Here is a 461,373-nt window from a genome sequence, read left to right as displayed (position 1 = left end):
CATCGATGAAGCCATTTTTCAGGCGATCAGGCCTGGTGGGTCTGTTGGGGGCAACGGCTCTGGCAGCGGGCCAGGCGCAGGCAGCGGCAACCATTCTTTTGTGGCCCATCGATCCGTGGCTTTCGGCAGAGGCCAGAGCAACTGAATTGTGGATCCAGAATCAGGGCAACAGCGCCACGACAATGCAGGTGCGTATTGTGCGCTGGAAGCAGGAGGGCGGATATGAGCGTTACACCGCCCAGCAGGATGTGGTTGCCAGCCCGCCGATCGTGACCATCGCCAAAGGCAGTAAACAGCTTATTCGCCTGATCAAGCAGGGGACGATCCCGTCGGGGGTTGAGCAGGCCTACCGCATTATTGTGGATGAAATTCCCCAGCCGGATGCCAAAGCGGAACCGTCCATGGGTCTCAAACTGCAAATGCGCTATTCGATTCCCTTATTTGTTTATGGGCAGGGGATCCCCACCCTCAACGAAGGGGCGCACCACGCGCTGGCGAATACTCAACAGCTGAGCTGGCGGGTCGTTCAGGAGGGGGGGAAACCCGCGTTTCAGGTCCGTAATCAGGGGGATGTTCACGTCCGGCTCAGCCAGGTTGCGGTTGAGCAGGGCGGGCAAAAACGCACGGTTGCCGAGGGGCTGCTGGGTTATGTGCTGCCAGGCAGCACCCGAAGCTGGCCGCTTCCGGCAGGGATTTATCAGCCGAACCGGATGAGCGCGCAAATTAATGCCAGGGATACGCAATGGCAATCGACGCCCGTCAACTGAAACCGGCGATGATGATCCTGCTTTGCGTCAGTACCAGCGCCTTTGCCGAAACCGGCGACGACAGTTTACCGCCGCCGCCGGATGCACGGACGATGAACGGCGAAGCAGTATTCCAGCTCGCCCTGGTGCTGAACCACTATGACACGGGTCTGGTGGTGCCGGTGACGCAGCGTGAGGGCGCCTGGTTTATTTCGGGCGCGGATTTGCTCCGCGCCGGGCTGCCGCCCGCGCATGTGCCAGCCGGAGAGGTGAATCTCTCGACGCTTACGTCGGTACGCGCAGAGTACGACAGCACGGCCCAGCGCCTGTTGCTGACGGTCCCCCGGGACTGGGTTGCCGCGCGGATCACGCCTTTCAGTGAGCAGAGCACGCAAAGCAAACCGCACTATGGCCGCGGCGCGCTGCTCAATTACGACGTTTATACCAATCATTCCGAACACACGGGCGGCCAGGCGTCGGTCTGGCACGAGTTCCGTTATTTCAATGAGGATTATTCATTTTCATCGACGGGCTACGCCCGGCAGAATTTCACCGGTAACAGCGGACAGCAGGAAGGGTATGTGCGTTATGACTCTACGTTACTGATCACCAACGAAGAGGATGCCACCACCTGGTCCGCCGGGGACGTCATCAGCGATGCGCTGAGCTGGAGCACCAGCGTGCGCATGGGCGGGATCAGCTACGGGCGCGACTTCTCCCTGCGTCCGGATCTGGTGACCTGGCCACTGCCCGCGTTTTCCGGCGAGGCGGCCGTCCCGACCTCGGTCGATCTCTTTATTAATGGCTACCGTTCCGGCTCCACCCGCCTTCAGCCGGGGCCGTTTACCCTCACCAATCTGCCGTATATCAACGGTGCCGGGGATGCGGTACTGGTTACCACGGATGCGCTGGGACGTCAGGTGAGTACCACGCTGCCGTTTTATGTCAGCAGCGATCTGCTTAAGCAGGGGTTAAGCGACGGCGCCGTGACGCTGGGCAGCCTGCGGCGTAACTACGGTATTGAGAATTTTGACTATGGCCCGGCGGCGGGCAGCGGATCGTACCGCTACGGGGTGACCGACTGGCTGACGCTGGAGGGGCATGCGGAAGGGGCGGAGTCGCTGGCGCTCGGCGGTGCGGGCACGGTGCTGAAGCTCGGGCGTTTTGGCGTGGTCAATACCTCGTGGACCCAAAGCCGCATGCGCGGCGATAGCGGCGGCCAGATAAACTGGGGCTATCAGTACAACACCAGCGAGTTTAGCGTAGCGACCCAGCATACCCGACGCGACCGTGGCTTCGGCAATCTCGCCCTGTACGATCAGCCCACCGTTTATGATGAAAATGATAACCCCGTTGCCAGCCTGAGCCGCAATACCGACCAGTATTCCTTAACCTTTAACCTCGGCGGATACGGCAATATCGGCGCGGCGTGGATCGGCGTTGAGAGTTTTGACAGCCAGAAAACTGAACTGCTCAACCTCTCCTGGAGCCGTAATCTGTGGGGCTCAAGCAGTATTTATCTGGCTGCCAGCCGTGACCAGCAGCGAGGCGACTGGACGGTTGCGCTGTCGTTGCAGGTTCCCCTCGGCGAACGTGACAGCGCCGCCGTCACCTTTGAAAACACCCCTGACGCAGGCAGCACTCAACGCATTAACTACAACCACTCGATGCCTTCAGACGGCGGCTTTAGCTGGAACATGGCCTGGGCCAACCAGTCGCGGTCGAGTAACTATCAGCAGGCCACGCTCGGCTGGCGGAATAACAACGTGGAGCTACAGGGCGGCGGCTACGGTGAGAAGGGCATGATGACCTGGTGGGGCGAGGCGATGGGCTCTGTCGTGCTGATGGACGGTGAGCTGTTTGCGGCGAACAAAATCAACGATGCGTTTGTGGTGATCAGCACCGACGGTCATCCGGATGTTCCCGTCAGCTACGAAAACCAGCCGGTCGGAAAAACCAATAACAAAGGCTATCTGCTGGTGAGCGGCGTTTCCGCCTATTACCCGGCAAGTAACCGCATTGATACCCTGAACTTACCTGCGGATACCCGGCTGAAAGAGACCGAGCGTCGGGTGGCGATTCGTCGGCATAACGGTTATCTGGTGGATTTCCCGATGGAGCAGGAGCGGGTTGCCAGCGTGATCCTGCACGATGCGCAGGGCAATGCGATCCCGGTAGGAAGCCAGGTCAGACGCGCGTCCCGCAGCAGCGCGGTTGTCGGCTACGACGGCCTCGCCTGGCTGGAAAACCTCAACGACGTGAATCCGCTCGAGGTCATCACCCCGGAGGGTAAACGCTGTACGGCAACGCTGACCGTTGGCGCAAACCCTGAACATAAGCTGCAAACCTACGGTCCGCTGACCTGTCGGGAGGCGCCGTGAGACGCCTGTTAATCGCGCTCCTGCTGCTGTGCTCCGGCGGCAGCTGGGCGGCCTGTACCGTCAGTACGGTGAATGCCTCGTTTGGCAGCGTCACCTCGTTCGCACTCAGCGGTACCGGGGAAGTGGAAACGACGGGCACGCTGGTGGTGACCTGCGATACCGTTCTCAACCTGTTAACTAACGACTCGGTGACGCTGAATTACACCTCGGCATCCGTCTTCGCGAATAGCCGGGCGACCATGAAGCGTACGGACAACGCGGCTATTACCGATGTCATCCCTGTGCGCCTGTGCGGGGCGTCCGGCTGCGGCGGAAACAGTGAAGTACAAATCAGCAAAGCCTATACCTGGAGCGGAAACACGCTGCTCGGGCTGCTGGGTTCAAGGCGCTACAACATTCCCCTCTATTTCCGGACCGTAATGGGGCAGAACGTCACCGCCGGGCCGTATCAGGTGTTGTTAACGTTCAGCATTAACTACAACGTGTGCGCCGTTGGCGCGGTCGGAGCGTGCCTGACCCCGCAAACCGGCACGGCAACCACCTCGATCCTCCTCAACATGACCGTCACCAACGATTGCAGCACCATGACCACGCCGGACGTGAATTTTAACAGCGCGCCGCTGGTGCAAAATTTTCCCACCGTTTCACAGTCGGTTGCCGTCACCTGCACCAAAGGCAGCACCTACACCATAGGCATTAATAATGGGGCAAATGCCCTGAACAACGTGCGTCGTATGGTCAGCGGCAGCAACTTCATGAGTTACGACATCTACAAAGAGGCGACCAGCAACCGCTGGGGTAGCAGCGGCAGCGAGCGCTGGGCCAGCGCCAGCTCATCGCAGGTCAGTACGGACGGGCTTTTACGTACCTACAACTACACCGCCAAAGTTCTGACCAGCCAGGCCACGCCGCCTGCCGGAACCTATACCGACACGCTGATTGTCGACGTCGCATTCTGACTCCCGCGCTTTTCCCTTTCGCAAATGTAAAGTTCCTGTGGCCTGTGCCGATAACACCGTTAATAAATCTATGAGAAGGTGTTGTATGTTGAACCGTATCCGCGTTGTCACAATGCTTATGATGGTGCTGGTCATTTTCGCACTTCTTCAGCTTACTTCTGGCGGCCTCTTTTTCTCGTCGTTAAAACAGAACCAGGACAGCTTCGCGGCCTCGAACGATTTGCGAATGCAGCAAAGCGAACTGACCACGACCTGGGATCTGATGTTGCAGACGCGTATCAACCTGAGCCGCTCGTCTGCCCGCATGATGATGGACCCAAATAACCAGCAGAGCAGCGCAAAAACGGAACTGCTGAAGAATGCGCGCGCCACGCTGGCAGACGCGGCGAAACATTACGACGCCTTCAAAAAAATCGCCCCTCAGCCGGCAATGGCGCAGGCGAGCGCGAACATAGATGAAAAATATCAGGCCTACTTCGCCGGCCTCACGGAGCTGGTGCAGTTCCTGGAGAAGGGCAATATGGACGCCTATTTCGCGCAGCCGACCCAGGGAATGCAGAACGCCCTCGGCGCGGCGCTCGGTGAGTACGCTAAAGCCAGCGGCGAGCTTTATCACTCCGCGTTCACGCAAAGCCAGAACGACTACCGTTTCGCGAAATGGCAGATGGCGGTTCTCGCCCTCGCGCTGGTCATCGTGCTGGTGGCCGTGTGGTACGGCATTCGTCATATCCTGCTTAACCCGCTTGGCCGCGTCATTGCCCATATCCGTGATATTGGCCGGGGCGATCTCACGAAAACGCTGACCGTTTCTGGCCGCAATGAGATCACCGAGCTGGCAACCAGCGTCGACCATATGCAGCGTTCGCTGATTGATACCGTCGCCAACGTGCGCGAGGGGGCGGATGCCATCTATACCGGCACGAGTGAAATCGCGATGGGCAACAACGATCTCTCGTCCCGTACCGAACAGCAGGCATCCGCACTGGAAGAGACGGCGGCCAGCATGGAGCAGCTCACCGCGACCGTGAAGCAGAATGCCGACAATGCCCGCCAGGCGTCGCAGCTTGCAGAAAGCGCGTCCGACACCGCCCAGCGCGGCGGTCGGGTGGTCGACGGCGTGGTGAAAACCATGCATGACATTGCCGACAGCTCGAAGAAAATCGCCGACATCATCAGCGTAATCGACGGTATCGCCTTCCAGACCAACATCCTGGCGCTCAACGCGGCCGTTGAAGCGGCGCGTGCGGGCGAGCAGGGGCGCGGGTTTGCCGTGGTCGCCGGCGAAGTGCGTAACCTCGCCAGCCGCAGCGCCAATGCGGCGAAGGAGATCAAAGCCCTGATTGAAGACTCTGTTTCACGCGTGGATACCGGCTCGGTGTTGGTGGAAAGTGCGGGTGAAACCATGAATGACATCGTGAATGCCGTGACGCGCGTGACGGACATCATGGGTGAAATCGCCTCTGCATCGGATGAGCAGAGTCGTGGTATTGACCAGGTCGCCCTGGCGGTATCGGAAATGGATCGTGTGACACAGCAAAACGCCGCCCTGGTGCAGGAGTCCGCTGCCGCGGCCGCTGCGCTGGAGGACCAGGCGAGCCGCCTGAAAATGGCCGTCTCGGCGTTCCGTCTTACTTCAAAAACGACAAATACGGTCAGCTCGCGGTCGGCGTACAGCGAAGCAACCCCGGCGCCCGTGACAACACGTACGCGCGCAGCGGTGACCGGACAAGATGAAAACTGGGAAACATTTTGACTGACAATTAAACCGCGGCTGCTTGCCGCTTGATGGGAGCGTGGATGTTAAATCGTATTCGTATCTCGACCACACTGTTTTTGATTCTGATCCTGTGTGGGGTTTTGCAGGTTGGCAGTAACGGGTTGTCTTTCTGGGCGTTTCGCGATGGTTATCAGAATTTGCAGGAAGTTGAGACGAGTAATCAGCAGCGCTCCGCACTGGCACAAACGCGTGCCGTGCTGTTGCAGGCAAGCACTGCGCTGAACAAAGCAGGGACGTTAACCGCGCTGAGCTATCCGCCGGAGGATATTAAGACGCTGATGGTCGTGGCCCGCAGCAGCCTGAAGCAGGCCGACGCGCAGTTTAAGGCCTTTACGGCGCAGGAGGCGGTCAGTGAGAAAGAGAAAGCGCTGAAAGTCGCCATGAAAAAGACCTTTGATGTGTGGTACGGCGATCTCGACCATCAGGCGACGTGGCTGGAGAACAACCAGCTTTCTGACTTCCTGACCGCGCCGGTGCAGGCGTCTCAGGCGGCGTTCGACGGTAGCTTTAACGCCTGGCAGCAGGATATTAACCAGTTTGTGGCGCGTGCCGGTGCGGACAGCCGTACCAGCTACCGCATGTCAGGGGCGATTTTCCTGACCATGGTGATCCTGGCCGCCCTGCTGACCGGCGGCTCGCTGTGGTGGTCGCGCAAAATGATCGTCCAGCCGCTGGCCATCGTCAGCAGCCACTTCGACAGTATGGCGAAGGGCGATCTGGCGCGTCCGGTGGCCGTGTATGGCAGGAATGAAATATCAGCGATTTTCGCCAGCCTGAAGGCGATGCAGGGGTCGCTGCGGGAAACGGTAAGCAACGTTCGCCAGGGCAGTTACGCCATGCATACCGGGATCTCCGAGATTGCGGCAGGCAATAACGATCTCTCATCCCGCACCGAACAGCAGGCGGCATCGCTGGCGCAGACGGCGGCCAGCATGGAGCAGCTGACCGCGACGGTAAGCCAGAACGCCGATAACGCGCGTCAGGCGTCCGACTTGTCAAAACAGGCGGCGATGACGGCGAAACGTGGGGGCGATCAGGCCTCTCACGTCGCCAGCACGATGCAGGAGATTGCCGCCAGCTCGCAGAAAATTGGCGACATTATCAGCGTCATCGACGGTATCGCGTTCCAGACCAATATTCTGGCGCTGAACGCGGCCGTTGAAGCGGCGCGTGCCGGGGAGCAGGGGCGCGGGTTCGCGGTGGTTGCCGGTGAAGTCCGAAACCTTGCCAGCCGCAGCGCCAATGCGGCGAAAGAGATCAAAGGGCTGATAGAAGAGTCGGTCTCCCGCGTTCAGCAGGGCTCCGCGCTGGTGGATACCGCCGCGCAGACCATGCACGAGATTGTCACCTCCGTGACGCGGGTTAACGACATTATGGGCGAGATTGCCTCGGCGTCTGATGAACAACGCCGTGGTATTGAGCAGGTGGCGCAGGCCGTTACACAGATGGATCAGGTTACGCAGCAGAACGCCTCACTGGTGGAAGAGGCGGCGGCGGCTACCGATCAGCTGGCAAACCAGGCGGATCACCTTACCGGGTTGGTCGCCGTATTTAATGTGAAAGAGCACGTTGAAGCAGTAACAGAAGTCGGACGGTCACAGGCCGTGCCCGTTGTATCCTGAATGTGATTAAGAAGGCGCTATGACATCACCCATGCCCTCAGGGCAAACGTCATTATTGTTGCAGATGACACAGCGCCTCGCGCTGTCCGACGCGCATTTTCGTCGGATATGTCAGTTAATCTACCAGCGTGCGGGGATCGTGCTTGCGGACCATAAGCGAGACATGGTCTACAACCGGCTGGTGCGGCGCTTGCGTACGCTGGGGCTGGATGATTTTGGCCGCTATCTGAGCATGCTCGAAGCGAACCAGAACAGCGCCGAATGGCAGGCATTTATCAACTCATTAACCACCAACCTGACCGCGTTTTTCCGCGAGGCGCATCACTTCCCGGTGCTGGCGGAACACGCCCGTCGCCGTAGCGGAGAGTATCGCGTCTGGAGCGCGGCGGCCTCTACCGGGGAAGAGCCGTACTCGCTGGCCATCACCTTGGCGGACACCCTGGGCATGGCGCCGGGCCGCTGGAAAGTGTACGCCAGCGACATCGATACCGAAGTGCTGGAAAAAGCCCGTAACGGCGTTTATCGCCAGGATGAGCTTAAAACGCTGTCTCCTCAGCAGCTACAGCGTTACTTCATGCGCGGTACCGGCCCGCATGAAGGACTGGTGCGCGTACGCCAGGAGCTGGCGAACTGCGTGGAATTTGCTCCCGTTAATTTACTGGATAAGCAGTACAACGTGCCGGGGCCATTCGACGCCATTTTTTGCCGTAACGTGATGATCTATTTTGATAAAACGACGCAACAGGACATCCTGCGTCGCTTTGTTCCGTTGCTCAAGCCTGACGGTTTACTGTTTGCCGGGCACTCGGAAAACTTCAGCAACCTCGTGCGTGAGTTTAGCCTGCGTGGGCAAACGGTATATGCGCTGAGTAAGGAAAAAGCATGAGTAAAATCAGGGTATTGTCTGTCGATGATTCGGCGCTGATGCGTCAGATCATGACCGAAATCATCAATAGCCACAGCGATATGGAGATGGTGGCGACAGCGCCCGATCCGCTGGTCGCGCGGGATTTAATCAAAAAATATAACCCCGACGTGCTGACGCTGGATGTTGAAATGCCGCGCATGGATGGCATCGATTTCCTGGAAAAATTAATGCGCCTGCGCCCGATGCCGGTGGTGATGGTGTCATCTCTGACCGGTAAAGGTTCAGAAATCACCCTGCGCGCGCTGGAGCTGGGGGCGGTGGATTTTGTCACCAAGCCGCAGCTCGGCATTCGCGAGGGGATGCTGGCGTACAGCGAGATGATCGCCGAGAAAATCCGTACCGCGTCGCGCGCAAAACTCGCGGCCCACAAGCCGATGGCAGCTCCGGCAACCCTGAAGGCAGGGCCGTTACTCAGCTCGGAAAAGTTGCTGGTCATTGGGGCGTCAACCGGAGGAACAGAGGCAATTCGCCATGTACTCCAGCCATTGCCGCTCTCAAGCCCGGGTATTCTGATTACGCAACATATGCCGCCAGGGTTTACCCGTTCGTTCGCGGAGCGCCTGAATAAGCTGTGTCAGATCAGCGTGAAAGAGGCGGAAGACGGCGAGCGCGTGCTGCCGGGTCACGCCTATATCGCCCCGGGTGACAAGCACATGGAGCTGGCGCGCAGCGGGGCGAACTATCAAATCAAAATTCATGACGGGCCGCCGGTTAACCGGCACCGTCCGTCGGTGGATGTGCTGTTTCATTCGGTGGCGAAACATGCGGGGCGCAACGCCGTTGGGGTGATCCTGACGGGAATGGGCAACGACGGCGCCGCCGGAATGCTTGCGATGCACCAGGCTGGCGCCTGGACGATTGCGCAGAATGAAGCAAGTTGTGTGGTGTTCGGCATGCCGCGCGAGGCCATCAATATGGGTGGCGTAAGCGAAGTGGTCGATCTTAGCCAGGTAAGCCAGCAGATGCTGGCGAAAATCAGTGCCGGACAGGCAATACGTATTTGACTCAGGAGTATTATTTTATGGCGGATAAAGAGCTTAAGTTTTTGGTTGTGGATGACTTTTCCACCATGCGTCGCATTGTGCGCAACCTGCTGAAAGAGCTGGGCTTCAACAATGTTGAAGAAGCAGAAGACGGGGTGGATGCGCTGAACAAACTCCAGGCTGGCGGGTTTGGTTTTGTGATTTCCGACTGGAACATGCCGAACATGGACGGTCTCGAACTGCTGAAAACCATCCGCGCGGATGCAGGCATGGCCTCTCTGCCGGTGCTGATGGTGACCGCAGAAGCGAAGAAAGAGAACATTATTGCCGCTGCACAGGCGGGCGCAAGCGGCTACGTGGTGAAGCCATTCACCGCGGCGACTCTGGAAGAGAAGCTCGGGAAGATCTTCGAGAAACTCGGCATGTGAGGTGATGGATATGTTGCAACCTGCTATGAAACCCGTTGAAGAACATTCGCCGAGCGACATTATTGCCCGCATTGGTAGCCTGACCCGCATGCTGCGTGACAGCCTGCGTGAGCTGGGGCTGGACCAGGCTATCGCCGAAGCGGCGGAAGCCATCCCTGACGCGCGCGACCGTCTGGACTACGTCGTACAGATGACCGCGCAGGCGGCCGAGCGTGCGCTGAACAGCGTTGAAGCCTCGCAGCCGCACCAGGATGCGATGGAGAAGGGGGCGAAAGCGCTGAGCAAACGCTGGGATGAATGGTTTGAGAACCCTATTGAGCTGGCGGATGCCCGCGAACTGGTAACGGATACCCGTCAGTACCTGGGTGACGTGCCGGGGCACACCAGCTTCACCAATGCCCAGCTGCTGGACATCATGATGGCGCAGGATTTCCAGGACCTCACCGGCCAGGTGATCAAGCGCATGATGGATGTGATTCAGGAGATTGAACGTCAGCTGCTGATGGTACTGCTGGAGAACATACCGGAACCGGCTGCCCGTCCGAAACGCGAGAACGAAAGCCTGCTCAATGGTCCACAGCTTGACACCAGCAAAGCGGGCGTGGTGGCAAGCCAGGATCAGGTGGACGATCTGCTGGACAGTCTTGGTTTCTGATTGCGCGTTCTGCCTCAGGTCGTTAACGCGGCCTGAGGCAGCTCAGAATAAAAACAGCGAAAAGAGCCCGAATAAACGGGCTTTTCCCGCCATTGGATTTTCTCTGCGCTGGCATGATACCCGTGAATTAATGGGCTGCGAGCAGGCACAGTGGCAGAAGAGAACGACGACAAAACAGAAGCCCCCACACCCCACCGACTTGAAAAAGCCCGTGAGGATGGGCAGATCCCCCGATCCCGAGAGCTGACATCCCTGCTGATCCTGGTGGTGGGCGTCTGCATAATCTGGTGGGGCGGGGAGATGCTCGCCCGCAGACTGGCGGGAATGCTCTCGGCTGGCTTACGTTTTGATCACAGCATGGTCAATGACCCCAATCTGATCCTCATTCAGATCATCAACCTTGTGAAAAGCGCGATGATCGCCTTGCTGCCGCTGATCGCGGGGGTGGTCATCGTGGCCCTGGTTTCGCCGGTCATGCTCGGTGGCCTGGTGTTCAGCGGAAAATCGCTGCAACCGAAATTTTCTAAGCTCAATCCGTTCCCCGGCATTGCGAAAATGTTTTCCGCGCAAACCGGGGCTGAGCTTCTTAAAGCGATCCTGAAATCGCTTCTTATGGGCAGTACCGCCGGGTTTTTTCTGTGGCACCACTGGCCGGAGATGATGCGCCTCATCAGCGAGTCCCCGATGACGGCGATGAAAAATGCCCTGAACCTGGTCGGGTTATGCTCGCTGCTGGTGGTACTCAGCATTATTCCGATGGTGGCGTTCGACGTTATCTTCCAGATCTATTCCCATATCAAAAAGCTGCGAATGTCGCGTCAGGACATCCGCGATGAATATAAACAGATGGAAGGCGACCCGCACGTTAAGGGCCGTATCCGCCAGATGCAGCGCGCCGCCGCGCGTCGGCGCATGATGGAAGATGTGCCGAAAGCCGACGTCATCGTCACCAACCCGACCCATTATTCCGTGGCGCTTCAGTACGACGAAAACAAAATGAGCGCGCCGAAAGTGGTGGCGAAAGGGGCGGGGCTGATTGCGCTGCGCATTCGTGAAATCGCGACGGAAAACCGCGTACCGATCCTCGAAGCACCGCCGCTGGCCCGTGCGCTGTATCGCCACGCGGAAATTGGACAACAGATCCCGGGCCAGCTCTACGCCGCTGTCGCAGAGGTGCTGGCCTGGGTGTGGCAACTGAAACGCTGGCGTTTAGCGGGCGGTCAACAACCTGTAAAACCTGAGAACCTTCCGGTGCCTGAAGCACTGGATTTTTTGAACGAGAAGGACACTGATGGCTAATCTGGTGGCAATGTTGCGCCTGCCCGGCAACCTGAAATCGACGCAATGGCAGATCCTTGCCGGACCGATTCTGATCCTGCTAATTCTGTCGATGATGGTGCTGCCGTTACCGGCATTTATCCTCGACCTGCTTTTCACCTTCAACATTGCGTTGTCCATCATGGTGTTGCTGGTGGCAATGTTCACCCAGCGCACGCTGGAGTTCGCCGCGTTTCCAACGATCCTGCTGTTCACCACGCTGCTGCGCCTGGCGCTGAACGTTGCCTCCACGCGTATCATCCTGATGGAAGGGCACACCGGCGCGGCGGCGGCGGGCAAGGTGGTCGAAGCCTTCGGTCACTTCCTGGTGGGCGGCAACTTCGCCATCGGTATCGTGGTGTTCGTCATTCTGGTGATTATCAACTTCATGGTTATCACTAAAGGGGCGGGGCGTATCGCTGAAGTGGGCGCGCGCTTCGTGCTCGACGGGATGCCGGGCAAGCAGATGGCCATCGACGCGGACCTGAATGCCGGGCTGATCGCGGAAGATGAAGCGAAAAAACGCCGTGCTGAAGTAACCCAGGAGGCAGATTTCTACGGCTCCATGGACGGTGCGAGTAAGTTTGTGCGCGGTGACGCCATCGCGGGCATTCTGATCATGGTGATTAACGTCGTCGGCGGCCTGCTTGTCGGCGTGCTGCAACACGGCATGGACATGGGCCACGCAGCGGAAAGCTATACGCTGCTGACCATTGGTGACGGTCTGGTGGCGCAGATCCCGGCGCTGGTGATCTCCACCGCAGCGGGCGTGATTGTGACTCGCGTCAGTACCGATCAGGACGTGGGCGAGCAGATGGTGGGGCAGCTCTTCAGCAACCCGCGCGTTATGCTGCTCTCCGCGGCAGTACTGGGCCTGCTCGGTATGGTGCCTGGCATGCCAAACCTGGTATTCCTGCTGTTCACCGCCGCGCTGCTGGGGCTTGCCTGGTGGATGCGTGGCCGTGAAACGCAGCCTAAAGCAGAACCAGCGCCGGTCAAAATGCCTGAGAACACCCAGGCGGTGGAAGCCACCTGGAACGACGTACAGCTCGAAGATTCGCTGGGGATGGAAGTGGGGTACCGCCTGATCCCGATGGTGGATTTCCAGCAGGATGGTGAGCTGCTTGGCCGTATCCGCAGCATTCGTAAAAAATTCGCCCAGGATATGGGCTTCCTGCCGCCGGTGGTCCACATCCGGGACAATATGGATCTCCCGCCCGCGCGCTACCGCATCCTGATGAAAGGGGTGGAAATTGGCAGCGGTGATGCGTACCCCGGCCGCTGGCTGGCGATTAACCCGGGCACCGCCGCAGGCACGTTGCCGGGTGAGCAGACGACCGACCCGGCCTTTGGTCTGGCGGCAATCTGGATTGAGAGCGCCCTGAAAGAGCAGGCGCAGATCCAGGGTTACACGGTCGTTGAGGCCAGTACCGTGGTGGCGACGCACCTCAACCATCTGATTGGCCAGTTCTCCGCGGAACTGTTTGGTCGTCAGGAGGCGCAGCAGCTGCTCGACCGCGTAACGCAGGAGATGCCGAAGCTGACCGAAGATTTGGTGCCGGGCGTGCTGACCTTAACCACGTTGCACAAAGTGCTGCAAAATCTGCTCGACGAGAAGGTGCCCATTCGCGATATGCGTACCATCCTTGAAACGCTGGCCGAACATGCGCCGCTGCAAAGCGATCCGCACGAATTGACGGCGGTGGTACGCGTGGCGCTCGGACGCGCCATTACCCAGCAATGGTTCCCGGGAACCGGCGAAGTGCAGGTTATTGGCCTGGATACGCCGCTGGAACGTCTGCTGCTTCAGGCGTTGCAGGGCGGTGGCGGGCTGGAGCCGGGTCTGGCGGACAGATTACTGGCGCAAACCCAGGAGGCGCTGGCGCGTCAGGAGATGCTGGGCGCGCCGCCGGTGCTGCTTGTGAATCACGCGCTGCGCCCGCTGCTGTCGCGCTTCCTGCGCCGGAGCCTGAACCAGCTGGTAGTGCTGTCGAATATGGAGCTGTCCGATAACCGCAATATTCGCATGACGGCGACCATAGGAGGGAAATAATGCGTAAGTGGCTGTGGATCTTACTTTTCCCGCTGGCGGCGCAGGCCGCAGGCGAGGGGGCATGGCAGGCCAGCAGTATCGGCTTGACGCTCAACCATCGGGGTGAGTCGATCTCCTCCCGTCCGCTGTCCGCCTCTGAGCCCGTGTCCGGGCAGATGACGCTGGTGGCCTGGAATTACACCCTGACGGGACCCACACCGGCCGGGTTGCAGGTGCGGCTGTGCTCGCTGACCCGCTGCGCGGAAATCGAGGGTCAACGTGGCACTACCCAGGCCTTCAACGGGGTGTCTGCTCAGGAGCCTTTACGCTTTATCTGGGAAGTGCCAGGCGGTGGACGTCTCATCCCGGCGCTGAAGGTTCAGCGCAACGAGGTGCTCGTCAACTACCGCTAACTGCCCGCCTTTTCGCCAGTCTCCAGGCATTTCTGAAGGCTGGCTCGCAAAAATGACCTTCCCTTTTGATACAAAAGAAACGCTGTTTTATAAATCAGTGACACGCGTATTGACACTCTTTGCGTTTTTGCCATTCACCACTTTGTGATGGCAGAAACAGAAAGGTATCAACAGGTCGATACTTTTACTGTAGCCGTGTAAAAACTCCCGGACGAGGTTGCTTACAGGGAGTCTCCCAAAACTGATTAGGGTTGACGGCAATGAAAACACGTAAAATTGGACTCGCAAATTATTTTGCTTACGGGTCAGGGGACTTCCTCGGGGCGGGGACTACCGCCCTGACGGCCGCCTGGCTTTTGTATTTTTATACCACCTTCTGTGGACTCACACCGATTGAAGCAACCTTTATCTTCGCTGCCGCAAGGGTGCTGGATGCGGTTGTCAGCCCGTTAATGGGCTTTTTGACCGATAACTTTGGCACCACCTGGCTGGGCAAGCGTTTTGGCCGTCGTAAGTTCTTCATCCTGCTCGGTATTCCCTGCGTTTTCAGCTACTCGCTGATGTGGGTAGGGGACATGAGTTTCTGGTACTACCTGCTGACCTATCTGATCTTTGATATCGTCTACACCATGATCCTGGTGCCATACGAAACGCTGGTGCCGGAGATGACGGACGATTTCAAACAGAAAACCAAATTCTCCGGGGCGCGTATCTCAATGGCGCAGATGTCCGCCATTCTGGCCTCCTTCCTGCCGGGGATCCTGCTCACGCATTTCGGCAAAGACAACGCGATCTCCTTCTTCTATGCAAGCCTGGTCTTCTCCGTACTCTGCGCGCTGATGCTTACTTTCGTCTGGTTCTTCACCTGGGAGCGTCCGCGGGAAGAGTGGTCTGAAGCGGCCCTGCGTGCTGAAGAAGAGAAGAAAAAGCTGACCCTGGGCCAGAGCCTGAACCGTCTTTTTGTCGAATTAAGTTCGACGCTGCGCATCAAGATTTTCCGCCAGCATCTGGGAATGTACCTTGGCGGCTACATCGCCCAGGACGTCTTTAATGCGGTGTTCACTTATTACGTGGTATTTGTGCTGATGCAGGAGGCGTCAATGGCGTCCAACCTGCTGGGCACGATGGCCATTTTCCAGTTCCTCGCCGTGATCGGCATGATCCCGCTGTGCATTCGCTTCGGACCTGCGCCGTCTTACCGCATGGTGGTCGTGCTGTTTGGTCTGGCTTCGCTCTCTTACGCGGTGCTTTATTACGCGGGCCTGAGCGACGTTTACGCTCTGCTGCTGCTGATCTCTGCGGTTGCCGGTCTTGGCCGCGGGGGTATCAACTACGTACCGTGGAATACCTACACCTACATTGCTGACGTGGACGAAGTGATCACCGGTCAGCGTCGCGAAGGGATCTTCGCGGGCATCATGACGCTGACCCGTAAAGCGTCTCAGGCCGGTGCGGTGATGCTGGTGGGGATCGTGATGCAGATGTCGGGCTTTGTCAGCGGGCAAAAAGTGCAGCCTGCGGAAGTGAGCCACACCATTCTGATGATCCTGAGCGTTGGCACTATTCTGGTGCTGTTCTGCGGCTTCCTTGTCTCCCTGCGCTTCAAACTCAATTTGCAGACCCACAGCACCCTGCGTGAAGAGACCACGAAAATGCGCGAGTCCGGCCATGCGATGCCAGAGGCGGTGACCCCGCAGGCCCGCGCTACCGTGGAGATGCTGGCCGGTATGCCGTATGAATCCCTGTGGGGCAACAACAACATCGGTTATCTGAATCGCAATAAGCCGGCGGCCCCTTCGCTGAAGGATCGTGCGGTACTGAATTCGACATACAACAGAGGTTAAGATGATGAAAGTTTGGCCTGTCAAACATAGCCCGTTACTGCGTCAGCCTGAGCGCTTTATCGCCAGGGATGAGCTGAAATCGCTGATTCAAAAGGTGACGCATAACCTGGTCAGTATCCACGACAAAACGGGTGAGTTTTTGCTGCGGCTGGACGACGGGCGCGTGATCGACACCAAAGGCTGGGCCGGATGGGAATGGACCCACGGCGTCGGTTTATACGGTATCTGGCAGTATTACTGCCAGACCGGTGACGAAGGCATGCGCGAGATTATCGACAGCTGGTTTGCTGACCGTTTCGCTGAAGGCGCAACCACCAAAAACGTGAATACCATGTCGCCGTTCCTGACGCTGGCGTATCGCTACGAAGAGACCAAAAACCCTGCCTGGCTGCCGTGGCTGGAAAGCTGGGCGGAATGGGCGATGAATGAGATGCCGCGCACCGAACATGGCGGCATGCAGCACATCACCCTGGCGGAAGAGAACCATCAGCAGATGTGGGATGACACGCTGATGATGACGGTGCTGCCGCTGGCGAAAATCGGCAAGCTGCTGAACAAGCCGGAGTACGTCGAGGAGGCGAACTATCAGTTTCTGCTCCACGTACAGAATCTGATGGATCGGGAGACCGGGCTGTGGTTCCACGGCTGGAATTACGACGGCAATCACAACTTTGCCCGGGCCCGCTGGGCGCGCGGCAACAGCTGGCTGACCATCGTGATCCCGGATTTCCTCGAGCTGGTGGATCTGCCGGAAAACAACGCCGTTCGTCGCTATCTGGTGCAGGTACTGAACGCGCAGATCGCCGCACTGGCAAAATGTCAGGACGAGAGTGGATTGTGGCATACGCTGCTGGACGATCCTGATTCTTATCTGGAGGCGTCGGCCACGGCAGGGTTTGCCTACGGCATTCTGAAAGCCGTGCGCAAGCGTTATGTCGGCGCAGAGTACGCAGAGGTGGCGGAGAAAGCGATTCGCGGTATCGTGCAAAACATCTCGCCGGAAGGGGAGCTGCTGCAAACGTCCTTCGGGACGGGGATGGGCAGCGATCTGGCGTTTTACCGCCAGATACCGCTGACCTCGATGCCGTATGGACAGGCAATGGCGATTCTGTGTCTGACGGAATATTTGCGGAAATATTTCTGATAATAAAAAACCCGGCGCTCGCCGGGTTTCTTTTTTACATACGTTCTACGGTTTCGATACCCAGGGTATCCAGACCGAGCTTCAGTGTCTTCGCCGTCAGCTGCGCCAGCTTCAGGCGGCTGTGACGCACCGCTTCGCTCTCAGCAGAGAGGATAGGGCAGTGTTCGTAGAAGCCAGAGAACAGACCGGCCAGATCGTACAGGTATGCACACATAACGTGCGGCGTACCGTCACGCGCGACCACGGAGAGCGTCTCTTCGAACTGAAGCAGGCGGGCAGCCAGCTGTGCTTCACGGTCTTCGGTAAGGGTCACCGTGGCATTCGCCAGCACGCTTTCGTCGATATTGGCTTTACGGAAGACGGAGAGTACGCGGGTATAAGCGTACTGCATGTATGGCGCCGTGTTGCCTTCAAACGCCAGCATATTGTCCCAGTCGAAGATATAGTCGGTGGTACGGTTCTTGGAGAGATCCGCGTATTTCACCGCGCCGATCCCAACCGCGTTAGCCAGTTTCTCCAGCTCGTCAGCAGGCATATCCGGGTTCTTCTCGGCCACCAGGCGACGCGCGCGTTCCAGCGCTTCATCCAGCAGATCGGAAAGCTTCACGGTGCCGCCCGCACGGGTTTTGAACGGCTTACCGTCTTTACCCAGCATCATGCCGAACATGTGATGTTCCAGCGGCACGGAATCCGGCACATAACCCGCTTTACGCACGATAGTCCACGCCTGCATCAGGTGCTGGTGCTGACGGGAGTCGATGTAATACAGCACGCGGTCCGCATGCAGGGTTTCGTAACGGTATTTCGCACAGGCGATGTCGGTGGTGGTGTAGAGATAGCCGCCATCCTTTTTCTGGACGATCACACCCATCGGTTCGCCTTCCTTGTTTTTATACTCATCAAGGAACACCACCGTTGCGCCTTCGCTTTCCACCGCCAGATTTTTAGCTTTCAGGTCCGCCACAATGCCTGGCAGCATCGGGTTATACAGGCTTTCACCCATCACGTCGTCACGGGTCAGGGTCACGTTCAGACGGTTATAGGTGAGCTGATTCTGGGACATGGTAATGTCCACCAGCTTGCGCCACATCTCGAGGAAGTACGGGTCGCCGCCTTGAAGTTTCACCACGTAGCTGCGCGCGCGCTCGGCGAAGGCTTCATCTTCGTCATAGTGCTTTTTGGCTTCACGGTAGAAACCTTCCAGGTCTGCCAGCGCCATTTCGCCTGCGTTTTCCTGCTGCTGCTTTTCCAGATACGCGATCAGCATGCCGAACTGCGTGCCCCAGTCGCCTACGTGGTTAGCGCGGATCACCTTGTGACCAAGGAACTCCAGGGTACGCACCGCCGCGTCACCGATGATGGTGGAGCGCAGGTGACCGACGTGCATCTCTTTCGCCACGTTTGGCGCGGAGTAGTCAACCACCACGGTCTGCGCATCTGGCTGAGCCACGCCCAGGCGGTCAGACTTCAGCGCCGCGTCAACGTGGCTTGCGAGGAATGCAGGCTCAAGGAAAATGTTGATAAAGCCTGGACCGGCGATTTCGGTTTTGCTGGCGATGCCGGTGAGATCCAGATGCGTCAGTACCTGCTCAGCGAGCTGTCGCGGCGGCATGCCCAGTTTTTTAGCCACTGCCATCACGCCATTAGCCTGATAGTCGCCAAACTGTACTTTCGCTGACTGACGAACCTGTGGTTCGCAATCCGCAGGCGCACCTGCGGCAATCAGTGCCTGACTGACTTTTTCTGAGAGAAGAGCCTGAATATTCACCTGGATACCTTACGTTTTTGATGCGGGTAAAAAACACCCACGCCAGTTTAAGAATTTAGGGCGGGAGTATACTGCAAATGCCTGCGGGCGTCAGCCCTGCGGGGGGCGAAGATCGCTCAGAATCCAGGCGAAGACGGTATGCATAATCATGCAGTCGAAAAAACCGTGATTCTGCGGTTGGTCGACAGAGGGCAACAGAGTAAATTAGCGGCTTTGCGACACGAAACGAGACTGACCTATGGCGAACTGGCACACCATTGACGAACTGCATGATATTTCCGCAGATTTACCGCGCTTCACCCAGGCGTTCACAGAACTTGCCACCCGTCTCGGGCTGGATATCGCGCCGCTTGAGGCCGATCACATCTCTTTGCGCTGCCACCAGAATGCCACCGCCGAACGCTGGCGGCGTGGCTTTGAGCAGTGCGGAGAACTGCTGTCGGAGAATATCATTAACGGTCGCCCGATCTGCCTGTTCAAACTTCACGCGCCGGTAACGGTGGCGCACTGGCAATTCACCGTTGTGGAACTGCCCTGGCCAGGAGAGAAGCGTTATCCGCACGAAGGCTGGGAGCATATCGAAATTGTTCTGCCTGGGGAGCCCGAGACGCTGAACGCCCGTGCGCTGGCGCTGCTTTCCGACGAGGGGTTAAGCCAGCCGGGTATTTTCGTCAAAACCAGCTCGCCAAAAGGGGAGCGCGAACGCTTACCGAACCCTACGCTTGCCGTAACGGACGGCAACGTGACGGTGAAATTCCATCCCTGGACTATCGAGCAGATCGTCGCCAGCGAAGCGTAAGCATTGTGAGCGTCGATCCAGACACCAATCGGGCAACGTGCCACGATGGTACGTTGAGTGAAATTTAAGGAGGATGACATGGCGCTGCTGGAAATTTGTTGTTACAGCGTGGAGTGTGCCGTCACTGCGCAACGGCAGGGGGCCGATCGCATCGAGCTTTGCGCGGCACCGAAAGAAGGAGGATTAACCCCGTCCTTTGGCGTGCTGAAATCAGCCCGTCAGGCCATCACTATTCCGGTGCACCCGATTATTCGCCCGCGCGGCGGTGATTTTTGTTATACGGCGGGTGAGTTCAGTGCCATGCTTGAGGATATCGCCCTCGTCCGTGATTCCGGTTTTCCGGGGCTGGTGATCGGTGTGCTGGACGTAGACGGCAACATCGATCTTCCGCGTATGCGTCAGGTCATGCGCGCCGCCCGGGGGATGGCGGTCACTTTTCATCGTGCGTTCGATATGTGTCAGGATCCGATACAAGCCTTTGATACGCTGGCAGAACTGGGCGTGGCGCGCGTTCTGACGTCGGGCCAGCAGTCCTCGGCTGAAAAAGGACTGAAATTAATTACGGAACTAAAAGCACATTCCGGTGTTCCAATAATCATGGCGGGCGCAGGAGTACGCGCCAGCAATCTGGAACTGTTTTTAAACGCAGGGGTGGAAGAGCTGCACAGCTCGGCGGGTAAATGGATACCTTCACCCATGCGTTATCGCAATACAGGGTTGTCAATGTCGACGGATGCTGAAGCGGATGAGTACTCGCGCTACGGTGTGGATGGAGAGTCGGTTGCGGTAATGAAATCGTTGATTGAACGTCATCACGTGTAGCAACGTACCGATTTTTACCGCGCATCATGTCGCCCAATATGATGCTTGCTTGTACCAGGCCCCTGCAAATTACACAGGGGCCTTTTTTTCTTTTTTGCCCGGTGGCGCTGCGCTTACCGGGCCTACGAAATCACGCGTAGGCCGGGTAAGGCGCAGCCGCCACCCAGCTAAAGGCTACGGCTTGGTCGCAATCAATACCGCACGCATCGGGGCCGGATAGCCTTCGACGGTTTTACTGTGATCGTCCGGGTCGAGGAATTGCTCCAGCGATTCGGTGATCATCCAGTCGGTGCGGCGCTGTTCCTCAACCGACGTCACGCACACATCGGCGATGCGTACATCGACAAACCCACATTTCTCCAGCCAGTTCTTCAGCGCCAGCGCGGAAGGGATGAAGTAAACGTTGCGCATCTGCGCATAGCGATCGCCCGGCACCAGAACGGCATGTTCATCGCCTTCGATGACCAGCGTTTCCAGCACCAGTTCGCCGCCGCTGACCAGCTGATCTTTCAACTGCCAGAGATGCTCCAGCGGGGAACGACGGTGGTACAGCACGCCCATCGAGAAAACGGTATCAAACGCTTTCAGGGCAGGGAGTTGCTCGATACCCAGCGGCAGCAGGTGCGCACGCTGGTCGTTACCCAGCAGCTTACGCACCGCTTCAAACTGGCACAGGAACAGCTGCATCGGATCGATACCGACGGCCAGATGCGCGCCTGCGCCGATCATGCGCCACATGTGATAGCCGCTACCGCAGCCCACGTCCAGAATGGTGCGCCCGGTCAGGTCGGATAAATGCGGCAGAACGCGATCCCACTTCCAGTCAGAGCGCCACTCGGTGTTGATATTTACACCGTACAGCGAGAACGGCCCTTTGCGCCACGGCATCAGGTTACGCATCAGCGTTTCGATGCGGTTGATCTGCCCGGCCGGGAGCGGCTCTTCGCTCTCCGCCGTCACGCTGTGCAGTAAATCCAGACGATGAGGCGTCAGTTCAGGCAGAAACTCCACGGCGTTGGACCACTGCTTCAACAGACCATGCTGCTGATCGCGCTGCCAGGTGGCAATTTGCGCAGGCAGGGTTTCCAGCCAGTGGGAAAGGTGGTTTTTGGCAATCAGCTGATAGAAATTACCGAACTCGATCATGCTGCGTCTCCGGCTTTAAGCGCCACCAGAGAACCAAAGTTAAAGCACTGGAACCACAGTTCGCTGTGTTCAAATCCGGCTTTGCGCAGGCGCGCTTTATGGGTTTCTACGGAATCCGTCAGCATGACGTTTTCAAGCATGCTGCGCTTCTGGCTGATCTCCAGCTCGCTGTAGCCATTTGCACGCTTGAAATCATGGTGCATGTTGAACAGCAGTTCGCCCACGCTGGCGTCTTCAAAGCTGAATTTCTCAGACAACACCAGCGCGCCGCCCGGGTTCAGGCCCTGATAAATTTTATCGAGCAACCGCTGACGATCGTCCGGTACCAGGAACTGAAGGGTAAAGTTCAGTACCACCATCGAGGCGTTCTGGATGTCGATATCGCGGATATCGCCTTCTACCACCTCCACAGGCGTAGGGGCTTTATACGCATCAATGTGGCGACGGCAGCGTTCAACCATAGCCGGTGAGTTATCGACAGCCACAATCTTGCAGCCTTCGTGATGAACGTTACGACGAATGGACAGCGTTGCCGCTCCCAGCGAACAGCCCAGGTCATAGACCTGCGTGCCGGGTTGAACAAAACGCTCCGCCAGCATGCCGATCATGGAGATAATATTGGAATAACCGGGAACAGAGCGCTGGATCATATCCGGGAAGACTTCGGCTACCCGTTCATCAAAGGTCCAGTCGCCCAGGCTGGCGATAGGCGCGGAAAAAAGCGTGTCGCGATCTGACATAACGTAAAAATCCGGGAAAAATAAAGGGGCATATTGTGCGCTAATGGAAGGAGAAAACCAACTCCCACGGCATATACCAAAGGTTAGCCAGCACCATCAGCAAAAGCGAGCACCAGGTCGCGCTCATGCCGGAACGACGCCAGCGGATCAGGCGGTGGTGAAAACCATAATAATGCATCAAACGCCCTGCTATCAGCAGTAGCCCACAGACGTGCACCATCCAGGTTTCTGCGCCATCCATCTCCATTAACAGCAGCAAAATTAACGCGACGGGAATGTACTCTACCGCGTTGCCGTGAATGCGGATTGCGCTTTGTAGCTCAGAAAATCCCCCGTCACCGTACGAGACGCGGTACTGCATTCTCAGGCGCACAACATCAAATGAAAACTTAATCAGCAGTAATGCACCTAACACCGCATACAGCGCGCTGACCATACTAACTCCCTGTTTTTGGCAGATGGCACGTCTCTATGATAGGGGGTGATTTCAGAAAAGAGAAGATTGTTGTGGGATGGACGGCGCGGGGCCAACCGACGGAACTGCCTGCTGCAAGGCCTGCCAGAGAGCATCGACCAGTTCAGGCGCCTGTGCGATATCCGGCGTATGTAAAAAAAGGTACGGCGTGGTGGTGTGCTCCCATTTCGCCAGCGTTTGCAGCCAGACGGCGAACATCTCCTCATTTTGCTGCATGTTATCGCTGCCGATAAACCGGACCATCGGGTTCTGTGCCGTTACGATCGCGTGGACGGACACTTTAGGTTTTTTGCGCTGGGCATCAACAACGGCTTCGCTGTGCGGGATTGCGCTATGTACGGGGCGGCTGTCGAGGATCACGCGGTTGACCGATCGTTCATGCAGGCCGCGATTGAGCGCTTTCTCCGCGTCGCCCTTGGCAAAGAATTCCGGATGCCTTACTTCTACGCCGTAGGTGAAGCCATGCGGCAGGGCGTCGAGAAACTGCCAGAGGGCAGGCAGGTCGCGCGGGCCAAACGTGGCGGGAAGCTGGAGCCAGTACTGGCCAATACGGTTGGCCAGAGGCGACATCCGGGTGAAAAACTCGTGGGTTAAATCATCGCAGTTGCGCAGCGCGGCGTTGTGGGAGATGGTCGCCGGGAATTTAAAGCAAAAGCGGAAGTCGTCGCTGGTTTGCTCGCGCCAGCGTTCGACGATCTCCGCGCGGGGCAGAGCGTACAGCGTGGTATTGCCCTCCACGCAGTTAAAGTGTCGGGCATACTCTTCAAGGCTGGTAATACCCAGGCGCACCCATTTCGGGTGCGACCACTGGGGCAGGCCCACGTACATCATAGCGCGCTGAGGATCTCATCCGTGCTGCGCACGCGACCGATACGCGGGAAGATATGGGTCATGCTGCCCTGGTGCTGATCCGCAGAGGCTGCGCTGCACGCATCTTCCGCGATCACCAGGTTAAAGCCCAGCTCCCAGGCGTTACGGGCGGTGGATTCCACACCGATGTTGGTGGAGATCCCGCACAGAATAATCGTGTCGATCCCGCGACGGCGCAGCTGGAGCTCCAGGTCGGTGCCGTAGAATGCGCCCCACTGGCGTTTGGTGACTTCTATATCGCTGTCGCGTTTACCGAGCGAGACAGGATATGTCCACCAGTTGTCCGGCAGCGCCTGCGCCGGGGCCTTGGCATCAACCGGCTGTTTTAACGCTTCGGCGAAATCAGCGGACCAGCCGACGCGCACCATAACAACAGGCGAGCCGCTGGCGCGGCATTTTTCTGCCAGGCGCGCAGCGCGGCTGACCACATCGTCAGCGGTGTGCGGACCACCGGCAAAAGGCAGAATGCCTTCCTGTAAATCAATGACCACAAGGGCGGTTTTGGTGGCATCAAGTGTAAACATCGTCACTCCCGTCAAATGATTGCTTTTCTACACCTTACGACGTGATGGCCTGTTATCGGTCGGATAATTTTGTTAATTTTTGTGAGAATAGGCAATAAGAGTTCAGCAAACGCGCGTCAGGCCGTGCTTCGCTCTTATCGTGCGGCAGAATTTCCAGTATAATAGCCGCCTTTTTTCATCCAGTTGTGACATACAGAAAGCTGCGACATCGTAGCCTGCGAGACAGGCGACAATCAGCCTGCGGCTAATTAAGGGATATCTCATGCGTACAGAATATTGCGGGCAGCTGCGTCAGTCCCACGTCGGGCAGCAGGTCACCCTGTGTGGTTGGGTCAATCGTCGTCGCGATCTTGGTAGCCTTATCTTTATTGATATGCGTGACCGCGAAGGTATCGTTCAGGTGTTCTTCGATCCGGATCGCGCTGATGCGTTGAAGCTGGCTTCTGAGCTGCGCAATGAGTTCTGCATTCAGGTGACGGGCACCGTGCGTGCGCGTGACGAGAAAAACGTCAACGCCGACATGGCGACCGGCGCTATCGAAGTGCTGGCGTCCGATCTGACGATCATCAACCGCGCGGAAGCGTTGCCGCTGGACTCCAACCACGTCAACACCGAAGAAGCGCGTCTGAAATACCGCTACCTGGATCTGCGTCGTCCGGAAATGGCTCAGCGCCTGAAAACCCGTGCGAAAATCACCAGCCTGGTGCGCCGTTTTATGGATGACCACGGTTTCCTTGATATCGAAACCCCGATGCTGACCAAAGCCACGCCGGAAGGCGCGCGCGACTACCTGGTGCCATCCCGCGTCCATAAAGGCAAATTCTACGCGCTGCCGCAGTCACCACAGCTTTTCAAACAGCTGCTGATGATGTCCGGCTTCGATCGCTACTATCAGATCGTGAAATGCTTCCGCGACGAAGACCTGCGCGCTGACCGTCAGCCAGAATTTACCCAGATCGATGTGGAAACCTCCTTCATGACCGCTGAGCAGGTGCGTGAGGTGATGGAAGCCCTGGTGCGTAGCCTGTGGAACGACGTGAAAGGCGTTGAGCTGGGCGATTTCCCTGTCATGACCTTCGCGGAAGCCGAGCGTCGCTACGGTTCTGACAAACCAGACCTGCGTAACCCGATGGAGCTGGTGGACGTGGCAGACCTGGTGAAAGCCGTTGAGTTCGCGGTCTTTGCTGGCCCGGCTAACGATCCGAAAGGCCGCGTGGCTGCCCTGCGCGTTCCGGGCGGTGCTGCCCTGAGCCGTAAGCAGATTGACGACTACGGCAACTTCATCAAGATCTACGGCGCGAAAGGTCTGGCCTATATTAAAGTAACCGAGCGTGCAAAAGGTCTGGAAGGCATCACCAGCCCTGTGGCGAAGTTCCTGAATGCGGACATCGTGGAAGCGATCCTTGAGCGCACCGGCGCGCAGGACGGCGACATGATCTTCTTCGGCGCAGACAACAAGAAAGTGGTTGCGGATGCGATGGGCGCGCTGCGTCTGAAGCTCGGCAAAGACCTGAACCTGACCGACGAAAGCAAATGGGCGCCGCTGTGGGTGATCGACTTCCCGATGTTTGAAGACGACGGTGAAGGCGGCCTGACCGCGATGCACCACCCGTTCACCTCGCCAAAAGAGATGACGGCGGCAGAGCTGAAAGCGGCGCCGGAAGACGCGGTGGCAAACGCCTACGATATGGTCATCAACGGCTACGAAGTGGGCGGCGGCTCCGTGCGTATTCACAGCGGTGAAATGCAGCAGACCGTGTTCGGCATTCTGGGCATTAACGAGCAGGAGCAGCGCGAGAAGTTTGGCTTCCTGCTGGACGCCCTGAAGTACGGTACCCCTCCGCACGCGGGTCTGGCCTTCGGTCTTGACCGTCTGACCATGCTGCTGACCGGCACCGACAACATCCGTGATGTGATCGCCTTCCCGAAAACCACCGCAGCGGCGTGTCTGATGACTGAAGCGCCAAGCTTTGCCAACCCGGCCGCGCTGGCTGAGCTGGGCATTGAGGTGGTGAAGAAGGAAGAGAAAAACTGATATGGCATATAAGCGTCCCGTTTCGGTTCTGGTGGTCATTTATGCAGAAGACACGAAGCGGGTGCTGATGTTGCAGCGGCGCGACGATCCGGATTTCTGGCAGTCGGTTACCGGCAGCCTGGAAGAGGGGGAGACCGCGCCGCAGGCCGCCGCGCGTGAAGTAAAGGAAGAGGTCGCCATTGATGTTGCTTACGAGCAACTGACCCTGAAGGACTGTCAGCGCACGGTGGAGTTTGAAATTTTTCGCCATTTACGTCATCGCTATGCACCGGGCGTTGAGCGCAATACGGAATCGTGGTTCTGCCTTGCGCTTCCCCATGAGCGGGAGATCGTGTTCACGGAACACCTGACCTACCGCTGGGTGAATGCGGCGGATGCCGCCGCACTGACCAAGTCGTGGAGCAACCGGCAGGCGATTGAAGAATTTGTAATTAACGCTGCCTGAGAAGGCGCGATTTTTGGAGAACTTTTTATGGCAGGTCATAGTAAGTGGGCCAACACCAAACACCGCAAAGCGGCACAGGATGCCAAACGCGGTAAAATCTTTACCAAAATCATTCGTGAGCTGGTGACAGCGGCGCGTCTGGGCGGCGGCGATCCGGCCTCTAACCCACGTCTGCGCGCGGCGGTGGATAAAGCCCTGTCCAACAACATGACGCGTGACACCCTGAACCGTGCCATCGCACGTGGCGTGGGCGGTGATGAAGACGCGAACATGGAAACCATCATTTATGAAGGTTACGGTCCTGGCGGTACGGCGGTGATGGTTGAGTGTCTGTCCGACAACCGTAATCGTACCGTTGCGGAAGTGCGTCACGCGTTCACCAAAACTGGCGGCAACCTGGGCACTGACGGTTCTGTAGCGTACCTGTTCAGCAAAAAAGGCGTCATCTCCTTCGAGAAAGGCGACGAAGATGCGATCATGGAAGCGGCGCTGGAAGCCGGTGCGGAAGACGTGGTGACCTACGACGACGGTGCTATTGATGTTTACACCGCATGGGAAGAGATGGGTGCCGTGCGCGATGCGCTGGAAGCGGCTGGCCTGAAGGCGGATAACGCTGAAGTCTCCATGATCCCGTCTACCAAAGCGGACATGGATGCGGAAACCGCACCGAAACTGCTGCGTCTGATCGACATGCTCGAAGACTGCGACGACGTGCAGGAAGTGTATCACAACGGTGAAATCTCTGATGAGGTTGCAGCGACTCTCTGATGAGAGCCTGTAAACCGTTTACGGGAGACGCGTGATGTCGATTATTCTCGGGATTGACCCCGGCTCACGCGTCACCGGCTATGGCGTTATCCGTCAGGTGGGACGCCAGCTAACCTACCTCGGCAGCGGCTGTATTCGCACCAAAGTGGACGATCTGCCGTCGCGCCTGAAGCTCATCTATGCGGGCGTGTCGGAGATCATCACCCAGTTCCAGCCGGACTATTTCGCCATCGAGCAGGTCTTTATGGCGAAAAACGCTGACTCGGCGTTAAAGCTCGGTCAGGCGCGCGGCGTGGCGATTGTTGCCGCCGTGAACCAGGATCTGCCGGTGTTTGAGTACGCGGCCCGTCAGGTTAAGCAGACGGTGGTGGGCATTGGTAGCGCGGAGAAAAGCCAGGTGCAGCACATGGTGCGTACCCTGCTGAAGCTCCCTGCGAACCCGCAGGCCGACGCCGCGGATGCGCTGGCCATTGCGATTACCCACTGTCACGTCAGCCAGAATGCGATGCAAATGAGCGAGTCGCGGCTCAATCTGGCGCGAGGCAGGTTACGATAATGACAAATCAGGCTGGATGTTTATCCAGCCTTTTTTTATTATGTCGGCAGATAATTTCTTCCAGAACGCAGGAGCGTCACGTGATAGGCAGACTCAGAGGCATCATCATTGAAAAACAACCCCCGTTAGTACTGCTGGAAGTGGGTGGCGTGGGCTATGAAGTCCATATGCCGATGACCTGCTTCTACGAACTGCCGGAGGCGGGCAAAGAGGCGGTTGTCTTTACCCAGTTTGTGGTGCGTGAAGACGCTCAGCTGCTGTACGGATTCAATAACAAACAGGAACGCACCCTGTTCCGCGAATTGATCAAAACCAACGGCGTCGGGCCGAAGCTGGCGCTGGCGATTCTGTCCGGTATGTCAGCGCCACAGTTTGTGAATGCCGTTGAGCGGGAAGATCCGGCTGCGTTAATTAAGCTTCCGGGCATCGGCAAGAAAACCGCCGAGCGTTTGATTGTCGAGATGAAGGACCGCTTCAAAGGTCTGCATGGCGATCTGTTCACTCCGGCAGCCGATCTGGTGCTGACTTCCCCGGGCGCGCCTGCATCGGATGATGATGCCGAGCAGGAAGCGGTTGCCGCGCTGGTGGCGCTGGGCTATAAACCTCAGGAGGCCAGCCGGATGGTGAGCAAAATTGCTAAACCGGATGCCAGCAGTGAAACCCTGATTCGTGAAGCGCTGCGCGCTGCATTGTGAGGTAAAGGATGATTGAAGCAGACCGCCTGGTATCGGCAGGCACTATTCAGCCAGATGACGTGGTGGATCGCGCGATCCGTCCCAAACTGCTGGATGAGTACATCGGCCAGCCGCAGGTTCGTTCTCAGATGGAGATTTTCATCCAGGCGGCAAAGCTGCGCGGCGATGCGCTCGATCACCTGCTGATTTTTGGTCCGCCGGGGTTAGGTAAAACCACCCTGGCGAATATCGTCGCCAACGAAATGGGCGTTAACCTGCGTACCACCTCCGGCCCGGTACTGGAGAAAGCAGGGGACCTGGCGGCGATGCTGACCAACCTCGAACCGCATGACGTGCTGTTTATCGACGAGATCCACCGCCTGTCGCCGGTGGTGGAGGAAGTGCTCTATCCGGCAATGGAGGATTACCAGCTGGATATCATGATCGGTGAAGGCCCGGCCGCGCGCTCGATCAAAATCGATCTGCCACCGTTTACCCTGATTGGCGCCACGACCCGCGCCGGCTCGCTGACCTCTCCGTTACGCGACCGTTTTGGTATCGTGCAGCGTCTGGAGTTTTATCAGGTGCCTGACCTTCAGCATATTGTGGGGCGCAGCGCGCGCTACATGGGGCTGGATATGAGCGAAGAGGGAGCGTTTGAAGTGGCGAAGCGCTCCCGCGGTACGCCGCGTATTGCCAACCGCCTGCTGCGCCGGGTGCGTGACTTTGCCGAGGTGAAGCACGACGGCACCATATCGGCCGAGATCGCCGCCCAGGCGCTGGATATGCTGAATGTCGATGCCGAAGGCTTTGACTATATGGACCGTAAGCTGCTGCTGGCGGTGCTGGATAAGTTCTTTGGCGGGCCGGTAGGGCTGGATAACCTGGCGGCGGCAATTGGCGAAGAGCGTGAGACTATCGAGGACGTGCTGGAGCCGTATCTGATCCAGCAGGGCTTCCTACAGCGAACCCCGCGTGGTCGTATGGCGACGGTGCGGGCGTGGAATCATTTCGGTATTACGCCGCCCGCGATGCCGTAAGCAGCGATAAATTGTAGCCCCGGTAAGCGAAGCGTCACCGGGGACATGCTGACTACTGCGCGGTCTTTTTCATCATACTGAAAATAAACAACACCGCCGCGCACAGTACCACCGACGGCCCCGCTGGCGTGTCATAAAACGCCGAGAAGGTTAACCCGCCCGTCACCGCAATCATTCCGATAATCACCGCGATACCGGCCATTTGCTCCGGCGTACGCGCAAAACGGCGCGCCGTGGCGGCAGGAATTATCAGCAGCGACGTGATGATCAGCGCGCCAACAAATTTCATCGCCACGCCGATGGTTAACGCCGTCACCAGCATCAACAGTAGCTTTACGCGCTGAAGCTTCACGCCGTCGACAAAGGCCAGATCCGGGCTGACGGTCATTGCCAGTAAACTCCGCCACTGCCACAGCAGGATCCCGAGCACCACCGCCACGCCAATGGCAATGGAAATCAGATCTTCGGGCGTGACGGCCAGCAGATCGCCAAACAGGTAGGCCATCAGGTCTACGCGGATGTTTGACATCAGGCTCACCACCACCAGGCCCAGCGACAGGGCGCTGTGCGCCATAATGCCGAGCAGGGTATCAATTGCCAGGTGAGGGCGTTTTTCCAGCCAGACCAGACCGGCAGCCAGCAGCAGCGTGACGACAATCACCGCATAAAACGGGTTCACGTCCAGTAACAAACCAAACGCCACACCCAGCAATGAAGCATGGGCCAGCGTATCGCCGAAATAGGACATTCTGCGCCAGACGACAAACGAGCCGAGTGGACCCGCGGCGCAGGCAAGCATAATCCCGGCCAGCCAGCCGGGCAGTAACAGTTCAATCATGAGTGTCCATTTCCCCGACGCAGGACAATTCGTCCCTGTAAATCATGGCGGTGATTGTGATTATGACGATAGATGCCCAGTTGCTCGGCGCCGCGATGGCCAAACATAGAGATAAATTCCGGATGCATTGACACCACTTCCGGCGTGCCGGAACAACAAATGTGATGGTTCAGGCACAGCACTTCGTCGGTTTTGGCCATCACCAGATGCAGATCATGGGACACCATCAGCACCGCGCAGTTAAGCTCCCGACGGAGCTGGTCAATCAGATCGTACAGCGCAACCTGACCGTTGACGTCAACACCCTGCGTCGGCTCGTCCAGGACCAGCAGCTGAGGGCTGCTGAGCAGGGCGCGGGCAAGTAATACGCGCTGGGTTTCACCGCCCGACAGCTTTTGCAAGGGCGCCTCAACAAGATGTCCCGCCTGAACGCGTTTCAGCGCCGGGAGGATATCCGCTTTACGCGTACCGGGACGGAGGCGCAGGAAGCGGCTCACCGTCAGGGGCAGGGTGGCATCGAGGTGTAATTTTTGCGGCACATAGCCGATACGCAACTTGTCTTGGCGGACGATAACACCTGCGTCAGGGGCTACCAGGCCTAATACGACGCGTACCAGCGTCGACTTGCCTGCACCGTTAGGACCGAGCAGCGTGAGTATTTTGCCGGGCTTCAGATTCAGCGACACGTCAGAAAGGACGCGGCGCTGGCCGAATGAGACCGAAACATTTTCAAGAGAAACTAAAGTCGTCATGTCAATTTAAGCTTGCAGAAGTCATCGAATGTTATAATATCACATTCCACGCATTCATTACGATGATTAGTCGCATTATGTTACAGAAAAATACGCTTCTTTTCGCAGCTTTATCCGCTGCTCTTTGGGGTACAACAGCACAAGATGTTAACGCCGCCGTTGTCGCTTCGCTTAAACCGCTTGGATTTATCGCCTCTGCCATCGCAGATGGGGTCACTGAGACCCAGGTTCTGCTGCCTGATGGTGCTTCCGAGCATGATTATTCCCTGCGTCCATCTGATGTAAAACGCTTACAGAACGCGGACTTAGTCGTCTGGATTGGTCCTGAGATGGAAGCGTTCATGCAGAAGTCAGCCAGTCAGCTTGCCGCTGAGAAACAGGTGACGATTGCCGGGCTGTCCGGCGTGAAACCGTTACTCATGAAAGGAGCTGAGGACGAGGGTGACGAACACGACCACGACCATGCTCACGGTGAAAAAGGTGACGACCATCACCATCACGGCGAATACAACATGCATCTCTGGCTCTCCCCAGAGATAGCGCGGCTTACAGCGGTTGCAATCCACGACAAATTAGTGGAACTTATGCCGCAAAGTCGAATCAAACTCGACGCCAACCTGAAGGATTTTGAGGCTCAATTAGCCGCAACCGATAAACAGGTGGGTAACGAGCTCGCACCGCTTAAAGGAAAAGGGTACTTCGTTTTTCATGATGCCTACGGGTATTACGAGAAACATTACGGTCTGACCCCGCTGGGGCATTTTACCGTCAACCCTGAAATTCAGCCTGGTGCGCAGCGTTTACATGAAATCAGAACACAGTTGGTTGAGCAAAAAGCGACATGCGTTTTTGCTGAGCCACAGTTCAGGCCAGCGGTCGTAGAAGCCGTGGCCAGGGGAACATCCGTGCGCATGGGAACCCTTGACCCGCTAGGTACGAACATCCAGTTGAGCAAAGCGAGCTATTCGCAGTTCCTCAGCCAACTGGCGAATCAGTATGCGAGCTGCCTGAAAGGAGATTAACGAGGAAGTGAATACGTGCAACAGATAGCCCGCTCTGTCGCCCTGGCATTTAACAATCTGCCTCGACCCCACCGCGTTATGCTGGGGTCGCTTACAGTTCTCACATTAGCGGTCGCCGTCTGGCGGCCCTATGTTTACCACCCGAGTTCCGCCCCAATCATTAAAACCATCGAACTGGAGAAGAGCGAGATCCGCTCTCTGCTGCCTGAGGCCAGCGAGCCTATCGATCAGGCCGCTCAGGAAGATGAAGCGATTCCCCAGGATGAGCTGGATGACAAGATCCAGAATGAAGCCGGCATTCATGAATATGTTGTTTCTACTGGCGATACGCTGAGCAGCGTCCTGAACCAGTACGGTATCGACATGGGCAACATCAGCCAGCTCGCCGCATCCGATAAAGAGCTGCGTAACCTGAAAATTGGTCAGCAGCTTTCCTGGACCCTAACGCCCGACGGCGATCTGCAACGTCTGACCTGGGAGATGTCCCGTCGCGAAACCCGTACCTACGATCGCACTGCAAACGGTTTCAAAATGACCAGCGAATTGCAGCAGGGCGACTGGGTTAACAGCGTCATGAAAGGGACCGTCGGCGGCAGCTTTGTTTCCAGCGCACGCGATGCCGGCCTGACCAGCGCTGAAATCAGCTCGGTGATCAAAGCCATGCAGTGGCAGATGGATTTCCGTAAACTGAAAAAAGGCGATCAGTTCTCTGTCCTGATGTCCCGCGAAATGCTGGACGGTAAGCGCGAGCAGAGCCAGCTGGTGGGCGTTCGTCTGCGTTCAGACGGCAAAGACTACTACGCTATTCGCGCGGAAGACGGTAAGTTCTATGACCGCAGCGGTACGGGTCTGGCAAAAGGCTTCCTGCGTTTCCCAACGGCGAAACAGTTCCGCGTCTCCTCCAACTTTAACCCGCGTCGTCTGAACCCGGTAACTGGCCGCGTAGCGCCGCACCGTGGCGTTGACTTCGCCATGCCGCAGGGCACGCCAGTGCTGGCGGTAGGGGATGGTGAAGTGGTCATGGCGAAACGCAGCGGTGCTGCTGGCTACTACGTTGCTATTCGTCATGGTCGTACGTACACCACCCGCTACATGCACCTGCGTAAACTGCTGGTCAAACCGGGCCAGAAAGTGAAACGTGGCGATCGCATCGCGCTGTCCGGTAACACCGGCCGGTCGACGGGTCCGCACCTGCACTACGAAGTGTGGATCAACCAGCAGGCGGTTAACCCGCTGACGGCGAAACTGCCGCGCACCGAAGGGCTGACCGGCAAAGATCGCAAAGATTACCTGGCGCAGGTGAAAGAGGTGATGCCGCAGCTGCGCTTCGACTAAGCTCTCCTGATTTAAAAAGCCGGCGTCAGTATGCGCCGGCTTTTTCTTTTGTGCGCGGGCGGCAGCCTCGCTACACTATCCGAATATATTTTTGCGTCACCAGACCCTGGAACCCGCATGGAAACCAAAAAAAACAATATTGAGTACATTCCCGAGTTTGAAAAATCTTTTCGCCACCCGCGTAACTGGGGCGCCTGGCTTGGCGTATACGCGTTTGCTGGCATGGCGTTGCTACCTGCTTCCCTCCGCGATCCGGTGCTCGGCAAAGTGGGGCGCCTGGCAGGGCGCTTAGGTAAAAGCGCACGCCGCCGCGCGCAAATAAATCTGTTGTACTGTTTTCCGGATAAAAGCGACGCCGAACGCGAAGCAATCATTGATGACATGTATACCACCGCGCCACAGGCCATGGCGATGATGGCGGAACTGGCGCTGAAAGGGCCGGAGAAGATCGTCGAACGCGTTGACTGGAAAGGGCTGGAGATCATCGACGAGATGCGTCGCAATGATGAAAAGGTGATTTTCCTGGTGCCGCACGGCTGGGGGGTAGACATTCCGGCGATGTTAATGGCGTCGCAGGGCCAGAAAATGGCGGCGATGTTCCATAATCAGGGAAACAAAATCTACGACTTCGTCTGGAATACCGTGCGCCGTCGCTTTGGCGGGCGTTTGCACGCCCGAAACGATGGCATTAAGCCTTTCATTCAGTCGGTACGTCAGGGTTACTGGGGCTACTATCTGCCCGATCAGGACCACGGCCCGGAACACAGCGAGTTTGTCGATTTCTTCGCAACCTATAAAGCCACGCTACCCGCGATTGGTCGCCTGATGAAAGTCTGCCGCGCCCGCGTGATCCCACTGTTCCCGGTTTATGACGGTAAAACGCATCGCCTGAGCATTGAGGTACGTCCGCCGATGGACGATCTGCTGACCGCAGACGATCACACCATCGCACGTCGCATGAATGAAGAGGTGGAGGTGCTGGTGGGGCCGCATAAGGAGCAATATACGTGGATCCTGAAGCTGCTCAAAACGCGTAAACCTGGCGAAACAGAGCCGTATAAGCGTAAAGAGCTTTTCCCGAAGAAATAGGAAACCTTCACCCCTCTCCCCTTAGGGGAGAGGGGATTGGAGCTTACTCTACGGTCAGTACGCGGGTGGTATTGGTTGAGCCGATGGTGCTCATCACGTCACCCTGCGTCACGATAACGATATCACCGGATACCAGATAACCTTTGTCGCGCAGCAGGTTCACGGCATCGTGCGCGGCGGCCACGCCGTCGTTGGTGCTGTCGAAGTATACTGGCGTCACGCCGCGATACAGCGCCGTCAGGTTCAGCGTACGCTCGTGACGGGACATGGCGAAGATCGGCAGACCGGAGCTGATACGGGACGTCATTAGCGCGGTACGGCCAGATTCGGTCATGGTGATGATCGCCGTGACCCCTTTCAGGTGGTTGGCTGCGTACATCGCGGACATCGCAATCGCTTCTTCCACGTTGTCGAACTGAATGTCCAGACGGTGTTTAGAGACGTTAATGCTTGGGATCTTCTCTGCACCCAGGCACACGCGCGCCATGGCGGCCACGGTTTCTGCCGGATACTGACCTGCCGCGGTTTCCGCTGACAGCATCACCGCATCGGTACCATCCAGCACGGCGTTCGCCACGTCCATGACTTCCGCACGGGTTGGCATTGGGTTGGTGATCATGGATTCCATCATCTGGGTGGCGGTGATCACCGCGCGGTTCAGCTGACGCGCGCGACGGATCAGCGCTTTCTGGATACCGACCAGTTCAGGGTCGCCAATTTCCACGCCCAGGTCACCACGGGCAACCATCACCACGTCAGACGCCAGGATCACGTCGTCCATCGCGTCCTGATCGCAGACCGCTTCAGCGCGTTCCACTTTCGCAACGATTTTCGCATCGCAGCCTGCATCGCGCGCCAGGCGGCGAGCATAGTTCAGATCTTCGCCGCAGCGCGGGAAGGAGACGGCCAGGTAATCCACGCCGATCTGCGCTGCGGTCACGATATCCGCTTTGTCTTTATCGGTCAGCGCTTCGGCAGACAGTCCACCGCCGAGTTTGTTGATGCCTTTGTTGTTGGAGAGCGGGCCGCCGACGGTCACTTCGGTGAATACCTTCATACCCTGAACTTCCAGCACTTTCAGCTGTACGCGTCCGTCGTCCAGCAGCAGGATGTCGCCAGGCACAACGTCAGCAGGCAGACCTTTGTAGTCGATACCCACTTTTTCCTTATCGCCTTCGCCTTTACTCAGGTTGGCATCCAGCAGGAATTTATCGCCGATGTTGAGGAAGACTTTGCCTTCTTTAAAGGTCGATACGCGGATTTTTGGACCTTGCAGGTCACCGAGGATAGCAACATGGCGGCCCAGTTTAGCTGCGATTTCACGCACTTTGTCGGCACGTAATTTATGGTCTTCTGGCGTACCGTGAGAGAAGTTCATGCGCACCACGTTGGCACCCGCGGCGATAATCTTTTCGAGGTTATTATCGCGGTCGGTGGCCGGGCCTAAGGTGGTGACGATCTTGGTTCTGCGAAGCCTTCTGGACATGTAATACTCCGTTGACTGAAACAACTTTGGTGTTGCGTGAACATAGAATCGGCCTTCATCTATCGCAAGGCAGTAGCGAGGGGACCGAATGCCGTAAATCGTACATCGTAGTTATTAGGGAACATCGCTCTTTATAAGCAATTCTTTATCAAAACGCGATTCTTTCAGGGCTTCCTTGACCCGCTTCAAGTTATCCCGGAATTTTGCGCCCCGGCGTAAGGTAAAACCGGTCGCCAGCACGTCGATGACCGTCAACTGCGCCAGGCGGGAGACCATCGGCATGTACATGTCGGTGTCCTCCGGTACGTCCAGGGTAATGGCGAGCGTCGCTTCCCTGGCCAGCGGCGTACCTGCCGTCGTCAGGGCGATGACCATCGCATCGTTGTCACGCGCGAGCTGTGCCAGCTCCACCTGGCTCTTGGTGCGGCCCGTATGGGAGATGAGTACCACGACATCATCTTCACTACAATTCATACAGCTCATGCGTTGCAGCACAATGTCATCGGAGTAAATCACCGGCACGTTAAAGCGAAAGAACTTATTCATGGCGTCATGCGCCACGGCGGCGGACGAGCCAAGGCCAAAGAAGGCAATCCGTTTGGCCTGCGTGAGAAGATCGACCGCGCGATTCACTGAACTCATGTCCAGAGACTGGCGAACGTGGTCGAGCGTGGCCATAGCCGATTCAAATATTTTTGCGGTGTAAGCATCAACGCTGTCGTCTTCATCTACATTGCGATTAACATACGGGGTGCCGTTTGCCAGACTTTGGGCCAGATGCAGTTTAAAATCAGGAAAGCCGCGCGTGTCCAGACTACGACAGAATCGATTGACCGTCGGTTCGCTGACGCCCGATTCCTGTGCCAGAGCGGCGATGCTTGAATGAATCGCCTGAGCGGGCGCGGCGAGAATAACTTCAGCCACTTTGCGCTCGGATTTGCTAAGGTGTTCCAGTTGAAACTGGATTTTTTCCAGCATGTTCATTGTTAACAAGACGCTCATGAGGGCATAAACGATTTCATAAAGAGATGAAATCTTGATTCGATTTAGCCGATATTACCCCCGGGACTCCCGAAAGGGTAATCGTCGACAAGAAATGTTGTTGTTTTTTTTCATTACTTGATCGACGTCGGGTTTTGCTCTGACCCTGTTGCGCAAAGAATCGACGTTTGTTGCGTCATCAGACGGGCGTAATGGCCCGGGCGACGAAAAATCACCGTATCGCACGCGACGTTAAGCGCTAATGGTTTCAGGAAACGCGTAAAAGCAGTACAGTGCATTGTAATAAAATTACAACGATACCTGGCAGAGTACCAGGCGATCTAACTGAGGAGAATGACATGGCGGTAACGCAAACAGCCCAGGCATGTGACCTGGTCATTTTCGGCGCGAAAGGCGATCTTGCACGCCGAAAATTGCTGCCTTCCCTGTATCAGCTCGAAAAAGCGGGCCAGATCCATCCCGACACCCGAATCCTTGGGGTAGGGCGCGCAGACTGGGATAAGGAGGCTTATACCAAAGTCGTGCGCGAGGCGCTCGAAACGTTCATGAAAGAGAAAATCGATGAAAGCCTTTGGGATAAGCTGAGCGGGCGTCTCGATTTCTGCAACCTGGACGTCAACGATGTAGGCGCCTTTACCCGTCTGGGTGAAATGCTTGACCAGGAAAATCGTGTCACTATTAACTATTTCGCGATGCCGCCAAGCACCTTCGGCGCCATCTGCAAAGGTCTGGGCGAGGCGAAGCTGAACGCCAAACCGGCGCGCGTGGTGATGGAGAAACCGCTGGGTACGTCGCTGGCGACCTCGCGTGAAATCAACGACCAGGTGGGCGAGTTCTTTGAGGAGTGTCAGGTTTACCGTATTGACCACTACCTGGGCAAAGAGACGGTACTGAACCTGCTGGCGCTGCGTTTTGCCAACTCCCTGTTTGTGAACAACTGGGACAACCGCACTATCGACCACGTGGAAATTACCGTGGCGGAAGAGGTGGGCATCGAAGGCCGTTGGGGCTACTTCGACCAGGCTGGCCAGATGCGTGACATGATCCAGAACCACCTGCTGCAAATTCTGTGCATGATTGCCATGTCTCCACCGTCAGATCTGACCGCCGACAGCATTCGTGACGCCAAAGTGAAAGTGCTGAAATCACTGCGCCGTATCGACCGCTCCAACGTGCGTGAGAAAACCGTGCGCGGCCAGTACACCGCAGGTTTTGCCCAGGGGAAAAAAGTCCCTGGCTATCTGGAAGAAGAGGGCGCGAACAAGTCCAGCAACACCGAGACGTTTGTGGCGATCCGCGTGGATATCGACGACTGGCGCTGGGCCGGTGTGCCGTTCTACCTGCGTACCGGGAAACGTCTGCCGGCAAAATGCTCCGAAGTGGTGGTCTACTTCAAAAATCCGGAACTGAACCTGTTCAAAGAATCCTGGCAGGAACTGCCGCAGAACAAACTGACCATCCGTCTGCAACCGGACGAGGGTGTGGATATTCAGATCCTGAACAAAGTGCCGGGTCTTGATCACAAACACAACCTGCAAACCACCAAGCTCGACCTGAGCTACTCTGAAACCTTCAACCAGACGCATCTCGCCGATGCTTACGAGCGTTTGTTGCTGGAAACCATGCGTGGTATCCAGGCGCTGTTCGTCCGCCGCGATGAAGTGGAAGAAGCGTGGAAGTGGGTCGACTCCATCACCGAAGCGTGGGCAGCCGATCAGGACGCGCCAAAACCGTATCAGGCGGGAACATGGGGACCTGTCGCCTCCGTTGCGATGATCACCCGGGATGGCCGCTCCTGGAACGAGTTTGAATAACCCCCTCTCTAGCCCAAAGGTGTTATTTTACCGGTAACATGATCTAACACAGCAAGTGGCATAATTTTTATCTTTTAAGCTCCGCGTGGATTCACCCGCGGAGCTTTTTTTATTACACTCCCTTCAGACATTTTGCCCCTGCGCTCCGGATAACAGGCGTTTCAGCGTTGTTAACAACCGTCAGAAACTGTGTAAACTCCCGAGCCTGGACAGATAAATTAGAGGAGCTTTTATGAATCCGACATTGTTACGCGTAACACAACGCATCGTTGAACGCTCGAAAGAGACCCGTGCTGCCTACCTTGACCGCATCGAACAGGCGAAGAGTGAAACTGTCCATCGCTCACAGCTGGCCTGCGGGAATCTGGCCCACGGCTTTGCGGCCTGCCAGCCTGGTGATAAAGACGCGCTGAAAAGCATGTTGCGTAACAATATCGCCATCATTACCTCCTATAACGACATGCTTTCAGCCCACCAGCCGTATGAGGTCTACCCGTCTATCATCCGCAATGCGCTGCACAGCGTGAACGCGGTGGGCCAGGTTGCAGGCGGCGTGCCGGCCATGTGTGATGGCGTAACCCAGGGCCAGGACGGTATGGAGCTGTCCCTGCTGAGCCGCGAAGTGATCGCCATGTCGGCGGCAGTGGGCCTCTCTCACAACATGTTTGATGGCGCGCTCTATCTGGGCGTGTGCGACAAAATCGTCCCGGGACTGGTGATGGCCGCGCTGTCGTTTGGCCATCTGCCAGCGATTTTTGTGCCGTCAGGCCCGATGGCTAGCGGTCTGCCAAACAAGGAAAAAGTCCGTATCCGCCAGCTGTATGCCGAAGGAAAAGCGGACCGTCAGGCGCTGCTGGAAGCAGAAGCCGCGTCCTATCACGCGCCGGGCACCTGTACGTTCTACGGTACGGCCAACACCAATCAGATGGTGGTGGAGTTTATGGGGATGCAACTGCCGGGCTCGTCGTTCATCCAGCCGGATGCGCCACTGCGTAAAGCGCTGACCGAAGCCGCAGCCCGTCAGGTGACGCGTCTGACCGGTAACGGCAACGAGTGGATGCCAATGGGCAAAATGGTGGATGAAAAAGTCATCGTCAACGGGATCGTCGCCCTGCTGGCGACCGGCGGTTCAACCAACCATACCATGCACCTTGTCGCGATGGCGCGCGCGGCGGGCATTCTGATCAACTGGGATGACTTCTCCGATATCTCCTCTGTGGTACCGCTGATGGCGCGTCTGTACCCGAACGGTCCGGCGGACATCAACCACTTCCAGGCCGCGGGCGGCGTGCCGGTGCTGATGCGCGAGCTGCTGAAAGGCGGCCTGCTGCATGAGGATGTCAACACGGTGGCGGGCTTTGGCCTGCATCGCTATACCCTTGAACCCTGGCTGAACAACGGTGAGCTGGACTGGCGCGAAGGGGCGAGCGACTCGCTCGATCCTCAGGTTATCGCAACCTTCGAACAGCCATTCTCTCCTCACGGCGGCACCAAAGTGCTGAGCGGTAACCTTGGACGTGCCGTGATGAAAACCTCTGCCGTGCCGGAAGAGAATCAGGTTATCGAAGCCCCGGCGGTGGTGTTTGAAAGCCAGCACGACGTTTTACCTGCCTTTGACGCGGGTCTGCTTGATAAAGACTGTGTGGTCGTGGTGCGTCATCAGGGACCAAAAGCGAACGGGATGCCAGAATTACATAAACTTATGCCGCCGCTTGGTGTATTATTGGACCGCCGTTTCAAAATTGCACTGGTAACCGATGGACGCCTTTCAGGGGCATCCGGTAAAGTGCCTTCAGCGATTCATGTCACCCCGGAAGCCTACGACGGCGGCTTGCTGGCAAAAGTGCGTGATGGTGACATGATCCGCGTTAACGGTCAGACAGGCGAGTTAACCCTGCTGGTGGATGAAGCAGAGCTGGCGGCGCGTCAGCCACATATTCCTGACCTGAGCGCGTCACGCGTGGGTACCGGACGCGAAATGTTTGGTGCGTTGCGTGAGAAACTCTCCGGTGCGGAGCAGGGCGCAACCTGTATTACGTTTTAAGACGACTTGATTTTAACGATCTGGCGAGAGAAAACTCTGATGAAAAACTGGAAAACAAGTGCAGAAGCAATCCTGACCACTGGCCCTGTCGTGCCGGTTATTGTGGTAAACAAACTGGAGCACGCTGTCCCAATGGCGAAGGCGCTGGTTGCGGGTGGCGTTCGTGTTCTGGAAGTGACCCTGCGTACGGCCTGTGCGATGGATGCGATCCGCGCTATCGCCAAGGAAGTGCCGGAAGCGATCATCGGTGCAGGTACGGTTCTGAATGCGCAGCAGCTGGCGGAAGTGACCGAAGCGGGCGCACAGTTTGCCATCAGCCCGGGGCTGACTGAGCCGCTGCTGAAAGCCGCAACCGAAGGTTCTATTCCGCTGATCCCGGGTATCAGCACCGTTTCTGAACTGATGCTGGGCATGGACTACGGCCTGAAAGAGTTCAAATTCTTCCCGGCTGAAGCGAACGGCGGCACCAAAGCGTTGCAGGCCATTGCGGGCCCATTCTCTCAGGTGCGTTTCTGCCCAACGGGCGGCATCTCTCCGGCCAACTACCGTGACTATCTGGCGCTGAAAAGCGTGCTGTGCATCGGCGGCTCCTGGCTGGTTCCGGCGGATGCGCTGGAAGCAGGCGACTGGGATCGCATCACTAAACTGGCTCGCGAAGCGGTAGAAGGCGCGAAACAGTAAGTTTGTTTGCCGGGTGTCGGCTGCGCCTAACCCGGCCAGCCAGACAGTTAAAACGGGCCTTTCGGCCCGTTTTTTTATCCTGCTACGCTGACGTTCGCAGCCGCTCTTTTTGCTCTCGCGACGGCTTCGTCCACATTTTCCCCGGTCGCTAATGCCACGCCCAGACGACGGCTTCCGTCGATCTCCGGTTTGCCGAACAGCCGGACCTGCAAGCCTGCGCCAACCGCACCTTCGACGTTATCAAAGGTGACATTCTGGCTGGTCAGCTGCGGCAGGATCACCGCCGAGGCTGCCGGGCCGTACTGACGGATGCCGCCAACCGGCAGGCCGAGGAAAGCGCGTACGTGCAGCGCGAACTCGGAGAGATCCTGTGAAATCAGCGTAACCATCCCGGTATCGTGCGGACGAGGGGAGACTTCGCTGAAGATCACCTCGTCGCCGCAAACAAACAATTCCACACCGAACAGGCCGTAGCCGTCCAGCGCCAGCACCGTCTTGCGGGCGATCTCCTGTGCGCGTGCCAGCGCCAGCGCGCTCATCTGCTGCGGCTGCCAGGATTCGCGATAATCGCCGTCTTCCTGCCGATGACCAATCGGGTCGCAGAAATAAACGCCATCCACGGCGCTGACGGTGAGCAGGGTAATTTCAAAATCAAACTTCACCACGCCTTCCACGATGACGCGCCCGGCCCCGGCTCGGCCTCCCTGCTGGGCATAGTCCCAGGCGTTGTCCAGCGTGCTGCTGTCGCGGATAAAGCTCTGCCCTTTGCCGGAGGAGCTCATTACCGGCTTAATGATGCACGGGTAGCCAATCTCCTCTACGGCCTGGAGAAACGCAGCTTTATCCCCGGCAAAACGGTAGCTGGAGGTCGGGAGCTGTAATTCTTCTGCCGCCAGGCGACGAATGCCTTCCCGGTTCATGGTCAGTTTTGCCGCAGTGGCGCAGGGCACCACGCGCTGGCCTTCCTGTTCAAGGGCAATCAACATCTCAGTGGCAATGGCCTCAATTTCAGGTACCACGAAATCCGGTTTTTCGTCGGCAATTAACCCCCGCAGCGCATTACCGTCAAGCATATCGATGACGTGCGAGCGATGCGCGACGTGCATGGCGGGCGCATTCGCGTAACGGTCCACCGCAATCACTTCCACACCTAAACGCTGGCATTCAATGGCCACTTCTTTACCCAGTTCACCCGATCCCAACAGCATGACGCGCGTCGCGGCGGGACGCAGCGCGGTTCCTAAACGAGTCATAAAAATCCCCCTGAAAAAGATGCGGGCAGTATAAACGAAAACGTTTGCGTCTGTCTTGTATGGGGATAACCGGACAGCAGGGAAATTTGCGCTTCTTTAGTACTGACAGACATTTCCTGACACCCGCTCGCTTAGGCTGTGAAGGTTACGCACTGTTACGTGAGGAAAAATATGTCAGGCTGGATGAATCAACTGCAATCCCTGTTGGGACAAAAAGGCTCGTCGTCCGGCGAGCAGGGTCTGAGCAAGCTGCTGGTGCCGGGTGCGCTCGGCGGGCTGGCCGGTTTGCTGGTTGCCAATAAATCATCGCGGAAACTGCTTACCAAATATGGTACCGGCGCGCTGCTGGCGGGCGGAGGGGCTATTGCAGGCTCCGTCTTATGGAACAAATACAAAGACAAGGTGCGCAGCGCGCATCAGGATGAACCGCAGTACGGGAAGCAGGTATCGCCGTTAGATTTACGCACCGAGCGCCTGATCCTCGCCCTGGTCTTTGCGGCCAAGAGCGACGGGCATATTGATGCCAGTGAACGTGCCGCAATTGAACAGCAGATGCGGGAAGCGGGCGTTGAGGAACAGGGCAGGGCGCTGGTGGCGCAGGCCATCGAACAGCCGCTTGATCCGCAGCGTCTGGCGCAAAGCGTGAAAAACGAAGAAGAGGCGCTGGAACTCTATTTTTTGAGCTGTGCCGCCATCGATATCGATCACTTTATGGAGCGCAGCTACCTGAACGCCCTGGGCGATGCGCTGAAGATCCCACAGGACGTTCGTGAGGGAATTGAGCAGGATATTCAGCAGCAGAAGCAGACCCTCGTGGGCTAGAAGGCCATGTTTCGCTTGCATCATACGTGTGTTTTGCCAACCTTATAGGATGTAAAACGAAAAAGTAAGAATGCCATGCCTCCAAAAGCCCGACGTACTCCTTATGCGATCACCACGCATGGCGATACGCGTATCGATAACTACTACTGGCTGCGGGACGATTCTCGTTCCCGGCCAGAGGTGCTGGACTATCTGCACGAGGAAAACGACTATGGCCGCCAGGTCATGGCCAGCCAGCAGGCGCTTCAGGACCAACTTCTGAAGGAAATGGTGCAGCGTATCCCCCAGCGTGATGTCTCTGCCCCGTGGTGCAAAAACGGTTATCGCTATCGCCATATTTATGAGCCGGGAAACGAATATCCCATCTACCAGCGCCAGTCTGTGCTGAGCGCCGAGTGGGATGAATGGGAGATCCTGCTGGATGCAAACAAACGTGCTGCCCACAGTGAGTTTTATACGCTGGGCGGCATGTCCATTTCCCCCGATAACGCCATTATGGCGCTGGCTGAGGATTACCTCTCCCGCCGCCAGTACGGTTTGCGTTTCCGCAATCTTGAAACGGGAAACTGGTATCCCGAAATGCTGGATAATGTCTCCCCCGATTTTGTCTGGGGTAACGATTCAGAAACGGTCTACTACGTTAAAAAGCATGTCTCAACGCTGCTGCCTTATCAGGTCTGGCGTCATACGGTGGGGACCGATTCCGCCGACGATGAACTGGTGTATGAGGAAAAAGATGAGACGTTCTATGTCAGCCTGCACAAAACGTCGTCTCGCCACTACGTGATCATTTTCCTCTCCAGCGCCACCACCTCAGAAGTGCTGCTGCTGGATGCAGAGCTGCCGGATGCGCAGCCTCTGTGCTTCCTGCCGCGCCGTAAAGATCATGAGTACAGCCTGGATCACTTCCAGCACAGCTTTTACCTGCGTTCGAACCGCGAGGGCAAAAACTTTGGCCTTTATAAAACCAAAGTGCGCGATGAACGCAAATGGGAAGTGTTAATTCCCGCGCGCGATCAGGTGATGCTGGAGGGGTTCACCCTGTTTACCGACTGGCTGGTGGTGGAAGAGCGTCAGCGCGGACTGACCAGTATCCGCCAAATCAACCGCAAAACCCGCGAAGTGGTGGGCATTGCGTTCGATGACCCGGCTTACGTAACGTGGATCGGCTTTAACCCGGAACCGGAATCGTCCCGCCTGCGATACGGCTATTCGTCGATGACCACCCCGGATACGTTGTTTGAACTGGATATGGACACCGGGCAGCGTCAGGTGATTAAACAGGCTGAGGTCCGGGGTTTTGAGTCGGAAAATTATCGCAGTGAGCACCTGTGGGTGACCGCACGCGACGGCGTTGAAGTCCCAGTGTCGCTCGTCTATCACAAGGCGCACTTCAACAAAGGTAAAAACCCCATCCTCGTCTATGGCTATGGCTCCTATGGATCCAGCATGGACGCCGATTTCAGCAGCAGCAGGCTGAGCCTGCTCGACCGCGGTTTTGTTTATGCGATTGCCCATATTCGCGGCGGCGGCGAGCTGGGTCAGCACTGGTATGAAGACGGAAAATTTCTCAAAAAGAAAAATACCTTTAATGACTACCTTGATGTTTGCGATGCGCTGATCGCGCAGGGTTATGGCGATCCGCAGCTCTGCTTTGGCATGGGGGGCAGCGCCGGGGGCATGCTTATGGGCGCCGTGATCAACCAGCGGCCTGAACTGTTTAAAGGCGTTATCGCCCAGGTGCCGTTTGTGGACGTGGTGACGACCATGCTGGATGAGTCCATTCCACTGACCACCGGGGAGTTTGAGGAGTGGGGGAACCCGCAGGATGAAACCTATTATCGCTACATGAAAGAGTACAGCCCGTACGATAACGTCGAGGCGAAAGCCTATCCGCATATGCTGGTGACCACCGGCCTGCACGATTCCCAGGTACAGTACTGGGAGCCCGCGAAATGGGTGGCGAAGTTGCGTGAGCTGAAAACTGACGATAATTTGCTGCTGCTGTGTACCGATATGGACTCAGGGCACGGAGGGAAATCAGGGCGATTTAAATCCTATGAAGGGGTGGCGCTGGAGTACGCCTTTTTGATTGGCCTGGCGCAGGATACGCTGCCAGGCCGGGCGGGGACTCAGGCTTCGCCTAAATAATGCTTCAGCGTCAGGCGCAGTTCCGGGCTCATTCTGTCGAGGTTGTTGTACAGCCAGCGCAGATAGCCCGGATCTTTGTCCGCCACTTCCGATACTGGCTTCCCGCGATATTTTCCGAACGTAAAGGTGGTCAGTAGCGCGGGGCGCCCGGTAATGGTCGCCATATCGTCTGGCGTCCAGCCGGAAGTATTCATGATATCAATCAGGAGCGCTGCGGTGATGTAGCAGTCGTAAAGAGCGCGGTGATGATGCAGCCCTTCCGGCGTCCGCACGCTGAGTTTACGCGACTTATACAGCGCCATATTGCTGTATTTGATCCCCGGCCACAGACGGCGTGCCAGCTTCATAGTGCAAATCCATTCGCCGGGCATCTCCGGCAGCACGCGGCGGTCAAAGCTGGCGTTATGGGCCACATACCACTGGCTACCGTGGTAAAGAGGGATGATCTCTTCAATCCACGGCTTATCCGCCACCATCGATTCCGTAATACGATGTATCGCCATCGCCTGCGCACTGATGGGACGATCCGGGCGCACCAGATGGCTCATGGGGTTGACTATCTTTCCGTCAATCACGTCGACAGAAGCGACTTCCACAATTCCACCCTGCAAATCACAGGTTTCGGTATCGATAACGCGCAGCATTGATCGCTCCTGATCCAAAAATGCCTAGCCTAATGGAATGATATCGCCTTGCCAACCCTGTTGGCCTAAAGAACCGGTTAGCAGCAGTTCTCCCTTATCGGCACGTACGATCAGCTGACCTTTTTCATCCCATAACGCGCTACCGCCGCGCGCGTTCGCCATTAATACCGCGATGGCGTACTTGTGCGCGAAGCGTTGTAACGAACCGATGGATTGCCGCCAGCGATGCTCGCCCACGGCCAGGCTGCTGGTGAACAGCGTTGCCTCCGGGTCCAGTTCCGGGGCGTCAGCCTGGTTATCCACGATGGTTAACCGTTTATCGCCAGGAATAACACCCGCACCGTTGCCCTGCGGATAACGCCGAATGGTCGACAGGTTAGGGGTGAAAAGCGCGAGTCCTTTCTGGGGCTGGCCGTGTTGCTGGAGCGTAATACCAGCAATCACCGTGATGAAACGTGACTGGGCGGCGTGAAGGAGGGGGGCAAGCTGCAAATCGTCAGGGGGTGGGGGTAAGGATGTTCCGCCTGGACCGGTAAGCGAAAGCTCCGGAAAGACGATCAAATCGCACCCATGCCAGGCAGCCTCGGCAATAAAGTGCAGGTGATGTTTTACGTGCTCATCAACACAGTTGTGCCGCGGGGCATACTGAGCCGCGGCAATATTCCATCGTGACATCGTGACTTCCTTATACACTAAGTCGCTGGGATTTTAAGATTACACCTAAATTTATCAGGGTTTTCTTATCCTGCCACATAACGCGTAAGGAAGTGTAACGAGACGTTAAGCTTATTTAACTTTAGGTTCGTACGGCAGGCGCGAGAGATTGACGGAGGCGAGGCGATGCGCAATGAGACGTTCGCGAAACCAGTCGCGCAGATGCGCGGGTTGTTCACGCTCTACCACTTCAGCCACGACGGGCATGTTGTAACGCTCTTTGAATGCGACCCCCGCGGCGGCGAGATCGACATTCACTTTGTCCATCTCGTCCTGAGGAAGGGCGGCCAGATTAACGTTCATTTCCTTCTCCTTTTTCTGCGGCGGCAACGTTACCGCGATTGTTCAACGATGACAAGGGAGCAAAGGATGTTCCTCGACTCGTTAATTATACAGAGTTATTCTTTAGCATTCAGGCATAACGAAAAGGAATGATTGTGATGCATTTTACCCCTTCCCGTGTCGCGTGCGCGCTGGCATTTCTGCTCTCTTCAGCCATCACGCCCTCAGTTCTGGCCCATGCGCATCTTAAGCAGCAATCCCCGCAGGAAAATACCGTTGCGGTGGCACCAGAGGTCATTACCCTGAACTTCTCGGAAGGCATTGAGCCTGCCTTCAGCGGCGTGGTGGTGACGGACGCACAGCAGCACAAGATCCAGACCGGCGCGTTGAAGCGTGACGAGAAGGATAACGCAAAGCTGATTGTTCCTCTTGAGAAACCGTTGACGTCCGGCACCTACACGGTGGACTGGCATGTGGTCTCCGTGGATGGCCACAAAACCAAAGGCAGCTATCACTTTAGCGTGAAATAGCATGCTGACCCTGAGCTACGTCGCGTTACGCTTTATCCATTTTGCTGCGCTGATGCTGCTTTTCGGCAACGCGCTTTACAGCGTCTGGTTTGCGCCGTCTTCGTTGCAGCGCCTCATGACCCGGCGTTTCCAGCGGCAGCAGAAACTCGCGGCCTTAATCAGCCTGATAGCGGCTCTGCTGATGTTTGGCCTGCAAAGTGGGTTGATGGGCAACGGCTGGGGCGATGCCATTCGTCCGGCGGTCTGGCGCAGCGTGCTGGGAACGCAATTTGGCGGCGTCTGGTTGTGGCAAATGGTGCTGGCCGCTGTGACGGCGGGCGCTGCATGGCTTACCCCGCAAAAAGGCTCACGGCTGTTACTGCTCGCGATGGGGCAGCTGGTGCTGCTGGCGGGCGTGGGACATGCCGCGATGAACGGTGGCGCACCGGGAGCGTTGCATCGTCTCAACCATGCGCTTCACCTGCTCTGCGCCGCGACCTGGGTGGGTGGTTTACTGCCGCTGCTGTTTTGTATGCGTCTGGCGAAAGGCCGCTGGCAGCCAGCCGCTATCTTTACCATGATGCGCTTCTCCCGCGTGGGGCATTACGCCGTGGCAGGCGTGCTGCTGACCGGGATAATCAATACGCTCTTTATTGTTGGCATAAACGTGCCGTGGCAGGCGCCTTATGTCCAGCTGTTGTTGTTCAAATGTGCGCTGGTCATGATGATGGTGGCAATTGCGCTGGCGAATCGGTATTTTCTTGTGCCACGCTTTCGCCCGGAGGCCGGGCGGGAACAACAGATTTTTATCAGGATGACACAGGCAGAGGTGGTGCTGGGCGCGCTGGTACTGGCCGCCGTCAGCCTGTTCGCGACCTGGGAACCCTTCTGACAAGGTTAAATAACATATGAAAAAGACACTGCTTTCTCTTTTACTTCTCACCTGTGCCAGCAGTGCGTTAGCCGCGCCGCAGGTCATCACTGTCAGCCGGTTTGAAGTGGGTAAGGACAACTGGGCATTTAATCGTGAAGAAGTCATGCTTACCTGCCGTCCCGGTAACGCGCTGTATGTCATCAATCCCAGTACGCTCGTGCAGTATCCGTTAAATGACGTGGCGGAGCAGCAGGTTGCCAGCGGGAAAAGTAACGGACAGCCTGTCAGCGTGATCCAGGTAGATGACCCGGCAAACCCCGGGCAGAAGAAGAGTCTGGCACCGTTTATTGAGCGCGCTGAAAAGCTCTGCTAGCCGTCAGGTTTCCAGTAAAAAAAAACCGCAGGTGCTTGTAAAAGCTCTGCGGTTTTTCACATTTAGTGATGTTCTGACGCTTTTTTTCAGACCACTTTTACTGTGGACTGGAAAACCTGACGTCGTCATCTATTCTTAAAGGGCAAGGCGATTGAGCCTGCATTAATGCCAACTTTTAGCGCACGGCTCTCTCCCAAGAGCCATTTCCCTGGACCGAATACAGGAATCGTATTCGGTCTCTTTTTATCTATTTGTTTCTCAAGGGTTTTTTCGGTCTCAACACGAAATCCCCCGAAAATTACTCGAATATTCCATATCCTGTCTAAACCATAACATACTCTGCACCTCGTGCGTCCAGGTATTTTTTGGTCATTGTTAAATTTTTGTGGCCGAGCAAACGTTGAGCAAATTCCTCTCCACGCTCCTTTTCATAGAGCCTGCTCGCCAGACTTCTGATCTCATGGAAAGGCGGTGGGTTAGATCCGAATTTTAATCCGGTCGAATCCCTTATCTCTGCGAAGGCCTGGGTGAGCCCATCAGGAGTTAGCGGCCCCGGCCTTCTCCCGCCACGGCGAACCGGCGAGTAAAGCATGAAGTCGGAGGGGTTATTTACCCGGCATCGCTCAATGACATCCTGCAACACAAGCCCTGCGACGTCCAGCCTCAAATCAAGGGGGAGCGCCAGTTTGTGACCTGTTTTCTCCTGAGTAACGAAAAGCCTCCCGTCTTTAACGTCGCTGAATCTGAACAGCGAAATATCCTCACGCCGCTGGCCGGTGACCAGTGCCAGATCACATGCATTTGGCGCCCAGGCAGAATGAGTTAACGCGGCCTGGCGGATGACGGTGAATTGTTCGAGCAACAGGCGCTCTCGCTTAACTTTTGGTGTCGGCGTTCGCGTCGGCTCGGCCGGGTTGTCATAACTAACCGCACTCATCGAGAACGGTGAGGTATGAAAAAAGCCGCTGGTTAGGCGGCTCTGAGTTTGTTGACGTAATTCATGCATGCTGTAGGGCTGCATGTTCGCCATGTGGTTTTATGCTGCATCCGCTTGCTTGGCGGGTAATAAGCAACGGTCCCTTGCGGCGTGCGAAATATGAGTGTGTTTTCTCCCTCTTCGAACTCAACCCCATTACGCTGAAAGAATGCCTTCATCCCTTCATGTGCCGAATTGCGTGCCATTCTGCGCCGCTCTTTAAGTTCTGGCTTCATGTCTCGCCAAAACTCCCCCATCGTATAATCTTCGTCTGCCATAAAACCCTCTGTAGTTACCCGCTGATGCGGGAGATATGCTTTGTGATTCAGCACAGCCCACTCAGCTTCGAATGGACTGGAATAAATCTTTTTTCGCTTTGCCATAATTGCCGCTCTTCCTGAGCCCGCCTATGGTCCGACGCATGGTTTACTGTCGCGCCGTTCGACTGACCGAATCTCCACTTCGCCGCTGGCTAACTTCGCTCAGTTGTTGATGTTTCGTTTCGATGGATTGAATATACAAAACGTATTCTTATCATGCAATACGAAATGTATAATTGGTGGGTGGTTTTGTGATAACAAATTGTATTCTAAGGTGATTTATTTTTTTAAATACCAGTGCTACGCTTAAAAAAACAGCAGGAGGGATGTACATGGTTCTGGATGAAGAGCGTATAAGCATGAAAATTCAGGCGATGGGGCGGGCGGTGATGGAATTGTCACTGGCTGATTTACCCATGACCCAGCAAAACATCATCGACAAGCTGAAGCAGTACCGGAAGGAAACAGGAAACGTGATAGGGAAGGGAGCTAACAGGGATGCTGCGGAGTTGGTGAGGAAGGGGCAATAAAAAAGCCCGCACGGGCGGGCAGGTAGTGTTGCGATAGTTATTGTTATCAGCTTCAGGCTGGATAGTTATCGGCAGAATGGGGGATAGCTTTATGGGTGGGCAATAAAAAACCCGGCGCGGTGGCCGGGTTGTGGCATTTAGGAATCAAGATCAGGCAGCATGATTTTCTCAATCAGCGTCAAAGCCCTTTGGTCTCGTTCAGCAAAATATTTAGGAGCGTACTGAGGCAGCCACACTTCATTGAAGTGTTGTTTGAAATCTGCAAGATATTCGTTTGGGTATAGACGTACCGGGAAAGTCCGGCCATCTGGATACTCATGGTTATATGTTGGGAATGTCTTCGGCTCAATTCCCCGGTTGTCACGGAGCCATTGCGAGAAAACCCTACCTTCTGAAATATCAGGGACCATTTTTTCTGGCAGCGTATATCCGGCCTGCTCAAGTGGCGCAACCAAGTTAAACGTCAGTTCATTAAGCATAGAAAAGTGCGTATGAGGAACCCTGCCTCGGTTTGTCATATACCGCTTAAGATGAATAGGAAGTTCGGCAGGAGCTCTTTCGCCTGACATCCACTCACGTACCCATCTTGAAACTTGCACTGCAAATTTTGGAGATAGCCACTGCGCTAAATTAATTGCGATGTCTGGATGAACCCAGGTCCCTTGATTCTCTGCTCTTCCGCCTTTAAATGATTGAATTAACTCCGATATGGGAATCCCCATATCGCGTGATAATTCATCAAAAAAATCTTGTGTTGTTTTTAGTCGTGTATAGTCAGCAAGCAGTTTCCCTGCAGACTTGCACATTGCGGTGGCATTGATGTATCCGTCTTTGGTGCGAAGATGGATGACTTCTCCATCAACTTCCCTGGCGATTAACGCAAGTTGAAACTGTGTCATAAATCATCCTATTGCTGTGAAAAATAAAAATCATCTACCCAAACGTCTCTTCAGGCCGCTACCAGCTATACGCCGACCAAAACACCTTGCCGATCAGACCAGCCGCATCTTCGTCTCTACAGCAACACCGATAATTCGACAGTTACCATTCACCGCTACCAATGGCCACTGTGGATTTAAACCCTTCAGGTACTTCTGCGCACCGTCGATCACTAACTTCTTAAATGTTGCCTCGTTCGAATCGGATAGCTTAGCTATAACCAGACTGCCATTTACCGCATCTCTACCGGTGTCGAAAAGTACATAGGTTCCTTCAGGTATGCTCAAGCCAGTAGGGGCTGTCATTGACTCGCCCTCAACGAGCAACCAGAACGCGTCACCCTGAATGTGAGCATTCGACTCAAGCCACAGATCTATATCTTTTAGGGTGTATGGCTCAACCGCTTCGCACCATGAACCAGCCTGGACACTGCTGATTACTGGATACTTGTTACCAGGATTGTAGGGGCCAGCGTACTCCACATCACCCTTAAGCGTGTCGTCAATGATCATACCGCCAGCTCCTACGGAAAAGTTCTTTTTGCCAAGGAACTGCAATATTTTTGCGATCTCGGAAAGGCTTGGCTCACGCCGAGCGTTCAGCCAATGACTTACCGCACCTTTAGTAATACCGAGGTGCTCCGCCAGCTGTTCCTGATTGATGCCCTGACTTTTCATCAGGGTCTTAGCTAAGTCGTACCATTTCATAGTCATACCCGAATGATACAAGTTGTATATATTTGCGCGAGCCACAATTCGTATATTTTACTTGCGAACAAAGAATACAAAACGTATATTTAAGTTGTTTAAAGGAGACCCGACATGAACAATATCCGAAAAATCCGCAGAAACATCGGTTTGACTCAGCGACAGATTGCCGAAGAGCTGAACCTGTCGACAGGTGCGGTTTGCCATTACGAAAAAAATAAACGCAGCTTAAGCCTTGAGCAGTGCCGGGCGATTGTTGCAGCTCTGAATAAGCATGGCGCTTCAGTAAGCGTTGATGACGTTTTTCCACCAATCAGCAACAACGCCGCCTAATTGGCGGCCCTAACCACGAAAGGGAAAGCAATGCATTCACTTGCGTATCAACACAATACCGGAATACACCCGGGAGCGGTGATAAACCGCGCTCAAGCTAAAGCGGCGCCAGACCACGAAAAGATCCGCGATGCGGTCCGGGCATGGTCTTCGGCGCTGGACAATCAGGACGTCGTTTCGGCGCTGATCATCAACGAATACCGGGAGCATGGCGGGACCGCCATCAGCTTTCCGGAAGACATCAGCCGGGCGCGCCAGAAGCTGTTCCGCTTCCTGGATAACCGTTTCGACTCCGAACAGTACCGCGAGAACGTGCGCCAGCTGACGCCCGCAATCATGGCGGTCCTGCCGGTTGAGTATCGCACTCGCCTGATCGGCGCCGATTGCAAAATGTCTCGCCTTGCTGAAGCCGAGAAAGAACTCGCAGAGGCTAAACAGGCCGTGCTGCTGGACGCTCCAGAGCATCAGAAGCTGAAAGAGGTAAGCGAGGGTATAGCGTCGCTGTTCCGCCTCATGCCGGAGCAGGTGGGGCCGCTGATGACGATGGTTACATCGATGCTGGGGGTCATGTGAGAACTACAGAAATGGCGAAAGCCGGTCTGCGCGAACAGAACCGACTTTCTGGTGCAACAAACGTCAGTAAATTGCGAGGTCATTATGACAAACGCTAATCAAAAACGCCAGGCGCAGGAGGTTTAACTGTGTCGAACGTCGCTTACGCAAATTTCGCGGCGCATTCCGCCGCCAGGAGCAACCGGATGGAGAACCAGAAAACCGGATTCATCCCGTTGTACCGGAGTGTTCTTAAGCAAACCTGGTCGAAGGACGTCTTCCTGCGCACGCTGTGGGAAAACCTGCTGCTGTGTGCTGCTCGCCAGCCATACACGGCAAACTTCAAGGGGCGCCAATGGCCACTGCAAACCGGACAACTGGTCACCACCTCAGCCGATCTCGGGCTGAATTTATGCGACAGGGAAGGGAAGCCATGCAGTCGCCACGCCGTAGACAGGATGCTTGATGTTTTCGAGCGTGAAGGGATGATTTCTCGCTCCGGAGAGAAGCGAAAGGGCTCTGTGATAACCATCACAAATTACGCTGAATATGCTCAAAAAATGGACGATTTACCCGAGCGTATCACCGCGCATATCTCCGAGCTTAATGCCGAGCATGGCGAATCCAGTAATGGCGCGGCTTCGGAAGGTTATGCCGCGCATAACGGAGCGCCTTTACCCGAGCGTTTCACCGAGAATCATGAACAACAATGTAATAACAACAATAAAAACATTAAAAGATCTTCGTCCGAGAATTCTGACGAATCCTCTGACGCACGTCTGAAGAAATTTTTATCAGCTCATCCAGAAGCTGCGGTTTACACCCCATCCGGTGCGAAGTGGGGATCGGCTGAAGACCTCGAGATCGCTAAGTGGATTTCCTCCAGGGTGAAGCTGATTAACCCAACCTGCAAAGCCCCGGACATGACCTCCTGGTCTAACACCGTTCGCCTGATGCGCCAGATAGACAACCGGTCTCACCAGGACATCTGCGCGCTGTACGACTGGGCAAGCAAACACCACTTCTGGCAGACCAACATCCTGAGCCCGGAAAGCCTGCGTAAGCAGTGGGACAAGCTGACAATGCAGCGCAATGCTGGTGCCGAGCAGCGCGCCGCTAAGCCGGATCTGGACTTCAACAACACTGACTGGGCTTATGGGGTGATTCGATGAAATCTCTTGCAGAGCAGATGCGTAACCATGACCGCGAGCAGATGAGCCGCATGGCCCATAACCTGCCAGAGCAGTACCAGGAGCGCGCGCCGGTCGAGCAGGTAGCGCAGGTATTCAACAAGCTGTTCAACGAGCTGCGCGCCGCGTTCCCGGCCAGCATGGCGAACTTCCGCAGCCAGGACGACCTGAACGAGTTCCGCCGCCAGTGGCTACTAGCGTTCCAGGAGAACGGGATCCACACCATGGCTCAGGTCGATGCCGGCATGCGCATTGCCCGCCGCCAGGAGCGCCCATTCCTGCCATCGCCGGGGCAGTTCGTCGCCTGGTGCAAGCAGAGTGGCGGGGCGCTGGGAATCAACGTTGACCAGGTGATCGCCGAATACTGGGACTGGCGTAACCGCTCGTTCGAGTTCACCTCTAGCGAGCAATTTCCCTGGTCTCAGCCGGTCATGTACCACATATGCGTTGAACTGCGCCACCGCAGTACAGAGCGGCAGTTAACACATGGTGAGCTGGCACGAGAGGCGGGTGATCTGCTGGACATGTGGGAGAAGCGCGTCATCGATGGTAAGCCAGTTCCGCCGGTACGCCGGGCAATTACTGCACCAGCTGCCGAACACGGGCCGACGCCGATCCAATTGCTTCAGGCGAAGTACAACCGCATTAAGTCGAACGGGATGGTGTGATGTGGTATAGAAGAAGATAAAGAATGCATTTGAGATTTACTATAGGTTTAAACCCATTATAAAATGGAAGGTCAATATACAGCCACGCATGATATGCATGGCTGTATAATTATTTTGATAAACTATCTAATTTTTGTGTTGCTTTCTGTGTAAGGTCGCTATAACTAATAAATCCTACATTGGCGCCTACAATCAACACTAAGAAAACTAAGCAGCATATAGATAGAGAGGCAGATTTATGCTTATGAAAAACAAAATATGATACTGTGGCACTCAATAAGAAGGAAATGAACAGAAATATAGATGTGGATGTTTTTAAATATTGTGCAGGTAAAAGTGGTTGAGCAATAATATAACCAAGATTAAGTAGTATATAGGCTACGACCGGAATAAGGATCATGCTCCAGTGTGTGTCTCTTTTGGGTGGTATGGGTTGTAAATAATCAGAAACCGTTTTCCCATCAGTTTCAAGGAGGATAACAAGGTCTCTTACTTCACCACTGACTTGAGTGCCGTCCTTAGTAGTAATATTGATCATTTTTTTCCTCCAAATACGATACCCTCTACGTCCTTGGAAGCTTTTTGTGATGACCATTCCTCTGAATCAGGGGATTTAATTAAAAATATTGTATCCCCATCGAAGATCGTATTTGTACCATAAAAATTCATATTTGATAGATCACCACCGAATGCTCTCTGCCCACTAGAGCTAATTGCTTCACCTAATTTAGTAAAATTACCTGCAATAGATGTTCTTCTATTTCCACTTCTATTCAGCGTGGCTTTAATTACACCGCCTCCATCTTTAGAGTCAAAAAGTTGAATGTCTACACCAGCGGTTGGTTGTATATATTTGGAAAGTTCCTTCTTGAATTTTTTAATGTAGGTATTTTTGTTTTCTTTGTTAGTCATATGTGAGATCCAAAATTCATGATGTGATGAGAGAAAGTATACAAGGTTTTTGAAGTAAAAATCACTGTTATGGCATCTGGGCAGCTTTGATTTTTCATCATCAACCCGTCATAATCATGTCATCGGAGCCTGAACAACTTCGATGACTTCTGCGCATTTAAGGGGACTTAAATGCGACCACAATCTGAACTCGTCACCCTGTCACAGATGCAGAAATGCACCTGCGATTCTCTGCATTCAGCGGTTTCCGTTAAGGAGGCCGTATGACTCTGCCCGTAGACGGCATCAAACTCCATCGCGGTAACTTCGCGGCCATCGGCCAGCAGATTCAGCCATTGCTGGATGCCGGGCAATGCTTCCGCCTGCAGGTTAAGCCGTGGCGCGAGAAGCGCAGCCTGTCGCAAAATGCGCTCAGCCACATGTGGTACACCGAAATAAGTGAGTACCTCATCGCCCGCGGCAAGACCTTCGCTACGCCTGAGTGGGTCAAAGATGCGATGAAGCACACCTATCTCGGATATGAAAGCAAAGACAGGGTAGACGTCGTGTCCGGAGAGGTCACCACCGTCCAATCCCTCCGCCATACCGCCGATCTGGAAACCGGCGAGATGTACATCTTCCTGTGCAAAGTCGAAGCCTGGGCGATGAATATTGGGTGTCACCTGACCATCCCGCAGAGCTGTGAATACCAGCAGCTGCGCGATAAGCAGGAGGTCTGATGTCTACACCACTTTCCCGTGTCATCACCAACGAAATCTTCCGCGTTCCGGCGCGCCGCCAGCGTAAGCCCGCGGTTAAGCCGTCCGACATCCCGACACTGAAAGACTACACCGCCCGCCTCGTGGATCAGAAATGGCTGCGTCTCGCGGCGAGGAGGGCGCATGGCTAAGTTACCGCGCCGCAAGTGCGCCCATAAATCTTGTCGCCAGTGGTTCCACCCGGTCCGCGACGGGCAGGTGGTTTGCTCCTTCGAGTGCGCCAGCGCGATCGGAAAAGAACAGACCGCAAAAGCCCGTGAATCCGCTAAGCAGAAGGAAGCGCAGCGCCAGCGCACCGAAGAGAAGGCAGGTCGCCAACGGCGCGCTGCGCGGCGTAATGAGCTGAAGCCGATCCGTCACTGGGTGCAGATGACTCAGCGCGCCTTCAACGACTGGCGTCGCGAAATGCTGCTTGCTGCAGGTTATGGCTGCATCTCATGCGGCACTAAGAGCGCGTTTGTATGGCATGCCGGACATTACCGCACCACAGCGGCTGCACCTCAGCTGCGCTTCAACCCAGATAATTTGTGGTTACAGTGTCCAGTCTGCAACGTTCATAAATCAGGGAATATCGAGGCCTATCGTGCAGCCTTGGTCGAACTGATCGGTGAAGAACGCGTACTGGCCCTCGAATCCAACAACGAAAACCACCGATATACCCGCGAAGAACTGGACGGCATCCGTGCCAAGGCCAGAGCAGACCTTCGCGCACTAAAACAGCAGGAGGCAGCATGAGCCCTTTAGTCGTTACCGCTATGGTTGTTTACGCCTTCTGCGCCGGCCTGGTTGCAGCAAGAGTCTGGCGCCGTGTGAACAACCTAAATTTCATGCTCAAAGAGAAGTTGGTCATCACTGCCATATGGGCGTCCTGCTGTTTAGTGTCATGGCCGTTTCTTTGGATGATGGAGGAACGGGAATGACTCACGACCAGATAGCCCGATACCAGGCAGAAAGCGTAAAGCGCGCCAGCATGCCCCCAGTAGCAAAGCACAGCCAGACAAAAACCAACCAGCCACAGAAGGAAGCCGCATGAACAGTCAGCAACTGGAATACGTACGTCAGCAGCTTATTGTGGCGACCGCAGACCTCAGCGGGGCGACGAAAGGGCAACTGGTAGCCTTCGCCGAAAACGCGCAATTCACCGCGACGGCGCGCAGCCGGGGCAGGAAAAAGGTATTCGACAAGGATAAGCAGCGCATGGTCAGCCCGGACGGGCCGCCGATGAGCGGCAGCCAGTCCCGCGCCAAGGGATCGTCTATCGCGTTAGTCAGCCCGGTTGAGTTCGGCACCGCCTCATGGCGCCGCGCTGTCCTGTCGCTGGAGGACCACCAGAAAGCTTGGCTGCTGTGGAACTACAGCGAGAATGTTAGCTTTGAGCACCAGGTGGCTATCACCCAGTGGGCGTGGGCAGAGTTCCAGGAGCAGCTCGGCGCGAAGAAAGTGGCCGGCAAGACTATGGACCGCCTGAAGAAACTTATCTGGCTGGCGGCGCAGGACGTTAAAGCGGAGCTTGCAGGTCGCGATACATACGAATATCAGGCGCTGGCGGAGCTGGCTGGCGTAGCGAAATCGACCTGGACGGAAACGTATCTGCCTCACTGGCTGGCAATGCGCAACAGCTTTAAGCGACTCGATAGTGCTGCACTTATCTCTGTAACGCGATCACGTTCACAACAAAAGGCGACAAATTTAGATGTAAGTCTTGCAAAACCGAACTGATACGCATATATTTCATGTAAATCTGATATCGTCGCCATAGCTTCGTAGGTCGACAAAGAATTAAGAGCCCGAGGTTAAAGCCTTGGGCTTTTTTATTTCCAAATTTCACAAGCGCACCGCAATGCGCTCTCAACTACGTCGAATCCAAAACCCTTTGAAATGAGCCTTTGAGGAAGTCAGTTAGTGCTGGCGAGCCTCGACGGGCTGATTTCCATTGCGGCAAAGGTTCATTTCAAAGCAAGGAAAACGCATGAGCTCAAAAACAATCCCTTTACCAATCGCAAAGGCTAGACAGTTTTTGGAAGTTGATGGCAGTAGTGAAAGTGGGTTGAGGTGGAAGGTTGATGCTAGCACCAGAGCAAAAAAAGGCGCCAGGGCTGGAAGTCTTGATAACCACGGTTACTACTACGTCAAAATAGACGGCGTGAAATATAAAGCGCATCGACTTGTCTGGGCCATAGCAAATGGTGAAATCCCAGATGGCATGACAATTGATCACATTGATAGAAATACTAAAAACAATTCCTTAGAAAACCTGAGGATTGCAGATTATAAGCTCCAGGCTGAAAATCGTAGCCGTGACTACCTTAAATTACGCACGAATTGCGGCTCCCTAACTGTCAGGAAATCTGGGCGAATTGACGCCTCGATCTGTATAAACTCCAAGAGATTTTATAAAAGCGGGCGAGATAAAGCTGAGCTTATTAAATGGATGGAGGAAGTGCAGAGTAACAAGATGGCTCATCTACTTGACTAATTTCGCCGGTCTAGTTCAGTGGCAGAACGGCAGCCTTGTAAGCTGCGCGTCAGAGGTTCGATTCCTTTGCCCGGCACCAGAACCCACTACCTGGGACCCTTCGGCCAGAGAGCCGACATTGCCTTACCCTCATCTTCCCGGCCTGTCGCCGGGTTTTTTATTCAGGCCGCAGACAATCAATTCCAGATGCCACGTAGCTATCGTGTCTGACGGCCTTTTCCCAACTACCACACAGCACCCCGGACCCGGAGGTGTGGAATGCAACGTATGAACCCAACAAATGGACACGATCTGCCGTACTGGTGGTCGGCGGCCTTGGGTCTGTTCTCTTTGCTTAGCCTACAGGATTACGTTTTTATTATCGGCGCGCTGGTATCGGCGTTCTTCACGATAAAAACCTATTACGCAAAACGGAAAGAAGAGCGTGAGCGTATGGCTGAGGAAAGGAAACGAACCCAGCTGCTGGAAAACTACTTATCTGATGTAGGTAAAAAACCTCACTCCGATCGTCCGGCTGCCGCCGAGGTGGTTACGGAGGCAATGCGGAGAATTTCCGGTGGCACAGTTGAAACTGAGTAAGAAAAGCGGCGCGGCGGGCATTGTCTGCTCCGTAGGAACGATCATCGCTATTGTGATGAATGCGGGACACGTCCGGACTAACGAGCGCGGGCTGGAGTTAATCGGCAACGCTGAATCTTGCCGACGAGATCCATATGTCTGCCCGGCCGGTGTGCTGACTGACGGTATGGGGAACACGCATGGCGTGAAGCTTGGCACCGTTAAGTCTGACCAGCAGATCGCAGCCGAATGGGAGCGCAACATCCTTGATGCTGAGTCCTGCGTTAACCGTTACGGGAATGGCAGAAAGCTATCTGACGATACTTTCTCAGCAGCTGTATCGGTAACGTTTCGTGCTGGCTGTGGGAACATGCGCACCTCCACGATGTTCTCTCTTCTCAGAAGTGGAGACATCACGGCGGCATGCAACCAGTTCCCTCGCTGGGTATGGGGAGGCGGCAAGGTTCTGCCTGGTCTGGTAACTCGAGCAGGGAAAGAAAAGGCGCTCTGCCTGGAAGGTGTTAAATGAGCCGGTTAACAGCAATCATCTGGGCTTTCGTTATCTGTCTGCTGGTTTCCATGGCCTGGATGATTAACCATTACCGCGACAACGCCATCACCTACAAGGACCAGCGCGACAAGGCGACGGTCAGGGCAGACACATCGGAAGCGATCACCAACAACGTGATCACCACGATGAACCTTATCCGTGACATCTCACAGGCTACCCAGAATGCAAAGAACGAACTGGCTCAAAAGGGCGAAACGCGCATTGTCTACATCAGGCACCCGATGGTGAACGGCAAATACGTCAGCGCAAACGATCCGCAGGCAGTCAACGACTATTACGCCGGGGCATGGGCTCAGAACGTCAGCAAGGCCAACGATAAGGTCGTGATGGACGTTTACGTAAATAAGGCTGTGGCAGATACCAAGCCTGACGGTAAGCGTCTTATTCAGCGCCTGGATGACATGATTTCCGGCAATAACGCCGACCCGATTCATGTCTCTACCGGTCTGCTGCTGAACAAGGAGCAAAAGGCAGGTGAGTCGAAGCAGAAGAAGTACTCGTGGGTCGCTCACAACATGCAGTTCGACCACATCGCGATCCTGCTCGACGAGCCAGGCGCTGGCACGCCAGATGAAGGCGTCGGCATGTTCGTCAACGCTGACGGGCAAGAGGCTGATGTTGAAGTGACGAGCCTCACCGATGCCGCCAACAGCATGAAAGACGGCTGGTGGAACAAAGTGAAGTTCTTTATCAGCAACGCGTCAGAGATGTCCTTCGACGACATCTACCAGGCGCTGCGCATGTCCATCAAGCAGGACGACAAAAAGTGGCGCTACGTCGTCAGCGTCTGGCCTGACCATTTCGTTTATGAAGAGGATGGCGAGAACGTCAAGCCGAAGCTCTTCGACCAGAAGTACCTCATCTCTGACAAGGTCGTAACGCTTGTCGGCGATCCAGTAGAAGTCGTGCGCAAACCAACTGAGTACGAAGTCAAAACCAACGGAGAAACAAACCCGATGAAAGAGAAGATGATCGCCGCGCTCAATGCCGCAGGCGTTAAAACCGAGGGGCTGACCGACGATCAGGTCTGGGATGCCTACAAGCCTGCCTGATGAGCGACTGGGCTACTTCGACTACACGTTTGACGACGAGAACGACTCTCTGGGCGACCGTGTGCAGGCTATCTGCAATGCCGCCAGTGTTGTTGCTTACTGGGATGATGGCGTGCTGACGTTTACCCGTGATCAGAAAGTTGATTACCCGGCGGCCGTATTCAACCGGGCCAACATGAAGACGGACGAGTACAAAATGACGTACGAGGCCACGCTTCCTGGCGGCTACGACGGCGTACAGGTGTCCTACGTCCACCCGACCACGAACAATAAGACGTACATCAACTACCGCGTGCTGAACGGCGCCATCGTCGAACAGGAAGCGGAAAATCCGAACAAGCTGGAGATAGTCGGCTTTCGTAATGAGTATCAGGCCCGGGAGCGCGCATTACGCGAAACCAAGCGCCTAATCTACTCGCGCGTGAAGATGAACGCCAAAGTGTTCGAAGACGGCATTATCCAGGTCGGCAGCGTTATTCAGATGCCCGACATCTACGACAGCAACCAGCAACAGGGTTACATCACCGGGCGCGCCGGTAATAACTTTGATACCAGCGAGCCGATCACGTTTACCGGTTCGATGTATGTGCTGGTGACAGACAGCCTGGGTAACCCGACACTGCGCTATCCAGCGGCTGCGCGTGGCGACACGAAGTACGGATTCACCGCGGCTATCCCCAACATTCAGCTCAATATCTGGAACGGAGACACTGTGCAGCTCCCGTCCCGCTACCTCATCGCGACCGTTGAGGAACTGGACAGTCAGCTATGGACGGTCAACAGCATCAAACCTAACACAGATAACACGGTATCTCTGACCGTCGCAGAATACAGCGACGCCATCTACCAATAAGAACCGTCCCCGACCAACCATACCCGGCCACCGCGCCGGGTTTTTTTATGGAATCAATATGGCTACCACACCTACTCAAAAACCGGTCCCGAGCGAATCACCGATTGACCTGAAATACAACGCCGGGAAAATTGACGAGTTCGTTACCTCGATGGGATGGACTTACACTGACCGTTTCGGCAATAAGCATTATACGATCGAGGGCCTGCGCTGGCTGGCACAGCAGGCCATCTCCCAGTTCGGGTATATTACTCTGGACAGCTTTGAAGACGGAAATACCATCACACTTCCAAATCAAGTTCTGCGCCTCGATGCAACTGGAGAGTATTATCGCTGGGATGGTCCATTGCCAAAAATGGTGCCAGAGGGCTCAACTCCGGAAAGCACTGGTGGGGTTGGTATAGGCAAATGGCTGTCTGTTGGCGACGCATCACTGAGAGCTCAATTAGCGTCCATATCCGGATTTGGTCTTGTAGGTCAGGTGCCAGATGTAACTACATTACGCAATACCGAACCGACAACAGCCAGCCAGAGAATCCTCCTTCGCGAATACACAGCAGGTACAGGATACGGTGGTGGTCAGTTACGCGCCGTGCTTGATGGTAGCTCTTACACAGACAATGGCGTCACCGTGTTTAAAACTACTGGTGGGGCCGCGTGGATTCGAGTTAATGCCGACATCGTGAATCCATTAATGGCTGGGGCTGTGCCTGATGGCGTTACACCTTGCTCATCAGCAATTAACGCTATGTTTGCCGCCTCAAAAAGAATGCAGTTTACTGGAGGTGATTATCTTTTGGATGCGACAATTACACTTCAATCTGATAGGAGTGTAGATTTTGGGGTATCAAGATTAATCCAAGGCACATCACTTGCTAACTATATGTTTGCCATACGAGGGAGTAATTCATCCTCTACTGGAGGGGTATTCGTTGGCACTGGCACAAGAACTAACTCAATAGCAGCAGCTATTATTATAGCTGATGCGTCATATAGCAAAGTAAGTGGAGCAATAGTTCGAAGAGCACCTGGTGCTGGGATTCAGATGATTAATGGCACAAGATGTTCAATCATCAACTGCATATCTGAAAACAACTGGGGAAATGGATTAGAAGATCGGTATGGTAATTTCAATGAAATAATAAACTCAATTGGCAATTACAACGGATATTTAAGCGAAACTGAAATATTTAACGGTGGTAGAGGCTGCCTGGGATGGAAGAGCACAGGAACTACATTCAGAGGAAATCAAACGTTTGGTAACAGTGAATATGGAATCCGAGTTTATTCACAAACTGGTGATGATGCAGTAACTAGATATATTCATATATTCGATCACATTTCTGGTGATAATGGAAAGATTGATATATACATTTACAATGATGCAGGAAATCTGCTCAATATCGAATTAAGCAACTGCCATGTTCACCGGTGGAACCAATCAAATTCAGGGAGTTACATGGTTGCGCTCCAAGGAACCAGATGCCACTGGAATGGAGGAAGCATTACAAAGTACGGTGACATCTATGATGCTGCCGCAGTATCGTTTAGTAATGGGGACAACATAACATTCGAAAATACTAGCATAACAAATGTAACCTCAGCATTTGGTAACACAGCAAACAATACCACTGTGAGAAATTGCACTATTAACTCTTCATTAGTCATCACGGGGACAGGCACTGGGTCAACTGTTGGCTATCTGACTTTTGAGGCGTGCTCATTTAACCACACTGGGGCTGGAACTACCGATATTGCATTAACAGTTACATCTGCAACAAGACTTAATGATTGCCGTTTTAATGGGTTCTATCGAAACGTGTCTTGGACAAATGAGCCTTTAATTCTGACTGCGTGTCATAGCACTAACACAACTGGAGACGCAATCAGAATGTACGGAGATGGTGTTGGCGCATTTTATAGCTCAGGCTGTAGGTGGGACGTTGCGACCGTTCCTGCATGGCTCGGAAGCTTAGTTAAGCAAGGAACTGCATTGCCAGTTTTATACGATACAGCGGCGCCAACAACTTTAACCTGGCCCAGGGGTTCAAGGTGCATAAATTCAGCACCTGCTGTTGGAAGCCCTAAGGAATGGGTGTGCGTCACCGCTGGTACTCCTGGAACATGGCAATCGGCCGGAAACCTATAAATGAATGGTGGCCAAAGGCCACCATTATTAACCGCAGTAGTTTTTATCAAAGCTTAAGATGAATTGTTTATCCTGTTGATATAATTTCATTAATGAGTTGCGATATACAACATTATAGGAGCAACCTTTTGATATGATTGAATTCCATTTATCTCCATATTTGACTGTGGTATCTGTAGCAATTCCAGATTTCATCATAAACACCGGCCCCCAAACCCACTGACCATTGTAATACAGAGGGGAAAGAGCCGTCAGTATAGGGAACTTATCAAATAAAGCTTTTGTTTGAGTTGGTAGTTCAGGCTTCCCAACTATAACTACAGACGCTTTATCAATCACTGATGTGTATTGGTAAACTATAGATTCCACCTTGTCATAAAAATTATTATTTGACTGTTGAGACTGGCAGAATGCAGACATCAATGCAAATGAGTAAATTAAAGGTAAAGAAAAAATTATCTTTTTAATATTGTGATGCCTGGAAAGCAATCTATCAGCTAACATTATCACTAGATAGAAAATTACCACCAGGCACATCATGGTTCTTGCGGTCCAGAACGGCTTGGCCAGGAAGAGGTTTAGACCTGGAGATAGAAGAACCATTAACCCAAATATTGGAATCAGCAAAATAGCCAAGGAAAGTCTTTTATAGTGTTTGTTGCAAATTAAGTTTATTGCCCCAAAGATTATAAAACATACCGCAGACAATATGATTGGAAATATTAATTTCAAATAAGAGTGGCCATAAACTCTTGTTAGAAGGTCGTAAAAAGATCTGAAATTCACCTCAAGAGCTTGAATTGGATATTGTGTAGACACAAACAAGGCATCTCTTCCGTGGAAATTTGCGTCTTTTAAATGCCATGTAATTTTCGCCAATACCATCGCTAAAACTACTGAAATTATACACGCAATTATGTGCTTAAAAGGCACTTTATTTTCGTCAATTATTGATTTTGCACATAGCGCCATGCAAATCAAAATATAAACGAACAAACTTGATTGGTATGTCAGTAGAGAGAAATAAATACATGCTACAGAAGCAAAAATAAATGTGTAGCTTCTTTCTCGCATCAAAAAAGGAATGCAGCATGCAAGGAAAGATAAACCCATGCTAAGTGCATCATATCTATATGCTAAATTTTCAATGATGAACGGGTATGTTACCACATACAACGAGCTTATTTTATAGGTTGATGATTTTTCTATTCCTAAAATGTTTGTGATAATCAACCCTGAAATACCAAAAAATATAGCAGAGGCTATCGTCCCATATGGGAATATATCAGTAATTGGTTTTCCAGTTGACAACGCTTCCATAATCCACGTGGTGATGTACCTGCCGTCATGGTCCCAGCCGCCGCCCCATATCGCACGTCCTAAATCATCCCTGTAAAATAGGGATGCAAATAGAAGCGGCAATATGTAAATCACTGATGAGATAACGTTAAAGGAAATCTCCTTTTCGCGACCTTTCAAACAAAATACGCTCATTTTCTTCCCTTCAAAACATATCTTGGCCTATTCTTAACTTCTACGTAAATCCTTCCTATATATTCTCCAAGGACTCCAATCCCGATTAATTGAATGCCGCCCAGGAAAAGAATGGAAACCAGTAGAGAAGGATAGCCTCTGACAGCATTACCGAATGCAAGCGTGTCAATAATCATCCACGCACCGTAGAGGAAAGCTGCACCGGCCACGAACAAGCCGATGTAAGTCCACATACGAAGAGGGAATGTAGAGAAACTGGTGATCCCTTCAAGGGCAAGGTTCCACAACTTCCAGCCGTTGAATTTTGTGCTGCCGGCAACGCGTTCTGCGCGGGCATATTCCACGACATCAGTGCGGCCGCCCACCCAGCTCAAAACACCCTTCATGAACAGGTTGCGTTCAGGCATGAGTTTGATGTTTTCGACCACCTCGCGAGACATCAGGCGGAAGTCACCAACGTTTTCCTCGATCTGCGGGTTACTGATTTTGTTGTGCAACTTATAGAACCATTCAGCGGTCTTGCGCTTCAGCCTGCCATCAGTGGAGCGGTCAGAGCGCTTGGCAAGAACCATATCTGCCCCGGCCTGCCACTTCTCGATCAGGTGCGGAATGACTTCGATAGGATCCTGCAAGTCTACGTCAATCGGGATAATCGCTTCACCTGTCGCATGGTCGAGACCGGCGAACAGAGCTGGTTCTTTCCCAAAGTTACGAGTGAATGACAGTGGAACAACAAGTGGATCGGCAACAGCAAGCGCGTTGATAATTGATTCTGTCGCGTCTTTACTGCCGTCATTGATGAAGACTATCTCTACTTCATGTTGCTGAAGCCCTTCAAATTCCCGAACCGTTTTATAAAAAATAGGTATCGCGTCTTCTTCGTTGAAGACGGGAACGACCAGAGAAATTTTCATTTCGCATCCCTAAAGACAATGAACTTTGAATAAATAAAACCGCACACCAGACTGATTGCGGAGAAGAGAATGAGAGTCACAATTGGAGCCATACCGGACTTATCGGCAGCCCAACCAACAGTTGCGCTCAAGGATCCCATAAACCCTACATACAGCATGTAGCGCATCGTGGTTGTCGAAGACTTAAACGTGAACCTGGCGTTTGCAAAGAAGCTGAATGACACCGCCACGACGAACCCGGCGAAGTTGCCAAGAGCCTGACCTGTGTGAAACGCGTATATGCAAATAGCGAACACAACCCAGTGAATGAGCGTGTTTATGACGCCGATCGATGTGTACTTAGCAAAGAGCTTTAACATTATAAAAATCAGTCAATTCGGAAAGGTCTGAAGTTTAGCATCACTGTGCAACTTGATCGACTCTCATATTTGACGATACTGTATATAAATACAGTTGTTTTGGGGGAGGGCCATGGAGGCAAACGCTCAGCGATACAGGCTTAAACGGTTATGTGGGGTTAACCGCTATTCATGTCTGGTCGAAATGTCAGGTGGTTACGCGCTTTTTCAGCCCGATCTGCCGCCCGCCAACGGAACGCGCGTGCTGGTGCATGCGTTCGGCCAACTACAATTCGCGGTCGTTATGGGCGGTTCGCTCATCACCGAAGACGGTGAATGCATAGAAGGGGATGCTTTAGATGAAGTCGATGTCATGGGAGTGGTGACCTTTTTTATCAATGGCGCTGCGGCGTTCTCAGACGACAACCCGGTGATGTGATGTTTGCCCTGGTCGATGTGAACTCATTTTATGCCAGCTGTGAAACAGTATTCAGACCAGACCTGCGTGGTCGGCCGGTGGTTGTTCTTTCGAATAATGACGGCTGCGTAATAGCGCGTAGCGCAGAAGCAAAGGCAGTCGGGATAGCGATGGGTGAGCCGTTCTTCAAGCAGAAGGAATTGTTCCGGCGCGCTGGTGTTGTTTGCTTCAGTAGCAACTACGAGCTCTATGCAGATATGTCCAGCCGGGTAATGACCACGCTGGAAGAAATGAGCCCGCGCGTGGAAATTTACAGCATAGACGAAGCCTTTTGCGACCTTACCGGCGTAAGGAATTGCCGTGACCTGACTGAGTTCGGGAAAGAGATCCGCGCGACTATTTTACAGCGGACACATCTCACAGTCGGCGTCGGCATAGCCCAGACCAAGACGCTGGCTAAGCTGGCTAACCATGCTGCTAAAAAATGGCAGCGGCAGACGGGCGGGGTGGTCGATCTCTCAAACGTCGACCGGCAGCGAAGGTTACTGGCGCTTGTTCCTGTGGAGGATGTCTGGGGCGTTGGTCGTCGCATCAGCAAGAAGCTGAACGCTATGGGCATCAAAACCGCACTGGACCTTTCAGAGCAGAGTTCGTGGATTATCCGAAAACACTTTAACGTTGTGCTGGAGAGAACCGTCCGCGAGCTGCGCGGCGAGCCATGCCTGGATCTGGAGGAGTTCGCCCCGGTAAAGCAGGAAATTGTATGCAGCCGATCGTTTGGCGAACGCATTACAGACTATGAGCAGATGAGGCAGGCTATATGCAGTTATGCGGCCCGTGGAGCTGAAAAGCTACGTGGTGAGCATCAGTACTGCCGTTTTATCTCCGCTTTCGTCAAGACATCACCTTTTGCCCTTAATGAGCAGTATTACGGAAACAGCGCATCGGTAAGACTGCTCACGCCAACTCAGGACAGCAGAGACATCATCAACGCCGCGGTAAAGTGTCTGGACAAAATATGGAAGGACGGTCACCGGTACCAGAAAGCGGGTGTCATGCTGGGCGACTTCTTCAGCCAGGGTGTGGCCCAACTCAACCTGTTCGACGACAGCGCTCCGCGTGCCGGAAGTGAAAAACTGATGGAAGTGCTGGATCAACTTAACGCAAAGGATGGAAAGGGCACGCTCTATTTTGCCGGACAGGGAATACAGCAGCAGTGGCAGATGAAGCGTGAAATGCTGTCGCCTCGATACACTACGAGATTTTCAGATTTGCTTGTTGTCCGATAAAAGAGGTGCGCACCTGATAAATCTTACAATCGGATCGGTGGTGATTATGCTGATGGTATGGGAAGGCGTAAAGCGGCAAGTTGCGAAACTGGAAGGAGCTACGCAAAGTTGGGGAGATTTCGGATCGAAGCGATCCCGAAGTTCACTCGTCGCCCACTCGAAAAAGATGGCAACGGTTTGATCTTGAATGGATGTATTGGTAAGCATTGAAACCCATTTTTAACGGGTTTCTGATATGTAAGTGTTTGAATAAATTCAAAAAGGACTGGTTGAAGCGGAAACAGGAATCGTATTCGGTCTCTTTTTATCTGCTTGAAAATAAACGATAAAATCCGGTTATCGTCTCAGCAGAAGGTTCACTTCCTGTGGGCCTGCCTCAAACATACCACAACCCGGCAGGCGTAAGTCCAGTCCTTTTTGGCTGTTTTGTTAAATTTTTGTTTGTTTTTTGCCTGAGGCGGCTGCGGGATCAATGCGCGCATGTACGGAAGCCGCAATATCATCAAGTAACGCAAAGCGGCGACGGTATTCGGCGCGTTTTTTGCTGGCAATCTCCTCCAGTGCTTTACGCTCCATCTGGAGCGGCAACTGCCAGCAGAAGGGGGAGAGTTTCTTTCCGTTCAGGCCTTCCCAGAACTCGTCGTAGCTGGCGTGAAAATGACGGCCTTTGCTCAGACGGTAGCGCAGCGCGCGGAAAACATGGCCTTCATCGCTGACGGCAAAAATCGCGCTAATGTTCGAGCGTGAGGCAAGCTGGAAGATCACCTCCATCAGCACGCGTTTCGGGAAAAGCCCATGGCAGGCACGGGTAGCCTGCTTAATCACCTCCCGTGAAACATGACGACGTGGACCCTGAAGGCCGCCGATCACCAGCACCGTACGGCCGTTACTGCGTGCGACACAGAACGTCAGGCTGGCAAGCAGCGTATTGTCATTGTCGTGCAGCCAAAGCGTGCTTTCGCCTTCGCGTTCGGCCTTACCTGCGGACGAGGCGTGGACGGTATAGATTTCGCCGTTTTTTGCCTCGAACCGGACAACCGGCACCTCTTGCGGGCTGGTCAGCGCGTGGGCGAGGGCGATGTTTTTCAGACTATCAATCCACTGATAGTGGCTGATGATAGCATCGGCCCGATCGTTTGAGTTCAGGCCGCGCATGAGATACTGGCGGTGAGTTTTGCTCGGCAAGGTAATTTGAGAGGTGAGCAGCCTGTCGAAATCATCGCGCCCGGACAGGGCCTCCAGCATGCGATGGGTGGAGGACCAGAATAAAAGCGAGCGCAGTAGGAACTTTAACCGGTAATCACGTTTGTGCCAGATTGGGCCGGGAACGCGTTTTCCTCTCACCAGTTCAGAAATAATATTTGTGCGATGCGGATAAAAAACATCGTTTTGCAGGTGTATGTTTGACACGTGAAAATCCCTCTTTTTATTCCGCTCTATTTTAAAGGCCAGGGAATAAGGGATTAATAGCGCAGCGATCTTTATTTCCGGCTGGTTTATGGTTTGTTTGGATTCGCAAAATCCAACGCCAGCTCATGACATTTTCTGTGGCAGCTATACTTCTTACAGGAGGCGTTATGTATCAGAAAATAGAGGGAGAACACTGGCGTCATGTCTGGGTTGTCAGCGATATTCATGGTTGCTATCAGTGGCTTATGGATGAGCTGAAACGACGGCATTTTAATCCTGATACGGATCTGCTGATCTCGGTGGGGGATATTATCGATCGCGGGCCTGACAGCGTAAAATGTTTACAGCTGATGCAGGAAAACTGGTTTTATGCGGTACGCGGCAATCACGAGCAAATGGCGTTAGATGCGCTTGAAAATAATGATTTTAGTCTCTGGTCGATAAATGGCGGTAACTGGTTTACCGGGCTTAAGGACGCTCAACAAAAACAGGCGAAGGGTTTACTCGATGCGTGTCGGGACTTACCGCACATTATTGAAATAACCTGCAAAAACGGTCTGAACGTGATTGCTCATGCGGATTATCCCTCCGCCGAATATGGCTGGCATAAGCCGGTGGATGCCCAGCGCGTGCTGTGGGATCGCGACCGGCTAATGGGCTTTATGGTGGGCAAAGGGCAGGGCATTAGCGGCGCGGATCACTTCTGGTTTGGACATACGCCTGTGGACAAACGCTACGATTTTAACAATCTGCACTACATTGATACGGGGGCAGTATTCGGGGGCTTTCTGACGCTGGCGCAGCTTCAGTAATAAATAACCCGCCTTCGGGCGGGTTCTCTTTGGGTCAGGCAAGACGCAAGACCCAGGCATCGGTTTTACTGTCGTAATGCTCACGGTACAGAACGGAATGTTCCCCATCAAGGATCGCCGGGACGCTGGTATCTGCATCCCAGGCGTCCAGCTGCATGCACAAATCCGGATCGGATTTGCAGGGAATACTTAACGTTCGTTCGCCTTGTGATTCGCCGCGCAATTCAGCGTCGTCGATTTCAAAAGCGCCAATGCGTACGCTGGTTTTCGTCATAATGCTCTCCGGTTTGTTGCCCAAAATCTGGTATGACCAGTGCAGTCACCCATTTTTGATCCTAGACAAGGAGAGCGAAATCGCCAGTAAAAAAATGCGCTTTTTTTCAGGCGCTGCGGTTGTTACCGGTAAACAGGCGGCCATCGCGTACCAGTTCGCGCGGATAGCTGTTTTTCAGCCGCGAGCCGACTTTTTTCGCCAGCCCCAGCGGATAGCCCTGATACGTCACGATGACTTCATCCTGTGAGGGGCCGTCTTCCGGGTAAACGTCACGACCGCGATACCACTCTTCCGCTTCCTGATGCGTCAGGGCAAAGGTGTTCTCACTGCCGGCCAGCGCAATGACCGCTTCGTGCTGCCAGCGATAGCCTTTGTTGTGGATCTCCGCCAGGCGAATACCGAGGCGGGAGAAACGCACCTTACCAATCAGCGGTTCGATGTTGACCGGGAACAGCCACAGCTCTTTGTCACGCATCCAGAGGCGCAGGCTCTCATCCCAGTGCAGGCCGACTTTGCTCGCAGCCGCTTGCGCCTGTGCCGCCTCACGGCCTTTGACCGGCGTGAACGGGAAGTTGCCGACCTTAAACTTAGGGGCAGGCAAGGGATCGACGGCGCGGGTTTTACGCAGACGGGCAACAAAGAAGCCTTCGCAATCGTAAATCTGCGGGAAGACATGCAGGAAGCCTTCAGGGGTGGCCGCATGACTGGCCGAGTCGAAGAGGGTGTCCAGCGGCAGAAACTCGACGGCATCCGCATAGCGTTGCTTGAGCCACAGGCAGACGTCCTCGTTTTCATCGCGATTCAGCGTGCAGGTAGAGTAAACCAGCGTCCCGCCTGGGCGCAGGGCATGAAACGCGCTGTCGATCAGTTCGCGCTGCGTGGCGGCGATCTCCAGGTTGCTTTCAACGGACCAGTTTTTTAACGCATCAGGATCTTTACGCACCACGCCTTCGCCGGAGCAGGGCGCGTCGAGCAGGATGGCATCAAAGGCTTCCGGCAGGGCAGCGCCAAACACGCGACCATCGAAGTGCGTTAACGCGACGTTGTGGATCCCGCAGCGGCTGATATTGGCATGCAGGACTTTAACGCGGCTGGCGGAAAATTCGTTGGCGAGGATCGCGCCGCGGTTGTTCATCCGGGCGGCAATCTGCGTGGTTTTAGAGCCCGGCGCCGCCGCGACATCCATAACCCGCTCAGGCTGGTTCCCGTCGGCAAACAGCGCAGCAACCGGCAGCATGGAGCTGGCTTCCTGAATATAAAACAGCCCGCTCAGATGCTCGGCGGTGCTGCCGAGCGGCAGGCTCTCCTCGTCATCCCGTTCGATCCAGAACCCCTCTTCACACCACGGCACCGGCGTTAATTGCCAGCCGTAGGGGGAGACGAGATCCAGAAACGCCCCGACGCTGATTTTCAGCGTATTGACGCGAATACTCCGGCGCAAAGGGCGCTGGCATGCGGCAACGAAATCGTCGAAAGAGAGATGAGCTGGAAGCGCCTCGCGCATCTGTGCGAGGAATTGTTCGGGAAGAAATACGGAGTTTTGAGCCACGGGCACACCACAGGGAAACATTCAGGTGCGCAGTGTAACATAAAGGCTCCGGCGCGTTGACACCGGAGCCTGCGAGATTAACGCGGCAGCGCCGTTCCCCATTCGCGCCACTCTTTCGGTTCACTTTCCAGCAGCAGGAAGTGTTTACCTGCCTGCGCCTTAGGCGCCAGAGGCGTGCCAGGCGGCGTCGCGAAGGCAATGCCGCCGCGAATGAACTGATTAAAGGTCCCCGTTTTGACCACGCCACCGGTCAGGCCGAAGTCCAGCGAGTAGCCTGAAGCGAGCCAGAACACCGAGTTGTTGCGCACCAGATGCTGATAACGCTGGCTGATGCGCAGGCCGACCATCACGCGATCGGACAGATTACCCAGCGTCAGGCTTGTTACTGTCCCTACTTCAATGCCGCGGAACAGGACCGGCGTACCGATGCCCAGCGAACCGGCTTCCGGCACTTCAACCACAATGCTCAAACCGTCCAGATAACGGGAGTCGGTGATGGTGGCCTCCTGCAACTCAAATTCACGACGCGCGTTGCCGCGACCCGGTTCAACGTTAATGTACGGCTGAAGTATGGTGTCGAGATGCTCAACCCCTGCGGCAGAAATTTGCGGCGTAACCACCGAGAAGCGCGAGCCTGCCCGGGCAAACGTCTGCACATATTCCGGATAAAGCACGGCGGTCGCCTGCACTTCGTTGCGTGCGGTGATCAGCGTCAGCTTCTGGACCTGCCCGATATCAATGCCGAGATAGCGGATGGGCATGCCTTCAGCCAGTTTACCGGCATCAAAGGTGTGCAGGGTAATTTGCCCCCCGACCGCGCGCGCCGCGGTTTCGGACGGGAAGAGGATCCGCTTGTCACCTTTACGCATGTTGCCGCCGGCGCCGCTCAGGTTATCGAAGCTGATCGCACCGCGCAGGGCACGGGAGAGAGGCGATGCCTGTACGGTCAGCCCGCTGCCGTTGAGCTGCACTTTCGCGCCACCCTCAGCCCAGAACACGCTGTTTGGCGTGAGCAGCTTGCGGTACTCCGGCTTGATATGCAGTTCGATATCAAACGCGTCCGCACGAGGACGAACGGTGATCACTTCCCCCACCTCAAACTTACGGTAAAGCACGACGGAGCCTGCCTGGACATCCGGCAGCGTTTCAGCGCTTAAGGTCAGCGTGGTGGTTGGCAGGTCGCCGAGGCTATTTTCAATGGCTTTGTCCAGATTGGCGAACAGCGGATAGCTTTCGCGCAGCGCACCTTTGCTGCCCGGCAGAATGCGGATCCCGCCGTTAACCCACTCACTGGCGCTGGCGCCGAGGAACTCAACCCCGTCCAGACCCACCTTCACGTCGACCCGACTGTTAACCACAAATTTACTGTCGCCGTGGACCAGGTTGCCGTACTGCGGATCGATGGCGGCGGAGAAGGAGACCCCTTTTTCCGACAGCTTACGTTCGAGGACCTGGCCCACCTGCACACCGTGCAGGATCAGCGGTTGCCCGGCTTCAATACCGTAGCTTTCCGGCGCATTCAGCGTAACCGTCAACACGCCCGGTTTTTGCAGCAGGGCTTTATCCGCCGGCGCGATAACAAAGTTTTTGTTCGGCGCACCTTCGCCGGGGATCAGCTCAAAGGTGCTTCCCGTCAGCAGAGAACTGATGCTGGCGTCGCTGAGGGAGAGCTTCGGATTACGCAGTTCAATGCGCGTTTTTTCCCGCAGGAGATCCACCACACTCGGATCCACCGTCATTTCGCCGGTAACGGAGCCGCCCGCATTGAGGGTTAATTTTGTCAGTTGCCCGACCTCTAAACCCTGGTACATCAGCGGGGTCGAACCGGCTTTCAGGCCTTTGGCATCCGGCAGGGTCAGCTTGACGATGACACCGCGCTGGCTGTGCGCCAGGTCGGCGTACAGGCCAAAGGTATCTTCTGCGGCGGCAGGGCTGGAGTTAGCAGGTGAGTCGAAGGCGATAGCGCCATTCACCAGCGCCGCCAGGCTCTCAAGCTTCACTTTCGCACCGCTTAAGCTCAGGTCGGCATCGACGCCTGAGACGTTCCAGAAGCGGCTGCCTTTTTTCACCAGGTTGGTAAAACGGCGCTCGATGAGTACATCAATGGTCACGCCATCTTTGTTCGGGTTAATGGCGTAGTCGTAAACGCGGCCTACCGGAATTTTGCGGAAATAGACCAGAGAACCACTGTTCAGCGAGCCCAAATCCGGCGCGCGGAGATGGATCATCAAATCGCCGTTATTCAGCCGATATTTCGGCTGGGTATCCAGCGCAACAAAGTGATCCTGTGGCTCACCTTTGCCGGGCATCATGCCGATATAGTTACCGCCCACAAGCGCATCCAGCCCGGAAACGCCGGCCAGGGAGGCTTTAGGCGTGACCAGCCAGAACTGCGTTTCGGCACGCAGGGCATCCTGCATATCAGACTTAATGCTCGCCCGGACCTGGATTTTGTTCAGCCCTTTGCCAAGGGAAATATCCTGCACGGTACCCACTTCCACCCCCTGGAAGCGAACGGGGGTACGTCCGGCGACAATGCCGTCCGCAGACTGGAAATCAATCGTGATGGTACTTCCGCGATCTTCATAGCTCGTCCAGATAAGCCAGCCTGCGATCATCAGCGCGATGACAGGCAGCAACCAGAATGGCGAAATGCGGCGTTTTGTTTTAATTCTCGCTTCAGTCGGCGAAGCGGGCGTTTCCTGACTCATGTGCGTCCCAAAGTAAGCGGCTGTCCAGCCATTCCACTGCAAGAATAGTCAATATCACCGCAGAGCCGAAATAAAAAGCTGCGGGTCCCATGGTAAAAGCAAGTAACTGATCGCGATTGATGAGCGACATCATCAGCGAAATCACGAACAGATCCAACATCGACCAGCGACCAATCCAGGTCACAAATCGCAGAAGCAGGATGCGGGTGCGTAGTCCTTGTTCGCATTTAAAGTGAATGCTAATAAGCAGCGTAAACATCACCACCACTTTGGTAAAGGGCACCAGAATACTGGCGATGAAAACAATGGCGGCGACCCCCACGTTACTGTGCGCCAGAGAGATAATCCCCGAAAGGATAGTATCTTCCTGACGGGCGCCGTTCACATAAATTACGGAGATCGGCAGCATGTTGGCCGGGAATAAAAATACCAGGGAGGCGATTAGCGCCGCCCAGCACTTTTGCAGGCTGTAGTTGCGTCGCAATCTTAACGGAATGTGGCAGCGTGGGCACCTCCCGCGTTTATCCGGAAAACCGGTGTAATGGCAGCCCAGGCAGACGCGCAGGTTTTCATCAGGCCGGGTCGCGGGGCGCTGCGGGTAAAATCGCTCCCAAAGCTGTTCAACATTGAGATGAATCAGGGTCAAAATACTCAGCAGGACCAGTGAAATAAACGCGAAAAGGCCGATGCCGGGTTGTAAAAACGCATAATCCTGCACCTTGATGGAGGCCACGCCAATGCCTACCAGATAGATGTCCAGCATCACCCACTCCTTGAGCTTTTCCAGCATGAGCAGGACAGGGCGCAGGTTCATCCCCAGAATGTTGCCAAACCACAGGTAGGCAATTGCCGCGACCAGCACCAACGGCGCGCCGACGACGCAGAACAGCACCATGGCGGCCGTAAGCGGATCGCCCTGGCGCGTCATCTGCCAGATCCCCTGCAACACGTTAGCGTCAATACGCACGCCAAGCAGGTAGAGCTTTAACAGCGGCTCGGTCCAGGCGAAGGGCATCAGCAGCAGCATGGTGACCGCCATTGCTGCCAGGCGCGTCAATGACCAGTCCCGGCCATCGCGAATTTTGGCATCGCAGCAAGGACAAAAAGCACTTTGGTGCGATTTCATCTTCGGCAACATAAAAAGCGTATCGCACTGGGGACAACGCTGATAATGTGCACGGGGCAGAGCCTGGCTTACCGTACGGACAACGATCTTTCGTGTCGGCGTAATTTGGGGTGTTTTTAGGGCCATCAGTCGCACACAGATTAGTATTGTTGAAAGTTATAATAACTCATGAACGGATTCATCTTGAGCATGAGCGCATTTAATGCTTATTTTAATAGGCTATGCGGTAACTATGTAAGATAACTAAGTGGTTGAATAATGAACAAAACAGAATTCTACGCGGATCTGAATCGCGATTTTAAGGCATTAATGGCAGGGGAAACCAGTTTCTTAGCCACTCTGGCAAATACCAGTGCGTTACTGTTCGAACGCCTTTCTGACGTGAACTGGGCGGGCTTTTATCTGCTGGAAGGTGACACGCTGGTGCTGGGGCCTTTCCAGGGTAAACTCGCCTGCGTACGCATCCCGGTAGGTCGTGGCGTGTGCGGTACCGCAGTGGCGACCCGTCAGGTTCAGCGTGTCGAAGATGTTCATGCGTTTGACGGCCACATTGCCTGCGATGCCAGCAGCAATTCTGAAATCGTACTGCCGCTGGTGGTTAAAAATCAGATTATTGGCGTTCTGGATATCGACAGCACGGTCTTCAGCCGCTTTACTGCCGAGGATGAGCAGGGGCTGCGCGCGCTGGCCGCAAACCTGGAAAATGTTCTGGCAGAGACCGATTATCATAAATTCTTTGCGAGCGTCGCAGGATAATCAACGGATAACGTAGCATTTACTGATAGCGTCATTATAATGTCGCCTGTTCATGCCTGCGCTTGTTGGCAACGTCCGTTGTAATCAGGAAATTTCATGGAAAATCAACCTAAGTTGAATAGCAGTAAAGAAGTTATCGCATTTCTGGCCGAGCGTTTCCCGCAGTGCTTCAGCGCTGAAGGTGAAGCGCGTCCTCTGAAAGTCGGTATCTTTCAGGATCTGGTCGCGCGCGTTGAGGGGGAGATGAACCTCAGCAAAACGCAGCTTCGTTCTGCCTTGCGCCTTTATACCTCGAGCTGGCGTTACCTGTACGGTATCAAGCCGGGTGCGACCCGTGTCGACCTTGACGGCAACCCGTGCGGTGAGCTGGACGAGCAGCACGTAGAACATGCGCGTAAGCAGCTTGAAGAAGCCAAAGCTCGCGTGCAGGCACAGCGTGCGGAACAGCAGGCGAAAAAACGCGAAGCCGCAGCGGCAAACGGTCAGGAAGACGCCCCTCGTCGCGAGCGTAAACCGCGCCCGGCACCGCGTCGTACTGAAAATAACGATCGCAAACCGCGTGCTGACAAACCCGCAGCTAAAGCCCCACGTGCGCCGCGCGAAGAGCCGCGCCACACCCCAGTTTCTGACATCAATGCGCTGAGCGTAGGTCAGTCTCTGAAGGTGAAAGCGGGTAACAACGCGATGGACGCCACCGTACTGGAAATCACCAAAGATGGCGTTCGTGTACAGCTGACTTCTGGTATGTCAATGATTGTACGCGCAGAACACTTGTTGTTCTGAAACGGAGGCCGAGCCTGGCATGAACACTTTTTTTAAGCTCACCGCGCTGGCTGGCCTGTTTGCTATAACAGGCCACGCTTTCGCTGTGGACGATATTACGCGTGTTGATCAAATTCCGGTTCTCAAGGAAGAGACTCAGCACGCGACGGTGAGTGAGCGCGTGACGTCGCGCTTTACTCGTTCGCACTATCGTCAGTTCGATCTCGATCAGGCCTTTTCGGCCAAAATCTTTGACCGTTATCTGAACTTGCTGGATTACAGCCATAACGTACTGCTGGCCAGCGATGTTGAACAGTTCGCTAAACGCAAATCCGAAGTGGGTGATGAGCTGCGCTCCGGAAAGCTCGATCTGTTCTACGATCTGTACAACTTATCGCAAAAGCGCCGTTTTGAGCGTTATCAATACGCGCTGAAAGTGCTGGAACGTCCGATGGACTTCACCGGCAACGACACCTTTAATCTGGACCGCAGCAAAGCGCCATGGCCGAAAGACGAGGCTGAACTGAATGCGCTGTGGGACGGAAAAGTCAAATATGACGCACTGAGCCTCAAGCTTACAGGCAAAGACGAGAAAGAGATCCGTGAGACGTTAAATCGTCGATACAAATTCGCTATTCGTCGTCTGGCGCAGACCAACAGTGAAGATGTTTTCTCGCTGGCGATGACCGCGTTTGCGCATGAAATTGATCCGCACACTAATTATCTCTCTCCACGTAACACCGAACAGTTCAATACCGAAATGAGCCTGTCTCTGGAAGGTATCGGTGCTGTGCTTCAGATGGACGATGACTACACCGTAATCAACTCCATGGTGGCCGGTGGCCCTGCGTCGAAAAGCAAAGCGATCAGCGTAGGCGACCGTATTGTCGGTGTGGGGCAAACCGGAAAGAGCATGGTGGACGTGATTGGCTGGCGTCTTGATGACGTTGTTGCGCTGATCAAAGGGCCGAAGGGCAGCAAAGTTCGCCTGGAGATCCTGCCAGCCGGTAAGGGGACTAAAACCCGTATCGTTACTCTCACCCGTGAGCGTATCCGTCTGGAAGATCGCGCGGTGAAAATGTCGGTGAAAACCGTGGGTAAAGAGAAGGTTGGCGTTCTGGATATCCCAGGTTTCTACGTCGGCCTGACCGATGATGTGAAAGTGCAGCTCCAGAAGCTTGAAAAGCAGAATGTCAGCAGCGTGATCATTGACCTGCGCAGCAACGGCGGCGGGGCATTGACCGAGGCCGTCTCGCTTTCCGGGCTGTTTATCCCGTCTGGCCCGGTGGTACAGGTGCGCGATAACAACGGTAAAGTGCGTGAAGATGCCGATACCGATGGTGTGGTCTACTATAAGGGTCCGCTGGTGGTGCTTGTCGATCGCTTCAGCGCCTCTGCATCGGAAATCTTCGCTGCTGCCATGCAGGATTACGGCCGGGCATTAATCGTCGGCGAACCGACGTTTGGCAAGGGCACCGTTCAGCAGTACCGCTCTCTGAACCGTATTTACGACCAGATGCTGCGCCCTGAGTGGCCTGCGCTGGGCTCAGTACAGTACACCATTCAGAAGTTTTACCGCGTCAACGGCGGCAGTACGCAGCGCAAAGGCGTGACGCCGGATATCATGATGCCGACAGGTACCGAAGAGACGGAAACGGGCGAGAAGTTTGAAGATAACGCGCTGCCGTGGGATAGCATTGATGCCGCGACATTCGTGAAATCGGGTGATATGAAACAGTTCGGACCGGAACTGCTGAAAAATCACAACGATCGCATCGGGAAGGATCCGGAATTCCAGTACATCATGAAGGACATCGCGCGTTTCAACGCTTTGAAAGCGAAACGGAACATTGTGTCTCTGAACTATGCCCAGCGTGAGAAAGAGAACAATGAAGATGACGCGACACGTCTGGCGCGTATCAACGATCGCTTCAAACGTGAAGGCAAGCCTCTGCTCAAAAAACTGGACGATCTGCCTAAGGATTACCAGGAGCCCGATCCGTATCTGGACGAGACGGTGCATATCGCGCTTGATCTCGCGAAGCTGGAAAAAGAGAAACCTGCCCTGCAACCTGCTCCGACAAAATAATCCCCCAACAGGCACAAGAAATTGTGCCTGTTTCTTTATGTACCTCCTCCTTCCGTCAGGCAGATTTCCAATTGTGTAAAGTTGTGTCTTTCTGGTGACTTACGCCGTCTGGATGCTTGAAAATAGCCGTAATACCCATACGATGTGGGTAATCGCATAGTGCGTTTTGTTAAACTGAGGTTAAAAGAATATTATGATGCGAATCGCGCTCTTCCTGCTCACCAACCTGGCGGTGATGGTGGTATTCGGGCTGGTGCTAAGCCTGACGGGAATTCAGTCGAGCAGCGTTCAGGGTCTGTTGATTATGGCGCTGCTGTTTGGTTTCGGTGGCTCTTTCATTTCACTTCTGATGTCCAGGTGGATGGCACTGAAATCCGTGGGCGGTGAAGTTATTGAGCAACCGCGTAACGATATGGAGCAGTGGCTGATGAGCACGGTTGCTCAGCAGTCAAAGCAGGCGGGCATTGCCATGCCGCAGGTAGCCATCTACCACGCGCCAGATATTAACGCGTTTGCTACCGGTGCGCGTCGTGACGCGTCCCTGGTGGCCGTCAGTACCGGCCTGCTGCAAAACATGAGCCGTGACGAAGCGGAAGCGGTTATTGCTCACGAGATCAGCCATATCGCCAATGGCGATATGGTCACCATGACCCTGATCCAGGGCGTGGTGAACACCTTCGTTATCTTTATTTCTCGTATTCTGGCACAGATTGCTGCCGGGTTTATGGGTGGCAACCGTGATGAGGGTGAAGAGAGCAACGGCAACCCGCTGATCTATTTTGCTGTTTCAATGGTGCTGGAGCTGGTGTTCGGTATCCTGGCAAGCATCATTACCATGTGGTTCTCCCGTCATCGTGAGTTCCACGCGGATGCCGGTTCCGCGAAACTGGTGGGTCGTGAAAAGATGATTGCTGCGCTGCAACGACTGAAAACCAGCTACGAGCCGCAGGAAGCAAACAGCATGATGGCCTTCTGCATCAACGGCAAATCAAAGTCGCTGAGCGAGCTGTTTATGTCTCACCCGCCGCTGGATAAACGTATTGAAGCGCTGCGTAGCGGGGAATACCTGAAGTAACGTAATCGGGTTGAAAAGAACCGGGCTGGAGCCATTCTCCGCCCGGTTTTTTTATGCCTGCGCCTTTGGCTGGGTGACGCGAAGGCCGCTAATGACAGCCGCGAGGGTCGCCAAGGTCCCTGCGGTAATCAGCGCAACGTGTGTCGCATTCTGCCCGGCAAGGTTAAACATCAACGCCACCAGTGCGGCCCCGGTGCTTTGCCCTAACAGTCTTGCCGTGCCCAGCATCCCGCTGGCGCCACCGCTGCGATGACGTGGGGCAGAGGTGATAATCGTGTGGTTATTAGGGGACTGGAACAGACCAAAACCGGCCCCGCACAGGATCATGCGCCAGATAATATCCAGATCCCCCGGCGAGGCGGGCAGGAGCGCCAGCGAAAACAGTCCCACCGCCATGACAACCAGCCCAATCGCCCCCAGAAGCCCGGCATGGACGCGCTCAATAAGGTAACCGGCCAGCGGGGCCATCACCATGGTTGCCAGCGGCCAGGGCGTGAGCAGCAAGCCTGTCTCCACTTCTGAACGGCCAATCACGCTCTGCAAAAAGAACGGCAGCGCAACCAGCGCCAGCATCTGGGCGCAGAACGAGCAAATGGAGGTACAAATGGATAGCGAAAACAGCGGAATACGCAGCAAATCCACCGGCAGTAACGGCACGGGCAGCGCCAGCTGACGTCGTACAAAGAAAAAGCCGATGATAAGCATGGCAACGATTTCTGCGGCAATGAGCGACAGAGACTGTCCCTGCGCAAATCCGCTCAGCGCCGTAATTAGCAGGCCAAAAGTCAGCGCGTTCATCACGGCGCTGGGCAGATCGAAACGTGGCATGGTACTTTTCGGACCATTTTCCGGAAGATAGCGCAGGGCGAAGAAGATCGCCACAATGCCCAGCGGCACGTTAATGGCAAACAACCACTGCCACGAGGCAACGGACAGGATGGCGGCGGCAATCGTTGGGCCGGCGGCGGACGACACGGCCACAATAAAGGAGTTAATGCCCATGCCGCGCCCCAGGTGGCGTTGAGGATAAATAAGCCGTATCAGGGCCGTGTTCACGCTCATTAGCGCCGCGCCGCCAAAGCCCTGCGCGATACGCGCCAGCGTAAGGGTGTGCAGTGAATCTGAAAGGGCACAGAAGAGCGAGGTGAGGGTAAAGACCACCAGCCCGCACTGGTAAACCCGGCGATAACCAAACATATCGCCCAGGAAAGAGAGTGACAGAAGGGAAATCACAATCGCTATCTGGTACGCGTTCACAATCCAGATGGAGCTTGCCGGCGAAGCATTAAGGTCTTTGGCAATGGTAGGAAGAGCCACGTTGGCAATCGCACCGTCAAGGACAGCCATCGAAATACCGATGACAATAGTGGCAATTGCCCCGTACCGCTGCGGTAAGGGCAGGCCATCAGAAACGTTTTTTTGCATGGGGAAAGAATGACTCAGCGTGAAATTATTTTCAGAGTAACTATTTTAGCATCGTTATTTCGGTTTTATGTCGCAGATTTGTAACGAAGTAAACCCAGATAGATTGCAGCACGCATCACACGAATTTATAATAAAAACCGGTTCTGATTTTTATAAAACACTCTCCATGAGGTGATAAATGGCAATCGCAGATTTGGATAAGCAGCCAGATTCTGTTTCTTCCGTGCTGAAGGTGTTTGGCATCTTGCAGGCGCTCGGAGAAGAGCGTGAAATTGGTATTACAGAGTTGTCGCAGCGTGTGATGATGTCGAAAAGCACCGTTTATCGCTTTTTGCAGACGATGAAATCATTGGGTTATGTCGCGCAGGAAGGAGAATCAGAAAAATATTCTCTGACCCTGAAACTGTTTGAACTGGGCGCCCGTGCCTTGCAGAACGTGGATCTGATCCGCAGCGCTGACATTCAGATGCGTGAACTTTCACGACTGACGAAAGAGACAATTCACCTCGGTGCGCTGGATGAAGACAGCATTGTTTACATCCACAAAATTGACTCCATGTACAACCTGCGCATGTATTCACGCATCGGTCGTCGTAACCCGCTGTACAGCACCGCAATTGGTAAAGTACTGCTGGCCTGGCGCGATCGCGAAGAGGTGAAGCAAATCCTTGACGGGGTGGAGTACAAACGCAGCACCGACCGCACGATTACCAGTACGGAAGAACTGCTGAGCGTGCTGGATAAAGTGCGTGAGCAGGGTTACGGGGAAGATAACGAAGAGCAGGAAGAGGGGCTGCGTTGCATCGGTGTGCCGGTGTTTGACCGCTTCGGCGTTGTCATTGCCGGCCTGAGCATTTCGTTCCCAACGCTGCGTTTCTCTGAAGAGCGTCTTCATGAATATGTGGCGATTCTGCATACCGCAGCGCGCAAAATTTCAGAGCAGATGGGCTATAACGATTATCCGTTCTGATCGACGCCACCAATAGAAACGCCGCACTTTTGCGGCGTTTCTGTAAGCGAAATTCAACGCGGATTAACCGTTATCAACCACAACAGATGATTTACGCAGCACAGGACAGTTGGTTAACCCGATGATCCCGCTGTCGGAATGGATGTACTGAGCCGTGCTTATCCCCTGGGCGGTAAGATATTTACACTGGATACCCAGACCCGCGGCATTTTCTTTGCTCCCCATTAATACGCCGTACCCACTTAATAACAGGCCGATCCAGACAATGGCCAGTACAATTACTGTACGAATAAGTAAACGCATCGTTGCCTCTTTTTTCTTTGTTGTCATAGAGTAAGCGTAACGGCTTTACGCAGTGAAACAAGTGCACGATTCCGAAAAGCGTCTGTTGAAGGTACAGTTAGCCCCTGTTTAAGATAACCGTGATAACCTGGCTGTATCAGGTCATAAGACGGAGTGTGGAGTGAAAAAAATACGCTGGGTAATTCTGATTATAGTGTTGATAGCATGCGTGGTGCTGTGGACGCAGACTATCAATGTGATGTGCGATCAGGATGTACAGTTCTTTAGCGGCATTTGTTCAATCAATAAGTTTATCCCCTGGTAGAGACCATTTTTACGCTGAGTGATGTCCTTACGCGGCGGCAGTGGTAAAATGGCGGTTTTTACTGAGGTGGTGAAATGGGTGAGTTACTGAATTCGGGGCTGCTGAGCATTGCATCCCTGGTAATGTCTTTGGTGGTGCTGGTCGTTGGGCTGGTGCTGTGGTTTTTCGTTAACCGCGCCAGCTCCCGCACAAACGAGCAGATTGAGCTGCTGGAAGCATTGCTCGATCAGCAGAAACGGCAGACTGCGCTGCTGCGTCGTTTGTGCGAAGCCAACGAGCCGGAGGAGAAAGCGGTACCGAAGGACGCTGTTGCTCAACAACAAGACGAGGAAGACTTCATTCGCCTGGTAGCTGAACGATAGTCTGCCCGGAGCGGGGAGGTGGCCTGACGTACGGCGTAAATCCCCTCCCTTATCAAATGCATCCCACAACTTCCCGGCATTTAATTAAGCAGCAGTTAACTTATGTTTTAGCACACTGAAAACTGGCGAATATTTATCCTTATTTAACAAATTCAGTTTCGTTGAATAAATAGTGTGCTTGATCTTTCCTGAAGTGTTTTATTTTTATCGAAACGTTTTGCTTGCCTTGTTTTGAGGCAGAGTCATAAAAATTTCATTATTTTGGTGCAGAATAACACTTATTAAATGGTGGTTTTTAATACAGTTAGCAAAATGTAATTAACATCGTATATTCCCTGACACATGTTGGTGCGTTGCAATGTTTTCAGCATAACTTTTCACAAAATGTTCTAACTCAGTCATTCCTTTAAAGAAATTCTGGGATTGGGATGGACGCTTTGAAATGATTGAGCTATGTTTAAAAAGTCTTTGATTACAGGGCGCGTCAACGCACCCTGCGGGCAGTGAGGTCAGGTGGCGCTTCATTTGACAATTCGCATAACTGTGCAGATTGTTATGGAGTAACGTCTGAATTTGTGCGGCGGATCGAGACACGTTTAAAAATGGCTTGCCATATTAAACGTTGTGTGTGATAACACGTTTTGGGTCAAACGAGGTACAGTTCTGTTTATGTGTGGCATTTTCAGTAAAGAAGTCCTGAGTAAACACGTTGTCGTTGAATACCGCTTCTCTGCCGAACCTTATATTAGTGCCTCAAGCAGTAATGTCTCAGTTTTATCTATGTCAAAGCCCGCGGGCTAAGAAAACACTCTAAGGAATTTTGCAAATGGCAAAGATTAAAGGTCAAGTTAAGTGGTTCAACGAGTCTAAAGGTTTTGGTTTCATTACTCCTGCTGACGGCAGCAAAGACGTGTTCGTACACTTCTCTGCAATCCAGGGTAACGGCTTCAAAACTCTGGCTGAAGGCCAGAACGTTGAGTTCGAAATTCAGGATGGCCAGAAAGGCCCAGCTGCGGTTAACGTAACTGCTATCTGATCGAATCACTGCTGACTGAAGCGCTCAGCGCTTCGATCTCAGACATAAGCCTCGCCAATGCGGGGCTTTTTTATTCGCTTATTTTTCAAAATATTACGTAATCCTCCTCTGTTATTATCTTGTTGCAAACCCGCGAGATTATTAGCATTGTTTTCCCGCCTTATTATCCGCTTTTCTCGTTAAATCAGGGCGTTGATTAACAGCCCTGGGGTTAAGGTGAAAAAAAAGACAATAACCACCACCGGAAATTTTACTCCGGCACGTTTTGCACTTCTGTGTCTCGCCATCTTTTGTAGCCTTGCGTTTCTGCTGGGCCGCGTAGCGTGGCTACAAATTATCAAACCGGATAATCTGGTGAAGCAGGAGGATATGCGCTCCCTGCGCGAAGTGGCGATAGACGCCCCGCGTGGGATGATTGTTGACCGTGAAGGGCGACCCCTTGCGGTGAGCGTACCCGTCCAGGCCGTCTGGGCCGATCCCAAAACAGTGCTGGAAAAAGGGGGGATCGGTTTTGACTCGCGCTGGCAGGCCCTGGCAAATGCCTTACACCTTTCTCTGAGCACGCTCGCATCGCGAATTAACAGTAACCCGCACGGGCGATTTATTTACCTGGCCCGTCAGGTTGATCCCGCCCAGGCAAAGTGGATCGATAAGCTGCGTCTCCCCGGTATCAACCTTCGCGATGAGTCCCGCCGCTTTTATCCTGCCGGGCACGTGGCGGCGAACCTGATTGGCTTCACCAATATTGATGGTCAGGGCATTGAGGGCGTCGAGAAAAGCTTTAACACGCAGCTTACCGGGAAGGCAGGCGTGCGGCTGGTCAGGAAAGATCGCTACGGACATGTGGTGGAGAACCTTACGGAGGTGGCTCCCGTACCTGCACATAATATCCAGCTTAGTATCGATGAACGCCTGCAAACTATCACCGAAGACGCGCTGGATAATGCCGTAGCGTGGAACAAAGCCGAATCAGGCGCGTCGGTGCTGATTAATATCCAGACGGGCGAAATTCTGGCAATGGCGAGCTTCCCCGACTTCAACCCCAATAACCGGGAAGGGGCAACGCTGGATGATTTTCGCAATCGCGCGATCAGCGACACCTTTGAACCTGGCTCGACCGTTAAGCCTCTGGTGCTGATGACGGCGCTACAGCAGGGGCTGGTACAGCCTGACAGCGTGATAGACACGCATCCCTACACCATTGATGGTCATCGTATTCGTGATGTGGGCTACTACCCCGAGCTGACGATGACCGGGATTTTGCAAAAATCCAGCGACACAGGCGTATCCCGTCTTTCGCTGGCGATGCCCGTGCAACGGTTACTGGATACCTATAAAAACTTTGGTTTTGGCGAGAGTACCGGGCTTGGTTTAACGGGAGAAAGCGCAGGTTTACTGCCGCAGCGAAAATTCTGGAGTCAGTTAGATCGGGCGACCTTTGCCTTTGGGTATGGCCTGATGGTAACCCCCCTCCAGCTGGCGCATGTGTATGCCACCATCGGCAGCTACGGCATTGAACGGCCTCTGTCCATCACCCGTATTGACCCGCCGGTGATTGGCAAGCGGGTGATGCCCGAGGAAATTGTTCACGAGGTGGAACATATGATGGAGAGCGTTGCGTTACCCGGCGGTGGCGGGGTCAAAGCGGCGGTGCGTAACTATCGCGTGGCGATAAAAACCGGGACGGCCAAAAAAATCGATGAACATGGTAAGTATGTGGATAAATACGTCGCCTATACCGCAGGCGTTGCGCCTGCCAGCGATCCCCGTTTCGCGCTGGTGGTGGTGATCAACGATCCGCAAAACGGTGCCTACTATGGCGGGGCCGTTTCTGCGCCCGTGTTCAGCGAAATTATGGGTAACGTCCTGCGCCTGGAAAACGTGAAGCCAGACGGGCTGCCGGCAGATTCTGACCATCTGATCGTGATGCGTCACCCAGCCGTTTATAACCCTGGCGAATAGCGGTACACTTCGCCTTTTGGTTTACGCCCTGGAGCTGTCATGTCTTTCAGTTGTCCCCTTTGCCACGCGCCGCTGACGCGCGCGGAGAAAACGTTTATCTGTCCACAGGGACATCAGTTTGACCGGGCGAAAGAGGGCTATGTAAATCTTCTGCCGGTACAACATAAGCGCTCCCGGGACCCGGGTGACAGTGCGGAGATGATGCAGGCGCGCCGGGCGTTTCTCGATGCCGGGCACTATCAACAGCTCAGGGATGCCGTTGTCGCCTTACTCCGTCAATATCTGACAGAAGGCGCATCCGCCATGCTGGATATCGGCTGCGGCGAAGGTTACTACACCGCCACGTTTGCTGACGTGGCGGCTGAGAAGGGTGCCGAAACTTTCGGGCTGGACGTGTCGAAAGTGGCTATCCGTGCGGCAGCCAAACGCTACTCAGCGGTAACGTTCTGCGTGGCCTCCAGCCACCGCCTGCCGTTTGAAGAAGCGAGTATGGACGCCGTGGTGCGTATCTATGCGCCGTGCAAGGCAGAGGAGCTGGCGCGCGTCGTTAAGCCTGGCGGCTGGGTTATCACCGTCACGCCAGGGCCGCGTCATCTGCTGGAGTTAAAAGGGCTGATCTATGATGAAGTTCACCTGCATGCGCCGCACTCTGAACAGCTGGCGGGCTTTGCGTTAAAGCAGGCGCAGTCAGTAGCGTATGAAATGACGTTGCAGGGAAGTGAAGCGGTGGCGTTACTGCAAATGACGCCGTTTGCATGGCGGGCAAAACCAGAGGTGTGGGAAACGCTGGCAGCGCAGACAGAATTTCGCTGCCAGACGGATTTCAGCATCCATTGCTGGCAGCGCGAAGGTTAACCCGCGAAGTGTGCCCAAAGGATTTGGGCACCAATCCCGATCAACACGATACCGCCCAGAATTTCGGCTCGTTTGCCTAACAGCGGGCCAATGAACCGACCCACCATCATCCCCAGCGTTGACATGATCAGCGTGGCGCAGCCAATCGCCAGCGCGGTGGCGATAATATTGACCTGCAAAAACGCCAGACCGACACCCACGGCCATTGCATCCAGGCTGGTTGCGATGGCGGTTGTCACCAGAAGCCAGAAGCCGTGGCGTTGCAGCGGCGCATCATCTTCATCGCCGTTACCACGAAAGCCTTCAATCACCATGCGTCCGCCGAGGAACACCAGCAGCACGAAAGCAATCCAGTGATTCCACTCCAGCACGAACTGGCTGGCGAGCATCCCCAGACCCCAGCCGATAAGCGGCGTCAGCGTTTCGATAGCACCAAAGATGAGACCGGTACGCAGGGCGTCGGAAAATTTAGGTTTATGGAGGGTGGCACCTTTACCAATAGAGGCGGCAAATGCGTCCATGGACATGCCAAAAGCCAGAAGGATCGTAGCGGAGATATTCATAAGAGCGTCCAGACCGGGGATATCCATATGACACATCACTGCCCCCAGTAAACAGCAGTTGATGTATCTATGGTCTCGCCTGATCGCTTTTGGCACAGTCAGTGTGCTGAAAACGATCCGTACGCGCCACGTTTTTCAACGAGTATGTTGACACGTACATTTCCCGCAGGCAGGAAATCGGCTACTCCCCAACGACGGGCGCAACCTTAACATATTTTGAGAATATAAAACAACAACGAAGATGGCTTTATATAGCCACTATATTGATAACGATTTTCATTTAGATTTATGCGTGAAAATATCGTTAACAAATATAAGGCAATTAACAGAGGAGATATAGCACCGGCTATATTGCTGGTTTAAGAATAATACAATATATAGCCGATGCTATAATATTAACTCATTGAGTTTTAACGAGTAATTTGTAGATCTTTTCCAGGTCATCAATATTTTTGACCCGGATGAGCAGGCGGCGTTGTTCTAATTGCATCACCAGAACCCCGTCTTCGGATAAATTCATCTCTTTAATACGGTTATATTCTATCCAGACATTGGCGAAGAAGAATCCGTGTTTTTTAAAAATGAGTTTTGGCGAGCGGATCCAGAACAGGTAAATCGCCATTAATGCCAGCGCACATAATAACCATGTGGTTAATATTGCGCCGTGGCTGGTCACATTATTGTAAATCAGGATGACTACCAGACCGGCGAAGATAAACGCATCAATGCGTCCACGGCGTAAGAGGGGAAGGGTCAGCAGCGTCTCGCCGTGGCGGCGAGGCATAATGAACTCGTCATAGATCGCGTAAGCCAGAAGGGCAACAATAAATAAAACCAGTACGGTGTCCGTGACAGTCATTCATCCTCCAGATAAAAAGACCGGGGGCAAGCCCCCGGTCGGTAACGCATTTTATTACAGACCCAGAAGGCCGATGGCGTAGCCCGCGATACCGATGACGAAGAAGCCAACGATGATCCACAGCGGGTTCACTTTCTTACGCAGCAGCCACATACAGGCGAAGGTTAACAGCAGCGGTACCAGGCCCGGCATCAGCTGGTCCAGAATCGTCTGCACGGTGGTAACGCGCGTCTGACCATCCTGACCAGTGATCGTCGATACCACCAGCGGGATGTTCACGTGCGTCCACTTGTTAACCAGCGCCCCCATTACAAACAGGCCGAGGATTGACGCCCCCTCAGTCAGTTTTTGCAGGAAGCCGCCGCCCATATCCTTAACGATATCCACCCCTTTACGATAGCCGTACGCCACGCCGTAGTAACGGGTCAGCAGACGCACCGCGTTGAACAGGATGAAGAACAGCAGAGGACCGAGCAGGCTGCCGCTCATGGCGATCCCGGCGCCCAGCGCCGCAAAGACCGGACGCACGGTACCCCAGAAGATCGGGTCGCCCACGCCTGCCAGCGGCCCCATCAGACCAACTTTGATACCGTTGATGGCACCATCGTCGATTTCAGCCCCGTTCGCACGCTGCTCTTCCATTGCCAGCGTCACGCCCAGAACAGGCGCCGCAACATAAGGATGGGTGTTGAAGAATTCCAGGTGACGCTTAATTGCCTGACGGCGTGCTTCGTTGTTTTCCGGATACAGGCGTTTGATGGCCGGCACCATGGAGAAGCAGAAGCCGAGCGCCTGCATACGTTCGAAGTTCCATGAACCCTGAAACAGGTTAGAACGGATGAACACGCCACGAATATCACCCGGAGTGAGTTTTTTCTCAGTGGTAGTTTTTGTCATATCAACCATTTCGCTCACCTGTTAGTCCAGTTCGTTATCGAGATCGTTGTTACCAGCAGCCTGCGCAGGGGCACCCGCGACACGGTTGTATTTCGGGCTGAGCTGGATATAAAGAATCGCCATCACCGCACCAATCACACCCAGCGCAACCAGGTTGAAGTTGGTGAACGCAGCGGTAACGAAACCGAGGTAGAAGAATGGCATCAGGTAGCCTGCGCGCATCATGTTGATGACCATCGCATAACCGACCACCACGATCATACCCCCGGCGATATTCAGACCGCTGGTAACCACTTCAGGGATCGCATTCAGCATGCCCTGAACTTCGCTGGTACCGACAGAAATCGCCACGATAACCGCAGGGATTGCGATACGCATCGCTTGCAGGAACAGGGAAGAAACGTGGATCCAGGAGAGCGCGGTGAGGTTGCCGTTTTCGGCCGCCTTATCCGCCGCGTGCTGGAAGGCAACGGTAATAGTACGGACGATAATGGTCAGCACCTGACCCGCTGCGGCCAGCGGGATGGCCAGCGCGATACCGGCACCAATACTCTGATGACCAGCGATAACCAGAACGGTTGAAATAATGGACGCCAGCGCGGCATCTGGCGCAACTGCCGCACCGATGTTCATCCAGCCGAGGGCGATCATTTCCAAAGTACCACCGATGATGATACCGGTTTTCATGTCACCGAGAACGGCGCCAATCAACGTACAGGCCACCAGAGGGCGGTGGAACTGAAATTCATCAAGTACGGACTCCATACCCGCAATACATGCGACGATGAACACCAGCACAATCTGAAGAGTAGTAATCTCCATTGCACTTCTCCTATTACATAAGCTCTATATGAAAAACCGGCCCGGGCTTATTTCCCCACTTTGCCGATCAAATCCATCATTTTCAGTTTCTGGTCCGTGGAAACCTTACGGGCTTCCAGTTCGATACCGCGTGCATTCAGTTTGTTGAAGGCCTCGATATCTTTCGCATCCACTGAAATCGCGTTGTTGACCTGCGTTTTGCCCTGACGGAATGCCATACCGCCAATGTTAACGGAGGTGATTTTCACGCCGCCTTCAACAATGCGTTCGACGTCTGTCGGGTTGGTGAAGAGAAGCATCACGCGCTCACCCGCATATTTCGGGTTGTTGTAAACGCGGATCATTTTGGCGACATCCACGACGTGCGCGGTGACGCCCGGCGGTGCAACCTGGGTAAGAAGGGTTTTACGGACAGTGTCGGCGGCCACTTCGTCACTGACCACGATGATGCGTTGTACGTTGGTCTCTTTGGTCCAGCGTGTTGCCACCTGGCCGTGGATCAGACGGTCATCAATACGCGCAAGGCCGATAACCATGTAATCGTTCGGACCCATTGGCTTCGCCGGTGCTGCCGCCCTTGGTGCAGCAGGGGCAGGGGCCGGTTTTTCAACCTGCTGCGCTTTCAGCGCCTTCACGCCTTCGCGACCGGTTTCCACCGCCAGTGCCACCAGTTCATCAAAACCTGGGTTGTCGTCACGCGCCATGAAGGTTTCCACCAACATCGGGATATTCACCCCGGCGACGACTTCATAATGCTCTTTATCGACGACAATGCGGCTGGCAGCGTTGAACGGGCTGCCGCCCCATGTATCCACGAGAAACAGCACGCCTTTGCTGGTATCCAGCTTCTCAAGCTGAGCAGTATATTTTTCAATCAGCGTCTCGGCATTTTCACCGGGAACGAAATCGATCCAGCCGACGTTTTCCTGCTCGCCCAACAGCATTTCTGCCGTTTTGAGTAACTGCTCCGCAGCCCAACCATGTGTGCCTATGACAATAGCAATGGTCACTTGCTACCTCCTTTTATTATCATGTATACGTCTGCCAGGCAGGCGTACTGAGAATCGTATTGGCGAACCGAATCGATTCAGATAAGGGTTAGAGTTCAAAAAACTAAGACTTCCGCGAATTATTTTAGATAGTGAAAAAATAATTTATGTGATGAAGATCCGTAATTTAGCTAAGCCTTACAGATTTTTCTTTAAGTTAATCCGCGTGTGTTACAGAAGTTTGCAAAGGAACGTAAATCTTTGCTAAAAACCAATTGTCTCTGATATGTTTAGCGTCCGTTTAATTATTCAGGAGTATAGGGCTACAGCCCACTATATGGACCGTCACCGACGTCAGTCATCTTCCAGGCCATTCCGCGCCTTATTCATCGGCGATCTTCGCCACGCATCGACTCTCATTCCCTTTGAAATGCCCGAAATTAGCGGGGCACCGTTTTGTCATTCCTTTAGCAGGAGCGTGTCATGGAATTCTTAATGGACCCGTCAATCTGGGTAGGCTTGCTTACGCTGGTCGTGCTGGAGATCGTTCTCGGTATTGATAACCTGGTGTTTATCGCCATCCTCGCGGATAAGCTGCCGCCGAAACAGCGTGATAAAGCCCGTCTGATCGGCCTCTCGCTGGCGCTGATCATGCGTCTGGGCTTGCTGTCTGTGATCTCGTGGATGGTTACCCTGACGAAGCCGCTGTTCACCGTCATGGATTTCACCTTCTCCGGCCGCGATTTAATCATGCTGGTGGGGGGACTGTTCCTGCTGTTCAAAGCCACAACAGAGCTGCATGAACGGCTGGAGAACCGGCAGCACGATGATGGTCACGGTAAGGGTTACGCCAGCTTCTGGGTGGTTGTTCTCCAGATTGTGGTGCTTGATGCGGTCTTCTCTCTGGATGCGGTGATTACGGCAGTCGGCATGGTGAACCATCTGCCGGTGATGATGGCGGCGGTGGTGATTGCGATGGCGGTAATGCTGCTGGCGTCAAAACCGCTGACGCGTTTCGTCAACCAGCATCCGACGGTCGTTGTGCTGTGTCTGAGCTTCCTGCTGATGATTGGTCTGAGCCTGGTGGCAGAAGGGTTTGGCTTCCATATTCCGAAAGGCTACCTGTACGCCGCGATTGGCTTCTCGATTCTGATCGAGCTGTTTAACCAGATTGCGCGCCGTAACTTTATTAAGCAGCAGTCGAATCAGCCGCTGCGAGCCCGTACCGCAGATGCGATTCTGCGACTGATGGGCGGACGTCGTCAGGTCAACGTGCAGGCTGATAACGAGAACCGTAACCCGGTTCCGGTGCCGGAAGGCGCGTTTGTGGAAGAAGAACGCTACATGATCAACGGCGTGCTTTCGCTGGCTTCCCGCTCCCTGCGCGGCATTATGACGCCGCGCGGTGAGATCAGCTGGGTGGACGCCAACCTGAGCGTCGACGAAATTCGTCAGCAGCTGCTCTCCTCGCCACACAGCCTGTTCCCGGTCTGCCGGGGTGAGCTGGATGAGATTATCGGTGTGGTACGCGCGAAAGAGATGCTGGTGGCGCTGGAAGAGGGCGTTAACGTCGAGGCCGTAGCGGCCGCGTCGCCCGCCATCGTGGTACCGGAGACGCTGGATCCGATCAACCTGCTGGGCGTATTGCGTCGTGCCCGCGGGAGCTTTGTTATCGTCACCAATGAATTTGGTGTGGTACAGGGCCTGGTGACGCCGCTGGACGTGCTGGAAGCCATTGCCGGTGAATTCCCTGATGCGGATGAAACCCCGGAAATCGTTGCCGACGGTGACGGCTGGCTGGTGAAAGGCACCACCGACCTGCACGCGCTCTCGCACACGCTGGGCGTCGAAAACGTGGTCAATGATGATGAAGACATTGCCACCGTCGCGGGGCTGGTGATTGCCGTTAACGGGCAGATCCCGCGTATTGGTGATGTGCTGGAGCTGCCGCCGCTGCAAATTACCATCGTCGAAGCCAACGACTATCGCGTTGATATGGTGCGTATTGTTAAAGAGCACTCTGCACACGACGAAGAAGAGTAACGCTATCTAGCGTAACGGCAGTAAGGGCACGATGTGTCCGTTGTGACGGGCTGGCGGAGAGTGACTTTCCGCCAGCCATTTCGGAAACTCGCGCAGCGGCATTGGCCGCGCATACAAGTACCCCTGCAAAATATGTACGCTGTGACGGCGCAGGTAGCGTGACTGCTCCTCGGTTTCCACCCCTTCCGCAACCAGTTCAATATTCAGCCGCTGACCCAGTGCAATAATAATATCTGTTACCGTTGAGTTCACGGCGTCGGTGCCGATCGCGGTGGTGAAGGATTTATCAATTTTCAGCACATCCGGATGCAGTTTTTCTAGCCATGAAAGTGAGCTGTTGCCGGTACCAAAATCATCAATCGCAAGTTTCACCCCTTTGCGGTGCAGCTCCCGCACTATGCGGTAATCCACATCCAGCAACGCATCGCGTTCGGTTAACTCCACGATCAACTGTTGAACAGGGCTGGCGTTAAACCAGATGCGGTTGAGATCCTGGATCAGCGCAGCGCGGCGAAAATGGCTGGCGGCCACGTTAATGCCGATATGGAAATCGCGCGAGGCCGGGAAATAGCCTATCTGCCGCACCGTTTCGCTGATGACGTAGCGGGTAAGCGGAACAATCAGGTTATGTTCTTCGGCCAGAGGGATAAAGACATCGGGCGAAATCCATCCCTGACGCGGGTTGTTCCAGCGCAGGAGGATCTCGACGCCGACGCATTCCCGGGTGCGGGCATTCACCAGCGGCTGGCAGAAGAGCTCAAACTCCCTGGCCGCAATTCCCATATTGATTTCCCAGGTGAAACTGATGCGCCGCGCGGTGGCGAGCCAGGCGATATAGCCCATCAGTAAGCTGAGCATTAACGCCAGCGGCAGCTGGGTGGGCAGATTTTTTAACGCCATTTCGCCAGGCCCGGGGCCGCTCACCGTGACGCTGAAAGGGTAATGCTGTGACGATTGTTCCAGCAGGGAGGCGTTTTCATCGAAGGTCGGCGTAGTCGTCACCTGTTGCCCGTCGCGGAGGAAGTTATCTCCTACTCTCAGGACAACGTCGGTGATCTGCGGCCGCTGCGGCTCAAGAATCATTTTAGTGATGAGATCGATATTCACCACCTCCATCACCCCGTCGTTGCCGTCGCTCGCGAGGGGAGACCACTGAATCAGTACCGGGCTGCCTTTTACCAGCCACCGATCGGTCAGCAGCAACAGCCTGGATTCACTGACCGGCAGCTCCGGCACAAACTCACTGACGGGCACATTACGGCTGCCAAAGACGCTTGAGCAATACAGTATTCCGTCTTGAATGAGGGCGATGGAGCGTACGGTCTGGAGGATCGCCGCCTGTTTTCGCAGGATCAGATTTGCTTCGGAACAGGGTATGCCAACCAGTGAAAGTAGCGTTTCCCGCTGGGCCTTTAACGAAAGAAGCACCTTATCAAGCGCACGCACGGTGTGGTGGGTAAAGTCGTAAATCCGATCCTGATTTATGTTGCGCTGTGAAATAAAGCGAATACCCAGCGTCAGGACGAGCGTAACGAGCGCAACCGTGACACAGACGATAACGCGTTTTCGGCGATAGTCTTTAATGATCGTTTGTGCAGTTTGCATGAACGGTCGCCTGTTAAGCACCGGCCGGAAAAGCCAGACGCAACAGTGACAGTGTAGTGGGGAATACGTGAAGCGACGAGACGAGAGGGGAAAATTCGCCCATCCGTTGCAGATGGGCGAAAGGAAGGCTTAGTCGCACTGCACCTTAATGGCCAGACCGCCGCGCGAGGTCTCACGGTACTTCGCGTTCATGTCCTTGCCGGTTTCGTACATAGTTTCAATAACCTTATCCAGCGACACGCGTGGCTCGCTGGTACGGCGCATCGCCATACGTGAGGCGTTGATCGCTTTGACGGAGGCGATGGCGTTACGCTCAATGCACGGCACCTGCACCTGGCCGGCAACCGGGTCACAGGTCAGACCGAGGTTGTGCTCCATACCGATTTCCGCCGCCACGCACACCTGCTCAGGGCTGGCGCCCAGCAGTTCCGCCAGACCCGCTGCTGCCATAGAGCAGGCCACGCCCACTTCACCCTGACAGCCCACTTCAGCACCGGAGATAGACGCATTCATCTTGTACAGCGCGCCGATAGCACCTGCCGCGAGGAAATAGCGGATATAGATGTCCGGCGTCACGGGCTCAATAAAGTGATCGTAATAGGCCAGCACCGCCGGAACGATACCGCACGCGCCGTTGGTTGGCGCCGTCACGACGCGACCACCCGCTGCGTTCTCTTCGTTAACCGCGAGGGCAAACATGTTCACCCAGTCGACCACGTTCATTGGGTCATTGGAGAACTTGTCGGTAGTGACCAGCATGCGGCGCAGCGCAGAGGCACGACGCGGTACGCGCAGTGGCCCAGGCAGAACACCCTCGGTGTTCATCCCGCGGTCAATACAGGCGCGCATGGTTTGCCACACGTTAGCAAAATAGTCTTCGATCTCTTTCTTGCTGTGCAGCGCCAGTTCGTTCTGCATCACCATGCCTGACAGGGACAGACCGGTCTCTTTGCAGTAGCCCAGCATCTCGGTGGCCGATTTAAACGGATAGGGCACATTGACGTCGCCCGCGCTCTCTTTACCAAAGTGTTCTTCGTCAACGATAAAGCCGCCGCCGATGGAGTAGTAAGTTTTGCTGTAGATCTCTTTTTCGCCACTCCAGGCGTGGATGGTCATGCCGTTTTCATGCAGCGGCAGGTTGTCGCTACGAAAACGCATCCCGTCATCCTGCGGGAAGTCCACTTCGTGCTGGCCGTTAGCCAGCAGCAAACGACCGCGCGTTTCCACGTCGCGGATAAATGCCGGAATGGCATCAATATCAACTGTGTCCGGCATATTGCCCGCCAGACCCATAATAATGGCGATATCGGTGTGGTGGCCTTTACCCGTTAATGACAGTGAACCGTAAACGTCTACGGCGACACGGGTAACGCTTTCCAGTAATCCTTTTTCGACCAGATCATCGACGAACTGTTTACCGGCCTTCATCGGCCCTACAGTGTGGGAAGAAGATGGACCAATCCCCACTTTGAACATGTCGAATATACTAATCACTTTCACACTCCTGACAGGGTTACTGGGGTTCCAGTAACGATGTTATAACTGCGCATAGTGTAAGAGGGAACACCAACCTCGGCTTAACTATTCACATGAATTAAACTAATGGTTAACGATGGTTTTGCTAATAGCGCGACGCCGATCGCAAACCTGCCAGAAAAGGGTGGAATGTAAAGTATAGTCAAGGCTTCAGGCCGATTTGCAGGGCCAGCTCACGAATGATGCCTGCCGTCATGCCCCAGACAAAATAATGCTGATACCACGACAGCCAGACCCGATGATCGTGTCCGCGGCGGTGAATATCCAGCGGGTGATAGCGACCCAGACGAAGGGCCTCTTCCAGCGGCATTTCGAATACCGCTGAAACTTCATCGACGCTGGCGTGATACTGAAGATCGGGCGGAATAATGCCAACGACCGGCGTGACCTGAAAACCGGTTACGCTGTCCACTGGCGGCAGCACGCCGATCACCTCGACCGCCTCCGGGGGGATCGCCACTTCCTCATGCGCTTCGCGCAGTGCGGCGGCAATCAGGGATGCATCGGTGCTGTCCACCGCGCCGCCCGGGAACGCAACCTGACCGGCGTGTTTTCGCATATGCGGTGAGCGCTGGGTAAGCAACAGACCCGGCTGCTCACGACGCACGACCGGGATCAGCACCGCCGCCTGACGTTGATTCAGCGTGGCGCGGTTAACCTGGGGCCGCAGAAGCTGAAAGCGCGACAGAAAATCATCCAGCGTCAGGTTGTCTTTCTTCACCGTGAGTTCTCCAGTTGTTTCAGGATACGATTCACTTTATCAAAGGTTTCCTGATATTCCGCCTCCGCCTGGCTGTCGGCCACAATGCCACCGCCTGCGGAACAGTACAGGTTACCGTCGCAGGCCGTCAGGGTGCGAATAGTGATGCTGGTATCCATGGTGCCGCACAGACTCACATAGCCGATGCTGCCGCACCAGGCGTTGCGGCGATGCGGTTCCAGTTCGTCGATGATCTCCATCGCCCGGACCTTCGGCGCGCCGGTAATGGAGCCGCCCGGAAACGCGGCGCGGAGCAGATCGCAGGCGGTTCGCGAGGCCGGCAGACGTGCGGTGATGGTGCTGACCAGATGATGCACCGCCGGGAATGGCTCCACGACGAACAGCTCCGGCACGCGCACGCTGCCCGGCTCGGCGACGCGGCCAATATCATTGCGCATCAGATCGACAATCATCAGGTTTTCAGCGCGATCTTTCGGCGAGGCCGCCAGCGTCTCCGCCTGCTGACGGTCGGCGTCGGCATCGGCAAGGCGCGGCAGGGTGCCCTTTATCGGGCGGGTCTGAATCATACCGCCAGCCAGGTGAATAAAACGCTCAGGTGAAAGGCTGAGGATGGCGCCGTGTTCAAGGCGTAAAAATGCGCTGAACGGGGCCTTATTGCTGGCATTGAGGCGGGTAAACGCCTGCCATTCGTCTCCCTCGTATGCCGCCTGGAAACGCTGGGCGAGGTTGACCTGATAACAGTCGCCGCTGTGAAGATACGCCTGCACGCGGGAGAATTTTTCCGCGTATTCCTCCGCGCTCATGTTCGAGCGCCAGCCGGAGCTTAGCATAAAGCGTTCCGGGGCGGCGGGCCGTTGCGCCTCAAGCCAGGACAGACGCGCCTGCACGTCCCGGTGGCTTAGCAGAGAAACCGTCTGCTTACGGTGATCCACGATCAGCGCCCAGTCATACAGCCCCACCGCCATATCCGGCAGGGAAATATCCGCCTGCGCATGCTCGGGCAGCGTTTCGAAACGGCGACCCAGATCGTAACCAAACAGGCCCAGCGCGCCCCCCTGGAAAGGCAGATCCGGATCCGGTGTGGCAGATAAGCCCAGAGCATGGATCTCGTTCTGAAGCCGCATCAGCGGATCGTCCGTTGGCGACAGCGCATCGGTCGTCAGCGTTTTAACCGGGTCGGCCACCAGAATGTCAAAGCGGCTGTAGGGGTGATCCGCATGCCCGGAGTGCAGCAGCATGGCAAAAGGAAGGTGGCTCAGACGGGCAAACCAGAACTCGGCGGCGTCTGTACGCCAGGGCAAGGTCATAACAGTGGGGAAGCGCATGTTCATGTATGGCATACTACCGGGCAGCGTGAAATAATTAGCGCGAATAATTTAGCAGGAGTTAACGATGTTTGCAGGTTTACCTTCTCTCAGCCATGACCAACAGCAGAAAGCCGTTGAACGTATTCAGGAGCTGATGTCCCAGGGGATGAGCAGCGGACAGGCAATTTCCCAGGTCGCGGAAGAACTTCGCGCCACCCATACCGGCGAGCGGATCGTGGCGCGCTTTGAGGATGAAGATGAAGAATAACCGGCTTACACTGCCGCGATAATCTTGATCTCAACCTTATATTCCGGTTTCATCAGCGTGGCCTGTACGGTGCAGCGTACAGGCGCGTGACCCGCCACCACCCACCCATCCCAGGCTTTATTCATCGCCGCGAAATCGTCTTTATTCGCCAGAAAAATCGTCGCATCCAGAATGCGGGATTTATCGCTGCCCTGTTTTTCCAGTACGGCGTCGATCTGCGCCAGGGTGTTGGCGGTCTGCTCGAAGGCGTCAGCGTCCAGATTGGCAGGGACGCCGGTGTAGTACAGCGTCTGGTTGTGGATCACCACATCAGACCAGCGGGCTTCGGCATCAATGCGCGTAATTGTCATAAACGTATCCTCGTTATCTTTCGTCGTCAGGCGGCAAGACTGCCATAATGTTCCGCCGTCGTCACTATTTGGGGTGGCACCGGAGAGAAGGGGCTGACATAATCCCTGTGCAAAAATACAGTGAGAGAACACCGTGGCAGACGATTTTTCCCCAGAAGGTCAGTTAGCACAGGCTATTCCCGGCTTTAAACCGCGCGAACCCCAACGTCAGATGGCGCATGCCGTCGCGCACGCCATCGACAAGGCGCAGCCGCTGGTCGTGGAGGCCGGCACCGGTACGGGGAAAACGTATGCTTACCTCGCTCCTGCGCTGCGGGCGAAAAAGAAGGTGATCATCTCTACGGGATCAAAAGCGCTCCAGGATCAGCTCTACAGCCGCGATTTACCCACGGTGGCGAAAGCGCTGAAATACAAAGGGCGTCTGGCCTTGCTGAAAGGGCGTTCTAACTACCTGTGTCTGGAGCGTCTTGAACAGCAGGCGCTGGCGGGCGGCGACCTGCCGGTACAAACCCTGAGCGATGTGATCGTCCTGCGCGCCTGGGCCAACCAGACGGAGGAGGGGGACATCAGCACCTGCGCGAGCGTTCCGGAAGACTCCCCGGCCTGGCCGCTGGTGACCAGCACCAATGACAACTGCCTCGGCAGCGACTGCCCGCTGTATAAGGACTGTTTTGTGGTGAAAGCGCGTAAAACCGCGATGGACGCCGACGTGGTGGTGGTGAACCATCACCTGTTTCTTGCGGATATGGTGGTCAAGGACAGTGGTTTCGGCGAGCTAATCCCGGAGGCGGATGTGATGATCTTCGATGAAGCCCATCAGCTACCGGACATCGCCAGCCAGTATTTTGGTCAGTCGCTCTCCAGTCGTCAGCTTCAGGATCTGGCGAAAGATATTACCATTGCCTATCGCACCGAACTCAAAGATACCCAGCAGTTGCAGAAGTGCGCGGACCGCCTGGCGCAATGCGCACAGGATTTCCGCTTACAGCTTGGCGAGCCGGGCTATCGCGGCAACCTGCGCGAACTGCTCGCAGACAAAAATATCCAGCGCGCGCTGCTGCTGCTCGATGATGCCCTTGAACTCTGTTACGACGTGGCGAAGCTGTCCCTCGGACGTTCAGCGCTGCTGGACGCCGCTTTCGAGCGCGCCACGCTCTACCGTGGGCGGCTGAAGCGGCTGAAAGAGATCAACCAGCCGGGCTATAGCTACTGGTACGAATGTACCTCGCGCCACTTCACCCTGGCGCTCACGCCGCTGACCGTTGCTGATAAATTCAAAGAGGTGATGGCGCAAAAGCCCGGCACCTGGGTCTTTACCTCGGCCACGCTGTCGGTCAATGACGATCTGCACCACTTTACCGAGCGCCTCGGCATTGAGCAGGCGGAATCCCTGCTTCTGCCGAGCCCGTTCGACTATGAGAAACAGGCGCTGCTGTGCGTGCCGCGCAATCTGCCGCTGCCTAACCAGCCGGGCGCGGCGCGCCATCTGGCGGCCATGCTGAAGCCGATGATTGAGGCCAACAATGGGCGCTGCTTTATGCTCTGCACCTCACACGCCATGATGCGCGAACTGGCCGAGCAGTTCCGCGCCACCATGACGCTACCGGTGCTGTTGCAGGGGGAAACCAGCAAAGGCCAGCTGCTCCAGCAGTTTGTCAGCGCCGGTAATGCCCTGCTGGTGGCGACCAGCAGCTTCTGGGAAGGGGTGGACGTGCGCGGCGATACGCTCTCGCTGGTGATTATCGATAAGCTGCCGTTCACATCGCCGGACGATCCGCTCCTGAAAGCGCGCATGGAGGATTGCCGTCTGCGCGGGGGCGATCCGTTCGACGACGTCCAGCTGCCGGACGCGGTCATCACGCTTAAACAGGGGGTAGGGCGACTGATCCGCGACGTCACCGACCGCGGGGTGCTGGTGATCTGCGACAACCGCCTGGTGATGCGTCCCTACGGCGCCACCTTCCTCGCCAGCCTGCCGCCCGCGCCGCGCACGCGGGATATTAAACGCGCGGTCCGCTTCCTGGCGAACCCGACGGCGGAGTAATTCTTCCCGGAGTGTGTTAAGATGCGCGCCATTTTGTGACTGAACATTGCGAGAGCGCGACGACTGATGCGAATTCTGGCTATTGATACCGCGACAGAGGCCTGTTCCGTTGCCCTGTGGAACGACGGTACGACTTTTGCTCATTTCGAAGAGTGCCCACGGGAACACACCCAACGTATTCTGCCCCTGGTAAAAACCATTTTAACCGAGGGCAACACCGCCCTGACTGACCTCGACGCGCTGGCCTACGGCCGTGGTCCGGGCAGCTTTACGGGCGTACGTATCGGGATTGGCATTGCGCAGGGGCTGGCGCTGGGCGCTGACCTGCCGATGATCGGCGTCTCAACGCTTGCGACCATGGCTCAGGGCGCCTGGCGCATGACCGGGGCCACCCGCGTGCTGGCTGCGATTGATGCCCGCATGGGGGAAGTCTACTGGGCGGAGTACACCCGTGACGAAAACGGCGTCTGGCACGGCGAAGAGACGGAAGCGGTGCTTAAACCTGAAGCCGTCACCGGGCGCCTGAAGCAGCTCTCCGGTGAGTGGGCGACGGTCGGAACCGGCTGGCCGGCATGGCCTGAGATGGCGAAGGACACCGGCCTTACGCTGGTGGACGGTAACATGCTCCTGCCCGCCGCAGAAGATATGCTGCCGATTGCCTGTCAGCTGCTTGCCGCAGGAAAAACCGTGGCGGTTGAACATGCTGAACCGGTTTATTTACGAAACACCGTCGCGTGGAAGAAACTTCCTGGCCGCGAGTGAATCTCAGTAACAGGAACTGAGAAAAAGGAGTCGCATCATGGCGGTTCAGACTAAAGTTGTACGCTTTCTTATGGCAGGCGCGGTTGCCATAGCACTGAGCGGGTGCGTCACCGTTCCTGATGCGATCAAGGGCACCAGCCCGACGCCACAGCAGGATCTGGTACGCGTGATGAATGCCCCGGAGTTGTATGTCGGGCAGGAAGCGCGGTTTGGCGGCAAGGTGGTTGAAGTGTTAAACCAGCAGGGGAAAACCCGACTGGAGATTGCCACTGTCCCGCTGGACGACGGCGCGCGGCCTGTTCTGGGTGAAGCCTCGCGCGGGCGGATTTACGCTGACGTCAGCGGCTTCCTCGATCCGGTAGATTTCCGCGGGCAGCTGGTAACCGTCGTCGGGCCGATTACCGGTTCGGTGGCGGGGAAAATCGGCAATACGCCATACAAATTTATGACCATGCAGGTGAACGGCTACAAACGCTGGCGTATCGCCCAGCAGGTGGTGATGCCGCCACAGCCAATCGATCCGTGGATGTGGGGACCGCATCCGTATCGTTACGGCTACGGTGGCTGGGGTTGGTACAATCCAGGCCCTGCACAGGTTCAAACAATCGTAACTGAGTAACTTACTGTTATTGTTAGGAAAGAGACAGCGGCTCAGCCGCTGTCTCTGTTTTTTTACGGATAAAACGAAAAAAAAGAGTGACGCGCTTCGCAACCTGCAATCTGAACAATTAATAAACTGGTACGCTGAGTTAATATAATGTTAACAAACTGTTTATTATCGGGGCTGTGATGACGACGAACACTCATTTCAGAGGTGATGCATTGAAAAAGGTTTGGCTTAACCGTTATCCCGCGGATGTCCCTGCGGAGATCAATCCTGACCGTTATCAATCCCTGATTGAATTATTTGAACACTCGGTACGGCGTTACGCTGACCAGCCTGCATTTGTGAATATGGGCGAAGTGATGACCTTCCGTAAGCTGGAAGAGCGCAGCCGGGCGTTTGCAGCCTATTTACAGGAAGGGTTGGGCTTGCAGAAAGGGGATCGCGTCGCGCTGATGATGCCAAACCTGCTGCAATACCCGGTGGCGCTGTTCGGGATCCTCAGGGCAGGGATGATCGTGGTTAACGTTAACCCGCTCTATACCCCGCGCGAGCTGGAACATCAGTTGAATGACAGCGGCGCGGCAGCGATTGTGATTGTCTCCAACTTTGCCCATACGCTGGAAAAAGTGGTTGAAAAAACCCAGGTTAAGCACGTCATCCTGACGCGCATGGGCGACCAGCTCTCTACCGCGAAAGGTACGCTGGTCAACTTTGTCGTTAAATACGTTAAGCGGCTGGTGCCGAAATACCACCTGCCGGATGCCATCTCCTTCCGCCGCGCCCTGCATGCGGGCTACCGGATGCAGTACGTGAAGCCAGAGATCGTGTCTGAGGATCTGGCCTTCCTGCAATACACGGGCGGCACCACCGGCGTGGCGAAAGGGGCGATGCTGACCCACCGTAACATGCTGGCGAACCTTGAGCAGGTTAATGCCACCTACGGGCCGCTGCTGCATCCAGGCAAGGAGCTGGTGATCACCGCGCTTCCGCTGTATCACATTTTTGCGCTGACCATGAACTGCCTGCTGTTTATCGAGCTTGGCGGGCAAAACGTACTGATCACCAACCCGCGCGACATTCCAGGGCTGGTCAAAGAGCTGGCGAAATACCCGTTCACCGCCATGACCGGCGTGAACACCCTGTTTAACGCGCTGCTTAACAATAAAGAGTTCCAGCAGCTCGATTTCTCCACGCTACACCTCTCTGCGGGAGGCGGGATGCCGGTTCAGCAGGCGGTGGCCGAGCGCTGGGTGAAACTCACCGGACAGTATCTGCTGGAAGGCTATGGTCTGACGGAGTGCGCCCCGCTGGTCAGCGTTAACCCGCATGATATCGACTATCACAGCGGCAGTATCGGTCTGCCGGTCCCGTCGACGGAGGCAAAACTGGTGGATGATGAGGATAACGAAGTGCCTCACGGTGAGCCAGGAGAGCTATGCGTCAGAGGGCCGCAGGTGATGCTGGGCTACTGGCAACGTCCGGATGCCACGGATGAGATCATCAAAGACGGCTGGCTGCACACGGGCGACATCGCGGTGATGGATGACGAAGGCTTCCTGCGCATCGTCGATCGCAAGAAAGATATGATCCTGGTGTCAGGGTTCAACGTCTATCCGAACGAAATCGAAGACGTGGTGATGCAGCACAGCGGCGTGCTGGAAGTGGCGGCGGTGGGCGTTCCTTCCGGCAGCAGCGGTGAAGCGGTGAAGATATTTGTGGTCAAGAAAGATCCTTCTCTGACCGAGGATGCGCTGATAACGTTTTGTCGCCGTCAGCTGACGGGCTATAAAGTGCCGAAGCTGGTGGAATTCCGGGATGAGCTGCCGAAATCCAACGTCGGGAAGATATTACGACGAGAATTACGTGACGAAGCCCGTGCCAAAGTGGACAATAAGGCCTGAGCTTCACGTTAATCGCCCAGACGCCGGTTAATCCGGCGTTTTTTATGGGCGCAAACAAAAGAGAGTCCGATTTGAATTACCAGATGATCACTACCAACGACGAGCTGGCTTCGCTGTGCGAGGTGACGCGTGAATTTCCCGCTATCGCCCTGGATACGGAATTTGTCCGCACCCGAACGTACTATCCGCAGCTGGGTCTGATTCAGATGTATGACGGCAAACACGTGTCGTTGATTGACCCCCTCGGCATTACCGACTGGGCGCCAATGCGCGAGCTGTTGCTGGATACCGCCGTGACCAAATATCTGCACGCGGGCAGTGAAGATCTGGAAGTCTTTCTCAACACCTTTGGCATCATGCCGCAGCCGCTGATTGATACCCAGATCCTCGCGGCGTTCAGCGGTCGTCCGCTCTCCTGGGGTTTTGCGGCGATGGTGGAAGAGTACACCGGTCTGACGCTGGATAAGAGCGAATCGCGTACCGACTGGCTCGCGCGTCCGCTGACGGCGCGTCAGCTTGAATACGCCGCGGCAGACGTCTTTTATCTTCTTCCAATTGCCGGCCAGCTCATGAAAGAGGCTGAGGCGTCCGGTTGGCTGTCTGCCGCACTGGACGAGTGCCGCATGACGCAGCAGCGTCGCCAGGAAGTGGTTGGTCCGAAAGAAGCCTGGCGTGACATCACCAACGCCTGGCAGCTGCGCACCCGTCAACTGGCCTGTCTGCAATTGCTGGCTGACTGGCGTCTGCGTAAAGCGCGTGAGCGCGATCTGGCGGTTAACTTCGTGGTGCGTGAAGAACACCTGTGGGCGGTGGCGCGCTATATGCCGGGTAGCCTTGGTGAACTGGACAGCATTGGCCTTTCCGGAAGTGAGATCCGTTTCCACGGTAAAACGCTGCTCGCGCTGGTAGAGAAAGCTCAGCAGCTGCCAGAGGACGCACTGCCAGAACCGCTGCTTAACCTGATGGATATGCCGGGCTACCGTAAGGCGTTCAAAGACATCAAAGCGCTGGTGCAGACGGTGGCGGGGGAAAGCAAACTGAGTGCCGAACTGCTGGCTTCACGTCGTCAGATTAACCAGCTGCTGAACTGGCACTGGAAGTTGAAACCGCAAAATGGTTTACCGGAACTGGTCGCCGGATGGCGGGGGGAACTGATGGCCGAACGCCTGAATACCCTGCTGGAAGGGTATCCGCGCTAAAGAATTGTAGCCCCGGTAAGCGCAGCGCCACCGGGGAAATTGCCGGGCGGCGCGATGCTTACCCGGCCTACAAAACCACAAACGGATTAACGCGACTCTTCCGCTTCCGGAAGCGTCACGTTCAGCTCCAGAATCGAAATATCCCCGTCTTTTTGCTCCAGCTGAACGGTGACCATTTCCGGGTCAATCTGCACGTATTTGCAGATCACTTCCAGAATGTCTTTGCGCAACTGCGGCAGGTAGTGCGGTTCGGCGTCGCTACGACGACGTTCCGCCACAATGATTTGCAGACGTTCTTTTGCGATGTTGGCGGTGCTTTTTTTCCGCGAGAGAAAAAAGTCCAGTAATGCCATAACTTATCCTCCGAACAGGCGTTTGAGGAAACCTTTCTTCTCTTCTTCAATGAAGCGGAAAGGACGTTCTTCTCCCAGCAGACGGTCAACGGTATCCGCATACGCTTTACCTGCGTCTGCCTGTGTATCCAGGATCACGGGCTCGCCCTGGTTAGAGGCGCGCAACACGGACTGATCTTCCGGGATCACGCCAACCAGTTTGATGCGCAGGATCTCCAGCACGTCTTCCATGCTCAGCATGTCACCTTTGTTCACCCGGCCAGGGTTGTAGCGGGTCAGCAGCAGGTGCTCTTTGATTGGCTCCTGGCCATTTTCCGCGCGACGGGATTTCGAGGCCAGAATGCCGAGAATACGGTCGGAGTCACGTACTGACGAGACTTCCGGGTTGGTGGTGATGATGGCTTCATCCGCGAAGTAGAGCGCCATCAAAGCCCCGGTTTCGATACCGGCCGGGGAGTCGCAGACCACGAAGTCGAACTCCATCTTTTTCAGATCGTCGAGCACCTTTTCCACGCCTTCGCGGGTCAGGGCGTCTTTATCACGGGTCTGGGACGCCGGAAGAATGTAGAGGTTCTCGGTACGCTTATCTTTAATCAGCGCCTGGTTAAGGGTGGCATCGCCCTGAATGACGTTCACGAAGTCATACACCACGCGACGCTCGCAACCCATGATCAGGTCCAGGTTACGCAGACCGATATCGAAGTCGATTACGACGGTTTTCTTTCCCTTCTGGGCCAAACCAGTAGCGATGGCCGCGCTGGAGGTGGTCTTGCCAACGCCTCCTTTACCCGAAGTCACAACAATAATGCGTGCCATAGAAATTCCTTGTTAAAAGGGATCAATTTAACGGTTGAACGGTCAAAGCGTTATCTGCCAGTTGCAGACGGGCCGCTTTGCCATAAAATTCGGCTGGGATTTTATCGCTCAGCCAATATTCACCTGCGATAGACACCAGTTCTGCCGTCAGGTGAGTACAAAAAATTTGTGCTTCTCGATCGCCGCTGGCGCCCGCAAGCGCACGCCCACGCATCATACCGTAAACGTGAATATTGCCATCTGCAATCAGTTCTGCGCCCGCACTGACGTGGCTTGTAACAATCAGATCACAGTTTGGCGCATAAATGCGCTGACCGGAACGAACCGGCAGATCAATCAATCGCGTTTTTGTGACTGGGGCTACATTTTGCGCCGGAGGCGGGGGAGCGGGAACGGTTGCAGGCGTTGCACGCGGGGCTTTTTCTTTGCCCTCGTTTAACAAGGGCAAACCCGCGCGTTCAATTTCGGCTTTTAACTCTGCGTCTTTGCAGCCGCTAATACCCACGATGCGCAACCCCGTGGAGACGACGGCCTGCTGGAGTCGCTTCCAGTTAACCGGCCCCTCAAGGTCGCTTACATTGACGACGACAGGAGCATGCTTAAGAAAAGCGGGAGCCTGCGCGATTTTGTCTTCTAACGCCTGACGAATAACCTCGGGTTTTGCATCATGCAAATGAACCACTGATAAGGTGAAGCTACTGCCTTTAAGCTCGATGGGCGTATTTGACATCCTGGCCTTACTCAATTTGCTATTAACCGCAACACATCGCCGCGATATTCCGAAGAGTATCAGGCATGTTATAGTCAGGAGTATATTGAGGCAAGCAACCACCCGTTAATTCAGAGTAAAAACATGTTTTGTGTGATCTACAGAAGTACCAGCCGCGACCAGACCTACCTTTATGTCGAAAAGAAAGACGATTTTTCCCGCGTGCCTGAAGAATTAATGAAAAGCTTTGGCCGTCCGCAGCTGGCGATGCTGCTGCCGCTGGACGGCCGTAAGAAGCTGGTGAACGCCGATCTTGAGAAAGTCAAAAAGGCGTTAATCGAGCAGGGCTATTATTTACAGCTTCCGCCGCCACCGGAGAATTTATTAAAACAGCACCTTGAGCTGAGCGGAAAGAAATAAGCCCGGGTCCTTCCGGGAACAACTCATCAACCGATTAGGGGTCGACCATGTATCAACATCATAACTGGCAAGGTGCATTACTGGATTATCCCGTCAGCAAAGTGGTCTGCGTGGGCAGCAACTATGCAAAACATATTCAGGAGATGGGCAGCGCCGTGCCGGAAGAGCCGGTTCTGTTTATTAAGCCAGAAACCGCACTGTGCGATATTCGCCAGCCGCTGGTTCTGCCGCAGGGACTGGGCTCGGTGCATCATGAAGTGGAGCTGGCGGTGCTGATCGGCGCGACGCTGCGCCAGGCAACTGAAGAGCATGTAGAGAAGGCGATTGCGGGTTACGGTGTCGCGCTCGACCTGACGCTGCGTGACGTCCAGGGCAAAATGAAGAAAGCGGGGCAGCCGTGGGAAAAAGCCAAGGGTTTTGATAATTCATGCCCGATTTCTGGTTTCGTTCCGGTGAGTGAATTTACCGACGATCCGCAGAACACGCCGCTCAGCCTGAAGGTCAACGGCGAGATCCGCCAGCAGGGAACAACCGCTGACATGATCCATAAGATCGTTCCGCTGATTGCCTACATGAGCCGCTTCTTCACCCTGAAACCTGGCGACGTGATCCTCACCGGCACTCCGGAAGGTGTGGGGCCGCTGCTTGGCGGCGACGAACTGGACGTCAGTTTTAACGGCCTGTCGCTGAAAACCCGCGTGCTGTAAAAGCACCTTGCCGCCTGAAAAGGGCGGCAAAACTTGCATCAACGTGCCAGACTCGTTATAAGGTGCGCTCTATTTTGACGTGTGGACATCCCGATGAACGACATTCCTTTCTGGCAAAGCAAAACTCTCGACGACATGACCGACGCGGAGTGGGAATCGTTGTGTGACGGCTGTGGGCAGTGCTGCCTGCATAAGCTGATGGATGAAGATTCGGACGAGATCTATTTCACCAACGTAGCCTGCAAGCAGTTAAACATCAAAACCTGCCAGTGCCGCAACTATGAGCGCCGTTTCGAATATGAGCCGGACTGCATCAAGTTAACCCGTGAAAATCTGCCGACCTTTGAGTGGCTGCCGCATACCTGCGCGTATCGCCTGCTGGCGGAAGGAAAAGATCTGCCCACATGGCATCCGCTGTTGACGGGGTCGAAAGCGGCGATGCACGGTGAACGTATTTCCGTGCGCCACATTGCGGTGAAAGAGTCCGAGGTGCGCGACTGGGAAGACCACATTATGAATCACCCTAATCGGTGATAATAAAAAACCCGCCGAGGCGGGTTTTTTATTGTGCGCAATTTTGTCGGGTGGCGCTGCGCTTACCCGATCTACAAAACTGACGTTGCCGTTTTGCTTTTACCTTCCAAAAAGATCGCGTTTCTTTGGTTTGAACGGCTGGGCAATCAGCACCAGCAGTGCCACCACAAAGTAGGCGACAAAAATGCCCACCAGCCACTGCGGCATCTCCAGCGTCAGGAACTCCCACTGGCGTACAGAGCAGTCACCGGAGGCCACAAACACCTGCGGCAGCCATTTATCCAGCGGCAGCCAGCTCGGGAAGCGGGCGGCAAAATCGCAGGTCATAAACGGCGACGGGTGAAGCTGCATCTGGGTGTGCTCCCAGGCAAGCGCAATCCCTTTCCCGGCGCTGAACAGCCAGATGGCAATTGCCGCATAGCGTAACGGTGATTTGGGTGCAATCGCACCTACCAGACCCGCGCCCATAATGCCGAACAGCGCACAACGCTCATAAATACACAGTACGCAAGGTTTCAGCCCCATCACATGCTGAAACCACAGCGCGACCATTTCCAGCGCAAAGGCGGTCAGGGCCATCAACAACCACGCTCCGCGACCGCGTGAGCACTGGTTCAAAAATCGCAACATAATCATTTCCCTGGAACATGCTTAGACAGCGCAGTGTAAACGAATTTTAATGCGCCGCAAGTATACCTGCTTGCAATAACCATTGCGTACAGGGAACGAGAGTAATTTTGATGCACAGCAAACCAACCAGGGTAAGCACCAGCGTATACGGCAGCGCCATCCAGACCATTCTTCCATAAGAAAGTCGTATGAGTGGTGCCAGCGCCGAGGTCAGCAGGAAGAGGAATGCCGCCTGACCGTTCGGGGTTGCCACGGAGGGGAGGTTGGTTCCGGTGTTGATCGCCACCGCCAGCAGCTCGAACTGTTCACTGCTGACAATCCCTTGCTCCATCGCGGCTTTGGCCTCATTGATGTATACCGTCCCGACAAAGACGTTATCGGATATAGAGGACAACAGACCGTTAAACAAATAGAACAGCGTTAGCTGCGAATCTGGCGTAGCCTGAAGCACAAACGCGATGATCGGCGCGAACAGATGTTGGTCAATAATCACCGCCACGACCGCGAAAAACACCGCCAGCAGGGCGGTAAACGGCAGCGCTTCGGTAAAGGCTTTTCCGATAGCATGTTCGTCCGTAACGCCGCCCAGGCTGGTTGCAAGGATAATTACCGACAGGCCAATCAGCCCCACCTCGGCAAGGTGGAAGGCCAGCGCAGCGATAAGCCACACGCCGATGAAACCCTGTGCAATCAGACGCAGCGTCTCCTGGCGCGTGCGTTGTTTGCGGCTCTGCTCGTCAAACTTATGCAGCTCCTGGCGGACCTGATCGGGCAACTTAGCGCCATACCCAAAGAGGTTGAATTTTTCGACCAGCACACAGGTTGCTAACCCGCAGACCAGCACGGGCACGCTGACGGGCGCCATGCGCAGGAAAAATTCGCCAAAATGCCACTCAGCCGCTTTGGCGATAATCAGGTTTTGCGGCTCCCCGACCATGGTCATCACGCCGCCCAGCGCCGTCCCCACGCCCGCATGCATCATCAGGCTGCGCAGAAACGCGCGGAACTGTTCCAGCACATCGCGGTTGTGCGCCTCAACGTGACTGTCGTCCTGCAAGTTATCGCCAGGACGAGACGAGGCCACCCGGTGGTAAATCCCGTAAAAGCCGACGGCGACGCTGATCACCACCGCAACGACCGTCAGCGCATCCAGGAAGGCAGAGAGGAAGGCCGCGGCGAGGCAAAACGCCAGCGAGAGCAGCGTTTTCGATGGAATGCTCAGCAGCAAACGGGTGAAGATAAACAGCAGAAGCTGCTTCATAAAGTAGATCCCCGCCACCATGAAGATCAGCAGCAGCAAGACTTCAAGATTCGACGCTATCTCGTTTTTAACATGCTCCGCGCTGGTCATTCCAATGACCACGGCTTCCAGCGCCAGCAGCCCGCCGGGCAACAGCGGATAGCACTTCAGCGCCATCGCCAGGGTAAAGATAAACTCGGCGACCAACATCCACCCGGCAACGAAGGGATCCAGCAAAAAGATAACGGGATTAACGACCAGGAATACCAGTAAAGTAAGTTTGTACCAGTCAGGTGACTGACCTAAAAAGTTGCGCCACAGCGCGCGCCCAAATGAAATTTCCACGACAGACGTCCTTTACCCGTCAAATAAGACAAGACATCAGTATACGCAAAAATGGCGGCAGAGCGGGGGATTAAGCCATTTGTAAATTTCATAAAAATGAAACGGCGATCCCTCTTTTCTGTCTCTGCTGCGCTATCTGCCTCTGCGCGCCTCTGGTATGATGAGTGCAATTTGCTAAAGCTGTGTAATGGAAATCTCACTATGGTCATTAAGGCGCAGAGCCCGGCGGGTTTCGCGGAAGAGTACATCATTGAAAGCATCTGGAATAATCGTTTCCCTGCGGGATCAATTCTACCTGCTGAACGCGAACTCTCTGAACTGATTGGCGTCACCCGTACCACGCTGCGAGAAGTGCTCCAGCGTCTGGCGCGCGATGGCTGGTTGACGATACAGCATGGCAAACCCACTAAGGTGAACAACTTCTGGGAAACGTCCGGGCTGAACATTCTGGAAACGCTGGCGCGTCTCGACCACGAAAGCGTACCGCAGCTGATTGATAATCTGCTTTCCGTGCGCACCAACATCGCCACCATTTTCATCCGCACCGCGTTTCGTCAGCATCCTGAAGATGCGCTGAAAGTGCTTGCCACCGCTAATGAGGTGGAAGACCACGCGGATGCCTTTGCGACCCTGGATTACAATGTGTTCCGCGGTCTGGCGTTTGCTTCCGGCAATCCGGTTTACGGTCTTATCCTGAATGGAATGAAAGGGTTATATACGCGCATTGGTCGTCACTACTTTGCTAACCCTGAAGCCCGCAGCCTGGCGCTCGGCTTCTACCATAAACTGAGCAAACTCTGCACCGAAGGGCTGCACGATCAGGTCTATGAAACGGTGCGTCGTTACGGCCACGACTCCGGTGAAATCTGGCATCGGATGCAGAAAACGCTGCCGGGCGATTTAGCGATTCAGAGTCGCTGAAAGAAAAAACCTCTCGATTGGGAGGTTTTTTTTCGCCGGGTGGCGGCTTCGCCTGACCCGGCCTACAGGTCCCGTAGGCCCGGTAAGCGTAGCGCCACCGGGCAAAAAATCCCACTACAGCGTATTCAACCGCGCCGGACACCGGTCCAGCAGCTCAACGCTGCCATCTTCGTTCTGCTGCTCCAGCAACACGTCAAATCCCCACAGGCGATGCACATGCTTCAGCACTTCCTTACGCCCCTTATCCAGCGGCGCGCGGTTGTGCGGAATATAGCGCAACGTCAGGGAGCGGTCGCCGCGCAGATCCACGTTCCAGACCTGAATGTTCGGTTCAAGATTACTCAGGTTGTACTGGGATGACAGGCGCGAGCGGATCTCGCGATAACCCTCTTCGTTGTGGATCGCGGAGATCTCCAGGTAGTTGTTGCGGTCATCATCCAGTACGGTGAAGAAGCGGAAATCACGCATGATCTTCGGCGACATGAACTGGCTGATAAAGCTCTCATCCTTAAAATCACGCATCGCGAAGTGCAGCGTTTCCAGCCAGTCGGAACCGGCAATATCCGGGAACCAGTATTTGTCCTCTTCGGTGGGCGACTGACAAATACGCTTGATATCCTGGAACATGGCAAAGCCGAGCGCGTACGGGTTAATGCCGCTGTACCACGGGCTGTTATATGCCGGCTGGAATACCACGTTGGTGTGGCTGTGCAGAAACTCCATCATAAACCGCTCGGTGACTTTTCCTTCGTCGTACAGGTGGTTAAGAATGGTGTAGTGCCAGAAGGTCGCCCAGCCTTCGTTCATCACCTGGGTCTGCTTCTGCGGATAGAAATACTGGCTCACCTTGCGCACGATGCGCAGGATCTCACGCTGCCACGGCTCCAGCAGTGGGGCGTTTTTCTCCATAAAGTAGAGCAGGTTTTCTTGCGGCTCGGAAGGGTAGCGACGCGCCTCGGCGACGGTTTTCTCCTCTTCACGTTTCGGCAGGGTGCGCCACAGCATATTCACCTGGCTTTGCAGATACTCCTCGCGGCTCTTCTGCCGGGCTTTCTCTTCCTGCAATGAGATCTTCTGCGGGCGCTTATAGCGGTCAACGCCGTAGTTCATCAGCGCGTGGCAGGAGTCCAGCAGCTTCTCCACCTCGTCCACGCCGTAGCGCTCTTCGCAGTCGGTAATGTATTTGCGGGCGAAGATCAGGTAATCGACGATGGAGCTGGCGTCCGTCCAGCTGCGGAACAGATAGTTATTTTTGAAGAACGAGTTATGTCCATAGCAGGCGTGCGCCATCACCAGCGCCTGCATGGTAATGGTGTTCTCCTCCATCAGATAGGCAATACACGGGTTAGAGTTAATGACGATTTCATACGCCAGTCCCTGCTGCCCGTGCTTATACAGCCGCTCTGTCTCAATGAATTTTTTGCCAAACGACCAGTGCGGATAGTTAATTGGCATCCCGACGCTGGAGTAAGCGTCCATCATCTGTTCCGAGGTGATGACTTCAATCTGATGGGGATAGGTATCCAGACGATAGAGTTTGGCCACCCGGTCGATCTCCGCCAGGTAGACATCCAGCAACTCGAAGGTCCAGTCGGGTCCATCGCTCAGACGGGTGCTGTCCCTGGACATGGAATCTAGTGTAGCCATTAGCGCGCCCTCGTTGTTGGTCGCTCTCTCTGACTGGAGAGCCTCCTTTCAAGCATAGATCACCCCATTCAAATACGCGGGGCGCAGAAATTTTTTCTTTGCGATTTCGCGTTTTCGATACGGCAAATAAAGCGGTGCTCACAGAATTTTCTACTGGTTAAAAATAACGCGCAGCAGGAGATCCCAAATAAGCGCCATCCCCTGATACAGCGGGATATGTGAGTTGAGTCACCATAAAAAAGTCATATGTTGAATAATATTTTCAACTAGGTTATCAATCTGTAATTAGATGATTGTTCTTTTGCTCATAATGGAGTGGCTATGCGTGTTGTCATACTGGGAAGTGGTGTCGTTGGCGTAACCAGCGCCTGGTATTTAAGTCAGGCGGGACATGAGGTTACCGTTATCGATCGCGAATCCGGTCCGGCGCTGGAAACCAGTGCGGCGAATGCGGGGCAAATCTCTCCGGGCTACGCTGCGCCGTGGGCGGCCCCGGGCGTTCCGCTGAAGGCGATCAAATGGATGTTTCAGCGACATGCGCCCCTGGCGATAAGTCTTGACGGCACGCAGTTCCAGCTTAAATGGATGTGGCAGATGCTGCGCAACTGCGACACCCGCCACTATATGGAAAACAAGGGGCGTATGGTGCGGCTGGCGGAATACAGCCGCGACTGCCTGAAGGCGCTGCGTGCCTCAACGGGCATTGAATATGAAGGGCGTCAGGGCGGCACACTTCAGCTGTTCCGTACCGCGCAACAGTACGAAAACGCGACCCGCGATATCGCCGTGCTTGAAGATGCGGGCGTACCGTATCAGCTGCTGGAAGCCAGCCAGCTGGCGCAGGTGGAGCCAGCGCTTGCCGAGGTCGCGCATAAGCTGACGGGCGGTCTGCGTTTACCGAACGATGAAACCGGCGATTGCCAGCTATTCACCCAGCGTCTGGCGCGCATGTGTGAGCAGGCCGGGGTGAAATTCCGCTTCAATACTTCTGTCGACAAACTGCTGTCGGAAGGGGAGAAGATTTACGGCGTGAAGTGTGGGGAAGAGGTAATTAAAGCCGATGCCTACGTGATGGCATTTGGCTCCTACTCAACCGCGATGCTGAAAGGGATCCTGGATATCCCGGTCTATCCGCTGAAAGGCTACTCCCTGACCATCCCGGTGAAAGAGGACAGCGGCGCGCCGGTCTCGACCATTCTTGATGAAACCTACAAAATCGCCATCACCCGCTTCGATAACCGGATCCGCGTCGGCGGCATGGCGGAAATCGTGGGCTTCAATACCGAGCTGCTCAAACCGCGTCGTGAAACGCTGGAGATGGTCGTGGGCGATCTCTTCCCGCGCGGCGGCTTCATTGAGCAGGCAACGTTCTGGACCGGCCTGCGCCCAATGACCCCGGACGGCACGCCGATTGTGGGCCGTACACCATACAAAAATCTGTGGACTAACACCGGCCACGGCACGCTTGGCTGGACCATGGCCTGCGGTTCGGGCCAGCTGCTGAGCGACCTGATCTCCGGAAGGACGCCGGCAATTCCGTTTGACGATTTGAGCGCCGCACGCTATCAATCAGGGTTTACCCCATCGCGTCCACAACACCTGCACGGCGCGCATAATTAAGGAGTCGTCATGTCCCGTCCTATTCTGGCCCAGCTGGATTTGCAGGCGCTGAAGGATAACCTGCAAATTGTTCGCCGTGCTGCGCCGGGTTCTCGTGTCTGGTCGGTGGTGAAAGCCAACGCCTACGGTCATGGTATCGACCGTATCTGGAGTGCGCTCGGCGGCACCGATGGTTTTGCCTTGCTGAATCTGGAAGAGGCCATCCTGCTGCGCGAGCGCGGCTGGAAAGGACCGATCCTGCTGCTGGAAGGATTCTTTCATGCGCAGGATCTGCCTCTGCTGGATAAGTACCGCCTGACGACCAGCGTTCACAGTAACTGGCAGATCAAGGCCATCCAGGACGCGAAGCTGCATGCCCCGCTGGATATCTATCTCAAAGTGAACAGCGGGATGAACCGTCTGGGCTTCCAGCCTGAACGGGTGCATACGGTCTGGCAGCAGCTTCGTGCGCTGAAAAACGTCGGTGAGATGACGCTGATGGCGCACTTCGCCGATGCGGAAAAGCCGGACGGCATTGCCGATGCCATGGTCCGCATTGAGCAGGCGGCAGAAGGTCTGGACTGTCCGCGCTCGCTGTCGAACTCAGCGGCAACGCTCTGGCATCCCGAGGCGCACTACAACTGGGTACGTCCGGGGATCGTACTGTACGGCGCGTCACCCTCAGGTCAGTGGCAGGATATTGCCAACAGCGGCCTGAAGCCGGTGATGACGTTACGAAGCGAGATTATCGGCGTGCAAACCCTGAAAGCGGGCGATACGGTGGGCTATGGCAGCCGCTATCGGGCAGCAGGTGAACAGCGCATCGGTATCGTGGCGGGGGGCTATGCAGATGGTTATCCGCGCATCGCCCCGAGCGGCACGCCGGTGTGGGTCGATGGCGTGCGCACCGGCACGGTAGGTACCGTCTCCATGGACATGCTGGCCATCGATTTGACGCCGTGTCCCCAGGCGGGGATCGGCTCACCGGTTGAGCTGTGGGGCAACGAGGTTAAAATTGATGATGTGGCCGCTGCGGCGGGCACCGTCGGGTATGAGCTGATGTGCGCGCTGGCGTCAAGAGTGCCTGTTGTGACGGTGTAACATGTGTGTGTGCCGGGTGGCGGCTTCGCCTTACCCGGCCTACAAAAGCCCGAACGTAGGCCGGGTAAGCGTTAGCGCCACCCGGCAAAAAAGCAGCTACTCCGCCTCCTCCTCCATCGGCCTTACGCCGACTTTGCGCACCGCGTTATCTTCTTTCTCCGCTACCGTCCAGATCATCCCGGCAAACTCCACCTGGTCACCGACGACCGGCGCAGCTCCTAATAATTGCTGAATAATCTCACCCAGGGTTTGCTGGTTATCGCGATTCTCCAGTCCACCTTCCAGGCCATAAATCAGCGCCACATCCGCAAAGCGGGCGCTGGCTTCGAGGATAAAATCGCCGAAGAAACGCTGATCCAGCGCCACCGGGGGCGACTGGCTGAACAGCTTGCCGAGGGCCGGCAGGTCGCGCTCGCGGCCAATCACGCAGAGGATATCGTTCTCACGCAGCCGCGTGCTGCCGGTCGGGTGAAGCAGGGCGTTATCCCGGAACAGGGCGGCAATGCGCGTTTCAGCGGGCATATGCAGATCGCGCAGGGACGCGCCCACGCACCACTTATCGGCGCTTAGCTGGTAGACAAACTGTTCCCAGGGATTCTCAGGGTGAATATCCAGCCCCACGCGGGAGACCGGCCAGCCAATGGGCGGTACCACCACTTTGGCTTTTTTCGCCGCCCAGCCCAGCGACGTCCCCTGGAACAGCAGCGACACCAGCACCACGAAGAAGGCGACGTTGAAGAACAGACGGGCGTTGTCCAGCCCGGCCATCATAGGGAACACTGCCAGAATAATCGGCACCGCGCCGCGCAGCCCCACCCAACTGATAAATATCCGCTCACGCAGGTTAAACCCGCGGAACGGCAGCAGCCCGGCAAACACCGACAGCGGACGGGCGAAGAAGATCATCCAGGCCGACAAAAGCAGCGCCGGTACGGCGATAGGCAGCAGGTCCGACGGCGTCACCAGCAGGCCCAGCACCAGGAACATGGCGATCTGCGCCAGCCAGGCCAGACCGTCGAAGTTCTGCAAGATGGCGTGACGGTTGCGAATCGGTCGGTTGCCCAACAGGAAACCGCAAAGGTAAACCGCCAGAATACCGCTGCCGTCCAGCGCGGTGGTGACGGCAAAGATCAGGATCCCGCCGCTCAGGGCCAGCAGCGGATAAAGGCCGGAAGGCAGCGTAATACGGTTAATCGTATGCTGTAACAGGTAACCGCCGCCGAGACCAATGATAATCCCGAGGCCAAACTGCTGGAGGATGTGCCAGGCGAACATCCAGCTCAGGCCGGTTTCGTGCTGCTGGATCATCTCAATCAGGGTAATGGTCAGGAACACCGCCATCGGATCGTTACTGCCGGATTCAATCTCAAGCGTGGAGCCAACGCGTTCGTTCAGCCCCTTGCCGCCGAGCAGTGAGAAAACCGCCGCCGCATCGGTAGAGCCGACAATCGCGCCAATCAGCAGGCCTTCCATTATATCGAGGTTAAACAGCCAGGCCGCCATCATGCCGGTCAGGCCGGAGGTGATCAGCACGCCGACGGTCGCCAGAGACAGCGCCGGGCCTAAGGCAACGCGAAACGAACTTGCCTGGGTGCGCATTCCGCCGTCCAGCAGAATCACCGCCAGCGCGAGGTTACTCACCATATAGGCGAAAGGGTAATTATCGAAGGGGATACCGCCGATACCGTCGATCCCGGCAAGCATGCCGATAGCCAGGAAAATGACAAGAATAGGTATGCCAAGACGCGATGAAAATGAACTTAATAAAATGCTAAAGGTTACCAGGATGGAACCCAGAATGAAAAGACTGATTATCGCTGTGGCACCCAATGTCGTCTTACTCCCACCTCAATGTGAACGCTGTTATTAAAACCCTAACATAATAACAACGTTAACTGCGTTTTATTGAGGGGGAATAACGGCTTTTTTATGCCTTTAAGACCGGATGACCGCTGATTGTTAACCGGCTGCCTGAATTATCGTGTACAAGGTGCGCCTGGGCACCCAGCGGCAGGGTAACGGTTTGCTGCTCATGGCCGAAATCCAGACCGGCGATCACCGGGATATCCAGCCGGGAACGAATGAAATCAATCATCGTCTCCAGGGAATAGCCCGCATCGTAATCGTTGGGGGCTGAACCACTAAAACTGCCCAGCACAATGGCCGACTGCCGATCCAGAATCCCGGCGTGATACAGCTGCAACAGCATACGTTCGACGCGGAACGGGTGTTCGTTGATATCTTCCAGCACCAGTATGCCGTCCGTGATCTGCGGCAGCCACGGCGTTCCAATCAGCGACACCAGCATCGCGAGGTTGCCGCCCCACAGCTGTCCTTCACATTCCCAGTGCGGTCCATTGCCTTGCCACTCGACGGTGAACGTCGGGTTTTGCAGGGCGCGCCAGAAATGGTCCTGCGTAAATGCATCCAGCTCCGGCGCACCAAAGTTGCCGGCCAGCATCGGGCCGCTAAAGGTAATGACGTTATGCAACGCAAGCAGGCCGAGCTGGATCGCCGTGAAATCGCTGTGTCCGCAGATTAACAGCGGATCCTGCTGCTGGCGCGCGGCCAGCCCGGCCCAGTCGATGCTCTCCAGCAGCCGGCTTGCGCCATAGCCGCCGCGCACGGCCAGCACAATAGTGTTTTCACCTTCCAGCGTCGCCAGGCTGTTGATATCGCTCAGTCTCTGCGCCTCCGTACCGGCAAAACGCTGCATGCGGCGGGGGATAATTGTCTGATTTTCTACCTGATGGCCCATTTCCAGCAGGCGCTGAACGCCCCGCTGTGCCGCCTCCTGGTTGATGCAGTAGCCTGACGGTGCGATGAGATGAAACTGAGGCATGGCAATTCCTTGCTGAATGAGAATCTAATTGTCTATATCATGCCGCTTATACGCCGCCTGCTTCAAGGGGCGACGTACCGCGATGACCGGCTATAAGGATAGATGACGTGAAATTGAGATGGTTTGCTTTTTTGATTGTGCTGCTCGCTGGCTGTAGTTCAAAACATGATTATCAAAATCCCCCCTGGAACCCTGAAGTGCCGGTAAAGCGGGCCATGCAGTGGATGCCGATCAGCGAACAAGCCGGGAAGGCCTGGGGCGTGAGCCCGCGTCTGATCACGGCGATCATTGCCGTGGAGTCCGGCGGCAACCCGACGCTGGTGAGTAAATCGAATGCGGTGGGGCTGATGCAGTTAAAAGCCTCGACGGCGGGAAGAGAGGTCTATCGCTACATGGGCTGGAAGGGACAGCCATCCACCAGCGAGCTGAAAAACCCGGAACGTAATATCTCTATGGGAACCGCTTACCTGAGCATTCTCGAGCATGGCATTCTGAAGGGGATTGACGATCCGGAAGTGATGCAATATGCGCTGGTGGTGTCGTACGTTAACGGAGCCGGCGCGCTGCTCCGAACCTTCTCATCCGATCGCAAAGAGGCGATAGAAGAGATTAACGATATGGATAAAGATGAATTCTTCGAGCACGTGGTGAAGAATCATCCGTCAGCACAGGCTCCACGTTATATCTGGAAAGTACAGAAAGCGATGGACGCCATGTAACGCCTTTGTCGGGCGGCAGCATGCTGCCCGACGCCTTTCAGCGCACTTTGTTCGCGCGTTCCCGCGCTTCACGCTCCAGTGAGAAGATGATGCGCTGTAGTTCGCGTTCGGCGCCTGGCCCGACATTCAGAAAGCGAAAGCTCAGTCGCGGCGTGGTAATGGTTTCGTTTTTGCTGTCCACCACCTTACGCTCGCTGATGGCAATCAGCTGGGCGTCAAACCAGAAGCGTCCCCATCCGCCCATATCCAGCTCAATCTGACTAAAACGCATGCCTTCCACCAGTCCTTCCGGCTTCGGCGTATCCATTAACGCGCCCATCCCGCCCAGTGACAGGTCGAAGAGACGAAAGCGGATCTCTTTTTTGTCCGGCATTTTTGCCTTACAGAAATAGGCCGGGTGAAGCGGGGCGCTGATGCGAAAAAACTCGCGGCGTTGCACGAACCAGAGGTTAGCGGGCAGGGGAGCGATAAACGCAGGCAAACCCTGGTACGCGCTCGTGGTCAGGCGGGGCAGTATAAACTCGACTTTAGCCCCCTGCGTTTCGGCCATCACCGAGAGGTTTTCTGCCTGGAGCGCGGCACGGTTTTCTTCGCTCTGGCTACCCAGATCCACGATCAGGTGTTCTGCCGTCACGTCCAGGATCTTACTGATAAACTGGCTGGTTGACCAGTTGATGCGCAGCGGCACCTCGCCCTTTTTCAGGTCGCGTAATACCCCTAATACAGCCAGCGGATTTTGTTTCAGGAACTGCTCACTGTAGCTACTCACGCCAGATGGCTCCTCGATAGATGACAGACTGTCTCTGGGTTATCGGCACGCTGGCATGAAACTTAATACAAACGATCTGTTTTTCTCCGCCGATATTGATTTGCTAATGGAAATGATAATAATTGGCGTTCCCAATATCATCTAATAACAAGACGACACTATGAGCACCTCACGTTTTGCGTTATGCGCGTTGGCAGGCGCCGTCACGCTGGCATTGCAAACACAGGCTTTTGCAGAAGAACCCACCATCGTGGTGACCGGTACAGAGCAGGGCAGCGCGCTCCCTGCCTGGACCAACAGCGCCACGAAATCAGCCGTCGCGGAAAGTAAAACGCCCCAGGTGATCAACACCATCGCCGCTAAAGAGATTGAGCAGCGGCACGCCAGTTCGGTAAACGAGATCCTGCGCTATGCGCCGGGCGTTTCCACGGAGGTGCGCGGGAGCACCTCTTACATGAGCGAGTACAAAATCCGCGGGTTCAACGTCGAGCAGGAGTTCTACAACGGCCTGCAACTTCCCTATAACGTCACCGGGAACACTAAAGCGCGAATCGATCCGCTGCTGATTGAGAGCGTCGATATCCTGAAGGGGCCGTCATCCGTGCTGTATGGCGGTGGCTCCCCGGGCGGGCTGGTCAATATTCAGAGTAAAAAGCCGCAGAAAGAGGCGAAAACAGAACTGGGCTTTAACACCGGAAACCGCAATCTGAAAGAGGGGTACCTGGACTCCACGGGGCAGATTGCGACCAGCGACTGGAACTATCGCCTGCTGGGTAAAGCGACAGAGAGTGACGAACAGGCGCACACCACGCGCTATGAAAACTATCTGGTGGCCCCCTCCGTGACCTGGCAGCCGGATGACAAAACGCGCCTGACCATTGACGCGCTGGCGCAAAATACGCCGAGCCTGACGCCGTCTGATCCGATGCCGCTAAGCTATCTACGGTCTAAATACGCCGATCGTCGTGACTATGCCGGGGATGAGTGGAGCGGCTTTAAGCAGCGTCAGTGGATGCTGGGCTACAGCTTTGAACATGAGTTTGACAGTGGCTGGGGCTTTAGCCAGAAAGCGCGCTACTTTGACGTGGACACCCACCAGCGCAGCGCCTATTCAACCGGGACGGGCAGCGAGGTCTACCAGCTTAACCGCTTCGCCTATACCACGGATGAAGATTTACAGAGCTTCAACATTGATAACCAGGTCACCCGAACCGTCGCGCTGGGGGACTGGAAACATCACCTGCTGACGGGCTTTGACTACCAGAAGCTGAACTCTCACTTCCATTATCGTTACGCCTCGTCCACACCAGGTATCGATATGCGTAATCCGGATCACTCGCAGATCGATAACGATGCGCTGGGGCTTGAAACCGCGCAGAAAAACCGTCTCAGCTATCAGCAGAATGGCTATTACCTCCAGGATCAGATTGCGTTTGGCGGGCTGAACGTGCTGGCCAGCCTGCGCTATGACGACTACCGTTCTGTCACCACCAACTATCTGCAAAACGGTGACAAAGCCTGGGTATCGCAGGATCGCCTCACTAAGCGACTGGGCGCGCTTTATGCCTTCGACAATGGTCTCTCGCCGTTTATCAGCTATTCGGAAGGGTTCGCCCCGGTATCGCCGCAGGGCACGCTGACCGCGAAAGACGTTAAGCCCACCACCAGCAAGCAGGTGGAGGGTGGGGTGAAATACCTGCTGGCGGATTACGCAACCACCTTCACCGCCTCGGTGTTTAACATTCGTCAGAAAAATGTGGTGACCAGCGATCCGGGCTTCCTCAACTATCGCCAGACCGGGGAAGTGGAATCGAAAGGTGCGGAGCTTTCCGCTATGAGTCGTCCAACGGATAACCTGACGCTGATTGCCAACTATGCCTACACCCACGCCATCAATACCGAAGATGACAAGTACCAGGGCAAACGACCGACGCAGGTCCCTGAGAACGCCTTTAATCTGTGGGGAGATTACACCTTTGACAGCACGCCGCTGAGAGGGTTAACGCTGGGGGCAGGGGCACGCTACACCGGGCCGATGGAGATCTCGCCAGCCAACGACGCAGGCAAGCTGGGCGGTACGACGCAATACGATCTGGCGGCGTCTTACCGCATGGGCGAGCTGGCGCCATCGCTGGAGGGGCTGACGTTGAAAGCGAGCGCGCAGAACGTCACCAACAAAGAGACGCTCACCTGCTATGACGCGACCAACTGCTGGATAGGCCGCGACCGCACGTTCCAGGTCGGGGTGAGTTACAGCTTCTGAAAAAAGCCCGGTGGCGCTTCGCTACCGGGCCAATCTATTGCACGGAACCATCCCCTCGCCCCACCGGGGAGAGGGTCAGGGTGAGGGGCGCTACTGCGCCGCCTGTTTCGCAGGTGCAACATCATCGTTTGCCGCAGGCTGATTCTCCGGTACGCTGTCGCACGGCTTCTCTTTCGGACAGACCATGTCCAGCATCCTGAGCGTCACGCCGTTACTCCAGCCGAAACCGTCCTGCAACGGATACTCACCGCCGCCACCGCCGGTACCGGTCGAAGAGACATCGTACTTCTCAACCAGTTTCTTCTCGCGATCGTAGGTATGCTGAACGTTTTTCAGGAAACGCCAGGTTACGTCCATCGCCACTTTCTGCTGACCATAGTTCTGCAACCCTTCCACCGCTACCCACTGCAACGGCGCCCAGCCGTTCGGCGCATCCCACTGCTGCCCGCTGTTGATGGTGGTGGTAGAAATACCGCCCGGTTTCAGCAGGCGTGACGACGCGGCTGCGGCCACTTTATCCGCGCGATCCTGTGATGCGGCCTTCACATACAGCGGGAAGAGGGCTGCGGCCGTCAGCTGATTACGCACCTTCCCGGTTTTCAGATCGTAATCCGCATACCAGCCCTCTTTATCGTTCCACAGGTTGCTTTCCATGGCTTTCTGACGTGCGGAGGCCAGCGCGTCATATTTACTTGCACTGGCGTTATCGCCGTCTTCCTGACTGGCGCGGGCCAGCAGTTTTTCCATCTTAAACATCAGCGCATTCAGATCCACCGGTACGATGCTGGTGGTGCGGATGGTACCCAGCTTCTGTGGATCGTCCATCCAGCGGGAGCTGAAATCCCAGCCCGAGGCCGCGGCAGAGCGCAGATCGCGGTAAATCTCGGTGGCCGGACGGTTAGGGTTATTTTTGGCGGTGGTCACGTCATCCAGCCACGACTCAGGGCGCGGCGTGTCCCGATCGTCCCAGTAGCGGTTGAGGATCGAGCCGTCATCCAGCTTCACCACGCGTTTGTTCGCCTGACCAGGCTGGAGCCCATCAGCCCCCTCCATCCAGTAAGCGTACTCTTTCTCCATCTGCGGACGGTATTTCTTCAACGCGTCGCTGTCATGCGTGGCCAGCAATTCCACCATCAGCGAGAAGAAAGGCGGCTGAGAGCGGCTCAGGTAGTAGCTGCGGTTACCGTTAGGGATATGGCCCCAGGTATCAAGCTCGTAAGCGAAGTTGTCCACCATGTCGCCGATCTTATCCCAGTGGCCGCTCTCGGCCAGCCCCAGCATGGTGAAATAGCTGTCCCAGTAATAGACTTCGCGGAAGCGTCCTCCCGGCACGACATAGGGCTTTGGCAGGGGCAGGAGGGAGTCCCATTTGTTCGCTTTGTCAGTGGTGCGGGTCAGTACAGGCCACAGATCGTCTATGTGTTCGCGCAGGCTCTGGCCTTCAGGGGGAACGTATTTCTCACCTTCCTTCGGCAGGATAAAGTTCATCTCTACGAAGTGGCGCAGGTCAAAACCGGACTGGGTATGCTGCATCCGGTAATCCGCCAGGATGGTTAGCGGGTCGCTTTTGGGAACGGCATCCGCGAAGGTTTTCTGATCCGGGAACAGTTTGGCGCTCTGTACTTCATTAAAGAGGGGGCCAAGGAGAATATCAGGTGAGCTTTGCTGGCTCGTTGGCTGGTCTTCAGCATAACCAAATGCGGTAACACCGAGTAGGGCGCCTGCCAACGTAAGGTGTAACAAGCCAGGGCGTAGCATTCGAGTTTTTATCATCGGTTCATCTCCATTCGTCGCTGGGCAGCGTCACCGCTGTCGTCAATCACCTGAAAACCTTAGACGAATATTGCCCGCTTCGCGTGTTAGATATCCCATTTTGCGCATTACCAGACAATTTACCGCCGCGCCCGGACGCGAGAAGCGCGCCGAAAACTATTTACTCGGGGAATGTTTTTTGGGGAATGATTTTAATTAAATATCCTGTCAGGGCACACTATGAATATTGACCAGGCTTATGGGTTGCAACCTTTTTTAATTCTGTGAACGGGGTTGTGTTTCTTTATTACATTCCGCGAATAACTTTCCGTGAAGGTCACACAAAGTAAAAAACATAACCGACATAACAAAAAACATAATAGCCTGCCGAAAAACATTTAGACGAAATAGAGTGGCCCATCACTTCGGGTATTCACTTTTATTTCAGGATGGATTCTATGCAATTAAAAAAAATGGTTGTCCTCGTGGGGGCACTCTGTTCTGGCTCTCTTTTTGCGGCACAAAGCGCGACGAGCGTAGATGAAAAACTGGCGCAACTGGAGGCGCAAATCGAGGCGTTGAAACAACAGCAGGCGGCCAGTCAGCAGGCTGCTCCCGTGGTCGTCCAGTCAGAAGAGCCCGTCAATAAAGACGCACCACCGAAGCTGACGCTTTCGGGCTTTGGAGATATAAAATTTTATGGCGATGTGGAATTTAATATGGATGCTGCCAGCAAAACCGGCAGTCTGACTTCTGTTAAGCAAAGTGCTAATAGCGACTGGGCACCGGGAGATAAAGAACGGTGGGATATTAATGGTCGTATTTTGCTGGGGTTTGATGGTTATCGAAAAATGGATAACGGCCATTTTTCCGGATTTTCTGTACAACCACTGGGCGATTTGGCAGGGCAAATGTACCTTGATGATGCGGTATTTTTCTTTGGCGCAGAAAACGACTGGGAAATTAAAGTTGGACGTTTTGAAGCCTACGATATGTTCCCGCTCAACCAGGATACCTTTGTTGAATACTCAGGCAATACAGCGGACGATCTTTATAGCGACGGCTATGGTTACATTTATATGCTGAAAGAGGGGCGTGGCCGTACCGACAGCGGCGGTAACTTCCTGATGAGTAAAACGCTGGATAACTGGTATTTCGAGCTGAATACGCTGTTCAAAGACGGCAGCGATCTGTACGTCGACCAGCGCTACCATGGCGCGGAACTGGAAAATGATAAGAACGTCGCCTATGTCCGGCCAGTTATTTCGAGGCAGGACGGCCCGTTCTCAACGGCCGTCGCCATGGAAACCAATCTGGTCAACAATGCTTATGGCTATCGGGATGACGCGGGTCGTTGGGTCGATCAGTCTGACCGCACCGGTTACGGATTCACCATGACCTGGGATGGTCTGAAAGCCGATCCTGAGGATGGCATAGTCGTGAATCTCAACACAGCGTATCTTGACGCCGCAGACGAAACGGACTTCACATCCGGCGTCAATGCCCTGTGGCGTAACGCTGAGCTGGGCTATATTTATGCGCATAACGAAATCGACGAATTTAACACTTCAACCTTTGACGCAGAGTGTGAGAATGATTGCTGGATCACCGATCCGGGTGAGTATGATATTCACACTGTCCATGCGTCGTACCTTATTCCCAACGTAATGAAGATGAAGAACTTTAACATTTACCTGGGCACCTACGCTTCGTGGGTGAACGCGTCGCCGAAAAAGGGAAGCGATAAGAACGACGATCGTTATGGCGGTCGTGTGCGGTTTAAATATTATTTCTGAAGAGTGTCATGATGCCCCTCTGTTAGCAGGCAGAGGGGCCATTTTGCAGGCCGGGTATGCGCAAGCGTCACCCGGCAATACGATCGGCTACAACCCTTTCTTATCCATCAGCACCGCCAGATCCACCAGACGGTTCGAGAAGCCCCACTCGTTGTCATACCACGACAGGATCTTCACCATATTCCCGCCAATTACCAGCGTTGAAAGCCCGTCGATGATGGATGAGCGCGGGTCGCCCTGATAATCACGGGAGACCAGCGGTTCATCGCTGTAGCCCAGAATGCCTTTCAGCGGCCCGCTGGCGGCAGCCTGACGGAACGCGTCATTCACCTCTTCGGCGGTCACGTTGCGGCTCAGCGTCACCGTCAGATCGACAATCGACACCACCGGAACCGGCACGCGCAGGGAATACCCGGTGAGTTTACCGTCAAGCTCTGGGATCACTTTCCCGAGCGCTTTTGCCGCGCCGCTGGAGTAAGGCACAATGGATAATGCTGCCGCGCGCGCGCCGCGCAGATCTTTTTCCGGCTGGTCATGCAGCGCCTGGCTGTTGGTGTAGGCATGCGTGGTGTTCATCAGCCCGTGCTCAATGCCAAACTGCTGGTGCAGCACCTGCGCCGCTGGCGCCAGACCATTAGTGGTGCAACTCCCGTTGCTGACCACAAAATGCTGGGCCGGATCGTACAGCGTGTGGTTGACGCCCATCACCACCGTCAGATCGTCATTTTTAGCCGGGGCGGAAATAATGACGCGTTTTGCGCCGCCGCTCGTGATATGCACCGCCGCTTTTTCACGTTCGGTGAAGAAGCCGGTAGCTTCGATTACCACCTCAACGCCTGCGTCTTTCCACGCAATGTTTGCCGGGTCGCGTTCACTGAATACGGTGATGCGTTGCCCGTCAACCTGTAGCGCGCCGTCCGCCGCTTCAACGGGCACCGGCAGCGTGCCGAGCAGAGAGTCATATTTCAGCAGATGGGCGAGGGTTTTACTGTCCGTCAGATCGTTAATGGCCACAATCTGGAGATCCGGGTTGCCCAGCGCCGCGCGCAGGACATTACGTCCGATACGGCCGAAACCGTTAATACCGACCTTAACCATGATGCACTCCTTATCTGTGTTGTCTGGAGTTACTGTAGGCGTCAGGTCAGATGGCGTAAATGACAAAAAAGGATCATATTACGCCATTCTGCGGCAGTGGAAGCGCTGGCGGTATTCGCCCGGCGTGAGATGAAGCTGCTTTTCAAAAACGCGGCGCAGGTTGATGCTGGTACCAAACCCGCTTTTTTCGGCAATGACCTCAAGCGGAGCCTGGGTCTGCTCCAGAAGCTGTCGGGCGGCGGCCAGGCGCGCTTCGGTGACATAACGGGCCGGAGGCACGCCCACGTCACGCGTGAACACGCGGGTGAAATTGCGCGGGCTCATGGCGACCAGTTCGGCCAGCCTTTCGACGCACAAATCTGCGGTGAGGTTTTGCAGGATCCAGCTTTGCAGTTCGCTGACCGGTCCGCTCGCACCGGACTGCTCCAGATTATAGCGGCTGAACTGTAGCTGGCCGCCAGGCCGACGCAGGTACATCACCATATCCTGCGCCACGTTGCGGGCGAGGGTGAAGCCGTAATCATCCTCCACCAGCGCCAGCGTCAGGTCAAACCCGGAGCTGACGCCGCCCGACGTCCAGACGGGGCCATCCTGAACATAGAGCGGGCCGCCCTCAACGTTGACCGCAGGATAGCGGGTTTTCAGGGTTTCCAGCAGCCGCCAGTGGGTCGTTGCCCGGCGCCCGTCGAGCAGTCCGGCCTGTGCCAGCAGCAGGGCCCCGCCGCAGACAGAGGCGACGCGGCGCGCATGCGGCGCGGCAAGGTGCAGCCAGTCCACCACGGCGGTGCTCTCCTGCTCATTCATGCCGCGACCGGTAATGATGATCGTGTCCAGCGGCTCGCGCGGATCCAGCTCCGGCAGGCGATAGTCCGCCAGCAGGTTTAAGCCGGACTGGCCGTGGATCACCAGGTGAGGCTGGGTGGTGGCGATAATGATGCGGTAGCGGGGCTGCGCAAGGCCGTCCGGGTGCAGCCGGTTGGCCTGCATCAGAATGTCGGCGATACCGGCGGCCTCAAACAACATGCCACCATCAGGAACGATAATCAGGATCTTCTTCATGTCCTGAAAAGTACCTTTATCACAAAATAAGTCAAGCGGAAGGCTAACATTGTAGAAGAGACAAATGAGGCGTGCCGGGTGAAAGAGTAGAACGGCAGATGTTGGGAAGAAGTAAAAGAAATATGTAGTAACGGTAAAACTTCTTGCGTGAGGTTCACTGTCAGCGCCGCTGAACCCCCCAGTTTATGGGCTGCAAGGGAGCGCGCTGAACGATGAGAGAGCAAAAAGATGTAGCCGGGCTTAATTGTTTAGGTGCAAAAAATAACCCCAAAGGGGAATTTTGCTCAGGTTATTTCGGATCGCGAAATTAAATTTCTGCCATTTTCTTAGCCGCCATTTGTTTATGCGGGACGCTCGTGCACAATAAAAGTTATCTTCTGAATGCAACAATGAAAATATCCCAGATATATCCCGCAGCGCACAGAAAAAATGAAATTCTACTAATTATGGTAGTGGAGATAATAAGGGGTTACGTTAATGATAGTGGTTCTCTTTTTCCTGTTTAGCCATTAATTTTCATAGAGTTATGCTCGAAGTCTGTCTAAGAAAAAGACGATTTTACCTAAGTGCGCATTTTTTATGAGATTAATCCTATAATGCATTGGGCGTATCATTAAACGCCATTAAGCAGGTGGGAAATATTGAATTGATGACAAGCTCATGTAAACTTGTCTACCGTTTGTCAAAATATGTCAGGAGCATGCTGGGCCCATTTCTGTCGGGTTCGTGCGGTAGCTATGCCTTAAAATAGTTACCTGCTGAAAATATTCCGACTATTTTAACAATAGCACCTAAGTCAAATTTTATCCCCTCTCTTCATCCTCTAAATATCGCTACGGAAAAGCATATGAAACTGCGCGTATTGTTATCACTTCTGTTTGTTATGGCGGTGGCGGGCTGTAAGGCGCCGCAGAAACCAGCGATCACCGATGATACGATTGTGACCAGCCAGGTGAATGGCATCACGCTGACGCACCGTCACGCTGTTACCCCTCCGGCGGAGTTCACTCAGGTGAATGAACCGTACCGTGCCATGTACCCGGCATCCCTGATGAGCCGTCCTGACTACGGCGGAAAAGTGATCCGTACGCTTGAGACCGGCAAAACTTACGTTGTGCTGGGGCAGGTTGAACATTTCTGGATGGCGCTGGCCGATGAAGGGAGTGAACAGCTGATTGGTTACGTGCCGATGCGTGCCGTGATCAAGGCTGACCAGTACGAAGCCACCGTGCGTAAACAGGCACTGCGCCCGAAAGCGCGTAAGAAAACCACCTGTGTTGATGTCGATGGCAACAGCAAAGCCTGCAAAGACAGCGCGAACGGTACCTGGATCCTGAACTAAACGGGTTTCACGAGCATATTTTTATGAATAATAAAAATTTTCATCGGATGTGGTTCCCTTTTTTTGCGTTGATTCTTGCGCTGATCGGTGGTTGTTCGTCGTCTTCACACAGCGACCCCTCCCGCTACAATCTTCAGTTTCAGGCTCATCCTCAAATCAATGATTCTGCGCCGCTTAAGGTCAGAGTGTTGCTGCTGAAATCCGATGCGGATTTCATGTCCAGTGACTTCTACTCCTTACAGAACAACGCGTCAGCCACGCTTGGCGCGAATCTGCTGAACAGCGATGTGTTCTTCCTGATGCCGGGCCAGCTTTCGAAAACCCTGAGCGGACAAAGCTCAGCGGAAGCGCGCTATATCGGCGTGATGGCGGAATACCAGGCGCTGGACGGCAAAAAATGGCGCGTCTCACTTCCTTTGCCTGTTCCCGGCGAAAACGCGATTTACCAGTTCTGGAAATGGTCCGCAGATGAACTCCAGGCCAGCGTCTTTCTTGACGTAAATGGTATCCGGGTCATCAGCCAGTAACGCCCTTCATAACAGGAAAGAGATCATCATGACGAAAGCAGAAAAGGTCGTCTGGACCGAGGGCATGTTCCTGCGTCCCCACCATTTTCAGCGGACAGAAAGCTACCTCCTCAACCACGTTCGTGAGTGGGGGGCCTTGCAGCGATCGTATCTCTGGGGCTTTCTCGACCTTGAGCTGGATGAAGCGATGCTACGCCAGGGCTGTATTGCCCTGAGCTACTGTAGCGGTTTGCTGCCTGACGGCACCTTTTTCCAGGTTCGCAGCGACCGCAATGGTCCGGCCCCGCTAAAAATCCCCGATAATCTCACCAACGAAAAGGTGGTGCTTGCGCTGCCGGTTCGTCGCGGTGGCCGTGAAGAGGTGATTTTCAGCGAGGAGCAGTCTTCTCTGGCGCGTTTTATTACCTTTGAACAAGAGGTGGAAGACGACAACGCCATGTCGGTCGGGGAGGCGACGGTCCAGTTTGGCCGCCTGCGTCTGACCCTGATGCTGGAGAAAGATCTGACGGCAGAATGGACCGCCATCGGCGTGGCGTACGTCACCGAAAAGCGCAACGACAACCACGTGCGGCTGGATAACAGCTACATTCCGCCAATGCTGAACGCCAATAACAGCCCGCAGCTGTACGGCATGATCAATGACCTGCACGGCTTGCTGGTGCAGCGTAGCCAGCAGATCGGCGGTCGACTGCGCCAGCCGGGGCGTTTCAATACGTCCGAGATGGTTGAGTTCACGCTTCTCTCGCTGATCAACCGCCACCTTGGCGACGTCTCACATTTAAAAACGCTGCCGCTGCTTCACCCGGAAGCGCTCTGGCGCAGCTGGCTGCCGTTTGCCACGGAGCTCGCCACCTGGACGCCGCAGCGTACCGCAGAGAGCATACTGCCGGTATACGACCATGACGATCTCGCCGTTTGCTTCAGCAAACTGATGCTGATGCTGCGTCAGGGGCTGTCGCTGGTCATGGAAGATCATGCCATCCAGCTGCCGCTGCACGAACGCTCCCACGGGCTGAACATCGCCACCGTGCCGGAGACCAGCATGGTCCGCGAATTTGGCTTCGTGCTGGCGGTAAAAGCCAATGTCCCCGGCGAACACCTGCAAACCCATTTCCCTGCCCAAATGAAGGTTGCGCCAGTGTCGAAAATTCGCGATCTGGTCCAGCTCCAGCTGCCGGGCATCATGCTTCGGGCAATGCCCGTCGCGCCGCCGCAGATCCCGTGGCATGCAGGCTACAGCTATTTCGAGCTCGAGAGGGGCAGCGAACTGTGGCACGAGATGGACAAGTCCGGTGCATTCGCGCTGCATCTCGCAGGGGAATTCCCGGGTCTCGATATGGAGTTCTGGGCCATCCGTAGCCCGACAGAATAATAAAGCGAGCGCTTAATATGCAGGAACGACAGGATACCGGCAGTGATGCCGTGTTTACCGGAGCCAGTGGGAACAATCAGCTGGTGGCGGCCGCCAATCCGCTGCTCAATGCGATTCCGCAAATCCGTCATTCGGTTTCCCACCACGATCAGGTCGGGCTGCGCCAGCGCCTGATTGACGAAATTCGCCGTTTCGAAGTGCGATGCCAGCAGGCGGGCTTACCGTATGAAGTGATTGTCGGCGCGCGCTACTGCCTCTGCACGGCGCTGGACGAAGCCGCCGCGCTGACCCCGTGGGGAAGCAGCGGCGTCTGGTCAAGCAATGGTCTGTTGGTGACGTTTCATAACGAAACCTGGGGCGGTGAGAAGTTTTTCCAGCTGCTGGCGCGTCTGTCGCAGAATCCGCGCGAACACATTCTGCTGCTGGAGATGATCAACTACTGTCTGCTGCTCGGCTTTGAAGGCCGCTACCGCGTGCTGGACAATGGCCGCACCCAGCTTGAAACCATCAAACAGCGCCTGTGGCAGATGATCCGTGGCGTGCGCGGCAGCTACCCGCCGCCGCTCTCGCCGCACCCGGAAGATCGCCCCGTTCTGCGCAAGCTCTGGCGGCCGATGATCCCACTCTGGGCGTGCGTGGCGCTGGTCGGTTTTATCGCCTGCCTGTTCTATATCGTGCTGAACTGGCGTCTGGGTGATAACACCAGCCCGGTGCTGGCGAAAATTTACCAGTCCCAACTGCCGGAAACCACCATCCAGCAGCCTGCGCGTCAGCTGCCGGCGGTGCTGAACCTGCGCGGCTTCCTGAAACCAGAAATTGATGCCGGTCTGGTGGCCGTTAAGGATGAGGCGGATCGCAGCGTGGTGATCCTGAAAGGGGACGGACTCTTTGCCTCGGCCTCAACGGTGGTGCGCGATCGCTATGAGCCGGTCATCGACCGCATCGCCCAGGCGATGAATAACGTCAGCGGCAAAATTCTGGTGGTGGGGTACAGCGACAACGTGCCGATCCGCAGCGCACGCTTCGCTTCTAACTATGAACTCTCGCTTGAGCGCGCCCGTTCGGTGCAAAAACAGCTCCAGGGTAGCCTCTCACAGCCTGAGCGCGTCAAAGCCGAAGGGCGGGGTGAGATCAACCCGGTAGCGCCTAACACCACGCCTGAAAATCGCGCCCGTAACCGCCGCGTAGAGATTACGCTGCTGGTATCGCCTGACAATACCCAGGCCGAGCTGAACGGATTGCCGCAAGGAAACTAAGGATGCTGACAACTCTACTTTCTATACTGACCAATCGCATTCTGTGGAGCTTCCTGGGCGTAACGGCGCTCGCGGCGGTCATCTGGATGATTGGCCCGCTGTTGTCCATCGTGGATACCCGGCCCCTTGAATCAGAGCAGAACCGCGTCATCAGCATTGCGGTGGTCTACCTGATTTGGGCCCAGAGCCACATTCTGCCGCGGCTGTATAACGCCTGGCTGAACCGTAAGCTGATGGACAAGCTCAACGAAAATACCACCAGCCCGGAGGCGGCCGATCCGCAGAAACGTCTGAACAGCGAGGAGCAGATCCTTGCCGGGCGTTTCGATGAAGCCGCCCAGATGCTGAAAAAAGCCCACTTCAGCAAAGCGGGACATGGCGCGCAGTGGACGCAGCGCTTCAGCACACAGTACCTCTATCAGCTGCCGTGGTACGTCATTATTGGCGCGCCGGGTTCAGGTAAAACCACCGCGCTGGCCAACTCCGGGCTGCAATTCCCGCTGGCGGATCGCTTCGGTAAAACCGCGCTGCGCGGCATTGGCGGCACGCGCAACTGTGACTGGTGGTTTACCAACGAGGCGGTTCTGCTGGATACCGCGGGGCGCTACACCACTCAGGAGAGCGAGCAGGTTCAGGACGCCGGGGAGTGGCTGGAATTTATCAACCTGCTGCGTAAATACCGCCGTCGCCAGCCCATTAACGGCGTGATTATCACCATCAGCATTTCCGACCTGCTTTCGCAGTCCGCTGAGGCCTCGCGCCAGCAGGCGGTCAACCTGCGCCAGCGTCTCTCCGAGCTGCATGAACAGCTGGGTATTCGCTTCCCGGTGTATGTGATGGTGACCAAAGCGGACCTGCTTAAAGGCTTCCGCGCCTGGTTTGCGGATTACGACAAAGCCCAGCGCGACCAGATCTGGGGCTTTACGCTGCCGTGGGAGCAGACCAAACACGCTGATTACGACCTGATGGGCAACTTCCAGCAGGAATTTTCCCTGCTGCAACAGCGTCTGGATGCTGGCCTTCCGGAAACCATGCTCAAAGAGCATGACGCCAAAACCCGTGCGGAAGCCTATCTCTTCCCGCAGGAGTTCGCCGCGCTGCGTCCGCTGCTGGCAGACTACCTGAGCACGGTCTTTGCCCGTTCAAACTTCGAAACCGAATTTTCGCCGCGCGGCATCTACTTTGCCAGTGGCACTCAGGAAGGGATGCCGTTTGACCGCGTGATGGGCGAGCTGAATCGCGCGCTCTCCTTACCTGAAGGGGGGGAAAGCACGCGCTGGGATTCGGTGAGCAAAGAGGCGCCGATCCCAGGCGCGAAGGGCCAAAGCTTCTTCATTAAAAACCTGCTGCAAAACGTGATTTTCCAGGAAGCGGGCATCGCCGGGGAAAACCGCTGGTGGGAACTGCGCAACCGCGCCGTGATGTGGTCCGGCTACGCGGCGCTGCTGGCCCTGCTGGTGATCCTGGGTGGCCTGTGGCTGACCAGCTACGCCAAAAATAAAGCCTATCTGGAAGAAGTGGACGCAAAAGTGCCGATGCTGGAGCAGCAGAGCAAGGCGCTGCAAAACCAGCCCCAGCGCGATCTGTTTGCGCTTCTGCCGCTGCTTAACAGCCTGGTGGATCTGCCGAAAAGCAATGCCTTCGACGTTAACGACCCGCCGGTTTCCCGCCGCATGGGGCTTTATCGCGGGGATGACGTCAGCGATGCCTCGCAGTCTCTGTATCAGAAGGCGCTGGATCAGATGCTGCTGCCCGCCGTGGCGATGCACATTACCACCTGGCTGCGCAACGACAACGGCAGCGACGTGGAGTACAGCTATGAGGCGCTGAAAGCCTATCAGATGCTCTACCAGCCGAAGCACTATGACGGCAAATTCCTGCACTCGTGGGTGATGCTCAACCTGCAACGCAACCTGCCACAGAACGTGACGCAGGCGCAGCTTCAGGAGCTGGAATGGCACCTGACCCAGCTGCTGGAGCCAAAAATTCAGGCTTCACCGTATGCGCAGGATGAGGATCTGGTGGCACGTGAAAGGGCGCTTATCAACCAGCAGCCGCTCTCAACTCGCGTATATGGCCGCCTGAAACGTCTGCTGGAGCATGATGAGAACCTGAAGCCGGTTTCGCTTTCAGATCTCGGCGGCCCGCAGAGCGAGCTGGTGTTTTCCCGTAAAAGCGGCAAGCCGGTGAGTGAAGGCGTACCGGGCCTCTATACGCCGGACGGCTACTGGAAGAGCTTCAACGACCAGATCGACAGCGTGACCACCGCCCTGCACGAGGACGACGCCTGGGTACTGGGAGCGACCACCGCCCAGGAAGATAAACAGCAGATCGACAACGCCGTGCGCCAGCTCTACATGCGCGACTTTATCGTCAACTGGGATCGCTTTCTCGCTGACATTCAGCTCAACAACAGCGCCGATCTTTCCCAGCGTATTAACACCGCGCGCCTGCTTTCAGGCACCAACTCGCCGCTGCGCCGTCTGGTGCTTAACCTGAGCAAGGTGCTGACCCTGTCGCGCACTGCGCCTGCGCCGGAAGATGCGCAGAAAGCGGAAGACCAAAGCAACCGCGCCACCCGCACGCTGGAAGCGCTGTTCAGCAACGGTGACAATGCCCCGACGCAGGGCGCGGTCGTGACGCAGGCGCCTGAGCAACTGGTGACCGACCACTATGCGCCGATGATTGAGCTGGCGCAGCCGCTGGAGAAGGGTGGCAAGACCATCGTCTTTGACGATTTTCTTAAGCAGGTTGACGAGCTTTATCGCTACCTGACCGCCGTTCAGGATGCGGCAAACAGCGGTATGCCCGCGCCGGGCGGCGATGCAATCAGCCGCCTGCAAGCCAGCGCGGGCCGTCTGCCGGGCGGGCTGCAAACCATGTTCAGCAATATGGCCGTCGGCGCCAGCAGCGATACCCAGCGTCGCGATCTGGAGAACGTGCGTAAGCGCATTAACGTGGAAGTGGGTGGGTTCTGCCGTCAGGCGATTGCCGGGCGTTATCCACTGGTGCGCAGCGCCAGCACCGAGGTGACGCCGGACGATCTCGCCCGCATGTTCGCGCCGGGCACCGGACTGATGGACACCTTTTTCCGCGACAACCTGACCAACAAGGTGGACACCACCCAGGCGAACTGGCGCTTTATGCCGGGCATCGACGGTAAAACGCTGCCGGGCAGCGAAGGGCTGTTGCGTCCGTTCCAGCAGGCGCAGTCTGTCCGCGATGCCTTCTTTGCCAACGGCGCGACCACGCCATCCTTTAAGGTCACGGTGCGCACCGTGCGGATGGACAACACCATTCTGAACCTGACGCTGGACGTGGACGGCCAGCTGCTGCGCTACAGCCACGGTCCGCAGGCGGTGCAGATCATGACCTGGCCGGGGCCGGGCGGGACGAACCAGGTGCGTATGCAGCTCGGTCTGGCCAATGGCAGCACCGCAACGCTGGTAACTAACGGTTCCTGGGCGCTCAACCGCTTTTTCGACAAGGCGCGCACCAGCCCTGGCGCGGGTAGCCTGAGCCGTCAGGCCACCTTCAACGTCGACGGACATCAGGTTACGCTGGAGTTTGCCCCGAACAGCATCCGCAACCCGTTCCAGCTTCCCCGTTTCTCATGCCCATAACCGCAAGGACAGCCGTATGACGAATACCCCTGCGATGAACCGTTATAGCTGGTATGGCAAATTACCCAGCGCCGGAGATTTTTTGCAGCGTCGCTTTCCGGATACCCTGCAACGCCAGTGGTCGCACTGGTTCCAGGTCGGCCTGCTGGCCTGGCAACAGGAAGAGCAGCGCAGCGGCGAGCGCCCGTTTTCTAAAGCCCCGGTGTGGAACTTTGTCGTCCCGCCGATGCTCGGTAGCCAGATGATTCAGATGGGCTGCCTGCTGCCGGGCCGTGACAGCGTAGGCCGCCACTATCCGGTATGCCTGCAACTGAGCTTCACCCCCGCCGAGTGGTCATCCCGCCTGCTCGGGCAGGCTGAAAGCTGGTACCAGCAGCTTGGCCGTCTGGGGCTGCACGCGGTGCGTAACAGCTATTCTGCCTCCCAGCTGGATGAAATGCTGATGACCATCCCGGCGCCCCAGCCGGTTGAGCCGCAAAAGCGTTCCGACATTCTCGACGTGATTGGCTATGACGACGATGGTCAGAGCACGCTGGGCTGGCCGCAGGCGGCGGAGTGTTTTGATCCGCTGCGCCAGACCAGCTACTGGTGGACAAACCGCTGCGACGGCTATCCGCTGTACACCCACGTCCACAGCGGAAACTTCACCGGGCAGCTCTTTACGCTGCTGTTCGATCCGGCAGGCGGCGCCCGTCCGGGCCGCCACGGTCTTTACCCGCCTATGTTTGAATAAGCAGGGATCTTATGAATATCGATGAATTTCTCGCGCCGATAAGCCCCGATAACCCCTGCGGTGAAAATCTGGAGTACGACGCCGATTTCCAGGCCATGGGTCAGGCCAGTCAGGGCAAAGCCGAGCAGCAGTTTGGCGACACCATCATTCCGGCAGAGCCTGCCGACTGGAACACGGTGGAAAAACTCGCCACCAGCCTGCTGGGTCGCACCAAAGATCTTCGCGTCATGCTGGCGTTAACCCATGCCTGGACACGTCGTCGCGGGCTGGCAGGTTACGCCGACGGGCTAGTGCTGGTGCAGGAAGCCCTGTCCCGATACTGGGAGCAACTTTACCCTCTGCTGGAAGAGTATGGCGAAACCGATCCGTTCTACCGCATCAACGCCCTCGCCGGGCTGAGTGATAAATCTGACCTGACGGTCGCGGTGCGTAACGCCTCACTGCTCCGCTCAAACGGCGATGAGATTTCGCTCCGTGACGCCCAGGCGCTGCTTGACGGCAGTAAAACCGAGTGTCCGGATTATCCGGGCGGTCGTCCACGACTGATCGATGAGCTGGCCCGGGGCGATCAGCCCGGCACCGAAGCGGTAATCGTGATCAACGAACGCCTGTTGGCCATCCGCGAACTGCTTACCGGCTATCTCGGGGAAAGTGGCGTACCGGAGATGGAACAGCTGTTGAAAACCGTCGGACTGGTTTCCAGCGCCTGTCAGGTGACCGATATCAGCAAGCTGCTGCCGAACCGTGACGCGCAGGCTGAACAGCACGCCGAGCCGCAGCCGGTGGCCGCGTCGCCCGTTCAGCAGGTGACGGACTGGCGCAGCGTGCAGGTGACCAGCCGCGCCGACGCCCAGCTGATGCTGGAAAAAGCGAAGCAGTATTTTGCGCAGTACGAACCCAGCCATCCCGCACCGCTGATGATTGAACGGGTGCAGCGGCTGTCTGAACTCAACTTTATGGACATTATTCGCGACCTGGCGCCAGACGGCGTTAACCAACTGGAAAACATCTTTGGACGCCGCGAATGACGCGTCCTGGCATTATGACGACAGGCATGGAGTCTGCCGTTTCACCTTCACCGCGCATCTTTGATGGAGAACATCATGGCAATGAGTAACAGTGGACAGAAATTCATCGCACGCAACCGTGCTCCCCGCGTGCAGATCGAGTACGACGTAGAGATCTACGGCGCAGAACGCAAAATTCAGCTGCCGTTTGTGATGGGCGTTATGGCCGATCTGGTTGGCAAGCAGGTGGAAAACCTGCCAGCCGTCGACGAGCGTAAGTTCCTGGAAATCGACATCGACAACTTCGACGAACGCATGAAGGCGCTGAAGCCGCGCGTGGCGTTCCAGGTGGATAACACCCTGACCGGCGAAGGTAAGCTCAACGTCGATCTGACCTTCGACAGCATGGACGACTTCCTGCCGGACGCGGTGGCCCGCAAAGTAGAGCCGCTGAACAAGCTGCTGGAAGCCCGTACCCAGCTCTCCAACCTGCTGACCTACATGGACGGTAAAAACGGTGCGGAAGAGCTGATCGCGAAAATTCTCCAGGATCCGACGCTGCTCAAATCCCTGAGCCAGTTGCCAAAAAATGACGAAAGTGCGAAAGGTAGCGAGGAATAATCGATGAGCAACCAGACTCAACAACACGATCAGCAGGCGGGCCAGGCGTTCAGCCAGGACGAGTTCAGCGCGCTGCTGAATAAAGAGTTCCGCCCGAAAACCGATCAGGCGCGCTCTGCCGTAGAAAGCGCGGTTAAAACCCTGGCGCAGCAGGCGCTGGAAAACACCGTGACCTTCTCAAACGATACCTACCGCACCATTCAGAACCTGATTGCCGGTATTGACGAGCAGCTTTCACAGCAGGTGAACCAGATTATTCACCACGAGGAGTTCCAGAAGCTGGAGAGCGCCTGGCGCGGGCTGAGCTACCTGGTGAACAATACCGAAACCGACGAGATGCTGAAGATCCGTTTTATGAGCATCTCCAAGCAGGAGCTGGGCCGCACCCTGAAGCGCTACAAGGGCGTGGGCTGGGACCAGAGCCCGATCTTCAAGAAAATCTACGAGCAGGAGTACGGCCAGTTCGGTGGCGAGCCGTTTGGCTGCATCGTGGGCGACTACTACTTCGACCACAGCCCGCAGGACGTTGAGCTGCTGGGCGAGATGGCGCGCATCGGCTCTGCGGCCCACTGTCCGTTCATCACCGGCACCGCGCCGGGCGTGATGCAGATGGAGTCCTGGCAGGAGCTGGCTAACCCGCGCGACCTGACTAAAATCTTCCAGAACACCGAATACGCTGCCTGGCGTTCACTGCGTGAATCAGAAGATGCCCGCTATCTGGGTCTGGTGATGCCGCGCTTCCTGTCGCGTCTGCCGTACGGTATTCGCACCAACCCGGTGGACAGCTTCGATTTTGAAGAGCAGACCGACGGCGCGAACCACAACAGCTACTCCTGGGCGAACGCGGCCTATGCGATGGCAGCCAACATCAACCGCTCCTTCAAAGAGTACGGCTGGTGCACCTCGATTCGCGGCGTGGAATCCGGCGGGGCGGTGGAAAACCTGCCGTGCCACACCTTCCCGAGCGATGACGGTGGCGTGGACATGAAGTGCCCGACCGAGATCGCCATCAGCGACCGTCGTGAAGCGGAACTGGCGAAAAACGGCTTTATGCCGCTGGTGCACCGCAAAAACTCCGACTTCGCCGCCTTCATCGGCGCGCAGTCTCTGCAAAAACCGGCCGAGTACCACGACCCGGACGCCACCGCTAACGCGCGCCTGGCCTCCCGTCTGCCGTACCTGTTCGCCTGCTGCCGTTTTGCTCACTACCTGAAGTGCATCGTGCGCGACAAAATCGGCTCCTTCCGCGAGCGCGAAGAGATGGAACGCTGGCTGAACGACTGGGTGATGAACTACGTGGACGGCGACCCGGCTAACTCCTCCCAGGAAACTAAGTCCCGCAAACCACTGGCGGCGGCGGAAGTGCAGGTGCAGGAAATCGAAGACAACCCGGGCTACTACGCCGCGAAGTTCTTCCTGCGTCCGCACTACCAGCTGGAAGGTCTGACCGTTTCCCTGCGTCTGGTATCTAAACTGCCGTCGCTGAAGACGAAGGACGCGTAAGAGCGTCAGACTGCTGACTACGTGCGTTTTGTGAGTTTCGCCCGGCGGCGCTACGCTTGCACGGGCCTACAATCAAACGTGCAATCAATTGATATCGTTGCTCAATGTAGGCCGGGTAAGCACAGCGCCACCCGGCAAGAAAGACGGCTAAATTGCTAATGCTGTCCTTAACTGGTTCCACAATAAAGCACAGTAATAAAGACTTCACATTCATTCCGTTATTTCGGGGGAATGTAAGACTGTCAAATGACACGGGTCGTTTGATATGAGGCAGAGGTAAAATATGGACGGTTTTATTCAGCCCCATGCTTTCCTGTTTGCCATATAAGGGCTTTTTCGAAAGCAATATTGTTCATCCACGAAGAGTAGATATTATGGCTATTGATATGTTTCTGAAGGTCGAGGGTGTTACGGGCGAATCTAAAGATTCTAACCACACCGGCTGGACTGATATTACCTCCTTCTCCTGGGGCGCGTCCCAGCCAGGTAATATGAGCGTTGGCGGTGGCGGCGGTGCCGGTAAAGTGAACTTTAACGATCTACACGTAAACGCTCTGATCGACAAATCCACTACAGCAATCCTGAAACACTGCGCAAGCGGTAAACACCTGACCAAAGTTGAACTATCCGTCTGCAAAGCGGGTGGTCAGCAGGTTGAATACACCCGCATTACCCTGGAAGACGTTCTCGTGACTTCCGTTCAGTACACGGGTGCAGACAACGGCGATACCGTTGGCGTGACCTATGCATTCCAGGCTGCGAAAGTGAAACAGCAGTACTGGGAGCAGACCACTGCCGGTGGTAAAGGTGCTGAAAGCAGCGCTGGCTGGAACATCAAAGAAAATAAAGAAGCGTAACAGGAGTGGGCCCGAAAGGGCTCACTTTAGCCTGTACTTTCTAAAAGGGAAAATACTTATGCGTCCTGCTTTTGGTGCCGCCTGGAACAGATTCAGAGAAGTTAATGTCAATGTCGAAACGGTGGGCAAATTATTGGGTGGAAAAGTCCAGCACAATATTGAAGCCGGAATTTTCCAAAATGCATGCCCCATTCGTATGAGCTACGTTTTAAATTATTGTGGCGTTCCAATTCCCTCCAACAGCAGATATGCGACGGTTACGGGGAGTGATAAAAAACGTTACATGTATCGCGTAAAGGATATGATTGCTTTTCTGCCAACTGTACTGGGTAATGCAGATATGACGGTGACGTCTCCAACACCAAGCCAATTTGCAGGTAAACAAGGTATTATTATCTTTAGCGGTCACGGCTGGAGCGATGCCACTGGACATGTCACGCTCTGGAATGGGAATATTTGCTCCGATGATTGCCATTTCTTGGGTTCTCCCGGTAATGGTTCGTTTATTCCTGGCAGCGCTACGCTCTGGAGCCTGAAATGAGACGTTTACTCGCTTTCGTACTCGCGTTAAATACCTCATATACCATCGCCCATACTCTCCCGGACGTTAACACCTTTTCTCAACAACAGATTTTTGAAAACTGGGTGCAGAATCGCTGTATCGGCAAGATTGCGGACAGTGCGACGCTGAAAAATGATGCAAAGGCAAGCGCCGCAGCATGGCTGGAAGTCAGTAACCTGCCTGCCGAGAATTTCGAAAAAGCCGACGAGGTTATTAACTCCTTACTGAAACAAAAGCTAGGTGGTACGGCACCGGCAAACTATGAGGTATTAAAGTGCAGCTTAATATCCCATAGCGATGCGATTCGCCAACTCAATGTCCAAAAATAAACTTTCTGCAAAAGCTACACATTAAAAATACAAGGAGTTTACATGGCAAGTCCGTCAAACGTTGCTCCAGGTTACTGTGTCGTTCAGCAACCCGGCACTCTGGATTTTCAGGCAAGACAGCTATTTGGCACTGCGCGCAATGAAAAATCCGAGTATTTTATGCAATTGAATAAAGACACTGCGTGGCTCAAACCCGGACAAATATTAATTGTTGCTGACCCGCTTGGCGATAATCAAACTCAACAGCTCAATAGCTTAGCCATTGCAAAAAAGAAGGTGACCAACGCGCTTGCGACTTTGGATGGAGCCACCGCTGAGTTTTTGAAAAATAATTATGATAATATAAAAGCCATAACAGGCTGGGGCGATACAATCGTCGGGGGCGTGAGCGGTACAGGTGAGTCATATTTTAAGCAAATTGAAAATATTTTAATTAAAATTGAAGCCACCTATCAAAATCAGTACAGGACACAAGGTGCGCTTTTTGGCCAACAATTTTATGCTGAGCGCAATGCGCTTTTCGCGCAATTGAAACCCTTGTTAAATAAAATAACTAAAAAACAGCTTAAGTTTAAAGATTATGCGGATCTTAAGAGAGCATTAGGACTGTCCACGAAATCAATAGTCCATGAATGGAGTACAGTTGGTATTGGTGCAATCCCCGGCTACTCAACATATATTGACAGAGCAGCCAGAATTTCCTCTTACCTGAAAGCAGGTGGATGGGTTGCTTTAGGTTTTTCTTTTATGAATACGTCTAACGAAGTTTATCATGCCTGCACTACTGGAAGAGAACATGAGTGCAGCAGAGTTGCAGTGACAGAATATAGCAAATTTGGAGGCGGTGTCGCTGGTGCTGCATTAGGCTCCTCCCTTGCGGCTCCTGTTTGTCTTGCATTAGGTGTGCCCACAGCGGGGACAGGTACACTCATCTGTGGTTTAGTGGTTGGTGCAGTCGGGGCAGCGGGCGGAACACAAATCGGTGGGTTTGCAGGAGAACAGCTAAACAATTTAATTTTTAGCGGAGAATAAAGTGATTTTTAATAATATTTACTCTGCTGTTATTATCTGTCTCTTTATTGCTTTTATAGGCATAGTTATTTCATTTTATATAGACTATCGGAAAAATTATCGCCAGGTTAATCAAATATATGCGATATTAACAAATCAACAGTTGCTCAAAAAAGAAGATTATCAAACCTGGCAAAATCTTGGGTTCTGGGGATTTGGTTTCCTCACCACAATTTTATCACGGGTCTTACAGGGTAAGCGTGTGAGATTAACTGAGTGTCGTTGGCTTGAGCCACAGTCGTGCAATAAAATTTTTTCTGATTTTGATTTGTCATGGGTTAAGTCGTATAGAAGAAAAATACTTATTGCCACTGTTATATTTTTACTGCTGTTAATTCTTTCGAGCATTAATAGTGTCTAATTTTATATTGAAAATTTTAACGATGCCTTTCTGAATTAACCCCCAAACCCCGCCGTTCTCACCCCCGAGAGCGGCAGCGTTTGAGCGCTAATCATACCAGCAGGAATACGCCATGCGATTCACGATTATTTCTACGAAACCCGGTCATCAGCCGCCGCAAAGCAGCTGTGATTTTTATGCCCCGGGCGGCACCATTGGGCGCGGTACGGATAACAATCTGGTGCTGCCGGACAATGACCGCACCATCTCGCGTTTGCAGGCCATCGTTCACGTCGACGCCAGTGGCGAATGCCGCGTCACGAACCGCGGCAGCGTTACCCGCGTGGTACTGAATGATATCCCGCTGGAGCGTGGGCGTCAGGTTGAGCTTCAGGATGGGGATATTCTCGGTATTGATGATTATCGCATTGAAGTCAGCGAACTCATTCATGACACCCAGCCCGTAAGCCGCATGGCGGCCAGCATGCAGCAGGCGCGCCCAGTGGCGACACCTGCACCAGCGCCGCAACCGAAACCGGCCAGCGCCGCGCCTCGCGGAAAAGCTGAACCTACGGCCGTGCCGTCGGAAATCTGGGACAGCCTGATGCAGGAGTTTTCCATCTCCGACAGCATCTCCAGCAACCGGGCAAAACCACAGCCCGCGGCCTCCCACGACCCGTTCTCCCAGCCTGCGGCCCCGGAGCGGAATGCCGAAGATCCGCTGGCAATGTTTAACGACGCCGAACCGTCGCTTGAACGTAAAAACGTTGACCCGGACACCCTGTTCAGCGATGAAGCATTGTTTAAAAAAGAGAGCATCTTTGACGATGTTACCCCTTCAACGCTGGGACAGCCGGACGAAAGCAAACCTGCCCGGCCAAAGGAAGAGGCGTCGGACGAACTCGATCCGTTAGCCCTGTTTGGCGGGTCGGCGAGCGCACCTGCCGCGCGTCACGATGACCCTCTCGGCCTGATGGGCGGCGCGCCGTTAACCCATCCGGATGAAATCGTGGCTGATAAGCCGGAGCCAAAGCCTGAAGCGCAAGCCGCACAGGAAGAGGATGCGCTGGCCAGCTCACCGCTGTTCGATCCGGAACCGACTGAACCACAGGATGCGCCGCGCGCGGAAGAGGAGCCCGCGCGTCCTGATTACGCTGGCTTCACCATGCCAACGCCGCAGGCCGTGGCGCGCAGCAACGCGCAGGCGCCTAAAGGCCGCCTGCGTATCGACCCGGTTAAAAACGCTGCTTCGCCTGCTGCCTCCGCGCAGACCGGCGAGCGGGGCGAGGTGCTTCAGGGCGAACTGCTGGAGGCGCTGCTGGAGGGCATGGGCCTGAGCGAAATGCAGCCGGTGCCGCAGTTTGACCGGGAAAATATGCGTCAGCTGGGTCAGATCCTGGGCATGTTCTCGCAGGGGACCGTGGCGCTGCTCTCCTCGCGCTCCATCCTCAAGCGTGGAGTGAAAGCCGATATGACCATGGTGCTCGACGATGCGAACAACCCGTTCAAACTGTTGCCGACCGGGAAAACGGTGCTGATCCAGATGTTCGGCACGCCGATGCCGGGCTTTATGCCGCCGACCAAATCGGTGCGTGATGCGCTGATCGATCTCCAGGCGCACCAGCTGGGGATGATCTCCGGTATCCGCGCCATTATCGCCGCCATGCTGCAATCCTTTAACCCGGAACAGCTGGAAGAGCAGGCGAAGCAGAACGGGATGACGTCACGCCTGGCGCTGCCGGGCAGCCGTAAAGCCGCGCTGTGGGATTATTTCGTGCGTAGCTATGGCGAGACGGCGGGCGAGATCGAGGACGACTTCCATACCCTGTTTGGCGAAGCCTTCCTCCATGCCTATGACATGGAGGTCAATCAGTACAAAGACTCACAAAGCGGATCGGAAGAAAAATGAATATCGCAACGGCTTCTCTCTCCCGCCAGGGGACGCGCGCCAGCAACCAGGATCAGACGGGAGAAACCATCGGGGAACGTTCAGCCTGCTTTGTCGTCTGTGACGGCATCGCGGGCCTGCCGGGCGGCGAGGTGGCCGCTGAGCTGGCCCGCAACAGCATTATTTCCCGCTTTGACGGCGACAAGCACCTGAATGCGCAGCATATTCGTGACTACGTCCAAACGGCGAACCGCACCATCCTCAGCGAACAACAGGCCGTGCAGGACTATCGCCGGATGGGCACCACGCTGGTCAGCCTGTTTATCGACAGGGATTACCGTCTGGCTTACTGGGCGCACGCCGGAGACAGCCGCCTGTACCTGTTTCGCCGCGGCTGGCTGTGGCATGTCACCACCGATCACAGCCTCGTCCAGCAGATGAAAGATGCCGGGCATCAGACCGACGATCTCAACAGCAACCTGCTGTATCTGGCGCTGGGTATTGAGAATGGCGGACCGGAAGCGAGCTACAGCGATGTCGTGCAGGTTGAGGACGGTGATGCCTTTTTACTCTGCACTGACGGTTTCTGGCACGGCGTCAGCGAAGAGCAGATGAAGCAGTCGCTGCATATGGTCAATACGCCACAGGAGTGGCTGACCTTAATGAACCAAATCATTCAAAAGAATGCCGAACAGGAGGGCAATGCTCAGGATAACTATACCGCCGTGGCGGTGTGGATGGGCAACCCTCAGGACACCACTTTGCTGCATACGCTCTCTGACGCAGCACAATTTCTTCCCTGCGGAACTGATTAGACACACAAGGATTGATATGAAACTTTGGCTATCGGGTTTGGCTCTTCTGACGGTGGCGACCACCGCACAGGCTGAAAACTTCCGCATCGTGCAGTCTCCTGCGCAGAAGCTGGATATCTGGATCGACAACATTAAAGACAATACGCCGCAAAGCTGGTGTAAGGCGGACGTGGCGCTGCGTATCGTGGCGAACGGCAAGAAAGAGGTTTCGGTGCTGGAAAACTTCGTGCCGCGCCTTGGCTCGCTGCTGGAGCACCAGTGCAGCAAGCTGAATACCCTGAACTGGACGCTTAACGATCCGGAAGGCACGACGCTTGCCCGGGGCACAGCGGCTAAAGCGCAGGACTGGGCGCTGGTGGTGAAGCAGCAGGAAACGGCGGCGGCAACGACCTCCACCTCAGGCGCGCTGCTGCCGCCTGACCAGAATCCGGAGACGCACACCGTGGCGGCAGATCGTACGCCATGGCAGGAGTTCACCCTTCAGGACGGTTGCCACCTGCGCACCTTCTGGGAGGGCGGTTCCTCCGCGCCAGCGCTGTTTATTCCGGATTCCGACACCACCCGCTGCGGCAACGGCAGCTGGCTCAGCGGCCACACCGAGGTGACGCAGAACCGTAACGGGACGCAGAAAGCGATTCCGGTCACCTACATTCACGGCTTCCCGGTGATGGGGCTGAACAACACGGTCGATCCTGAAAAGGCGCTGATCACCTCCGTCAACAAAGAGCGCATGGTCTTCAGCACCCAGAACAGCGACCAGAGCTGGATGATCCTGCCGTACGACAGCACCCTGAACGGCTGGAAGAGCAACGGCACGGTGGCGGTGGAAATCACCCGTGAGATCGCCAGCGACGACGCCAGACTCCAGGCGCGTATCGCAGAAGTGAAGAAGATCTGGAGCGCATGGGTTGCACCGGGCGCGGAGCTGAACGTTGTTCTGATTGACACGCTGCGCCCGCAGTTGCGCGATCCGGCAGTGGGCGCCTGGCGCGCGGCGAATTAAGGAGGGGCTATGAATACGCTTTATCAACGTCTGGCGGGCGAGTCGATTAGCGACGCGCTGCTTCGCCTGGAAGCCGATATCAAAGCCCGTCCGGCGGATGCCGATCTGCGCGCTGCGTTTGTGCAGTTTCTGATCCTCAGCGGCAACTGGGCGCGCGCCCTGACCCAGCTGAAAAGCTGGCTGGCGCTGAAGCCGCAGGCAAAACCGACCGTAACGCTGCTGGAGCAGGCCATTCAGGGTGAACAGCAGCGTGCGCGCGTGTTCGCGGGGGAGGTACGACCGGCAATGCCCGAGGCGCAGTGGCCGTGGCTGACGACGTTAGCCCAGGCGCTGACCGAAAGCGCAGGGCAAGCGCAAACGCTGCGCCTGGCGGCACTCGAACAGGCCCCGGCAAGCCGCGGGCAGGTCACGCTGGAGAATGAAGAGAGCCACACCTTTGAATGGCTGATGGACGGCGATGCCCGTCTGGGGCCGGTGTGTGAAACCCTGGTCAATGGCCGTTATTTCTGGGTGCCGTTCTGCGCCATCGACGCGATCCGTTTTCAGGCTCCGGCCAGCGTGACCGATCTGGTGTGGCGTCATGCGCTGGTCCGCCTCACGGACGGCACCGAGCAGGTGTGTCAGATCCCGGCGCGTTATCCGTTTGCTGACGGGGCGCCAGACAGCGTTAAGCTGGGGCGCACCACCGAATGGCTCCCGCTGGACGATGACGGCGCCCTGTATGAAGGCATGGGACAGAAAGCCTGGCTGAGCGAGCAAAGCGAAAGCCCGCTGCTTACCCTGAGCCTGGTGACATTTACCTCGGATGGTGCGGATGAGTAATCCCGCTGGCGAAGGCGATCTGCTGCGCAGCGGCTGGCAGGCCCGCAGCAGGCAGGAGAAAGTGGGGGCGCGCGACAAAATGCAGCCCTCACTGCTGGATCGCCTGACGGATAACGATCCGGAAAAAAAACGCGAGTCCGCCAACAGCAATCTGATCACCCACGCCGCGCTGCGTCGTAACGTCCTGCGGGATTTACAGTGGTTGTTTAATACCATTAACCACGATGCCTCCAGCGATCTGAGCGGGCTGACGCAGGTGAGCCGTTCCGTCGTTAACTTTGGCGTGGCGCCGCTGGCGGGGAAAAGAATGTCCGATATTGAATGGCACGACATTCAGCGCAAGCTCACCGAAGCGATTATTAACTTTGAACCGCGGATCCTGCCGCAGGGGCTTCAGGTTCGCTGCGTGTCCGATACCTCCTCGTTAGATCTGCACAACGTTCTGTCTATCGAAATCAAAGGTCGCCTGTGGTGCGTGCCGTATCCGCTGGAATTTCTCTTTCGCACCGACGTCGATCTTGAGAACGGCCATTTTGAACTGAAGGATGCGGGGTAATTATGGAAAGCAAACTGCTCGAATATTACAACCGTGAACTGGCCTATCTGCGCGAGATGGGCGCAGAGTTCGCCGAGCGCTACCCGAAAGTGGCGGGGCGGCTCGGCATGCGCGGCATCGAAGTGGCGGACCCGTACATTGAGCGCCTGATGGAAGGTTTCGCCTTCCTGACCTCCCGCGTGCAGATGAAAATGGACGCCGAATTTCCGCGCTTTTCACAGCGTATGCTGGAGATGATTGCGCCAAATTATCTGGCGCCTACGCCGTCGATGGCGATCGCTGAAATTCAGCCCGACAGCAGCCGCGGCGACCTGAGCAAAGGCTTTATTGTGCCGCGCGGCACCATGATGGACAGCCTGGCGCTGAAAAAGACCGGCGTTACGTGCAGCTATACCACGGCGCACGAGGTGAACCTGCTGCCGTTAAAAATTGAGCGGATCGAGCTGGGCGGCGTTCCCGCCGATCTGCCGCTGGCCCAGCTCGGCCTGAGCCAGCGGGGGATCAGCAGCGCCTTACGGATCCGCATTGCCTGCGATGGCCCGCAGCATCTCGGGCACCTGGACTTTGACCGCCTGGAGTTCTTCTTAAGCGGCCCGGACATCGAGGCGCTGAAGCTGCTGGAGCTGGTGATGGAGCACCACGCGGGTATTGTCTGCCAGACGGTCAGCAAGCAGCCCCAGCGCCAGCTGCTGTCGTCTGACGCCCTGCGTCAGGAAGGCTTTAATGCGGACCAGGCGCTGCTCCCGGACGATCTGCGCAACTTCGACGGCTATCGCCTGTTGCAGGAGTACTTTGCGTTCCCGGCGCGTTTTCGTTTCATCAGCCTGAGCGGGCTGGGCAAGCTGATCCAGCGCTGCGAAGACGAAAAAGCGTTTGATATCTTCATTCTGCTCGACAAGAGCGACGATCAGCTGGAGCGCGTGGTGGATGCCAGCCACCTGGCGCTGCACTGCACGCCGGTGATCAACCTGTTCCCGAAAGTGGCGGCCCGGCAGAAGCTGAGCGAAAGCCAGCATGAATACCACCTGGTGGTGGATAACATCCGCCCGCTAGATTATGAAATTTATGCCGTGAAAAAAATTTATGCCAGCGCCGATGGTCAGCGGGACGACCAGACGTTTCGTCCTTTCTGGAGTACCTGGAGCGGAGACGCGGGCAACTACGGCGCCTATTTTTCCCTGCGCCGTGAGCAGCGCGTTCTCTCCGAACACGCGCTGCGCTATGGCACCCGCACGGGCTATATCGGCTCGGAGGTCTTCGTCTCGCTGGTGGATGCGCAGCACGCGCCGTGGCAGGAGAATTTGCGCTACATTTCCGCCGAGGTGCTGTGCACCAGCCGTGACCTGCCGCTGATGCTCCAGCAGGAGCTTGGGCAGTTTATTATGGCCGACTCCATGCCGGTGAAGGCGTTAACCCTGCGTAAAGGCCCGACGCCGCCGCGTCCGGCGCTGGCGGAAGGGTTCAGCACCTGGCGGCTCATTAGCCAGCTGCAAATGAACTACCTCAGCCTGATGGACAGCGAAAACGAAGAGGGCGCAGCCGCGCTGCGTCAGCTGTTAGGGCTATACGCCAACCTGGCCGAGACGCCGGTTGCTCGTCAGGTGGATGGCGTTCGTCACTGCGTGCTGGAGCCGGTGCACCGCCGCGTGCCTGAACCCGGCCCGGTGGTGTTCGCCCGCGGGATCGGCATCACCCTGACGGTGGACGAACGCGCCTTTTCCGGCGCCAGCCCGTGGCTTTTCGGCAGCGTGCTGGAACGCCTTTTTGCCCGCCTGGTCTCCATCAACAGCTTTACGGAGTTCACGCTCAAGAGCCAGCAGCGCGGCGAAATCGGCTACTGGGCGCCGCGCATGGGTAAAAGGGCGCTGGTATGAGTGAAGTTGCCCCTGTAACGCTGCGCGTGCATCGCCTGACGCCGCTCCCCGATGCGTTCTGGCGCGGGGTGCGCGAGACGCCGTGGCGCTACGATCTGTTCCAGCTGTTAAGACGCATTGATGCCCAGGGCGGTGAGCGTTACCCGCTGGGGCGCGCGCCGCTGCCTAAATTTGAGCCGCTGCGTATTGGTCAGCAGCCTTCAATGGGCTTTGCGCCGTCAACGGTTGCTGAGGTCCGGCAGCGGGAAGAGAACGGACTGCATGACGTTTCCATACTGAGCTTCGGCCTGTTTGGTCCTAACGGCCCGCTGCCGGTGCACATGACTGAGTATGCCCGCGAGCGTATTCATCATCATCAGGATCACAGCCTCAGCGCGTTTGCCGACCTCTTTCACCACCGCCTGACGCTGCTGTTCTACCGCGCCTGGGCGGACGCGCAGCCTGCCGTTTCACTGGATCGCAACGACAACAGGCGCTTCGAAGGATATCTGGCATCGCTGATTGGCATGGGGCAGCCTGCCCAGATGTCGAAAGGCAGCCTGAGCGCGCACGCCCGCTTTACTCACGCCGGGCACCTGACCCGACACGGGCGGGACCCGGAAGGGCTGGAGAAAATCCTGCGCAACTATTTCAACGTGCCGGTCAGGCTGGTGGCCAACGTCCCGCAGTGGATGCCGCTCTCAACGCGGGAGCAGGCACAGCTGGGCGAGGGGCGGCGTATGCCGCGCATGGGAGAGTCCGCTTTTCTCGGCATTGCGGTACGCGACGTGCAGCATAAATTTCGGCTTGAGATTGGCCCGTTGAGCGCAGACGACTACAACCGTTTTCTGCCGGGCGAAGGGTGGGTGACCGAGCTGCGCGACTGGGTGCGACAGTACGCCGGGGTGGAATTTGAATGGGAAACACGGGTGATCCTGCGCGTCGATGCGGTGCAGGGCGCCACGCTCGGTAGCGCCGGGCGATTAGGGTACAACACCTGGCTCGGCCTTCAGCCTCAGCCTGTTCCGCGTGGCGATCTGGTGTATCGCGCAGAGCGATAATCCTTCCGTATACCGAATCATTGTTAATGGAAACTAACATGTCAGAAATTAGCCGTGCCGTGCTTTTCGGCAAACTGGATACGCTGTTATTTACCTCTCTGGAAAGCGCGACTGCCTTCTGTAAGCTGCGCGGCAACCCGTACGTTGAGCTGGTGCACTGGCTGCATCAGCTGATGCAGCAGCAGGATGGCGACCTGCAACAGGTCATTCGTCACTTCGCCCTTGATGAACAGCAGCTGACGCGCGATATTGTGGCGGCGCTGGATGCCCTGCCGCGTGGCGCGAGTTCCGTGTCTGATCTTTCCGAGCATATCGACAGCGCCGTCGAGCGCGCCTGGGTCTACGGCTCGCTGAAGTTTGGCGTCAGCCGCATCCGCGGCGGCCATTTGCTGATCGGCATACTGAAAACGTGGAATCTGGCTAACGTGCTGAAAAGCATTTCGGCGCAGTTCACCCGTCTTAACGTCGAGGTGCTGATCGAGCAGTTCGACGCCATTTGCGCCAGCAGCAAAGAGAGCCAGCAGGCCGCCGCCGCTGCGGACGCGCCTGCCGGGGCAGTACCGGCTGCGCAGGGCACGCTGGCGCAGTATGGTCAGGATCTGACGGCGCGCGCCCGGGAAGGGAAAATCGACCCGGTGGTGGGGCGCGATGAAGAGATCCGCCAGATGGTCGATATTCTGATGCGTCGTCGCCAGAACAACCCCCTGCTGACCGGGGAAGCCGGCGTCGGGAAAACGGCGGTGGTGGAAGGGCTTGCGCTGCGTATCGCTGACGGCGACGTGCCGGAGCCGCTGCAAAACGTTCAGCTGTGGCTGCTGGATATCGGCATGCTTCAGGCCGGCGCGGGCATGAAAGGGGAATTTGAGGCGCGCCTCCAGGCGCTGATTAACGAGGTGCAGTCCAGCGCCACGCCAATTATTCTGTTTATCGATGAGATCCACACCCTGATTGGCGCTGGCGGTCAGCAGGGCACCGGCGATGCCGCTAACCTGCTCAAACCTGCCCTGGCACGCGGGCAACTGCGCACCATCGGCGCGACCACCTGGGCGGAATACAAAAAATACATTGAGAAAGATCCGGCGCTGACCCGCCGTTTCCAGACCGTACAGGTTCACGAGCCGGACGAAGCCAAAGCCGTGCTGATGCTGCGCAGCACCGTGTCGCCGCTGGAAACTCATCATCAGGTTTTACTTCTCGACGAAGCGGTCAGCGCGGCGGTGAAACTGTCGCATCGCTATATTCCTGCGCGTCAGCTGCCGGATAAAGCGGTGGCGCTGCTGGACACCGCCTGCGCGCGCGTGGCCGTCAGCCAGAGTGCGCCGCCTGCCCAGCTGGAAGACTGTCTGCGTCACCTGGCGGCCCTGGACGTGGAGCTGGAGATTGCTGAACGCGAAGCGCGCGTGGGGGCGGGCGATCCGGCGCGTGTGGCGGCCTTAACCGCCGAACGTGACGCGTTCGAAACCCAGCGCGAAGCCCTGGCTCGTCGCTGGGAAGAAGAGCGCACGCGGGTGCAGGAGATTATCCGTCTGCGTGCCGCGCTGTTTGCGGCGGGTGATGAGGATACGGCTGAACTGCGCGGTCAGCTGGCAGAACAGCAGCAGGCGCTGAAGACCTTACAGGGTGACGAACCGCTGCTGTTTGCCGCGGTGGATGAGAACGTGGTGGCTGCGGTGGTCTCAGACTGGACCGGGATCCCGCTGGGCCGGATGGTGAAAAATGAGATCGACGCGGTGCTGAATCTGGCCGACACGCTGAACCAGCGGGTTATTGGTCAGCGTCACGGTCTGGATCTGATTGCCCGTCGGGTAAAAACCTCGCGGGCGAAGCTTGACGATCCGAACAAACCGGTCGGCGTATTCATGCTCTGCGGGCCATCCGGCGTGGGTAAAACCGAAACCGCGCTGGCGCTGGCGGAGTCCCTTTACGGCGGCGAGCAGAACGTCATTACCATCAACATGAGTGAATTCCAGGAAGCGCACACCGTTTCGACGTTAAAAGGTGCGCCTCCGGGCTATGTGGGCTATGGTGAAGGCGGCGTCTTAACCGAGGCCGTGCGCCGCCGTCCCTACAGCGTGGTGCTGCTGGATGAAATTGAAAAAGCGCACCCGGACGTGCACGAGATCTTCTTCCAGGTCTTCGACAAGGGCTGGATGGAGGACGGCGAAGGGCGTCACATTGATTTCCGTAACACCATTATTATTCTGACCTCTAACGTCGGCACCGACCTGATCGCAGCCATGTGCGCCGACCCGGAACTGATGCCGGAGCCTGACGCGTTAAGCGGCGCCCTGCGCCAGCCGCTGCTGGAGGTGTTCCCGCCTGCGCTGCTGGGCCGCCTGCTGGTGGTGCCGTATTACCCGCTGAGCGACGAGATGCTGGGGCAGATTGTGCGTCTTCAGCTCAGGCGCATTCAGCGTCGTCTGGAAGAGAATCACAACATTATTTCTGAATTTGACGACAGCGTGGTCGAACAGATTGTTCAGCGCTGTACCGAGGTTGAGTCGGGCGGGCGTATGGTGGATGCGATTCTGACCAATACGTTGCTGCCTCAGATGAGCCAGATTTTACTTACCGCCAGCCGCAGCGACGAGCAGTACCGACGTCTGCATGTCACCTGCGAGCAGGGCGAGTTCCACTGTCAGTTTGCCGCGTAATAATCATCAAGAGAACTGTAAAAGATGACGGATAATGATAACAATCGGACTGTCCCAAACGCGCTCCCGGTCGGGTACCGTTTCAATGAGTTTGAGATAAAAGAGGTGATTGGCGGCGGCGGATTCGGCATCGTCTATCGCGCCTGGGATCACCAGCTCGAACGCACTATCGCTATCAAAGAATTTATGCCTTCCTCCCTCGCCGTGCGCGGCGAGGATATGACGCTGGTGCTGCGCAGCGAGCGCTTCGGCAAAGCGTTTTCTGCCGGTCTGAACAGCTTCATCCAGGAAGCCCGCCTTCTGGCGCGCTTTAACCACCCGAACCTGCTGCACGTCCTGCGTTTCTGGGTGCAAAACGACACGGCCTATATGGGGACGCTGTTTTACAGCGGTACCACGCTGTCGCGTCTGCGCGAAGAGAAACCGGAGCTGATTAACGAGGCGTGGATCCGCCGCATGCTGCCAATGCTCTTCGGCGCCATCAAAACGATCCACGACGAGGGTTATCTGCACCGCGACATCTCGCTGGATAACATTCAGATTCAGGATAACGGCCTGCCGGTGCTGCTCGATTTCGGATCGGCGCGCCGCACCATCGGTAATCTCTCGGATGAGACGGAAACCATGCTGCGTCCGGGCTTCGCGCCTATCGAGCAGTATACCGACGACAATGAAAGCGAGCAGGGGCCGTGGACTGATATCTACGCGCTCGGCGCCGTATTGCGCACCCTCATCGTCGGCTCTCCGCCGCCGGTCAGCGTGGTGCGTTCGATTCAGGATACCTGCAAACCGCTGGTGGAGCTGATGCCGCAGGGGTATTCCATCCCGTTGCTACAGGCCATCGACAAGGCGCTGGCGCTGCATATGGAAGACCGTCCGCAATCCATTGAGGAGTTCGCGGCGCTGATCGAGATGCCCGTCGCCGGTATCGACGAGGTGCTTACCGCGAAGAAGACCGGCACGATGCTGGTGCCGGTGGAAGAGGAGACATCTGCTTCCGCGCTGGACTGGCGACGTTACAAGCTTCCGGGGCTGGTGGCCGCGGGCGTGCTGGTTGGGGTGGTTGCCGGTGCGATGCTGTTCGGCGGCGGCAGCCAGGAAACGCCAGAGCAGACGGCGCAAACCTCTGCCGTGAGCCCTCCGGCTGAGACCTCCGCCCAGGCGGAAACCAGACCGGCAACGGCTGACGCGAGCGAGCCGGTCGCGCCACCGGCTACGGCGCAGCAGAGTGTGCCGCCTGTCGACGCCAGCCCGGTCGCGCTGGTCTATATCCGCATGCTTGATGGCGAGACGCTGAAGGTGAACGGCGAGTCTAAAGCGCTGCGTCCGGGGAATAACGGTTACGCGTCGCTGAAATTGCCCGCGGGCGAGACCCGCATTGAACTGGAAGGCAATGGAAGAACGCGTACCCAGACGCTGGATATTGCGAAGCCAGGCACCTGGCTGGTGAATCCGTAAGCCTGCGGGTAACAGGACGGAGCGAATGTATAACATCAAGTTTGTCTATCTGTTCCACGAGAACGTCTCGCCAGCGCTGTTTGCGAAAATAATCCGCCCGTCCGTTGCCGGACAGTGGATTATGTCGGTTCCCGACCACTCGCTGCGCTCGCTCTTCACGCGCTACGATCTGCTGCGCACGATCACCGGTGCGAATCCTTATCAGTCCGGGCGCGATACCCGCACGCTGATCGCGCAGGATTTAGAGATGGGCAGAGTGGTTGCCATTGACGAAAGTTTTCGTGACTGGTCATCAGTAACGGAAATTTTTTATATCAATGCCAAAGGGCAACTCCAGGCTGCCTCGCTGGTCGGCCTGGGCTGGTATCCGGTGAGTACGATTGTCGACCGCTACGAAACCATGGTGAGAACGTACGGATCTCGCCCTGCGCCAACGGTACTGCCAAAACAGGTGGTGAAATCTAAAACGGCACAGGTGCCGGATGAACCTACTCCGGGCAAGGACGGTAAAACCTATGCCGGGCAGCTTCAGAAGATGACCAAAGCAGAGCGCTGGCAGGCGCGTAAGGATCTGATTGCGAAGGGGAGTAATAGCCTTTATCCGGATGCCCAGATCGCCGCGAAGCGTCTGGCGGCGAATAATATCGCGGTGGAAAAAGCGAAGCTTGCGGAAAATATTTATAAGACCGTGAACCCGCTGGAAACCACACCGGGCGTGCCGGAGGGGTGGACGGATATCAGTAATGACGATGCGCTGTTAGGAAAGTTCGGGCTGAACAAATCAATGCTCTTTGACGATGATACGTCCCCCAATTTTCTGGCGCGCGTCTATCAACCGAAGCCGGAAGTGTTTGGTACAGATATGAACCCCACGCTGGTATTCAGGGGATCGCGCGAGCCTGGTTTCGCCTCCCTGTCTGAGAATGTCTCCTCTTTACTGACCAAAGGGGAGCTGGCGCCGGTGGTAAACGGGGCTGACTGGTCGAATAACTTCTCACAGGGCATGGGTATGGCTTCAGATTATTATAAAAAGGCCGTGAGTATCGGTAAGGAGCTGGCAAGGTCAGGCCAGAATATTGATATTGCCGGTCATTCCCTTGGCGGTGGCCTCGCCTCTGCAACCTCCATGGGCAGCGGGAAAGCGGGGTGGACGTTCAACGCCGCCGGCCTGAATGCCGGAACCGTAGAAAAATACGGCGGCAAGATATTAGGCAGTACGGATAATATCCAGGCTTATCGGGTTGAAGGTGAGCTGCTGACGAAGATTCAGGAAGTTAACCCCTGGGAGGATCTGAAAACGATGAAAGGGCATGTCCCTTCGTGGATCCTCAAAGAGGAAATCTCTGCGCTGAGCCCTAATGCTGCCGGAATACCCCACGATCTTCCCGGTGGAACCGGAAGCGCGCTGGACCGCCACGGGATTAATCAGGCGATTGATTGCATAGAGCAACAGAAGGACGAGGATATTTCGATAATCGGGAGTCGATTGTGAAAAAACGGTTGATGGCTTTTGTCGCGTTATGTTTTTTATTCATGATTCAGGGGTGTAAGCAGGATATGGACCTTAATCCACAGGACTACTTCAGCGGTCAGCAGCTTGAACTGGCGAAAGCGATTGAAGAAGGTGATGTCGACGCGGTGAAGACGCTTGCACCAGAAAGCGATCTTAATAAACCGGGAAAGCAGGATATGACCCTGCTTTTTTGGGCCATCGGCAACGCGATTAATGATAAAAAAACATCGCCCCATTTAAAGGTGATTACATTGCTTGTTAAGGCCGGCGCAGATCCGCTCCAGCCTCGACCGCAGGGAAAAAGCAGCCCTGCCGAATTTGCCCTGAAGGGGGATAGCGCAGACTGGATCAACGCTATGCTGGACGGTGGCCTTTCGCCCAATGTGAAAGATAAGGTCTTCCACGAACCCATCATCTTCCAGTCGCTAAAAGCGAAAAATACAGAGACGCTGGAAGCCATGCTCGATAGCGGAGCTGACGTCAATGCAACCAATTCACTGGGTAAAACGCTGGTGTTTGATGCGCTGGATAACCAGGCTTACGATCATGTCTTGTTACTGCTCGATCGTGGAGCGGACCCGTCAGTTAAGGCTAAAAATGGCTGGTCAATGAGCAATGCGCTTGCGGACGCGCTGAGTGGACTTGATCGAGGCAGCGAGCAATACGAGAAGTTAAATGAAATAAAAGAGAAACTTATTCAGAAAGGGGGCGTGTGGCCACCTGCGCCGGTTAAGTGATTGCTCAACTTTCATGAAAGCCAGAGATAAGGTTTTTTCCGGAGTTTCCATAAGCCTGCACTCTTTGGATTTATAAAAACGAAAGTTCGTACCTCCAGACAAATCAACCCAGCATTGCATCAATCCAAAACCACCTCGTCGAAATTAGCTTTACGTTCATAAACGTTCCCAGCATAAACCATTACGGAATAAAGATTATGCTCAACCGAATTACCGTCCAGCTCCCGGTTGAGGGGCTGCTTTTCTGGAAACTCTCCGGCCGCGAGGCGATGTCCGAGTCGTTCGCGCTGACGCTGACCCTGCTTGGTACGGACGCGCGCATTGACCGCAGCAAGCTGCTGGGCCAGCCGGTCACGGTGACCATCCCCACGCAGAACCTGCTCACCCCCCGCTATATCAACGGCAAGGTGACGCGCGTGGCGGTGAGCGCCGTGGAGCTGACGGGCACCCGCTACGCGGTGTACCAGCTGACGGTGGAGCCGGACCTGTGGCCGATGAAGCGCGACCGTAACCTGCGTATCTTCCAGGGCCAGACGGTACCGCAGATTGTCAAAACCCTGCTGGGTGAGCATCAGGTTAACCTCGAAGACAAACTTACCGGCAGCTACCGGGTGTGGGACTACTGCGTGCAGTATCAGGAATCGAGCCTGGACTTTATCAGCCGCCTGATGGAGCTGGAGGGGATTGCGTACTACTTCAGCCACGAGGCGGACAAGCATACCCTGGTACTGACCGACGCCGCCACCCAGCACCAGCCGTTCAGCGGCTATGAGGTCATTCCTTACCATCAGACGCCGTCCGGCGGCAGTACGGATGAAGAGGGCATCAGCCAGTGGGCGCTGGAGGACAGCGTCACGCCGGGAATTTACAGCCTCGACGACTATGACTTCCGCAAGCCGAACGCGTGGCTGTTCCAGGCGCAGCAGAACCCGGCGTCCCCGAAACCGGGCAGCATCGACGTGTACGACTGGCCGGGCCGCTTTGTGGAGACAGGGCATGCGGAGTTTTACGCCCGCATCCGTCAGGAGCGCTGGCAGGTGGAGCATCAGCAGATTCAGGCGACGGCCACGGCGGCGGGCATTGCGCCGGGCCACATCTTTACCCTGACCAACGCGCCGTTCTTCAGTGACAACGGCGAGTATCTGGTGACGGCGGCGGGTTACCACTTCGAGGAGAACCGCTACGCGAGCGGTGAGGGGGAAACCATTCACCGCACCGATTTCACCGTTATCCCGGCGTCGGTGTCCTACCGTCCGGCGCAGAGCACGGCGTGGCCGCGCACCTACGGCCCGCAGACGGCGAAAGTCGTGGGACCGCAGGGGGAGAGTATCTGGACGGACAAATATGGCCGCGTGAAGGTGAAGTTCCACTGGGACCGTCTGGCGAAGGGCGATGACACCAGCTCCTGCTGGGTGCGCGTGTCGAGCGCCTGGGCGGGCCAGGGCTACGGTGGGGTGCAGATCCCGCGCGTCGGCGATGAGGTGGTGGTGGACTTTATCAACGGCGACCCGGACCGTCCGATTATCACTGGTCGTGTCTATAACGAAGCAAGCATGCCGCCGTGGGCGCTGCCGGCTGCCGCGACGCAGATGGGCTTTATGAGCCGCACGAAAGACGGTTCAGTCGACAACGCCAACGCCCTGCGCTTTGAGGACAAGGCGGGTGCAGAGCAGGTGTGGATCCAGGCTGAGCGCAACATGGACACCAGCGTCAAGAATGATGAAACGCACAGCGTTGGCGGCGCGCGCAGCCATTACGTGAAGAAAAATGAGCTGCATCGCGTGGAGGCTAATCAGATCCAGGCCGTGAAAGGCGGAACCGAGATCCTGACGGGTAAAGGCAAGCTGGATGCGGCGGTAGAGCAGTATGTTATTGCTTCCGGGACGAAGCTGCGGCTGGTCTCGGGCGAGAGTGCTATTGAGCTTAACGCTAACGGCAAAATTAACCTGATCGGCAAAGAGTTCAACTTCTTCGTTGAAGGGGACGGCTATATCACCACGGGCGGCAAGCTGCACCTGAATACGTCGGGCACCCAACCGGGCACAACGGCGCCGGGGTCAGGGCATAAAGGGGATATTGATGCTGCGGTGCAGGAGAAATTTACGCCCCCGGAAGAGTAACCGCTTTCTGTCTGCCGCCGGGTTGTCCGTGGCGGCACGTAAAACCCTTTAGCAATTTTAGACGCGAGTTCACCGATGAAATACACCCTCCAGGAAGGTTCCTTTACCCTTTTTCCTGCCGCCTGGCAGGACAACAGCATGAACATCATTCGCGATGACGAAAGCGGGCTGTCCGTGGTGGTCAGCCGCGGCGTTATCCCGGATGGCAGCGACTACGAACAAGAGTTTCACCGCCAGTGGGACGTGCTGCGTCCTCAGATGGGTGAGATCGCCCAGAGCGAATTTCAGCACGTAAAAGCCGGGTCTGCCGGCAACATTGATGGGGTTGAAGTTGAGACCACCTTTGACCGTAACGGCCAGCGCCTGTGGCAAAAACAGCTGGCCGTGCAGACGCCAGGCAAACCGGTACTGATGATTTTTACCCTCTCGGCCTTAAAAGCCTTTACGGAAGAGGACGAGGCGCGCTGGAGCGCACTGAAGCAGAGTCTGACGCTAAACGACAACCGGAATGTGTAAGGCATGAGCGATAACAACGCGGCCCGTAAGGGCGACGAGATTATTCACTCCAGCATTTTTGCTGATATTACCAGCATTGTGGCGGAAGGCGCTGCCTATGCGGTGATTGGCGCGGCGGTGGGCGCGGCAGCGACCGTTGCGGCCCCACTGCTGGGAGCCGGGGCAGCAGCAGCAGGCGTGGCGGCAATTGGCTCCAGCTGTCTGTTGAGCGGCATTATTGGTGGGGTTCTGGCGAACGTCGCCGGGATCACCGACGATATCAGCAACGCCGCTGAAGGGCTGGGTAACGCGCTTTTCCCGCCGTCGCCCGCGGGTAAAATCACCACCGGTTCGAGCAATGTTCTGACAAATAAACTTCCCGCTGCACGCGCCGCGGGGACGTTAACGCCCGCCGATACGCCGTCTCCTGAGCCGCAGTCGCCGGGCAGCTTTGCTGACTACGCGGGCATGCTGCTTTCCGCCGCCGGACAGTTCGGCAGCGAGATGTGGCAGCCGAGCGTCGCCTCTGCTGCCGCAGGGACCTCGCCGCTGGAAGAAGACAAGGTGGCGTGTGATAAACACTCCGGGCCGCAGTATCTGGCGGAAGGCTCGAAAAGCGTCTTTATCAACGGACAACCCGCGGTGCGCGCAAAAGATCGCACCACCTGCGAAGGCACCGTTTCCGACGACGTCTCCCCGAACGTGATCATCGGCGGCGACACGCTCACGGTCCGCGATATCAAAAGCGGTAAAACGCCGGGTCTGGCGCTGGGGATGATTGCGCTCTCCCTGCTGCGCGGGCGGCCAGGCAAGATCCTGAAAAACATGCCCTGCGCGCTGGCTGCTGCCGGTGGCGGGATGCTGGCCGATATGGCCGTCAACGCCGTGTTCGGCTCCTCGCACCCGGTTCACGCCGCTACCGGCGTGAAGGTGCTGAATGACGACGACGAACTTGATTTCTCGCTGCCGGGGCGCTTTCCGCTGCGCTGGCAGCGCAGCTACAACAGCCTGACCACCCGCGAAGGGCTTTTCGGTCTGGGCTGGGCTACCACCTTTGACAGCTATCTGACGCTGAAAGAAAACAATGCCACCTGGTTCGATGAAACCGGGCGCGAGCTGAGCTTCGAGCTGCCGCCGGTCGACCGCGCGTTTTACAGCATCAGCGAAGGCATTATCATCCGCCGCAATGAGAGCGGAGACGTGGCGATTGCCGACGATGACGGCGCGGTGTGGCGTCTGTATAAACCGACCCGCGCTAACCCCTCCATCCTGCGCCTGGCCTCCCTCAGCGACGAATACGGCAACGCGCTGCTGACTGAATGGGATGAGCACGGGCGGCTGGTCGGTCTGCACGATGAGCCGCGAGCGATCGATGTCACCCTGCGCTATGACGATGAACGTTTCCCGCAGCGCGTTACCGCTGCCAGCCATTTTGACGGCAACCAGACATGGCCGCTGATGCAGTGGGGGTACGACGCGCGCGGCCAGCTGGCCAGCGCAACGGATGCCTCCGGCGTGGTTACCCGTGAATACCGTTATAACGATGATGGCCTGATGGTCTGGCACCGTCTGCCGGGCGGGCTGGAGAGCGAATACCGCTGGCAAAAATTCGACCACTGGCGCGTGGTGGAAAACCGCACCAGCACCGGCGACGGCTGTCGCTTTAGCTACGATTTAGCCGCCGGGCTGACGACCGTCGATCACTACGACGGTCAGACGCGAAAGCATTACTGGAACGCGCAAAACCTGATTGTTCGCTACGTTGACGAGCGCGGTGAGAACTGGCGCTACGAGTGGGATGACAACGAACTCCTCACGCGTCGCATCGATCCGCTGGGTAATGCCGTTACCTTCGTCTATGACGAGATGGGCAACCGGGTGCAGGAGATCGACGCCGACGGCAATACCCGCACCACCACCTGGCTGGAGCACCGTGCGCTTCCGGCGTCCATCATCGAAGCCGACGGTAGCGCCACCCGGTTCCGGTATGACGAACATCACGGGCTGAAACGCGTGGTGGATCCGATGGGGCAGACCTCGCTGCTGCGTCGGGACGAGTTTGGTCAGGTTGTGGAAGAAGTCGATGCCGCCGGGAACAGCCGTTACCAGGAGTACAACGAGGCCGGGCAGATGGTGCGTGCGACGGACTGTTCGGGCCGTGTGACACAATACCGTTATCATCCGCTGGGCTGGCTGGTGGCTGAGATAAGCGCCGACGGCGAAGAGACGCGTTACCGCTACGACGCCGCGGGGCGTCCGGTGCAGCTCGACCGACCAGAAGGCTGGACCGAGTCGCTCAAATGGAACGAACGTGGCCTGCCGGTGAAGCATGCGGGCGCCGACGGGAAAGAGAGCGAGTTCAGATACGACGAGGCAGGGCGCTTAACCGCCACCCGCAATACGCAGGGTGAAGAGGTGCGCCGCCGCTGGGACAGCCGCGGACGGCTGGTCGCCATGGAAAACGAAAACGGCGAAGCGTATCAGTTCCGCTGGGGCGCAGACTCGCTGCTGCTGGAAGAGGTGGGACTCGATGGCGTGGCCTCGCAGTATCGCTACGATGCCTGCGGACGTACGATAGCGCGCACCTTTGCCGCCGGACATCCGGAGGCCATCACCCACGCTTTCGCCTGGAGCGCGAGCGGCCAGCTGGTCGCCCGCACCACGCCGGAGGGGCAGACCCGCTACCACTACACCCCGTCCGGCCTTCTGAGCCGGATTGGGCTGCATCCCGCGCTTTCAGAAGATGCCTGGAGCGCCGAGGCCGAGCAGGAGCTTGTGTTTGAGTATGACGCGCTCGGGCGCGTCACGCGCGAAACGGGCGAACACGGGGAGCTGGCGTGGGAGTATGACGCGCTGGGTAACCGCACCTCCGTCACGCTGCCCGATGGTCGGGAGCTGAAACAGTTCTACTACGGTAGCGGGCATCTGCTCAGCATTGCCCTTGATAAGCTGTCGGTCTCCGACTTTACCCGCGACGAACTCCACCGTGAAACCAGCCGTACGCAGGGGCTGCTGACCACCCGCAGCGAATACGACCGCCTTGGCCGACTGCATCGCCGGGACGTCTTTACCGGCAATGCCCAGCGCCCGTCGCCGCGCCGCTGGTCCCGCCGCTGGGATTACGACTATCGCAATAACCTGGTGCGGGAAGAGCGGGACGATAACCCGTTCAGCTGGTACCGCTGGCAGTACGACAGCGCCGGACGTCTGCTGGTTCAGGACGGCACGCTGCCCGGCCAGGAGCAGTGGCGCTGGGATGCTGCCGGTAACCCGCTCGAAGGCTCTGCTGAGAAGGTCACGCACAACCGTCTGACGCACCTCAACGGCATTCGCTGGCGCTATGACATCCATGGCCGCACCGTGGGGAAGGATAACGGCCAGACCCGCTGGCACTACCGCTACGACGGCGAGCATCGCCTGACGGAGGTCATCAGCCAGCCGCGGGACCGCAACAGGCCGCAGACGCAGGTCAGCTTCCGATATGACCCACTCGGACGACGCATCAGCAAAACGCGACGCCAGATGCTGTTTGGGCAGCCGACCGGCAAGCCGGTCACCACCCGGTTTGTCTGGGAAGGGTTCCGGCTGTTGCAGGAGGTGCACGGGGATGTGCCGCTGACCTACGTCTACAGCGATCAGGACAGCTACGATCCGCTGGCACGTATTGACGGCGTTGATGCCCCGGAAATCTTCTGGTTCCACTGTCAGCCCAACGGCACGCCGGAGCGGATGACGGATAGCGAAGGGCAGGTGCGCTGGGAAGGGGTGAACAGCGCCTGGGGCAAACTGCTGCGGGAAAGCGAGACGAAGGTATCAGGATATTCTCAGAACCTGCGCATGCAGGGGCAATACCTGGACCGTGAGACAGGGCTGCACTACAATCTGTTCCGGTATTACGACCCGGACTGCGGGCGGTTTACGCAGCAGGATCCGATAGGGCTGGCGGGGGGGATAAACCTTTACCAGTATGCGCCGAATGCGCTGGGGTGGGTGGATCCGTGGGGTCTTAATAGATGCGAGGCAGGGGTTGCATCAGGAAAAGGTAGTAAAATAAAAGGCAAGTGGTTGAAGGGATCGCATGGTAATGCAGGTTTATTCCCATCATCTGTTGCTGATAAATTACGAGGCCGGGAATTTAAATCCTTTGATGATTTTAGAGAGAATTTCTGGAAAGAGGTGTCTCTCGACCCGCATCTTTCGAAGCAATTTAGTACATCAAATGTAACCAGAATGCGGGGAGGTAAAGCTCCAATAGCGCATGATACACAGTGGAACGGGAAAAATAGATCTTATGTTCTACACCATAGAACCCCTATCCAACATGGAGGCGGTGTTTATGATGTTGATAATCTAGTAATCGTTACACCAAGATATCACCTTGACATACTAGACCGTGCTTATCATTTTTGAGGGATAATATGCAAAGACAAGAGCTTATTGAACTAATAAGGAAGATCCAACGCAGCGAAGGGACAGAAGAAGAAGCTGATAATGACATCGACCTCCTTTGCAGAAGTGTCGCAGATCCTCACGCAGTTAATTATATTTATTATGAAGAACTTAGCGCAGAAGAAATCGCGGATAAAATCATAAATTACAAACCAATTCAACTATAAGTCGTATTCGGGTGGCGCAATGAGTCCCCCTATATCGAAAAAAATCCATGCCAAAGCGTGGATTTTTTTTATTCAAAACAAATCAAATGTAAACAAGAAGTTCATCACGTCGCCATCTTTAACGATGTAATTTTTACCTTCAGCTCACATTCGGGCTGCCTCTTACACTCCTTGCTGAATCTTACCCTCAGTAAGCTGTCAGTATATCCGCGACGAGCTCCTCCGTGAGAACAGCCGCACCCAGGGGCTGCTGACCACCCGCAGCGAATACGAACGTCTTGGCCGCCTGCATCGCCGGGACGTCTTTACCAGCAATGCCCAGCGTCCGTCGCCGCGCCGCTGGTTTCGCCGCTGGGATTACGACTACCGCAATAACCTGGTGCGTGAAGAGCGGGACGATAACCCGTTCAGCTGATACCGCTGGCATTGCCGGTATGACGGCGAGCACCGCCTGACGGAGGTCATCAGCCAGCCGCGGGACTGCAACAGGCCGCAGACGCAGGTCAGCTTCCGCTATGACCCGCTCGGGCGACGCATCAGCAAAACGCGACGCCAGATGCTGGGCGGACAGCCAACCGGCAAGCCGGTCACCACCCGGTTTGTCTGGGAAAGGTTCCGTCTGTTGCAGGAGGTGCACGGGGATGTGCCGCTCACCTACGTCTACAGCGATCAGGACAGCTACGATCCGCTGGCGCGTATTGACGGCGTTGATGCCCCGGAGATCTTCTGGTTCCACTGCCAGCCCAACGGCACGCCGGAGCGGATGACGCATAGCGAAGGGCAGGTACGCTGGGAAGGGGTGAACAGCGCCTGGGGCAAACTGCTGCGGGAAAGCGAGACGCAGGTATCAGGATATTCCCAGAACCTGCGTATGCAGGGGCAATACCTGGATCGTGAGACAGGGCTGCACTACAATCTGTTCCGGTATTATGACCCGGACTGCGGACGATTTACGCAGCAGGATCCGATAGGGCTGGCGGGTTATATCTTTACAGCTATGCTCCTAATCCTATAGTTTGGACAGATCCTTTAGGTCTTACACCTTGTAAGGGGTTACCATCCACTCGAAGGGCTGGAGGTACAAGCAAACATTATGATCCCGTAAATGGTCAAGGATTGTATGTGCTACACGATGGAAAGAATATTATCTATGTAGGACGTGGGGATGCTCCAGCACGTTTGAATAGCCATGGGAATACACCGGGTATATTACATTTGGAACAGTAGACCATATTTGATAATAATTTGACCAAAGCGGAAGCTAAATTCCTGGAACAAAGGATTATGGATCTTAATGGTGGAGCTAAGTCAACAAACTCTTTAACAAATCTCCTCAACAAAATCAGGTCATATAGCCCTAATAACCCAAGCCCTAGCAAATATGATATTACAGGTCATAGTAGTGATTGGGGTGGGGAAGTATTGAAAGATGCGTTATCAATTCTGAAAGGGAATGGCTTATGAAAGTAAAATATAAAGAGGGTGACATCTTTGTCATTCCGATGAGTAATGGGAAGTATGCGCTTTGCCAGGTTATTTTTGCTCCAAAGAAAAAGTTTAAACAAGTAATAGGTTTCTGCATTTTATCAATACAGGATACGGAGGAGTTTGAAGAGAAGAGTTCACTAACACCTCTATCTTTTGAAAAGTTTGGCAAGGAGATGAAGGTTATTTTCACTGGCAACCAAAATATTAGTAAAGGTATTTGGAAAATTATTGACTATGCTAATCTCACAGAAGAAAAAAAACAGTTAAAAATATTTAATTATGCTGGCGGCTTATATGATGGGGAGGAGGAAATCAGGCGTCTGTCTGTTGCTGAATATCCTAATTACACAACTATGGGGGGGGCAGGCTTTGAGCTTGTCGACAATGTTCTGATAAATATTTGATCATCAGGGGAAGGGTGCTTCCCTGGGTAGTTTTCATACAACAGCAGCTCATTAACACCTTTAATAAATTCACAAGTTTTTATGATCGTCTGGCCAAATAGTATTGCATCAATGCATGCAGGAGAAGAATAGCCACAAGTTTGTCGCCGTTGATCTGGATATCAATACTCATGCCTTCGCCCGGAACGAGAGAGGACATTCGGTCGTCTGCACTACGGTAAAAGGGCTGACCCGCTACCACTACATCCAGTCAGGTCTGCACTACAATTTGTTCTAGTAGTATGATCCTACAGCGGGCGGTTTACGCAGCAGGACCCGATAGGGCTGGCGGGGGGGATAAACCTTTACCAGTATGCGCCGAATGCGCTGGGTTGGGTGGATCCGTGGGGGTTGGCATTAAAGGGAGTCGACTTTACAGGAAGCCCAGATCTTTTCCCAATCAATGGAACAAAACAGAATATTGTATCTATTACAATGCAAGGAACTCGAGATAGAGATTTCACCGAGGCTTTCAAGGCAGCCGGTATTTCTAAAAGCGATGCAACTGGATATACATGGCATCATGTCGATGATTTTGACCCAGCCACAGGAAGGACAACAATGCAATTAGTAAAAACTTCTGCGCATGAAGCTACTTTCCCACATAAAGGCTCAGTCTCACAATTCGAGAAATATTTTGGTGTAAAATATGGTTCCCAAGAAGCCATTGCTGTTTCTCATTCTAAAGGCTGGTTGAAGGGGCGTGTCCCGAAAAAATTGCGTGCAAACTGTCATCAGTGAGGTATAACCTATGAACCATTTCAGTAACTGTGAAAAAAAGATTGGACGTGCAGATATTACTAAAACGGAAGAGAAATTATCTATTACTCTTCCGGATGATTTCGTTTCACATTATCTGCAATTTAATGGTGGCACTCCTGAGAAAAGTTGGTGGGACGGTGATGAAGATTTTGAGCCAGTAGAGGTGGCAGGGTTTAAACCGTTTGTTTATAATAGTCAGACAAATAATGACCCTAGATCTTTAATCGACGGTTGTTATATCAGCATGTTGGATAGGGAAGTGATTCCTAAAAACCTGCTTCCTTTCGCAAATGATTGGGGAGGGAATTTCTTCTGTCTAGATTTAGACAATTACTCAATAGTATATTTTGCTACAGATTCTTTTGATGAGGATTTGACTATGCAAGAGAATCACATAAAACTTCAAAGATATCTGACAAATTCATTTGCCAATTTTGTTAATGGATTAGTAGCAGAAGAAGATCTTTCTTAAAGAATATTTAAAAATTTAATCGATTTATTTACTTCGATTGCTGTTGTTTTGATATTCATATTTTTAATAAAGCTTTGTGACACAAATCATAGGGTTTTATTATAAAACAGCATGACAGGCTTGGTGGTATGAAAGCAGGTAGAATCCCATGTAGAATAAATCAGGTTAAAAAATGAAGATATCCCAGTTAGCAATACATAGGTTAAATAATATTAATTGGTTTGTTAATCTTGGTGTAGCAACGACACTCCCTGGTGTTATCCAGGCTCAGTCCCTTAGCTTATTTATAAAAGGCTTGAATAGCGATGAATGGGAAAGTGCCACCTTGGAGGCTGGTTATGAAATAACGGGCTATCTCGCAAAAAAACACACTAACAAATATCAATATTGGAACTCTTTGGTCAAAGAAGCTAAGAAAGTTGTGGAGAATGATATTATCCCAAAAATAATCTTCCCAGAGTCTGAGAAAGGATCAATGACTGAGAACTTAAAATGGGACCTTGTGAATTACTTGCTTGAAGATGCGTATAGTTCTTTACTACATGAGCCATTCGCTTTTGAAGGCTTAATTAATGTTTATGAAGCTGGGCATATGCCCTGTGGATGGTCAGGTACTTGGCCAGCGGGCAAACTAGTTATCTATTGATAGGACACGCGAAAAAAATCCACGCCAAAGCGTGGATTTTTTTCATTCAAAACAAATCAAACGTTAAACAAGAAGTTCATCACGTCGCCATCTTTAACGATGTAATCTTTCCCTTCTGCACGCATCTTGCCTGCTTCTTTCGCGCCTTGCTCACCCTTGTAGGTGATGAAGTCTTCAAACGCGATAGTCTGCGCGCGAATGAAGCCTTTCTCGAAGTCGGTGTGGATCTTACCGGCCGCCTGAGGCGCGGTCGCGCCCACAGGGATGGTCCACGCTCGCACTTCTTTTACACCAGCGGTGAAGTAGGTTTGCAGGTTCAGCAGCTCATAGCCCGCGCGGATCACGCGGTTCAGGCCCGGCTCTTCCAGACCCAGCTCGGCCATGAACTCTTCACGGTCGGCGTCGTCCAGCTCTGCAATATCAGATTCAACGGCAGCGCAAACCGCAACCACTACAGAACCTTCAGCCGCAGCGATTTCACGCACTTTGTCCAGATACGGGTTGTTCTCGAAACCGTCTTCGTTAACGTTGGCGATGTACATGGTTGGCTTCAGGGTCAGGAAGCTCAGGTATTTGATCGCCGCTTTGTCTTCTTCAGTCAGGTTTTTCAGCGCGCGCAGCATGCCCGCGTTTTCCAGCTGTGGCAGACATTTTTCCAGCGCAGCCAGTTCCGCTTTCGCTTCTTTGTCGCCGCCTTTGGCTTTCTTCTGCACGCGGTGAATGGCGCGCTCGCAGGTATCGAGGTCAGAGAGGGCCAGCTCGGTGTTGATGACGTCGATGTCGTCAGCCGGATCTACTTTGTTGTTAACGTGGATAATGTTGTCGTTCTCGAAGCAGCGCACAACGTGGCCGATCGCTTCGGTTTCACGGATGTTGGTCAGGAACTGGTTGCCCAGGCCTTCACCTTTGGATGCGCCTTTTACCAGGCCCGCGATGTCCACGAACTCCATGGTGGTTGGCAGAATGCGCTGCGGCTTCACGATTTCCGCGAGCTGGTCCAGACGCGGATCGGGCATAGGAACAACACCGGTGTTCGGCTCGATGGTACAGAACGGGAAGTTCGCCGCTTCAATACCTGCTTTGGTGAGCGCGTTGAACAGGGTGGATTTGCCCACGTTTGGCAGACCGACGATACCGCATTTGAATCCCATTTCTAAATCACCTTAATATCTTGATAATCAATCCGTTAACGATAACCGATTGAAGAAAAGTAAATAACTACGCCTATTATACACGTAACCCGCGCGACGCGCGGTAAAAAAGCCCCAGAGCACCGATTATTGCGCTTTGAAAGCGTGCAGTCGATTGGTGGCTTTCGTCAGGCCGTCCTGAAGCCAAATCTCGGTGCAGCGGGCCGCTTCGTCCACCGCTTCGTCAATCAACTTCTGCTCAGAAACCGGTGGTTTACCCAGTACGAAACCAACAACTTTGTTTTTATCGCCCGGATGGCCGATTCCCACGCGCAAACGGTGGAAATTAGGGTTATTACCCAGTTTGCTGATGATGTCTTTCAGACCATTGTGGCCGCCATGACCGCCGCCAAGTTTGAATTTCGCCACGCCTGGCGGCAGGTCCAGTTCGTCGTGGGCCACTAGGATCTCATCCGGATTGATGCGATAAAACGTTGCCATGGCCGCCACGGCTTTGCCGCTCAGGTTCATAAAGGTGGTTGGCACCAGCAACCGCACGTCAGCACCCGCAAGATTGATGCGTGAGGTATACCCGTAAAACTTGGGTTCTTCACGCAGGGGAGCGCGCAAACGCTCCGCCAGCAGATCAACATACCATGCGCCGGCGTTATGGCGGGTAGCGGCATACTCTGCGCCCGGATTGGCGAGGCCGACAATCAGTTTAATCGTCACGATTTACTTCCTAATGGGTTCCAGATCTGGCGCGTAGTTTACTGTCTGGCGCGCCGCTTGACAAAGTTCTGCCTGCGGTACACCGAAATGCGAATAATTTCCTCTTTGAATAATTAGAATTTCAAGCTGTTCAATGTCTTATTTGTAAATTTTTGTCCGGGAGTGATCTGTAAATGTGATCATTCACGCAACTCATATAAGAGGCGTTGTCTATACTTTACACACAAGGAGAAGGGGCTTTTCCCCTGACAACCCAAAGTTCCGGAGGTGACATATGAAACGCAAAAACGCTTCAATGCTCGGTAACGTGCTAATGGGGTTGGGACTGTTCGTGATGGTCGCCGGTGTCGGTTATTCAATCTTAAACCAATTACCGCAGCTTGACCTCCCACAATACTTTGCGCATGGCGCGGTGCTGAGTATCTTCCTAGGTGCGGTATTGTGGCTCGCCGGGGCGCGCGTGAGCGGACATGAGGAAGTCTGCGATAAATACTGGTGGGTGCGCCATTACGATAAACGATGCCGCCGCGACCAGCGCAAGCATAGCTAGTGCCCCATAAAGAACACCGAAACGACTTCATCTGAAGTCGTTTTTTTTTTGCATGACGCATTGACCCTCACGTAACGTATGGCTCCAGAGTAACGACACTGGCAGAACAAAAGGAGCCGTTATGTTGATACAGGTGGGTGAACTGGCGAAACGTGCCGGGATCACCGTGCGGACTTTGCATCACTACGAGCAAACAGGGCTGTTGTTACCTTCTGCCAGAAGCGCGGCAGGCTACCGGCTTTATAACCTGGCGGATGTGCAGCGTCTGCATATGATCCAGACGCTGGCAAAAGCCGGGCTGGAGCTTGCCGAAATCAGGGATTTTCTGGAACAGCGTTCGCTGTCATTAGCCGAATTACTCGACGGGCAAATCACTCTGCTGGACAAGCAACTGCGTAGTATCCATACGCTGCGCAACCGGCTGGTGGAGTTGCGTACCGGGCTGACCGACGATGCGACGCCGGATCTGGAATCCTGGCTACAGACTCTGGAGTTAATGAATATGTACGATCGCTGGTTTAGCAAAGAAGAGTTGCAGCAACTGCCGTTTGCGGTAGAGAAAGAGGCGCTGGCGGATATCTGGTCGGGGCTGGTGACGGAGGTTAAACACTTGCTGGAACAGAACGTCAGCGTCACGGACGCGCGGGCGACCGATTTGGCTTCATGGTGGATGGAACGCCTGGAGCAGGATACCGCAGGCAAACCGGAATTTTTGACCCGTCTGAACGAGATGCACAGCGTGGAGCCGCAGATGCAGGAGCAAACCGGCATTACGCCGGAGATAACTGATTACATCACGCGGGCGTTTGCCGAATCAAAGCTCAGCATCTGGGAGAAATATCTCACTGCCGAAGAGATGGCCTTTACCCGGGCGCACTACTTTGACCGGATGATGGAGTGGCCGCCGCTGGTGGCGAAGCTGCATCAGGCGCAGCGGGATAATCTCAGTCCCGCTTCTGACGATGCGCAAAAGCTGGCAGAAAACTGGCTGGTTTTATTCCAGTCCTATGCGGGAACAAACCCGCAGACCCAGCAAAAATTTCGCCTCGCCATGCAGCAGGAGCCGCATCTGATGAAAGGCACGTGGATGACGCCTGCCGTGCTTGAATGGCTCCAGCAGGCGATCGGGGTGAGGATGCAAAGACGCGTCTCTGCATCAGATGACTCACAGATCCGCTAACGCAGCTTCACGGTTAGGGTAGAAGGACAATCGGCCAGGGATCGGCTGCACGCCCGCGCGCGCCATGGTGCGCAGGGGCTGGAATTCGAGGTTACTTATCCGCAGCTCGCAGCCTTCCGGCAGGCGGGCAACAAAACGCTGGAAGGCATCCAGACCGCCAGCATCCAGCACCGGGACGGCATCCCACTTCAGCACCACAATCCGTTTGCCCGCGATGCGGGATTCCAAATCGCTGAACAAACCTTCCGCTGCGGCGAAGAACAGCGGACCAATCACGCGCAGCACCAGCACATCGTCAGGCACCTCAACGTTAACCGGGGAGAGACGCGTCATCTGCGCGATGCGGCGCATAAACAGCAGCGAGGCCAGCACAATGCCGACGCTGATGGCGATAACCATATCGAACAGTACGGTCAACGACATGCAGATCAGCATCACGATAATGTCGTCTTTCGGCGCACGGCGCAGCAGGTTAACCACCTTATGCGCCTCACTCATGTTCCAGGCCACCATCAGCAGCAGCGCAGCCATGGCCGAGAGCGGAAGCCATGAAAGCAGCGGGGCAAGGATCAGCAGCGCCATGATCACCAGCAGGGAGTGAATGACCGCCGAAACCGGTGATGTCGCGCCCGCACGTACGTTCGCGGCGGAACGGGCAATCGCAGCCGTAGCGGTAATACCGCCGAAGAACGGTGCAACGATGTTCCCTAAGCCCTGGCCGACCAGCTCGCTGTTGGCTTTGTGCTTAGTGCCGGTCATGCCGTCGAGCACGACGGCGCAGAGCAGGGATTCAATCGCGCCCAGCATTGCCATGGAGAACGCGGCAGGCAGCAGAGCGCGAAGGGAATCCCAGCTTAGGGTGAAGCTTGAGCCCGGCATGTCCCACGGCAGAACCAGCTGCGGCAGCAGCTGCGGAATGCCGCTGCCCTGTGAGCCGTCCGCCAGAACATAGTGGAACTGGGAGCCAATGGTGGCGACCTGTCCACCGAGCAGGTTGACAACGCCCATCACCGCGCAGCCCAGCAGCAGAGCGGGCAGATGCCCCGGGAGACGAATGCCTAAGCGAGGCCAGACGATAAGTGTGCCGAGGGTAACGATGCCAATGGCTGCATCGCCCAGGTTGGCCGTCGGCAACGCCATAAACAGCGCGCCCACTTTCTGTAAATAGTGCTCCGGAACATGGGCCATTTGCAGGCCGAGGAAATCCTTAATCTGCATGGTCCCGATGGTAATCCCAATCCCCGAGGTGAACCCCAGCGTTACGGAAAGGGGAATATATTCAATCAGGCGACCAAAGCGGGCCAGACCAAACAGAATTAAAAAGATGCCGGACATCAGGGTGGCAACCAGCAGGCCTGCCAGACCAAACTGTTGGGAAACCGGGTAGAGGATCACCACAAAGGCGGCAGTCGGGCCGGAGACGCTGAAGCGGGACCCGCCCGTCAGCGCAATCACAATCCCCGCAACGGCCGAGGTGTACAGCCCGTACTGCGGCGCGACGCCGCTACCAATCGCCAGCGCCATCGCCAGCGGGATGGCAATAATCCCGACGGTGATCCCGGCTATCAGGTCACGAACAAAGCGTGACGATGTGTATTTCTCTTTCCAGCAGGCGTCGATGAGGGCGCGAAAGGGCAGAACATGTGAGGAGGTTACGTTTTTCACAATTATCTATCATCCGTGTGCGCATCATCTGTCATGTGAATGGCAGGTGAAGGAGGCATAAGTCATACAAATAAATACTATAAACAAAAAAACCCGCCGTAGCGGGTTTTTTGGCCGTATTCGATCAGTGTTCGAACATTGCAGAGATCGATTCTTCGTTGCTGATACGACGAATCGCTTCGGCCAGCATCCCGGACAGAGTCAACGTACGCACGTTTGGCAGCGCTTTGATCTCGTCGCTCAGTGGAATGGTATCGCAGACCACAACTTCGTCAATGACGGAGTTACGGAGGTTGTTTACCGCATTGCCGGAGAAGATCGGGTGAGTGGCGTAAGCGAATACGCGTTTCGCACCACGCTCTTTCAGCGCTTCAGCGGCTTTACACAGCGTACCGCCGGTATCGATCATGTCGTCAACCAACACGCAGTCGCGGCCAGCCACGTCACCGATGATGTGCATCACCTGAGAAACGTTAGCGCGTGGACGGCGTTTGTCGATGATCGCCATGTCGGTATCGTTCAGCAGCTTCGCGATAGCACGAGCACGTACCACGCCGCCGATGTCCGGAGAAACCACAATCGGGTTGTCCAGATTCAGTTGCAGCATGTCTTCCAGCAGGATTGGGCTGCCGAATACGTTATCAACCGGCACGTCGAAGAAGCCCTGGATCTGCTCTGCGTGGAGGTCAACCGTCAGTACGCGGTCAACGCCGACGCTGGACAGGAAGTCAGCGACAACTTTAGCGGTGATTGGCACACGCGCGGAACGGACGCGACGGTCCTGACGTGCATAGCCAAAGTAAGGAATAACAGCAGTGATACGGCCAGCAGAAGCACGACGCAGCGCGTCGACCATAACAACCAATTCCATCAGGTTGTCATTCGTTGGAGCACAGGTGGACTGGATGATGAAAATATCACCACCGCGTACATTTTCGTTAATTTGTACGCTGACTTCGCCGTCGCTAAAGCGACCTACAGCGGCGTCGCCGAGGGAAGTGTACAGGCGGTTGGCAATACGTTGTGCTAGTTCCGGGGTGGCGTTACCAGCAAAAAGCTTCATATCAGGCACGAGAAGAACCTCAGGCATGCGTCCAGTGGTGGATAGCGTTCGCCGCAAACTGCGGGGCCTAAGCAAACGCTATCCAGGCGGTGTATTAAAGAGCGCGATGCAACGTCTGGAACAGGGTGACGTTGTCACCGAAACTCAGTCTGCGCCAGAATGGCCTGCTGTAGGGGGGAGGTGTTCATCCCGCGTGCTACAAAACCATGCAGCCAAACCGGCGCTTGCTCAAGCACCTGACGGGCGGCGGTTTCGGTGTCAAATTCAGCAAAGACACAGGCCCCTGTACCGGTCAGGCGCGACGGCGCGTATTCTAACAGCCAGGAAAGCACCGCATCAACCTCGCGAAAACGTTTTCTTGCGATATCCTCGCAATCGTTGCTGAATTCACAATTTAATAACGTTTTTATTGACCGTGCCGGGGTATTTCTTTTCAGGTCAGGATCTTTAAAGATGACCGGGGTAGGAATGCTCACGCCGGGGTGAACGATCAGATACCATTTTTCCGGCGGATCGACCGGCGTGAGGATTTCACCGACACCTTCAGCGAACGCCGCGTGGCCGCGCACAAACACCGGTACATCGGCGCCCAGCGTCAACCCTAACGCTGCCAGTTCGTCCGTCGTCAGACCGCAGCCCCAGAGGTGGTTAAGCGCCACCAGTACTGTCGCGGCGTTTGATGAGCCGCCGCCAAGACCGCCGCCCATCGGCAGGCGTTTGTCGATACGGATATCCGCACCGCTTCCCGCTGGCAGACGACCCGACGACGACGCCGTGTTCATCAGCAGGCGGGCAGCGCGCACGATCAGGTTATCGTCATGCGCCACGCCGTCGACCGGCGTCAGCAGGCAAATCTGCCCGTCCTGACGCGGTTCGATGGAGATGGTGTCGCCGTAATCGACAAACTGAAACAGCGTTTGCAGGGTGTGATAGCCGTCAGCGCGCTGCCCGGTAATGTAGAGAAACAGGTTCAGTTTTGCGGGAGAGGGCCAGTGGGTCATCATTTAACGATCCAGTTGTCCATTTTCAGCTTGATACGCTGGCTACCCTGCGTCAGCTCCATATTGGACGGCAGCGACGGTTGCGTCTTGCTGTCATACGCGCTGTACACCACTTTCCAGGTTTTACCGCCCTGGGTGTAGTTCACCTGGCTCAGACGGTATTGATCGTCGAGCGTATAGTCGGTTGCGTCACCCGGCAGGCCAAGGATCCACTGGCGCAGACTATTGAGCGGAATCGGCATTCCGGTCAGCTTGCCAATCATCTCTTCGGCGTCGGTTGCCGTGTAGTGCTGGCCCTTGTTATCGGTGATCTGCGCTTCGCCAGGCTTCGCGTTAAGCTCCAGCTCGGTGCTGCCCAGCGGGTTCAGCAGCAGCAGGCGATAGTTGTCCTGACCCGTTTGCTGCCAGAAGAAGCGAGCGTAAACTTTTTGTTCGTCAGAGAGATAAGCAAATGCACCGCGGGTCTGGTACTGGCTTAATTTCAGCACGTCCTGTTGGTGCTGACGCCACTGCGGTGAGTCAGGGCTTTTGCCCGGGCCTTTCGGCTGATGAACGGAACAGGCGGTCAGAACCAGGGCCGCCAGAGGCAGCAGGCGAATCATTCGGGTCATAATGATGACAAATCCTTGAGATACGTTGCAGTTATAACTGTTAATGCTAGCGTTGAAGGGTGCCACCGTCTACGTTCAAATTATCTCAAAGCGTGGCGTAAGCTATTACTCCGAAAGGGGGCAGTCTCTTTTATTGATCTCGCGCATCCTGTATGATGCGTCCTGCTAACCTTATTAACGCTGGTACTACTCCCGCTCAACATGACCCTATTAGCACTCGGTATTAACCACAAAACGGCCCCGGTTTCACTGCGAGAACGCGTTACGTTTTCGCCGGATACGCTCGACCTGGCGCTGGATAGCCTGCTTGCACAACCGATGGTGCAGGGTGGCGTGGTGCTCTCGACGTGCAACCGTACCGAGCTGTATCTCAGCGTGGAAGAGCAGGATAACCTGCACGAGGCGCTGATCCGCTGGCTGTGTGACTACCACAACCTCAACGAAGAAGAACTGCGCAATAGCCTGTATTGGCATCAGGACAACGATGCGGTCAGCCATCTCATGCGCGTGGCCAGCGGGCTGGATTCGCTGGTGCTGGGCGAGCCGCAAATTCTTGGGCAGGTGAAAAAAGCCTTCGCGGATTCCCAGAAAGGGCATCTGAAAGCCAGCGAACTGGAACGAATGTTCCAGAAGTCATTCTCCGTGGCGAAGCGTGTGCGAACCGAAACCGACATTGGCGCCAGTGCGGTTTCGGTTGCTTTCGCGGCCTGTACCCTTGCCCGTCAAATTTTTGAATCCCTGTCGACCGTCACCGTAATGCTGGTGGGAGCGGGCGAAACCATCGAGCTGGTGGCGCGCCATCTTCGCGAACACAAGGTGAAGAAGATGATCATCGCCAACCGCACCCGCGAACGTGCGCAGGTGCTGGCAGATGAAGTGGGCGCTGAGGTGATTGCGCTGAGCGACATCGATGAACGTCTGAAAGAGGCGGACATTATTATCAGTTCTACCGCCAGCCCGCTGCCGATTATCGGGAAAGGGATGGTCGAGCGTGCGCTGAAATCCCGCCGCAATCAGCCGATGCTGCTGGTGGATATCGCCGTTCCGCGTGATGTCGAACCGGAAGTGGGCAAACTGGCGAACGCCTACCTGTACAGCGTGGATGACCTGCAAAGCATCATTTCGCACAACCTTGCCCAGCGTAAGGCGGCGGCTGTGCAGGCGGAAACCATTGTTGAGCAGGAAACCAGCGAGTTTATGGCCTGGCTGCGCGCGCAAAGCGTCAGCGAGACCATCCGCGAGTACCGCGGGCAGGCTGAACAGGTGCGTGATGACCTGACAGCCAAAGCGTTAGCGGCCCTTGAACAGGGCGGCGACGCGCAGGCGATTATGCAGGATTTAGCCTGGAAACTGACCAACCGCCTGATCCATGCCCCAACCAAATCTCTTCAGCAGGCTGCCCGTGACGGGGACGATGAACGCCTGACTATTCTGCGCAACAGCCTCGGGCTGGAATAGCGCCCTATACCCATTTTCTAAGACAAGGTGCATTTACGCCTATGAAGCCTTCTATCGTCGCTAAACTGGAAGCTCTGCACGAGCGCCATGAAGAAGTCCAGGCGCTGCTCGGTGATGCCGGGACCATTGCCGACCAGGAACGTTTTCGCGCGCTGTCGCGTGAATACGCGCAGTTAAGTGATGTTTCAAAATGCTTTACCGACTGGCGACAGGTCCAGGAAGATATCGAAACCGCGCAGATGATGCTCGACGATCCTGAGATGCGCGAGATGGCGCAGGAAGAGTTACAGGATGCGAAAGCGCGTTCAGAAGAGATGGAGCAGCAGCTTCAGGTGCTTCTGCTGCCGAAAGATCCGGATGATGAGCGTAACGCCTTTGTGGAAGTCCGCGCCGGTACCGGTGGCGACGAAGCGGCGCTGTTCGCCGGAGATCTGTTCCGTATGTACAGCCGGTATGCCGAATCCCGTCGCTGGCGCGTGGAGATCATGAGCGCCAACGAAGGCGAGCATGGCGGCTACAAAGAGGTTATCGCCAAGATCAGCGGCGACGGCGTGTACGGTCGACTGAAATTTGAATCCGGCGGTCACCGCGTGCAGCGCGTGCCTGCGACAGAATCTCAGGGACGCATTCATACGTCAGCCTGTACGGTGGCGGTGATGCCGGAGCTGCCGGAAGCGGAACTGCCGGATATCAACCCGGCGGATCTGCGCATCGACACCTTCCGCTCTTCAGGGGCAGGTGGTCAGCACGTTAACACCACCGACTCCGCTATCCGTATTACTCACCTGCCCACCGGGATTGTGGTTGAGTGTCAGGATGAACGTTCCCAGCACAAGAACAAGGCTAAAGCGTTATCCGTGCTGGGCGCCCGTATCCACGCGGCTGAAATGGCGAAACGCCAGCAGGCGGAAGCCTCTACCCGCCGTAACCTGCTGGGCAGCGGCGATCGTAGCGACCGTAACCGCACCTATAACTTCCCGCAGGGTCGCGTAACCGACCACCGCATCAACCTGACGCTGTACCGTCTGGATGAGGCGATGGAAGGCAAGCTCGATATGCTGATTGAGCCTATCGTGCAGGAATACCAGGCCGACCAGCTGGCGGCACTGTCCGAGCAGGATTAATGGATTTTCAGCGCTGGTTACGCCATGCCGCCAGTGAGCTTTCTGCAAGTGAAAGCCCGAAGCGCGACGCCGAAATTCTGCTTGAGCATGTGACGGGTAAAGCCCGCACGTATCTTCTGGCTTTCGGCGAAACCGCTCTGACCGCTGAACAGCAATCGCAGCTGGAGGCGCTGCTTGCCCGCCGTAAAACCGGCGAGCCGGTGGCGCATCTGGTTGGCGAACGCGAGTTCTGGTCACTTCCGCTGTACGTTTCAGCGGCCACGCTGATCCCGCGCCCGGACACCGAGTGTCTGGTGGAGCAGGCGCTGGCGCGGTTACCGGCGCAGCCGTGTCAGATCCTCGATCTCGGTACTGGCACCGGCGCGATTGCGCTGGCGCTTGCCAGCGAGCGACCGGACTGCACCGTGACGGCGGTAGACGTGATGCCTGATGCGGTCGCCCTCGCGCGGCGCAACGTTGAACGGCTGGGGCTGAACAATGTTTCCGTTCTGCAAAGCAGCTGGTTTGCCGCGCTTGAAAGCCGCATGTTTGAAATGATTGTCAGCAATCCGCCCTACATCGACGAAGACGATCCGCATCTCGCGCAGGGCGACGTGCGTTTTGAACCGTTGACCGCGCTGGTCGCTGCGAATCAGGGACTTGCGGATCTCGATCACATTGTGACAACGTCACGACAACATTTGCTTCCCGGTGGCTGGCTGCTGGTGGAACATGGCTGGACGCAGGGAGAGGCGGTGCGAGCGCTGTTTACGCGTGCCGGATACGCTGCCGTGGAAACCTGCCGGGATTACGGCGGCAATGAACGTCTGACGCTGGGGCAGTGGTCATGAGCCTGTTTACGCTGCTGATCTCCGTTCACCTGATTTCCGTTGCCCTGACCATTGGCTTTTTCATTGCCCGCTACTGGTGGCGCTACAGCAACAATCCGCTGATTAACGCCCGCTGGGTACGCATCGCCCCGCACTGTATCGACACGGTGCTGTTCCTTTCCGGAGCCGGGTTAATGTGGAAAACCGGCTATCTGCCATTTACTGATAAAGGCGCATGGCTGACTGAAAAGCTGTTTGGCGTTATCATCTACATCGTTTTGGGTTTTATCGCGCTTGGGCGTCATCGTCCGCGCAGCCAGCAGACAGGGTTTATCGCCTTTTTGCTGGGTCTGGTGGTGCTGTACATCATCATTAAACTCGCCACCACAAGAATACCGTTACTGGGGTAAGTCATGAGGTCCTTAGCCGATTTCGAATTTAACAAAGTGCCGCTCTGCGATGGTATGATCCTGATTTCAGAGATGATCCGCGACGATTTTACGTCACAGTACGTTTACGCTGAACTGGAGAATCTGGTCAGCCTGGCGCGCGAAGAGATCAATCAGGCACGTCCGCAGGACTGGCAATTAGAGAAGCTGATTGAGCTTTTCTACGGCGAATGGGGTTTCTGCGACACGCGAGGCGTGTACCGCCTGTCTGACGCACTGTGGCTGGACCAGGTGTTGAAAAATCGTCAGGGCAGCGCCGTCGCGTTGGGCGCCATTTTACTGTGGGTTGCGCACGAGCTGGATATTCCACTGGTTCCGGTCATTTTCCCGACGCAGATGATTTTGCGGGCGGAGTGGCTGGACGGTGAGATGTGGTTAATCAATCCGTTTAACGGCGACACGCTGGATGAGCATACGCTGGACGTCTGGCTGAAAGGCAACATCAGCCCGATAGCTGAGCTGTTCAATGAAGATCTCGATGAAGCCGATAACGCCGAAGTGATCCGCAAGCTCCTGGATACGCTGAAGTCTGCGCTGATGGAAGAGCGTCAGATGGAGCTGGCCCTGCGCGCAAGCGAAGTGCTGTTGCAGTTTAATCCGGAAGATCCGTACGAAATCCGCGACCGCGGCCTGATTTATGCGCAGCTCGACTGCGAGCACGTGGCGCTGAATGATTTGAATTATTTCGTCGAGCAATGTCCGGAAGACCCGATCAGCGAGATGATCCGCGCGCAGATTAACGCGATCGCGCATAAACACATTACACTGCATTAATCTTAATTCCGATTCACACCTGAATAAGGCGATCCTATGAAACAAAAAGTGGTTAGCATTGGTGATATCAACGTGGCAAACGACCTGCCGTTCGTGCTGTTTGGCGGTATGAACGTTCTGGAATCCCGCGATCTCGCTATGCGCATCTGCGAACACTACGTGACCGTGACCCAAAAGCTGGGCATCCCGTACGTGTTTAAAGCCTCTTTTGACAAAGCCAACCGCTCCTCCATTCACTCCTACCGTGGCCCGGGCCTGGAAGAGGGGATGAAGATTTTCCAGGAGCTGAAACAGACGTTTGGCGTGAAAGTGATCACCGACGTGCACGAAGCGTCTCAGGCACAGCCCGTGGCTGATGTGGTAGACGTGATTCAGCTTCCGGCGTTCCTCGCTCGCCAGACTGACCTGGTAGAAGCGATGGCGAAAACCGGTGCCGTGATTAACGTGAAAAAACCGCAGTTCGTGAGCCCTGGCCAGATGGGTAACATCGTCGACAAGTTTATCGAAGGCGGTAACGACCAGGTGATCCTCTGCGACCGTGGTTCAAACTTCGGTTATGACAACCTGGTTGTGGATATGCTGGGCTTCAGCGTGATGAAGAACGTCTCTAACCAGTCCCCGGTGATTTTCGACGTGACCCACTCCCTGCAATGCCGCGACCCGTTTGGCGCCGCGTCTGGCGGGCGTCGTGCGCAGGTGACCGAACTGGCGCGCGCCGGTATGGCAACCGGCCTGGCGGGTCTGTTCATTGAAGCGCACCCGGATCCGGCTAACGCGAAATGCGACGGTCCATCCGCGCTGCCGCTGGATAAGCTGGAGCCGTTCCTGAAACAGATCAAAGCGATTGACGATCTGGTGAAGAGCTTCGACGAGCTGGATACCAGCAACTAATAAAAAAACCCGCTTCGGCGGGTTTTTTTATGGGGCATATTGCCGGGTGGCGCTGCGCTTACCCGGCCTACAAAACCCGTAGGCCCTGCAAGCGAAGCGCCGCTGGGCAAAAAGGCTACGCAAATATCGTCATCAGATACGCAATAAACAGCGCCATATGCGCCGCGCCGTTCAGCACATTGGTGCGGCCGGTGGAGAAGGATATCTGGCACAGCAGCAAGGATGCCACCATCACAATCATCTCTGGCGCACCCAGCGCAAACTGCAATTCATTTCCCGTCATAAAGGCAATCAACGTCACCACCGGAACGGTAAGGGAGATGGTCGCCAGAACGGAGCCGAAGAACAGATTCATCGCACGCTGCACCTGATTATTGAGCACCGCTTTCAGCGCTCCCAGGCCTTCTGGCGACAGGATCAACAGGGCCACCAGGAAACCGGTAAAGGCGACCGGCGCGTTCAGTTCAGTTAACAGCGCCTCCAGCGGGTTCGCATTCATCTTGGTGACAGCAATAACGGCAATCAGATGCACGATCAGCCAAACCGTATGCCACGCGCTGCTGTGCGCCGACGGCTTACCGTGATGCGGGTCATCGTCGTCGCCGTCGTCTTCATGCTCGTAAACAAACAGGCTCTGGTGCGTTTTGGTCTGGATCAGCAGGAACACGCCGTACATCGCCGCGGAAATCAGCGCCACCAGCAGCGCCTGGCCGGTGGTGAAATTTGCACCCGGCAGCGCCATCGGGAACACCAGCACAATAATCGCCAGCGGGAACAGGGCGATCAGGTACTGTTTAATGCCAAAGAGGTTCATGTACTGGGTGGCAAATTTGCGACCACCTAATAAAAGTGAAAAACCGACCAGGCCGCCGGTAACAATCATAATGATGGAGTAGAGCGTATCGCGCATTAGCGTTGGCGCGGCGTCGCCGGTGGCCATTAATGCGGAAATTAAACTGACTTCAAGGATCACAACCGAAAGGCTTAAAATTAATGACCCATACGGCTCTCCAAGACGGTGGGCTAAAACATCCGCATGGCGTACCACGCTAAATGCACTGGTTAAAATACCCACCAGAGCCAGAATATTGATCCCCACAACCACTGGCAATGACTGACTGCTTCCCCAGAAGAGCAGCACAGCCAGTGCCAGAACCGGGAAAATGAGAGAGGTCTCCTTGTGGCGGGTTTTTACCGCCTCGTGTGTTGCTGTCATGTGTTTCTCCAACAATGCAGGTGCTTGTAATTATAGATAGATTTTAAAGGTATTAAATTAACAGAAATCTGTTAAATACCCTGTATTTTTTACTTAATTTTACCCTTTATTATAATTTTTATGCCTGAGGCTTATAATGCCTTATTTCTGTTAAATATTAGTTTAATAACAATGAATTGCATTTTTATATTGTTCATTTCTTTCTGTCGGGTGGCACCCTCGCGTATCGTCGTCCACACTTATCTTTTAGCCAAAAGAGAAGTTAACAATGCCATACAAATCGAAAAGCGAATTACCGGATAACGTGCAAAACGTATTGCCTGCCCACGCCCAGGATATCTACAAAGAAGCCTTTAACAGTGCCTGGGATCAGTACAAAGATAAAGAAGATCGCCGGGACGATGCCAGCCGTGAAGAGACGGCGCATAAGGTGGCCTGGGCCGCGGTGAAAAATGACTATGAGAAAGGGGACGATGATAAATGGCACAAAAAGAAATAGCCGCCAAATAACACGCTGCCTCCATTTTGACATTTCAGGCGGTTGACCTGCCGCTGTATTGCATCTGGCCCGCGAATTGCTTATCGTTGCTCAACTGCTGTTAAAATGAACAGCACGGAATGCCGGGAAGGCGAATTACAGATGTCGCAAGGAAGCATGCAGTGGCGGAGGTGGAATGTGTTAACGCGTGATTTCTTGATGAAGGCAGATTGTAAGACGGCATTTGGTGCTATTGAGGAATCGCTTCTGTGGTCGGCTGAACAACGTGCGGCGTCGCTTGCGGCAACGCTGGCCTGCCGCCCGGATGATGGTCCGGTCTGGATCTTTGGTTACGGCTCGCTGATGTGGAACCCGGCGCTCGAATTTGTTGAATCAGCAACCGGAACGCTGCCTGGGTGGCACCGCGCCTTTTGTTTGCGCCTGACCGCCGGACGCGGCAGCGCGTGCCAGCCAGGACGCATGCTTGCACTAAAAGAGGGCGGGCGCACCACGGGCGTGGCATACCGGCTGCCGGATACCACGCTGGAAGATGAGCTGACGCTGCTGTGGAAGCGCGAGATGATCACGGGCTGCTATATGCCCAGCTGGTGCAAGCTGGAACTGGATGACGGGCGCACCGTCAACGCGCTGGTGTTCATTATGGATCCGCGCCACCCGCTGTATGAAGCCGATACCCGAACCCAGGTGATTGCCCCGCTGATTGCCGCCGCCAGCGGACCGCTGGGCACTAACGCCCAGTACCTTTTCTCGCTAGATCAGGAGCTGACGCGTCTCGGCATGCAGGACGACTGTCTGAGTGAGCTGGTGGTGAAGGTGAAAGCGCTGCTGGAAGGGAACCCGCTTAGCAATACGCTGCGGCCGGGTTTTGCCTGATAATACGCCCGGCTGACCGGGCGTTTACGGTTATGCCGCCACGTAACTTACGGAATGTTCGAGCGACTGGCTGTGGCTGTCGATCAGCACATCCCAGGTGCCGGTGTAAGGCACCGTCAGCCAGGCCTTATCGTCCTGGACGGTAAGGATATCTGCCTGCGATTGCTTCTGTCCTTTTGTACTCATCAGATGGATGCGGCAACGCTCTGAGCAACGTACCACCACCGTATCCCCGCCAAACAGTTTCAGACTCGTTTTAACTCGTGCCATTTTATACCCCGTCGTTTTTGCCCATCCCGAGCGTGATGTTGTTCACAATTTACTCATTGCATAACACCAAAGGGGCAGGGGTGGGATGCTGATTTCGATCAAAAAATGGCGCAACGATTAAACAAAAATGACAAAATCCCTGAAACCTTTCAGCGGACGCGCGTTTTCCCTGCTTAACGCGCGCCCCGGAAAAATTATATGCGGAAATGGCCAGCGGTCTCAGCAAGGTCGCCCGCCTGGCTTTGCAGCGCGCTGGCCGCCGCAGCAGACTGTACAACAAGCTCGGCGTTCTGCTGTACCATGCGATCCAGGTGAGTCACCGCGTGGTTAATCTCATGGATCCCTTTCATCTGCTCCCGGGTGGCAATGGATATTTCACGCATAATGCCAGACACGCTCCCGACGCTGGCGCGGATCTCATCCATGCTGTCGCCCGCAAGGTGCACAAACCGGGAGCCGGTTGCAACGCTTTCGGTGGTGGAATCAATAAGGGATTTGATCTCCTTCGCCGCCTGAGCGCTGCGGCTGGCCAGGTTACGTACTTCCCCCGCAACGACCGCGAACCCACGGCCTTGTTCCCCGGCACGCGCCGCTTCCACCGAGGCGTTAAGCGCCAGAATATTAGTCTGGAAGGCGATGCCGTCAATGACGCTGGTGATATCGCCGATTTTCGCGGAAGCCAGTTCGATGGACTGCATGGTGCTGATGGCCTGAGCGACGACGTCGCCGCCGCGGGATGCGGCGGCAGAGGCCTTGCTCGCCTGTTCGTTCGCTTCTGCTGCCGACTCGTTTGACTGCGTAACGGAGGCCGTGATCTCTTCCACGGCGCTGGCGGTTTCGCGAAGGCTTGATGCCGCCTGCTCGGTACGCCCGGAAAGATCCTGATTACCTGCCGCAATCTCATGCGCGGCGTTTTTCACTGAGGCGCTGGCATCACGCAGCTGGACCATCACCACAGAAAGCTTATCGCTGAAGGCGTTAAACGCCTGCGCAATTTGCGCCACTTCATCGCCCCCCTTATCCGGCAGACGCTGCGACAGATCGTTAGTACCGTTGGCAATGCTGTTCATCGCGTCACGGATACCGGACAGCCGCTTAAGCAGGCGGGCAATCAGGAGGTGCATGAGGGCTCCGCTCAGCAGGGCGAGGATCGCCAGAGACAGTGCAGATGCTTTTAGCAATGACCGCATCCCGGCGGTGGCATCGACGTTATCGAACGCCACAACCAGCAGCCAGTGCGTCCCCGGTACGGCGGTGGCCAGGAACGTTTTTTCGCGTCCGTTAAACGTTCCGTCAACCAGGTTGCCGCTTTTCAGGGTGGCAAAATCGGTCCCTTTGATCGTCTCCGTAAAAGGCTTAAGCGTCAACGCAGGATCGCTGCCGGCAATAACGGTGCCGTTGCTGTCCAGAAGCAGTCCGCTGCTGGCCGGAGTCGGGTGAATACCGCGCACGTTAGCCACCACGCTGTCCATTGCCACATCGCCCGCCACCACCGCTTTCAGGGCACCTTGCTCTTTAACGGGTACCGCGAACGTCACCACCAGTTTCCCGGTGCCCGCGTCCACATAGGGTGCAGTCACTACCGGGCCATCAGCGCTGACGACCTGCTGATACCACGGGCGAAGGGTGGGATCGTAATCAGCGGGTACCCCGGTTGGGTCAGAAAATTTAGCCGTTTTGCTGGCATAACCCACGTAGACGTTGGTGAATCCACCCGCCAGCGCAAGCTGTTTAAACACCGGAACCGGATCGTCGCTGAGCGCGACTGGCTGCGCCGAGGTGATGACGGTCATTTTGCTGTTCACCCAGTCGGCAATCGCCATGTTGTGGCTGGCGCTGGTGCTGGTCAGAATATCGCGCTGCGACTGCTGATTATCCTGGCGCGTGACCTGAAAGTTAATAATGGTATTAAGAAGAAGGGCGACGACCAGACAGCCTGTCGTCGCGGCAATGATGCGGGCGCGAATGGATCTGAACATAAGTGTAATACCTGCTGTGTTGTTTCCATGCCTATCGGCAACGGTGCAGGTAAACTTGATGCTGAAACCGCGTCCATAAGAAAATAATATTTTTAGCGGGTTATTATTAAAAAGTTAATACTTTATCGGCGGAAAGCGTCCATTCAGCCAGCTCCACCAGCGTACCAATTTCCACGCCATCAATCAGCGGCAGCCCGGTAATGCCGCGCCCGTCGGTACAGGTTTTGCACAGTTTGACCGCAACGTTTTGCGCGGTCAGGATCTCCAGCATTTGTTGAATGTTGTAGCCCTCTGCGGGTTTCTGCCCCTTCAGCCCGGCCGTGACGGCATCGGACATCAAAAAGAGGCGCAGCTCCAGCTCACTCTCCTTATCGCGCAGCGCGATTGCCAGGCGCAGGCTGTTAAAAAGGGATTCACTGCCGTAGGCCGCACCGTTGGCGACGATCACAATCTTCTGCATGTTGACTCCTGTTCTTTGAAAAGGCACGAATATTGCTTCTCGTACCGAAGAATACGTATCGGGGAGAGAAACGATGACGATAGTGGCTGGCAGTTCCCCTGGCGCAACCGAATGGTTCCAGCGTGCGAGAATGTTGCGCGAGGAACAGCTCGGCAGACTGGCGCAGCTGGGCGCACTGGTGAACGGCATCAGTCGACTGGTGCATATGCTACAGTGCGAGCGCGGTGCGTCAAATGTCTGGCTCTGCTCGCAGGGCAAATTGTACGCGCCTGAATGCAAGGCCAGCAGGGCCCTGGTGGATGAAAACCTCGCCGCATTGCACCTTCAGTTTAACGAACCGCTGCCGGGCAGCGCCCTGTGCGAACGTATTGCCAGCGCACTGCACGGCCTTGAGACGCTAACGGCGCTGCGTGATGGCGTTACAGGTCAATGCGTCACCGCGCCGCAGGCGATGGAACATTACAGCCGCATACTGCGACATTTGCTCAGTATCGTACCCCAACTCAGCGACAGCATTGACGATCCGCACATCGCGGGCCGATTTGTGGCCCTTTACAGCCTGATGCAGGGCAAAGAACTTGTGGGACAAGAGCGGGCGCTGGGGGCTATTGGTTTCACCCAGGGATTCTTTGACGATGAAACCCGCCAGCGGCTGGTGGATCGCATTGATGGCCAGCAGGCCTGCTTTGAGGTTTTTATCTCCCATTGCACTCCAGACGTGCAGGAGACGTTTATCCTCAACTGCCAGCCGGGTCTGGAGACTGAAAAACTCAGGCGTGAAGCGTGCACCCGCCAGCCTCCGGCAGATAACGGCGATACCGCCCTCAAATGGTTTGCCCTGCAAACCGCGCGCCTTGAGCACCTGCGCACGCTGGAGGAGGTGGCAATTGCCGATCTGATGACGGCAGTTGAGGAGCGTCGCTATAGCGAAAACCTGCACGCAGACGATGAGCACGACGATATCCTGGCGCGATTTCCGGATAAACCGCTGCTGCCGCTGGTGCGCCAGCAGGCGCGTGAAATTGAGCAACTCTCCCGTCAGCTTGCTTCCCTGCGCGACACGCTGGAGGAGCGTAAGACCATCGACAAAGCCAAAAGCGTGCTGATGACGCACCAGAACATGAGCGAGGAGCAGGCGTGGACCGCGCTGCGCAAAATGGCGATGGATAAAAACCAACGCATGGTGGATATCGCCCGTGCGCTGCTTACGGTGAAAAATCTGTGGAAGATACCCCCTGGGGAGTAGTTGCACAGTCAGTGGGCATTTTATGCCTGATTGAGGTGCGTAAAACAGCGCTCTTCTTGCAGAAACCCCGTAACGCCGGGGATGAAAAGCTGGCATTACCTTTGCATTAACAGATTAACCATTTTCGACGATGCGCCAACGGCGGTGCATGCGTCTTCAGGATAAAGGCGTCCAGCGGTGCTTCAGCACCGTCGGGCGCTTTTTTTTGCCTTTTTTCAGGAGCAATTATGGCGGATTTGTCGAGACGGCGGTTATTGCAGGCCAGCATGCTGGCGAGTGGTGCGATGCTGTTGCCGGGTGTCATGCAGGCCGCATGGGCGGCGGGGTCAGATAAGCCGGAGCAGGATACCGTGCGTATCGGGTTTATACCTCTGACCGATTGCGCGCCCGTGGTTATCGCGGCCCTGAAGGGGTTCGATAAAAAACACGGCATTACCATTGTACCGACCAAAGAGGCGAGCTGGGCGGCGGTGCGCGACAAGCTGGTGGCGGGCGAACTGGACGCCGCACACATTCTTTACGGCCTGCTGTACGGTCTGGAGCTGGGGATCGCGGGCAAGCCACAGCAGATGGCGAACCTGATGACCCTCAATCAGAACGGACAGGCCATTACGCTCTCCAGCGATCTGGCGGAGAGGGGCGTTCGTGACCTCGACGGGCTGAAAAAGCTGATTGCGCAGCAGGCGCCGGGAACCTACACCTTCGCGCATACCTTCCCGACGGGGACGCACGCCATGTGGCTCTACTACTGGCTGGCCAGCGCGGGGATTAACCCGTTTGACGATGTGCGCACTGTGGTGGTGCCGCCGCCGCAGATGGTGATGAACATGCGCATTGGCAACATGGTCGGGTTTTGCGTTGGCGAGCCGTGGAACGCGCGGGCGATTAACGACCGAATCGGGTTTACCGCCGCCACGTCGCAGTCCATCTGGGCCGATCACCCGGAAAAAATCCTCGGCACCCGACGCGACTGGGTGGCGAAAAATCCGCACACCGCACGGGCGCTGGTGAGCGCCGTGATGGAAGCCGCGCGCTGGATCGAGGCGTCAGCGGAAAACAAACGCGAAACCGCGCAGATCCTCTCGCGCCGCGCCTGGCTCAACTGCAAGGAACAGTATCTCACCGGACGCATGCTCGGCGAGTACGACAACGGGGTCGGTCAGCGCTGGCAGGATGCGCACCCGATCCGTTTCTTCAACGAGGGTGCCGTGAGCTACCCGTATCTCTCCGACGGCATGTGGTTCTTAACCCAGTTCCGCCGCTGGGGCTTGCTCAACGCCGCGCCGGATTACGCGGGCATTGCACAGCGCATTAACCAGACCGCGGTCTGGCAGGATGCCGCGACCGCCGTGGGCGGCATGTCCACACCGTCATCACCGTATCGCAGCAGCACCCTGATGGACGGCACCGTCTGGAACGGCACCGATCCGGAAGGGTACGCCAACCGCTTCGCCATTCACCGTAAAGGGGCCTGAGTATGCAGCATCTGCAAAATGCAAAACCACAAGAGACGTCAGAGAGCGGGGAAGTGATTGTCCTGCCTCCGCTACAGGTTCGCCGTCGTACGCCAGCGTTTACGCGTCGGATGAATGATTTTTTACAGCGCGTCATCCCGGCGCTGCTCGGTCTCGGCCTGCTGGTGGTGCTCTGGCAGCTGGCGGCGATAAACAGTAAAGGCTTTCCGACGCCGCTCAGCACGCTCGATTCGGCCATGACCCTGTTTGCCGATCCGTTTTATCGCGACGGGCCAAACGATATGGGCATTGGCTGGAACGTGCTGGCGTCGTTGCAGCGCGTCGCCATCGGCTTCGGTCTGGCAGCGATGGCGGGCATTCCGCTGGGCTTTTTGATTGGCCGCTTCACCTTTTTCTCGCGCATGTTCAACCCGCTGATCGCGCTCCTGCGTCCGGTCAGCCCGCTGGCCTGGCTGCCTATCGGCCTGCTGCTGTTCCAGAAGGCGGAGCCTGCATCGAGCTGGACCATTTTTATCTGCTCCATCTGGCCGATGGTGATCAACACCGCTGAAGGGGTACGCCGTATTCCGCAGGACTACCTCAACGTGGCCCGCGTACTGCAACTCTCAGAGTGGACCATCATGCGTCGCATTCTTTTTCCCGCCGTACTGCCTGCGGTGCTGACCGGGGTACGCCTCTCCATTGGCATTGCCTGGCTGGTGATTGTCGCCGCCGAGATGCTCACCGGAGGTTTAGGCATTGGCTTCTGGATCTGGAATGAGTGGAACAACCTCAACGTCGAAAACATTCTCATCGCCATCGTCATCATTGGCGTGGTCGGGTTGCTGCTGGAGCAGGGGCTGATGCTGATCGCCCGTCGCTTTAGCTGGCAGGAAAAATAAGGAGTGAAGATGAAACCGTTAATTCAGGTCCAGGCCGTGAGCCAGCGTTTTTCCACCGCCAGCGGCGAGTTTCTGGCGCTGCAAAACGTCTCTTTTGATATCCACGAGGGCGAAACCGTCAGTCTGATTGGTCACTCCGGCTGCGGCAAGTCGACGCTGTTAAACTTGATCGCCGGGATCACGCTGCCGACGGAAGGCGGGCTGATTTGCGACAACCGCGAAATCGCCGGGCCGGGGCCCGAGCGCGCGGTGGTGTTCCAGAACCATTCGCTGCTGCCGTGGCTGACCTGCTTCGACAACGTGGCGCTTGCGGTGGATCAGGTCTTCCGTCACACCATGAGTAAGGCCGAGCGCAAAGCGTGGATTGAGCACAACCTCGACCGCGTGCAGATGGGCCACGCGCTGCATAAGCGCCCCGGGGAGATCTCCGGCGGTATGAAGCAGCGCGTCGGGATTGCCCGGGCGCTGGCAATGAAGCCGAAAGTGCTGCTGATGGATGAGCCGTTTGGCGCGCTCGATGCGCTGACGCGTGCCCATCTTCAGGACTCGGTGATGCAGATCCAGCAGGCGCTGAACACCACCATCGTGCTCATCACCCACGATGTGGACGAGGCGGTACTGCTCTCTGACCGCGTACTGATGATGACCAACGGCCCGGCGGCCACCGTGGGTGAGATCCTGCGCGTCGATCTGCCGCGCCCGCGCAACAGGGTGCAGCTGGCGGATGACAGCCGCTATCACCACATGCGCCAGCAGATCCTCCATTTCCTCTACGAAAAACAGCCGAAAGCGGCGTAATGAGGGGGCACGATGCGACTGGTCATTATCGGTAATGGTATGGCGGCAACCCGGCTGATTGCGTCGCTCACCGGGCGTGTTCCCGGTCGTTTCGCTATCACCGTCATCGGTGACGAGCCTGAGCAGGCGTACAACCGCATCCAGCTTTCACCGGTGCTGGGTGGCGAAAAGCAGGCGGAGCACATCTGTCTGCACGATGAAGACTGGTACACGGCACGAGGCGTGACGGTGCTGCGAGGAGAAAAGGCGCTCGCAGTAGACGTCAACGCGCGTGAAGTGCATACCTCTGCTCGCACGCTGGGCTGGGATGCGCTGGTGTTTGCCACCGGGTCTACCCCTGTAGTGCCGCCGATCCCCGGCGGCGATGCACCGCATGTGTTCACCTTTCGCACCCTGGCAGAGACCCGCGCCATCCAGAATATCTCCGGGCCGGCGGTAGTGCTGGGCGGCGGCGTACTCGGCGTGGAGGCAGCGGCAGCGCTGGCGCGAAACGGTGACAACGTCACGCTTATCCATCGCGGCACGTGGCTGATGGAACAGCAGCTGGATCAGCAGACGGGACTGCTGCTTGACGAGGCGCTGGCGAAGCGGGGCGTACGCTGTGAACTCGCCTCCGGCATCACGGCCATCACTGACGATGCCGTGACGTTGCTCGACGGACGCCGCATCGCCGCCACGCGCGTGGTGCTGGCTACGGGTGTACAGCCCAACGTCGCGCTGGCAAAAGCCAGCGGCATTCGCTGCGCGCGCGGCATCGTGGTGGATCAGCAGATGCAAACCTCCGTGCCGGATATCTACGCCATCGGCGAGTGCTGCGAAATTGACGGCCAGACGTTTGGCCTGGTCGCCCCCTGTCTGGCGCAGGCGGATATTCTTGCCGCGCGGCTGGCCGGGGAGGTCACCGCGCCGTTTACCCTGACCGACAACGGCGTGCGCCTTAAGGTGACCGGCGTGGCGCTGTTCAGCCTCGGACGCGCGACGGCGCAGGCGGACGATGTGGTCTGGAGTTCATGGGACCCGCTGACCCGTCACTATCGACGTTTACTGATCCATCAGGGGGCGCTGGCTGGCGTGCTGCTGATGGGTGACTGCCGCAGCGCGGCAACCTTTACCGATTTACTGGCAACGGCTGCGCCCGCCCACGCGGACTGGCTGTTCGATCGTTTCACAACGCAACAGCAGGTTGCAGGACAGAACGCTATGACAAAACCTACTCTGGTGGTGGTTGGGCACGGTATGGTCGGCCATCATTTCCTCGAAGACTGCGTCAACCGCAATTTGCATCAGCAGTATCAGATTATTGTTTTTGGCGAAGAGCGCTATGCCGCCTATGACCGCGTGCATCTGTCGGAATATTTTGGCGGACGCAGCGCGGACTCGCTCTCGCTGGTGGCGGGGGAGTTCTTTGCCGATAACGGCATTGAGCTGCGCCTCTCGCAGCAGATCGTCGCTATCGATCGTGATGCACACGTAGTGCGTACCGCCAGTGGCCATGAGACTCACTGGGACAAGCTGGTGCTGGCGACCGGCTCGTACCCGTTCGTACCACCCGTTCCGGGCAACGATCTGCCGGGTTGTTTTGTCTACCGCACCCTCGACGATCTGGACAACATTGCGGCCCATGCGGCAGGCTCTCGCCGCGGTGTGGTGATTGGCGGCGGCCTGCTGGGGCTGGAGGCGGCGAATGCGCTTAAGCAGCTCGGGCTGGAAACTCACGTGGTGGAGTTTGCGCCGAACCTGATGGCGGTGCAGCTCGACAGCGACGGCGCGGCAATGCTGCGCAAGAAAATTGAGGCGCTGGGCGTAGGGGTGCACACCAGTAAATCGACGACGGAGATTGCCTCCGCAGACGACGGGCTGGTGCTGCGCTTTGCCGATGGCGAGCAGCTGGAAACGGACATGGTGGTCTTCTCTGCCGGTATTCGGCCGCAGGACGCGCTGGCGCGCAGCAGCGGGCTGGCTGTCGGCGAGCGCGGCGGGATCTGCATTGACGACGTCTGCCGGACTTCCGATCAGGACGTGCTTGCCATCGGGGAATGCGCGCTGTGGGAGGGGAAAATCTTTGGCCTGGTGGCCCCGGGCTACCAGATGGCGCGCGTGGCCGCCGCTGTGCTGGCGGGTGAGGAGAAGCGCTTCACCGGCGCGGATATGAGTACCAAACTCAAGTTGCTGGGGGTGGATGTGGCGTCGTTTGGCGATGCCCACGGGCGCACGCCGGGCGCGCTGAGCTACCAGTGGACGCACGGGCCGCAGCAAATCTACAAAAAAATTGTGGTCAGCCACGACAGCAAAACGCTGCTGGGCGGCGTGCTGGTGGGCGATGCCAGCGAATACGCCACGCTGGTGCAGATGATGCTCAACGGCATCAGCCTGCCAAAAGAGCCGGAAACGCTGATCTTACCCGCGTCGTCAGGCAGCGCGCCGAAAGCGCTGGGCGTGGCGGCGCTGCCGGAAAGCGCGCAGATCTGTTCGTGTCATAACGTCAGCAAAGGGGATATCTGCCAGGCGGTAAGCGCGGGTGCGACGGATATCGGCGCCATTAAGCAGTGCACCAAAGCCGCGACCGGCTGCGGAGGCTGTAGCGCGCTGGTGAAGCAGGTGATGGAGTTCCAGCTTGCGGAGCAGGGCGTGGAGGTGAAGAAAGATATCTGCGAACACTTCCCGTACTCGCGTCAGGAGATTTACCACCTGGTGCGCGTCAACCATATCCGCACCTTCGACCAGCTTATCAGCCGCTACGGTCAGGGGCACGGGTGCGAGATCTGTAAGCCGCTGGTGGGATCGGTATTGGCTTCCTGCTGGAACGAGTATCTGCTGAAACCGGCGCATCTGCCATTGCAGGACACCAACGACCGCTATTTCGCCAATATTCAGAAGGACGGAACCTACTCCATCGTCCCGCGGATGCCGGCGGGTGAAGTGACCGCCGACGGGCTGATCGCCATCGGCCAGATCGCGAAACGCTATAGCCTTTACAGCAAAATTACCGGCGGGCAGCGTATTGACCTGTTTGGCGCCACGCTCGAGCAGTTGCCGGAAATCTGGCAGGCGCTGGTGGAGGCCGGGTTTGAGACCGGACATGCTTACGGGAAATCCCTGCGCACGGTGAAATCCTGCGTCGGGTCGACCTGGTGTCGCTACGGCGTGCAGGATTCCACCGGCCTCGCGGTCAGGCTGGAGCACCGCTACAAGGGGCTGCGCGCGCCGCACAAAATCAAAATGGCGGTCTCCGGCTGTACCCGTGAGTGCGCAGAGGCGCAGAGCAAAGACGTAGGGGTGATTGCCACGGACAAAGGCTGGAACCTCTATCTGTGCGGCAACGGCGGGATGAAGCCGCGCCACGCGGATCTCTTCGCCAGCGATCTGGACGACGAAACGCTGATCCGCACCGTTGACCGTTTCCTGATGTTCTACATTCGCACGGCAGATCGTCTGCAACGCACCAGTACCTGGATGGATAACCTGGAAGGCGGCCTCGACTATCTGCGCGAGGTGATCCTCAACGACAGCCTGGGGATCGCCCACGAGCTGGAGCAGGAGATGGCCCGGGTGGTGGAGACCTACCAGTGCGAATGGCAAACCACCCTTAACGATCCTGACCGCCTGGCGCTGTTCCGCACCGCGGTGAACGTCCCCGCCGCGGAGGAGAACATGCGCTGGCAGGAAATTTGTAATATCGACGAGATCCCGGAGCAGGCGGGCATTGGCGCGCATCTTGGGCGCAAACCGATTGCGTTGTTCCGCTTTGGCAAAACCGTTTATGCCCTCGACGATCGGGAGCCGGGCAGCCGCGCGAACGTGCTCTCACGCGGCATCCTCGGCGATGCGGCGGGGGAACCGGTGGTGATCTCGCCGCTCTACAAGCAACGTATTCGTCTGCGCGACGGGTGTCAGGCTGAGAGCGGGGCGCCTGCGGTGCGTGCCTGGCCGGTAAAAATCGAAAACGGCAAGGTGTGGGTTGGAAATGAAGAGCTGGTGATGCGCGCGGAGGCCTCATGACGGAAACCCGGACAACGTGCCCTTACTGCGGGGTGGGCTGCGGCGTGGTCGCCAGCGCAGACGGTGAAAAGGTGAGCATTCGGGGGGATGAAACTCATCCGGCGAATTTCGGTCGTCTGTGCGTAAAAGGATCTGCCCTTGGGGAAACCACAGGGCTACAGGGACGCCTGCTGCGCCCGGTTGTCGATGGCCGGGAGGTGGCATGGCCGCAGGCGCTGGGCGAAGCGGGCGAGCGGCTGCGGAACATTATCAACGAATGGGGGCCGCAGGCGGTGGCGTTTTATGCCTCCGGCCAGCTGTTGACCGAGGATTACTATGCCGCCAACAAGCTGATGAAAGGCTTTATCGGGGCGGCGAACATTGATACCAACTCGCGGCTGTGCATGTCATCGGCGGTGGTGGGCTACAAACGCGCCTTCGGTGAAGACGTGGTGCCGTGCAGCTACGAGGACGTGGAAAACAGCGATCTGGTGGTACTCGTTGGCTCGAACGCGGCCTGGACGCATCCGGTGCTGTATCAGCGGCTGGTGCAGGCAAAACACAACAATCCGCAGATGAAAGTGGTCGTGATCGATCCGCGTAAAACCGCCACCTGCGATATCGCCGATCTCCACCTCGCGCTCAGACCCGGCAGTGACGCCGGGCTGTTTGTGGGGTTGCTCAATCTGATTCAGGGGCGCGGCGAGTGGCCGATCCCTCGCGTGGCGGCGTTTTGCGATCTGCCTTCAGACGAGATTGGCACCTTCTACGACTGGTTTGTCACCGCGCCACGCGCGATCACGCTCTACACCATGGGGATCAACCAGTCCTCCAGCGGCAGCGACAAGTGCAACGCCATCATTAACGTGCATCTTGCCAGCGGGAAGTTCAACCGTCCTGGCTGCGGCCCGTTTTCGCTGACCGGACAGCCAAATGCCATGGGCGGGCGGGAAGTGGGGGGACTGGCGAATCAGCTGGCGGCGCACATGAACTTCGAGCCGGACGATCTCGCGCGCGTGGCGCGTTTCTGGGGAACGGAACGGCTGGCGCAGACCCCGGGCCTGATGGCGGTGGAACTGTTTGACGCCATTGCCCGCGGCGAGGTGAAGGCGGTGTGGATCATGGGCACCAACCCTGCCGTTTCACTTCCCGACAGCCACGCGGTGTGCCAGGCGCTGGCGGCCTGCCCGCTGGTCATGGTATCTGAGGTGATGCAGGAGACGGACACCAGCCGGTTTGCCCATATCCGTTTTCCCGCCCTGGGCTGGGGCGAGAAAAACGGCACGGTGACCAATTCTGAACGCCGTATCTCCCGCCAGCGCGCCTTTCTGCCTGCGCCGGGCGAGGCCAGACCGGACTGGTGGATCATCGCCCGGATCGCAGAGCAGCTCGGTTATGGCGATGCCTTCGCCTGGGAACACCCTCAGGAGATATTTTGTGAACATGCGGCGCTAACGGCGTTTGAAAATAACGGCGAACGGGCGCTAAACCTGCGCGAACTGGCGTCGCTGTCGCGAGAGGCGTGGGACGAGCTGGCGCCGTATCAGTGGCATGCCGGTGATTTCCCGCAAAGAACGCTTGTTCCGGTTGACCCCTCCCCGCATGGGGCAGGCGTCGACGAATTGTACCCCTTGATACTGAATACCGGGCGGATCCGCGATCAGTGGCACACCATGACGCGCACGGGGTATGTTCCGCGTCTGATGCAGCATATCGATGAGCCTTTTGTTGAGATGAACGCAACCGATGCGGCGCGCGCCGGGCTGACTGACGGCCAGCTGGCGCGGGTAAGCTCCCCGCGCGGAGTGATGGTTGCCAGAGTACGTATCTCCACCGCGCAGCGTGTAGGCGAGCTGTTTGCGCCGATGCACTGGAACGCGCAATTTGCCCGGCAGGGTAAGGTCAATGCGCTGGTGGAAGGGCGGGTTGATGCCGGGTCCGGCCAGCCGGAGAGTAAACAAACCGCGGTGAGGATCATGCCCTGGCTACCCGCCTGGCAGGGTGAACTGTATGCCCGCGAGCTGCCAGCGCTGCCGCCGTCGGTCTGCTGGTGGCGTAAAGCCTCACGTCTGACGGTGGCGGGGGAGCAGCCGTTGCTGTCGTGGATCATGGCGTACGCCAGCGGTCGGGGCTGGCAGTTACAGGTGGCACAGACGGGAGAACGCAGCAGCGTGCTCGCCTGGCATCACGGTGAGCTGATGCTGGGCTACTGGGAGGGCCATATGCTGCCGGCGCTGGCGCATGCGTTTATTGAAGAAGCCTTTGCTGCTGCGCCCGTCCAACTTGCTGAACGCCATGCGCTGCTGCACGGGCAACGGCCGGGCGAAGATGCCGATCCCGGGCGAATTATCTGTAGCTGCTTCAGCGTGGGTGAAAATACGATACGTAAGGCGATAGCCGGAGGCTGTGATTCTGCCGCAGCGCTGGGCGTGAAGCTGCGCTGCGGTACGAACTGCGGCTCCTGCGTGCCGGAGCTGAAAGGGCTGTTGGGATAGTGTAAGGGCGTCGGGTGGCGGCTTCGCACCGGTACGAATTTGTAGGTCGGGTAAGGCGAAGCCGCCACCCGACAAATCTTTTCAGGATATTCCTGAAATTTCTGTTAAGACTGGTTTTCAGGGCTTATGGCGTTAACATAATAAGTGTTTGTTCATAAACACAGGTTCTGATTGACGACGTTGAAGGCTGTATCGTCCCGCATCCGTTTTTTGCTGTTACTCCCCCTTTTTACGGCTGGAGCCGTTCATGGTGCGCCGAAATCCTTCGTGCAGCAGGCGCAAAATCCGTTTGATAACAACGGCGATAGTCTGCCGGATCTCGGCATGGCGCAACCGACCAGCGAAGGCGAAAAGCATCTGGCTGAAATGGCTAAGGCATTCGGTGAAGCCAGTATGACCGATAACGGCCTGACGGCCGGGCAGCAGGCGCGACAGTTCGCGTTTGGCAAGGTGCGGGATGCCGTGAGCGGGGAAGTCAACGAGCAGATTGAATCCTGGCTTTCACCCTGGGGAAACGCCAACGTCAATGTGCTGGTGGATGACGACGGCAACTTTAACGGCAGCAGCGGAAGCTGGTTTATCCCCTGGAACGACAATACCCGCTATCTGAGCTGGAGCCAGCTTGGGCTGACGCAGCAGACAGACGGGCTGGTGAGTAACGTCGGGGCAGGTCAGCGCTGGGTTGCCGGAAACTGGCTGCTGGGCTACAACACTTTTTACGACAACCTGCTGGAAGACAACCTGCAACGTGCCGGGCTGGGCGCAGAGGCGTGGGGTGAAAACCTGCGCCTGTCGGCCAATTACTACCAGCCGTTCGCTGGCTGGCAGCCGCGTTCCGACATCCGCGAGCAGCGCATGGCGCGCGGATACGACGTAACGGCCAAAGCCTGGCTTCCCTGGTTTCACCACCTGAACACCAGCGTCAGCTTTGAACAGTATTTTGGCGATAACGTCGATCTGTTTAACAGCGGTACTGGGTATCACAACCCGGTTGCGGTCAACCTGGGACTGAACTATACCCCCGTACCGCTGGTCACCCTGACGGCTGCCCATAAGCAGGGGGAGAGCGGCGTTAGCCAGAATAACCTCGGGCTGAAGCTCAACTATCGTTTTGGCGTGCCGCTGGCGAAACAGCTTTCCGCCGGGGAAGTGGCGGCGACGCGCTCGCTGCGGGGCAGCCGCTATGATTCACCCGATCGCGATAATCTGCCCGTGATGGAATTCCGTCAGCGCAAAACCCTCTCGGTATATCTGGCCACGCCGCCGTGGGATCTTAAGCCAGGCGAAACGGTGATGCTGAAGCTGCAAATTCGCAGCACGCACGGTATCCGGCAGATCCACTGGCTGGGTGATACCCAGGCGCTCAGCCTGACCTCACCGGCAAACGGCAACAGCAGCGATGGCTGGAGTGTGATCATGCCTGTATGGGATGATTCGGAAGGGGCTAAAAATACATGGCGGCTTACGGCCGTGGTGGAAGATAAGGATGGGCAGCGTGTCTCCTCCAATGAGATCACGCTTTTCGTGGTGCAACCGCTCGTCGCAATGCCTGCCGACGATCCACGGTGGAAGTTGCTGCCGGATGAGTAAGTTAAAAAATGCGCTCCTGATGCACCCAGACGGCGGCTTCGACGCGGGATTTTAACTTCATTTTTTTCAGCATGTGTTTGACATGCACTTTGACCGTGCTCTCGGTGATGTCCAGACGGCGGGCGATCATTTTGTTCGGCAGCCCCTGGGCAATCAGCTTCAGAATGTCACGCTCGCGCGGGGTCAACTGGCTGACGTCACGATCAGACGTGGCGCGGTTCGCACGCAGGCTGGCGGCCAGTACCGGCGTTAACGCTTCACTCAGCACCATCTCGCCTGCGGCAGCCTGTTGCAGCGCCTTGAGCAGATCTTCCGGCTCCATATCTTTCAGCAGATAGCCGTCTGCCCCTCGCTTGAGGGCGGTGACCACGTCTTCTTCATGGTTTGAGACGCTGAAGACCACCACCCGGCCAGAGAGGGATTTCTCCCGCAGCTTGTCGAGGGTTTCCAGGCCATTCATGCCCGGCATGTTGAGATCGAGCAAGATCAAATCAGGATCGAGCGATTCGGCAAGTTCAATACCCTGTTCGCCGTTACTGGCTTCCCCGACGACGGTGATATCTGGCGCCATGCTGACAAGCTGTTTAACGCCAGTGCGCAGCATCGGATGATCGTCAATCAACAGGATAGATGCCGGTTCCTGATTAGTCATGGTTTTCTCCTTGAGCAGTTATGAGGGGCTTTTCGGGTATAAAGGTGACCACAACTTCGGTGCCACCTGACTCTCCCCGGCGAACCTGGCAATCACCGCGCAGGCTTTGCGCGCGGTCTCGCATAATAATTAAACCATAGTGGTTCGTTCGTTCGGCATTTTCCGGCACGCCGCGGCCGTTATCCTGAACCCTGAGCTTCACCTGATTATCCTGGCAGCTGACGGTGACCGTGACGGCCGTCGCCTCGGCATGCTTGAGCACGTTGCTCAGGGCTTCGCGGGCAATTTGCAGCAAGTGGATCGCCTGGTGAGAGGGGACAAAACGCGGTGGCAGCTGGTAATCCAGCTTCACCGGGAAGCCCAGCCGGGCGCTAAACTCCTGACAGCTGGATTCCAGCGCAGGGCGCAGCCCCGGCTCGGTGAGCTGCAAACGGAAGGTGGTCAGCAGCTCGCGAAGCTGAATCCACGAGGTGTTAAGCTCGTTGCGGATCTGGCTGAGCAGCTGTTTGCTGCTCTCGGGCATGCCTTCATCCTGCATTTGCAGGCAGCTCACCTGCATCTTCATGCAGGAGAGGGACTGGGCGATGGAGTCGTGCAGCTCGCGGGCGATGGTGGCACGCTCCTCCATCACGATCAGCTGCTGCTGTTTCTCCTGGTGGCGGTCGAGCGCCAGCGTGGCCGTGAGCTGCTCAACAAGCGTATCGACCAGCTGCTGCTGGTCGTGGCTCAGGTGACGTCCGGCGGGCAGGGTGGCCAGCAAAATACCGTACTGGGTATGGCTGTCCATCAGCCGCCACTTGAGGGTCGTGCCGCTGGTGGTAAGCGGCGGCAAGCCGCGCGGGCACAGATGACACCCTTTATCGTCGCAGGATATGTCCGACTGACAGGTAAATTCCTGATGGTTTTCCTCATCCTCAACGTCGTAAACCCGAAGCTCAAGATCGCGGAGCAGAGTCAGATTTTGCAGGCCGTTCAGTACCGGCGAGAGACGTTCGCAAAGCGGGACCTGCATATGCAGGCGACGGTTCGCCTGCCAGAGGAAAGAGAGGATCTCGTTTTTCTGCTCAAGCCCGGCGGTTTTCTCCTGGACGCGTTGTTCCAGTACCGCGTAGCTTTCTGATAGCTCTGCCGACATGGTGTTGAGCGCCTCGCCGAGCATCGCCATTTCGTTGCGCCCGCTGATGTGCGTGCGCTGGGTAAAATCGCGCTGTGTGACGGCGCGGGCCATCGCCAGGAGCTGTTTCCAGGGGTTAAGCAACCGCGCGCGCAGCCAGATAACCGTGAAAATCAGCAGCAAACCCATAAACAGCGCCATTGCGCGGTGAACCATCACCACACGGTCAATGCGTAACTCTGTGGTGCGATCGAATGAGGAGACAAGATGATCGATACGTGATACAAACCCGGCGACGTCCCGGGCGACCGTTTCCCGGTCTTCCGCCCGCTTTAACCCAGGCTCCAGCTGGGTATGCCAGTAGCCCTGAAGCGCCTTAAGCTGAGATTGCTGACCGTCACGGATGGCGGCTCTTTCCAGTTCAGGGCTGAATGCGGTACGCTCCATTTCGTCGATAAGCGGTTGGTCAGCCTGCGTCAGCGGCACCGACGCCAGCAGCCGGTAACTCTGCATACGTAGCGAGCCTGCCTCGTTGATGGCATGCGCGTTACCCTGTACACCCTGTACCAGCCAGCCAGAAATAGCCATGCCGGTCACACCGATAGCGGTGGACAGCAGAACAATAAGCGCCAGCTGGTTAACCAGCGTCAGCGGAGATAAACATCTTTTTAACATAGAGTTGCCGGGCTCCTGACGTGACCTGATTGCAGGAATGGCGCTATTCTGGTGCATACCCTGGAGTATACCCATACCAATAAAGGATTACCTCTAAATTGCCAGAGGGGTAACGGTTAGTGGGTGGACGAAGCAGGGATGCGTCAGCACCGTGAAAAACCACACCTTTTTTACGTTTTGCATCTACTCATTAAGAGTGATGGCTTTTTTTTCGCCGCAAAACCTCCCACTTTTCCTTTGATTTATATCAACTTACCGCCGCTCTAAAGCCCTAATGTTTGCAGCATCATTCGAGAATCAGAGGTGTCTATGAGTCACTCTTCCGCTCCCGAAAGGGAAACTGGTGCCGTTATTACAGACTGGCGTCCAGAGGATCCGGCGTTCTGGCAACAGCGCGGCCACCGTGTAGCAAGTCGTAATCTGTGGATTTCGGTTCCATGTCTGTTACTGGCGTTTTGCGTCTGGATGTTGTTTAGTGCGGTTGCGGTTAACCTTCCAAAAGTGGGCTTTACCTTTACCACCGATCAGCTGTTTATGTTGACCGCGTTGCCGTCGCTTTCAGGCGCACTGCTGCGCGTTCCTTACGCGTTTATGGTGCCGGTCTTTGGTGGTCGTCGCTGGACGGCTTTCAGTACCGGGATCATGATCGTACCGTGCGTGTGGCTCGGTTTTGCGGTGCAGGATACCTCCACACCGTTTAGCGTATTCGTGATTATCTCTCTGCTGTGCGGTTTTGCGGGGGCGAACTTTGCGTCCAGTATGGCAAACATCAGCTTCTTCTTCCCGAAAGCGAAGCAGGGTGGTGCGCTGGGCATTAACGGCGGCCTCGGTAATATGGGCGTGAGCGTGATGCAGCTGATTGCCCCGCTGGCGATCTCTGTCTCCATCTTTGCGGCCTTTGGCGGCGGCGGTGTGACGCAGCCCGACGGTTCCGTGCTGTTCCTGCAAAACGCCTCCTGGATTTGGGTACCGTTCCTGGTGGTCTTTACCCTGGCGGCGTGGTTCTTCATGAACGATCTGTCCGCGTCCAAAGCGTCACTGAGCGAGCAACTGCCAGTGCTGAAGCGTGGCCACCTGTGGGTGATGGCGCTGCTGTATCTGGCGACCTTCGGCTCGTTCATCGGTTTCTCAGCAGGCTTTGCCATGCTGTCTAAAACCCAGTTCCCGGACGTGCAGATCCTTCAGTTTGCCTTCTTCGGTCCGTTTATCGGCGCGCTGGCACGTTCGCTGGGCGGGATGATCTCCGACCGTCTGGGGGGAACGCGCGTTACGCTGGTGAACTTTGTTGTGATGGCCATCTTCTGTGCGCTGCTGTTCCTGACGCTGCCTGCGGGTGGTGAGGGGGGTAACTTCTTTGCCTTCTTCGGCGTATTCATGGTGCTGTTCCTGACCGCCGGGCTGGGCAGTGCGTCTACTTTCCAGATGATCTCTGTCATCTTCCGCAAGTTGACCATGGACCGCGTGAAGGCGCAGGGCGGGAGCGATGAGCAGGCAATGCGTGAAGCCGCCACCGATACCGCTGCGGCGCTTGGGTTTATCTCTGCGATTGGCGCGATTGGCGGCTTCTTTATTCCAAAAGCATTCGGTATCTCACTGGATCTGACCGGCTCTCCGGCGGGTGCGATGAAAGTATTCCTCGTCTTCTATATCGCCTGCGTGGTCATCACCTGGCTGGTATATGGCCGTAATACCAAGAAAAACAAGTAAGCTTGATTATCCGTTTGCGCGGCCTGAGTGCCGCGCTTTTTTTAATCGCTAAATAGTTACAACATACTAATAGCTTTTCCTGTGGTCATACGCAGGTAACGCTGTGATCGCCATCGCTTTACAGGTGTTTCTACCCCTTAATACCTAAGATGTTAAATTTTGCCTCGCTTATTGTACGATAAATAAAATATATCCATATAAATCATAAAGTTAAAAAATATTAACGGCTACCGCTTTGGTGGTATTTGATCTAATACCCCCCCTCAGAGTCCCCCTTCGTCTTGATCGTTATCAATTCTCACCATCTTTCATAGCGTTACCTTCGCTGCAAATCAGCAATGTCGATTTAGAGAGCCACAGGCTCCATACAGGAGATACCCGATGAGCAAATTTTTGGACCGGTTTCGCTACTTCAAACAGAAGGGTGAAACTTTTGCCGATGGGCACGGCCAGGTTCTGGATACCAACCGGGACTGGGAAGACGGTTACCGTCAGCGCTGGCAGCATGACAAAGTTGTCCGTTCTACCCACGGCGTAAACTGCACTGGCTCATGTAGCTGGAAGATTTTCGTTAAAAACGGTCTGGTGACCTGGGAAATGCAGCAGACCGATTATCCGCGTACCCGTCCGGATATGCCGAACCACGAGCCGCGCGGCTGCCCGCGTGGGGCCAGCTACTCCTGGTATCTCTACAGTGCCAACCGTCTGAAATACCCGCTGATGCGTAAACGCCTGATGAAAATGTGGCGTGAAGCGAAAGTGCAGCACAGCGATCCGGTTGATGCCTGGGCCTCCATCATTGAAGATGCCGACAAAGCGAAAAGCTTCAAACAGGCGCGTGGTCGCGGTGGTTTCGTTCGCTCTTCCTGGAAAGAGGTGAACGAGCTGATTGCGGCTTCCAACGTCTACACCGTGAAAACCTACGGTCCTGACCGTGTGGCAGGCTTCTCGCCAATCCCGGCGATGTCGATGGTCTCTTACGCCTCCGGCGCGCGCTACCTGTCACTCATCGGTGGTACCTGCCTGAGCTTCTACGACTGGTACTGCGACCTGCCGCCAGCGTCACCACAGACCTGGGGTGAGCAGACCGACGTGCCGGAGTCCGCCGACTGGTATAACTCCAGCTACATCATCGCCTGGGGCTCTAACGTTCCGCAGACCCGTACCCCGGATGCGCACTTCTTTACCGAAGTACGTTACAAAGGGACCAAAACCGTCGCCGTGACCCCGGACTACGCCGAAATCGCCAAACTGTGCGACCTGTGGCTGGCGCCGAAACAGGGTACCGATGCCGCAATGGCGCTGGCGATGGGCCACGTCATGCTGCGTGAATTCCACCTCGACAAGCCAAGCCAGTATTTCACCGATTACGTGCGTCGCTATACCGACATGCCAATGCTGGTGATGCTCGAAGAGCGTGACGGCTATTACGCCGCAGGCCGTATGCTGCGTGCCGCGGATCTGGTGGATGCGCTGGGTCAGGAAAACAACCCGGAGTGGAAAACGGTCGCCTGCAACAGCAACGGCGAGCTGGTGGCGCCAAACGGTTCTATCGGCTTCCGCTGGGGCGAAAAAGGCAAATGGAACCTGGAGCAGCGTAACGGCACCACGGGTGAAGAGACGGAGCTGCGTCTCAGCATGCTGGGCAGCCAGGACGAGATCGCCGATGTCGGCTTCCCGTACTTTGGTGGTGAAGGTTCCGAGCACTTCAACAAGGTTGAGTTGCAAAACGTTCTGATGCACAAGCTGCCGGTGAAGCGCCTGCAACTGGCGGACGGTTCTACTGCTCTGGTCACTACCGTCTACGATCTGACCATGGCGAACTACGGCCTGGAGCGCGGCCTGAACGACGAAAACTGCGCGACCAGCTATGATGACGTGAAGGCTTATACCCCAGCCTGGGCGGAGCAGATCACCGGTGTGCCACGCGCCCAGATCACCCGTATCGCCCGCGAATTTGCGGAAAACGCCGACAAAACCCACGGTCGCTCCATGATCATCGTCGGTGCCGGTCTGAACCACTGGTATCACCTCGACATGAACTATCGCGGCCTGATCAACATGCTGATCTTCTGCGGCTGCGTCGGGCAGAGCGGCGGCGGCTGGGCGCACTACGTGGGCCAGGAAAAACTGCGTCCGCAGACCGGCTGGCAACCGCTGGCGTTTGCCCTTGACTGGCAGCGTCCGGCTCGTCACATGAACAGCACCTCCTACTTCTATAACCACTCCAGCCAGTGGCGCTACGAGACGGTTACCGCCCAGGAACTGCTGTCGCCGATGGCGGATAAATCCCGCTACAGCGGCCACCTGATTGACTTCAACGTGCGCGCTGAGCGTATGGGCTGGCTGCCGTCTGCGCCGCAGCTGGGCACGAACCCGCTGCGCATTGCGGAAGCGGCGAAGCAGGCGGGCATGTCGCCGGTGGACTACACCGTTAAATCCCTTAAAGACGGCTCAATCCGCTTCGCGGCAGAACAGCCGGAGAACGGTAAAAACCATCCGCGTAACCTGTTCATCTGGCGCTCTAACCTGCTGGGTTCTTCCGGTAAAGGCCACGAGTACATGCTGAAATACCTGCTCGGTACCGAAAACGGTATTCAGGGTAAAGATCTCGGCAAGCAGGGCGGCGTGAAGCCGGAAGAAGTGGAGTGGAAAGACAACGGTCTCGACGGCAAGTTGGATCTGGTGGTGACGCTGGACTTCCGTCTGTCCAGTACCTGCCTGTACTCCGACATCGTGCTGCCTACTGCCACCTGGTACGAAAAAGACGACATGAATACGTCGGATATGCATCCGTTTATTCATCCGCTGTCGGCGGCCGTTGACCCGGCGTGGGAATCAAAAAGCGACTGGGAAATTTACAAAGACATTGCGAAGAAATTCTCTGAAGTCTGTGTAGGGCACCTGGGCAAAGAGACCGACGTGGTGACGCTGCCAATCCAGCACGACTCCGCTGCCGAACTGGCGCAGCCGCTGGACGTGAAGGACTGGAAAAAAGGCGAGTGCGATCTGATCCCGGGCGTAACCGCGCCGCACATTATTCCGGTTGAACGTGATTACCCGGCAACTTACGAACGCTTTACCTCTATCGGCCCGCTGATGGAGAAGATCGGTAACGGCGGTAAAGGCATCGCCTGGAACACCCAGAGCGAAATGGATCTGCTGCGCAAGCTCAATTACACCAAAGCAGACGGTCCGGCGAAAGGCCAGCCGATGCTGAACACGGCAATTGATGCGGCAGAGATGATCCTGACCCTGGCCCCGGAAACCAACGGCCACGTGGCGGTGAAAGCGTGGGCGGCCCTGAGTGAGTTTACCGGTCGTGACCACACGCACCTGGCGAAGAATAAAGAGGAAGAGAAAATCCGCTTCCGCGATATTCAGGCCCAGCCGCGCAAGATTATCTCCAGCCCGACCTGGTCTGGCCTCGAAGATGAACATGTGTCCTATAACGCCGGATACACCAACGTTCACGAGCTGATCCCATGGCGCACGCTTTCTGGCCGTCAGTCTCTGTATCAGGATCACCAGTGGATGCGTGACTTCGGTGAAAGCCTGCTGGTTTACCGTCCGCCAATCGACACCCGCTCCGTGAAAGCGGTGATGGGCGCGAAATCGAACGGTAACCCTGAGAAGGCGCTGAACTTCCTGACGCCGCACCAGAAGTGGGGTATCCACTCCACCTACAGCGACAACCTGCTGATGCTGACGCTGTCGCGCGGGGGGCCAATCGTCTGGATGAGCGAAGCGGACGCCAAAGATCTGGGTATCGAAGATAACGACTGGATCGAAGTGTTCAACAGCAACGGCGCCCTGACGGCACGTGCGGTGGTGAGCCAGCGTGTACCGGCCGGGATGACCATGATGTACCACGCGCAGGAACGTATCGTTAACCTGCCGGGGTCTGAGATCACCGAGCAGCGCGGCGGTATTCACAACTCCGTGACCCGTATTACGCCGAAGCCGACCCACATGATCGGTGGTTATGCCCAGCTGGCCTACGGCTTTAACTACTACGGCACCGTAGGATCGAACCGCGATGAGTTCGTGGTGGTACGTAAGATGAAGAATATTAACTGGTTAGATGGCGAAGGTAATGACCAGGTACAGGAGAGCGTAAAATGAAAATTCGTTCACAAGTCGGCATGGTGCTGAATCTGGATAAATGCATCGGCTGTCATACCTGCTCAGTCACCTGTAAAAACGTCTGGACCAGCCGTGAAGGTATGGAGTACGCCTGGTTCAACAACGTGGAAAGTAAGCCGGGCACTGGCTTCCCGACCGACTGGGAAAACCAGGAGAAGTGGAAGGGCGGCTGGATCCGTAAAATCAACGGCAAACTGCAACCGCGCATGGGTAACCGTGCCATGCTGCTGGGAAAAATCTTCGCTAACCCGCATCTGCCGGGCATTGATGATTACTACGAGCCGTTTGATTACGACTACCAGAACCTGCACAACGCGCCGGAAAGCAAACACCAGCCGATCGCCCGTCCTCGCTCGCTGATCACCGGTCAGCGCATGGACAAAATTACCAGCGGTCCAAACTGGGAAGAAATTCTGGGCGGCGAGTTCGAAAAACGCGCCAAAGACCAGAACTTCGAGAACATGCAGAAGGCGATGTACGGCCAGTTCGAAAACACCTTCATGATGTATCTGCCGCGCCTGTGCGAACACTGCCTTAACCCGGCATGCGTGGCGACCTGCCCAAGCGGCGCCATCTACAAGCGTGAAGAAGATGGCATTGTGCTGATCGACCAGGACAAGTGCCGCGGCTGGCGTATGTGCATCACCGGCTGCCCGTACAAAAAAATCTACTTCAACTGGAAGAGCGGTAAGTCTGAGAAGTGCATCTTCTGCTACCCGCGTATCGAAGCCGGTATGCCGACCGTCTGCTCAGAGAGCTGCGTAGGTCGTATCCGCTACCTCGGCGTGCTGCTGTACGACGCGGACGCGATTGAAAATGTCGCAAGCACCGAGAACGAGAAAGATCTGTATCAGCGTCAGCTGGACGTCTTCCTCGATCCAAACGATCCAAAGGTTATTGAGCAGGCGCTGAAAGACGGTATTCCGCAGAGCGTGATTGATGCCGCACAGCAGTCTCCGGTGTACAAAATGGCGATGGACTGGAAGCTGGCCCTGCCGCTGCACCCGGAATACCGCACGCTGCCGATGGTCTGGTACGTGCCGCCGCTGTCTCCGATTCAGTCTGCGGCGGACGCGGGTGAACTGGGCAGCAACGGCATTCTGCCGGACGTGGAAAGCCTGCGTATCCCGGTTCAGTATCTGGCCAACCTGCTCACCGCAGGGGATACCCAGCCGGTACTGCTCGCGCTGAAACGTATGCTGGCGATGCGTCACTTCAAACGTGCCGAAACCGTTGACGGCGTTAACGATACCCGCGCGCTGGAGGAGGTTGGTCTGACCGAAGCGCAGGCGCAGGAGATGTACCGCTATCTGGCAATCGCTAACTACGAAGATCGTTTCGTGGTGCCGAGCAGCCACCGTGAACTGGCTCGCGAGGCCTTCCCGGAGAAAAGTGGGTGTGGCTTTACCTTTGGCGACGGTTGCCACGGGTCAGACAGCAAATTCAACCTGTTCAACAGCCGCCGCATTGACGCGATGGATGTGACCAGCAAAACGGAGCCGCACCAATGATTGAACTCGTCATTGTTTCGCGTCTGCTCGAGTACCCTGATGCTGCGCTTGTGCAGCATCAACAGGAACTCTTTGATGCACTCGCGTCATCTGAAAACCTGGATAAAATGGATGCCCAGAAGCTGGGCGTTTTCCTCCGCGATCTGCTGGCACGCGATCTTCTTGATGCGCAGGCGGACTACAGCCAGCTGTTTGACCGGGGCCGTGCCACGTCTCTGCTGCTGTTCGAACACGTTCACGGTGAATCCCGCGACCGTGGTCAGGCGATGGTGGATCTGATGGCCCAGTACGAGCAGCACGGTTTGCAACTCGACAGCCGCGAGCTGCCGGATCACCTGCCGCTGTATCTGGAATATCTGGCACAGTTGCCGAAAGAGGAAGCGCTGGGCGGGTTGCAGGACATTGCTCCCATTCTGGCGTTGCTCGGCGCGCGTCTCCAGCAACGTGAGAGCAGCTATGCAGTCCTGTTCGATCTGCTGGTGAAACTGGCTAACGCCTCGGTTGACAGTCAAAAAGTGGCGGAAAAAATTGCGGATGAAGCCCGTGACGATACCCCACAAGCACTGGATGCCGTCTGGGAAGAAGAGCAGGTGAAATTCTTTGCTGACCAGAGCTGTGGCGAATCTGAAATCTCCGCGCATCAGCGTCGTTTTGCCGGAGCGGTGGCTCCGCAATATTTGAATATCTCTAACGGAGGACAGCACTAATGCACTTCCTGAATATGTTCTTCTTTGACATTTACCCGTATATCGCGGGCACCGTATTCCTGGTGGGAAGCTGGCTGCGTTATGACTATGGCCAGTACACCTGGCGTGCTGCCTCCAGCCAGATGCTGGATCGTAAAGGGATGAACCTGGCGTCAAACCTGTTCCACATCGGGATTTTGGGAATTTTCGCCGGCCACTTCCTGGGGATGCTGACCCCGCACTGGATGTACGAAGCGTGGCTGCCGATTGAAGTGAAGCAGAAGATGGCGATGATTGCCGGCGGCGCCTGTGGCGTGATGACCCTGGTGGGTGGTCTGCTGCTGCTGAAACGACGTCTGTTCAGCCCACGCGTGCGGGCTACCACGACCGGAGCGGACATCCTGATCCTCTCCCTGCTGATGGTGCAGTGTGCGCTTGGTCTGCTGACCATTCCATTCTCTGCGCAGCATATGGACGGCAGCGAGATGATGAAGCTGGTTGGATGGGCACAGTCTGTCGTGACCTTCCGCGGGGGCGCTTCTGAGCATCTGGACGGCGTGGCGTTTATCTTCCGCGTTCACCTGGTGCTGGGTATGACCCTGTTTGTGCTGTTCCCGTTCTCTCGCCTGGTGCACATCTGGAGTGCGCCGGTGGAGTACCTGACGCGCAAATATCAGGTTGTGCGTGCTCGTCGCTGATTCGCTGTATTAATACAACCCCGCATTTGCGGGGTTTTTTTTGTCCCCGATCCAGGGGGGCGTGCGGATGCCGGGTGGCGGCTGCGCCTTACCCGGCCTACAGACCCTATTCGTAGCCCCGGTAAGCGAAGCGCCACCGGGGAAAACAGGCAGGGAAGGATTACTCCCGGCATCGAGAAATATGGAGCATTGTGCTTGAGTGAGTGCTTAAGAATCTGGAAGTGATGGTGGTGGGGGAAGGATTCGAACCTTCGAAGTCGATGACGGCAGATTTACAGTCTGCTCCCTTTGGCCGCTCGGGAACCCCACCAGGGGTAATTCATATTTTGAGGTAAAGCTGGAGATGGTGGTGGGGGAAGGATTCGAACCTTCGAAGTCGATGACGGCAGATTTACAGTCTGCTCCCTTTGGCCGCTCGGGAACCCCACCACGGGGTAATACTTTTAACTGGCCTGCTTCCTGTTGGAAGCGGGGCGCATCATATCAAATGAGACGCCCCTGTAAAGCATTCCTTTAGGAAAATGAAGCTGTTTGCCTGCTTTTTATCCGTAAAGGCGTAAAGCTAATCAATTCATTTTCCGAGGGATTAAAGAATAATCGTTCTGTTGCCGTACACAAAGACGCGCTGAGCAAGTACCTGATACAGCGCACGGCTCAGTACGTTCTTCTCAACGTCACGGCCAGCACGCATCATATCTTCTGCCGTATAGGTGTGATCCACGTGGATCACGTCCTGCATGATGATTGGACCTTCGTCCAGATTGTCATTCACGTAGTGCGCGGTTGCGCCAATGATCTTCACCCCACGCTCGTATGCCTGGTGATACGGACGCGCGCCAATAAAGGCTGGCAGGAAGGAGTGGTGGATGTTGATAATTTTGTTCGGGAAGCGCGCCACGAAGGATGGCGTCAGCACGCGCATATATTTCGCCAGCACCACGTAGTCCGGGTTATGCGCTTCAATCGCAGCTGCCATCAGGTTGTCGTGCTCTTCACGGGTATAGCCTTCGTGACTGACCAGCTCAAACGGAATGTCAAAACGTTCAACCAGCGTACGCAGCGTCTCATGGTTGCCAATGACGGCGGCAATTTCGACGTCCAGGCCACCGTAGTTGGCTTTCATCAGCAGATCGCCCAGGCAGTGCGCCTCTTTGGTGACCAGAATGACAATGCGGCGACGGCCCGCCGGGTTAAGCTCGCGCACCGAGCCTTCCGGCAGGGCGCTGTCCAGATCGGCAAGCAGGGTTGTGTCGTTGAAAATACCTTCCAGTTCGGTACGCATAAAGAAGCGACCGGTACGGTGGTCAACGAACTCGTTGTTCTGCACGATATTCAGTTCATGCTTGTAGCAAATGTTGGTAATTCGTGCGATCAGCCCTTTTTGATCGGGACAGATAGTGCGCAGAACTTTACGTTGTAATGATTGCATCGCCGGGAAATCCTGTTTATGTATTTGCGAAGTCTGAGTTGTCAGGCATTACTGCCGCAACACTTTTTAAATTTTTTTCCTGAACCACAGGGGCAGGGATCGTTACGACCGAATTGCGGACGTGTGCCGTCAATATAATACCATTGCCCGCTGTCCTTTAAGAATCGTGAGCGCTCAATGATGGCGCCGGGTTTGTTTTGTTCGCTAAAGCGGGCGACAAAACTGACATAGCCCTCGTTGGCATCGCGGCCGGGAGCGGCTTCAAAGACGGTGAGGCCCAGCCAGACGGTGTTGGCAAATCCGGCTTCAATCTCTTGGCGAAAATCGGCAGCATGGCAGGACGGATGCCAGGTTCTAATCAGGTAGTCTGCGTTTTTGATCACAAAAGCAGTATACCGCGAGCGCATAAGGTGTGACGGCTCTGGTGCAACCTGCTCGCCAGAAAGATATCGCTGGCAACATAGGCTATACTCCAGAGCGCTACCACAGGGGCAGAGTTGAGACACGATTCTCTTCCTGGAACAAAAAATAAGGCGTTAAACGCTTAAGGTAGCAATATGTTAACTGAGCAGGTGCGTTGACGCTATGTCGGGAATCCAGGGGAAGTAAAACAGGGCTAATGAGAAAGGTAAAAATTGGACTGGCGTTGGGCTCAGGTGCAGCCCGGGGTTGGTCACATATTGGCGTTATCAATACCTTAAACCAGATGGGGATTGACGTTGATATTGTCGCAGGATGTTCTATCGGGTCGCTGGTCGGATCCGCGTACGCCTGCGGTAAGCTCCCGGAGCTTGAAAGCTGGGTGCGCTCCTTCAGTTACTGGGATGTGCTGCGCCTGATGGATCTCTCCTGGCAGCGTGGCGGCCTGCTGCGCGGCGAACGCGTGTTCAATCAGTTTCGTAAGATAATGCCCCTCGCTGACTTCAGCCACTGCCAAATGCCTTTCGGTGCCGTTGCAACCAACCTCAGTACGGGCAGGGAGTTATGGCTCACCGAAGGGGATATACATCTCGCCGTTCGCGCATCCTGTAGCATGCCGGGGTTAATGGCGCCTGTGCCTCACAACGGCTACTGGCTCGTTGATGGGGGCGTTGTGAATCCTGTACCCATCTCTCTGACCCGCGCCATGGGGGCGGATATCGTTATTGCCGTGGATTTACAGCACGACGCACACCTTATGCAGCAAGATTTGATGCCGGTTAATCTTCAGAGCGATGACGCGGAAGAAGAGAAACTTGCCTGGCATGCGCGATTACGCGGCAGAATAGGGCGCCTGACCGCCCGTCGCGCGGTGACCGCGCCGAACGCCATTGAAATCATGACGACCTCTATTCAGATCCTTGAGAATCGCCTGAAGCGAAACCGTATGGCTGGCGATCCTCCGGATATTCTTATTCAACCCTATTGTCCACAAATCTCTACCCTTGATTTCCACCGGGCTGAGGCCGCCATAGCAGCGGGCTCGTTAGCCGTCGAAAAGAAAATAGATGAACTGTTGCCTTTTGTGCGTACAGCACGTTGAGCACTTTTTTGATTACTTCAGCAAAATCTGACAGGCGATAGTACCAATAGCATGCCACTATTGAGTAACTGTCAGCCAGGGGAGGAACCATGACACAGCCATTGGCCGGAAAACATATTTTGATAGTAGAAGACGAGCCCGTTTTCCGATCGCTACTGGATTCGTGGTTATCCTCACTGGGGGCAACCACGTCCCTTGCCGAAGATGGCGTCGAGGCACTGGAAAAAATGGCCAGCATGGCGCCTGATCTGATGATCTGCGACCTTGAGATGCCGCGCATGGACGGATTAATGCTGGTGGAAAACCTGCGTAATGAAGGTTATCAGACACCGATACTGGTGATCTCGGCCACCGAAAATATGGCGGATATTGCTAAGGCGTTGCGTTTAGGTGTGCAGGATATTCTGCTCAAACCGGTTAAAGATTTGAACCGTCTTCGTGAAACGGTGTTGGCCTGCCTGTATCCCAATATGTTTAATTCCCGGGTGGAAGAAGAAGAACGTCTTTTCCAGGACTGGGATGCTTTAGTCAGTAATCCGCTCGCGGCCGCGAAGCTGCTTCAGGAACTTCAGCCGCCGGTGCAGCAAAATATCTCTCATTGCAGAGTAAATTACCGCCAGCTGGTAGCGGCTGACCAGCCTGGGCTGGTGCTGGATATTGCGCCGTTATCAGATTCTGACCTCGCTTTTTATTGCCTGGATGTTACCCGGGCGGGAGATAACGGCGTTCTGGCGGCCTTATTACTCCGGGCGCTGTTTAATGGATTGCTACAGGAACAATTATCCCATCAGGGGCAACGACTTCCTGAGTTAGGCAGTTTACTAAAACAGGTCAACCAACTTTTTCGCCAGGCCAATTTGCCGGGGCAGTTCCCGCTTCTGGTTGGCTATTATCACAGCGGGTTGAATAACCTTATTCTGGTCTCTGCGGGTTTAAATGCCACGCTGAATACTGGCGAACACCATATTCAGGTGAGTAACGGCGTGCCGTTGGGAACGCTGGGAAATACTTACCTTAATCAAATTAGCCATCGCTGCACCTCCTGGCAGTGCCAAATTTGGGGGGCCGGGGGACGGTTACGCTTAATGTTGTCCACGGAGTAAGCAGTCAGATTTTATTTTTCAGATTGCTTTACCTGTGTTTTTGCTGGCAGTGCTACTATCGCTGCAAGTTTCATGCGTATTTGTCTTAATTGATCGGCAACGCGTTCTTTTCAGACCCGTATTAGTGGCTGAGACTGTATACTCAACGCGTTATTCAATGCATAAAAGTTCAAAACTTGAACAGTTCAGGAGAATTTCAATGGCTGCCCTTAATTCGAAAGTCAGAAAGGCCGTTATCCCGGTGGCGGGATTGGGTACCAGGATGTTGCCAGCGACGAAGGCAATCCCAAAAGAGATGCTGCCTCTGGTTGATAAGCCATTAATCCAGTATGTCGTGAATGAATGTATTGCAGCAGGTATCACCGAAATTGTGCTGGTGACGCATTCATCTAAAAACTCTATCGAAAACCATTTCGATACCAGTTTCGAACTCGAAGCAATGCTGGAAAAACGCGTTAAGCGCCAGTTGCTGGAGGAAGTGCAGTCTATTTGCCCTCCACACGTTACCATTATGCAGGTTCGTCAGGGCCTGGCGAAAGGCCTGGGGCACGCAGTATTGTGTGCACACCCGGTAGTGGGTGATGAGCCGGTCGCGGTTATTCTGCCTGACGTGATTCTTGATGAGTACGAGTCCGATCTTTCCCAGGAAAACCTGGCGGAAATGATTAAACGCTTCGATGAAACCGGCAGCAGCCAGATTATGGTTGAGCCAGTCGACGACGTGACCGCTTACGGCGTGGTTGACTGCAAAGGCGTTGACCTGCAACCTGGCGAAAGCGTACCGATGGTTGGCGTTGTTGAAAAACCTAAAGCGGACGTCGCGCCGTCTAACCTTGCTGTCGTTGGTCGTTACGTACTGAGCGCTGAAATTTGGGCTCTGCTGGCGAAAACGCCTCCGGGTGCGGGCGATGAAATCCAGCTGACGGATGCTATCGATATGCTGATCGAGAAAGAGACCGTGGAAGCCTACCATATGAAAGGTAAGAGCCATGACTGCGGGAATAAGCTCGGTTATATGCAGGCATTCGTCGAATATGGTATTCGCCATAACAGCCTGGGTGAAGAATTTAAAGCCTGGCTCAAAGGTAGCGTGGGTATTAAGTAATAAACTCACAGCCCAGTGAACAAGACCGGTGGAGCGATGCCCACCGGTTTTTTTATGCCTGTCGCTCCGTAATTGGCGGGGGATTGTCAGGGACGTTAAATAGGGAGCCTCACAATATGACAGAATGTAAGGAGATGTTCGGGCGAATATTACAGGCATAAAAAATCCCGCATTAAGCGGGATTTTTCAGAATCTTTCCAGATTAATCCTTGATCAGGAAGTCATCCAGTTGTTTACCTTGTTCGTCCATTGCTTTCTTGATTACAGCAGGAGTACGGCCCTGGCCGGTCCAGGTTTTCTCTTCGCCGTTCTCATCGATGTAGCTATATTTAGCAGGACGTGCCGCGCGTTTTGCTTTGGTACCGGTTTTAGCCGCAGCCATGCTGTTCAGCAATTCGTTTGGATCGATACCATCGGCAATCAGCATTTCACGATACTGTTGCAGTTTACGTGTACGTTCTTCGATTTCAGCCGCAGCAGCGCTTTCTTCTTCACGACGTTCGTTAACTACAACTTCTAATTTTTCGAGCATTTCTTCAAGCGTCTCAAGGGTACATTCTCTTGCCTGCGCACGAAGAGTACGGATGTTGTTCAGAATTTTAAGTGCTTCGCTCATTGTAGTAATCTCAAACTTATAATGGGGGTGGGTTTGTTGTCCTAATAATAGAGCCTTAATTTCACTTGTGCAATAGGTGGGAATGTAAGGAATTCAAAAAATACAAAATAAACGACGCTATTATTAATTACGCTAACTTAAATTTCATTGTTTGTTGGGTCTGTGAGATATCGTTTCAAACGGCAAAAGCGGGTCATTTGCGTGTATGTTTTGTGACTTTTACCTCAGGAATTATAGTTGCGGTTGATAAATATCAGCCTTTTGTATTACCCCGAGTAAGCGCAGCGAAGACAAGAATAGTTAATAAATAGTGAATTTTAATGAACGAAGAAGACACTATAAAAAGAAGTGTTATCTCTGGTTGCGGACTCACCTTATTGTCAGTGTTTAATGCCTTTACTGCCTGTTTTAACGCATTATTTTGCGCTATTCGCGAAGGATTTACTGATGCATGGCAGGCTGGAGAGCGCAGCCCGCCGCTGATGACGGTACAAAATATGGTACAATGATCCATCGGGAATATTACACATTGATTAGGGTTCTTCGGCCAATGGCACAACTTTATTTCTACTATTCGGCAATGAATGCAGGGAAATCGACGGCGTTACTGCAATCCTCATACAATTATCAGGAGCGGGGGATGCGCACCGTTGTTTATACCGCCGAAATCGACGATCGCTTTGGGGCAGGGAAGGTGAGCTCAAGAATAGGGCTCTCGTCGCCTGCAAGGCTGTTTAACCCTGAAACGGACCTGCTGGAGGACATTCGTGCCGAGCATGCCTCTAAGCCTGTCCATTGCGTGCTGGTAGATGAAAGCCAGTTCCTGACCCGAGAGCAGGTCCATGCACTTTCAGAGGTCGTTGATGAGCTGGATATTCCCGTTCTTTGCTATGGATTACGTACCGATTTTCGTGGGGAGTTATTTGCCGGCAGTCAGTATCTGCTCGCCTGGTCGGATAAGCTGGTTGAGCTGAAAACAATCTGCTTTTGTGGCCGCAAGGCAAGTATGGTTCTTCGCCTGGACCAGTCGGGTAAACCCTATGCTGATGGCGAGCAGGTGGTGATAGGAGGCAATGAACGTTATGTCTCGGTCTGCCGCAAGCATTATAAAGAGGCGCTGGCTGTAGGCTCGCTGACGGCGTTACAGGGCGACAATCGAAAATAATAAGAATGTTTTACGGATCCTCAGATATAAAAAAACCCGCCAGCGGCGGGTTTTTTTATCATACTGTCAATCAAGCATTTTTCTTCGCTTTCTTGTCAGCCTTTACAACTGCGGGGATTTCAACTTTTACGGCAGCGACATCGCTTTCAGTGAAGTTACGACCGTAATAAGTATCCAGCAGGATCTGTTTCAGTTCGGAAATCAGTGGGTAGCGCGGGTTAGCACCAGTACACTGGTCATCGAATGCATCTTCAGACAGCTTATCTACGTGAGCGAGGAAGTCAGCTTCCTGAACGCCTGCTTCGCGGATAGATTTAGGAATACCCAGTTCAGCCTTCAGGCTCTCCAGCCATGCCAGCAGTTTCTCGATCTTCGCGGCAGTACGGTCGCCCGGTGCGCTCAGACCCAGGTGATCTGCGATTTCAGCATAACGACGGCGCGCCTGTGGGCGGTCGTACTGGCTGAATGCAGTCTGCTTGGTTGGGTTGTCGTTGGCGTTATAGCGGATAACGTTGCTGATCAACAGGGCGTTCGCCAGACCGTGAGGAATGTGGAACTGTGAACCTAGCTTGTGCGCCATGGAGTGACAGACACCCAGGAAGGCGTTAGCAAACGCAATGCCCGCGATGGTTGCCGCACTGTGTACACGTTCACGCGCAACAGGGTTTTTCGAACCTTCGTTGTAAGAAGCTGGCAGGTTTTCTTTCAGCAGTTTCAGCGCCTGCAAAGCCTGACCGTCAGAGAACTCAGAAGCCAGTACGGAAACGTAAGCTTCCAGAGCGTGAGTTACCGCATCCAGACCACCGAACGCACACAGTGATTTCGGCATTTCCATGACCAGGTTGGCGTCAACGATAGCCATATCTGGCGTCAGTGCGTAGTCAGCCAGCGGGTATTTCTGACCGGTTGCGTCATCAGTCACAACGGCAAATGGCGTCACTTCTGAACCAGTACCGGAAGTAGTGGTGACGGCGATCATTTTCGCTTTCACGCCCATTTTCGGGAACTTGTAGATACGTTTACGGATATCCATAAAGCGCAGCGCCAGTTCTTCGAAGTGAGTTTCCGGATGTTCGTACATCACCCACATAATTTTCGCGGCGTCCATTGGGGAACCGCCACCCAGTGCGATGATCACATCAGGTTTGAAGGAGTTCGCCAGTTCAGCGCCTTTACGTACAACGCTCAGGGTTGGGTCAGCTTCAACTTCAAAGAAGACTTCAGTTTCGACGCCAGCCGCTTTCAGAACAGAGGTGATCTGGTCTGCATAGCCATTGTTGAACAGGAAACGGTCGGTCACGATGAGCGCACGTTTGTGGCCATCAGTAATCACTTCATCCAGCGCGATTGGCAGAGAGCCGCGGCGGAAGTAGATAGATTTCGGAAGTTTGTGCCACAACATGTTTTCAGCTCGCTTAGCAACGGTTTTCTTGTTGATCAGGTGTTTTGGACCAACGTTTTCAGAGATGGAGTTACCACCCCAGGAACCACAACCCAGAGTCAGGGAAGGTGCGAGTTTGAAGTTGTACAGGTCACCGATACCACCCTGAGAAGCAGGGGTGTTGATCAGGATACGTGCCGTCTTCATCTTCTGACCGAAGTAAGCAACACGCTCAGGCTGGTTATCCTGGTCGGTGTACAGGCAAGAGGTGTGGCCGATACCGCCCATCGCCACCAGCTTCTCTGCTTTATCTACCGCGTCATCGAAATCTTTCGCACGGTACATTGCCAGCGTCGGGGAGAGTTTCTCGTGAGCAAACGGCTCACTTTCATCAACGACTTTCACTTCACCAATCAGAATCTTGGTGGTAGCAGGGACGCTAAAGCCAGCGAGCTCAGCGATTTTATACGCAGGCTGACCTACGATAGCCGCGTTCAGCGCACCATTTTTCAGAATCACGTCCTGAACGGCTTTCAGTTCTTTACCTTGCAACAGGTAGCCGCCGTGGCTGGCGAAACGTTCACGAACGGCGTCGTATACCGAATCAACCACGACAACAGACTGTTCAGATGCACAGATAACGCCGTTATCGAAGGTTTTAGACATCAGCACAGAGGCAACAGCACGCTTGATATCAGCCGTTTCGTCGATCACCACAGGGGTATTACCTGCGCCTACGCCGATGGCTGGTTTACCGGAGCTGTACGCTGCTTTAACCATACCAGGACCACCGGTCGCCAGAATCAGGTTAATGTCAGGGTGATGCATCAGGGCGTTGGACAGTTCAACAGAAGGTTGGTCGATCCAGCCGATGAGATCTTTTGGTGCACCCGCCGCAATGGCAGCCTGAAGCACGATATCTGCTGCTTTGTTGGTGGCGTCCTTCGCACGTGGATGCGGGGAGAAAATGATTGCGTTACGTGTCTTCAGACTGATGAGAGATTTGAAGATGGCGGTAGAGGTTGGGTTAGTGGTTGGAACGATACCGCAAATGATGCCGATCGGTTCTGCGATGGTGATGGTGCCGAAAGTATCGTCTTCTGACAGCACACCGCAGGTTTTCTCATCTTTATAGGCGTTGTAGATATACTCTGAAGCAAAGTGGTTTTTGATCACTTTATCTTCAACGATACCCATGCCGGATTCGGCAACGGCCATTTTAGCGAGAGGGATTCGAGCATCAGCAGCAGCCAGAGCGGCCGCGCGGAAGATTTTATCAACCTGTTCTTGGGTGAAATTGGCATATTCACGCTGGGCTTTTTTTACGCGCTCGACGAGGGCGTTCAGTTCAGCGATATTGGTAACAGCCATAATGCTCTCCTGATAATGTTTAAACTCTTTTAGTAAACCAGCGCTCGATACGTCTGACAGTATAGTCAGAGCCGATCCCACTTGCGTAACACACAGTAAAACAAAGGATTACTCACTGCTCCAGCTCACTAATTTACTAAAAGAGCCTTACCTTAGCATCATACCTTTTTGATAGGTGATCTCCCTGGCGGCGTAACCAAGATTACTCACTTCTGAGTACGAAAATTATGATCGAGATCAATTTTGTCCTAAGCTGATACCTTTCAGCAGGGTTATTTTGTGCTAATTATTCTACTGTTAAATAATTAAGTAACTATTGGAAGCAGCGATATCATTGATTACACAAATGTTTAACATCATGAATTGATAACGTTTAAGAACAGATTTCTGGTGAAGTATGCGGCTAAAAAGCGTATCTTCAGCGCGGATTTATCATGACACGCAGTTTCTCCCTGGCCATGCTCAATTGCGGAGCTTAATGTGATTCAAACGCTCTTTGATTTCCCTACATATTTCAAGTTTTTTATCGGCTTGTTTGCTCTGGTTAACCCGGTAGGGATCATCCCTGTCTTCATTAGTATGACCAGCTATCAGACGGCTGCGGCACGAAATAAAACCAACCTGACGGCAAACCTGTCGGTGGCGATCATCCTACTTACCTCTCTTTATCTCGGAGACGCCATTCTTCAGGTCTTCGGCATCTCAATTGATTCGTTCCGTATAGCAGGCGGGATCCTGGTGGTGACGATTGCCATGTCGATGATCAGCGGCAAGCTGGGGGAGGATAAACAGAACAAGCAGGAAAAATCAGAGACAGCTATCCGCGAGAGCATCGGGGTCGTGCCACTGGCACTGCCGCTGATGGCGGGCCCGGGGGCGATTAGTTCCACTATTGTCTGGGGTACGCGCTACCACAGCCTGATGCACCTGATTGGCTTTTCCGTCGCTATTGCGCTGTTCGCGCTGTGCTGCTGGGGTGTATTTCGTATGGCGCCATGGCTGGTTCGCTTGCTGGGACAAACGGGCATCAACGTGATTACCCGTATCATGGGTCTGTTGTTAATGGCGTTGGGCATCGAATTTATCGTTACCGGTATAAAAAGTATATTCCCCGGGTTAGTACACTGACTTTCATTTGAAAGAGCGGAGCCAGCGGCTCCGTTTTTTTTACGTGATTATCTGCAAATCATATAAATAAAGTTGAAATAGGCGCCAGTCATAATAAGTTCTACTAATAATCCTCTTCTGTTGTTTTTCAAGGGGTTGTTTATTTTCATTTCCCCTTGCCGCGCATAAATCCCTCAAACCCTCTGTTATTTTACTCACATGATACTCTGGGGCTTGCTGACAGATAACCGAAATGATATTAGTAATTTCGACGCTGACTCAGACGAATGTGCTAAATAATAATCAATTGTTAAATTATCGTGAAAAATCGTTCAGGTAAGCTATGTCGTCGCGTTTGCAGCAACAAAATTTATTATCTATATGAATTACATCTCTTTTTGTTGATTTCGGCGTAAGCCAGGGCTGGCGCCATAGTTATGCCAGCCATCGTAAAAGAGAAATGCTTAACAAATTTGCAAAATGTATTGGCGAGAGTTGGCACCATTTGGTACTTTCCGGCCTTATATTTTGCAGCATTAAACAAGTTGATGAGAACTATTTTCATATAGCCCTCACATAAGATATCCAACGCATCTCTCTGACAGGGGAGAGGTGTAAAGAATCGACGCAAGACCGCCGTACGAGCGGTCAGTAATAATGAAGTCGGTGATAGCAAGAAGTAAAAAAAGAACCTGACAGTAGCAAAAAAAACTCCTGCGCTGTACAGGCCCCAACAGGGGATTACACAACTGGCGAAGGCTGGTCATTATAATGAGTGGAGTATCAACACAATGTCCATCATCACAAAAAAAAGTCTGGTAGCGGCGGGGATTTTAACTGCGCTAATCGCGGGCAACGCTGCAATGGCTGCGGACGTTCCTGCTGGTGTTCAGCTGGCTGAGAAGCAAACGCTGGTACGTAATAACGGTGCGGAAGTGCAGTCTCTTGATCCGCACAAAATTGAAGGTGTTCCAGAGTCTAATGTTAACCGCGATCTGTTTGAAGGTCTGCTGGTGACTGACGTAGACGGCCACCCGGCTCCGGGCGTGGCGGAAAAATGGGACAACAAAGATTTTAAAGTCTGGACCTTCCATCTGCGTAAAGATGCCAAATGGTCCGACGGTACGCCGGTTACCGCCGAAGATTTCGTCTATAGCTGGCAGCGTCTGGCGGATCCGAATACCGCCTCCCCGTATGCGAGTTACCTCCAGTATGGCCATATTGCCAATATCGATGACATCATCACGGGTAAAAAGCCCGTTACCGACCTGGGCGTAAAAGCCATCGATGCCAACACCTTTGAAGTGACGTTGAGCGAACCTGTTCCGTACTTCTATAAGCTACTGGTTCACCCGTCCGTCTCCCCGGTACCAAAATCTGCGGTAGAAAAATTTGGTGAAAAATGGACGCAGCCTGCGAATATCGTGACCAACGGTGCATATAAGTTGAAGGACTGGGTCGTTAACGAACGTATGGTGCTGGAGCGTAACCCGCAGTATTGGGATAATGCGAAGACCGTTATCAATCAGGTCACCTACCTGCCAATCTCTTCTGAAGTGACGGACGTAAACCGCTACCGCAGCGGTGAAATCGACATGACCTATAACAACATGCCGATTGAACTGTTCCAGAAGCTGAAAAAAGAGATCCCGAAAGAAGTTCACGTCGATCCGTATCTGTGCACCTACTATTACGAAATTAACAACCAGAAAGCACCGTTCACCGACGTACGTGTTCGTACCGCACTGAAGCTGGCACTGGATCGCGACATTATCGTGAATAAAGTGAAGAATCAGGGCGACCTGCCGGCTTACAGCTACACCCCGCCTTACACCGACGGTATGAAGCTGGTTGAACCTGAATGGTTCAAATGGTCACAGGAAAAACGTAACGAAGAAGCGAAAAAACTGCTGGCTGAAGCTGGCTATACCGCCGACAAGCCGCTGACCTTTAGCCTGTTGTACAACACCTCCGATCTGCATAAAAAACTGGCTATCGCCGTCGCGTCAATCTGGAAGAAAAACCTCGGCGTGAACGTGAAGCTGGAAAACCAGGAATGGAAAACCTTCCTCGATACGCGCCACCAGGGAACCTTTGACGTGGCACGTGCAGGATGGTGTGCGGACTATAACGAACCGACCTCATTCCTGAACACCATGCTGAGCGACAGTTCGAACAACACCGCACACTATAAGAGCCCGGCGTTTGATAAGCTGATTGGCGAAACCCTGAAGGTGGCAGATGACGCCCAGCGCGCCGATCTGTACGCGAAATCAGAACAACAGCTCGATAAAGACTCTGCGATCGTTCCGGTTTACTACTACGTTAACGCCCGCCTGGTGAAACCATGGGTAGGGGGTTATACCGGTAAAGACCCGTTGGATAATATTTCCGTTAAGAATCTTTATATTATCAAGCATTAATGGCAATACGTGGGGCGAGCGAGCTTGCCCCACTGTGTCTATTTTGTAACATTCATCAGGCACACGCCAGAAGGTACGGGCAATGTTGAAATTTATCCTGCGTCGCTGTATTGAAGCGATTCCAACGTTATTTATTCTAATTACAATTTCCTTCTTCATGATGCGTCTTGCACCGGGCAGTCCTTTTACCGGTGAACGCACGCTTCCGCCAGAAGTTATGGCCAACATCGAAGCGAAATACCATTTAAACGATCCTATCACCACGCAGTACTTCAACTATCTGAAGCAGCTTGCACACGGTGATTTTGGTCCGTCCTTTAAATATAAAGACTATTCCGTTAACGACCTGGTGGCGTCCAGCTTCCCGGTATCGGCTAAATTAGGGGCTGCTGCATTTATCCTGGCCGTTGTTCTCGGTGTCACTGCGGGCGTTATCGCTGCGCTAAAACAAAATACCCGATGGGATTACGCCGTAATGGGGGTCGCAATGACCGGGGTGGTTATCCCCAGCTTCGTTGTCGCGCCGTTGCTGGTCATGATATTCGCCATAACCCTGAAATGGCTTCCCGGGGGCGGCTGGAACGGCGGGGCGCTGAAGTTCATGATATTGCCGATGGTGGCATTATCTCTGGCCTACATCGCCAGCATCGCCCGTATTACCCGCGGTTCAATGATTGAAGTCCTGCACTCGAACTTCATCCGTACCGCCCGTGCGAAAGGGCTGCCGATGCGCCGGATTATTTTCCGTCATGCCCTCAAGCCTGCACTGTTACCGGTACTCTCCTATATGGGTCCGGCTTTCGTCGGCATTATCACGGGTTCAATGGTGATTGAAACCATTTATGGTCTGCCGGGCATCGGGCAGCTGTTTGTTAACGGGGCGCTTAACCGTGACTATTCGCTGGTGCTGAGCCTGACGATCCTCGTGGGCGCGCTGACCATTCTGTTTAATGCCGTTGTCGATGTGCTGTATGCCGTTATCGACCCGAAAATCCGTTACTAACTGGAGCACGCCATGATGTTGAGTAAGAAAAACAGCGAGGCGCTGGAAAACTTCAGTGAAAAGCTGGAGGTCGAAGGTCGTAGCCTTTGGCAGGACGCCCGCCGTCGTTTTATGCATAACCGTGCCGCCGTTGCCAGCCTGGTCGTGCTGGTGCTTATCGCGCTGTTCGTAACCCTGGCACCAATGCTCTCTCAGTTCACCTATTTCGATACGGACTGGGGCATGATGTCCAGCGCGCCGGATATGGAATCCGGGCATTATTTCGGCACCGACTCCTCCGGGCGTGATTTGCTGGTGCGTGTGGCGATTGGCGGCCGTATCTCCCTGATGGTTGGCATCGCGGCGGCGCTGGTGGCGGTGATTGTCGGCACGCTTTACGGCTCGCTTTCCGGTTACCTCGGCGGGAAAGTGGACTCCGTAATGATGCGTCTGCTAGAAATCCTGAACTCCTTCCCGTTCATGTTCTTCGTCATTCTGCTGGTGACCTTCTTTGGTCAAAATATCCTGCTGATCTTCGTGGCGATCGGGATGGTGTCCTGGCTGGATATGGCGCGTATTGTGCGCGGCCAGACGCTGAGCCTCAAACGTAAGGAGTTTATCGAAGCCGCACAGGTTGGCGGCGTTTCTACCGCCAATATTGTGGTGCGTCATATCGTTCCTAACGTGCTGGGCGTGGTGGTGGTATACGCCTCTCTGCTGGTGCCAAGTATGATCCTGTTTGAATCTTTCCTGAGCTTCCTGGGATTAGGTACGCAGGAGCCGTTGAGTAGCTGGGGCGCTCTGTTAAGTGATGGCGCAAACTCCATGGAAGTGTCACCGTGGTTACTGCTGTATCCGGCGGGCTTCCTGGTCGTCACCCTGTTCTGTTTCAACTTTATCGGCGATGGCCTGCGTGATGCCCTCGACCCGAAAGACCGTTAAGGAGCGCCGTCATGACCATTATTGAAACGGCAACCGCGCCACAGGCGCAACAGCGGACCAGCGCACTGCTGGACGTTAAAGACCTCCGCGTGACGTTTAAAACCCCTGACGGTGATGTTACTGCCGTTAACGATCTCAACTTCGACCTGCGTGCCGGTGAAACGCTGGGCATTGTGGGCGAATCCGGTTCCGGTAAATCCCAGACCGCATTCGCGCTGATGGGCCTGCTGGCGTCAAACGGCGTGATCGGCGGTTCGGCGACGTTTAACGGGAAAGAGATCCTGAATTTGCCGGAACATGAGCTGAACAAGCTGCGCGCCGAGCAGATTTCAATGATTTTCCAAGATCCGATGACGTCCCTGAACCCCTATATGCGGGTGGGCGAACAGCTGATGGAAGTGCTGATGCTCCACAAGGGGCTGGGTAAAGCCGAAGCGTTTGAAGAGTCCGTCAAAATGCTGGATGCGGTGAAAATGCCTGAAGCACGCAAGCGCATGCGCATGTATCCGCACGAGTTTTCCGGCGGTATGCGTCAGCGCGTTATGATCGCGATGGCATTGCTTTGCCGGCCAAAACTGCTGATCGCTGATGAACCGACCACCGCCCTGGACGTGACCGTCCAGGCGCAGATCATGACGTTGCTGAACGAGCTGAAGCGCGAGTTCAACACCGCCATCATTATGATCACCCACGATTTAGGCGTCGTTGCCGGGATCTGCGACAAAGTGTTAGTCATGTATGCAGGCCGCACGATGGAATACGGTAATGCCCGCGATGTGTTCTATCAGCCAGCCCATCCGTACTCTATCGGGCTGTTGAATGCCGTTCCGCGTCTTGATGCGGAAGGGGAGTCGCTGCTGACTATCCCTGGTAACCCGCCAAACCTGCTGCGTCTGCCAAAAGGCTGCCCGTTCCAGCCGCGTTGTCCGCATGCGATGGAAATCTGTAACAGCGCACCGCCGCTGGAAGCGTTTGCCCCAGGCCGTCTGCGCGCCTGCTTTAAGCCGCTGGAGGAGCTGGTATGAACGCGATCGACGAAAAAAGAAATGTGCTGCTCGAAATCGCTGACCTGAAGGTCCATTTCGATATCAAAGACGGTAAACAGTGGTTCTGGCAGCCTGCCAAAACCCTGAAAGCGGTGGATGGCGTCACGCTACGCCTGTACGAAGGCGAGACCCTGGGCGTGGTAGGCGAATCCGGCTGCGGCAAATCGACGTTTGCGCGTGCGATCATCGGCCTGGTGAAGGCCACCGACGGGAAAGTGGCCTGGCTTGGCAAAGATCTGCTGGGGATGAAGCCGGATGAATGGCGCGACGTGCGCAGCGACATCCAGATGATTTTCCAGGATCCACTTGCGTCCCTGAACCCGCGTATGACCATTGGCGAAATCATTGCCGAGCCGCTGCGCACCTATCATCCGAAGATGCCGCGCCAGGAAATTCGCGATCGGGTGAAAGCGATGATGCTCAAGGTGGGTCTGCTGCCTAACCTCATCAACCGCTACCCACACGAGTTTTCCGGCGGTCAGTGCCAGCGTATCGGTATCGCACGCGCGTTGATCCTTGAACCAAAACTGATTATCTGTGATGAGCCGGTTTCGGCGCTGGACGTTTCCATCCAGGCCCAGGTGGTTAACCTGCTACAGAAACTGCAACGGGAAATGGGGCTGTCGCTGATCTTCATCGCCCACGATCTGGCGGTGGTAAAACACATTTCGGACCGTGTGCTGGTCATGTATCTGGGCCACGCCGTAGAGCTGGGCACGTATGATGAGGTGTACCACAATCCTCTGCACCCTTATACCAAAGCGCTGATGTCTGCGGTTCCCGTTCCGGACCCCGATCTGGAAAAAAATAAAACCATTCAGCTTCTGGAAGGTGAACTGCCTTCGCCAATCAACCCGCCTTCAGGCTGCGTATTCCGTACTCGATGCCCAATAGCCGGGCCGGAATGTGCAAAAACACGGCCGGTTCTGGAGGGCAGTTTCCGACATGCGGTTTCCTGCCTGAAAGTAGACCCGTTATAATCGCAAGGGCTGACATGATGTCAGCCCTTATTTTTCGAGGTTAATGTGTCGCGATTATTCACGTCGGCCCGCCAGCGGCTGTATCACCTTTTATTTGATCCTGAAACGGTTTCCGGTCGCCGCTTCGAAGGTCTGTGTGGTTTATTTGCGCTGATTAGCGTCATTATTATCTTTATCGAATCCGGCGCCGGAACGCAGTACCACATGACGTATGAGGAGTGGCACGTTTTCGTCTGGCTGGAATTGATTGTCACGCTGGTGTTTACTGCGGAATATGTGCTGAGGGTCATTAGCTGGCCAAATCCGGCGAAATACGTTTTCAGCTTCTGGGGATTTATTGATTTAGCCACCATCCTGCCGCTGTATGTCATGTGGCTGTGGCCTGAGATCAGCTTGAATTATGTGTTTGCCTGGCGTGCAATGCGGGCGATTCGTGTGTTACGGATTCTCAAACTGCTGCGCTTTATGCCGTCGCTGCGGGTTTTTTGGGTTGCCATTGTCAGCGCCCGCCACCAGCTGATTCTCTTCTATTCGTTTATTGCTATCGTGATGATCGTTTTTGGCTCCCTTATGTATTTAATCGAAGGGCCGAAATACGGGTTTACCACGCTTAATGCGTCTGTTTACTGGGCTATCGTCACGGTGACCACCGTGGGCTATGGCGATATTACCCCGCATACGCCGCTCGGACGTATTGTGGCATCGGTTCTTATCCTGATCGGCTATTCGGTGATAGCGATTCCGACGGGGTTAATTACCACCCATATGAGTAGCGCCTTCCAGAACAGCAAGCAGCAACGCAAATGTCCGAATTGTCAGCAGGGGAATCATGAACCCGGCGCGCGGTTTTGTCACCGCTGTGGAAATGCCTTACCGGATTAAATAAAAAAGGCTGCGCGGGCAGCCTTTTTTATTATTCGCGCCAGAGAATATGGCACAGTTTGTGATCTTTCTCGCGGCACAGCAGGACGCGGGCAAAGATGTCGTTAATTTCTCCGCCGTCTTCATCTGCCAGGCCAATCACCACCTCGGCGAAGAAGTCCGGGTTGAGATCAAAATCGACGTGTTCGGCCCAGTCTTCAGCCGGATCGAACAGCTCAGCACCGCCACGCTCTTCGAATTGCAGGTTGAAAAGAATGACGTCAGCAGGGTCGAGATTATCGACCGCCAGCTCGAGAAAAATATCGTAGGCCTGTTCGAGCGTTTCGTCTTCGGTCAGGCGATTGTTCAGATCCATTTCCATGATGACTACCTGTTAAACATCGTTGGGCACGTTTTACAGCAACGGACTAAAGAAGTAAAACAGTCGTTCGGCAATTCGCTGCCACAGCGGACGTTTCGCCCACAGTCTGGCGTCCAGCAGGCGTGAGCGGGAGATATAATCGTCCTGAACCGCAGCCAGATCGCCACCGAACCCGGCGTCATCAATGACCAGCGTAATTTCAAAATTCAGCCACAGACTGCGCATATCGAGGTTGACGGTACCCACCAGGCTCAGCTCTCCGTCCACCAGCACGCTCTTGGTGTGTAACAGGCCGCCTTCGAACTGATAAATTTTAACGCCTGCGGCCAGCAGCTCACTAAAGAACGCGCGGCTTGCCCATCCCACCAGCAGCGAATCGTTCTTGCGCGGCATAATAATGCTCACATCCACTCCGCGCTGTGCCGCTGTACAGATGGCATGCAGAAGGTCGTCGCTGGGAACGAAATAGGGCGTGGTCATGATCAGATATTCCCGCGCGGAGTACGCGGCGGTCAGCAGTGCCTGATGGATCAGATCTTCCGGGAAGCCAGGACCGGAGGCGATAGTGTGGATAGTGTGCCCGCTGGCTTCCTCAAACGGCATGATATTGCCATCCGGCGGCGGGGGAAGAATGCGTTTACCGGTTTCAATTTCCCAGTCGCAGGAGTAGACGATGCCCATTGAGGTCGCGATCGGTCCCTCCATCCGCGCCATCAGATCGATCCATTGCCCCACGCCGGAATCCTGCTTGAAGAAGCGGGGGTCAACCATGTTCATGCTGCCGGTGTAGGCAATGTAGTTATCGATCAGAACCATTTTCCGGTGCTGGCGGAGATCCATGCGGCGCAGAAAGACGCGGAAAAGATTCACTTTTAGCGCCTCGACCACCTCGATACCGGCGTTGCGCATCATGCCTGCCCACGGGCTACGGAAAAAGGCCACGCTGCCGGCGGAGTCCAGCATCAGGCGGCAGTGGATACCGCGACGTGCAGCGGCCATTAGCGATTCGGCGACCTGGTCCGCCATGCCGCCCGGCTGCCAGATATAAAACACCATCTCGATATTATGCCGGGCGAGCTGGATATCACGGATCAGCGCCTGCATCACATCATCAGAAGAGGTCATCAGTTGCAGCTGATTGCCTTTTACCCCAGCAATCCCCTGGCGGCGTTCGCACAGCTTGAACAGAGATGCGGCCACGCTACTGTTCTCTTCAGCGAAGATATGCTTGCAGGCTTTAAGGTCGGCAAGCCATTTCGCCGTGGAGGGCCACATGGCGCGGGCGCGTTCGGCGCGGCGTTTACCCAGATGAAGTTCACCGAAAGAGAGATAGGCGATGATGCCCACCAGCGGCAGAATGTAGATAATCAGAAGCCAGGCCATGGCGGAAGGTACCGCTCTGCGTTTCATCAGAATGCGCAACGTCACCCCGGCAATTAACAGCCAGTATCCTAAAATGACCAGCCAACTCACCACGGTGTAGAAGGTTGTCATAAATAAAAAATCCTTTTGAAAGCGTATTGTTATGAGTTTACGCATCAGGATTCATCTGGCAAATAAAAACGGCAGATAAAAGCGCTGGTTTGCCGCCTGCTTAGGCATATAATGGCATCTCTGTTAGAGAAAGAGTTGTAGACATGAAGCGCAGTAGAACTGAAGTTGGGCGCTGGCGCATGTTGCGACAGGTGAGTCGTCGTAAGGCTCGTTGGCTGGAAGCACAATCCCGCCGCAATATGCGTATCCACGCCATCAGAAAATGTGGCCTGAACAGACACCGTAACGCGCTGTTGTTCGCGGTCCAGGACATCTGAAAAGCATGAAGGGCACCGTAAAGGTGCCCATTAAACATCCAGGCTATCAATTTTTGCAGTCTCTTCCCATCTGCTTTCCGCGATATACTAAGTCCCCATAACGTCATGATATTAAAAGATGAATCCTTATCTCTGGATTTTTATTGTACTTTTGGCGCTGGATGCGCTCAGGGAAGATTTAGGACTTTCGTCATTTTCCTCATTGGCAGATTATGTTTTCGCATGGGGAATACATTTTTATTAAAGGAAAAAAGGATGAACGGAAAAGTAATGGCAGCACTCTTTGGGATTGCGATATTAAGCGGTTGTGCCAGCAGCAAAACCTCACCCGAACGGCACGCGTTTTATTTCGTGTCGCATCAGTCCAGCTTTACTGGCGGCAATTACACCTCCAGCGTGCAGAAAAATTATCAGCTGAACGTGGCGCAGTTCCGCGAGCTTTATGCCCGGGGCAAAGCTGACCGCGCGGAAGGGCGGACTGAGGCTGAAGCCAGTGTATACGCGCAAAGCATTCGCGATCAGCTAAAAGAAAATGCGAAGTCGCAGGAATTGTTCGCAGGCAACGCGAAGGATAAATGGTCTTCGGACATGGACAGTAAAGACGCCCTATTATTTGGTAACGAACTGGCCGCGACTTATCTTGATGGCTATAACGGCGTACAATAGCGCAACTGATTCAGGGGATACCGTAATTACCGGTATCCCCGCTGTTTTTGAGCGAAAGGAGTGAGACGTGTTTGCGGAGTTTGGTGTACTGAATTTCTGGACCTATGTTGTCGGCGCATTTTTTATCGTGCTGGTTCCAGGACCGAACACCTTGTTTGTGCTGAAAACAGGGATTGGCCACGGCGTTAAGAAAGGCTATCTGGCAGCCACCGGTGTGTTTATTGGTGATGCCGTGCTGATGTTTCTGGCCTGGGCGGGCGTCGCCGCGTTGATCCAGACCACTCCGGTTTTATTTAATATTGTCCGCTATCTGGGCGCGTTTTATCTGCTGTGGCTGGGCGGAAAAATGCTCTGGTCCGTTATGACGCGTCAAAAAAATGCGCACGAAAGTAGCGCCGAACCGGCAAGCGCTATCCTTAAGCGTTCGCTGGTGCTGAGCCTGACGAACCCGAAAGCGATTCTCTTTTACGTGTCGTTCTTCGTGCAGTTCATTGATGTCAATGCGAAGAATACCGGCACGTCGTTCCTGATCCTCGCCACAACGCTTGAGCTGATCAGCTTCATGTACATGAGCTTCCTGATTTTCTCAGGCGCGTTTGTCACGCGTTACCTCAAAACCAAAAAGAAACTGGCGAAGCTGGGGAACGGGCTGATAGGTCTGCTGTTTGTCGGATTTGCGGCGAGGCTGGCGTCGCTGCACTGAATGAAGAAAAGGCTCCCGAGGGAGCCTTTCGTTTCAGAATACTTTTTTATACGGACGAACCGTGACTTTCTCGTACACGCCGGCTGCGACGTACGGGTCTGCTTCTGCCCAGGCCTGCGCGGCTTCCAGAGATTCAAACTCGGCAATCACCGTGGAGCCGGTAAAACCCGCCGCGCCCGGATCGTTGCTGTCAACGGCAGGCATCGGGCCTGCGGTCAGCAACCGACCTTCATCCTGTAGCAACTGTAAACGCGCCAGATGAGCAGGGCGAACGGAAAGACGTTTTTCCAGAGAATCAGGTACATCTTCAGCGTAAATCACGTAAAGCACGGCAAAGCTCCTTAACCGGTAAAAGTGACAATTACGTTATGTGAAAGCACAAATGACTGCAATGTAAAGATAATAACAATGTTAAAACCCTGATCTGGATGCCCCTTTTTTGCCCTCATGTACGCTTAAATTGCGCCAGGACAAAGTGTCTTATTGAATATGATTGCTATTTGCATTTAAAATCGAGGTTCGGTTTTTTAACGTTGATGATTATGACTTCGATGACCCTTGATTTACCTCGCCGCTTTCCATGGCCGACGCTGCTTTCCGTCGTTATTCACGGTGCTGTCGTGGCGGGTCTGCTCTATACCTCGGTTCATCAGGTTATTGAAATGCCGGCGCCAGCGCAGCCAATTTCTGTGACCATGGTATCGCCTGCGGATCTTGAGCCGCCGCAGGTTGCGCCGCCGCCGCCACAGCCCGTTGTTGAACCCGAGCCGGAGCCAGAGCCCGAGCCGGTTCCTGAACCGCCGAAAGAAGCGCCGGTAGTGATCCATAAGCCGGAGCCGAAGCCTAAGCCGAAGCCAAAACCCAAACCGGTCAAAAAGGTGGAAGAGCGTCCGAAACGCGAAGTGCGTCCGGTTGAGCCACGCGCCACGCAGCCGGTTGAAAATGCCGCCCCGTCACGTCCGCTGATGAATAACACCACGACCGCGACAAAACCGACGGTAACGGCGCCCGCAGGCCCGCGCGCGCTGAGCCGTAACCAGCCGCAGTACCCGGCACGTGCTCAGGCGTTACGTATTGAAGGGCGTGTACGGGTGAAATTCGACGTTACGGCCGACGGACGTGTCGATAACGTGGAAATCCTGTCCGCACAGCCGGCGAATATGTTTGAACGCGAAGTTAAATCGGCCATGCGCAGGTGGCGCTATGAAGCCGGTAAACCCGGCAATGGGTTGATTGTGAACATTGTCTTCCGCCTGAACGGCGGGGCACAGATGGAATAAAAGAAGCCTCCGCAAGGAGGCTTTTTTTTACCTGAGGATCAGCTCCGTGGGAGCTGGCGGGGCTTACCGTCGCTATCCACCGCCACATAGATGAATAATGCCTCCGTCGCCTTATAGCGCTGACCAATCGGCTCAGAAGAGACTTTTTTCACCCATACTTCAATGTTGATGGAGACAGACGTATTGCCGCGTTTTACGCAGCGTGCGTAACAGCACACCACGTCCCCCACCGCGACAGGGCGCAGAAAGGTCATGCCATCGACCCGGACTGTCACCACGCGCCCGTGTGCAATCTCTTTTGCCAGGATTGCACCGCCCATATCCATCTGCGACATCAACCAGCCGCCAAAAATATCGCCATTGGCATTCGTATCCGCAGGCATTGCCAGTGTGCGTAAAACTAGTTCGCCCTGTGGGGCGTCATTTGTTGTCATTGTTTTAAACTCGTAACTGAAGACTTCAGGCGGGATGCTACTATGATTTCTGGCTGGAGAGAATAGGGTTAGCGCCCGCCGAGCAGGCGCCTTAGGGTCAGAAGGACAGTGTCACGCCGGCGTAATACGCACGGCCTGGTTCGTTATAGGTCGATGCACCGTCATTTTCTCGGTAAATCTGCTTATCAAAGAGGTTGCTGATCCCGGCATTCAGGCGGAGATCTTTTGTCAGTTGATAGTTACTACCGATCCCAACGATGGAATAGGCGCCAATCTCTTTATCTGACATTGCATTCTGCTCTTTGCGGATTTCAGCATTTTCTCTTGGCTTCTGGCGGCCATACATCGTCCAGCTAAGGTTCGCTGAAAGTTTGCTGTTAACCTGCCAGTCGAGCATCGTGTTGACGGTATATTTTGGGATAATCGACAGAGGGTTGCCGGTGTCCTTACTTTCAGACTGAATCATATACGTCGCATTGGTACGCCAGGTTAGCGTGTCGCGGATAACCGGGACGGTGAGGTTGCCTTCCAGCCCCTCAACAACAGCCTTTCCTCCGTTCTGCCACTGAAGGATATTTGCGCCGCTGCTTGTCTGGCCCAGCACGTCCGTTCCTGAAACAATCTTGTTTTTGTAATCGTTGCGGAACCAGGTTATGCCAGCCTCGTAGCCTTCCAGCGCAAAGGCCAGGCCAATCTCTTTGTTCACGCTGATTTCAGGATCCAGATCCGGATTACCTAACAGGTAACAGCTTCCTTCGGAAACGTTGTTCGGGCAGCCATTGCCGCGGGTGGAAAGCAGATAGCCTTCGCTGGATTGATACAGGTTTGGCGCTTTAAATACCCGAGCGATACCCGCTTTAACTTTGAACATGTCACCCAAATCCTGAGAGAGGTTCAGGCTAGGACTCCAGTTGCTGCCAAACTGATTGTGATAATCAAAGCGGAGCCCTGGGATCAGGTTGGTGCCCTGGCGCGCTTCAATATTGTCCTCAAGATAGATGCCAGTGAGGTCAGCGCTGTTTTTGCTGTTGCGCTCAGAAGCCGTACCGGGAACGCCGTTAATCACTTCTCCCGACACATTTGTCGCCTGCATTGAGGCCGGATCGTTCAGTTCATCACGGTTCCATTCTGCACCCACGGTTAGCGTCTGTTCGACCAGCCAGAAGAAAGGAATGTTCAGTTCACCCGTTGAACGGTATGACTCCAGCCGGCTGGTATCGTATTTATCGCTATTGATCATCCCCTCAACTTTGCCCGTAGAGCCTTCTTCCAGGCGGGTGTTGTTGGTCTTTTCATAATAAACACCGAACTTAGACTGGCCCCAGTCCCAGATGCCGTTGTGCGTAATGCCATAGGACTGGCGGTACATTCGGTTCGTTTCGTGTCCATACAGGGACGACACCAGACCGTCAGGGCTGACGTTGCTGTTGCTGTATTGAGTATCACCCGCGTAGATATTGCCCTGGCGGCTGTAGCTGTAGTCGAAATCGATAATCTGCTGTGGCGTGAGTTTCCAGGAGAGCAGGGCATTAATGTCCTTGTTGCGCACGCCTTCACGTCCGGCGGCGTAAGAGCCGTTTTGCGCGGTGTTGATGTCCTGAGCATCTGCGTCAGTTTTGTTGATATTCCCGTACAGGCGCATCGTTAACGCATCGCCCGCAAGGGGGCCGCTCAGATCAAAATTAGCGCGTTTCGTCGCTCCCTCTTTATCATTTTCAGGCTGGTTAGTGTACAGGGAGAGCGAGCCGTGCCAGTCGTTGGTCGGGCGTTTGGTAATGATGTTGACGACGCCGCCGGCCGCCCCCGAACCATAGCGGGCGGCAGCAGGTCCCCGGAGCACTTCAATGCGCTCAACCATCTCTGGCGGAACCCAGTTGGTATCCCCGCGGGTGTCGCGCTCCCCGCGCCAGCTGTAGCGCACCGAGTTACGTGACGACACCGGCACACCGTCAATCAGAATCAGCGTGTTCTCCGGCCCCATACCGCGGATGTCGATCTGGCGGTTGTTACCGCGGCTGCCTGTCGCGCTGTTTCCGGTGAGGTTAACCCCGGGCATTTTGCGAATAATTTCAGAAAGATCGTTCACCGGTGGATCCTTTTCTATGTCCTTTGCCGTGATGATGGAAACCCCCGGCTGTTGCTTCAGCGCCTCTTCAGCGGTGGCCTGAACAACCATTGTTTCACCATCGGCGAGAGGATCTTCCGCTGCGTGTGCGCTCTGATAAAGCGTTGAAAGAATGGCGAGCGTAAGTGTAGCCGGGGCAAATCTTATTATGTTATTCATCAACTCATTTCCATTTGTTAAAAATGCGATGACGAATATTAATGATAGTCATTCTCATTACAATAAAGTGACAGCAAACTCCATAAAATCTTCATGATTCAGACATTTTCGCAGGAAGGATGTAGAGAAAAGAGAAGGCGGGAAAAGAGGCCAGACCGCGTGGCGATCTGGCCAGAAGGATCAGTGCTTGTCATCCTGCGGCATGTGGCGATAAATATAAACGCCGCTGAGCAGGGTGAAGATAAGAGTCAGCGCCGTCAGGCCAAACACCTTGAAGTTGACCCAGATATTCTGCGGCAGCCAGAATGCGATATAGATATTCGCCAGACCACACAGAATAAAAAATAGCGCCCAGGCGATATTCAGACGCCCCCACACAGCCTGTGGCAGGGTCAGTTCTTTCCCCAGCATGCGCTGGATCAGCGGCTTCTTCATCACCCACTGGCTGATGAGGAGTGCGCCCGCAAACAGGCCGTAAATCACCGTGACCTTCCATTTGATAAATTCATCATTGTGGAAGAACAACGTCAGACCTCCAAACACCGCCACCATCAGGAAGGTGATGAGCGCCATCTTTTCAACTTTGCGATAGCGAACCCAGCTGTAAATCAGCACCACAGCCGTTGCCACAATCAGCGCCAGCGTGCCGGCATAAATGTTGTACAGCTTATAAAAAGCGAAAAATACGATCAGCGGTAAAAAATCAAGAAACTGCTTCATTCTGCGATCCCAGTTACTGACGAATTAACATGTACAGGCGGAACAAATAGACCAGCAGCACGGCTGAAATCAGATTGCTCAGCGTATTGGCGACAACCGCTCCGACGTTTGGCGTTAACACCGCAAAATTCGGCGCAAACAGCAACAGCAGAGTTTTGGCCAGCAGCCAGCTGATAACGGCCGGGGCGACCAGTCGCATATTGGCCCATGCGAGCCTGATGCTGCTGCGCATGGCGGTGAAAATGCCCATTTTGTCCTGCACAACCATTACTGGCGCGAATGAAAGCACGATAGCCAGCAGCACGCCCGGAACGACAACCAACATTATCCCCATCTGGACCAGCAGCGTGGTAAGGAAGATGAGGATAAACAGTTTTGGCAGCACCGGAGCGCTGGCCCCGATTGCACGTAACGCGCTGACGCGTTGGCCGGCAGTCACCAGCTGGATCATCAGCAACACGCCACCCGCCAGAATGGCGTTGCCAATCAGGCCCGAGAAGGTAGATGCCGCAGATGCGCGCAGCAAGATTTGCTGTTGCTCTGGCGTCATATTCTGTACAAGGTCAAACAACCCTGCGCTGCCTGCAAGATTTTCCCCCTGGCTCAGCGTGGCAATCTGTTCATCACTGGGTGAGAACGCATGACCCAGCACCACCGTAATAAAGGCGCACAACAACGCGATCAGTAAAAAGGTAATGAACTGATTGCGGAAAAAATTTCCCGTGTCACGGTAGACAGACTTCGCCGTGATAGACATGCACTCTCCTTGAGTATTGCAGGTGTTAATTAGCCGGCAATTGTACACCGGATAACACGCTGGTGGCAGCATCAAGGCTTGTATGGAAAAGCATATCTTTGTAAAGCGGCGGTAATCCATAGCGGGCGCGGGCGCGATTGCATGCCTCATTGACCTGCCCATCCTTTCCCGACATCGCGAAAGTGCGACACGGGCTGGGGCGATCCGCGTAAATGGAACAGCGGGTGGATACCCCAGGCTCACCTTGCAGTGCCACACAGCGGCTCTGTTTTTGGTTGGTGCCGCGCATACAGCGCAGAAAAGGGGTTAAGGGTTCAGTGAGATCAACCGGAACGGTGCCGCCGCCATCGCTGGCTTCAGCCCAGTAGAAAGAGACTCGAAAATACGCACAACAGGCTCCGCACGTCATGCACGGGTTATGATCACTCATGGCACACCTGCAAAAGTAGAACGCATCAAATCACATTGTGAGAGCGATAAATTATCCAGCCGCTACAGGAAGCGCAAGAGAGGGAAGACAGAAAATTTTGTAACCATGAAATGCCAAAAATTGACGCGGTAACAACTTATTGCTTTATGAGGTGTCATCAAAAATTAACCTAGATCAATGAATGTTAACTTACTGGTTTTAATGTGATCTGTGTTAGATCACTTATTACTCATTTGTGAGTATATTCTCCTCCGCAATTAAAACCACAACGATGGAGCGGATATGAAAAAATTAGCGGTGGCAGCCCTTATCTTAAGCAGTCTCTCTGGCGGCGCGTACGCGCATGAAGCAGGCGAATTCTTTATTCGTGCCGGTTCGGCAACGGTACGTCCAACGGAAGGGTCCGATAATGTACTGGGTATGGGCGGGTTTAACGTCAGCAATAACACCCAGTTAGGCCTGACGTTTACGTATATGGCAACGGATAACGTTGGCGTCGAGCTTTTAGCCGCCACGCCATTCCGTCACCGCGTCGGTTTAGGACCGACCGGGGACATTGCCACGGTGCACCATTTGCCACCAACGCTGATGGCGCAGTGGTACTTCGGCGATTCCAGCAGCAAGGTGCGCCCTTATATTGGTGCAGGCGTTAACTACACCACCTTCTTTGATGAGAAATTTAACGATACCGGTAAAGAGGCCGGGCTCTCCGATCTCAGCCTGAAAGACTCGTGGGGCATGGCGGGGCAGGTTGGTCTGGATTATCTGATTAACCGTGACTGGCTGATCAACGCCTCGGTCTGGTATATGGACATTGATACGGACGTGCGCTTTAAAGCTGACGGGCAGCAGCAAAGTATCAATACCCGTCTGGATCCGTGGGTATTTATGTTCTCAGCAGGCTATCGTTTCTGACAGAAGATATATCCCCTGTCAGCCGGTGATTGCTGTATGGTGGTTGTTCCATACACCTGGCTGGAGGGGATATCCCCAACATCAAATTTGAGTGTCCGGTTTGTGCAGGTAAACAGTTTCAGTTCACGACGTTCAGCCCAGCACATAGCCTACCTCACGGTGCTATCTGTTCCGTTTGCGGAACACGTCTCACCATTCATTCATGCCTGCCGAAGCTCAGACGACGACGGTGGCCAAAGCCAGTAAACTAGAAAAGGCCTCTGAGAGGCCTTTTTAGATCGTGAAGTCACTTCTGAATTAAATAACGAATGGTTGGTCCGTCCTGCTGGATATCCAGCACGGTATAGCCGTGATTTTTGGCATCAAGAGGAATGTTATTGATCGACTGGGGGCAATCGCTCACCACTTCCAGAATTTCACCTTTCTTTAGCTGCGGTAGCGCTTCAAGCGTGGCGACGGCCGGGTAAGGGCAAGGTTCACCCACCATATCGAGACGATAATCAGGCACGATCTCTTTCATGCGGCATTCTCCTGAGTTTCAGTTTTGGCGGTGGCGCGTCGGAAGAAGCGCTTCTCTTGTGCAACAACCAGTAAGAAGGCGATAAGCAGCAGGGCGTAGGTCACCAGGAGCCCCCCGAGTGGACCAAAGGTATTCAGCAGGTTGACCTTGTCCCAGTTTGTTGCCAGTACCGGAGAGACGTCATCCCAGTAGTAGGCCAGAATTGTAGAGCCAATCACGTTACCCAGACCCACCCACCAGTAATGCACCTGGCCTTCCACAGCGCGATACATCCAGCCGGTTTCACACCCGCCCGCCAGCACGATGCCAAAACCAAACAGCAGCCCGCCAATGACGGCATTTGGGCCCGCCCACATGATTTTCGGTTCCACGCCGAGCTGAACGTAGCTGAAGATGCCGATCGCGCTCACGGCCATACCGGCAATGATCGCCTTCGCCATCATGGTGCGTCCGGTGATCCACATATCGCGAAACGCGGAGGTAAAGCAGATCTGCGCGCGTTCAATCAGCAGACCAAAACCGACGCCGAACAGCATGGCCAGGCCAAGTTTTGGCTGATTCATCGCCGTGCAAATCGCCCAGGCAACCATGGCAAAAAAGACCAGCATACCGAGGCGGAAGCGACGACGCGCCTGATCGGGTTTTTGCGTTAACGGAGAGGCAGCGCTAACTTTCGTCATTTTCACCGGAATGCGGAACAGCGGCAGCAGGGTGAATTTAGCACCGAAGTAGGAGCCGATGGCGGTGGCGACGGCAAAGAACCAGGCATGCAGCGAGAACTGCGGAATACCGGTAAAGAACGCGGCCAGATTACAGCCCATCGCCAGGCGGGCGCCAAACCCGGCAATGATGCCGCCGACCACGGCCTGCATAATGCGGATGCGGCTTTTCGGCATGCGCAACTTAACGTTGTTGGCCCACAGCGCGGCCGCAAAACAGCCGCCGAACATGCCAATGATCATCATCCCGTCGATGCGGGTCAGCGGTGTGCCCTCAAGATGGATCAGTTTGAAGTAGCCCCACTCTTCGGCATGGACGCCTGCCAGCTGTAATAGCTGCCCACCCCAGCGGGTAAACTCGCCCGTAACAGCCCAGAAGGTGCCGGTAATACCGAAATAATAAGTAGAGAGAATGCCTGCCGCGATAACGGCCGGAACAGGTGACCAGAACTTAACCAGGTAAGTCTGTTTGAAGGAATGCCATGACATGAATAACCTCTGAACTCAGAAGGGTAACGCTAAAAAGAGCCCAGATCATACGCTTACGCGAAAGTTTGGAAAGTCATTCACACCGAAAATATCGACAGGATCAATTTTGACCTGCTTCTTTCAGGAAGAGAGAAGGGAAAACCGCCTGACGCCGGGGCCAGACGGTGTTAACGGTTACGCCTTGCGCGTGGCCGCTTTCATGGATGTGACGAATGCGTGTAACTCAGCCAGCATCTGCTCTGGCTTATCCACGTTCTTCTCGATAATTTTCACGATAGCCGAACCGGAAATGGCTCCGGCGGCTTTCGCGTCAATCGCCGCAGTAACCTGATCCGGTGAAGAAATGCCAAAGCCCTGAAGCGGCGGTGCAGCATGGTATTCTGCCAGCTTCTCCACCAGATGATGCAGCGGCAGCGCGGCTTTGTTTTCCGCACCGGTGACGCCCGCACGGGAGAGCAGGTAGGTGTAACCTCGTCCGTAAGAGGCAATCTGGCGCAACAGATCGTCATCGGCATTCGGTGGACAGATGAAAATCGGCGCGACGTTGTGGCGCATTGCCGCCTGACGGAATGGCGCAGACTCTTCAACGGGCACGTCAGCCACCAGCACGGAGTCAACGCCCACGCGGGCGCACTCTGCGTAAAACGCATCAATACCGCGGCTGAACACCAGGTTGGCGTACATCAGCAGGCCGATCGGAATGGTCGGGTGCTTCTGACGGATCGCCGCCAGCATTTCAAAGCACTGGCTCGGCGTCACGCCCGCGGCAAACGCGCGTAGCGTTGCGTTCTGAATGGTCGGGCCATCCGCCAGCGGATCGGAGAACGGAATACCGAGCTCCAGCGCGTCGGCACCGGCATCAATCAGGGTGTCGATAATCTTCAGCGACTGCTCCGGGCCGGGGTCGCCCAGCGTCACGAAGGGAACGAAGGCGCCTTCCTGGCGAGCTTTCAGTTGTGCAAATGCGTTGTCGTAGCGTTCCATCAGATTTCCCCTCGTGCTTTCAGAATATCGTGAACGGTGAAGATATCTTTGTCACCGCGCCCGGAAAGGTTTACCACCAGCAGCTGCTCTTTTTCCGGGTTTTCCTTCATCATTTTCAGCGCGTGCGCCAGCGCGTGGGAAGACTCCAGCGCCGGGATGATCCCTTCATTGCGGCACAGCGTTTTGAAGGCCTCCAGCGCTTCGTCATCTGTGATGGAGACATAATCCGCGCGGCCGGTGCTGTTCAGGAACGCGTGCTGCGGCCCTACGGACGGGAAATCCAGCCCGGCAGAGATTGAGTAAGACTCTTCAATCTGCCCTTCATCGGTCTGCATCATCGGGGCCTTCATGCCGAAGTAGATCCCCACGCGGCCATGCTTCAGCGGCGCACCATGCTCGCCCGTTTCAATACCGTGGCCGGCAGGCTCAACGCCAATCAGCCCAACGCTGGTTTCGTCGATAAAATCGGCAAACATGCCGATGGCGTTAGATCCGCCGCCAACGCAGGCGATCACCGCATCCGGCAGGCGACCCTCTTTTTCGAGGATCTGCGCTTTAGTCTCTTCGCCGATCATGCGCTGGAATTCACGCACGATGGTCGGGAACGGGTGCGGGCCCGCGGCGGTACCGAGCATGTAGTGGGCGGTTTCGTAGCTGCCAGACCAGTCGCGAAGCGCTTCATTACAGGCATCTTTCAGCGTGGCAGAACCGCTGTGCACCGGGATCACTTCCGCCCCCATAAGACGCATACGGAACACGTTTGGCGACTGGCGCTCAACGTCCTTCGCCCCCATGTAAATGCGGCATTTCAGACCGAGCAGGGCGCTGGCGAGCGCTGAGGCCACACCGTGCTGCCCCGCGCCGGTTTCGGCGATGATTTCGGTTTTACCCATCTGCTTCGCGAGCAGCGCCTGGCCAAGCACCTGGTTAGTTTTATGCGCGCCACCGTGCAGCAGATCTTCACGCTTAAGATACAGCGTAGTTTTAGTGCCTTCGGTCAGGTTGCGGCACTTTGTCAGCGCAGTCGGACGACCGGCGTAGTTTTTCAGCAGGTCAGTAAACTCCGCCTGAAACGCCGGATCTTTCTGTGCGCTCACGAACGCTTCTTCCAGCTGGCGCAGCGCGGGCATCAGGATTTGTGGGACATACATCCCACCGAACTCACCAAAATACGGGTTAAGTAATGTCGTCATCTTCTCTTCCTTAATATGCACGCAGAGTTTTAAATACCGATGCCAGCTTGCTGGCGTCTTTAATGCCCGGTTGGGACTCTACGCCTGAATTGAAATCGAGGCCTGCGCAGCCGGTTTTGGCCGCTTCCACACAGTTATCGGGGCTTAATCCCCCCGCCAGCAGGACATTGTCCAGCACTTCGCCACGCAGCAGTGACCAGTCAAAACGCTGCCCCGTGCCGCCCTGGCCGTTGTCGAGCACGTATTTATCAACATGCTTCAGGTTACGCGCGGGCAGGGTGGCGCCAACGCTTTGCGCTTTCCAGATCTGAACCTGAGGCGCCAGAACATGTCGCAGAGCATCGATGTACGCCTGATCTTCATCGCCGTGCAGCTGGACCGCGCTCAGGGATAACGCGTCCGCTTTTGCCGCAACGTCGTTAATATCCGCATTGCGGAACACGCCCACGTAGCTCAGAGGCGCAGCCGCCACCACCTTGCGCGCCTGTTCCTCATTAACGGCGCGAGGAGAGGACTCAACAAAGATCAGACCACCATAGATTGCGCCCGCTTCATATGCGGCCTGCGCATCCTGTTCACGGGTCAGGCCGCAGACTTTGTTCTCACCCAACAGCACGCGGCGCACGGCCGCATTAAGGTCTTCGTGTTCCATCATTGCGGAACCTATCAGGAAACCGTTGGCAAAGTGGCTGAGTTCGCGCACCTGAGCGTAGCTGTTAATCCCGGATTCGCTGATCACCGTGACGCCCGCGCCCAGACGCGGCGCAAGCTGGCGCGTACGGTTGAGGTCAATCGACAGGTCGCGCAGGTCGCGGTTGTTAATGCCGACCACTTTGGCTTCCAGCGCGATGGCGCGCTCCAGCTCCTCTTCGTTGCTCACTTCGGTCAGTACGCCCATATTCAGGCTGTGCGCGACGGCGGAGAGCTGGCGATACTGCTCGTCATCCAGAACGGAGAGCATCAGCAGGCAGGCATCTGCCTGGTAAAAGCGCGCCAGCCAGATCTGATACGGGTCGATAATAAAGTCTTTGCACAGAATCGGCTGCGGCGCGATGCCGCTGACAACGGGCAGAAAATCGAAGCTGCCCTGGAAATATTTCTCATCCGTCAGCACAGAAATGGCAGACGCATGATGCTTGTAGATACCGGCAATACGCGCCGGGTCGAAATCGTCGCGGATCACGCCTTTGGACGGAGACGCTTTTTTACACTCCAGAATAAACGCGGTACGCGCGCCCTGGAGCGCATCATAAAAACGACGGCTGCTCGGAACGACGTCATTCTGAAAACTGGCGAGCGGCTGCTGTTGCTTACGGGCTTCCACCCAGATGGCCTTATCGGCGACGATTTTCGCTAAAACGGTCTGCATTATTTACCCTCTTGCCGCAAGTGCGGTAACGCGATCGTAAGCTGCACCGGAGCGCAGTACGTCCAGAACTTTTTGGGCGTTGGCTTTCAGATCTTCCTCGCCATGTAAACGCATCAGCATGGCTACGTTGGCCGCCACGGCGGCCTCATGGGCGGCCTCACCTTTACCTTGTAATAAGCGCGTGAGAATGTCACGGTTTTCTTCCGGCGTGCCGCCCGCCAGGGCGTCCTGATGGTACGGGGTCAACCCGAAGTCAGCGGCCTCAAGCTGATAGTTCAGCACTTCGCCGTTATTCAGTTCCGCCACCAGCGTGGGCGCATGCAGGGAAACTTCATCCATCCCGCCGCTGTGTACCACGGCGGCGCGTTGGTAACCGAGGACGCGCAGCGTCTCCGCAATCGGCAGGACCAGTTCCGGGCTGTAAACGCCAATCAGCGCCAGCGGCGGGTGCGCCGGGTTAATGAGTGGACCGAGCACGTTAAACAGCGTACGGGTTTTGAGCTGCTGGCGAACCGGCATCGCGTGGCGGAAACCGGTGTGATACTTCGGCGCGAACAGGAAACAGACGCCCAGGTCATCCAGCGCTTCACGGGAACGCTCGGCGTTCATGTCCAGGTTGATACCGAAAGCCGCCAGCAGGTCGGACGATCCTGAACGGCTGGACACGCTGCGGTTGCCGTGTTTCGCCACCTTCAGACCGCATGCCGCGGCCACAAAGGCGCTGGCGGTGGAAATATTGATACTGTTACTGCCGTCGCCACCGGTCCCGACAATATCGGCAAATGGATAGTCCGGGCGCGGGAACGGGGCGGCATTTTCCAGCAGCGCGGTTGCCGCGCCGGCGATCTCCTGCGGGCTTTCGCCACGTACCTTCATGCTCACCAGCGCAGCGGCCAGCTGCTCAGGCTTCAGCTCGCCGCGCACGACAGCGGAGAACAGCTGATGGCTTTCCTGCTGGCTCAGGGTCTGAGCCTGATACAGTTTTTCCAGAATCGGTTGCAGGGTGTTGGTCTGCTCCAGCTTTTGTAGCGCCCAGTCGAGCGTTTGCTCCAGCAGACGCGCGCCGTTGGACGTCAGGATAGATTCCGGGTGGAACTGCATCCCGCAGACGCGATCCGCATCGTGACGCACCGCCATCACCATCCCTTCAAACGAGGCGTTAATGGTCAGCCCGGCCGGAATGTTGCTGCCGACCAGCGAGTGGTAACGCGCTACCGGAAGCGGGTTCGGCAGACCGGCAAACATCGCCTGACCGTCATGTTCAATACTTGACGCTTTACCATGGAGGATCTCCCCCGCCTGACCCACGTAACCGCCGTAGGCTTCGACAATCGCCTGGTGGCCGAGGCAGATGCCGATAATCGGCAGCTTGCCGCGCATACGGGTCAACAGCTCAGGCATACAGCCTGCTTCGCTCGGTGCGCCTGGGCCCGGGGAGAGCATCAGCACCGGGTTTTGCATGGTCGCCAGACGGTCAATTAGCGTCTGGGCCGGAACGTGGTTGCGATAGATAACGACATTGTGACCATTCGCACGCAGCTGATCTGCCAGGTTGTAGGTAAAGGAGTCGATATTATCGAGCAGCAGAATGTCAGCCATCAGAAAATCTCCTGTGCATGGTGTGCGGTAGCAATGGCGCGCAGTACCGCGCGCGCTTTACTGCGGGTTTCGTCGGCTTCCGACTGCGGAACAGAATCCAGCACAATCCCGGCTCCGGCCTGGACGGTGGCAATGCCGTCCTCAACGTAGGCGGAGCGGATCACGATGCAGGTATCAAGGTCACCGTGAGCGGTGAAATAGCCCACGGCACCACCGTAGCTGCCGCGACGGCGTCCTTCCGCTTCGGCGATCAGCTGCATGGCGCGGACTTTCGGCGCGCCGCTCAGGGTGCCCATGTTCATGCAGGCGCGGTAGGCATGCAGAACGTCGAGGTCGTGGCGCAGTTCACCCACCACGCGGGATACCAGGTGCATGACGAAGGAGTAGCGGTCGACTTTGGTCAGGTCCGCCACGTAGCGGCTGCCAGGCGTACAAATGCGTGCCAGATCGTTACGCGCCAGGTCAACCAGCATCAGGTGTTCGGAGAGCTCTTTATGGTCGGTACGCATTTCAAGTTCGATGCGGCTGTCGAGATCGCGGTCCAGGGAGCCATCGGCACGACGGCCGCGTGGACGGGTTCCCGCTATCGGGTAGATCTCAATCTGGCGGCTGGTGGCGTCGTACTTGAGGGAGCTTTCCGGCGACGCGCCAAACAGGGTGAAATCATTGTCCTGCATAAAGAACATGTACGGGCTTGGGTTGCTCTTTTTCAGTACATCGTAAGCCGCCAGCGGCGACGGGCAGGGCAGTGAGAAGCGACGGGACGGCACTACCTGGAAAATCTCCCCGGCACGAATCGCTTTTTGCATCTGACGTACCACCGCGCCGTACTGATCGTCGGTCTGACTCACCTCGCAGGTCATCTTTTCAACACGCTGCACCGGGAGCGCGGGCGGTGCTTCTGACATCTGCTGTTGCAGTTGGGCGATGCGCTGCGCGAGGCGATTTTTCTCAGACTCAGACGGAGTGAAAAGGCTGGCCTGGATGCGGGTATATTTTTTCTGATGGTCGATCACCAGCAGGGTTTCGGCCAGGTAGAAACAGTAGTCCGGGCAGCGGTTTCCCTGCTCGGTTTCCGGTAAATCTTCAAAGCCAGCAACCAGGTCGTAAGCAAACAGCCCGCCAAAAAACATTGCTTCGCGCTCAACTTCCGGCACGGCCACCAGATTTTGCAGCAGGCGAAAGGCGTCAAAAACGGAGAGCGAGCAGAGGCGGGCATCCTCATCCAGCAGCTGGCTCACCGGCGGGAAATGCAGAATACGCAGGTCCGGGTGGCGTTCATTTTCAATGCCTGAAGGCAGCGCCGCATCCAGCAGCGGCAGGAGCGACGCGCCATTGTCAGACAACGCCCTGATAGTGACGGTGTCACCTAACGCGGTAATGCGCAGCGCGCTGTCAACCAGCAGCAGGCTTTTGAGGTCGTCCTTACTGTCGATATCAGCTGACTCCAGCAGCAGCGTCGCGGGACGTGCGCCGCACACCTGATGAAACAGCGCGGTAGGGTTATGGCGATAGGCCGCCTCGCAGGTCAGCAGTTCGAGATGAGGTTTGGCTGTTTGCATGTTGTTGTTCTCATATTCTGTTCAAAAAAAAGCCCGCTGGGTAGCGGGCCGGGTATCTGTTTGCATTTCGCAGACGCGTGACACTGCCCGAAGATCAGGAAGTACGCCACCAACCGTGCAGAGCGAAATGTGCTGTCATTTTCAGATACCTTTCTCGTGTGAACTTGCGTACTAGTTAACTAGTTCGATGGCGTGTTGTCAACCCCTGATTTCAGTATTTCACGGTTAGTCGGTATCATAGGGGCTTCGGATGTCTCCAACCTGTTATGGGAAGTGCTTTGAGCGATACCACCTACGCCGTAATTTATGATTTACACAGCCATACGCAGGCTTCAGATGGCCTGCTGACACCCGAAGCCCTGGTCCATCGCGCCGTTGAAATGCGTGTCGGCACGCTGGCAATAACCGATCACGATACCACTGACGGCATTCCCGCCGCGCGCGCCGAGATTGCCCGCAGCGGACTGGCGGTGGATCTGGTGGCCGGGGTCGAGATCTCGACGGTCTGGGAAAACCACGAAATTCATATCGTTGGCCTGAATATCGATACAGAACATCCGGCCATGCGTGCTTTTTTGCAGGAACAAAAAACACGCCGCAATCAACGCGCGGAGATGATTGGCGAACGTCTGGAAAAAGCGCATATTCCCGGTGCGCTGGAAGGCGCGCGAAAGCTGGCGAACGGTGGGGCGGTGACGCGCGGCCATTTCGCCCGTTTTCTGGTGGACGCCGGTAAGGCGACGACCATGGCGAATGTCTTTAAAAAGTATCTGGCGCGCGGGAAAACCGGATACGTTCCCCCACAGTGGTGTACAATAAAACAAGCTATTGATGTGATTCATCATTCTGGCGGTAAGGCCGTGCTGGCCCATCCGGGGCGGTATAATCTTTCTGCTAAATGGCTGAAAAGACTGCTGGCGCACTTTGCCGAATGCGGCGGTGAGGCGATGGAAGTTGCCCAGTGTCAGCAGGCACCCAATGAGCGTTCGCAGCTTGCGACCTACGCCCGTCAGTTTGGTCTGCTTGGGTCACAGGGTTCAGATTTCCATCAGCCCTGCGCGTGGATTGAACTGGGGCGCAAGCTCTGGTTACCCGCGGGCGTTGAGCCTGTCTGGCAGCTCTGGGAACAGCCACAGCAAATTGAAGAGAGGGAAGTATGAGTCAGTTTTTCTATATCCATCCGGATAACCCCCAGCCACGTCTGATTAATCAGGCCGTGGAGATCGTCCGCAAAGGCGGCGTTATTGTCTACCCAACCGATTCTGGCTACGCGCTGGGCTGTAAAATTGAGGATAAAGGGGCGATGGAGCGCATCTGTCGCATCCGCCAGCTGCCGGATGGCCACAACTTCACCCTGATGTGTCGCGATCTCTCTGAGCTGTCGACCTATGCTTATGTTGATAACGTGGCCTTTCGTCTGATTAAAAACAACACGCCGGGTAACTACACCTTCATTCTGAAGGGGACAAAAGAGGTGCCGCGTCGTCTGTTGCAGGAAAAACGTAAAACCATCGGCATGCGCGTGCCGTCGAACCCGATTGCCCAGGCGCTACTGGAAACCCTCGGCGAGCCGATGCTCTCCACATCGCTGATGCTGCCGGGCAGTGAGTTTACCGAGTCCGACCCGGAAGAGATCAAAGATCGTCTGGAGAAGGTGGTGGAGCTGATTATTCATGGCGGCTATCTTGGTCAGCAGCCGACCACCGTGGTGGATCTCACCGAAGACGCGCCAGAAGTGATTCGTGAAGGCGTGGGCGATGTTAAGCCTTTCTTGTAAGGGTGTAAGCAGATATACTACGCGGCCATCAAAGCAGGGCGCCGCCCTGTTTTTGACCTGATTCGACGCCTGTGAAGGCGACACCTGAGGAAGCTCAATGAGCGAGAAGTTACAGAAAGTGCTGGCACGCGCCGGCCACGGTTCGCGCCGTGAAATCGAAGCCATTATTGAAGCAGGCCGCGTGAGTGTGGACGGTAAAATCGCCACGCTCGGTGACCGCGTTGAAATCGTACCGGGGCTGAAGATCCGCATTGACGGCCATCTTATCTCCGTGAAAGAGTCTGCTGAACAGATCTGCCGCGTACTGGCTTACTACAAGCCGGAAGGCGAACTGTGTACCCGCAACGACCCGGAAGGTCGCCCGACGGTGTTTGACCGTCTGCCAAAATTGCGTGGCGCCCGCTGGATTGCCGTAGGGCGTCTGGACGTGAACACCTGCGGCCTGCTGCTGTTCACCACCGATGGTGAACTGGCAAACCGTCTGATGCACCCGAGTCGTGAAGTGGAACGTGAATACGCCGTTCGTGTTTTCGGCCAGGTTGATGAGAACAAACTGCGCGACCTATCGCGTGGTGTTCAGCTGGAGGACGGCCCTGCGGCGTTCAAAACCATCAAGTTTACCGGTGGTGAAGGCATTAACCAGTGGTACAACGTTACCCTGACAGAGGGACGTAACCGCGAGGTGCGTCGACTGTGGGAAGCGGTCGGTGTCCAGGTGAGTCGCTTGATTCGCGTCCGCTATGGCGACATTCTGCTGCCGAAAGGCCTGCCACGTGGCGGCTATACCGAACTGGATCTGACGCAAACCAACTACCTGCGCGATCTGGTTGGCCTGACGCCAGAAACCACGTCGAAAGTGGCGGTAGAGAAAGATCGTCGTCGCATGAAGGCGAATCAAATCCGCCGTGCGGTGAAACGTCACAGCCAGGTCAGCAGCAATCGCCGCTCTGGCAGCCGTAATAACAACGGTTAATTGAAAAGCCCGGTGAATATACCGGGCTTTTTTTTCAGTAATCAATCCCAATTTGCGCTTTGATACCCGCATCGAACGCATGCTTAACCGGACGCAGCTCGCTGACGGTATCGGCCAGCTCCAGAATGTCCCGATGACACCCGCGCCCCGTGACGATCGCCGTCTGGTGTGCAGGGCGGTTCCTGAGGGCCTCCAGCACGGCTTCCAGCGGCAGGTAGTCATACGCCACCATATAGGTGATCTCATCCAGCAACACCATGTTCAGCGACGGGTCTGAAAGCATTCTTTTGGCATGCTCCCAGACGGCGAGGCAGGCTGCGGTATCGGTTTCCCGGTTCTGGGTATCCCAGGTAAAACCGGTTGCCATTACCTGAAACTCAACGCCATGCGGCTCGAGCAGATTACGCTCGCCGTTGGGCCATTCACCCTTGATAAACTGGATCACGCCCACTTTCTGCCCATGCCCGACTGCGCGGGTGGCGGTCCCAAATGCGGCGGTGGTTTTACCTTTGCCGTTGCCGGTGAACACGATTAGGATACCGCGCTCGTCCTGAGCGGCCGCCACGCGTGCATCAACCTGTTCTTTCAGACGCTGCTGGCGCTGCTGATGACGATCATCACTCATTGCGATATCCCCGGTTTGCGGCCTGGCTGGGCATCGAAGGTCATTCCGGTTTTGCGACGGCTGTCGTCACCCATCAGCCACAGGTAAAGGGGCATGATATCGGCCGGGGTTTTAAGCTTCTGCGGATCTTCTGTCGGGAAGGCGCTGGCGCGCATTTTGGTGCGCGTACCGCCTGGATTAATACAGTTAACCCGCAGGTGGCGGCTTTGGTACTCTTCGGCCAGCACCTGCATCATTCCTTCGGTGGCAAATTTTGAGACGGCGTAAGCCCCCCAGTTCGCACGCCCCTGACGCCCCACGCTGGAGGAGGTAAATACCAGCGAGCCGGAATCGGAGTTGAGTAATAAAGGAAGCAAGGCCTGGGTCAGGAAAAACGTCCCGTTGACGTTAACCTGCATCACCTGCTGCCAAATTTCCGGATCCTGTTCATCCATCGGGCGCACTTCGCCCAGTAACCCCGCGTTGTGCAGTACGCCGTCCAGACGCGGATAATGTGTGCTGATCCGCTGGGCAAGGGCCTGACATGACGCTGGCGTGCAGGTCAGCAGATCGAGCGTATACCAGGGCGTGGGGGTACCGCCGGCGTTTTCGATTTCACGGGCGACGGCCTTGAGCTTTTCTTCATTACGTCCCAGCAGAATAAGGCTCGCACCGTATTCAGAATAGGTCAGCGCCGCTTCGCGACCAATCCCGTCGCTGGCACCGGTAACCAGAATGATGCGGTTCTGTAGAAGGTTTTTTTGTGGCTGATAATGCACGGTGGCTCCTCAGGCGCATTGGGCGTGACTTGCACCTTTATTTATGACTTTTCGGCTTTATGCCCGAAACAGCGTCAGAATTCAATCAGTCTACAGGACAGAACGCTGGGAAATTAACAATTTGCAAAGATTTAAACCAGAAGCGGGGGATTTCTGAAGCCGCCTCGCAGAGGTAATGTCCAGAGCGAGACGCCTGCGCAGGGCTGTTGTACACTGGCGTGAAAGATTCGTGGTTAAATCAAGGTGGAACGCGTGGAATTACTTTCTCAGTATGGGTTGTTTTTGGCCAAAATCGCGACGGTGGTTATTGCTGTCGCGGTGATTGCCGTCCTGATTGTCAACCTGACGCAGCGTAAGCGTCAGCGTGGTGAGTTACGCATTACCCGCCTGAGCGAGCAGTATAAAGAGATGCAGGAGGAGATGTCTCTGGCGCTGCTTGACGATCATCAACAGAAGCTGTGGCTAAAAGCCCAGAAGAAAAAACATAAGCAGGACGCCAAAGCCGCGAAGGCGAAAGCTAAGCTCGCCACGCCACAGGCTGACGCAAAACCGCGCGTCTATGTGCTCGATTTTAAAGGTAGCATGGATGCGCATGAAGTCTCCTCTCTGCGTGAAGAAGTGACGGCGGTGCTGGCCGTGGCGACAGCCCAGGATCAGGTGGTGGTACGCCTTGAAAGCCCGGGCGGCGTAGTGCATGGGTATGGACTGGCGGCTTCGCAGTTACAACGTCTGCGGGATAAACAGATCCCACTCACCGTTGCGGTAGATAAGGTCGCGGCGAGTGGCGGCTATATGATGGCGTGCGTGGCGGATAAAATCGTCGCGGCACCGTTCTCCATTATCGGCTCGATTGGGGTGGTCGCGCAGATCCCTAACTTCAATCGTTTCCTGAAAAATAAAGAGATCGACATCGAACTGCATACGGCGGGTCAGTACAAACGTACGCTGACGCTGCTCGGCGAAAATACCGAAGAGGGACGGCAGAAATTCCGGGAAGATCTGAACGAAACCCACCATCTGTTCAAAGATTTCGTGCACCGCATGCGCCCAACGCTGGACATTGAGCAGGTGGCTACGGGCGAACACTGGTACGGCACGCAGGCGCAGGAGAAAGGGCTGGTGGATGAAGTGGGTACCAGCGATGACCTCCTGCTCAACCTGATGGAAGGCCGTGAGCTGGTGGGGGTGCGCTTCACCCGACGCAAGCGCCTGCTCGACCGTTTTACCAATAGCGCGGCAGAAAGCGCGGATCGCCTGCTGCTACGCTGGTTGCAGCGCGGACAAAAGCCGCTGCTGTAAAGAAAAACGCGAGGCAGATGCCTCGCGTTTTCGTTTTAATCGACCAGGTGGTACTTCTCTGAGAGGGTATGCGCCAGGTATTTAAACATGTTAAACACGGCGGTGCTTTTCGGGGTGGGTAGCCCTTGTTCATCAAGGAAGTATTCACCGCTGAACACCAGCACGCCATTACGTTGTTCCACGCCAGTCGCTTCAATTCCCGCCAGGGTGTCTTCATGGTCGCGAATGAGTTTGTTTGCTTCGATAAGCAATGAAGCTCGGTCAATGGGTTGGGTCGTATTCTGCATATTCCACTCCTTAAACAGTGACAATAGTCTACGCCTGGGTCGCTTCGGGGGCAAATTTTCCCTGTTATCCGAGGGGATAAGAAACAGGGGCTGGCTGGCGGGATTTGCTTTTGCATGCTAATAAAGTTGCGTAACGAATTTTATCAGGTACAGTGTGCGCTTTCGTCATTCTGGCAACAGAATTGCTTGACATTCGACCGGGAATTCGTCACGAATGAACTTTGATGTGAGAAAAATACCCGAAAACTCAATGACCTGGATGTCGCCATTCTGACGTTCGGTAACACATAGGGGTTGATATCCCCTGACGATGTCGCAATATCAATGGCTCGTCGTCAGCGGAAGGGAAATCAACGTGCGGCGTATTCCTGGAAGAATTAAATTAGGTAAAGGTGAATATGGGTAAAGCTCTCGTCATCGTTGAGTCCCCGGCAAAAGCCAAAACGATCAATAAATATCTGGGCAATGACTACGTGGTTAAGTCCAGCGTTGGTCACATTCGCGATTTGCCGACCAGTGGCTCAGCCAGCAAAAAGAGCGCAGACTCTACCTCCACCAAAGGGGCTAAAAAGCCTAAAAAGGATGAACGTAGCGCGCTTGTCAACCGCATGGGTGTTAACCCATGGCACAACTGGGATGCACATTACGAAGTGCTGCCAGGCAAAGAAAAAGTCGTTAACGAGCTGAAACAGCTTGCTGAAAAAGCAGACCACATTTATCTCGCAACCGACCTTGACCGCGAAGGGGAGGCCATTGCATGGCACCTGCGGGAAGTGATCGGGGGTGATGACAAACGCTACAGCCGTGTAGTGTTCAACGAAATTACAAAGAATGCGATTCGTCAGGCGTTTGAAAAGCCGGGTGAACTGAATATCGACCGTGTTAACGCTCAGCAGGCGCGTCGCTTTATGGACCGCGTTGTAGGCTACATGGTCTCGCCGTTACTGTGGAAAAAGGTCGCTCGCGGCCTGTCTGCGGGGCGTGTGCAGTCTGTGGCTGTTCGTCTTGTTGTTGAGCGTGAACGCGAGATCAAAGCGTTCGTCCCGGAAGAGTTCTGGGAAGTGGATGCGAATGTCACCACGCCGGGCGGCGATGCGCTGCCGTTGCAGGTGAGTCACCACAACGACAAACCGTTCCGTCCTGAGAATCGCGATCAGACTATGGCCGCGGTGGCGCTGCTGGAAAAAGCGCGTTATCAGGTTCTGGATCGTGAAGACAAACCGACCAGCAGCAAGCCTGGCGCTCCGTTTATCACGTCAACTCTCCAGCAGGCGGCAAGCACGCGTCTGGGTTACGGCGTGAAGAAAACCATGATGATGGCCCAGCGTCTGTATGAAGCGGGTTACATTACCTACATGCGTACTGACTCCACCAACCTGAGCCAGGACGCTGTTAACATGGTGCGCGGCTATATCGAGGACAACTTCGGTAAGAAATACCTGCCGGAAAGTCCTAATCAGTACGCCAGCAAAGAGAATTCTCAGGAAGCGCACGAAGCGATTCGTCCTTCTGACGTTTCCGTCTTGGCAGAATCGCTGAAAGATATGGAAGCGGACGCCCAGAAGCTGTATCAGCTGATCTGGCGCCAGTTCGTGGCCTGCCAGATGACGCCAGCGAAATACGACTCAACCACGCTGACCGTTGGTGCAGGCGACTTCCGCCTGAAAGCGCGTGGCCGTATTCTGCGCTTCGACGGCTGGACCAAAGTGATGCCTGCGCTGCGTAAAGGTGATGAAGACAGAACGCTGCCTTCAGTCAACAAAGGTGACGAGCTGTCGCTGGTTGATCTGGTCCCGGCTCAGCACTTCACCAAGCCACCTGCGCGCTTCAGCGAAGCATCGCTGGTGAAAGAGCTGGAAAAACGCGGCATCGGTCGCCCGTCCACCTATGCGTCAATCATTTCGACCATTCAGGATCGTGGATACGTTCGCGTCGAGAACCGTCGTTTCTATGCTGAAAAAATGGGTGAGATTGTCACCGACCGTCTGGAAGCGAACTTCCGCGAGTTGATGAACTATGACTTCACCGCGCAGATGGAAGACAGCCTCGATGAGGTTGCCAGCCATAAGGCAGAGTGGAAGAAAGTTCTCGACAGCTTCTTCAGCGATTTTACCAATCAGCTTGAGAAAGCCGAGAAAGATCCTGAAGAGGGCGGCATGCTGCCTAACCAGATGGTACTGACGAGCATCGACTGCCCAACCTGCGGCCGTAAAATGGGGATCCGTACCGCGACCACGGGCGTGTTCCTCGGTTGCTCTGGCTATGCGCTGTCGCCGAAAGAGCGTTGCAAAACCACCATCAACCTCGTGCCGGAGAACGAAGTTCTCAACGTGCTGGAAGGTGACGATGCGGAGACCAACGCACTGCGCGCCAAACGCCGCTGTAAGAAATGCGGCACGGCGATGGACAGCTACCTGATCGATCCCAAACGCAAATTGCACGTTTGTGGCAATAACCCGACCTGCGATGGTTATGAGATCGAAGAAGGTGAGTTCCGCATTAAGGGCTATGACGGTCCAATCGTTGAGTGTGAGAAATGTGGTTCCGAAATGCACCTGAAAATGGGACGCTTCGGTAAGTACATGGCATGCACCAACGACGACTGTAAAAACACGCGTAAGATCCTGCGTAACGGTGAAGTTGCGCCGCCAAAGGAAGATCCGGTTCCGCTTCCTGAGCTGCCGTGCGAGAAGTCAGACGCGTATTTCGTGCTGCGTGACGGCGCTGCCGGGGTATTCCTGGCGGCCAACACCTTCCCGAAATCGCGCGAAACCCGTGCGCCGCTGGTAGAAGAACTGTACCGCTTCCGCGACCGTCTGCCGGAGAAACTGCGTTACCTGGCCGATGCGCCACAGCAGGATCCGGAAGGCAACAAAACCGTGGTGCGCTTCAGCCGTAAAACGAAGCAGCAGTACGTGGCGGCAGAGAAAGAGGGCAAAGCGACCGGATGGTCAGCCTTCTTTGTCGACGGGAAATGGGTTGAAGGCAAGAAATAATCTTCCCTTACCGTAACTTACCTGTAAAAGGGCCGGACTTCCGGCCCTTTTTTATTACGTAGTTATTATTTTTTGTTCCGTACTATACAGCCTGGCTATAAATGATATAGTGGTTATAGTTAACCCGTTTCTTATTATCAAATCGTCTTAAGCGATTGACGCATGCGCTAAATCGGATGGTCTGGCATGAAATTACAGCAGCTTCGCTATATCGTTGAGGTCGTCAATCATAACCTCAATGTCTCTTCCACCGCAGAAGGTCTTTATACCTCTCAGCCCGGCATCAGTAAGCAGGTGCGTATGCTGGAGGATGAGTTAGGTATACAGATATTTGCCCGCAGCGGTAAGCACCTGACTCAGGTCACCCCGGCAGGACAGGAAATCATACGCATCGCACGGGAAGTGCTCTCCAAAGTCGACGCCATTAAATCCGTCGCCGGGGAACATACCTGGCCGGATAAAGGCTCTCTGTATATTGCCACCACGCATACACAGGCGCGTTATGCGCTTCCCGGGGTGATCAAAGGCTTCATAGAACGCTATCCCCGCGTTTCCCTGCATATGCATCAGGGCTCACCGACGCAAATCGCAGAGGCCGTGTCTAAAGGCAATGCAGACTTCGCTATCGCGACGGAAGCGCTCCATCTGTACGATGATTTGGTCATGCTCCCGTGCTACCACTGGAACCGCTCTATTGTCGTGACCCCGGATCACCCGCTGGCGGGGAAGGGCGAAGTGACAATCGAAGAACTGGCGCAATACCCGCTGGTGACCTATACGTTCGGCTTTACGGGCCGGTCTGAACTGGACACCGCGTTTAACCGCGCCGGATTAACGCCACGGATTGTCTTTACGGCGACGGATGCGGACGTCATAAAAACGTATGTGCGTCTGGGCCTGGGCGTTGGGGTTATTGCCAGCATGGCGGTGGATCCTGTCTCAGACCCGGATCTGGTGCGTCTGGATGCGCATGATATTTTCAGTCACAGCACCACCAAGATAGGTTTTCGTCGCAGCACGTTCCTGCGCAGCTATATGTATGATTTTATTCAACGCTTTGCGCCACATTTAACGCGCGATGTGGTGGATACAGCTGTGGCGTTACGCTCCAATGAAGACATCGAAGAGATGTTTAAAGACATTAAACTTCCCGCCAAATAATCACTCCCGGTATCTTTCTCTTGCGGAAAGATACCGTCATTCCGCTTTAAACCTGAATTAGAATTATCATCATCTACGCCCACTGTCATATATCGTCATAACCCATTTGATGACTATGGTTTTACTGTCGCAAATTTGCGACAAAAGTAGAAACTAATTTACAGCTGTGCAAATTATTCTTTTCAATTATTTATTTCGGGTCAAAAGATTGAATTTTCCCGGGCTCGGATACGTAAATTCACTGGCTTTTCGGCTAAAGTTTCTTTAGGATTTATCTCATCAGATGATTACTTGTGCCAATTGTTTGGTCTCTAAATGATAAGCGATATCGATTGTATGAGGTTAGCAATGCCGTCAGGAAGTGAAGAACCGCAAAGGGATCCCGCGCTTAAGCGTAAAGCCTGGCTGGCGGTCTTTCTTGGCTCTGCCCTGTTCTGGGTGGTGGTTGCTCTTCTTGTCTGGAATTACTGGGGTTGATTATGGTCATGACGGTGCGTACAGAAGCGAGAAAAGAGATGTGTCAGCTTCGTGACAATGCTCACAAAGCCCGTAAGGCGCCAGCAACCAGCGTGCCAGCTTCCTGGAAACTGACGCCGCAGCAGCAGGCCTTTATTGATGTGTTCGCGGAAGACGAACCCAAAAAACAATAATTTTGATTTTTGCGTAATGATGCAAATAGTCTGAATATAGACCGTGCACTTTTGTACTCCTTAATAAATACACATCAGCAATATAGAACGAGGGCAGACCTCGCAACCTTAAATAATTAAAGTCTGGTGTCCCTATGATGAATAACATGACAACCGTAAAATACTGGTCATGGCTCGGCGTATTCTCAGCGTCGATCCTCTTCTGGTGTCAGCTCCTCTGGCTGGCCTTGCACTAAATCGTAAAACCTCGCCACGGCGGGGTTTTTTGTTTTATCCCTCGCGTTAGACCATTCCTAAATTTATCAATTTGGGTTGTTATCAAAACGTTACGACATCTTTGTGTTATCTTTAATTACAGCCCTGATGATTGTCAGGACATCCCTGTTTTTAAGGAGGAGCTTATGTCGTTAACCCTACGCGAAGCCAGTAAGGACACATTACAGGCGGAAAATAAAACCTGGCGCTACTACAGCTTACCGCTGGCTGCCAGAACGCTTGGGGACATTTCGCGGTTACCCAAGTCGTTGAAAGTCTTACTGGAAAACCTCTTGCGCTGGCAGGATGGCGACTCGGTTACCGAGGAGGATATCCAGGCTCTGGCAGGGTGGTTGAAAAATGCTCATGCAGACAGAGAAATTGCCTATCGCCCGGCCAGGGTGCTGATGCAGGATTTCACTGGCGTGCCAGCGGTGGTGGATTTGGCAGCTATGCGTGAAGCCGTTAAGCGTCTCGGGGGCGATACAGCTAAGGTTAACCCCTTGTCCCCGGTAGACCTCGTCATTGACCACTCCGTCACCGTCGATCACTTTGGTGACGACGATGCTTTCGGCGAAAACGTCCGTCTGGAGATGGAACGTAACCATGAACGCTACGTATTTCTGAAATGGGGTCAGCAGGCTTTCAGCCGCTTCAGCGTTGTTCCACCGGGCACTGGCATTTGTCACCAGGTCAACCTGGAATATCTTGGCAAAGCCGTCTGGAGTGAATTGCAGGATAAAGAGTGGGTGGCTTACCCTGATACGCTGGTGGGCACCGATTCACACACCACCATGATTAACGGCCTTGGCGTTCTGGGCTGGGGCGTCGGTGGTATTGAAGCGGAAGCGGCCATGCTCGGCCAGCCGGTATCAATGCTCATTCCCGATGTGGTGGGCTTTAAGCTGACCGGTAAATTGTCCGAAGGCATTACCGCCACGGATCTGGTTCTGACGGTCACCCAGATGCTGCGTAAGCATGGCGTGGTGGGCAAATTCGTTGAATTTTATGGCGATGGTCTGGATTCACTGCCGCTGGCGGACCGGGCCACCATCGCCAACATGGCGCCGGAATATGGCGCGACCTGCGGCTTTTTCCCGATTGATAGCGTTACGCTGGAGTATATGCGCCTCAGTGGTCGCAGCGAGGAGCAGGTGGCTCTCGTTGAGGCCTACACCAAAGCGCAGGGCATGTGGCGTAACCCGGGTGACGAGCCGGTATTTACCAGTACGCTGGAGCTGGATATGGGCACCGTTGAGGCAAGCCTCGCAGGGCCAAAACGTCCGCAGGACCGCGTCGCCCTGAGCAACGTTCCCAAAGCCTTTGCCGCCAGCAATGAGCTGGAAGTTAACGCCGCACAAAAAGATCACCGTCCGGTGGACTATGTTCTGAACGGGCATCAGTATCAGCTCCCTGACGGCGCCGTGGTGATCGCCGCTATCACTTCCTGTACCAACACGTCCAACCCGAGTGTGTTAATGGCTGCCGGGCTGCTGGCAAAAAAAGCGGTAGAGCTGGGGCTCAAGCCACAGCCTTGGGTTAAAGCCTCCCTGGCGCCTGGTTCGAAAGTGGTATCCGATTACCTGGCACAGGCCAGACTCACGCCTTACCTCGACGAGCTGGGCTTTAACCTGGTGGGCTACGGCTGTACGACCTGCATCGGTAACTCTGGTCCACTGCCTGAACCTATTGAAATGGCGATCAAGCAGGGGGATTTGACCGTTGGCGCGGTACTTTCCGGTAACCGAAACTTTGAAGGGCGTATTCATCCGCTGGTGAAAACCAACTGGCTGGCCTCGCCGCCGCTGGTTGTAGCCTATGCGCTGGCCGGAAACATGAACATTAACCTGGCGACCGATCCGATTGGTCACGATCGCAAAAATGAACCGGTCTATCTGAAAGACATCTGGCCATCATCGCGCGAAATTGCGCGCGCGGTAGAGAAAGTTTCCACCGAGATGTTCCGCAAAGAGTATGCGGAAGTGTTCGAAGGCACAGCGGAATGGAAAGCGATCGACGTGGTGGGTTCCGATACCTATGACTGGCAGGATGATTCCACCTATATTCGCCTGTCGCCATTCTTCGACGAAATGCTGGCGGAGCCTGCACCGCTGAAAGATATTCACGGCGCGCGCATTCTGGCGATGCTGGGCGATTCCGTCACCACCGACCATATCTCCCCTGCGGGTAGCATCAAGGCGGACAGTCCGGCAGGTCGGTATCTGCAAAGTCGTGGCGTGGAACGTCGCGATTTCAACTCCTACGGTTCGCGCCGCGGTAACCACGAAGTGATGATGCGCGGGACCTTTGCCAACATCCGCATTCGCAATGAAATGGTCCCAGGCGTGGAAGGGGGTATGACGCGCCACCTGCCGGATACAGAGGTCATTTCAATTTATGACGCAGCCATGAAGTATCAGCAACAGGGTACGCCGCTGGCCGTTATTGCCGGTAAAGAGTACGGCTCCGGTTCCAGTCGCGACTGGGCGGCAAAAGGTCCGCGTCTGCTCGGGGTTCGCGTGGTGATTGCCGAATCCTTTGAACGTATCCACCGCTCAAACCTGATCGGGATGGGGATCCTGCCGCTGGAGTTCCCGCAGGGCGTAACGCGTAAAACGCTGGGTTTGACCGGGGAAGAGCAGATTGATATCAGCGGTCTGCAAAATCTGCAACCGGGTAAAACCGTTCCGGTGAAGTTAACGCGCGCAGATGGAACGACAGAAGTGCTGGATTGCCGGTGTCGTATTGATACGGCAACAGAGCTGACCTATTACCAGAACGACGGCATTTTACATTATGTGATTCGTAAGATGCTGGACTGATCAAACTCGCCCGGCACATGTGCCGGGCGTTTTGCGTTTACTCGCTCAGCAGATGCCCCATTTTGGCAGCTTTGGTATCGAGGTAGTGCGCGTTTTTCGGGTTGCGGCCGACAATCAGCGGTACGCGTTCCACAATATTGATGCCCGCTTCAGTGAGGATTTCCACTTTTTTCGGGTTATTGGTCAACAGACGCACTTCGTCCACGCCCAGCAGCTTGAACATATCCGCGCACAGGGTGAAATCGCGCTCGTCAGCAGCAAAGCCGAGCTGATGGTTCGCTTCGACGGTATCGTAGCCCTGATCCTGCAACGCGTAGGCGCGGATTTTATTCAGCAGTCCAATATTGCGACCTTCCTGACGGTGATACAGCAAAACGCCACGTCCTTCCTCTGCGATATGAGAAAGGGCGGCTTCAAGCTGAAAACCGCAGTCGCACCGCAGACTGAACAGCGCGTCACCGGTCAGACATTCTGAATGAACGCGGGACAGCACCGGCGTTTGCCCCGAAATGTCGCCGAACACCAGGGCGACGTGATCTTGCCCGGTTGCCAGTTCTTCAAAACCCACCATCAGGAAATCGCCCCATGGGGTTGGCAGTTTGGCTTCTGCCACACGTTTAAGCTGCATGTGATTCTCCAGACCAGGCTGACACGTTTCGTGCCTTTGCCCCATTATGCTTTCTGTATCGGACTATTTTGCCACAAGCCCGGCAACTTCACCTAATCACCACCACGCTTTACAAACGTTAAACGCACAATCCGACATATCCACCAGAATGATGAAATTCAGTTATGATTGTGGTGCTTAGTGAAAAAGGAGAGGACATGCTTTCAATTGCCAGACGAACGGCCGCAGGAGCTGCCGTATTGCTCGTTATACCCCTGGTCGTTTGGTTCTCCGGCTGGATGTGGCAGCCCGGACAAAACGAGACGTGGCTGAAAGCCTTATACTGGATAACCGAGACGGTCACCCAGCCGTGGGGGATTATTACGCACGTGCTGCTCTGTGGCTGGTTCCTGTGGTGCCTGCGCTTTCGCCTTCGCGCGGCGCTGGTACTGTTCGCTATTCTCGGCGGCGCCATACTTATCGGGCAAGGGGTGAAGTCGTGGGTCAAGGATCGTGTGCAGGAACCCCGTCCTTTCGTCGTCTGGCTGGAAAAAACGCATCATGTTCCGGTGGATGAGTTCTACAATTTAAAGCGTAAAGATCGCGGTGCGTTGGTAAAGGAGCAGCTTGCAGAACAGCAGGATATCCCGACCTTTTTACGCAAACACTGGCAAAAAGAGACCGGCTTTGCGTTTCCTTCCGGGCATACGATGTTTGCTGCCAGCTGGGCGCTACTTGGCGTGGGACTGCTGTGGCCGCGTCGGCGTACCCTCACGATTGCGATTTTGCTGGTCTGGGCGACAGGCGTAATGGGCAGCCGGATGCTGTTGGGGATGCACTGGCCGCGTGATTTGGTGGTGGCAACGCTGATCTCGTGGGTACTGGTGACGCTGGCGACCTGGCTTGCACAACGTTTTTGCGGACCATTGACGCCGCCGCCGGAAGAGAAGGAAGAAATAGCCGAAAGGGAGTCTGGCGGAACCTGAAGGTTGATATTCCGCATTTTGACCATAAATCCATGTAGGGCGCGTTACTTTTTCCATTTCGCGCCCGCCACTAAAATGGTAGCTTATAAGGCTGATTGCAGTGAGTTGAACACGCTTTATACGCTCGAACCACATAACGGGAAGTCATGTGAAATATTTACTCATTTTCTTACTTGTGTTGGCGATTTTTGTCATTTCAGTCACATTGGGCGCGCAAAACGATCAACAGGTAAGTTTTAACTATCTGCTGGCGCAGGGCGAGTACCGGGTGTCGAGCCTGCTGGCGGTGTTATTCGCGGCGGGTTTTATCATCGGCTGGCTTGTATGCGGCCTGTTCTGGCTTAAGGTTCGTGTTTCTCTTGTTCGCGCTGAACGTAAAATTAAACGACTTGAACATCAACTTACGCCTGCGTCTGACATTCCGGCGAGCTCTGGTGTGCCGGTAGTCAAGGAATAATCGAATATGCTGGAGTTGTTGTTTCTGCTTTTGCCTGTCGCCGCAGCCTATGGCTGGTATATGGGCCGCAGAAGCGCGCAACAAACAAAACAGGATGAAGCAAACCGACTCTCCCGTGACTACGTAGCGGGGGTGAACTTCCTGCTGAGCAATCAGCAGGACAAAGCGGTGGATCTGTTCCTCGACATGCTTAAAGAGGATACCGGCACCGTTGAGGCGCATCTCACCCTGGGAAACCTGTTCCGCTCGCGCGGAGAGGTTGACCGTGCCATTCGTATCCACCAGACCCTGATGGAAAGCGCTTCGTTGACCTATGAGCAACGGTTGCTGGCCGTGCAGCAACTTGGGCGGGATTACATGGCCGCGGGGCTTTACGATCGCGCCGAGGATATGTTCTCTCAGCTGGTGGATGAGACGGACTTCCGTATCGGTGCGCTTCAGCAGCTTCTGCAAATCTATCAGGCCACCAGCGACTGGCAAAAAGCGATTGATACCGCCGAACGCCTGGTCAAACTCGGTAAAGACAAACAACGCGTCGAAATTGCCCACTTCTATTGCGAGCTGGCTCTCCAGCAGATGGGTAGCGATGACATGGATAAAGCCATGGCATTGTTAAAGAAAGGCGCTGCGGCCGATCGCAACAGCGCGCGCATCTCGATCATGATGGGGCGGGTCTTTATGGCTAACGGTGATTACGCCAAAGCCGTGGAGAGCCTGCTTCGCGTTATCGACCAGGACAAAGAGCTGGTCAGCGAAACGCTGGAAATGCTGCAAACCTGCTATCAGCAGTTAGGTAAGCAGGACGAGTGGGTTGCGTTTCTGCGTCGCTGCGTTGAAGAAAACACCGGCGCCACAGCCGAACTGATGCTGTCAGATGTCGTCGAAGAGCACGAAGGGAGTGATACCGCCCAGGTATACATTACCCGTCAGTTGCAGCGTCATCCTACCATGCGGGTATTCCATAAGCTGATGGATTACCACCTTAATGACGCAGAAGAAGGGCGCGCTAAAGAGAGCCTGATGGTGCTGCGAGACATGGTGGGTGAACAGGTGCGCAGCAAACCGCGCTATCGCTGCCAGAAATGCGGCTTCACCGCCTATTCGCTTTACTGGCATTGCCCTTCCTGCCGGGCGTGGTCCACCATTAAGCCAATCCGAGGTCTGGACGGGCAGTGATTTTTTAAAACGCCGCATTTTAGTTACAACATACTAATGGTTGCAGTGATTTCGTCAGCACCGTGCGGTCTGGGGTTCGGCAGGAAAATCATTCGATTCTGTTCATTTACCCCGAGGGCAGGTAGAATGCACGCCGTTTATCTGTTCCGCGCCGCTGCGCGCCCATAGACGAAAAGGGCTGGTCATGACGTCTGTTACATCCTCCACTTCCCGCGTAGTTACCGATTCTCCCGTAGTTGTCGCTCTGGATTACAATAACCGTGACGCCGCACTGGCCTTTGTTGATGGCATTGATCCCCGCGATTGCCGTCTGAAAGTAGGCAAAGAGATGTTTACGCTGTTCGGACCGTCAATCGTCCGCGATCTGCACCAGCGTGGCTTCGACGTTTTCCTCGACCTGAAATTCCATGATATTCCAAATACCACTGCGCACGCCGTTGCTGCGGCGGCTGAACTGGGCGTGTGGATGGTTAACGTTCATTCATCCGGCGGGGCACGCATGATGACGGCTGCGCGCGAAGCGCTGGTGCCGTTTGGTAATGACGCTCCGCTTCTGATCGCCGTCACCGTGCTGACCAGTATGGATGAATCCGACCTGCGCGATCTGGGTGTGACGTTGTCACCTGCCGAACACGCGGAGCGTCTGGCGCGCCTCACGCAACAGAGTGGTCTCGATGGCGTGGTCTGTTCGGCTCAGGAGGCGGTTCGCTTCAAAGCTGAGCTAGGCCGCGACTTTAAACTGGTAACGCCGGGCATCCGTCCGGCAGGCACCGAGTCTGGGGATCAGCGACGCATCATGACGCCAGAGCAGGCGCTGAGCGCGGGTGTAGACTATATGGTGATTGGTCGCCCGGTGACGCAATCCGCTCATCCGGCAGAGACCCTGAAAGCGATTAATGCATCACTGAAAAAGGGGGCATAATGCGTGACGCCAACAGTCGTCTGGTCTATTCAACGGATACCGGGCGCATTGAAGAGCCAAAAGAGAAAGCTGAACGTCCAAAAGGCGATAGTATCGTGCGAATTCAGCGCCAGACCAGCGGCAGGAAAGGTAAAGGGGTTTGCCTTGTCACTGGCATTGATCTGGATGATGCAGACCTGGTAAAGCTCGCCGCTGAACTTAAAAAGAAGTGCGGATGCGGTGGGGCAGTAAAAGACGGCATTATTGAGATTCAGGGTGATAAACGGGATTTAATTAAAACGCTGCTGGAAGCCAAAGGAATGAAAGTTAAACTGGCGGGCGGCTAAAATAAATGAGCCACGGACATTGCCGTGGCTCTTTTTTTTACGTGCGTAAGTCAGACCTGAAAATACAAAATATATTATTATACCGGTGAGAGCCGTTATGGTGATTATTTGCCCACCTGGTGACCGATAACACCACCTACGGCAGCACCACCTAATGTACCCAGCGTACTACCATCCGTTAATACTGCACCACCAAGCGCACCAGCACCGGCACCAATCGCGGTATTACGGTCACGTTTAGACCAGTTAGAGCAAGCGCTCAGGGACATTGCTACAGTGATTGCCAGAACAGCGGCGGCTAATTTTTTGCTGGTAAAGGTCATAATACTTTCTCCTGAATTATCGATTCACGGAAAGGAATGCACTTTAAGTATAGACAATATCCATACTTAAATTCTGTTCCCGTGAAAGCTGGTCGCGCAGGCGTTTCATCATCACGCAGGTGATAGTCACTTCCTGTTATATCGCTAATATTAATTTTACGTGTTTAGAACGGTTTCAACAGGTAAAAACTCTTAAAGGCAGGGTCGGAATACTCTCAGAGAAAGGTTTAAGTGCGCCCATTATTCGGGCGCAGCAGGATAATCAGGCCGTTTTTTTCACAATATCGACAGTCAGGCCGTCTTGTTCTAATTGCTGGCGATATTCATCGCGCAAACGCTCATCCGTAATCACACGGCTGAAGCGTGAAGCCGGACCCATCGTATAAGGGTGTACGGCGCCAAACTTAGAGCTGTCGGTCAGCACTATCGCTTCACACTCTTTGGCGAGCACTGCGTTAACCACGTCTGAACGCATCATGTCGCGACCGGTAAAGCCGGTGTCGGGCTGCCAGCCGTCAATACCAATGAATGCTTTACTGAAGTGAACCTGCTGAACATATTGACGCGTTAATGGCCCCACCATGCTTTCGCTTTTCTTCTGGTAAATGCCGCCCAGCAGTATCACCTCGCACTGAGTTTCCTTCAACAGATGGGCGATATAGCTGCTTACGGTGATGATGGTAACGTCTTTTTGATCGGCGAGCGTGCGCGCCAGAAGAGCGTTACTGCTGCCATTTTCAATAAAGACGGTCTCACCGTTATTCACTAAGGATGCAGCAAACTCCGCCAGCTCCCGCTTGAGCGCATAATTGTTCATCATGCGGGTTTCGACGTCGTCGCTGTCCAGTGGAACGGCATATCCGTGCGCACGCCGCAGGTAGCTCTGTTTTTCCAGCAGATTCAGATCCTGACGAATGGTGACTTCAGAAACGCCGGTGGCTTTAGCGAGATCGACCACGCTTACGCGTCCCTGATCGATCACCATCTGCAAAATGATTTGTTGTCGGGAATTCATAGCATCCATTTAAAAGGCAAGGGCGGAAACGACGTGGCTACACTTCCCACGGGGCTTTAGGTTGAGTGGATTCTGGAGCGTTATCAGCGCCGTTCTCAGCCAGCAGTTCAGACTTGAGGATTTCAAGGTTACGGATAGCAGAGTGATAATCGCCTGCGACAAGAATATCCAGCACAGTATCAATACGCTGTGCCACGGCTGTTGCATCAATGTTAGACATAAGCTCACCCTGAAGCGAAAAGTTAATATTATCAATGATGCAGAAAATTGATTCAAAAGAGAAGGTAAAAAATGCAATAACCAAAGTTCATAAATGAAAGTGATAAATTTGGCCCCCGTATGCTGCGGGTTGTAGGGGTGGATTAGTCTAAAACTGCGCGCAACGCGCTTTTTTATAAGAGGAATTCGACTATGACAGTTATCAACCAGACAACCTGCACATTGTTTACTGATGCTGAACGATTCACTCAACTGGCGGCTTATTATGAGGCCGAACGGCGTACGGTGTGGATGATGTTACGTGCCACGCCACGGCCTTGCTTCAATCATGCGCTGATCGAGGAGATCATGAATCTCTCCTGGCTGGTTCGACAGTCCGGATTTGTCGTTGATTTTTGGGTCACCGGATCGCTGGTCCCCGACATCTACAATACCGGCGGTGATTTACAGTTCTTCGTTGAGTGCATCAAAAACAACCGACGCGAAGCGTTACGCGCCTATGCCCGGGCCTGTGTGGACTGCGTTCATGCCGCCTCGCGAGGGTTTGATACCGGAGCTGTCACGCTGGCTATGGTGGAAGGAAGCGCGTTAGGGGGCGGGTTTGAAGCCGCGCTGGCGCATCATTTCATTCTGGCCCAGCGCGATGCCCGATTAGGCTTTCCGGAAATCGCGTTCAATCTGTTCCCGGGCATGGGCGGCTATTCACTGGTGGCGCGTCGCGCCGGCATGAAAATGGCGGAGGCGCTGATCTACAAAGGTGAGACGCATACGGCGGAATGGTATGAGCAGTATGGTCTTGTGGATCTCTTATTCGAGCCGTTACAGAGCTATGTTTCGGTGCGGACGTTTATCGACACGCTACAGCCGAAGCTCAACGGCGTAAGGGCCATGCTGCGTGCACGTACGCGCGTGCTGCCACTTCCGCGAAGCGAGCTGATGGACATTACCGAGGATTGGGTTGATGCCGCCTTCTGCCTTGAACCGAAGGATATCGCCTACATGGAGCGGCTGGTTATGCTGCAAAATCGCCATCAGGCGACGGGCTTACGCAAAGCCAGCTAACGGACATTTCTGGCCTGATAGCGCTTTAGCCATCGCTCGAATGCGGCAGCGGGCATGGGCTTAGCAAAAAGATAACCCTGCCGTTCGTTGACGCCATTCTTCGTCAGAAAGGCGTCTTCTTTTGCACTTTCCACCCCTTCAGCAATGACCTGCAAATTTAACGCCTGCGCCACGGCGACTATCGCACGCACCAGCGACTGTGAAATAGACTGCTTATGAATGTCCCGCACGAAAGACTGGTCAAGCTTAATGGCATCGATAGGGAAGCGCGCCAGCTGCGACAGGGAAGAGTACCCCGTACCAAAGTCATCCAGGTGAATTTGCGCTCCCAGGCGGCTAAACTGCTGGATCACTGACAGGGCCAGCTCTTCATTTTCAATGAGACAGCTTTCGGTCAATTCCACGTCAATCGGGCAGTATTCAAAATTCAGGTCTTTCAGCGCCTGCTTCAGGTCGCTGAAGATGGTCTGGTCCGCCAGCTGACGGGCGGAGACGTTGACCGCGACGCGAAGGTTGATCCCCTTGTCGCGCCATTTTGCCACCTGGCGCACCACATCAAGCATAACCCAGCGGCCCAGGGGCACAATCAGCCCTGACTCCTCAGCATAGGAGATAAACTCCATCGGCGGGATCAGGCCACGCTCTGGGGACTGCCAGCGCACCAGCGCCTCCAGACTTCTGACTTCGCCGCGCCAGGTTATTTTGGGCTGGTAGTGGATTAACAGCTGATCGTTATCCAGTGCTTTACGCAGGTTGGTATCCAGCCACAGGTATTCAAATACGCGCTGGTTCATCTCTGGCGAGAAGACGCAGAATTTGCCCCGGCCATTTTCTTTGGCGGTGTACATGGCGGTGTCGGCATTACGAATGACGCTTTCGCGATCGTTACCGTGCTGGGGCGCAAGCGCGATGCCCAGCGAGCAGCCGGTGTAAACCTCTATCAGCCCGATGCGGAAAGGCTGACGAAGTCGGGTCAGTATGCGCGATGCCATGGCTTCCAGCGCGCCCTGCGAGGTATCGGTGGCTAGCACGATAAATTCATCCCCACCCAGGCGCGCCAGGGTTTGTCCTTCGTCCAGGCAGCTCAGGATCGCCAGCGCAACGGCCTGTAGCAGCTGGTCGCCAAACATATGCCCATAGGCATCGTTCACTTTTTTAAAGTTATCCAGATCGAGATAAACCACGCCTACCTGCGTGTCACCCCGAGCGGCAATGGCATCGGAGATCAGCTCATGGATGGCGTTTCGGTTAGGCAAACCGGTAATCGTATCCGTATTGGCGAGTACGCGCAGGCGCTCCTGGGCCCGACGCTCTTCGGTTATATCAGTACCTGAACAGATGAGGAAAATTTCATTTTTCCCGCTGCCGCTGTGAACAAATTTATTTCTGAAGAGAAACAGGCGCTGCCCTTTGCGGGTCTTGATCCAGCGTTCAACTTCGTACGAGCTGCCGTTACGAAAAAAACCGGTGATGTTGCGTTTGGAGGCCGCGGCTTCGCTACGGCTCATAAACAGTTTGAACACGTTTTGCCCGATAACTTCCTGTTCCTTCAGGCCCGTATATTCTTCACTTAAACGGTTGAAGCGCTGAATATTCCCGTTCTGGTCGAGGATCACAATCACGGAGTTAGCCTCGGACACTACCTGTTCGGCGAAGGAGAGCCCCTGCGCCAGGTCCCGCGCCACGGAAGGAGTATCGTTCCAGGCTGATGCCGTTCCTGCCCACTCATTTTTGTTAATTTTACGGCCGACAAGATGAACGGGGACGTCCACACCGTACAAGGGCAGGGTCATGGCAATGCTGGAGGTTATCACGGTGAGCTGGCGGATCAGCGCGGCCTGCTCATCATTCAGCGCCACCACCTGAATGATGTCAGCGCTTTCACTGGCAGCAAGATGAAGAGCATTGCTGTCTGCTGTCAGTCGCCACCAGGGGCTATGCGTACCCATGTAACGAAACAGCAAATTCTGCTCCAGATCGTCCATCACGTTTTCTCCCGCGGCTGCTGAGTAGCGCACAAATTATTCATTTGCAGTCGACAATGACGGCTCTCTTTTACTGTAGATAATTCTGGCGAAATGTGGCGATGGGAAACAGAAAAGTGTGAGAAAAAACGATGATTTTGCGGGAGATAATACAGAAGAGAACTCCCGGCCACCCCTTAACGGAACGGCCGGAAGTTTACGCGGTTATCAGGCGACAGGGCGCGCGATAATACTGCGGGTTTCCATGCGCACTTCAGCGATGGTGACATCAATCACGTCAGTGACCTTGTAAACCGTTTCGCCTTTAATTTGCACGGTCCCGTTTTCCTGGCTACAAACCAGTTCGTCGCGAACGGCATGCAGGAACGGGGCAGGAATAAAGGCAACGGCGCCATTATCCACCAGACGAACGCGCATACCGCCGCGGCTGATGTCAATGATTTCAGCCGGGAAACGGGTGTCAGTCCCTGCCTGATCATTCAGGAAGCGCGCGTATAACCAGTCGCCGACATCACGCTCCGCCATACGGTTCAGTCGGCGACGTTCTGCCATCTGCAACGTCGTATCATCCTGTGGGCGGGCAACAGATTCCCCTTTGATGATCGCTTTCAGCAGACGATGGTTAACCATATCGCCGTACTTACGGATCGGGGAGGTCCAGGTCGCGTAAGCCTCAAGGCCAAGGCCGAAGTGCGGGCCTGGCTCGGTGCTGATTTCCGCAAAGGACTGGAAGCGGCGAATACGGCTGTCAAGGAACCCTGAAGGCTGCGCGTCCAGCTCGCGGCGCAGTTTGCAGAAACCTTGCAGGGTCAGCACTTCCTCAGGATCGACGTGTACGTCATGGGTTTTCAGCAGGGCAGCCAGCGCTTCGGTGTTCGCCGGATCAAACCCGGTGTGCACGTTGTAAATGCCAAAGCCTAATTTGTCGCGCAGCACGCGGGCGGCACAAATGTTGGCGGATATCATCGCTTCTTCAACGATGCGGTTGGCAATACGGCGCGGCTCAGCGACGATATTCAGCACTTCACCTTTTTCACCCAGCACAAAACGGTAGTCCGGACGATCTTTGAAGACCAGCGCGTGAGTTTGACGCCATTCGCTGCGGCTCAGGCAGACGCGGTGCAGCAGACGAATTTGTGCGGCAATGTTGTCGGACTCGGGTTTCCAGCTGCCCGTGTTCTCCAGCCAGTCGGACACGTCGTCATAGGCCAGCTTGGCTTTGGATTCGATGGTGGCGGCGAAGAATTCAATATCTTCTTCAATGGTACCGTCAGCCGCAATGGTCATCCGACAGGCCAGCACTGGACGTACTTTGTGCGCACGCAGCGAGCAAAGATCGTCGGAGAGTTCACGCGGCAGCATCGGAATGTTAAAGCCCGGCAGGTAGTTGGTGAACGAGCGCACTTTGGCCATCTCGTCCAGCTTGCTGCCTTCGACAATCCATGCGGTAGGGTCGGCAATGGCGACGGTCAGATGCAGTTTGCCATCGGCTGTCTCTTCGGCATACAGCGCATCGTCCATATCCTCGGTGCTGGCGCTGTCGATGGTGACAAAGTGCAGCGCCGTCAGATCGCGACGTTCCAGACCTTCGTCCTGCATTTCAGTCGCTACGCCCTCAGGCGCTTCTTTTTCGAGGTTGTGGCGCGCCAGCGTCACCCACCATGGGACGAAATGGTCGTCGCCGAAGGTAATGTATTGGGTAAGCTCGGCGTAGAAACCGCGATCGCCTTTTAAAGGATGACGGCGCATCTCAGCAACCGCCCAGTCACCCTCAACAAAATCATGCTCAACGCCACGCGCGGCGCGGCACGGAATAGCATCTTTCAGGAGAGGATGGTCCGGCACGACAGAAAGACGATCGTCTTTTTTATGCACTTTCCCGACAAAGCGGGTCAGGAAAGGTTCGATCAGTGCTTCCGGCTCGGCAGACTCTCGTTCCTTTTCGGTATGAATAACGGCCGAAATGCGGTCGCCATGCATCACTTTCTTCATCTGAGGAGGCGGAATGAAGTAGCTCTTCTGCCCGTCAACTTCAAGAAAGCCAAAGCCCTTTTCCGTGGCTTTTACGACCCCTTCTGCACGCGGCGTCTGGGAATGCAGTTGCTGTTTAAGCTGCGCTAGCAGCGGGTTGTCCTGAAACATAATGTTCTATTTTCGTAGCCATTGAGCGGCTGACAGTTTTACGCGAATCTCACTGCTACAGCAAGCGCTCTTTAGGTAAAGAGTATGGTTATTCCTCTTTGCCGAGCGCCACGCGCAGACGGTCCAGCCAGCCATAAAATGCATCTCGGGTAAGCAGGTTGATGGCCTTCTCTGGCGAGAGACCTGACCCGGTCAGGGGCGTTAACTGGGCGGCGCTAAAGCGATCCGGAGAGGCGACAAGCAGCGCACGAGCGGCTGAGAGCATCGAAGACGCGGGGCCTTCACTTCGCGGATGGTTAAGCAGAATTTCGCCCGTCAGATCAAGCAGCATCGGCTCATGACACAGCACAGGAGTAAGCGCTTCAAGCGCCGGTTCCGCCTGCCAGCGTGAGAGCGCCTCAAGCTGAAGCGCACTGGCATATTTTAGCTCAACCGCGGGTAGCGTGGCGGTCCATCTGCTGAAGCTGACCGGCAGCGTATGGGGCTGAATGTGATGCCCGGGCAGCCAGCGTACCGGATGGCCAAGCAATGCCTGAAATACCGCGACCACTCGCGCCTGAAAACCGACAAAGCCGATGATCTGGTTGATGAGCACAATGTCATACGTTGTGAGTCCAACCTCATCAAGCTGGTTTTGGGCTTTATCATCGATGACATCGGGTGAGCTGGCTAACTGGCGGGCATACTGGGTAATTTCTGCAAGGCGTCGATTGCTTTCCCGGGAGGAGTCCGGCCCCGGAAGAGGGGCGAGCAGAGCAGCGTAGTGGTTACAGAGCCGCTGAACGCCACACGCCTGGGCAACCGTTAATGCCGTGCTCAGCCTGTCGTAGGCGCTGAGCGTATGCAGACGGTTCACGGGAGTATCAAGTGGGAACAAAAGATGACAGAGGGTTCGGGCAGGCGTAAGCCAACAAGCACAGCTTGCGAGAATGTCATCGGGCAGGGCTAGATCGAGCAAAAAACGGTCGTCGACGTTAGCGGCTTCGGGCACCAGCGGCAGAACGTCCGTCTGCGAATGATTCGACTGGGTTTCATGATACCAGTGGCCTTTGCCGGAAAAACGGCGTTGTTCCATGGGCGTTCCTTGATCTCAAAATGGCGATCAATATCCTGGCGTAAGGCGGATGAGGGGAAAAATATTGTTAGGTGATAACAAATAGCTGAACGGAATAACGAGGGGCGGGGCGGGAGGAAACTCTCTTCCCTGGCGGGAAGAGAGTGACAAGCTTATTTGATTTCCAGCTCGTTCATTGCAGCGATGTTGAAGCCGCCGTCAACGTGAACCACTTCGCCGGAGATACCTGCGGAAAGGTCAGAGCACAGGAATGCCGCAGAGTTACCCACATCTTCGATAGTAACGGTACGACGAATCGGGGTAACCGCTTCGCAGTGTGCCAGCATTTTACGGAAATCTTTGATACCGGAAGCGGCCAGGGTACGGATTGGACCCGCAGAAATAGCGTTAACACGCACGCCTTCAGGACCCATCGCGTTCGCCATGTAGCGCACGTTGGCTTCCAGAGACGCTTTCGCCAGACCCATAACGTTGTAGTTAGGGATAGCACGTTCTGCGCCGAGGTAGGACAGAGTCAGCAGGGCTGCGCCCGGGTTCAGCATCGCGCGGCAGGATTTTGCCATTGCAACGAAGCTGTAGGAGCTGATGTCGTGGGCGATTTTGAAGCCATCACGGGTAACCGCGTTCACGTAGTCGCCGTCCAGCTGGTCGCCAGGAGCGAAGCCGATGGAGTGAACAAAACCGTCGAATTTCGGCCATGCTTTTGCCAGTTCAGCAAACATGCCATCAATGCTTTCGTCTTGTGCAACGTCACATTCCAGAACAATGCTGGAACCCAGCTGCGCGGCAAATTCTTCAACACGGCCTTTCAGCTTGTCGTTCTGGTAGGTGAACGCCAGCTCAGCGCCTTCGCGATGCATTGCCTGTGCGATGCCGTATGCGATGGACAGTTTGCTGGCAACGCCAGTCACCAGAATGCGCTTACCGGAAAGAAAACCCATAGCTTTAATCCTTATATTCATTGCTTATTTTGCCTTGTAATTCATAGCGTTACAGGCAGTATTTCAAAATCATTCGAAATTAGCTCGAAATTATAGCCCACTCACAGCCCCATGTGTCACGATATTTCTCGCTCCTGCGCCGTGAATGGGCTCACGGAAGAGGTTGAACTGGCTCTTCATCAGGCTGTTTCGTGTGTATTTCAGCAGTATATCACCGCACGCGGGGTTCGCCTCATCCAACCAGCGGGCACCGTGACGCCGCCCTCATGCTGATGTGTCCAGCGCCTTTTGCGCAAAATGATCCGTTAAGCCCTTTAAACGCTTTAAAATTGCGCGAGGGTCGATAACGGCTATGCCATTTTGCGTCTTTATCTGTGTGCGGTAAGAAGGAAGATGAAAAATATTACGTTGGCCGAAAAACTGATCATGCTGTCAGGTGCGGTGCTTTTCGCACTAATGATCGCGGTGAACTCCTTTTGCGTGAATGATAATCCTGGTTTCAGGGTGCCTATGACCACCTATTTGATCGTCATGATTGCGCTGTTCTTTCTGGATACCATTATCTTTATTTTTATCCAGATGCTGTATGCCTCCGACCGAACGCGTTTTTCATTATTCATTCTGAGCCTGGCATTTCTTAGTGGGCTGGTTTATTTTATTGAGACGATCATTGTTATTCAGCTTCCGGAGCATGCTGGTTTTACCCAGGCGGCAAAAACCAACGATACGGCGGTATTCTATTTTTTCCGGCAGCTGAGCTTTATCGTATTACTGGCGCTGGCGGTCCGTGTGGAGAAAATCACGAGACGTTCCACGCTCAGATTCCGAAATAAGATCAGCATGACGTTAGCATTGATGATGTCACTGGTTATGTTTCCGATGCTGGCCCATTATCTCAGCAGCTACCATCCGGCCTGGACATTAACGATTGCAGCATACGAAGATGAATATCATCATCCTGTCTGGGATATCAGGTACGTAAACGTTCTGATCCTGCTCTGGTCGGTTTTACTTTGTTATATGATTTCAGTGACACGCCTGGCGTCCGGGATCTGGAACAGTATTATTGTGGTCTGCCTTTCCGCCATCGTTTACAATTTTTTTCTCTTACTGCTTGATACCTACAATCTGTCGCTCTGGTATATCAGCCGGGCAGTAGAGGTCCTCAGCAAATTATTTGTGATTTGTACCTTAATGTTCCATGTCTTTAACCTGTTGAAAATTTTCGGCGATCGGGTTGATCGCGATCCGCTTACTCAGATCTACAATCGTAAATATTTTTACGAGGCACTTCCGCGGGTCCGCTCGCTCAGGACAGAAAAGGGGGCCAGCATTATGATGCTGGACATCGACAACTTTAAGTCGATAAACGATAACTGGGGCCATCTTGTGGGGGATCGCGTGATTCTGGCGGTCGTGGATATTATCAAAGACAGCATTCGCGAAAACGACATCTTTGCCCGACTGGGAGGCGAGGAATTTGGTCTTCTGCTGCCGGATATCGACGGTAAGCAGGCTATTGCCGTCGCGGAGCGTATTCGCCAGAACGTTCAGCAGCGCACCGGGCCGGGCTACCATTATGCTCTCCCTGTAAAGGTCACATTAAGTATCGGCGTGTGCTCAGCCATTCAGAATAACGTCAACAGCAATGATATTATGCGTGACGTGGACGAGGCGTTGTATGAGGCTAAGCACAACGGTAAAAACAGAATCGTTACCAGACAGGCTGAATGCAGCTGAGGTCACAGGATGGGGATGAAAACATCAAAATCGACACGCTCATCGCTGTACGCATTAATTTTCATCAGGTAAATACCGTCGCGCAACGTCAGGCGTTTATTTACCATCGCCTTAACGAAGCCAATCTTGTTAAACGCGCTGTAGCTTTCCCAGCTACCGCTAAAGGGCATTCTTGCGTATCTCCCACGCACAGCGCAGGATGTTTTATTTGTCACCGTGTCGCTTTGTAAAGCGTACGATATCAATACCTCGACCAGATACGATCGGCTTTTGCCTAACTCGGGTCGGCGGGGCATCAGAATAATTTTATCGATATCATGTCGGTTTTCTGTCAGGAGCTTTTTGATTTTTTTAGTAATATCATGCACCGAGGTATCAAAAAGATGATCGTGCTCGATAATTTCATGCGTATAGACAAACGTTTCATTCAGAAAGCAGACCTCGAGCTCAGGCGTTTCCAGTTCGCTTAATAAAAAAGAGGGCTGTAAGATGTCAAAATTCCACCCTCTGGCACATCTGTACTCAGAGGGTGTCAGTCCCATCATTTTTTTAAAGGCTCTGGAAAATCCCTGGTTGCTCTGGTAATGGAATAAATACGCAATATCCGTCACCGGAATCGACGTCATTCTCAGCATAATGGCGGCACGGCTTAACCTCCTTCGGAGAATATACTCACCTAAAGAGAGCCGATACTTCTCTTTAAACCATGTTTCGATGGTTCTTCTGCTGTATCCAATATCTGCAACCAAATCATCAATGTGTAAAATAGTAAAGTTATTTTCTTCTACCCAGGAGAGAATATAGTTACTGATGCTGTCTTTCATTTGTGCGTCAGTGATAGCTTAACGGTAAATCAGTTTGCTGCCTTATGTTAATTCGCGGGCGTAGGGATCCTGGCGATAACCTTAATTTCGAAATCAAAACCCGCAAGCCAGTTAACGCCTATTGCTGTCCAGTTTGGGTAAGGAGCGTGCGGAAATGCCAGTTTTTTCGCCTCCATGATGACGGGAAACTGGTTTTCAGGATCGGTATGAAACGTCGTGACATCAATCAGATCGTCAAAAGTACATCCCGCGGCTGCCAGGATCGCCCGTAAATTATCGAACGCCAGCTGCACCTGAGCGGGAAAGTCGGGTTCAGGTGTGCCATCGCTGCGGCTGCCAACCTGACCGGAAACAAATAACAGATCGCCAGAGCGGATTGCAGCTGAATAGCCATGCTCTTCATAGAGGGCATGTCGGTTAGCCGGGAAGACGGGATCACGTGAAGGCATGGCTTTTCCTTTTCTGTCAGAGGTATTGTTGTGCTTACGCGGTAGAAGTAACATACGCGATGTATGTGAAAAATGTAATTCACATACGTCGCGTATGTCAAATTATAGTTATCGCTTAATTAAGGAAGTCCCATGGCTACAAAACGTCGCGCTGAAACGGCCCAGGAAAATCGCGAGAAAATGATTCAGGCGGCGCGGAAGGCGTTTGCTGAAAAAGGCTATGCCGCAGCGTCAATGGATGAACTCACGGCAAGCGTGGGGTTAACACGCGGCGCGCTATATCATAATTTCAACGATAAGAAGGGATTACTGGCGGCGGTGGTCGCGCAGATAGACAGCGAAATGGCAGCAAACGCAAAAGCGATTGCCGCCGCCGCCGAAGATGACTGGGAGCGACTGCTGGCGGAGGGCATCGCCTATATCAAAATGGCGCTCGTTCCTGAAGTTCAGCGTATCGTCCTTCTTGACGGTCCGGCTGTTCTGGGCGACCCGGCGCAATGGCCCAGCCAGAACAGCTGCCTTGAGTCGACCCGTCAGACCATCGAAAAAATGATGGAGTGCAACGTAATCAAAAAGATGGATGCCAGAGTCGCAGCCCATCTGCTGAATGGCGCTGCTCTGAATGCGGCTCTGCTGATTGCCGCGAGTGATGAACCGCAGAAGACTCTCCCGCATGCCATAGAGGTGTTTACTCTGCTGGCAAGCGGGTTACGCAGCGGCTAACGATCTTTACGCCACGCGTCCGCCGTCAACGCTTCACCAAAGTGTCCGGCAATCAGGCGTTTCGTCAGGTCATGGAGCGGGGAGGCCAGTACGTCAGCGGTACTGCCGCGCTCGACAACTTCTCCCTGGTGCATCACCAGCACCTGGTCGCTTATGTGCTTCATCATGCCCAGATGCTGAGTCACGTAAATATACGAGATCCCCTGCTTTTCCTGTAACTCCAGCATCAGGTTAATGAGCTGCGAACGCATCGACATATCCAGCGACGCCAGCGCTTCGTCGGCGATGATGACCTTCGGGCGCAGGATCAGCGCGCGGGCCAGACCGAGACGCTGTTTTTGGCCCGGGGCCAGCATGTGCGGGTAATAGCTGACATGGTCGGGCAGAAGGCCTACCAGACGCAGGGTTTCGACAATCCGTTTGCGACGCGCTTCCGGCTCCAGGTCGGTATTCAACCGCAGCGGGAAATCCAGGATCTGGGAAATACGCTGACGCGGGTTCAGGGACGTCGACGGATCCTGAAAAATCATCCGGATGCGCTGACTGCGAAAAGAGTAGTCCCCAAATTCCAGAGGATGATCGTCAATCAGTATTTCACCGCCGCTCGGCTCGACCATACCCGCGAGCATTTTTGCCAGGGTCGATTTGCCCGAGCCGTTTTCACCGATAATCGCCAGCGTCTGCTTTTCGCGCAGCGTAAAGCTCAGCGGTTTAACAGCCTCGACGGTCTGACGGTGAAACAGGCCGGTGCGATAGCGAAAGGTCTTACTCAGGTTACGTACTTCCAGTAAGGTTTCGACCATTTCACTCTCTCTCCATGTTCAGCGGGAAATGACAGGCAAACAGATGATTTTTCGGCCCTGTCAGGCGCGGTGTTTCGATGCATTTGCGCTGAGCATACGGGCAACGCGGACCCAGACGGCAGCCAATGGGCAGCGATTCCAGCAGCGGTATCGCGCCAGGCAGCGTATTCAGACGGCTTTTGTGCGGCATCGCGCTGCCAAAGTCCGGGATCGCCCTGATCAGCGCCTGCGTGTAGGGATGATGCGGCGTCGTCACCAGGTCTTCGCTTGGCGCGGTTTCTACCGTCTGGCCGCAATACATTACGTCAATTTTATCCGCCCACTTGCTCAGCATTTGCAGGTCGTGGCTGATCAACAAAATGGTGGTGTTGTTATTCTGGTTCAGACGCGTGAGCAGGCGGAAAATCTGGGCCTGGGTGGTTGGCTCCATCGCGTTCGTTGGTTCGTCCGCAATCAGCAGACGCGGCTGATTCGCCAGGGCGATGGCAATCATCACTTTCTGGCATTCACCGTCGGTCAGTTCGTAGGGGAAACTGCGCATCGCGTCTTTATGGTCTTTGATCCCGACACGGTGCAACAGCTCAATGGCACGGCGTTTACGCCAGCCGAAACGCTGCCACCAGCGGCCTTTATAGGTCCACCCGGGGATGTTCTGCATCAGCTGTTTCCCGACGCGCTCGGACGGATCGAGACAGGATTGCGGCTCCTGGAAAATCATCGAGACGTTATGGCCCACCAGTTTACGGCGTTCGCGCGGGGAGAGACGCAACAAATCGATGTCGTCGAAGCGCATACGGTCGGCGGTCACCCGCCAGTTGTCCTTCGCCACGCCGCAAATGGCCTTGGCGATCAGACTTTTCCCCGAACCCGATTCGCCCACCAGCCCGCGGATTTCGCCCTCTGCAAGCGTAATACTGATGCGATCCACGGCCTTGACCCAGCCTTCGCCCGTTTTAATTTCTATCGTGAGGTTGCGGATATCGAGTAACGGCATTATTGCACCCCCGCATTGATTGCGCGGCGGATCCCGTCGCCCAGCAGGTTAACGAGCAGCACGCTCACCATGATGGCCGCGCCCGGCAGCATGACCGTCCACGGCGCAACGTAAATCAGCTCCAGCGCATCGCCAAGCATGGCGCCCCATTCCGGGGAGGGGAGCTGCGCGCCAAGGTCGAGGAAGCCCAGCGCTGCGATATCCAGAATCGCCATCGACAGGGCGCGGGTGATCTCCGTCACCAGCCCGGCAGCAATGTTAGGCAGCACGGCAAACCACAAAATATTAAACGTGGTGGCGCCATCCAGGCGGGCGGCAACGACATACTCTTTCTCCAGCTCGTCGTGAACCAGGCTGTAAACCGAGCGCACCATGCGCGGCAGAATGGCCAGCCAGACGGCGAACATCGCATGGGTGAGATGCGGCCCCGCGAAGGCCACGACGATAATCGCCAGCAGCAGCGAAGGAATAGAGAGCAGGGTATCCAGAATATGGTTAAGCACGGCCGACCGCAGCCCGTGGGTTGAGCCGGCAAAAATGCCCAGCGCCAGGCCGCAAATCGCAGCGGCCAGGGTGACCACGAACGCGCCGCCTACCGTCGGTGCGGCGCCGCTCAGTAAACGACTTAGCACGTCGCGTCCGAGATCGTCAGTCCCCAGGAAGAACGAAACCTCCCCGTAACGCGACCACGACGGCGGTAAAAGCTGATAACCCAGGAACTGCTGATCGATGCCATACGGTGCAAACCACGAACCCAAAACGCACAGCAACACGAGGCCAATGCAGCCGTAAAAGCCGATCATCGCCGTGGTGTCGCCGTAAAAATTACGCCACACGGTGCGTAGCGCACCGGGCGTGCGCTTTTCGCTGTAGACGTTATCGTAAGGCATACCATTCCTTATGCTTCAATGGGTTGGCCATGGCACCCAAAATATCGGAAATAACGTTAACAATAATGACCAGCGAGCCAATCACCATCACGCCGGCGGAGATCGCCGCGTAATCCTGCTGGCGAATGGCGTTGATCATCCAGCGCCCAAGGCCCGGCCAGCTGAAAACCATCTCGGTGATCATTGCCAGCGTCAGCATGGTTGAGAATTGCAGCCCAAGACGTGGGATTACGGGGGGCAACGCATTGTGCAGCACATGGCGACGTAAAATCGTCAGGCGAGACAGTCCGCGCGTGGCGGCGGCTTTCACATAGTTTTGATCGAAGACGTCGATAGTGCTGATGCGCATCAGGCGGATCACTTCGGTCGTCGGCGCGACGGCCAGCGTAAGCACCGGCAGCACCATGTGGCGCAGCGCGCTCACGATCATTTCGTCGCGCCAGACTGAATCAGAAAGCCAGGCGTCAACGATCGCGAAGCCGCTCACCGTTTGCACGTTATACAGCAGGTCAAAACGGCCAGATACCGGCAGCCAGCCTAACGTCAGTGAGAAGAAGAGGGTAAGCAGCAGCGCCAACCAGAAAACAGGGATGGAAAAGCCAATTAAGGCAAGCGCGCTAATAAATTTATCCTGCCATTTATTACGATAAATTCCCGCCAGCATTCCCACCGGGATCCCCACCATGAGGGCAAAGCCAAAGGCAAGTATACACAGCTCCATGGTGGCCGGGAAAACCACTTTCAGCTGTTCGGAGATGAGCTGTCCGTTGATGCTGGACACGCCAAAATCCCAGTGCAGCAGGCCATTAAACCAGAACAGCCAGGCGTCCCAGAGAGATGAGCCCTGAAGCGGGGCGTGCGGCGTAAAGTAGCTCAGGCTAAAGCCGACAAAGGTCAGGAAGAACAGGGTCACCAGCAGTAACAGCAGCCGACGCAAGGTAAATATAATCATGGTTTCTTCACCTCTTGTTCTTTCTCACGGGTCACGCCCGCGAAGGAGGCGTTACCAAACGGGCTGAGTACCAGCCCTTTAATATCGTAACGGTAGGCCTGGAGGCGCAGGGAAGAGGCAAGTGGCAACACGGGAAGTTCTCTGGCCAGAATATTTTGCGCTTCATCGTAGGCCTCAATGCGTGAGGCAAGCTGTTGAGACGCCAGCGCTTTTTGCAGCACGGCATCAAATTCCCGGTTACACCAGTGGGCGTAGTTGGTCTGGGAGTTGATTGCCGCACAGCTCAGCAGCGGACGGAAGAAGCTGTCCGGGTCGTTACTGTCGGTGGACCAGCCAGCCAGCGTTAAGTCGTGATTCATGTCCATCAGACGCGCCTCCTGGAAACGGCCTTCGACAGGCACGATGATCACCTTAATGCCCACCTGCGCCATATCAGCCTGCAACAGCTCCGCCGTTTTCAGCGGGCTGGGGTTCCACGCCTGAGAGCTGGTGGGCACCCACAGCTGTAGCGTCAGGTTTTCTGCCCCCAGCGCTTTAAGCTGTTCGCGCGCTTTCGCCGGATTATATTCCGTAATCTTCGCCTCGCCGTCATAGGCCCAGGAGGCGCGCGGAAGAATAGAGGCGGCGGTTTCCGCGGTACCGTAGTAAATCGACTGCATCAGACGCTGGTTGTTGATCGCTAACGCCAGCGCATGGCGCACGGCCGGATTATTCAGCGGCGGCTTATCGGTGTTAAACGCCAGATAAGCGATGTTCATGCCCGGGCGCAGGGTCAGGCGCAGGCGTGGGTCGTCGCGCAAAATGGTCAACTGGCTGGCCGCAGGCCAGGCAAGCACGTCGCACTCGCCGGTCAGCAGTTTGGAGAGTCGGCCTGTTCCACCTGAACCCAGATCAACAATAACCTGCGGCATCAGCGGCTTGCCGCGCCAGAAACGATCGTGGCGTTGCAGGCGAATGTATTGTCCGGCGCGGTACTCTGCTAACTGGAACGGACCGGTGCCTACAGGCTCACGATCGAGACGTTCCTGACGATCCTTTTTCGTCAGCTGATCCGCGTATTCGGCTGACATGACCGAGGCGTAGTGCGTCGCCAGATGCCAGAGGAAGGAGGCATCCGGGCGATTCAGACGAAACTCAACCGTACGGTTATCCAGTTTGCGAACGCTTTTGACCGAGTCCGCGAATTGCAGACTGTCGAAATAGGGGAAGTTCCCGCCATTAACGTTATGCCACGGATGATTGCGGTTGAATATGCGCTGGAAGGTGAAAACCACGTCATCCGCGTTGAGCTTACGGGTTGGGGTAAACCACGGGGTGTGCTGAAATGCGACATCATCGCGTAGACGAAAGCGGTATGTGGCACCGTTATCAAGCACTTCCCAACTTTCAGCAAGCTCCGGAACCAGCCGATAGGTATAAGGATCGACGTCGAGCAGGCGATCGTAGAGCTGTGCGGCCAGCGTATCGACAATCAGGCCGCTCCCCGCTTTTTGCGGATTAAAAATATCAACTTGCCCGCTGACGCAGTAGACGAAACCACTATCACGGATATCAGGAGGCACAGCGCGATCGGGCGCAGCAAAGGCCAGATTGCTGAACAAACCGAGTGCAAACAGGGACGATAAAACCAGGCGCATAGTTTTTAAGGTTTTTAGATTCGATCTGCAAAGTGTATCGCACTTACGCCTGCTTCGTAAAAATGTCTGGGGGTAAGTGCTGATAATGTCAGCGCATTTGATGTTTTTTGAGCAATGCCCTTAACTGATGGTAGGTCAGGCCCAGCAGTTCAGCTGCCCGTTTCTGATTATATTTCGCCTCTTTCAGGCTCTGCTCAAGCAGCTGTTGCTCCTGCTGATGCTGGAACTGGCGTAAATCGAGCGGCAACGCCGGAGCCTGCTGGCGCGTCGCCGGAGCAGGGAGCTGTTTCTCCTCGCGCCGAAAAGGATCGAGAATAATGTTGTCCAGTTCGGTCTCGCTGCTGCCATGCCGGTAAACGGACCGTTCCACCACGTTTTTCAGTTCACGAATATTGCCCGGCCAGTGGTAACCGAGCAGGGTCCCGGTGGCCCGTTCGCTGAAGCCCGGAAAGAGAGGCAGACCCAGTTCCCGGCACATCTGAATGGCAAATTGATCGGCCAGCAGCATGATATCGCTGCGCCGCTCCCGCAGCGGCGGCAGCTGTACAACATCGAAAGCCAGCCTGTCCAGCAGGTCGGCGCGGAATTTGTCCTCAGCCACCATCGCGGGCAGGTCGGCGTTGGTGGCGCATACCAGGCGAACGTTGACCTGGAGGGGCTGACTGCCGCCAACGCGTTCCAGTTCACCGTACTCAATGACGCGCAGCAGTTTTTCCTGCACCAGCATCGGCGCGGTCGCCAGCTCGTCGAGAAAGAGCGTTCCGCCATCGGCGCGCTCAAAGCGTCCGGGATGGCGTTTTTGTGCGCCGGTGAAGGCGCCAGCTTCATGACCAAACAGCTCGGTGTCGAGCAGGTTTTCATTCAGCGCCGCGCAGTTAAGGGAAATAAAAGGGCCGTCCCAGCGGCCAGACAGAAAGTGCAGGCGGTTAGCGATAAGTTCTTTACCCGTTCCGCGCTCACCGATAATCAGCACCGGTTTATTCAGTGGCGCGAGGCGCGATACCTGTTCAAGCACTTCCAGGAAGCTGTTGGCCTCGCCAAGCAAATTATCTTTATATTCAGCCATGATGAAATTAACCACTCCTTAGTGATATTCACCAGGTGAGAATAGCCGCTGGCTGGATAAATATCAATCACACTCAGTAAAATCAATAAGATAAAAAGTTGGCATGGGATTTGTATTAACTACTCAGCAGGGCATCGCCCGATAACAGAACTATGAGGATTGAATTATGGGTATTTTTTCTCGTTTTGCCGACATCGTGAACGCCAACATCAACTCGCTGCTGGAGAAAGCGGAAGATCCGCAGAAGCTGGTGCGCCTGATGATTCAGGAGATGGAAGACACGCTGGTTGAAGTACGCTCCACCTCCGCCCGCGCGCTGGCAGAGAAAAAGCAGTTAACGCGTCGTATCGAGCAGGCAACTGCCCAGCTTAACGAATGGCAGGAAAAAGCGGAACTGGCGCTGCGTAAAGATAAAGAAGATCTGGCTCGCGCTGCGCTGATTGAGAAGCAGAAGCTGACCGACATGGTTGCCACGCTGGAACACGAAGTGACGCTGGTGGATGATACTCTGGCGCGTATGAAGAAAGAGATTGGTGAGCTTGAAAACAAACTCAGCGAAACCCGTGCACGTCAACAGGCGCTGGCGCTGCGCCACCAGGCTGCAAGCTCGTCCCGCGACGTGCGTCGCCAGCTGGACAGCGGCAAGCTGGATGAAGCGATGGCCCGTTTCGAATCGTTTGAACGTCGTATCGACCACATGGAAGCTGAAGCCGAGAGCCACAGCATCGGTAAACAGAAAACCCTCGATCAGCAGTTTGCTGACCTGAAAGCCGATGATGAAATTAGCGAGCAACTGGCTGCGCTGAAAGCCAAAATGAAACAAGACAACCAATAATAATTCCTGCGGCACCTGAGCGTGCCGCATCGTAAGACAAGGAGTACACATGAGCGCGCTTTTTCTGGCTATACCCCTGACCATTTTCGTGCTGTTTGTTCTGCCCATCTGGTTATGGCTGCACTACAGCAACCGCTCTTCACGCGGTGAGCTGTCGCAGAGTGAACAACAGCGGCTGGCGCAGCTCTCTGCCGAGGCAAATAAAATGCGCGAACGTATTCAGGCGCTGGAAGCGATCCTGGACGCGGAACACCCGAACTGGAGGGAACGGTAATGGCTGGACTGAATCTGAATAAAAAACTGTGGCGGATCCCACAGCAGGGCATGGTTCGGGGTGTTTGCGCCGGGCTGGCGCACTATCTGGATGTTCCGGTAAAACTGGTGCGTGTGGTCACCGTATTGTCGATTTTCTTCGGCCTGGCCTTTATTACGCTTGTGGCATACATCATTCTGTCGTTTGTACTCGATCCTATGCCGGAAGGTGAGCTGGATGCGGAGAACACGCCAACCAGCAGCGATCTCCTGAACGCGGTGGATGAACAGCTGAGCGCAGGGGAGAAGCGATTGCGCGAGATGGAACGTTATGTCACCTCCGATACCTTTACGCTGAGAAGTCGTTTTCGTCAGCTTTAAGAGAGAACTTACATGAAACAAAACTGGCAACAGGCCGGTCAGAAGGTAAAACCCGGCCTGAAAATCGCAGGTAAACTGGTTCTGATGACGGCGTTACGTTATGGCCCGGCCGGTGTGGCGGGTTGGGCGATCAAGTCTGTTGCCCGCAAGCCGGTCAGAATGATGCTGGCGGTCGCTCTGGAGCCGCTGTTACAGAAGCTGGCAAAACGCGTTTCCCGGCGCTACCTGTCACGCTAGTTCCTCCCGCATAAGCCCTTTCTCGCCCAGAGAAGGGGCATGACTTTCCCTTCTGCGTTTCTTCTGCTTTTCTGCTTTCTTTGCGGCAGCTCACAATAATGCGTTGCGCTGCGCTGAGATTGCTGCTTTCTGCCCCCGGGTCCGTTGACAGATATTTTACATGGGAGTAGATTGCCACTCCGTGGGACCGCTACCATGGAAAATAATGTGAACGCAAAAATTAAAAAACTTATCAATCATATTTACGGTGAATCATTTTCAGATGCACACCTTAACGTGTTATTAACTAAGCTTGAAAAGGTGGCGGTTAATATTACGGAAAAGCGTAAGTCAGGCTGGGATGAAAAAGACGTTGTGCTGATTACCTATGCCGATCAGTTCTCCGCGAAAGGGGAGAAAGCGTTGCCGGTATTTACCCGGTTCTATAATGAATGGCTTTCTCGCACGTTTTCCCATGTCCATCTGTTACCTTTTTATCCGTGGTCTTCGGATGATGGATTTTCCGTTATTGATTATCACGAGGTTGCATCTGAAACCGGAACCTGGCGAGATGTCGCGGAATTAAAACAGTCTGCCAGCTTAATGTTTGACTTCGTTTGCAACCATATGTCAGCGAAAAGCGAATGGTTTGCTAATTATCTGGCGCAGAAGCCGGGCTACGAAGATTTCTTTATTTCTGTCGATCCTGAAACCGATTTATCCGCGGTGACGCGTCCACGCGCATTACCGCTGCTGACGCCGTTCACGCTTCATGATGGCAGAGTTCGTCATCTGTGGACCACATTCAGCGATGACCAGATTGATCTCAATTTCGCCTCGCCGCAGGTGTTGATTGCCATGGTTGACGTTCTGCTCCATTACCTCATGGAAGGGGCGCGTTATATCCGTCTGGATGCTGTCGGGTTTATGTGGAAGATCCCGGGAACCACCTGTATCCATCTGGAACAAACCCATTGCCTTATCCAGCTGTTCCGCGCCATTACGGACGCCGTGGCGCCTGGAACGGTGATCATCACTGAGACAAATGTTCCCCACAAAGACAATATCTCTTACTTCGGTGATGGTGAAAATGAAGCCCAGATGGTCTATCAGTTTTCCTTACCGCCGCTGGTGCTGCATGCTGTTCATCGTCAGGATGTTAAAGCCCTGTGCCAGTGGGCGGGGTCACTGACGCTGCCTTCAACTCATACCACCTGGTTTAATTTCCTGGCCTCGCATGATGGTATCGGTTTGAACCCGTTACGCGGCATCCTTCCGGAATCAGAGATCCTCTCGCTGGTCGATAAGCTTCAGCAGGAAGGCGCACTGGTCAACTGGAAAAATAATCCTGACGGAACGCGAAGCCCCTACGAAATTAATGTCACCTATCTTGATGCGTTGAGTTTGCGAGACAGCTCAGATGATGAGCGCATTGCGCGGTTCATCCTGGCGCATGCTGTGTTGTTAAGTTTTCCTGGCGTACCGGCTGTATATATTCAAAGCATTCTTGGTTCGCGTAACGATTATGAAGGTGTCGAACGTCTCGGATATAATCGCGCGATAAACAGGAAGAAATACACCGCAGGTCAGGTTGATCGGGAGCTTAATAATAAGAAGAGTATTCGTTATCAAATTTATTCTCGTTTGAATGAGCTTATTGCTGTTCGTCGCGGCGAGCGTGCGTTCCATCCGGATAGTCAGGCTATTTTTGACGCAATCGGTGAACATATTCTTAAAATTGTTCGTGTTGCTGAAAATGGCGAGCGAATGACAGCATTATTTAATTTTAGCAATAAAATGCAGACCGTTTATGGACAAACGCTCTTTGGTACGGAATTACTCTCAGGACAAAATATTAGCGGTACGGAACTGACCCTCAATCCATGGCAGGTAATGTGGATTAAAGAAAACTAAAAAGGACCCTAAAATGAAAATGCCCAAAATTGTGCTGTTATCAGCACTGGTTTCGTGCGCCCTGTTATCAGGCTGTAAGGACGATAAAGCATCTCAGGTCACCATTGAGTTTATGCACTCGTCGGTAGAACAGGAGCGTCAGGCAGTTATTACGAAACTGATCGAAAAATTCGAGAAAGAAAACCCGACTATTACGGTGAAACAGGTCCCCGTTGAGGAAGATGCCTATAACACCAAGGTCATTACGTTGGCCCGTACCGGCGCGCTGCCGGAAGTGATTGAAGTCAGCCATGACTACGCCAAAGTCATGGATAAAGAGCAACTGCTGGACCGTGACGCGATCGGCAACGCTATTAACGCCGTCGGCGAAGATACCTTTTACGACGGCATTTTACGCGTTGTTCGCACCGAAGACGGCAAGGCATGGACGGGGGTGCCGGTTAGCGCGTGGCTGTCCGGCGTCTGGTATCACAAAGATGCGCTCGCGGCAGCGGGAATCGAAGAACCGCACAACTGGGAGCAACTGCTGAAAGCCAGTCAGGCGCTCAACGATCCGGCGAAAAAACATTACGGTATCGCGCTTCCAACCGCAGAAAGCGTCATGACGGAGCAGGCCTTCTCGCAGTTTGCGTTGTCAGGCGGAGCCAACGTCTTTGATGCAAACGGCAACGTGAAAATCGATACCCCTGAAATGTCGAAAGCGCTGGCGTTTTATCGGGCACTGGCCGCGAACACCATGCCGGGCTCCAATGATGTCATGGAGATCAAAGACGCCTTCATGAACGGCTCTGCGCCTATGGCCGTTTACTCCACCTATATCCTGCCCGCGGTCTACAAAGATGGCAATCCGGCCAACCTGGGGTTCGTGGTCCCGACGGAAAAATCATCAGCCGTGTACGGCATGATCACCTCGTTGACGATCACGACCGGCCAGACCGAAGAGGAAACGCAGGCGGCAGAAAAGTTTGTGACCTGGATGGAGCAGGCTCAAAACGCGTCTGACTGGGTGATGATGTCCCCTGGTGCGGCGCTGCCGGTGAACAAACTCGTGGTGGGCACTGAAAGCTGGAAAAACAACGACGTGATCAAAGCCTTTGGCCAACTGCCTTACGAGCTGATTGCGCAGTTCCCGAACGTCCAGGTATTTGGCGCCGTGGGCGATAAAAACTTTACCCGCATGGGAGACGTTACCGGCTCCGGCATTATCAGTTCCATGGTGCATAACGTGACGGTGGGACAAAAAGATCTCAGTGCGACGTTAAGCAACAGCCAGAAGAAACTGACTGACCTGATATCACAACGATAGGAGCGCTTTGCGAAGGGAATTATGAAGACGTTGTTTTCTGGTCGTTCAGATATGCCTTTCGCCATGCTGCTGTTGGCCCCCAGCCTGATTTTGCTGGGGGGCCTGGTGGCCTGGCCAATGATTTCCAACATTGAAATCAGTTTTTTACGTTTACCGCTGAACCCGCGTATTGATGCGGTGTTCGTCGGCCTGGATAACTACATTCGCATTCTGGGCGATGCTGCGTTCTGGCACTCCCTGTGGATGACGTTCTGGTATACGGCGCTGGTCGTGCTCGGCAGCACCGGGCTGGGACTGGCCGTAGCGATCTTCTTTAACCGTGAATTCCGCATGCGGAAAACGGCTCGTTCACTGGTGATCCTGTCCTACGTGACGCCGTCTATTTCACTGGTATTTGCCTGGAAATACATGTTCAACAACGGCTACGGGATTGTGAACTACCTGGGCGTTGATCTGCTGCATCTCTACGATCAGGCGCCGCTATGGTTCGATAATCCTGGCAGCAGTTTTGTGCTGGTTGTGCTGTTCGCCATCTGGCGTTACTTCCCGTACGCCTTTATCTCGTTCCTCGCGATTTTGCAGACCATTGATAAATCATTGTACGAAGCGGCAGAGATGGACGGAGCAAATGCCTGGCAGCGTTTTCGTATCGTGACGTTGCCCGCCATCATGCCGGTGCTGGCCACGGTGGTCACGTTGCGAACCATCTGGATGTTCTACATGTTTGCGGATGTGTATCTGCTCACCACCAAGGTCGACATTCTGGGCGTATATCTCTACAAAACCGCCTTTGCGTTCAATGACCTGGGTAAAGCAGCCGCCATTTCCGTTGTGCTGTTTGTGATCATCTTCGCGGTCATTCTGCTGACCAGAAAAAGGGTAAACCTCAATGGCAACAAATAAACGCGTTCTGGGCCGTATCGGTTTTTATCTGGGACTGGCGCTATTTCTGATTATCACGCTGTTTCCATTTTTTGTGATGTTGATGACGTCGTTCAAAAGCGCGAAAGAGGCGATCTCGCTGCACCCGACTATTCTGCCGCAGGAGTGGACGCTACAGCACTACATCGACATCTTTAACCCGCTGATTTTCCCGTTTGTGGATTACTTTCGTAACAGCATGGTGGTGTCGCTGACCTCCTCGGTCATTGCGGTGTTTCTCGGCACGCTGGGCGCGTATGCGTTATCCAAACTGCGCTTTAAAGGGCGCACGACGATCAATGCGAGCTTCTACACCGTCTATATGTTCTCCGGGATCCTGCTGGTGGTGCCGCTGTTCAAAATCATCACCGCGCTCGGCATTTATGACACCGAACTGGCGCTGATCATCACCATGGTGACGCAGACGTTGCCTACCGCGGTCTTTATGCTGCGCAGCTATTTCGACACCATCCCGGACGAAATCGAAGAAGCCGCGATGATGGACGGCCTGAACCGCCTGCAAATCATTTTCCGCATCACCGTGCCGCTGGCGATCTCGGGTCTGGTGTCGGTCTTTGTCTACTGCTTCATGGTGGCGTGGAATGACTATCTGTTCGCCTCCATTTTCCTGTCCAGCGCCAGCAACTTCACGTTGCCGGTCGGGCTGAACACGCTCTTCAGTACGCCAGATTACATCTGGGGTCGCATGATGGCGGCATCGCTGGTCACGGCACTTCCGGTCGTCATTATGTATGCCCTGTCTGAACGTTTCATTAAAAGTGGTTTGACCGCCGGCGGCGTGAAGGGCTGAGGCGGCCGATTTTAACAAGGAGTCAGTCATGAAAAAATTAGTTGCGACAGCGCCTCGTGTAGCGGCGCTGGTGGAATACGAAGATCGTCCTGTTGCAGCACATGAGGTGAAGATTCGTGCCCGTTATGGCGCCCCGAAACACGGCACTGAAGTCGTGGATTTCCGCGCGGCAAGCCCGTTCATCGATGAAGAGTTCAACGCGGAGTGGCAGATGTTTACCCCGCGTGAAGAAGGAGCAGCGCGCGGCATCGAATTTGGTAAATTCCAGCTGGGGAACATGATCGTCGGCGACATCATCGAATGTGGTGCGGACGTGACCGAATACCAGATCGGCGACAGCGTCTGCTGCTACGGCCCGTTGCAGGAAACGGTCATTGTTAACGCGGTGAACAACTATAAGCTGCGCAAAATGCCGCAGGGTGCATCCTGGAAAAATGCCGTTTGTTACGATCCGGCGCAGTTCGCCATGAGCGGCGTGCGTGATGCTAACGTCCGCGTAGGGGATTTCGTCGTAGTTGTGGGGCTGGGCGCGATTGGCCAGATTGCGATTCAGCTGGCGAAAAAAGCCGGCGCGTCAGTGGTCATTGGTGTCGATCCTATCGAACATCGCTGTGAGATCGCCCGTCGTCACGGTGCAGACCACTGCCTGAACCCAATCGGTACCGATGTTGGTCTGGAAATTAAGAAACTGACCGGCAAGCAGGGCGCGGATGTGATCATCGAAACCAGCGGATTTGCAGATGCGCTGCAATCTGCGCTGCGCGGTCTTGCCTACGGCGGAACGATCTCCTACGTGGCCTTCGCCAAGCCGTTCGCGGCGGGCTTCAACCTTGGTCGCGAAGCACACTTCAACAACGCCAAAATTGTCTTCTCCCGCGCATGCAGTGAACCCAACCCGGATTATCCGCGCTGGAGCCGCAAGCGTATTGAAGAGACCTGCTGGGAATTGCTGATGAACGGTTATCTCAATTGTGAAGATCTGATCGACCCGGTCGTCACCTTCACCACCAGCCCGGAAAGCTATATGAAATATGTCGATCAGCATCCGGAACTCAGTATCAAAATGGGCGTCACTTTTTAAGCTAAGGACAGCAAATCATGAAAATCGCAACACAAAACCAGGCCTTTTTCCCGACCGCTATCATGGAAAAATTCGAATACATCAAAGCGATGGGATTTGATGGCTACGAAATTGATGGCCGGCTGCTGGTGGAAAACCTCGACGAAGTAAAAGCGGCTATCAAAGCCACTGGCCTGCCGGTCACGACGGCCTGTGGCGGATACGATGGCTGGATCGGGGATTTTATCGAAGAACGCCGCCTGAACGGTCTACAGCAGATTGAACGCATTCTGGAAGCGCTGGCAGAAGTGGGCGGAAAGGGGATTATCGTTCCGGCTGCCTGGGGGATGTTTACTTTCCGTCTGCCGCCAATGACTTCGCCACGTAGCCTGGACGGCGATCGCAAAGCGGTCAGCGCTTCCCTGCGCTGGCTGGATGAGGTGGCAGCGCGCACCGGTACTACCGTCTACCTGGAGCCGCTGAACCGCTATCAGGATCATATGATCAACACCCTGGCCGATGCGCGTCGTTATATCGAAGAGAACGGCCTGAAGCACGTGCAGATCATCGGTGATTTCTACCACATGAATATTGAAGAAGACTCCCTGACGGAAGCGCTGCATCACAACCGCGACCTGCTGGGTCATGTGCACATTGCTGATAACCACCGCTATCAGCCGGGCAGCGGCAGCCTCGATTTCGCCAGCCTGTTCGATCAGCTGCGTGCCGATAACTATCAGGGTTATGTCGTGTACGAGTGCCGGGTGCGTGCCGACGATCCGGCTCAGGCCTATAAGGACTCTCTCACTTACTTGCGTGATTGCTAAGGATGACGAGCGTGATGAGTGCTTCTACACCTTTGCCTCTGCGCGTCGCCATCATTGGCGCCGGGCAGGTTGCAGACAAAGTGCATGCCTCGTATTACGCCACGCGCAGTGATGTTCAAATGGTGGCTGTCATGGACAGCCGCCTTGAGCAGGCACAGGCGTTCGCGGAACGTTATGCTATTCCATCGGCATGGCAGGACGCTCACGAGATGTTGCAGGAAGTAAAACCGGATGTGGTGAGCGTCTGTTCGCCTAACCGGTTCCATTTTGAACATGTGATGGCGGCTCTCGAAGCAGGCTGTCATGTGATGTGTGAAAAGCCGCCGGCGATGACGCCGCACCAGGCGGATGAGATGCGTCTCGCGGCGCGCAAGGCCGGAAAAGTCCTCGCGTACGATTTTCACCATCGCTTTGCCCTGGATACCCAGCTCCTGCGCGATGCGGTTATGAACGGAACGCTCGGTGAAATTTACTTCACCTCCGCGCAGGCGCTGCGTCGTTGCGGTGTGCCGGGGTGGGGCGTGTTCACCAATAAATCGCTTCAGGGCGGCGGGCCGCTGATCGATATCGGCATTCATATGCTGGATGCCGCGATGTATGTGCTGGGCTTCCCGGCCGTGAAGCGGGTAACCGCGCACAGCTTCCAGAGACTGGGGAACCGGAAACACACCGGCCAGTTTGGCGAATGGGATCCTGCGCAGTTTACCGTGGAAGATGCCCTGTTTGGCACGATTGAGTTCTGCAACGGTGGCATTCTGCGTCTGGACACCTCTTTTGCGCTTAATATCCGCGAGCAGTCGATCATGAACGTCTCTTTCTGCGGTGAGAAGGCGGGTGCAACGCTGTTCCCGGCACACATTTATAACGACGAAGCCGGTGTTTTGCAGACGCTGATCCAGCGTGAAGAAGCTGACGATCGGAGACATCTGCGCAGTATGGACGCGTTTGTTCGCCACGTATTGGGCGAGCCGGTCATGATTGCCGATGCGGAGCAGGGGCTGGTGATCCAGCAATTAGTCGCGGCGTTATATGAAGCCGCGGAAACAGGGGAAAGCGTGACGTTATGCTGAACCAGTCTGTATTAACCGATCCGGGCTTTTGCCCGCATAGTCTGAATAAGTACGCGTCCATTATGGCCTGCGGCAATGGCTACATGGGCATGCGCGCTACGCATGAAGAAGATTACACCCAGCAGAGCAGAGGCATGTATCTCGCGGGGCTGTATCATCGCGCGGGACGCAACGAAACCACTGAGCTGATCAATCTGCCGGATGTCACCGGGATTGAAGTTGAGCTGGACGGCGTCAATTTCACGCTCCTTTCAGGCGAAATTCTTGAGTGGCAACGCGAGCTGGCCTTTGCTAACGGCGAACTGCATCGTAACGTTGTCTGGCGTTCGCCGGACGGAAAACGCTATCGCCTCGAGAGCCGTCGTTTTGTTTCGCTGGACCAGTTGCCCTTAGTGGCAATGCAGCTCTCGATCACACCGCTTGACGGCGCCGCTCAGGCCGTGCTGAAAACCGGCATAGATGCGACACAAACGAACAGCGGCAGGCAGCATCTGGATGAAATCTCGGTCAGGGTCTTTGACCAGAACTACATGCAGGGTGTTTATGAAACGCAGGACCGGGCGTCTGAAGTTGTTGTTTCGGCGTTTTGTCAGCTCTCCGCTAAGAGCGACAGTTGTTTCACCGCCAAAAATCGTCGCCTCAGCGTTCATCATTCTCTGACCATTACGCAAGGTGACACCGTCACACTTGAGAAGATCGTCTGGCTGACGCATCGCTGCGATAAATCGCTCTCGCAGGAGTCTTTCGCCCGCAACGCGCTGGCCGATCTCAAAGTCTGCGCGGCAAGAGGCTACGATGCGTTGCTTGAGAGCTCAGCGTACGCCTGGGAAGCGGTCTGGCGTGATGCTCGGGTGGAAGTGACGTGTGCAGAACAGCAGGATCAGCTGGCGCTGGATTACGCCGTCTGGCATCTGACGACAATGACGCCTGCTCATGATGAGCGAAGCAGTATTGCGGCGAAAGGGCTGACGGGTGAGGGGTATAAGGGACACGTCTTCTGGGATACCGAAATTTTCCTGCTGCCGTTCCATCTGTTTACCCGTCCACAGATTGCCCGCAGCCTGCTGCGCTATCGCTGGTTGAATCTTTCGGGCGCGCGTGAAAAAGCACGGCGTAACGGTTGGCCGGGCGCGTTGTTCCCGTGGGAAAGCGCCGCCAGCGGACAGGAAGAGACGCCAGAATTCGCAGCCATTAACATCCGCACCGGGGTTCGCCAGAAGGTTGCTTCCGCACTCGCTGAACATCACATCGTGGCAGATATTGCCTGGGCCGTAGTCGCTTACTGGCAGGCAACACACGACGATGCCTTTATGCGCAATGAGGGCCTGACGCTGCTGATGGAAACCGCTTCGTTCTGGATGGGACGCGCGACGGAAACTAATGGTCGTCTTGAGATCCATGACGTGATCGGACCGGATGAGTACACCGAGCATGTCAACAACAATGCCTACACCAACTATCTGGCCTGGCACAACGTTGCATGCGCGCGTCAGTTTATGGCGATGTTTGGGCGTGAAGATGCGCGTTTTACGGAGAATGCCGGGAAGTTCCTGGCGCGCCTGTGGCTGCCAGAGGCCGACGCAGACGGTGTGATCCCGCAGGACGATACTTTCATGGCGAAACCTGCCATCGATCTGAGCCGCTATAAAGCCAAAGCGGGTAAGCAAACCATTCTGCTTGATTACTCTCGCGCGGAAGTGAACGAGATGCAGATCCTGAAGCAGGCCGACGTGGTGATGCTTAACTACCTGCTGCCGGAACGGTTTACGCCGCAGCAATGTGCCGCCAATCTGGCGTTCTACGAGCCACGCACGATCCATGATTCATCCCTGAGTAAAGCCATTCACGGCATTGTGCTCGCACGCTGCGGTGACACCGAGGGTGCGTATGCCTTCTGGCGCGATGGGATTGCCATCGACCTGGGGGATGACCCGCACAGCAGTGATGACGGTATTCATGCCGCCGCCACCGGTGCGATCTGGCTGGGCGCCATTCAGGGATTTGCTGGCCTGCACATTAGCGAAGGGGAGCTGCATCTTGCGCCGAAGCTGCCTGCTCACTGGCAGAAACTCGCCTTCCCGCTGCGGTGGCGGGACGCAACGATGCACATTACCTGTGAAGATGACCAGTTAACCATTGAAACCACCGCACCTGTCACGTTGACGCTGTGGGGTAAAACGCTGCATGTATCAGGGCGAAAGGTCTGTGAGCGTAAGGACTTTCTTGCATCTGTTAATGGGACCGCTACCACGGAGGGGCGCCATGACGCTTAACGCTGTTGTATTCGATCTGGACGGAGTGATCACCGATACCGCGCATCTTCACTTTCTGGCCTGGCGCGCCGTGGCGGAGGAGATTGGTATCACCTTCGACGAAGTATTTAACGAACAGCTGAAGGGAATAAGCCGTATGGACTCCCTCCAGCGCATTCTGAAACATGGCGGGAAAGAGGGGATGTTCAGTGACGAGCAGCGCCTGGCGCTGGCGACGAAAAAAAACGCGCTTTACGTCCAGTCGCTGGCATCACTGACGCAGGACTCGCTGCTCCCGGGTATTCGCGAGGTGCTGGCGGATATTCGCGCCGCGAAGGTCAAAATTGGCCTGGCATCCGTATCGCTTAATGCCCCTGGGATTTTGCACGCGTTGGGTATTCATCAGGCTTTCGATTTTTACGCCGATGCGTCGCGCATTTGCCGCTCAAAGCCGGACCCGGAAATCTTCCTTGCGGCCTGTAAAGGACTGAACGTGCGTCCTGAAGAGGCCATTGGTATCGAAGATGCCGCCGCAGGGGTAGATGCGATCAACGCCGCAGGCATGCTGTCGGTCGGGATTGGGCCTGGCCTGGACCATGCGGGATTACAACTTCATTCAACGCAGGAACTGACCTGGGAACGCCTGACGGCGTTCTGGGCATCCCGGGCGTATTGATAAGGAATTAATAATGGCTCAACTGTCTCTGAAACACATTCAGAAAATCTATGATAACCAGGTCCACGTGGTGAAGGATTTCAACCTCGAAATTGAAGACAAAGAATTTATTGTCTTCGTCGGTCCATCGGGCTGTGGGAAATCCACGACGCTGCGAATGATTGCCGGCCTTGAGGAGATCAGCGCGGGTGAACTGATTATTGATGGGGTTTGCATGAATGATGTTCCCGCCAAGTCCCGTGATATCGCTATGGTCTTCCAGAACTATGCGCTCTATCCGCATATGACGGTCTACGACAACATGGCGTTTGGCCTGAAAATGCAAAAAATTGCGCCCTCCGTCATTGAAGAACGCGTTACCTGGGCGGCACAGATCCTGGGCTTGCGCGACTATCTCCAGCGTAAACCTGGTGCGTTGTCCGGCGGTCAGCGCCAGCGCGTAGCGTTAGGCAGGGCGATAGTGCGCGAAGCGGGGGTCTTCCTGATGGATGAGCCTTTATCCAATCTCGATGCCAAACTTCGTGTGCAGATGCGCGCTGAAATCAGCAAGCTGCACCAGAAGCTTAATACCACCATGATTTACGTGACGCACGATCAGACGGAAGCCATGACGATGGCGACCCGCATCGTGATTTTAAAGGACGGCATCATTCAGCAGGTGGGCGCGCCGAAGCAGGTCTACAACGAGCCGGCGAATATGTTCGTTGCAGGGTTTATTGGCTCACCGGCGATGAACTTCATTCGTGGCGCAATCGACGACCGCTACTTTGTGACGGAAACGCTGCATCTGGAGATCCCGGAGGACAAGCTGGCCGTGCTGAATGCGCAAGGTTACCAGCGTAAAGCGGTTGTCTTTGGGATCCGTCCGGAAGACATTCTCACCGTACAGCGAAGCGGTGAAAACATCACGGCGAAGATCAGCGTTGCTGAGCTGACCGGGGCTGAATTTATGCTTTATGCCTCCGTGGGTGGGCATGAACTGGTTGTCCGTGCGGGAGCGGCGGATGATTACGTTGCCGGAGAGAATATCGGCATCCAGTTCGATATGAATAAGTGCCATTTCTTCGATGCTGATACTGAAACAGCTATTAGATAAGAAAGGTGTTCGCCGGAAATGAAAGTTTCCGGTTTTTTGTGTGTTAATTATAAAGGAATATTTTAATGAGTACTCTACTAAGAAGTGCTGCGCTCGTTCTGTGCGCAGGGGTGAGCTGCGCGCAAGCAACAGAATCAGCCAAACAGTGGGAATTTAATATTGGTGCCATGTATGAAATTGAAAACGTCGAAGGTCAGGCTGACGATAAAGATGGATTATATGAACCCTCCGTGTGGTTTAATGCCACATTGGATGCCTGGACCATTTCGCTGGCTATGTATCAGGAGGGGCCGGTCGATTACAGTAGCATGACGCGCGGCACCTATTTCGATCGTCCTGAAGTAGAATTACGCTATCGTTTTATCGGCACCGATGATTTTACGTTCGGCCTGACCGGTGGCTTCCGTAATTATGGCTATCACTTTAAGGATGAACATGGTGCTAAAGACGGTAGTGCTAATATGCAGCGCTATAAAGTTCAGCCTGACTGGGATATTAAACTAACCGACGACTGGCGTTTTGGCGGCTGGTTTGCCATGTATCAGTTTGCCAACGATCTGGAAAAAACCGGCTATTCTGACAGCCGCGTCGAGACCGAAACCGGTTTTACCTGGACAATTAACGAAACGGTCTCGGCAAAAGTTAATTACTATTTAGAGCGCGGTTTTAATATGGACGGTTCACGTAATAACGGTGAATTCTCCACTCAGGAAATTCGCGCCTATCTGCCGATTTCATTGGGTCAGACGACGCTAACGCCTTATACCCGTCTGGGACTCGATCGCTGGTCAAACTGGGACTGGCAAGACGATCCTGAGCGTGAAGGACATGATTTCAACCGTTTGGGTATGCTGTACGCCTATGATTTTAACAATGGTTTATCCATGACGCTGGAATATGCCTACGAATGGGAAAACCATGACGAAGGGGAAAGTGACCGCTTCCACTATGCCGGTATCGGCGTGAATTACGCGTTTTGATAACACTTCACCAGGGGCGTTTGCCCCTGGTTTTTAGCGTAATGAAGCAGCATCTGAAAAATGCGTTTCAACCAATATCTTATGCGGGGCAGGTTTACCCGCTATGCACCTGAACAACACATCGCAGCTCTCTTCGCCCAGCTTTCTGGTGGGGATATCAAAGCCGCCAGGCGCAGGGGTTAAAATGAGAGATAGCATTGGGTCGCTGTATCCTGCCATTGCGACCTGTTCCGGGATCGTCAGGTTTAGCGCATCCGCGGCACGATAAAGACTCAGCAATTTCATACTGTCTGTCGCAAAAACCGCATCGGGCGGGTTGTCTGAAGAGAGTAGCTGACAGGCCGCCTGAAGCGCGCTTTCATGGGTATACCCGCCATCAATAACCCAGTCCGGGTTAATCGCAATACCCTGCTTCTCAAGGCTCGATTTATAGCCCGCCAGGCGATCGATAGAAACGTGATAATCGAGCGGGGCATGCAGGCAGGCAATTTTAGTTCGACCATGTTTGATAAATGAGTCGGTTAATATGGCGCTGTCGCGGAAATTATCCGTGTCGACAGAATAGATATTCTGGTAATTACCTTCCACTTTACCAATAACGACCACGGGCACGCCATATTCGTCCAGCGTCGCGAAAAAAGACTCGTTCGCCGGCGAGCTTAGCATGATGATCCCCTTGATCATCTTCTGCTTTATTTTACCCACGCATTTTTGCAGATCATCTTCGCTGCTTTTGGACGTTTGTAAAATAACATCAAAACCCTCTTCTTCTGCTTTTGCCGTAATGGCATGTAGTACATCAGAGAAAAACGGATTGCCTGCGGTGGTTTTGGTTGAACGGGTCGAAATAACCATAATGGCGTCGAAGCCAGAAGAGGTGAGTGCGCGGGCAAGTTTATTCGGTTGATAATTTAATTCTTCTATCGCCTTCAACACCTTTTCGCGCGCTTCAGGAGAAATATTCGTTTGTTTATTCAGAACGCGCGACACGGTTGATTTCGAAACGCCAGCAACGCGGGCAATATCATAGATGGTGGGTGACATACACCTTACTCACTCCAGACGGACAGCAATTGCGCCCATCTTACTGGAGAGAAAACGGCAATAGCAATAATTAAGAATTGATAATCAACGATCTGCCCCAATTTACTGTATTCTGAAGTGACTTTTTTCAGGGTTCCAGGCAATGAAGGACGGCGATGAAGCGACTTAAAAACGAATTCAATTCTCTGGTGAACCGTGGCGTTGATCGCCATCTGCGTCTTGCCGTGACGGGGCTGAGCCGCAGCGGTAAGACAGCATTCATTACGGCGATGGTCAATCAGCTGTTGAACCTGCATGCAGGGGCGCGCCTGCCACTGCTTAGCGCAGTGCGCGAGGAGCGGTTGCTTGGGGTGAAACGCGTACCGCAACGTGATTTTGGCATACCCCGTTTCACCTATGATGAAGGTCTGGCGCAGTTATATGGGGAGCCTCCCGCCTGGCCCACCCCGACGCGTGGCGTGAGCGAAATCCGTCTTGCGCTTCGTTTCCGCTCGAATGAATCCCTGATGCGTCACTTCAAAGAAACGTCCACGCTCTATCTCGAAATTGTGGATTACCCGGGAGAATGGCTGCTCGATTTACCGATGCTGGCGCAGGATTACCTGAGCTGGTCCCGACAGATGACCGGTCTGTTGCAGGGGCAGCGGGCAGAGTGGTCGACCAAATGGCGCCAGCTTTGCGAAGGACTGGATCCGCTGGCACCGGCGGATGAAAACCGTCTGGCCGTCATAGCCGAAGCCTGGACGGATTACCTGCATCAGTGCAAGCAGGAGGGGTTGCATTTTATTCAGCCGGGCCGTTTTGTTCTGCCGGGCGATTTAGCCGGTGCTCCCGCGCTACAGTTTTTCCCGTGGCCGGACGTTGACAGCATCGGCGAATCGAAACTGGCGCAGGCGGACAAGACCACCAACGCCGGTATGCTCCGCGAGCGATACAATTATTACTGTGAAAAGGTGGTTAAGGGCTTTTATAAAAATCACTTTTTACGCTTTGATCGCCAGATCGTACTGGTGGACTGCCTGCAATCGCTTAACAGCGGGCCGCAGGCGTTTAATGATATGCGGCTGGCGCTTACGCAGCTGATGCAAAGCTTTCATTATGGCCAGCGTACGCTGTTTCGCCGTTTGTTCTCGCCGGTCATCGACAAGCTGCTGTTTGCCGCCACAAAAGCTGACCATGTGACGGTCGATCAGCACGCCAACATGGTATCCCTGCTGCAACAGCTGGTGCAGGATGCCTGGCAGAATGCGGCCTTCGAAGGGATCAGCATGGACTGTCTGGGGCTGGCGTCCGTACAGGCTACGCAGAGTGGGTTGATTGACCTGAATGGCGAGAAAATTCCAGCCCTGCGGGGCAACCGTCTCAGCGACGGTGAGCCGCTCACGGTCTATCCGGGGGAAGTCCCGGCGCGTCTGCCGGGCCAGGCTTTCTGGCAAAGCCAGGGTTTTCAGTTCGAAGCCTTCCGTCCGCAGAGTATGAACGTTGACCAGCCATTGCCGCATATCCGTCTGGATGCCGCGCTGGAGTTTTTAATTGGAGATAAATTGCGATGACGGAACCGTTAAAACCACGCATTGATTTTACCGGCCAGCTTGAGCAGCCCCCGCATGAGGCGTTTAAAACGGCGCAAACCTTCAGCGGGCCGCAGGCCGACAACTTTGCTCCCGTGCTGGCAGACGAACCGATGGTTGAAGAGGGGCAGGCGGAAGCGGTTGTTGATGCGGCACTGCGCCCGAAACGCAGCCTGTGGCGCAAGATGGTGACCGCCGGGTTAGCCCTTTTTGGTGTGAGCGTAATCGGTCAGGGCGTGCAGTGGGGCGTCAATGCCTGGCAAACGCAGGACTGGGTGGCGCTGGGGGGATGCGCCGCCGGGGCGTTGATTGTTGGTGCGGGCGTTGGCTCAGTCGTCACCGAGTGGCGTCGCCTCTGGCGTTTGCGTCAGCGTGCCCACGAACGCGATGAAGCGCGGGATCTGCTGCACAGTCACGGCACAGGAAAAGGGCGTGCTTTTTGTGAAAAGCTTGCGGCTCAGGCCGGGATTGATCACTCTCACCCGGCGCTTCAGCGCTGGTATGCGGCGATCCACGAAACCCAGAATGACCAGGAAGTGGTCACGCTCTATGCCCACATTGTTCAGCCGGTGCTGGATGCGCAGGCTCGTCGTGAGATCAGCCGCTCGGCGGCGGAATCTACCCTGATGATCGCCGTCAGTCCGCTGGCGATGGTGGACATGGCCTTTATCGCCTGGCGCAACCTGCGCCTGATCAACCGCATCGCCAGATTGTATGGCATCGAGCTTGGCTATTACAGCCGGCTGCGCCTGTTCAAACTGGTATTGCTGAATATCGCCTTCGCCGGGGCAAGCGAACTGGTACGGGAGGTCGGGATGGACTGGATGTCGCAGGATCTTGCGGCGCGTCTCTCTGCCCGGGCGGCGCAGGGGATTGGTGCCGGTCTGCTGACGGCACGCCTGGGCATCAAAGCGATGGAAGTTTGTCGTCCACTCCCCTGGATCGATGGCGATAAGCCGCGGCTGGGGGATTTCCGTCGCGAATTGATTGGCCAGCTTAAAGAGACGCTCAATAAAAAACCTGCTCAGTGAGGTTTTGTTTACTAATCGTGCGGGCTGTCAATATTTGTTGACAGCCACCTTCCCGAATACCGTTATCTGACATATCATTTTACTGTTATTGGCTTAAACGGTGAATTTCCCATGCGTCTGGAAGTCTTTTGTGAGGACCGTCTCGGTCTGACCCGGGAGTTACTCGATCTTCTTGTTTTACGTAGCATTGATTTACGTGGCATAGAGATCGACCCTGTCGGGCGAATTTACCTCAATTTTGCCGAAATTGAATTTAATACCTTCAGTAGCCTGATGGCGGAAATCCGCCGTATCGCTGGCGTTACGGATGTACGCACCATCCCCTGGATGCCGTCCGAGCGGGAACATCTTGCGCTGAGCGCGCTGCTGGAAGCAATGCCGGAGCCGTTTCTCTCTCTCGATCTGAAAAATAAAGTCGAGCGCGTTAACCAGGCCAGCTGCCAGCTGTTTGCGCAGACTCAGGAAAAACTTATCGGGCACCACGCCACGCAACTGATTACCGGGTTTAATTTCCAGCGCTGGCTGGACAGCAACCCGCAAAATACCCATAGCGAGCACGTCGTTATCAACGGACAGAATTTCCTGATGGAGATCACGCCGGTCTACCTGAAAGGGGAAAATGCCGCGCGGGTGCTCACCGGCGCGGTGATCATGCTGCGCTCCACGGTGCGCATGGGACGCCAGTTACAGAATCTTTCCAGCCAGGACGTCGGCGCATTCAGCCAGATTATTGCGGTGAGCCCGAAGATGCGTCATGTAATCGACCAGGCGCGCAAGCTGGCAAATCTTACGGCGCCGCTGCTGATTACCGGGGATACCGGTACGGGGAAAGATCTGCTGGCGCATGCTGTGCACATGGCCAGCCCGCGTGCGGCAAAACCGTATCTGGCGCTGAACTGCGCCTCTATTCCTGAAGATGCGGTGGAAAGTGAGCTGTTCGGGCATGCGCCGGAAGGCAAAAAAGGCTTCTTTGAGCAGGCGAACGGCGGCTCGGTGTTGCTGGACGAGATTGGCGAAATGTCGCCACGCATGCAGGCGAAACTGCTGCGTTTTCTCAATGACGGCACGTTCCGCCGTGTGGGGGAAGATCATGAAGTACACGTGGATGTGCGCGTCATCTGCGTCACCCAGAAAAACCTGGTGGAGCTGGTGCAGAAAGGGGTATTCCGCGAAGATCTCTACTATCGTCTCAACGTTCTGACGCTCAATATTCCGCCGCTGCGCGATTGCCCGCAGGACATCATGCCGTTGACAGAACTGTTCGTGGCCCGTTTTGCCGACGAGCAGGGCGTGCCGCGTCCGAAGCTCTCTGCCGACCTGGGCACCGTGCTGACGCGTTACGGCTGGCCGGGCAATATTCGTCAGCTTAAAAATGCGGTCTATCGCGCATTAACTCAGCTTGAAGGGTATGAACTGCGCCCTCAGGATATTCTGTTGCCGGATTACGATGCCGGGACGGTCTCGGTAGGCGAAGAGGCAATGGAAGGCTCGCTGGATGACATCACCAGCCGTTTCGAGCGTTCGGTGTTAACGCAGCTTTATCGCAGCTATCCGAGCACGCGCAAGCTGGCTAAACGTCTTGGGGTGTCTCATACCGCGATTGCGAATAAGCTGCGCGAGTATGGGTTAAATCAGAAGAAGGGTGACGAATAAATAAAAAAGCCTCTTTGCAGAGGCTTTTTTACGTTTAGGCTTTAAGCGCCTCAAGTGCAGCGGTGTAATCCGGTTCGGTAGTGATTTCGTTAACCAGCTCACTGAAAACAACGTTGTCGTTTTCGTCGATCACCAGCACCGCACGAGCAGCCAGACCTTTCAGCGCGCCTTCGGAGATGGCAACACCGTATTTTTCCAGGAAATCCGGGCTGCGCAGAGTGGAAAGGGTGATGACGTTGCTCAGGCCTTCAGCGCCGCAGAAGCGGGACTGGGCAAACGGCAGGTCAGCAGAAATGCACAGCACTACGGTGTTGTTCATTTCGGTCGCCAGCTGGTTGAATTTACGCACTGATGCAGCGCAAACGCCAGTATCGATGCTTGGGAAAATGTTCAGGACTTTACGTTTGCCAGCAAACTGGCTCAGCGTGACGTCAGACAGATCTTTAGCCACCAGAGTAAAAGGCTGTGCTTTGCTGCCAGACTGTGGGATGGAACCTGCAACAGCAACCGGGTTGCCCTGGAAATGAACGAGTTGTGACATAGATATCTTCCTGTTTACAAATAGTTAACGTCGTGGCTAGTGTATGTCATCCGCAGTTAGCACGGCAAACCAATTTTCTGCCTTTCCGGCCTGCAAGGAGTCAGTGATGAGAAGCGTTAAGGTCTATGAAGAAGCCTGGCCATTGCACACCCCGTTTGTGATCTCGCGTGGCAGCCGTAATGAGGCCTGTGTGGTCGTGGTTGTATGTGAAGAGGACGGCGTAAAAGGCGTCGGGGAATGTACCCCTTATCCTCGCTACGGAGAAAGCCTGGCGTCAGTCATGGCGCAAATTATGACGGTGGTGCCCGAGTTGCAGGCGGGTCTGACGCGCGAGGCTCTTCAGCTTCGGTTGCCGGCCGGCGCGGCACGCAACGCGATTGACTGCGCACTCTGGAGTCTGGAAGCGGCGAAACAACAAAAACCGCTGCCTGCGCTGCTGGACGTTACGCTGCCGCAATCGATCGTCTCCGCGCAAACGGTGGTCATCGGTGAACCAGAGCAAATGGCCGCCAGCGCTCAGGCGTTGTATGCCACCGGTGCAACATTATTAAAGGTGAAGCTCGACGATCGTCTGATTAGCGAACGCATGGTCGCCATTCGTGCGGCGGTGCCTGATGCCACTCTTATCGTCGATGCGAACGAATCATGGCATAGCGAAGGGCTGGCAGCCCGTTGTCAGCTGCTTGCCGATCTGGGCGTTGCCATGCTGGAGCAACCCCTCCCGGCAGAAGACGATGCCGCCCTGGCGAATTTTATTCATCCGCTTCCCGTCTGTGCAGATGAAAGCTGTCATACCCGTGAGAGCCTGTCAGCTCTCGAGGGACGCTACGAAATGGTGAACATTAAGCTGGATAAAACAGGTGGATTAACCGAGGCCCTGGCACTGGCACAAGATGCGCAGGCGCAAGGCTTTGCTCTGATGCTGGGCTGCATGTTGTGCACGTCCAGAGCGATCGGCGCTGCGCTCCCGCTGGTGAACAGCGTGCGTTTTGCCGATCTTGACGGCCCAACCTGGCTGGCGGTTGACGTATCACCCGCCCTGAATTTTACCTCCGGTGTACTTCATCTTTAAGGCTGCCAGCGCAGGAGATCTGTCATCGCCCGCAGGTATTTTTCGCTCGCTTCATCCGAGGAGATGGGCGGAAACTCTGCGGTGATACAGTGAAGGCTGAGGTCTGCGCACCAGCTGCCAAACGACCCGGGTGTTTCATAGCCAACGCTGCTCACCAGAGGTAGAGCAAACGCATCCGCCAGCCACTGCCCGAGCGCCGTATTACGAGGATCTTCAATACAGGCGAGGGGATCGTGGAAAGAGACAACCCAGGCCGGGTGGATCTTATGAATAAGCTGGCACAATGCCTGAGTCTCCGGTTCGGAACCGGGTTTGTCTCCCGTGAGCAGGACAACATCTCGCTCCTGCGCCGAACTGTTCCAGCGATACACCGTTTCACCGGCGCGCCAGTTTGCCGCCGGGAAGTTCCTGTTCAGGTCAACGCCGCGTGCATTCGCCCGTAATCCAAGCTGACAACCGTCCGGATTGACGGTCAAAATCACATGATGACGTCGTAAATCGGGGGCCAGCGTACGTAGCGCGCACGAGAGCGTCACGACAGACGAGTTTTCATCGCCATGCGTGCCCGCAATGATTAAGCCGCTATTGCGATCGGCCTCGGGTGCCGGAAACCAGATCAGCGGCGCGCCTAAAAACGAGCGTCCATAATGTTCAGTCCCGGGCGGGAAGGCGCCGCGTTCCGTTCTTGGTCGGGTAGTTGCCATAGTAAACCCTGATCATAAAGTCACTTCTGGCAGTGTTGTGCAAAAGCCGCGCTTAATCAAATAGTTTCCGTGTGTGTGGAAAATTGCCTGACATCAACTTTCCGGAGGAAGCATTTGCATTTCTCCGTTTCGAAACAAATAATTACGCATCTGCCTGTTACCTGACATCATTAAGGGGATCGTATGAAGCATCCTGTTTCGCTTCTTTGTACTGCGCTGTGGCTGTGCGGGCTTTCTTCACTTTCATATGCCGCGGAGGTTCCCGAAGGAACGGTTCTGGCGCAAAAGCAGGAGCTGGTTCGACATATCAAAGATGAGCCCGCTTCGCTCGATCCGGCAAAAGCGGTGGGGTTGCCCGAGATACAGGTGATCCGCGACCTCTATGAAGGGCTGGTAAATCAGAACGAAAAAGGGGAGTTAGTTCCCGGCGTGGCGACGCGCTGGCAGAGCAATGACAACCGCGTCTGGACGTTCACGTTGCGGGATAACGCTAAGTGGTCTGACGGAACCCCGGTGACGGCACAAGATTTTGTCTATAGCTGGCGTCGTCTGGTTGATCCTAAAACAACGTCACCTTTCGCCTGGTTTGCGGCGCTGGCGGGCATTAACAATGCCCAGGCCATTATCGACGGCAAAGCTGCTCCGGATACCCTCGGCGTGACGGCGGTGGATGCTAAAACGTTGCGCGTGCAGCTGGACAAACCGCTGCCCTGGTTCAGCAATCTGACGGCTAATTTCGCGTTTTATCCTGTTCAAAAGGCCAATGTGGAAAGCGGTAAGGAATGGACGCGCCCTGGCGCGCTCATTGGCAACGGTGCGTATGTGCTGAAAGATCGCGTGGTGAATGAAAAACTGGTGGTTGAGCCGAATTCTCATTACTGGGATAACGCCAGGACGGTGCTTAAAAAAGTCACCTTTGTGCCCATCAACCAGGAGTCCTCAGCGACCAAACGCTATCTGGCGGGCGATATCGATATTACAGAATCGTTTCCGAAAAACATGTACCAGAAGCTGCTTAAAGATATTCCGGGTCAGGTATATACACCGCCACAGCTTGGGACCTATTACTACGCGTTTAACACGCAAAAAGGCCCAACCGCGGATGCCCGCGTACGTCTCTCGCTCAGCATGACTATCGACAGACGTATTATGGCGGAGAAAGTCCTGGGGACCGGTGAGAAACCGGCCTGGCATTTTACTCCCGATGTCACTGCGGGTTTTACGCCGGAAGCCTCGCCATTTGAGCAGATGACGCAGCAGGAGCTGAATGCGCAGGCGAAAACGTTGTTGCAGGCGGCAGGCTATGGCCCTCAGCGTCCGCTAAAATTAACGCTGCTGTATAACACGTCTGAAAACCACCAGAAAATCGCGATTGCCGTTGCATCCATGTGGAAGAAAAATCTGGGTGTTGACGTTAAGTTGCAGAATCAGGAGTGGAAAACCTACATCGACAGCCGCAATACCGGGAATTTTGACGTCATCCGTGCATCGTGGGTAGGGGACTACAACGAGCCGTCGACATTCCTGTCGCTGCTGACCTCCTCCCACAGCGGGAATATCTCACGATTCAACGATCCTGCTTACGATAAGATTATTCATCAGGCGACGCTCGAAACGACTGAAAAAGCGCGTAATGCCGACTACAACATGGCCGAGAAGATCCTCACCGAGAAAGCACCGATTGCCCCTATTTATCAGTACACCAATGGACGTCTCATCAAGCCATGGGTTAAAGGTTATCCGATAAATAACCCAGAGGATGTTGCGTACAGCCGTACAATGTATATTGAAAAGCATTAAAAAGAGGTCAGGGCGCTACGTGATTATGGTAAACATCCATTAACCGCATAAGCGCCCGCTCTCAGGGGGTATGATTTTACAGCCTGGTTAATACCGAATATCCCCTTCATATCCGCCCATCACTCATTGTCATGATGAATATCTTCAGAGAGATTCTTTCTCCCGTTTATCGAAAAACGCGTAGTCATTTATTCGCCATTCCTGTAGCAGTATAGTCATTACTGTTTTTAAGATTAAATTTGTCCGATACAGGATTTTTTCATATTCAGGCCATTTATTGAATTAAAACCTTAGTTATCTGCGCTGTTACGAGGTGTGTTAATAAATGCATTGATGTAAATCAATTATTCAACCTCATGGAACAATAAGTTCAATATTTCCAAACTAAGCAGTCATTCCTGCCAGATTAATGTGAATAAATAGTTAATTTTTACTGTATGTCATGTATGTATGGCATTTATGAGTACAATAATTTAGTGGAATATTCTTAAGAAAAGTCTAATAGTAGATCTTTGATCTGAGAAGTTGATTTTAAATGGGCTTTTGCTCTAATATGATTTTGTAAAGAAACGTCACTCACTTAACATTTATTTCTTTTAAAGAAAGGGACTGCTATGGCCGATTCATTCCAGAATGAGGTGCCCAAGGCACGCATAAACTTAAAGCTGGCTCTGCATACAGGTGGCGCGCAGAAGAAAATCGAACTGCCGCTTAAACTCCTCACCGTCGGTGATTTCAGTAATGGAAAAGAGAATCGTCCATTATCGGAAAGGGAGAAAATTAACGTCAATAAAAATAACTTCAACAGCGTACTTTCGGAATTTAACCCGGAAGTGAATCTGACGGTTCCTAACACAATGGCCGGGGATGGTTCGGAAGAAAGCATAAAACTGAATTTCTCCGATATTAAGGATTTCGAACCTGAACAGGTTGCCCGCCAGATCCCCCAGCTCCGCGCCATGCTGGCCATGCGTAATTTATTACGCGACCTCAAATCCAATCTCCTTGATAACGCCACTTTCAGAAAAGAACTCGAGAAAATTCTTAAAGACCCGGCGCTGTCTCAGGAATTACGCGACGAAATGAGTGCACTGGCCCCGAAATAAGCGGCATGTGTAATTTAATGGATTAACCGGGAATATGCTGATGTCTGTGAATACTGAAACCGCCTCCGCGCAGGGGCAGACCACCGTACTGGAAAAAGAGGGCGTTTACGCCTCCCTGTTTGAAAAAATCAACCTGACCCCGGCCTCCAGCCTGGGGGATATCAATGCGTTTCTGGATGACGCCGCGCTTTCTGACGCTCCGGCGGGTGAACGCCTGACGGCGGCGATGCAGGTGTTTATGGACTGCATCCGCAAATCCGGTCAGCCGGTGGAGAAGCTCGACAAAACGCTGATTGACCACCATATCGCTGAGCTGGATTTCCAGATTAGTCGTCAGCTGGATGCCGTAATGCATCACCAGGAGTTCCAGAAGGTGGAGTCCCTGTGGCGCGGCCTGAAGCAGCTGGTGGACAGCACCGACTACCGCCAGAACGTGAAAACCGAAATTCTGGATGTGTCGAAAGAAGATCTGCGTCAGGACTTTGAAGACGCGCCGGAACTTATCCAGAGCGGCCTCTACTGGCACACCTATACCGCCGAATACGACACCCCGGGCGGCGAGCCGATTGGCTCCGTGATTTCATCCTATGAATTTGACGCCAGCCCGCAGGATGTGGCGCTGCTGCGCAACATCTCTAAAGTGTCAGCTGCCGCACATATGCCGTTTATTGGCTCTGTCGGTCCGAAATTCTTCCTGAAAGACTCCATGGAAGAGGTCGCTGCAATTAAGGATATCGGCAACTACTTCGACCGCGCAGAATACATCAAGTGGAAATCCTTCCGCGACACCGACGACGCCCGCTACATCGGCCTCGTGATGCCGCGCGTGCTGGGGCGTCTGCCGTATGGCCCGGACACCGTACCTGTACGCAGCTTTAACTACGTTGAGCAGGTGAAAGGCCCGGATCACGAGAAATACCTGTGGACCAGCGCCTCGTTCTCCTTCGCCTCAAACATGGTGAAGAGCTTCATCAATAACGGCTGGTGCGTGCAGATCCGTGGCCCGCAAGCGGGCGGGGCGGTGAAAGACCTGCCTATTCATCTGTACGATCTGGGTACCGGCAACCAGGTGAAAATCCCGTCTGAGGTGATGATCCCGGAGACCCGCGAGTTCGAGTTCGCCAACCTCGGCTTTATCCCGCTCTCGTATTACAAAAACCGCGACTATGCCTGCTTCTTCTCGGCGAACTCCGCGCAGAAACCGGCGCTGTATGACACTGCGGATGCCACGGCCAACAGCCGCATCAACGCACGTCTGCCGTACATCTTCCTGCTGTCGCGTATTGCGCACTACCTGAAGCTCATCCAGCGCGAGAACATCGGCACCACCAAGGACCGCCGTCTGCTGGAGCTGGAGCTCAACACCTGGGTGCGTAGTCTGGTGACGGAAATGACCGATCCGGGCGATGAGTTGCAGGCTTCTCATCCGCTGCGTGACGCGAAGGTGGTGGTGGAAGATATCGAAGACAACCCGGGTTTCTTCCGCGTGAAGCTGTTTGCGGTACCGCACTTCCAGGTGGAAGGCATGGATGTGAACCTGTCTCTGGTGAGCCAGATGCCGAAAGCGAAAGCGTAACGTAAGGCAGGAAGCATGAAAACGGAACAACCGTTATGGGGCAGGGGCCAGATGGTCTCTCCCCAGCACTTCCAGCAACAGGCCGCCTATGCGGCCTGGTCTGCGGAATGTATCGCCCGACTGGGTCTCTCCCATCCCTGGGGGGTGATTAATGCCACTTTCGAACCGGATGTACTGAAGTTGGGCCGTCTACAGGCCCGTCATCTGCACCTCCGGTTCCCTGACGGGACATTAATCGATACGGATAATGCTGACGACCTGCCACCGGTGCTGGCGCTTGAGAGTGAAACACAGGACGTGGTGGTGGTTCTGGCTCTTCCGCTGCTGCGCGCGAATGGTGGCAACTGCCTTAAGCCCGATGAGGTGGCCGCGCGTCCTGTTCGCTATCGCCAGCGCTGGCGGGATGTCCGCAACCTTTTTGGCGATGATACCCGCCAGATTGCAGTGATGCGGCCAGAGCTGACGTTGCGATTTGCCCATCAGAACAACAGCGATTACCTGACCTGTCCGGTTGCCCGCCTGCAACAAGATTCGCAGGGGAACTGGGCACTTGATGAGACATACCTTCCGCCGCTGTTGGCGTTACTGGGCAGTCGCTGGCTGATGACCCAGCTGGAGCAACTGTTGACGCAACTGCGCGCCCGTCTGGGCCGCCTGATGGACATGCGCCGGGAAAGTAATGAGCGCATGGCGGATTTTGCCGTAGCCGATGTTTCATTGTTCTGGCTGCTCAATGCCCTGAACAGTGCTGAGCCCGTGCTGGGTCAGTTTCAGCGCCACCCGCAAAGCCCGCCTGAGCGTCTCTATCCGGAGCTGGCAAGGCTTGCAGGCAGCCTGTTGACATTCTCGCTGGAGCATCAGGTCAGTGCGATCCCGGCATGGCAGCATGAGCAGCTGAATAACGTCTTCCCGCCGCTGTTTGATTTACTTGGCGATCTTCTGGAAGCCAGCCTGCCGTCGCGGGTGGTGGCAATTGAGCTTGAGCATGATGACCGGCTTCACTTCTGGCAGGCCCGTCTGCATGATCCACGTCTGCGCGAAGGGGCTGATTATTACCTCTCCGTGCGTTCACCGATGCCGGTGGCACAATTGCAGGAGCAGTTCCCGCGCCAGTGCAAGGTCGGCAGTCCCGATCATGTCAGGAGTATCGTCAATTCATCGCGGGTGGGCGTCCCTCTGATGCCGTTGCGCCATGTGCCGGCAGCCATTCCACTACGTCTGGAAAATCAGTATTTCAGCCTTGATGTCTCTCATCCTCTGGCCATCGAAATGTTCCAGAGCGGCACCTGTATGTTTTACGTTCCGGGAATGCTCGCCGAGCCTGAACTTGAACTCTTTGCGGTACTGAGAACATGAATGATCGTAAACGCGCTACTGCCGCGTTCATTGATATTGATGCCCTGTTACCCGTGAAGCAGTGGAAGCCATTTGCTGCGGGTATGTTGTTCATGCTGGTGGCAGCCAGCATTGTCGCAGTGGGATGGCAGACGATGCATGCGCCAGATTCAGTACAAACTCAGCTGGCCGCGTCCCTGACTCCTTTACCTGAAGGACTCTCTACAGCACAGTTGCAGGCGCTGCAACAAACGTCACCGCCACCTGAACCGGGGATCAGCAAGACACAGCAACTGTTAGCGCAGCTTTTACGCCTGAAACCAGACTGGGCAGTAAGCTACGGCGACCGTCTGGTGCAGCAGGCGCTGACGCTGTGGCCAGAAGAGGCCAAACCCCTGGTACAACAGTGGCACAAGCAAATTAGCGTTGCCGGACTTGCAGAGTCAGATCTGAATGGCTGGCATCAGGGGATGACGCAGTTACAGCAGTTGACGAACAGGCTAAACGCGCTGGATGAACAGAAGGGGAAGTACATGACGGTGAGTGAACTGAAATCAGCCGTGTTTGCCATGTCGCAGTCCTTCAGCCATACCGTTCCGCTTGAGGAGCAGCTTCGTCTGCTTTCCATTTTACCTGCCGGGCAACCCGTGTCAGCAGCGCAGCTAAACCAGACCGAACAGCATCTTCAGCAGTTGATTGCCAACTATGCCCTGCTGAAGCACCAAAAAGAATAATGAGACTGGCGAAAAACACGGAGTTGACATGTCAGCAAGAGAGCGATTTTTTAAGAAAGTGCAGCAGAGTATCGGGGACAAACCGATCTATGTTAATACGGCTGAGGCCGAAGTCAGGGCGTTTTGCGAGCGGATGGAAGACCTTGCGCAGCAAATCATTACATGGTTTGAAGGTTCTGGTATTGAAATAATTTTATCTAAAAAACATATCACCGATTTAAGTACGGTTGGCTACAGCCTCAGTAGCGGTATATGTCGTTATGCTATTACGACGATCATTTTGCAAAATGAGGATCGCAGCGTCACCATTATGCCAGAACAGGTGATCAGGGGGCCGGAGAAGGGGTGTGTGACGATGAGTATTAATGTCCCCGATAGTCTGTCGGGGGCGAGGATATTCCATTTAAGCATGGCGCCTGATACAGGCTGGTATATTCGTCGCGGGCATCAAAGTGCAAAAGAGAATATTCTCATGAATGAGGACTGTTTTTTCCAGGCTATCGACTATCTGGCCTGAACGTAACTCACCCTAACGGAAGGAGCGCGCATTAACTACGTTAACTTATTAAGCACCACTAAACAACGGCGCCCTACAGTACCCCTCCTTAAATATATAATTGCCATTTTTGAAGGGGTATCAGCAACCAAACGACAAGCCAGACATTTAGCGTAAAACATGCTTTTTGTCCGCCTTAAGTAAAACTGCGAAAATCAAACTGCAAAACAACAAACCAGCGACGAACGTGAGGACAAATTCGTATGGCAATGCTATAACCCTTAATGCCAACCAAAATATAATGTCCCAGGAAAACGTATGCTAAGAAATATTAGTGTCAGAACGTTCATTGTCTATTTCCTTTTATGTGTATTTTTGGTAAGTGATGGAGTTATAGCGCTATTTTCACGAAATTCTTCGCTTTTTATTGCAGTCATAATTGTACAATTCATCGCCTTATTTTTGCTTTGGGCGTACATGACAAAATATCTTGTGACGCCGATCAATACGGTGAAAAAAAGTATTGAAGAAGTGACGTCAGGCAAACTTGGCGTGTCGATACCTGAATTTGGCAACAATTGTGCGGGACGCCTGATCCCGGGGATTAACAGTCTCTCCAGCAACATTGCAACGCTGGTCCGTGAGATCCGCGCCTCCTCGCAAACCGCGATGACCCTGTCAGATCAACTCTCTTCACGCAGCGCGCAGCTTTCCGTCAAAACAGAACAGCAGTCAGCTTCGCTGGTGCAAACGGCAGCCAGCATGGAAGAGATGGCTGCAAGTACAAAAAATAATGCCGACAATACCCGTTTAGCCAGCGAACAGGCGAATCTCGCGACGTTGCAGGCGCGTAAAGGCGGAGAATTAATGGGGCAGGTCGCGAACAATATGCAGTCGATTACCGACTGCGCCCAGCAAATGACAGAGATTATCTCGCTGATTGACGGTATCGCTTTTCAGACCAATATTCTGGCGCTTAACGCCGCCGTTGAAGCGGCAAGAGCGGGCGACCATGGTAAAGGGTTTTCTGTGGTCGCGGGTGAGGTGAGAAGCCTGGCGCATCGTAGCGCCGAAGCGGCAAAAAATATTAAGTCATTGATTGAAGTTACCAGCCATAACGTGACGCAGGGCGTTAACGTGGTCTCTGAAGCCGAAAAAAACATGCATGACATTGTTACCGGTTCGGGCAATGTGAGCAGACTGATGGATGAAATATCCGCCTCAACATCAGAACAGGAAAAAGGTATTTCACAAATTACGCAGGCATTATCAGAGCTTGAACGCGTAACGCAGAGCAACGTGTCGATGGTTGAGGAACTCAATGGATCGTCAGATGTGCTGCGCAATCAGGTGATTGAGCTCCAGACACGAACACGTAATTTCCGTCTGGAAAATGAGTTCCAGACTGACAATGCGTTAAGAAGCCGCGAATGGGCGGTGAATTCCTGAACGTATTCAGGACGATGCCTCACATAATTATTGCTTAACCCTCGGCGAAAGCTAGACTGACACCGAAAGAGATAAAACGGTGGAGGCGCTGTGGAGAGCATTAAAGGGTCTGAGGTTAACGTACCTGACGCAGTTTTTGCATGGGTGTTTGATGGACAAGGCGGCGCAAGGCCGCTTGAAGATCAGGATCACATCGACAGCGAACATCCATGCTGGCTGCACCTCAACTACACGCACCCGGACAGCGCAGAGTGGCTCGCGTCCACGCCGCTACTGCCCAACAACGTTCGGGATGCGCTGGCGGGAGAAAGTCTCAGACCCCGCGTCAGCCGCATGGGTGAGGGGACGTTAATTACGCTGCGTTGTATAAACGGCAGTACGGATGAGCGTCCGGATCAGTTGGTGGCAATGCGTGTTTATATGGATGAACGGCTGATTGTTTCCACCCGCCAGAGAAAAGTGCTGGCGCTGGATGACGTCATTAACGATCTGAAAGAGGGCACCGGACCTACGGATTGCGGCAGCTGGCTGGTGGATGTGTGTGATGCGCTGACCGATCATGCCAGCGAGTTTATAGAAGAACTTCACGATAAAATCATCGATCTGGAAGATAACCTGCTCGATCAGCAAATCCCCCCACGTGGTTTTCTGGCGCTGCTGCGTAAGCAGCTCATCGTGATGCGCCGCTATATGACCCCTCAGCGCGACGTTTATGCGCGGCTGGCCAGCGAACGCATGAGCTGGATGAACGACGATCAACGCCGCAGAATGCAGGATATCGCTGACCGGCTCGGACGTGGACTGGACGAGATTGACTCATGTATTGCCAGAACGGCAGTCATGGCGGATGAGATAGCCCAGGTGATGCAGGAGTCGTTAGCCAGGAGAACGTACACCATGTCGTTGATGGCGATGGTCTTTTTACCGAGTACCTTCCTGACGGGGTTGTTTGGCGTAAACCTCGGAGGGATCCCCGGCGGTGAATATCACTATGGCTTCACCACGTTTTGCGTCATGTTAGTGGTTTTGATTGGGGGTGTTGCATGGTGGTTGCATCGTAGTAAATGGCTGTAAATTTACGCTTTTCTGAGGCAGAGTCGGCTTCAAAACGACATTTTAATTGAGCGAAGTCAATAAACTCCGACCATGTTAGGTGCAATATTACTCCCGCAGGTGAATGCAACGTCAAGCGATGGGCGTTGCGCTCCATATTGTCTTACTTCCTTTTTTTGAATTACTGCATAGCACAATTGATTCGTACGACGCCGACTTCATAGTCGGCTTTTTTTTTGCCTCCTGTTTATCTGCGTCTACCCTTTAGGGGTCAGCACCCTAATCTGGAGGAAAAGATGAGTATGCTACTTGCCCTGCAACGCCTCAACACCTGGCAGTCCGATCCGGTGCCCACCGATCCGACGCCGATACCCGATCCTGTCCCACGTCCGCAGCCGATGCCGGATCCGCCGCCCGATGAAGAACCGATTAAATTGTCGCATCGTTAGCGCAGATCTGCGAGGATACGCGCCATCTGACTGCAATCATTACCACGAGAGTATATTGTGACCGCTTTTTCCACGCTGAACGTTCTGCCTGAAGCCCAACTGACTAACCTGAATGAGTTGGGCTATCTCACTATGACCCCTGTCCAGGCCGCCGCGTTGCCGGCTATCCTTGAAGGCCGTGACGTGCGCGTGCAGGCGAAAACCGGCAGTGGAAAAACGGCTGCATTTGGGCTAGGCCTGTTACAACACATTGATGCAACCCTGTTTCAGACCCAGTCCCTGATACTCTGCCCGACGCGCGAGCTGGCCGACCAGGTCGCGGGTGAGCTGCGTCGTCTGGCGCGTTTTTTGCCTAACACTAAAATTTTAACGATCTGCGGCGGGCAACCGTTCGGTGCGCAGCGCGATTCCCTTCAGCACGCGCCGCATATCATTGTGGCAACGCCGGGCCGTCTGCTCGATCACCTGCAAAAAGGCACCGTTTCACTCGATGCACTGCAAACGCTGGTGATGGATGAAGCTGACCGCATGCTGGATATGGGCTTCAGCGATGCGATTGACGAAGTGATCCGCTTTGCCCCAGCCACACGCCAGACGCTGCTCTTTTCTGCCACCTGGCCCGAGGCGATTGCAGCGATCAGCGGGCGCGTGCAGAAGAACCCGCTGACCATTGAAATCGATACTGTCGATGCGTTACCGGCGATTGAGCAGCAGTTCTTCGAGACATCGCAGCAGGGCAAAATTCCACTGCTACAAAAATTGCTGAGCCAACATCAGCCAGCGTCCTGCGTGGTGTTCTGTAATACCAAAAAAGATTGTCAGGCGGTGTGCGATGCTCTGAATGATGCCGGACAGAGCGCATTATCGCTGCATGGCGATCTGGAACAGCGCGATCGCGATCAGACGCTGGTGCGTTTCGCTAACGGCAGCGCACGCGTGCTGGTTGCAACGGATGTGGCGGCCCGTGGCCTGGATATTAAATCGCTTGAGCTGGTGGTGAATTTCGAACTGGCATGGGATCCGGAAGTGCATGTCCACCGCATCGGGCGTACCGCGCGCGCAGGTAACAGTGGTCTCGCCATCAGCTTCTGCGCACCTGAAGAGGCGCAGCGCGCCAATATTCTTGCGGAAATGCTGCAACTGAAACTCAACTGGGTGAATACCCCTGGTAATATCAGCATCGCTCCGCTGGCGGCGGAAATGGCCACCCTGTGCATCGACGGCGGTAAAAAGGCCAAAATGCGTCCCGGTGACGTTCTGGGGGCGTTAACTGGGGATATCGGTCTCGACGGGGCAGATATTGGCAAGATCACGGTCCATCCTGCGCATGTCTACGTAGCGGTTCGCCAGTCGGTTGCGCATAAGGCCTGGAAACAGTTGCAGGGCGGGAAGATTAAAGGGAAGACCTGCCGCGTTCGACTGCTGAAATAAGCTTAAAACGCGTCTCAGAAATGATATCTGAGACGCTGCCAGGTTACTTGACTTCTACCACGTTCAGGCGCAGTTCATCCAATTGCGCATCCTCTTCCTCTGGCTGCCAGCCAGCAGGCTGCATCGGGATCTCTTCGCGGTCAAACGCCAGATCCCCGCCATTCACCACCTCTGAACCGTGGTTAATCCCTTTGAAATCGAACAGTTCAACGTCGGCCAGGTGCGAAGGCACCACGTTCTGCATGGCGCTGAACATGGTTTCGATGCGGCCCGGATAGCGTTTATCCCAGTCACGCAGCATGTCGCCAATGACCTGACGTTGCAGGTTCGGCTGTGAGCCGCACAGATTGCACGGAATGATAGGGAAGGCTTTGGCCTGGGAGAAACGCTCAATGTCTTTCTCGCGGCAGTAGGCGAGTGGGCGGATCACGATGTGTTTGCCGTCGTCGCTCATCAGCTTCGGTGGCATTCCCTTCATTTTACCGCCATAGAACATATTCAGAAACAGCGTTTGCAGAATGTCGTCCCGGTGATGACCAAGCGCAATCTTGGTGGCGCCCAGTTCGGTTGCGGTGCGGTACAGAATGCCGCGACGCAAACGTGAGCAGAGCGAACAGGTCGTTTTGCCCTCAGGGATCTTCTCTTTAACAATGCCGTAGGTATTCTCTTCTACGATTTTGTACTCAACGCCCAGGTTCTCAAGGTACTCCGGCAGGATATGTTCCGGGAAGCCGGGCTGTTTCTGATCGAGGTTAACCGCGACCAGGGAAAAGTTCACCGGTGCGCTTTGCTGTAGATTGCGCAGGATCTCCAGCATGGTGTAGCTGTCTTTACCGCCCGACAGGCAGACCATGATGCGATCGCCTTCTTCAATCATGTTGAAGTCTGCAATGGCTTCGCCCACGTTACGGCGCAGTCGCTTTTGCAGTTTATTCAGGTTGTACTGTTCTTTCTTGTTAATTTCTTGATTTTGTTGCATCTATTCGTTACTCAGATCTCAAATGGGGCACAGGGTGAGGAAAACGATTTCAAAGCGTCAGCTTCGTGTTCATCTCTTCTATCCATGTAGCATAGATTTCATACACCATCTGCGCATTTACGTGCCCCACCTGGTTAGCGATAAAAGACGGGTTTGCGGCTACCGGTAAAAACCAGCATGCGAAAGTGTGTCGTGTATGGTACGGATTGCAGCGCCGAATGCCAGCACGATTTACAAATGAGCTCCACAGGAGAAGTTTGGTTAAGACTGAAGGGTTGTCTACACTTACAGCTTACGCAGTAAAAACGGAGGTGAAAATGACTGACCGTCCCGTTAATGGTGACCATCCTGATTATAATCCCAGCCCGGATAACCCGGACAAGGATGGAAAAAAACCGAAAGATGATCCTGGCTCAGCGCCTGAATCAGGCGATAAAGATCCAGAGTAATGACCTGCCGCCTTTTCGAAGGCGGTTTTAACACCCATTCGGCCTCTCTATGCGCACCGCTATTCATGTTGTCCTCTTCAACGTTGTCTGATAACCGCTCAGAACCCCTACTGTTTTGCCTGGCGAACAGCTGAGATAAAGCACGGATCTCATTCCCGCGTACCAGCGCGTTTTACATTTCTCCTGCTACGCTTTTGAGGGGGACAAGGGAGCGCTTCTATGAAAAATAAAGACGAGCAGACAGGATTAGTTGGGCTGGCGATTGGTGCCGCCGTTATCGGGCTGGTTTCATCCCAGAAGATCATCAACCGTGAAAGTATTGTCGCTGAGCTGGTAAGGCTCGGCAGGCAGAAGGGGGATGGTGTCGAAGATGAGGTCTTTTTAAAAGCGGCTGAGTTAGTGAGAAAAGGAGTATAACGATGGCTGACATTCGTCATGCACAGTGTCATTGTGGGGCGGTGAAATTTACGGTTGAGCTGTCGGACGGCCTGAATACCGCTCGTCGATGTAGCTGCTCGTTTTGCAGGATGCGTGGGGCGGTAGTGGTTTCAGCGCCTTTGACGGGCATTAAGGTGACGCAGGGCGCGGACACGCTCACAGAGTACCGTTTCAACACCGGCACGGCGCGCCATTTCTTCTGTTCGATTTGCGGTATTTACACGTTCCACCAACGACGTTCCAATCCCAATGAATATGGTGTGAATGTCGCCTGTCTGGAAAATGTCACGCCATTCGACTTCCCGGAAGTGGCGGTAATGGATGGAGTAAATCACCCTATGGATGGCGACAGCGGGGTAATTGGTTATCTCTCTTTTCGCAAAGAACAGGCGAAACAGCGATAAAATTAGCCCGCAGATCGCTGCGGGCTAACGGGATTAGAACTGGTAAACCAGACCTAACGCTACGATGTCATCCGTACCGATACCATTGTTTTTGTAGAACGAATCATCTTCATCCAGCAGGTTGATTTTATAATCAACATAGGTGGACATGTTTTTGTTGAAATAGTAGGTAGCACCGACGTCAGCGTATTTCACCAGATCTTTATCGTCCTGGCCATTGCCCAGGTCTTTACCTTTGGACTGTAAATAGGAAATAGCCGGACGCAGACCGAAATCGAACTGATATTGTGCGGTGACTTCAAAGTTCTGGGTTTTGTTTGCCACCGCATCTGCATTGTCGCCGTACGGCGTCATATTGCGGGTTTCGGAATACATTGCCGCCAGATAAATGTTGTTGGCATCGTATTTCAGACCTGCGGTCCATGCATCCGCAGTATCGCCGCCGGCGGTAGTGTAATTTACCTGATCGTTGGTACGGTCAGATGAAGTAAATGCTGCACCTGCGCTGAAGCCCATGCCGAAATCGTAGGTTGCGGATATACCGTAACCGTCACCATTTTCATGACGTGTATCACGACCGTTGTTGGTCCCTTCATTGGTAGAGCAGAAATTCTCGTCGCAGTTATTACCTTCATTATTACCCTGATACTGCACCGCGAAGTTCAGACCCTGCACCAGACCAAAGAAGTCGGTGTTACGGTAGGTAGCCACGCCGTTTGCACGACCGGTCATAAAGTTATCGGCATAAGTATAAGAGTCGCCACCAAATTCTGGCAGCATATCGGTCCAGCCTTCAACGTCGTACAGGACGCCATAGTTACGGCCGTAATCGAAGGAGCCGTAATCGCCCACCTTCACACCCGCGAAGGCCAGACGCGTCCAGGACTGATTGTCAGAACCTTCGGTGTTGTTTGCCTGAATGTTGTATTCCCATTGTGCGAAGCCGGTCATCATGTCGTTGATTTGGGTTTCACCTTTAAAGCCCAGTCGCATATAGGTTTGATCGCCATCTTTAGACGCGTCGTCAGAGAAATAATGCAGACCATCTACTTTGCCATACAGATCCAGTTTATTGCCGTCTTTATTATAAATTTCAGCTGCGTGAGCGGCGCCAGCCATTAACAAAGCGGGGATCATCAGTGCCAGTACTTTTCTTTGCATTTTGATTATTCCTTTGCAGTTATTTTTTTATTACTTCGTGAACTTTCCGGGCTGGAAAGCTGTCCCATGCTAAATCACTCTGACGGCGGATGAATAAAATATAATTGTTACGGGTTAAGTAAAATCTAAACTAAATGATGCGGTAGAAATAACGATTGATGCCATGAATGAATTATTATAATCAATACAAAATAAAAATTATTAATTACGTGGAAAACAAGGTAACCTTCACGCCGTTATATGCCTTTAAGATTTTTTCATCCATAATTCACGTGAATATTGTTCAGAACATTGAGGCAATTTTCACCGATCTTCTGGATTCGCCCGGTGCACGTGCATCGGGCTTTTTTTGGCAAAAAAATGCCCGGACATGCCGGGCATACAGGTTATTCGCTGGTCGATTTTTCGGCTTTCCCCGCCAGTTGCGCCAGGAAGTCATACCGCTTCTGTAGATCCGCTGCCGCATCCTTCCATAGCTGCTCTGCCACTTCTGGCTGTTGAGCGTTCAGCCTGCGGAAACGCTGCTCCTGAAGTAAGGTTTCGGCAAGGGCGTCTGACGGCGGACGCGAATCCAGCGCCAGCGGCAATTTCCCTTCATCGGCACGGCGCGGGTCGAAGCGGTACAGTGGCCAGAAGCCGGTTGCGGTGAGCTGACGCATCTGGTCGTGGCTGAGCGCCAGATCGTAGCCATGCTCCTCACACGGACTGTAGGCGATAATCAGCGACGGCCCTGGATACGCTTCCGCTTCCTGAATGGCTTTCACCGTCTGGTTGAGCTGCGCCCCCAGCGAAATCTGCGCGACGTAGACGTGTCCATACATCATCATGCTGACGCCCAAATCTTTACGCGCCTTGCGCTTGCCGTGCTCACCAAATTTCGTGACCGCCCCCAATGGCGTTGCTTTCGAGGCCTGTCCGCCGGTGTTGGAATAGCACTGAGTATCGAGCACCAAAATATTGACGTTTTCGGTCAGGCTCAGGACATGGTCAAGACCACCGAAACCAATATCGTAGGCCCACCCGTCGCCGCCGATCAGCCAGACAGATTTTTCAACCAGCGCGTCAGCATCAGTGAGGAGTTGTTCAGCCCCTTCAACACCCTGAAGCGCGTTGCGCAGTTCAGCAACCTGCGCGCGACGAACGTCAGGTGTGGCCTCCGCATGCAGGGCATCATTCAGTTCTGCCGGGATCTTATCGGCAAACTGTGCGAGCAGACGCATTACGCGGGCGCGGTGCTGATCGACCGTCAGACGGAATCCCAGACCAAATTCTGCGTTGTCCTCGAAAAGCGAGTTTGCCCACGCCGGGCCGCGACCGTTCGCGTCGGTGGTGTATGGCGTGGACGGCAGGTTACCCCCGTAGATCGACGAGCAGCCCGTCGCGTTGGCAATCAGCATTCGGTCACCGTAAAGCTGAGTGAGCAGTTTGATATACGGTGTTTCGCCGCAGCCGGAGCACGCCCCGGAGTACTCGAAGAGCGGGGTGATGAGCTGCGAGGTACGAATGTCAATGCGTTCCAGCTTGTTGCGATCGATTTCGGGCAGGTCGAGGAAGAAATCATAATTCACTTTCTCTTCTTCAACATGTTCAAGACGCGACATCATATTGATGGCTTTGATTGACGGGTCCTGACGATCTTTCGCCGGGCACACCTCAACGCACAGGTTACAGCCGGTACAGTCTTCCGGCGCCACCTGTAGGACATATTTCTGACCACGCATATCGCGGGATTTTACATCCAGCGAGTGCAAACTTTCCGGCGCGCCATCTAACGCTTCTGGCGACACCACTTTGGCGCGAATGGCCGAGTGCGGGCAGGCCGCCACGCAGTGGTTGCACTGGGTGCACAGCTCTTCTTTCCAGATGGGAATCGCTTCGGCAATGTTGCGTTTTTCCCAGCGGGTCGTGCCCATCGGCCAGGTTCCGTCAGGCGGAAGCGCAGAGACGGGAAGGGTGTCGCCCAGTCCGGCAAGCATCGCCGCCGTGACGGTTTTGACGAAATCCGGGGCGGCGTCAGACACCACTGGCGGCCGGTTCGGACTGCTGGCATTGACCGGCTGCAACGGCACCGCGAACAGCGATTCGCGGGCCAGCGCCAGCGCCTGCCAGTTGCGCTCAACCAGTTCCTGACCTTTGCTGCTGTAGCTTTTGGCGATTGCACCCTGAAGCTCCATCAGCGCGCTGTCGCCCGGCAGAATATTGGTCAGGTGGAAGAACGCCATCTGCATAACCGTATTGATGCGCGCCGCCAGGCCGCATTCGCGGGCGATCTTCGCGGCGTTAATGACATACAGGCGCGCCTGTTTCTGGTTAAGCACCGCCTGCACTTCCTGGGGCAGGCGTGCCCAGACCTCGTCGGCGCTGTAAGGGGTGTTGATCAGGAAAATACCGCCGGGCTTCAGGCGCTCGGCCATCTGATATTTATCAATGAACTGGAGCTGGTGACAGCCAACAAAATCCGCCTGAGAAATCAGGTATGCCGAGCGGATCGGGTGTTCGCTGACGCGCAGGTGGGAGACGGTCAGTCCGCCCGCTTTTTTGGAGTCATAGACGAAATACCCTTGCGCATACCACGGCGTAGAGTTGCCGATAATTTTGATGTTGTTCTTGGTTGCCGAGACGCTGCCGTCGCTACCCAGACCGTAGAACAGCGCTTCCAGTTTCGCAGTCGAGGGCAGGGTGTTTTCCGGCAAGGGCAGAGAAAGGTTAGTCACGTCATCATAAATGCCGACCGTAAAGCGCGGCTTCGGTTTTGCCTCGCGGAGTTCAGCAAATACCGCCAGGACGCACTCCGGTCCGAACTCTTTGGAAGACAATCCATAACGCCCGCCAATGACGCGCGGCAGCGTTTCGCGCTCACCGCGGTTAAACGCCTCAGCCAGAGCGGTCATCACATCCAGATAAAGTGGCTCAGCCTGTGCGCCAGGCTCTTTGGTGCGGTCCAGTACCGCCACTGCACGCGCGCTGTCCGGCAGGGCTGCGAGCAGGTGTTTCGCTGAGAAGGGACGGTAGAGGCGAACTTTGAGCACGCCAACTTTTTCACCACGCGTCAATAGCTCATCAACCACCTCTTCACAGGTGCCAATGGCGGAGCCCATCAGGACGATCACGCGCTCGGCCTGCGGATGACCGTAATATTCAAACGGCTTATATTCGCGGCCCGTCGCAGCGGCAAAATCGTCCATCGCCTGTTCAACGTGTTCATAGACCGCGTTGTACCACGGGTTTGTCGCCTCGCGGGACTGGAAATAGGTATCCGGGTTCGCAGAGGTACCCCGGATCACCGGATGTTCCGGATTGAGGGCGCGAGCGCGATGCGCATCGATGTCAGCCTGCGGCAGCAGATTAAGAATAGTGTCGTCCGGTAGCGGAACGATTTTATTGATCTCGTGGGACGTACGGAAACCATCGAAGAAATGAATAAATGGCACTCGGCTTTTCAGCGTGGCGATATGCGAAATCAGCGCGAAGTCCTGCGCTTCCTGCACGCTGCTGGCGCAGAGCATAGCGCAGCCGGTCTGACGCACGGCCATCACATCTGAGTGGTCGCCAAAAATAGAGAGAGCGTGAGTGGCTACGGTGCGTGCGGCAACGTGCAACACAAACGGCGTTAATTGCCCTGCCAGCTTGTAAAGCGTGGGGATCATCAACAGCAGCCCCTGAGACGACGTGAACGAGGTCGACAGGGCACCGGTCTGCAACGCACCATGCACGGTGGCAATGGCACCGGCTTCGGACTGCATCTCTACAACCCGCGGGACATCGCCCCAGACGTTTTTTATCCCATTACCAGCCCAGGCGTCAGCCTGTTCAGCCATCGTGGAGCTGGGAGTGATGGGGTAGATGGCGATCACTTCGCTGGTACGAAACGCAACAGACGCGACTGCACCATTGCCGTCAATAGTTTGCATAGGACAACACCCTTACATTGCGCAAAAAGAGGGGCCTGAAAAACGACGACAGACCCTGAATATTATCTGTGTATTTTAGCAAAGCTCAGGTTTTACGATTTTCGCTTTTGTGTCCTTGGTATGCGCTGTATCAATGACTCGATGGCTACTCGCGTTAAAAAATTGCGAGAAATTGTTACCAGGGCGCATAAATACGCACATCCGCTCTCGACGATGCGGCGCGTGATGCCTATTATGCATAGGTTTCGCGTTAATTATGGGGAGGAAGGTATGCGTTCAGCATTTTGGGTCGGATGTGCCGCGTTACTGTTGTCGGCATGCAGCAATGAACCTGTACAGCAGGCGACAGCGGCACACGTTACGCCAGGTATGCGGGCGGCTATGTCCAGTTCAGGTCAGGCCAACTGCGCAATGATCGGCGGTTCACTCTCCGTTGCCCGTCAGCTCGATGGCTCCGCCATCGGCATGTGCGCATTGCCAAATGGCAAACGCTGTAGTGAGCAGTCGCTTGCCGTAGGTTCGTGCGGAAGCTACTGAGTTATTCAACTCGCTTAAACATCAATGTTTTATTGGCTGTCGCCAGGGTTAACTGGTCTTCGGTCAGGTCTACCTGTGCGCCTGTGCGTAGCATATCGGCGATGGTCTGATCCAGTTCATTTAGCTGCGGCTCGGTGCAGAGTTTCCGCGTCATTGCCAGCGTTTTGACCGTCAACTCTCCTTCGGACAGTTTCCCCTGGCCGTTGAAGCCGTTGCACAATGTGCCGGAGACGACAATGTTGTTAATCAGGCTGATATTGGGTTGCGCACTGAAGCGAATTTCAGGCTGGGTTTTCCCGCCTTTAACCGCTTTGCCATCCACATTTTCCAGAACGAAACGATGATTCTCTAGCTGTTCGGTCTGAACGGAGGCTTTACCAGGATTAACGCATCCAGCCAGTGCGAGGCTGATTAAACTTACTGCCGCGAGCTTTTTCATTTTTTTTCTCAAACTATCAATACCGTAAATATTTTTTCAGTGTAACCATACCCTCCTGAGTGTTAATGGGGTTTATCTGAAAGTGCGGGAAGGGACCGGGCGGCGGCGCACCCGGTCAGTGAGTTAGTGCGATTTAAATCCGGCTGCGGCCATCAGCATTTTAAAGAGCATACTTACGCAGGCCAGCGCCAGGACGCTGCCGCCCCAGATGATGGCAAGCCACATCAAACGTTTCCATACAGGTTGTTGCATCAGTGATAACCCTCCCCATGCTGTACTTTTCCGCGAAAAACGTAATAACTCCAGAAGGTGTAGACCAGAATCACGGGAATGATCAACAGTGCACCCACTAACATAAAGCCCTGGCTTTGGGCTGGCGCAGCGGCCTGCCAGAGGGTAATGCCCGGCGGGATGATATGCGGCCAGATGCTGATCCCAAGCCCGCTAAACCCAAGAAAAACCAGCCCTAATGTCATGATAAACGGCAGAGTATGGCTCGCAGGATCGTTCAGGCAGCGCCACTGGCACAGACTCAGGATCGCAACCAGCGCAGGCACGGGCAGCAGATAAAACAGATTCGGCAGCGTAAACCAGCGCGCAGCAATAGCTGGTTGGGCGAGAGGGGTCCAGATACTGATTACTGCAATGAATACCAGAAGCAGGAGCAGAAGCACTTTCGATACCTGACGCATCCGCTGTTGCAGGGCATTTTCGCTTTTCATTACCAGCCACGTTGAACCTAGCAGCGCGTAAGCCACTACAAGACCCGCACCGCAGAAAAAATTGAACGCGGTAAACCAGTCAAACGGACCACCGCTGTAAGCGCGACCAGTGACGCTGAACCCATGGATGACCGCGCCGACGGTGATGCCCTGGCTAAAGGTCGCCACAATTGATCCGCCAATAAAGGCCTTATCCCAGAACGGGCGGTGCGCCGGAGTGGCCTTGAAGCGAAATTCGAAGGCGACGCCACGAAATATAAGCCCGATCAGCATTATTGTCAGTGGAATGGTTAGCGCGTCGATGATAACCGCATAGGCGAGAGGAAAGGCGCCAAACAGGGCCGCACCGCCAAGCACCAGCCAGGTTTCGTTGCCATCCCAGACGGGAGCCACGCTATTGACCATCACGTCGCGGTCGTCCGCATTCGGCGTTGCCGGAAACAGGATGCCTATCCCCAGATCAAAACCGTCCATCACGATATACATCAACGTGGCGAAAACGATAATCACGAACCAGATAATGGAAAGATCGATACCCATTACGGTTACTCCTTGAATTCAGTGGTGACGGCAGAAAGCGGACGAGCAGGGCGGCCATCGGATTCAGTCGCGAAGGATTCATGGGGCTGCGGCCCTTTTTTAATCAGACGCACCATATAGCTGTAACCCACGCCGAATACCGCGGTATAAACCACGAAGAAGGCCAGCAAACTGACGCTCATGTGCAGATCGCCATGCGCGGAAACCGCATCCTTTGTACGCTGTAGACCATAGACGACCCAGGGCTGGCGGCCGACCTCCGTTGTTACCCATCCGGCGAGGATCGCGATCAGCCCGGACGGCCCCATCAGCAGGGCAAACCACAGGAAGGAACGTAAGGTATAAAGGCGCTGTTTATAACGCAGCCAGATTGCCGTCACGCCCAGGAGCAGCATCAACATTCCCAGGCCGGCCATGATGCGGAAAGACCAGAAGACAATGGTGGCGTTCGGGCGATCTTCTTTTGGGAACTCCTTCAATGCCGGAACCTGTTTATCAAGACTGTGGGTCAGGATCAGGCTGCCGAGAGCGGGAATTTCCAGGCCAAAACGGGTCCGTTCCTGCTCCATATCCGGCCAGCCAAATAGCAGCAGTGGGGTAGGCTCACCCGGCGGATTCTCCCAGTGGCCTTCTATGGCGGCTATTTTCGCTGGCTGGTGTTTTAAGGTGTTAAGCCCGTGCATATCACCCACCAGCGCCTGGACGGGTGCCACGATCAACGTCATCCACAACGCCATGGAAAACATGGTGCGAATAGCGGGCGTATTGTTTCCGCGCAGCAAATGCCAGGCCGCGGAGGCACCGACAAACAGCGCGCTGCTGAGAAATGCCGCTATCGACATGTGCAGCAGGCGGTAAGGGAAGGAGGGGTTAAATACCACGGCAAACCAGTCCACCGGAACGACCTGACCGTTGATGATTTCATACCCTTGCGGTGTCTGCATCCAGCTGTTTGACGAGAGGATCCAGAACGTAGACATGAGGGTCCCCAGTGCGACCATGCAGGTCGAAAAGAAGTGCAGCCCTGGCCCGACCTTATTCCAGCCAAACAACATTACCCCGAGGAACCCCGCCTCAAGGAAGAACGCGGTAAGCACTTCATAGGTCAGCAGGGGGCCGGTAATACTGCCCGCGAACTGCGAAAACCCACTCCAGTTAGTGCCAAACTGATAAGCCATCACCAGGCCGGAAACCACGCCCATCCCAAAGTTGACGGCGAAGATCTTCGACCAGAAATGGTACAGCGAGCGCCAGACGGGATTTTTTGTTTTCAACCACAGCCCTTCCAGCACGGCGAGATAGCTCGCCAGGCCAATGGTTATCGCCGGAAAAATAATATGAAAGGATACGGTAAAGGCGAACTGTATTCGCGCAAGATGAAACGCATCTAAACCAAACATGCACTGCCTCAATGTTAAACGGTGTACTGTTATGATAGAGAGGCGGCAAATGAGATATCAGAAGCAGAAATCGATAATTTATCTATAACAGTTGTGGAAAAAGCTGAACTTTATCTGGCTGATATAGGTAACAAGGAAGAATAAAAAATTTCTTTTTATGATTTTTACGCATTAAACAGCTTGCTTTGTCGCCAGCAACATGCGTTAATGGATTTCTGGTTTTGAATCCAAATAAATATCTGACGTAGTTTTATAAAGCAGTTCTCATCACGTTGTGCCTCTCCGCAGCCTCTCTTGGGTCTTTATCTACATTCCGATTAGTTTTGTATCGAACCATTTATTGCCTGATCGGCTCATGAGTAATTTACGTTTTTACGTTTACAGGAGAATCCTATGACTTCTTATATCCATTTCCGCTGCCCATGCTGTCATGGCTCGCAGTACCGCACCTCAGCTTTTGATGTGTCTGACAAAAATCCGTTCGGCGCGAAATGCATTTTCTGCAAATCGTCGATGATCACGCTCGACCACCTGGCCGCAGCGCGTTCTGCTCAGAATCACATTACAGAGTACCGCAAGTAATCTGCCGCGTTTCCTATAACAGTTAGCAAAATCTTCTCTTTTTCTCCTGCTGATATACACTGTCAGCAATAAGGAGAATCTGATGAAAAAATACCAGCGTCTGGCGCAACAAATTATCTCGCAGATTGAGCTTGGCGTATGGTTGCCGGGCGATAAGCTGCCTTCTCTGCGAGAGCAGGTGGCAAGCAGCGGCATGAGTTTTATGACCGTGGGCCACGCGTATCAGATGCTGGAAAGTCAGGGGCGCATTGTTGCCAGACCGCAGTCAGGCTATTACGTTGCCGCCCGCCCGATCACACACCAGCCTGCACCGCCCGCGCAGGTGATGCGCGATGAAGTGGTCGACATCAACACCTATATTTTCGACGTGCTACAGGCCAGCCGCGACCCCTCCGTTGTCCCTTTTGCCTCGGCGTTTCCCGATCCGCGCCTTTTCCCGCTTCAGCAACTCAACCGATCGCTGGCTAACGTCAGCAAAACGGCTACCGCCATGAGCGTGATTGAAAACCTGCCGCCGGGTAACGTCGACTTACGTCATGCCATTGCCCGTCGCTACGCTCAGCAGGGAATGAATATCTCCCCGGATGAAATTGTGATCACCGCGGGCGCGCTTGAGGCGCTCAACCTCAGTTTGCAGGCTGTGACTGAACCAGGGGACTGGGTTATCGTTGAAAACCCCTGTTTTTATGGCGCACTCCAGGCGCTTGAACGTCTGAAACTGAAAGCGCTGTCGGTTGCCACTGACGTGCGTGAGGGCATCGATCTCAGTGCCCTTGAGCAGGCGTTAAATGATTATCCGGTGAAAGCCTGCTGGCTGATGACCAACAGTCAGAACCCGCTCGGCTTCACGCTGAGTGCAGAGAAGAAAGCTCAGCTGGTGGCCTTACTCACCCGGCATAACGTCACGCTGATTGAAGACGATGTTTACAGCGAACTCTACTTTGGCCGCGAAAAGCCGCTTCCGGCAAAGGCCTGGGATAAGCAGGATATGACGTTGCACTGCTCCTCATTCTCCAAGTGCCTGGTGGCCGGTTTCCGTATTGGCTGGGTGGCGGCGGGAAAACATGCGCGCCGTATTCAGCAGTTGCAGCTGATGAGTACGTTGTCCACCAGCTCTCCCATGCAACTGGCGCTGGTGGATTACCTGGCGACCAAACGTTACGACGCCCACCTTCGTCGCCTGCGACGCACGCTTGCTGAACGCAAACAGCAGGCCTGGCAATCGCTTTTGCGTCATATGCCTGCTGGTGTCAAAATCCATCACAACGACAGCGGCTATTTTTTATGGCTGGAACTGCCTGAACAGCTGGATGCGGGGCGGTTGAGCGAGAAGGCGCTAACCCATCAAATCAGCATTGCGCCCGGCAAGATGTTTTCCACCTCCAATATCTGGACACCGTTTTTCCGTTTCAATACCTCATGGGGCTGGGGCGAGCGGGAAGAGCAGGCGGTCATCCAGCTGGCGGGGTTAATCCGCGAAATGATGCTGCACCCAGTCACACCTTGATGAAAATTCCTGAAGCGACATAACGCGCAGTCTACCTTTAGTAAGGGAGCGCGGATTGGTAACGTGACGTTGTCACGTTTCTGCCCGCCAGAACGTGTGCTGACAGCGAAAACAATGTCGATTTCAACAGGACGATGCTATGCAAAATCAATTGCTGATTAATGGTGAACTGGTGACCGGCGAAGGTGAGAAGCAGGCGGTTTATAATCCTGCCACGGGTGAAGTGCTGCTGGAGATTGCTGAAGCGTCGGCAGCACAGGTGGACGCTGCCGTCCAGGCTGCCGATCGCGCGTTCACAGAGTGGGGACAAACGACGCCGAAAACGCGCGCCGAATGTCTGTTGAAACTGGCTGATGTGATAGAAGCCAACGCTGACGCGTTCGCAAAAGTGGAGTCCCTTAACTGCGGGAAACCGCTGCACTGTGTTCAGGGAGATGAGATCCCGGCCGTGGTCGATGTGTTTCGCTTCTTTGCCGGGGCCGCCCGCTGCCTGAACGGGCTGGCTGCCGGAGAATACCTCGAAGGACATACCTCAATGATCCGCCGCGACCCGGTTGGCGTTGTCGCCTCTATTGCGCCCTGGAACTACCCTCTGATGATGGCGGCGTGGAAGCTGGCGCCCGCGCTGGCGGCGGGAAACTGTGTCGTCATCAAGCCGTCTGAAATTACCCCGTTGACGGCGCTGAAGCTGGCGGAACTGGCGAAAGATATCTTCCCGCCAGGCGTGCTGAACGTGCTGTTTGGTCGCGGAAAAACCGTAGGAGATCCGCTGACCGGCCACGAAAAAGTCCGTATGGTTTCTCTCACCGGCTCTATTGCTACCGGAGAACATATTATCGGGCATACCGCATCTTCAGTTAAACGTACCCATATGGAATTGGGCGGAAAAGCCCCGGTCATTGTCTTTGACGATGCAGATTTGGATGCCGTGGTTGAAGGCGTGCGTACGTTTGGTTTCTACAATGCTGGTCAGGATTGTACCGCAGCCTGTCGTATCTATGCCCAGAAGGGGATTTACCCCGCGCTGGTCGAAAAGCTGGGCGCAGCCGTTGCCAGCCTGAAAATGGGCGCGCCGGACGATGCGTCAACCGAGCTGGGACCGCTCAGCTCCGCAGCGCATCTTTCCCGCGTTTGCGCTGCCGTGGACGAAGCCAAAACCCTTGGACATATCCGCGTCGTCACCGGTGGCAGTAAAAGTGAGGAGGCAGGATATTACTTCCAGCCAACGCTGCTGGCCGGGGCGAAGCAGGAAGATGCGATCGTCCAGCGAGAAGTGTTTGGCCCGGTGGTCAGTGTGACAGAATTTGAGGATGAAGCGCAGGTGCTGAACTGGGCTAACGATTCGCAATACGGCCTGGCCTCGTCCGTCTGGACAAAAGACGTCGGACGCGCCCATCGCCTCAGCGCACGGTTGCAGTATGGCTGCACCTGGGTCAATACCCATTTTATGCTGGTGAGCGAAATGCCGCACGGCGGGATGAAGTTATCCGGTTATGGCAAAGATATGTCGGTCTACGGACTTGAGGATTACACGGTAGTCCGGCATGTCATGATCAAACACTAAACCCTCATGCCCGGCGCAGTGCCGGGCGATTCAGCTTACCAGCCACAGACCTCGTGTTCATTTTCCGTATCGTAGGCGCGAACGGTGTTCACCAGATCCTTCACGACATCTGCCGCGACGTCCGGGATCAACAGCTCCATTGGCGCTTCTGTTTCATAATCCACCGACACGCCGTTGCTGTTGTTGGTGACGGTCACGGTATAGGTAGCCTTACCCATTATCTACTCCTTATGCGTATTGACCACTTTACCGATGCCCGCACCGCTGAGCGTGACGGCAGGATCCGCAAAAAAGTCGATATTAAAATAGGTGTCGTCGGTCAGTAGCTCAATGCGGTGCCATTTTTGCGGTGGGGAGATGCCAAAAGAACCGGCCTCAATAACCACTTCCAGATCGGGCTCGGTGGCGTCGCCATCGGCAAAGCCAAAGTAACGCACCGCACCCTGCATGACGGACAACCGACCGTACACGCCGGCTTTGGTGTTGTGATGGGTAAAAAGCGCTTTTGGGGCGGTCTCTTTATTCCAGAACGGCGTCGAGCGGGTATGAACAAAGTTTTCAGGAATACGTAACATAATAGTTTCCTTCATGTTGGCGGGCGCTTAAAGGGACTTAAGCACCTCAGGTTCAACAAAGAATTCAATATTGAACAGGGTGTCGTCGGTCATCACCTCAATGTGGTGCCATCTCTCTGGCGGGAAAACGCCGAAACGACCCGCTTCAATGACGAGCTCGCTGTCAGGCTCAGAGGTAAATTCATCAGCATAGCCCAGATAACGCACTGCGCCACGCATCACCGACAGGCGAGGGTAAACGCCCGGACGCGTGCCCGTATCCAGGTGGCGTTTAAAAATGCCGGCGGGGGCCGTTTCTTTGTTCCAGAAAGGCGTGGAACGGGTGTGAATGCAACTCTGCGGAATGCGTAGCATGTTTCCTCCCTTAAAAGCCTGCTGGTATTAAACTGCTTTCTGAGGGGATGGATTTATCAAAAAGTGCATTTAATATGCATCTTATCAATAATAACCGTTTTGCTTTACCCGGCGTTGTTACACAAGGTACTCAGTTGTTATTATCCTTAGTATTTAAGTGGTTATGATGTAACGAAAAAACTTGATCTGTGTCAACATATGACGCATATTGCGTGCGGTTATTTTTCGGCTCAGGTAAACAGAATGACGTTGTATCAAAAGATGTTGGTGTTCTACGCAATCATGGCCTCCATCTGCGCATTAATCACCTGGTTCCTGTCTAAAGATCGTAAACGTATTCGCCTGCTGAGCGCATTCCTGGTGGGTTCCACCTGGCCGATGAGCTTTCCTGTTGCCCTGTTGATCTCTCTTTTCTGAAGCACGCTTCCAGAATCGGCATCCAGACATAGCATTCCATACATTGAGGCTGTATAAATATACAGTCCGTCATACATGGAGTGCTTATGATCAGTTTCTATTCGCAGCAAGCAGGCTGCACTGTGCGCTGGCAAGATCTTCCCGGTGTCGGTGACCCGGTTGTGTTTATCCACGGGTTGGGCTGTGCATCGTCGTATGAATATCCTCGTATTGTCTGTGATACCCGTTTCGGGGGGCGCAGAGCCATTCTGATCGATCTTCCCGGTAGCGGTTACAGTGACAAACCTGACAACTACCGTTATCGCACGAGCGAACAGGCGCAGGTGGTGGTTGAACTGTTAAACCATCTCGCCCTGGATAGTCTATGGCTGTATGGTCATAGCATGGGAGGGAGTATCGCGATCGAAACGGCAGCACTGTTAACGTCGCGCGTTAAGGGCCTGATAGTATCTGAACCCAATTTTCATGCGGGTGGCGGGATGTTCAGCCGAGCAATTGCGGCCCAAACGGAACAACATTTTCTGGCTCAGGGCTATGATGACATGCTGCGGGCGGAAACGTCGCCGTGGGCTGGAAGCCTTCAAAGCAATGCCCCCTGGGCCGTCTGGCGCGGCGCAACAAGCCTGGTCGAGGGCGTTAAACCTGACTGGGCACACCTGTTCTTGTCATTGAGCTGCCCGGTAATGTTAGTTTTTGGTGAGCGATCCCTGCCTGATGACGATTTTAATCGCCTGCAACAAAACAATGTTGCTGTAAAAATTATCCCTGATGCGGGCCATTCAATGTCCTGGGAAAACCCGTCAGCGTTGGCTCAGGCTTTATCTGGCTTCATAAACGGCTCATGAAGGGGTAGCCCGCATTGCTGCGGGCTGCAATGATTAAGACAGCAGGGCAGACAAGGCTTTCCGCGCAGCAGGCTGAACGTCATACGGGCACTGATAATCCACGTTTTCAATCGCGCGGGTGTAGAGCGCAACCAGCCAGTCATAAACATAGGCTGTCGCCGCATGGACAGGCTGCTCGCCAAGTCGGGTAAGACGGGGAGAAGCGCTGCTCACAACTGGCGTCACAAAAATTGGCTGACCTTTGCGGATCCGGCTTGCAGGCCGTTCAGAAACGGGCGTCATTTCATAGCCAAGCCAGCTAATGAAATTGCCTGTCGCGGCATGCAGCTGCGCGGCACTGCTTTTATCTTTTTCTGCAATGCGTTGCAGTTGCAGCGGCAGATCCAGCCGGTAGCTGGTAACGATCAGCACATCCGCAATCTGCTGTAATACCTCTGCGTCCAGGCCCAGACGGGCAGCCGCCGCGTCGTTGCGACTCCACTGACGAAGATGGTTAACCCACACGTTATGGGCCAGCCGCGCCTTGTCTTTGGTCTGCAACGCGCCTGGATTTTCCTGCGTCTCTTCCGCAAACAGATCGATAACATCGTTAAACAGGCCGTTGACCTGTTCCTCACGAGGCTGGTGAACGGTCAGCAGCGTCTCAAACGCGTTTAACGGCGGCAGAAGTCCCTCAAGCAGTTCACCATGACGAGCGGCACTGCCTTGCAGCGTTCGGACCATTTTTTCGGCCTGTGCCCGCCCTGCGCCTGGCTCCTGAGTGAGAGGCGCGACATATGGGCGAATCAGCGTCGACAGCGACTCTTGTAACAGCCTTTTCAGCGCGCGGAGACGCTTCTGGCGCTGTGCCGGCAGGGTAGCCTGCGACAGCCACTCAATCACCCGCTGCATGCTGTGGGTATCGAGCGCCTGGAGCGTGCCCCAGCGCAGACCCGGCTGGCCCAGCAATTGCTGCACCGCTTCGTCCAGATTCTGCTTTGTGGTAAACCGCGCATCATGAGGGGTAATGGCCCAGACCAGCCCCGGCAATGCGGATTCTTCAACCGGCTGCGTCTCTTTGACCCAGTTTTGCAGGAGCCTTGCCGTTTTCGCGGTCTGCTGGTGGTGCGCCGTCGCATTGCAGATAACCAGGACATCCGGCTGAATGTGCTGACGATAATGTTCCAGCAACCACAGGCATTTTGCCTGCATCATCAGCGGCGTGTTTTCCTCAGAAATGGCAGGGATATCAATGACGTCAACGTTATCCAGCACGCAGTTCTCAACGGGCAGCACCACTTCGCGGGTCAGAGATGCCAGTACATCGACCGGCAGGCTAATGGCGTTAAGCAGCTCGCCGTTTTTTACCGGATGAAGCAGTGTTTCCTGTGCTTCCGGCACGGTAAACGCCCCGTGAGTAAGGAAGCCTTCGCAGGGCAGACCAAAGCTGTCCACCAGCAGACTCAACGGCGCCGCAAGCGCGCTGGCATGGCTGGTTTGATGCAGCACCTGGGCGAATTTAAGCCACTGCTGGGTTAACTCCTGCTGCTCACCCCACAGCAGAGACCAGACGCTGGCGCGGGTGCTGAGATCAAGCGACGGAACCAGCAGGGCAAACTGGTGCCACAGGGCATCATCAATATGCTGCTTAGCGCCGGGTACTACGCTTTGCCAGAACCGGGCAATGGTCGCGACTTCCCGCGCCGTCATTCCCGGCACGCTCTGCGGTTGACGCAGCGCCCGCCACTTCTCAAGCCGGGCTTCAATCACCGATTTATCCACCGCGCGGATCTGCGGATCCAGCGTGGTGCGCGCGATAAACAGCTGCACCAGCTCGGCCTCCGTTACCAGGCGCAGGCGCAGGGGAAACGCGTCGTCTGCGACCTCGCGGGACGCTCTGCTGAAACGCACGGCCATGTTGGTCGGTGCATGCCCGGGGTTAATATGCGAGAAGTAATCAAACGTGCGTTGACCCGGCGTAACGTTCAGCCGTTCGTTGCCGCTGCCGCACAGGGCGGCCAGCAGGTGCGCTTTTGCGGCCTGCGAGTGGCCGTATAAGCCGATGCTGCCCTGGCTGACAAAGGCGCGATCGAGCGCCTCTTCACGCGCGCTTACTGCGTTAAGGCGGGCAAGCAGTGCGTCGGCTTCGTTATCCAGCATCGGGGCGTGCTGTCGCGTCTCGTTGATCCACCCGATTAAGGCCTGAGTGGTGGCAGTCGTCGCAGTCATTTGAGGTATACGCTCCCGCTGTCGATCCAGTAGTGGCTGCCGCTGTGTCGGCGATCGGCCAGAGTATTCAGTTTAAAGGTCAGGGCATCCGGCGGCACGGGCGTGCCGTCCTGTAGCCAGGCATCACTCAGCTCGAAAGATTCCGGGCCTTCCTGCTTAGTGTCGCCACGCAGCTTCAGACGCACGTTCAGTACGCCGTCGCCCGCAATGGTTTTCGCCAGCTCGGCTGAGTTGATGCTCAGGGTATAGAGCGGCGTCGCGGGCCAGCGGGCATTGGCCAACTGCCGGAAGCCGAGCGTAACGTTGCCGCGCAGCGGGAAGTGCAGACGGGCGTCCAGTTTCGCGCCGGGTTTATCGAGGTCGATATCGTGATACCAGACGTTCTCGTCCCGCAGGGTATTGATCGTGTTATCCAGCACGCCCAGATAGCGCACCGTAGAGTACGCGCCGATATCCGCTGCTTTAAAGTTAAAGCGCGGCAGACGAAGATCCAGCGCCAGGCTACAGAGCATCGCTCCCACCGCAGCGGTGGATTTCGGGTTGCCGATCCGTCCCTGCTGGCTGAACGGATACCATTCATGAACCTGGTATTTATCCAGCCAGACGATGCGGTTGACGGGCACCGGTTGCAGGTGGCGAATCAAGGCCTGAACGCCCGGCAGACAGCCCGGCCGTCCCGTGATCAGCAGGATATCGCAGCTGTAATGAGAGATCGCCTCACATACCGCATGAAGCGGGGCGGCAAGCGTGAACTGACCCGCCAGCATGGCGTCCCGCATCTCCCGGAAGCTGACGTGCAGCGGTACGCTGAACAGATCAAAGTGTTCTGAGCCGGCAGGCAACGCATGGTCGATCGCCTGCTGGAGATAATTCATCACGTTGCGCGTCGGTTTTTGCGCAAGCAGATCGCCAAAGGTGGCATGCAGCCCGGCCAGCGGATCGTCAACATCGCTCGATTCCCACGCCGCCAGGATCGCGTGACCGATCGGCATAAAGAGCTGAAGCGCCGTCTGCTGGCGCAGGACCGCCTGGGTATCGATCCGCCCGGAGTCACCGAACAGGGATGCCATCAGCTGGGAGGCATCGGCTATGCCGGATTTCTGAAGCTGGGTTTGCAGGGCGGGCAGAACGTAGCGCTGGATCACGTCCAGCAGCGTGTCGTCACCGGCTACCTTAAACCCTTCGCGGAACAGCAGCTGCGGGGTGATTTTGACGTTATTCCCGGAACCATCATCTAACTGATAGTGCGTGATGGCCATATCCGTCGTGCCGCCGCCGATATCAATCGAGGCCACGCGCAGCGCACGCCCCGGCTGGACGCCAGGCTCAGGCGCGCGATCCGGACGGGCGAGGGAGGCGAAAAAGGCCTCGGTCTGGCCACCAAAATGGGAAATGGCTTCGTTATACAGCCACACCAGCTGGCCGCAGCTGGCCTCGTCCCACTCCATCTGGATCTCAGGGACCGGCACCACGCTTTTTTCCTGCTGCTTGCGGCTGGCAAAATCTTCATCCTGCGGGTGCCAGCCCATCGCTTTCCAGACGATGGCGATGGCTTCGAACATGCGGCGACGGAAAATCTCGCGCTCCTGTTTCGGCATCGCCGACGGCAGGGTGAGGATCAGCGTCCGCAACTGGCGGGGAGAGGCCGGGAAGCCGAGCCGCAGGCGGGTGGCCACGCTGTTAATCTGGCCAAGCGCCTGAGCCAGCAGCTCGCAGAGCATGTGCGTCATCAGGGTGCTGCGGCTGTACTGCGGAGAGAACACCGGCAGGCGCTCATCCTGCGGCAGCGTAAAGAGCGGTTCCCCGTCGTCGTTCATCAGGTTCATCAGCGGAAACGCAGTTGCCAGCGGTTCGCGCTGGGTTTTGCTGTTCATCTGGCTAAAGCGCCAGTCCTGCACCACCGGCGTCTCGTCCCACAGATAGCGACGCGGGCTGGAAATGCCGCTGTTGCCTTCGGTGCCCAGACGCTGCATTGCCAGCTTACGCGCTTCATCACCCACGCGGACAATCGACGGCCAGACGAATGCATCCTCCCGGCCGCTTTCCACCGAGAAGTGTTGCTTGCCAAAACGCGCTTCGGAAAACTCAAGACGGCTGGTAAACAGCGGCTCATTCAGGAACTGCGGCTCACTCAGCGATCGTACCTGAAGTTCAGCCGTCTGACGCAGGCCGTCGTTGGCATCACCATGATCTTCAATAATCACGCCGCAGGTGTGGGTGTTGCCTACGTCAAGGATCAAATCGACAGGAATAGCAGGGGTGCTCAGGGTATGGGTGACAAACTTCACTTCCGGCACGGTGAGTTGTTCACCGAGCATGGAGAGCAGGTTGAGCCAGTGCGCCTGATATTCAAAGCTGCGCATGGCCTGATGCAGCTCGCGCTCGGAGCGTTTTTCAACCCCGTCGGCAAACTGCGTGAAGGCTTCACGGAGCCAGCCGTCAATCCAGGTCTGGTCGAGGAAACTTTCAACCTCACTGTCGCGCCAGGCGAGCGCGAAACGTGTGCCGTTCAGGATATCGTTTTCAACCGGCGACAGGGCAGACGTCGCATGCTCTGCAATCTGGCTGTCGAGCGCGACGGTGACCCGGTGCGTATTGCCAGCTGCGTCGGGCGTGGAAAGCTTTCGTACCTGGACGCGCGCCCAGTTATCCGGGCCTTCAACAAACGTCCGCGGCGGGTTAAAGCGCAGGAAAGGGATCGGCAGCCAGACGCCGTCCAGCACGGTCAGGGAGTCATGCAGTGGAATGGTGCTTTCAGGCTTGACCACTTCCGGCTGCCCGCCATCGGTGGCAGGGAGCGTGTACCGGCCGTTAACCAGGTCAAAATCCAGACGCAGCAGCGGGCCATTTGCCGTTTTACGCACGAAACGCCCGTTGCTGGCGGTGTCCTGCGGAGTCAGGCCAAAATCGAGAAACTGCACGCCGCTGTTAGCAATCAGCGTCACGCTCTGTTTATAGTCGCAAAGATTAACCAGCATAGGATCAGACACCTGCTTTCTTGAACGTCAGAGGAACGACGGTGTTGGCATCGTAACGTGCGGTGCATTCCGCCACATCGCTGGCACCTGCCTTACAGGTCACTTCCGGCATCGGATAGCGTGAACCGTCGGTGCAACGCGCGTTTCCGCGCGTTTTGATCAACAGCTCGCCGTTGCTGTGTAATCCGGAAAAGACGTCTACCCGGCAGACAATGTTGTCGCCATGCACGACCCGGGCGAAACCTTTATTGTTCTGGATCTGGTAGCGCAGCGACGGCGGTTTGCCGGTGAGCGGATCCTGCACATCGAGAAACGCGCGCCAGGTGCCGTTCAGGAAGCGCGTTAACCCCGCTTTGACCTGGTTTGCCTCCATCACCATCGCATCTTTCGGTATCGCGGTAATGACCACCGGTTCGGCTGCCGGGGCAGGCGTTTTCACCTTCGGCTCTACCACTTCGGCCTGGTGCAGCGGGAGTTTCAGTTCAAGCGGCTCAACCGACTTTATGGGGGCCGGAGCAATGGCGACGGGTACTGGCGCTGGTGTGGCAACAGGCGCTGCGATTGGGGCCTGTTTTGGCCAGAGCAGCGGGGTGGCGATGGCTGCAATAATGACGGCGGCAACCGGCAGCAACCACAGGGGGGAGCGACGTTTTTTCTGTATGGCCGCCGGTGCGGGCTCTGGCGGCGCGGCGTTCATGCGCACCGGCTCTGGCGTATACAGTTCATCGTCGGTGATACGGACTGTAGTCACAGGCGTGATAAGCGGCGCGTCGGCCTGCTCAAAGGTCACCACCGGGGCCGGTTCTGGCTCCGGTTCAGGTTCAGGCTCGTTAATCACCACTGGCTCAGGTTCAGTGACCAACGATTCGCGCAGGCAGTCCAGCACGTCGTCGCGCGCGTTTTCGTTAAGGTTGACGAAACCCCAGAAGCAGAGCACCGGTTTGCCATCCACCAGGAAAACAAAGTTTTCACCGGGAAACTGAAAGGCTTTTGAGAGCAGAGAGCCAAACAGTTGCTGCGCCGTTTTCGGTGACTGAAGGCATTTTTTACTCAGCGACTCCACGCTGGCGAGCGTGTTTTCCAGATAGCGCAGGGCGCGATAACGATCATCTTCATCCGCCGCCTTCCAGCTGGAGACGGTTCCCTCAACCGGGGAGTACCAGTCAACGCGATCGCCGCCGTCGTTGACCTGGGGGATGGCCAGGCAATCAACGATAGCCTGCTGTTTGCGCAACCGAAGCGCTTCGCGGATTTGCAGCGCTGATTCAAAAACGGCCTGTCCGCCGCCGCCAACGGCCTGAAAATCATCCAGATTACCGCTGCGTAAAAGTGTTTTTGCCACGATTTGGTCCTGTAGACTTTTTCACGCCATTACTTTAGCGAATCAGGTAAGCAAGCAAACGGCTGAGGAGACGGCAAAAGGGACGATTTCTTGCGGCATTGATCGTGACGGTTGTGCTTGACGAATAATGGACCTTAAGGCAAATCGGTTTCTGCGGGCTGATGCTAAAACCAGCGAAATGTACGGCTTTAGAATAACCTGATAGTGATTCGTTATTTGTCAGGCCAAAACGTCTGTGCTGTTATTACTGTTCACTATAATAAAACCGAAAGGGTAATAACCATGTCTACAGGGAAAACCGTGCTGGCCCTCGCGCTCAGCGCGCTGCTACCGGCAAGCGCCGCATGGGCGGAAAACAAAGACACCATTATCTACTGCTCCGAGGCGTCGCCGGAGTCGTTTAACCCGCAGATCGCCAGCTCTGGGCCCTCATTTGTCGCCAGCTCGCAAACGCTGTATAACCGTCTGATTAACTTCGACCCGGTAAAAAACACGCCGGTGCCTTCTCTGGCCGAGTCGTGGACCATTTCGCCAGACGGCAAAACATACACGTTTACCCTGCGTAAAGGGGTAAAGTTCAACAGCAATAAATACTTCAAACCGACCCGTGATTTTAACGCTGATGACGTTATTTTCTCCGTTATGCGTCAGAAAGACCCTAAGCATCCCTATCACAATGTTTCCCAGGGTAATTACGAATACTTTAATGACGTGGGCCTCGACAAGCTCATTCAGGATGTGAAAAAGATCGACGATTATCACGTTCAGTTCACGCTGAGTGAACCCAACGCGGCGTTCCTCGCCGACTGGGGAATGGACTTCGCCTCGATCCTCTCTGCCGAGTACGCGGACGCGATGCTGAAAAAGGGGACACCTGAATATGTGGACACCTGGCCAATCGGCACCGGCCCGTATGTGCTTCAGCAGTACAAGGTGGATTCGCTGATCCGCTACGTCGCCAATCCGAACTACTGGGAGGGTGAGGTGCCGACCAAACACCTGATCTTCTCCATCACGCCAAACGTTGAGACGCGTCTGGCTAAGCTGCAAACGAACGAGTGTCAGATCATTCCTGCGCCGTCGCCGGTGCAGTTTGAAGCGATCAAGAAAAACAAAGACCTGACCCTGCACTCGGTGGATGCGCTGAACGTGGGGTACCTGGCGTTCAACACGGAGAAAAAACCGTTTGATAACGTGCTGGTGCGCCAGGCTCTGAATTACGCAACGGACAAAAAGGCCATTGTTAACGCGGTCTTTATGGGGTCTGGTACGGTCGCTAAATCGCCGATCCCGCCGAACATGCTCGGCTTTAACAAAGACCTGAAGGATTACGGCTACGATCCGGAAAAAGCGAAAGCGCTGCTGAAGCAGGCGGGTCTGGATAAGGGCGCGGAAGTGACCCTCTGGTCCATGCCGGTTCAGCGTCCGTACAACCCGAACTCGCGACGCATTGCGGAGATGATCCAGGCTGACTGGGCGAAAGTGGGCGTGAAGGCGAAAATCGTCTCATACGAGTGGGGGGAATATCTCTCCGGCATGCGTAAAGGCGAGCATGATTCCGCGCTGTTCGGCTGGATGTCTGATAACGGCGATCCGGACAACTTCGCCGATGTGCTGCTGGGTTGTAACAGCATCAAAACCGGATCTAACGCCGCGCGCTGGTGTGATAAGGGGTATGATGAGCTGGTGCAAAAGGCCAAACTGACCAGCAACCCGGATGAACGTGCGAAGCTGTATGGCCAGGCACAGGAGATTTTCTACCAGCAGGCACCGTGGATTGCGTTAGCTAACGGCAAAACGTTCTATGCGACCCGCAGCAACGTGACCGGGTACAGCGTGAGTCTGATGGGCAGTGACTTCTCGAAAGCGAAGCTGAACTGATCGTATTCTTGCCGGGTGGCGGCTATGCCTTACCGAGCCTACATTTAGCACCCGTAGGCCCGGTAAGCGTAGCGCCACCGGGCACGTGAAAAGGAGTGACAATGTCACATTTAAACGATGTTATCGCCCGCGTCGATGCCGCCATCGAAGAGAGCATAATTACCCACATGAACGAACTGCTGATCGAATTAAGCGACGATGCAGAGCTCAGCCGTGAAGATCGCTATACCCAGCAGCAGCGCCTGCGTACCGCGATTGCGCATCATGGTAAGCAGCATAAAGAAGAGGCGGAGGCGCGCCATGCCCACCTCACGCAGGGTGGGACTATCCTGTAAGGGTTAAAACTGGCGCCGTGCCACCAGCCAGGCGCCGACCACCAGCATCACTGCGCCGCAGACCGGGCCAACCAGCGCCCGCAGGGGGACACCGTTGCTCTTGAGGATGTCCATCACCAGGCCGCCAATCAGCTGGCTTGCCACCAGCACGGCAATGGTCGTTGCCGCGCCCACATTCTGATACCCGCTAATACTGGCAAAGACAAAAAATGACCCCAGCAGGCCGGGGATCAACGTCCACCAGCGCACCGTTGACGCCAGTTCGCTAAACCCCGCCAGGCCATTTCTCATAAGCAAAATGCTGACAAACAGCACAATCCCCACCAGCGAGTTCAGCAGCATGGCGATAAGAATGGTGGAAGAGGATTGCGTAATGCGCACCATCAGGGTGTTTTGCACCACCAGCCCAATCCCGGCGGCCACCAGAAACGCTAACGTCAACGATTGATTCATGGCAGAGCATCCGGATCGCTGCGCTCATCGAGCTGGAGTTGCATAAAGGTTAAATCCAGCCAGCGACCGAATTTGGTTCCCACCTGCGGCATATTTCCGGTGGTAACAAAGCCCAGGGTTTCATGCAGATGAATCGACGCCTGGTTCTGCGCCTCGATACCGGCAACCATCACATGTTTACCAATCTGGCGGGCTTCCTTGATTAATTCCGTCATTAGCAGTCGACCAATGCCTTTGCCCTGGTGATCGGGATGAACGTAAACCGAGTGCTCCACCGTATGGCGAAAACCGTCGAACGCTCGCCAGTCGCCAAATGAGGCGTATCCCGTCACAACACCTTCTTCTTCACTGACCAGCACCGGATAACCCAACAGCGTACGCGCCTCAAACCATGCAATACGGTTATCGGTGTCGACAGTTGTATCGTTCCAGATGGCGGCGGTGTGCAGCACCGCATGGTTATAAATTTCACCGATAGCGGCACAATCTTCTTTACAGGCATGACGAACAATCATGGTTAACCTCTGGCTGTGTTGTTCACTATAGTAGTACGATTCACTCACAATATTACACAGTTCTTGTATTGCATCGCTACGACAAAATCCCTATTTTTTTGTCAACAAATTGCCCCGAATAACCATCCGTACACTATAGTATGACGTCATGAACACAATGACAGACAATATGAATCAACGCATTAGCGCCCGTATACGCCTTGAACGCGAGTCGCGGGGCTGGTCATTAAGCGAACTGGCCGAACGGGCAGGTATCTCACGCGCCATGATCCATAAGATTGAACGGGGTGACAGTAGCCCAACGGCGACGCTGCTTGCGCGGTTATCCGGTGCCTTCGGTATTAGCATGTCTACGCTCATTGCGCGCGCGGAAATGCAGGAGGGCAAACTGTTACGTCTGGCGAACCAGCCCGTCTGGCGCGATCCGCAAACCCACTATTTGCGTCGCCATGTGTCGCCGCGCAGCGATATGCCTATCGACCTCGTCCAGGTGGAACTGCCCGCAGGCAGCGATGTGCCGATGCCCGCCTCCTCTTATGCGCTGGCGCGACAGCTGATCTGGTTGCAGGCAGGTGAACTGGTCTTTCTGGAGGGGGATACCCGCCATGAAATGAAGGCCGGAGATTGTCTGGAACTTGGGCCGCCGAACGACTGCCGGTTTATCAACGAAACGGATGAATCGTGCCTCTATCTGGTCGTGCGGCTTAATCAGTCCGGCTTATAATGCAAAGGCGATCCGCAGGATAACGTGCCAGACTTGAATGACATTTTCAGCACTAAGGAGCGATGAATGAGTCAATCAACTACGCAAAACCGACGCTGGGTACTGGCTTCCCGTCCACACGGCGCACCGGTTGCCGAAAATTTCCGCCTGGAAGAGCAGCCGATCCCCACGCCCGCAGAGGGGCAGGTGTTATTACGCACCGTATGGCTCTCGCTTGATCCGTACATGCGGGGCCGTATGAGCGATGCGCCATCCTATTCACCTCCTGTCGAGATTGGCGCGGTGATGGTGGGCGGCACGGTAAGCCGCGTCGAGACCTCCCGCCATCCGGATTATAAAGAGGGCGAGTGGGTTCTGGGCTACAGTGGCTGGCAGGAGTATGAACTTTCCGACGGGAAAGGGCTGGTCAGGCTGGGCGAAAACCCGTCGCACCCTTCATGGGCACTCGGCGTGCTGGGGATGCCGGGCTTTACCGCGTATATGGGGCTGCTTGATATCGGTCAGCCTCAGGCGGGGGAAACGCTTGTCGTGGCGGCAGCCACGGGGCCGGTCGGCGCAACGGTGGGGCAGATCGGTAAAATCAAAGGGTGCCGGGTTATCGGTGTGGCCGGCGGGGAGGAGAAATGCCGTCATGCGGTCGACGTGCTCGGTTTCGACGCCTGTCTGGATCACCATGCGGATGATTTTGCCGAACAGCTGGCGAAAGCCTGCCCGCAGGGCATTGACGTGTATTATGAAAACGTCGGCGGTAAAGTCTTTGACGCCGTGCTGCCACTCCTGAATACCTCCGCGCGCGTGCCGGTTTGCGGACTGGTCAGCGGCTACAACGCCACCAACCTGCCGGAGGGTCCGGATCGCTTGCCGCTACTGATGGGGACCATCCTCAAAAAACGCATCCGCATGCAGGGCTTTATCATCGCTCAGGACTATGGTCATCGTATCGACGAGTTCCAGCAGGAAATGGGACGCTGGGTGCAGGAAGGCAAAATACACTATCGCGAGCAGGTCACCGAAGGGCTGGACGCGGCGCCAGAGGCGCTGATTGGGCTGCTGGAAGGGAAAAACTTCGGCAAGGTCGTGATCCGCGTGGCGGCGGACTAAACAGAGCATCGGTTATGGCGGGCAAAGTCCGCCATAATTATTTGTGAAGATACGATATATTGTCTTTAATTAATCCATAAGCATTGCGCGCCATCGGCCCAGCTGAGCCAGAAGTGGTAAACGTAATATTAATTGAACAATTTTTATTTTAACGCGCGCCCTTCATACCAGGCATGACGATACAGGATATATCAAACCGGCGATGTTTTTTTAAACAGTCGCTGAAAATGGCATTTTGTTTTGGCTACGGGAATTAAACATGCTTGATTTGGAAAATCTGGAAAAAGCACAAAGAATCAGTCTGACGATGCAAGTTGAGAACAGTTTAAAGGGAGCGTTAATTACGGGCTCATTAAAACCTGGGGCTCGACTCATCACGAAAGAGATTGCCGATAAATTAGGCACCAGCATCACACCGGTGCGCGAAGCCCTGCTGCGCCTGGTGTCGGCGGGCGCATTACAGGCCACGCCTGCTCAGGCGTTTTTGGTGCCAGAGGTTACGCTGGAGCGTTATAACGAAATTAACGCCATCCGAAAACAGCTTGAGCCAATGGCCGTTGCGGCGGCGTGTCAGAATATGACCGAAACCAAACTGGATACATTACGCGCGCTGTCAGATAACTTCAGCACCGCCATGCATCAGGGCGACGTGCAGAAGGCGATCCATGCCAACCGCGTGTTCCGGTTTACGCTCTATCAGTATGCCGAAATGCCGACCCTGAACTCCCTGATTGAGCAGCTCTGGGTACGGATTGGTCCGTGTATCAACTACCTGCACGAAGAGATGAAAGATATCCCTGCAACGACCTATCATTATGCCGATCTGCTTTCTGCGCTTGAGCAAAGGGACGTGCTGGCCAGCCGGGAAGCGATCGACCGCGCCATTGATGAAGCCAATATCCTCCTGCAACGGCAATACTACAGTTAAGGATCGCACTCGCGCACTTATTTGTTTATTCGTTTTAAACTTCCCTGAGTATATTCCCGGCGCTTCAGGCTACCGGGAATGATGTTATTTTTACCGGCAACGTGCGCTGCCGGAGAATGTTTTACTCAAAGCGATAAGAGACTGACAGGCCCACGCCATAGTTACGGCCAGGGGCGGGTTCGTAATAGCGATTGTAGCCAGCGTTAACAATCTCTGAACCGACGTACTCTTTATCGAACAGGTTATCGACGCGACCAAAGATGTCCATTCCCCATTTGCCGTAATTGAGTTTATACCCGGTATTCAGACCGACCACGGTATAAGAGGGCGCTTTGGCGGTATTGGTGTCGTTTGCCATCACGTCGCTCATGTAGCGGGCATCTGCCCCCGCGTACCAGCCTTCCTCAGGCTCCCAGCCAAACGACGTATACCCCATGTTACGGGCAATCCCCGGCATCCGGTTGCCGCTACAGTCTGCATTGCTACAGACGTTGGTACGGTAGGTCGCATCGAGATAGGTCCACGCCATTTTCAGCTTCCAGTTCTCGGCAAACTGCTGGTCGAGCGCAATTTCCACACCCTGACGGCGCGTTTTCCCCGCATTTTTATAGGTCGTGCGACCATCTTTGTTTTCGTCCACCACAATCTCGTTGTCGGTATCCGTGCGGAACAGCGCCGCCGTCAGGATGCCATTGCCGATGCGGGTTTTGCTGCCAATCTCATAGGTGTTGTTGGTTGACGGTTGCAGATTAATATTGAGGCCGCCTTTGCCATCAGAACGGTAGGAGAGTTCGTTGATGGTCGGGGTCTCGAATCCCCGTCCCGCCGCGGCATACAGGTTCCAGGCGTCGGTCACGGCGTATTTCACCGCACCAGCCGGGAGCCATTTATGGTAGCTGGCGTCACCGCTGTCATCGCCGTTTTGCGGGGTAATGTAATGATCGTTGGAGTCAAACCAGACGGAGCTGTAACGCACGCCCGCCTCAACGGACAGCTTTTGCGTGAGCTGCCACTGGGTTTGCAGGTAGGGATCAAGGTTCCACATCAGGTTACGTTCGTCACGGCGTTTGTTACCCTTCACGCCAAAATCCGGCACGCCGTTGTTCATCACAAAGTTTTCATACCCGCGGCGATTTTCACTCATATTTTCGTAGTTAAGGCCGGTGGTAAACGTTACCGGCACCAGCAGCTCGCCGCGGTGGGTCCAGCGGGTATCAATACCCTGATAGTGGCGCTGCATATCAATTACGCCGCCCGAATGCGCAGGATTGTCACGCTGAGTAGATGCCGGAATGGACTGGTACTGGGTCATTTCACGCTCACCGGCATACATCATCACGCTGAGGTCGTCCTGTTCGCTCAGCTGACGGTCATAGCGGATCCCGGCCTGGGTCTGCTTAATGGTCTTCCGCGTGTTGTACTGATCGCCACGGGGGGACTGGCGTGGGTTATTCTGCCACTCCTGATAGCTCAGTCCGCCCGGATCGTTGGCTTTCATGTCCACGCTGTTAAAAATCAGCGTTAGCTTGCTGACATCATCAATGCGCACGCCCAGTTTCGCGTTGGCGAGGTTTTTCCGTGCGCCGCTGTGGTCGCGATAGCCATGGGTGGTGAAGCGGGTGGTGGATACCGCATAGTCCACATCCCCCGCCTGAGTCCCGTCGCCCACCGCACCGGTAGCCTTCATGCCGTAACGCCAGGTGCCGTAGCTGCCGTAATAGCTGCTGGCTTCAATTGTGGCTGGCTGTTGTCCGGTCTGGGTGTTGATGTTGATCACGCCGCCGGAGGCATTGCCGTACAGGGCAGAGAAGGGGCCGCGTAGCACGTCGACGCTCTCAATGCTGTTGAGGTCAATGTTTGACGTCTGCCCCTGGCCGTCGGGCATGGTTGCCGGAATGCCGTCCACGTACATGCGGATCCCGCGTACGCCGAAGGTTGAACGCGCGCCGAATCCGCGAACGGAAAGTTGCAGATCCTGAGCATAGTTCTGGCGGTTCTGAATTTGCAGGCCTGGTACGCTCCCAAGGGATTCAGAAAGGTTGATGCGCGGTGTGGCATGTCGCATATCCTCGCCGCGGACCACGCTGACTGCGGCCGGGGTGTCCAGTTCGGAGACGGTTTGCGGCGTGGCGCTGACGATCAGAGTCTGTTCATCTGCGGCCATCGCACTCAGCGGGCCAAAAATGACGGGAACGAACAGCAGTGGTAGTGATGCCTTGCGGGCAGTAATAATTTTCATGGAGTAAACCGGTTAAGAAAAATTCGAACCAAATCAACTGGAACCTGTGTATATATGTTAAATCCTTTGTAAATGTTATGAAAACTATAACCGCACATTTCGTGAATGTAAGGCTTTGAAGGAAAGAAATACTCCACATTCAACTCATTAATGATTACTATTCTCATTAAAATAACGGCAAAGCGATGACTTTGCCCACCGGAAGTGATGTCAGCGGTAAATCTCCTCATTTAAAAAGGAATTGTTATGTCTTTACGTCATCTGTGCTCGCCGCGCCTGCGTGGGTCTCTGCTGTTGGGCTCTTTACTGTTTGCCGGTACGTTCCAGGTTCATGCCGCTGAAGAGATGCTGCGCAAAGCGGTCGGCAAGGGCGCGTATGAAATGGCCGTCAGCCAGCAGGAAAACGCGCTGTGGGTTGCGACGTCACAAAGCCGCAAAACCGATAAGGGCGGCGTGGTCTATCGTCTGGATCCGGTCACGCTGGAAGTGACGCAGGCGATTCATAACGATCTCAAGCCGTTTGGCGCCACGATCGATAACGCCACCCAGACGCTGTGGTTCGGAAACACCGTCAACAGCGCCGTGACGGCGATTGACGCCAAAACGAGCGAGGTGAAAGGGCGCCTGGTGCTGGACGATCGCAAGCGTAGCGACACGGTGAAGCCGCTTCAGCCGCGCCAGCTGGTGGCCGATGACACGACCAATACGGTATACATTACCGGCATCGGCAAGGAGAGCGTGATCTGGGTTGTTGATGGCGCAACGCTGAAGCTGAAGGACACCATCACGAACACCGGCACGTTCAGTACCGGGCTGGCGCTGGATGCGAAGGCAAAACGCCTGTATACCACCAATGCGGACGGCGAGCTGGTGACCATTGATACGGCAACCAACAAAATCCTCAGCCGTAAAAAAGTGCAGGATGACGGAAAAGAGCACTTCTACCTGAACCTGAGCCTGGACACTGCCGGCCAGCGTGCGTTCGTGACGGATTCAAAACAGCCAGAAGTGCTGGTGGTGAATCTGAAAGATGGCAGCGTGATGCAGAAAATCGCCGCGCCAGCATCGCTGGCCGTACTGTTTAACCCGGCGCGTAACGAAGCCTATGTGACGCACCGCGAGGCGGGTAAGGTGAGCGTGATTGACGCCAAAACCTACAAAGTGACCAAAACCTACGATACCCCGGTTTACCCGAACAGCCTGGCGCTGTCTGCGGACGGTAAAACGCTGTACGTGACGGTGAAACAGAAATCAACCCGTCAGCAGGAAGCGACCCAGCCTGACGATGTGATTCGTATCGCGCTCTAATGTGGGAATTGCCCGGTGGTGGTGCGCTTACCGGGCCTACAAAACAATGAGATTTAGGCCGGGTAAGGCGAAGCCGCCACCCGGCTTTTTTATTAACGCGAGGTTTCTTCCACCAGCGGACCGTCCTGTTTGTCATCTCCAGGATGAACCGGTGCGGTACTGTGGATTTCATTCACGCGTTTACGCACGCCGAACCAGCCAGCAATCAGCAGAACCGCCAGCAGTGGAATCGTCGCGATGGTGTAAGTACCGTTCGGGTAGTCGAAGGCCATCAGCACCAGCACGCTCAGCAGGAACAGCAGGGTAAGCCAGGAGGTCACCGGTGCGCCCGGCAGCTTGAAGCTGACGTCAGCCGCTTTTCCTTCTTTGATCGCTTTGCGCAGACGCATCTGACACACCACGATAAAGGCCCAGGAAGCAATAATGCCCAGCGCAGCGACGTTCAGCACGATCTCAAACACCTGAGACGGCACCAGATAGTTCAGGAACACGCCAAAGATATACACCACCAGCGTGGCAAGAATACCCGCGTAAGGCACCTGCTGCCTGCTCATCTTCGACATAAACTTCGGCGCAGACCCTCCCATCGACATGGAGCGCAGGATACGGCCGGTCGAATAGAGCCCGGAGTTCAGGCTGGAGAGCGCGGCGGTCAGTACCACGATGTTCATGATGCTGCCCACGTACGGCACGCCCAGCTTAGAGAAGAAGGTCACAAACGGGCTTTGCCCCGCCTGGTATGCATTCCACGGCAGCAGCAGTACCAGCAGCACCACGGAACCCACATAGAACAGACCGATACGCCAGATCACGCTGTTGATGGCTTTTGGCACCATCGTCTGCGGATCTTTACATTCACCTGCCGCCGTACCGACCAGTTCGATGGAGGCAAAGGCGAACACTACCCCCTGCACCAGAACCAGCGCTGGCAGCAGGCCGTGCGGGAAGAAACCACCGTTATCGGTAATCAGGTGGAAGCCGGTTGCGTTACCGTCCAGCGGTTTACCGGTGCCGAGGAATACGGTCCCGACCACCAGGAAGATCACAATGGCCAGCACCTTCACCAGCGCGAACCAGAACTCCATTTCGGCGAACCATTTCACGCCGATCATGTTCATGGTCCCGACAATTGCCAGCGCCCCAAGAGCGAACACCCACTGCGGCACATCGCCAAACGCGCCCCAGTAGTGCATGTACAGCGCAACGGCGGTGATATCGACGATACCGGTCATCGCCCAGTTAACGAAGTACATCCAGCCCGCGACATACGCGGCTTTTTCACCAAGAAACTCGCGGGCGTAAGAGACAAAACTGCCGCTGGAAGGGCGGTGGAGTACCAGTTCGCCGAGGGCGCGAAGAATGAAGAAAGAGAAGATCCCGCACACCAGATAGACCAGGGCGAGAGCGGGGCCAGCCATTTGCAGACGTGCGCCTGCACCTAAAAACAGACCTGTACCGATAGCGCCGCCGATGGCGATCATCTGCACCTGACGGTTGCCCATCGCCTTGTGATAGCCCTCTTCATGAGAGTTCAACCAGCGACGTTTCGCAGCATGATGATCGGCTGCGCTTTTATTGCTTGTTTTCATTGAGTTACCTGTTTGCCTGTCTGAACCATTAACGTGATAGTCCTGCCTGGCAGATGCCGAAACAAACGATTGCTTCTGCGCAGACACATGCTGCCTTTCCAGTCATTCTGTGTATGGATAAGGCAAAACATGGCGAGGCATCCTACCCGCAATTGATAAGCGACGCAAAATATAACCGTGCCGAAAGTGATGCACGTCGAAGGAAATCGTGTGGTCAGAGCAGACGGGGATCACAACGCGCTGAATCGTGGCGTTTTTTTAGGCAAAAAGGTCTGTGAATGCTGATTTAATCATCAGGTTTACTTAATAGTTACTTATAGGTAGAGACTATGAATGCCGCAGGGCTGCAATGAGTAATGCAAAGGCGGTAGTGTGCTGGCGGCGGCTCGGATAGTACAAATGGTATCCCGTAAAAACCGGACACCAGGCTTCAAGCACACGCACTAACCGGCCCTCAGCAAGGGCGTCCTGAACCGCATCTTCCGGGACGTACGCCAGCCCCAGACCGTTTTCGGCGGCATCGATGCGTTGCGGCAGGCTGTTGAGGATCAGCTGGCCGTCAACCCGCACGCGCAGCTCACGTCCGTCCCGTTCAAATTCCCAGGCATATAATCCGCCGCGTGTGGGCAGGCGCATATTAATGCAGCGGTGCTGATCAAGCTGCTCCGGCGTTTCCGGTACGCCGAAACGTTGCAAATACTCTGCCGACCCGACGACCGCCATGCGCATGTCCGGCGCAATACGAACGGCAATCATATCTTTCGCCACCTGCTCACCCAGACGCACCCCCGCGTCAAAGCGGCCATCGACAATATCAGTCAGCCCATTGTCCACCGTGACTTCAACGTTGATGTCAGGATACTGCGCCATAAAGGGTTTAAGCACAGGCCACAGCACCGCAGACATGGCGTGCTCCCCGGCGGTAAGGCGAATATTCCCGGCAGGTCTGTCGCGGGTATCACGCAGCGCGGTGAGTTCCTGCTCGATCTCCAGCAGATGGGGGCTTAAGCGCATAAAGAGTTGCTCGCCGGCCTCGGTAGGGGCCACGCTACGGGTGGTGCGGGTTAACAGACGGACTTCCAGCCTCGTTTCCAGATTGCGCATTGCGTGGCTGAGCGCCGACTGAGATACTCCAAGCTGCGCCGCGGCGCGGGTAAAGCTGCGCTCCCGGGCGACGACCATAAAGGAAAGCAGATCGTTGAAGTTGTCTTTTAACATGGCGGTTTACTCGATTTATGAAATGAATTCATGGTTCCTTTCTGATTATGCACTCTAATGCTCCCCATGGCTTTACGCTACTGTTAACGCAACAGCAAACGAGGAGTTAATCATGAAAATTATCCGTAGCGGTTCGTTACCTTCCGTTCAGGGGCCAGAGGCCTGGTTTACCGGCTGCGTGCGCATTGACGCGCCTTTCCAGGCGACTGAACCGGCAAAAGTCGGCGGCGCGACCGTCACCTTTGAACCCGGCGCACGTACCGCCTGGCATACGCATCCTCTTGGACAAACGCTGATCGTGACGCAGGGGCGCGGCTGGTTACAGGAGTGGGGGAAAGAGGCGGAACCGCTGAATCAGGGTGATATCGCCTGGATCCCACCCGGCGTGAAGCACTGGCACGGCGCAAGCGCGCAGACGGCCATGACCCATATAGCCATCGCAGAAGCCGTCGACGGGAGTCCGGTGGCATGGCTGGAGAAGGTCACCGACGAGCAGTATCCGAACGAGTAGTCTGGCGTTTCGTAAACAAATTATTAACGTTATGATTCGATCCGTTTTCTTCAGCATGTGCAGGCGGAACGGTGAAAATCAATATCATAGGCACCAGCGGAAGTGGGAAAAGTACGTTTGGCAGGCGAATCGCGGAGGCGCTGGCTATCCCTTACATTGAAATGGACAGGCTTTACTGGCGAGCGAACTGGCAGGGAACACCGGATGATGAGTTTCTTGCAACCCTGGAAAAAGCGCTCGCCGCCTCGCCTGACTGGGTCCTGGACGGGAATTACAACCGCACACGCGACGTTAAGTGGCGCGACGTCGATCTGGTGGTGTGGATAGATCGTGGGTTTATCCGCACGCTCTGGCAGGCGGTGACGCGGGCCTCCAGACGCGCCTGGCACAAACAGGAGCTCTGGCCCGGCACGGGGAACCGCGAAAGCTTTCGTCGGTCGTTCCTTAGCAAGGACTCTATTATCATCTGGACGATCAAAACCTGGCGCAGCAACCGCAAACGATATGAGGCGGATATACAAAACCCGCAGTACGCACACATTCGCTTTCTCCGCATTACCCGACGGCAGGATGCGGAAAGACTCATTACATCGCTCAAATCACGCCGATGACAGACTCTCTATTGCCGTTTTCCGGCAATCCAAATGTAAATTAATTGTTTCTCAGAGGTGAAATCCACCTTTAATAATGACGACATGTTAAGTCAAACGAGAACGCAACATGTCATGGCGAATCAGCATTCTGGATAAAAGCCCCGTCGCAGAACACGAAACAGCCGCCGATGCGCTGGCGCGAACCTTAGCACTGGCGCAACAGGCAGAAACGCTGGGTTATCACCGCTTCTGGATTGCCGAACACCACAATACCCCGCAGCTTGCCAGCCCCTCGCCGGAGCTGCTGATTGCCTGGATCCTCGGGCAAACAAAACGTATTCGCGTGGGCTCAGGCGGCGTCATGCTGCAACATTACAGCCCCTATAAAGTCGCCGAAAATTTTAACGTACTGGCCGCCATTGCGCCGGGCCGGGTTGATCTGGGCGTTGGCAAAGCGCCCGGCGGTCTGCCGCTCTCTACCCGCGCCTTGCAGCACGGCCTTAATCAGCAGGAAAAAGGCAGCTTTGCTGAACAACTGACGCAGCTCGATCGCTGGATCCGCCCTGAAAATCAGTCAGCGGAGGAGGACGTTCGCGCCACGCCGCTGCCGCCGGTGCCTGCCCGGGGGTTTCTGCTGGGCGCCAGCACAGAAAGCGCGCTGCTGGCGGCCTCCCTCGACTGGCATTTTGTCTTTGCCGCCCATCTGAACGGTGATCCTGAGCTGCTGCGCGAGGTCGTCACAGCCTGGCGTCAACACAGCGTCCGGGAGGTGATTGTGGCCGTGCAGGCCATTGTTGCCCCAACCCAGGCTGAGGCCGATGCGCTGGCGCAGAAGGTTGAAGTGTGGGGCGTGGAGCTGGCAAACGGACAGCGCGTCACCGTCGCCAGCGAAGAACAGGCCTACGCCTTTGCGCGGCAGGCGGGGAGTGAACCGGTGCGCATCGCGCGTCGGGCGCAGTCTCTGCTGGCCGGAACGGCGGCGTCGGTGCTTGAACAGCTCAACGCGTTGCATCAGCAGTGGGGGATTGACGAATTTATCATCGACACGCCGGTCGCTGATGGCGCAACGCGCGTACAGTCCCTGCGACTGCTGGCCGAGGCGCGTCTTAACAGGGAGGTTACCGTATGAGCTTTAGCGAACAACTGATTGCCTGGCGCCGTGAGCTGCACCAGAACCCTGAACTCTCTGGTCAGGAGGTCGAAACAACGGCGCGCCTGCGCGAGTGGCTGACGGCAGCCGGGATTGCCCCACTGCCTTACGATCTCCAGACCGGGCTGGTTGCGGAGATCGGCACGGGCAACGCACTGGTTGCGCTGCGCGCCGATATCGACGCGTTACCCATCGACGAGCGCAGCGGGGTGCCGTTTAGCTCCCGGCGCGCCGGGGTGATGCATGCCTGCGGACACGACATTCACACCAGCGTGATCCTCGGCGCCGCGCTAAAGCTGAAAGAGCGGGAAGCCTCGCTCAACGGTCGCGTGCGGATCCTGTTCCAGCCAGCGGAAGAGAATTTCGGCGGAGCGAAAAGCATGGTGCGGGCCGGGGCGTTACGCGACGTACGCGCGATTTTCGGGATGCATAACGAGCCGTCACTGCCGGTCGGCGAGTTTGCCACGCGCGGCGGCCCGTTCTATGCCAACGTTGATCGCTTCGTTATTCACGTGACCGGCAAAGGCGCGCATGCCGCACGTCCCCATGAAGGCAACGACGCCATCGTGCTGGCAAGCCAGCTGGTAACCGCGCTGCAAAGCGTAGCCAGCCGTAACGTCAATACGCTGGATTCGGTTGTTCTGAGCGTGACGCGCATCGCCGGGGGGAATACCTGGAACGTGCTGCCGGAAAGCGTTGAGCTGGAGGGCACGCTGCGCACGCACCGCACGGAAGTGCAGCAGAACGTGAAAGCGCGCGTCGGTGAAATCGCCGCCGGATTTGCCAGCGCCTTTAGCGCGCAAATCAACATCACCTGGTACGCCGGGCCCACCGCGCTGGTGAACGATGAGCACTGGGCCGGGTTTGCCACCTCGGTCGCGCGCGAAGCGGGATATGAAACCCGGCATGCGGAACTGCACATGGGCGGGGAGGATTTCGCGGTCTATCTGCAAAACATACCCGGCGCGTTTGTCAGCATTGGCAGCAACAGTCCGTTTGGGTTACATCACCCGGCATTTAACCCGGACGAAGCATTAATCGAACCCGCTGCCCGCTATTTTGCTCAGCTCGCGGAAAAAGCCCTGCAACACGTTTAATTAATTTGAGGTGAATATGTCTGCACATCGTCAATTGCGGCTGGGGACCATTTTGCATGGTGCATCCGGAAATATGTCTGCCTGGCGCCACCCGGCGGCGGTCGCGGATGCCAGCATTAATTTTGATTTCGTTAAAGAAACGGCTTTAAAAGCAGAAGAGGGCAAGCTCGACTTTATATTTGTGGCCGACGGCCTTTATATTAACGAGAAATCCATTCCGCATTTTTTAAACCGCTTTGAGCCGCTGACGGTGTTGTCCGCGCTGGCGAGTATCACCTCGCGCCTGGGGCTGGTCGGCACGTTATCCACCTCGTACAGCGAGCCTTTCACCGTTGCACGCCAGTTCGCCAGCCTCGATCACCTGAGCAACGGACGCGCGGGCTGGAACGTGGTGACGTCACCGCTGGAAGGGTCAGCCAGGAACTTCTCCCGCGAAAAACACCCGGAGCATGCGCTGCGCTACCGCATTGCCGATGAGTATCTCGACGTGGTGAAGGGGCTGTGGGATTCCTGGGAAGGGGATGCCTTTATCCGCAATAAAGAGAGCGGACAGTTCTTTGATGCGTCGAAACTGCATACTCTTGATCACCACGGTGATTTCTTCCAGGTTTCCGGCCCGCTGAATATTGGCCGCACGCCGCAGGGACGTCCGATTGTCTTTCAGGCTGGTGCGTCCGACGACGGTAAAAAGCTGGCGGCAAAACACGCTGACGCCATCTTTACCCACCATGACACGCGGGAAGAAGCCCAGGCTTTTTACCGCGATGTTAAACAGCAGCTGGAAAGTCACGGCCGTCGCGCAGAGGATTTACATATATTCCAGGGCGTCAGCGTGATTGTTGGAAACGACGCCGATGACGTAGAAAACCAGTATCAAACTACGGCGGCACTGGTCTCCATTAATGATGCGCTGAATTACCTCGGACGTTATTTCGAGCATCACGACTTCAGCCAGTATCCCCTCGACGCGCCGTTCCCGGATATTGGCGATTTGGGCAAAAACAGCTTCCGCAGCACCACCGATGAAATCAAGCGTAACGCCCGTGAGCGCAACTTAACTCTGCGTCAGGTCGCGCTGGAAGCCGCATCGCCGCGCCCGCGTTTTTCCGGCACACCGGAGCAGGTGGCCGATGGTTTACAGGCCTGGTTCGAAGAGAAGGCGGCGGATGGCTTCATCATTCAGGGCGGCACGCCGGACACCTTCCCGCGCTTTGTCGACCAGGTGGTGCCCGTTTTACAGGCGCGCGGCCTGTTCCGCACCGACTATCCCGGCACCACGCTGCGCGAAAGTCTGGGCTTAGACGAGCCCAAAAATCAGTTCACACAACAATAAAAGAGAAAAATGCTATGCAGAAATCATCGCTTATTCTGGCGCTTGCGCTGGCCTTTACCCCTGCCGTCTGGGCAGAGAACGTCAATATTAACGGCACCGGCGTGAGCATTGAGGCCAATAAAACGCCGATCAATACCGCCAAAAACAGCGATGCGATCGCGCAACTGCCGAAAGACTATCGTTTTGCCGTGCCGGGGAAATTTACCGTGGCGGTGGCGGGACTGAATCAACCGCCACTGACGGTCTTTTCCGACGACAACAAAACTCTGCTGGGAAGTGAGGTCGACATTGCGCGTCTGGTGGCGGACAGCCTCGGACTGGAGCTGAACGTGGTGCCCACCTCCTGGGAGGACTGGCCGCTGGGGGTTGCCTCCGGGAAATACGACGCGGCTATCAGCAACATCACCGTCACTAAAGCGCGCAAAGAGAAGTTCGACTTCGCCACCTACCGCAAGGATTCACTTGGCTTCTACGTGAAATCCACCAGTCCGATCAACTCGCTTGTGAAGGCAGAGGATATCGCCGGGCTGCGCATCATCGTGGGTTCCGGCACCAACCAGGAGGCCATCCTTCTGGCATGGAACGAAGAGAACCTCAAAAAAGGGCTTAAACCCTTTACGCCGATCTACACCAAAGACGACGCGGCCCAAACGCTGGCGCTTCAGTCCGGACGCGCGGACGCCTACTTTGGCCCGAACGTGATCGGTGCCTGGAAAGCGGCGCTTAACGGTAAAACCAAACTGGTCGGCAGCGTCGACGGCGGCTGGCCGAAGGCGGCGCATATCGCGGTGACGCTGAAAAAAGGCAGCGGCCTGGTCGAGCCGGTTCAAACCGCGCTGAACGGCGCGATCAAGAACGGAGATTACGACAAAGTGCTGAACCGCTGGGGGGAAGGCGTGGAGCGTATCCCCAGTTCCGAAGTTAACCCGGCGGGTCTGGGCGATTAAGGAGGCGCTATGCGCGAACAATTTCGTGACGTTTCGCCGGAAGATGCCGATCTTCAGCCCATTATCGAGGGGCTTTTCGGTGAGTACGCCGCTCGTTACGGCGACTACTTTTCAAAGGATGCGGAAGTCGAGCTGACAGAGTGGTACCTGGCGCCGCAGGGGCTGTTTATCGTCCTGGAGCGCGATGGCGAGATCATCGCCACCGGTGCGTACAAGCCCTTCGACGAACATACCGCAGAGATCAAACGCATCTGGACGAATAAAACGCTGCGCCAGCAGGGACTGGCCGCGCGCGTAGTACAGGAGCTGGAGCGCCGGGCGGTGCTGGCGGGCTACAGCCGCATCTACCTGACCACGGGGTTTCGCCAGCCGGAGGCGGTGCGGCTCTATCTCAGTCAGGGGTATCAGCCGCAGTTCGATCTTAACCGTGATCCGGAAGAGTATAGCCAGCCGCCGTTCGACGGTCGGCTGCGTTTCACCAAGACGCTGATCCGCGAAGCGCTCAGCAAAACCGCATAAGGAGCGACGATGAGCAACGTTGAAACCATAAAAGTGGTCCCGGCACGTTATCCGCTGCGCGCTGCTGGCGCCGTGGTGGCGCTGTTTGTGCTGGCGGTCGTGATCCAGTCCGTGGCCTTTAATCCGCGCTGGGAATGGGCGGTATTTGCCCGCTGGTTCTTCGACCCGGTGATCCTCGAAGGCGTCGGCCAGACGCTGCTGCTGACGTTGATAAGCACCGTACTGAGCGTGGTGATTGGCGGCATGCTGGCGCTGGCGAGGCTCTCGTCATCATGGCTGTTGAGCAGCCTGGCGTGGGGGTACATCTGGCTGTTCCGTTCCCTGCCGCTGATCGTGGTGCTGATTATCCTCTATAACTTCTCCTATCTCTACGACACGCTCTCTCTCGGCGTGCCTTTTACCGGCATTACCTGGGGCAGCTTTGAAACCATCAATGTTCTCGGGCAGTTTTCTACCGCCATCGTGGGGCTGACGCTGGTGCAGAGCGCCTATACTGCGGAGATCATTCGCGGGGGCTTCCTTGGGGTCGACCACGGTCAGTATGAGGCGGCCGCTGCGCTGGGTCTGCCGGCGTGGCGTCGCACGGTGCGCATCATTCTCCCCCAGGCGCTGCGCACCATCCTGCCGTCCGGGTTTAACGAAATCATCAGCCTCGCCAAAGGGACGGCGATGGTTTACGTACTGGCGATGCCGGAACTGTTCTACACGATCCAGATGATCTACAACCGCACCCAGGAGGTGATCCCGCTGTTGATGGTGGGGGCCGTCTGGTATCTGGTGATCACCACCGTACTGTCTGCCATCCAGCATGTTATTGAGCGTGGACTCGCCCGCAGCGAGCGCCGCTCCGCCGTAAACCAGAACCGGGCGGCCAGTCGTGCGCGCTCCGTCACCACTTCGCCAGCACAGGAGCCTGTTCATGCAAGCCTCTCCTGAAGGACACATTTCCATTACCGGCGTCAGTAAGTTTTTTGGCCGACATAAAGCGCTCGATAACGTCACGCTTGAGATCCCGCCGGGCTCCGTGACGGTGATCCTCGGCCCCTCTGGATCTGGAAAATCGACGCTGCTGCGCACCATTAACCATCTGGAGCGCGTAGACGAAGGCTTTATTCAGATTGACGGGGATTACATCGGCTATCGCCGTCAGGGTGACAAACTCTACGAGCTCAAAGAGAAAGAGATCCTCAAACAGCGCCTCAACGTTGGGTACGTGTTTCAGAACTTCAATCTTTTTCCGCATCTCACGGTGCTGGAAAACCTGATTGAAGCACCCATCGCGCATAAAAAGTTCAGTAAAAAAGAGGCTGTTGAAAACGCCTACAGCCTTCTGGATGTGGTAGGTCTGCGCGATAAAGCCGATGCCTGGTCGCGTCACCTCTCCGGCGGCCAACAGCAGCGTATTGCCATTGCCCGCGCGCTGGCGCTGCGCCCGCGCGTGATGCTGTTTGATGAACCCACCTCGGCGCTGGATCCGGAACTGGTTGGCGAAGTGCTGGATGTGATTAAAAAGCTCGCCCGTTCCGGCACTACGCTGGTGGTGGTCACCCATGAGATCGGCTTTGCCCGGGAAGTGGCGGACCAGGTGGTATTTATGGTCGACGGTAAAATTGTGGAGCAGGGCAGCAGCGACGACGTGTTAAACCGACCGTCGCATCCGCGAACGCGCCAGTTCCTCTCAAAAGTGCTGTAAGGAGCGCAGATGAAATATGGACTCCTGGCGGGGCTGGTCTTCACGACGGCGAGCCACGCCAGCATTGATTTAAAGGCCAACGAACAGCCGCTGCCGGTGACGGTTGATCAACAGGCAGTGGCGAAAATCCCGGCGAACTATAAATTTGTTGAGCCGGGTACCCTCACGGTGGCGATTTCAGCCCTGAATTCTCCGCCGCTGGCGCTGCTGGCCAGTGATAACCGCACCCGTATTGGCAGCGACCCGGATATCGCCCGGTTGCTGGCGGGCAGTCTGGGGCTGAAGCTGAAGCTGGTGCCAACGGCGTGGGAAGACTGGCCGCTGGGGATCACTTCCGGGCGTTATGACGTGGCGTTGGTGAATATCGCCGTCACCGAGCAACGTAAGGCGAAGTTCGATTTTGCGACCTATCGCGTCGATTCCCTCGCCTTCTCGGTGAAATCCACCAGCAACGTACAGTCGATCACCCGTGCGAAAGATCTGGCCGGTAAAAAGGTGATTGTCGGGTCAGGCACCAATCAGGAACGTATTCTGCTGGGCTGGAACGAAGAGAATAAAAAGGCCGGGCGCGAGCCTGCGTTGCCGGTTTATCTGACCGACGACGCCTCAGGCAATCTTTATATTCAGTCCGGCAGGGCGGATGTCTTCTTTGGACCGCAGTCCGTTTCTGCCTATAAAGCCGCGTTAACCGGCAAAACCCGCGTCGTGGGATTAGGACCGAAGAAAGCCTATGTCGCCACCACAACCAAAAAAGGCAATGGGCTGGTGTATGCGTTGCAGGCTGCGCTGGACGGTGCGATTAAGCGCGGGGAGTATCAAAAGGTGCTGGCGCGCTGGGGGGAGGCGGGCGAAGCGGTGACGTCTTCAGATGTTAATCCGCCCGGGATAACCTACTAATGGTGCTCTACACTTAGGGTTTTCATCCCTGAGGGGGCAACATGATCAAACTCTATGGCGTACCCGGCTGGGGATCGGCAATCAGTGAAGTGATGCTGACTCTGGCAGACATCCCGTATCAGTTCGTCAACGTGGACGGGTTTGACCAGCCCGGCCCGCAACGCGAATTGCTGTTAAAACTGAACCCGCTGTGCCAGGTGCCGACGCTGGAGCTGGAAAATGGGGCGATCGTGACGGAAACCGCGGCGATCGCCCTGATGGTGCTCGACAGACGTCCCGACCTCGCGCCGCCCGTAGGGCAGGCCGAGCGCCAGCAGTTTCAGCGCCTGCTCATCTGGTTTGTGGCGAACGTCTATCCCACCTTTACGTATGCAGATTACCCGGAACGCTGGGTGCCTGATGCCCCGGAACAGCTGAAGAAAAATTGCATTGAGTACCGAAAATCGCTCTATCTGTGGTTCGACAGCCAGCTCAGCGCCTCGCCGTTTGCGTTTGGCAAACAGCTGACGCTGCTTGACGTCTATATTGCCGTTGCGCGTACCTGGGGGCCACGTCATGAGTGGTTTGCCACTAACACGCCTAATATTACCGCCGTCGCGGATGCCGTCTGCGCGCTGCCGGAACTGCACAAGGTGCTAAAAGCTAACGATATAATCTGATAACGTGGAACGCTCACCTATAAAAGGAGCCCTGCCCATGCCACACGTTGATATCAAATGTTTTCCACGCGATCTGACTGACGAACAAAAAACGGCCCTGGCGGCGGATATCGCCGAAGCGATCGCCCGTCATCTGAACAGCAAAGATCGCTCAATCTCCGTGGCGCTTCAGGAGGTTCAGGAAGCTGACTGGAAGGCGCAGGTCTGGGATACCGAGATCGGCCCGAAACTGGATGAACTGATTAAGAAGCCCGGTTATTCGATGTAACTTGCCTGCCGGGTGGTGCAATATCACCCGGCGCTCCTCGCTTTTATTCCTTTTCGCAAAAATCGATAATAAAAACCATAACGATTCCGCTACAATTCATCCTTCCGAACAATATTCGTTAAATCAGCAGGTAAGCACTGCAACTGCACCAGATTAAGTACAAATTAGTAAAAGGATAATTTTTCCATGACAAAATTACCTCAGTTTTCACTCGCCTTTATTCATCCTCGTTACTGGCTCAGCTGGGCAGGCATTGCCGCGCTCTGGTGCACGGTTCAGCTTCCGTACCCGCTGCTGTTGAAAACAGGTCACGGGCTTGGGCGTCTGGCTATGCGCCTGCTTCCACGCCGCGTGGAGATCGCCAGACGAAATCTTGAGCTTTGCTTTCCTGATATGAAAGAGGACGAGTGCGAGCGTTTACTTGAGCGTAATTTTGAATCGGTTGGAATGGGCGTCATCGAAACGGGGATAGCGTGGTTCTGGCCAGACTGGCGCGTACGGAAACACTTCAGCGTAACCGGCTACGAACATATGGAACAGGCGCGGGCGCAAGGAAGGGGCGTGGTGCTCATTGGCATGCATTTTCTCACGCTGGAATTAGGCGCACGCATCTTTGGCATGCTCAACGCGGGTATTGGTGTGTATCGTCCCAACAATAATGCGTTGCTCGACTGGCTGCAAACGCGCGGTCGTCTGCGTTCCAATAAAACCATGCTTGACCGCTATGACCTGAAGGGCATGATCCGCGCGCTGAAGCAAAACGAGATCCTGTGGTATGCCCCGGACCACGACTATGGCAAAACGAATAGCGTGTTTGTGCCGTTTTTTGCCGTCCCGGACGCCGCGACAACTGCCGGGAGCTACATGCTGGTGAAAAGTGCCAGACCGGCCGTGATCCCGTTTGTACCGCGCCGAAAAGCAGACGGCACAGGGTATGAGCTGATTATTCTGGAGGATATCAGCGATACCTTGCAGGGAGGCGACAAAGCGTCGGTGGCCACGCAAATGAACAGAGCGATTGAGCGCGCCGTGATGATGGCGCCTGAGCAATATATGTGGCTGCATCGCCGGTTCAAAACCCGCCCTGAAGGCCAGCCGGACCGGTATAAACGCAAAAAACAGATCCCATCTTCTGCAAGAACCTTATCTGCCAGCGATATTTCGGACCGGTCGAGTATCCAGCAGTAGCCCGGCAGGGCGGATGCCGGTGCGCTCCGCCCTTTATAAATCCTGCCGCGCTGGATAGAATTACCGCATCCACATTGACGGGATGACCAACATGACCGGAAGAGTCGATTATCATCTGGAAAAATACCTCCTCACCGAAGCCGGTGAGCCGGAACGTCTGACGCGCCAGTGGGCGGAGGTGATGCGCGAGTGTCATGACCAGAAATCCGGGGCAGAAGAGCGGCTGCGTCTTGCGCTGCTGAATGTGGATTACGTGACCAGCTTTGAGCTTCCCTTCCGGTTACTTCTTACCCGCGCACCGCAGCTGATTGATGGCATCAGAAATGAGTTTCAGCTCAGTCAAAAAAATGTCCTGTTCAACGGCAAGCGGTTTGGCTGCGTCTACAGCCTTAAACAGGATTTGAACGGCATTCCCGATGAATTTACCTACCACCTGAAGACCCGTATTCAGCGAATCGATGCGTCCGGCGGTTCGGAAGTGCCTTACCGGCAAATCGCTCAGCAGGTGAAAGCCCCCCGCGAGCGCCTCCAGCTGGCGCTGGAACAGGGGCTTGCGGTCACCGCGCTTGACGGGCTTTTCTGGTTTGGCCTCCAGCGCATAGCCGCCGACGTGCAGCGGTTAAGGAAGACCGGGATGAGAATAGTGACGTCCGATACGGAGGTGTTCGACACCCTTACCGGAACAACACGGCGGATTCCGGTTTATCGTCTTGAGGACGCTGCCGCTACTTAGCCTGGAGCAGGATCGCCAGCAGCCCAGGAAAACGGGCGTCCAGATCTTCTCTTCTCAGTGAGATCATATTCTCGCGCCCCTGCGGGCGCTGCCAGATCACACCGCTGTCGCGCAGCACGCGCCAGTGGTGAGTCATAGTGGATTTCACCACCTCTTCCGGGCGCAGTGCGTTACAGCTCAGTTCGCTGCCGTCGGCCAGCCTGCGGATAATCGCTAATCGCAGCGGATTGCCGAGGGCGAACAGCACATTTTCCAACACTATTTGTTCAGGTTCCGGGTGGTTTGGGATCATCGTTTTCCTGCGTCTCGCGTGAGATTGAGCTATATCAACAATAGGTCAACCGTTAAAAAATAGTTCGATAATACTCGTACAATGGGACTATTATAACAAACGAACGAACACGCGACCATCCCGGTCGTCACAAACCAGTCATGAAGACTTAAGGAAATAACATGCCCCGACCCATTCCACTCGAACGTTATCGCAACATCGGTATCTCCGCGCATATCGATGCGGGCAAAACAACCACCACTGAGCGCATCCTGTTTTACACCGGGATGAGCCACAAGCTGGGTGAAGTACACGATGGCGCGGCAACCACCGACTGGATGGCGCAGGAGCAGGAGCGCGGGATCACCATTACGTCGGCGGCGGTGAGCTGTTTCTGGCCCGGTATGGACAGAGGCTTTGAACCGCACCGCATCAATATTATCGACACCCCCGGGCACGTGGATTTCACTATTGAGGTGGAACGTTCCATGCGTGTGCTCGACGGCGCGGTAATGGTCTATGACTCCGTCGGTGGTGTGCAGCCGCAGTCGGAGACCGTCTGGCGTCAGGCGAATAAATATCATGTTCCGCGTCTGGCGTTCGTCAATAAAATGGACCGCCCGGGCGCAGATTTCTTCCGCGTGGTGCGGATGATGCAGGAGCGGCTGAAAGCCAATCCGGTCCCGATTGTGATCCCCGTGGGGGCAGAAGAACACTTCACCGGCGTGGTGGATCTCATCAAGATGCGCACCATTCTGTGGGACGATGCGACGCAGGGCATGGCGTTCAGCTATGCGCCAGTCCCTGACGATCTGCTGAGTACCGCCCAAGCGTGGCGAGAAAAAATGGTTTCGGCTGCGGCAGAAGCCAGCGATGAGCTTATGGATAAGTACCTTGAGACGGGCGAACTGGATGAAGCAGAAATCATCCAGGGGCTGCGCGTCCGGACCATCTCCGGTGAAATACAGCCCATGCTGTGCGGCAGCGCTTTCAAGAACAAGGGTGTGCAGCGCATGCTCGACGCGGTGATTGAATTGATGCCGTCTCCACTGGACGTGCCCGCTATTGATGGGGTAGACGAAGACGGACAGCACGCCGAGCGCCACCCAAGCGATGATGAACCGTTCTCGGCGCTGGCCTTCAAGCTGATGAGCGATCCGTACGTCGGCCAGCTGACCTTTATCCGCGTCTATTCTGGCATACTGCGCAAAGGCGACGCGGTGTACAACCCGGTGAAGGGCAAGAAAGAGCGTATCGGGCGCATCGTGCTGATGCATGCCAACGATCGCCATGAGGTGGACGAGCTGCGTGCAGGGGATATCGCAGCCTGTGTCGGGCTGAAAGACGTTACCACCGGTGACACGCTGACCGACCCGAATGCGGTGATCACCCTTGAACGGATGGAGTTCCCGGACCCGGTTATTTCGCTGGCGATTGAGCCGAAAACCAAGGCCGATCAGGAGAAAATGGGGATTGCCCTACAGCGCCTGGCTGCGGAAGATCCGTCGTTCCGCCTGCACACGGACGAAGAGTCCGGACAGACCATTATCTCCGGGATGGGCGAGTTGCATCTGGAGATCATCGTCGACCGCATGAAGCGCGAGTTTGGCGTTGAGGCGAACATTGGTCGTCCGCAGGTCACCTACCGTGAAACCCTGCGTAAAGCGGTGAAGGATATTGAAGGGAAATTTGTCCGACAGTCCGGCGGGAAAGGGCAGTACGGTCATGTGGTCCTGAGCCTTGAGCCGTTAGCCGCCGGGAGTGGTTTTGTGTTTGAAGATGCCACCAAAGGCGGGGTGGTGCCGCGGGAGTACATCCCGTCGGTGGAAAAAGGCTTGCGAGAAGCCATGAATACGGGAGTGCTGGCGGGCTATCCGGTGGTGGATGTGAAAGCGACCCTGACGTTTGGTTCCTACCATGACGTTGACTCCTCGGAGATGGCCTTCCGCATGGCGGCGATCCTCGGCTTCAAAGAGGGCGCTAGGCGGGCGGATCCGGTTATTCTTGAGCCGGTGATGCACGTTGAGGTGGAAACGCCGGAAGAGTACGCCGGGAACATTATGGGCGATCTCTCCTCCCGTCGCGGCCTGGTGCAGGGGATGGCAGAGCAGTACGGCAGCCAGATTATTCGCGCTGACGTCCCGCTGGCTGAGATGTTTGGCTACGCCACCACGCTGCGCTCGATGTCCCAGGGGCGCGCGACGTATACGATGGAATTCCATCATTTTGCGGAAGCTCCGCGGAATGTGGCGGATGAGATTATTGCGAAGCGTGTGAAGTAATAAAAAGCCCTCTTCCTCAGGAAGAGGGCTTTTCTTTTTTGAGGTGCGTTAATCCAGCGCCTTCACCATTTTCCCGCTCGCGACAAACGTGCCCGCTCCCAGATGATGCAGCGTATTCAGTTTATCCCCGTCAAACTGCCAGCGTCCGGCGACAAATGCGCGTTCATCCGCCGCGGCGGAAACCACTTCGCCAAACAGGGTGTCATATTTCTCTGCCGCAGAGGTTACAGGTAATAACCGGCACTCCATCCACGCCAGACATTTCTCTTCTATAACCGGCAGGCCAAGCTCAGGGCCATAAATAACCGGGATCCCGTAGCAGTTAAATTTATCCTCGTCTCGCCCGCTGACGCTGCCGACCGCCCAGGTCCAGTTGGCTGCCGCCACGCCGGGGATCACAATGCCGAATTTCCCGCTGCGTTCGATCAACTCCCGTGACCACGCGCTTTTGTCTACAACAATCGCAATACGCGGGGGTTCGAATTCCACCGGCATAGACCATGCGGCGGCCATGACGTTGCGACGATCGATGGTCTCATCCCGGCTGGTAATGAGCACGGTTGGACCGTGATTCAGAAGGCGGCTGGCGTGACGTAATTCAACAGGGCGAAAGTGGCTCATAGGATCTCCTCATGTACACGATGAGTATGACGAAAAAGCACTTTTACGCATATGCATAAGGGAAAATAGTTTATAAACAGGGGATATCACATCCTGGAGCAAATCATGTCCCCATTTCTGAGTGCTTATTTCGCCCGCACGGGCTGGCAGCAGCCCGTACAGGTTGATATCGATACCCTGCGGGGGCTGCATTTACACCATAACTGCGCGATCCCTTTCGAAAATATTGACGTCGTTTTGCCGCGTGAAATCCATCTGGATGACGCGTGTCTGGTGGATAAACTGGTCACCGCGCGTCGGGGGGGATATTGCTTTGAGCAAAACGGCCTGTTTGAGCGGGTGTTGCGTGAAGTCGGGTTTACGGTGCGCAGCGTACTGGGGCGGGTTGTGCTGGCCAATCCGTCGCAGATGCCGCCGCGTACGCACCGGTTGCTGCTGGTTGAGCTGAACGGCGAGCGCTGGATCGCCGATGTGGGATTTGGCGGACAAACGCTGACGGCGCCGATTCGTTTGATCGCCAACGAGGAGCAGGACACCCCGCACGGGAGTTATCGTTTGCTAAGCGAGGGTAACGACTGGGTATTGCAATTCCGCCATCACGAGCACTGGCAGTCGATGTACCATTTCGACCTGGCGACCCAGTATTTCAACGATTACGTGATGGGAAACTTCTGGTCGGCGCACTGGCCGCAGTCCCATTTCCGTCATCACCTGCTGATGTGTCGCCACCTGCCGGACGGGGGCAAGCTGACGCTGACCAACTTTAATTTTACCCACTGGCAGAACGGTCATGTGGAGGAGCAGATCCATTTGCCGGATGCGGAGGCGCTGTATAAGCTGATGCAGGCGCGGTTTGGCCTGGGCGTTGATGACCCGAAGCACGGCTTTACCCTGGCCGAGCTGACGGCGGTGATGGCGGGGTTTGATACGCATCCGCAGGCAGGGAAATAGCCCGGTGGCGGCTACGCCTTACCGGGCCTACAGCGGCTTGAAACGTAGGTCGGGTAAGGCGAAGCCGCCACCCGACAAAATCAACGGCGCGATCTCACCACCTGATAGCGACGGGTAAAATACTCAAACGGCGCGCTCCACACGTGCACCAGACGGGTGAACGGGAAGATAAGGAAGATCGTCATCCCCAGCACCAGATGCACGCGGAAGATCGGTGCGACGCCGCTCAGCATTTCTGACGAGCCTCCCTTAAACGTCACGATCCCCTGCGCCCAGCCGACCAGCTTCATCATCTCGCTTCCGTCAGGATACTGGGCGGAGAAAGGAATGGTCGACAGCCCAAGGATGCACTGAAGCAGCAGGATACTCATGATGATAATATCCGGCGTGGTGGACGTGGCACGCACCCGCTGGTTGAACAGGCGGCGGATCAGCAGCATCGACCCGCCAATCAGCGTCAGCACCCCGCAAATCCCCCCCGCAATCATGGCTAACTGCTGTTTAACCGCGACGGGTAAAAACCAGGCGTACATCCAGTGCGGGGTTAACATGCCGAACAAATGCCCGAAGAAGATCCCCAGAATGCCAATATGAAACAGGTTAGAGCCCCAGTTCATACCGCGCTTGCTGAGCATCTGGCTCGACGAGGCGCGCCAGGTGTACTGCCCGTAGTCGTAGCGCAACCAGCTGCCAAGGAAAAACACGGTGGCGCAGATGTACGGATAAATGTCATAGAAAAACACGTTCAGGTAATGTGTCATTTTGGGCCTCCGGCGCTGACGTCCACGTACTGCGGCGCGACGTCCTGGCTAAAGCGTCGTTGATATTGCTGCATCGGCGAGCTGTCGCACGATGTGGCGTTGTCTTCGATAAACTTGACCTGTTCCTCTTCCCACACGGCGTCCAGCGCCTGACGGGTATCATCCCGTTTTTCACCAGACACCTGCTTCGCCACGCTGTCGCTGGAAAGCCGTGTACCGGCCAGCGTCAGCAGGGCGTCAAACAGCTGGTAATGTGCCACCTCGCGCTGTTTCAGCCGGCCGCCAATCAGCGCCAGGATCGGCGCGACGTTTTGCAGCCCTTCACGCGCCTCGTCATCGCTGACGATACTGAGATATTCCAGATAGAGCGGCAGATAGTCCGGCAGCTCGCGGCAGTCAAGCTGAAGGCCGGCTTTCTCATACTGGCTCATCAGGTCTACCATCGCCTGACCGCGATCGCGGGACTCGGCGTGAACGTGCTCGAACAGCAGTAGCGACGTTGCGCGCCCGCGTTCAAACACTTCGCACCATTCGGCCTGCTTATCCAGCAGCGGGGCGCTCAGGTGCTGGTGCGCAAACGGCAGCAGAATGGGCGCGTCCTGTTCCACCAGGGAAAGCGCTTCTTCACGGTTTTCCCACAGCAGCTCATCGGGATACTCAATGAGCAGCGCGATGATTTTGAGGATCTGCATTATTCTCCCTCCCCGTGTTCGCGCACTTCGGTGATGTTGATCGCGTCGATGCGGCTGCTGTTGAAGAGGTTGAATTTGGTGTCGGAACCGTGGCAGCCGTCGCCAAAGGTGAAGCCGCAGCCGTTTTTCTCCGGGAAGGCGTCGCGCGCCATTTCGCGGTGGCTGGTCGGGATCACGAAGCGGTCTTCGTAGTTGGCAATCGCCAGGTAGCGATACATCTCTTCTACCTGTTCTTCCGTCAGGCCGACCTCTTCGATGGCGCGGGTGTCGGTCACGCCTTCCACTGTCTGGGAACGCTTGTAGTGGCGCATCGCCATCATGCGCTTCAGGGCGCGCAGCACCGGACCGGTATCGCCCGCGCTGAGCATGTTTGCCAGGTACTGCACCGGAATGCGCAGGCTTTCGACAGCAGGCAGCACGCCGTCGCTCTGCGGCAAACCACCCGCGTCCGCGTAGGACTGAATCGGTGACAGCGGCGGCACATACCAGACCATCGGCAGGGTGCGGTATTCCGGATGCAGCGGCAGAGCAAGCTTCCAGTCCATCGCCATTTTGTAAACCGGGGAACGCTGTGCCGCGTCGATGACGTTCTGCGGCATACCCTGTTTCAGCGCTTCCTCAATCACCGCCGGATCGTTCGGGTTAAGGAACACGTCGCACTGGCGCTCGTACAGATCGGTTTCATGCTCGGTGCTGGCCGCCTCTTCAATGCGGTCCGCGTCATACAGCAGCACGCCGAGATAGCGGATGCGCCCAACGCAGGTTTCCGAGCAGACGGTCGGCTGGCCGGACTCAATGCGCGGGTAGCAGAAGATGCACTTCTCTGACTTGCCGCTCTTCCAGTTGAAGTAGATTTTCTTGTACGGGCAGCCGCTGATGCACAGACGCCAGCCGCGGCATTTGTCCTGGTCAATCAGCACAATGCCGTCCTCTTCGCGCTTGTAAATCGCACCGCTCGGGCAGGTGGCAACGCAACTGGGGTTCAGACAGTGCTCGCACAGGCGCGGCAGGTACATCATGAAGGTGTTTTCAAACTGGCCGTACATCTCCTTCTGGATCTTCTGGAAATTGCGGTCGCGGGCGCGTTTTTCGAACTCGCCGCCCAGCAGCTCTTCCCAGTTGGGCCCCCATTCGATTTTATCCATTCGCTTGCCGTCAATCAGCGAGCGCGGGCGGGCGGTAGGGAGGTGATCGCCCTCTGGCGCGCGGTGCAGATCCTGGTAATCGAAGGTGAAGGGTTCATAGTAATCGTCAATCTGCGGCAGGACGGGGTTAGCGAAAATCTTCGACAGCACGCCCATTTTTCCGCCGAGGCGCGGGGTCAGCTTGCCGTGAATACCGCGGATCCAGCCGCCTTGCCACTCATCCTGATCTTCCCAGTTTTTCGGATAGCCGATACCCGGTTTGGTTTCGACGTTATTGAACCACGCGTACTCCATCCCTTCGCGCCCGGTCCAGACGTTCTTACAGGTGACCGAGCAGGTGTGGCAGCCAATGCATTTATCGAGATTCAGAACCATGCCAACCTGTGAGCGTATTTTCATTTTTTCGCCTCCTGTACCTGATCCCGACCTTCGCCGTCCAGCCAGTTAATGTTTTTCATTTTACGGATCATGATGAACTCGTCGCGGTTCGAGCCGACGGTGCCGTAATAGTTGAAGCTGTACGCCAGCTGCGCGTAGCCACCGATCATGTGGGTCGGTTTCGGGCAGACGCGGGTGACCGAGTTGTGGATCCCGCCGCGCCGTCCGGTTACTTCTGACCCCGGAATGTTCAGAATGCGCTCCTGAGCGTGGTACATCATGGTCATGCCCGGCGGCACGCGCTGGCTGACCACCGCGCGGGCGGTGAGGGCGCCGTTGGCGTTGAAGGCTTCGATCCAGTCGTTGTCCTCAATGCCCAGCTCGCGCGCGTCGGTTTCGCTGATCCAGACGATTGGCCCCCCGCGCGACAGGGTTTGCATCAGGAGGTTTTCGCTGTAGGTGGAGTGAATGCCCCATTTCTGGTGCGGCGTCAGGAAGTTAAGCGCTTTTTCCGGGAATCCGTTCGGCGGGATTTCGCGCATATGGGTAACGCTGCGGGTGTCAATCGGTGGACGATAGGCCACCAGACTCTCCCCGAAGGCGCGCATCCAGGCATGATCCTGATACAGCTGCTGGCGGCCCGAAATCGTGCGCCACGGGATCAGCTCGTGAACGTTGGTATAGCCTGCGTTATAGGAGACGTGCTCGCTCTCAAGGCCGGACCACGTCGGGCTGGAGATGATTTTGCGCGGCTGCGCCTGAATATCGCGGAAGCGGATTTTCTCATCTTCTTTGTTCAGCGCCAGATGAGTGTGATCGCGCCCGGTCAGTTCGCCGAGGGCTTCCCAGGCTTTGACCGCGACCTGACCGTTGGTTTCCGGCGCAAGGGCGAGGATCACCTCTGAAGCGTCAATGGCGGTCTCGATGCGCGGGCGACCTTTCGCCGGGCCGTCGAGCTTGACGTAGTTGAGCTTGCCGAGGAAATCGACCTCGTTCTGGGTGTTCCACGATATGCCTTTTCCGCCGTTACCGAGCTTGTCCAGCAGCGGCCCAAGGGCCGTAAAGCGCTCGTAGGTTTCCGGGTAGTTACGCTCGACCACGGCGATGTTCGGTGCCGTTTTGCCGGGGATCAGATCGCATTCGCCTTTGCGCCAGTCCAGAATATCAAAAGGCTGCGACAGCTCCCCCGGGGAGTCATGCTGAAGCGGCTGTAGCACCACGTCAGTTTCGGTGCCGAGATGTCCGACGCACACCTCAGAGAAGACTTTGGCGATGCCCTTGTAAATCTCCCAGTCGCTGCGGGACTCCCACGCCGGGTCAACGGCTGCGGAAAGCGGGTGAATAAACGGATGCATGTCCGAGGTATTCATATCGTCTTTTTCATACCAGGTGGCGGTGGGCAGGACGATATCCGAGAACAGGCAGGTGCTGGACATACGGAAATCGAGCGTCACCAGCAGATCCAGCTTGCCCTCAATGGCGGCGGTTTGCCATTCCACCTCTTCAGGTTTCACGTCGTCCGTTGAGCCTAAATCCTCACCCTGAATACCGCTCTCGGTGCCAAGCAGGTATTTCAGCATGTATTCATGGCCTTTCCCGGACGAGCCAAGCAGGTTAGAACGCCAGACAAACAGGTTGCGCGGGTGGTTCTTACCGTTATCCGGCTGTTCGCAGGCGAAGCGGATATCGCCCGATTTTAACGCCTGCACGGTGTAGTCCTGCGGCGACATCCCGGCGGCGTCCGCCCGGGCCTTAACGTGCAGCGGATTAAGGTTGAGCTGAGGGGCCGACGGCAGCCAGCCCATGCGCTCGGCGCGCACGTTGAAATCGATCAGGTGTCCGGTGAATTTCGTCGCGTCTGCAAGGGGAGAAAGCAACTCCTGGGCGGTCAGCTTCTCATAGCGCCACTGGCTGGCGTGGTTGTAGAAGTAGGAGGTGCTGTTCATCTGGCGTGGCGGGCGGTTCCAGTCCAGCGCGAAGGCCAGCGGCAGCCAGCCGGTTTGCGGGCGCAGCTTTTCCTGGCCGACATAGTGCGACCAGCCGCCGCCGCTCTGCCCGACGCAGCCGCAGAAGACCAGCATGTTGATCATCCCGCGGTAGTTCATGTCCATGTGGTACCAGTGGTTCACACCGGCCCCGAGGATGATCATCGAACGACCGTGAGTTTTGTGCGCCGTGTCGGCAAATTCACGGGCGATTTTTTCTATCAGATAAGCGGGGACGCCGGTAATTTGTTCGCCCCAGGCCGGGGTGTAGGCTTTTATCTCGGCGTAGTTTGTCGCCGCGTTACTGTCTTCCAGACCGCGATCGAGGCCGTAGTTTGCGAGCACCAGATCGTACACGCTAACCACGCGTCTCTGGCTGCCGTCGGCCAGCGTCAGAGTTTTACTCGGTACGCGGCGCGTCAGCACCGGCTCCTGCTTCACGCTGCGGAAATGCGGGTTCTCGTTGCCCCCGAAGTAAGGGAAGGCCACGTCTGCCACGCTGTCGTGGGTGATGAGCAGGGAAAGCGTCAGCTCGGTTTCCTGTCCCGCGGCCAGCGACTCCAGGTTCCATTTGCCTTTTTCACCCCAGCGGAAGCCGATGGAACCATTCGGCGCCACCAGATTTCCGGCCACGTCAAAGGCGATGGTTTTCCACTCCGGATTATTGGTTTCACCCAGCCCGTCGGCCAGATCCGACGCGCGCAGCATGCGGCCCGGCACCACGCGACCGTCAGCCTGTTCATCCAGCAGGACCAGCATCGGCATGTCGGTGTAGCGGCGGCAATAGTTGAGGAAGTACTCGCTCGGGTTATCGAGGTGGAACTCTTTAAGGATCACATGGCCCATCGCCATGGCAAGGGCGCTGTCGGTACCCTGTTTGGGGGCCAGCCACTGGTCGCTGAGCTTCGCCACCTCCGAGAAGTCCGGCGTAATGGCGACGGTCTTGGTGCCCTTGTAACGCACTTCGGTAAAGAAGTGGGCGTCCGGGGTGCGCGTCTGCGGCACGTTCGAGCCCCAGGCAATGATATAGCTGGAGTTGTACCAGTCCGCCGATTCCGGCACGTCGGTCTGTTCGCCCCAGGTCATCGGCGACGCCGGAGGCAGATCGCAATACCAGTCATAGAAGCTCAGGCAGGTGCCGCCGAGCAGGGAGAGATAGCGCGTACCGGCGGCATAAGAGACCATCGACATGGCCGGGATGGGGGAAAAACCGGCTACCCGATCCGGGCCGTAGTTTTTGATGGTCCAGACGTTGGCGGCAGCAATCAGCTGGTTAAGCTCTTTCCAGTTTGAGCGGATAAAACCGCCTTTTCCGCGCGCTTTCCTGTAGCTCTGCGCTTTCTGCGGATCGTTCTGGATGGCATCCCAGGCCAGCACCGGATCGGTATGCTGCGCCAGCGCCTCGCGCCAGAGTTCGATCAGCCTGCGGCGTACCAGCGGGTACTTGAGACGGTTGGCGCTGTAGAGATACCAGGAGTAGCTTGCGCCACGCGGGCAGCCGCGAGGTTCGTGGTTAGGCAGGTCAGGGCGGGTGCGCGGGTAGTCGGTCTGCTGGGTTTCCCAGGTCACCAGGCCATTTTTGACATAAATCTTCCAGCTACAGGAGCCGGTGCAGTTAACGCCGTGGGTGGATCGCACAATCTTGTCGAACTGCCAGCGCTGACGGTAGCTGTCCTCCCAGTCGCGGTTGGTGTGGTACACCTGCCCGTGCCCATCGGCGAAACTGTCGCCTTTTGTTTTGAAGTAACGGAAGCGGTCCAACAGTTTGCTCATGACATTTCTCCTGCTTCGATAGCATGGCCGGAGGGTGAGGCATCACGCTCCGGCGAAGATGTAGTTATTATTTTTGTGAGGATTTGCGGCCGTACACCAGCCAGGTGACGAGCACGCAGACGATGTAAAACACGAGGAAGACTTTCATGGCGCCCACCGGGGAACCGGTCATTGCCAGGGATGTGCCAAAGGCTTTGGGAATAAAGAACCCGCCCACCGCACCGATGGCAGAGATAAAGCCCAGCGCGGCAGCCGTTTCGGTCACCGCTTCATGCTGTGCCTGTTCGTCGCTCCCACCCTGTTTTTTCACGCGGTCGAGGGTGATTTGGCGAAAGATAATCGCGATCATCTGGAAGGTCGAGCCGCTGCCCAGCCCGGCGGTGAGGAACAGGCCCATAAAGACCAGATAGAAGGCGATAAAACTGCCTGAACCAGAGCCGGGCAGCGTCAGGAAAATCAGGGCGCTAAAGATGGCCATAAAGACGAAGTTGATCAGCGTCACCCGTACGCCGCCCAGCCTGTCCGAGATCATCCCGCCAGCCGAACGCGCCAGGGCGCCGATCAGCGGGCCAAAGAAGGCGAGGTGGAGGATATTTACGTCCGGAAACTGGGTTTTCGACAGCATAGCAAAGCCTGCCGAGAAACCGATAAACGAGCCGAAGGTTGCCAGATAAAGCAGGCTCAGCAGCCAGAGGTGAAAGCGCTTAAGCACCGGAAGCTGGCTGGCAATGGACGCTTTCGAGCTGGCGATGTCGTTCATGCCAAAAAACGCCGCAAGGGTAGCAAGAATCAGCAGCGGGGCCCAGATCCACGCCGCGTTCGCCAGCCACATCGTCGAGCCATCTTCCTGGGGGACGCCGTGAACGCCGAGGAAGGTAAACATCGGCAGAAAAATCACCAGCGGCGCAACCAGCTGCATCACGCTCACGCCCAGGTTACCCAGCCCGCCGTTAATGCCCAGCGCGCTGCCCTGTCTGGCTTTCGGGAAGAAGAAACTGATGTTTCCCATGCTGGAAGCGAAGTTGGCCCCGGCAAAACCGCACAGCAGTGCGATGATAATAAAGACCCAGTAAGGCGTAGCGGTATTCTGGATGGCGATCCCAAGCCAGACACAGGGTACGACCAGGATAATGGTACTTAACACGGTCCAGTAACGTCCGCCAAATATCGGCACCATAAAAGAGTAGGGGACACGCAATATCGCGCCGGAAAGAGAAGGTAATGCCGTTAGCATAAAAAGCTGATCGGTGCTGAAATTAAATCCGACCTTATTAAGATTTACCGCAATAGCGCTAAACAACATCCATACACAAAACGCGAGAAGCAAACACGCCACGGAAATCCACAGGTTTCTACGTGCGATATGTTTCCCTTTATTCTCCCAAAATTGCGCGTTTTCCGGTTTCCAGTTACTCAACAGATGCTGATTACTCTTCTCGCTTTGATGTGACATATCACCCTCTTGCTTACCAAAATGGAGAGAAAAAATAAGTGAAAACAGAAAGATACCTTTCGGCAGTTTGTAGAAATTTTTGGATGTTATGGGATACATCTGAAAGGATAGATAAAAAAGCGAATCCCTGAGTTTGGAATGGGAATCAGGGTTCGCTTTATGTGTTACTAATTGTAACTATTTGCGGAAATTAATACCCCGATGGGAGTATTAAAACAATTCGAGGGAAATAAGCTTATCCAGATGCTTATTAAATGCCGCGTCGTCCATTTCAGGCATATTTAATACGTATATGCCATCCAGGCCACATACCAGACCAATTAAACGCCAGGCGATATTTTCCGGCTGGTCAGCAAGCGTAAAGGCGTTGGCCTCCGCCCCGGCGCGGATAATCGCGACCGTTTCCTGGTGCCACATCTCCATGGTCAAAACGTAGGCGCCTTTGATATCGCTATCCCGGCTGGCAAGAATTTGCGCCTCCCGCCACAGTCGAATATAAGGCTCAAACCCGCCGTCATCGCTGCCGAGCATGGCATGCAGGCGCTCGCGCCAGCCGGCGTTTTCGCCAACGATTTCAGCATCCAGCAAATCGCGGATTAGCCGGACAAACGCCAGCGACTTAAGCTCGCCCGCCGACGCAAAGTGGTGATGCACCTGCCCGGTGGCGACGCCCGCTTCGGTGGCGATGCGGCGCACGGTCATCGCAGCGAATCCTTCGGTCAGCGCCACGCGCATCGCGGCCTGGAGGATCTCTTCCCGCCGCTCGTCCTTGCTCAGATAACGCATAATTTCTCACTCTCAATGGCAACGAAACGAGTGTAACAAAGAGCTGGACAAGTGTTCAACTTTACGTAGGATCGCATTCTGGACATGCGTCCAGTTTTTAACTGAAAAGGAAATTTATGTTTCGTCAGTGGTTAGCGTTAGTGATTATCGTGCTGGTGTATATCCCGGTGGCGATTGACGCGACGGTGCTGCACGTGGCGGCGCCAACATTGAGCATGACGCTGGGTGCCAGCGGCAACGAATTGCTGTGGATTATTGATATTTACTCGCTGGTGATGGCGGGGATGGTGCTGCCGATGGGCGCGCTGGGCGATCGCATAGGTTTTAAGCGCCTGCTGATGATTGGCAGCGTGCTGTTTGGCCTGTCATCGTTAGCGGCGGCATTTGCGCCGTCCGCGGGCTGGCTGATTACCGCCCGCGCGTCGCTGGCGATTGGCGCGGCGATGATTATTCCGGCTACGCTTGCAGGGATCCGCACCCTGTTTATTGATGCGCGGCACCGTAATATTGCCCTCGGCGTCTGGGCTGCCGTTGGGTCGGGCGGCGCGGCGTTTGGCCCGCTGATTGGCGGCATGTTGCTGGAGCACTTTTACTGGGGGTCGGTGTTCCTGATTAACGTGCCGATCGTGCTGATCGTGGTTTCGCTTGCTGCGCGCTTTGTGCCTGCTCAGCAGGGGCGGCCCGAGCAGCCGCTCAATATCAGCCATGCCATTATGCTGATTGTAGCGATTTTACTGCTGGTCTATAGCGCCAAAACCGCCCTGAAAGGGGTGCTGTCGCCGTGGATGGTGGCCTGTACGCTGCTTACCGGGGCGGTGATGCTGTTTATCTTCGTCCGTATCCAGCTGCGCGCGCGCGTGCCGATGATCGACATGCGTCTGTTTTGCCATCGCATTATTTTAAGCGGCGTGGTCATGGCGATGACCGCCATGATTGCGCTGGTGGGCTTTGAACTGCTGATGGCGCAGGAGTTGCAGTTCGTGCATGGTTTTACGCCTTTTGAAGCAGGGATATTCATGCTGCCGGTGATGGTGGCGAGCGGATTTAGCGGGCCGATCGCGGGCGTGCTGGTCGGGCGTCTGGGGCTGCGCATTGTCGCGGCCGGAGGCATGGGGCTTAGCGCGGTCAGTTTTATCGGCCTGTCGACGCTCGATTTCAGCACCCAACAGTGGCAGGCGTGGAGCCTGATGGTGCTGTTGGGCTTCAGTGCCGCCAGCGCACTGCTGGCCTCGACGTCAGCGATCATGGCTGCCGCGCCGAAAGAGAAAGCGGCCGCCGCAGGCGCGATCGAAACCATGTCCTACGAGCTGGGTGCTGGTCTGGGGATCGCCATTTTCGGTCTGCTGTTAACCCGCAGCTTTTCGGCGTCTATTGTACTGCCGCAGGGGCTGAGCGCGTCGCTGACCGATAAAGCCTCGTCGTCCATCGGTGAAGCGATGAAGGTGGCGCAGGAGCTGTCGCCGTCGCTGGCCGAGCCGGTGATGAAGGCGGCGAAAACCGCGTTCATCACCTCGCACAGCGTGGCCCTGGGCAGTGCGGGAGGCATGCTGCTGATTCTGGCGGTCGGGATCTGGTTTAGTCTGGCGAAGGTCGGAGGGCAGCAGTAATAAAAAAGGCCAGCCGCGAGGGCTGGCCTTTTGAACTAACAGATCTTAGAACTGGTAGGTCAGACCTACAGCTACGATGTTGTCGGTAGCCACTTTGGCATCTTTGGTGAACTGGCTGTCATCCACGAGGTTGATTTTGTAATCAACATAGGTGGACATGTTTTTGTTGAAGTAGTAGCTCGCGCCAACGTCAACGTATTCAACCAGGTCCTGGTCGCCATAAGAACCGATGTCTTTACCTTTGGATTTCAGGTAAGCGATGGACGGACGCAGACCGAAGTCGAACTGGTACTGCGCCACAACTTCGAAGTTCTGCGCTTTGTTGGCAACGTGACCGTTACCGAACGCCGTCATGTTGCGGGTTTCAGAGTAGGTGGTTGCCAGGTAGATGTTGTTCGCATCGTACTTCAGGCCAGCAGCCCAGACTTCTGCGTTTTCGCCACCGGCGTTCAGGTTGCTTGCAGCACGAACCTGACGGTCGGTACGGTCAGATTTCGCGTAGGTCGCACCCACACCGAAGCCGTCGAATTCATAGGTAGAAGACAGACCCCAGCCGTCACCGTTGGATTCGGTGATATCGTCACGGTCGTTTTTACCCTGGTACTGAGCAGCCACGTTCAGGCCGTCAACCAGACCAAAGAAGTCGGTGTTACGGTAGGTTGCAACGCCAGTGGTACGGCCGGTCATGAAGCCGTCAGTCTGCGTCCAGGTATCGCCACCGAACTCTGGCAGAACGTCAGTCCACGCGCCGATGTCATAAGCCACACCGTAGTTACGACCGTAGTCGAAGGAACCGAATTCATCGAATTTCAGACCAGCGTACGCCAGACGGGTTTTGTTGCCGTCGGAACCTTGAGCTTCAGAGCGATTGCCCTTGAACTCATATTCCCACTGACCGTATCCGGTCAGCTGATCGTTGATCTGAGTTTCACCTTTGAAGCCCAGACGAACATACGTTTTGTCGCCGTCGCTACCAGCATCATCAGAAAAATAGTGCAGACCAGTAACTTTGCCGTACAGATCCAGTTTGTTACCGTCTTTGTTAAAAACTTCAGCCGCGTTAACAACGCCAGCTGCCAACATGGAAGTCACTGCCACTGCAACTAATTTAAGTTTCATCTTAAATAATCCTTATAATTTTATTTAGGTATTTCCTAAGCCACCTGAGCGATTTTTAAACGAGGCTTATCGTCAATGGCAGACTATTTTTAAAATTCCGTAGACTGCTTTCAATAATAAGTTTCAAAATATTAAAGATAATTTCAATTAGTGTGATCCTGATCGGATAAATTGCCCTTAAATCGGCCAGTCAGGTTAATATATAGACATAAAGTGATTATTAACTAATCAGGATAATATGGCTGTGAATAGTTGTCGGACGTTTTAGTTTTTTGGTGGGATTAAAAGGGTTTGGCAGGGAATGTCAAAGCATGTGGCAGGATAATCTTTTTTAAAACAGTTGATTATAAATTTCTCGGGAAACCAGAACCTGTTTTTTAAGAGAAATATTCAGAAATAAACTATTGCATTTTGTGCTATATAGCGCGGGAATATTGGCGCTGAATTAATTACCTGCGTTGTCAGTTTATGTCAATTTCCACAACAACTCTGGCTTTCTGACAGCACTCTATACAGAAATTTAATTACTCTCTAATGTTACGAATTATATTCGAGGGTGTGATCACATATTAAAATATTGTTAATATTTTGCCGGGCATATTCGGTACCCGGCAAAAATAAAAATGCTATTTGCGGGTGGCATACCAGCACAGTAACGATCCGGCGCACACCATCAATGCCCCTTGCCAGAATGAGAGTGAAAGCGGAGAACTCAGCAGAATAGCCGCCAGTGCGGCGGAAAGAACTGGCGTAAAATATGAGACAGCCGCAAGCACCGTGACGTTACCGTGAAGAATACCGATATTCCAGGCGGCGTAGCCAAAGCCAAGCGCAACCCCACACATCAATAGCTTCACCACAACCGGGACGCTGAACACCATTTCGGGCTGATCGCTGACGGAATATTTGACCCACAGGCTCAAGGCGGTCAGCAGGACGAAAAGGGTAATGCCATTTTGCCCTTTGGCATACTTGCTGGTGACGGTGCAGTAGGCGGCCCAGATAAAAGCGCCAGCAAACGCCAGCCCATAACTTAGCGGACTGGAAACGACGTTCTGCATGATGTCATTCAGTTGCAGACCGTTTTCGCCACCTAAAACCCAGCACACACCCAACAGCGAGATGAGAAGCCCAGGGATCACCCACAGGGTGGTTTTTTGCCCGTTGAACAAAATCGCGAACGCAATCGTCAGGCTTGGCCACAGATAATTGACCATACCGACTTCAATCGCCTGTGAGCGCGTCGCGGCATATCCCAGCGACAGGGCCAGGCACATCTCATAGCTGACAAACAGGATGCTGCCCGCAATGAGATAGCGCGTGGAAAAACGCCGAAGATCGGGAAAACCCACCGTCACCAGACACAACAGCCCGCTGACGGTGTAAATCATCGCCGCGCCGCCCACCGGACCCAGTCCTTCACTGACGCTGCGGATGAGACCCACCATGGTGCTCCACAGCAATATGGCCGCCAGGCCTGTCAGCGTTGCTCTTTTTCTGTCCATTACCCTGCCAGTCTTCTAAAAATCAAAGGGAAAACTTATAGCATCTATTTGCTACACCTGGCGAATTTTCAAAGAGCCTGTTAACCCGAAAGGATTAGCAAATCGTACCGGCAGTGACTATTAAGGGGGCGAAGTCTGGCGACCTTGATTTGACGCAAAAAAAACAGGGGCTTTGCTGTTAGTTTGCGGCGCGAAGTCTTATCAGATAACGAGGACAGCAATGGACGTCAGCCGCAGACAATTTTTTAAAATCTGCGCGGGCGGTATGGCCGGAACAACAGCCGCAATGCTGGGATTCGCTCCCAAAATGGCGCTGGCTCAGGCACGCAACTATAAACTGCTGCGCGCGAAAGAGATCCGTAACACCTGCACATACTGCTCCGTGGGTTGTGGGCTATTAATGTATAGCCTGGGTGATGGCGCAAAGAACGCCAAAGAAGCGATTTATCATATTGAAGGGGACCCGGACCATCCGGTGAGCCGCGGGGCGCTTTGCCCGAAAGGGGCGGGGCTGCTGGACTACGTCCACAGTGAAAACCGTCTGCGCTACCCGGAATATCGTGCGCCGGGCTCTGACAAATGGCAGCGTATCTCATGGGACGACGCTTTCTCCCGAATTGCAAAACTGATGAAAGCGGATCGCGACGCCAACTTTATTGAGAAGAACGAGCAGGGCGTCACGGTAAACCGCTGGACCTCCACCGGGATGCTGTGTGCCTCTGCGGCAAGTAATGAGACCGGCATGCTGACGCAAAAATTTGTGCGCTCCCTCGGCATGCTGGCGGTTGATAACCAGGCGCGCGTCTGACACGGACCAACGGTAGCAAGTCTTGCTCCAACATTTGGTCGCGGTGCGATGACCAACCACTGGGTTGATATCAAAAACGCTAACGTCGTGGTGGTAATGGGCGGTAACGCCGCTGAAGCCCATCCGGTGGGATTCCGCTGGGCGATGGAAGCGAAAAACAACAACGATGCGACGCTGATTGTCGTCGATCCACGCTTTACGCGTACGGCATCGGTGGCTGATATCTATGCGCCGATCCGCTCCGGTACGGACATCACGTTCCTGTCCGGCGTGCTGTTGTACCTGATCGAAAATAACAAAATTAACGCGGAATACGTTAAGCATTACACCAATGCCGGCCTGCTGGTAAGGGAAGATTTCGCCTTCGAAGATGGCCTCTTCAGCGGCTATGACGCCGGGAAACGTCAGTACGATAAATCGTCCTGGAACTATCAGTTCGACGAAAACGGCTACGCGAAACGCGATGAGACCCTGAGCGATCCGCGCTGCGTGTGGAACTTGCTGAAACAGCACGTTTCCCGCTATACGCCGGACGTGGTGGAAAACATCTGCGGTACGCCGAAAGCGGACTTCCTGAAAGTATGTGAAGTGCTGGCTTCCACCAGTGCCGCCGACAGAACCACTACATTCCTGTACGCGCTGGGCTGGACGCAGCATACCGTGGGCGCGCAGAACATCCGTACCATGGCGATGATCCAGCTGCTGCTCGGCAACATGGGGATGGCCGGTGGCGGCGTGAACGCCCTGCGCGGGCACTCTAACATTCAGGGCTTAACCGACCTAGGCCTGCTGTCGACCAGCCTGCCGGGTTACCTGACCCTGCCGTCCGAGAAGCAGACCGACTGGCAAAGCTGGCTTGACGCCAACACGCCAAAAGCGACGCGTCCGGACCAGGTGAACTACTGGAGTAACTATCCGAAGTTTGCCGTCAGTCTGATGAAATCGTTCTATGGCGACGCGGCGCAGAAAGAGAATGACTGGGGCTTTGAGTGGTTGCCGAAATGGGACCAGGCTTACGATGTCATCAAGTATTTCAACATGATGGATAAGGGCGACGTCACGGGGTATATCTGCCAGGGCTTTAACCCGGTAGCGTCATTCCCGGATAAAAACAAAGTCGTTCGCAGCCTGAGCAAGCTGAAGTACATGGTGGTTATCGATCCGCTGGTCACCGAAACGTCTACGTTCTGGCAGAACCACGGTGAATCAAACGATGTCGATCCGGCAGCGATTCAGACCGAGGTGTTCCGCCTGCCGTCGACCTGCTTTGCGGAAGAGGACGGTTCAATTGCCAACTCTGGCCGCTGGCTACAGTGGCACTGGAAAGGTCAGGATGCGCCCGGCGAAGCACGTAATGACGGCGAAATTCTGGCCGGGATTTACCATCGTCTGCGCGAGATGTACCGCGCCGAAGGCGGCAAAGGCGCTGAGCCGCTGCTGAAGATGAGCTGGAACTACAAGCAGCCGGATCATCCTGAGTCCGAAGAGGTGGCAAAAGAGAACAACGGCGTGGCGCTGGCCGACCTGTACGATGCCAACGGTAATCTGGTGGCGAAGAAAGGACAGCTGCTCAATAGCTTCGCGCTGTTGCGTGACGACGGTACCACGGCCTCTTCCTGCTGGATCTACACCGGCAGCTGGACGGAGCAGGGTAACCAGATGGCCAATCGCGATAACGCCGATCCGTCAGGCCTGGGCAATACCCTGGGCTGGGCATGGGCGTGGCCGTTGAACCGCCGCGTACTGTACAACCGTGCCTCCGCAGACGTGAACGGTAAGCCGTGGGATCCGAAACGCATGCTGATCGAGTGGAACGGCACGAAGTGGACGGGGAACGATATCCCGGACTTCAACACCGCCGCGCCGGGCAGCAACACCGGGCCGTTTATCATGCAGCCGGAAGGGCTGGGACGTCTGTTTGCTATCGACAAACTGGCGGAAGGGCCGTTCCCGGAACACTACGAGCCGATGGAAACGCCGCTCGGCACTAACCCGCTGCACCCGAACGTGGTCTCCAGTCCGGTGGTACGCATCTATGAAGACGACGTGCTGCGTTTAGGTAAAAAGGACAAGTTCCCGTATGTCGGAACCACCTACCGCCTGACCGAGCATTTCCATACCTGGACCAAGCACGCGCGGCTTAACGCCATCGCGCAGCCGGAACAGTTTGTGGAGATAAGCGAAACCCTGGCGAAGGCGAAAGGCATTGCCAACGGCGATCGCGTGAAGGTCAGCAGCAAGCGCGGCTTTATTCGCGCGGTGGCGGTGGTCACCCGTCGTCTGCAAACGCTGAACGTGCATGGCCAGCAGGTGGAAACCGTCGGTATACCGCTGCACTGGGGTTTTGAAGGGGTAGCGCAGAAAGGCTACATCGCCAATACCCTGACGCCAAACGTCGGCGATTCCAACTCGCAAACGCCGGAGTATAAAGCGTTTCTGGTCAACATCGAGAAAGCGTAAGGAGCGATTAAATGGCGATGGAAACACAAGACATTATTAAACGCTCCGCGACCAACCCGATAACGCCCGCGCCTCGTGCGCGGGATTACAAGGCAGAAGTCGCCAAGCTGATCGATGTCTCCTCCTGCGTGGGCTGTAAGGCCTGCCAGGTGGCCTGCTCGGAGTGGAACGATATTCGCGACGAGGTGGGGCACTGCGTTGGTGTCTATGACAATCCTGCTGATCTGAGCGCCAAGTCCTGGACGGTGATGCGCTTTAGCGAAACCGACCAGAATGGCAAGCTGGAGTGGCTGATCCGTAAAGACGGCTGTATGCACTGTGAAGATCCGGGCTGCCTGAAGGCATGCCCGTCTGCCGGGGCAATCATTCAGTACGCCAACGGGATCGTCGACTTCCAGCAGGATAACTGCATCGGCTGCGGTTACTGTATTGCAGGTTGTCCGTTTAATATCCCGCGCCTCAATAAAGAGGATAACCGGGTCTATAAATGCACGCTGTGCGTCGATCGCGTCAGCGTCGGCCAGGAGCCTGCCTGCGTGAAGACCTGTCCTACCGGGGCGATCCATTTCGGCACCAAAAAAGAGATGCTGGAAGTGGCGCAGCAGCGGGTGGATAAGCTCAAAGCGCGCGGCTATGACAAGGCCGGGATTTATAACCCGCAGGGCGTGGGCGGTACGCACGTCATGTATGTTCTGCACCACAATGACCAGCCGGAGCTGTATCACAATCTGCCGAAAGATCCGGCGATAGATACCTCGATCAATCTCTGGAAAGGGGCGCTTAAGCCGCTCTCAGCGGCGGGCTTTATCGCCACCTTTGCCGGGCTGATTTATCACTACATCGGTATCGGGCCGAATAAAGAGGTGGATGTCGACGAGGAGGAGCATCATGAATAAGTCGAAAATGATAGTGCGCACAAAATTTGTCGATCGCGCCTGTCACTGGACGGTGGTCATCTGCTTCTTCCTGGTGGCGGTATCCGGCATTTCGTTCTTTTTCCCGACGCTACAGTGGCTCACGGAAACCTTCGGGACACCGCAGATGGGGCGCATTCTGCATCCGTTCTTCGGCGTGCTGATTTTCGTGGTGCTGATGTTTATGTTCGTGCGTTTCGTTCATCACAACATCCCTGACAAGCAGGATATTCCCTGGATTAAAGGGATTGTTGAGGTTCTGAAAGGCAACGAGCATAAAGTCGCGAAGGTGGGCAAATACAACGCCGGGCAGAAGATGATGTTCTGGACCATCATGAGCATGATTTTCGTGCTGCTGGTAACCGGAGTGATTATCTGGCGTCCGTATTTTGCCCAATATTTCCCGATCCAGGTGGTGCGCTACGCACTGCTGATCCACGCGACCTCGGCCATTATTCTGATCCACGCCATCCTGATCCATATGTATATGGCCTTCTGGGTGAAAGGATCGATTAAAGGCATGATTGAAGGGAAGGTGAGCCGCCGCTGGGCGCAAAAACACCATCCGCGCTGGTATCGGGACGTTGAGCGACTTGAAGCGCAAAAAGAGAGTTCGGAAGGGTTGAAGTAAACCTCGCGCCGTCGGCATTGTCCGGCGGCGCTGCACTTGCGCGGCTCTGAGCTACGTATTGGTAATTAACGCATCAATTCCTGCAAGAACACTACTTCTTGCACTGCGCAGATTACATACATAATTCTTATTATTAAGTTTCTTTGTCTCCACGTGTGTGATGTTGGCTGTATTAAGAAAAATGTCTGGAATTCAATGTTCACCAGTGGCGTTGCAGCGTTTGAATGTCCTCTTAAATGATTGTGATAGCTTAACGGTACAATAAGTCTCGTTGATAAGTCGTCATAAAAATCGTGCTGAATAATCATAAAATAGGGCTGATATTCACGCGTTCTGTCTGATGGGTTGCGATAAACGTCAAACTGAAAACACATCAAAGCCCTCCAAAATAAGGGTCATCCGATAATAGCCCTGCTTTGGCCGTTAATTCATTCATCGCTTTAATAAATCCCTGATCCTGTTGATGCTGTCGCTTGTGCTCTGCTGTTGTAGAGAGTGGGCGAGGCTTTTTACCCGTAAAAGGCTTTGTTGTAACACATCTTTCTGTGCGGTTCGGTTTCATGTTTTCTCCTTTGTTGGTGCGGTCATTATCAACCGCAGCCAACAAAAAACAATACTGTTTCCCCTGGTAATCTACATTATGCGAGCCGTCTTCCAGTAATATCAAAATTGCTCTGCAATATACCGGAAGGGATATTTTGTAGGCTTCACTTCGCCGATCTTGCGTTTCGGTAAATCCACCTTGTCTACGTGAATTTCTTTATAGGGGATCTGGGAAAGCAGATGCGAAATAATATTCAGCCGCACCCTTTTTTTATCTTCTGAGCGCGCCACAAACCACGGTGCCCAGGCGGTGTCGGTCGCTTTAAACATCGCGTCGCGGGCGAGGGTATATTCATCCCACAGATTGAAAGATTTAATATCCATTGGAGACAGCTTCCAGATCTTGCGACCATCATTAATGCGATCGCGCAGGCGGCGCTCCTGCTCTTTTGGCGTTACTTCAAGCCAGTATTTCAACAATATGATCCCGGCATCGACCATCGCTTTTTCCATTACCGGCGTTCCATCAAGAAATTTTTCGGCCTGCTCTTCGGTACAGAAACCCATGACTCTTTCCACGCCCGCACGGTTGTACCAGCTGCGGTCAAAAATAACGATTTCCCCGGCAGAGGGCAGATGGGGAACGTAACGCTGAAAATAGAGCTGACTTTTCTCTTTATCGGTGGGGGCCGGTAACGCAACAACGCGAAACACCCGGGGACTGACGCGTTCGGTGATGGCTTTGATGACGCCGCCTTTACCGGCGCCGTCTCGCCCTTCAAAAACAATACAGACCTTTAACCCTTTGGCGACTACCCATTGCTGGAGCTTAACCAGTTCAACATGGAGGCGGCGAAGCTCTTGCTCGTACGCTTTAGTTTTGAGCGGCGCGTTTTTAACGACATCATCAACAACATGGGTTTTCTTCTTACTGACCATGGTGGGTCTCCCTTTGTATCCGGTCGCGGGATCGAGGCCGTACTAAGAGTGTAATCGGCCTGAATGAATGGATTAATGTGTCAGAAATCTGATTTGAACTGGTTCACCATACAAGTTTAATCAATAATGCACGCTGCATTTTTTTAACAGTGGTCGCGGTATGAAAAAGACAATTTTTTCGTTAGCACTGGGTACCTTTGGCCTGGGGATGGCTGAGTTTGGCATTATGGGCGTGCTGACCGAGCTGGCTCATGATACGGGCATTTCGATTCCCTCCGCCGGAAATATGATTTCGTTTTACGCTTTTGGCGTGGTGATCGGCGCGCCGATTGTGGCGCTGTTCTCCAGCAAATTTTCGCTGAAAACAACGCTGCTGTTTCTGGTGGCGATGTGCGTCGTCGGTAACGCGCTCTTTACCTTCTCTGACTCCTACGTGGGACTGGCGGCGGGGCGCTTAATCTCTGGTTTCCCGCATGGCGCGATTTTCGGAGTGGGGGCGATAATCCTGTCAAAAATCGCGCCGCCGGGTAAAGTGACGGTCGCTGTGGCCGGGATGATTGCCGGGATGACCGTTGCCAACCTGCTTGGCGTGCCGCTCGGGACGTGGCTGGGACATGAATTTAACTGGCGTTACACCTTCTTTTTGATTGCGGTCTTTGACGCGCTGGTGATCCTGTCTGTTCTGCTGTGGGTGCCTGACATTCACGACACGACAACCACCCGGCTGGCAGAACAATTCCACTTCCTGAAGAAACCGGAACCGTGGCTGATTTTTGCCGCTACGATGTTTGGCAATGCCGGGGTGTTTGCCTGGTTTAGCTTCGTGAAGCCGTTTATGGTCAACGTGTCAGGCTTTTCTGAGGGCGTCATGACCGCGATCATGATGCTGATGGGGCTGGGCATGGTGCTGGGAAATGTCTTCAGCGGCAAGCTGTCGTCACGCTTTAGCCCGCTGCGCATTGCTGCCACCACCGACCTGGTGATTGTGGCTTCGCTGCTGGCGTTGTTTGCCTTTGGCGAGCTTAAAACAGCTTCACTGGTCATGGGATTTGTCTGCTGCGCCGGGCTGTTTGCGCTCTCTGCGCCGCTGCAAATTCTGCTGCTGCAAAATGCGAAAGGCGGCGAGATGCTGGGGGCCGCAGGCGGGCAAATGGCGTTTAACCTCGGCAGCGCAATTGGCGCCTATTTCGGTGGATTGATGATTACGCTCGGCTTTAGCTGGAGCTATGTCACGCTGCCGGCCGCGATTTTATCCTTCTCTGCGATGACCTCTCTGCTGATGTATGGTTATTTATGTGCCAAAAAGCGTCAGGCCAACGCAGGTGCGCTGGCCTGATTACACACTTTGCCCGCTGGTCGCGGGCGCAGAAGGGGACTAAACGAATTTCGCCAGCGGGTCAGCGGCGGCAAAAGCGACCGCTTTGTCTGCTGCTGGCGGGTAAATCAGTTCGTTGGTGATGGCGACTTTGATCTTTTTGCCTTCCTCGCGCACGGATTTAACGCGCTGTTCCCAGCCCTCGGTGTATACCGCACCCCAGCCACCCAAATCCAGACAGGTGACGTAGTTCACCTGACGGTAAGGGTACGGCTCCAGATTTAACAGGCTGGCCGCCGCGTTGTGTCCGGCGAATTTCCCCAGCTGGATCGCGTGCTGGCAGGTCATCAGCGCCGTGTTGCCCGCATCGTCCGTTTTGGCGTGCGCCATATCACCCGTCGCGTAAACCTCCGGATGCGCAGGAACCTGCAACGTGTCGTTGACGATCAGCCGTCCCTGAGTATCGCGTTCCCCGTCAATTTGCAGGCTGAGGAGGTTAGCTTCTACCCCTGCCGTCCACACTACAGTGGCGCTGGCAATGCGCTCTCCGTTTTTCAGCGTTACGCCGCTGGCATCGATGGCTTCAATTTCACTGTTTAAACGCCATTCAACGCCGAGCGCGTTGCTTGCTTCTTCAATTGTGTTACGCAGCGCCTCGCTATAACGCCCGCCGATGGTTGCACCTCTTTCAACTACGATTACTTTAGTCTTTGTATCAGCGCCGAAGCGAGTACAGAGTCGGGCAGGGAGTTCCGTTGCCAGTTCGATGCCGGTAAAGCCGCCGCCACACACGACCACGGTATTACGCTCCGGGGTGGAGGGGCGCGAAACCAGCGAATCAAGATGCTGCTCGAATAATCTGGCGGAGTCGAGTTGGTCGATATCAAAGGCGTATTCAGCCAGACCGGCAACAGGAGGACGTTTAGTCTGGCTACCGGTTGCGAGGATCAGACGTTCCCAGGCGACGTCAGCAATCGCGCCGTTTGAATCGCGATACAAAACGGTTTTAGACGAGGTATCAATACGTTGTGCTTCGCCCGCAATAAAGGCGATACCCAGCTCAGCAAACAGTTCGGTCAGCGGCGCGACCATCGTCGACACGTTCTCTTCATAAAAGCGTGGGCGAACGCGCAGTTCCGCAACAGGGGCCAGCACGGCAATGCTGAGGCTATTGTTACCCGCCAGAGCAGAAAGGCGCGCGGCGCTGACCGCAGCCCACATACCGGAAAACCCACTACCCACAATTAAAATCTGCTTTTTCATACTCGATCCTTTAGTGCGTCAGGCTGTATGTCTGACATAACTGCCACTATACTTGTCGGAGTTAACTGCGACAACTTCTTTCTGAGTTAAAAATCGTTATAATGCAGCGAACAATGACCCGGAGTGAGCCATGGCGTTTTACAGTTCTGGTGTGGAATATGGCATTCATAGCCTGATGTGTATGGTGGATGCAAAAGGCAATGAACGTGAGATGAGCGTCCGGGAGATGGCGGCCTTGCAGGGCGTGCCGTACGACTATCTTGGAAAAATCTTCACCCGTTTATCACGCGCGGGGCTGGTCATCAGCACCGAAGGCAAAGGGGGAGGCTTCCGGCTGGCGCGTCCGGCCGAGCTGATCAGCGTGCTGGACGTGGCGCATGCCATTGACGGCGAGAAGAATATGTTTGAGTGTCGGGAAGTGCGTCAGCGCCTGGCGGTGTTTGATGAAACGCCACCTGCCTGGGTCTGTGACGGCCCGTGTGGGGTGCGCTCGGTCATGGACAGCGCGCAGCAGCGGATGGAAGAGGAGTTAGGACGCCATACCATCCTGGATCTGGCGCGGAAGATGTATCGAAAAGCGCCGGACACGTTCCAGATCGAGGTTCAGGAATGGATTTCCGATCGCCGTTCGTCCACGTGAAAAGCCGGGCAGGGCAGAGCCGCTACCCGGCCACCGCGGTTAAGAACGTAAATCAATCACCATACGGCCACGGATCTGGCCCTGTTCCATTTCTTTGAAGATGGCGTTGATATCTTCCAGTGGGCGCATTGTAACTTTCGGTTTCACCTTACCTTCAGCCGCAAACTGGAAGGCTTCGAGCAGATCCTGACGGGTACCCACCAGGGAACCCACTACCTGAATCCCATCGAGGACCAGACGTGGAATATCCAGGCTCATCGCTTCCGGCGGCAGGCCAACAGCCACCACGCGGCCACCGGCGCGAACTGCGTCAACGGCAGAGTTGAAGGCCGCTTTCGCCACCGCCGTCACCACCGCCGCATGCGCACCGCCGGTTTTCTCCTGAATCACTTTTGCCGCATCTTCACTGCGGGAGTTCACGGTTAAGTCTGCGCCCATGCTGGCAGCGAGCTTCAGCTGCTCGTCATTCACGTCAATGGCGATAACTTTCGCATTGAAGACATTTTTGGCGTATTGCAGCGCGAGGTTGCCCAGACCGCCCAGGCCATAGATCGCAATCCACTGGCCGGGTTTGATGTCAGAGACTTTTACCGCTTTGTAGGTGGTGACCCCGGCGCAGGTGATGCTGCTGGCCGCCGCAGAGTCCAGTCCGTCCGGAACTTTAACCGCGTAATCCGCGGTGACGATGCACTCTTCCGCCATGCCGCCGTCAACGGAGTAACCCGCGTTTTTCACGTCACGGCACAGCGTTTCGTTGCCGGTATTACAATATTCACAGTGGCCACAGCCTTCGAAGAACCACGCCACGCTTGCACGATCGCCTACTTTTAGCGACGTGACGCCAGGACCAATCTCTTTGACGATACCAATCCCTTCGTGGCCGAGGATCACCCCGGTTTTGTCGCCAAAATCGCCATTCTTAACATGGAGATCGGTATGGCAAACGCCACAGCACTCCATCTTCAGCAGCGCTTCACCATGTTTGAGCGCGCGTAAGGTTTTTTCTGTGACATTAACCTGATGATCCTGAGTGACAACAGCAGCCTTCATGTATTTCTCCTTTCATGATGAGTATCTGCATAGCAGGTCTGATTACCCATTAAGGATTAATACTTTGGCGCTGTAATGCAAGGTAACCGCAACATAATGTCATTATTTGATGCATTTTCGGATTAAGAAAAGGCTGTACCCCTCATAAATTGGGGTGAAAAACACTGGCCCGGCGACGCCACCGCCGGGCTCAGATTTACAGTTGCGCTTCTATTACCTCAATCTCTTTTCGCCATTGCGCCTGTAACTGCGGTTTTTGATGTTTTGGCTTGCGCGCCAAATCTTCTTCCAGCAGTGTTTCCAGGGCAACCAGGCGTTCGAGCAGATCGTCAGACGCTGAAGAGGGTGCCTTCGATGCGGCCTTCGACGCTTCAGGTACAACCGGACCGGTGTCCTCACGCAGGCGCTCAAACACCGCCTCCGCATCGTGCCATTCGCTCAGCCTGCCGTCCTCAATCAGCCAGAAGCGGTTACAGCTCTGGCTAATTAACTGACGATCGTGGCTCACCAGCAGCACTCCGCCTTCAAACTGTTGCAGCGTTTCCGCCAGCGCCTCTTTGCCTTCCATGTCCAAGTGGTTGGTCGGTTCATCCAGCATCAGCAGGCTATAACGGGCAAGCGTCAGGCCGACGAACAGCAGGCGCGAACGTTCCCCGCCGCTCAGCGTACTGACTTTTTGCCCGTGACGCGCCCACGGGAACCCGGCACTGATGAGCGCCATTTTACGGGTCTGCGGATCTGGCGCGAAAGGCTCCAGCGCATCAAGCAGCGCCGCATCATCTGGCAACTGGTGCAGCGTCTGGTCGTAGTAGCCGGGTGAGACGCGCGGATGACGCTTAAGCCGCTCGTCCGCGATCTCGTCGCGAAAATGTCGCCAGATAAGCTTCAGCAGCGACGATTTTCCGCAGCCGTTACGACCCACAATCGCCACGCGATCGCCGCTCTTCAGCCGCGCGCTGTCGAGAGTAAACAGGTCTGGCAGACCCGGCGCCGGGGGGACGCCTAGGTGAGTCATTTCCAGCAGGCGGTCGGCCCGAAGCGCGTCCCCGCGCAGGGTTAAGGTCCACGGGCTTCCCGCCGTCAGTTCCGTCTGGGTCTCTTTCAGGCGTTCGACCTGTTTTTCCATCTGCTTAGCCTTACGGGAGAGATCTTCGTTGTCATAGACCTTGCCCCAGTTCGCGAGACGCCGTGCGCTGGCCGTGACGCGGTCGATCTCTTTTTGCTCTGCCTTATGGCGCAACGCATCGCTTTCGTCTTTTGCGTCGAGCGCCAGACGGGCGGCAGTGCAGGGAAGGGCAAAGGCGTGCAGCGTTTTATCGCGCAGGATCCAGCTGCCGTTGGTTACCGCGTCCAGCAGTTGCCTGTCGTGTGAGACCAGCACAAAGCTGCCGGACCAGTTTTGTAGAAACTGCTCCAGCCACAGCAGGGTCGGCAGGTCAAGGTGGTTGCTCGGTTCGTCCAGAAGCAGCAGATCCGGATCGCTTATCAACGCTCGTGCCAGCAGCAACCGCGTATGCTGGCCGCCGCTCAGCGTGGCGGAGGTTAACGCCGTTTCCTGCGTCGTGAAGCCCATTCCGGCCAGCAGCGACTCGGCTTTCCAGCGCAAACTGTCGCGCTCACCGATCGGCAGCTGCGCCAGCACCGCATCCAGCATGGTCAGGGGATAAAGGGCCTCCGGCAGATGTTGTTCCACGCGCGCCAGCAGGCAATGCCCCGCCAGTGAAACGGTTCCGGCAGCAGGGGACTGCGTCCCGTCGAGGATTTTCAGCAGCGTACTTTTTCCGCAGCCGTTATCACCCAGCAGGCCGATGCGATCGCCTTTTTTCAACGTAAAGGAGAGAGAGTCGAAGAGCGTGCCGAACGCCGTATCAACGCGTAAAGAATGTGCAGTGAGTAAAGTGCTCATTGTTGCTTACCCAGGAGTTACAGGCATGTTTATGCCTCGTCAAACATCGCTGACGATAACTCAGTAAGCCCGAGAGAAGGGATTTCAGGGGTTGGTGTCTTCGCTCAAGCGGAAGTTATCGCAGCACGATACCGATAACGCTTGAGCTGGTGCGATCACCAAATGTATGTGAAACATTGAAAATTTCACAGTACAGCATAATTGGCCTCCTTATATATTCAGTAGGTTAATGGATGAAGGGAGTGTAGCGGGGGAAAATGGGTTTGGCTAGTGGGAGGTGCCGTATATTCCCCTCACCCTAACCCTCCTCCCCTTTGGGGAGAGGGCTGGGTGAGGGGCAATGCTTAAATAGAAGTACGACGATAGCTACGGTATTCCGGCATCCAGAAGTTATCGTCAATCGCTTGCTGCAACGCATCGGCAGAGGTTTTCACCGCGACGCCTTGCTGCTGCGCCATTTTGCCTACCGCGAAGGCAATTGCGCGGGACACTTTATGAATGTCTTTCAGCTCCGGCAGTACCAGGCCTTCACCGTTATTCACCAGCGGTGAGTGACCTGCCAGCGTTTCGCTCGCGGACATCAGCATTTCGTCGGTGATGCGTGACGCGCCGGAGGCGATAACCCCCAGACCAATACCCGGGAAGATATAGGAGTTATTGCACTGTGCGATGGGATAGAGTTTGTCCTTCCACAGCACCGGATCAAACGGGCTGCCGGTCGCGACCAGTGCCTTACCTTCTGTCCAGGCGATGATATCCTGCGGCGTTGCCTCCACGCGTGAAGTCGGGTTAGACAGCGGCATCACGATAGGGCGTTCGCAGTGCTTGTGCATCTCGCGAATAATCTCTTCCGTGAAGAGGCCGGTCTGCCCGGATACGCCGATCAGAATGTCCGGCTTCACGTTGCGCACCACGTCAAGAAGCGAGAGCACTTCGTTATCCGTATCCCAGTTTTTCAGGTTTTCACGCTTCTGCACCAGTTTGGTCTGGAACGGGAGCAGGTTTGGCATACCGTCGGTCAGCAGGCCAAAACGGTCCACCATAAAGACGCGGGAGCGAGCCAGCTCTTCGCTTAAGCCTTCGCGCTGGGTCTGGGCAATAATTTGCTCGGCGATGCCGCAGCCCGCGGAGCCTGCACCCAGGAAGACAATTTTCTGATAGCTGAGCTGGCTGCCTGCCGCACGGCTCGCGGCAATCAGCGTCCCCACGGTCACTGCCGCAGTGCCCTGAATGTCGTCGTTGAACGAGCAGATCTCATCGCGGTAGCGGTTCAGCAGCGGCATGGCGTTTTTCTGCGCGAAGTCTTCGAACTGCAACAGCACGTCCGGCCAGCGGTGCTTCACGGCCTGGATGAAATCATCAACAAACTGATAGTACTCGTCGTCGGTAATGCGCGGATGACGCCAGCCCATGTACAGCGGATCGTTCAGCAGTTGCTGGTTGTTGGTTCCCACGTCCAGCACCACCGGCAGGGTGTAGGCCGGGCTGATCCCGCCGCAGGCGGTATACAGCGAGAGCTTACCGATGGGAATACCCATCCCGCCAATGCCCTGGTCGCCAAGGCCCAGAATACGTTCGCCATCGGTTACCACGATCACCTTGATGTTGTGGTTAGGAACGTTTTGCAGAATATCGTCCATGTTGTGACGGTTCTGATAGGAGATGAACACGCCGCGGGAACGACGGTAGATCTCTGAGAAGCGTTCACACGCCGCGCCGACGGTTGGGGTGTAAATGACGGGCATCATCTCTTCGAGATGGTTCTGCACCAGGCGGTAGAAGAGGGTTTCGTTGGTGTCCTGGATATTACGCAGGTAGATGTGCTTATCGATTTCGGTTTTAAAGCCCTGATACTGGATCCAGGCGCGTTCCGCCTGTTCTTCAATGGTTTCAACCACTTCAGGCAGCAGGCCCAGCAGGTTAAAGCTGCTGCGCTCTTCCATGCTAAAGGCGCTGCCTTTGTTCAGAAGGGGAAACTCCAGTAAAACCGGACCGGCGTAAGGAATATAAAGGGAACGATGTTTTTTCAGTTTGTTGTCCATGTCACTCACTCTTTTTAAGAAGATCCGTCCCTGACACTGCTGTTTGTCATCTTTCTGGCCTGTGCTACGGGGTGCGGTCGGGCGGTATTATAAAGGAGCTAAATATTAATTACCGCAACACATAAACAAAAACACCACCGGGGTGACCGATGGTGTTGTGGATTTCGTACTGGAACTTACTTGCCTGCCTGACGTTTCCTGCCGGTGGCGTGGGTCACTTGCGTTTCGCTCCCCTCTTCAATAACCACTTTGCGCTGGTTTGAGAGCTTGTAGTTCAGTCCCAGAATGTGGCGTGCCTGACGGTTCGATTTCATATTAACTCCTCAATCCCGTTGATAGTTTTAAGGACAAGTTTGCTCACGCAAACGAAATGTAACCCCTTAGGTTGCAGATCCAGCTTAGCAGGTTTTTACAAAGGTGCATTTTGCCCGCTGACCACATAGTTGATGGTTTGCTGGTAGATGTCACTGAGGATGTCATTGTCTGTGGCTTCCACCCACCTGGTCAGTTCCATCAAAATGTCATCTTCGGTAACAACACCGTGCTCCGCCTGAAGACCCTGCGCAATCGCGTTAACGAGTTCGGGTTGTGCTGCTGTGGTATGTGCCGGGTAATAAGTAAACATGCTGCCTCCGTGTCGTTGTCTGTTTAATGTTACGGCGTGCAAAATCGTAATTCGCATTCAGATTGGCAAATATTTTTGCCGTTGTGGTTCAGATTCGTCCTGGAAATAAAAATATCATCTCCCGTAGCACAGAAATAAAATTTAGGGTTTCCAGCGGCGTAAATTTGTCGTTTTTTCATAAGGCATGGGCGTCGGCCAGCAGATCAATTCCACAATGCTGCCCCAGGGTGTTTGCCCATAGCAGAAAGCATTCCCTTCACCTTTTTCATCCGGAAATGTAAGCGGCTTTGGCGCGGTAAACATCTCCCCGCCAGCAGCGGTGAAAGCGGCTATCGCCTTATCAAAATCATCAACATAGACAGCAAAATGCTGGAGGCCAAAGTCGCTGGCGCGGGCGGGCATTCCCTGTTCAGGACCATGCATTTCGAAAAGTTCTATGCCGGGTCCATGGGGCATAACAAGCATGCGGATGGCGTGAATTTTTGTGCCGGGAAATAATTTTAAGGTGTGCTGCTGGGCGGGCTGATCAATATTATCGGTTTGCGCATCGACAGAATGATATAAAACCTGGGCGTCGAAAGCGCGTTCAAAAAATAGGGTGGCTTTTTCAATGTCGGGCACCGTAATACCGATATGGTCGATGCCCCTTACTGAAGATGGCATAGTTAACTCCTGCTATAAAAAATTTAAATATAGCAGGAGATAATCAGGCTATTACCACTTCATTTCGCCGGTATTCACTTTGGCACTCAGTTCCAGCGAACTGGCTTCCGCCAGATTCGGCCACTGTTTTTTCATTGTGTTGATGACGCCGGTTGACGCTTTATCTGCCGTGAGGGCCTGTTCAAACTGCTGTAGATAGCGACGGGTAAAGTCGATAGCGCCGGTACCTGCTGGCGGTGTCCCCAGGTAGTGGCCCGGAATAACGTGTTCGGGCTTAAGGGCTGCCATGCTATCCAGCGTCTGCTGCCACTGTTTGCGGCTTTCCGGCGTTTGGGTATCTGCCGTCCAGACGTGAATGCCCCATGAGACGCCCGTGCCGCCGAGGATGGTTTTTGCGGATGGGATCCAGACATACGCCGCATAGCTCTCAGGCTCTTCAATATTCACTCTCTCACCGTCAATCATAAAGGTGGTTGAGGCAAGCACTTGCGGCACGTAGAGCTGCGTCGGCGCGCCGTCTTTCATCTGTGGCCCCCAGAAGGCGAGCTTCGCGTCTTTTGTGGCCTTGATATGGTCCACCACCTGTTGCGTGGCGACAACTTTGGCATTAGGGAAGGCTTTCACCAGCGGTTGCAGGCCGAAATAGAAATCCGGATCGCCGGAAGTGATCACGATTTTGTTCAGCGTTTTACCGCTGTGGCGAATTTTTTCTACCAGCGCTTCGCCATCTTTCACGCTGAACTGGGCGTCAAACAGTACCGCCTCTTTCGGGCCAGACACCAGGGTGGAAGAAACGGCAAAAATGCCTTTTTCCTGCGGGTTGTACGTATCAACGGTCAACGGCGCGGCAAAGACGGCCGGAGTGAAAAGGGTTGTCAGCAAAGCAAGGCGGGCGATGGTCATGGTCATCTCTCTGTTCTTCAGGAAAGTCTCTATTGTACGGATCTCTTCATTTGCCAGAATTCCTGAAACAGGAGATGCTTAGTTTCATAAATCGAGCAAATGGAGGTCAAAATGGATCGCGTTATTGCCGCCCAGGTGTACAACCGCATCTGTGAGCTGGGGAGTTTAAGCGCGGCGGCGCGGGCGCTGGGGATCTCCCGTCCGATGGTGAGCCGTTATCTGGAGCAGATGGAGAAGTGGGCCGGGGCGCGGCTGGTGAACCGCTCCACCCGCAAGCTGACGCTGACGGCGGCGGGAGAGAAGGTCCTGCAAAAGACGCGTACGCTCTCGCAAATTTCTCAGGAAATTGAAGATCAGTCAGTGAAGGATTTACCCTCAGGTACGCTTCGCGTCGCCTGCGCGCATTTCACCGCGATGCAGATTATCGCTCCGGTGCTGCCCGATCTGTTGCAGCGTTACCCTCAGCTGCGCATTGAGCTGGATGTTAATAACCATCCGGTAAGCCTGGTGGGCGAGCGAATTGACGTGGCGATCCGCATCACCGATAACCCCGAACCGGGCATGATCGCCCGCCGACTGGGAGAGTGTCGGTCCGTACTTTGCGCTTCGCCGCACTACCTTGCCAGCCGGGGCGTTCCAGAGCAGCTGGAGGACTTAGCACGGCACAACTGCCTGCATTACAGCTTTTTTGCCGGTCAGTCGTGGCGTTTTTTGACGCCCGAAGGGGAGCCGATCACGACGGCGGTCAGCGGCAATCTCAGCGCCAGCATCTCGTCACTGCTGATGGAGGCGGCGATAAACCACTGTGGTATTGCCATGCTGCCCGAGCGCGAGGCCGACGCGGCGCTACGGCAGGGCAGCCTGGTGCCGGTGCTCAGCGCCTTTACGCCAAAACCAATCGGTATTTTTGGTATTTATCAGTCGCGAGACTATCAGCCTGCGGCGCAGCGTGTGTTCCTCGACGCGCTGGCAAACCACCTTGCCACGCGCTCGGACTAATCTGTCTTCCCTGCAAAATGGATTATGCGTCCTATACTTATCCCTTTGTAAGCCAAAAGGAGAGCAAGAATGACGATTCATAAGCACGGTTCAGCACACTGGTCTGGCGACATCAAACGCGGCAAAGGGACGGTCTCAACAGAAAGTGGCGTCCTTAACCAGCAACCTTACGGCTTTAACACCCGCTTCGAGGGCGAAAAAGGGACCAACCCGGAAGAGCTGATTGGCGCAGCGCACGCGGCCTGTTTCTCTATGGCCCTGTCGCTAATGTTGGGCGAAGCGGGTTATACCGCCGATTCCATCGATACCACGGCGGATGTCTCGCTGGATAAAACCGACAGTGGTTTTGCCATCAGCAAAGTGGCGCTGCAAAGCAAGGTGACGGTACCGGGTATCGATCCGCAGCAGTTCGACGGCATTATTCAGAAAGCGAAGGCGGGTTGTCCGGTGTCGCAGCTGTTGAAAGCCGAAATCACGCTGGATTACAAACTGAACTGATATCTGGCCGGGCAAATGCCCGGCTAACCTTTCACCGCCGCAGGGAAGACCCCGGCAAGCCACGCAATAAACACTCTCAGGCGATGTGTTAAATGCCGACTCTGTGGATAGACTACGTGAAAAGGATACGCCTTAGGACGCCAGTCGCTCAGGATCTCTACCAGCGCGCCCGTTTCCAGATGCGTTCTCGCAGCATAGCCAAACGTCTGAATAATCCCTAAACCCGCCAGCGCCGCGGCCAGGTGTGCGTTGCTTTCATTGACTCCAAGATGGTGCGGAACGCTGATCTCCAGCGGTTCACCCCGATCGAGGAACCGAAACGGGAATGCGCGTCCGGTAACGGGGGAAAGGTAGCTAATCAGCTTATGGCCGTTGCGCAGCTCCTGCGGATAGGCAGGGATGCCGTGAGTCTTAAGATAGCCCGGCGTCGCGCAGGCTATCATCCGGGCGTCACCGATATGCCGGGCGATAAGCGAAGAGTCATCCAGCGGGCCGCCGCGGATCACGCAGTCTACGTTTCCACTGATTAAGTCTACCGGACGGTCGGCTACCCCCAGGTTGATGCGCAGGTCCGGGTAGCGCTGAAAAAAATCCGGCAGCAGGGGGATCAACACGTCCCGGGCGGTTGACCCCCCCACGTCGATACGCAAATGGCCTTTAGGCGTGCAGCACGATGCGCGAAAGGCGGTATCAATGTCCTCTATATCAATTAATACCCGCAGCGCTTTCTCGTAGTATTCCATGCCTTCTGCCGTCGTGACCACCCGGCGCGTAGTACGATGCAGCAGCCGTGTTTCCAGGTGCTCTTCAAGTGATTTTACCAGCTTACTCAGCGTAGCTATCGGCATGTTCAGGGAGTCTGCCGCTCGGGTAAAGCTTCCGGATTCAACCACCCGCGTAAAGGCGCGCATTGCCATTAGCTGATCCACACAGATCTCCTCTGATTATTTCCTGCTGTGAAAATTCATTTTCATTTTTGCCCGTTTATCACGAATCCCGCAAGATCTAAAGTCTGCCTGACGCGGGCAAACGCTCCTCTTTTACATCACAACAGAAGGTTATGAGTATGAATACAACGCTTGCAGGAAAAATCGCTCTGGTGACCGGCGGCAGCACCGGTATTGGTCTCGCAACGGCACAGGAGCTGGCGGCGCAGGGAGCGAAGGTCTATATCACCGGACGTCGTCAGGCCGAACTGGATGCCGCGCGGGCAGACATTGGCGCCGCGGCGGTAGCTATCCGCGCGGACGTCTCCAGAATGGCCGATCTGGATGCGGTTTACGCGCAGATTGCTAAAGAAGAAGGACGACTCGATATTCTGTTCGCCAACGCCGGGGGCGGCGACATGCTGCCGCTGGGCGCCATCACCGAGGAGCAGTTTGACCGGATTTTTGCCACCAACGTGCGCGGCGTGCTGTTTACCGTCCAGAAAGCGCTGCCGCTGCTCTCCTCTGGTTCATCCATTATCCTCACCGGATCGACGGTTTCGATTAAGGGGACGGCGAATTTTAGCGTCTACAGCGCCAGTAAAGCCGCCGTGCGTAACTTTGCCCGCTCCTGGGCGCTGGACTTACAGGGCCGCGGGATACGCGTCAACGTCGTCAGCCCTGGCCCCGTGAAAACGCCCGGTCTTGGCGATCTGGTTCCCGAAGAACAGCGTCAGGGATTATACGATGCGCTGGCGGCCCAGGTGCCGCTGGGTCGCCTGGGCGCGCCGGGCGAAGTCGGAAAAGCCGTGGCGTTTCTGGCGTCCGATGCCGCCAGCTTTATAAACGCCACGGAGCTGTTTGTCGATGGCGGGATGGCGCAAATCTAGCGGTTACGCCAGCAGCGTACGCTTCGGTCTCCGGCTGCGGGCTGAAGCGGCTGCGGCCGTTCGCATCCTTCAACTGCCAGCGGGCAGCGGTCGCGGAAGTAGCAGCCATCGGGCAGGCGGCGATTACCGGGGAGATCGGTTTTGCGTAATGCCAGATCTTCGTCCAGCGGTTCTCCGGTACGGGGAACGGAGTCAAGCAGCAGCTGCGTATACGGATGCCGTGGCTTGCCCAGCACCTGGTCCGCCGGACCCAGCTCCACGATCTGCCCCAGATACATTACCGCCACCCGGTCGCTCATGTGCCGGACCACCGAGACGTTGTGCGAGATCAGGACGTAGGTCAGATTTCGCTGCTGTTGCAGGGCAACCAGCAAATTGAGGATCTGCGCCTGGACGGAAATATCCAGCGCGCTGGTGGGTTCATCCAGCACGATGATGTCCGGATCCGAAGAGAGCGCCCGGGCAATAGCGATGCGCTGGCGCTGTCCACCCGAAAACGCATGCGGCAGGCGGTCAAGATATTCCGCCCGAATGCCCACCTGCTGCGCCAGCGTCTCAGCCAGCTGACGACGCTCCCGTTCGCTGCGGCGTTGCTGTATCCACACCGGCTCGGTAATGATGCGCCAGACGGGTAAACGCGGGTCGAGGGACGAGAGCGGGTCCTGAAATACCATCTGCATACCGCCTGCCGCATTCGCGCGCTGACAGGCACCGGTACTCGGTTTGAGCATGCCCATCAGCAGCTGCGCCAGCGTGCTCTTTCCGCAACCAGATTCCCCCACAACGCCCAGCGTTTCGCCGCGATGGATCCGGAGATCCATGCCGTTTAGGGCGTGTACCTGCTCCGTCACGCGCCCCAGCCAGTTTTTGCGCGCAGGAAAATTCACATGCACGCTATCCAGTTCCAGCAGTACCTCAGACATGGCGTCTCTCCTGTTGCGGGTACCAGCAGGCAGCCTGCTGGCCTTCTGCGCCCGTGGAAATTAAGCGCGGCGTTTCGCTGCATTTCGCCCCGGCAGCAAAACAGCGTTCGCGAAAGGCACATCCGCACGGGAGGTGGCTGAGGTTAGGCACCGTGCCGGGAATGGCCGGGAGGATCTCGCGCGGTTCACCATTTTCCGGGGCACACCGCAGCAGGCCAATCGAATAGGGATGCACAGGATGGTGGATCAAGGTCTGCGTGCTGCCGCTTTCGATCACGCTGCCCGCGTACATAACGTACATCCGGTCACAAAGCTGCGACACCACCGCCATATCGTGACTGATAAACAGCACCGACGTCCCGCTGGCGCGCGCTTTGTGTTTCAGCAGACGCAGTACCTGACGCTGAACGGTCACGTCCAGCGCGGTGGTCGGCTCATCGGCAATGATCAGCTCCGGCTCGCAGGAGAAGGCAAGGGCGATCATCACCCGCTGGCGCATGCCGCCGGAAAGCTCAAACGGATAGCGATCCATCACCTGTGCCGCATCCGGGATTTGCATCTCGCCCAGCAGGGCGATCGCCTTCTGCTGCGCGTCGCGGCGGGAAAGCGACTGATGCTGGCGGATCACCTCCACCATTTGCCTGCCAATCCGGCGCGTGGGGTTGAGCGCCGTCATCGGCTCCTGAAAAATCATCGCCACCCTGGCGCCGCGCCACTGACGAAGCTGTTTTTCCGACGCGTTCAGGACATCTTCCCCGAGGAGCGTGACCCGTCCATGGTGAATATGGTAACTGCCTTCCGGCAGCAGGCGCATCGCCAGCATCGCGGTAACCGATTTTCCCGAGCCGGATTCGCCCACCACGCCGACAATTTCACCCCGGCCAATCTCCAGCGAGACGTGGTTGAGCGCGTGGACGTCGCCGCGAAAAATGGGGAAGCTCAGGTGCAAATCTTCAATTGATAATACGGAATCACTCATGACTGCTTCCCTCCTGATTTGGGATCCAGCAGGTCGCGAAGACCATCGCCAAACAGATTAAACCCAACTGCCGTGATCAGAATTGCCGCCCCCGGAAACGCGCAGTACCACCACTGGTCAAGCACGTAGTTACGCCCCACGGCCACCATCGCGCCCCATTCGGCGGTGGGTTGCTGCGCGCCTAATCCAATAAAGCCCAGCGTGGCGGCCATCAGAATGGCGCTGCCGATATCCAGCGACGCCTGTACGATCAGCGGCGGCAGGGCGTTACGCAGGATATGCCAGCTGATCAGGTGCCAGCGCGATGCGCCAAAGGTGCGGGCGGCCTGCACGTAGGTGAACTGGCCCACCACCAGCGTTTGCCCGCGTGCCAGCCGCACGTAAAACGGAATGCGTACAATCGCAATCGCCAGCATCGCGTTAAACAGGCTTGGGCCGAGCGCGGCGGCCAGCGCCATCGTCAGCACCAGCGAGGGGATGGAGAGCATAATGTCCATGATACGCATAATGATGGCGTCGCCGCGTCCGCCGAGTACGCCGGACAAACAGCCGAGCAGAGAACCGATGCCGCCCGCAATCACCACCACCGCCAGCCCCGCCGTGATGGACTGCTGGCTGCCCACCAGCACGCGGCTGAACAGATCCCGGCCCACCTCATCGGTGCCAAACCAGTGCTGGGCTGATGGCGCCTGCAATCGCGCGGTCAGATCCAGCGCGTTCGGATCGTGCGGGACTATCCACGGCGAGACCACCATCATCAGCAGCATCACGATCATAATCACCCCGCCGATCAGCGTGAGCGGGCTTTTGCGTAACATCCAGAACAGCTTTGCCCAGTTGATGCGCTGTTTGGCGGTGCTGACAGGGACGGGCGTTTCCTGAGTTAACATCATTCGGCACCTCCGCGCCCGATTCGCGGGTCGATCCACAGATACAGCAGATCCACCACCAGATTGACGAAGACATAGGCCAGCGATACCACGACCGCGAAGCCCATGACGGCAGGGAAGTCCAGCGCCTGAATGGAGGTCACCACCCAGGCTCCCATTCCCGGCCAGGCAAACACGGTTTCGGTAAGGACTGCCCCATACAGCAGATCGCCCAGCGCCAGCCCGAGCACGGTAATGGAGGGGATCATGGCGTTGGGTAAGGCGTAGCGCAGCACGATGTACCAGCCCGGCAACCCGCTCGCGCGGGCGGTACGAATATAATCCTCGCTCAGCTGCTCCAGCATCGCGGAACGCACCTGACGCGCCACAATACCCAGATGCACAAAGGCCAGGGTCAGGGAGGGTAGAATCAGGTGCTGTAGGGCGTTGAAAAACACCTCGCCGTTGCCTTCCAGCAGGGCGTCCAGCAGATAAAAGCCGGTAACGTGGGCAGGCGGATCGAGCCAGTCGTCCAGCCTGCCGCCGCCGGGCAGAATTTGCAGTTGCCCGTAGAACAGAACGATTACCCCCAGTCCCAGCCAGAAGGCAGGCGTCGAGATGCCCGTCATCGCCATCAGTCGCACCAGGTGATCCAGCCAGCGGTTACGGTACACCGCCGATAAAATGCCCAGCGGTACGCCAATCACCAGCGCCAGCAGCAAAGAGCAGAAGGCCAGCTCCAGCGTGGCGGGGAAAAAGGCTTTCAAATCTTCCGCAACGGGGCGACCGGTGCGAATGGAGGTGCCCAGATCGCCGTGCGCCAGCGCCTCTACATAGCGGCCAAACTGAATATAGAGCGGTTGATCCAGCCCCAGCTGCTGGCGGATGCCCTGCACGATTTCATCGCTGGCGCGGTCACCGGCCAGCAGGCGGGCCGGATCGCCGGGGATCAGGTGTGAAATAATAAAAGTAATAATACAGACACCGGCCACCACCAGGATTAACCCCCAGCAGCGCTGGCGCACGATGCTCCAGAACGTCATACACTTCCCCCCGGCGTGGGCCGTTACTTACTCATGGTGGCGATGTTAAAGACCTGCTCAAGCATCGGATTAAAGGTGAAGCCTTTGACCTCTTTGTTCATCGCCAGCTGGTAGTTCTTCTGGAACAGATAAACGTAAGCCGCCTCGTCAATCACCACTTTCTGCGCCTGCTGGTAATCTTTGGTGCGTTCCGCCTGATCGGTGGTTTTCAGTGCCGCCTGCAACAATGCATCGACCTCTTTGTTCTCATAGAATGAGCGGTTACCCGGCAGCCCTTTTTTGTCCGATTCGAACCAGTAGTTCATGAACATGTACGGGTCAGCGAAGTCCGGGCTCCAGTTACCAATCGCAATGTCATAATCACCTTTGCCGACGCGGTCGCGCATGGTGGCGTTCGCCAGTTTCTCGAGCTTGACGTTAATCCCCAGCTTGCCCAGGCTCGCCTGCGTGGAGAGGGCGATAGGCTCCCAGTTCGGGTCGTTATCGGAGTAGAGGAACGTCAGGCTGGCCGGTTTATCGTTGACTTTCTCCAGCGCCGCTTTGGCCTTAGCCTCGTCAAAGCTGTACTGCATGGCGTTCGCATCGAAGCCCCACATGCCCTCCGGGATCGGGCCGCGCATCTGCTTGCCGTTCCCGCTGAGAATGCCTTTCACCATCCCCTGATAATCGGTGGCCCAGGAGACCGCGCGGCGCAAATCCACCTGATTCATCGGAGGCTTACTGTTGTTCAGATAGAGGTAGGTCACCCGCAGGGACGGGTATTCCGCCACGGCCACTTTGCCTTCCTGCTTCAGAGCGGCAAGCTGATCCACCGGCAGGGCGTCGGCGATATCCAGATCGCCACGGGAAAGTTGCAGGCGACGCGAGGCGCTTTCACCGATAATCTTCACCGAGACGCGCTTGAAGTGCGGCTTTTCACCCGGCCAGTGTGGGTTGGGCACCATCACCAGCTGCTGACCTTTCCGCCAGCTTTTCAGCATAAACGGTCCGGAACCCGCGGTGTTTTGCGCCAGGAAACCGCGCGCGTCGTCGGCGGCATTGGCTTTCAGGACCGCCGGGTTGACGATCGACGCGCCGTCATTGGCCAGCGTGTAGAGGAACGGGGCGAACGGCTGGCTGAGGGTGAATTTCACCGTATGCTCATCCACCGCGTCCACTTTCAAATCTTTCGGGAACGCTTCGGAAGGTCCCTGATTAATTTTCAGCAGACGTTCAAACGACAGCTTGACCGCTTCGGCGGTCACCGGCGTGCCGTCCGAAAATTTTGCATTATCTGCCAGGGTGAACGTCCACTCTTTCTGGTCGTCAGACGCCTTCCAGCCCGTCGACAGATCGCCTTCCACCTCCGTGGTGCCAGGCTTGTATTTCACCAGACGCTGGTACGAGGGGTAGGTCACCGTCCAGTCGTTGTTATCGATAGTGACCGCCGGATCCAGCGTTTGCGGATCGGCAGCTTTCCCAATCACCAGCATATCTTTTGGCACCGCCGCCAGCGCGAGAGGGGCGCTCAGGGCGAGCGTAGCGGCAATCAGGGTTGTAAGCAGCGTAGTTTTCATGGCCGGGCTCCAGAATTAGAGTGAGTGTGTGGTCGGATAACAGGCGAACTGGTCATCTAACAGCGGGTAGCTGGCGGCGTTCGGCAGTTCGAAATGCCACCACTCGCTGCTGATGCCCACAAAACCGCCGCCGTACATCACGGCGTTCAGGAGCAGACGATTTCGCTGCGCCTCGGGCGGAACGGAAGGGTGCCAGGCATGAGAACGGTCGTGCATTTCGTCAAACCCGGCGCCCATATCCAGCACGTTGTCGTGTTCATCCATCAGCGTGACGTCAATGGCGGTGCCCCGGCTGTGGTTAGAGCCAATTGCGACATCCACCACGTATTCCGGATTGGGGCAGGCATCCCAGAGTTGCGACTGCGCCTGCTGGGGGCGGTAGGCGTCGTAAACCACCAGCTTCAGACCGGCCAGCGCGGCGATGCTGATCGCTTTCGCCAGCGCGGTGGCGGCATCCGTATGCAACAGGCACGCGGCGTGCTGGTAGATCGGGCGGCCAGTGATGTTATCGGCGGTCGCGTATTTCAGATCGATATGCAGCGTGGGAAAGGTTTTCGCCACATCAATCAGTTGACTCTCTTCAGGCATAGCTCCGCTCCTTTAGCGTTCAAATTGACCAAACTCTTGTTGTAGTTGTCGGTTGATTGCCAGACGTTCCGGCAGCGCATCGCCCAGCGCCTCCACAACGCCCGACAGCAGCAGGTTGAAGAGACAGCTCACCGGCGCCAGCGAATCCCAGAAATGGCCGGTATCGGTCTTCACCTGGAGCAAATCAATCGGGTAATCCCGCGCCCACGGGCACCAGATATCGGTGATCAGCGCCATCGCCAGGCCTTTTTCGCTCGCCACGCGGCAGTACTGGCGGGCAATGGCGGAGTAGGCGCGGGTATCCGTCAGCACGATATACGGGTTAGAAAAGCCGGAGTTAAGCGACTCCACCCAGCTACCGGAGAGCCCTTCGGAATAGCTCACCCGCGGGCGCAGATACTCAAGATGGCTGAAGAACGCATTGGCGATCCCGCGCGTGGACTGGATCCCCAGCACGAAAACTGCGTCGGCATGGGTAAGTTGCTGGACTACCTGCCTGAACGTCTCGCTTTGCGCCAGCTGATAAACATGGGCAATGGCGTCCACCTCCAGCGACAGAGAGTGCTGAAGGCGATCCGACAGCGGCTGTTGCTGCTTCCAGGAGTCGAGACGCTCGTTAATGCCCCAGGGCTGGTGGGGATCGCGCAGGCTTTTTTTGGCGTCGTCCAGGTTGCGATAGCCCAGCTTGCGCAGAAAGCGTCCGACGGTGATCCCGCTGGTGGCCGTGGCCAGCGCCACGCTCTCTGCCGTTTCAAAGGGGATCTGCCCGACGTGCGCCAGCATCCAGCTTGCCACCCGCTTTTCGCTCGGGGTGAGCTGGCTAAAGGTCGCTTCGATACGGCTCAACACCTCAGGTTTGGTCGTCATACCGCCTCGCTGTTAACTGGCTGTCAAAGGCCGGGTTTCTGTTACCGGATTAACAATGCAGGACGCGTGCCACGTTCACATTGCGGCGAAAACGCGCTGTGCAGCAAAGTTAATGCAATATTTGTTTAACAGATGCTCAACATTTGTGCAGCGTAGTTCACTTTTGGTGCAGTGTCCGGCCTGAGCGGTATCTATTTGGTGAATACGTCAGCCTCTTCACATTTTTTGGTAAGATGAACGCTCTGTGGATAAGGGAGGGAGCCTCACATGGCGAATTTGCCCTGGCGGGTCAGCGTGCGCCTGATGGCTCTCGCAAAAAAAATAGCGATGGTCATCGGGATCATTGTGCTCGTGCTGCTGGCGGTGCGGGTTTATCTTTCGCAGCAGGGGCCGGCCCTGCATCACTGGCACACCTGGCGGGCTGACGAAATGTCCGTGCAGGAGATGGATAACGCGACCTTCGCAGCGTATGTCGCGCGGGAAAACGCCATCTTCACCGCTCTCGACGCTGAGGTGACGGCGAATGTCACACCCGCAGAGCGCACGCCGCTGAACCGTTATTACCGCCAGAGCCTGGTGTGGCCAGGACACTTTTCCCCGGATGCAAATCGGTCGTTCGTGCTGATGCCTGCCGGAAAGCCGCGCGGGGCGGTGGTATTGCTACACGGTCTGACGGATTCGCCCTACAGCGTCAGGCATCTGGCTGTGAATTATCAACTGCACGGCTTTGTGGCCGTAGTGCCTCGTTTGCCCGGACACGGCACGGCGCCGGGCGCGCTGACAGACGTTGACTGGGAGGCTTGGCTGGCCGCATCGCGCCTTGCGGTTCGTGAAGCGACACGCCTGACGGGGAACGATCTTCCCCTGCATCTGGTGGGCTACTCCAACGGCGGGGCGCTGGCGATGAAATACGCCCTCGACGCTCTTGATGCGCCTGAACTGCGTAAACCTCAGCAGATCGTTTTGCTCTCACCGATGATTGGCGTCACGGCGTTTGCGCGCTTTGCCGGATTCGCCGGGCTACCGGCTATGTTACCGGCGTTTGCCAAAGCCGCGTGGCTCAACATTTCGCCGGAATATAATCCTTATAAATATAATTCGTTCCCGGTGAATGCAGCACGTCAGTCCTGGCTGCTTACCCAGGCGCTGCATGAGCAGATAAACCGCGATGTTCATGATCACAAACTGGCGCAGTTTCCGCCGGTACTGGCGTTTCAGTCGGTCATGGATTCAACGGTCAGTACCCGCGCCGTGGTTAGCGGGCTGTTTGACCAGCTTCCGGCAAACGGCAGCGAACTGGTAGTTTTTGATATCAACCAGGCCGGGAGTTTCCGTCCACTGTTCAGGCCATCGTCCTGGACGGCGGTGGCTGACATGCTGCCCAAGGCAAAAAGACGTTACAGCGTCACAATTGTGACCAATGCCAGCCCCGACAGGTTTGATATGGTGGCAAAGACGACGCCAGCGGGTAGCACCCGGGAAACGGTGATGCCGCTGTCGGTCGCGTATCCGCAGGAGGTTTATTCCCTGTCGCATGTTGCTATTCCGTTCCCGCCTGATGACGATCTGTATGGCCGCCATCCTGAGGTGAAAAACCACTACGGTATCAGCCTGGGGACGATAGCCCTGTGGGGAGAAACATCGGTTCTGAGCGTCGGCAAAGATGCGCTGATGCGCGTGACGTCGAATCCGTTCTACGATTATATGCAGACGCAGATCGACAGCCGTATCGGGGAGAATTAAGCCCGACGTGGAATAGATTAGGTCACACCGGGGAACTGTGTTAAACAGTACCGTTCAGGCGTATACCCCATACCGGACCCCGTTTCTGTGCTGACAACTCTTATTTATCGAAGCCAGCTGAGCTTAACCTGCACCTCCGCAGCGTTAAGCGCGCTGGTCGAACAGGCCAGGATCCGTAATACGGAGCAGGGCATCTCAGGCATTCTTCTCTCCCGTGGACGTGACGTTCTGCAAATTCTCGAAGGCACGGAACAGCGCGTCGTCGCGCTTTTTAACACCATCCGTGCGGATGACCGGCATACCGGCGTGGTGGAGCTGATGCGCGATTACGGCCCGCGCAGACGTTTCGAAGACGTGGGAATGCTGCTGTTTGACCTGGACGTTCAGACCCCGAAAGCGGTTCTGGCGTCGGTTCTGCATTACAGCAAGCTGGAAAGCTATCTGACTTCTGAGGATCGGGTCTTCAAATTTATTCAGACCTTTATCACCGGCAAAACCGCTATCCCACCCGCTTCGGACTATGAGCCTGATAAATGGACGCTTTCGCGAGAGCGCGCGCCGTTTGGTAAAGGGTTAGGTCTGCTGGCGGGACAGCCCTGCCAGTTTGCGCTGCAACCCATTGTCGAGCCGTCCGAAGGCAAAATCAGTTCTCTCGAAGCGCTTATACGCGGAAACGACGGCGGCAGCCCGGAGCATTTCTTCCGTAGTCTCGATCGTGAACAGATTTACGAAGTCGACCTGCAAACCAAAGCCTGGACCTTTGCGCTGGCGCAAAAGCTCGGCATCGGCAGCCACAAACTGGCGGTGAACCTGCTGCCAATGTCGCTGGTTAACGTGCCGGGCGCGGTAGAGTTCCTGGTAACGCAGATCAAAAAGCACAATCTACAGCCAGAGCAGGTGATCATTGAAGTCACTGAGAACGAGATGATCTCTGGCTTCAACCAGTTTAACAGCGCCATTAAACAGCTGCGCGCGGAAGGGGTTGGGCTGGCGATAGATGATTTTGGTTCCGGCTATGCTGGTCTTTCACTGCTCACCCGGTTTCAGCCGGATAAGCTCAAAATCGACAGAGAGATCGTCAGCGATATCCACCTGAGCGGGCCCAAGCAGGCGATTGTGAAGTCGATAATCAGCTGCTGCACCGATCTGGAGATTACGCTGGTCGCAGAAGGCATTGAGAAGATAGAAGAGTGGTGCTGGCTTGAATCCGCCGGTATTCGCCGCTTCCAGGGCTTTTTGTTCGCCCGCCCGCAGCTCAATGGCGTAGGTGATATCCACTGGCCCCATCGGGTGGGTTAAGCAAATTTTCCCTCGCCATATTTCCCCGACACCCTGCCTGTGCTTAAATAGCTAAACCGGTTTAACATGATTTAGCTAAGAAGGTGATATGGAGACGATCTGGGTACTTGGCGATGCCGTGGTGGATCTGTTGTCCGACGGAGAGGGCAAACTGCTGCAATGTCCTGGCGGCGCACCGGCCAATGTCGCGGTAGGGGTTGCGCGTCTGGGCGGCAGAAGCGCCTTTATAGGCCGGGTGGGCGACGACCCCTTCGGGCATTTTATGCAAAAAACGCTTGCGGATGAGCAGGTTAATACAGAATGGCTGCGCCTGGACCCGCAGCATCGCACCTCCACGGTGGTGGTGGATCTCGATAACGACGGTGAACGTTCCTTTACCTTTATGGTTCGCCCGAGCGCTGATTTATTCCTCGACTCTGCCGATCTCCCGCCATTCCGCGCCGGGGAGTGGCTGCACGTCTGCTCTATCGCGCTCAGCGCCGAACCCAGCCGTTCCGCGACGTTTCAGGCGATGTCCGCTATCAGACTGGCGGGGGGATTCGTCAGCTTTGACCCCAATATCCGCGCCGATCTCTGGCACGATGAAGTCGTGCTGCGTCAGTGTCTTGAGCGGGCATTAGCCTGTGCAGATGTGGTGAAAATCTCGGTGGAAGAACTGGCGTTCTTAACCGGAAATGCGCAGGTCCATGAGGGGCTGGCGGCGCTGATGCGCACCTGTCCGGCCAGGCTGGTGCTGGTGACGCAGGGAAAAGAGGGCGTAACCGCCTGGCAGAAAGGCGCGTTGACGCACTATCCTGCATCACCCGTGGAATGCATTGATACCACCGGCGCGGGGGATGCTTTCGTCGCCGGGCTGCTGTTCGGTCTGGCTCGTGATGGCCAGGCCCGTCTTTCAGAGGTCATCACGCTGGCGCAGCGCTGTGGGGCGCTGGCGACAACCGCAAAAGGGGCAATGACCGCGCTGCCTTATCATCACGAACTGTAATTCACCTCTCCAGGCCTCCGGTCGGCGGCCTGAATTGTCGCCTCGATCACACTTACTAAAACGGTTTAGCAAAAAACGTTGCCGATCCAAAATTCAACGGTTTAGTATCATCAGCCTAAACCGGTTTAGCAATTTAGCACTTTCACCGATAGTTATTAGGGATGCGACAAAATGTATAAAAAACGCAGACTTGCCGTGATGATAGGCATGCTGGCCGGGAGTACCTCTGTTTTTGCCCAGACGGATATGACACGTATCGAAGCGCGCCTGGCGGCGCTGGAGCAGCGTTTGCAGGAGGCGGAAACCCGCGCGCAGGTTGCTGAAAAGCGCGCCACGGCAGCGGAACAGAAAACACAGCAGCTGGTGGCTGCGCAGCAGGAAGCGCAGACCTCCACACAGGCGGTGGCGCAACGTACTACGGTGCTGGAAGAAAAAGCCGACCGGACAGGCGGTTTTGAATTTCACGGTTACGCCCGTTCCGGCTTGCTGATGAACGACGCGGCCTCCAGCAGCAAAAGCGGCCCTTATCTGACGCCCGCCGGGGAAACCGGCGGGGCCATCGGGCGTCTGGGGAACGAAGCGGATACCTACGTTGAGCTGAATGTTGAGCACAAACAGACGCTGGAGAATGGTGCGACGACGCGCTTTAAGGCGATGCTGGCCGACGGCCAGAAAACCTATAACGACTGGTCGGCAGACAGCAGCGACCTGAACATTCGTCAGGCCTTTGCCGAGCTGGGCAATTTGCCGGACTTTACCGGTGCGCTGAAGGGCAGTACCTTCTGGGCGGGTAAGCGTTTTGACCGCGACAACTTCGACATTCACTGGCTGGATTCCGACGTGGTGTTTCTCGCCGGGACCGGCGGCGGCGTCTACGACGTGAAGTGGAACGATACGCTGCGCAGTAACTTCTCCCTTTATGGCCGTAACTTCGGCAGCGAAGAGGAGATCGACAACAACGTTCAGAACTACATCCTCAGCATGAATCACTTCGCCGGGCCGGTGCAGATGATGGTCAGCGGCTTACGGGCAAAAGATAATGACGACCGTAAGGACAGCAACGGCGATCCGATTAAAACCGACGCGGCCAATAACGGGGTACATGCGCTGGTTGGTCTGCATAACGAGAGCTTCTACGGCCTGCGGGAAGGTTCCGCCAAAACGGCGCTGCTTTACGGCCACGGTCTGGGCGCCGAGGTGAAAAGCATTGGTTCAGACGGCGCGCTGCTGTCAGAAGCCGATACCTGGCGTTTTGCAAGTTACGGTGTCACGCCGCTGGGCGGTGGCTGGCACATTGCGCCTGCCGTGCTGGCGCAAAGCAGTAAGGACCGCTACGTGAAGGGCGACAGCTACGAGTGGGTCACGCTCAATACGCGTCTGATCAAAGAGGTGACCCAGAATTTCGCCCTCGCGTTCGAAGGCAGCTATCAGTACATGGATTTAAGCCCGGAAGGCTACAAGGATCGCAATGCGGTTAACGGTAGCTTCTACAAGCTGACCTTCGCCCCGACGTTAAAGGCGGGCAAAATTGGCGATTTCTTCAGCCGTCCGGAGCTGCGCCTGTTCGCCACCTGGATGGACTGGAGCAGCAAGCTGGATAACTACGCCAGCGATGACGCCTTTGGCAGCAGCGGCTTCAACGCGGGCGGGGAATGGAACTTTGGGGTGCAGATGGAAACCTGGTTTTAACCCTTCACGCTCCCGCATCGCGGGGGCGTTTCGAACACCATAAAAAGAGGTCAGGAAGAGGTATCTATGGATTTTAATCATATTGCGCGCGAGCTTATTCCGCTGCTCGGTGGCAAAGAGAACATTGCCAGCGCGGCACATTGCGCCACGCGCCTTCGTCTGGTGCTGGTCGATGATGCGCTTGCCGACCAGCAGGCTATCGGCAAGGTTGAAGGCGTGAAAGGCTGTTTTCGAAACGCCGGGCAGATGCAGGTAATCTTCGGCACCGGGGTGGTGAATAAGGTTTACGCCGCGTTTATTCAGGCGGCAGGGATTAGCGAGTCCAGTAAATCGGAAGCGGCGGATATTGCGGCCCGCAAGCTGAACCCGTTCCAGCGTATCGCGCGTCTGCTCTCCAACATCTTCGTGCCGATTATCCCGGCGATCGTGGCCTCGGGCCTGCTGATGGGCCTGCTGGGGATGGTTAAAACCTACGGCTGGGTTAACCCGGATAACGCGCTCTATATCATGCTGGATATGTGCAGCTCGGCGGCGTTTATTATTCTGCCGATCCTGATTGGCTTCACCGCCGCGCGGGAGTTTGGCGGCAACCCGTATCTGGGGGCAACGCTCGGCGGCATCCTGACTCATCCGGCGCTGACCAACGCCTGGGGCGTAGCGTCCGGCTTCCACACCATGAACTTCTTCGGTCTTGAAATCGCCATGATTGGCTATCAGGGAACCGTCTTCCCGGTGCTGCTGGCGGTGTGGTTTATGAGCATTGTGGAAAAACAGCTGCGCCGGGCGATCCCGGATGCGTTAGATCTGATCCTGACGCCGTTCCTGACCGTCATTATCTCCGGCTTCATTGCGCTGTTGATTATTGGCCCGGCGGGACGCGCGCTGGGCGACGGAATCTCCTTCATTCTTAGCACTCTGATTGCCCACGCGGGCTGGCTGGCCGGGCTGCTGTTTGGTGGGCTCTATTCGGTGATTGTCATTACCGGCATTCACCACAGCTTCCACGCCATTGAGGCCGGGCTGCTGGGTAATCCGTCGATTGGCGTTAACTTCCTGCTGCCGATCTGGGCGATGGCGAACGTGGCGCAGGGCGGGGCGTGTCTGGCGGTGTGGTTCAAAACCCGCGATGCCAAAATCAAAGCCATTACCTTACCGTCGGCGTTTTCCGCGATGCTGGGCATCACCGAAGCGGCAATTTTTGGCATCAACCTGCGTTTTGTGAAGCCGTTTATCGCGGCGCTGATCGGTGGTGCGGCGGGCGGTGCCTGGGTGGTGTCGGTGCATGTCTACATGACCGCCGTTGGCCTGACGGCGCTTCCCGGCATGGCGATTGTCCAGGCCAGCTCGCTGCTCAACTATATAATCGGCATGGTGATTGCCTTTGGCGTGGCGTTCACCGTCTCTCTGCTGCTGAAATATAAAACGGACTCTGAATAATGACCTTATCTTCCCGCTGGCCTGCCGTGTTGCAGGCCGTTATGCAAGGCCAGCCGCGTGCGCTGGCGGACAGCCACTATCCGCAGTGGCATCCCGCACCGGTGACAGGGCTGATGAACGATCCGAACGGGTTTATCTGGTTTGCCGGGCGCTACCATCTGTTTTATCAGTGGAACCCGCTGGGCTGCGATCATCGCTACAAGTGTTGGGGGCACTGGAGCTCAGCAGATCTGGTGCACTGGCAGCACGAGCCAATGGCGCTGATGCCTGACGAAGAGTATGACCGCAATGGCTGTTACTCCGGCAGCGCCGTGGATAACAACGGCGTGCTGACCCTGTGCTATACCGGCAACGTTAAGTTTGACGATGGCGGCCGCACCGCCTGGCAGTGTCTGGCGGTGCAAAATGACGATGGCACGTTTGCCAAACTGGGACCGGTGTTGCCCCTGCCGGACGGGTACACCGGGCACGTCCGCGATCCGAAAGTATGGTGGCATGACGGGCTGTGGTACATGGTGCTCGGCGCGCAGGATCGACAGCAGCGCGGCAAGGTGCTGCTGTTTACGTCAGCCGATTTACACACCTGGGCGTCCTGCGGCGAAATCGCCGGTCACGGCGTCAACGGACTCACGGACGCGGGCTATATGTGGGAGTGCCCGGATCTGTTTGAGCTTGATGGCACACACGTCTTGATTTGCTGCCCGCAGGGGCTGGCGCGCGAACCGCATCGCTATCTCAACACCTATCCGGCCGTCTGGATGAGCGGGGCATTTGATTATCAGACGCCTGCATTTGCGCACGGCGAGCTGCATGAGCTTGACGCCGGTTTCGAATTTTACGCGCCGCAAACCACGGTGGCAGAAGATGGCCGCCGCATCCTCATCGGCTGGTTGGGCGTGCCGGACGGCGAAGAGATGCTCCAGCCTACGCGGGCGCACGGCTGGATCCACCAGATGACCTGTCCTCGCGAGCTGCGCTACCGCGACGGTAAGCTCTGGCAAACCCCGGTCCGTGAGCTGGAAACGCTGCGCGAGGATGAACATCTCTGGCAGGGACGCGCCAGCGATGCCCCGGTGCTGGCGGGAGCGCGTCTTGAGTTCGAACTGAGCGCATCGAGCGTGAACGTGGATTTTGCCGGCGCGTTGCGGCTGATTGTGGATGATGAGGGGATCCGTCTGGAACGCGCCAGTCTGAAAACCACAGACACGCTGACCCGCTACTGGCAGGGCAATGTTCATCATTTACGCGTGCTGTGCGACTGTTCCAGCGTCGAAATTTTCATCAATCACGGTGAAGGCGTCATGAGCAGCCGCTATTTTCCTGACCATCCGGCCCAGGTACGCTTCGAAGGTGCGTCCGATATCACATTACGCTACTGGTCGCTGCGCAGCTGCATGATAGAATAGAGGTTTTGGCAGCCGGATCTAAGTCGTTGTGAGAAAAACAAAACGCGTCACCATTAAAGATATCGCGGAGCTCGCGGGGGTATCAAAAGCCACCGCCAGCCTGGTTCTGAACGGCCGCAGCAAAGAGCTTCGGGTGGCGGAGGAGACACGCGAGCGTGTGCTGGCGATTGCCAAAGAACATCATTATCAGCCCAGCATTCACGCCCGTTCGCTGCGGGACAACCGCAGCCACACCATTGGTCTGGTGGTGCCGGAAATCACCAACTACGGGTTTGCCGTTTTTTCTCATGAGCTGGAGACCCTCTGCCGCGAGGCGGGTGTTCAGCTTCTGATCTCCTGTAGCGATGAAAATCCGGGCCAGGAGACGGTGGTGGTCAATAACATGGTGGCCCGCCAGGTGGACGGGCTGATTGTCGCCTCCAGCATGCTCAACGACGCCGACTATCAAAAGCTGAGCGAACAGTTGCCCGTTGTGCTTTTTGACCGTCATATGAACGACAGTTCTCTGCCGCTGGTTCTCACCGATTCAATTACCCCAACCGCCACACTGGTGGCCGACATCGCGCGCCAGCATCCGGATGAGTTCTACTTCCTCGGCGGTCAGCCGCGGCTTTCCCCGACGCGTGACCGTCTTGAAGGGTTTAAGCAGGGGCTGCGTGACGCTGGCGTCGAGTTACGTCCGGAGTGGATCATTCATGGTAATTACCATCCGAGCTCCGGCTACGAAATGTTTGCCGAGCTTTGCGCACGCCTGGGCCGCCCGCCAAAAGCCCTTTTTACCGCCGCCTGCGGTCTTCTGGAAGGGGTGTTGCGCTATATGGGGCAACATAATCTGCTGCAAAGCGATATGCGTCTGGCCAGCTTTGACGATCACTATCTCTATGATTCTCTGACCATTCCTGTCGATACCGTTCGTCAGGATAACCGCCAGCTCGCCTGGCACTGCTTTGATCTGATTGGCAAACTGATTGAAGGGGAAACGCCGGAGCCGATCCAGCGTAAGCTGGATGCCACCCTGCAACGGCGATACAAGTCCGTGGAGTGACAGGGTAACGTCTTAGGGTGACATCAATAACTTTAATTAATTAAAGATTGGATTCAGCCGATAACCAAAGGGAAATTATATCCCTGAGGTGTGTTATGTCGTTGAAAAAATCATCCCTGATTATCCTGTTTTCCCTGCTTTTCTTCTTTGTGGCCAGCACTATCACCAGCGTTGGGCTCATCATTAAAAGTAATACTTCGCTGGATAATGTGAACAAAGAAATTCAGGTGGTTCTGTCCATTATTGATCCCATTAACCACAGCCGAACCCTGCGCGTCAGGGTTATGGAGTATGTGAAAATGGTGGAAGCGGGGGACGCTACCGACCCGTCTGCGAAACTGGCCTCGGTTAAAGAGGCGCTGACCAAAGCCGATAGTGCATTTTCGGCGTTTATGGCCTCGCCGCGTTTGCCGGACGAAGCCCCGCTGGTCACTGCCTACCAGGAGGCGTGGCAAAACTACCGTAACCAGGGACTGGCGCCTCTCATCGCCGCTGCCGCCGCTCACGATGTGTCGCGGTTCAACGCTCTTATTCCCGTGGTGTCTCAACTCGATCGCCAATATGAAATTGTGCTCGATCAGGTTCTCTCCGTTCACCAGAAGTACGCCAAAACGCTGAACGAGGATGCGAGCCATAATTTCGTGTCGGGTCTGGTTATTATCGCCTGCATTGCGGTGCTGTTCGTGGTGGTGATCTTCGCCGTCAGCCTGCTGATGAAACGCGTGGTCTTTGCGCCGGTGAACCTGGCGCGCGAGCACTGTCGCCAGATTGCGGCCGGGAAGCTGGACGTACCGGTACCGATCAAGCGTGATTCCGGGAATGAAATCAATCACCTGATGTCCTCGATGGAGCAGATGCGCCAGGCGCTGCTCTCCACCATTTCTCAGGTGCGCGATGCCAGCCACACTGTGACGCATGCGGCGCAGGAAATTGCCTCCGGCAATATCGACCTGGCCTCCCGTACCGAGCAACAGGCTTCGGCCCTGACCCAGACGGCCGCCAGCATGGAAGAGCTGAGCGCGACGGTGGCGAATAACACCGACAACGTTTTCCAGGCCGGTAAGCTGGTGCAGGATGCCGTGAAAAATGCCCATACCGGTGAAGCGGTAACCCGTGAAGTCATCGAAACGATGAATACTATCGCGTCCAATTCGAAGCGTATTGAGGACATCACCAGCGTCATCAACAGCATTGCTTTCCAGACTAATATTCTGGCGCTAAACGCGGCCGTTGAAGCGGCGCGTGCTGGCACGCAGGGGCGAGGATTTGCCGTGGTAGCAAGTGAAGTGCGCACCCTGGCACAAAAAAGCGCGGTGGCGGCGAAAGATATCGAAAGCCTTATCGCCCAGTCTGTTTCCAGCGTGAAAAACGGTGCACAACTGGTGAATCGTTCGGGAGAGGTGATTGATTCTATTATCAGCTCTGTGAATAAAGTGCATACGCTGATGGAACAGATTTCGGTTGCCTCAGAAGAGCAGAGCCGCGGGATTGGTCAGGTTGGGCAGGCCGTAACGGAGATGGACGGTGTGACCCAGCAGAACGCGGCGCTGGTGCAGCAATCCGCCGCCGCCGCCGCCTCGCTGGAGGAGCAGGCGCAGCAGCTGTCCCAGAGTATCTCGAGCTTTAGTTTGCCTGCTACGGCGTGATGTTCAGAGAGGCTCCTGAGGGAGCCTTTTTAATGTCTGCATGTAGCCGCTGCACAATCTCCTTCAGCCATTACTGTTATCCGTACAAAGCCGCTATGACATAAATTTTATCTTTCCCCGGCAATATTTCTGTTCCTCATCCGTCTACCTCCTCAGAGACCATAATCATTCAACATAAACGAGGTACACATGAGAAATTTTGATATGCACGGAAAAGGTCACGGGCGTGGTTTGGGCCGCCATCGTATGGGTAAGGGTATCGTGATTGGCGCAGTCCTGTTCGTGGTGCTTGGCCTGCTGGTCATGTCCCTGTGGAACGCGTTGCTCCCGGCCATCCTGGGGGTTAAAGCCATTGGCTTCTGGCAGGCGCTGGGGATCCTGCTGCTGAGCCGCATTCTTTTCGGTGGGCTGGGTTTCCGTCCGGGCATGTTCGGTGCGCACCGCCGTATGCACGAACAATGGATGAATATGAGCCCCGAACAACGTGAGGCCTTCATTCAGCAGCGTCGGGCGGGATTTGGGCGCCACGGTCATTGCCGGTGGCACGATGGCCGGGATGAAAAGCGAGATGATAACGGTGCGAAAGCGCCGGAAGCCGAGTGAGCGATATGAAAGCCGGTGAGGCGGGGGAATCATTACTGATCTCGGCACTCAAAGCCTGCCGCGCGCGGCTAAAAGCCTTCATTCGCGGACGGACTGCGGTTCGTGATGATGTCGATGATATTCTTCAGGAAGTGACCTGGCAGTTGATGAAAGTGGAACAACCGGTCGAGAACGTCGCCGCCTGGCTGTTTCGCGCCGCACGAAATGAGATGATCGACCGGGCGCGAAAAAAGCACGAGGTTTCACTGCCGGGGTACCTGACAGCAGATGACGAAGACTTTCCGGAGCAGGAGATTGCAGAAACGTTATTCGGCGTACCGCAAACGCCGGAGGAAGAGTATCTCAACATGCTGCTATGGGAAGAGTTGGGGCAAGCCCTGTCGGAACTGCCGCCACCTCAGCGCGAGGTGTTTGAAAAAACGGAATTTGAGGGCTACAGCATGAAGATGCTGGCAGAGGAAACAGGCGACAGTGTGCAGGCGTTATTATCCCGCAAACACAAAGCCGTGCGATTTTTGCGTAGTCGCCTCAAGGATATTTATGAAGCGTTGACAGGGCAATAAACTTCGACCACTCTGAAAAACAATATCTTAGAGGGGGCGTTATGCTTCAACGGTTAGCAAAGAAAAAGGTGCTGTTACTCTCTGCTCTGATGGTTTCAGGGCTGGTCAGGGCAGAGGAGCCGCTTCCGGATGTGGTGAAGCACTTCAGTGAACAGCAGGACATCAAAATCATCAAGAAAATTGACGCCCCCGGCGGCGCGCCAGCGTGGCTGGGACAATATCAGGACATGGGCGTGACGCTCTTTCTGACCCCTGACGGAAAGCACGTCGTGTCTGGCTATCTGTATGATGAGAAGGGAACCAACCTCAGCGAAGCCTTTTTCCAGAAAGAGATCTACGCCCCGATGGGCCGCGAGATGTGGAAAAAGCTCAATGCCGCGCATCCCCTGAAAGAGGGCGCGGAGAGTGCCCCGCGTAAAGTCTTTGTCTTTGCCGACCCGTTCTGCCCGTACTGCAAGCAGTTCTGGGCTGAAGCGCAGCCGTGGGTGAAGGCTGGCAAGGTTCAGCTCAATACGCTGCTGGTTGCGTTTCTTAACCCGAACAGCGGGCGTAACGCCTCCGCGATCCTGAATGCGAAAGATCCGGTATCGGCCTGGAAAGCGTACGAGCTGTCCGGCGGGAAAAAGCTGCCGAAACCTGAAGCTGCGGCTTCCCGGGAAACCGTTGAGATCCTGCAAAATCACCAGACGCTAATGGACAGTCTCGGCGCGAATGCCACACCGGCTATTTATTACCTGAATGAGCAAAACGAACTGCAACAGGTCGTGGGTATGCCAGACGCAAAACAGCTTGAGGCAATGTTCGGACCGAAGCCGTAAAAAGAAAGGCAGAAACAGGACGTTTCTGCCTTTTTTCAGTCAACTACCCCAGCGTCCCCGGAGGTAATTTACCGCCTCCTGCGTCTGCGGCTGGTTAAGATAGTCTTCACGGAACAGGATGGTGCCCTTAACGTCTGGCAGTGAATCGTTGAGGTCGAGCTGTTTTTTCAGCTCCGGTACGCCGCCGTTCACCGTCCAGTCCGGTTCGTTTCTGGAAGGCGCGCCCACTTTGTAGAACGCGATCCCGATATACAGGCGGGTATGGGTCGGTTTCACCACGTCAGCCCACCATTTTGTCAGCACATCGTAACGTGCCGCGTCGCGGGCGAAGGGCCAGTAGATCTGCGGCGCAATGTAATCCAGTAAACCCTGCTGTACCCATTTGCGCGTGTCAGCGTAGGATTCATCATAGGCTGCGGCACCGCGCGTGTCCGAGCCTGCCGGGTCGAAGGAGCGATTGCGCCAGACCCCCGCCGGGCTAACGCCAAATTCGACCTCAGGTTTAGCCTGCTTGATCGCCCTTGAAACCTGCACAATCAACTGCTGCGTATTGTGTCGACGCCAGTCCGCTTTTGACGCAAATCCTTCGCCATAGCGCCTGAAGGTCCAGGCATCATTCAGGGTGGACCCCGGCGTCTCGGTGTAAAAATAGTCATCGAACTGAACGCCGTCGACAGGGTAGTGATTTACCACTTCCATCACCACCTGGGTTATCCAGTCCCGCACGTCGGGAATGCCCGGGTCGAGAACAAAACGATCCCCCGAGGTGCGGATCCACTCCGGATGCTGGACGTACACGCTGGAAGGATGAAGCGACGAGGTGCGGTTAAGCGCGGCGATGGTCGACGGCTTCGTGTTGGTGGAAACGCGGTACGGGTTAAACCAGGCATGAACCTTCATCCCGCGCTTGTGCGCTTCATCCAGCATAAACTGAAGCGGATCGTAACCGGGATCTTCCCCGATAGTCCCCGTCAGGGTATCTGACCAGGGCAGTATTTTAGAGGCCCACAGCGCCGTACTGTCCGGTTTTACCTGAAAGAAGACGGTATTGATCCCAAGTTTTTTCAGCTTATCGAGCTTGTCCGTCAGCGCCCGCTGTTGCTGGGCGATACGCTGGTCCGCGCTACGGCCATTCACTGATGACACGGGAGGCCAGTCGAGACGGGAGACGGTCGCCAGCCAGATCCCGCGCATGGGTTCGTTAGTCTGCTGTAGAGGTTTCGCCTGCGGCAGCGGGGTAACGAGTGATTTGGGTGGTTTGGAAGTGCAACTTACCAGTAAAAGCGCGCAGCCAAGCAGCGCGCCAGTCCGTTTTACGTGTCGCATCATTTGCGTGTTAGCTCCTGGGTGTCCGGCTATCCGTCCAGGGATTAAACGCCGGTTCGTCCTGTTCCCCGTTACCGTCATCGTGAAGAGAGTCGAGGTAGAGGGCTTCAACTTCCGCCCGCGCCCATGGGGTGCGGCGCAGGAACTTCAGACTCGATTTAACACTCGGGTCCTTGCGAAAACAGTTGATTTTGATTCGGTTGCCCAGTTCATTCCAGCCATATCGCGCAACCAGCGCGTTAACCTGCATTTCGAGCGTTACGCCATGCAAAGGATCGTTGGAAACATGTGCTGTCATAGGCGTCCGGTAGTCTCATTTTTTATGGGGATGTGATAAACGCTCAAAGGTTACAAGAAAGCAGGGGACGCGGCAATTTCAGCGTGAGGTTCTTCACCCGTGAAGGAGAGGGTTACCCAGTAATTTGAAAGAAAAAGCTATAACGTTACCTCAGAAAAACTGAGGGCTTTCAGCGATGCCCTAAGTGAACGGAATGACCACCAGCGCCGTATGTTCCCCCTCACCCCAGCCCTCTCCCTCAAGGGAGAGGGGGCCGTCTGTGCAGGCATTATTTTGTGGGAAACCCTCAGCCCGTGAAGGGTGAAGAAGATTTTCCGGTTAACGCTATTTTTTAAACAGTTCAGGCGCCCATGGCGTCGGGTCTACCTCCATAAAGGGCGCACGCTCAAAGCGGGACTTAAGCGCCCAGGGCACCGTACAGTCGAAAATCGTTTTGCAGGTGATCCCGTTGCCACGAATGGAGGGGCTGTAGTCCGGGGCCTGAGACGGATCGAGCTGGTGTCCGCGGATCCCCGGCAGATGGGTGATGCTGACATCGCCCTGCATACGGGTGGTCATCGCCCACAGGATGTCGTCGCTGTCGAAAATATCCACATCTTCGTCGACGAGAATAATGTTTTTAAGCTCGGAATAGGTGGCTAACGCGATGAGTGCCGCCTGACCCTGACGCCCTTCGTCAGAGGGCTGGCGTTTTTTCACCTGCAATACGCCAAGGAACTTGCCGCCGCCAGCGGTATGCGCATAGACGTTTTGCAGAAAACCGGGGATGGCTTCTTCGACCGCATTACGGATGCTGGCCTCCGTTGGCAAACCGGCCAGCGTGGTGTGCTCCTCGCCCGGTCCTACCAGGGTTTGCAGGATCGCCTGATGACGCATCGTGACGGCCTTCACTTTGATTACCGGTAAGGAGGGGTTAGCCTCCCCGCAGTAGCCGGGAAATTCCGGCATCGCGTGCCCGGTGTGGGTATGCTGATCTTCTTCTACACGCACGCCCGGCAGCAGTTCGCCTTCGATGATAATTTCCGCACGCGCTATCGCTTTTTCATTTACGGCCACACCCTGCACCAGCTCTACGGGGGTCTGACGTAACGCGCCGGCGACACCCAGCTCGTTGTAGCCGAAGGGCGTGGTAGGGGCTTCGAAACAGGCGCCAATATAGGTAGCGGGATCGAGACCCATATTGATCGTGACCGGCAACGGTTTGCCCGCCTCCTCGGCTTTCTTACGGAACACTTCAATATGGCGGCCTGCGGCAAGGAACATGGAGAGCTCATCGCGCTCCTGCACGCAGAGACGGTGAATAGTGACATCGGTCAGTGAGGCATCTTCCGGATCGCTTGCCAGCACCAGCCCCAGACAGAAGAACGGACCGGCATCTATCGGCGTGTTGGTCGGTGCCGGAAGCAATTTACGCAGATCGAAGTCCGGATCGTTGGCATAAAACACCTGTTCCTGACACGGCGCCTGTGCCGCTGGAACCACAACGGGAGCAATCGGGTTTTTCACGGCCTGGCCGACATGTTTTGCCAGTTCAGAGGGCTCGCAGCCCAACAGGAGCGCCGCCCGCTCGCGGCTGGCGTGCATTCCGACCAGAATACGCGAGTCGGGATATCCCTTAATAGCGTTAAACATCATCGCCGGGCCAATGCGCGTCGGACGTTTTACCGTGCCGCCAGCACCAATATGCCGGTACACACCCGCCAGCTCCGCGTCAGGATCGACCGGATGGCTGGTTTCAAGGTATTGACCTTCATGGCGTTTGAGCAGTTCGATAGCACTTCTGAGATCGTTGATGTGTTTTTTCATATTTCCCTCCTCGGATGAAGGCTTCCATTCTTAACCGGAAGAAGAGGGCTATCAATTGCATCATTTATGCTATTTTAATAAGAATTTTATTATCAATAATAAAGGCATGGTATGCAGTTTCGACTGATGCGCAATTTTATCGTGGTGGCGGAAGAGCTTCACATGCATCGGGCGGCGGAGCGCCTTAACATGGCGCAGCCAGCGCTGAGCCAGCAGATAAAAACGCTTGAAGATCGTCTTGGGGTCTTGCTCTTTAGCCGGGCGAATCGTCGCCTGACGCTGACGCCAGCCGGTGAGGCATTTCTCAGTAAAGCCAGAGTCGCGATTTTAATGACCGATCAGGCGATTCTGGATGCCAGACAGACGGCCAGAGGGGAACAGGGCGTGCTGAATCTCGGATGTGTTTCAAGTGCGATATTCGACAGTAAGCTGCCCGCCGCGCTGCGGCTTTTACATGAGAAATGGCCCGCCATCAGCCTTTCCATGATGACGGGTAACGTGCAAACCCTTTATACCGGCGTGCAAAGCAACCAGCTGGATGTGGCCATTATTCGTGCCCCGTTACCGCTATTGCCTGACGATCTGCAAAGCCGTCCATTTACAACGGAAAAGGCCGTGCTGGCCTTACCTCGTCAACATAGCCTGGCGGGCTCCGCCGCGCTGACGCTTGCGTCGGTGAAAGAGGAGAAGTGGATCGCCCTGCGCGACCCGGAGGGGATGGGGCTGGAGCAATATTTCTATGATGCCTGCCACAGCGCGGGCATACAGCCTGACGTTGTGCAAAGTGCCACCGATGTCCCCACGGTGATAAGTCTCGTCTCGGCAGGGTTTGGCATCGCCATGCTGCCGGCTTCAGCGAAGGCGATGTGCGTGCAAAACGTCGTCTTTGTGGATATTCTTGACCGACTCCGGGAGAGCGAGCTGACGCTGGTTTGCCACCGGATTATTCGCTCTGAGGTCCTGAAAAAATTGATGAGTATCCTCGATCACACCTGACGTCCGGCGGCCTGAAGAAGCTGTTCACGTAGCCAGCGGTTAGCCGGATCCTGGCTGTTTTTCGGGTGCCAGTACATACCGATGACGATCGGCGGCAGATCCAGCGGCGGCGGAAAAATATCAAGCGTTTGCGTGAACCGTAGCAACATGCGTCTGGGTAGGGTGCAGAGCAAATCGGTACCGGCAACAATCGCAGGCGCCATCGCATAGCTTTGCGTCGACATCACCACGTTACGCTGGTGGCCAAGCCCCGCCAGATGCTGATCGACAAAGCCTGCGAACGGGTCGCCCTCGGATGAAACCACCAGGTGGGAAAGGCTACAATAGCTTTCCAGATCCATCGGTCCCGTACCGCGCGGATGGCCTTTTCGCTGGGCGGTGGCATATTCATCGTCAAACAGCTTGCGTCTGACCCATGCATCGTGCGCCCCCGCGTTAACGCCGACATAAATATCCACATCGCCATTTTCCATCTGCGCTGGCAGCAGCGGGGTTTCCGGGAGCGCAAAACGCAGGCGGATGCCTGGTGCTGCGCTGCTAATCTGATTCTGCAACTCTGCCCCCAGCATCAGCGCCGGGTTCTCGTGCAGGGCAATCACAAAGGTGCGGGTGCTGTTATGCGCGTTGAACGTGGTGGGTTCAAGCATCGCCGGCTGGCTGATGCCCAGCCGCGCGGCGGCATGGGTGATATTCTGATCCCTGAGTAACGCATCCAGCGTCAGGATCAGGTCCATATCCATATCGGAGGAGGGCATCTTATTGTGCGTCATAGCTTGCTGCCGTTGTTCAACAGGGAAGGTTAGCCATTGCCAGAAAAGCAGTCACTGCATTACCTGGCTCCTGCATGCGGCTGATCATGACCAGATTTGCGGTCAACGCCTGAGCATTCAGGTTGCGGTAAATCAGTCCGGGTATTTGCACCTGTTGCAGGGGGGCGGGAACCAGCGCCAGACCGAGCCCGGCTGCGGCAAATGCCAGAACGCTTAGCGTACTGCTTGAACGATGTGCCACGCAAAAACCATCCCCGAGCTGCTGCGCCAGCAGCACAGTCAGATTTTCATTGGCGTCATGCGCGTCGTACAGGACCAGGGGATGACCGGCGAGCATTTCAACGGAGAGGTGCGGATGGATGGCTAAGGGATGATCGTCACACATTGCGATTATCATCTCCCAATTTCCGGTTTTCTGCACCCTGATCTGCGGATCGGCTGTCGTACTGTTATCCGGTGTATAACCGACATCAATATGCCCTGCGAGGATCGCAGCTACCTGTTTCTGGGGAGCGATTTCCTGAATGGTGACTTCTGCATCCGGATGGGTTTTACGGAAGCGACGTACATCGGTAATCATTTTGCCACTAAAAATGGCGTTACCGGCAAAACCGACCCGTACACGCCCTGTCTCTCCCCGTATCGCACGCTGGACTGCCAGACGCGTGTGTTCCATCTGTTCCAGCATCAGTCTGGCTTCGCTGAGAAGAAGCGATCCGGCCTCAGTAAGTTCCACACGACGGCTGGTGCGGATAAACAGCGGACCGCCTAACTCGGTTTCAAGGGCTTTAATCTGCATGCTGAGCGCAGGCTGAACAATATTGAGTCGCTCAGCCGCGCGTCCAAAATGCTCTTCTTCTGCAACAGCCAAAAAATAGCGTAAGTGCCGGAGTTCCATTGCCACCCTGATTCATCATTAAAAATGATTGTTTAGTAAAATATATATATTTGAGTATAAACCGCTTCACGGCCAAACTGAACGCATCAACTCAAACAGGAACCAAACAATGCAAACTCACCAACTGCAAGACCGTCAGGATCTTAACGACCTCATGAATGGCTGGATGCACCGCGACCTGGGCGAATGGGAGCAGCTGCGTAATCTTTTTCATCCGGACGGCACAATCGAAATTACCTGGTTCGAAGGGCTCGCGAGCGATTTTGTCGAGGGTTCCATGCGTATGGGCGCTTCAGATTTGCGCACAAAACATATGATTGGCTCGCCCGTCGTCACTTTTAACGACCGCGGCGACAAAGCGATTCTTGAAACCAATGCGATGATCATCGCTGAAAATATAAAACTTAATATTGGATGCGAATGCCACAATCGTTTCTACGATCTGGCAGAAAAGAGAGAGGGCGTATGGAAGCTGTTCCATCGTCAGAGCATCTACGACATGGGTATTTTCACCTTTCCGCTGGGCCCGGTTGAGATTGATTCAAAAATTGCTGCCAACTATCCGCGGGAATATGCCGCGCTAGCTTATCTGCTGGAACAAAGCGGTTTTCCCCTCGGCCGCGTATTTGCCACGCGTGACAGTGAACTAGAAGCGAATATGAAAGCGAACGCAAAAAAATGGCTGGCTGTCTGACAGGTTGAGCGCAGGGCCGAACAGATTTCGCCGGCTGGTTAATACCCGGCCGCGGGGCCCTGGGCGTGAGATAGCGGTCCCAGGCTGAAATATTTAGCCTGGGACGCAGAGACTCTCTTATTGGGCGTCCCGGTTGGTATAGGTCACCGGAACCCACGCGTAGCCTTCCCGCTCACCTTTCTTCACATACCCGATCCCGGGGAAAGGCAGATGTGGCGCCGCAATCAGATCTTTGTTTTTCACAAACTCAGCGAACGCTGCGTTGCGTACCCGGGCGGCTCCGTCCTGATCCTCATCGTAAGCAATCGTCACGTTGGGCTGTGGGAACTGAACCGCGGCAACGTGAATGATGTCGCCGACAAAGGTAATTTTTTCACCTTTGCTCTCCAGCGTGTAGAACGCGGACCCTGGGGTGTGGCCCGGGTGAACCGTACCGCTGATGCCCGGCAGAAGCTGTTCCGTCCCGGAGAAAGTCTTCACTTTTCCGGCATCCAGATAGGGCTTTAAGGTCTTGTGCGCGACGTCGAAGTAGTTCTGGTCATAGCCAGATTTTTTCTGGTTCTCGTCGTTAAAGAAGAAATCGATATCCGGTTTGCCGACATACACCTGTGCGCGGGTAAATACGCGCTGACCGTCTTTGACCAGGCCGCCTGCATGATCGGAGTGCGCGTGGGTGATCAGGATATCGGTGATGTCCTGCGGCCTGATACCCTGCGTCGCCAGGCTTTCAATCAGCCGCCCGCCTTTGCCGGGGCCAAAGAGCTGACCGGAGCCGGTGTCCACCAGAATTTTGTGGCCGGGCATAGCGATATAGAACGCGTTAATCGATGCTTCCACCGGATTGGCCTGGAAGTTTTTGGCCAGTAACGCATCGGTATTTTCCGCCGTCGTCCGGCGCAGTAAGGCGTGCAGGTCCTGCGGCACGCTGCCGTCCGTAAAGGCGGTGACAATCGTATCGCCAACCTGAACGCTGTAGCCGCCGGCCTGCTGTTTCACCACATGCTGCGGAACGCTGGCCACCGCGTGGATCGCGGGAAAGAATAAAACCGAACCGGTCAACAGGGTTGATAACGCAAGTTTTTTCACAGTAAACATGATGGGCTCCTCAATAGTAAGTTCATCATAGTTCAACTGAGATTTTTGAGAACAGCAGGGAAGTGAATGTGACCTATCCATGAAATGGATAGGTCTGAGAGGATGCTTTACAGCACGCCGGTACCGCCGTCAGAGCACCATACTTGTCCGGAGGCGTATGAGCAGGTATCTGAGGCAAAAAGCACATACAGCGGTGCGATTTCAACCGGCTGGCCCGGTCGGCCCAGGGGCGTATCTTCCCCGAACTTCTGAACTTTGGACTGCGGCTGACCGCCGCTGGACTGAAGAGGCGTCCAGTATGGACCTGGCGCGACGGCATTCACCCGAATGCCACGCGGCCCCAGCTGCTGAGCCAGAGACTTGGTAAAGGCCACGTTACAGGCTTTGGTCTGCGCATAGTCCACCAGGATCGCGCTCGGTTTAAACGCCTGAACGGAAGTGGTGTTGATGATCACGGCGCCTTCCTGCAAATGGCGCAGCGCAGCTTTAGTGATCCAGAAGGGGGCATAGACGTTGGTTTTAAACGTCGCGTCGAAATCTGCCGTGGTGAGATCGTCGATCGATTCGCAGTACTGCTGGCGTCCAGCGTTGTTCACCAGGATATCCAGGCCACCCAGTTCCGCGACGGCTTTTTCCACCAGCGTATCGCAGAACGACTCCACGCGAATGTCGCCGGGAATGGCGACCGCTTTACGGCCTTCGGCCCGAATCAGCGCAATGACCGATGCCGCATCGGACTCCTCTTCCGGGAGATAGCCAATAGCCACATCTGCACCTTCACGGGCATAGGCGATCGCTACCGCGCGACCAATTCCGGAATCACCGCCGGTAATCAGCGCTTTTTTTCCTGCCAGTTTTCCTGACCCGATATAACTTGTTTCACCATGATCCGGTATTGGCTTCATTTCCGATGCCAGCCCGGGGGCCCTTTGCGGTTGTTCAGCAAACGGTGGACGAGGGTAATGCAGCGTGTGATTATTTCCTGTAGACATACCGGCCTCCTTAATAGTGAATTCCAAGATTAGTCGTTAATTAAACGTAAGCGGGCAAAATTGACAAATTCAGACAAATCTATCTTCCGGTAGCGGATATAAAATATTTTCTCAAGCCAGCATGTAATACCAGAAAAGGGCGACCTCATCTTTTTCCGGCAGGGCGTTGTAAAGATAGCGATCGTAACCGCCCAGAATAAATCCATAGTGACGATAGAACTGACAGGCAGAAACATTAACGTTCTGCGTCTCCAGCCGTAAGCCGGGCGCATTGAGGCTTCGCGCCCAGACGTGGGTGGCGGACATCAGCTTGTGCGCCGCGCCCGTACGGCGTTTTGAACGCTCCACGGCAATGTAATCCACCGAAATAAATTTATTCCAGTTGCAGGACGCGGTAATAAAACCGGCGATTTCACCGTCATCCGTTTCGGCGATAAGAAATATTGAATCCGGATTAACGCAATGATTTTCCAGCGTCTGGAGATCAAGTTCATAGGTTTTAAGATAAGGTTCGGTCAGCGCCTCGATATGCAAATCACCATTGAGAAATGGCTCTCTGGCAATCTCATCAACCTTGAAAGAAAAATCACAACATTCAAGGCGGGCGAGGTCTGTACTTAATCCTTTTCGAATATGCATAGTATTCCTTAAGTGGGAGTTATAAATAGATAATAGACGAAGCGGCATCCCCTGCTGGCATAACACTCTGTAGATCCTGGTCTAAGCTTGTATTTCGTTCCGCGTAAAAGGTGGTCATTCGAGGACAATGAATGGAATTCAGAACATGTCGCAGGCACTGGGGTGCTGAGTTTATTTCCGATGACGTTGTACGTTTTCGCGTCTGGGCAGAAGGGCAGAAAGATCTCACATTACGTTTAACCGATACCGACATTCCCATGGCGGCGGTGGGCGACGGCTGGTTTCAGATTGACGTGCCCGGCGTCAGGCACGGTACGACCTATCAGTTTGTTTTACAGGATGGAATGGCGGTGCCGGATCCGGCCTCACGCGCGCAGCAGGCTGACGTCAACGGCCCGTCGGTGGTGATCGACCCGCGTCGCAGCCAGCCCACTCAGCGGGAATGGCAAGGACGACCGTGGGAAGAGACGGTGATCTACGAGCTGCATATCGGCACCTTCACCGGGGAAGGAACCTTCAGGGCGGCCATCGACAAACTGCCTTATCTGGCCGGGCTGGGTATTACGCAACTGGAAGTGATGCCCGTGTCCCAGTTCGGGGGCGCGCGCGGATGGGGGTATGACGGCGTACTGCTGTATGCCCCGCACTCGGCTTATGGCACACCGGATGATTTTCATGCCTTCATTGATGCCGCCCACGCGCTCGGGCTTTCCGTGGTGCTGGATATCGTACTCAACCACTTTGGCCCGGAAGGTAATTACCTGCCGTTGCTCTCGCCAGCGTTTTTCCATCAGGATCGTATGACCCCGTGGGGCAACGGTATTGCCTATGAGGTTGAGGCCGTCCGGCAATACATCGCTGAGGCGCCGTTATTCTGGCTCTCGGAGTATCATCTTGACGGTCTGCGCTTCGACGCCATCGACCAGATCCATGACGACGCTGAGACCCATATTCTTCCCGAGATAGCGCAACGGATCCGCGACGCATTTCCGGATCGGCATATCCATCTGACCACCGAAGACAGTCGCAACGTGATTTTCCTGCATCCGCGCGATGAGCATGGTCAGACGCCGCTTTTCACCGCCGAATGGAATGATGATTTTCACAACGCCGCGCATGTCTTCGCGACAGGGGAATCACACGCCTATTATCAGGATTTTGCCTTTGAGCCGGAGAAAAAACTGGCGCGGGCGCTGGCAGAGGGCTTTGTCTACCAGGGGGAAATCTCGCTTCAGACCGGAAAATCGCGCGGGGTAGAGTGTCGCGAGCAACCTCCGCAGTTTTTTGTCGATTTTATTCAGAATCACGACCAGGTCGGCAACCGTGCCCAGGGGGAGAGGCTTATCTCTCTGGCAGGCGCGGATAAAACGCGTGTGCTGTTCGCGGCGCTACTTATGTCGCCCCATATTCCGCTGCTGTTTATGGGCGAGGAGTATGGCGAAACGCATCCGTTCCTCTTTTTCACCGACTTCCACGGCGACCTGGCGAAAGCCGTGCGGGAAGGGCGCGCGAAAGAGTTCACCGGCCATGCCGGGCACGATGAAACCGTACCGGACCCCAATGACGTAAATACCTTTATGCGGTCGAAGCTTGACTGGAACAAGGCAGACACGGAGGAAGGCAGGGCGTGGCTGCACGCTACGCGCGAACTGATTGCGCTGCGTCAGCGCTTTATCGTCCCGCTACTGAAACAGCGGGGCGCCGTGGAGGGTAACGTCCTGCATACGGCGCTCGGCATGGTTGCCGTGAGCTGGCGTTTCCCGTCCGGTACGCTGTCGCTGGCGCTGAATATCGGCAAAAAGCCGCTCGCCTTACCGAACCTGCCCGGAAAAACGATCTTTAGCTGGCCGGAGGCAGTCGATAACCTGCCGCCAAACAGCATTGTTGTTCGCTTAGCTGATGGAGAAGCAGCGCTATGATCCCTTCCTCTACTTACCGAATTCAGTTTCGCAACGGCATGACCTTCGATCGCGTGGTGGACCTGATTCCGTATATGAAAGACCTTGGAATTAGCCATCTTTACGCGTCGCCTGTTTTCACCGCAACCACGGATTCCACCCACGGCTATGACGTGACCGACCCCAACGAAATCGACCCGGCGATTGGCGGGCGGGAAGGGTTTGACCGCATGGCGGCGGCGCTGAAACAGGCGGGGATGGGGCTGATTCTGGATATCGTTCCTAACCATATGTCGACCTCGCTGGAAAACCGCTGGTGGCGCGATGTTATAGAACAAGGCAGGCAGAGCCGCTATGCGGCGTATTTTGATATCGACTGGTCCCGACCGCTGACGTTGCCGTTTCTTGGCGACACCTTTGAAGCCGAGCTGGAGCGGGGGGCTATCACCTTAAAACGTGACAGTGTCACCAACAGCGCGGCGCTGGTTTACTATGATACCGCCTATCCGCTTAATCCCGGCACGTATGCCGAAGGCAAGAGCATCGCTGAGATCCACGAGGCGCAAAGCTGGCGGCTGATGTCCTGGCGGGAAGCGCCGAAACAGCTTTCATGGCGGCGCTTTTTTGAAATCACCGGGCTGGTCGGCGTGCGGGTAGAGGATGAGGCGGTCTTCGCAGACACGCACCGCCTGATCCTTGAGCTTGTTCACGCCGGGGTTGTCGATGGCCTGCGCATTGACCATGTGGACGGGCTTGCCGATCCGCTGGGCTATTTGGAGCGCCTGCGTGCGGCGACCGGACCGGATTGCTACATCACGGTAGAGAAGATCCTCGCCAAAGGGGAACAGCTTCCTCCGGAGTGGCCGGTCTCGGGTACAACGGGCTATGAGTTTATTGCCTCTCTGGCGGAAGTGCTGGTGGATGATACCAACCTCTCTCGACTGGAGACGCTCTACGACGAGACGCTGGGTACGACCGTGGACAGGCAGGCGGAACTTCGCAAAGCCAAAGGGCTGATGACCGATCGTAATTTTGAAGGTGAATTTACCACGCTGCTCAAAATAGCCAGCGAGCTGGCCGGGCATAACGGCGCCCAAGTGGAGCATGAGTATATCCGCCATGCCCTGCGCGAGCTGCTTATCGCGTTTCCGGTGTATCGCACCTACGGCACCGGAGAGGGGCTGACGCCACCGGATGTGGCGCTGCTCAGTCGCGTGGTCGCCAGCGTCGACACCTCTGAACCCGCGCTCAGCCTGATCGTGCGTATTCTCACCGGCGATCTGCCGGAGGATGACCACGCGCTGGCCTCGCTTTTCCGCACCCGTTTTCAGCAACTGACCGGGCCGCTGATGGCGAAATCGGTAGAGGATACGCTGTTCTTTCGCCATAACCTGGAGCTGGCCCTGAACGAAGTCGGCGCCGACCCGACGCCGCGCGCGTTTTCACTTTCCCGTTTTCATCAGGAGATGCGTATTCGTCTTGCCCGCCAGCCCGATGCGCTGCTGGGAACCTCCACCCACGACACCAAACGCGGCGAGGATGCGCGAGCGCGACTATACACGCTGACGGAAGCGCCAGATCTGTGGGGGGAAAACCTGGCGCGCTGGCGGCAGATGAACCAGACGCAGGTCCGATTCCTCAACGACGGCACCGCGCCGAACGCCGCCGACACCTGGATGATCTTCCAGGCGCTGGCGGGCGTCTGGCCAGCCACGCTGTCGCCAGACGATCGTGATGGTCTTAAGTCACTGGAAGAGCGTTTCCTCGGCTTTATTGAGAAAGCCCTGCGCGAGGCCAAGCAGCGTACCGACTGGATCGACAGCAACGAAGGGTACGAGAGCGTGGTGCTGGACTACGTGCGCCATCTGCTCTCCCCGGATAACACCCTGTTCCTGCGTGATTTCAGTGCCGCACTCCAGCCGTTTATTCGGGCTGGGTTAATGAACAGCCTGAGCCAGACGGTGATCAAGCTGACTGCGCCAGGCGTACCGGACATCTACCAGGGCAGCGAAGGGCTTAACTTCAGCCTGGTCGACCCGGATAACCGCCGCGAACCGGATTTCACCGCGCTGGCGGAAAACCTCAGCGTAGCGGATGGAACCATTTTTAACGATGCGCAACGCTGGCGAGACGGCAGCGTGAAGCAGTACGTCACCGCCACGCTGTTACGGCTGCGGCCGCATTACCCCGCGCTTTTCCGCTACGGCGACTGGCTGCCGCTGAAGGTGACCGGCGAGCGGGAAGAGAATCTGATCGTTTATGCCCGCATAAAAGATGACGAGGCGCTGATCGTCGCCGTGCCGCGTCTGGTGTTTGACGTCACCGACAATGCGATGCTGTGGGCCAATACTACGGTGGCCATACCCCAGGAGCTGGCCGGGAAGCACTACCGGGATCTGTTTACCGGTGAGCGCCGCCTTCTGCCAGAGACGCTGGATTTAACGTCTGAAAAGGGATGTTTGTTGGTTCTGCTTACCTGCGACTAATCGAGGAGAACAAAAATGCCAAAGGATACAACGTTTGAAATTCGGGCCGGTCATGGCCAGCAGTTGGGCGCAAATTATGACGGGAAAGGGGTGAACTTCGCTCTGTTTTCCGCCCACGCGGAGCGGGTAGAGCTGTGTCTGTTTGATCCTTCGGGAAAAACAGAAATAGCCCGCCTGGAACTGCCGGAATATACCCATGAGGTCTGGCACGGCTATGTGCCGGATCTGAAACCGGGGGCGCTGTATGGTTACCGTGTGTATGGCCCTTACGATCCGGAGAACGGTCACCGCTTCAATCCCAATAAGCTGCTTATTGACCCCTATGCCCGTGAACTGGTGGGTGACATTGAGTGGAACGATGCCCACTTCGGCTATGAGCTGGGACACGATGAGCTGGATCTCAGCTTTGATACGCGAGACAGCGCGCCGTTTACGCCCAAATGTAAGGTCATCGACCCCAATGCCGTCGACTGGCAAGACTCCCGCCGACCCGATATCCCGTGGCCGCATACCGTGGTTTATGAGAGCCACGTAAAAGGCTTTACCCAGCTTAACCCGGCTATTCCGCCTGAACTGCGCGGTACGTTTGAGGGGATGGGGCATAAAGCGTCGGTGGAGTACATCAAAAGCCTCGGCATTACCTCGGTCGAGCTGCTGCCGGTTCACTGGTTCCCTGACGATCAGCACCTGCTCGATCGCGGTCTGAAAAACTTCTGGGGCTATAACTCGCTCGGTTTCTTTGCGCCAGCGTCCCGCTATTACGGCCCGGCGGGGATCCAGGGTTTCCGCGACATGGTGCGTGCCTATCATGACGCGGGCATCGAGGTGATCCTCGACGTGGTCTATAACCACACGGCGGAGGGCAACGAGCTGGGGCCAACCCTGTCGTTTAAGGGAATTGATAACTTCTGTTATTACCGCACCATGCCGGATCAGCACCGGTATTACATCAACGACACCGGCACCGGGAACACCGTTAATACTTCCCACCCGCGCGTATTGCAGATGGTCATGGACTCCCTGCGTTACTGGGCAGAATCGATGCAGATTGACGGTTTCCGCTTTGATCTCGGGACCATTCTTGGACGTGAGCCGGAGGGGTTCGATCCGCGCGGCGGCTTCTTCGATGCCGTGACCCAGGATCCGGTGCTGTCGAAGCTGAAGCTCATCGGTGAGCCGTGGGATATCGGCCCCGGCGGGTATCAGGTGGGAGGCTTCCCGCCTGGCTGGGGTGAGTGGAACGACAAATACCGCGATACGGTACGTGAATACTGGAAGGGGGATAACGTCTCTAACGATTTTGCCGCCCGTCTGTTAGGGTCCGGTGATTTGTACGATCTGCGCGGGCGTCGTCCGTGGGCCAGCGTCAATTTTATCACCGCGCATGACGGCTTCACGCTGAATGACCTGGTGTCGTACAACGAGAAACATAACGCCGATAACGGGGAAGATAATAACGACGGACATAACGATAACCGGTCGTATAACTACGGCGAAGAGGGGCCGACGGAGAATCCGGATATCATCGCCACCCGCGAGCGGCAAAAGCGCAACTTCCTCACCACGCTCTTCTTCTCGCACGGCACACCGATGCTGCTGGCAGGCGATGAGTTTGGCCGGACGCAAAAGGGCAATAATAACGGCTATTGTCAGGACAGCGAGATCTCCTGGGTAAACTGGAAAGGGCTCTCTGAAAACGACGAGAAGCTGCGCGACTTTACCCGTCGGCTGATTGCCCTGCGCGCGACGCAGCCGCTGCTGCGACGTGAGAACTGGCGCGACGGGCTGGAGATCCGCTGGTTTAACGCCGGTGGCGGACCGCAGCAGTCGGAACAGTGGGACGAGGGTTCCACCCTTGGTCTTGCCATCAGCCGTCCTGATCTTGAGCAGGAAGAGGGCGTCTGGCACGACGTGCTGATGCTGTTTAACCCGTTTGAAGGTACGGTGCCATTCCAGATCCCCCAGTTTGGCGAAGGGGGTTGGGTGCTGGAGCTTTCGACGGCGGATGAGGCCCCCACAGGGGAAATCATCACGGAATCCGTCGATTATGAACTGGCCGGGCGGAGTATGACGCTTTTCCGCCGTCCTTAAAGCGAGGCCGCCGCGCGTGCGGCGGTATCATACAGGGAGGAGATCGCGCGGAGTAACTGCGCGGTCTCGCCAATTGATGCTCCCGGAATGCCGCTTTCCGCATGAATGTTGATCAGGCAGGCCTCCCGCACCTCCCGGTACTTCATGCACAGCGCTTTTCCCTCCTCCGTGGTGGAGAAAAAAAGCTCTTTTCCGGCTTTCTCGCTGGTGACATATCCCGCCTTGACCAGCTTTTTCAGCGCATACGTCACCACGTGGGTATCTTCCACGTTCAGCACAAAGCAGATGTCGGCCAGCTTTTTCTTGCGGTTGCGGTGATTCACGTGGTGCAGAAGCGAAACGTCAAAGGCCCCCATATCCGGTTCACCCGCAGCGGTCATGCAGCGCACCATCCATTTGTTAAACGCATTGCTGGTCATGATCAGCGCATATTCCAGCTCTGATAATTCAGCACACCGCTCTGAGACGAGATGACGGGAGGAGACGATTCGCCCGTCCGCAATATCGTCGTGGTTTAACGCTGTCGTCTTTTTCTTTACTGTCATAACAATCCTTCCCCCGAAATGTAAACCCGTCGATAAAATAAGAACATTTTATTGATAAATTGTTTACATGTTTTTGACGTTCAGATATAGCTTTTTAGTGCAGGTTCTGTGGAGCCTGACGCAAAACACAACATCGCGCGCCGTAATGCACCGGCTTCGCTCTGCTGCGAAGTATAAAAAATAGCCGTCGGCGCGCAACGCTCACTTTGGATAGGGTAACGTTTATGGACAGTTCTACACTGTTGCCACTTATCGGGATTCCGGTGGTGGTTATTGGTTTTGCACTGCGTTTCAACCCGCTGCTGGTTGTCGTGGTGGCGGGGCTGGCGACGGGCCTGCTGGTTGGCATGGATTTCGGTATGCTGCTGGAAACCTTTGGCGAAAAGTTCGTGAATAGCCGATCGCTTGCCACCTTCATTCTGATCCTGCCGGTGATTGGCCTGCTGGAGTATTACGGGCTGAAAGAGCGCGCCCAGGCCTGGGTCGCGAAGATCGCCAGCGCCACCTCGGCGCGTATCCTGATGCTCTACTTTGTCGCCCGCGAAGGGACGGCTGCGCTGGGCCTGATGTCCCTTGGCGGCCACGCGCAAACGGTGCGTCCGCTGCTGGCGCCGATGGCGGAAGGGGCGGCCCTGAATGAATACGGCGAACTGCCGCAGACTATCCGCGACAAAATCAAAGCCCATGCCGCCGCGTGTGACAATATCGCGGTTTTCTTTGGGGAAGATATCTTTATCGCCTTTGGCGCGGTACTGCTGATTGATGCGTTCCTGAAAGAGAACGGGATCGAGGGGATCGAACCGCTGCATATCGGCCTGTGGGCCATTCCGACCGCTATTGCGGCACTGATCATCCATATGACGCGTCTGCTGCGCCTCGACGCCAGCATTCGTCGCGACGTGATGGCCTGGAAAGCAGAGCAGGGTACGCAGGAGATCGCACCATGATGACCCTCATCACCATTAACCGCGTGTATTACCTGATCGGCTTCGTCGTGATGCTGCTGGTTGTGATGACCCTTCGCGACCGCGCTAACCCGAAACGCTATACCACGGCGCTGTTCTGGTTTCTGTTCGGCGGGATCTTCCTGTTTGGCGATCTGATGGTGCAGGAGCTGGGTAAGTCGCTGGCGTATCGCATTATTGGCGGCGCCGTTATCGTGATTGCGCTGCTGGCCGGTTTCGGGCTGGTCGGGAAGGGGCACTATAAAATGTCCACCGAGGAGGAGCGTGTTGCCTCGTCGAACCGGCTGAAAAACTGGCTGTTTTTACCGGCACTGATGATCCCCGTGGTAACGGTCATCGGGACGCTGTTTCTGAAAGGCGTGTCGATTGGCGGCGTTTATCTGCTCGACCAGAAACAGCTTACGCTGGCGGCGCTGTGCGTGGCCTGCGTGGCGGCTATCCTTACCGGCTGGTGGCTAACAAAAGGTACGCCGCTGCATGCGGTGCGTCAGTCGCGTCGGCTGGTCGATACCATTGGCTGGGCGGTGATCCTGCCGCAGATGCTGGCCATGCTCGGCGGGGTGTTTGTGGTGGCGAATACCGGCGAATCGGTACAAAAGGTGGTCAGCCTGTTTGTGAACCCGGACAGCCGCTTCATGCTGGTGGTCATTTACTGCGTGGGGATGGCGCTGTTTACCATGATCATGGGTAATGCCTTCGCAGCCTTCCCGGTGTTAAGCGCCGGTATCGCTCTGCCATTCCTGATTAACGTCCATCACGGTAACCCGGCGCCGCTGCTGGCTATCGGTATGTACGCAGGCTATTGCGGCACGCTGATGACGCCGATGGCCGCCAACTTCAACATTGTGCCCGCCGCGCTGCTGGAGCTAAAAGACAAATATCAGGTTATCAAGATCCAGATCCCGACCGCGTTAACCCTGCTGGTGGTGAACGTGTTCTTAATGTATTTCCTCGTGTTTCGCTAAGGAGCTGCAATGGAATTAACGCAACATCAGGCTGACGCCTTCGCCAGAATGCCGTTGACCTATTTACGTCAGGAATACCCGAACCACATTATGCATCTGCTCAACGGTGACGGCGACGTTCTGCCGCCTCGCGAGCTGCACCCGATCTTTTACGGCTGTTTTGACTGGCACTCTGCGGTGCACGGCTACTGGCTGCTGCTGCGCTGCCTGCGTCTCTGGCCCGAACTGCCGTGCCGGGAAGAGATCATCACTCTGTTCGAAGAACACCTGACCGACGAGAAGGTGGCGAAGGAGCTGGCCTATTTTACCGCGCCGTTCCGCGCGTCGTTTGAGCGGCCTTATGGCTACGGCTGGCTGCTGGCGCTGGCGCAGGAGCTGAAACAGTCGTCACTGCCACAGGCGGAGCGCTGGTACCAGACGCTGCAACCGTTAACGCGGGATATTCGCCAGCGGCTGGTGGATTACCTCAGCAAGCTCACCTATCCCATCCGCGTCGGAACACATTACAACACGGCGTTTGCGCTCGCGCTGGGGCTGGATTATGCCCGGGCGGTGACGGATGACGGGCTTGAACAGGCGATCCTGGACGCGGCGACGCGCTTTTATCATACGGACACGCAATATCCGGCGCATTATGAGCCGGGCGGCGACGAGTATATCTCCGGGGCGCTGACCGAGGCGTTACTGATGAGTAAGGTGGTAGAGAATTTCCCGGCCTGGTTCGATGCGTTTCTGCCTGAAGTGGGTGCCGTTTCAGCGCTGATGAACCCGGCTGAGGTAAGCGACCGCACCGACCCGAAAATCGCACATCTGGACGGGCTTAACCTCAGCCGCGCGTGGTGTATGAAGCACATTGCCCGCGCTTTGCCGAAAAACCACCCGGCGCAACAGGCGTTACAGGATGCCGTTGCGCGCCATCTCTCGGCAAGCGTGGAGCATGTTGTCGGCAGTCACTACAGCGGCGGCCACTGGCTGGCGAGTTTTGCGCTGCTGGCGCTGGAGTAGCGCTTAGTTATATTTTCGTGCTCATCCTGTTTCCGCAGGATGAGTGATTTTACGCAACCGGCTCGCGCTGACGACGACCGCTACCGCAGAAGCTGCGGCGGCGACCCACAGCGCAACATGAATTGACCTTTCATCTGCGGCCAGCAGAACGGCCACGGCGGCGGCGCCCAGACACTGCCCGAACGTGCGCATAATGGATAAAACACCGGATGCATAGCTCGCATGCTCACGAATAACGTTGGAGAGCATTTCCCGGTTATTGGGACTCTGAAAGCAGCCAAACCCCACTCCGCACACCAGACTCCGCAGGCAGATATCCCACACTGAAGGGCGGTCGGGTAATGTTGCCAGCAGGATCAAACCGACGACAAAAATCATCAGCCCCAGGGTGGATATCGCCGGGGCTGAAATCGTGTCTGCCCACCGGCCTGCATGCGGCGCAATCAGTACGATCCCTAGCGGCCACGGCGTAAACAGCAGGGCAGACAACACCGGGCTGTAGCCGTATTCGCTCTGAAACAGGAAGGGCAGCGCAATAAAGGTGATCCCCTGGCTGACAAAAGCAATCATCGACGTGAAGGCCGCGAGGGTAAAGCGTTCATTTTTAAACATCATCGGCGGCAGTAAGGGGTTATCCGCGCGGCGGATCTGCCAGATAAACGCCATGCCGCTCAGCGCAGCGAGCATTGTCCAGCAAAGGCTACCGGGATGATAGTCCTGGAGGCTGTTCGCCGCCATGATCGTCGATCCCAACAGCAGCGCCGACAATATGGCGCCCGGGGTGTCGAAAGGCGCTTGCTTTCGAACCGCATCCCGCGGCAGCGCTTTGACCGCCAGCAGTAAGGCGAGGGTGCCGGGAACAACGTTTATCGCAAACAGCCATTGCCAGCTCAGGGTGTGAAGGATCGTCCCGCCCAATACCGGGCCGATAGCGGAGCTGGAGGCGATGAGCAGGGCGTGTAACCCCAGAATGCGGCCAAGCAATCGCCCGGGAAATACGGACCGCAGGATTGCGGGGGCAATACTGAGCGTCGCCGCGCCGCCGATCCCCTGAAGCACGCGCATACCGATAAGCACTTCGGGTGTATTCGCCAGCGCGCAACCCAGTGATGTCAGGGTAAAGGTCGTCAGGCCTGCCAGAAATACGGGGCGATAACCCAGGCGGGCCGCAAGCGCCGCGAATATCGCCAGCGTCATCGCAGCCGCCAGCAGATACCCGTTGGCGAACCAGACGGCAATACTGGCAGGTACCTGCATCTCCTGAGCCATGGAGGGCAGGGCAATGTTGATCATGGTGCCATCAAACACGCCCATTAAGGTGGTGGTCATAATTGCGGCCATCACCCGTGCGCGCGCCGGGCCGGGAAGTCCTTCGTCGCCGGGTTGACTGGAAAAGAGCGTCATTATGTTGTCCTCTGAGAAGAGTGTATGGATGACAAAACTATAAAGATGGCTTTTACAGGGCGGAAGGCGCACCATTTGCACTTTATCGTTGCACGAAACGCCTTATCTGAATGAACAGGAATGAGCGCTATGACCGATCCTGATTTTAATTTACTGATTGCACTCGACATATTGCTGAGCGAAGCGAGTGTCGCAGGTGCAGCACGTCGTCTGAACCTCAGCACCTCGGCCATGAGCCGGACATTAAGCAGGTTACGCGACGTTACAGGCGACCCGATCCTGGTGCGCGCCGGGCGTAGCATGGTACTGACCCCGTGGGCCGAAGCGACCCGGGATCGCGCCAGGCGTGCAGTGCACGAGGCGAGGGCGGTATTGCAGCCCTCAACTGAAACGTTCAGCGCGCAAAGTCTGGCGCGTCTTTTTACCATCAGGGCAAACGATGGTTTTGTGGTGGCGTTTGGGCCTGCGCTCATAGCGGCTGTGGCCGACGCCGCGCCGGACGTCTGTATACGCTTCGCGCCTAAGCCGGAAAAAACGTCGCGCTATCTTCGGGAAGGGCTGGTTGATCTGGAGATTGGCGTCCAGAGCAATATGGGGCCTGAAATACGGCTGCAACGGTTGTTTGAGGATCGATTTGTGGGCGTCGTGCGTAAGGGACACCCGCTGGCTAAGCAGGCAGAAATAGGCGTGAAGGATTATGTCGCCTGGGGCCATGTGGTAGCGTCACCCGAGGGCGCGTTGCACGGTTCCGTTGACGATGCGCTGGCCGAACTGGGGACAAAACGTAAAATCGTCAGCGTCGTACCGGGATTTCCGACGGCACTGTCCGTGGCGCTGGAATCAGATCTTATCGCCATGATACCCGCGCTCTATTTACTCAATCAGCAGGTAACGGACCAGATACACGTTTTCGAGCTGCCGTTCAGAAGCCGTCGTATTACGGTATCGCAGATGTGGCACCCAAGAATGGAACGCGACCCTGGTCACCGCTGGCTGAGAGAGCAAATTCTTGCGATATGCGGTGTGGAGAGGTCAGACATGATTAAGGGTTCTGTATAGCGATTGCTATACACAGCGCTTATGCTATGCTTGTAAAGCAATTGCTATACAAGAGGTATACCTATGAAATCAGATGTTCAACTCAATCTCAGAGCCAAAGAATCCCAGCGGGCGCTTATCGATGCCGCCGCAGAGATCCTCCATAAATCACGCACGGACTTCATTCTGGAGATGGCCTGTCAGGCAGCCGAGAATGTGATCCTCGATCGACGTGTATTCAATTTTAACGATGAACAGTACGCAGAGTTCATTGACATGCTCGATGCCCCGGTCGCGGACGATCCTGCCATAGAAAAACTGCTGGCAAGGAAACCTCAGTGGGACGTGTAACAGCACCAGAGCCGTTATCCAGCGTTCATCAACTGGCGGAGTTCGTCAGTGGAGAGGCCGTGCTTGACGAATGGCTAAAACAAAGAGGTCTGAAAAACCAGGCGCTCGGCGCAGCCCGAACATTTGTCGTTTGTAAAACGGGCACGAAGCAGGTCGCGGGATTTTACTCTCTGGCTACCGGCAGCGTTAACCATACGCAAGCGACAGGTAATCTGCGGCGTAACATGCCGGATCCCATTCCCGTGATTATACTTGCCCGTCTGGCTGTGGATGTCTCGTTACGCGGAAACGGGTTGGGAGCCGATTTACTCCACGATGCGGTTTTACGCTGTTATCGGGTAGCTGAGAATATCGGGGTGCGAGCGATCATGGTTCATGCACTCACTGAGGAAGCCAAAGCGTTTTATATCCACCATGGTTTCAAAGCATCGCAGACTCAGGAACGGACACTGTTTCTCAGGCTTCCTCAGTAGAGGCAAAGGGAGGGGGTAGGATGCGATGGGCTTATCTGACGAGGGATAGGCTTCATAATATTCAATTTAACATAATATACATTATACGTACTAAGGTTGTAACAGCAAAATTGTAATGTCCGTTCTGGGATAAGGATAAGTTAAGTGTACATCACATAGATTCACCATCGAGGGATTCTGATGACGGCACACGCAGCGGAGTTTTTCACTATGGACAAAGTTAACCGACTCAAAATCATTCAGGACGTTGTCGTCCAGCCTCTGACCACACTGATGGCCGCGCAGCGCCTTGATATTTCAGACAGTCACAGCCAACGCCTTCTGTTGCGTTACAATGAATCTGGCCCACTGGGTATGGCTGGCCGTCGTCGCGGGAAACCCGGCAATAATCAACTACCGGATGGTCTTGCCCGGTACGCATTCAATATTATCCGCGAACGCTATACTGACTTTGGGCCTACGCTGCCAGCGAGGAACACGAAGAACTGCACGATGTTCACCTGTCAAAATATTGGGAAGTACATTGAGGTCTGGCATTACCCGGATGGCCGGAAAGAACTCAGGCTAAACGGAGTCATCCTTCCCTACTCCACTTATAATCGTATTCAGGAAATTGATTAGGCTGCTATCGTGGACAACAAGCGCCTCGGGCAGATTCCTTAGTTTATTAAGCTGGTTCAGGACAAACGTTAGAAGATTATTTATACTCTGAATTCTTTTTCCGGTAGTGAGTGACCTGTATGGAAGAAAGATTAATGCCCGACATGAGCGAAGAACGGAAGTTCTGAATGCTACTAACATTGAGATGACTTGAGTCATAACAAGCAAGTCAACATAGTTGGCTTAAGGATAATGATCAATTTCAGCTGATAACTAATAAATGGAAATGTTTTACTATAATAAAATGTGGTTTTGAGGGGTTAGGGAATGAACTTATATGAAATTTTATAGCATAGATTATCTACAAATGCAGTCTAATATCAATGACTATTTAAAATACATAGTTATATTTAGTACTTTATTTATCTTGATCGTTGTTTTTAGCCTGTATATGCGTCATCGCCTGCAAACCAAATATCGTGACTTAACAATCATAGTTTTCTTGTTTTTGCTCTTCATTTCTGGTGTTCAGTATGCTGATTATACTGATAGTCAAAATATACATTCCCAATCCTCGCAAATGGTTAATTTTGTTAGGCTCCTATCACAAAAAAATGATGTGAATGTAAATGCTATATTTTCCAGTTCCGTACAACTCTCTGATGGCATTATCGTTAAAATTAGTGATGTTTTTTATCGCGTCAATTTGAGCCCGGATCAAAAAACATACAATTTAGTAGAGGTTTCGTTAGTAAACCCAGAAATAGAAATCATAACAAACTGAGGTGTGGAAATGATAATTTATTTACCTATCATTATAAAGTTGGGCTTGGGGATACTGTGTTTAATTGTTCAAATAAATCTTATGGGAAAAGGAAATCTGGCCCCCTCATCTGCAATGGACCAGGTTCAAAACTATGTGCTGGGGGGAATTATAGGAGGCGTAATTTACAACGAATCTATATCGGTTCTTCAATTTATTCTGGTACTAATCATATGGACTCTTTTGGTCTTCGCTCTTAAATTCCTGAAGGAAAACAATCGATTAATTAAAAGGATAATTGATGGGAAACCGATTACCTTAGTACACAATGGCAGTGTTAATGTTAAGGAGTGTTTACGGAATGGTGTTTCTGCAAATGATCTAATGTTCAAATTAAGAGCAAATGGAATTTATGAGATAGAACAACTAAAACGCGTCGTTCTCGAACAAAATGGGCAATTAACCATCATACAAAGTGGCGATGAAAATATACGCTATCCAATTATAGTGGACGGTTTGGCCAACCATGACCTGCTAGAAATCCTTAATAAAGACAGTGAATGGTTAGAAACTGAAGTTGCAAAGAAAGGCTTCAGTAAAATTAGTGAAGTATATTTAGGTGAGTACTTGTCAGGTAGGATTAATTTATACGGATATGAAAAATAACATCCAAACAATAACACCATTTTATCAGGAGGCAGCCATTTCTGGTGTGCCTCCGCCTAAGAATATTGACATTAACGTCCGCTCCTGGCACAGAGCAAATATTTGAGCTTTGCGCTGCCCCGGGCATCTGAACTTGGCTTTGAAAATGATGTGGAGACTCAATATTAATCTAAAACGTTATGATTTAGAGATCATATTTTTTGTTCTCGCCAGCAGGAATGCCGTAACTGAGGTGGCGTCAGTGATTTTGCCGTCACGTATTAATTGAGCAAAGGCACTAATTTTAAGTTTTTTCACCGTCAGGCCGTATTCTTCCTCCTCCAGTTGCTGGCCGGTAAATGTCAGCTCCGTGGCAAGGTAAATATGATAACCCTGGGCTGAATAACCCTGTGCGAGCTTTTGATAACCGACGTACTCCATTTTCCCGGCGTTTAACCCGGTTTCTTCTTTAAGCTCGCCTCTGGCAACGTCTTCAGGTGCAGCGTCGCGAGAACATTCCCAACTTCCCTGAGGGAGTTCTGTGGTTCTCTGGCCCAGAGGGTATCGGTATTGTTCAACCAGATAGATTTCATCATTCTCAACCGGAATGATGACCACGAAATCATCTTTTTCAATGACGGAATAAAGCCCCTCGCTCCCATCGGCTCTCAGAATCCGGTCTTCCTTTAGCGACATCCAGCGGTTACGATAAATCTGTCTCGATTCCAGTGTTTTTATCTCTTTCTTCACGGTAAGCCCCTGATTTCTTTGCTTGTAGCTCTCTAACAGTAACGTTAACGCCTTCACCGTGCAATACATCAACGCTCATAACTGTCGTTACGGTCTTGCGTGTTCTCCACGGCAGTCACCTGCACATCCTTAAAGCGCAACCCATCCACACCGGAAATTTTCCCGAACTCTGACGCGTCAATCAAAATTCCGTCCAGCGTTAACCCGGTCACAGGACGCTCCGGATACCCCTCAATGAAAAATGCACGCGAGAAATATTTGTTGTCTGAGCGACGCGCCGACATATTTTTAATCGTCAGTCCGCTGACCGCAGTAAGACCGGCTTCGCCCTCAACACCTTCAGCCAGCTTGCGCCAGTGTTCTGGTTTATCAGATAAATTTCCCGGGTCGCCATAGCTGTACTGCGGAAACCAGTTCAGCTGGATCAGCACCGGAAAACGTACGTCCGTAAGATGTAAATTTTGGACGGTGATATCACGGATAAACCCGCCCCGGTTGCGGGCCGACTTAATGCGAAACCCGACGCCCGTACCGTTAAACGCGTTATCTTCTATCAGGACGCGTTCAATGCCGCCTGAGGTTTCGCTCCCCAGCGTGATCCCGGACCCCTTATTCAGCGTACAACCGCGAATCACTATATCCCGTGCGGTACGTGCTTTTTGCGCTGCTTCGCGTCCTCGTCCTGATTTTATGCAGATATTGTCGTCATTACAGGAAACAATGCAGCGTTCAACCCGCACCTGTTCACAGGAATCGATATCAATCCCGTCGGTGCTCGGCCCCGCAGAATTGCTGATTTGCACGCCCTCAACCGTGATATGGCGCGAATAACAGAGGTGCACGTTCCAGAATCCGGACTCCCGACTGGTAACATCACGCAGCAGAATGCTCTGGCTTTCAAAGACCAGAATATTGCGCGGGCGCTGACAGTCGTAATCAACCACCCAGCGCAATCCTCTGGCGCTGTAATCGCCGACCATGCCGCTGCGCTCGTCATCGCCCCAGAAGCGTTGCCACCAGATAACACCCTGCCCGTCTATTGTGCCTGTACCGGTAATACTGACGTTTTCACAATCGATGATATTAATAATGCCTGCCGGCCAGCGCATATCAATGCCGGCCACCCGGGTGTTTATCAATGGATAATCAGCCAGATCCTGGCTTCCAACGAGCTGTGCGCCAGCGTCCAGGCGAAGCGAAACACCGCTTTTCAGGAACAGTGCTCCGGTCAGAAAACGGCCTTGCGGAATAACAATGACATCGTTCTGTTGAGCGCTATTTATGGCCTGCTGAATGGCAGACGTTGACAGGCGTTGCGCGGTTGGGTCCGCGCCGCACGCCAGAATGGAGATCGCTTTCATGGCTTGTCCTTAAACAGATGAAAGCCTTAGTTTAGAAATCCGCGAGAAGGATAACCTTTGTCTGTTTGACAGCCACGCGGTCAGGCTGGCAAAAAAGCGGATATTTACTGGCTTGCGATCACCGCAACGCCCTTTTCTTTCAGAGCGCTCACCCAGCGTTCATCCGTTGTGTTTTCAACAACCAGCGTATTCACCAGCGACAGGTCGCCAATCACAAACGCCGAGGCCGTGTTGATCTTTTCCGGTGAGGCCAATACCACCGTTTCCGCCGCTCTGCCGGAAAATGCACGTTTGATGCACGCTTCTTCGTAATCTCCTGTGGTCAGCCCGGCCTCAGGATGGACGCCGGTGACCCCCATGAAGAACAGATCCGCATGAATATTATTGATGCCTTCAATAGCGGCCGCGCCGACCGTGACGATGGAGTGTTTATACAAACGACCACCAATCAGGATCACCTCTATGCATGGATGGTCGACCAGCCCCAAAGCGATACCCGGGCTGTGCGTCACCACGGTTATCCGTAAATCGGGTGGTAAGAACGTAATAAGTTCGGAGGTGGTCGTCCCGCCATCAATGATCACCACCTGCCCCGGTGAAATAAGCTGCGCGCCTCGACGTGCCACGCGTTTTTTTGCATCCATTTTAACGGACTGACGCTCGGCAAAAGGCGCAATCGCTGACGATGCTGGCAGTGCGCCGCCGTGAACACGCTGCAAACGCCCTTCTGCCGCCAGTTCACGTAAATCCCGGCGGATAGTGTCCTCAGACACCGAGAAAAAGAGGCTGAGCGCAGTAGACTGGACCTGACCTTCCGCCTCCAGTTTTTCCAGAATCAACTGTTTACGCTGGCTTGTGAGCATGAATTATCCCTGTTGTTGCACGATATGCCTTGTATTTGCACGATAGTGCTGTTTATGATGCTTACTCTACGAGAGGAGAGCCAAACGTGCGATCAAAACGTGCAGATATACGCATTATCAACAGCGAAACGTTGTCCGACAACTGGTATAACCTGAAAAAATATACTTTTGACCTCCAGCGCAGCGATGGCGACTTGCAGCGACAAGAGCGTGAAGTGTATGACCGGGGGAATGGCGCGACGATCCTGCTCTATAATCGCGACAGCAAAACCGTCATTCTGACGCGTCAGTTCCGTTTCCCGGTGTTTATAAATGGTCACGAAGAGGATCTCATTGAGGCGGCCGCCGGGTTGCTCGATAACCTTGACCCGGAAAGCCGGATTAAGGCCGAAGCGGAAGAAGAAACCGGGTATAAGGTGACGCGCGTAGAGAAAATTTTTGAGGCCTATATGAGCCCGGGCTCGGTTACCGAGAAACTCTACTTCTATCTGGCGGAATATCATCCGCAGGATCGGACCAGCGCGGGCGGCGGCGTTAAAGCAGAGGGAGAAGATATCGACGTACTGGAAATGACGCTGGACGACGCGCTTCGGGGCATTGAAAATGGGCAGATTGTCGACGGAAAAACCATCATGCTGCTCTATCACCTGGCCCTGAAAGGCATTTTATAATCTCACCATTAGCCAGATACCTGCCCCGGCGCAGGTATTTGCCTGTGCTATTCTTGCTGAACACCTCAACATGGAGATGCGAAAATGGCCGACTGGGATCCCTCTCTTTATCTACAGTACAGCGCAGAACGCACACGTCCCGCCGCTGAGTTACTCGCCCGGGTGCCGCTTGCTGACATAACCTCTGCCGTGGATTTGGGCTGCGGGCCAGGCAACAGCACCGCGCTGCTGAAACAGCGCTGGCCTTCAGCGCAGATCGCTGGCGTGGATAACTCCCCGGCCATGCTGGAGGAAGCCCGACAGGCCTTGCCAGACTGCCACTTTGTTGAGGCGGACATCCGGCACTACAAACCTGACCAGGCGCTCAGCCTGATCTACGCCAATGCCTCATTGCAATGGATCCCGGACCATTACCACCTTCTGCCACATCTGGTTTCACTGCTCCAGTTAAACGGCGTGCTGGCGGTGCAAATGCCTGACAACTGGCTTGAGCCGACGCATGCCCTGATGCGTGAAGTTGCCTGGGAACAGGGCTACCCCGATCGTGGCCGCGAGCCATTGCCGGGTATCCATGCCTACTACAATATTCTGACGGAAGCGGGATGCGACGTGGATATCTGGCGCACCACTTACTTCCATCAGATGAGCTCTCATCAGGCGATTATTGACTGGGTCAGCGCGACAGGGTTACGCCCGTGGTTACAGGAACTCAACGAAAGCGAGCAGAAAAACTATCTGAAACGCTATCTTGAGCTGCTGGAAGAGCAGTATCCGCTCCAGGAGAACGGGCAGATACTGCTGGCTTTTCCGCGCCTGTTTTTGGTGGCTCAGCGGGTTTCGTAAGCCGGATCAGGAACGCGCTTCCCTGAGCAACTGCTGAATCACGGCCTCCTGCTTGTCATAGCTCCCCTCGCCAAACGCGGTGTAACGCAGTTGCCCTTTCGCATCGAAATAGTAATGTGCTGGCCAGTACTGATTTCCGAACGCGCTCCAGATTTTGTAGTTATTATCCGTCACTACGCGGTACGGCAGCTGCCATTTGTTGACCGCGTTTTTCACCGATGATAACGGCTTTTCCCAGGGGTATTCCGGGGTGTGGACGCCAATCACTACCAGACCTTCAGACTGATATTTCATCGCCCAGTCACGCACGTGCGGAAGCGTATGCTGGCAGTTGATACAGTCCCAGGTCCAGAAATCGATAAGCACAACTTTCCCCCGCAAGGCCTCAGACGTGACAGGGTCACCGTTTACCCAACCCGTACCGCCGCTTAATGACGGTAGCTGGCTGCTCGGCATCGCGTCAGCGACCGGTTGCAGTTTCACCTGCGTGGAGGTGGGTTGCGCAAGGCTCAACAGGGCATTTTCCAGCTGGTCGGCAATACCGTTGGCACCTTTCAGGGCTGAGGTCATCCCGCTGGCGTTGAACGCAACGGCGGCTAACATCATCACTCCCGCTCCCTGACGCAAACGCGCCATCAATGCGGATTTGGCTCTCAGGGGGGTTATCAGCTTACGGCCCCCCGCGACAAGCAGCCCCAGCATCAACGCGCACCCACTGCCGTAAGCGGCTAACAGCGCTCCGGTTGCGATGGCCGAGTGGCCCGCAATATTAATGCTGAAGATCGCCCCGAGAATCGGTCCGGCACAGGGGGACCACAGCAGCCCAACGGCCAGCCCTGCCAGAAAAGCCGAAACCAGGCCGCGTCGCTGCATGCTGTGGGTGTTGAGAACGTTTCCCGCGCTGACCGCCGGGCGGGCAATGCGCTGAGCGAACTGCGGAAAGATCAGGGCCAGGGCGGCAATGCTCAATACCAACAGCGCAATCCAGCGACCGATAATGGTGGCGTCAGCGATCCACTCGCTGGCAACCGTTACTACCATCGCCACCAACGTGAACATCACAATCATTCCCGCCAGAAGCGCCAGAATGTGTTTGCGCTGCCCCTGAAAGCCAGCGAACAGCAGAGGAATGACGGGAAGCGTGCACGGACTGAGCAGGCTAATCATGCCGCCTAAAAAAGCGATTATCAGAAACATAACGACCTCACGATACGGTTGCTGCGAAGGTGCAGTGAGGCCATTTCATCGTACGAATGTGTTCAGGCCGTGTTTGAAAAGCTGGATTTTGTCTGCCTGCGTATCGGCGCGGGGTGCAGATACACAGGCGTACAATTAACCGCGCGGAAGGATCACGCTTACGGCCAGCCCTCCCTCTGCCCGGTTTGCAAGATGCAATTTCCCGTCAAGCTGGGCGGTGAGCTGCGCGGCAATGGCGAGGCCTAACCCGGTGCCGCCCGTTTCCCGGTTGCGCGACGTTTCAACCCGGTAGAACGGCTGTAACACCGCCTCCAGTTCTGCCTCCGGGATGCCAGAGCCGTTATCCATAATGCGGATCGCTACCTGCCTTTCATTTTCATCAATCTCTATTACCGCGCTATCGCCAAACTTCAGCGCATTATCGAGCAGATTGGTCATTACCCTGCGCAATGCCTGGGGACGAGTGACGATCGGCAGACGCGCATTGCGTGCATGAAACTGCACGTTTTTACCAATGTCCTGATAATCACTGGCGATGCTGTTAACCCACGCATTCAGCTCCAGCTTCAGCGTGGTCTCTTCCAGAGATTCTGATGACCGGGCATAGGCAATCCCCTCCCGTACCAGGCGCGACATATTATCCAGGTCGCTCAGCAGCTTATCGCGGAGTTCGGGCTGATCCGCCATTTCGATCCGCAGCTTCATGCGCGTGATGGGCGTTTGGAGATCGTGAGAAATGGACGCCAGAATCTGCGCGCGTTCACGCAGATAGGTCTGTATCCGCGACTGCATCTCATTAAAAGCGTGCGCTGCCTGGCGCACCTCAACCGGACCTTTTTCAGTCATCGGAGAATGGGCCGCAGGATCGAGGGAATCAACCGCGCGCGTGAATTGCAGGAAGGGCCGGACAACCTGGCGCACGGCAACCCAGGAGCAGAGCGCGACAAGTAACAGCTGAAGAACCAGCACCACGGGCAACCAGCTGGCGACAGGCGGCATGCGCGGGATCAGATCGATGGTGAGCGGTGCGCCGTCGCGGAGCGTCAGATGGGCCTGAATATGGGAAATCGGCCCTGGCACCGCCGTAAACTGAAGCGGATATTGGGCTGAAAGCGTCTCTTTCAGGGTGCGAATCGCATCCCGCGAGCGCTTGTCCGTTGGCGCGGCGCCTGCCTCGCCGGGGCCAAGGATATAACGATAATTACCGCGACTGAGCCGTTCCAGCCACTCTGGCCGCTCTTTGGCCGGAAGCCGGTCGAGAATGGCCACGCTGGTCGCCACGTCGTTCTCAAGATTGCCCAGCATAACCGTGCGCGCGCTGCGCATTCGCTCAACCATGACCAGCGTCAGGCTGAGCGCGTTAGCCAGCAAGAGCCCGAGCAGCACAATGATCAGCAGCCGGGCCAGTAAGGTGCGGGGCCATAGCGTCATTCATTGGCCTCGACGATGGTCACCGGCATGGTAAAAACGTAGCCTTCGCTGCGAACGGTTTTAATGTAGGCGGGCGTGCGGGCATCTTCATTCAGACGCTGTCGCACGCGGCTCACCAGGAGATCAATCGAACGCTCAAACAGCTCGGCATCACGTCCCTGCGTCAGGTTCAGCAGCTGGTCGCGGGTCAGCACCCGTTGAGGATGATCGAGGAATACGCGCAAAAGGCGATATTCCGCCCCGCTGAGCGCCACAACCATACCCTCGTTATCAATCAGATGACGCGCCACGGTATCCAGCTGCCATTCCCCGAACACCACCAGGCGCCCTGCCTCGGTCACCTGAAGATTAGGCGGCATAGTACGAAAACGACGCAGGATAGCTTTGATACGCGCCAGCAGTTCGCGGGCCACAAACGGTTTCACCACGTAATCGTCGGCGCCCATCTCCAGCCCCAGGATGCGGTCCGTGTCCTCGTTGCGCGCGGTGAGCATCAGGATCGGCAGATCCTTATGCCTGCTGCTGCGCAGCTGTCGACACAGCGTCAGGCCATCATCGCCGGGCATCATCACGTCCAGCACCACCAGGTCGATATGCTGTTTGTCGAGCACTACGCGCATCTCTTTCCCGTTCGCCGCGCCAGAGGCGTGGTAGCCGGATTTCACGAGGTAATCGACAATCAGCTCACGAATATCCCTGTCGTCATCGACGACAAGGATGTGATCAATATGCTCCACCGCAGGCTCCCTGATTAAGAGGTAACGGATTGAAAATAGCACATATCAGAGCTTATCCGCGTCGACAACCGCGTTAACAAAGTCCTGCGGATCTTCCTGCGGCGGGTTGTGGCCAACCGTTGCGCCGAAAGTACGGTGCTCATATTTTCCGGTGAATTTCCCGGCATAGGCCGCAGGTGCAGGGTGTGGCGCCCCGTTATTACCGCCTTCGATGGTGATGGTCGGCACCGTAATGTTCGGCAGCGTCGCCAGTTTTTGTTCATAGGCGTCATATTTAGGCTCCCCTTTTTCCAGACCCAGACGCCAGCGGTAATTACTGAGCGTGACGGCAACGTGGTCCGGGTTATCGAGGGATTTGGCGCTGGCATTGAAGGTGGCATCGCTGAATTTCCAGTCCGGCGAAGCCTGGGACCAGATCAGCCGGGCAAAATCGTGCGTATTTTTAGCATAGCCTTCCGCACCGCGCGGCGTGGCGAAATAGAACTGATACCACCACTGAACCTCTGCCTTCGGCGGTAATGGTTGTTTCCCAATCGCCTGACTACTGATCAGATAGCCACTCACCGAGACCAGCGATTTCGCCCGTTCCGGCCAGAGCGCCGCAACGATATCCGCGGTACGCGCTCCCCAGTCATAACCGGCAAACACCGCCTGTTTGATGTTCAGGGCGTCCATCAGATTAACGATATCTTTCGCCATTGCCGAAGGCTGGCCGTTTCGCGGTGTTTTATCAGAAATAAAGCGCGTGGTGCCGTACCCGCGCAGGGACGGCACAATGACACGATACCCTTTCGCGGCCAGCGCGGGGGCCACTTCAGCGTAGCTGTGAATGTCGTACGGCCAGCCATGCAGCAGGATCACCGGTTGCCCCTCTTTCGGCCCGATATCGACATAACCGACGTTAAGATCGCCAGCGTTAATCTGTTTTACCTGGTTGAAGGCCGACGCGTAATCCTTGCCCATCGCTTCCGCCTGACAGGACATCACGGTGCCAAGCGAAACGGTCAGGGCGACTGCTGAGTATGCGAGTTTGTTAAACATGATGTTATCTCCGGGTGAGTTCAGTTGACGGAGATATAACACCATGCGTTTGTATAAAGGATGTGTGCGGATGCGGCTTTATTGCATACCTGTGTATGTATCAAAGACGCAGATACAGTGTGATACAAACCCAGGTATTAAACGACTAAAGCGAGATTCGGTACCGGACGTAATCGTCAGCTTCACCATAGTGGTCATACAGCTTACGCGCCGGATTGTTCATGCGGGTTACCCAGTAGAGTTTTGACCACCCTTCCCGCTTGCCTTCATCGATCAGGGCGTCGATAAGCGCTTTACCCGCCCCTGCGCCACGTTCGGCAGCGTCAACAAATAGATCTTCCAGATAGGGGTAAGTTTGGATATCGAAAATTATGTACGTTAAGGTTAATTTTTTGCCATCACGTCATTAGTATATTCACAAACAGACTCGCCATTATTGACTGTATGCTGGAGATTCAGCTCCGTTAAGTAGCCGTCTGCCAGATACAAAACCCGGTCTGCAGAGGCTATGGTTTCCGGGCGATGGGCTATCAGCAGAACAGGAAGCCCCAGTTGACGTAAGGTCTGGCTTATCCGGATTTCACTCTCAACATCAAGGTGGCTGGTCGCTTCATCCAGTAACAGGAATCCCGGTTTCTTGTACAACGCCCTTGCCAGCAGAATGCGTTGTTTTTGTCCTCCGGAAAGCCCTCCGCCGGTTTCACCAATCAGCGTCTGATACCCCATCGGCATTGCCATAACATCGCTGTCGATAAGTGCCAGTCTTGCGCACTGGATCATTCGTTCATAATTTCGGTCATCACTGAAAAAAATAATGTTATCTGCTACAGAACCTTTGAAAAGATGGTCATCCTGCAGTACGGTACCGATACGCTGACGAACCTGAAAATAATCCGGATGCGTATGCAATATGCCAAATGCCCTGATCCTGCCCTCATCAGGGATGTGGATCCCAAGGATAAGCTTCACCAGTGTCGTTTTCCCGCATCCGGATTTACCTGTAATGGCAACGACTTCTCCGGGATTGAGTGTCAGCGACACCCCGCCGATTATCGGATTTTCCCCTCCCTTGTGGCTGAAGATGATGTGCTCAAGTACTAGAGGAGCATGAGCATATTCATCCATCTCCCTGCGGGATACAGAAGGAATGTGCGAAGCGTTGTTATGCTCACGAAAAGGCTGTTGCTGAAGGCCTTCTGTCGGGGTCAGTACAATATCAGCCAGTCGTTCGTTGTAAACATCGAGCATACGCCAGGAAAAAAACTTATCAGTCAGGCTACTGATACTGGAAGAAAAACGCGTCTGATAGGATAAATAAGCAACCAGCATGCCGACGGTGAAGGTTCCATTCAATACCTCCCCGGCGCCTTTCCACAAAATGATTGCTGATACCACGCTGCCGGTAAGAGTTTGAGCAATGTCATAGCACATCAGCAGACGGCTCTGACGCAACTGCGTATTTCTGCGGGCAACGTTGAGATTCAGCCAGGCGGCCTCACGATGTGCCGTCACACCGTTAATTCTCAGGCTGAGGATCCCGTTGAGTGTTTCAAGAAAATGCCCGGACTCCTTGGCACCTGCATCCCAGGCATCTTCTGCCGACTGTCGAAGGGAC

At 55.4% G+C, this 461,373-nt stretch carries 431 protein-coding genes, 3 tRNA genes, 9 pseudogenes, 1 riboswitch and 1 other annotated feature (1 of these 445 only partly in view); of the genes and pseudogenes, 268 read left to right on the top strand and 175 right to left on the bottom strand.

All coding sequences use genetic code 11. From position 1 onward, the window contains the following. Positions 1-5: 5 nt before the first annotated feature. From IMQ56_RS16665 to IMQ56_RS16600, 14 genes are all read left to right on the top strand, one after another. Positions 6-767, top strand: coding sequence for a molecular chaperone (locus IMQ56_RS16665; RefSeq protein WP_032654003.1), 762 nt, complete (start codon positions 6-8; stop codon positions 765-767). Beyond that, positions 743-3,127 carry a fimbria/pilus outer membrane usher protein gene (locus IMQ56_RS16660; RefSeq protein WP_196064092.1) on the top strand — a complete coding sequence of 795 codons (2,385 nt, stop codon included), beginning with the start codon at positions 743-745 and terminating at the stop codon, positions 3,125-3,127. The genes IMQ56_RS16665 and IMQ56_RS16660 overlap by 25 nt, the downstream gene beginning before the upstream one ends. Next, positions 3,124-4,086, top strand: coding sequence for a spore coat U domain-containing protein (locus IMQ56_RS16655; RefSeq protein ID WP_045339095.1), 963 nt, complete (start codon positions 3,124-3,126; stop codon positions 4,084-4,086). Before IMQ56_RS16660 ends, IMQ56_RS16655 begins: the two co-directional genes overlap by 4 nt. Positions 4,087-4,171: 85 nt before the next feature. After that, positions 4,172-5,839, top strand: a complete 1,668-nt coding sequence (gene tar, locus IMQ56_RS16650; RefSeq protein ID WP_017384411.1) for a methyl-accepting chemotaxis protein II — start codon at positions 4,172-4,174, stop codon at positions 5,837-5,839. 44 nt (positions 5,840-5,883) lie between these two features. Beyond that, on the top strand, positions 5,884-7,485 hold the full coding sequence (gene tap / locus IMQ56_RS16645; protein WP_047063155.1) for a methyl-accepting chemotaxis protein IV: 1,602 nt from the start codon (positions 5,884-5,886) through the stop codon (positions 7,483-7,485). Between the two features lie 19 nt (positions 7,486-7,504). Beyond that, positions 7,505-8,371: a protein-glutamate O-methyltransferase CheR gene (gene cheR / locus IMQ56_RS16640; protein ID WP_017384409.1), complete on the top strand. Its 867-nt coding sequence runs from the start codon at positions 7,505-7,507 to the stop codon at positions 8,369-8,371. Next, positions 8,368-9,417, top strand: coding sequence for a chemotaxis response regulator protein-glutamate methylesterase (locus IMQ56_RS16635; protein ID WP_014884341.1), 1,050 nt, complete (start codon positions 8,368-8,370; stop codon positions 9,415-9,417). Before cheR ends, IMQ56_RS16635 begins: the two co-directional genes overlap by 4 nt. Positions 9,418-9,434: 17 nt before the next feature. Next, on the top strand, positions 9,435-9,824 hold the full coding sequence (cheY, locus tag IMQ56_RS16630; RefSeq protein ID WP_000763862.1) for a chemotaxis response regulator CheY: 390 nt from the start codon (positions 9,435-9,437) through the stop codon (positions 9,822-9,824). Positions 9,825-9,834: 10 nt separating this feature from the next. Next, complete coding sequence (gene cheZ / locus IMQ56_RS16625) at positions 9,835-10,479, top strand: protein phosphatase CheZ (protein ID WP_003859718.1); 645 nt, start codon at positions 9,835-9,837, stop codon at positions 10,477-10,479. 150 nt (positions 10,480-10,629) lie between these two features. After that, entirely contained in the window at positions 10,630-11,778 is a 1,149-nt protein-coding gene (flhB, locus tag IMQ56_RS16620) for a flagellar biosynthesis protein FlhB (protein ID WP_047747098.1), read from the top strand. Continuing rightward, the gene (gene flhA / locus IMQ56_RS16615; protein ID WP_003859723.1) at positions 11,771-13,849 is read left to right on the top strand and encodes a flagellar biosynthesis protein FlhA; all 2,079 of its coding nucleotides are present in this window, start codon (positions 11,771-11,773) and stop codon (positions 13,847-13,849) included. Before flhB ends, flhA begins: the two co-directional genes overlap by 8 nt. After that, entirely contained in the window at positions 13,849-14,241 is a 393-nt protein-coding gene (locus tag IMQ56_RS16610) for a flagellar protein FlhE (RefSeq protein ID WP_015570272.1), read from the top strand. Before flhA ends, IMQ56_RS16610 begins: the two co-directional genes overlap by 1 nt. A 260-nt stretch (positions 14,242-14,501) precedes the next feature. After that, a complete protein-coding gene (locus IMQ56_RS16605) occupies positions 14,502-16,085 on the top strand; it encodes an MFS transporter (protein ID WP_047740857.1) in 1,584 nt (527 codons plus the stop codon). 4 nt (positions 16,086-16,089) lie between these two features. Further along, entirely contained in the window at positions 16,090-17,229 is a 1,140-nt protein-coding gene (locus tag IMQ56_RS16600) for a glycoside hydrolase family 105 protein (RefSeq protein ID WP_047747363.1), read from the top strand. 34 nt (positions 17,230-17,263) lie between these two features. On the opposite strand, the gene argS is transcribed toward IMQ56_RS16600, so the two are convergent. Beyond that, positions 17,264-18,997: an arginine--tRNA ligase gene (gene argS / locus IMQ56_RS16595; RefSeq protein ID WP_040117795.1), complete on the bottom strand. Its 1,734-nt coding sequence runs from the start codon at positions 18,995-18,997 to the stop codon at positions 17,264-17,266. Positions 18,998-19,235: 238 nt separating this feature from the next. Here argS and IMQ56_RS16590 point away from each other — a divergent pair, with 238 nt between their 5' ends. Further along, on the top strand, positions 19,236-19,796 hold the full coding sequence (locus IMQ56_RS16590; RefSeq protein ID WP_015570274.1) for a VOC family protein: 561 nt from the start codon (positions 19,236-19,238) through the stop codon (positions 19,794-19,796). A 78-nt stretch (positions 19,797-19,874) separates the two neighbouring features. Then, the gene (gene cutC / locus IMQ56_RS16585) at positions 19,875-20,618 is read left to right on the top strand and encodes a copper homeostasis protein CutC (RefSeq protein ID WP_017384404.1); all 744 of its coding nucleotides are present in this window, start codon (positions 19,875-19,877) and stop codon (positions 20,616-20,618) included. Between the two features lie 174 nt (positions 20,619-20,792). Here the strand turns inward: cutC and cmoB are convergent, their stop codons facing one another. From cmoB to IMQ56_RS16560, 5 genes are read right to left on the bottom strand one after another with little or no spacing between them, the layout of a single operon-like run. After that, positions 20,793-21,764: a tRNA 5-methoxyuridine(34)/uridine 5-oxyacetic acid(34) synthase CmoB gene (gene cmoB, locus IMQ56_RS16580; RefSeq protein WP_032648765.1), complete on the bottom strand. Its 972-nt coding sequence runs from the start codon at positions 21,762-21,764 to the stop codon at positions 20,793-20,795. Continuing rightward, complete coding sequence (gene cmoA, locus IMQ56_RS16575; RefSeq protein WP_003859735.1) at positions 21,761-22,504, bottom strand: carboxy-S-adenosyl-L-methionine synthase CmoA; 744 nt, start codon at positions 22,502-22,504, stop codon at positions 21,761-21,763. Before cmoA ends, cmoB begins: the two co-directional genes overlap by 4 nt. 40 nt (positions 22,505-22,544) lie before the next feature. Next, entirely contained in the window at positions 22,545-22,940 is a 396-nt protein-coding gene (locus tag IMQ56_RS16570; protein ID WP_003859737.1) for an MAPEG family protein, read from the bottom strand. Between the two features lie 51 nt (positions 22,941-22,991). Then, complete coding sequence (locus IMQ56_RS16565; RefSeq protein WP_047719453.1) at positions 22,992-23,810, bottom strand: DUF72 domain-containing protein; 819 nt, start codon at positions 23,808-23,810, stop codon at positions 22,992-22,994. Beyond that, a complete protein-coding gene (locus tag IMQ56_RS16560; RefSeq protein ID WP_015570278.1) occupies positions 23,807-24,373 on the bottom strand; it encodes a hydrolase in 567 nt (188 codons plus the stop codon). The genes IMQ56_RS16565 and IMQ56_RS16560 overlap by 4 nt, the downstream gene beginning before the upstream one ends. Positions 24,374-24,635: 262 nt before the next feature. Here IMQ56_RS16560 and aspS point away from each other — a divergent pair, with 262 nt between their 5' ends. The 6 genes from aspS to ruvB all read left to right on the top strand — a co-directional run bounded on the left by aspS (position 24,636) and on the right by ruvB (position 29,891). Beyond that, on the top strand, positions 24,636-26,408 hold the full coding sequence (gene aspS, locus IMQ56_RS16555; protein WP_017384352.1) for an aspartate--tRNA ligase: 1,773 nt from the start codon (positions 24,636-24,638) through the stop codon (positions 26,406-26,408). A 1-nt stretch (position 26,409) separates the two neighbouring features. After that, a complete protein-coding gene (gene nudB / locus IMQ56_RS16550) occupies positions 26,410-26,853 on the top strand; it encodes a dihydroneopterin triphosphate diphosphatase (RefSeq protein WP_196064091.1) in 444 nt (147 codons plus the stop codon). A gap of 27 nt (positions 26,854-26,880) precedes the next feature. After that, a complete protein-coding gene (locus IMQ56_RS16545) occupies positions 26,881-27,621 on the top strand; it encodes a YebC/PmpR family DNA-binding transcriptional regulator (RefSeq protein WP_003859747.1) in 741 nt (246 codons plus the stop codon). A gap of 34 nt (positions 27,622-27,655) precedes the next feature. After that, on the top strand, positions 27,656-28,177 hold the full coding sequence (gene ruvC, locus IMQ56_RS16540) for a crossover junction endodeoxyribonuclease RuvC (RefSeq protein WP_003859749.1): 522 nt from the start codon (positions 27,656-27,658) through the stop codon (positions 28,175-28,177). Positions 28,178-28,257: 80 nt separating this feature from the next. Then, positions 28,258-28,872, top strand: coding sequence for a Holliday junction branch migration protein RuvA (ruvA, locus tag IMQ56_RS16535; RefSeq protein WP_003859751.1), 615 nt, complete (start codon positions 28,258-28,260; stop codon positions 28,870-28,872). Between the two features lie 8 nt (positions 28,873-28,880). After that, positions 28,881-29,891, top strand: coding sequence for a Holliday junction branch migration DNA helicase RuvB (gene ruvB / locus IMQ56_RS16530; protein WP_003859753.1), 1,011 nt, complete (start codon positions 28,881-28,883; stop codon positions 29,889-29,891). A gap of 52 nt (positions 29,892-29,943) precedes the next feature. Here the strand turns inward: ruvB and znuB are convergent, their stop codons facing one another. Further along, the gene (znuB, locus tag IMQ56_RS16525) at positions 29,944-30,729 is read right to left on the bottom strand and encodes a zinc ABC transporter permease subunit ZnuB (RefSeq protein WP_003859755.1); all 786 of its coding nucleotides are present in this window, start codon (positions 30,727-30,729) and stop codon (positions 29,944-29,946) included. Continuing rightward, positions 30,726-31,481, bottom strand: a complete 756-nt coding sequence (gene znuC / locus IMQ56_RS16520) for a zinc ABC transporter ATP-binding protein ZnuC (protein ID WP_017384350.1) — start codon at positions 31,479-31,481, stop codon at positions 30,726-30,728. The genes znuB and znuC overlap by 4 nt, the downstream gene beginning before the upstream one ends. A gap of 77 nt (positions 31,482-31,558) precedes the next feature. Here znuC and znuA point away from each other — a divergent pair, with 77 nt between their 5' ends. The 3 genes from znuA to lpxM all read left to right on the top strand — a co-directional run bounded on the left by znuA (position 31,559) and on the right by lpxM (position 34,927). Beyond that, the gene (gene znuA, locus IMQ56_RS16515; RefSeq protein ID WP_026080689.1) at positions 31,559-32,503 is read left to right on the top strand and encodes a zinc ABC transporter substrate-binding protein ZnuA; all 945 of its coding nucleotides are present in this window, start codon (positions 31,559-31,561) and stop codon (positions 32,501-32,503) included. A 15-nt stretch (positions 32,504-32,518) separates the two neighbouring features. Further along, the gene (gene mepM, locus IMQ56_RS16510; protein WP_003859762.1) at positions 32,519-33,838 is read left to right on the top strand and encodes a murein DD-endopeptidase MepM; all 1,320 of its coding nucleotides are present in this window, start codon (positions 32,519-32,521) and stop codon (positions 33,836-33,838) included. 117 nt (positions 33,839-33,955) lie between these two features. Beyond that, positions 33,956-34,927 carry a lauroyl-Kdo(2)-lipid IV(A) myristoyltransferase gene (gene lpxM / locus IMQ56_RS16505; RefSeq protein WP_015570283.1) on the top strand — a complete coding sequence of 324 codons (972 nt, stop codon included), beginning with the start codon at positions 33,956-33,958 and terminating at the stop codon, positions 34,925-34,927. Between the two features lie 43 nt (positions 34,928-34,970). Here the strand turns inward: lpxM and pyk are convergent, their stop codons facing one another. After that, positions 34,971-36,413, bottom strand: a complete 1,443-nt coding sequence (gene pyk, locus IMQ56_RS16500) for a pyruvate kinase (protein ID WP_003859767.1) — start codon at positions 36,411-36,413, stop codon at positions 34,971-34,973. A 114-nt stretch (positions 36,414-36,527) separates the two neighbouring features. Then, positions 36,528-37,397 (bottom strand): MurR/RpiR family transcriptional regulator, encoded by an 870-nt coding sequence (locus tag IMQ56_RS16495; RefSeq protein ID WP_003859769.1) that lies wholly within the window; start codon positions 37,395-37,397, stop codon positions 36,528-36,530. A gap of 356 nt (positions 37,398-37,753) precedes the next feature. Here IMQ56_RS16495 and zwf point away from each other — a divergent pair, with 356 nt between their 5' ends. The 3 genes from zwf (at position 37,754) to kdgA (ending at position 41,954) form a co-directional block, all read left to right on the top strand. Beyond that, on the top strand, positions 37,754-39,229 hold the full coding sequence (zwf, locus tag IMQ56_RS16490; RefSeq protein ID WP_003859771.1) for a glucose-6-phosphate dehydrogenase: 1,476 nt from the start codon (positions 37,754-37,756) through the stop codon (positions 39,227-39,229). A 232-nt stretch (positions 39,230-39,461) separates the two neighbouring features. Further along, positions 39,462-41,273: a phosphogluconate dehydratase gene (gene edd / locus IMQ56_RS16485; RefSeq protein WP_196064090.1), complete on the top strand. Its 1,812-nt coding sequence runs from the start codon at positions 39,462-39,464 to the stop codon at positions 41,271-41,273. A 39-nt stretch (positions 41,274-41,312) separates the two neighbouring features. After that, positions 41,313-41,954 (top strand): bifunctional 4-hydroxy-2-oxoglutarate aldolase/2-dehydro-3-deoxy-phosphogluconate aldolase, encoded by a 642-nt coding sequence (gene kdgA / locus IMQ56_RS16480; protein ID WP_003859774.1) that lies wholly within the window; start codon positions 41,313-41,315, stop codon positions 41,952-41,954. A gap of 74 nt (positions 41,955-42,028) precedes the next feature. Here the strand turns inward: kdgA and purT are convergent, their stop codons facing one another. Then, the gene (purT, locus tag IMQ56_RS16475) at positions 42,029-43,207 is read right to left on the bottom strand and encodes a formate-dependent phosphoribosylglycinamide formyltransferase (protein ID WP_033486804.1); all 1,179 of its coding nucleotides are present in this window, start codon (positions 43,205-43,207) and stop codon (positions 42,029-42,031) included. Positions 43,208-43,378: 171 nt separating this feature from the next. Here purT and IMQ56_RS16470 point away from each other — a divergent pair, with 171 nt between their 5' ends. Further along, on the top strand, positions 43,379-44,029 hold the full coding sequence (locus IMQ56_RS16470; protein WP_015570286.1) for a tellurite resistance TerB family protein: 651 nt from the start codon (positions 43,379-43,381) through the stop codon (positions 44,027-44,029). A gap of 75 nt (positions 44,030-44,104) precedes the next feature. Further along, the gene (gene ptrB / locus IMQ56_RS16465) at positions 44,105-46,180 is read left to right on the top strand and encodes an oligopeptidase B (RefSeq protein WP_017693247.1); all 2,076 of its coding nucleotides are present in this window, start codon (positions 44,105-44,107) and stop codon (positions 46,178-46,180) included. Here the strand turns inward: ptrB and exoX are convergent. From exoX to IMQ56_RS16450, 3 genes are all read right to left on the bottom strand, one after another. Beyond that, positions 46,162-46,824: an exodeoxyribonuclease X gene (gene exoX / locus IMQ56_RS16460; RefSeq protein WP_015570288.1), complete on the bottom strand. Its 663-nt coding sequence runs from the start codon at positions 46,822-46,824 to the stop codon at positions 46,162-46,164. The genes ptrB and exoX overlap by 19 nt on opposite strands. A gap of 24 nt (positions 46,825-46,848) precedes the next feature. After that, entirely contained in the window at positions 46,849-47,499 is a 651-nt protein-coding gene (locus IMQ56_RS16455; RefSeq protein ID WP_015570289.1) for a carbon-nitrogen hydrolase family protein, read from the bottom strand. A gap of 111 nt (positions 47,500-47,610) precedes the next feature. After that, positions 47,611-47,841 (bottom strand): DNA polymerase III subunit theta, encoded by a 231-nt coding sequence (locus tag IMQ56_RS16450; RefSeq protein ID WP_003859784.1) that lies wholly within the window; start codon positions 47,839-47,841, stop codon positions 47,611-47,613. 137 nt (positions 47,842-47,978) lie between these two features. Between IMQ56_RS16450 and yobA the strand changes: the two genes are divergently transcribed. From yobA to IMQ56_RS16435, 3 genes are read left to right on the top strand one after another with little or no spacing between them, the layout of a single operon-like run. Next, on the top strand, positions 47,979-48,350 hold the full coding sequence (gene yobA / locus IMQ56_RS16445) for a CopC domain-containing protein YobA (protein WP_032648690.1): 372 nt from the start codon (positions 47,979-47,981) through the stop codon (positions 48,348-48,350). A gap of 1 nt (position 48,351) precedes the next feature. Further along, on the top strand, positions 48,352-49,221 hold the full coding sequence (gene copD, locus IMQ56_RS16440; RefSeq protein WP_196064089.1) for a copper homeostasis membrane protein CopD: 870 nt from the start codon (positions 48,352-48,354) through the stop codon (positions 49,219-49,221). Positions 49,222-49,237: 16 nt separating this feature from the next. Next, positions 49,238-49,576, top strand: coding sequence for a YebY family protein (locus IMQ56_RS16435; protein WP_003859787.1), 339 nt, complete (start codon positions 49,238-49,240; stop codon positions 49,574-49,576). A 322-nt stretch (positions 49,577-49,898) separates the two neighbouring features. Here the strand turns inward: IMQ56_RS16435 and IMQ56_RS16430 are convergent, their stop codons facing one another. Both IMQ56_RS16430 and IMQ56_RS16425 read right to left on the bottom strand, forming a co-directional pair. Beyond that, on the bottom strand, positions 49,899-50,582 hold the full coding sequence (locus IMQ56_RS16430) for a tyrosine-type recombinase/integrase (protein WP_230326218.1): 684 nt from the start codon (positions 50,580-50,582) through the stop codon (positions 49,899-49,901). Then, positions 50,546-50,935, bottom strand: a complete 390-nt coding sequence (locus tag IMQ56_RS16425) for a hypothetical protein (RefSeq protein ID WP_196064088.1) — start codon at positions 50,933-50,935, stop codon at positions 50,546-50,548. Before IMQ56_RS16425 ends, IMQ56_RS16430 begins: the two co-directional genes overlap by 37 nt. 269 nt (positions 50,936-51,204) lie before the next feature. Between IMQ56_RS16425 and IMQ56_RS16420 the strand changes: the two genes are divergently transcribed. After that, positions 51,205-51,402, top strand: coding sequence for a hypothetical protein (locus IMQ56_RS16420; protein WP_023313997.1), 198 nt, complete (start codon positions 51,205-51,207; stop codon positions 51,400-51,402). 137 nt (positions 51,403-51,539) lie between these two features. Here the strand turns inward: IMQ56_RS16420 and IMQ56_RS16415 are convergent, their stop codons facing one another. Together IMQ56_RS16415 and IMQ56_RS16410 are read right to left on the bottom strand one after the other, a co-directional pair. Continuing rightward, positions 51,540-52,301, bottom strand: coding sequence for a KilA-N domain-containing protein (locus IMQ56_RS16415; RefSeq protein ID WP_045325426.1), 762 nt, complete (start codon positions 52,299-52,301; stop codon positions 51,540-51,542). 93 nt (positions 52,302-52,394) lie between these two features. Beyond that, positions 52,395-53,054: a S24 family peptidase gene (locus IMQ56_RS16410; protein ID WP_032645823.1), complete on the bottom strand. Its 660-nt coding sequence runs from the start codon at positions 53,052-53,054 to the stop codon at positions 52,395-52,397. Between the two features lie 108 nt (positions 53,055-53,162). On the opposite strand from IMQ56_RS16410, the gene IMQ56_RS16405 reads away from it, so the two are divergent. The 4 genes from IMQ56_RS16405 to IMQ56_RS16390 all read left to right on the top strand — a co-directional run bounded on the left by IMQ56_RS16405 (position 53,163) and on the right by IMQ56_RS16390 (position 55,791). Then, entirely contained in the window at positions 53,163-53,381 is a 219-nt protein-coding gene (locus tag IMQ56_RS16405; protein ID WP_022650973.1) for a helix-turn-helix transcriptional regulator, read from the top strand. 30 nt (positions 53,382-53,411) lie between these two features. Further along, positions 53,412-53,954 carry a toxin YdaT family protein gene (locus tag IMQ56_RS16400; RefSeq protein ID WP_196064087.1) on the top strand — a complete coding sequence of 181 codons (543 nt, stop codon included), beginning with the start codon at positions 53,412-53,414 and terminating at the stop codon, positions 53,952-53,954. Positions 53,955-54,139: 185 nt separating this feature from the next. Further along, positions 54,140-55,105 (top strand): replication protein, encoded by a 966-nt coding sequence (locus tag IMQ56_RS16395; protein WP_196064097.1) that lies wholly within the window; start codon positions 54,140-54,142, stop codon positions 55,103-55,105. Beyond that, positions 55,102-55,791, top strand: a complete 690-nt coding sequence (locus IMQ56_RS16390) for a replication protein P (RefSeq protein WP_196064086.1) — start codon at positions 55,102-55,104, stop codon at positions 55,789-55,791. Before IMQ56_RS16395 ends, IMQ56_RS16390 begins: the two co-directional genes overlap by 4 nt. Positions 55,792-55,900: 109 nt before the next feature. Here the strand turns inward: IMQ56_RS16390 and IMQ56_RS16385 are convergent, their stop codons facing one another. Beyond that, positions 55,901-56,329 carry a hypothetical protein gene (locus IMQ56_RS16385; protein WP_063945453.1) on the bottom strand — a complete coding sequence of 143 codons (429 nt, stop codon included), beginning with the start codon at positions 56,327-56,329 and terminating at the stop codon, positions 55,901-55,903. Further along, positions 56,326-56,703, bottom strand: a complete 378-nt coding sequence (locus tag IMQ56_RS16380) for a hypothetical protein (protein ID WP_063945452.1) — start codon at positions 56,701-56,703, stop codon at positions 56,326-56,328. Before IMQ56_RS16380 ends, IMQ56_RS16385 begins: the two co-directional genes overlap by 4 nt. Positions 56,704-56,966: 263 nt before the next feature. Here IMQ56_RS16380 and IMQ56_RS16375 point away from each other — a divergent pair, with 263 nt between their 5' ends. From IMQ56_RS16375 to IMQ56_RS16310, 14 genes and pseudogenes are all read left to right on the top strand, one after another. After that, complete coding sequence (locus tag IMQ56_RS16375) at positions 56,967-57,422, top strand: YbcN family protein (protein ID WP_196064085.1); 456 nt, start codon at positions 56,967-56,969, stop codon at positions 57,420-57,422. After that, the gene (locus IMQ56_RS16370) at positions 57,422-57,592 is read left to right on the top strand and encodes a NinE family protein (RefSeq protein ID WP_047361843.1); all 171 of its coding nucleotides are present in this window, start codon (positions 57,422-57,424) and stop codon (positions 57,590-57,592) included. The genes IMQ56_RS16375 and IMQ56_RS16370 overlap by 1 nt, the downstream gene beginning before the upstream one ends. After that, a complete protein-coding gene (locus IMQ56_RS16365; RefSeq protein WP_196064084.1) occupies positions 57,585-58,196 on the top strand; it encodes a recombination protein NinG in 612 nt (203 codons plus the stop codon). Before IMQ56_RS16370 ends, IMQ56_RS16365 begins: the two co-directional genes overlap by 8 nt. Next, entirely contained in the window at positions 58,193-58,381 is a 189-nt protein-coding gene (locus tag IMQ56_RS16360) for a hypothetical protein (protein ID WP_196064083.1), read from the top strand. Before IMQ56_RS16365 ends, IMQ56_RS16360 begins: the two co-directional genes overlap by 4 nt. Beyond that, positions 58,378-58,494 carry a hypothetical protein gene (locus tag IMQ56_RS16355; RefSeq protein WP_196064082.1) on the top strand — a complete coding sequence of 39 codons (117 nt, stop codon included), beginning with the start codon at positions 58,378-58,380 and terminating at the stop codon, positions 58,492-58,494. The genes IMQ56_RS16360 and IMQ56_RS16355 overlap by 4 nt, the downstream gene beginning before the upstream one ends. Beyond that, positions 58,491-59,180, top strand: coding sequence for a bacteriophage antitermination protein Q (locus IMQ56_RS16350; protein WP_196064081.1), 690 nt, complete (start codon positions 58,491-58,493; stop codon positions 59,178-59,180). Before IMQ56_RS16355 ends, IMQ56_RS16350 begins: the two co-directional genes overlap by 4 nt. 250 nt (positions 59,181-59,430) lie before the next feature. Further along, positions 59,431-59,937: an HNH endonuclease gene (locus IMQ56_RS16345; RefSeq protein WP_050595449.1), complete on the top strand. Its 507-nt coding sequence runs from the start codon at positions 59,431-59,433 to the stop codon at positions 59,935-59,937. 4 nt (positions 59,938-59,941) lie between these two features. Continuing rightward, positions 59,942-60,016: transfer RNA gene (locus tag IMQ56_RS16340), tRNA-Thr, on the top strand. A 179-nt stretch (positions 60,017-60,195) separates the two neighbouring features. Then, positions 60,196-60,516, top strand: a complete 321-nt coding sequence (locus IMQ56_RS16335) for a hypothetical protein (RefSeq protein ID WP_032141950.1) — start codon at positions 60,196-60,198, stop codon at positions 60,514-60,516. A 55-nt stretch (positions 60,517-60,571) separates the two neighbouring features. Beyond that, positions 60,572-61,024, top strand: coding sequence for a lysozyme (locus tag IMQ56_RS16330; RefSeq protein ID WP_223866363.1), 453 nt, complete (start codon positions 60,572-60,574; stop codon positions 61,022-61,024). After that, a pseudogene (locus IMQ56_RS23135) lies at positions 61,021-61,281 on the top strand (DUF2570 domain-containing protein); the annotation flags it as partial. The gene IMQ56_RS16330 and the pseudogene IMQ56_RS23135, both read left to right, overlap by 4 nt. Next, positions 61,264-62,106, top strand: a pseudogene (locus IMQ56_RS16320) (DUF2213 domain-containing protein); the annotation flags it as partial. The pseudogenes IMQ56_RS23135 and IMQ56_RS16320, both read left to right, overlap by 18 nt. A gap of 1 nt (position 62,107) precedes the next feature. After that, positions 62,108-62,971 (top strand): annotated as a pseudogene (locus tag IMQ56_RS16315) (host specificity factor TipJ family phage tail protein); the annotation flags it as partial. A gap of 58 nt (positions 62,972-63,029) precedes the next feature. Beyond that, entirely contained in the window at positions 63,030-65,120 is a 2,091-nt protein-coding gene (locus IMQ56_RS16310; protein WP_196064080.1) for a hypothetical protein, read from the top strand. Positions 65,121-65,147: 27 nt separating this feature from the next. Here the strand turns inward: IMQ56_RS16310 and IMQ56_RS16305 are convergent, their stop codons facing one another. The 3 genes from IMQ56_RS16305 to IMQ56_RS16295 are packed head-to-tail and all read right to left on the bottom strand — an operon-like array spanning position 65,148 to position 67,887. Beyond that, positions 65,148-66,614, bottom strand: coding sequence for a glucosyltransferase domain-containing protein (locus IMQ56_RS16305; protein ID WP_196064079.1), 1,467 nt, complete (start codon positions 66,612-66,614; stop codon positions 65,148-65,150). Further along, on the bottom strand, positions 66,611-67,528 hold the full coding sequence (locus IMQ56_RS16300) for a glycosyltransferase family 2 protein (RefSeq protein ID WP_063452482.1): 918 nt from the start codon (positions 67,526-67,528) through the stop codon (positions 66,611-66,613). The genes IMQ56_RS16305 and IMQ56_RS16300 overlap by 4 nt, the downstream gene beginning before the upstream one ends. After that, entirely contained in the window at positions 67,525-67,887 is a 363-nt protein-coding gene (locus IMQ56_RS16295; RefSeq protein ID WP_045340345.1) for a GtrA family protein, read from the bottom strand. Before IMQ56_RS16295 ends, IMQ56_RS16300 begins: the two co-directional genes overlap by 4 nt. A gap of 112 nt (positions 67,888-67,999) precedes the next feature. On the opposite strand from IMQ56_RS16295, the gene IMQ56_RS16290 reads away from it, so the two are divergent. After that, positions 68,000-68,305, top strand: a complete 306-nt coding sequence (locus IMQ56_RS16290) for a hypothetical protein (protein ID WP_131729101.1) — start codon at positions 68,000-68,002, stop codon at positions 68,303-68,305. After that, entirely contained in the window at positions 68,305-69,573 is a 1,269-nt protein-coding gene (locus IMQ56_RS16285; RefSeq protein ID WP_196064078.1) for a Y-family DNA polymerase, read from the top strand. The genes IMQ56_RS16290 and IMQ56_RS16285 overlap by 1 nt, the downstream gene beginning before the upstream one ends. Positions 69,574-70,002: 429 nt before the next feature. Here IMQ56_RS16285 and IMQ56_RS16280 read toward each other — a convergent pair whose 3' ends face one another. After that, positions 70,003-70,983: a VirK/YbjX family protein gene (locus IMQ56_RS16280; RefSeq protein ID WP_032648596.1), complete on the bottom strand. Its 981-nt coding sequence runs from the start codon at positions 70,981-70,983 to the stop codon at positions 70,003-70,005. A 167-nt stretch (positions 70,984-71,150) separates the two neighbouring features. On the opposite strand from IMQ56_RS16280, the gene pphA reads away from it, so the two are divergent. Continuing rightward, entirely contained in the window at positions 71,151-71,795 is a 645-nt protein-coding gene (gene pphA, locus IMQ56_RS16275; RefSeq protein ID WP_015570293.1) for a protein-serine/threonine phosphatase, read from the top strand. Between the two features lie 34 nt (positions 71,796-71,829). Here the strand turns inward: pphA and IMQ56_RS16270 are convergent, their stop codons facing one another. The 4 genes from IMQ56_RS16270 to yebS all read right to left on the bottom strand — a co-directional run bounded on the left by IMQ56_RS16270 (position 71,830) and on the right by yebS (position 77,581). Next, on the bottom strand, positions 71,830-72,069 hold the full coding sequence (locus tag IMQ56_RS16270; RefSeq protein WP_003859885.1) for a YebV family protein: 240 nt from the start codon (positions 72,067-72,069) through the stop codon (positions 71,830-71,832). Between the two features lie 106 nt (positions 72,070-72,175). Continuing rightward, positions 72,176-73,624: a 16S rRNA (cytosine(1407)-C(5))-methyltransferase RsmF gene (gene rsmF, locus IMQ56_RS16265; protein WP_195207010.1), complete on the bottom strand. Its 1,449-nt coding sequence runs from the start codon at positions 73,622-73,624 to the stop codon at positions 72,176-72,178. A 71-nt stretch (positions 73,625-73,695) separates the two neighbouring features. Next, complete coding sequence (locus tag IMQ56_RS16260) at positions 73,696-76,329, bottom strand: PqiB family protein (RefSeq protein ID WP_017693254.1); 2,634 nt, start codon at positions 76,327-76,329, stop codon at positions 73,696-73,698. Next, the gene (gene yebS / locus IMQ56_RS16255) at positions 76,298-77,581 is read right to left on the bottom strand and encodes a membrane integrity lipid transport subunit YebS (RefSeq protein WP_047728099.1); all 1,284 of its coding nucleotides are present in this window, start codon (positions 77,579-77,581) and stop codon (positions 76,298-76,300) included. The genes IMQ56_RS16260 and yebS overlap by 32 nt, the downstream gene beginning before the upstream one ends. Before the next feature lie 132 nt (positions 77,582-77,713). Here yebS and IMQ56_RS16250 point away from each other — a divergent pair, with 132 nt between their 5' ends. From IMQ56_RS16250 to htpX, 4 genes are all read left to right on the top strand, one after another. After that, on the top strand, positions 77,714-78,211 hold the full coding sequence (locus tag IMQ56_RS16250) for a GAF domain-containing protein (protein ID WP_006811006.1): 498 nt from the start codon (positions 77,714-77,716) through the stop codon (positions 78,209-78,211). Positions 78,212-78,307: 96 nt separating this feature from the next. Next, complete coding sequence (proQ, locus tag IMQ56_RS16245) at positions 78,308-78,994, top strand: RNA chaperone ProQ (protein WP_003859895.1); 687 nt, start codon at positions 78,308-78,310, stop codon at positions 78,992-78,994. Between the two features lie 19 nt (positions 78,995-79,013). Continuing rightward, a complete protein-coding gene (gene prc, locus IMQ56_RS16240; protein WP_108393985.1) occupies positions 79,014-81,062 on the top strand; it encodes a carboxy terminal-processing peptidase in 2,049 nt (682 codons plus the stop codon). 193 nt (positions 81,063-81,255) lie between these two features. Next, positions 81,256-82,137, top strand: a complete 882-nt coding sequence (htpX, locus tag IMQ56_RS16235; protein WP_015570297.1) for a protease HtpX — start codon at positions 81,256-81,258, stop codon at positions 82,135-82,137. Between the two features lie 51 nt (positions 82,138-82,188). Here htpX and IMQ56_RS16230 read toward each other — a convergent pair whose 3' ends face one another. After that, positions 82,189-83,562 carry an MFS transporter gene (locus IMQ56_RS16230; RefSeq protein WP_039270566.1) on the bottom strand — a complete coding sequence of 458 codons (1,374 nt, stop codon included), beginning with the start codon at positions 83,560-83,562 and terminating at the stop codon, positions 82,189-82,191. Positions 83,563-83,740: 178 nt separating this feature from the next. On the opposite strand from IMQ56_RS16230, the gene kdgR reads away from it, so the two are divergent. Then, a complete protein-coding gene (kdgR, locus tag IMQ56_RS16225) occupies positions 83,741-84,532 on the top strand; it encodes a DNA-binding transcriptional regulator KdgR (RefSeq protein ID WP_015570299.1) in 792 nt (263 codons plus the stop codon). A 63-nt stretch (positions 84,533-84,595) separates the two neighbouring features. Here kdgR and IMQ56_RS16220 read toward each other — a convergent pair whose 3' ends face one another. Next, positions 84,596-84,835, bottom strand: coding sequence for a YobH family protein (locus IMQ56_RS16220; RefSeq protein WP_017384332.1), 240 nt, complete (start codon positions 84,833-84,835; stop codon positions 84,596-84,598). 160 nt (positions 84,836-84,995) lie between these two features. Between IMQ56_RS16220 and mgrB the strand changes: the two genes are divergently transcribed. From mgrB to rlmA, 6 genes and pseudogenes are all read left to right on the top strand, one after another. Next, on the top strand, positions 84,996-85,139 hold the full coding sequence (mgrB, locus tag IMQ56_RS16215; protein ID WP_003859906.1) for a PhoP/PhoQ regulator MgrB: 144 nt from the start codon (positions 84,996-84,998) through the stop codon (positions 85,137-85,139). 74 nt (positions 85,140-85,213) lie between these two features. Then, complete coding sequence (locus IMQ56_RS16210; protein WP_017693259.1) at positions 85,214-85,501, top strand: YebO family protein; 288 nt, start codon at positions 85,214-85,216, stop codon at positions 85,499-85,501. A gap of 669 nt (positions 85,502-86,170) precedes the next feature. Next, positions 86,171-86,315, top strand: a pseudogene (locus IMQ56_RS16205) (DUF2627 domain-containing protein). A gap of 12 nt (positions 86,316-86,327) precedes the next feature. Beyond that, positions 86,328-86,537 (top strand): transcription antiterminator/RNA stability regulator CspE, encoded by a 210-nt coding sequence (gene cspE, locus IMQ56_RS16200; RefSeq protein WP_001062678.1) that lies wholly within the window; start codon positions 86,328-86,330, stop codon positions 86,535-86,537. A gap of 216 nt (positions 86,538-86,753) precedes the next feature. Then, positions 86,754-88,499 carry a peptidoglycan glycosyltransferase FtsI gene (gene ftsI, locus IMQ56_RS16195; RefSeq protein WP_047733781.1) on the top strand — a complete coding sequence of 582 codons (1,746 nt, stop codon included), beginning with the start codon at positions 86,754-86,756 and terminating at the stop codon, positions 88,497-88,499. 39 nt (positions 88,500-88,538) lie between these two features. Further along, positions 88,539-89,354, top strand: coding sequence for a 23S rRNA (guanine(745)-N(1))-methyltransferase (gene rlmA, locus IMQ56_RS16190; RefSeq protein WP_063151613.1), 816 nt, complete (start codon positions 88,539-88,541; stop codon positions 89,352-89,354). Here the strand turns inward: rlmA and mntP are convergent. From mntP to manX, 5 genes are all read right to left on the bottom strand, one after another. Continuing rightward, complete coding sequence (gene mntP, locus IMQ56_RS16185) at positions 89,351-89,917, bottom strand: manganese efflux pump MntP (protein ID WP_023296797.1); 567 nt, start codon at positions 89,915-89,917, stop codon at positions 89,351-89,353. The genes rlmA and mntP overlap by 4 nt on opposite strands. A 1-nt stretch (position 89,918) precedes the next feature. Continuing rightward, a riboswitch (yybP-ykoY riboswitch) is annotated at positions 89,919-90,119 on the bottom strand. Between the two features lie 198 nt (positions 90,120-90,317). Beyond that, a complete protein-coding gene (locus IMQ56_RS16180) occupies positions 90,318-90,776 on the bottom strand; it encodes a DUF986 family protein (protein ID WP_015570303.1) in 459 nt (152 codons plus the stop codon). A gap of 54 nt (positions 90,777-90,830) precedes the next feature. After that, positions 90,831-91,682 (bottom strand): PTS mannose transporter subunit IID, encoded by an 852-nt coding sequence (locus IMQ56_RS16175; RefSeq protein ID WP_045911197.1) that lies wholly within the window; start codon positions 91,680-91,682, stop codon positions 90,831-90,833. 12 nt (positions 91,683-91,694) lie between these two features. Next, complete coding sequence (manY, locus tag IMQ56_RS16170) at positions 91,695-92,495, bottom strand: PTS mannose transporter subunit IIC (RefSeq protein WP_003859914.1); 801 nt, start codon at positions 92,493-92,495, stop codon at positions 91,695-91,697. 47 nt (positions 92,496-92,542) lie between these two features. Next, the gene (gene manX / locus IMQ56_RS16165; protein WP_108393984.1) at positions 92,543-93,505 is read right to left on the bottom strand and encodes a PTS mannose transporter subunit IIAB; all 963 of its coding nucleotides are present in this window, start codon (positions 93,503-93,505) and stop codon (positions 92,543-92,545) included. A gap of 462 nt (positions 93,506-93,967) precedes the next feature. Between manX and yoaE the strand changes: the two genes are divergently transcribed. Further along, positions 93,968-95,527, top strand: a complete 1,560-nt coding sequence (gene yoaE / locus IMQ56_RS16160; protein ID WP_006810992.1) for a CNNM family cation transport protein YoaE — start codon at positions 93,968-93,970, stop codon at positions 95,525-95,527. 6 nt (positions 95,528-95,533) lie between these two features. Here the strand turns inward: yoaE and IMQ56_RS16155 are convergent, their stop codons facing one another. The 4 genes from IMQ56_RS16155 to pabB form a co-directional block, all read right to left on the bottom strand. Beyond that, positions 95,534-97,132, bottom strand: coding sequence for a cyclic diguanylate phosphodiesterase (locus IMQ56_RS16155; protein WP_196064077.1), 1,599 nt, complete (start codon positions 97,130-97,132; stop codon positions 95,534-95,536). Between the two features lie 129 nt (positions 97,133-97,261). After that, on the bottom strand, positions 97,262-98,626 hold the full coding sequence (sdaA, locus tag IMQ56_RS16150) for an L-serine ammonia-lyase (RefSeq protein WP_003859920.1): 1,365 nt from the start codon (positions 98,624-98,626) through the stop codon (positions 97,262-97,264). A 184-nt stretch (positions 98,627-98,810) separates the two neighbouring features. Next, positions 98,811-99,389, bottom strand: a complete 579-nt coding sequence (locus IMQ56_RS16145; RefSeq protein ID WP_017384324.1) for a CoA pyrophosphatase — start codon at positions 99,387-99,389, stop codon at positions 98,811-98,813. Continuing rightward, positions 99,386-100,720 carry an aminodeoxychorismate synthase component 1 gene (gene pabB, locus IMQ56_RS16140; RefSeq protein WP_047733779.1) on the bottom strand — a complete coding sequence of 445 codons (1,335 nt, stop codon included), beginning with the start codon at positions 100,718-100,720 and terminating at the stop codon, positions 99,386-99,388. The genes IMQ56_RS16145 and pabB overlap by 4 nt, the downstream gene beginning before the upstream one ends. A 61-nt stretch (positions 100,721-100,781) precedes the next feature. Here pabB and IMQ56_RS16135 point away from each other — a divergent pair, with 61 nt between their 5' ends. Further along, the gene (locus IMQ56_RS16135) at positions 100,782-100,964 is read left to right on the top strand and encodes a YoaH family protein (RefSeq protein WP_003859925.1); all 183 of its coding nucleotides are present in this window, start codon (positions 100,782-100,784) and stop codon (positions 100,962-100,964) included. Between the two features lie 5 nt (positions 100,965-100,969). Here IMQ56_RS16135 and IMQ56_RS16130 read toward each other — a convergent pair whose 3' ends face one another. After that, a complete protein-coding gene (locus IMQ56_RS16130) occupies positions 100,970-101,314 on the bottom strand; it encodes a RidA family protein (protein WP_045335099.1) in 345 nt (114 codons plus the stop codon). Positions 101,315-101,447: 133 nt separating this feature from the next. On the opposite strand from IMQ56_RS16130, the gene IMQ56_RS16125 reads away from it, so the two are divergent. From IMQ56_RS16125 to rnd, 5 genes are all read left to right on the top strand, one after another. Further along, positions 101,448-103,358, top strand: coding sequence for an ATP-dependent DNA helicase (locus IMQ56_RS16125; RefSeq protein ID WP_045335096.1), 1,911 nt, complete (start codon positions 101,448-101,450; stop codon positions 103,356-103,358). Between the two features lie 66 nt (positions 103,359-103,424). Further along, the gene (gene tsaB / locus IMQ56_RS16120) at positions 103,425-104,120 is read left to right on the top strand and encodes a tRNA (adenosine(37)-N6)-threonylcarbamoyltransferase complex dimerization subunit type 1 TsaB (protein ID WP_015570308.1); all 696 of its coding nucleotides are present in this window, start codon (positions 103,425-103,427) and stop codon (positions 104,118-104,120) included. Between the two features lie 37 nt (positions 104,121-104,157). Further along, positions 104,158-104,739, top strand: coding sequence for a Slp family lipoprotein (locus IMQ56_RS16115; RefSeq protein WP_015570309.1), 582 nt, complete (start codon positions 104,158-104,160; stop codon positions 104,737-104,739). A gap of 203 nt (positions 104,740-104,942) precedes the next feature. Beyond that, complete coding sequence (gene fadD, locus IMQ56_RS16110; protein WP_003859933.1) at positions 104,943-106,628, top strand: long-chain-fatty-acid--CoA ligase FadD; 1,686 nt, start codon at positions 104,943-104,945, stop codon at positions 106,626-106,628. A gap of 83 nt (positions 106,629-106,711) precedes the next feature. Then, positions 106,712-107,827 carry a ribonuclease D gene (gene rnd / locus IMQ56_RS16105; RefSeq protein WP_126542867.1) on the top strand — a complete coding sequence of 372 codons (1,116 nt, stop codon included), beginning with the start codon at positions 106,712-106,714 and terminating at the stop codon, positions 107,825-107,827. 86 nt (positions 107,828-107,913) lie between these two features. Here the strand turns inward: rnd and minE are convergent, their stop codons facing one another. Genes minE through minC form a run of 3 tightly spaced genes read right to left on the bottom strand, consistent with a single transcriptional unit; the run spans position 107,914 to position 109,726 of the window. Beyond that, entirely contained in the window at positions 107,914-108,180 is a 267-nt protein-coding gene (gene minE / locus IMQ56_RS16100; RefSeq protein WP_003859937.1) for a cell division topological specificity factor MinE, read from the bottom strand. Positions 108,181-108,183: 3 nt separating this feature from the next. After that, a complete protein-coding gene (gene minD / locus IMQ56_RS16095) occupies positions 108,184-108,996 on the bottom strand; it encodes a septum site-determining protein MinD (RefSeq protein ID WP_003859938.1) in 813 nt (270 codons plus the stop codon). A 22-nt stretch (positions 108,997-109,018) separates the two neighbouring features. Beyond that, positions 109,019-109,726, bottom strand: coding sequence for a septum site-determining protein MinC (gene minC, locus IMQ56_RS16090; RefSeq protein ID WP_015570311.1), 708 nt, complete (start codon positions 109,724-109,726; stop codon positions 109,019-109,021). 123 nt (positions 109,727-109,849) lie between these two features. Between minC and IMQ56_RS16085 the strand changes: the two genes are divergently transcribed. The 3 genes from IMQ56_RS16085 to IMQ56_RS16075 all read left to right on the top strand — a co-directional run bounded on the left by IMQ56_RS16085 (position 109,850) and on the right by IMQ56_RS16075 (position 111,366). Next, on the top strand, positions 109,850-110,125 hold the full coding sequence (locus tag IMQ56_RS16085; protein ID WP_015570312.1) for a YcgL domain-containing protein: 276 nt from the start codon (positions 109,850-109,852) through the stop codon (positions 110,123-110,125). A 47-nt stretch (positions 110,126-110,172) separates the two neighbouring features. Beyond that, complete coding sequence (locus IMQ56_RS16080; protein WP_017384317.1) at positions 110,173-110,832, top strand: fumarylacetoacetate hydrolase family protein; 660 nt, start codon at positions 110,173-110,175, stop codon at positions 110,830-110,832. Positions 110,833-110,925: 93 nt separating this feature from the next. Next, positions 110,926-111,366, top strand: coding sequence for a YcgN family cysteine cluster protein (locus IMQ56_RS16075; RefSeq protein ID WP_015570314.1), 441 nt, complete (start codon positions 110,926-110,928; stop codon positions 111,364-111,366). Positions 111,367-111,465: 99 nt separating this feature from the next. Here IMQ56_RS16075 and dsbB read toward each other — a convergent pair whose 3' ends face one another. Continuing rightward, positions 111,466-111,996 carry a disulfide bond formation protein DsbB gene (gene dsbB / locus IMQ56_RS16070; protein ID WP_032667927.1) on the bottom strand — a complete coding sequence of 177 codons (531 nt, stop codon included), beginning with the start codon at positions 111,994-111,996 and terminating at the stop codon, positions 111,466-111,468. A gap of 46 nt (positions 111,997-112,042) precedes the next feature. Continuing rightward, the gene (gene nhaB, locus IMQ56_RS16065) at positions 112,043-113,581 is read right to left on the bottom strand and encodes a Na(+)/H(+) antiporter NhaB (protein ID WP_017693269.1); all 1,539 of its coding nucleotides are present in this window, start codon (positions 113,579-113,581) and stop codon (positions 112,043-112,045) included. Positions 113,582-113,782: 201 nt separating this feature from the next. On the opposite strand from nhaB, the gene fadR reads away from it, so the two are divergent. Then, the gene (gene fadR / locus IMQ56_RS16060) at positions 113,783-114,502 is read left to right on the top strand and encodes a fatty acid metabolism transcriptional regulator FadR (protein ID WP_015570315.1); all 720 of its coding nucleotides are present in this window, start codon (positions 113,783-113,785) and stop codon (positions 114,500-114,502) included. Positions 114,503-114,616: 114 nt separating this feature from the next. Here the strand turns inward: fadR and IMQ56_RS16055 are convergent, their stop codons facing one another. After that, a complete protein-coding gene (locus IMQ56_RS16055) occupies positions 114,617-116,149 on the bottom strand; it encodes a SpoVR family protein (RefSeq protein ID WP_017384314.1) in 1,533 nt (510 codons plus the stop codon). A 321-nt stretch (positions 116,150-116,470) separates the two neighbouring features. Between IMQ56_RS16055 and IMQ56_RS16050 the strand changes: the two genes are divergently transcribed. Together IMQ56_RS16050 and dadX are read left to right on the top strand one after the other, a co-directional pair. Then, on the top strand, positions 116,471-117,769 hold the full coding sequence (locus tag IMQ56_RS16050; RefSeq protein WP_015570317.1) for a D-amino acid dehydrogenase: 1,299 nt from the start codon (positions 116,471-116,473) through the stop codon (positions 117,767-117,769). Positions 117,770-117,778: 9 nt separating this feature from the next. Further along, complete coding sequence (gene dadX / locus IMQ56_RS16045; protein ID WP_023296789.1) at positions 117,779-118,849, top strand: catabolic alanine racemase DadX; 1,071 nt, start codon at positions 117,779-117,781, stop codon at positions 118,847-118,849. Between the two features lie 96 nt (positions 118,850-118,945). On the opposite strand, the gene IMQ56_RS16040 is transcribed toward dadX, so the two are convergent. Next, positions 118,946-120,679 carry a potassium/proton antiporter gene (locus IMQ56_RS16040; protein WP_017384312.1) on the bottom strand — a complete coding sequence of 578 codons (1,734 nt, stop codon included), beginning with the start codon at positions 120,677-120,679 and terminating at the stop codon, positions 118,946-118,948. 97 nt (positions 120,680-120,776) lie between these two features. Then, the gene (gene ldcA, locus IMQ56_RS16035) at positions 120,777-121,691 is read right to left on the bottom strand and encodes a muramoyltetrapeptide carboxypeptidase (RefSeq protein WP_032648575.1); all 915 of its coding nucleotides are present in this window, start codon (positions 121,689-121,691) and stop codon (positions 120,777-120,779) included. 107 nt (positions 121,692-121,798) lie between these two features. Here ldcA and emtA point away from each other — a divergent pair, with 107 nt between their 5' ends. Further along, entirely contained in the window at positions 121,799-122,410 is a 612-nt protein-coding gene (emtA, locus tag IMQ56_RS16030; RefSeq protein WP_017384310.1) for a membrane-bound lytic murein transglycosylase EmtA, read from the top strand. 37 nt (positions 122,411-122,447) lie between these two features. Here emtA and IMQ56_RS16025 read toward each other — a convergent pair whose 3' ends face one another. Further along, positions 122,448-123,179, bottom strand: coding sequence for a flagellar brake protein (locus IMQ56_RS16025; protein ID WP_196064076.1), 732 nt, complete (start codon positions 123,177-123,179; stop codon positions 122,448-122,450). 160 nt (positions 123,180-123,339) lie between these two features. Between IMQ56_RS16025 and IMQ56_RS16020 the strand changes: the two genes are divergently transcribed. After that, positions 123,340-125,442, top strand: a complete 2,103-nt coding sequence (locus tag IMQ56_RS16020) for a TonB-dependent siderophore receptor (protein ID WP_196064075.1) — start codon at positions 123,340-123,342, stop codon at positions 125,440-125,442. Positions 125,443-125,532: 90 nt separating this feature from the next. Here the strand turns inward: IMQ56_RS16020 and IMQ56_RS16015 are convergent, their stop codons facing one another. Further along, positions 125,533-127,215 (bottom strand): alpha,alpha-trehalase, encoded by a 1,683-nt coding sequence (locus IMQ56_RS16015; protein WP_196064074.1) that lies wholly within the window; start codon positions 127,213-127,215, stop codon positions 125,533-125,535. A gap of 437 nt (positions 127,216-127,652) precedes the next feature. Between IMQ56_RS16015 and IMQ56_RS16010 the strand changes: the two genes are divergently transcribed. Next, positions 127,653-128,990: a carbohydrate porin gene (locus IMQ56_RS16010; protein ID WP_196064073.1), complete on the top strand. Its 1,338-nt coding sequence runs from the start codon at positions 127,653-127,655 to the stop codon at positions 128,988-128,990. A gap of 87 nt (positions 128,991-129,077) precedes the next feature. Here IMQ56_RS16010 and gap read toward each other — a convergent pair whose 3' ends face one another. Together gap and IMQ56_RS16000 are read right to left on the bottom strand one after the other, a co-directional pair. Further along, positions 129,078-130,088, bottom strand: coding sequence for a type I glyceraldehyde-3-phosphate dehydrogenase (gene gap, locus IMQ56_RS16005; protein ID WP_015570325.1), 1,011 nt, complete (start codon positions 130,086-130,088; stop codon positions 129,078-129,080). 78 nt (positions 130,089-130,166) lie between these two features. Beyond that, positions 130,167-131,147, bottom strand: coding sequence for a helix-turn-helix domain-containing protein (locus tag IMQ56_RS16000; protein WP_045348638.1), 981 nt, complete (start codon positions 131,145-131,147; stop codon positions 130,167-130,169). Between the two features lie 847 nt (positions 131,148-131,994). Between IMQ56_RS16000 and IMQ56_RS15995 the strand changes: the two genes are divergently transcribed. The 34 genes and pseudogenes from IMQ56_RS15995 to IMQ56_RS15825 all read left to right on the top strand — a co-directional run bounded on the left by IMQ56_RS15995 (position 131,995) and on the right by IMQ56_RS15825 (position 171,692). Beyond that, entirely contained in the window at positions 131,995-132,489 is a 495-nt protein-coding gene (locus IMQ56_RS15995; protein ID WP_006810964.1) for a hypothetical protein, read from the top strand. Positions 132,490-132,512: 23 nt separating this feature from the next. Then, positions 132,513-133,016, top strand: a complete 504-nt coding sequence (gene tssJ, locus IMQ56_RS15990) for a type VI secretion system lipoprotein TssJ (protein WP_196064072.1) — start codon at positions 132,513-132,515, stop codon at positions 133,014-133,016. A gap of 28 nt (positions 133,017-133,044) precedes the next feature. Further along, positions 133,045-134,388, top strand: a complete 1,344-nt coding sequence (gene tssK, locus IMQ56_RS15985) for a type VI secretion system baseplate subunit TssK (RefSeq protein ID WP_015570328.1) — start codon at positions 133,045-133,047, stop codon at positions 134,386-134,388. A 17-nt stretch (positions 134,389-134,405) separates the two neighbouring features. Next, positions 134,406-135,644, top strand: a complete 1,239-nt coding sequence (locus IMQ56_RS15980; protein WP_062938814.1) for a DotU family type VI secretion system protein — start codon at positions 134,406-134,408, stop codon at positions 135,642-135,644. A 2-nt stretch (positions 135,645-135,646) separates the two neighbouring features. Continuing rightward, positions 135,647-139,267: a type VI secretion system membrane subunit TssM gene (tssM, locus tag IMQ56_RS15975; RefSeq protein ID WP_047727188.1), complete on the top strand. Its 3,621-nt coding sequence runs from the start codon at positions 135,647-135,649 to the stop codon at positions 139,265-139,267. Between the two features lie 16 nt (positions 139,268-139,283). Continuing rightward, positions 139,284-140,000 carry a type VI secretion system-associated protein TagF gene (gene tagF, locus IMQ56_RS15970; protein WP_015570330.1) on the top strand — a complete coding sequence of 239 codons (717 nt, stop codon included), beginning with the start codon at positions 139,284-139,286 and terminating at the stop codon, positions 139,998-140,000. A gap of 11 nt (positions 140,001-140,011) precedes the next feature. After that, positions 140,012-141,028: a type VI secretion system protein TssA gene (gene tssA / locus IMQ56_RS15965; RefSeq protein ID WP_017693278.1), complete on the top strand. Its 1,017-nt coding sequence runs from the start codon at positions 140,012-140,014 to the stop codon at positions 141,026-141,028. Positions 141,029-141,103: 75 nt separating this feature from the next. Then, on the top strand, positions 141,104-141,628 hold the full coding sequence (gene tssB / locus IMQ56_RS15960) for a type VI secretion system contractile sheath small subunit (RefSeq protein ID WP_196064071.1): 525 nt from the start codon (positions 141,104-141,106) through the stop codon (positions 141,626-141,628). Between the two features lie 3 nt (positions 141,629-141,631). Next, positions 141,632-143,131: a type VI secretion system contractile sheath large subunit gene (tssC, locus tag IMQ56_RS15955; protein ID WP_006810956.1), complete on the top strand. Its 1,500-nt coding sequence runs from the start codon at positions 141,632-141,634 to the stop codon at positions 143,129-143,131. 374 nt (positions 143,132-143,505) lie between these two features. Next, positions 143,506-143,988 carry a type VI secretion system tube protein Hcp gene (locus IMQ56_RS15950; protein WP_014884229.1) on the top strand — a complete coding sequence of 161 codons (483 nt, stop codon included), beginning with the start codon at positions 143,506-143,508 and terminating at the stop codon, positions 143,986-143,988. A gap of 58 nt (positions 143,989-144,046) precedes the next feature. Next, positions 144,047-144,529, top strand: coding sequence for a type VI secretion system amidase effector protein Tae4 (locus IMQ56_RS15945; RefSeq protein WP_006810953.1), 483 nt, complete (start codon positions 144,047-144,049; stop codon positions 144,527-144,529). Continuing rightward, on the top strand, positions 144,526-144,879 hold the full coding sequence (locus IMQ56_RS15940) for a T6SS amidase immunity protein Tai4 family protein (protein ID WP_032658941.1): 354 nt from the start codon (positions 144,526-144,528) through the stop codon (positions 144,877-144,879). The genes IMQ56_RS15945 and IMQ56_RS15940 overlap by 4 nt, the downstream gene beginning before the upstream one ends. Before the next feature lie 42 nt (positions 144,880-144,921). Beyond that, positions 144,922-145,911 carry a hypothetical protein gene (locus IMQ56_RS15935; RefSeq protein WP_196064070.1) on the top strand — a complete coding sequence of 330 codons (990 nt, stop codon included), beginning with the start codon at positions 144,922-144,924 and terminating at the stop codon, positions 145,909-145,911. Between the two features lies 1 nt (position 145,912). Then, the gene (locus IMQ56_RS15930; RefSeq protein ID WP_032658937.1) at positions 145,913-146,311 is read left to right on the top strand and encodes a hypothetical protein; all 399 of its coding nucleotides are present in this window, start codon (positions 145,913-145,915) and stop codon (positions 146,309-146,311) included. Positions 146,312-146,423: 112 nt separating this feature from the next. Then, positions 146,424-148,199: a type VI secretion system-associated FHA domain protein TagH gene (gene tagH, locus IMQ56_RS15925; protein WP_196064069.1), complete on the top strand. Its 1,776-nt coding sequence runs from the start codon at positions 146,424-146,426 to the stop codon at positions 148,197-148,199. Then, positions 148,196-148,993 carry a protein phosphatase 2C domain-containing protein gene (locus IMQ56_RS15920; protein ID WP_003859969.1) on the top strand — a complete coding sequence of 266 codons (798 nt, stop codon included), beginning with the start codon at positions 148,196-148,198 and terminating at the stop codon, positions 148,991-148,993. The genes tagH and IMQ56_RS15920 overlap by 4 nt, the downstream gene beginning before the upstream one ends. A gap of 16 nt (positions 148,994-149,009) precedes the next feature. Next, positions 149,010-149,996: a hypothetical protein gene (locus IMQ56_RS15915; protein WP_196064068.1), complete on the top strand. Its 987-nt coding sequence runs from the start codon at positions 149,010-149,012 to the stop codon at positions 149,994-149,996. A 9-nt stretch (positions 149,997-150,005) separates the two neighbouring features. After that, positions 150,006-150,818 (top strand): type VI secretion system accessory protein TagJ, encoded by an 813-nt coding sequence (locus IMQ56_RS15910; RefSeq protein ID WP_017384294.1) that lies wholly within the window; start codon positions 150,006-150,008, stop codon positions 150,816-150,818. After that, positions 150,811-151,374, top strand: a complete 564-nt coding sequence (gene tssE, locus IMQ56_RS15905) for a type VI secretion system baseplate subunit TssE (protein WP_015570336.1) — start codon at positions 150,811-150,813, stop codon at positions 151,372-151,374. Before IMQ56_RS15910 ends, tssE begins: the two co-directional genes overlap by 8 nt. Positions 151,375-151,376: 2 nt before the next feature. Then, on the top strand, positions 151,377-153,248 hold the full coding sequence (gene tssF / locus IMQ56_RS15900; RefSeq protein WP_023296775.1) for a type VI secretion system baseplate subunit TssF: 1,872 nt from the start codon (positions 151,377-151,379) through the stop codon (positions 153,246-153,248). Further along, positions 153,245-154,288 (top strand): type VI secretion system baseplate subunit TssG, encoded by a 1,044-nt coding sequence (tssG, locus tag IMQ56_RS15895; protein ID WP_196064067.1) that lies wholly within the window; start codon positions 153,245-153,247, stop codon positions 154,286-154,288. Before tssF ends, tssG begins: the two co-directional genes overlap by 4 nt. Positions 154,289-154,326: 38 nt before the next feature. Further along, positions 154,327-156,942, top strand: a complete 2,616-nt coding sequence (gene tssH / locus IMQ56_RS15890) for a type VI secretion system ATPase TssH (RefSeq protein WP_032648551.1) — start codon at positions 154,327-154,329, stop codon at positions 156,940-156,942. Between the two features lie 24 nt (positions 156,943-156,966). Then, a complete protein-coding gene (locus tag IMQ56_RS15885; RefSeq protein ID WP_196064066.1) occupies positions 156,967-158,400 on the top strand; it encodes a serine/threonine-protein kinase in 1,434 nt (477 codons plus the stop codon). 25 nt (positions 158,401-158,425) lie between these two features. After that, positions 158,426-159,892, top strand: coding sequence for a hypothetical protein (locus IMQ56_RS15880; RefSeq protein ID WP_017384289.1), 1,467 nt, complete (start codon positions 158,426-158,428; stop codon positions 159,890-159,892). Then, positions 159,889-160,650: an ankyrin repeat domain-containing protein gene (locus IMQ56_RS15875; protein ID WP_072204304.1), complete on the top strand. Its 762-nt coding sequence runs from the start codon at positions 159,889-159,891 to the stop codon at positions 160,648-160,650. Before IMQ56_RS15880 ends, IMQ56_RS15875 begins: the two co-directional genes overlap by 4 nt. Before the next feature lie 197 nt (positions 160,651-160,847). Continuing rightward, positions 160,848-162,770 (top strand): type VI secretion system tip protein TssI/VgrG, encoded by a 1,923-nt coding sequence (tssI, locus tag IMQ56_RS15870; protein WP_017693289.1) that lies wholly within the window; start codon positions 160,848-160,850, stop codon positions 162,768-162,770. Positions 162,771-162,845: 75 nt separating this feature from the next. Further along, entirely contained in the window at positions 162,846-163,286 is a 441-nt protein-coding gene (locus tag IMQ56_RS15865) for a DcrB-related protein (protein ID WP_017384279.1), read from the top strand. Positions 163,287-163,289: 3 nt separating this feature from the next. Further along, positions 163,290-167,675, top strand: a complete 4,386-nt coding sequence (locus IMQ56_RS15860; protein ID WP_230326217.1) for an RHS repeat-associated core domain-containing protein — start codon at positions 163,290-163,292, stop codon at positions 167,673-167,675. 8 nt (positions 167,676-167,683) lie between these two features. Beyond that, on the top strand, positions 167,684-167,881 hold the full coding sequence (locus tag IMQ56_RS15855; RefSeq protein ID WP_040117755.1) for a bacteriocin immunity protein: 198 nt from the start codon (positions 167,684-167,686) through the stop codon (positions 167,879-167,881). Between the two features lie 187 nt (positions 167,882-168,068). Further along, positions 168,069-168,922 (top strand): annotated as a pseudogene (locus IMQ56_RS15845) (RHS repeat-associated core domain-containing protein); the annotation flags it as partial. A gap of 419 nt (positions 168,923-169,341) precedes the next feature. Then, entirely contained in the window at positions 169,342-169,773 is a 432-nt protein-coding gene (locus IMQ56_RS15840) for an immunity 26/phosphotriesterase HocA family protein (protein WP_040117752.1), read from the top strand. Positions 169,774-170,020: 247 nt separating this feature from the next. After that, a pseudogene (locus IMQ56_RS15835) lies at positions 170,021-170,553 on the top strand (HNH endonuclease); the annotation flags it as partial. A gap of 10 nt (positions 170,554-170,563) precedes the next feature. Continuing rightward, complete coding sequence (locus IMQ56_RS15830) at positions 170,564-171,046, top strand: SMI1/KNR4 family protein (protein ID WP_017384273.1); 483 nt, start codon at positions 170,564-170,566, stop codon at positions 171,044-171,046. A 172-nt stretch (positions 171,047-171,218) separates the two neighbouring features. Continuing rightward, the gene (locus IMQ56_RS15825) at positions 171,219-171,692 is read left to right on the top strand and encodes a hypothetical protein (protein WP_017384271.1); all 474 of its coding nucleotides are present in this window, start codon (positions 171,219-171,221) and stop codon (positions 171,690-171,692) included. A gap of 56 nt (positions 171,693-171,748) precedes the next feature. Here the strand turns inward: IMQ56_RS15825 and ychF are convergent, their stop codons facing one another. Both ychF and pth read right to left on the bottom strand, forming a co-directional pair. Continuing rightward, positions 171,749-172,843 (bottom strand): redox-regulated ATPase YchF, encoded by a 1,095-nt coding sequence (ychF, locus tag IMQ56_RS15820; protein ID WP_196064065.1) that lies wholly within the window; start codon positions 172,841-172,843, stop codon positions 171,749-171,751. Between the two features lie 126 nt (positions 172,844-172,969). Next, complete coding sequence (gene pth / locus IMQ56_RS15815) at positions 172,970-173,554, bottom strand: aminoacyl-tRNA hydrolase (RefSeq protein WP_006810922.1); 585 nt, start codon at positions 173,552-173,554, stop codon at positions 172,970-172,972. A 274-nt stretch (positions 173,555-173,828) separates the two neighbouring features. On the opposite strand from pth, the gene ychH reads away from it, so the two are divergent. Together ychH and IMQ56_RS15805 are read left to right on the top strand one after the other, a co-directional pair. After that, positions 173,829-174,104 carry a stress-induced protein YchH gene (gene ychH / locus IMQ56_RS15810; protein ID WP_003856655.1) on the top strand — a complete coding sequence of 92 codons (276 nt, stop codon included), beginning with the start codon at positions 173,829-173,831 and terminating at the stop codon, positions 174,102-174,104. Between the two features lie 121 nt (positions 174,105-174,225). Then, the gene (locus tag IMQ56_RS15805) at positions 174,226-175,284 is read left to right on the top strand and encodes a MerR family transcriptional regulator (protein WP_196064064.1); all 1,059 of its coding nucleotides are present in this window, start codon (positions 174,226-174,228) and stop codon (positions 175,282-175,284) included. On the opposite strand, the gene dauA is transcribed toward IMQ56_RS15805, so the two are convergent. The 4 genes from dauA to lolB all read right to left on the bottom strand — a co-directional run bounded on the left by dauA (position 175,270) and on the right by lolB (position 179,624). Continuing rightward, positions 175,270-176,949 carry a C4-dicarboxylic acid transporter DauA gene (dauA, locus tag IMQ56_RS15800; RefSeq protein WP_023296766.1) on the bottom strand — a complete coding sequence of 560 codons (1,680 nt, stop codon included), beginning with the start codon at positions 176,947-176,949 and terminating at the stop codon, positions 175,270-175,272. The two genes, IMQ56_RS15805 and dauA, sit on opposite strands and share 15 nt — an antisense overlap. A gap of 124 nt (positions 176,950-177,073) precedes the next feature. Continuing rightward, a complete protein-coding gene (gene prs, locus IMQ56_RS15795; RefSeq protein WP_003856663.1) occupies positions 177,074-178,021 on the bottom strand; it encodes a ribose-phosphate diphosphokinase in 948 nt (315 codons plus the stop codon). A gap of 125 nt (positions 178,022-178,146) precedes the next feature. Then, positions 178,147-179,016: a 4-(cytidine 5'-diphospho)-2-C-methyl-D-erythritol kinase gene (ispE, locus tag IMQ56_RS15790; protein ID WP_017384260.1), complete on the bottom strand. Its 870-nt coding sequence runs from the start codon at positions 179,014-179,016 to the stop codon at positions 178,147-178,149. Continuing rightward, a complete protein-coding gene (gene lolB / locus IMQ56_RS15785) occupies positions 179,013-179,624 on the bottom strand; it encodes a lipoprotein insertase outer membrane protein LolB (RefSeq protein ID WP_003856665.1) in 612 nt (203 codons plus the stop codon). Before lolB ends, ispE begins: the two co-directional genes overlap by 4 nt. Positions 179,625-179,825: 201 nt before the next feature. Between lolB and hemA the strand changes: the two genes are divergently transcribed. Genes hemA through kdsA form a run of 6 tightly spaced genes read left to right on the top strand, consistent with a single transcriptional unit; the run spans position 179,826 to position 185,129 of the window. After that, complete coding sequence (hemA, locus tag IMQ56_RS15780) at positions 179,826-181,082, top strand: glutamyl-tRNA reductase (protein WP_023296765.1); 1,257 nt, start codon at positions 179,826-179,828, stop codon at positions 181,080-181,082. Positions 181,083-181,123: 41 nt separating this feature from the next. Then, the gene (gene prfA, locus IMQ56_RS15775; RefSeq protein ID WP_003856667.1) at positions 181,124-182,206 is read left to right on the top strand and encodes a peptide chain release factor 1; all 1,083 of its coding nucleotides are present in this window, start codon (positions 181,124-181,126) and stop codon (positions 182,204-182,206) included. Beyond that, complete coding sequence (gene prmC / locus IMQ56_RS15770) at positions 182,206-183,036, top strand: peptide chain release factor N(5)-glutamine methyltransferase (protein WP_023303859.1); 831 nt, start codon at positions 182,206-182,208, stop codon at positions 183,034-183,036. Before prfA ends, prmC begins: the two co-directional genes overlap by 1 nt. Further along, positions 183,033-183,425, top strand: coding sequence for an invasion regulator SirB2 (sirB2, locus tag IMQ56_RS15765; RefSeq protein ID WP_023296762.1), 393 nt, complete (start codon positions 183,033-183,035; stop codon positions 183,423-183,425). Before prmC ends, sirB2 begins: the two co-directional genes overlap by 4 nt. A gap of 3 nt (positions 183,426-183,428) precedes the next feature. Continuing rightward, positions 183,429-184,238: an invasion regulator SirB1 gene (gene sirB1 / locus IMQ56_RS15760; protein WP_006810913.1), complete on the top strand. Its 810-nt coding sequence runs from the start codon at positions 183,429-183,431 to the stop codon at positions 184,236-184,238. A gap of 36 nt (positions 184,239-184,274) precedes the next feature. Further along, on the top strand, positions 184,275-185,129 hold the full coding sequence (kdsA, locus tag IMQ56_RS15755) for a 3-deoxy-8-phosphooctulonate synthase (protein ID WP_003856671.1): 855 nt from the start codon (positions 184,275-184,277) through the stop codon (positions 185,127-185,129). A gap of 115 nt (positions 185,130-185,244) precedes the next feature. On the opposite strand, the gene chaA is transcribed toward kdsA, so the two are convergent. After that, complete coding sequence (gene chaA / locus IMQ56_RS15750) at positions 185,245-186,345, bottom strand: sodium-potassium/proton antiporter ChaA (protein WP_003856672.1); 1,101 nt, start codon at positions 186,343-186,345, stop codon at positions 185,245-185,247. A 268-nt stretch (positions 186,346-186,613) separates the two neighbouring features. On the opposite strand from chaA, the gene chaB reads away from it, so the two are divergent. Further along, positions 186,614-186,844, top strand: a complete 231-nt coding sequence (chaB, locus tag IMQ56_RS15745; protein WP_003856674.1) for a putative cation transport regulator ChaB — start codon at positions 186,614-186,616, stop codon at positions 186,842-186,844. 177 nt (positions 186,845-187,021) lie between these two features. Beyond that, positions 187,022-187,717, top strand: coding sequence for a gamma-glutamylcyclotransferase (locus IMQ56_RS15740; protein ID WP_017384255.1), 696 nt, complete (start codon positions 187,022-187,024; stop codon positions 187,715-187,717). Between the two features lie 30 nt (positions 187,718-187,747). Here IMQ56_RS15740 and IMQ56_RS15735 read toward each other — a convergent pair whose 3' ends face one another. The 3 genes from IMQ56_RS15735 to IMQ56_RS15725 form a co-directional block, all read right to left on the bottom strand. Further along, positions 187,748-187,987 carry a hypothetical protein gene (locus IMQ56_RS15735; RefSeq protein ID WP_015570352.1) on the bottom strand — a complete coding sequence of 80 codons (240 nt, stop codon included), beginning with the start codon at positions 187,985-187,987 and terminating at the stop codon, positions 187,748-187,750. A gap of 194 nt (positions 187,988-188,181) precedes the next feature. Then, the gene (locus IMQ56_RS15730; protein WP_196064063.1) at positions 188,182-189,966 is read right to left on the bottom strand and encodes a methyl-accepting chemotaxis protein; all 1,785 of its coding nucleotides are present in this window, start codon (positions 189,964-189,966) and stop codon (positions 188,182-188,184) included. A 106-nt stretch (positions 189,967-190,072) separates the two neighbouring features. Then, complete coding sequence (locus IMQ56_RS15725) at positions 190,073-190,426, bottom strand: DsrE/DsrF/TusD sulfur relay family protein (RefSeq protein ID WP_017384253.1); 354 nt, start codon at positions 190,424-190,426, stop codon at positions 190,073-190,075. Between the two features lie 73 nt (positions 190,427-190,499). Here IMQ56_RS15725 and nasR point away from each other — a divergent pair, with 73 nt between their 5' ends. From nasR to IMQ56_RS15690, 7 genes are all read left to right on the top strand, one after another. Further along, the gene (nasR, locus tag IMQ56_RS15720; RefSeq protein ID WP_033486841.1) at positions 190,500-191,672 is read left to right on the top strand and encodes a nitrate regulatory protein NasR; all 1,173 of its coding nucleotides are present in this window, start codon (positions 190,500-190,502) and stop codon (positions 191,670-191,672) included. A gap of 227 nt (positions 191,673-191,899) precedes the next feature. After that, positions 191,900-193,147 carry a CmpA/NrtA family ABC transporter substrate-binding protein gene (locus tag IMQ56_RS15715; RefSeq protein ID WP_045345075.1) on the top strand — a complete coding sequence of 416 codons (1,248 nt, stop codon included), beginning with the start codon at positions 191,900-191,902 and terminating at the stop codon, positions 193,145-193,147. A gap of 2 nt (positions 193,148-193,149) precedes the next feature. Then, positions 193,150-194,028 carry a nitrate ABC transporter permease gene (gene ntrB / locus IMQ56_RS15710; RefSeq protein WP_047747145.1) on the top strand — a complete coding sequence of 293 codons (879 nt, stop codon included), beginning with the start codon at positions 193,150-193,152 and terminating at the stop codon, positions 194,026-194,028. Positions 194,029-194,037: 9 nt separating this feature from the next. Continuing rightward, positions 194,038-194,826: an ABC transporter ATP-binding protein gene (locus IMQ56_RS15705; RefSeq protein WP_015570359.1), complete on the top strand. Its 789-nt coding sequence runs from the start codon at positions 194,038-194,040 to the stop codon at positions 194,824-194,826. A gap of 12 nt (positions 194,827-194,838) precedes the next feature. Beyond that, positions 194,839-198,825: a nitrite reductase large subunit NirB gene (gene nirB, locus IMQ56_RS15700; protein ID WP_196064062.1), complete on the top strand. Its 3,987-nt coding sequence runs from the start codon at positions 194,839-194,841 to the stop codon at positions 198,823-198,825. Continuing rightward, on the top strand, positions 198,822-201,299 hold the full coding sequence (locus tag IMQ56_RS15695; RefSeq protein ID WP_196065231.1) for a nitrate reductase: 2,478 nt from the start codon (positions 198,822-198,824) through the stop codon (positions 201,297-201,299). Before nirB ends, IMQ56_RS15695 begins: the two co-directional genes overlap by 4 nt. A gap of 171 nt (positions 201,300-201,470) precedes the next feature. Continuing rightward, entirely contained in the window at positions 201,471-202,889 is a 1,419-nt protein-coding gene (locus IMQ56_RS15690) for a YchO/YchP family invasin (RefSeq protein WP_196063929.1), read from the top strand. Between the two features lies 1 nt (position 202,890). Here IMQ56_RS15690 and narL read toward each other — a convergent pair whose 3' ends face one another. Both narL and narX read right to left on the bottom strand, forming a co-directional pair. Then, positions 202,891-203,541 (bottom strand): two-component system response regulator NarL, encoded by a 651-nt coding sequence (gene narL, locus IMQ56_RS15685; protein ID WP_003856701.1) that lies wholly within the window; start codon positions 203,539-203,541, stop codon positions 202,891-202,893. Further along, positions 203,534-205,330 carry a nitrate/nitrite two-component system sensor histidine kinase NarX gene (gene narX, locus IMQ56_RS15680; RefSeq protein WP_032669674.1) on the bottom strand — a complete coding sequence of 599 codons (1,797 nt, stop codon included), beginning with the start codon at positions 205,328-205,330 and terminating at the stop codon, positions 203,534-203,536. The genes narL and narX overlap by 8 nt, the downstream gene beginning before the upstream one ends. Positions 205,331-205,639: 309 nt before the next feature. Between narX and IMQ56_RS15675 the strand changes: the two genes are divergently transcribed. The 5 genes from IMQ56_RS15675 (at position 205,640) to narI (IMQ56_RS15655) (ending at position 214,078) form a co-directional block, all read left to right on the top strand. Then, on the top strand, positions 205,640-207,037 hold the full coding sequence (locus IMQ56_RS15675) for a NarK family nitrate/nitrite MFS transporter (protein WP_017384245.1): 1,398 nt from the start codon (positions 205,640-205,642) through the stop codon (positions 207,035-207,037). A 381-nt stretch (positions 207,038-207,418) separates the two neighbouring features. Next, a complete protein-coding gene (locus tag IMQ56_RS15670) occupies positions 207,419-211,162 on the top strand; it encodes a nitrate reductase subunit alpha (protein WP_032669675.1) in 3,744 nt (1,247 codons plus the stop codon). Continuing rightward, positions 211,159-212,694 (top strand): nitrate reductase subunit beta, encoded by a 1,536-nt coding sequence (narH, locus tag IMQ56_RS15665; RefSeq protein WP_015570363.1) that lies wholly within the window; start codon positions 211,159-211,161, stop codon positions 212,692-212,694. The genes IMQ56_RS15670 and narH (IMQ56_RS15665) overlap by 4 nt, the downstream gene beginning before the upstream one ends. After that, the gene (gene narJ / locus IMQ56_RS15660; protein WP_015570364.1) at positions 212,691-213,401 is read left to right on the top strand and encodes a nitrate reductase molybdenum cofactor assembly chaperone; all 711 of its coding nucleotides are present in this window, start codon (positions 212,691-212,693) and stop codon (positions 213,399-213,401) included. Before narH (IMQ56_RS15665) ends, narJ begins: the two co-directional genes overlap by 4 nt. After that, the gene (narI, locus tag IMQ56_RS15655; RefSeq protein WP_015570365.1) at positions 213,401-214,078 is read left to right on the top strand and encodes a respiratory nitrate reductase subunit gamma; all 678 of its coding nucleotides are present in this window, start codon (positions 213,401-213,403) and stop codon (positions 214,076-214,078) included. Before narJ ends, narI (IMQ56_RS15655) begins: the two co-directional genes overlap by 1 nt. 225 nt (positions 214,079-214,303) lie before the next feature. Here the strand turns inward: narI (IMQ56_RS15655) and IMQ56_RS15650 are convergent. From IMQ56_RS15650 to IMQ56_RS15635, 4 genes are all read right to left on the bottom strand, one after another. Next, a tRNA-Tyr gene (locus IMQ56_RS15650) sits at positions 214,304-214,388 on the bottom strand. A gap of 34 nt (positions 214,389-214,422) precedes the next feature. Then, positions 214,423-214,507, bottom strand: a tRNA-Tyr gene (locus tag IMQ56_RS15645). Between the two features lie 157 nt (positions 214,508-214,664). Beyond that, positions 214,665-215,507 (bottom strand): formyltetrahydrofolate deformylase, encoded by an 843-nt coding sequence (purU, locus tag IMQ56_RS15640; RefSeq protein ID WP_015570366.1) that lies wholly within the window; start codon positions 215,505-215,507, stop codon positions 214,665-214,667. Between the two features lie 41 nt (positions 215,508-215,548). Beyond that, positions 215,549-216,013, bottom strand: a complete 465-nt coding sequence (locus IMQ56_RS15635) for a YchJ family protein (protein WP_017384240.1) — start codon at positions 216,011-216,013, stop codon at positions 215,549-215,551. Between the two features lie 113 nt (positions 216,014-216,126). Between IMQ56_RS15635 and rssA the strand changes: the two genes are divergently transcribed. The 3 genes from rssA (at position 216,127) to galU (ending at position 219,237) form a co-directional block, all read left to right on the top strand. After that, on the top strand, positions 216,127-217,029 hold the full coding sequence (gene rssA, locus IMQ56_RS15630; protein WP_017384239.1) for a patatin-like phospholipase RssA: 903 nt from the start codon (positions 216,127-216,129) through the stop codon (positions 217,027-217,029). 89 nt (positions 217,030-217,118) lie between these two features. Continuing rightward, positions 217,119-218,132, top strand: coding sequence for a two-component system response regulator RssB (gene rssB, locus IMQ56_RS15625; RefSeq protein ID WP_003856721.1), 1,014 nt, complete (start codon positions 217,119-217,121; stop codon positions 218,130-218,132). 199 nt (positions 218,133-218,331) lie between these two features. Beyond that, entirely contained in the window at positions 218,332-219,237 is a 906-nt protein-coding gene (gene galU, locus IMQ56_RS15620; RefSeq protein WP_003856723.1) for a UTP--glucose-1-phosphate uridylyltransferase GalU, read from the top strand. 202 nt (positions 219,238-219,439) lie between these two features. Here galU and hns read toward each other — a convergent pair whose 3' ends face one another. Further along, on the bottom strand, positions 219,440-219,853 hold the full coding sequence (gene hns / locus IMQ56_RS15615) for a histone-like nucleoid-structuring protein H-NS (RefSeq protein ID WP_003856724.1): 414 nt from the start codon (positions 219,851-219,853) through the stop codon (positions 219,440-219,442). Positions 219,854-220,173: 320 nt separating this feature from the next. Between hns and IMQ56_RS15610 the strand changes: the two genes are divergently transcribed. Both IMQ56_RS15610 and tdk read left to right on the top strand, forming a co-directional pair. Further along, positions 220,174-220,362: a hypothetical protein gene (locus IMQ56_RS15610; RefSeq protein WP_123912598.1), complete on the top strand. Its 189-nt coding sequence runs from the start codon at positions 220,174-220,176 to the stop codon at positions 220,360-220,362. Positions 220,363-220,403: 41 nt separating this feature from the next. After that, positions 220,404-221,018 carry a thymidine kinase gene (gene tdk / locus IMQ56_RS15605; protein ID WP_003856726.1) on the top strand — a complete coding sequence of 205 codons (615 nt, stop codon included), beginning with the start codon at positions 220,404-220,406 and terminating at the stop codon, positions 221,016-221,018. A 70-nt stretch (positions 221,019-221,088) separates the two neighbouring features. On the opposite strand, the gene adhE is transcribed toward tdk, so the two are convergent. Next, positions 221,089-223,770: a bifunctional acetaldehyde-CoA/alcohol dehydrogenase gene (gene adhE, locus IMQ56_RS15600; protein WP_032103375.1), complete on the bottom strand. Its 2,682-nt coding sequence runs from the start codon at positions 223,768-223,770 to the stop codon at positions 221,089-221,091. 480 nt (positions 223,771-224,250) lie between these two features. On the opposite strand from adhE, the gene IMQ56_RS15595 reads away from it, so the two are divergent. The 7 genes from IMQ56_RS15595 to IMQ56_RS15565 all read left to right on the top strand — a co-directional run bounded on the left by IMQ56_RS15595 (position 224,251) and on the right by IMQ56_RS15565 (position 232,132). Continuing rightward, positions 224,251-224,898 carry a YchE family NAAT transporter gene (locus IMQ56_RS15595; RefSeq protein ID WP_017384236.1) on the top strand — a complete coding sequence of 216 codons (648 nt, stop codon included), beginning with the start codon at positions 224,251-224,253 and terminating at the stop codon, positions 224,896-224,898. A 770-nt stretch (positions 224,899-225,668) separates the two neighbouring features. Then, complete coding sequence (oppA, locus tag IMQ56_RS15590) at positions 225,669-227,300, top strand: oligopeptide ABC transporter substrate-binding protein OppA (protein ID WP_003856736.1); 1,632 nt, start codon at positions 225,669-225,671, stop codon at positions 227,298-227,300. 82 nt (positions 227,301-227,382) lie between these two features. After that, a complete protein-coding gene (gene oppB / locus IMQ56_RS15585; RefSeq protein WP_063624309.1) occupies positions 227,383-228,303 on the top strand; it encodes an oligopeptide ABC transporter permease OppB in 921 nt (306 codons plus the stop codon). A 12-nt stretch (positions 228,304-228,315) separates the two neighbouring features. After that, entirely contained in the window at positions 228,316-229,224 is a 909-nt protein-coding gene (oppC, locus tag IMQ56_RS15580) for an oligopeptide ABC transporter permease OppC (RefSeq protein ID WP_003856740.1), read from the top strand. An 11-nt stretch (positions 229,225-229,235) separates the two neighbouring features. After that, complete coding sequence (locus tag IMQ56_RS15575) at positions 229,236-230,249, top strand: ABC transporter ATP-binding protein (RefSeq protein ID WP_017384234.1); 1,014 nt, start codon at positions 229,236-229,238, stop codon at positions 230,247-230,249. After that, entirely contained in the window at positions 230,246-231,250 is a 1,005-nt protein-coding gene (gene oppF, locus IMQ56_RS15570; protein ID WP_017384233.1) for a murein tripeptide/oligopeptide ABC transporter ATP-binding protein OppF, read from the top strand. The genes IMQ56_RS15575 and oppF overlap by 4 nt, the downstream gene beginning before the upstream one ends. A 45-nt stretch (positions 231,251-231,295) precedes the next feature. Further along, entirely contained in the window at positions 231,296-232,132 is an 837-nt protein-coding gene (locus IMQ56_RS15565; protein WP_003856745.1) for an ion transporter, read from the top strand. Positions 232,133-232,163: 31 nt separating this feature from the next. Here IMQ56_RS15565 and IMQ56_RS15560 read toward each other — a convergent pair whose 3' ends face one another. Both IMQ56_RS15560 and cls read right to left on the bottom strand, forming a co-directional pair. Next, positions 232,164-232,493 carry an HI1450 family dsDNA-mimic protein gene (locus IMQ56_RS15560; protein ID WP_003856748.1) on the bottom strand — a complete coding sequence of 110 codons (330 nt, stop codon included), beginning with the start codon at positions 232,491-232,493 and terminating at the stop codon, positions 232,164-232,166. A gap of 33 nt (positions 232,494-232,526) precedes the next feature. Next, positions 232,527-233,987, bottom strand: coding sequence for a cardiolipin synthase (gene cls / locus IMQ56_RS15555; protein WP_003856750.1), 1,461 nt, complete (start codon positions 233,985-233,987; stop codon positions 232,527-232,529). Between the two features lie 143 nt (positions 233,988-234,130). On the opposite strand from cls, the gene IMQ56_RS15550 reads away from it, so the two are divergent. The 3 genes from IMQ56_RS15550 to leuE all read left to right on the top strand — a co-directional run bounded on the left by IMQ56_RS15550 (position 234,131) and on the right by leuE (position 235,673). Next, positions 234,131-234,304: a YciY family protein gene (locus IMQ56_RS15550; RefSeq protein WP_017384232.1), complete on the top strand. Its 174-nt coding sequence runs from the start codon at positions 234,131-234,133 to the stop codon at positions 234,302-234,304. Positions 234,305-234,559: 255 nt separating this feature from the next. Further along, positions 234,560-234,970, top strand: coding sequence for an Exc2 family lipoprotein (locus IMQ56_RS15545; RefSeq protein ID WP_032103377.1), 411 nt, complete (start codon positions 234,560-234,562; stop codon positions 234,968-234,970). 67 nt (positions 234,971-235,037) lie between these two features. Then, entirely contained in the window at positions 235,038-235,673 is a 636-nt protein-coding gene (gene leuE / locus IMQ56_RS15540) for a leucine efflux protein LeuE (RefSeq protein WP_006810877.1), read from the top strand. Positions 235,674-235,706: 33 nt separating this feature from the next. Here leuE and IMQ56_RS15535 read toward each other — a convergent pair whose 3' ends face one another. Then, positions 235,707-236,003 carry a YciI family protein gene (locus IMQ56_RS15535; protein ID WP_003856755.1) on the bottom strand — a complete coding sequence of 99 codons (297 nt, stop codon included), beginning with the start codon at positions 236,001-236,003 and terminating at the stop codon, positions 235,707-235,709. A 221-nt stretch (positions 236,004-236,224) separates the two neighbouring features. Between IMQ56_RS15535 and tonB the strand changes: the two genes are divergently transcribed. After that, complete coding sequence (gene tonB / locus IMQ56_RS15530) at positions 236,225-236,953, top strand: TonB system transport protein TonB (protein WP_017384230.1); 729 nt, start codon at positions 236,225-236,227, stop codon at positions 236,951-236,953. Positions 236,954-236,991: 38 nt separating this feature from the next. Here the strand turns inward: tonB and yciA are convergent, their stop codons facing one another. From yciA to IMQ56_RS15505, 5 genes are all read right to left on the bottom strand, one after another. Then, on the bottom strand, positions 236,992-237,387 hold the full coding sequence (yciA, locus tag IMQ56_RS15525; RefSeq protein ID WP_003856759.1) for an acyl-CoA thioester hydrolase YciA: 396 nt from the start codon (positions 237,385-237,387) through the stop codon (positions 236,992-236,994). Positions 237,388-237,484: 97 nt separating this feature from the next. Then, positions 237,485-239,671, bottom strand: coding sequence for a TonB-dependent siderophore receptor (locus IMQ56_RS15520; protein WP_196063930.1), 2,187 nt, complete (start codon positions 239,669-239,671; stop codon positions 237,485-237,487). Between the two features lie 180 nt (positions 239,672-239,851). After that, entirely contained in the window at positions 239,852-240,391 is a 540-nt protein-coding gene (locus IMQ56_RS15515) for a septation protein A (protein WP_196063931.1), read from the bottom strand. A 13-nt stretch (positions 240,392-240,404) separates the two neighbouring features. Further along, positions 240,405-241,148 (bottom strand): YciC family protein, encoded by a 744-nt coding sequence (locus IMQ56_RS15510; protein ID WP_196063932.1) that lies wholly within the window; start codon positions 241,146-241,148, stop codon positions 240,405-240,407. 25 nt (positions 241,149-241,173) lie between these two features. Beyond that, on the bottom strand, positions 241,174-241,578 hold the full coding sequence (locus tag IMQ56_RS15505) for a YkgJ family cysteine cluster protein (RefSeq protein WP_023296724.1): 405 nt from the start codon (positions 241,576-241,578) through the stop codon (positions 241,174-241,176). 282 nt (positions 241,579-241,860) lie between these two features. On the opposite strand from IMQ56_RS15505, the gene ompW reads away from it, so the two are divergent. Then, the gene (gene ompW / locus IMQ56_RS15500) at positions 241,861-242,493 is read left to right on the top strand and encodes an outer membrane protein OmpW (RefSeq protein WP_045347758.1); all 633 of its coding nucleotides are present in this window, start codon (positions 241,861-241,863) and stop codon (positions 242,491-242,493) included. Positions 242,494-242,779: 286 nt separating this feature from the next. Here the strand turns inward: ompW and yedF are convergent, their stop codons facing one another. The 8 genes from yedF to trpL form a co-directional block, all read right to left on the bottom strand. Next, on the bottom strand, positions 242,780-243,013 hold the full coding sequence (gene yedF / locus IMQ56_RS15495; RefSeq protein ID WP_003856774.1) for a sulfurtransferase-like selenium metabolism protein YedF: 234 nt from the start codon (positions 243,011-243,013) through the stop codon (positions 242,780-242,782). After that, positions 243,010-244,221, bottom strand: a complete 1,212-nt coding sequence (gene yedE, locus IMQ56_RS15490; protein ID WP_023296721.1) for a selenium metabolism membrane protein YedE/FdhT — start codon at positions 244,219-244,221, stop codon at positions 243,010-243,012. Before yedE ends, yedF begins: the two co-directional genes overlap by 4 nt. A 174-nt stretch (positions 244,222-244,395) precedes the next feature. Next, entirely contained in the window at positions 244,396-245,205 is an 810-nt protein-coding gene (gene trpA / locus IMQ56_RS15485; RefSeq protein WP_015570379.1) for a tryptophan synthase subunit alpha, read from the bottom strand. After that, positions 245,205-246,398, bottom strand: coding sequence for a tryptophan synthase subunit beta (gene trpB / locus IMQ56_RS15480; protein ID WP_196063933.1), 1,194 nt, complete (start codon positions 246,396-246,398; stop codon positions 245,205-245,207). The genes trpA and trpB overlap by 1 nt, the downstream gene beginning before the upstream one ends. Before the next feature lie 10 nt (positions 246,399-246,408). Further along, complete coding sequence (trpCF, locus tag IMQ56_RS15475; RefSeq protein WP_126542690.1) at positions 246,409-247,767, bottom strand: bifunctional indole-3-glycerol-phosphate synthase TrpC/phosphoribosylanthranilate isomerase TrpF; 1,359 nt, start codon at positions 247,765-247,767, stop codon at positions 246,409-246,411. A gap of 3 nt (positions 247,768-247,770) precedes the next feature. Further along, positions 247,771-249,366, bottom strand: a complete 1,596-nt coding sequence (trpD, locus tag IMQ56_RS15470) for a bifunctional anthranilate synthase glutamate amidotransferase component TrpG/anthranilate phosphoribosyltransferase TrpD (RefSeq protein ID WP_017384223.1) — start codon at positions 249,364-249,366, stop codon at positions 247,771-247,773. Further along, positions 249,366-250,928 carry an anthranilate synthase component 1 gene (locus IMQ56_RS15465; protein ID WP_015570383.1) on the bottom strand — a complete coding sequence of 521 codons (1,563 nt, stop codon included), beginning with the start codon at positions 250,926-250,928 and terminating at the stop codon, positions 249,366-249,368. The genes trpD and IMQ56_RS15465 overlap by 1 nt, the downstream gene beginning before the upstream one ends. A 23-nt stretch (positions 250,929-250,951) precedes the next feature. Beyond that, positions 250,952-251,046 (bottom strand) — a sequence feature (Trp leader region). Next, the gene (trpL, locus tag IMQ56_RS15460) at positions 251,023-251,067 is read right to left on the bottom strand and encodes a trp operon leader peptide (protein ID WP_071524153.1); all 45 of its coding nucleotides are present in this window, start codon (positions 251,065-251,067) and stop codon (positions 251,023-251,025) included. It overlaps the preceding feature by 24 nt. Positions 251,068-251,194: 127 nt before the next feature. On the opposite strand from trpL, the gene rnm reads away from it, so the two are divergent. From rnm to rluB, 3 genes are all read left to right on the top strand, one after another. Next, entirely contained in the window at positions 251,195-252,088 is an 894-nt protein-coding gene (rnm, locus tag IMQ56_RS15455) for an RNase AM (protein WP_196063934.1), read from the top strand. Next, positions 252,085-252,705 carry an L-threonylcarbamoyladenylate synthase gene (locus tag IMQ56_RS15450; RefSeq protein WP_003856793.1) on the top strand — a complete coding sequence of 207 codons (621 nt, stop codon included), beginning with the start codon at positions 252,085-252,087 and terminating at the stop codon, positions 252,703-252,705. The genes rnm and IMQ56_RS15450 overlap by 4 nt, the downstream gene beginning before the upstream one ends. 97 nt (positions 252,706-252,802) lie before the next feature. After that, on the top strand, positions 252,803-253,678 hold the full coding sequence (rluB, locus tag IMQ56_RS15445; RefSeq protein WP_003856794.1) for a 23S rRNA pseudouridine(2605) synthase RluB: 876 nt from the start codon (positions 252,803-252,805) through the stop codon (positions 253,676-253,678). Positions 253,679-253,712: 34 nt separating this feature from the next. Here rluB and cobO read toward each other — a convergent pair whose 3' ends face one another. Further along, the gene (cobO, locus tag IMQ56_RS15440) at positions 253,713-254,303 is read right to left on the bottom strand and encodes a cob(I)yrinic acid a,c-diamide adenosyltransferase (RefSeq protein ID WP_015570385.1); all 591 of its coding nucleotides are present in this window, start codon (positions 254,301-254,303) and stop codon (positions 253,713-253,715) included. Continuing rightward, positions 254,300-255,061: a YciK family oxidoreductase gene (locus tag IMQ56_RS15435; RefSeq protein ID WP_017384219.1), complete on the bottom strand. Its 762-nt coding sequence runs from the start codon at positions 255,059-255,061 to the stop codon at positions 254,300-254,302. Before IMQ56_RS15435 ends, cobO begins: the two co-directional genes overlap by 4 nt. A gap of 252 nt (positions 255,062-255,313) precedes the next feature. Here IMQ56_RS15435 and sohB point away from each other — a divergent pair, with 252 nt between their 5' ends. Then, on the top strand, positions 255,314-256,360 hold the full coding sequence (gene sohB / locus IMQ56_RS15430; protein WP_023296716.1) for a protease SohB: 1,047 nt from the start codon (positions 255,314-255,316) through the stop codon (positions 256,358-256,360). A gap of 35 nt (positions 256,361-256,395) precedes the next feature. Here the strand turns inward: sohB and IMQ56_RS15425 are convergent, their stop codons facing one another. Beyond that, complete coding sequence (locus IMQ56_RS15425) at positions 256,396-256,647, bottom strand: YciN family protein (RefSeq protein ID WP_003856804.1); 252 nt, start codon at positions 256,645-256,647, stop codon at positions 256,396-256,398. A 398-nt stretch (positions 256,648-257,045) separates the two neighbouring features. Here IMQ56_RS15425 and topA point away from each other — a divergent pair, with 398 nt between their 5' ends. The 6 genes from topA to acnA all read left to right on the top strand — a co-directional run bounded on the left by topA (position 257,046) and on the right by acnA (position 264,531). Further along, positions 257,046-259,643, top strand: coding sequence for a type I DNA topoisomerase (gene topA, locus IMQ56_RS15420; RefSeq protein ID WP_015570386.1), 2,598 nt, complete (start codon positions 257,046-257,048; stop codon positions 259,641-259,643). A gap of 186 nt (positions 259,644-259,829) precedes the next feature. Beyond that, positions 259,830-260,804: an HTH-type transcriptional regulator CysB gene (gene cysB / locus IMQ56_RS15415; protein ID WP_006810844.1), complete on the top strand. Its 975-nt coding sequence runs from the start codon at positions 259,830-259,832 to the stop codon at positions 260,802-260,804. A 336-nt stretch (positions 260,805-261,140) separates the two neighbouring features. Further along, complete coding sequence (locus IMQ56_RS15410) at positions 261,141-261,281, top strand: YmiA family putative membrane protein (protein WP_213083754.1); 141 nt, start codon at positions 261,141-261,143, stop codon at positions 261,279-261,281. An 8-nt stretch (positions 261,282-261,289) separates the two neighbouring features. After that, a complete protein-coding gene (locus IMQ56_RS15405) occupies positions 261,290-261,454 on the top strand; it encodes a hypothetical protein (protein ID WP_162183706.1) in 165 nt (54 codons plus the stop codon). 137 nt (positions 261,455-261,591) lie between these two features. After that, a complete protein-coding gene (ymiC, locus tag IMQ56_RS23025; RefSeq protein WP_032103392.1) occupies positions 261,592-261,690 on the top strand; it encodes a small membrane protein YmiC in 99 nt (32 codons plus the stop codon). Between the two features lie 165 nt (positions 261,691-261,855). Next, on the top strand, positions 261,856-264,531 hold the full coding sequence (acnA, locus tag IMQ56_RS15400; protein ID WP_017693321.1) for an aconitate hydratase AcnA: 2,676 nt from the start codon (positions 261,856-261,858) through the stop codon (positions 264,529-264,531). A gap of 37 nt (positions 264,532-264,568) precedes the next feature. Here the strand turns inward: acnA and ribA are convergent, their stop codons facing one another. Beyond that, positions 264,569-265,159, bottom strand: coding sequence for a GTP cyclohydrolase II (gene ribA / locus IMQ56_RS15395; RefSeq protein ID WP_003856813.1), 591 nt, complete (start codon positions 265,157-265,159; stop codon positions 264,569-264,571). A 197-nt stretch (positions 265,160-265,356) separates the two neighbouring features. On the opposite strand from ribA, the gene pgpB reads away from it, so the two are divergent. From pgpB to yciH, 5 genes are all read left to right on the top strand, one after another. After that, positions 265,357-266,124, top strand: a complete 768-nt coding sequence (gene pgpB, locus IMQ56_RS15390; RefSeq protein ID WP_003856815.1) for a phosphatidylglycerophosphatase B — start codon at positions 265,357-265,359, stop codon at positions 266,122-266,124. A gap of 148 nt (positions 266,125-266,272) precedes the next feature. Continuing rightward, positions 266,273-266,581, top strand: a complete 309-nt coding sequence (locus IMQ56_RS15385) for a LapA family protein (protein ID WP_063151437.1) — start codon at positions 266,273-266,275, stop codon at positions 266,579-266,581. Positions 266,582-266,587: 6 nt separating this feature from the next. Next, positions 266,588-267,757 carry a lipopolysaccharide assembly protein LapB gene (gene lapB / locus IMQ56_RS15380; RefSeq protein ID WP_003856819.1) on the top strand — a complete coding sequence of 390 codons (1,170 nt, stop codon included), beginning with the start codon at positions 266,588-266,590 and terminating at the stop codon, positions 267,755-267,757. Between the two features lie 184 nt (positions 267,758-267,941). Beyond that, positions 267,942-268,679: an orotidine-5'-phosphate decarboxylase gene (gene pyrF / locus IMQ56_RS15375; protein WP_196063935.1), complete on the top strand. Its 738-nt coding sequence runs from the start codon at positions 267,942-267,944 to the stop codon at positions 268,677-268,679. Beyond that, positions 268,679-269,005: a stress response translation initiation inhibitor YciH gene (gene yciH, locus IMQ56_RS15370; RefSeq protein ID WP_063945902.1), complete on the top strand. Its 327-nt coding sequence runs from the start codon at positions 268,679-268,681 to the stop codon at positions 269,003-269,005. The genes pyrF and yciH overlap by 1 nt, the downstream gene beginning before the upstream one ends. Positions 269,006-269,109: 104 nt before the next feature. Here yciH and osmB read toward each other — a convergent pair whose 3' ends face one another. The 3 genes from osmB to IMQ56_RS15355 form a co-directional block, all read right to left on the bottom strand. Next, entirely contained in the window at positions 269,110-269,328 is a 219-nt protein-coding gene (gene osmB / locus IMQ56_RS15365; RefSeq protein WP_017384212.1) for an osmotically-inducible lipoprotein OsmB, read from the bottom strand. A 262-nt stretch (positions 269,329-269,590) separates the two neighbouring features. Then, a complete protein-coding gene (locus IMQ56_RS15360) occupies positions 269,591-270,343 on the bottom strand; it encodes a DNA-binding transcriptional regulator YciT (protein ID WP_017384211.1) in 753 nt (250 codons plus the stop codon). A gap of 37 nt (positions 270,344-270,380) precedes the next feature. Then, positions 270,381-270,563, bottom strand: coding sequence for a hypothetical protein (locus IMQ56_RS15355; protein ID WP_003856825.1), 183 nt, complete (start codon positions 270,561-270,563; stop codon positions 270,381-270,383). A gap of 191 nt (positions 270,564-270,754) precedes the next feature. On the opposite strand from IMQ56_RS15355, the gene IMQ56_RS15350 reads away from it, so the two are divergent. Beyond that, positions 270,755-271,624 (top strand): crotonase/enoyl-CoA hydratase family protein, encoded by an 870-nt coding sequence (locus tag IMQ56_RS15350; RefSeq protein ID WP_017384209.1) that lies wholly within the window; start codon positions 270,755-270,757, stop codon positions 271,622-271,624. Here IMQ56_RS15350 and pdeR read toward each other — a convergent pair. From pdeR to fabI, 4 genes are all read right to left on the bottom strand, one after another. Next, a complete protein-coding gene (gene pdeR / locus IMQ56_RS15345; RefSeq protein ID WP_196064013.1) occupies positions 271,621-273,612 on the bottom strand; it encodes a cyclic di-GMP phosphodiesterase in 1,992 nt (663 codons plus the stop codon). The two genes, IMQ56_RS15350 and pdeR, sit on opposite strands and share 4 nt — an antisense overlap. A 204-nt stretch (positions 273,613-273,816) precedes the next feature. Next, positions 273,817-275,751 carry an exoribonuclease II gene (locus tag IMQ56_RS15340; RefSeq protein ID WP_196063936.1) on the bottom strand — a complete coding sequence of 645 codons (1,935 nt, stop codon included), beginning with the start codon at positions 275,749-275,751 and terminating at the stop codon, positions 273,817-273,819. Between the two features lie 88 nt (positions 275,752-275,839). Next, positions 275,840-276,826: an oxidoreductase gene (locus IMQ56_RS15335; protein ID WP_045338120.1), complete on the bottom strand. Its 987-nt coding sequence runs from the start codon at positions 276,824-276,826 to the stop codon at positions 275,840-275,842. Positions 276,827-276,978: 152 nt separating this feature from the next. Beyond that, positions 276,979-277,767: an enoyl-ACP reductase FabI gene (gene fabI / locus IMQ56_RS15330; RefSeq protein ID WP_003856831.1), complete on the bottom strand. Its 789-nt coding sequence runs from the start codon at positions 277,765-277,767 to the stop codon at positions 276,979-276,981. A 393-nt stretch (positions 277,768-278,160) separates the two neighbouring features. Between fabI and IMQ56_RS15325 the strand changes: the two genes are divergently transcribed. Further along, a complete protein-coding gene (locus IMQ56_RS15325; protein ID WP_196063937.1) occupies positions 278,161-279,507 on the top strand; it encodes a GGDEF domain-containing protein in 1,347 nt (448 codons plus the stop codon). Positions 279,508-279,509: 2 nt separating this feature from the next. Here IMQ56_RS15325 and IMQ56_RS15320 read toward each other — a convergent pair whose 3' ends face one another. Continuing rightward, positions 279,510-280,331: a helix-turn-helix transcriptional regulator gene (locus IMQ56_RS15320; protein WP_047738669.1), complete on the bottom strand. Its 822-nt coding sequence runs from the start codon at positions 280,329-280,331 to the stop codon at positions 279,510-279,512. A gap of 47 nt (positions 280,332-280,378) precedes the next feature. Beyond that, positions 280,379-280,780, bottom strand: coding sequence for a RidA family protein (locus IMQ56_RS15315; protein ID WP_023303828.1), 402 nt, complete (start codon positions 280,778-280,780; stop codon positions 280,379-280,381). A 132-nt stretch (positions 280,781-280,912) separates the two neighbouring features. Between IMQ56_RS15315 and IMQ56_RS15310 the strand changes: the two genes are divergently transcribed. Next, positions 280,913-281,503 (top strand): TetR/AcrR family transcriptional regulator, encoded by a 591-nt coding sequence (locus IMQ56_RS15310; protein WP_015570397.1) that lies wholly within the window; start codon positions 280,913-280,915, stop codon positions 281,501-281,503. On the opposite strand, the gene sapF is transcribed toward IMQ56_RS15310, so the two are convergent. The 6 genes from sapF to pspF form a co-directional block, all read right to left on the bottom strand. Continuing rightward, positions 281,500-282,306 carry a putrescine export ABC transporter ATP-binding protein SapF gene (gene sapF, locus IMQ56_RS15305; RefSeq protein WP_003856838.1) on the bottom strand — a complete coding sequence of 269 codons (807 nt, stop codon included), beginning with the start codon at positions 282,304-282,306 and terminating at the stop codon, positions 281,500-281,502. The two genes, IMQ56_RS15310 and sapF, sit on opposite strands and share 4 nt — an antisense overlap. Position 282,307: 1 nt before the next feature. Further along, positions 282,308-283,300 carry a putrescine export ABC transporter ATP-binding protein SapD gene (sapD, locus tag IMQ56_RS15300; RefSeq protein ID WP_003856840.1) on the bottom strand — a complete coding sequence of 331 codons (993 nt, stop codon included), beginning with the start codon at positions 283,298-283,300 and terminating at the stop codon, positions 282,308-282,310. After that, a complete protein-coding gene (gene sapC / locus IMQ56_RS15295; protein ID WP_003856843.1) occupies positions 283,300-284,190 on the bottom strand; it encodes a putrescine export ABC transporter permease SapC in 891 nt (296 codons plus the stop codon). Before sapC ends, sapD begins: the two co-directional genes overlap by 1 nt. Next, positions 284,177-285,142: a putrescine export ABC transporter permease SapB gene (gene sapB, locus IMQ56_RS15290; RefSeq protein WP_017383081.1), complete on the bottom strand. Its 966-nt coding sequence runs from the start codon at positions 285,140-285,142 to the stop codon at positions 284,177-284,179. The genes sapC and sapB overlap by 14 nt, the downstream gene beginning before the upstream one ends. Beyond that, on the bottom strand, positions 285,139-286,779 hold the full coding sequence (sapA, locus tag IMQ56_RS15285; protein ID WP_196063938.1) for an ABC transporter substrate-binding protein SapA: 1,641 nt from the start codon (positions 286,777-286,779) through the stop codon (positions 285,139-285,141). The genes sapB and sapA overlap by 4 nt, the downstream gene beginning before the upstream one ends. 88 nt (positions 286,780-286,867) lie before the next feature. Continuing rightward, positions 286,868-287,860 carry a phage shock protein operon transcriptional activator gene (gene pspF, locus IMQ56_RS15280; RefSeq protein WP_165602362.1) on the bottom strand — a complete coding sequence of 331 codons (993 nt, stop codon included), beginning with the start codon at positions 287,858-287,860 and terminating at the stop codon, positions 286,868-286,870. 151 nt (positions 287,861-288,011) lie between these two features. Between pspF and pspA the strand changes: the two genes are divergently transcribed. From pspA to IMQ56_RS15205, 15 genes are all read left to right on the top strand, one after another. Beyond that, the gene (gene pspA, locus IMQ56_RS15275) at positions 288,012-288,680 is read left to right on the top strand and encodes a phage shock protein PspA (RefSeq protein ID WP_015570399.1); all 669 of its coding nucleotides are present in this window, start codon (positions 288,012-288,014) and stop codon (positions 288,678-288,680) included. A gap of 49 nt (positions 288,681-288,729) precedes the next feature. Further along, positions 288,730-288,954 (top strand): envelope stress response membrane protein PspB, encoded by a 225-nt coding sequence (pspB, locus tag IMQ56_RS15270; RefSeq protein ID WP_003856853.1) that lies wholly within the window; start codon positions 288,730-288,732, stop codon positions 288,952-288,954. Further along, entirely contained in the window at positions 288,954-289,313 is a 360-nt protein-coding gene (gene pspC / locus IMQ56_RS15265; RefSeq protein ID WP_006810819.1) for an envelope stress response membrane protein PspC, read from the top strand. The genes pspB and pspC overlap by 1 nt, the downstream gene beginning before the upstream one ends. A 12-nt stretch (positions 289,314-289,325) precedes the next feature. Next, entirely contained in the window at positions 289,326-289,550 is a 225-nt protein-coding gene (pspD, locus tag IMQ56_RS15260; protein ID WP_003856857.1) for a phage shock protein PspD, read from the top strand. Between the two features lie 195 nt (positions 289,551-289,745). Beyond that, positions 289,746-291,443 (top strand): sugar phosphorylase, encoded by a 1,698-nt coding sequence (locus IMQ56_RS15255; protein ID WP_103269703.1) that lies wholly within the window; start codon positions 289,746-289,748, stop codon positions 291,441-291,443. A 13-nt stretch (positions 291,444-291,456) separates the two neighbouring features. Further along, positions 291,457-292,749, top strand: a complete 1,293-nt coding sequence (locus tag IMQ56_RS15250) for an ABC transporter substrate-binding protein (RefSeq protein ID WP_032103386.1) — start codon at positions 291,457-291,459, stop codon at positions 292,747-292,749. A 21-nt stretch (positions 292,750-292,770) separates the two neighbouring features. Further along, complete coding sequence (locus IMQ56_RS15245) at positions 292,771-293,652, top strand: sugar ABC transporter permease (protein WP_003856862.1); 882 nt, start codon at positions 292,771-292,773, stop codon at positions 293,650-293,652. Beyond that, positions 293,639-294,481, top strand: a complete 843-nt coding sequence (locus tag IMQ56_RS15240; RefSeq protein ID WP_015570402.1) for a carbohydrate ABC transporter permease — start codon at positions 293,639-293,641, stop codon at positions 294,479-294,481. The genes IMQ56_RS15245 and IMQ56_RS15240 overlap by 14 nt, the downstream gene beginning before the upstream one ends. Positions 294,482-294,509: 28 nt before the next feature. Next, positions 294,510-295,562: a zinc-binding alcohol dehydrogenase gene (locus tag IMQ56_RS15235; protein ID WP_015570403.1), complete on the top strand. Its 1,053-nt coding sequence runs from the start codon at positions 294,510-294,512 to the stop codon at positions 295,560-295,562. A 17-nt stretch (positions 295,563-295,579) separates the two neighbouring features. Next, positions 295,580-296,368 (top strand): sugar phosphate isomerase/epimerase family protein, encoded by a 789-nt coding sequence (locus IMQ56_RS15230; protein ID WP_032669698.1) that lies wholly within the window; start codon positions 295,580-295,582, stop codon positions 296,366-296,368. Between the two features lie 11 nt (positions 296,369-296,379). After that, entirely contained in the window at positions 296,380-297,438 is a 1,059-nt protein-coding gene (locus tag IMQ56_RS15225; protein ID WP_101677597.1) for a Gfo/Idh/MocA family oxidoreductase, read from the top strand. Beyond that, complete coding sequence (locus IMQ56_RS15220) at positions 297,432-299,711, top strand: glycoside hydrolase family 65 protein (RefSeq protein ID WP_196063939.1); 2,280 nt, start codon at positions 297,432-297,434, stop codon at positions 299,709-299,711. Before IMQ56_RS15225 ends, IMQ56_RS15220 begins: the two co-directional genes overlap by 7 nt. After that, the gene (pgmB, locus tag IMQ56_RS15215) at positions 299,701-300,366 is read left to right on the top strand and encodes a beta-phosphoglucomutase (protein WP_196063940.1); all 666 of its coding nucleotides are present in this window, start codon (positions 299,701-299,703) and stop codon (positions 300,364-300,366) included. Before IMQ56_RS15220 ends, pgmB begins: the two co-directional genes overlap by 11 nt. Positions 300,367-300,379: 13 nt before the next feature. After that, positions 300,380-301,462: an ABC transporter ATP-binding protein gene (locus tag IMQ56_RS15210; protein ID WP_058686507.1), complete on the top strand. Its 1,083-nt coding sequence runs from the start codon at positions 300,380-300,382 to the stop codon at positions 301,460-301,462. A 65-nt stretch (positions 301,463-301,527) separates the two neighbouring features. Beyond that, entirely contained in the window at positions 301,528-302,442 is a 915-nt protein-coding gene (locus IMQ56_RS15205) for an OmpG family monomeric porin (RefSeq protein ID WP_196063941.1), read from the top strand. Positions 302,443-302,475: 33 nt separating this feature from the next. Here the strand turns inward: IMQ56_RS15205 and IMQ56_RS15200 are convergent, their stop codons facing one another. Then, complete coding sequence (locus IMQ56_RS15200; RefSeq protein ID WP_023296696.1) at positions 302,476-303,486, bottom strand: LacI family DNA-binding transcriptional regulator; 1,011 nt, start codon at positions 303,484-303,486, stop codon at positions 302,476-302,478. Positions 303,487-303,641: 155 nt separating this feature from the next. On the opposite strand from IMQ56_RS15200, the gene IMQ56_RS15195 reads away from it, so the two are divergent. The 3 genes from IMQ56_RS15195 to tyrR all read left to right on the top strand — a co-directional run bounded on the left by IMQ56_RS15195 (position 303,642) and on the right by tyrR (position 307,741). Next, positions 303,642-305,039 carry a YcjX family protein gene (locus IMQ56_RS15195; RefSeq protein ID WP_196063942.1) on the top strand — a complete coding sequence of 466 codons (1,398 nt, stop codon included), beginning with the start codon at positions 303,642-303,644 and terminating at the stop codon, positions 305,037-305,039. Continuing rightward, positions 305,036-306,088: a YcjF family protein gene (locus IMQ56_RS15190; protein WP_196063943.1), complete on the top strand. Its 1,053-nt coding sequence runs from the start codon at positions 305,036-305,038 to the stop codon at positions 306,086-306,088. Before IMQ56_RS15195 ends, IMQ56_RS15190 begins: the two co-directional genes overlap by 4 nt. A gap of 111 nt (positions 306,089-306,199) precedes the next feature. Beyond that, positions 306,200-307,741 (top strand): transcriptional regulator TyrR, encoded by a 1,542-nt coding sequence (gene tyrR, locus IMQ56_RS15185; RefSeq protein WP_063157711.1) that lies wholly within the window; start codon positions 306,200-306,202, stop codon positions 307,739-307,741. A 34-nt stretch (positions 307,742-307,775) separates the two neighbouring features. Here the strand turns inward: tyrR and tpx are convergent, their stop codons facing one another. Continuing rightward, a complete protein-coding gene (tpx, locus tag IMQ56_RS15180; RefSeq protein ID WP_015570410.1) occupies positions 307,776-308,282 on the bottom strand; it encodes a thiol peroxidase in 507 nt (168 codons plus the stop codon). Positions 308,283-308,388: 106 nt separating this feature from the next. On the opposite strand from tpx, the gene ycjG reads away from it, so the two are divergent. Continuing rightward, positions 308,389-309,354 carry an L-Ala-D/L-Glu epimerase gene (gene ycjG, locus IMQ56_RS15175; protein ID WP_196063944.1) on the top strand — a complete coding sequence of 322 codons (966 nt, stop codon included), beginning with the start codon at positions 308,389-308,391 and terminating at the stop codon, positions 309,352-309,354. On the opposite strand, the gene mpaA is transcribed toward ycjG, so the two are convergent. Next, on the bottom strand, positions 309,351-310,058 hold the full coding sequence (mpaA, locus tag IMQ56_RS15170) for a murein tripeptide amidase MpaA (protein WP_039270648.1): 708 nt from the start codon (positions 310,056-310,058) through the stop codon (positions 309,351-309,353). The genes ycjG and mpaA overlap by 4 nt on opposite strands. Positions 310,059-310,241: 183 nt before the next feature. On the opposite strand from mpaA, the gene IMQ56_RS15165 reads away from it, so the two are divergent. The 10 genes from IMQ56_RS15165 to dbpA all read left to right on the top strand — a co-directional run bounded on the left by IMQ56_RS15165 (position 310,242) and on the right by dbpA (position 321,487). Continuing rightward, positions 310,242-311,858, top strand: coding sequence for a peptide ABC transporter substrate-binding protein (locus IMQ56_RS15165; protein ID WP_196063945.1), 1,617 nt, complete (start codon positions 310,242-310,244; stop codon positions 311,856-311,858). A gap of 614 nt (positions 311,859-312,472) precedes the next feature. Next, positions 312,473-312,964: a type VI secretion system contractile sheath small subunit gene (gene tssB, locus IMQ56_RS15160; RefSeq protein WP_003856899.1), complete on the top strand. Its 492-nt coding sequence runs from the start codon at positions 312,473-312,475 to the stop codon at positions 312,962-312,964. 40 nt (positions 312,965-313,004) lie between these two features. Further along, positions 313,005-314,540 carry a type VI secretion system contractile sheath large subunit gene (tssC, locus tag IMQ56_RS15155; RefSeq protein WP_023324775.1) on the top strand — a complete coding sequence of 512 codons (1,536 nt, stop codon included), beginning with the start codon at positions 313,005-313,007 and terminating at the stop codon, positions 314,538-314,540. A gap of 15 nt (positions 314,541-314,555) precedes the next feature. Beyond that, entirely contained in the window at positions 314,556-315,896 is a 1,341-nt protein-coding gene (gene tssK, locus IMQ56_RS15150) for a type VI secretion system baseplate subunit TssK (protein WP_015570415.1), read from the top strand. Beyond that, positions 315,893-316,609 carry a VasL domain-containing protein gene (locus IMQ56_RS15145; protein ID WP_230326213.1) on the top strand — a complete coding sequence of 239 codons (717 nt, stop codon included), beginning with the start codon at positions 315,893-315,895 and terminating at the stop codon, positions 316,607-316,609. The genes tssK (IMQ56_RS15150) and IMQ56_RS15145 overlap by 4 nt, the downstream gene beginning before the upstream one ends. A gap of 28 nt (positions 316,610-316,637) precedes the next feature. Then, positions 316,638-317,126: a hypothetical protein gene (locus IMQ56_RS15140; protein WP_047726583.1), complete on the top strand. Its 489-nt coding sequence runs from the start codon at positions 316,638-316,640 to the stop codon at positions 317,124-317,126. A gap of 297 nt (positions 317,127-317,423) precedes the next feature. After that, positions 317,424-318,554, top strand: a complete 1,131-nt coding sequence (locus tag IMQ56_RS15135; RefSeq protein WP_080345944.1) for a methyl-accepting chemotaxis protein — start codon at positions 317,424-317,426, stop codon at positions 318,552-318,554. Between the two features lie 90 nt (positions 318,555-318,644). Beyond that, positions 318,645-319,628: a zinc transporter ZntB gene (gene zntB, locus IMQ56_RS15130; RefSeq protein WP_017382256.1), complete on the top strand. Its 984-nt coding sequence runs from the start codon at positions 318,645-318,647 to the stop codon at positions 319,626-319,628. Positions 319,629-319,903: 275 nt separating this feature from the next. Beyond that, a complete protein-coding gene (locus IMQ56_RS15125) occupies positions 319,904-320,056 on the top strand; it encodes a hypothetical protein (RefSeq protein WP_015570430.1) in 153 nt (50 codons plus the stop codon). 57 nt (positions 320,057-320,113) lie between these two features. Then, entirely contained in the window at positions 320,114-321,487 is a 1,374-nt protein-coding gene (dbpA, locus tag IMQ56_RS15120) for an ATP-dependent RNA helicase DbpA (RefSeq protein WP_196063946.1), read from the top strand. Between the two features lie 43 nt (positions 321,488-321,530). Here the strand turns inward: dbpA and ttcA are convergent, their stop codons facing one another. Both ttcA and IMQ56_RS15110 read right to left on the bottom strand, forming a co-directional pair. Continuing rightward, complete coding sequence (gene ttcA / locus IMQ56_RS15115; RefSeq protein ID WP_196063947.1) at positions 321,531-322,466, bottom strand: tRNA 2-thiocytidine(32) synthetase TtcA; 936 nt, start codon at positions 322,464-322,466, stop codon at positions 321,531-321,533. A gap of 49 nt (positions 322,467-322,515) precedes the next feature. After that, positions 322,516-322,713 (bottom strand): annotated as a pseudogene (locus IMQ56_RS15110) (tyrosine-type recombinase/integrase); the annotation flags it as partial. Between the two features lie 70 nt (positions 322,714-322,783). Here IMQ56_RS15110 and IMQ56_RS23130 point away from each other — a divergent pair. The 3 genes from IMQ56_RS23130 (at position 322,784) to IMQ56_RS15100 (ending at position 323,757) form a co-directional block, all read left to right on the top strand. Beyond that, positions 322,784-322,915: a hypothetical protein gene (locus tag IMQ56_RS23130; RefSeq protein WP_017693355.1), complete on the top strand. Its 132-nt coding sequence runs from the start codon at positions 322,784-322,786 to the stop codon at positions 322,913-322,915. Positions 322,916-323,134: 219 nt separating this feature from the next. Then, positions 323,135-323,332 carry a hypothetical protein gene (locus IMQ56_RS15105; protein WP_000790642.1) on the top strand — a complete coding sequence of 66 codons (198 nt, stop codon included), beginning with the start codon at positions 323,135-323,137 and terminating at the stop codon, positions 323,330-323,332. A gap of 2 nt (positions 323,333-323,334) precedes the next feature. Continuing rightward, a complete protein-coding gene (locus IMQ56_RS15100) occupies positions 323,335-323,757 on the top strand; it encodes a GFA family protein (protein ID WP_017382259.1) in 423 nt (140 codons plus the stop codon). Between the two features lie 33 nt (positions 323,758-323,790). Here the strand turns inward: IMQ56_RS15100 and ompC are convergent, their stop codons facing one another. Then, positions 323,791-324,918: a porin OmpC gene (ompC, locus tag IMQ56_RS15095; protein WP_048219990.1), complete on the bottom strand. Its 1,128-nt coding sequence runs from the start codon at positions 324,916-324,918 to the stop codon at positions 323,791-323,793. A 386-nt stretch (positions 324,919-325,304) separates the two neighbouring features. Then, positions 325,305-328,829, bottom strand: coding sequence for a pyruvate:ferredoxin (flavodoxin) oxidoreductase (nifJ, locus tag IMQ56_RS15090; protein WP_017693357.1), 3,525 nt, complete (start codon positions 328,827-328,829; stop codon positions 325,305-325,307). A 270-nt stretch (positions 328,830-329,099) separates the two neighbouring features. Here nifJ and IMQ56_RS15085 point away from each other — a divergent pair, with 270 nt between their 5' ends. Continuing rightward, positions 329,100-329,366, top strand: coding sequence for a DUF333 domain-containing protein (locus IMQ56_RS15085; RefSeq protein ID WP_003856935.1), 267 nt, complete (start codon positions 329,100-329,102; stop codon positions 329,364-329,366). Position 329,367: 1 nt separating this feature from the next. On the opposite strand, the gene hslJ is transcribed toward IMQ56_RS15085, so the two are convergent. The 4 genes from hslJ to IMQ56_RS15065 form a co-directional block, all read right to left on the bottom strand. Continuing rightward, positions 329,368-329,805 carry a heat shock protein HslJ gene (gene hslJ, locus IMQ56_RS15080; RefSeq protein WP_196063948.1) on the bottom strand — a complete coding sequence of 146 codons (438 nt, stop codon included), beginning with the start codon at positions 329,803-329,805 and terminating at the stop codon, positions 329,368-329,370. A 123-nt stretch (positions 329,806-329,928) separates the two neighbouring features. Next, the gene (locus tag IMQ56_RS15075; protein WP_017693358.1) at positions 329,929-330,057 is read right to left on the bottom strand and encodes a DUF2474 domain-containing protein; all 129 of its coding nucleotides are present in this window, start codon (positions 330,055-330,057) and stop codon (positions 329,929-329,931) included. After that, a complete protein-coding gene (gene cydB / locus IMQ56_RS15070; RefSeq protein WP_048219994.1) occupies positions 330,057-331,067 on the bottom strand; it encodes a cytochrome d ubiquinol oxidase subunit II in 1,011 nt (336 codons plus the stop codon). The genes IMQ56_RS15075 and cydB overlap by 1 nt, the downstream gene beginning before the upstream one ends. Positions 331,068-331,072: 5 nt before the next feature. Then, the gene (locus tag IMQ56_RS15065) at positions 331,073-332,467 is read right to left on the bottom strand and encodes a cytochrome ubiquinol oxidase subunit I (protein ID WP_040117698.1); all 1,395 of its coding nucleotides are present in this window, start codon (positions 332,465-332,467) and stop codon (positions 331,073-331,075) included. Positions 332,468-332,860: 393 nt separating this feature from the next. On the opposite strand from IMQ56_RS15065, the gene IMQ56_RS15060 reads away from it, so the two are divergent. The 3 genes from IMQ56_RS15060 (at position 332,861) to patD (ending at position 336,120) form a co-directional block, all read left to right on the top strand. Beyond that, positions 332,861-333,049, top strand: coding sequence for a hypothetical protein (locus IMQ56_RS15060; protein WP_017693360.1), 189 nt, complete (start codon positions 332,861-332,863; stop codon positions 333,047-333,049). An 82-nt stretch (positions 333,050-333,131) separates the two neighbouring features. After that, positions 333,132-334,556 (top strand): PLP-dependent aminotransferase family protein, encoded by a 1,425-nt coding sequence (locus tag IMQ56_RS15055; RefSeq protein WP_032103602.1) that lies wholly within the window; start codon positions 333,132-333,134, stop codon positions 334,554-334,556. A gap of 139 nt (positions 334,557-334,695) precedes the next feature. Next, complete coding sequence (gene patD / locus IMQ56_RS15050; RefSeq protein ID WP_196063949.1) at positions 334,696-336,120, top strand: aminobutyraldehyde dehydrogenase; 1,425 nt, start codon at positions 334,696-334,698, stop codon at positions 336,118-336,120. Between the two features lie 35 nt (positions 336,121-336,155). Here patD and IMQ56_RS15045 read toward each other — a convergent pair whose 3' ends face one another. From IMQ56_RS15045 to IMQ56_RS15035, 3 genes are read right to left on the bottom strand one after another with little or no spacing between them, the layout of a single operon-like run. Beyond that, the gene (locus IMQ56_RS15045; RefSeq protein ID WP_003856955.1) at positions 336,156-336,338 is read right to left on the bottom strand and encodes a DUF1869 domain-containing protein; all 183 of its coding nucleotides are present in this window, start codon (positions 336,336-336,338) and stop codon (positions 336,156-336,158) included. 3 nt (positions 336,339-336,341) lie between these two features. Further along, positions 336,342-336,695, bottom strand: coding sequence for a DUF1971 domain-containing protein (locus IMQ56_RS15040; RefSeq protein WP_003856958.1), 354 nt, complete (start codon positions 336,693-336,695; stop codon positions 336,342-336,344). A 27-nt stretch (positions 336,696-336,722) separates the two neighbouring features. After that, positions 336,723-337,049: a DUF1971 domain-containing protein gene (locus tag IMQ56_RS15035; RefSeq protein ID WP_023303799.1), complete on the bottom strand. Its 327-nt coding sequence runs from the start codon at positions 337,047-337,049 to the stop codon at positions 336,723-336,725. Between the two features lie 243 nt (positions 337,050-337,292). Between IMQ56_RS15035 and IMQ56_RS15030 the strand changes: the two genes are divergently transcribed. Further along, entirely contained in the window at positions 337,293-337,466 is a 174-nt protein-coding gene (locus tag IMQ56_RS15030) for a GhoT/OrtT family toxin (protein ID WP_003856960.1), read from the top strand. Between the two features lie 86 nt (positions 337,467-337,552). Next, positions 337,553-338,311 (top strand): alpha/beta hydrolase, encoded by a 759-nt coding sequence (locus IMQ56_RS15025; protein WP_023303798.1) that lies wholly within the window; start codon positions 337,553-337,555, stop codon positions 338,309-338,311. Between the two features lie 33 nt (positions 338,312-338,344). On the opposite strand, the gene IMQ56_RS15020 is transcribed toward IMQ56_RS15025, so the two are convergent. From IMQ56_RS15020 to IMQ56_RS15010, 3 genes are read right to left on the bottom strand one after another with little or no spacing between them, the layout of a single operon-like run. Further along, positions 338,345-340,519, bottom strand: coding sequence for a virulence factor SrfC family protein (locus tag IMQ56_RS15020; protein WP_196063950.1), 2,175 nt, complete (start codon positions 340,517-340,519; stop codon positions 338,345-338,347). Beyond that, entirely contained in the window at positions 340,516-343,497 is a 2,982-nt protein-coding gene (locus IMQ56_RS15015) for a virulence factor SrfB (RefSeq protein ID WP_196063951.1), read from the bottom strand. The genes IMQ56_RS15020 and IMQ56_RS15015 overlap by 4 nt, the downstream gene beginning before the upstream one ends. Positions 343,498-343,501: 4 nt before the next feature. Further along, positions 343,502-344,839, bottom strand: coding sequence for an SrfA family protein (locus IMQ56_RS15010; protein ID WP_196063952.1), 1,338 nt, complete (start codon positions 344,837-344,839; stop codon positions 343,502-343,504). Positions 344,840-345,121: 282 nt separating this feature from the next. Between IMQ56_RS15010 and IMQ56_RS15005 the strand changes: the two genes are divergently transcribed. Together IMQ56_RS15005 and IMQ56_RS15000 are read left to right on the top strand one after the other, a co-directional pair. After that, the gene (locus IMQ56_RS15005) at positions 345,122-346,720 is read left to right on the top strand and encodes an ABC transporter substrate-binding protein (RefSeq protein ID WP_196063953.1); all 1,599 of its coding nucleotides are present in this window, start codon (positions 345,122-345,124) and stop codon (positions 346,718-346,720) included. Positions 346,721-346,821: 101 nt separating this feature from the next. After that, the gene (locus IMQ56_RS15000) at positions 346,822-347,055 is read left to right on the top strand and encodes a YdcY family protein (RefSeq protein ID WP_017382275.1); all 234 of its coding nucleotides are present in this window, start codon (positions 346,822-346,824) and stop codon (positions 347,053-347,055) included. A gap of 3 nt (positions 347,056-347,058) precedes the next feature. Here IMQ56_RS15000 and IMQ56_RS14995 read toward each other — a convergent pair whose 3' ends face one another. Further along, a complete protein-coding gene (locus IMQ56_RS14995) occupies positions 347,059-347,508 on the bottom strand; it encodes a DMT family transporter (RefSeq protein WP_196063954.1) in 450 nt (149 codons plus the stop codon). Continuing rightward, entirely contained in the window at positions 347,505-348,023 is a 519-nt protein-coding gene (locus IMQ56_RS14990; RefSeq protein ID WP_015570449.1) for a GNAT family N-acetyltransferase, read from the bottom strand. The genes IMQ56_RS14995 and IMQ56_RS14990 overlap by 4 nt, the downstream gene beginning before the upstream one ends. A 148-nt stretch (positions 348,024-348,171) precedes the next feature. Here IMQ56_RS14990 and IMQ56_RS14985 point away from each other — a divergent pair, with 148 nt between their 5' ends. The 3 genes from IMQ56_RS14985 (at position 348,172) to IMQ56_RS14975 (ending at position 350,776) form a co-directional block, all read left to right on the top strand. Next, complete coding sequence (locus IMQ56_RS14985) at positions 348,172-348,747, top strand: helix-turn-helix domain-containing protein (RefSeq protein WP_196063955.1); 576 nt, start codon at positions 348,172-348,174, stop codon at positions 348,745-348,747. A gap of 66 nt (positions 348,748-348,813) precedes the next feature. Continuing rightward, positions 348,814-349,848: an NADP-dependent oxidoreductase gene (locus IMQ56_RS14980; RefSeq protein WP_047051056.1), complete on the top strand. Its 1,035-nt coding sequence runs from the start codon at positions 348,814-348,816 to the stop codon at positions 349,846-349,848. Between the two features lie 259 nt (positions 349,849-350,107). After that, the gene (locus IMQ56_RS14975; protein ID WP_090278474.1) at positions 350,108-350,776 is read left to right on the top strand and encodes a GntR family transcriptional regulator; all 669 of its coding nucleotides are present in this window, start codon (positions 350,108-350,110) and stop codon (positions 350,774-350,776) included. A 121-nt stretch (positions 350,777-350,897) separates the two neighbouring features. Here the strand turns inward: IMQ56_RS14975 and pqqU are convergent, their stop codons facing one another. Further along, positions 350,898-353,015 (bottom strand): TonB-dependent receptor PqqU, encoded by a 2,118-nt coding sequence (gene pqqU, locus IMQ56_RS14970; protein WP_196063956.1) that lies wholly within the window; start codon positions 353,013-353,015, stop codon positions 350,898-350,900. Between the two features lie 246 nt (positions 353,016-353,261). Between pqqU and IMQ56_RS14965 the strand changes: the two genes are divergently transcribed. Further along, a complete protein-coding gene (locus IMQ56_RS14965) occupies positions 353,262-354,323 on the top strand; it encodes a YncE family protein (protein WP_196063957.1) in 1,062 nt (353 codons plus the stop codon). A 92-nt stretch (positions 354,324-354,415) separates the two neighbouring features. Here IMQ56_RS14965 and ansP read toward each other — a convergent pair whose 3' ends face one another. Both ansP and IMQ56_RS14955 read right to left on the bottom strand, forming a co-directional pair. Further along, positions 354,416-355,912: an L-asparagine permease gene (ansP, locus tag IMQ56_RS14960; RefSeq protein ID WP_194302598.1), complete on the bottom strand. Its 1,497-nt coding sequence runs from the start codon at positions 355,910-355,912 to the stop codon at positions 354,416-354,418. A 327-nt stretch (positions 355,913-356,239) separates the two neighbouring features. Beyond that, a complete protein-coding gene (locus IMQ56_RS14955; protein ID WP_196063958.1) occupies positions 356,240-357,130 on the bottom strand; it encodes a LysR family transcriptional regulator in 891 nt (296 codons plus the stop codon). 112 nt (positions 357,131-357,242) lie between these two features. Between IMQ56_RS14955 and IMQ56_RS14950 the strand changes: the two genes are divergently transcribed. The 13 genes and pseudogenes from IMQ56_RS14950 (at position 357,243) to IMQ56_RS14885 (ending at position 368,718) form a co-directional block, all read left to right on the top strand. Then, positions 357,243-357,641, top strand: a complete 399-nt coding sequence (locus IMQ56_RS14950) for a cupin domain-containing protein (protein ID WP_015570456.1) — start codon at positions 357,243-357,245, stop codon at positions 357,639-357,641. A 71-nt stretch (positions 357,642-357,712) separates the two neighbouring features. Further along, complete coding sequence (locus tag IMQ56_RS14945) at positions 357,713-358,252, top strand: shikimate kinase (RefSeq protein ID WP_023303788.1); 540 nt, start codon at positions 357,713-357,715, stop codon at positions 358,250-358,252. Positions 358,253-358,361: 109 nt separating this feature from the next. Further along, a complete protein-coding gene (locus tag IMQ56_RS14940; RefSeq protein ID WP_047056841.1) occupies positions 358,362-359,363 on the top strand; it encodes an LLM class flavin-dependent oxidoreductase in 1,002 nt (333 codons plus the stop codon). Then, positions 359,360-360,481: an amidohydrolase gene (locus IMQ56_RS14935; RefSeq protein WP_017382285.1), complete on the top strand. Its 1,122-nt coding sequence runs from the start codon at positions 359,360-359,362 to the stop codon at positions 360,479-360,481. The genes IMQ56_RS14940 and IMQ56_RS14935 overlap by 4 nt, the downstream gene beginning before the upstream one ends. Positions 360,482-360,497: 16 nt before the next feature. After that, positions 360,498-362,761: pseudogene (locus IMQ56_RS23020) on the top strand (NtaA/DmoA family FMN-dependent monooxygenase). Between the two features lie 9 nt (positions 362,762-362,770). Then, positions 362,771-363,280 carry a GNAT family N-acetyltransferase gene (locus IMQ56_RS14920; RefSeq protein ID WP_015570459.1) on the top strand — a complete coding sequence of 170 codons (510 nt, stop codon included), beginning with the start codon at positions 362,771-362,773 and terminating at the stop codon, positions 363,278-363,280. Positions 363,281-363,289: 9 nt separating this feature from the next. Further along, the gene (locus IMQ56_RS14915; protein ID WP_017693374.1) at positions 363,290-364,216 is read left to right on the top strand and encodes an amino acid ABC transporter permease; all 927 of its coding nucleotides are present in this window, start codon (positions 363,290-363,292) and stop codon (positions 364,214-364,216) included. Further along, on the top strand, positions 364,200-364,973 hold the full coding sequence (locus IMQ56_RS14910; RefSeq protein WP_196063959.1) for an amino acid ABC transporter ATP-binding protein: 774 nt from the start codon (positions 364,200-364,202) through the stop codon (positions 364,971-364,973). The genes IMQ56_RS14915 and IMQ56_RS14910 overlap by 17 nt, the downstream gene beginning before the upstream one ends. 9 nt (positions 364,974-364,982) lie before the next feature. Beyond that, entirely contained in the window at positions 364,983-365,870 is an 888-nt protein-coding gene (locus tag IMQ56_RS14905; protein ID WP_017693376.1) for a transporter substrate-binding domain-containing protein, read from the top strand. Between the two features lie 41 nt (positions 365,871-365,911). Further along, entirely contained in the window at positions 365,912-366,529 is a 618-nt protein-coding gene (locus IMQ56_RS14900) for a glutathione S-transferase family protein (RefSeq protein ID WP_006810732.1), read from the top strand. Between the two features lie 37 nt (positions 366,530-366,566). Continuing rightward, entirely contained in the window at positions 366,567-366,797 is a 231-nt protein-coding gene (gene pptA, locus IMQ56_RS14895; RefSeq protein WP_003857012.1) for a tautomerase PptA, read from the top strand. 186 nt (positions 366,798-366,983) lie between these two features. Beyond that, entirely contained in the window at positions 366,984-367,985 is a 1,002-nt protein-coding gene (locus IMQ56_RS14890) for a Kdo(2)-lipid IV(A) acyltransferase (RefSeq protein ID WP_017693378.1), read from the top strand. Positions 367,986-368,076: 91 nt separating this feature from the next. Then, on the top strand, positions 368,077-368,718 hold the full coding sequence (locus IMQ56_RS14885; RefSeq protein ID WP_023296669.1) for a hypothetical protein: 642 nt from the start codon (positions 368,077-368,079) through the stop codon (positions 368,716-368,718). On the opposite strand, the gene IMQ56_RS14880 is transcribed toward IMQ56_RS14885, so the two are convergent. Next, positions 368,711-369,010, bottom strand: a complete 300-nt coding sequence (locus tag IMQ56_RS14880) for a helix-turn-helix domain-containing protein (protein ID WP_000612740.1) — start codon at positions 369,008-369,010, stop codon at positions 368,711-368,713. The two genes, IMQ56_RS14885 and IMQ56_RS14880, sit on opposite strands and share 8 nt — an antisense overlap. Positions 369,011-369,171: 161 nt before the next feature. Here IMQ56_RS14880 and fusA point away from each other — a divergent pair, with 161 nt between their 5' ends. Next, positions 369,172-371,271, top strand: coding sequence for an elongation factor G (gene fusA / locus IMQ56_RS14875; protein ID WP_023296668.1), 2,100 nt, complete (start codon positions 369,172-369,174; stop codon positions 371,269-371,271). Positions 371,272-371,319: 48 nt separating this feature from the next. Here fusA and IMQ56_RS14870 read toward each other — a convergent pair whose 3' ends face one another. Beyond that, positions 371,320-371,892: a flavin reductase family protein gene (locus tag IMQ56_RS14870; protein WP_015570464.1), complete on the bottom strand. Its 573-nt coding sequence runs from the start codon at positions 371,890-371,892 to the stop codon at positions 371,320-371,322. Between the two features lie 105 nt (positions 371,893-371,997). Between IMQ56_RS14870 and nhoA the strand changes: the two genes are divergently transcribed. Further along, on the top strand, positions 371,998-372,843 hold the full coding sequence (gene nhoA, locus IMQ56_RS14865; RefSeq protein ID WP_062933003.1) for an N-hydroxyarylamine O-acetyltransferase: 846 nt from the start codon (positions 371,998-372,000) through the stop codon (positions 372,841-372,843). 80 nt (positions 372,844-372,923) lie between these two features. Here the strand turns inward: nhoA and narI (IMQ56_RS14860) are convergent, their stop codons facing one another. The 6 genes from narI (IMQ56_RS14860) to IMQ56_RS14835 form a co-directional block, all read right to left on the bottom strand. Further along, positions 372,924-373,604 carry a respiratory nitrate reductase subunit gamma gene (narI, locus tag IMQ56_RS14860; protein ID WP_015570467.1) on the bottom strand — a complete coding sequence of 227 codons (681 nt, stop codon included), beginning with the start codon at positions 373,602-373,604 and terminating at the stop codon, positions 372,924-372,926. Then, the gene (gene narW, locus IMQ56_RS14855; RefSeq protein ID WP_196063960.1) at positions 373,601-374,296 is read right to left on the bottom strand and encodes a nitrate reductase molybdenum cofactor assembly chaperone; all 696 of its coding nucleotides are present in this window, start codon (positions 374,294-374,296) and stop codon (positions 373,601-373,603) included. The genes narI (IMQ56_RS14860) and narW overlap by 4 nt, the downstream gene beginning before the upstream one ends. Further along, positions 374,296-375,840, bottom strand: coding sequence for a nitrate reductase subunit beta (gene narH / locus IMQ56_RS14850; protein WP_196063961.1), 1,545 nt, complete (start codon positions 375,838-375,840; stop codon positions 374,296-374,298). Before narH (IMQ56_RS14850) ends, narW begins: the two co-directional genes overlap by 1 nt. Beyond that, complete coding sequence (locus tag IMQ56_RS14845; protein ID WP_032634382.1) at positions 375,837-379,577, bottom strand: nitrate reductase subunit alpha; 3,741 nt, start codon at positions 379,575-379,577, stop codon at positions 375,837-375,839. The genes narH (IMQ56_RS14850) and IMQ56_RS14845 overlap by 4 nt, the downstream gene beginning before the upstream one ends. Before the next feature lie 67 nt (positions 379,578-379,644). After that, complete coding sequence (locus IMQ56_RS14840; protein WP_032670798.1) at positions 379,645-381,030, bottom strand: NarK family nitrate/nitrite MFS transporter; 1,386 nt, start codon at positions 381,028-381,030, stop codon at positions 379,645-379,647. A 210-nt stretch (positions 381,031-381,240) separates the two neighbouring features. Then, positions 381,241-381,816 carry a TetR family transcriptional regulator gene (locus tag IMQ56_RS14835; protein WP_015570471.1) on the bottom strand — a complete coding sequence of 192 codons (576 nt, stop codon included), beginning with the start codon at positions 381,814-381,816 and terminating at the stop codon, positions 381,241-381,243. Between the two features lie 116 nt (positions 381,817-381,932). Here IMQ56_RS14835 and IMQ56_RS14830 point away from each other — a divergent pair, with 116 nt between their 5' ends. Beyond that, on the top strand, positions 381,933-383,423 hold the full coding sequence (locus IMQ56_RS14830) for an MFS transporter (RefSeq protein ID WP_108394188.1): 1,491 nt from the start codon (positions 381,933-381,935) through the stop codon (positions 383,421-383,423). 45 nt (positions 383,424-383,468) lie between these two features. Here the strand turns inward: IMQ56_RS14830 and IMQ56_RS14825 are convergent, their stop codons facing one another. Together IMQ56_RS14825 and yddG are read right to left on the bottom strand one after the other, a co-directional pair. Continuing rightward, positions 383,469-384,542: a porin OmpD gene (locus IMQ56_RS14825; RefSeq protein WP_017382300.1), complete on the bottom strand. Its 1,074-nt coding sequence runs from the start codon at positions 384,540-384,542 to the stop codon at positions 383,469-383,471. Between the two features lie 626 nt (positions 384,543-385,168). Next, positions 385,169-386,047 (bottom strand): aromatic amino acid DMT transporter YddG, encoded by an 879-nt coding sequence (gene yddG / locus IMQ56_RS14820; protein WP_108394189.1) that lies wholly within the window; start codon positions 386,045-386,047, stop codon positions 385,169-385,171. A gap of 220 nt (positions 386,048-386,267) precedes the next feature. Between yddG and fdnG the strand changes: the two genes are divergently transcribed. The 3 genes from fdnG to fdnI are packed head-to-tail and all read left to right on the top strand — an operon-like array spanning position 386,268 to position 390,860. Then, on the top strand, positions 386,268-389,315 hold the full coding sequence (fdnG, locus tag IMQ56_RS14815; protein WP_164551585.1) for a formate dehydrogenase-N subunit alpha: 3,048 nt from the start codon (positions 386,268-386,270) through the stop codon (positions 389,313-389,315). Positions 389,316-389,326: 11 nt separating this feature from the next. Then, a complete protein-coding gene (gene fdxH, locus IMQ56_RS14810; protein ID WP_196063962.1) occupies positions 389,327-390,211 on the top strand; it encodes a formate dehydrogenase subunit beta in 885 nt (294 codons plus the stop codon). Further along, complete coding sequence (fdnI, locus tag IMQ56_RS14805; protein ID WP_032102982.1) at positions 390,204-390,860, top strand: formate dehydrogenase-N subunit gamma; 657 nt, start codon at positions 390,204-390,206, stop codon at positions 390,858-390,860. Before fdxH ends, fdnI begins: the two co-directional genes overlap by 8 nt. A 65-nt stretch (positions 390,861-390,925) precedes the next feature. On the opposite strand, the gene IMQ56_RS14800 is transcribed toward fdnI, so the two are convergent. The 3 genes from IMQ56_RS14800 to ppk2 form a co-directional block, all read right to left on the bottom strand. Then, positions 390,926-391,168: a CcdB family protein gene (locus IMQ56_RS14800; protein WP_230326215.1), complete on the bottom strand. Its 243-nt coding sequence runs from the start codon at positions 391,166-391,168 to the stop codon at positions 390,926-390,928. Between the two features lie 65 nt (positions 391,169-391,233). Next, positions 391,234-391,422 (bottom strand): hypothetical protein, encoded by a 189-nt coding sequence (locus tag IMQ56_RS14795; protein WP_017382306.1) that lies wholly within the window; start codon positions 391,420-391,422, stop codon positions 391,234-391,236. 101 nt (positions 391,423-391,523) lie between these two features. Next, complete coding sequence (gene ppk2 / locus IMQ56_RS14790; protein ID WP_196063963.1) at positions 391,524-392,342, bottom strand: polyphosphate kinase 2; 819 nt, start codon at positions 392,340-392,342, stop codon at positions 391,524-391,526. Between the two features lie 160 nt (positions 392,343-392,502). On the opposite strand from ppk2, the gene araJ reads away from it, so the two are divergent. Beyond that, positions 392,503-393,678, top strand: coding sequence for an MFS transporter AraJ (gene araJ, locus IMQ56_RS14785; protein ID WP_017693387.1), 1,176 nt, complete (start codon positions 392,503-392,505; stop codon positions 393,676-393,678). A gap of 39 nt (positions 393,679-393,717) precedes the next feature. On the opposite strand, the gene IMQ56_RS14780 is transcribed toward araJ, so the two are convergent. After that, positions 393,718-394,920, bottom strand: coding sequence for an NAD(P)/FAD-dependent oxidoreductase (locus IMQ56_RS14780; RefSeq protein WP_196063964.1), 1,203 nt, complete (start codon positions 394,918-394,920; stop codon positions 393,718-393,720). A 130-nt stretch (positions 394,921-395,050) separates the two neighbouring features. Between IMQ56_RS14780 and IMQ56_RS14775 the strand changes: the two genes are divergently transcribed. Then, positions 395,051-395,560 carry an Rrf2 family transcriptional regulator gene (locus IMQ56_RS14775; RefSeq protein ID WP_015570482.1) on the top strand — a complete coding sequence of 170 codons (510 nt, stop codon included), beginning with the start codon at positions 395,051-395,053 and terminating at the stop codon, positions 395,558-395,560. Between the two features lie 39 nt (positions 395,561-395,599). Here the strand turns inward: IMQ56_RS14775 and adhP are convergent, their stop codons facing one another. The 7 genes from adhP to IMQ56_RS14740 all read right to left on the bottom strand — a co-directional run bounded on the left by adhP (position 395,600) and on the right by IMQ56_RS14740 (position 402,749). After that, the gene (gene adhP / locus IMQ56_RS14770) at positions 395,600-396,610 is read right to left on the bottom strand and encodes an alcohol dehydrogenase AdhP (RefSeq protein WP_006810706.1); all 1,011 of its coding nucleotides are present in this window, start codon (positions 396,608-396,610) and stop codon (positions 395,600-395,602) included. Positions 396,611-396,806: 196 nt separating this feature from the next. Next, positions 396,807-398,516, bottom strand: a complete 1,710-nt coding sequence (locus tag IMQ56_RS14765) for an ABC-F family ATP-binding cassette domain-containing protein (RefSeq protein ID WP_103269932.1) — start codon at positions 398,514-398,516, stop codon at positions 396,807-396,809. Positions 398,517-398,860: 344 nt separating this feature from the next. Then, a complete protein-coding gene (locus IMQ56_RS14760) occupies positions 398,861-400,558 on the bottom strand; it encodes an NAD-dependent malic enzyme (RefSeq protein ID WP_006810704.1) in 1,698 nt (565 codons plus the stop codon). Between the two features lie 176 nt (positions 400,559-400,734). Then, complete coding sequence (sra, locus tag IMQ56_RS14755) at positions 400,735-400,872, bottom strand: stationary-phase-induced ribosome-associated protein (RefSeq protein WP_000841561.1); 138 nt, start codon at positions 400,870-400,872, stop codon at positions 400,735-400,737. A 95-nt stretch (positions 400,873-400,967) separates the two neighbouring features. Further along, positions 400,968-401,183 (bottom strand): biofilm-dependent modulation protein, encoded by a 216-nt coding sequence (bdm, locus tag IMQ56_RS14750; RefSeq protein ID WP_015570485.1) that lies wholly within the window; start codon positions 401,181-401,183, stop codon positions 400,968-400,970. Between the two features lie 141 nt (positions 401,184-401,324). Next, positions 401,325-401,846, bottom strand: a complete 522-nt coding sequence (locus tag IMQ56_RS14745; RefSeq protein WP_023296661.1) for a VOC family protein — start codon at positions 401,844-401,846, stop codon at positions 401,325-401,327. Between the two features lie 51 nt (positions 401,847-401,897). Further along, entirely contained in the window at positions 401,898-402,749 is an 852-nt protein-coding gene (locus tag IMQ56_RS14740; RefSeq protein WP_023296660.1) for a Vmh family MBL fold metallo-hydrolase, read from the bottom strand. A 111-nt stretch (positions 402,750-402,860) separates the two neighbouring features. Here IMQ56_RS14740 and IMQ56_RS14735 point away from each other — a divergent pair, with 111 nt between their 5' ends. Continuing rightward, on the top strand, positions 402,861-403,748 hold the full coding sequence (locus IMQ56_RS14735; RefSeq protein WP_023303768.1) for a LysR family transcriptional regulator: 888 nt from the start codon (positions 402,861-402,863) through the stop codon (positions 403,746-403,748). 69 nt (positions 403,749-403,817) lie between these two features. After that, positions 403,818-404,246, top strand: a complete 429-nt coding sequence (locus tag IMQ56_RS14730; protein ID WP_003857069.1) for an OsmC family protein — start codon at positions 403,818-403,820, stop codon at positions 404,244-404,246. 23 nt (positions 404,247-404,269) lie between these two features. Here the strand turns inward: IMQ56_RS14730 and IMQ56_RS14725 are convergent, their stop codons facing one another. Next, positions 404,270-405,175, bottom strand: coding sequence for a LysR family transcriptional regulator (locus tag IMQ56_RS14725; protein ID WP_196063965.1), 906 nt, complete (start codon positions 405,173-405,175; stop codon positions 404,270-404,272). Between the two features lie 137 nt (positions 405,176-405,312). Between IMQ56_RS14725 and IMQ56_RS14720 the strand changes: the two genes are divergently transcribed. Continuing rightward, a complete protein-coding gene (locus IMQ56_RS14720; RefSeq protein WP_003857073.1) occupies positions 405,313-406,062 on the top strand; it encodes an SDR family oxidoreductase in 750 nt (249 codons plus the stop codon). On the opposite strand, the gene IMQ56_RS14715 is transcribed toward IMQ56_RS14720, so the two are convergent. The 7 genes from IMQ56_RS14715 to IMQ56_RS14685 are packed head-to-tail and all read right to left on the bottom strand — an operon-like array spanning position 406,059 to position 412,887. Beyond that, the gene (locus IMQ56_RS14715; RefSeq protein ID WP_045345153.1) at positions 406,059-406,985 is read right to left on the bottom strand and encodes an ABC transporter ATP-binding protein; all 927 of its coding nucleotides are present in this window, start codon (positions 406,983-406,985) and stop codon (positions 406,059-406,061) included. The genes IMQ56_RS14720 and IMQ56_RS14715 overlap by 4 nt on opposite strands. Continuing rightward, on the bottom strand, positions 406,978-407,964 hold the full coding sequence (locus tag IMQ56_RS14710; RefSeq protein WP_032669851.1) for an ABC transporter ATP-binding protein: 987 nt from the start codon (positions 407,962-407,964) through the stop codon (positions 406,978-406,980). Before IMQ56_RS14710 ends, IMQ56_RS14715 begins: the two co-directional genes overlap by 8 nt. Then, the gene (gene ddpC / locus IMQ56_RS14705) at positions 407,961-408,857 is read right to left on the bottom strand and encodes a D,D-dipeptide ABC transporter permease (protein WP_196063966.1); all 897 of its coding nucleotides are present in this window, start codon (positions 408,855-408,857) and stop codon (positions 407,961-407,963) included. Before ddpC ends, IMQ56_RS14710 begins: the two co-directional genes overlap by 4 nt. Further along, entirely contained in the window at positions 408,854-409,876 is a 1,023-nt protein-coding gene (locus IMQ56_RS14700) for an ABC transporter permease (protein ID WP_003857077.1), read from the bottom strand. The genes ddpC and IMQ56_RS14700 overlap by 4 nt, the downstream gene beginning before the upstream one ends. A gap of 23 nt (positions 409,877-409,899) precedes the next feature. Then, positions 409,900-411,432 carry an ABC transporter substrate-binding protein gene (locus IMQ56_RS14695; RefSeq protein ID WP_003857078.1) on the bottom strand — a complete coding sequence of 511 codons (1,533 nt, stop codon included), beginning with the start codon at positions 411,430-411,432 and terminating at the stop codon, positions 409,900-409,902. Positions 411,433-411,447: 15 nt separating this feature from the next. Beyond that, entirely contained in the window at positions 411,448-412,020 is a 573-nt protein-coding gene (gene ddpX, locus IMQ56_RS14690; protein WP_017382319.1) for a D-alanyl-D-alanine dipeptidase, read from the bottom strand. 12 nt (positions 412,021-412,032) lie between these two features. Then, a complete protein-coding gene (locus IMQ56_RS14685; protein WP_032669853.1) occupies positions 412,033-412,887 on the bottom strand; it encodes a MurR/RpiR family transcriptional regulator in 855 nt (284 codons plus the stop codon). 267 nt (positions 412,888-413,154) lie between these two features. Here IMQ56_RS14685 and IMQ56_RS14680 point away from each other — a divergent pair, with 267 nt between their 5' ends. The 11 genes from IMQ56_RS14680 to dsbG all read left to right on the top strand — a co-directional run bounded on the left by IMQ56_RS14680 (position 413,155) and on the right by dsbG (position 426,121). Continuing rightward, positions 413,155-414,630: an alpha/beta hydrolase gene (locus IMQ56_RS14680; RefSeq protein WP_196063967.1), complete on the top strand. Its 1,476-nt coding sequence runs from the start codon at positions 413,155-413,157 to the stop codon at positions 414,628-414,630. Between the two features lie 87 nt (positions 414,631-414,717). After that, positions 414,718-415,929: a diguanylate phosphodiesterase gene (locus IMQ56_RS14675; protein WP_017693396.1), complete on the top strand. Its 1,212-nt coding sequence runs from the start codon at positions 414,718-414,720 to the stop codon at positions 415,927-415,929. An 88-nt stretch (positions 415,930-416,017) separates the two neighbouring features. Then, entirely contained in the window at positions 416,018-416,914 is an 897-nt protein-coding gene (locus IMQ56_RS14670) for an aminoimidazole riboside kinase (RefSeq protein WP_196063968.1), read from the top strand. 171 nt (positions 416,915-417,085) lie between these two features. Next, positions 417,086-418,603, top strand: a complete 1,518-nt coding sequence (locus tag IMQ56_RS14665) for a carbohydrate porin (protein WP_023303760.1) — start codon at positions 417,086-417,088, stop codon at positions 418,601-418,603. Between the two features lie 66 nt (positions 418,604-418,669). Continuing rightward, positions 418,670-420,040 (top strand): sucrose-specific PTS transporter subunit IIBC, encoded by a 1,371-nt coding sequence (locus tag IMQ56_RS14660; protein ID WP_003857085.1) that lies wholly within the window; start codon positions 418,670-418,672, stop codon positions 420,038-420,040. Next, positions 420,040-421,446 carry a sucrose-6-phosphate hydrolase gene (locus IMQ56_RS14655; RefSeq protein ID WP_039270726.1) on the top strand — a complete coding sequence of 469 codons (1,407 nt, stop codon included), beginning with the start codon at positions 420,040-420,042 and terminating at the stop codon, positions 421,444-421,446. Before IMQ56_RS14660 ends, IMQ56_RS14655 begins: the two co-directional genes overlap by 1 nt. 28 nt (positions 421,447-421,474) lie before the next feature. Then, the gene (locus tag IMQ56_RS14650; RefSeq protein WP_023303758.1) at positions 421,475-422,491 is read left to right on the top strand and encodes a LacI family DNA-binding transcriptional regulator; all 1,017 of its coding nucleotides are present in this window, start codon (positions 421,475-421,477) and stop codon (positions 422,489-422,491) included. 95 nt (positions 422,492-422,586) lie between these two features. Next, positions 422,587-424,137 carry a methyl-accepting chemotaxis protein gene (locus IMQ56_RS14645; RefSeq protein ID WP_196063969.1) on the top strand — a complete coding sequence of 517 codons (1,551 nt, stop codon included), beginning with the start codon at positions 422,587-422,589 and terminating at the stop codon, positions 424,135-424,137. 189 nt (positions 424,138-424,326) lie between these two features. After that, positions 424,327-424,740 carry a hypothetical protein gene (locus IMQ56_RS14640; protein ID WP_015570500.1) on the top strand — a complete coding sequence of 138 codons (414 nt, stop codon included), beginning with the start codon at positions 424,327-424,329 and terminating at the stop codon, positions 424,738-424,740. A 5-nt stretch (positions 424,741-424,745) separates the two neighbouring features. Further along, positions 424,746-425,303: a sigma-70 family RNA polymerase sigma factor gene (locus tag IMQ56_RS14635; protein ID WP_196064014.1), complete on the top strand. Its 558-nt coding sequence runs from the start codon at positions 424,746-424,748 to the stop codon at positions 425,301-425,303. 41 nt (positions 425,304-425,344) lie between these two features. Further along, positions 425,345-426,121 carry a thiol:disulfide interchange protein DsbG gene (gene dsbG, locus IMQ56_RS14630; protein ID WP_196063970.1) on the top strand — a complete coding sequence of 259 codons (777 nt, stop codon included), beginning with the start codon at positions 425,345-425,347 and terminating at the stop codon, positions 426,119-426,121. Between the two features lie 39 nt (positions 426,122-426,160). Here dsbG and IMQ56_RS14625 read toward each other — a convergent pair whose 3' ends face one another. The 3 genes from IMQ56_RS14625 to IMQ56_RS14615 form a co-directional block, all read right to left on the bottom strand. Continuing rightward, on the bottom strand, positions 426,161-427,450 hold the full coding sequence (locus tag IMQ56_RS14625; protein ID WP_033487785.1) for a glycoside hydrolase family 10 protein: 1,290 nt from the start codon (positions 427,448-427,450) through the stop codon (positions 426,161-426,163). A 7-nt stretch (positions 427,451-427,457) separates the two neighbouring features. Continuing rightward, positions 427,458-427,745, bottom strand: a complete 288-nt coding sequence (locus IMQ56_RS14620; protein ID WP_003857097.1) for a VF530 family protein — start codon at positions 427,743-427,745, stop codon at positions 427,458-427,460. Positions 427,746-428,069: 324 nt separating this feature from the next. Next, positions 428,070-429,551 (bottom strand): UbiD family decarboxylase, encoded by a 1,482-nt coding sequence (locus IMQ56_RS14615; protein ID WP_196063971.1) that lies wholly within the window; start codon positions 429,549-429,551, stop codon positions 428,070-428,072. A 111-nt stretch (positions 429,552-429,662) separates the two neighbouring features. Here IMQ56_RS14615 and IMQ56_RS14610 point away from each other — a divergent pair, with 111 nt between their 5' ends. Next, positions 429,663-430,547 (top strand): LysR substrate-binding domain-containing protein, encoded by an 885-nt coding sequence (locus IMQ56_RS14610; RefSeq protein ID WP_196063972.1) that lies wholly within the window; start codon positions 429,663-429,665, stop codon positions 430,545-430,547. Here IMQ56_RS14610 and IMQ56_RS14605 read toward each other — a convergent pair. Continuing rightward, positions 430,538-431,317 (bottom strand): LysR family transcriptional regulator, encoded by a 780-nt coding sequence (locus tag IMQ56_RS14605; protein WP_196063973.1) that lies wholly within the window; start codon positions 431,315-431,317, stop codon positions 430,538-430,540. The genes IMQ56_RS14610 and IMQ56_RS14605 overlap by 10 nt on opposite strands. Before the next feature lie 16 nt (positions 431,318-431,333). Then, positions 431,334-432,215 (bottom strand): LysR substrate-binding domain-containing protein, encoded by an 882-nt coding sequence (locus IMQ56_RS14600; protein WP_039270746.1) that lies wholly within the window; start codon positions 432,213-432,215, stop codon positions 431,334-431,336. 109 nt (positions 432,216-432,324) lie between these two features. Between IMQ56_RS14600 and IMQ56_RS14595 the strand changes: the two genes are divergently transcribed. Beyond that, positions 432,325-432,909 carry a nuclear transport factor 2 family protein gene (locus tag IMQ56_RS14595; RefSeq protein ID WP_015570507.1) on the top strand — a complete coding sequence of 195 codons (585 nt, stop codon included), beginning with the start codon at positions 432,325-432,327 and terminating at the stop codon, positions 432,907-432,909. A gap of 117 nt (positions 432,910-433,026) precedes the next feature. Here IMQ56_RS14595 and IMQ56_RS14590 read toward each other — a convergent pair whose 3' ends face one another. The 3 genes from IMQ56_RS14590 to IMQ56_RS14580 form a co-directional block, all read right to left on the bottom strand. Continuing rightward, complete coding sequence (locus tag IMQ56_RS14590; RefSeq protein ID WP_017382334.1) at positions 433,027-434,004, bottom strand: MBL fold metallo-hydrolase; 978 nt, start codon at positions 434,002-434,004, stop codon at positions 433,027-433,029. Between the two features lie 107 nt (positions 434,005-434,111). Further along, positions 434,112-434,996 carry an SDR family oxidoreductase gene (locus IMQ56_RS14585; RefSeq protein WP_017382335.1) on the bottom strand — a complete coding sequence of 295 codons (885 nt, stop codon included), beginning with the start codon at positions 434,994-434,996 and terminating at the stop codon, positions 434,112-434,114. Between the two features lie 111 nt (positions 434,997-435,107). Beyond that, on the bottom strand, positions 435,108-435,635 hold the full coding sequence (locus tag IMQ56_RS14580) for a GNAT family N-acetyltransferase (RefSeq protein WP_032653615.1): 528 nt from the start codon (positions 435,633-435,635) through the stop codon (positions 435,108-435,110). A gap of 131 nt (positions 435,636-435,766) precedes the next feature. On the opposite strand from IMQ56_RS14580, the gene treZ reads away from it, so the two are divergent. From treZ to glgX, 3 genes are read left to right on the top strand one after another with little or no spacing between them, the layout of a single operon-like run. Next, entirely contained in the window at positions 435,767-437,554 is a 1,788-nt protein-coding gene (gene treZ / locus IMQ56_RS14575; protein WP_032653613.1) for a malto-oligosyltrehalose trehalohydrolase, read from the top strand. Then, a complete protein-coding gene (gene treY / locus IMQ56_RS14570) occupies positions 437,551-440,019 on the top strand; it encodes a malto-oligosyltrehalose synthase (RefSeq protein ID WP_196063974.1) in 2,469 nt (822 codons plus the stop codon). Before treZ ends, treY begins: the two co-directional genes overlap by 4 nt. Positions 440,020-440,034: 15 nt before the next feature. Next, entirely contained in the window at positions 440,035-442,110 is a 2,076-nt protein-coding gene (glgX, locus tag IMQ56_RS14565; RefSeq protein WP_032103003.1) for a glycogen debranching protein GlgX, read from the top strand. Here glgX and IMQ56_RS14560 read toward each other — a convergent pair. After that, positions 442,107-442,655, bottom strand: a complete 549-nt coding sequence (locus tag IMQ56_RS14560; protein ID WP_003857118.1) for a winged helix DNA-binding protein — start codon at positions 442,653-442,655, stop codon at positions 442,107-442,109. The genes glgX and IMQ56_RS14560 overlap by 4 nt on opposite strands. A 224-nt stretch (positions 442,656-442,879) precedes the next feature. On the opposite strand from IMQ56_RS14560, the gene IMQ56_RS14555 reads away from it, so the two are divergent. From IMQ56_RS14555 to IMQ56_RS14545, 3 genes are read left to right on the top strand one after another with little or no spacing between them, the layout of a single operon-like run. Further along, entirely contained in the window at positions 442,880-443,602 is a 723-nt protein-coding gene (locus IMQ56_RS14555; protein ID WP_003857121.1) for a DUF969 domain-containing protein, read from the top strand. Then, positions 443,599-444,585, top strand: a complete 987-nt coding sequence (locus IMQ56_RS14550; protein WP_017382341.1) for a DUF979 domain-containing protein — start codon at positions 443,599-443,601, stop codon at positions 444,583-444,585. The genes IMQ56_RS14555 and IMQ56_RS14550 overlap by 4 nt, the downstream gene beginning before the upstream one ends. A gap of 9 nt (positions 444,586-444,594) precedes the next feature. Further along, positions 444,595-445,590: a DUF2891 domain-containing protein gene (locus tag IMQ56_RS14545; protein ID WP_047735388.1), complete on the top strand. Its 996-nt coding sequence runs from the start codon at positions 444,595-444,597 to the stop codon at positions 445,588-445,590. Between the two features lie 21 nt (positions 445,591-445,611). On the opposite strand, the gene IMQ56_RS14540 is transcribed toward IMQ56_RS14545, so the two are convergent. Next, a complete protein-coding gene (locus IMQ56_RS14540; protein WP_047741273.1) occupies positions 445,612-446,994 on the bottom strand; it encodes an MFS transporter in 1,383 nt (460 codons plus the stop codon). A 129-nt stretch (positions 446,995-447,123) separates the two neighbouring features. Here IMQ56_RS14540 and IMQ56_RS14535 point away from each other — a divergent pair, with 129 nt between their 5' ends. The 6 genes and pseudogenes from IMQ56_RS14535 (at position 447,124) to IMQ56_RS14510 (ending at position 450,885) form a co-directional block, all read left to right on the top strand. Continuing rightward, a complete protein-coding gene (locus tag IMQ56_RS14535) occupies positions 447,124-448,053 on the top strand; it encodes a LysR family transcriptional regulator (protein WP_196063975.1) in 930 nt (309 codons plus the stop codon). A 63-nt stretch (positions 448,054-448,116) separates the two neighbouring features. Beyond that, positions 448,117-448,383: a DUF1778 domain-containing protein gene (locus IMQ56_RS14530; RefSeq protein ID WP_003857131.1), complete on the top strand. Its 267-nt coding sequence runs from the start codon at positions 448,117-448,119 to the stop codon at positions 448,381-448,383. Next, the gene (locus IMQ56_RS14525; RefSeq protein ID WP_003857133.1) at positions 448,371-448,856 is read left to right on the top strand and encodes a GNAT family N-acetyltransferase; all 486 of its coding nucleotides are present in this window, start codon (positions 448,371-448,373) and stop codon (positions 448,854-448,856) included. The genes IMQ56_RS14530 and IMQ56_RS14525 overlap by 13 nt, the downstream gene beginning before the upstream one ends. 180 nt (positions 448,857-449,036) lie before the next feature. Next, positions 449,037-449,365, top strand: a pseudogene (locus IMQ56_RS14520) (ISNCY family transposase); the annotation flags it as partial. Positions 449,366-449,793: 428 nt separating this feature from the next. Beyond that, positions 449,794-450,240: a DUF3290 domain-containing protein gene (locus tag IMQ56_RS14515; RefSeq protein ID WP_047717513.1), complete on the top strand. Its 447-nt coding sequence runs from the start codon at positions 449,794-449,796 to the stop codon at positions 450,238-450,240. A gap of 9 nt (positions 450,241-450,249) precedes the next feature. Beyond that, entirely contained in the window at positions 450,250-450,885 is a 636-nt protein-coding gene (locus IMQ56_RS14510) for a DUF421 domain-containing protein (RefSeq protein ID WP_196063976.1), read from the top strand. Between the two features lie 177 nt (positions 450,886-451,062). On the opposite strand, the gene IMQ56_RS14505 is transcribed toward IMQ56_RS14510, so the two are convergent. The 3 genes from IMQ56_RS14505 to IMQ56_RS14495 all read right to left on the bottom strand — a co-directional run bounded on the left by IMQ56_RS14505 (position 451,063) and on the right by IMQ56_RS14495 (position 453,838). Then, complete coding sequence (locus tag IMQ56_RS14505) at positions 451,063-451,683, bottom strand: NUDIX hydrolase (protein WP_196063977.1); 621 nt, start codon at positions 451,681-451,683, stop codon at positions 451,063-451,065. Further along, positions 451,683-452,975, bottom strand: a complete 1,293-nt coding sequence (locus tag IMQ56_RS14500) for a glycosyl hydrolase family 28 protein (RefSeq protein ID WP_196063978.1) — start codon at positions 452,973-452,975, stop codon at positions 451,683-451,685. The genes IMQ56_RS14505 and IMQ56_RS14500 overlap by 1 nt, the downstream gene beginning before the upstream one ends. Positions 452,976-453,079: 104 nt before the next feature. Beyond that, positions 453,080-453,838, bottom strand: coding sequence for a DeoR/GlpR family DNA-binding transcription regulator (locus IMQ56_RS14495; RefSeq protein WP_015570520.1), 759 nt, complete (start codon positions 453,836-453,838; stop codon positions 453,080-453,082). Positions 453,839-453,924: 86 nt separating this feature from the next. Here IMQ56_RS14495 and IMQ56_RS14490 point away from each other — a divergent pair, with 86 nt between their 5' ends. Together IMQ56_RS14490 and tam are read left to right on the top strand one after the other, a co-directional pair. Continuing rightward, positions 453,925-454,509, top strand: coding sequence for an NUDIX domain-containing protein (locus IMQ56_RS14490; protein ID WP_196063979.1), 585 nt, complete (start codon positions 453,925-453,927; stop codon positions 454,507-454,509). Positions 454,510-454,593: 84 nt separating this feature from the next. Further along, positions 454,594-455,352 carry a trans-aconitate 2-methyltransferase gene (gene tam / locus IMQ56_RS14485; RefSeq protein WP_196063980.1) on the top strand — a complete coding sequence of 253 codons (759 nt, stop codon included), beginning with the start codon at positions 454,594-454,596 and terminating at the stop codon, positions 455,350-455,352. A gap of 6 nt (positions 455,353-455,358) precedes the next feature. On the opposite strand, the gene IMQ56_RS14480 is transcribed toward tam, so the two are convergent. The 6 genes from IMQ56_RS14480 to IMQ56_RS14455 form a co-directional block, all read right to left on the bottom strand. Further along, on the bottom strand, positions 455,359-456,549 hold the full coding sequence (locus IMQ56_RS14480; RefSeq protein ID WP_193547834.1) for a cytochrome c biogenesis protein/redoxin: 1,191 nt from the start codon (positions 456,547-456,549) through the stop codon (positions 455,359-455,361). 135 nt (positions 456,550-456,684) lie between these two features. Continuing rightward, on the bottom strand, positions 456,685-457,980 hold the full coding sequence (locus tag IMQ56_RS14475; protein ID WP_196063981.1) for an ATP-binding protein: 1,296 nt from the start codon (positions 457,978-457,980) through the stop codon (positions 456,685-456,687). Beyond that, positions 457,977-458,717 (bottom strand): response regulator, encoded by a 741-nt coding sequence (locus IMQ56_RS14470; RefSeq protein WP_022651194.1) that lies wholly within the window; start codon positions 458,715-458,717, stop codon positions 457,977-457,979. Before IMQ56_RS14470 ends, IMQ56_RS14475 begins: the two co-directional genes overlap by 4 nt. 45 nt (positions 458,718-458,762) lie before the next feature. After that, positions 458,763-459,758, bottom strand: a complete 996-nt coding sequence (locus IMQ56_RS14465; RefSeq protein ID WP_047726557.1) for an alpha/beta hydrolase — start codon at positions 459,756-459,758, stop codon at positions 458,763-458,765. Between the two features lie 145 nt (positions 459,759-459,903). Beyond that, positions 459,904-460,131, bottom strand: a complete 228-nt coding sequence (locus tag IMQ56_RS14460; protein WP_257393663.1) for a GNAT family N-acetyltransferase — start codon at positions 460,129-460,131, stop codon at positions 459,904-459,906. A gap of 11 nt (positions 460,132-460,142) precedes the next feature. Further along, positions 460,143-461,373, bottom strand: partial view of a peptidase domain-containing ABC transporter gene (locus tag IMQ56_RS14455; protein WP_196063982.1) — the 3' portion only. Its footprint extends 977 nt past the window's final position; the window shows 1,231 of its 2,208 coding nt (coding positions 978-2,208); its start codon lies off the right edge, out of view; the stop codon is at positions 460,143-460,145.

Origin of the sequence: Enterobacter sp. Res13-Sevr-PEC09-46, assembly GCF_015672585.1 — a bacterium.
Taxonomy (GTDB): Bacteria; Pseudomonadota; Gammaproteobacteria; order Enterobacterales; family Enterobacteriaceae; genus Enterobacter; species Enterobacter hormaechei_C.
Note: the sequence above shows the minus strand (reverse complement) of the source record. Positions and strands in the feature narration are given on the sequence as shown.

Coding starts and splice junctions, on each gene's coding strand:
- IMQ56_RS16665 (WP_032654003.1), top strand. CDS start 6: ATGAAGCCATTTTTCAGGCGATCAGGCCTGGTGGGTCTGTTGGGGGCA.
- IMQ56_RS16660 (WP_196064092.1), top strand. CDS start 743: ATGGCAATCGACGCCCGTCAACTGAAACCGGCGATGATGATCCTGCTT.
- tar (WP_017384411.1), top strand. CDS start 4,172: ATGTTGAACCGTATCCGCGTTGTCACAATGCTTATGATGGTGCTGGTC.
- tap (WP_047063155.1), top strand. CDS start 5,884: ATGTTAAATCGTATTCGTATCTCGACCACACTGTTTTTGATTCTGATC.
- cheR (WP_017384409.1), top strand. CDS start 7,505: ATGACATCACCCATGCCCTCAGGGCAAACGTCATTATTGTTGCAGATG.
- IMQ56_RS16635 (WP_014884341.1), top strand. CDS start 8,368: ATGAGTAAAATCAGGGTATTGTCTGTCGATGATTCGGCGCTGATGCGT.
- cheY (WP_000763862.1), top strand. CDS start 9,435: ATGGCGGATAAAGAGCTTAAGTTTTTGGTTGTGGATGACTTTTCCACC.
- cheZ (WP_003859718.1), top strand. CDS start 9,835: ATGTTGCAACCTGCTATGAAACCCGTTGAAGAACATTCGCCGAGCGAC.
- flhA (WP_003859723.1), top strand. CDS start 11,771: ATGGCTAATCTGGTGGCAATGTTGCGCCTGCCCGGCAACCTGAAATCG.
- IMQ56_RS16610 (WP_015570272.1), top strand. CDS start 13,849: ATGCGTAAGTGGCTGTGGATCTTACTTTTCCCGCTGGCGGCGCAGGCC.
- IMQ56_RS16605 (WP_047740857.1), top strand. CDS start 14,502: ATGAAAACACGTAAAATTGGACTCGCAAATTATTTTGCTTACGGGTCA.
- IMQ56_RS16600 (WP_047747363.1), top strand. CDS start 16,090: ATGAAAGTTTGGCCTGTCAAACATAGCCCGTTACTGCGTCAGCCTGAG.
- IMQ56_RS16590 (WP_015570274.1), top strand. CDS start 19,236: ATGGCGAACTGGCACACCATTGACGAACTGCATGATATTTCCGCAGAT.
- cutC (WP_017384404.1), top strand. CDS start 19,875: ATGGCGCTGCTGGAAATTTGTTGTTACAGCGTGGAGTGTGCCGTCACT.
- cmoB (WP_032648765.1), bottom strand. CDS start 21,764: ATGATCGAGTTCGGTAATTTCTATCAGCTGATTGCCAAAAACCACCTT.
- cmoA (WP_003859735.1), bottom strand. CDS start 22,504: ATGTCAGATCGCGACACGCTTTTTTCCGCGCCTATCGCCAGCCTGGGC.
- IMQ56_RS16570 (WP_003859737.1), bottom strand. CDS start 22,940: ATGGTCAGCGCGCTGTATGCGGTGTTAGGTGCATTACTGCTGATTAAG.
- IMQ56_RS16565 (WP_047719453.1), bottom strand. CDS start 23,810: ATGATGTACGTGGGCCTGCCCCAGTGGTCGCACCCGAAATGGGTGCGC.
- IMQ56_RS16560 (WP_015570278.1), bottom strand. CDS start 24,373: ATGTTTACACTTGATGCCACCAAAACCGCCCTTGTGGTCATTGATTTA.
- aspS (WP_017384352.1), top strand. CDS start 24,636: ATGCGTACAGAATATTGCGGGCAGCTGCGTCAGTCCCACGTCGGGCAG.
- nudB (WP_196064091.1), top strand. CDS start 26,410: ATGGCATATAAGCGTCCCGTTTCGGTTCTGGTGGTCATTTATGCAGAA.
- IMQ56_RS16545 (WP_003859747.1), top strand. CDS start 26,881: ATGGCAGGTCATAGTAAGTGGGCCAACACCAAACACCGCAAAGCGGCA.
- ruvC (WP_003859749.1), top strand. CDS start 27,656: ATGTCGATTATTCTCGGGATTGACCCCGGCTCACGCGTCACCGGCTAT.
- ruvB (WP_003859753.1), top strand. CDS start 28,881: ATGATTGAAGCAGACCGCCTGGTATCGGCAGGCACTATTCAGCCAGAT.
- znuB (WP_003859755.1), bottom strand. CDS start 30,729: ATGATTGAACTGTTACTGCCCGGCTGGCTGGCCGGGATTATGCTTGCC.
- znuC (WP_017384350.1), bottom strand. CDS start 31,481: ATGACGACTTTAGTTTCTCTTGAAAATGTTTCGGTCTCATTCGGCCAG.
- znuA (WP_026080689.1), top strand. CDS start 31,559: ATGTTACAGAAAAATACGCTTCTTTTCGCAGCTTTATCCGCTGCTCTT.
- lpxM (WP_015570283.1), top strand. CDS start 33,956: ATGGAAACCAAAAAAAACAATATTGAGTACATTCCCGAGTTTGAAAAA.
- pyk (WP_003859767.1), bottom strand. CDS start 36,413: ATGTCCAGAAGGCTTCGCAGAACCAAGATCGTCACCACCTTAGGCCCG.
- IMQ56_RS16495 (WP_003859769.1), bottom strand. CDS start 37,397: ATGAACATGCTGGAAAAAATCCAGTTTCAACTGGAACACCTTAGCAAA.
- zwf (WP_003859771.1), top strand. CDS start 37,754: ATGGCGGTAACGCAAACAGCCCAGGCATGTGACCTGGTCATTTTCGGC.
- edd (WP_196064090.1), top strand. CDS start 39,462: ATGAATCCGACATTGTTACGCGTAACACAACGCATCGTTGAACGCTCG.
- kdgA (WP_003859774.1), top strand. CDS start 41,313: ATGAAAAACTGGAAAACAAGTGCAGAAGCAATCCTGACCACTGGCCCT.
- purT (WP_033486804.1), bottom strand. CDS start 43,207: ATGACTCGTTTAGGAACCGCGCTGCGTCCCGCCGCGACGCGCGTCATG.
- IMQ56_RS16470 (WP_015570286.1), top strand. CDS start 43,379: ATGTCAGGCTGGATGAATCAACTGCAATCCCTGTTGGGACAAAAAGGC.
- ptrB (WP_017693247.1), top strand. CDS start 44,105: ATGCCTCCAAAAGCCCGACGTACTCCTTATGCGATCACCACGCATGGC.
- exoX (WP_015570288.1), bottom strand. CDS start 46,824: ATGCTGCGCGTTATCGATACCGAAACCTGTGATTTGCAGGGTGGAATT.
- IMQ56_RS16455 (WP_015570289.1), bottom strand. CDS start 47,499: ATGTCACGATGGAATATTGCCGCGGCTCAGTATGCCCCGCGGCACAAC.
- IMQ56_RS16450 (WP_003859784.1), bottom strand. CDS start 47,841: ATGAACGTTAATCTGGCCGCCCTTCCTCAGGACGAGATGGACAAAGTG.
- yobA (WP_032648690.1), top strand. CDS start 47,979: ATGCATTTTACCCCTTCCCGTGTCGCGTGCGCGCTGGCATTTCTGCTC.
- copD (WP_196064089.1), top strand. CDS start 48,352: ATGCTGACCCTGAGCTACGTCGCGTTACGCTTTATCCATTTTGCTGCG.
- IMQ56_RS16435 (WP_003859787.1), top strand. CDS start 49,238: ATGAAAAAGACACTGCTTTCTCTTTTACTTCTCACCTGTGCCAGCAGT.
- IMQ56_RS16430 (WP_230326218.1), bottom strand. CDS start 50,582: ATGCATGAATTACGTCAACAAACTCAGAGCCGCCTAACCAGCGGCTTT.
- IMQ56_RS16425 (WP_196064088.1), bottom strand. CDS start 50,935: ATGGCAAAGCGAAAAAAGATTTATTCCAGTCCATTCGAAGCTGAGTGG.
- IMQ56_RS16420 (WP_023313997.1), top strand. CDS start 51,205: ATGGTTCTGGATGAAGAGCGTATAAGCATGAAAATTCAGGCGATGGGG.
- IMQ56_RS16415 (WP_045325426.1), bottom strand. CDS start 52,301: ATGACACAGTTTCAACTTGCGTTAATCGCCAGGGAAGTTGATGGAGAA.
- IMQ56_RS16410 (WP_032645823.1), bottom strand. CDS start 53,054: ATGACTATGAAATGGTACGACTTAGCTAAGACCCTGATGAAAAGTCAG.
- IMQ56_RS16405 (WP_022650973.1), top strand. CDS start 53,163: ATGAACAATATCCGAAAAATCCGCAGAAACATCGGTTTGACTCAGCGA.
- IMQ56_RS16400 (WP_196064087.1), top strand. CDS start 53,412: ATGCATTCACTTGCGTATCAACACAATACCGGAATACACCCGGGAGCG.
- IMQ56_RS16395 (WP_196064097.1), top strand. CDS start 54,140: ATGGAGAACCAGAAAACCGGATTCATCCCGTTGTACCGGAGTGTTCTT.
- IMQ56_RS16390 (WP_196064086.1), top strand. CDS start 55,102: ATGAAATCTCTTGCAGAGCAGATGCGTAACCATGACCGCGAGCAGATG.
- IMQ56_RS16385 (WP_063945453.1), bottom strand. CDS start 56,329: ATGATCAATATTACTACTAAGGACGGCACTCAAGTCAGTGGTGAAGTA.
- IMQ56_RS16380 (WP_063945452.1), bottom strand. CDS start 56,703: ATGACTAACAAAGAAAACAAAAATACCTACATTAAAAAATTCAAGAAG.
- IMQ56_RS16375 (WP_196064085.1), top strand. CDS start 56,967: ATGACTCTGCCCGTAGACGGCATCAAACTCCATCGCGGTAACTTCGCG.
- IMQ56_RS16370 (WP_047361843.1), top strand. CDS start 57,422: ATGTCTACACCACTTTCCCGTGTCATCACCAACGAAATCTTCCGCGTT.
- IMQ56_RS16365 (WP_196064084.1), top strand. CDS start 57,585: ATGGCTAAGTTACCGCGCCGCAAGTGCGCCCATAAATCTTGTCGCCAG.
- IMQ56_RS16360 (WP_196064083.1), top strand. CDS start 58,193: ATGAGCCCTTTAGTCGTTACCGCTATGGTTGTTTACGCCTTCTGCGCC.
- IMQ56_RS16355 (WP_196064082.1), top strand. CDS start 58,378: ATGACTCACGACCAGATAGCCCGATACCAGGCAGAAAGCGTAAAGCGC.
- IMQ56_RS16350 (WP_196064081.1), top strand. CDS start 58,491: ATGAACAGTCAGCAACTGGAATACGTACGTCAGCAGCTTATTGTGGCG.
- IMQ56_RS16345 (WP_050595449.1), top strand. CDS start 59,431: ATGAGCTCAAAAACAATCCCTTTACCAATCGCAAAGGCTAGACAGTTT.
- IMQ56_RS16335 (WP_032141950.1), top strand. CDS start 60,196: ATGCAACGTATGAACCCAACAAATGGACACGATCTGCCGTACTGGTGG.
- IMQ56_RS16330 (WP_223866363.1), top strand. CDS start 60,572: ATGAATGCGGGACACGTCCGGACTAACGAGCGCGGGCTGGAGTTAATC.
- IMQ56_RS16310 (WP_196064080.1), top strand. CDS start 63,030: ATGGCTACCACACCTACTCAAAAACCGGTCCCGAGCGAATCACCGATT.
- IMQ56_RS16305 (WP_196064079.1), bottom strand. CDS start 66,614: ATGAGCGTATTTTGTTTGAAAGGTCGCGAAAAGGAGATTTCCTTTAAC.
- IMQ56_RS16300 (WP_063452482.1), bottom strand. CDS start 67,528: ATGAAAATTTCTCTGGTCGTTCCCGTCTTCAACGAAGAAGACGCGATA.
- IMQ56_RS16295 (WP_045340345.1), bottom strand. CDS start 67,887: ATGTTAAAGCTCTTTGCTAAGTACACATCGATCGGCGTCATAAACACG.
- IMQ56_RS16290 (WP_131729101.1), top strand. CDS start 68,000: ATGGAGGCAAACGCTCAGCGATACAGGCTTAAACGGTTATGTGGGGTT.
- IMQ56_RS16285 (WP_196064078.1), top strand. CDS start 68,305: ATGTTTGCCCTGGTCGATGTGAACTCATTTTATGCCAGCTGTGAAACA.
- pphA (WP_015570293.1), top strand. CDS start 71,151: ATGTATCAGAAAATAGAGGGAGAACACTGGCGTCATGTCTGGGTTGTC.
- IMQ56_RS16270 (WP_003859885.1), bottom strand. CDS start 72,069: ATGACGAAAACCAGCGTACGCATTGGCGCTTTTGAAATCGACGACGCT.
- IMQ56_RS16260 (WP_017693254.1), bottom strand. CDS start 76,329: ATGAGTCAGGAAACGCCCGCTTCGCCGACTGAAGCGAGAATTAAAACA.
- yebS (WP_047728099.1), bottom strand. CDS start 77,581: ATGGCCCTAAAAACACCCCAAATTACGCCGACACGAAAGATCGTTGTC.
- IMQ56_RS16250 (WP_006811006.1), top strand. CDS start 77,714: ATGAACAAAACAGAATTCTACGCGGATCTGAATCGCGATTTTAAGGCA.
- proQ (WP_003859895.1), top strand. CDS start 78,308: ATGGAAAATCAACCTAAGTTGAATAGCAGTAAAGAAGTTATCGCATTT.
- prc (WP_108393985.1), top strand. CDS start 79,014: ATGAACACTTTTTTTAAGCTCACCGCGCTGGCTGGCCTGTTTGCTATA.
- htpX (WP_015570297.1), top strand. CDS start 81,256: ATGATGCGAATCGCGCTCTTCCTGCTCACCAACCTGGCGGTGATGGTG.
- IMQ56_RS16230 (WP_039270566.1), bottom strand. CDS start 83,562: ATGCAAAAAAACGTTTCTGATGGCCTGCCCTTACCGCAGCGGTACGGG.
- kdgR (WP_015570299.1), top strand. CDS start 83,741: ATGGCAATCGCAGATTTGGATAAGCAGCCAGATTCTGTTTCTTCCGTG.
- IMQ56_RS16220 (WP_017384332.1), bottom strand. CDS start 84,835: ATGCGTTTACTTATTCGTACAGTAATTGTACTGGCCATTGTCTGGATC.
- IMQ56_RS16210 (WP_017693259.1), top strand. CDS start 85,214: ATGGGTGAGTTACTGAATTCGGGGCTGCTGAGCATTGCATCCCTGGTA.
- cspE (WP_001062678.1), top strand. CDS start 86,328: ATGGCAAAGATTAAAGGTCAAGTTAAGTGGTTCAACGAGTCTAAAGGT.
- rlmA (WP_063151613.1), top strand. CDS start 88,539: ATGTCTTTCAGTTGTCCCCTTTGCCACGCGCCGCTGACGCGCGCGGAG.
- mntP (WP_023296797.1), bottom strand. CDS start 89,917: ATGAATATCTCCGCTACGATCCTTCTGGCTTTTGGCATGTCCATGGAC.
- IMQ56_RS16180 (WP_015570303.1), bottom strand. CDS start 90,776: ATGACTGTCACGGACACCGTACTGGTTTTATTTATTGTTGCCCTTCTG.
- IMQ56_RS16175 (WP_045911197.1), bottom strand. CDS start 91,682: ATGGTTGATATGACAAAAACTACCACTGAGAAAAAACTCACTCCGGGT.
- manY (WP_003859914.1), bottom strand. CDS start 92,495: ATGGAGATTACTACTCTTCAGATTGTGCTGGTGTTCATCGTCGCATGT.
- yoaE (WP_006810992.1), top strand. CDS start 93,968: ATGGAATTCTTAATGGACCCGTCAATCTGGGTAGGCTTGCTTACGCTG.
- IMQ56_RS16155 (WP_196064077.1), bottom strand. CDS start 97,132: ATGCAAACTGCACAAACGATCATTAAAGACTATCGCCGAAAACGCGTT.
- pabB (WP_047733779.1), bottom strand. CDS start 100,720: ATGAACATGCGCTTCCCCACTGTTATGACCTTGCCCTGGCGTACAGAC.
- IMQ56_RS16135 (WP_003859925.1), top strand. CDS start 100,782: ATGTTTGCAGGTTTACCTTCTCTCAGCCATGACCAACAGCAGAAAGCC.
- IMQ56_RS16130 (WP_045335099.1), bottom strand. CDS start 101,314: ATGACAATTACGCGCATTGATGCCGAAGCCCGCTGGTCTGATGTGGTG.
- tsaB (WP_015570308.1), top strand. CDS start 103,425: ATGCGAATTCTGGCTATTGATACCGCGACAGAGGCCTGTTCCGTTGCC.
- IMQ56_RS16115 (WP_015570309.1), top strand. CDS start 104,158: ATGGCGGTTCAGACTAAAGTTGTACGCTTTCTTATGGCAGGCGCGGTT.
- rnd (WP_126542867.1), top strand. CDS start 106,712: ATGATCACTACCAACGACGAGCTGGCTTCGCTGTGCGAGGTGACGCGT.
- minE (WP_003859937.1), bottom strand. CDS start 108,180: ATGGCATTACTGGACTTTTTTCTCTCGCGGAAAAAAAGCACCGCCAAC.
- minD (WP_003859938.1), bottom strand. CDS start 108,996: ATGGCACGCATTATTGTTGTGACTTCGGGTAAAGGAGGCGTTGGCAAG.
- minC (WP_015570311.1), bottom strand. CDS start 109,726: ATGTCAAATACGCCCATCGAGCTTAAAGGCAGTAGCTTCACCTTATCA.
- IMQ56_RS16085 (WP_015570312.1), top strand. CDS start 109,850: ATGTTTTGTGTGATCTACAGAAGTACCAGCCGCGACCAGACCTACCTT.
- IMQ56_RS16080 (WP_017384317.1), top strand. CDS start 110,173: ATGTATCAACATCATAACTGGCAAGGTGCATTACTGGATTATCCCGTC.
- IMQ56_RS16075 (WP_015570314.1), top strand. CDS start 110,926: ATGAACGACATTCCTTTCTGGCAAAGCAAAACTCTCGACGACATGACC.
- dsbB (WP_032667927.1), bottom strand. CDS start 111,996: ATGTTGCGATTTTTGAACCAGTGCTCACGCGGTCGCGGAGCGTGGTTG.
- fadR (WP_015570315.1), top strand. CDS start 113,783: ATGGTCATTAAGGCGCAGAGCCCGGCGGGTTTCGCGGAAGAGTACATC.
- IMQ56_RS16055 (WP_017384314.1), bottom strand. CDS start 116,149: ATGGCTACACTAGATTCCATGTCCAGGGACAGCACCCGTCTGAGCGAT.
- IMQ56_RS16050 (WP_015570317.1), top strand. CDS start 116,471: ATGCGTGTTGTCATACTGGGAAGTGGTGTCGTTGGCGTAACCAGCGCC.
- dadX (WP_023296789.1), top strand. CDS start 117,779: ATGTCCCGTCCTATTCTGGCCCAGCTGGATTTGCAGGCGCTGAAGGAT.
- ldcA (WP_032648575.1), bottom strand. CDS start 121,691: ATGCCTCAGTTTCATCTCATCGCACCGTCAGGCTACTGCATCAACCAG.
- IMQ56_RS16020 (WP_196064075.1), top strand. CDS start 123,340: ATGAGCACCTCACGTTTTGCGTTATGCGCGTTGGCAGGCGCCGTCACG.
- IMQ56_RS16015 (WP_196064074.1), bottom strand. CDS start 127,215: ATGATAAAAACTCGAATGCTACGCCCTGGCTTGTTACACCTTACGTTG.
- IMQ56_RS16010 (WP_196064073.1), top strand. CDS start 127,653: ATGCAATTAAAAAAAATGGTTGTCCTCGTGGGGGCACTCTGTTCTGGC.
- gap (WP_015570325.1), bottom strand. CDS start 130,088: ATGGTTAAGGTCGGTATTAACGGTTTCGGCCGTATCGGACGTAATGTC.
- IMQ56_RS16000 (WP_045348638.1), bottom strand. CDS start 131,147: ATGAAGAAGATCCTGATTATCGTTCCTGATGGTGGCATGTTGTTTGAG.
- IMQ56_RS15995 (WP_006810964.1), top strand. CDS start 131,995: ATGAAACTGCGCGTATTGTTATCACTTCTGTTTGTTATGGCGGTGGCG.
- tssJ (WP_196064072.1), top strand. CDS start 132,513: ATGAATAATAAAAATTTTCATCGGATGTGGTTCCCTTTTTTTGCGTTG.
- tssK (WP_015570328.1), top strand. CDS start 133,045: ATGACGAAAGCAGAAAAGGTCGTCTGGACCGAGGGCATGTTCCTGCGT.
- IMQ56_RS15980 (WP_062938814.1), top strand. CDS start 134,406: ATGCAGGAACGACAGGATACCGGCAGTGATGCCGTGTTTACCGGAGCC.
- tssM (WP_047727188.1), top strand. CDS start 135,647: ATGCTGACAACTCTACTTTCTATACTGACCAATCGCATTCTGTGGAGC.
- tagF (WP_015570330.1), top strand. CDS start 139,284: ATGACGAATACCCCTGCGATGAACCGTTATAGCTGGTATGGCAAATTA.
- tssA (WP_017693278.1), top strand. CDS start 140,012: ATGAATATCGATGAATTTCTCGCGCCGATAAGCCCCGATAACCCCTGC.
- tssB (WP_196064071.1), top strand. CDS start 141,104: ATGGCAATGAGTAACAGTGGACAGAAATTCATCGCACGCAACCGTGCT.
- tssC (WP_006810956.1), top strand. CDS start 141,632: ATGAGCAACCAGACTCAACAACACGATCAGCAGGCGGGCCAGGCGTTC.
- IMQ56_RS15950 (WP_014884229.1), top strand. CDS start 143,506: ATGGCTATTGATATGTTTCTGAAGGTCGAGGGTGTTACGGGCGAATCT.
- IMQ56_RS15945 (WP_006810953.1), top strand. CDS start 144,047: ATGCGTCCTGCTTTTGGTGCCGCCTGGAACAGATTCAGAGAAGTTAAT.
- IMQ56_RS15940 (WP_032658941.1), top strand. CDS start 144,526: ATGAGACGTTTACTCGCTTTCGTACTCGCGTTAAATACCTCATATACC.
- IMQ56_RS15935 (WP_196064070.1), top strand. CDS start 144,922: ATGGCAAGTCCGTCAAACGTTGCTCCAGGTTACTGTGTCGTTCAGCAA.
- tagH (WP_196064069.1), top strand. CDS start 146,424: ATGCGATTCACGATTATTTCTACGAAACCCGGTCATCAGCCGCCGCAA.
- IMQ56_RS15920 (WP_003859969.1), top strand. CDS start 148,196: ATGAATATCGCAACGGCTTCTCTCTCCCGCCAGGGGACGCGCGCCAGC.
- IMQ56_RS15915 (WP_196064068.1), top strand. CDS start 149,010: ATGAAACTTTGGCTATCGGGTTTGGCTCTTCTGACGGTGGCGACCACC.
- IMQ56_RS15910 (WP_017384294.1), top strand. CDS start 150,006: ATGAATACGCTTTATCAACGTCTGGCGGGCGAGTCGATTAGCGACGCG.
- tssE (WP_015570336.1), top strand. CDS start 150,811: ATGAGTAATCCCGCTGGCGAAGGCGATCTGCTGCGCAGCGGCTGGCAG.
- tssF (WP_023296775.1), top strand. CDS start 151,377: ATGGAAAGCAAACTGCTCGAATATTACAACCGTGAACTGGCCTATCTG.
- tssG (WP_196064067.1), top strand. CDS start 153,245: ATGAGTGAAGTTGCCCCTGTAACGCTGCGCGTGCATCGCCTGACGCCG.
- tssH (WP_032648551.1), top strand. CDS start 154,327: ATGTCAGAAATTAGCCGTGCCGTGCTTTTCGGCAAACTGGATACGCTG.
- IMQ56_RS15885 (WP_196064066.1), top strand. CDS start 156,967: ATGACGGATAATGATAACAATCGGACTGTCCCAAACGCGCTCCCGGTC.
- IMQ56_RS15880 (WP_017384289.1), top strand. CDS start 158,426: ATGTATAACATCAAGTTTGTCTATCTGTTCCACGAGAACGTCTCGCCA.
- tssI (WP_017693289.1), top strand. CDS start 160,848: ATGCTCAACCGAATTACCGTCCAGCTCCCGGTTGAGGGGCTGCTTTTC.
- IMQ56_RS15865 (WP_017384279.1), top strand. CDS start 162,846: ATGAAATACACCCTCCAGGAAGGTTCCTTTACCCTTTTTCCTGCCGCC.
- IMQ56_RS15860 (WP_230326217.1), top strand. CDS start 163,290: ATGAGCGATAACAACGCGGCCCGTAAGGGCGACGAGATTATTCACTCC.
- IMQ56_RS15855 (WP_040117755.1), top strand. CDS start 167,684: ATGCAAAGACAAGAGCTTATTGAACTAATAAGGAAGATCCAACGCAGC.
- IMQ56_RS15840 (WP_040117752.1), top strand. CDS start 169,342: ATGAAAGTAAAATATAAAGAGGGTGACATCTTTGTCATTCCGATGAGT.
- IMQ56_RS15830 (WP_017384273.1), top strand. CDS start 170,564: ATGAACCATTTCAGTAACTGTGAAAAAAAGATTGGACGTGCAGATATT.
- IMQ56_RS15825 (WP_017384271.1), top strand. CDS start 171,219: ATGAAGATATCCCAGTTAGCAATACATAGGTTAAATAATATTAATTGG.
- ychF (WP_196064065.1), bottom strand. CDS start 172,843: ATGGGATTCAAATGCGGTATCGTCGGTCTGCCAAACGTGGGCAAATCC.
- ychH (WP_003856655.1), top strand. CDS start 173,829: ATGAAACGCAAAAACGCTTCAATGCTCGGTAACGTGCTAATGGGGTTG.
- IMQ56_RS15805 (WP_196064064.1), top strand. CDS start 174,226: ATGTTGATACAGGTGGGTGAACTGGCGAAACGTGCCGGGATCACCGTG.
- ispE (WP_017384260.1), bottom strand. CDS start 179,016: ATGATGACCCACTGGCCCTCTCCCGCAAAACTGAACCTGTTTCTCTAC.
- lolB (WP_003856665.1), bottom strand. CDS start 179,624: ATGACCCGAATGATTCGCCTGCTGCCTCTGGCGGCCCTGGTTCTGACC.
- hemA (WP_023296765.1), top strand. CDS start 179,826: ATGACCCTATTAGCACTCGGTATTAACCACAAAACGGCCCCGGTTTCA.
- prfA (WP_003856667.1), top strand. CDS start 181,124: ATGAAGCCTTCTATCGTCGCTAAACTGGAAGCTCTGCACGAGCGCCAT.
- prmC (WP_023303859.1), top strand. CDS start 182,206: ATGGATTTTCAGCGCTGGTTACGCCATGCCGCCAGTGAGCTTTCTGCA.
- sirB2 (WP_023296762.1), top strand. CDS start 183,033: ATGAGCCTGTTTACGCTGCTGATCTCCGTTCACCTGATTTCCGTTGCC.
- sirB1 (WP_006810913.1), top strand. CDS start 183,429: ATGAGGTCCTTAGCCGATTTCGAATTTAACAAAGTGCCGCTCTGCGAT.
- kdsA (WP_003856671.1), top strand. CDS start 184,275: ATGAAACAAAAAGTGGTTAGCATTGGTGATATCAACGTGGCAAACGAC.
- chaA (WP_003856672.1), bottom strand. CDS start 186,345: ATGACAGCAACACACGAGGCGGTAAAAACCCGCCACAAGGAGACCTCT.
- chaB (WP_003856674.1), top strand. CDS start 186,614: ATGCCATACAAATCGAAAAGCGAATTACCGGATAACGTGCAAAACGTA.
- IMQ56_RS15735 (WP_015570352.1), bottom strand. CDS start 187,987: ATGGCACGAGTTAAAACGAGTCTGAAACTGTTTGGCGGGGATACGGTG.
- IMQ56_RS15730 (WP_196064063.1), bottom strand. CDS start 189,966: ATGTTCAGATCCATTCGCGCCCGCATCATTGCCGCGACGACAGGCTGT.
- IMQ56_RS15725 (WP_017384253.1), bottom strand. CDS start 190,426: ATGCAGAAGATTGTGATCGTCGCCAACGGTGCGGCCTACGGCAGTGAA.
- nasR (WP_033486841.1), top strand. CDS start 190,500: ATGACGATAGTGGCTGGCAGTTCCCCTGGCGCAACCGAATGGTTCCAG.
- IMQ56_RS15715 (WP_045345075.1), top strand. CDS start 191,900: ATGGCGGATTTGTCGAGACGGCGGTTATTGCAGGCCAGCATGCTGGCG.
- ntrB (WP_047747145.1), top strand. CDS start 193,150: ATGCAGCATCTGCAAAATGCAAAACCACAAGAGACGTCAGAGAGCGGG.
- IMQ56_RS15705 (WP_015570359.1), top strand. CDS start 194,038: ATGAAACCGTTAATTCAGGTCCAGGCCGTGAGCCAGCGTTTTTCCACC.
- nirB (WP_196064062.1), top strand. CDS start 194,839: ATGCGACTGGTCATTATCGGTAATGGTATGGCGGCAACCCGGCTGATT.
- IMQ56_RS15695 (WP_196065231.1), top strand. CDS start 198,822: ATGACGGAAACCCGGACAACGTGCCCTTACTGCGGGGTGGGCTGCGGC.
- narL (WP_003856701.1), bottom strand. CDS start 203,541: ATGACTAATCAGGAACCGGCATCTATCCTGTTGATTGACGATCATCCG.
- narX (WP_032669674.1), bottom strand. CDS start 205,330: ATGTTAAAAAGATGTTTATCTCCGCTGACGCTGGTTAACCAGCTGGCG.
- IMQ56_RS15675 (WP_017384245.1), top strand. CDS start 205,640: ATGAGTCACTCTTCCGCTCCCGAAAGGGAAACTGGTGCCGTTATTACA.
- IMQ56_RS15670 (WP_032669675.1), top strand. CDS start 207,419: ATGAGCAAATTTTTGGACCGGTTTCGCTACTTCAAACAGAAGGGTGAA.
- narH (WP_015570363.1), top strand. CDS start 211,159: ATGAAAATTCGTTCACAAGTCGGCATGGTGCTGAATCTGGATAAATGC.
- narJ (WP_015570364.1), top strand. CDS start 212,691: ATGATTGAACTCGTCATTGTTTCGCGTCTGCTCGAGTACCCTGATGCT.
- narI (WP_015570365.1), top strand. CDS start 213,401: ATGCACTTCCTGAATATGTTCTTCTTTGACATTTACCCGTATATCGCG.
- purU (WP_015570366.1), bottom strand. CDS start 215,507: ATGCAATCATTACAACGTAAAGTTCTGCGCACTATCTGTCCCGATCAA.
- rssA (WP_017384239.1), top strand. CDS start 216,127: ATGAGAAAGGTAAAAATTGGACTGGCGTTGGGCTCAGGTGCAGCCCGG.
- rssB (WP_003856721.1), top strand. CDS start 217,119: ATGACACAGCCATTGGCCGGAAAACATATTTTGATAGTAGAAGACGAG.
- galU (WP_003856723.1), top strand. CDS start 218,332: ATGGCTGCCCTTAATTCGAAAGTCAGAAAGGCCGTTATCCCGGTGGCG.
- hns (WP_003856724.1), bottom strand. CDS start 219,853: ATGAGCGAAGCACTTAAAATTCTGAACAACATCCGTACTCTTCGTGCG.
- IMQ56_RS15610 (WP_123912598.1), top strand. CDS start 220,174: ATGAACGAAGAAGACACTATAAAAAGAAGTGTTATCTCTGGTTGCGGA.
- tdk (WP_003856726.1), top strand. CDS start 220,404: ATGGCACAACTTTATTTCTACTATTCGGCAATGAATGCAGGGAAATCG.
- adhE (WP_032103375.1), bottom strand. CDS start 223,770: ATGGCTGTTACCAATATCGCTGAACTGAACGCCCTCGTCGAGCGCGTA.
- oppA (WP_003856736.1), top strand. CDS start 225,669: ATGTCCATCATCACAAAAAAAAGTCTGGTAGCGGCGGGGATTTTAACT.
- oppB (WP_063624309.1), top strand. CDS start 227,383: ATGTTGAAATTTATCCTGCGTCGCTGTATTGAAGCGATTCCAACGTTA.
- oppC (WP_003856740.1), top strand. CDS start 228,316: ATGATGTTGAGTAAGAAAAACAGCGAGGCGCTGGAAAACTTCAGTGAA.
- IMQ56_RS15575 (WP_017384234.1), top strand. CDS start 229,236: ATGACCATTATTGAAACGGCAACCGCGCCACAGGCGCAACAGCGGACC.
- oppF (WP_017384233.1), top strand. CDS start 230,246: ATGAACGCGATCGACGAAAAAAGAAATGTGCTGCTCGAAATCGCTGAC.
- IMQ56_RS15560 (WP_003856748.1), bottom strand. CDS start 232,493: ATGGAAATGGATCTGAACAATCGCCTGACCGAAGACGAAACGCTCGAA.
- cls (WP_003856750.1), bottom strand. CDS start 233,987: ATGACAACCTTCTACACCGTGGTGAGTTGGCTGGTCATTTTAGGATAC.
- IMQ56_RS15550 (WP_017384232.1), top strand. CDS start 234,131: ATGAAGCGCAGTAGAACTGAAGTTGGGCGCTGGCGCATGTTGCGACAG.
- IMQ56_RS15545 (WP_032103377.1), top strand. CDS start 234,560: ATGAACGGAAAAGTAATGGCAGCACTCTTTGGGATTGCGATATTAAGC.
- tonB (WP_017384230.1), top strand. CDS start 236,225: ATGACCCTTGATTTACCTCGCCGCTTTCCATGGCCGACGCTGCTTTCC.
- yciA (WP_003856759.1), bottom strand. CDS start 237,387: ATGACAACAAATGACGCCCCACAGGGCGAACTAGTTTTACGCACACTG.
- IMQ56_RS15520 (WP_196063930.1), bottom strand. CDS start 239,671: ATGAATAACATAATAAGATTTGCCCCGGCTACACTTACGCTCGCCATT.
- IMQ56_RS15515 (WP_196063931.1), bottom strand. CDS start 240,391: ATGAAGCAGTTTCTTGATTTTTTACCGCTGATCGTATTTTTCGCTTTT.
- IMQ56_RS15510 (WP_196063932.1), bottom strand. CDS start 241,148: ATGTCTATCACGGCGAAGTCTGTCTACCGTGACACGGGAAATTTTTTC.
- IMQ56_RS15505 (WP_023296724.1), bottom strand. CDS start 241,578: ATGAGTGATCATAACCCGTGCATGACGTGCGGAGCCTGTTGTGCGTAT.
- ompW (WP_045347758.1), top strand. CDS start 241,861: ATGAAAAAATTAGCGGTGGCAGCCCTTATCTTAAGCAGTCTCTCTGGC.
- yedF (WP_003856774.1), bottom strand. CDS start 243,013: ATGAAAGAGATCGTGCCTGATTATCGTCTCGATATGGTGGGTGAACCT.
- yedE (WP_023296721.1), bottom strand. CDS start 244,221: ATGTCATGGCATTCCTTCAAACAGACTTACCTGGTTAAGTTCTGGTCA.
- trpA (WP_015570379.1), bottom strand. CDS start 245,205: ATGGAACGCTACGACAACGCATTTGCACAACTGAAAGCTCGCCAGGAA.
- trpB (WP_196063933.1), bottom strand. CDS start 246,398: ATGACGACATTACTTAACCCGTATTTTGGTGAGTTCGGTGGGATGTAT.
- trpCF (WP_126542690.1), bottom strand. CDS start 247,767: ATGCAGACCGTTTTAGCGAAAATCGTCGCCGATAAGGCCATCTGGGTG.
- trpD (WP_017384223.1), bottom strand. CDS start 249,366: ATGGCTGACATTCTGCTGCTCGATAATATCGACTCCTTTACCTACAAC.
- IMQ56_RS15465 (WP_015570383.1), bottom strand. CDS start 250,928: ATGCAAACAGCCAAACCTCATCTCGAACTGCTGACCTGCGAGGCGGCC.
- rnm (WP_196063934.1), top strand. CDS start 251,195: ATGGGAAGTGCTTTGAGCGATACCACCTACGCCGTAATTTATGATTTA.
- IMQ56_RS15450 (WP_003856793.1), top strand. CDS start 252,085: ATGAGTCAGTTTTTCTATATCCATCCGGATAACCCCCAGCCACGTCTG.
- rluB (WP_003856794.1), top strand. CDS start 252,803: ATGAGCGAGAAGTTACAGAAAGTGCTGGCACGCGCCGGCCACGGTTCG.
- cobO (WP_015570385.1), bottom strand. CDS start 254,303: ATGAGTGATGATCGTCATCAGCAGCGCCAGCAGCGTCTGAAAGAACAG.
- IMQ56_RS15425 (WP_003856804.1), bottom strand. CDS start 256,647: ATGCAGAATACGACCCAACCCATTGACCGAGCTTCATTGCTTATCGAA.
- topA (WP_015570386.1), top strand. CDS start 257,046: ATGGGTAAAGCTCTCGTCATCGTTGAGTCCCCGGCAAAAGCCAAAACG.
- cysB (WP_006810844.1), top strand. CDS start 259,830: ATGAAATTACAGCAGCTTCGCTATATCGTTGAGGTCGTCAATCATAAC.
- IMQ56_RS15410 (WP_213083754.1), top strand. CDS start 261,141: ATGAGGTTAGCAATGCCGTCAGGAAGTGAAGAACCGCAAAGGGATCCC.
- IMQ56_RS15405 (WP_162183706.1), top strand. CDS start 261,290: ATGACGGTGCGTACAGAAGCGAGAAAAGAGATGTGTCAGCTTCGTGAC.
- ymiC (WP_032103392.1), top strand. CDS start 261,592: ATGAATAACATGACAACCGTAAAATACTGGTCATGGCTCGGCGTATTC.
- acnA (WP_017693321.1), top strand. CDS start 261,856: ATGTCGTTAACCCTACGCGAAGCCAGTAAGGACACATTACAGGCGGAA.
- ribA (WP_003856813.1), bottom strand. CDS start 265,159: ATGCAGCTTAAACGTGTGGCAGAAGCCAAACTGCCAACCCCATGGGGC.
- pgpB (WP_003856815.1), top strand. CDS start 265,357: ATGCTTTCAATTGCCAGACGAACGGCCGCAGGAGCTGCCGTATTGCTC.
- lapB (WP_003856819.1), top strand. CDS start 266,588: ATGCTGGAGTTGTTGTTTCTGCTTTTGCCTGTCGCCGCAGCCTATGGC.
- pyrF (WP_196063935.1), top strand. CDS start 267,942: ATGACGTCTGTTACATCCTCCACTTCCCGCGTAGTTACCGATTCTCCC.
- yciH (WP_063945902.1), top strand. CDS start 268,679: ATGCGTGACGCCAACAGTCGTCTGGTCTATTCAACGGATACCGGGCGC.
- osmB (WP_017384212.1), bottom strand. CDS start 269,328: ATGACCTTTACCAGCAAAAAATTAGCCGCCGCTGTTCTGGCAATCACT.
- IMQ56_RS15360 (WP_017384211.1), bottom strand. CDS start 270,343: ATGAATTCCCGACAACAAATCATTTTGCAGATGGTGATCGATCAGGGA.
- IMQ56_RS15355 (WP_003856825.1), bottom strand. CDS start 270,563: ATGTCTAACATTGATGCAACAGCCGTGGCACAGCGTATTGATACTGTG.
- IMQ56_RS15350 (WP_017384209.1), top strand. CDS start 270,755: ATGACAGTTATCAACCAGACAACCTGCACATTGTTTACTGATGCTGAA.
- IMQ56_RS15340 (WP_196063936.1), bottom strand. CDS start 275,751: ATGTTTCAGGACAACCCGCTGCTAGCGCAGCTTAAACAGCAACTGCAT.
- IMQ56_RS15335 (WP_045338120.1), bottom strand. CDS start 276,826: ATGGAACAACGCCGTTTTTCCGGCAAAGGCCACTGGTATCATGAAACC.
- fabI (WP_003856831.1), bottom strand. CDS start 277,767: ATGGGTTTTCTTTCCGGTAAGCGCATTCTGGTGACTGGCGTTGCCAGC.
- IMQ56_RS15325 (WP_196063937.1), top strand. CDS start 278,161: ATGAAAAATATTACGTTGGCCGAAAAACTGATCATGCTGTCAGGTGCG.
- IMQ56_RS15320 (WP_047738669.1), bottom strand. CDS start 280,331: ATGAAAGACAGCATCAGTAACTATATTCTCTCCTGGGTAGAAGAAAAT.
- IMQ56_RS15315 (WP_023303828.1), bottom strand. CDS start 280,780: ATGCCTTCACGTGATCCCGTCTTCCCGGCTAACCGACATGCCCTCTAT.
- IMQ56_RS15310 (WP_015570397.1), top strand. CDS start 280,913: ATGGCTACAAAACGTCGCGCTGAAACGGCCCAGGAAAATCGCGAGAAA.
- sapF (WP_003856838.1), bottom strand. CDS start 282,306: ATGGTCGAAACCTTACTGGAAGTACGTAACCTGAGTAAGACCTTTCGC.
- sapD (WP_003856840.1), bottom strand. CDS start 283,300: ATGCCGTTACTCGATATCCGCAACCTCACGATAGAAATTAAAACGGGC.
- sapC (WP_003856843.1), bottom strand. CDS start 284,190: ATGCCTTACGATAACGTCTACAGCGAAAAGCGCACGCCCGGTGCGCTA.
- sapB (WP_017383081.1), bottom strand. CDS start 285,142: ATGATTATATTTACCTTGCGTCGGCTGCTGTTACTGCTGGTGACCCTG.
- sapA (WP_196063938.1), bottom strand. CDS start 286,779: ATGCGCCTGGTTTTATCGTCCCTGTTTGCACTCGGTTTGTTCAGCAAT.
- pspA (WP_015570399.1), top strand. CDS start 288,012: ATGGGTATTTTTTCTCGTTTTGCCGACATCGTGAACGCCAACATCAAC.
- pspB (WP_003856853.1), top strand. CDS start 288,730: ATGAGCGCGCTTTTTCTGGCTATACCCCTGACCATTTTCGTGCTGTTT.
- pspC (WP_006810819.1), top strand. CDS start 288,954: ATGGCTGGACTGAATCTGAATAAAAAACTGTGGCGGATCCCACAGCAG.
- pspD (WP_003856857.1), top strand. CDS start 289,326: ATGAAACAAAACTGGCAACAGGCCGGTCAGAAGGTAAAACCCGGCCTG.
- IMQ56_RS15255 (WP_103269703.1), top strand. CDS start 289,746: ATGGAAAATAATGTGAACGCAAAAATTAAAAAACTTATCAATCATATT.
- IMQ56_RS15250 (WP_032103386.1), top strand. CDS start 291,457: ATGAAAATGCCCAAAATTGTGCTGTTATCAGCACTGGTTTCGTGCGCC.
- IMQ56_RS15245 (WP_003856862.1), top strand. CDS start 292,771: ATGAAGACGTTGTTTTCTGGTCGTTCAGATATGCCTTTCGCCATGCTG.
- IMQ56_RS15240 (WP_015570402.1), top strand. CDS start 293,639: ATGGCAACAAATAAACGCGTTCTGGGCCGTATCGGTTTTTATCTGGGA.
- IMQ56_RS15235 (WP_015570403.1), top strand. CDS start 294,510: ATGAAAAAATTAGTTGCGACAGCGCCTCGTGTAGCGGCGCTGGTGGAA.
- IMQ56_RS15230 (WP_032669698.1), top strand. CDS start 295,580: ATGAAAATCGCAACACAAAACCAGGCCTTTTTCCCGACCGCTATCATG.
- IMQ56_RS15220 (WP_196063939.1), top strand. CDS start 297,432: ATGCTGAACCAGTCTGTATTAACCGATCCGGGCTTTTGCCCGCATAGT.
- pgmB (WP_196063940.1), top strand. CDS start 299,701: ATGACGCTTAACGCTGTTGTATTCGATCTGGACGGAGTGATCACCGAT.
- IMQ56_RS15210 (WP_058686507.1), top strand. CDS start 300,380: ATGGCTCAACTGTCTCTGAAACACATTCAGAAAATCTATGATAACCAG.
- IMQ56_RS15205 (WP_196063941.1), top strand. CDS start 301,528: ATGAGTACTCTACTAAGAAGTGCTGCGCTCGTTCTGTGCGCAGGGGTG.
- IMQ56_RS15200 (WP_023296696.1), bottom strand. CDS start 303,486: ATGTCACCCACCATCTATGATATTGCCCGCGTTGCTGGCGTTTCGAAA.
- IMQ56_RS15195 (WP_196063942.1), top strand. CDS start 303,642: ATGAAGCGACTTAAAAACGAATTCAATTCTCTGGTGAACCGTGGCGTT.
- IMQ56_RS15190 (WP_196063943.1), top strand. CDS start 305,036: ATGACGGAACCGTTAAAACCACGCATTGATTTTACCGGCCAGCTTGAG.
- tyrR (WP_063157711.1), top strand. CDS start 306,200: ATGCGTCTGGAAGTCTTTTGTGAGGACCGTCTCGGTCTGACCCGGGAG.
- tpx (WP_015570410.1), bottom strand. CDS start 308,282: ATGTCACAACTCGTTCATTTCCAGGGCAACCCGGTTGCTGTTGCAGGT.
- ycjG (WP_196063944.1), top strand. CDS start 308,389: ATGAGAAGCGTTAAGGTCTATGAAGAAGCCTGGCCATTGCACACCCCG.
- mpaA (WP_039270648.1), bottom strand. CDS start 310,058: ATGGCAACTACCCGACCAAGAACGGAACGCGGCGCCTTCCCGCCCGGG.
- IMQ56_RS15165 (WP_196063945.1), top strand. CDS start 310,242: ATGAAGCATCCTGTTTCGCTTCTTTGTACTGCGCTGTGGCTGTGCGGG.
- tssB (WP_003856899.1), top strand. CDS start 312,473: ATGGCCGATTCATTCCAGAATGAGGTGCCCAAGGCACGCATAAACTTA.
- tssC (WP_023324775.1), top strand. CDS start 313,005: ATGTCTGTGAATACTGAAACCGCCTCCGCGCAGGGGCAGACCACCGTA.
- tssK (WP_015570415.1), top strand. CDS start 314,556: ATGAAAACGGAACAACCGTTATGGGGCAGGGGCCAGATGGTCTCTCCC.
- IMQ56_RS15145 (WP_230326213.1), top strand. CDS start 315,893: ATGAATGATCGTAAACGCGCTACTGCCGCGTTCATTGATATTGATGCC.
- IMQ56_RS15140 (WP_047726583.1), top strand. CDS start 316,638: ATGTCAGCAAGAGAGCGATTTTTTAAGAAAGTGCAGCAGAGTATCGGG.
- IMQ56_RS15135 (WP_080345944.1), top strand. CDS start 317,424: ATGCTAAGAAATATTAGTGTCAGAACGTTCATTGTCTATTTCCTTTTA.
- IMQ56_RS15125 (WP_015570430.1), top strand. CDS start 319,904: ATGAGTATGCTACTTGCCCTGCAACGCCTCAACACCTGGCAGTCCGAT.
- ttcA (WP_196063947.1), bottom strand. CDS start 322,466: ATGCAACAAAATCAAGAAATTAACAAGAAAGAACAGTACAACCTGAAT.
- IMQ56_RS23130 (WP_017693355.1), top strand. CDS start 322,784: ATGACTGACCGTCCCGTTAATGGTGACCATCCTGATTATAATCCCAGC.
- IMQ56_RS15105 (WP_000790642.1), top strand. CDS start 323,135: ATGAAAAATAAAGACGAGCAGACAGGATTAGTTGGGCTGGCGATTGGT.
- IMQ56_RS15100 (WP_017382259.1), top strand. CDS start 323,335: ATGGCTGACATTCGTCATGCACAGTGTCATTGTGGGGCGGTGAAATTT.
- ompC (WP_048219990.1), bottom strand. CDS start 324,918: ATGCAAAGAAAAGTACTGGCACTGATGATCCCCGCTTTGTTAATGGCT.
- nifJ (WP_017693357.1), bottom strand. CDS start 328,829: ATGCAAACTATTGACGGCAATGGTGCAGTCGCGTCTGTTGCGTTTCGT.
- IMQ56_RS15085 (WP_003856935.1), top strand. CDS start 329,100: ATGCGTTCAGCATTTTGGGTCGGATGTGCCGCGTTACTGTTGTCGGCA.
- hslJ (WP_196063948.1), bottom strand. CDS start 329,805: ATGAAAAAGCTCGCGGCAGTAAGTTTAATCAGCCTCGCACTGGCTGGA.
- IMQ56_RS15075 (WP_017693358.1), bottom strand. CDS start 330,057: ATGCAACAACCTGTATGGAAACGTTTGATGTGGCTTGCCATCATCTGG.
- cydB (WP_048219994.1), bottom strand. CDS start 331,067: ATGGGTATCGATCTTTCCATTATCTGGTTCGTGATTATCGTTTTCGCC.
- IMQ56_RS15065 (WP_040117698.1), bottom strand. CDS start 332,467: ATGTTTGGTTTAGATGCGTTTCATCTTGCGCGAATACAGTTCGCCTTT.
- IMQ56_RS15060 (WP_017693360.1), top strand. CDS start 332,861: ATGACTTCTTATATCCATTTCCGCTGCCCATGCTGTCATGGCTCGCAG.
- IMQ56_RS15055 (WP_032103602.1), top strand. CDS start 333,132: ATGAAAAAATACCAGCGTCTGGCGCAACAAATTATCTCGCAGATTGAG.
- patD (WP_196063949.1), top strand. CDS start 334,696: ATGCAAAATCAATTGCTGATTAATGGTGAACTGGTGACCGGCGAAGGT.
- IMQ56_RS15045 (WP_003856955.1), bottom strand. CDS start 336,338: ATGGGTAAGGCTACCTATACCGTGACCGTCACCAACAACAGCAACGGC.
- IMQ56_RS15040 (WP_003856958.1), bottom strand. CDS start 336,695: ATGTTACGTATTCCTGAAAACTTTGTTCATACCCGCTCGACGCCGTTC.
- IMQ56_RS15035 (WP_023303799.1), bottom strand. CDS start 337,049: ATGCTACGCATTCCGCAGAGTTGCATTCACACCCGTTCCACGCCTTTC.
- IMQ56_RS15030 (WP_003856960.1), top strand. CDS start 337,293: ATGACGTTGTATCAAAAGATGTTGGTGTTCTACGCAATCATGGCCTCC.
- IMQ56_RS15025 (WP_023303798.1), top strand. CDS start 337,553: ATGATCAGTTTCTATTCGCAGCAAGCAGGCTGCACTGTGCGCTGGCAA.
- IMQ56_RS15020 (WP_196063950.1), bottom strand. CDS start 340,519: ATGACTGCGACGACTGCCACCACTCAGGCCTTAATCGGGTGGATCAAC.
- IMQ56_RS15015 (WP_196063951.1), bottom strand. CDS start 343,497: ATGCTGGTTAATCTTTGCGACTATAAACAGAGCGTGACGCTGATTGCT.
- IMQ56_RS15005 (WP_196063953.1), top strand. CDS start 345,122: ATGTCTACAGGGAAAACCGTGCTGGCCCTCGCGCTCAGCGCGCTGCTA.
- IMQ56_RS15000 (WP_017382275.1), top strand. CDS start 346,822: ATGTCACATTTAAACGATGTTATCGCCCGCGTCGATGCCGCCATCGAA.
- IMQ56_RS14995 (WP_196063954.1), bottom strand. CDS start 347,508: ATGAATCAATCGTTGACGTTAGCGTTTCTGGTGGCCGCCGGGATTGGG.
- IMQ56_RS14990 (WP_015570449.1), bottom strand. CDS start 348,023: ATGATTGTTCGTCATGCCTGTAAAGAAGATTGTGCCGCTATCGGTGAA.
- IMQ56_RS14985 (WP_196063955.1), top strand. CDS start 348,172: ATGAACACAATGACAGACAATATGAATCAACGCATTAGCGCCCGTATA.
- IMQ56_RS14980 (WP_047051056.1), top strand. CDS start 348,814: ATGAGTCAATCAACTACGCAAAACCGACGCTGGGTACTGGCTTCCCGT.
- IMQ56_RS14975 (WP_090278474.1), top strand. CDS start 350,108: ATGCTTGATTTGGAAAATCTGGAAAAAGCACAAAGAATCAGTCTGACG.
- pqqU (WP_196063956.1), bottom strand. CDS start 353,015: ATGAAAATTATTACTGCCCGCAAGGCATCACTACCACTGCTGTTCGTT.
- IMQ56_RS14965 (WP_196063957.1), top strand. CDS start 353,262: ATGTCTTTACGTCATCTGTGCTCGCCGCGCCTGCGTGGGTCTCTGCTG.
- ansP (WP_194302598.1), bottom strand. CDS start 355,912: ATGAAAACAAGCAATAAAAGCGCAGCCGATCATCATGCTGCGAAACGT.
- IMQ56_RS14955 (WP_196063958.1), bottom strand. CDS start 357,130: ATGTTAAAAGACAACTTCAACGATCTGCTTTCCTTTATGGTCGTCGCC.
- IMQ56_RS14950 (WP_015570456.1), top strand. CDS start 357,243: ATGAAAATTATCCGTAGCGGTTCGTTACCTTCCGTTCAGGGGCCAGAG.
- IMQ56_RS14940 (WP_047056841.1), top strand. CDS start 358,362: ATGTCATGGCGAATCAGCATTCTGGATAAAAGCCCCGTCGCAGAACAC.
- IMQ56_RS14935 (WP_017382285.1), top strand. CDS start 359,360: ATGAGCTTTAGCGAACAACTGATTGCCTGGCGCCGTGAGCTGCACCAG.
- IMQ56_RS14920 (WP_015570459.1), top strand. CDS start 362,771: ATGCGCGAACAATTTCGTGACGTTTCGCCGGAAGATGCCGATCTTCAG.
- IMQ56_RS14915 (WP_017693374.1), top strand. CDS start 363,290: ATGAGCAACGTTGAAACCATAAAAGTGGTCCCGGCACGTTATCCGCTG.
- IMQ56_RS14910 (WP_196063959.1), top strand. CDS start 364,200: ATGCAAGCCTCTCCTGAAGGACACATTTCCATTACCGGCGTCAGTAAG.
- IMQ56_RS14905 (WP_017693376.1), top strand. CDS start 364,983: ATGAAATATGGACTCCTGGCGGGGCTGGTCTTCACGACGGCGAGCCAC.
- IMQ56_RS14900 (WP_006810732.1), top strand. CDS start 365,912: ATGATCAAACTCTATGGCGTACCCGGCTGGGGATCGGCAATCAGTGAA.
- pptA (WP_003857012.1), top strand. CDS start 366,567: ATGCCACACGTTGATATCAAATGTTTTCCACGCGATCTGACTGACGAA.
- IMQ56_RS14890 (WP_017693378.1), top strand. CDS start 366,984: ATGACAAAATTACCTCAGTTTTCACTCGCCTTTATTCATCCTCGTTAC.
- IMQ56_RS14885 (WP_023296669.1), top strand. CDS start 368,077: ATGACCGGAAGAGTCGATTATCATCTGGAAAAATACCTCCTCACCGAA.
- IMQ56_RS14880 (WP_000612740.1), bottom strand. CDS start 369,010: ATGATCCCAAACCACCCGGAACCTGAACAAATAGTGTTGGAAAATGTG.
- fusA (WP_023296668.1), top strand. CDS start 369,172: ATGCCCCGACCCATTCCACTCGAACGTTATCGCAACATCGGTATCTCC.
- IMQ56_RS14870 (WP_015570464.1), bottom strand. CDS start 371,892: ATGAGCCACTTTCGCCCTGTTGAATTACGTCACGCCAGCCGCCTTCTG.
- nhoA (WP_062933003.1), top strand. CDS start 371,998: ATGTCCCCATTTCTGAGTGCTTATTTCGCCCGCACGGGCTGGCAGCAG.
- narI (WP_015570467.1), bottom strand. CDS start 373,604: ATGACACATTACCTGAACGTGTTTTTCTATGACATTTATCCGTACATC.
- narW (WP_196063960.1), bottom strand. CDS start 374,296: ATGCAGATCCTCAAAATCATCGCGCTGCTCATTGAGTATCCCGATGAG.
- narH (WP_196063961.1), bottom strand. CDS start 375,840: ATGAAAATACGCTCACAGGTTGGCATGGTTCTGAATCTCGATAAATGC.
- IMQ56_RS14845 (WP_032634382.1), bottom strand. CDS start 379,577: ATGAGCAAACTGTTGGACCGCTTCCGTTACTTCAAAACAAAAGGCGAC.
- IMQ56_RS14840 (WP_032670798.1), bottom strand. CDS start 381,030: ATGTCACATCAAAGCGAGAAGAGTAATCAGCATCTGTTGAGTAACTGG.
- IMQ56_RS14835 (WP_015570471.1), bottom strand. CDS start 381,816: ATGCGTTATCTGAGCAAGGACGAGCGGCGGGAAGAGATCCTCCAGGCC.
- IMQ56_RS14830 (WP_108394188.1), top strand. CDS start 381,933: ATGTTTCGTCAGTGGTTAGCGTTAGTGATTATCGTGCTGGTGTATATC.
- IMQ56_RS14825 (WP_017382300.1), bottom strand. CDS start 384,542: ATGAAACTTAAATTAGTTGCAGTGGCAGTGACTTCCATGTTGGCAGCT.
- yddG (WP_108394189.1), bottom strand. CDS start 386,047: ATGGACAGAAAAAGAGCAACGCTGACAGGCCTGGCGGCCATATTGCTG.
- fdxH (WP_196063962.1), top strand. CDS start 389,327: ATGGCGATGGAAACACAAGACATTATTAAACGCTCCGCGACCAACCCG.
- fdnI (WP_032102982.1), top strand. CDS start 390,204: ATGAATAAGTCGAAAATGATAGTGCGCACAAAATTTGTCGATCGCGCC.
- IMQ56_RS14800 (WP_230326215.1), bottom strand. CDS start 391,168: ATGATTATTCAGCACGATTTTTATGACGACTTATCAACGAGACTTATT.
- IMQ56_RS14795 (WP_017382306.1), bottom strand. CDS start 391,422: ATGAAACCGAACCGCACAGAAAGATGTGTTACAACAAAGCCTTTTACG.
- ppk2 (WP_196063963.1), bottom strand. CDS start 392,342: ATGGTCAGTAAGAAGAAAACCCATGTTGTTGATGATGTCGTTAAAAAC.
- araJ (WP_017693387.1), top strand. CDS start 392,503: ATGAAAAAGACAATTTTTTCGTTAGCACTGGGTACCTTTGGCCTGGGG.
- IMQ56_RS14780 (WP_196063964.1), bottom strand. CDS start 394,920: ATGAAAAAGCAGATTTTAATTGTGGGTAGTGGGTTTTCCGGTATGTGG.
- IMQ56_RS14775 (WP_015570482.1), top strand. CDS start 395,051: ATGGCGTTTTACAGTTCTGGTGTGGAATATGGCATTCATAGCCTGATG.
- adhP (WP_006810706.1), bottom strand. CDS start 396,610: ATGAAGGCTGCTGTTGTCACTCAGGATCATCAGGTTAATGTCACAGAA.
- IMQ56_RS14765 (WP_103269932.1), bottom strand. CDS start 398,516: ATGAGCACTTTACTCACTGCACATTCTTTACGCGTTGATACGGCGTTC.
- IMQ56_RS14760 (WP_006810704.1), bottom strand. CDS start 400,558: ATGGACAACAAACTGAAAAAACATCGTTCCCTTTATATTCCTTACGCC.
- sra (WP_000841561.1), bottom strand. CDS start 400,872: ATGAAATCGAACCGTCAGGCACGCCACATTCTGGGACTGAACTACAAG.
- bdm (WP_015570485.1), bottom strand. CDS start 401,183: ATGTTTACTTATTACCCGGCACATACCACAGCAGCACAACCCGAACTC.
- IMQ56_RS14745 (WP_023296661.1), bottom strand. CDS start 401,846: ATGCCATCTTCAGTAAGGGGCATCGACCATATCGGTATTACGGTGCCC.
- IMQ56_RS14740 (WP_023296660.1), bottom strand. CDS start 402,749: ATGACCATCGCCCGCCTTGCTTTGCTGACAACCCTTTTCACTCCGGCC.
- IMQ56_RS14735 (WP_023303768.1), top strand. CDS start 402,861: ATGGATCGCGTTATTGCCGCCCAGGTGTACAACCGCATCTGTGAGCTG.
- IMQ56_RS14730 (WP_003857069.1), top strand. CDS start 403,818: ATGACGATTCATAAGCACGGTTCAGCACACTGGTCTGGCGACATCAAA.
- IMQ56_RS14720 (WP_003857073.1), top strand. CDS start 405,313: ATGAATACAACGCTTGCAGGAAAAATCGCTCTGGTGACCGGCGGCAGC.
- IMQ56_RS14715 (WP_045345153.1), bottom strand. CDS start 406,985: ATGTCTGAGGTACTGCTGGAACTGGATAGCGTGCATGTGAATTTTCCT.
- IMQ56_RS14710 (WP_032669851.1), bottom strand. CDS start 407,964: ATGAGTGATTCCGTATTATCAATTGAAGATTTGCACCTGAGCTTCCCC.
- ddpC (WP_196063966.1), bottom strand. CDS start 408,857: ATGATGTTAACTCAGGAAACGCCCGTCCCTGTCAGCACCGCCAAACAG.
- IMQ56_RS14700 (WP_003857077.1), bottom strand. CDS start 409,876: ATGACGTTCTGGAGCATCGTGCGCCAGCGCTGCTGGGGGTTAATCCTG.
- IMQ56_RS14695 (WP_003857078.1), bottom strand. CDS start 411,432: ATGAAAACTACGCTGCTTACAACCCTGATTGCCGCTACGCTCGCCCTG.
- ddpX (WP_017382319.1), bottom strand. CDS start 412,020: ATGCCTGAAGAGAGTCAACTGATTGATGTGGCGAAAACCTTTCCCACG.
- IMQ56_RS14685 (WP_032669853.1), bottom strand. CDS start 412,887: ATGACGACCAAACCTGAGGTGTTGAGCCGTATCGAAGCGACCTTTAGC.
- IMQ56_RS14680 (WP_196063967.1), top strand. CDS start 413,155: ATGGCGAATTTGCCCTGGCGGGTCAGCGTGCGCCTGATGGCTCTCGCA.
- IMQ56_RS14670 (WP_196063968.1), top strand. CDS start 416,018: ATGGAGACGATCTGGGTACTTGGCGATGCCGTGGTGGATCTGTTGTCC.
- IMQ56_RS14665 (WP_023303760.1), top strand. CDS start 417,086: ATGTATAAAAAACGCAGACTTGCCGTGATGATAGGCATGCTGGCCGGG.
- IMQ56_RS14660 (WP_003857085.1), top strand. CDS start 418,670: ATGGATTTTAATCATATTGCGCGCGAGCTTATTCCGCTGCTCGGTGGC.
- IMQ56_RS14655 (WP_039270726.1), top strand. CDS start 420,040: ATGACCTTATCTTCCCGCTGGCCTGCCGTGTTGCAGGCCGTTATGCAA.
- IMQ56_RS14645 (WP_196063969.1), top strand. CDS start 422,587: ATGTCGTTGAAAAAATCATCCCTGATTATCCTGTTTTCCCTGCTTTTC.
- IMQ56_RS14640 (WP_015570500.1), top strand. CDS start 424,327: ATGAGAAATTTTGATATGCACGGAAAAGGTCACGGGCGTGGTTTGGGC.
- IMQ56_RS14635 (WP_196064014.1), top strand. CDS start 424,746: ATGAAAGCCGGTGAGGCGGGGGAATCATTACTGATCTCGGCACTCAAA.
- dsbG (WP_196063970.1), top strand. CDS start 425,345: ATGCTTCAACGGTTAGCAAAGAAAAAGGTGCTGTTACTCTCTGCTCTG.
- IMQ56_RS14625 (WP_033487785.1), bottom strand. CDS start 427,450: ATGATGCGACACGTAAAACGGACTGGCGCGCTGCTTGGCTGCGCGCTT.
- IMQ56_RS14620 (WP_003857097.1), bottom strand. CDS start 427,745: ATGACAGCACATGTTTCCAACGATCCTTTGCATGGCGTAACGCTCGAA.
- IMQ56_RS14615 (WP_196063971.1), bottom strand. CDS start 429,551: ATGAAAAAACACATCAACGATCTCAGAAGTGCTATCGAACTGCTCAAA.
- IMQ56_RS14610 (WP_196063972.1), top strand. CDS start 429,663: ATGCAGTTTCGACTGATGCGCAATTTTATCGTGGTGGCGGAAGAGCTT.
- IMQ56_RS14605 (WP_196063973.1), bottom strand. CDS start 431,317: ATGACGCACAATAAGATGCCCTCCTCCGATATGGATATGGACCTGATC.
- IMQ56_RS14600 (WP_039270746.1), bottom strand. CDS start 432,215: ATGGAACTCCGGCACTTACGCTATTTTTTGGCTGTTGCAGAAGAAGAG.
- IMQ56_RS14595 (WP_015570507.1), top strand. CDS start 432,325: ATGCAAACTCACCAACTGCAAGACCGTCAGGATCTTAACGACCTCATG.
- IMQ56_RS14590 (WP_017382334.1), bottom strand. CDS start 434,004: ATGTTTACTGTGAAAAAACTTGCGTTATCAACCCTGTTGACCGGTTCG.
- IMQ56_RS14585 (WP_017382335.1), bottom strand. CDS start 434,996: ATGTCTACAGGAAATAATCACACGCTGCATTACCCTCGTCCACCGTTT.
- IMQ56_RS14580 (WP_032653615.1), bottom strand. CDS start 435,635: ATGCATATTCGAAAAGGATTAAGTACAGACCTCGCCCGCCTTGAATGT.
- treZ (WP_032653613.1), top strand. CDS start 435,767: ATGGAATTCAGAACATGTCGCAGGCACTGGGGTGCTGAGTTTATTTCC.
- treY (WP_196063974.1), top strand. CDS start 437,551: ATGATCCCTTCCTCTACTTACCGAATTCAGTTTCGCAACGGCATGACC.
- glgX (WP_032103003.1), top strand. CDS start 440,035: ATGCCAAAGGATACAACGTTTGAAATTCGGGCCGGTCATGGCCAGCAG.
- IMQ56_RS14560 (WP_003857118.1), bottom strand. CDS start 442,655: ATGACAGTAAAGAAAAAGACGACAGCGTTAAACCACGACGATATTGCG.
- IMQ56_RS14555 (WP_003857121.1), top strand. CDS start 442,880: ATGGACAGTTCTACACTGTTGCCACTTATCGGGATTCCGGTGGTGGTT.
- IMQ56_RS14550 (WP_017382341.1), top strand. CDS start 443,599: ATGATGACCCTCATCACCATTAACCGCGTGTATTACCTGATCGGCTTC.
- IMQ56_RS14545 (WP_047735388.1), top strand. CDS start 444,595: ATGGAATTAACGCAACATCAGGCTGACGCCTTCGCCAGAATGCCGTTG.
- IMQ56_RS14540 (WP_047741273.1), bottom strand. CDS start 446,994: ATGACGCTCTTTTCCAGTCAACCCGGCGACGAAGGACTTCCCGGCCCG.
- IMQ56_RS14535 (WP_196063975.1), top strand. CDS start 447,124: ATGACCGATCCTGATTTTAATTTACTGATTGCACTCGACATATTGCTG.
- IMQ56_RS14530 (WP_003857131.1), top strand. CDS start 448,117: ATGAAATCAGATGTTCAACTCAATCTCAGAGCCAAAGAATCCCAGCGG.
- IMQ56_RS14515 (WP_047717513.1), top strand. CDS start 449,794: ATGAAATTTTATAGCATAGATTATCTACAAATGCAGTCTAATATCAAT.
- IMQ56_RS14510 (WP_196063976.1), top strand. CDS start 450,250: ATGATAATTTATTTACCTATCATTATAAAGTTGGGCTTGGGGATACTG.
- IMQ56_RS14505 (WP_196063977.1), bottom strand. CDS start 451,683: ATGTATTGCACGGTGAAGGCGTTAACGTTACTGTTAGAGAGCTACAAG.
- IMQ56_RS14500 (WP_196063978.1), bottom strand. CDS start 452,975: ATGAAAGCGATCTCCATTCTGGCGTGCGGCGCGGACCCAACCGCGCAA.
- IMQ56_RS14495 (WP_015570520.1), bottom strand. CDS start 453,838: ATGCTCACAAGCCAGCGTAAACAGTTGATTCTGGAAAAACTGGAGGCG.
- tam (WP_196063980.1), top strand. CDS start 454,594: ATGGCCGACTGGGATCCCTCTCTTTATCTACAGTACAGCGCAGAACGC.
- IMQ56_RS14480 (WP_193547834.1), bottom strand. CDS start 456,549: ATGTTTCTGATAATCGCTTTTTTAGGCGGCATGATTAGCCTGCTCAGT.
- IMQ56_RS14475 (WP_196063981.1), bottom strand. CDS start 457,980: ATGACGCTATGGCCCCGCACCTTACTGGCCCGGCTGCTGATCATTGTG.
- IMQ56_RS14465 (WP_047726557.1), bottom strand. CDS start 459,758: ATGTTTAACAAACTCGCATACTCAGCAGTCGCCCTGACCGTTTCGCTT.